Source organism: Lentzea pudingi, assembly GCF_014646255.1.
Classification (GTDB): domain Bacteria; phylum Actinomycetota; class Actinomycetes; order Mycobacteriales; family Pseudonocardiaceae; genus Lentzea; species Lentzea pudingi.
This window is the reverse complement of record NZ_BMNC01000002.1, coordinates 432,140-893,512: the sequence shown is the minus strand read 5'-3', so window position 1 is coordinate 893,512 and position 461,373 is coordinate 432,140. Positions and strand designations below refer to the sequence as shown.

The following is a 461,373-nucleotide window of genomic DNA, read 5'->3' as shown; positions in this document are numbered from 1 at the left end:
ACGACGGTGTACGGGTTCTCCAGCGTGTCGAGACCGCCGATCAACGCGTAGTACCTGTACTTCCCAGCCATCAAGCACCGCCGCCGTCGCGCTCGCGGGCTTCCGCGACCCGGCGGGCCTGGGTCGTCTCGAAGCGCTTGGCGTCCTCTTCGCCGACTTCCACGACCTCGTAGCCGTCGCGGCCCGTCCTGATGCGGTCCAGCAGATCGGTCCGGTCCCATTCGAGGGCGGTGGTGAACCCCTCGGGGAACTCTCCCCCCACGCGCACGACGGTGAACGGGTTCTCGAGCGTGTACTGGTAGCCAGTCAGCGCGTAGTACCTGTACTTCTTGGCTGTCACGTCTCACCAACCGTCGCGTTCGCGGGCCTCAGCGGTCCGGCGGGCCTGAGTCACTTCGAAGCGCGTGGCGTCCTCGTCGCTGATCTCCACGACCTCGTAGTCGTCCCGGCCCGTCCTGATGCATTCCATCAGGTCGGTGTGGGACCACCGGAGGTCGATCTTGAAGCTCTCCGTGGACCGGCCTCCCACGCGCACCACGGCGTGCGGGTCTTCCAAGGTATCGGCGATGCCGATCAGCGCGTAGTACCTGTACCCCACGGCTGCATCTTCCCTGATCCGGCACGCGCGCGACCTGCGAACCTAAGGACTCGCTGTTGGCTTCCTGTCGAAATCATGAGGTCGTTCAAACCTGCACTAGTTTGGTTCGAGGTTGAACGACCTACAGCTGAACGACAGGATCGGGGAGCAAGCATCATGGTCAAGGACATCGCCGCACTCATCGGGCGCATCGCCGTCGGCATCGTGTTCATCGCGCACGGCTGGCAGAAGTTCACCGAGTTCGGCATGACCGGCACCGCCGGATCGTTCGAGAAGATGGGTGTGCCGCTGCCGACGCTGTCCGCGTGGTTCGCCGCGTCCGTCGAGCTCGCCGGTGGCCTCGCCCTGATCGCCGGGGTGGCGCTGCCCGTCGTCGGCATCCTGCTCGCGGTCGACATGCTCGGCGCGTGGCTGCTCGTCCACCTGCCGAACGGCCTGCTCGGCGAGGGTGGTGCCGAACTGGTGATCGTGCTCGGTGCCGCCGCCCTCGCGCTCGGCTTCAACGGTGGCGCCTACGCGCTGGACCGCGTGCTGTTCAAGAACAACAAGGTGCTCAACCCAGCTGCTGCGTGACCTTCTCGCTGTCCCGGCGCGCGGCCTGCAGGCCCGCGTCGGGATTGCTCACCTGCACGAGTGAGCCACCGGCCGCGAGCACGGACAGGAAGCCCTCCAGCACAGCGGAATCGGAGTTCCACTCCAGAGTGGACAGCACGCGTGGTTCGGCACCGAGGCCGGCGCCCAGTTCCCGCGCCTGAGCGACCACTTCATCCACAGTGGACGAACCCAGCGCGAGCGTCGAGCCCGCGACCGGTTCCCACGGCATGAAGTCGTCGCCGTGCACGCGCACGTCGTCGGCGTAGTCGACCGGGGCACCCGAGCCCAAACCCATGGGGTGCAACGACGCCACGGCCACGACGTCCGCGTCCGCCGTACCGCCGGGCGGCACCACGGCCACCTTCGCGCCGGAGAAGTCCGCGCCGACCACGCGGGCACCGCACCACCAGGCGCCGAGCAGCAGGCCGACGGTCTGCCAGTGCGCGGGCAGCAGCACCGCCACCGCGTCACCCGGCTCGACGTCGTGCTCGTCGCGCAGCCAGTTCGCCGTCTTCGCGGCCCAGTTCTTCACCGTCGCGCGCGAGAGCTCGATCCGCGTCACCGCCGCGTCGTCGTAGTGCGTGATCAGCGGACGACCCGGATCAGCCTTCAGCAACGGCGTGAAGAGGATCTCGGTCACGCTCACGCGGTACTCCTAGTCGACGCAGGGCACATCTTGTTGCGCTGCGACAGCGTGCGCGCCGTCGAGCGAGAGCAGCTTTTCAGGACCGAACCGCGACGGGGCACCCGGGGTGGTCGACGACGGCTCGGGCTTCGGGGTCTCGCCGATCAGCTGGGCCACCCACGCCTTCACCGCCTCGCGGTCGACCGTCACGATGCTCTGCCCGCGGTCGTTGCGGGCGTCGATGCTCGTCACCGGGATCGTGGCGAACTCCACGTTGCCCGACGCGAGGCCCTGGGCCTGTGCCGCCAGCGTCGCGAGGTCGAGTTTCTGGTCCACGACAACGGACTTCGACACCGCGTCGAGCAGGCCGCTCATCTTGCCCGGATCGGTGAACGTGCCGGCGGACAGCAGTTGCTTCATCGCCTGTGACATGAACACCTGCTGCCGCGTGATGCGACCCAGGTCACCGCCGGGCATGTTCCGCTGCCGCACGAACGACAACGCGTCGCCGCCCGAGATCGTCTGCGGGCCCGCGCGGAAGTTCGCGCCGGAGTTCGGGTCCGACGTGCCCGCCTTCAGGCACACCTGCACGCCGCCGATCACCTCGGTGAGCAGGTAGAACCCGTAGAGGTTGATCTCCGCGTAGTGGTCGACGCGCATCCCCGTCAGGTCCTGCACCGCCTGCACCAGCGCCTTGCGCCCTGCCTCGTCCGACTTGCGCTCGCGTTCGGCCTGGTCGCTCACGCCCTCGGCCTGCAGTCGTTCGGCGGTGATGTACTTCACCGCGCCGTACGCCGAGTTGATCTTGTCCTCGCGGTAGCCGGCGATTGGGACGTACGTGTCGCGCGGGATCGAGATCGCGCTCGCCTTGCCGCCGTTGCGAGGGACGCGCATCACGATGATCGTGTCCGTGTTCACGGTGTCCGTGCCCTCGGTGCGCAGCTTGCGCAGCACGTCGGCGGGGAGCGGCCTGCCCTGCGCGTCCGTGCGGCTGTCGCTGCCCACCAGCAGGATGTCGATCGCGCCGTCCTCGACCGGCGGCGAGTTCGGGATGTCCTCCAGCACCTGGAGGATCTGCGTGGTGTTCGTGTTCTGCTTCACCAGCCGCAGCGCGGTCCAGAAGTAGCCGGAGAACACCAGCGTCGTCACGGCCACCAGCGCGACCACCACACGGCCTACAACCCGTGCGGTTTTTTTGGCGCGTGCGGCAGTGCTCAACGGTCGATCCCTCCGAGTGGCTGGAAATGCGTGCTCAGCGTAACTATCGCAAGCGCGTTACGCCGGAGGTTTCAGTTCACGCAGACCAGCCCGCCCGCCGTGATCGGCGGGGTGCTGCTCGAGCTCGCGGCCGTGGACGTGCCGGGGGCGCCCTGTGGATCAACGTCTTCCGTGTCGTCCCGCGCCTGGTAGTCGCCGCCCACGAAGACCTGGATCTGTCCCTTTCGGACGGACGCGTCCTCCTCGACCCCGATGTTGGGGCCGAGTTCCGCGGCGACCTTGCGTGCGGAGCCCTCCTCGCCGGTCGCGTACCGCACGACCGTGGTGTCGCTGTTCTGCGCCGCGGACGCCACCGAACCGCGCTGGAAACCCTTGGCCGTCAACGTGTTCATCACGTCCGACGCAAGGCCCTGGACGCCCGCCGCGTTGAACACCTGCACGGTGATCGAGGAGTTCGGCGGCGCGGGCAGGGTGGTGCTCGTCGTCGGGGGAGCGCTCGACGTGCCCTTGTCCGAGGCGAGGCTGGTGAGGAACTTGCGGACCTGCGCCGGGTTCACCGGCAGCACGTTGCCGTCGCTGTAGGTGTCCGTCGGGTCGCCCACCGGGATGGTCTTGAACTCGAAGTTGCCGCCGACGAGCCCCTGCATCTGCTCGGCGAACGTCGTGATGTCCCAGCCGGAGCTGAGGATCACCGACTTCTGCACGGCCTCGACGAGCCCGTTGAGCTTGCTCGTGTCCGTCAGGGTGCCGGTCGACAGGACCTTCTTCGCCAGCGCGCCGATGAACACCTGCTGGCGCACGATGCGGTCGAGGTCGCCGCCGGGGAGGTTCTGGCGCTGCCGCACGAACGACAACGCGGCCGCGCCCTCGATGGTCTGCTGGCCCGCCTTGAAGTTCGCGCCGGAGTCGCGGTCCTGCGTCGGTTCCCTGAGGCACACCTCGACGCCGCCGATGGCCTTCGTCACCTCGTAGAAGCTGGCGAGGTTGACCTCGGCGTAGCGGTCGACGCGCACCGCGCCGCCGGACATGCTCTCGATCGTCTTGATCAGCGTCTTGCGACCGGCCGCCATCGACTCGGTGCGGATGCGTGCCTCGTCCGTCACGCCCTGTGCGCGCAGCTCCTGGTCGACGGTGTTGCGCTGGCGGGCGAACGCCGAGTTGAGCTTGTGCTTGCCGAACCCGTCCGCCATCTCGACGTAGGAGTCGCGGGGGAACGAGATCGCGACCGCGCGCGTGCCGTCGACCGGGATGTGCACGAGGATCATCGTGTCGGTGTTCTGCTCGCCGTCGGCGACGCCGCCGTTGAGCATGGCCAGGACTTCCTCCGACAGCGGGTTGCCCTGCGCGTCCGTGCGGCTGTCCATGCCGACCAGCAGGATGTCGATCGCGCCGTCGAGCGGCTTGGGCCCCTGCTGGGTGAGCTCCTCCGAGATGACCTCGGTCTTGACGATCCCGTCGTTCGCCGTGCGCAGCCTGTTCCAGCCGTACGACGTGATGAGGAGCACAGCGGTCGAGACGAGGGCCACGAAGATCTTCCCGGTCACCAGGAAAGCCCGGAATGCCGCGGACGGCCGGGTGTGCACCACCCCGACCGGCAGAGTCCTGCCTTCCACAGCCGTTTCCTCCCCCACCACGCCGAGTTTAGTCGTTTATAAGTCACACGACGTGACGTTGCTGTGGGTTGCAGCGATTATGTAGCTGACAGACTGCTGCCGAAGCACACCACGGGAGGAAATGGCATGCGTGTACTGGTGACAGGTGGGGCCGGTTTCATCGGCTCGCACTACGTGCGGGAGTTGGTGAGCGGGTCCTACCCGGCGTTCGCCGGTGCCGAAGTGGTGGTGCTCGACAAGCTCACCTACGCGGGCAGCGAGACCAACCTCGCGCCGGTCGCGGGCAAGTTCGAGTTCGTCCAGGGCGACATCTGCGACGCCGCGGTGGTCGCCGAGCAGATGCGCGGCATCGACGTGGTCGTCCACTTCGCGGCCGAGTCGCACGTGGACCGGTCCATCACCGGCTCCGCGGACTTCGTGCTCACGAACGTCCTGGGCACGCAGACGCTGCTCCAGGGCGCCCTGAACGCGGGCGTGGGCAAGTTCGTCCACGTCTCGACGGACGAGGTCTACGGCTCGATCGAGGACGGCTCCTGGACCGAGACGCACATCCTCGAACCGAACTCGCCGTACTCGGCCTCCAAGGCCTCCTCGGATCTGCTCGCGCGCGCGTTCCACCGCACCCACGGACTGCCCGTGAGCATCACACGGTGCTCGAACAATTACGGGCCGTACCAGTTCCCTGAAAAGGTGATTCCGCTCTTCGTCACCAATTTGATCGACGGCGGCAACGTGCCTCTCTACGGCGACGGCCTGAACGTGCGCGACTGGCTGCACGTGGCCGACCACTGCCGCGGCATCCAGCTCGTCGCCGAGGGCGGCCGGCCGGGTGAGATCTACAACATCGGCGGCGGCACCGAGCTCACCAACCGCGAGCTCACCGAGAAGCTGCTGGAGGCGACGGGCCGCGACTGGTCGGCCGTCGAGCCGGTGCAGGACCGCAAGGGCCACGACCGCCGCTACTCGGTCGACATCTCCAAGATCGCCTCCGAACTGGGCTACGCGCCGCAGGTCGACTTCGCCGTCGGTCTCGCCGACACCGTCGAGTGGTACCGGGAGAACCGCGCCTGGTGGGAGCCGCTCAAGGAACGCGCCGCGCTGGCGAAGGGCTGAGAGAGTTGATCCTCGTTCCCGGAGGTCGTGGCCAGCTCGGCCACGACCTCGCCGCCCTGTCCACCGACGTGCGCGCGGCGTCCTCCGCCGAGCTGGACGTGACGAAGGTGACGGCCGCTGACCTGGCCGGCGCCGCCGCGGTGATCAACTGCGCCGCGTACACCGCCGTCGACGCGGCCGAGACCGACGAGGAACGCGCGTTCGCGGTCAACGCCGTCGGTCCCGGCCGGCTGGCCGAGGCCTGTGCGTCGGTCGGCATCCCGATGATCCAGGTCTCCACGGACTACGTGTTCTCGGGCGACGCGGACCGGCCGTACGAGACGACGGACCCGGTCGGTCCGAAGTCCGCCTACGGCCGCACGAAGCTCGAAGGCGAACGCCGCGTGCTGGAGGCGGGCGGTTACGTCGTGCGCACCTCGTGGGTGTACGGCGTGAACGGCTCGAACTTCGTGAAGACCATGGCGGCACTGGAATCCTCGCGGCCGACGCTGTCCGTTGTGGACGACCAGGCCGGTGCGCCGACGTGGTCGCACGACCTCGCCGCGGGGTTGCTGGAACTGGTCTCGGTGCTGCCGGAAACGCGGCTGCTGCACGCGACCGGCGGTGGCGAGACCACGTGGTTCCGCTTCGCACAGGCCATTTTCGAGGAACTCGGCGCAGATCCGGCACGTGTGCGACCGTGCACGACGGCGGACTTCCCGCGCCCGGCCCCGCGGCCCGCCTACTCGGTGCTGTCAGGCGCGTCGTGGGCAAAGGCGGGACTACGTCCTTTGCCGCAGTGGCGCAGCGCCCTTTCGGCGGCGTTCGCGGCAGGGGTGGTAGCTCCCCGTACCGGTGCTGCGCCATTGGAGTGACCGGTCTGGCACGCCAGTTCCAAGTGCGGCACCCTTTTCGGCATGTTCGATTCCGGGCGCACGCCTCAGCGTCCCGCGACAGAGGATTCCGATCGGCAGCGCTTCCTGAAGTGCGTCGCCGTTGTCACGGGCTCGCGGCAGGTGTCGATGAGCCAGCTCGACAAGCGTTCGCCGAGGCCGCACTCTCGGTGAGGTCGTTGGGGCGTCAGGTTTTCTGACGCCCCGCGACGAAGATCCTCAGGCCCTGCTGAGCCGGTAGGCCTCGACCGTCTTCTCCGCGCACCGCCGCCAGGTGAACCCGGACGCGTACGCCCGCCGTTCGCTCTGCGCCTCGGGCGTGGTCGGCGCGGCCACGGCCCGGGCCAGCCCGTCCGCGAGCGCCTCGACGTCCCCGACCGGCACGTGCAACGCGTGCCCGCCGGCGACCTCGCGCAACGCGGGCACGTCCGAGCACACCACCGGTACGTTGCAGGCCAACGCCTCCAGCACCGGAAGCCCGAAACCCTCGTCACGCGACGGCAGCACCAGCGCCGTGGCGCCCGCCACGACGGACCGCAGGTGCACGTCCGGCAGGTACCCGGTCCGCAGCACCCGGCCGTCCACACCGGACCGGCCGGGCCCGACGATCACGAGCGGCGGCAGCGACGGATCGGAAGCGTGCGCCTTGACCAGGTACTCCAGGCCCTTGCGCGGCCCGTCGGCGCCCACGAACAGCAGGTACTCCGAGCCCAGCCCGAGGCGTCCGCGCAACGTGGCCGACGGCGGCCTCGACGCGAACCACGCCGGGTCGACGCCCAGCGGCGTCACCTTGATCTTCTCCAGCGGCACGGAGAACCGGTCCGCCACAACGGAAGCCACGGCCGCGGTCGGCGTGCAGATCACGTCCGCGCGCTGGGCCGACAGCCGGACGAGCTCCGGCAGCCTGCGGTCGGACGGCGGCAGGTCGCCCGGTGAGTCCAGGAACGCCAGGTCGTGGATCGTGACGACCTTCCCGGCCCGAATGGTCGGCGGCAGCACGAAGTTCGTGGCGTGCATGACGTCGGTGAACCCGGCCAGCATCTCCACCGGCGGGAACGGGGCGCTCAGCCACATCTGGCGCAACGCCCGTGCCGCGACGGGCAGTCCGCGCGCCGTCACGTCGTGCGGCAGCACCGTCCGCAATGCGCGCCAGCCGCGCAACGTGAACGCCACCGCCCGCACGTCGACGTCGTCCGCCATCGACGCCAGCTCCTCGGCCAGCGCCGCTGTGTAGCGGCCGATGCCGGTGCGATGTCCGAGCAGGGGGGTGCCGTCGAGCAGCACCTTCAGGGGTTTCGGGGATCTCGCCATTTACCTGCCACCACGCGCGATCTTGCGCAGGCGCCCCGACGCCCGCTTGGCCAACTCGGTCGGGCCACCCGCGTCCAGGTACTCGCGCACCAGCAGCAGGTCCCGCTTCACCTTGTCCGCCGTCGTCAGCCCCGGTGTGCGCACCATGGGGGCCGAGCCGGGCAGACGGTCCGCGGCGGGCCTGGGGTTGCGGCAGAACTCGGCCAGCGGCGCGAGTGCCGTCTCCCAGGTGAACCGTTCGCGTACGACGGCGATGCGCTCACGGCACGCGGCCGCGAACTCCTCGTCGTAGAGCACCTTCTCCAACGCGTCGGCCAGCGCCTCCGGGTCCTCCGGTGGCACGACGACGCCCAAACCCTCCCGCAGCACCAGGTCCGCGAACGAGTCGCCGGACGTGGTGACGATCGGCAGACCCGCCCACAGGTAGTCGAGCACCCGCGTGCGGAACGCGAACGTGGTCTCCACGTGCTCGTAGTGCGTGGTGACACCGCAGTTCGCGTCGAGCAGCCAGTTCTGCCGCTCGGTGTAGGGCACCCACCCGTCGTTGAAGAACACGGTCTCGCCGGTCAGCCCCAACTGTGCGGACAGCGCCCGCGTCTGGCCGGCGATGTCCATGTCCGGGACCTCGGGGTTCGGGTGCTTCATGCCGAGGAAGTACAGCTTCGCGGACGGCTGCCGCTTGCTCAGGTGGCCCATCGCCTCGATCAGCGACAGCGGGTCGAACCAGCTGTAGACGCCACCGGCCCAGATCACGACCTTGTCGGCGTCCGTGACGCCCGGCACGACACCCTTGATCGCCGGGCCGGTGCGCTGCGGCGGCTTGCCCGACAGTCCGAAGGGGACGATCCCGAGCAGTGATGCCGTCGTCGGGTCGTTGTCGTACAACGTCGGCGTGAGCCGGCCCAGCGCGGCCAGGTGGCCCAGCCAGAAGTGCCGCTGCCGTTCCGAGGCGCACAGGAAGAAGTCGCCGCGTTCGAGCTGCGTGTTCAGCACCTTGGTGACGGCGGCGAGGTCGAGGGCGCGCTTGTCGTCCGCCTTGTCCTTGCCCTGTTCCAGCAGTTCCAGGTGCATCGGGTCGTACATGTCGCAGACCACGATCTTGGTCGACGACTGCTTCTTCAGCTCGCCGACCATCTCCAGCGCGTGGCCCTGCAGCACGACCACGTCCGCCCACGCGACGTGCGGCGGCAGCTCCTTCGGCCGGGCGCGCTCGACGCCGAACGGGGCGTCGGGCGGCGCGCACAGCGGGTTCGTCGTGACCAGGCGGACCTGGTGCTCGCCGGACAGCACGTCCGCCATGTGCCAGGCGCGGATCGCGGGACCGGCCATCCGGTCGGAGATCGCGTCACCGGTGATCACCAGGATCTTGCGCGGCTTGCCGAACACGTCGTCGATGCCGAGCACGTCCACGAGGATGTCGTGCGCGGCGAGGTAGCGAGGCAGGGGATACGCGGGCTCCAAGGCCTTGCGCATCAACGGAACCAGGTCGACGTCCGACATCCGGCGCGCGGCCTGTTCCTTCTTGCGCGACTCGGCCAGCGACGGCATCGCCTCGACGAACTGGTCGATCGCGAGGAACCCGGCGAGCGCCTGGCGGGACATCCCGACGGGCTCGCGGTCCTGGGCGGGGTCGGCCGGGCGGCGGGTGATCTCCAGCTGGGTGGGGTCGATCTCCCCGCGCGCGGTGGCCCTGCGGACGCACAACGCGAGCGCGGCCGGCAGCACCTTCGCGAGCGTCTCGTCGGAGAAGTTCTTGTACAGCGACATGAGCGCGTTGCGCTCCAGCAGGTACAGCTCGCGGCTGTGGTCGATCGAGCTCATCGACGCGTGGTGGCGGTGGAACGTGAGCGACGCCGGTTCGTAGCGGACCCGCCAGCCGCGCAGGTTCAGCCGCCAGCCCAGGTCGACGTCCTCGTAGAACATGAAGAACCGTTCGTCGAACCCGCCGAGCTGCTTGTAGACCTCGGTGCGCACGAACATCGCGCTGCCGGTGCCGAACAGCACGTCCTTCGGGCCGTCGTGGCTGCCGTCGTCGGCCTGCCCCGCGTGCCGCTTGTAGCCCATGCCGAACCAGGTCAGCCCGCCGTCGACGAAGTCGATCTTCTCGCCGTCCCAGTCGAGGACCTTGCTCGCGACCGAGGCGACCGCGGGTTCGGTGTGGAAGACCCTGATCGCGGCCTTGATCCAGTTCCGGTCGGCCCGCGCGTCGTTGTTGAGGAACGCGAGCACCCCGCCCGTGGCGTGCTCGACACCGAGGTTGCAGCCGCCCGCGAAACCGAGGTTCTTCTCGGAGGTGATGATCTCGACGCCGGGCAGCTCCGCCTTCAGCCGTGCGGTGTCGTGCGCCTCGTTGTCGACGACGATCACCTGGAGCAGCTCTGCCGGGTAGTCGACCTCGGCCAGCCCGCGCACGCAGGTCACGGTGTCCTCCGCGCCGCGGTAGTTGACGACGACGACGGACACGACGGGCAGCGAGGCTCGATCCACGCGCTAAGCCTGCCTCATCACTCTGCGCGCCCGCAGTGTGGTTGCACAGATCAGGAGCAACACGACGGCGACGGGCACGCCGAAGACCCACTCGCCCGACCAGTCGTTGCGGTCGGCGAGCAGCGGCCGCATCAGCGGGTGCCGCAGGACGGTCGCCGGTCCGGGTCGCACCTTCTTGTCCTGCTCACCTCGCACGACGATCCGCAGCTGTGCGCCGTCGGGGCAGGTGACGTGATGCGCGAACATCGGGTTGTCCGGCCCCGGCACGTCCTCGACGCTGGTGATCACGCACGTCTGGGGCGTGCCGAGGATGTCCATCAGCGCGCGGTGGCCGTCGCCGACCAGCACCGCCGTGCCGGGGATCACGACCATGAACGCGGGCAGCACGAGCCACGCCGGCCCGAGCTTGCCGACGCCCCACGCGAACGCGAGCGACAGCAGGCAGGCCGGCACGAGGACCGCGAGCTCGTACTGCTCGGGCACCACGGCACCCAGCACGACCGCGGCGGCGACGGCGGCGAGCCCGATCACGATGAGTGGTGCTGGCCGCGTCACGGCTGCTTCCTGAGCAGCCAGGCGACCGGAACGAGGAGTGTCATCGCTCCGGGGACGCTTGTGACCAGGAGGAGGTTCCATCGGGTGCTGTCCGCCCAGTCCGGCAGCAGCGGCGGACCTGTCAGGACGTCGGCCTGGCCGGTCTTCAGCCGGTCGTTCCAGTCGCGGTCCAGCTCGACCTCGCCGCTGGGGCAGGCCAGCACGTAGTCGACGCCGGGGTACTTGGTGAACGGGTGCTCTTCTTTCGAGGTGACCGTGCAGTGCTCGACCTGCCCGCCGCGTTGCAGGAGCACGCTGTGCAGGCCGAAGATCAGCACGAACGGCGCCAGGAGCCCTAGGGCGAACGCGGGCAGCGCGACCCACTTGCGCTGGGAGAGGCCGCTGACGCCCAGTGCGTACGCGAGGCCGCCGAGCAGTCCGACGAACACCAGCCCGTAGGTCAGCGTGATGCTCACGCCGACGCCGAGCGCGAGGGCGGCCAGGCCGCCGAGGATCAACAGCCAGGGTGCTTTCACCGGCCGGCCCAGTCCTGCCAGACGGTCCTGCGCGAAACCGCGGTTTTCACTCTGAGCCGCTGGACGAGGGTCGCGGGGAGCCTGAGCAGCACCTCGCCCAGGACCTTCGCGCGCAGTCCGAACCGGAAGTTGGCGGCGTCCGGGACGTTCCCGCGCAACGGCAGCAGCGCCGTGATCGCCCCGAACCGGGCGAGCTGCGTGAACGCCGTGGAGGCGGGGGCGCAGCGCAGCAGCATCAGCAGGCGGTTGCGTTCGTTCCAGCGGTGGAAGAGCGTCGAGCCGGGACGGGTGCTGGCGCCGTGCCTGTGGCGCACCTTGGCCGGTCCGACGGAGATCACCCGGTGGCCGGCCAGCCGCAGCCGCCAGGCCGTGTCGGTGTCCTCGTAGTAGCAGAAGAAGCTCGCCGGGACGCCGCCCACGGCTTTGAGCTCCTCGGTCCTGAGCAGTGCCGCGCCGCCGCAGAACCCGAACACCTCGCGTCCGGCGAGCACGACGTCCTTGCCGTGGCCGTCCGCCGTCAGCGCCACGCCGACCGACTGCGTCGAGCCGTCCGTGAGCAGGATCGACGAGGTGGCGGCGGCCGCGCCGGGGTCGCCGTCGAGAGCGCTCTCCAGCTCGGCGAGCCACGACGGGTCCGGCGCCGCGTCGTCGTTGAGCCACGCGACGTACGGGGTGTCGACCATGCCGAGAACGGCGGCGAGCCCGCCCGCGTAGCCGCGGTTCCTCGGCAGCCGCACGACCTCGTGCCCGCTGATCAGCTCGGCTGTGCCGTCGTCGGACGCGTTGTCGACGATGATCGTCCTATGTGGACTCTTCTGGGCCTTGAGGGCGTCCAGGCACGCCGTGATGTGGTCACGGCCTCGCCACGTCACGACCACCACGGTGCTGACTGCCGACACGGCGTGAGACGGTACGCGACGTGCCCGAGCTGGTAGTGCTGACCGAGCAACTCAACGCCCCGGTCCCCGGCGGGACCGGCCGGTACACGGCGGAGCTGCTCGAGGCGTTGGGGAAGAGCGCCCCCGACGGCTGGTCCGTGACCTCTGCGGCGACCTCGCGCGCCGATCGCGTGATCAGGGTGCCGCGCCGGGTGCTGGTGGCGCTGTGGGAGCGCGGCCTGCCACCGAAGCTCGGCCCGCACGTGCACGCCCCGACGCCGCTCGCGCCGTTGCCGGGCGCCGTCGTCACCGTGCACGACGTCGTGCCGTGGACGCACCCGGAGACGCTGACGCCGCGAGGAGTGGCCTGGCACCGCAAGGTGATCGAGCGTGCCGCACGTGAGGCGCGCGCTCTGGTGGTGCCGACTTCCGCTGTCGCGTCTCAGTTGGCGGAGCGCGTGCGGGTGTCCGTTCCGGTCCACGTCGTGCCCAACGGCGTGACGCGGCTGGCCGGTCCGCGGGCGGACGACCTGCCGTCCACGTACGTGCTCGCGGTCGGCACCGTGGAGCCGCGCAAGGGTTTCGAACTGCTCGTGCGCGCCACTGAACGGCTTCGGGTGCCGTTGGTCGTCGTCGGCCCGCAGGGCTGGGGCGGCGTCGACCTGAGCGCACCGCACGTGACGTTGCTCGGCAGGGTCTCGGACGCGCGGCTCGCCTCCGTGCTGGCCGGTGCCACCGTGCTCGCCGCGCCCAGCCTGGCGGAGGGTTTCGGGCTGCCGGTGCTGGAGGCGATGGCGGCGGGGGTGCCCGTCGTGCACTCCGACGACCCGGCGCTGGTGGAGGTCGCGGGAGGCGCCGGAACCGTCGTCCGGCGTGGCGATCTGGCCTCGTTGACGGAAGGTCTGCGGGCCGTTCTGGCGGATCCTCATCACACGGTCGAGGCCGGGATCACCCGCGCGAGTGAGTTCACCTGGGAAAAGACGGCGCAGGGTGTCTGGCGCGTTCACACTGGACAACCAGATTAGTGCGTTCCCGCTAAACGCTTTCGCAACTGACATTACGCTAGCTGATCGTGCCCACTGCCGAACCCAGCGTGCTGATCGACGCCACCGCGATCCCCGCAGACCGTGGTGGTGTCGGCCGATACGTGGATTCGCTCGTCGCGGCACTGGACGCGGACGGCGCCACTCTCTCCGTCGTGTGCCAGCCGCGTGACGAGGAGCTGTTCACCAAGATCGCGCCCAATGCCCGCGTGATCCGCGCCGCTGACGCCGTGGCCACTCGAACAGCCCGCCTGGCCTGGGAACAGACGACGCTGCCGCGCCTGATCCGCACCCTCGGCGTGGACGTGGTCCACTCCCCGCACTACACACTCCCGCTGGCCGGCAAGGCCGCCTCGGTCGTGACGCTGCACGACGCCACGTTCTTCACCGACCCGGTGCTGCACTCGTCGGTGAAGGCCCGCTTCTTCCGGGCCTGGACCCGAGCGTCTCTGAGACGCGCGGACCTGTGCGTCGTGCCGTCCCAGGCGACAGCCGACGAACTGGTCCGCGTGGCCGCCGCAGACCGCCGCGTCCTGCACATCGCCCAGCACGGCGTGGACACCGAACGCTTCCACCCGCCGTCACCGGACGAGGTCCTGTCCGTGCGCCGGACGTTGCAACTGGGCGACGAGCCCTACGTGGCGTTCCTGGGGGCTCTGGAGCCGCGCAAGAACGTTCCCGCGCTGATCCGCGGCTTCGCCCAGGCGATGGTGGGCCGTGCTTCGCCACCGGCCTTGGTGCTGGCCGGCCAGCCGGGCTGGGACAGCCAGGTCGAGCGCGCCCTGGACGCCGTGCCGCACCGGATCCGCGTGATCCGGGCCGGGTACCTGCCGTTCGAGCAGCTGGCCGGGTTCCTGGGAGGGGCCGAGCTCGTCGCCTACCCGTCGCTGGGCGAGGGGTTCGGGCTTCCGGTGCTGGAGGCCATGGCCTGCGGGGCCTGCGTGCTCACCACCCGGCGGCTGTCGTTGCCGGAGGTCGGGGGCGAGGCCGTCGCGTACTGCGGCGTCGGGGCCGGGGACATCGCCGCCGCCATCGGGGACCTGCTGGACGATCCGGCGCGGCGGGCTTCGCTCGCGGCTTCCGGGCAGCAGCGGGCCAAGGACTTCTCCTGGGCCGTCAGCGCTGATCGCCACCGGCTGGCGTACGAGCGGGCGATGGTGGTGCGTCGCCGGCGCTGACCCCTATGCGCTGACCCCTATGCGCTGACCCCTGTGCGCTGACCCGGTGCGGTGCGCTGGTGTCGACTCGCGCGGCGCTACTGTGTCGCGCGTGAACTACGGCGACGGACTTGGTGTCGTGACGGTCACGTACTCGCCGGGCGAGACGCTGGCTCCCTTTGTGGACACCCTCGACAAGGCCACCTCCCGTTCGGTGCAGGTGATCCTCGCCGACAACGGGTCCACCGACGGGGTGCCGGAGGCTGTTGCCGGCTCCCGTTCGCACGTCACTTTTCTGCCCACTGGTGGGAATCTCGGTTATGGCGGTGGGGCCAATCGTGGGGTTGCGGCGTTGGGGCCCGATGTCGGGTGGGTGTTGATTTCCAACCCTGACATCGAGTTCGCGCCCGGGAGTGTGGACGCGTTGATCGCTGCTGCTGAGCGGTGGCCTCGGGGTGGGATGTTTGGGCCGTTGATCCGGGAGCCCTCCGGGGAGGTCTACCCGTCTGCTCGGCTGTTGCCGTCGTTTGGGCGTGGGGTCGGGCATGCGTTGTTCGGGGCTGTGTGGAAGTCGAATCCCTGGACTCGGGCCTATCGGCAGGAGAAGGCGCCTGTCGAGCGGGTTGCCGGGTGGTTGTCCGGGTCCTGTTTTTTGATGCGGCGTGAGGCTTTCGACTCCGTCGGCGGGTTCGATGAGCGGTACTTCATGTACTTCGAGGATGTTGACCTCGGGGAACGTGTTGGTGCTGCTGGGTGGTTGAACGTTTACGTGCCTGAGGCTGAAGTTGTGCACATCGGGGGGCACTCGACTGCTCGGTCTTCGGATCGGATGTTGCGGGAGCATCATCGGAGTGCTTATCGGTACATGGCTGATCGGCATGCTGGGGTTTTGTGGGCGCCGTTTCGGGTGGCGTTGAGGGTTGGGTTGGGGTTGCGGGTGAAGATTCTCACTCGTTCTTCTCGGTGATGCTGCTTGGCTGAAGACCCTGGGGCTCCGCCCCAGACCCCGCCAATCTGATCCAAAGCCGGGGTCCACGCCCCGCGTAGGTAGATGGCACGCCTGTTGCTTTGGGCGGAGGCGCGTTGCTTGGTTTGGTTGCGTTGGTGGGGTGGCTTCGTCACGAGTCGAGCCAAGAGCGGGCCACATCAGGGAAGGGGTGTCAACCCGACGAAAAGCGTGTCGGGTTGACACCCCTTCCCTGATGCAGCAAGAGCTATGGCACGACTCGTGACGAAGCCACCCCACCCAGTGTGTTTGGTAAGGACGGCTCGCCTGCGGCATCGCGTGTGGGCGGGGCTTGCCGTGGCTGCGTGCTCTGACGGCTCGCCTTCGGCATCGCGTGCGAGCAGGCGGTTCCTTGACGTCGCGGGAGTGTCAGACCTCATCGCTATCTTGGGTCGCGGGGGACCGAAATCTACGGGGGACCCCTGCGTCAGCCTGCCTGCGCGGTGCGCCGGGGGTCACATGTCGCCGCTCAGCCGTTGCGTCAGCGAGTTGCGGGATTGCTGGTGATTCGAGACCGTCGGGATCAGGCCCGGGCGGACCACCTGCGTGATTTCCGCGTCATCTGCCGGGTGCTGTTGCTGGGGCATCGGCTGCGTCTGCGGGGGGTGGTGCGGTGCCTGTTGCGGTGGGCGCGGGGGCTGGTGGTGGCCCATCTGGGCGGGCTGCAAGATCATGGTCGAGTCCGGGTCTCGGCGTGGGTCCACCGCGTTGACCAGCGAACGAGGGACGCGTTGCGTGTCCGAGGAGTCCATCGGGGACGTCATGTTGTCCGGCGTCACGATGTTCCGCCCACGTGCGCGGGCGCGGGCGAGCATGGCGTCGGCCCGGTCGCGGGGGTCCATGTCGGATTTAGCTCCTTGCCGGGACCAGATCCCATATGACGATCTGCTTCGTGTCAGAGTATTCCGTCGAACGGCTCGCTGTAACGCGGAGGAGGAAAAAGGTGCACGGCGTCGAAGCTGTGGTGCTGGTCGGGGGCAAGGGCACCCGTCTTCGCCCGCTGACCCTGTCCGCTCCCAAGCCCATGCTCCCTACCGCGGGGGTGCCATTTTTGACGCACCTGCTGTCGCGGATCAAGGAGGCCGGCATCACGCACGTGGTGCTGGGTACGAGTTACAAGGCCGAGGTGTTCGAGGAGTACTTCGGGGACGGATCACGGCTCGGGCTGGAGCTCGAGTACGTGGTCGAGGAGGTGCCGCTGGACACGGCCGGGGCGATTCGCAACGTGGCGGACAAGCTGCGTGAGGGGGACGTGATGGTCTTCAACGGCGACATCCTGTCGGGAGTCGACCTGACGGGGATCGTTGAGACGCACCGCAAGCACGAGGCGGACGTGACGCTGCACCTGGTGAAGGTGGAGGACCCACGTGCGTTCGGGTGTGTGCCCACGGACGACGAGGGGCGCGTCCAGGCGTTCCTGGAGAAGACCGAGAACCCGCCCACGGACCAGATCAACGCCGGTTGTTACGTGTTCCGGCGCGAGGTGATCGACGCGATTCCCGCCGGACGGCCGGTGTCGGTCGAGCGGGAGACGTTCCCCGGGCTGCTCGAGGCCGGGAAGAGGTTGCAGGGGCACGTGGACGCCACGTACTGGCTGGACCTCGGCAAGCCCGAGGCGTTCGTGCAGGGGTCCGCGGACCTCGTGCGCGGCGTTGCGCCGTCTGCGGCAGTTGCACAGCCCGGTGACTACCTGGTGCTCGACAACTCCGCGGTGCACGAGGGTGCCACGCTCCGAGGTGGCAGCACGGTCGGTGCGAACTGCACGGTTGCGGACGGAGCCGTGCTCGATGGCGCGATCCTGTTCGACGGGGCCGTTGTCGGTGAAGGTGCCGTGGTCGAGCGTTCGATCGTGGGTGCCGGTGCGCTCGTGCAGGCCGGTGCTGTCCTCAGGGACGCCGTAGTAGGTGACTCCGCGGTGATCGGTGCGCGGTGTGAGTTGATCGGTGGAGCGCGGGTCTGGCCGGGCGTGGTGTTGCCCGAGGCCGGGGTGCGCTTCTCGACGGATGCCTAGCAGAGCTTGGACTCCACCGTTCCCACTCGACCTGGGCGCGGTGCTCGGCAGGCTGCGCCGCGGACCCGGCGATCCGTCCTTCAGCGCGGAGGGCGGCGTCTGGTTCGCGGCGAACACGCCGTGCGGACCCGGCACGGTGCACATCACCAGGACGAACGGTGAGGTGCTGGCGGAAGCCTGGGGTGAGGGCGGGCCGTGGCTGCTCGACGGTCTGCCCGCCCTCCTCGGCGCGGACGACACGGTGGACGAGTTCGTCGCCCACCACCCGATCATCGCCGAGGCGCGCATGCAACGGCCGGGGCTGCGGCTCGGCGCCACGAACCGCGTCTGGGACCTGCTGTTCGCCTCGATCCTGGAGCAGAAGGTCACCGGCGTGGAGGCCTTCCGGACGTGGCGCGAGCTCGGGCGCAGGTTCGGTGAGAGCGCTCCCGGACCGAAGCCGCTCAAGGTTCCCCCGACGCCGCAACGATTGCTGGGCCTGCAGGACTGGGAGTGGCACCAGTGCGGGCTCGACGGGGCCCGCAGGAGGACGCTGATCAACGTCGCGCAGGTCGCGCACCGGCTGGAGAAGGCCGCCGAGACGCGCAGCCGCGAGCTGCTGGAGAAGGTGCCCGGCGTCGGCGTCTGGACGTCGGCCGAGGTCGCGCAACGGGCCTGGGGCGACCCGGACGCGGTGAGCGTCGGCGACTACCACGTCGCCAAGAACGTCACCTGGGCGTTGACCGGAAAACCAGGTGACGACGACGCCATGATGGAACTGCTGGCGCCCTACCAGCCGCAACGCCACCGTGCCGTCATGTACCTGGTGGCGGCGGGCATGCGACGGCCGCGACGAGCCCCGAGGTTCTCGCCGCGCGACTACCGGAGGTTCTAGGTTCTTGGCGAAGCGGCGGTACGTGGCGAAAGGCGTTCCCGGTGGCTACCGGATCTGGAACACCAAGTCGCGGCGCTGGTGGGGCGACCTCTACGAACTGTGTCCCGACGACCTGCTCGCCGAACTGAACGGCGGCGCTGATCCCGCGCGGATCACCGCGCTGACGAAGCGGTACCGGGCGCTCAAGCGCTAACGCAGGCGTGCGAGAGCGCTCTCGATCAGCGGGTGCAGGTCGTCCACGTTGTCCGGCAACGAGTCCAGCGGCCACCACTGCAGGTCGACCGACTCCGCCGACCGCACCGGCTGCGCACCGACGGGGGCGCGCACCAGGAACCGCACGTCGAAGTGCCGCGTCGGCTTGCCGAGCGAGCACGTGATCGGGTGCACGTCGAGGTGGATCGGCGTCGGCTCGATCCGCAGCCCGCGCATGCCGGACTCCTCGGTCGCCTCGCGCAGAGCGGCGGCGGCCAGAGAAACGTCCTCGGGCTCGCAGTGGCCGCCCAGTTGCAGCCAGCGGCCCACGCGCGGGTGCAGCGTCAGCAACGCGTGCTCCGCCGTGGCGTCCAAGACCAGTGCGGAGGCCGTGAGGTGGCCGGGCTCGCAAGAGCGCTGGCAGGCGTCTTCACGGGCCGCCAGGAAGCCCAGGTAGGCCTCGCGCAGGGCGTCCTGGCCCGCGAACCGGCTCAGCGTCGAGACGGCGTCGGCGTGCAGCGTCACAGTTCGATCAGCCCTTCCAGCGGCTCGCGCGGCGTCAGCGGTTCGGCCGGGTGCCCGACCGCGACGGCGCCCAGCGGTTCCCAGTCGTCCGGCACGCCCAGCACGGAGCGCACGAGGTCGGCGCAGAAGATCGTCGACGACACCCAGCACGAGCCGAGCCCCTCGGCGGCCAGCGCCACCAGCAGGGCCTGCACGGCGGCGCCGCCGGCGACCGTGAACATCGTCTTCTCGGCGTCCGCGCGGCGTGCGTCGGGGTAGGAGTGCGCGCCGTCGCGCACGAGGAACGGCACGATGATCTCCGGTGCCTCCACCAGCAGGTCACCACGGCGCACCCGGCGTGCGATCTGGTCAGGAGTGAACCCGTCCGCGCGCAGATCGGTCTCCCACTGCGCGCGCATGGCCTGCAAAAGCGCAGAACGCTTCTCCCGCACCAGCACGAACCGCAGCGGCTTCGTGTGGTGCGGCGCGGGCGCGGTCAACGCCGCACCGACGGCCCGTCGCACCACCGCGAGATCAACCGGCTCGTCCGAGTAGAACCGCACGGACCTGCGCATCAGCACGGCCTGAGCGCGGCCCAGGGCCAGCGCCTCCTCCGTGCCGAGGCTGAAGAGGTCCTCCTCGACCGGCCGGTTCAGGTCGCGCGCCGTGGAACCGTCGTCCACCACGTCGAACCCGCGCAGCACCGCCACCGGCACCGCGCCGAGCTTGCCCTTCACCAGGTCGGCGGCCGCGGCGATCTCGTCGGCGATCGCAACCATCGTCACCGCGAGCTCGTTGCCGTGCTCGTCCACCGCGCCCGCGTAGTCGTGCAGCACGCGGATGCCGGACGCGCCGATCGCGGCGTCGGTCTGGCCCATCCGCCACGCGCGGCCCATCGTGTCGGTGACCACCACGGCGACCTCGACACCGAGCGAGGCCTTCAGCGCGGAGCGCAGGGAGGCCGCGGAGCCGTCCGGGTCGACCGGGAGCAGCGCGATCTCGTCGCCCGCCACGTTCGAGGCGTCGACGCCGGACGCGGCCTGCACGATGCCGAGCTTGTTCTCGGTGATCAGCGTGCGCATCTTGCGGGCCAGCACCCGCACGGACTCCGCGTCGACGTGCTCGCGGCGGATGCGGTCCCGCTCGAGGGGATCGGCCGGCACGCGCACGAGCCGTCCCTCTACTTTGGACAGGATCTTGGACGTGACGACCAGCACGTCGCCGTCGCGCAGCCAGGGGGCGGCAGAGGCGATCGCGCCCGCCAGGTCGTCGCCGGGGCGAAATTCCGGCAGGCCGGCGACCGGCAGCAGTTCCAGCGCCGCCGCGGCGTGATCAGTCAACTTCGACCCCGGCCAGTTCCAGCGCGTCCCGGGCCATCTGCGCGGTCGTGTCCACATCGGACATCAGCAGCGGAACGGCGCGCACTGCGACACCCGGCACGTCAGCGCGGTCACCGGTGTGCACCAGCCACGCGTCGAGGATGCCGTCCTCGGAGCACTTGCGGGAGCCGTAGAGCCGCCCGACCGCCTCGGCCGACGTTTCCACGCCGATCGCGTCCAGACAGGCGTCGGCCATGCCCCGCAACGGTTTCCCGCCGATGATCGGGGAGAGGCCCACGACGCCCGCTTCGGTCTTGCGCAGCGCGTCGCGCACGCCGGGCACGTTGAGGATCGTGCCGACGCTCACCACGGGGTTGGACGGGGCCAAGATCACCGCGTCCGCCTCGCCGATCGCGTCCAGCACGCCGGGCCCGGCGGTGGCGGTCTCGGCGCCGACGAACGCGAACGACTGCGCGGGCACGCCGGCCCGGTGCTTCACCCACCACTCCTGGAAGTGGATGGCCTTCGTCTCACCGTCGAGCTCCACGACGACGTGGGTCTCCACCCGGTCGTCGGACATCGGCAGCAGCTTCACGCCCGGCTTCCACCGGTCGCACAGCGCCTCCGTCACGGCGGACAGCGGGTAGCCGGCGCGCAGCATGCGGGTGCGAACGAGGTGCGTCGCGATGTCCCGGTCGCCCAGGCCGAACCACGTCGGTTCGGCCCCGTACGCCGCGAGCTCCTCCTTGACGGTCCACGACTCGTCCTCGCGACCCCAGCCGCGTTCGACGTCGATGCCACCGCCCAGCGTGTACATGCAGGTGTCGAGGTCGGGCGTGATGCGCAGCCCGTGCATCCACATGTCATCGCCGGTGTTCACCACCGCGGTGACGTCCGCTCCGAGAGCTCTGAGTCCTTGCAGGAACCTCGCGCCGCCGACCCCGCCGACGAGTGCTACGACCTTCACGCCCGCCCATGCTTCCACAGCGCCGGTTCGCGCTTACAGGTAGCGCCAGAACGAGAACGTCCGCGAGCCGTCGAACGCCGAGAACGGGTCGCCGCCGATGAGCTCGAACACCCAGGTCGACGCCTCGAAGAACAGCTGGCTGACGGCGGAGAAGCCGATCAGGACGGCGAACAGGACCAGCGGCGCCCACGGCCGGGCCTTCGCGCCGAACTTCTGCGCCTCGTAGGGCAGGAACGGTTCCAGGGCACCCCAGCCGTCCAGACCGGGAATCGGCAGGATGTTGAGCACGAACGCGAACACCTGCAACAAAGCAAGGTACGAAATCGCGGCGGCGAGCGCGGCGGGCGGCGAGAAGACCGCGACGACGAGGGCGAGCAGCACGCCGATCACGAGGTTCGAGATCGGGCCCGCGAGTGAGACCAACGACTCGATCTTCTTGGACCGCAGGGCGTGGTGGTTGATCCACACAGCACCACCCGGAAGTGGGATTCCGCCCATGACCAGCAGCACGAGCGGCAGCACGATGCTGAGCACCGGGTCGGTGTAACGACGGATGTCGAGGGTCAGATAACCCTTGTCACGTACGGAGAAATCGCCGCCCTTGTACGCGACGGCGGCATGCCCGAACTCGTGCAGGCACAGCGTCACGGCCCACCCGGCGAGGACGAACAGGATGGTGCCCGACTTGATGGCGAGGTCACCTTCGAGCAGGGTGAGAGCAGCTCCGGCGACGGTTGCCGCGAGCAGGCCGAGGAACAGTGGACTGGGGCGCACTGCTGATCGCTTCACCCCTCCAGTGTGGCGTGTCGGCCGGCGTGGTGGGCCGTTCGGGGACGGGTTGTGGCACCTGAATCACCGTCTGTGCAGTCAGTCAAGGTTTTTGCGGCCATCCGCGCGAATATCCCCCGACGTGTGGACTCCGCTTGACCGCTCGCTGTGACGCAGGTGTAATCACATCGGTGTCATTCGTCGTTGTGGGAACGGCGTATGGCGTCCGCCAACCGGGGAGAGCGGAAGGCGAGGAGGCGGACGAAATGCAGGAATTCGAAGAGCTCGAAGAAGATCACGTCACGCAGCCGGTCGTACAGGGCGAGCTATCGTACCTGTTCGACCCTGCCGACGAGCAGGACTGGCAGGAGCGCGCGCTCTGCGCCCAGACGGATCCCGAGGCGTTCTTCCCCGAAAAGGGAGGGTCGACGCGGGAGGCCAAGCGCATCTGCCTGGGCTGCGAGGTGCGGTCGGAGTGCCTGGAGTACGCACTCCAGCACGACGAACGCTTCGGCATCTGGGGCGGTCTCAGCGAACGAGAGCGCCGCAAACTGAAGAAGCGAGCCGTCTAGTCAGACAGAAGCGTGATCTTTCTGCCTTAACTTGAGGGCGTGACAAGTCCTCACCCGAGGCTCAGGACAGCGCCGGTGCTGTGCGTCCTGGTCTGCCACGACGGCGACCAGTGGCTCAGCACGGCGCTGTCTGCCTTGCGGCGTCAGCGAATTCGTCCCCGGCACGTGATCGCGGTCGACACCGGCTCCACGGACGGGACGGCAAAAGTCCTGGCCGAGGCTGAAGACCTGCTGGACGGTGTGCTGACAGCGCCGCGCGGCACGGGCTTCGGCACCGCCGTGCGCATCGCCGTCGAGCACGCCGTCGAACGGTGGGGTGACCCGGGCAGGTGGCTGTGGCTGCTGCACGACGACAGCGCGCCCGAACCGGACTGCCTCGCGTCTTTGCTGACCGCGGCCGAAGTGTCCCCGTCGGCCGCCGTGCTCGGTCCTCTGTGCCTCGATTGGGTGGATTCTCGTCTGGTCGTCGAGGCAGGTCTCTCGACGGATTCTTCAGGACATCGACAGACTGGTCTGTCGTCCGCCGAACATTCCGCATCGTTTCAGCAGAGCACCGAGGTTCTCGCCGTCTCGTCCGCGGGTTCGTTGATCAAACGTGAGGTTTGGCACTCACTCGGCGGTTACGACGAAGCGATGCCACTGCTGCGCGACGACGTCGACTTCGGCTGGCGCGCTAATCGCTCGGGTCATTTGGTCCTGTGCGTACCCGTCGCACGCATGCGACATGCCCGCGCCGCAACTAAAGGCGCACGCCGTTTGGACGCGGCGATGGCACGGCCCGGTCCGTCATTTCGTGGCGTCGACCGCGCGCACGGCATGCGCACTTTCTTGGTCAATTGTTCAACTTTGTCGTTTCTCGCAGGACTTCCGCGGCTGCTGTTCCTGTCGCTGCTGAGGGCCCTCGGCTTCCTGCTGCTACGGCGTTTCGCGGACGCACACGCCGAGGTCGGTGCGGCCCGCTACCTCCTGACGCGCGGCCGGCTGCTCGAAGGACGTCGTGCCCGTCGCGGGTCCGCCGTGGTGCGCGGGCTCTTCACCAGCAGACTCACCCGGCTGCGCAACGCGGTCCGCGCCGGGACGGCCTTCCTGATCCGCCGCCGGGTCGAGGCCGACGCCGCGCTGGGTCGTTTGCCCGCAACCGATTCCGGTTCGACGTGGCTCGAACCGTCCGAAATGGACTCCCGGCTCGTCGGCCCCGCCGCGCTGCCGGCCGGTGCCTCACGCGGACGTCCGCGCGTCGCCGGTCTGCGCCGCCCGCCCGTCGTCGTGTCCGTCGACGCCGCACTGCCCGGTGCCCTGCGCCCGTCCCCGCGCCCTCGTCCGTCACCGGGTCCGCGAGCGGCGCCCGGCGTGGTGTTCGTCGAGGTCGACCAGTCGCGGGTGCTGCGCTCGCTCCTGCTCTCGCCACCGGTCCTGTTGCTGCTGGGGCTCTCGGTCGTCGCGGTGATCGCGAACTGGTCGAGGCTCGGACTCGACCTCGCGGGCGGCCGGCTGCTCCCGGTCGGCTCGGCCGGGGAGGTCTGGTCGACCTACCTGTCCTCGTGGCACCCGGTCTTCGGTGGCACCGCGGCTCCGGCGCCCGCCGCCCTGGCCGTTCTGGGACTGATCCCCGGCGGACCGTCGTTCGCCGTCGCCCTGCTGTTGCTCGGTGACATCCCTCTCGCCGCGTTGTCGGCCTACATCGCGTCACGCGGCTTGCGCGTACGGCGTTCCGTGCGCGCGGTGGCGGCGGCCTTCTACGGCCTGCTGCCAGTTGCCACGACCGCCGTCGCCGAGGGCCGGTTGGACGTCGTCGTCGTGCACATCGTCACGCCCGTGGTGTTCGCCGGCGTGTACGCGGTCCTGCGCGCGTCCTCCACGCACGCCTGGCTGCCCATGGCCTCCGGCACCGCCATAGGTGTCGCGGTCCTCGGAGCCTTCTCGCCACTGACGCACGCCGTGGCGATCGTCGGCGCGTTGGGCGGATTCATCGCGGTGACCGGCGGTGCGCGCCGGATCGCGGCTCTGTTCGTGATCGTGCTTCTGCCGATGGGCCTGCTTCTGCCGTGGCCCGCCGTCCTGCTGCAACACCCGGAGATGGTTCTCAACGGCCTTGGTGCCGCGTTCGAGTCGCCACCGCCGAACCTGATCGTGTGCTCGGTCTTCGTGGCCGCCGCGTTCGCCGCCGCCGTCCTGCGCCCGAACGCGTCGATGCTGCCCGGCCTGACGGTGGTCGTGCTGGCCATCGGGGCCCTCGCGGCGGTGGCCGCGGTGGGGGCCTGGCCGGGGACGCCGCTGGTGATCCTGGGCTGGGGTCTCATCTGCGTGGTGCTCGCCGGGTGTCAGCGCGGGGTGCCGCCGGGCATCGCCGCACAGGCTCGGGTGCGCAGGGCCGTCTACGTCGTCGGCGTGGTGACGCTGGTCAGCGTGGGCGTCGCCGGGCTCCTGGACCTGCGGTCCGGGCCGCTGAAGGCCGACGGCGGGGTGGCGTTGACCACGTCGCTGACCGCCGAGCTGGAGCGCAGCGGGCGTTCGGTGCTGATCCTCGGGCCGACCGCCCGGCAGGTCGCCGGCCGGATGCCCGCGTTCGGCGACGACGACCTGGTGCCCACCGTCTCGTCGCCCGCCCGGTTGCGGCGGTGGAACTCGACGCTGCTGGACGGGGCCGCCCCGGCCGTGAAGGTGGCGCTGGGACAGGCGGCCTCGTCCGGGGTCACGTTCCTGGTGCTGCCCTCCGACGAGGCTTCGGCGAAGATCCGGGCGGCCGCCGGGGAGCTGGTGTCCGAGGCACCGCGGGCGACGGACGGACGGCCCGTGCTGCGGGTGCGGCTGGCCGCCGACACCGGGGTGTTGCTGGCGCCCGATCTGGCCAGGCGTGCCCGAACGGGTGGAGAACCGCCGTCGGAACTCGCGGCCGAGGGGGTGGCGCCGGTGAACGTGTCGCTGCCCGACGTGGCCGTGAAGGTCTCGCCCGGCGGTGAGGGACGGGTGCTCGTGCTGGCCGCCGAGGACGAGCCCGGCTGGCAGGTCACCGTGGACGGCGCCCAGGTGCCCGTCGTGCGGGCCTGGGGGCACCTGGTCGGGGTGCCGCTGCCGTCGGGAGGGGCGGAGGTCCGGGTGTCGATGTCCACGACGCTGCGGGACTTCCTGCTGCTCGGGCAGGCGGCCGCGGCGCTGTTCACGCTGCTGACCGCCATCCCCACCCGCAGGCGCGGGGTGTGAGAGGGGTCTCAGCCCTCGTCGACGACGTCCGGGTCGAGCCCCAGGTAGTTCGCGATCTGTTCGACCAGGACGTCGTGCACCAGGTCGGACAGGTCGGCGCCGTCCTTCGCGCGCGCCTCGAGCGGGCGGCGGTAGAGCACGATCCGGGCACGGTTGTCCGAGCCGGCGGGCAGCAGGCGGGCCAGGGGGACGTTGCCGTCCTCCACCACGCCGTCCTCGCCCTCGACCTGGACCTCCGGCACGTCGTCGACCGCCACGTCGAGCTGGGTGAGCTCGGTGCGCCAGCGGGTCTCGATGGGTTCCAGCGCCTCGATGACCAGCGCGTCGAAGCGTTCGGCGCGGGAACGGGCCGCGGGGAGGGTGGCCGGGTAGAGCGGACCGCGCAGGCCTCGCCCGTGCCGGTCGCGGTTGCGTCGGCGCGGCGAATCCTGCCGCTGTGTACCCCGTGCCATCACCACAACCCAGCAGCCTAGTTGTTCCCCCGGACGACTAAACACAGCGTGCCTCACACACAGCCTCCCGTGGACGCGCTATCGTCCCCGATCGTGCGGAGCGTGAGACGGTGCTCGCGAACCGGGTGTGCTAACCCGGCTGTCGCCACGCTCACCTACGCCTATGCGGACTCCACCGCGGTCGTCGGGCCGCTTGCCACGTACTCCGAACCACACAGTTACGACCTGTGTGAGGAGCACGCGTTGCGGCTCACGGCGCCTCGTGGCTGGGAGGTCGTGAGGCATCAGGGTGAGTTCGCGGCGCCCGAGCCGACGGTGGACGACCTGACGGCGTTGGCCGAGGCCGTGAGGGAAGCTGGGCGGGCTGATGTGAGCCCGAAGCTGCCCGACGTGCCTGCGGGCTCTCACAGGCGTGGCCACCTGCGGGTATTGCCTGATCCGCACGAGGACTGAACGACCACACGCACCGCTAATCTTCTCGCCGGTAGGCTGCCCGGACAGTGGCCGTCAAGAGCGAGTTTCGGGAGTGTGCGGCGTGCGTGACCTGTCCGGCATCGTCAAGGCGTACGACATCCGCGGGGTGGTCGGCGAACAGCTGGACGCCGGCCTGGTCCGCGACTTCGGCGCGGCTTTCGCGCGACTGGTCGGTGGACCGACCATCGTGATCGGTCACGACATGCGCGACTCGTCGCCCGAGCTGTCGCGTGCGTTCGCCGCGGGAGCCCAGGCGCAGGGCGTGAACGTGATCAGCATCGGCCTGGCCAGCACGGACATGCTCTACTTCGCGTCCGGCAAGCTCGACCTGCCGGGTGCCATGTTCACCGCGAGCCACAACCCGGCGCAGTACAACGGCATCAAGCTGTGCCGCGCGGGCGCGTCGCCGGTCGGCCAGGACACCGGTCTCGGCCAGATCCGCGAGGACGCCGAGAACCAGGTCGCCGACGCCGAGGGCGTGGAGCCGGGCACGTTCGAGGAGCGCAACATGCTCGTCGACTACGCGGCCTACCTCAACGAGCTGGTCGACCTGAAGAGCATCCGCCCGCTGAAGATCGTCGTGGACGCGGGCAACGGCATGGGCGGCTACACGGTGCCGCAGGTCTTCGAGGGCCTGCCCATCGAGGTCATCCCCATGTACTTCGAGCTCGACGGCAGCTTCCCGAACCACGAGGCGAACCCGCTCGACCCCAAGAACATCGTCGACCTCCAGGCCCGCACCAAGGCCGAGGGCGCCGACGCCGGTGTCGCGTTCGACGGCGACGCGGACCGCTGCTTCGTCGTGGACGAGAACGGCGACCCGGTCAGCCCGTCCGCGATCACCGCGCTGGTGGCCGTGCGCGAGCTCGCCAAGGACCCCGGCGGCACGATCATCCACAACCTGATCACCTCGCACGCCGTGCCGGAGATCGTCAGCGAGCACGGCGGCAAGCCCGTGCGCACGCGCGTCGGCCACTCGTTCATCAAGGAGGAGATGGCCAAGACCGGTGCCATCTTCGGTGGCGAGCACTCGGCGCACTACTACTTCCGCGACTTCTGGAAGGCCGACACCGGCATGCTGGCCGCGCTGCACGTGCTGGCCGCGCTCGGTGAGCAGGACGGCCCGCTGTCCACGCTGACCTCGGTCTACAACCGCTACGCCGCCTCCGGTGAGATCAACTCGACGGTGCGGGACCAGGCCGGCCGGATCGCCGCGATCAAGGACGCGTACGGCTCCAAGGACGGCGCCACGGTCGACGAGCTGGACGGTCTCACCGTGCAGCTGGCGGACGGGTCGTGGTTCAACCTGCGTGCCTCGAACACCGAGCCGCTGCTGCGCCTGAACGTCGAAGCCGCCACCCCCGAGGCCGTCGCCGCGCTCAGCGACGAGGTCCTCGCGATCGTGCGGGCCTGAGGAGAACATCGTGGCCGTCAAGCTCGAAGAGCAGTTGCTGGAGATCCTCGCCTGCCCGTGCCCCGAGCACGCGCCGCTGCAGGTCGGTACGCCGTCCGATCCGGAGGCGGACTTCCTCACGTGCACCGCGTGTGGTCGTTCGTTCCCCGTTCGCGACGGCATTCCGGTCCTGCTGCTGGACGAGGCGGTCGAGCCGCCGTCGGCTGGGTGACGTAGGTGCTCGACGACACGCTGCTCGACGACTCGAGCCGGCTCGCCGACGCCGACACGGGTGGCTGGCTGCGTGCCGCCGCGCGGGCGGGGGCACAGGTCCGTTCCACCGCCGAGGCCGCGGCCGAGGCGGGGGTGGAGCGGATCTTCTCCGAACGCCCGCGCGCGGTCGTGCTGATCACCCGGCCCGGCAACTCGCAGGCGGTCGCCAACGTCGTCACGGCGTTGCTCGGGCCGAGTTGCTCGGTGCCGGTCGTGGTGGCCGACGAGGTGCCGCCGTGGGTCGGCGCGCTCGACGTGGTGCTTGCGCACACCGAGGAGCCCGGTGACCGGGTGCTCGCCGAGTCGATCGACAGGGCCGTCCGCAGGGGCGCCAGGACGCTGCTGACGGCGCCGGACTCCGGTCCGATCGCCGCGGCCGCCGCCGGGCGCGCCGTGCTGCTGCCGCCCCGCGTCGACGTACCGCCGGGCTTCAGCTTCCCGCGCGCGCTCGCCGCGTGGCTCCTGGTGCTGCACTCGCTGGGGTTGCTGAAGGCCGACGTCGACCTGATCGCGGACGAGCTCGACCGCGAGGCCGAGCGCGACCACCCGATGCACGAGTCGTTCGTGAACCCGGCGAAGTCGCTCGCGCTGCGCGTCGCCGACCGCACGCCGCTGCTGTGGGGCCTCGACGAGGTCGCCACGTCGGTGGGCGTGCACGGCGCGAACGTGCTGGCGGCGTTCGCCGGTGTCGCCTGCGACGTCGCCGGGTATCCGCAGGCACTGACCCGATCGGTGCTGCACCGCCGCGCGGTGCGGGGAACCTCCGGTGCGGATCTCTTCGCGGACCCGGACGACGAGCCGGGCAGTGGACTCGTGCGCGTGCTGTTGCTGGCCGTGCGCCAGGGCCCGGTGGCCGAAGCCGTGAGGCACGCCGCCGAGGACGCCCTGCCGGGAGCCGACGTGCTGGAGCCGGCCGTCGAGGTGGCGGGAGGCGACGCGGTCAGCGCCGCACTCCTCGCGCTCCGCTTCGAACTGGCCGCGCTGTACCTCGGGCTCGCCGCCGGGAATCTCGGCGGCAACCCGTACTGATTTGGGAGCTGACTTAGAAGTGGACCTGCTGCACAACGCGGTAAGGCCGTACGCGTGGGGTTCACGCACGGCCATCGCCGAGCTGCTCGGGAGGGAGGTGCCCGCACCCCATCCCGAGGCCGAGCTGTGGATGGGCGCCCACCCCGGCGACCCGTCCAGGGTGGTCGGCCCGGACGGTGCCGAGCGGTCGTTGCTCGACCTGCTGACGGCCGACCCCCACGGCCAGCTCGGCCCGCGCGTGGCCGAGCGGTGGGGCAGCAGGCTCCCGTTCCTGATCAAGGTGCTCGCCGCCGACGAGGCGCTGAGCCTGCAGGCGCACCCGTCGGCCGTGCAGGCGGCGGAGGGCTTCGCCGCCGAGGAGAGGCGGCTCGTGCCGCTCGACTCGCCGGTGCGCAACTACAAGGACCCGGCGGCCAAGCCGGAGCTGATCTGCGCCCTGACCGAGTTCCACGCCCTCGCGGGTTTCCGGTCTCCCGAGCGCACGGTCTCGTTGCTCCGCACGCTGGACGCGCCCGCGTTGGCGCCGTACACCGAGATGCTGGTCGCGCAGCCGGACTCGTCGGGCCTGCGCGCGCTGTTCACGATGTTGATCACGCTGCCGCAGACGTCGCTGTCGTCGCTGCTCCCGCAGGTCCTCGACGCGTGCGTGCTGCACGTGAAGGAGCACGGCGAGTTCGACATGGAGTGCCGCACGATCCTCGAGCTGGGGGAGTCCTACCCCGGCGACGCGGGCGTGCTCGCGGCGTTGCTGCTCAACCGCATCGTGCTGCAGCCGGGCGAGGCCATCCACCTGCCCGCCGGCAACCTGCACGCGTACCTGCGGGGAACGGGCATCGAGATCCTGGCGAACTCGGACAACGTCCTGCGCTGCGGCCTCACGCCGAAGCACGTCGACGTGCCCGAGCTGCTGCGGGTGCTCGACTTCACCTGCGGTGACATGGAAGTGCTGCTCGGCGAGGAGGTCCAGCCCGGTGTCCGCGTGTACCGCACGCCGGCGCCGGAGTTCGAACTGTCCAGGTTGGACCTGGCCGGCGAGACGAGGATCGACCACGAAGGTCCGCAGATCATGATTTGCACCGAGGGTGCCGTGGTACTCACGAACGCCCGCGGCGACGAGCTCGGACTGACCCGTGGACAGTCGGTCTGGCTGCCCGCCTCGGACCCGGCCGTGCTCGTGCGGCCGGATGGTGTTGAATCCGCTGAACTTTTCCGCGCGACAGCGGGAACGGACTAAGGTTCACCACCGGACAAACCGGACCGGTTCTCAGCAAGGAGACAGCGTGTCAGCAGGGGGCGGAACCAAGGCCATCGTCGCGGCTTTGGTGGCGAACGCCGGTATCGCGGTGGCGAAGTTCGTCGGATTCTTGATCACCGGCTCGTCGTCGATGCTGGCCGAGTCGGTGCACTCGGTCGCCGACACGTCGAACCAGGGGCTGCTGCTGCTCGGCCAGAAGACGGCCCAGCGCAGGGCGACCAAGCTGCACCCGTTCGGCTTCGGCCGCGACCGCTACTTCTGGTCGTTCGTGGTGGCGCTGATGCTCTTCACCCTCGGCTCGGTGTTCGCGCTGTACGAGGGCATCCACAAGCTGCAGCACCCCGAGGAGTTGTCCAGCCCGCTCGTCGCCGTCGGCATCCTCGTCGTCGCGATCGGCCTGGAGTGCTACAGCTTCTACACCGCGATCGTCGAGTCGAAGAAGATCAAGGGCGACGCCACCTGGTGGCAGTTCATCCGCAACTCCCGCACGCCGGAACTGCCGGTCGTGCTGCTGGAGGACGCGGGCGCGCTGATCGGTCTGATCCTGGCACTGATCGGTGTCAGCCTCGCGACGATCACCGGCAACCCGGTCTTCGACGCACTCGGCACGGTCGCCATCGGTGTGCTGCTGGGCGTCATCGCGATCATCCTGATCATCGAGATGAAGTCGCTGCTGATCGGTGAGGGCGCGTCCGACAAGGACCTCGACGTGATCATCGACGAGCTGGCCGCCGGCAAGGTGCAGCGCGTCATCCACATCAAGACCCAGTACATCGGCCCGGACGAGATGCTCGTGGCGGCGAAGATCGCGCTGGAGCCCCGCCTGCCGCTCGACGAGGTGGCCCAGGCCATCAACGACGCCGAGCAGCGGGTGCGGGCCAAGGTGCCGCACGCCCGGTTGATCTACCTGGAGCCGGACCTGGACCGCTCGACGGTCGCCAGCTCCTGATCTGTTCCCTCGAAGCCGCTCCGGGTCACCGCCCGGGGCGGCTTCGTCGTTCCCGGGACAAAACGCCGGACAACCTGCGGACAAGAGCTATGGGCATCTCACCTGGTGGATACCTCTAGGGTGGGCCGAATCGGGTTCCATCAGGGAGGAATGCACCATGCCGGGAAACGGGTTGTGGCGCACGAAGTCGATCGAGCAGTCGATCTCGGACACGGACGAGCCGGGCACCAAGCTCCGCAAGGACCTGACGGCGTGGGACCTCACGGTCTTCGGTGTCGCGGTCGTCATCGGTGCCGGCATCTTCACGCTGACCGCGAGCACCGCGGGCAACATCGCGGGGCCGTCGGTCTCGCTGTCCTTCGTGCTGGCGGCGATCGCGTGCGCGCTGGCCGCGTTGTGCTACGCCGAGTTCGCCTCGACGGTGCCGGTCGCGGGTAGCGCGTACACCTTCTCCTACGCGACGTTCGGCGAGTTCGCCGCGTGGATCATCGGGTGGGACCTGGTGCTGGAGTTCGCGGTCGGCTCGGCCGCGGTCGCCAAGGGCTGGTCCGCGTACCTGCAGACCACGTTGGGGCTCATGGGTCTCGACGTGAAGACCGAGGTCGGCGACGGCATCAAGTTCGACTGGGGCGCGGTGCTCCTGGTCGCGGTGCTCACGGTCCTGCTGGTCATCGGCACGAAGCTCTCGTCCCGCGTCAGCGCGGTCATCACGGCCATCAAGGTCGCGGTGGTGCTGCTCGTGATCGTGCTCGGCATCAGCTACATCAAGGCCGAGAACTACACGCCGTTCATCCCGCCGGCCGCCGAAGGTGGCCCTGCCGCGCACACCGGCGTCGAGCAGTCGCTGTTCTCGCTGATCACCGGTTACTCGGGCAGCACGTACGGAGTGCTCGGCATGCTGGCCGCGGCGTCCATCGTGTTCTTCGCGTTCATCGGCTTCGACGTCGTGGCGACCACGGCGGAGGAGACCAAGAACCCGCAGAAGGCGGTGCCGCGCGGCATCCTCGGCTCGCTCGCCATCGTCACGGTGCTCTACGTCGCCGTCACGCTGGTGATCACCGGCATGGTCCCGTACAAGGAGCTCGCGACCCAGCCGGACGGCACGCGCGCGACGCTCGCCAGTGCGTTCGCGGAGAACGGGGTCGACTGGGCGGCAACGGTGATCTCGATCGGCGCGCTCGCCGGTCTCACCACCGTCGTCATGGTGCTGATGCTCGGCCAGAGCCGCGTGCTCTTCGCGATGTCGCGCGACGGCCTGCTGCCGCGCAAGCTCGCGAAGACCGGCAGCCACGGCACGCCGACCCGCATCACGATCATCATCGGTGTGCTGGTCGCGGTCGCCGCGGGCTTCTTCCCGGCGGGCAAGCTCGAGGAGATGGTGAACGTCGGCACGCTGTTCGCGTTCATCCTCGTGTCCGCGGGCGTGCTGGTGCTGCGCAAGACGCGACCGGACCTGGAACGTGGATTCCGCGTGCCGCTCGTGCCGTTGGTGCCGATCCTCGCGATCCTCGCCTGCCTGTGGCTGATGCTGAACCTGACCGCGCTCACGTGGATCCGGTTCCTCATCTGGATGGCGCTCGGTGTCGTCGTCTACTTCGTCTACAGCCGCCGCAACTCGGTGCTGGGCAAGACCGGTCAGAGCAAGGTCGAGCCCGAACCGGTGGTCAAGCGAGGCGAAGAACCCGGCATCTAGCTCGCACCAACTAATCTGCGCACCATGGAAAACGCGCGGTGGCTCTCCGAGGAGGAGTCGGGCGCCTGGAACCATTTCGTCCAGGCGTACCACCTCCTCGAGAGGCAGATCGAACAGCAGTTGCAGCGCGACGCGGGTCTCTCGCACGCGCAGTACAACGTGCTGATCGTGCTGTCCGAACGTCCGGACAACCGCATGCGCATGACCGAGCTGGCCCGCAGGGTCGTGGTGTCGAAGAGCTCGCTGACCTACCAGATCGGCAAGCTGGAGAAGGCGGGACTCGTGCGGCGCGAGCCGCACGAGTCCGACGAGCGCGGCATCCTCGCCGTGCTGACCGACGCGGGCAAGGACCTGTTGCGCACCACCGCGCCCGGTCACGTCACCACGGTCCGCGAGTACCTGATCGACCTGTTCACGCCGGAACAGCTCGCGCAGCTGGGGTCGTTCATGAAGGTCGTGCAGGAGAAGGCGGACGACTAGAGCGTCAGCAGACCCCGTTCGTCGAGCCACTCGGCGACGTCGTCCGGGCCTTGCCGCGTCACGTCCAGCTCCAGCACGGGCAGGATCGACTTCGCCGCGAGCTCACGGAGTTGGCGCTGCTCCTCGACGAACGGTTCCAGCGAGTCGTACTGCTTCGGGTTCGCGCTGATCTTCAGCCGTTCTTCCCGTGCCGCCTCGAACGTGTCCTCCGGCCGCGTGCACAACACGATCGCGAAGTTGAGCGGCTTCAGCCGTTCCTCCAGCCAGCCGAAGTCGAACTCACGCCCCTGCCGTGCCTGGTAGGCCAGGGTGGACAGGTGGAACCGGTCGACGATCCACGAGTAGAAGCGCTGCAGTTCGAACATCCGCACCCACGTCTCGTAGGTCTCCATCGCGTGCGCGGTCTCGTCCGGCGCGAAGTCGATCAGCCCGCGTCCCCACGGTTCGTTGCTGAACCCGCTCCACTCACCCGAGATCAACGGCGAGTGGTACCGGTACCTGCGGTGACCGACCAGACGCGGGTGCTCGTTCAACGCGAACGCCAGGTCCGTCTTGCCGGTCAGCCGCGTGCCTTCGAGGATCACCTTGGGCGTGAGCTTCATGGTGGTTAGCTAACCCCGTGATCCTCTGCCTCGACGTCGGTTCCACTTGGACCAAGGCCGCGCTCGTCACCGACGAGGGCGAGCTGGTCGACACCGGGCAGCACCCGACCACGCCGCCGGAGGTGCTGCGGGGCATCGACGCGCTGCGGTCTCAGGTCGGTGACGGCGAGATCCTCGCGTGCTCGTCGGCCGGCGGGGGCCTCCGGCTCGCGGTCGTCGGCCAGGAACGGGTCGTCAGCGCCGAGGCGGGTTATCGGGTGGCGTTGAGCGCGGGCGCCAAGGTCGTGCACGTCAGCGCGGGCCCGGTCGACGTGAAGGCACTCAGGGCGAGCAGTCCGGACCTGGTCCTGCTGGTCGGCGGCACGGACGGCGGTGACCAGAAGGTCCTGCTGCACAACGCCGCGAAGCTCGCCCGCGTGGCCGTGCCGATCGTGCTGGCGGGCAACGTCGAGGCGCAGCCGGAAGCGTTGGGGCTGCTGGCGAAGCGGACCGTGGTGGCCTGCCCGAACGTGCTGCCGGACGTCGGTCAGCTCGCCCCGGAACCCGCGCGCAGGGCGATTCGCGAGGCGTTCCTGCAGCACGTGATCGGCGGCAAGGGGTTGTCGCGCGGGCCGCGGTTCCGGCAGCTCGTGCGGGCCGTGACACCGGACGCGGTGCTGGCGGGCGTGTCCCGGCTGGCCCAGCAGGACCGCGAGGGCGCCGTGTTGGTGGTGGACGTCGGTGGCGCGACCACGGACGTGTACTCCGCTGTGTCGACTGTGGACAGTGAGGGTCTGGAGAGGACGGTCGCGCTGCCGCCGGACCGCCGCACCGTCGAGGGTGATCTGGGCATGCGCTGGTCCGCGCCCGGAGTCGTCAAGGAAGCGCTGGCCGAACGCCTCACGACCGAGGACCTGACCGCCGAGGCGCAGTTCCGCGCCGAGAACGTCGACTGGCTCGCGGACGACCCGGCCGTAGACGTGCAGCTGGCGTCGTTCGCGGCGATCCTGGCCGTGCGCCGTCATCTCAGGCAGGTCGACGGTCAGCTCGGTCCCCACGGCGCGGGCCTGCTGGTGTTGTCGGGCGGGGTCTTCCGGCACACACCGGACATCACGCCGGTCGTCGAGGCCCTGCGCGCCGACCCGGTGCTGCGGCCGGTGCTCCGGACCGCCGAGATCACCGTCGACCGCGACTACGTGCTGGCGCCAGTGGGTCTGCTCGCCGGGTCGGGGCGGCTCGAGGCCGCCGACCGACTGGCGAAAAGGCTAGGCTGACTCGTCGTCCTCGACGAACTCGAGGAGGTCGCCGGGCTGGCACTCCAGCACCCGGCACATGGCCTCCAAAGTGCTGAAGCGCACGGCTTTCGCGCGCCCGTTCTTCAGCACCGCGACGTTGGCGGGGGTCAGCCCGACCTTCTCCGCGAACTCGCCGACGCTCATCTTGCGCTTGGCCAGTTCGACGTCGATGCGCACGACGATGGCCATCAGATCACCGATTCCATGTCAGCCCGCAGTTCCGTCGCGCGCTTGAGCAGCGCCCGCATCACCACGAGCACGAGGCCGACCACCGAGACCGCCGACGTGAACAGGAAGAACAACACGATCACGCCCGGGTCGTCGGCGTTGACGCCGATCCAGATGAACACGCCCACGAGCACGGCCCAGGCCGCGGCGATCGCCCACACCATCACGTTGACCCACTTGATCGCGCCTTCGGTGAAGATCAGATCCTTGCGCACCAGCGTGAGCAGTTTCCAGGTGGCCACGATCACCACCTGCACGCACACGATCCAGAAGATCGACACGATCGTCGAGGGCCACCTCAGATGGGCCTCGTCCGGGTTCTGCTGTGCCATGTGCGCGTACTGGCCGGGGATCGAGAACGTCTCCAGCATCACGAGGATCCCGAACAGCGCCACCAGGAACACCCGGAGCGCCGTCACCGCCCAACGTTCAGAAATCATGCATCGAGTATCGGTAATGATCTATCGAAAGTCAATCGGTAGTGATCGTGTCGCAACAGGTCTCTACAGTGATCGCCGTGGGACTGCGCGAGCGCAAGAAGACCGAGACCCGAGCGGCCCTGTCGGCCGCCGCGCTGAGGCTCGCCCTGGAGAAGGGCGTGGACGAGGTGCGCGTCGACGAGATCGCCGAGGCGGCGAACGTCTCGCCGCGCACCTACAACAACTACTTCGCCAGCCGCGAGCACGCGATCGTCGCCGGCATCACGGCCTCCAGGGCCTTGCGGGTCGCGGAAGCGTTGCACGCCAGGCCTTCCGGCGAACCACTCGTCGACTCGATCATCGCCGCGTTCACCGAGCAGTACCGCGAACCACCGACCGAGGCCGTCGCGCTGATCACGTCGTCACCGGCGTTGCGCGCGGCCTACCTCGACTCGGTCGTGGAGATGGAACCGCCGATCGCCGACGTGATCGCCGCACGGTCGGGCAAGTCCGAGGAAGCCGCCGAGGTGCTGGCGGCCGCCGTCTCAGCGGCCGCCCGCCTCGCCGTGCGGCGCTGGGTGGACCTGCGCCCGTCCGGACTGGCCGTGGTCTCGGCGACGTCGATCGAGGACCACCTGCGCGAGGCGATCGGCCACCTCGCGCCGGCCCTCAGGTGAGCTCGTCCTTCAACACGCACATCAGCAACGCGTCGTGCCACTCGCCGTCGCGGAAGAACGACTGCCGGAACCGTCCGTCGACCTGGAACCCGACCTTCTTGTACGACTTGATCGCCCGCTCGTTCGCCTCCACGACACCGAGCTCGATCGAGTGCAGCCGCATCGTGTCGAACCCGTACCGGCAGACAGTGCGCAGCGCGTCAGTGCCGTACCCGCCACCCCAGTGGTCCTTCTCGCCGATGTAGATGTCGACCTCGGCGCGCGCGTTGACCGGATCCGCATCGCGCAGCACGACAACGCCGATCAGCTTGCCGTCCTTCAGCGTCTCGATGCAGAAGGTGACCTTCTCGTACGAGTTCTCCTGCCGGTCGGCGAAGCGCTTGCGGTCCGAGGCCAGCGACGAGTGGTAGTAGCTCTGCAGCCACCGCATCACTTCCTCGTCGTTGTGCCAGCGGTGGAACGCGTCGGCGTCCTCCGGTTCCACGGGGCGCAGTCGGACGAGGTCACCGGTCAGCACGATCACACGCTCCTACGCACTCGCACACGTGCATCTACACGTGCAGACTAAGAGCCTCATAGAGCGTCGCGCGACCGCATTTCCGGCCTCCGCGCGAACGGCAGCGAGGGCGACTCCGGCGCGTCCACCCGCACCAGCCCTGCCGCGATCGCCACCGCCCGGTCCCACTCCGGGTCCGACGTGTAGTCCGAGTGCGCCGACACCCCGGACCGCCACCGCCGCCCCGGGAACGGCCCCCGCTGCGGGTCCGGCAGCCAGTGGTCGCCACCCAGCACCAACGCCCCGGTCGGCCCGCGCAACGCAGGTGCCAGCGCGCCCTCCGAGCCGTCCTCCCGGTAGCCGACGCCGAGCAACATGCCGTCGAACACCTGCCGCCGCCACGTCATCACCGCGCCACCCAACGGGTCCGTGCCCCGGCACAGCGCGCGCCAGCGTCCGTCCAGGCCGCCGGCCAGCCTCGCCAGCGACGCGTGCGGCACCACGGCCGGGAACGCCCGCGGGTAGGCCCACTGCAGCTGCGAACCGGCCGTCACCAGGCCGATCCGTTCGCGGTCGTGTGCGGGCAGGTCCTCCAGCAGCCGGGCCGCGGCCACCGCGACCAGCAGGGAGCCCTGCGAGTGTCCACAGAGGACTACGCGGGTTCCCGGGTCGCGCAGGTGGTCCTCGACGCGGGCGACGAGCTCCGGCACGACCTTCAGCGCGTAGCAGGGCGGCACGATCGGGTGCGCCTCGCGCGGCCAGAACTGCGCGATGTCCGCGATGATGCCGAGCCGCCGGCCCGACTCCGGCTGGCGCGCGGCCAGGTACACGGCACGCAGCAACGACACCGCGAGCAGGCCCAGCACGAACACGCCGAAGGCCGAGAACGGGTCTGCCCACTCCGCCAGCGGCACGTTCCGCAGCCGGATCAACGAAGCCAGCACGGCACCGAGCACCAGCACGGACGCCACGATCATGATCATGTGGTGGCCGTGGTTGCGTTCCCAGCGCGCCCACCACCACGCCCGCGTCGCGGTGCGGAGGTCGCGCATCCGGCCGGAGTGCAGCAACGAGGCCTCTCGCGCCCACTCCTTGCCCTTGCGGAACGCCCGCCACCGCACGGCACTGGTGAACGAAGCGACCGCGAGCGTGCTGAGCAGCGCCAGCACACCCGCCACGCCCCACAGCAGGGTGATGTAGTCGTAGCCGATCGGCAGGTGCAGGTCGGAGCCCAGCGCCTTGCGCACCGGCAACGCCACCCCGGCACCGAAACCGCCGCCGAGCAACCCGCCGATCGCCAGCACGGGAGCCGCGAACCAGCCGCCAGCCCACGGCCGCAACTCGCGTGGCAACGAGCTCCACGACTTGCGGGCCATCAGCGCCGCCGGAGCCAGCATCAGCCCGAACAGCAACAGCACGAACGCCATCAGCAACGCCACGACCTGCACGGTCACGTCCGCGCCGGGCACCCGCAACGGCACTTGCTCCTGCAGTCCGAGCGTCGTCAGCACCAGAAGCAGCGAGAACACCACGAGCAGCCGCCGCGGCTTGCGCCCTAACGCCGCACGCAACCACCGTCCGCCGCGATGAGGCGCACCGCCCGTGGGGTCGTCCAGCAGCAGTACGCCGAGCACGGACAGCCCGATGAGCACCAGCGAGACGATCCACGCGACCGTGATCGCGACGCCCATCCCACCGGTGGCCGTGAGCTGCTTCAACGGCCCGCCGAGTGCGATCAGCGCCGCCACCGCCAGCGCCGTCACGACGTGCAGCGACCGCAACGCCGGCGTGTCCGGGTCCGTCGCGACGTGCGCGCCGGGCAGTCCGGAGGCGGGCTGCTTCTCCTGCTCCTCCGCCTCGGCGATCTCCTTGCGCTCGATCCGCCACTCGACGTGCGAGATCCGGCGCATCACCGCGATCACCAGCAGGATCGGCAGCAGCCCCAGGAAGGTCCGGAACCAGGGAAAGGCACGTACGTCGGCCGGAATGCTGGTCAGACACGCGGTACCGGGACGCAGGCACTGCGCCGCGAGCAGGTCCAGGCTCACCACGGAGATCTGCGCGATCAGCAACGCCGTCAGCAGCAGGGCGAAGACCCGCAGCAACGACCGCAGGCCGATGCCGAGCAGGTGGGCGGGCAGGTTCCGCTCGGGAACGGGCGGGAGCATCCAGTGCGCGACGTTCGCGATGCTGAAGGGGAAGAGCAACGCCCAGGTGGCCTTGGCCACACCGCCGGACGTCATCCCGCCCCACAGATACCCCTCGACCACGCGGGGAATGGGCCGGCCGTCGGTCTGCAATACTGGTCCGGGCGCGGGCCTGCGGAGTCTGTCCGCCGGTCGCACGATGCGCCCGAGACCGTCTCCCGCAACGTCCACGGCCGCAACGGCGTCGACCAACGTCTGCGGCGTTGTTCCTTGAACGCCGTGCACGCGCAGTTCGACGACACGTGTGTCCGGGCCGGTAATCAACACCCGAGACCTCCCTCACCTGACGTGGGGGACATAGTGGTGCATCAGCGGGCGGTATGGTCGGACGACACCCTCGTTGAAGTGCCCTGGAGGACTTCGTAATGACCGCGGACCGGTTGCAGACCCGCAACGGCATCGACTTCGCAGTGGCCGACCTGTCGCTCCACGAGTTCGGTCGCAAGGAGATCCGTCTGGCCGAGCACGAGATGCCCGGCCTCATGGCGTTCCGCCGCGAGTACTCCGGGGCGTACCCGCTCAAGGGCGCTCGCATCTCCGGCTCGCTGCACATGACGATCCAGACGGCCGTCCTGATCGAGACCCTGGTTGACCTGGGCGCCGAGGTGCGCTGGGCCTCCTGCAACATCTTCTCGACGCAGGACCACGCGGCGGCTGCCGTCGTCGTGGGCCCCCACGGCACGGAGGAGGAGCCCAAGGGCGTCGCCTGCTTCGCGTGGAAGGGCGAGACCCTGCCGGAGTACTGGTGGACGGCCGAGCAGATGCTCACCTGGCCGGACGGCAAGGGCCCGAACATGATCCTGGACGACGGTGGCGACGCCACCCTGCTCGTCCACAAGGGCGTCCAGTACGAGGCGGCGGGCGTCGTCCCGGCGACCTCCGAGGACGACTCGGAGGAGTACGCGATCGTTCTCGACACGCTCCGCGCGTCGCTCGAGAAGGACGCCAAGAAGTGGACGAACATCGCCGAGGACATCCGCGGCGTCACCGAGGAGACCACGACGGGCGTCATGCGCCTGTACCAGCTGGCTGCCGCCGGTGAGCTGCTCTTCCCGGCCATCAACGTCAACGACGCCGTGACGAAGTCGAAGTTCGACAACCGCTACGGCATCCGCCACTCGCTGGTCGACGGCCTCAACCGCGGCACCGACGTCCTGATCGGCGGCAAGGTCGCGGTCGTCTGCGGCTACGGCGACGTCGGCAAGGGCTCCGCGGAGTCGCTGCGCGCCCAGGGCGCCCGCGTCATCGTCACCGAGATCGACCCGATCTGCGCCCTGCAGGCCGCCATGGACGGCTACCAGGTCGCGAAGCTCGAGTCGGTCATCTCGATCGCGGACATCGTCATCACGACGACGGGCAACAAGGACGTCGTCACCGTCGAGCACATGGCCCAGATGAAGCACCAGGCGATCCTGGGCAACGTCGGCCACTTCGACAACGAGCTCGACATGGCCGGTCTGCAGCGCTACCCCGGCATCCGCAGGAACAACATCAAGCCGCAGGTCGACGAGTGGGTCTTCCCGACCGGCCGCACGATCATCGTGCTGTCCGAGGGTCGCCTGATGAACCTGGGCAACGCCACCGGCCACCCGTCGTTCGTCATGTCGAACTCCTTCTCGAACCAGGTGATCGCTCAGATCGAGCTGTTCACCAAGTTCAAGGAGTACGACAACGAGGTCTACCGCCTGCCGAAGGTGCTGGACGAGAAGGTCGCGCGCATCCACCTGGAGGCGCTGGGCGGCGAGCTCACCAAGCTCACCAAGGACCAGGCCGAGTACATCGACGTCGACGTCGAGGGCCCGTACAAGCCGGAGCACTACCGCTACTGATTTGCCTTTCGACGAGCCCTCGCCTGCTGCAGGCGAGGGCTCGTCGCCTTTTCGGGGGAGCAACACGTGTTCGAACGTTTCACCACCGCGTACCCGCTGGACGCGGGCGTCGCGTCGCCGCCGACGAACATCGAGCCGTTGCGCCAGGTGCCGGGCCTGGCCGAGTTGGTGACGACGGCCGCGGGCCTCTCGTTCGGCGACGGCATCCTCCGCGTGTTCACCGACGACGAGGCCCGCCGCGCACAGGGCCTGGCGAACCTCATGTGGCCGGAGTGGGCACCGCGGTTCCGCCCGTTCGCCCAGGACTGGACGGGCCGCCAGTACGTGCTCGACCTGCGCCGCGGGGCGATGGTGATGCTGCTGGACCCCGGTGCCGGCAGCGTGCACAGCCTCGACGGCACCATCCCGGACCTGCTCGACGAGTACGCGCTCGAAGACCCGGACACCTTCCTCGCCCAGGACCTGTTCACCCTCTGGCGCACCCTGCACCCGGAACGCGAGCCCGCAGGCACGTGCGTCGGCTTCAAGAGGCCGCTGTTCCTCGGCGGCGCGGGTGACGTGGAGAATCTTGAGGTGGTCGACGAAGAGGTCTACTGGTCGGTCCACGGTCAGCTGTGGGCGAAGGTCAAGGACCTCCCGGACGGCACGTCGATCAGCAGCGTCGAGATCAGTTAGGGAATGGTGGCAACGGTGGGATTCTTCGGCACCTACGCCTTCGAGCACGGCTCGTGGAAGACCCTGTCCGAGGGCGAACTGCCGTCCCTCGCGGAGCCGTCGCTGTGGATCGACATCCACGACAGCGACATCACCTCGGTCGTCTACACCCCGGCCGGCCCCGGTTCCGGCGTCGCCTACCTGGGCCTGACGCCGCGCACCTACTTCGAGAACCCCAACGCGTCCGACCCGACGGACACCCTGCGCGAGGCAGCCGGCCTGGCCGCGTGGTGGGGGCTGCTCAACTCCGGCGGCGACGTGCCGGCCAAGCAGGCCGAGTTGCTCGCCTACCTGGCCGAGGACGAGGACCCCGAGGCGTTCGAGTGGGACGAGTCGGAGGACGTCGACGAGATCGACGACGGTGAGGTGTTCGTCGAGGTGAAGACGCGGCGGTTCTTGGCGGCGTTGGGGCTGCCGGTGCCGACCGAACTCAGCGGATGAAGACCCGCCACGCTGACGCAGGGGTCCCCCGCCAAGGGGACCCCTTCTTTAATTCTTGCAGGTAGCACCGACACTTCTGGCGATCATGAAACCGCCGCCGACCGCCCGCGCCGCAGCTCTCACGTGAGCGACAACTGCCTGCCGTGGTCTTCCCTGGCTCGACTGGCGAGATCCGCGACCATCGCGCGTGACTGCTCCTCGCTGAGCGCTATCGAGTCCAGACGCTCGAAGATCTTCTTGCAGTCCTTGACGCCGGACGGGTCCTGCACGAACACCTGGGCGATCTCAGATTCCGCGTAGGCCACGGTGCTGCGCTTCTCGAAGTTCCACAGCACGTATTCGGCCAGGTAGACACCCGCCGCACCGCTCGCCGCACGAACAACCCTGATGGAATGCGTGTTGAAGAGCAGCCTCATCAGCTGGTCCTCCATGACCTCAGGGCCACCTACGTTGAGCCTCAGGGCGTTCTCGTGGATGAAAAAGGTGCATAGCGGCCGATCGTGCCGTCGCAAGAGCGTTGTCCGCTCGGAGCGGAATCGAACAGCCGCCTCGATCTTGTCCGGAGGGAGCACAGCGCGGTCCTCGTACACGGCCTGCGTGTACTCCTTGGACTGCGAAAGGCCTGGCAGGTGCGCCAGGTTGTACGTGAAGAGGCTTTCCGCGCTCGACTCGGCCATCGACAACGTGCGCAGCTTGTCCGGCGCCTGCACGAAGTAGAGGTCGAACGCGGACCGATACCTCGTCAGGAAGTCGGTGATGAACTCCTGGCTGCGGCCGCACCGACCGAGGAACTGGACGATGTCGATCTCGCTCGCGCGGACCTTGCCGTGCTCAATGTTGGAGACCTTCCCCGGATCCCAGCCGAGCATCTTGGCTATCTTCCTGGCGCGGAAGGTTGTCCACTGCTCGCGAGTCTGGCGCAGCTCGTCGCCCAGGTCACGGCTGTACGGAGTGGATGGATCGCCGTTCATGAAAATTGACGTTAGGCGATGGAGGGAAAACAACATCGTGCCCAAACGGGTGGAACTCGGAATGGCCAGGGTGCCCCACGAGGGCGTGTACGAGGACGTGTTCGTGCCGCTCGTCGACGGCACCCCGCTCACCGACTGGTTCGAAGCCTTCAGCGGTGTGCGCCAGGAAGACCTCGAAGCCAAGCCGTTCCAACCCGGCAAGGCACGGCTGGTGCTCGGCTGCGACTGCGGCATCGCGGCGTGCGGGCCGTTGGTCGCGGACATCACCGCTGACGGCGACACGATCGTCTGGAGCGGGTTCCGGCGGCCGCATCGCGGCGGGCGCGAGTACCCCGGGGTCGGGCCGTTCGTGTTCGGGCGTGCGCAGTACGACGAAGTGTTGCTGGAACTCGGTTGACGTGCGGGTTTTACTGGCGTGGTGCGGACGACCATCATCAAGAAGACCCTGCGCGTGCCCACTTCGGACGGTGCGCCGGGCGACGGTGCCGCCGTGGCGAGGCAGTTGGACGCCGCGCTCATCCGGTCTGGCTTCAAGGCCGGCCGTGACCTGCTGGAACACGTGGGCGCGCTCGCCGATGCCGAGGAGTTCGCCGCGGAGGTCGTGCGGGCGGTCAAGGAGCTGATCGGCGCGCGCGGGCAGCACAACCCGTACTTCAAGGAGTTCCCGCACAACGTGCCGGACACCCTCACGTTCTGGTGGGAGTGCGTGCGGGACGCGTTGGAGCAGGGCCTCGAGCCCACGAACAATCTCCTCGACCTGCCCAAGTACGGCCGCGTCCAGCACTCGTACGAGGAGATGCTGCGCGCGCACGACGAGCTGATCCCGTCGTTGAAGGACCGTGTCACGGTCGTGCACCTCGGTGGCACGCTGGAAGAAGAGGTTCAGCGGCTGTTCGAGGAGCTCGCCACGAGCCCGATCCCGTTGGCGGAGAACGACAGGATGTTGCTCGGTGAGCTGGCCGTGCTCGGTGACGACGGCGCGTTCGACGTGCCCGTGCGGGAGAACCGCGCGATCCTCAACGCCGCGCGGCTCGTCGCGCAACGGCCGCTCAAGGACATCGACACCGTCACCGACGTGCTGCGCCTCGCGGCGGAGGCGTCCGGGGGAGACGTCACGCTCGAGGAGCCGACGCGCTTCCGGTCGTTCCGCCGGCCTGAGCGCCGGGCGTTGCTGGGGGCGTTGAACGAGGTCGCGGAGAGCAAGCTCGGTGACATCGGTCAGCACCGCGAGGCGTGGAAGCGGCTCGGTGAGCGGTTGCACCCGCACGAGCACCCGTTCGAACGGGCGCAGGACGTGTTCGCGGTGGCGCGCCGGGAGAAGGTCGCGCGGTCGTTCGCCGGGCAGGTCGAGATGGCGTTCGTGAACAACGACGTCGAGCGTGCGGCCGAGATCCTGTCGAAGGCTCCTGGCATGTTGTTGCGGCAGGTCGACAGGCTCCTGCGCAACGGCGCGCCGAACCTCGCCGCGCTCGTCGAGACGGCTGTGCCCGAGGTGTCGAGTCGCGTCCTCATCTCGGTGCTGGAGCACCTCTCCAACCGCACGACGCCGGACACCGCGCGCGTCTTCGCGACCCGTGCCCGCAGGGTGTGGATCGCCGACGACGAACGCGCGCCGCTCGACCCCGCGCAGGTCGCGGCGATCGTCGAGGTGGTCGAGAACGAGCTGGTCCGCAGGCTGCCGGAGTACTCGGAGCTGGTCGTGGACGACGAGGTGCTCGACGTGGTGGTGCCGGTTTCCGGGACCGAGGAAGGCTTCGGCGTGCTGCCGCGCGGGTCGAAGCTCTGGTTCGACGGCGACGTGCTGCGGTTCTTCGTGCACTGGCGCCAGCACGTGAAGCGGACCGACTACGACCTGTCCGCAGTGCTGCTGGACGAGAACTTCCAGTTTCAGGGGCACGTGTCGTGGACGCGGCTCCAGCAGGACGGCGCCTTTTACTCAGGCGACGTGACCGATGCCTCGGACGGCGCGACGGAGTTCATCGACGTGCACCGGGACGCGGTGAACGCCAGGTACGTGGTACCGCAGGTGAACGTGTACTCGGGCGAGGGGTTCGACGAGGTCGCCGAGTCGATGTTCGGGTTCATGAGCCGTGACCTCGACCAGATGGGCAAGCCGTTCGAGCCGAGCACGGTCCGAGCGCGCTCTTCCATGCGCGGCAAGGGAAAGGTCGCGCTCCCGATCATGTTCGAACGGGAGGGTGACACCTGGTTCGGCACCTGGCTGCACCTGTACCTGCGCGGTTCGGCGTGGGGCAACCGCGTCGAGGAGAACCGTGACATCGTCAAGCTGATCGCCGCAGCGGCGTTGCGGCGCAAGTACTTCACCGTGACGAGGGTGCGGGACCTGTTCGCGCGCAAGGAGTCCACAAAGGATGCTCCGGCGATCCGCATCGCGCTGGCGCGGGACGAGAGCGGATCCGTGACCACCGTGGCGGAACTCGGGAAACTGCTGTCGGACTGACCCGCTTCGCTGCTAACGTGGGAATCGCGAGGCCATGAGAGGGCTTCCTTCTAACTCCGGAACCGGAATGCTCTTCGGAGCGCCGGTCTTTAGCCCTCTCGCCTTCCTCGCCCAGCTTTAGTTCCACTCGACGGCGATGCCCGCGATGCCTGGCCCGACGTCACCGAAGTAAGCGCTGACGACGCCGCCGAGGCCGCACACCAGCTCGTCGACGTCGACCGGCGTCGCGTCGGCCGAGGCCAGGAACTGCTTCATGCAGCGCGCGGGCATCGCCCGCCGGTGGAACGAGAGCTGCACGAGGTACGAGCCGCAGGTGTCGCGGAACGTCCGGTGGTGGCCGGGCGTCGCGTTGCCGGTGTCGTCGACGATCGTGAAGCTGAAGACGTGCTCCTCGCCCGCCGCGAGCCGCCGGTCGAACAGCATCTCCACGGCGAGGTTGCGGGAAGCGCTTTCCCGGCGCAGCCGCCCCTGCCGGCAGCCTTCGCCGGCTCTCACCATCGCGTTCTCGATCAACGAGCCGTCGTCGCCGTGGTGCGTCGCCAGGTACCGGTCCGGCCCCTGCCGTGTCGCGCGCACGACGAGACGTGTGGTGATGGAGCGTTGCTCGCGGTGCATGCCCAACTGGACGGTGTCGTGCACCGAGAGCACTTCGAGGTCGGCGTTGCCCCGCGCGGCCTCTGGTACGGAGTCGAACGTCGCGAGCAGCGGCGCCTGCTCCGGCCACGTCGCGACCGGGCGGGGCGCGTAGCTGTTCGCGTTGCGCGGGCCGATGAGGTCCAACAAGGACGACGGCGGTAGGCGCAGCACGGTCTCCAGCGCGCGCACCGTGCTGATGGCGCGCGGCACCTCGGGATGGCGCAGACCTCGTTGCCAGTACGAGAGCGTCGACTGGCCCACTTGGACACCCAGTTGCTCGAGATGTGCGCGCAGCCGTGCGAGCGAGAGGCCCCGGTGGGCGATCGCCTCGCGCAATGCGCGGTGGAACGGCCCGTAGCGCAGCGTCTCGGCGAGAGGGGTCGGCAGACCCCCGGTCGGGAGCCCGATCGGTTCGTCGACCGACCCGGCGTGCCCGGAATCCGCGGCCACCGCGGCACCTACCCTTCACACGCGCCGTGTGACTGTTCACCGTAGTCACTCGTTCTGGTGATCGAAAGATCGGATTTCGCCCGTGTGGGGGACGTCCTGCCGCCGTGTGAGTGGCCGGACCCGGTCCCGTCGGGGCTCCCGTTAGGGTTTTCGCGTGGGAAAGCTCGTAGTGATCGAAGGTCTGGACGGGGCCGGCAAGCGCACTCTCGCCAACGGCCTGACCGAGGCGTTGGCCTCCCAGGGCAGGACCGTGGCCAGTCACGCGTTCCCGCGCTACGGCATCAGCGTGCACGCTGACCTGGTCCGCGACGGCCTGTACGGCAGGCTCGGCGACCTCAGCGACTCGGTCTACGGGATGGCCGTCCTCTACGCGCTCGACCGGCGCGGCGCGGCCGACGAGATCCGCAAGGACCTCGAAGAGCACGACGTGGTCCTGCTCGACCGGTACGTCGCGTCGAGTGCCGCGTACAGCGCCGCGCGGCTGCACCAGGACGAGCACGGCGAGTTCGTGCGGTGGGTGCACGAGCTGGAGGTCGAACGCTTCGGGCTGCCCGTCCCCGATCTCCACCTGCTGCTGCGCGTGCCCGTCGAGGTCGCGGCGGAGCGGGCGGCCAGGCGGGAGCAGAGCGATGAGTCCCGTGCCCGGGACATTTATGAATCCGATGGCTCGCTGCAGGCCAGATGCGGTGTGGTTTACGACGGATTGGCGAAGATCGGCTGGCTCGCGCCGTGGCAAGTGGTGGACGGGCGGTCAAACGTGAACTTTCATTCGCTTCTGGAACCGCTCTTCACTCCTTGAGTGGTCGCTCACGTGCGTACCGATTGACACGATCGAGTGTCCGGTTTGTCACTGTGAGTGAATAGGGGATCGCGATTTGAAGCGTGTCCTGCAGCGCCCCCCGGTCGGTGTCGCCCGTACGGCGGTGCTGATCGCTGCCGCCCGCGCCAACGAGCAAGGCCATCTCCGCCGCCTCTTCGACGACCCGCTCGCCGCAGGACTCGTGGAGGCCGCCGGCTCCGCGAGCGATCTGAACGGCGTCCGCACCCTCGCGGGTGATCACTTCGTCCTGCGCACCCGCTACTTCGACGACGAGCTCCTCGCCACGCCGCAACCCCAGGTCGTGATCATGGCGGCGGGCCTCGACACAAGAGCGTTCCGGCTCCGGTGGCCGCCGGGCACGAAGCTCTTCGAACTCGACTTACCCGAGTTGCTGGAGTTCAAGGAAGACGCCCTGCGCGACCAGCACGCGCACCCCACGTGTGAACGCGTCGTCGTCCCGAGCGATCTGCGCGACGACTGGCCGACGGCGCTGATACGCGCCGGTTTCGACCCGAAGAGGCCCACGGCGTGGTTGCTGGAGGGCCTCTTCATGTTCCTGCCGCCGGACGCGGGCGAGCAGGTCCTCTACTGGGTGAGCGCGCTGTCCGCCGCCGGCAGCACGCTCGCGCTCGAACACGTCAACCGCGCCTTCCGCGAGCTGCCGCAGATGAAGCCCGTGCACCAGCGGTTCGACGCGCTCGACGCCCGCTGGCAGTCCGACGTGGAGGACCCGGTCGAGTGGCTCGCCGGCTACGGCTGGGACGCCCGCGTGACCCATCAGGTCGACCTGGCCGCGCGGCACGACCGGGCGGTCCCGGCGATCACCGACCCGCGGAAAGTAGGTGACGCGCGCATCTGGCTGGCCTCGGCCGTTCGCACGGCCTGACAACAGCCGGTAACGAAAGGTGATCCTCGCGCGGATACTCCCGCGACGAGCAGGTCAAACGGGGCGGGGTGGGGTACGTGGAACGACAGTTCCGGCCGGTTACCGAACGAGCGCACATCGCCACCAGCAGCAACGGAGCGTGGGCGGTGCGCGAACGCGCGACCGGCAGTGCAACGATGTTGGGTATGAAGGCACGCGTGCTCGTCGTCGATGACGACCCCGCCCTGGCGGAGATGCTGACGATCGTGTTGCGCGGGGAGGGCTTCGACACCGCGGTGGTCGCCGACGGTGCCCGTGCCCTGCCCGCGTTGCGCGAGCTCAAGCCCGACCTCGTGCTGCTCGACCTGATGTTGCCGGGGATGAACGGCATCGACGTCTGCAAGGCGATCAGGTCCGAGTCGGGCGTGCCGATCGTGATGCTCACCGCGAAGAGCGACACGGTCGACGTGGTGCTGGGCCTCGAGTCCGGCGCGGACGACTACGTCGTCAAGCCGTTCAAGCCCAAGGAGCTCGTCGCTCGCATCCGGGCGCGCCTGCGGCGCACCGAGGCCGAGCCGTCCGAGGTGCTGCAGATCGGCGACCTGACGATCGACGTTCCCGGCCACGAGGTGCTGCGCGAGGGCAGGCCGATCCAGCTCACGCCGCTGGAGTTCGACCTCCTCGTCGCGCTGGCCCGCAAGCCGCGCCAGGTGTTCACCCGCGAGGTGCTGCTCGAGCAGGTGTGGGGTTACCGCCACGCCGCCGACACGCGCCTGGTGAACGTCCACGTGCAGCGGCTGCGCTCCAAGGTCGAACGGGACCCGGAACACCCCGAGGTGGTGTTGACTGTCCGCGGTGTCGGGTACAAGGCCGGCCCTCCGTGACAGGTGGCATATGAAGTTCGTACGGCCGGCCATCGCGAAGGCGCAGTTCCTCGTGGAGGAAGCGCGTAAGCGATGGGCCGCGTTTGGTGACCTCTGGCGTCGTTCGCTGCAGCTGCGCGTCGTCGTGTCCACGCTCGCGCTCTCGTCGGCCGTGGTGTTCGTGCTGGGCATGGTCCTGCAGATGCAGATCACCAACCAGCTGCTGAGCACCAAGGACGAGGCCGCGGTGCGGCAGGCGCTGGCCTCGCGCAACCTGATCCAGTCCGACCTGGTCGGCCTGAACCCCGGCCCGGACAGCGTGCAGACGCGGTTCACCAGCGCGATCAACAAGCTCGCCGTCGGTGGCACCGGGACGGACGCCACGACGGCGGGCGCCGGCGCGTTCGAGCCGGTGCTGGCCGACGGGCAGAGCTCGGCCGGTGTCGGGCGGGTGCCGTCCGTCGGCAAGCTCGACGACGTGCCGCGCGGCCTGCGCGAGATGGTCGAGGACGGCGGTTCCGGCACCCAGATCCACACCGTGCAGCGCGACGGCGCGCAGACCACGTTGTTCGTCGTGGGGCTGCCGATCAGCACGTCCGCGCGCTCGATGCAGCTGTACCTGATCTTCCCGCTGACCGCCGAGCAGCGCACGGCCGAGGTCGTGCAGTCGACCCTGGCCGTCGGCGGCGTCGTGCTCCTGGTCCTGCTGGCGCTCATCGCGAACCTGGTGACGCGCCAGGTGGTGCGCCCGGTGCGGCAGGCCGCCGAGGTCGCGGAGCGGTTCGCGGACGGCACCCTGCACGAACGCATGCACGTCGTCGGCGAGGACGACGTGGCGCGCCTGGCCGAGTCGTTCAACGAGATGGCCGAGTCGATCCAGGCGCAGTTCAAGCAGCTGGAGGAGTTCGGCCAGCTGCAACGCCGGTTCACCTCCGACGTCTCGCACGAGCTGCGCACCCCGTTGACGACGGTGCGCATGGCCGCGGACGTCCTGCACGCCTCGCGTGAGCAGTTCCCCGCCGGACTCGCCCGGTCCACCGAGCTGCTGGTGGACGAGCTCGACAGGTTCGAGTCGCTGCTGGGCGACCTGCTGGAGATCTCGCGGCTGGACGCCGGTGTCGAGGAGTTGACCGCGGACCAGGTCGACATCCGCGTGCTGGCCCGCCGGGCGCACGACTCGGTGCGCGCGATCTCGACGAGCGCGAACTCCCCGGTGGTGCTGGACCTGCCCGACTCCGAGCTCGTCGCCGAACTCGATTCCCGCCGCGTGGAACGGATTCTGCGCAACCTGCTCGCGAACGCCATCGACCACGGCGAGGGCCAGCCGGTCGAACTCACCATGCGCGGCAACGACGACGCCGTCGCGATCACCGTGCGGGACCACGGCGTCGGGCTGCGCCAGGGCGAGGCCGAACTGGTGTTCAGCCGCTTCTGGCGCGCCGACCCGTCGCGCAACCGCCGCACCGGCGGCACCGGCCTCGGTCTCTCCATCTCGCTGGAGGACGCCCGGTTGCACGGCGGCTGGCTGGAGGCGTGGGGCGAGCCCGGCCACGGTGCCGTGTTCCGCCTGACGTTGCCGCGCAGGCACGGCGAGGAGCTGCGCGAGAGCCCGTTGCCGCTGGCGCCCGCGATCGAGCTCGAACCCGTGGCCGTGGTCGAGGAGCCGATCGTCGAGGAGGAACCCGGCGAGATCGAGCTGCGGCCGGAGGAGATCACCTGGCAGCCCGCGGAGCCCGTCGACGGGACTCCCGCGGTGTCGGAGCCGGTGTCGAGGTCGAAGTTGGACGAGGTTTCGGAGGAGGTGCGGTGAAGCGGCTGGCGTTGCTGGTGCTCGTGCTCGTCACCCTGGCCGGGTGCGCCGCGATCCCGACGAACACCCAGCCGAAACCGATCGGGTCGAAGGACAACAAGGCGTCCAGCACCCTCACCGCACCGGAACCGCGCGAGAACATCGACCCGTTCATGCTCGTGCGCGACTTCATCGACGCGACCTCGAACCCGGACAACAACTACGCGGCCGCCCGCGCGTTCATGACGGAGGACGCCAGCCGCAAGTGGGACACCAAGAACCCCACGATCATCGAGTCCGGCTTCTCGACCGTGCCGACCTCGCAGGCACCGCAGGACAAGACGCAGACCGTGCTGCTGCAAGGCAAGTACGTCGGCAGGCTCGGCAGCGACAACGCGTTCGTCCCGCAGCTCGGCGACTTCCAGAGGCCGGTGAAGGTCGAGCGCAACAACGAGAACCAGTGGCGGATCTCCGAACCGCCTCCCGGCATCTACATGCCGCAGAACCTGTTCAACACCACGTACCGCCGCGTGACGTTGTACTTCTACAACCCCGAGTTCACCGTCCTGGTGCCGGACCCGCGCTACGTCGTCATCCCGCCGGCGACCTCGATCCCGACGCGCGTGACCGAACTGCTGATCGCGGGCCCCGGCGACGCCGTCCGCGACACCCTGGTGAGCGCACTGGGCCCGGACACCGACAAGTTCTCGGACACCCTCGAATCCGACGACGGCGCTCTCGAGGTCAACCTCACCAACGTGGGCAAGGACCTGACCCCCGAGAAGCGCAAGCAGATCGTCGCGCAGGTCGTGAAGTCCCTCTCGGGTGTCACCTCGTCCCGCCTGCGAGTGCTCGTCGACGGCCAGCAGATCCTGCCGGACCAGCGCGACTTCCGGCCGTCCGACGTGTCCGCGACCGCGGGCGAGGCGTTGCTGGCACTGAATGCGAACCTCCAGGGCATGATCGTGGCGGACGGCTCCGTCCGCTCGCTGACCGACGGCACCCCCGTCAAGGGCCCCGCGGGCACCGGCGCCTACAGCGTCGTCTCGGCAGCCCAGTCCCTCGACGGCTCGAGACTCGCCGTGGTCTCCCGCGCAGGCGGCTCGATGCGGCTGCGAGTGGGGGAGCTGGAGTCGGACCTGTCCGAGGTGGACCTGAACGCCACCACGCTCACCAGACCGACCTGGCTGCTCTCGAGCGGCCCGAAGGAACCGGCCACCGAGGTCTGGACGACGGCCAACGGCACCCAGGTGGCCAGGGTGACCCGCTCCGACAACGGCAGCTGGACCGCCAAGGGCGTGAACATCACCGACCTGCTGCCGTTCGGCTCGATCAGCGAACTGCGCCTTTCACGCGACGGCACCCGTGCCGCCCTGGTGATCGCCGGCAAGCTCTACATCGCCTCGGTGGTGCGCAACAACCAGGACGTGTCCCTGCGCTCCCCGCGGCAGCTGCAACCGTCGACCCTGGGCGCGTCCGTGCAGTCCATCGACTGGCTCTCGCAGGACGTGCTGGTGGTTTCCTCCTCACTGCCTTCGTGGCCTGTCACCAGGGTCTACACGGACGGCTACAAGATGGACCGCTACAGCCAGTCGAACCTCACCGTGCCCGTGGGCTCGGTGGCGGCCGCGGCGGCGCGTCAGGTGCAGGTGGTCGACCCTTCCGGGTTGTGGTCGGCTTCGGACATCACTGATGTGTGGCGGTCGAGCGGGATCCGGGTGCCGGCGGGCGCGCTGGTGTTCTACCCGGGCTGACGTCGGCGAGCGGGTCTGCTTGGGGCTGTTGGGCTTGCTGGGCAGACGCGGATGGGACCGAGCGGTCTGGTTGGGCAGACGCGACGCGGCAAAGGCGGATGGGGCAGACGCGGGCTGGTGGGACGCGGGCTAGCCGACAAGCAGGCGCGGCAAGGCTGATGCAAGCAAGCGCGGCTCGGCTGGTGCGTGCCGGGCTTCACTGCCTCCCGCCTCCCGCCCGCCTCACCTCCCGCCTCCCGCCCGCCTCGCCTCCCGGCCCGGCCTCCGTGTCACCTCACTGCCCCGGCCGGTGCGGCCGTGCCGACGTCAGCACCAGCACCGCGTTCGTCCGCACCCCGGCCTGCCGCAGAGCGCGCACACAAGCCGACGCCGTGGCCCCGGTGGTGACCACGTCGTCCAGCAGCACGGTGGTCCCCGGCGGCGACGGACCACGCACCAGCACCCGCCCCTCCAGGTTCCGCCTTCGCGCCCCAGGGCCCAGTCCCACCGAATCGGCCACACCAGGTGCCAGTCCCAGCACGGGCGCGACGGTGGCGATGTCCGCCTCCCAGGCGATCCGCAGCATGTGGTCGCCGCCGCGGTCCCGCGCGGCACTGCGGCGTGATGGTGCGGGGACGAGCGTCCAAGGTGGAGGGCCGACCGTCACCAGCGTTGCTGCGACCAGTGCGCCGAACCAGGCTGCGAGGGCTCGTGCGCCGCGTTCCTTGAAGCCGAGCACCAACTCCCTCGCGGCGCCGTGATAGGCGGCCAGCGTCCACACAGGCGGCCCCACGCCGGGGACCTGGAGACGGGTGGGCGGGCCGAACGCGTCGAGGCATCGGGCGCAGCACTCCGTGCCGGAGCGGCCGCAGCCCGAGCAGATGGCCGGCACGAGCAGGTCGAGAGGTGTCATGGGAACAGGATGGCGGCGAGGTCCGACAGAAAATTCGGGCCGGATCCGGGAACGGGTCCGGAAAGGGCCCGGCGGGGTCTTTCGGCACCGCCCACAAGGGTGAAGTTCCGGTGACGTTGTCGATCTCCGGGGCGTCCCCTTGCGGCAGAAATGCCCTGCTCGGCGCGAGTTCTGTGACGATCTTCCAAGATCCTGTAACTCGTTTCGACCCGTTTGTCCCAACGACTGTTGAGCGGACGTTTCAGAACTGAGGCGTCCGCTTGCGGGGCCGTCGATCAACGGTGTCAGCCCTCCGACGATCACCTCTCGGGGTGGCCCGCTCGCACGTCCGCTAGACGCCCGAGAAGTTAACGACTATTCACGTATGGAGCTGACCAGCGGTTATTGATTGAATAGGCGCTACGTCCCGCTGTGCCGGTGATCGACTGCCTTGTCCGTCATTGGGCTAAATCCCCCGTTCAGCCGGGCGTGACAGGGCTGTGATCGGGCATCCGCGCCGCTCGGCTCGGTCGGAAGAAGTGCGACAGGCGTCCGCCGAGTGGTTCGGAATCGATCTCCCCCCGGTTTCGGGAACATGACGAGCGGGTCGCCCGTTGGCTGGGTATGAGGCCGCGACTGGACCCGTTCGACGCAGCGAGACTGCCGTCGAGTGCCGGTGCCGGTGTGCGCCGTTCGGGTGAGCGAAGCGTTGCCGCGTTTGGTTCGGCGCACGCTCGGGAAACGACTGGCAACGCGGAGTCGTCGCGCTGTGTAGTCACCGAAAAATCTCGTCGTTCCCCCGGCAAGGGGGCTTACGCGACGGTGAATCCCAAGCTAACGTGCACCGCTATCAGCGTTCTCGGCCCGCGGGGAGGAGGCGAACAGCCCATGATCCTGGCGCCGTGAGAGCTGAGGGAGACGACCCTCTGCGACACATCTGCGATCCAAGATCGCCACGGCGTTTTAAATGCAGTCCAGCCATAGCTCGCAGCAAAGCGAGGGAGGTCGTGTATGGACATCGTCGTTAAGGGCCGCAACGTCGAGGTGCCCGATCACTACAGGGTTCACGTCGCCGAAAAGCTGGCCCGGCTTGAGCGCTACGACCGCAAGGTCATCCGTTTCGACGTGGAACTCTTCCACGAGCCGAACCGCCGCCAGTCGAAGAACTGCCAGCGGGTCGAAATCACCGGCAAGGGACGTGGACCTGTGGTCCGTTCCGAAGCCTGCGCGGGCGACTTCTACGCCGCGCTGGATGCTGCGGTCGCGAAGCTCGAGAACCGTCTGCGTCGGTCGCACGACCGCAGGCGCGTCCACCACGGGGCGCGGGCCCCGATCTCGGTGGCCGAAGCGACAAGCGGACTGGCTGACCCGTCCGCAGGCGAAAGCATGACGTCGCGCCGCGCCAAGACCGCGGTGCTCGACGCCCCCGAGGCCGACTACGAGGGCATGGCGGAAGTGCCCACGCAGCGTTGGGACGACGGCCTCGAAGAGAAGTTGCCCGGACGCGTCGTACGCGAGAAGGAGCACGCCGCCAAACCGATGACCGTCGACCAGGCCCTCTACGAGATGGAACTGGTCGGACACGACTTCTACCTCTTCGCCGACACCGAGTGCGGACGCCCGAGTGTCGTCTACCGCCGGAAGGGATTCGACTACGGCGTGATCAGGCTGGCCTGACCCCGCTCGACCCTCGTTCCTTCGACCGCCGCCGCCTCGCACCTCTCGTGTGCGGGGCGGCGGCGCGCGTCCTGGCGTCTACCGCCGGTCGGGCTCATCTGGCGCCACGGCGTTCACCGTGAAGGTGAAATCCGCCGGACCAGGAACCTTTGCGCGGCCCTCATGCGTTCTCCACACCAGTAGCCGAGGTGGGGGCAACGGCGACAGGTGGTCTGGGAAGATCGCAGAAACCGCGCCTGACCTGCACATACCAGGTCAGGGGTCCCATTCCGCCTGTGTCCGTGCACACATCTTGGCGACTTGCCTACGATGGGCAGGGGAAAGGCGTCCGACGTGGGCGCGCCGCGATACAGGTGATGAGGTCTATCCAGATGGTGCTGTCCCGACTGCTCCGCTCCGGCGAGGGCAAGATGCTCAAGCGCCTCCGCAACATCGCACAGCACATCAACCACCTGGAAGACGAGGTGGTGGACCTCTCCGACGCCGAGTTGCGGGGCAAGACCGAGGAGTTCAAGAAGCGCCACGCCGAGGGCGAGTCGCTGGACGAGCTGCTGCCGGAGGCGTTCGCCGTGGCCCGTGAGGCCGCGAAGCGCACCCTCGGCCAGCGCCCCTACGACGTCCAGATGATGGGTGGCGCGGCGCTGCACCTCGGTCAGATCTCCGAGATGCGCACGGGTGAGGGCAAGACGCTGACCTCGGTCATGCCCGTCTACCTCAACGCCATCGCCGGCAAGGGCGTCCACGTCATCACCACGAACGACTACCTGGCCAAGCGCGACGCGGACTGGATGGGCCGCGTCCACCGCTTCCTGGGCATGACCGTCGGCGCGATCCTCTCCGAGATGACCCCGGAGCAGCGGCGCGCGTCGTACAACTCGGACATCACCTACGGCACGAACAACGAGTTCGGCTTCGACTACCTGCGCGACAACATGGCGTGGAGCCTCGACGAGTGCGTGCAGCGCGGCCACTACTTCGCGATCGTCGACGAGGTCGACTCGATCCTCATCGACGAGGCCCGCACGCCGCTGATCATCTCCGGCCCGGCCGAGCAGTCGGCCCGCTGGTACACGGAGTTCGCGCGCCTGGTCCCGCGGATGCGCGGCATCGACGTCACCCAGCTCTCCCAGAAGGACCGCATCGAGGTCATCGAGGAGAAGTCGAAGTCGTTCCACTACCAGTACGACGAGAAGAAGCGCACGGTCGCCGTCACCGAGCTCGGTGTGGAGTTCATCGAGGACCAGCTCGGCATCGACAACCTGTACGAGGCGGCCAACACGCCGTTGGTGGGCTACCTGAACAACGCCCTCAAGGCGAAGGAGCTCTACAACCGCGACAAGGACTACATCCTCCGCAACGGTGAAGTCATGATCGTCGACGAGTTCACGGGTCGTGTGCTCTCCGGTCGCCGTTACAACGAGGGCATGCACCAGGCCATCGAGGCCAAGGAGGGCGTGGAGATCAAGGCGGAGAACCAGACTCTCGCCACGATCACGCTGCAGAACTACTTCCGCCTCTACGAGAAGCTCGGCGGCATGACCGGTACCGCCGAGACCGAGGCGGCCGAGTTCCACCAGACCTACAAGCTGGGTGTCGTCCCGATCCCGACGAACCGCGCGCCGCAGCGCAAGGACCAGCCCGACCTCGTCTACAAGAGCGAGGAGGCGAAGTTCGACGCCGTCGCCGACGACATCGCCGAGAAGCACGAGAAGGGCCAGCCGGTCCTGATCGGCACGACGAGCGTCGAGCGCTCCGAGTACCTGTCGAAGCTGTTGGTGCGCAGGGGAATCCCGCACGAGGTGCTGAACGCGAAGCACCACGACCGCGAGGCGCTGATCATCGCGAAGGCGGGCCGCAAGGGCGCCGTCACCGTCGCGACGAACATGGCCGGCCGCGGTACCGACATCGTGCTGGGCGGCAACCCGGACATCATCGCCGACCACGAGCTGCGCGACCGCGGCCTCGACCCGGTGACCACGCCGGAGGAGTACGAGGCCGAGTGGGCGAAGGTCGTCGAGGAACTGACGACCCTGGGCAAGGCGGAGGCCGACGAGGTCCGCGAGGCCGGTGGCCTCTACGTGCTCGGCACCGAGCGCCACGAGTCGCGCCGCATCGACAACCAGCTCCGCGGCCGCACCGGCCGTCAGGGCGACCCCGGTGAGTCGCGCTTCTACCTGTCCCTGCAGGACGAACTGATGCGCCGCTTCAACGCGTCCATGGTCGAGATGGTCATGACGCGCCTGAACGTGCCGGACGACGTCCCGATCGAGCACAAGATGGTCACCCGCGCCATCCGCAGCGCGCAGACCCAGGTCGAGCAGCAGAACTTCGAGATCCGCAAGAACGTCCTCAAGTACGACGAGGTCATGAACCGCCAGCGCACGGTGATCTACGCCGAGCGCCACCGCGTGCTCGCGGGAGAAGACCTCCGCGAGCAGGTCGAGCACATGATCGAGAGCGTCGTCGAGGAGTACGTCAACGGCGCCACCGCCGACGGCTACGCCGAGGACTGGGACTTCGAGAAGCTCTGGACCGCCCTCAAGACGCTCTACCCGGTCTCGCTGGACCCGAAGGAGATCCTCGAGTCCGACGAGGACGTCACGCGCGAGTACTTGCGCGACCTCCTCGTGAACGACGCGATGGACGCCTACCGCGCCCGCGAGGCCGACATCGACAGCCGAGTCGGCGCAGGCGCGATCCGCGAACTGGAGCGCCGCGTCCTGCTGTCCGTCCTGGACCGCAAGTGGCGCGAGCACCTCTACGAGATGGACTACTTGAAGGAGGGCATCGGCCTGCGCGCGATGGCGCAGCGCGACCCCCTCATCGAGTACCAGCGCGAGGGCTTCGAGATGTTCAACGCGATGCTCGACGCGCTGCGCGAGGAAACCGTCGGCTTCCTCTTCAACCTCCAGGTCGAAGCGGCGGAGCCGGAGCCCCCGGCCCAGCCCGAGGTCCCGGTGACCCTGGGCGCGGCCCCGCAGGCCCTCCCGCAGGTCTCGGGCAACGGCGGAGGCACCGGCGCACGAGCCCGCGCCCGCGCGGCAGCAGCCGCACAGGCCGAAGCCCAGCGCCAGCCCGAAGCCCCCTCCGGCCCGGCGATGGCCCAGCTGGCCAGCGGCAACGCCATCCCGCCCGCCCTGCGCGGCAAGGGCCTCGGCGCCCCGGGCCAGCAGAACCTGAGCTACAGCGGCCCGGCCGAGGACGGCGGCGTCGAGGAACACGGCGAGCCGGACGGCGCGGCAGGCCAGCAGGGCGGCACCCGCAAGGAGCGCCGCGAGGCGGCCCGCCAGGCGGCGAAGAACAACCGCAACAAGAACCGCTAGTCGTTCACCGCACCACCACCGCGTGGGCCGCGTTCCTTCGGGAGCGCGGCTCACGCGGCGTTTGGGGCTCGGGATGGCCGGATGGCGGAAGGGCGGGCGGGAACGCGGGATGGCTGGGATCGCGGGTCGGTTGGGATCGCGCGTCGGTTGGGATCGCGGGATGGCTGGCGGAGCCAGCAGCCTGCCTCTCAACGCAATGGCGCAGCCGAGGCGTGTGAACCTAGGTCTACCGGGTGGCGGTGGTGACGTGCCCAGCTCGGCGATTGGGGCTTGACCTTGAGGAGCTGGATGCGACCGTTGCAGGGATCGGCCGGGCACTTCGAGCCCGGCCTTTTAAGGCCGATATGTGCATCCAGCTAGAGGCTCAAGGTCAAGCCCCAATCGCTATCGTCGCGCAGCGGCGATGACCGGCACCGGCCCGTCTTCACCTGCGCAACCACCCACGCAAGGCGACCCGACAGCGGCAGGCGACCACCCCGCTGGAACCGGCACAAACCAACGCAACCCGCACCGCACCTCACCGCAACACCGTGAACGACGTGAACCACCACCTCCCACCCCGATGCTCAGCCCGAGCAGCCACAGCGAAAACCCGCCCAGACCGCCGAACAGTCACCGATATCTCCGCCACGAACCGAGCCGGATGACAAACCCGGGGCGCCCGAACCATCCGAGTGCTCGAAGCCCGAACCATCCCGGACAACCGAGCAGCCACCCCAGGCACGGCAACCTCCCGCAACAACCGAACGGCCCGCCGCCCGTCCAGCACCTCCAACACCACCCCGATCAACCGAGCGGCATCCAGCGCAGGCGAGGGAGGCTCCGGCACCGGAACCCACACAGGCCGGGGCCGGGGACGCGGAATCACGAAACCCGAAGAACCGACGGGTGGCTCGTAGGCGGGCAGGCGGCGAACAACTGGGGGCATGCTCGAACAGGCGCGCCAGCGGGCGGATCAGGACATCGAACACCCGAAAGTGGGGTTACGGTCCCACCATGCTGAAAGCCCTGGTGCTCGACTACGGCGGTGTGCTCACCGATCCTGGCGAGGACAACCCCGCCGAGCCGCCGTTGCTCACCGCGCTGCGCAAGGCGAAGCAGCACGGTCTCAAGACGGCGCTGCTGTCCAATGCGGACGGGTGGTGGCAGCCGCCGACAACACTCACCTCGCTGCTGGACGTCGCGGTCGTCTCCGGGGAGGTCGGGCTCGCCAAGCCGGACGTCGACATCTACCTGCTGACGGCCACCAAGCTGGGGGTCGAGCCGGCGGAGTGCGTGTTCGTCGATGATCTCGCGGTCAACGTCCGGGGTGCTGCCGAGGCCGGGATGGTCGGTGTCCACCATCGGTCGACGCGGTCCACCCTCGAGGAGTTGGAGATCCTGCTAGCGATCGCGCTCCGCGATTGACGGTTCACCCCCGAGCGTCATTGCCCCTTTTTCGGCCAAGTACTAGCGTCGTTTTGGTCAGTAGCCGATTGCATAGGGGAGAATATGCGAAGAATTGTCGCTTGTGTTGCGGTCGCCATTGCAGCCACGGCAATTGCATCACCCGCGCAGGCGCAGGAACGCGGTTGTTTCGACGAATACCTGCGGGACGGACGGACCGTCGAGGTCTTCTGCGACGAGGGGCGGCCAGGGCGGTTCCGGGCCGTCGCGCACTGCACCAACGGGCTCGGGGTCTGGGACTCCTACGGGACGATCGGCCGGGTCAGGGGTGAGGCGTCGGTGGCGGAGTGCGCGTCGCTGCTCGGGTACCCGCGGGTCAACGGGTACCACGTCGACTGGATCTGATCACCGGATCTGATCGCTGGATCTGATCACTGGGCCCGGCGCACCAGTTCGAAGCAGAGCACGGCTGCCGCTGATGCCACGTTGAGAGATTCCACGCCTGCTGCCATCGGAATCGACAGCCGTGACGTGATGTGCGGACGCACGTCGTCGGTGATTCCGGAAGTTTCGCTGCCCAGCACGAATGCCACGCGCGACGGGAAAGTGGCGGAATAAATCGTGTCGGTGGCGTGGGAATCGAGCGCGAACAGCGAATAGCCGGACGCGCGCAACAAGGCCGAGGCCTCCGCCGAGGTGCCGCAGCGCAGCACGGGCGCGCGGAAAGCCACTCCGGCGGAGGCCTTCACCACGAGCGGGTCGATCGAGGCGACGCCCCGGCGGGGGACGACGATGCCGTCGATGCCCGCGGCGGTCGCGGTGCGCAGGATCATGCCGACGTTCGCGGGCGTCGTGATGCCGTCGAGCACCAGCACGGACTTCAGCCCGCCCTCTTCCAGTGCCAGCGCGAGCGGCTTCATGCGGGGCGCGACCACGTCGGCGAGCACGCCCTGGTCCTGCTTTCCGTTGCCCGCCAGCACCTTCACGCGTTGCGCGGTCGCACGCTGCACGGCCACGCCACGCGAACGGGCCGCGTCGATGATCTCGTGCGCGGCCGCGCCTCGGGCCGTGTCGGCGAGCACCACCTTGTCGACCGTGAGCGCCGGGTCGTCCAGTGCTTCCAGCACAGGCTTGCGGCCGTAGACGGTGACGAAGCGGTCCTTGGGCGAGATCTCCACCGGAAGAGAGTGCCAGAGGGAGGCACACGGGGCTCAAACGGGTGAAGAGCTGCACTAGAGCCGTTCGGCCCTTGTGTTTCGGATCATATCGATGATGATCGTCACATGACGGCAGGTATGCGCAGCGTCGCGCAACGTCAACATCTCGCGAGCGGGCAGGACTCGGATGTTTTCATCCGGTCCGACGGCCTGCTCGTCAAACGCACGCGCACCGGCCGTGACCTGCGGTGCGAGGCCGAGATGATGTTGTACCTGAGTGGCCACGGCATCCCCGTGCCGCGCGTGTTCGAGGCCACCGAGGACGAGCTCGTCATGCAGTACGTGCCCGGCCCGCGGATGTCCGAGGAGATCGGCCGCAAGCCGTGGCTCGCGGGCAGCCTCGGCGAGGAGCTCGCGGACCTGCACCACCGCCTCGACCTCATCCCGGCGCCCGGCTTCCTGTCCGGTGAGGGCGACCTGCTGCACCTCGACCTGCACCCCGGCAACGTCGTGCTCGGCCCGGAAGGGCCCGTGGTCCTCGACTGGGCGAGCGCGGGCAAGGGCGACCGCAGGCTGGACGTCGCGCTCAGCTGGGTCTCGCTCGCCGTCGCGCACCTCGCGCCGGTCATGAAGCTCACGCGCTGGCGGTTCCTCCGCTCGTTCATGGCCAACGTCGACCCCGAGGCGAAGAACGCGATCCCGGAGGCCGCGCGCATCCGTCTCGCCAGGCACGACCGTGATCCGCGCGAACGCGCCGCACTTCAGAAGCTGATGGACCGCGAACCCCACTAGGCTGGGCCGCATGCCGGACCGACTGTCAGCGCTGGACGCCTCGTTCCTGTACCTGGAGGGCTCCACGACGCCGATGCACGTCGGCGGCGTGGCGGTGTTCCGACGGCCCAAGGCCGGCTTCGACTACGACAAGCTCGTCGACCTCATCGAGCAACGCCTCAGCCTCGTGCCGCGCTACCGGCAGAAGGTCGTGCACGTCCCCGGACGCATCGCACGGCCCGTGTGGGTCGACGACCCGGACTTCGACGTCACCTACCACGTGCGCAGGTCAGCGCTCCCCAAGCCGGGCAACGAGACGCAGCTGCACGACCTCATCGCGCGCCTGATGTCGCGCCCGCTCGACCACTCCCGCCCGCTGTGGGAGATCTACCTGGTCGAGGGCCTCGAGCAGAACCAGACCGCGGTCATCACCAAGACCCACCAGGCCATGATCGACGGCATCGCGTCGCTGGAGATCGGCCAGGTCATGCTGGACGTCTCGCCGACGCCGCGGACGAACGTCGAGAACCTCTGGATGCCGCAGCCGGAGCCCAGCTCGCTGCAGCTCGTGGCCGACGCGGTCACCGACATCGTGCACAGCCCCGGTGAGCTCGTGGAGAACGTTCGCAGCGCCGCCCTCGACACCGTCAACACGGTCGAGAAGGTCTTCAACGCGTTCGGCGTGCTCGCGAGCGCCGTCCGCACGGCCGCGACGCCCGCGCCCGGTAGCCCGCTGAACGTCCGCATCACCTCGCCGCAACGCCGGTTCGCCGTGGCGCGTGCCCAGCTCGACGACCTGCGGGCCATCCGCAAGCAGCACGGCGGCACGGTCAACGACGTGGTGCTGGCAGCGCTGAGCGGGGCCCTGCGCAACTGGCTGCTCAGCCGCGGCGAGAACGTCACCGGCAGCACCACGATCCGCGCGATGGCGCCCCTCTCGGTCAGGGAAGCCGACCCGGACTCGGGCAACAACGTCAGCGCCTACCTGGTCGACCTCCCGGTCGGCGAGCCGAACCCGGTCGTCCGCCTGCACCACGTGAGCCACGCGATGCGCGCGCACCAGGAGTCCGGCCAGTCCGTCGCCGCCGACGCGCTGGTGAAGGTCTCCGGCTTCGCCCCGCCGACGCTGCACGCGCTGGGCGCACGGGCCGCGAGCTCGTTCAGCCGCCGGCTGTTCAACGTGATCGTCACCAACGTTCCCGGCCCGCAGGTGCCGCTGTACGCGGCGGGCGCGAGAATGACCGAGATTTTCCCGGTCGTGCCGCTCGCCAAGAACCAGGCGCTGGCCATCGGGGTGACGTCGTACGACGGTGGTGTGTACTTCGGTTTGAACGGCGACCGCGACGCCATGTCCGATGTGGACGTTCTCGCGACCATGGTCGAGGAGTCGGTGGAGGAACTGATGGGGACGGCGAGCGCATGAGGGTCTACATCCCGGCCACGGTGCCGATGCTGCGGGCGTTCGTCGACAGCGGCGAACTGGCCCCGGTGACCGGCACGGCGTTCGCGCTGACGCCGGCGCTGCGCGAGTCCTACGCGGCGGGCGACACGGAAGAGCTGGAGTACGCGGCGATGCTCGACGCCGCCCGCGCCTCCCTGCGGCTGCTGGCGGCCGACGAGAAGGCGGAGCCGCGGCGGGCGGTGCTCGCGGTGGACATGGACGACGTGACGCTGCGCCCGGACCTCGACTTCTCGGTGGTGAAGGTCGGGGGCTCGTTCAGCATCAAGGACGTCGCCGCCGTGCACCTCGACACGGCCGAGGCCGAGCAGGACGTGCGCGCGGCCGCGGACGTCATCGACGCGGCGGACCTCGGCGACCCGGACGCGGAGTTCGCGTTGGGCAGCGCCGAGGACCACGAACTGGCCTGGTACGCGGCGCAGGAGTTGCCGTTCGTGCTGGAGCTCCTCTAGCCCCGGCGCTGGTCGTGCACCTCGGGCAGCGCGGCGAACCCCGCTGCCCGATAGGTGGCGACCGCACCGGCGTTCGAGCTCGGCGTGCAGACGAGCGCGCTCGACGAGCCGAGCTCGCGCAACGCCGCCGCGCCGGCGAGCGTGATCGCCTTGCCGAGACCCTTGCCCCGGTGGTCGCGGTGCACGCCCATCGGTTCGACCAACCCGGGCCTGCCGGTACCGGCCGACCACACCGTGATCGCCGCGGCGGCTTCCCCGTCGTCGAACGCGACCAGGCAACGGGCGTCGGCATGTGGTGAGCCGGACGCCATCGCGTGCCAGCGTTCCCCGGTGAACGTCGACTTCTCGAACGACGCCCTGATCACGCCCGCATGCACGTCGGCCCGATCAGGCCCGATCACCTCGACCCGCACGCCCGAATCCGGCACGGGCGCAGCGAGATCACGGCGCAACGGCGTCCACGGCACGTCCGACTGCCAGCCGCGTTCGAACATCAACTCCTGGAACCGCGTGCCCCGAGGGGATTCCACGTAGACGGTCCCGGCGGGAAGAACACCGCGTTCGGGATCGCAGATGTCGTCGGCCAGCCGCAACGCCAGGGCGTCGTCGCCACGGGCGTCCGGCGCGATCGTGAACCGCAGCAGGTCCTCGCCGTCGAGCAGTCCCACGGCGACGATCCGCCCGTCCGTCCGCCAGGTCCGGACCGCCGCGGCCGTCGCCTCGGCCCCGAAACGCCAGTACCAGCCCACATCTCCCGGGTGGAGTTGGAACGGCTCGTCGTCGTGCTGCCATTCGCGCAACGCGCGCACGGCTTCTTCCAGCATCACATTCCCTCCGCGGGCTCCCACAGCTCGATCCTGTTGCCCTCGGGGTCGACACACCATCCGAACAGGCCGAACTCCGAGTCCTCCGTGTCGGGCAGCACCTCGACACCGCGCGCTTTCAGCTTGGCCATCAACGACACCAGGTCGTCCACGCGCAGGTTCAGCATGGTGCGCTGGTGGGGTTCGCCGATGTACTCCGTGTCCTGCGCGAACAACGCCATGGTCGTCGTGCCGGGGAACTCGTTCGTCGCCGTGTCGAGCCAGTGGAAGGTGACGGTGCCCTTCTCGCTCATCGGCACGCCCAGGTTGTCGCGGTACCAGGCGGCCAGGCGCACAGGATCCCGGGAACGCAGGAAAACCCCGCCGATGCCAGTCACCCGCGCCACCCGACGGACCCTACTACCGCGTGCCACGATGGGGGAATGGACGCAGTCACGTCTGCACCCGAACCGGTCAACGAGCCCGTGCGGACCTACGCACCCGGTAGCGCCGAACGGGCCAGCCTGCAGGCACGCATCGCCGAGCTCGAAGGCACGTCGCACGAGCTGACGATGACCATCAGCGGTGAGCAGCGCATGGGCGGTGGCGATCGCATCGACGTCGTCCAGCCCCACGACCACAGGCACGTCCTCGGTGTGACGGCGCAGGCCACGAACTCCGACGTCGCGGACGCCATGCGCGCCGCCCAGCACGCCGCACCGGGCTGGCAGGAGCTGCCGTTCGACGAACGCGCCGCCGTGCTGCTGCGGGCCGCCGACCTGCTCGCCGGGCCGTGGCGAGACACCCTCAACGCCGCCACGATCCTCGGCCAGTCGAAGTCCGTGCAGCAGGCCGAGATCGACGCGGCGTGCGAGCTGATCGACTTCCTGCGCTACAACGTCCACTTCGGCCGCCGGATCCTCGAGGAGCAGCCGATCTCGTCGCCGGGCGTGTGGAACCGGATGGACCACCGGCCGCTCGACGGGTTCGTCGTGGCGATCACGCCGTTCAACTTCACGGCCATCGCGGGCAACCTGCCGCTGGCGCCCGCGCTGATGGGCAACACGGTGCTGTGGAAGCCGTCGCCGACGCAGCAGCTGGCCGCGCACTTCACCATGCGGTTGTTGGAGGAGGCCGGTCTGCCGCCGGGCGTGATCAACCTCGTGACCGGTGACGGCCAGGCGCTGGGCCAGGTCGCGTTGCGGGACAGGTTCTTCGCCGGCCTGCACTTCACCGGCTCCACCCGCACGTTCAAGGCGCTGTGGCAGACCATGGCCGCCAACCTCGACCACTACCGCGCGTACCCGCGCGTCGTCGGCGAGACCGGCGGCAAGGACTTCGTGCTGGCACACGCTTCCGCTGACCCGCATGCGCTCGTCACGGGCCTCGTTCGCGGTGCTTTCGAGTACCAGGGCCAGAAGTGCTCGGCGGCGTCGCGGTCGTACGTCCCGCGGTCGTTGTGGGAGGGCGGCGTGCGCGACCACCTGCTCGACGTCACGAAGTCGTTGTCCTACGGCGATGTCACGGACCTGTCGGTGTTCGGCGGCGCGGTCATCGACCACCGCGCGTTCGCCAAGCACAAGGAAGCGCTGTTGATGGCGTCGGCGTCCACTTCGGTCGAGGTGCTCGCCGGCGGTTCGTGCGACGACTCGGTGGGCTACTTCGTCGACCCGACGGTGCTGCTGGGCACCGACCCGCGCCACGACATCTTCACGACCGAGTACTTCGGCCCGATCCTCGCCGTGCACGTCTACGAGGACGCGGACTACCCGAAGATCATGGAGACCATCGACACCTCCACCCCGTACGCGCTGACCGGTGCCGTGTTCGCCCGCGACCGGGCGGCCGTCGAGCAGGCACATCGCGCCCTGCGGTTCGCGGCGGGCAACTTCTACGTCAACGACAAGCCGACCGGTGCCGTCGTCGGGCAGCAGCCGTTCGGCGGGTCTCGCGGTTCCGGCACCAACGACAAGGCGGGCTCGATCTACAACCTGCAACGGTGGACGAGCCCGCGCGCCATCAAGGAGACGCTGGTGCCGCCGACGGATCACCGGTATCCGCACATGGGTCAGTGACGCGGCTTCCAGCCGGTGGTCTCGGTGAGCTTCGTGCTCACCACCCGCTGCGAACGCCCGAAGACCTCGAACGACGCGGCGAGCCTGCCCATGAAGTTCGGCAGGCGCGTGATTCCCGTGTCCCGCTTGAGCACCGGCGTGCCGACGTTGTAGATCCCTGGCGGCGCGTCGAGCACGGCGATCACTGCCGCGGCGGCGTCGGCGGGGTGCACGACCGACATCCAGCCGTCGCCCACGAGCACCGGCGGCGACTGGGCGTCACCCCCGATCAGCATCCCGATGCGCAGGAACACGCCGCCGGGGTGCTTCAGGACGTTCTGCTGCGCCGCGACCGAGCTCGCGATGTGCCCGACGGGCCGCAGCGGCGCGCTCTCGTCCAGCTCCCGGTCACCGCCGTCGGCGTAGACGAACGAGATGCCCTCCTGCACGACCCGCCCGACCCCGGCCCTGGTCGCGGCCTCGGCCACGGCGGCGCTGCCCTCGGTGCGCAGGCGGTTGTTCTCCGCCCACGCGCTGGCCAGCACGGCCTTGGCGCTCAACGGGATGCGGGTGGCGAGGTTCAGCACGGCGTCGTAGCCCGTGAACGCGGCCGTGAGCTGATCCACGTCGAACAACGAGGTCGTGTGCCGGTCCAGCACCCCGACCTCGTGCCCGGCCGCCCGCAGCTGGGGGACCGCCTCTCGTCCGAGAACACCCGTCGCACCGATCACGAATACCTTCATGACCTGGGGACGAGACAGCGCGTCAGGATGTGACAAGCCGCCCGAAGGCCTGCTGCGCCTTGCCCAGTGCGATCTGCGAGACCTGCGCCGAGTTGGCCTTCGGCAGGTCGACGATGACCATGTAGGACTCGGTCGCGTTGACGGCGACGGTGTAGATGGACTGCATCACGCCGGGCCGGACGGCGAACGAGATCGCCGTCGAGTGCCCCTTGATGAGCATCTCGCCCGACGCGTTCGCCGGCTTCTCGAAGGCGCCCAAGAACGCCACCACCACGAACATGTCCGAGTCGGTGCCGGTGTTGCCCTCCTGGTAGACGCAGGACCGCGGAATGGCGGGATCCGGAGCCGGTGTGCCCGCCAGCGGGGTGTCGAAGTCCGCCGCGACCAGCAACTGGCACGGGTCGGCCGGCAGTCTGCGCGGCGTGTCGATGCGCGGGGACGTGGTGACGACCGTCGTCTCAGTCGTGGTCGTCGTGGTCGTGCTCGGCGGTGCCGCGACAGGGGCGGCGGAGCAGCCCGCCAGCAGAAGCAGCAATGGCAGCGAACGCTTCACTTCGGCAGCCTCTCGAAGGCCTTCGCCGCGAGGGTCTGCATGACCTGTCCGACCACGTTGCGATCGGTGCTGCGCTGGACCACCTGGATTCCGACGAGCTGCCGGTCCCGCACCTCCAGGACGGCGTCGCACGTCACGACGCCGGAGGAGTCCGTGCACCTGGTCGTCAGCGGCCGGTTGTTGCTCTCGCCCTCACCGCCGGCGATCGCACCGCCGTAGCCGCCGTCGGCCAGCAGCTTCTGCGACTCGTCCGCGAACGCCGCCTCCCGCAACGTCAACTCCGCCGTCAGCGAGTCGAACGTGAAGTCGCACGCCTGGCCCGACCTGGCCGGGGTGCCTTTCAACTCGCCCACGTCACCGGACCGCAGCAGCGAGCACGGATCCGCGTCCACGAACTTCGGCGCGGACGTCGTGCACGCCGCGCAGGCCGTCAGGGCGAGGAGCAACACCGGAAGCAGTCGCATCATGTGAACAACCTTTGCACCACGGTCTCGGACCGGGTGCGGGAGAGGGACCCGACGTCGTAGTTGCGCGGGGTCTTCTCGGCGGTGACCACGAGCACGCGGTCCGCCGACAGCTCGGTCACGGTGACACCGATGTTGCTCGGGTCGTCGGCGGAGCTGTTGGGCTGCACGCCCCACCACGCCTTGTGCCCCTTGACCGTGAGCTCGGAGCCCTCGACCACGCGGACCTTCGCCTGGTCGAGCGACTCGTTCTCGACGCTCATCCAGATCCGCTGGCCCTCGATCGACCAACGGCAGCTCAACGGCTCGTTGAGCGGTTCGGGTGCCTTCGTGAAGGGCTTCGCGAAGTCCGACTCGACGAGCAGCGTGCAGGCGTCGACCGTGGCGAGGTCGCGCAGTGTCGGGGTGGCGGGTGCGGGTGGCGGTGCGGGCGTCGAGCACGCGGTCAGCACAATCAGCAGCGCCACAGCCCCCAGGCGTGTGTTCATGCGGAGAGTGTGACTCATGATGATTTCGGCAGGCGGTCGAGCACGTGCGTCACCAGCATGGTCCGCATCCGCAGCAGCCAGGACTCGTCAGCTCTGGGGTCCTGCGTGGTGATGGTGAGCGTTCGCGCGTAGCCGACCGCCGCCCACACGCCGCAGTCCAGAGTGGACGCGTCCGTGTCGCACGCGAACCACGTCGTGTGACCGTCGATCTCGCCCTGGTGGCCGTTCGGGTTGCTCTTCTTGACTTCGTCGTACTCGAACTCGTCGATGCTGACGTGCACCTTCAGGGTGCCGAAGGTGTAGCCGCAGACGCCGGGGTTCTCGATCGCCGGTGGAACGGTCGGCGGTTTGAGGAACCACTGGCTGCCATCGGTCGGTAGCGCCTTGCACGGGTCGAACGCCGAGACGTTCCGCGGCTTGTCGATGCGCGGTGACGTCGTCGGCACCGGCTTCGGCGGCGGTCCGGGGATCTCCGCCGTGCACGAGGTGAGCGCAGCGCACAGCACGGCGACCCCCAGAAGTCTGTTCACGCGGGAAGTGTGACTCACCTGCGCAACCTCAATCCGTGTAGTCGTCCAAGCCGGCTCGGGACGCGAGCAACCGCCGCAACGACGTCAACCGCCCCGGTGCGTCCGGCACGAGTTCGTCGAGCATGCAGCCGGGGTCCTCCGGCGAGCCCAGGTGGCCGCAGCCGGGCGGGCACTCCTCGGCGGCCTCGGCGAAGTCCGGGAAGGCCTTCACGATGTCGTCCGGCGTGATGTGCGCGAGGCCGAACGAGCGGATGCCCGGCGTGTCCACGACCCAGCCGCCCTCGGGCAGCCGCAGCGCGACGGCCTGGGTGGAGGTGTGCCGGCCCTTGCCGACGCCCGACACCACGCCCACCGCGCGGTTCGCGTCCGGTACGAGCTTGTTGACCAAAGTGGACTTGCCGACGCCGGAGTGGCCGATGAGGCACGAGACCGTGTCCGCGAGCCTTGCGCGCAGTTCGGCGGGCTCCTCGTCGGACCTCGTCACGACCACCGGCACGGCGAGCTCGGTGTAGAGCGCGAGCAGCGAGTCCGCCGAGGCCAGGTCCGACTTCGTCAGGCACAGCACCGGTTCCAGGCCGCCCGCGTACGCGGCGACGAGGCACCGGTCGATGAAACCGGTGCGCGGCGGGGGGTCTGCCAGCGCCACGACCATGATGAGCTGCGAGGCGTTGGCGACCACGACCCGTTCGAACGGGTCGGTGTCGTCCGCGGTCCGGCGCAGCACCGAGGTCCGCTCCTCGACGCGCACGATGCGGGCCAGCGTGTCCGGCTGGCCGGAGGTGTCGCCGACGATGCCGACCTGGTCGCCGACCACGACGGGCGTGCGGCCCAGTTCGCGCGCACGCATCGCGGTGACGACGGCACCGGACTCCATCGCGCACGTCCAGCGGCCGCGGTCGACGCCGATGACCATCGCCGTCTCGGCGTCGGCGTGTTCCGGGCGTCTCTTGCTGCGCGGCCTCGTGCCCTTGCCGGGGCGCACGCGCACGTCGGACTCGTCGAGCCGGTGCCAGTCCTGCTTGCTCACTTCTACGCGCCCCCGGTGAGCATGGCGTCCCACATGCCTGGGAAGTCGGGGATCGTCTTGGTCGTCGACCCGATGTCGTCGACGGACATGCCCGGCACCACCAGCCCGATGATCGCGCCCGCCGTGGCCATCCGGTGGTCGGCGTAGGCCTTCCACAGCCCGCCGCGCAGGGGAGCGGGGTCGATGACCAGGCCGTCCTCGGTCTCGGTCGCGGTGCCGCCGATCGCGTTGATCTCGTTGACCAGTGCCGCGATCCGGTCGGTCTCGTGGCCGCGGATGTGCGCGACACCGCGGATGGTCGTGCGGCCCTCGGCCAGTGCCGCGAGTGCCGCGACCGTCGGCGTGAGCTCGCTCTCGTCCCGCAGGTCGACGTCCACACCGGACAGCTTCGCCGGGCCGCGCACGGTCAGGCCGCGCTCCGACACCTCGACCTCACAACCCATGCGCTCCAGGAGGCCGCGCACCGCGTCACCGGGCTGCGTCGTGGTGGAGGGCCAGTGCGGGATCGTCACCTCGCCACCGGTCACCGCGGCCGCCGCGAGGAACACCGTCGCGTTCGACAGGTCCGGCTCCACGTGCCACGTGCGGGCCTTGATCACACCGGGCTCGACGCGCCAGACGTCCGGCACGCCCGTGTCCACCTCGACGCCGACGGACCGCAGCGTCTGGACCGTCATGTCGATGTGCGGCAACGAGGGCACGGGCTTGCCGTCGTGCCGGATCGTCACGCCCTTGTCGAACCGCGCGGCGGACAGCAGCAGCCCGGACACGAACTGCGACGAGCCCGACGCGTCGATCGTCACCTCACCACCGGGCACCGACCCCGTGCCGTGCAACGTGAACGGCAGCGCGTCCCCGTCGACCTCGACGCCCAGCGACCGCAGCGCACCCAGCACGGTGCTCATCGGCCGCGTCCGCGCCTGCGGGTCGCCGTCGAACCGGATCTCGCCCTCGGCCAGCGCGGCGGCGGGCGGCAGGAAGCGCATGACCGTGCCCGCGAGACCGCAGTCGACGTCGGCAGGGCCGCGCAGCAGACCGGGCAGGACGTCCCAGCCGCCGTCCTCGCGGTCGGTGACGCCGACGCCGAGCGACGAGAGCGCGGCGGTCATCAGCACCGTGTCGCGGCTGCGCAGCGGGGCGTGGACCGTGGAGGGTCCATCGGCCAGCGCCGCGAGCACCAGAACGCGGTTCGTGATCGACTTCGAGCCGGGCACCGGCACCGTCGAGTGGACTGGGCCGGACGCGCTGGGGGCTGACCAGTGCTGAGTCATGCACAGATGATCCCGCATCAGTCCCCGGACAGTTCGCACTGGTGTGCGGGACGTGGGATTATCGAGACTTCGGAGGTGATCGGATTTGTGTGGTAGGTACGCCTCCACCAAGGACCCGGCGCTGCTGGCGGCCGAGTTCGACGCGGTGGACGGGACCGGCGACGAGGCACCGGGGGCGGACTACAACATCGCTCCCACCAAGCACGTCATGGCCGTGGTCGAGCGCAAGCCGGAGGACGAGGAGCTGGAGCGCAGCATCCGCGTCATGCGCTGGGGCCTGGTCCCGCACTGGGCCAAGGACCTCTCCGGCGCGGCGAAGATGATCAATGCGCGGGCCGAGACCATCATGAGCAAGCCCGCCTACAAGCAGTCGGCGATCAAGCGGCGCTGCATCATCCCCGCCGCCGGCTGGTACGAGTGGCAGCCGGCCGAGGGCCGCAAGCAGCCGTACTTCATGACGCTCGGGGAGGACACGTCCCTGGCGATGGCGGGCATCTGGTCCGTGTGGTGGAAGGACGACGTTCCGACCGTCACGTGCGCAGTGCTCACCACGGAATCCATGGGCGCGTTGACCGAGGTGCACAACCGCATGCCGTTGCTGCTGCCCCAGGACCGCTGGTCGGCGTGGCTCGACCCGACGTCGCTCGACCCGAGTGAGTTGCTGAGCCCGGACATGTCGATCGTGGAGGCGCTCGAGCTGCGCCCGGTGTCGACCGATGTGAACAGCGTGAAGAACAACAACGCCTCCCTGCTCGAACGCGCAGAGCTGTCGTGACCACGCTGGTGGTGGACACGCCGCACGGCCCCGCACGGGCCTCACTGCACTGTGCCCACGAACCGCGTGCCGCACTGCTCCTGGGCCACGGCGCCGGCGGCGGCGTCGAGGCCCCGGACCTCGTCGCCGCGTGCCACGCCGCGAACTCCGTCGGCGTGCACGTGGCGTTGGTCGAACAGCCCTACCGCGTCGCGGGCCGGCGTGCCCCGGCGCCGGCGAACCAGCTCGACACGGCCTGGCTGGCGGTGGTCGAGGACCTGGGCGAACGCTGGTTCGACGGCCTGCCCCTGGTGTTCGGGGGCCGGTCGTCGGGCGCGCGGGTGGCCTGCCGGACGTCGGTCGAGGGCCAGGCCGTCGCGGTGCTGTGCCTGGCGTTCCCGGTGCACCCGCCGGGCAAGCCGGAGAAGTCGCGGATGGCCGAGCTCGACGGGGTCGAGGTCGCCACGCTGGTCGTGCAGGGCGAGAACGACCCGTTCGGCCAGCCCGTCCGCGGCCTGCACCGCGAGGTCGTGCTGCTCAAGGGCGACCACTCGCTGAAGGCGTCCGTCGGCGACGTCGGCCGCTACGTCGGAGAGTGGATGGACCGCGTGCTGCGCCCGCTGGACTAGCGTTCGGGTATGACGGTCTTCGATGAGCAAGGCAGGCCAGAACCACCGATGGGCGGTGACGAACTCGCCACCCTCAAGGGCTTCCTCGAGTTCCACCGCGCCACTCTCATGTGGAAGATCGAGGGCCTCACCGCGGAGCAGCTCAACGCAACCGCCGCGAAGTCCACGATGACCCTGGGCGGGATGCTCAAGCATCTTGCCTACGTGGAGGAGCAGTGGTTCCGCGTTGTCCTGCACGACCGTGAGCCGCTGGAACCGTGGGCGAGCGTCGACTGGAAGGCCGACAACGACTGGGACTGGCGCTCGGCTGCCGACGACACCCCGGAGCAGCTGCGCGAGTTGTGGCGGCGCGCTGTCGACGGCGCCAGGAAGGACCTCATCGAGGCGCTCCGGCGCGGCGACCTGAGCCAACCGGCGAAGCGAGCGCCGTGGCGTGACGGGCGCGTCCCCAGTCTGCGGTGGATCCTCACTCACATGATCGAGGAGTACGCCCGTCACAACGGTCACGCCGACCTCATCCGCGAGGCGATCGACGGCCAGACGGGCGAGTGACAACCGCTCTGCTGCGCCCCCGTCAGCTAGGCGCTGATCGACGCCACCACGGCACCGGTGAGCCGCACCAGTTCGGCAGGCGTGATCTCGACTTCGAGGCCGCGCCTGCCCGCGCTGCAGAACACCGTCTCGAACTGCAGTGCCGACTCGTCGACCACGACCGGAAGGCGCTTCTTCTGCCCCAGAGGGGAAATGCCCCCGGCGACGTACCCAGTGGCGCGCTCGGCGTCGGCGACGACGGCCATCTTCGCCTTCTTGCCCTTCAGCGCCGCCGCGAGACCTTTCAGGTCGAGCTGCACGGTCACCGGCACGACGCCGACCGCGAGCTTGCCGTCCACCTCGGCGACGAGCGTCTTGAACACGCGTCCCGGCACCAGCCCGAGCGCCTCCGCCGCCTCCAGCCCGTAGGACTCGTGGCGGGGATCGTGCTCGTACGAGTGCAAGGTGTGCGCCACCCGCTGCTTGTCCAGCAGCGCTGTGGCGGGGGTCCCACGTCCGGCCATGCGGAATTAGTACCAGCACCCCCGTTGTTACCCAGAACGTGGCAACGAACATGCTCGAGCGGTCACGCGTAGAGTCAGTCCCGACCCAGATCCAGTGGGAAGGGAGCGCGGTGCCCGCCACCGGCACGACAGAGACGACGGCGGAGCGCGCTTCGCGTTTCGAGCGCGACGCGATGCCCATGCTCGACCAGCTGTACTCGGCGGCCCTGCGCATGACGCGCAACCCGGCCGACGCCGAGGACCTGGTGCAGGAGACGTTCCTCAAGGCCTACTCGGCGTTCGCGTCCTTTTCGGAGGGCACGAACCTCAAGGCGTGGCTGTACCGGATCCTGACGAACACCTACATCAACGGCTACCGCAAGAAGCAGCGCCAGCCGATCCAGCAGCCGACCGACGAGATCACGGACTGGCAGCTGGCCAAGGCGGAGAGCCACACCTCGTCCGGGCTGCGCAGCGCCGAGGTCGAGGCACTCGACAACCTGCCCGACAGCGACGTCAAGGACGCATTGCAGCGGTTGCCGGAGGAGTTCCGGATCGCGGTCTACCTCGCCGATGTCGAAGGCTTCGCGTACAAGGAGATCGCAGACATCATGGGCACCCCGATCGGCACGGTGATGTCCCGGTTGCACCGGGGCCGTCGCCAGCTCCGCGACATGCTGGCGGACGTCGCCCGCGAGCGCGGTTTCCTCCGAGGCAACAACGGAGACGCGTCATGAACTGCGGCGAACCCCATGACACCGACTGCTCCGAGGTGCTGTCCGAGGTCTGGCTGTTCCTCGACCAGGAATGCGACCAGGGCAGGCGCGCGGCACTGCAGACGCACCTCGACGAGTGCCATCCGTGCCTGGAGCAGTTCGGGCTGGAGGAGCACCTCAAGGCGCTGCTCGCCCGCAAGTGTGGCGGGGACTACGCACCCGCCGACCTGAAGGCGCGCATCCGGGCGACGATCGTGGAGATCCGCACCGAGGACTGAGAAGTCCTCCGCAAGACAAAAGGCCCTGGTCACCGTGGTGGTGACCAGGGCCTTTCGCAGCACTCAGGCGTTGGGGCGCTTGCCTCGGTTGGCGCCGCCCTTTTTGCGGTCGCGGCGCTTGCGAGCACGCTTCGACATGGGAGTCTCCTAGGATCAGAACTGCTTCGTCGACCAGTTTCTCATGGAGGAGTTCTGAGCACGCTCACGGACCTGCTGGCCGAGCACACCAAGCTCTCCGGCGCCGCCGTCGACCACCTGCAGCTGGTCGTCGCGGAGTGGCAACTCCTCTCCGACCTGTCGTTCGCGGACTTCGTCATGTGGGTGCCGCAGGAGGACGACATGTTCCTCTGCGTCGCCCAGGCCCGGCCCACGACGGCGCCGACGGCCCACCCCGAGGACGTCGTCGGCAGCGAGGTGCACACCGACGAGCACCCGCAGCTGCGCCGGGCCATGGACGAGTCGCGGATCTGCCGCGAGGAGGACCCGCGCTGGCACCTGGGCGTGCCGGTGCGGCGCGAGACCATCCCGGTGCGGCTGGGCACGCAGGTCATCGCGGTGCTGAGCCGCAGCACCAACCTGGCGGTGCCGCGCGTGCCGTCGCCGTTGGAGATCTCGTACCTGGGCAGCGCGGCCGACCTGTGCCAGATGATCGCGGACGGCACGTTCCCCGCGCCCGAACCCTCACCGGACGTGCACACCAGTCCGCGCGTCGGGGACGGTCTGATCAGGCTCGACCCGTCCGGCGCGGTGGTGTTCGCCTCGCCGAACGCGCTGTCGGCCTACCACCGCATGGGGCACGCCTCGGACCTGGTCGGCGTGCACCTCGCCCCGCTCACCCGCAGCCTGATCAGCGACCCGTTCGACGCCACGGAGGTCGCTCAGCGCATCAGGCAGGCGCTGGACGGCCAGCCCTCGATGCGCATCGAGGCCGAGTCGCGGCGCGGTGCGGCGGTGTTGATCCGTTCTTTGCCCCTTCGGCCACGCGGGCAGGCCGCGGGCGCCATCGTGCTGTGCCGCGACGTGACCGAGGTCCGTCGTCGTGACCGTGCGTTGATGTCGAAGGACGCCACGATCCGCGAGATCCACCACCGGGTGAAGAACAACCTGCAGACCGTCGCGGCGCTGCTCAGGCTGCAAAGCCGCAGGCTGAGCAACCCGGAGGCGAAGGAGGCGCTCGCCGAGTCCGTGCGCCGTGTGACCTCCATCGCACTGGTTCACGAGACGTTGTCGATGAGCGTCGACGAGAGGGTCGACCTCGACGACGTGATCGACAAGGTCATCCCGATGATGGGCGACGTGGCCGTCACCGAGACGCAGGTGAGCGTGCGCCGCGAGGGCGGGTTCGGCGTCGTGCCGGCCGAGATCGCCACCCCGCTCGTCATGGTGCTGACCGAGCTCGTGCAGAACGCCTTCGAGCACGCGTACGCCCCTGGCCAGCGCGGGGAGGTCGTCGTGCGTTCCGAGCGGTCCGCGAAGTGGCTCGACGTGACGATCACCGACGACGGCAAGGGCCTTCCGCAGGGTTTCTCCCTGGAACGCACGGATCGTCTGGGTCTGCAGATCGTTCGGACCCTCGTCGATTCCGAATTGAGAGGCTCTTTGAGCTTGCGGCGACGGCCCCGAGGCGGTACTGAGGCGGTCCTGCGCGTGCCGCTCAGAGGGCGGCGCTAAACTAACGCCGTGCACACGTGACGATCAGCCTCAGCGGTCTCACGTGGTCATGCGGGAGGGTGTGCAAACAAAGAGAAGAAGCCCGACACCTGGCACGGTGTCGGGCTTCTTCCTATGTCTGATCAAACAAGCACAGTCAGCTCTTTTGCGGCGAACAGCCTGCTCAGGCGTTGCTGCGGGCGCGCGTGCGGGCGTTGCGGCGCTTGAGGGCGCGACGCTCGTCTTCGCTCATCCCGCCCCAGACACCGGCGTCCTGGCCGCTCTCGAGTGCCCACGCGAGGCAGTCGGAGACGACGGGGCAACGGCGGCAGACGGTCTTCGCCTCGGCGATCTGAAGCAGCGCGGGACCACTGTTCCCAACGGGGAAGAACAGCTCGGGGTCCTCGTCGCGGCAGATCGCGCGGTGGCGCCAGTCCATTGGAACTACTCCTCAGCCTAGGCGCGCACAAGGGCACGCCGGTTGTCAGCGGTCGTTTTTGGGGTGCTTGTGAATGCTTTCACGAACGGCAGAGATGTCAAGGGGTAAGCACTGATCCGGTGAGTGAACTCACCCAAAAGATCGACAGCGTTCACCTGGGGTTTCACGCTCTGCTGTCACTCGACTGCAGTACATCGCGGGTGGGTACCGAGACGGTCACGAACCGATCACGGACTGTCAAGTTCCTTACACAGCAACAGTCAACGCGTCCGGGACCGCCCGGAACTCCACCGCGGTGGTCGTTCCGAGGAAATCTCCGTCGACCTGGAGATTCGCGGGCTCCTCGCACTTCACTCTGACATAACCCACGTCATCACGCCGAACGAGATTTCCGCTCTTCGGATTGCCCGTGGCCAGGACCTGGGCGATGTAGCGCCCGACGGTGGGTACCCGCAAAGTCCGCAAAGCACTCAGACCGAGGCCGCCGTCGAACGACGTGCTGGGGTTGAGCTGGATCGCCCGGTCGCCGAAGTACGTCCACGGGTCCGTGTTCGACACGAACACCATGCCGACGTCGTCGAACGGCGGCTCGTCCGGCACCTCGACGACGAAGTGCTGCGGCTTGCGCACGAGTTGCGCGTAAGCCTTGAGGGCGACCGACAGATAAAGGGCGGGACTCGCGTTGCGGCCCTTGGCGCGCTTGTGTTCCACGCCGGCGACGACATCGGCGTCGAGGCCCATGCCCGCGTTGAAGGTGAACCAGCGGCCGTCTTCGATGACGTCCGCGAAGACCCGGCCGAGCCCGATCCGGCGCGTGGTGCCGTGCTCGATGGCCTGCAGCAGGACGTGCGTGGCCTCGACGGGGTCGCGCGGGATGCCGAGCGCGCCCGCGAAGACGTTGGCCGACCCGCCCGGTACGACGCCCAGCATCGGCGTGGTGGAGGTGGGGCCGCCGCGCAGGACGCCGTTGACCACCTCGTTGACCGTGCCGTCGCCGCCGTGGGCGATGACCAGGTCGAACCCGTCCGCCGCCGCCTGGTGCGCGGCGTCCGCCGCATGGCCGCGGTAGGAGGTCTCGATGACCTCCAGCTTCACGTCGCTGGCCAGTGCGTGCGCCAACACGTCACGACCCGCCGGCGTCGTTGTAGTCGCCTGCGGGTTCACCACGAGAAGAGCGCGCACTACTTGAGAGTAAGACAATGCGTGACTATCAGCCGCGCGCATGTCCTCCCTCAGGGTGGCTCCAGCCTCACGAAAGTGGCGCAAATCTCCCTTCCGTCAGCATCGCGTCTCCCCACAGACGAGTGCACCCCGGACGACCGCCGGCTCGCTGAAGGCCCCTTGATCTTCCCGCGCCGGACGTGCTCGGAGAGCCCTCCAACCGGGTGGCATACGATCCGTGACCAGTACAGAACGTGAGGAAAGGTCTCCCGTGAGCACTCAGACCCAGGCGCCCCCGCGCCCGGTGCGCATCGCCTCGGCGCTCACCTTCGTGCAGGGTCTGGGCGGGATCGCGCTGGCCGTCGCCCTCGTCATCCGGGTGATCGGGGGCTCGACCCCCGCCGGCCCCATCCTCGGTGCGGCCGGCGTGCTCGTGCTCTGGTTCGGTGCCGTGCTCGTCGCGACGGTCATGTTGTTCCGCGGTCACCACGGCGCCCGCACGCCCGTGATCGTCACGCAGCTGCTGCTGCTCGGCTGCGCCTGGTACGCGTACGGGGCGTCGGAGCAACCGTTGATCGGCTCGCTCGGTGGCATCTACTGCGTCGTGGTGCTCGTGTTCCTGTTCACGAACGACGGCCGCAAGTGGGCGATGGGCTACGTCGACGAATCGGAAGTCGACAAAGCCGACTAAAGGAGGGTGGTCACAGTCACACGGCCGGGTGAAGCTGTGCGTGGTTGCTTAACCACTCCCTGCACTCAGAAGGTGACCAACCATGCGTTTGACCATTGCGATCGCGGGCGCCGTCCTGGCGGCTCTCTCCCTCGCCCCCGCTGCCACGGCCGCTCCGGAGAACCCGGACATGTCGCCGATGATCATCGGAGGCAGCTACGCCCAGAACTTCCCGTATGCGGCTCGTCTGTTCGCCAACGGACGCGAGAACTGCTCCGCCACGAAGATCGCGCCCAACTGGATCCTCACGGCTGAGCACTGCGTGGCGAGCAGCGCCACGTACACGTTCCGCGCGGGCAGCCTGGACCAGTCCTCCGGTGGCCAGATGGTGACCGCCAGCCAGATCATCAAGCACCCGTCGGCGGACCTGGCGCTGGCCAGGGTGTCGCCGGCGATGTCCGGCCCGTTCGCCCCGCTCGTCGCGAGTGTCTCGACCGGCCAGACCGTGCAGCTCTACGGCTGGGGTGCCACGTGCACCAACCAGCCGGAGATCAACTGCCAGTCGCGCTACCTGAAGGTCGCGAACACGCGCGTCACGAGCACCAACGGCCGTGACTACCGCGGTGGCGTCGCCATCTCGGTGTCCAGGGTCGACGGCATCGCGGCCGGCGGTGACTCCGGTGGCCCGATGTTCGCCAACGGCCGCCAGGTCGGCGTCGCCTCGACGTCGGACCGCTCCACGCGTTCCAACTACACCAGCGTCAACCACGGTCCCTACCGCAACTGGATCACCCAGTACACGGGAGTCTGACCGACCCTGATTGACCAGCGGTAACCCTGCGATGGCCCTCGGCTCCGGCCGGGGGCCATCACCCTGCGTGTTCACTAATGGTGGATGGACACGAACGGAGTAGCCGGTTACCGTGCCCCCAGCGTTCGCGCCGCTCGGGAGCAGGGTGAGGTGCGCAGTGCAGGACGGCCCGAAGCGGGTGACGACGACCGGCGATTCCGAGCGCCCGAACGGGGCTCGGCTGTTCGACTACTACCTCGGTGGAGCGCACAACTTCGCGGTCGACCGCGCGTTGGCCGAGGAAAGCATCAGCAAGTTCCCCGTCGCCGAGATCGCGCGCACGATCAGGTCCTTCTCCCGGCGCGTGGTGCGCCTGTGCGTCGAGGAGTACGGCATCCGCCAGTTCCTCGACCTGGGCAGCGGCATCCCGACCGCCGGCAACGTCCACGAGGTCGCCCAGTCGCTCGACCCGTCGTGCAACGTCGTCTACGTCGACAACGACGCGGTGGCCGTGGCCCATGCCCGCACGATGTTGCGCGACAACCTCAGTGCCGCGATCGTGCTGTCCGACATCTGCGACGTCGGTGCCGTGCTGCGGCACCCGGAGACGCGTCGTCTCATCGACTTCACCAAGCCGACGGCCGTGCTGATGGTCGGTGTCCTGCCGTATGTCACCGACGAGCCCGCGGGCGTCGTCGCGCGCTATCGGGCCGCGTTGTCCGAGGGCAGCATCCTCGCGTTGACGCATCTCACGAAGGACGTGGAGCCGGAGTTCGTCGGCCAGCTGGTCGACCTCGGCGACGACATGGGGTTCGAGCTCGTGCCGCGTTCCAAGCAGGACGTGGAGGAGTTCGTCTGCGGCCTGAAGCTGATGGAGCCCGGACTGGTGCTCGCGGCCCACTGGAGAGCCGACGGCGAGGTGCCCGGTACCTCCGCCATCGCCGACGCGTCGACGTACGGTGCCGTGGGGATGGTCTGAGGCACGGCGAAGGCCGGGCCTGAAGCACACAGGGGTGGCTTCTGACCCGGCCTCGACGTGGTTCAGGGCGTTCAGCCCCGGTATGCGCCCTGCTGCTGGCCGGCGAGGGCCGCCGGGCCGCGGTACTGCGCGCCACCGAACGCGAGGATCGCGTAACCGACGATGCTGAACAGCCACAGGCCGACGATGCCGAAGACGGTGTCCTTGGCGAAGGACTTCGCGATGTCGATCGACACGATCACCGCGATGATGATGTTGACGAACGGGATCAGCATCAGGACCAGCCACCAGCCAGGACGGCCGGCGATCTTGAGCCACACGTAGATGTTGTAGAACGGGATGATCGCGGCCCAGCCGGGCTGGCCGGCCTTCGCGAACACCTTCCACATCGCGACGATGGCGAAGACCAGGACGGCCAGGTAGATGATGGTGCCGACGACGCCGATGCCGGTCGCGGCGGGGTCGATGGTGGTCGGGTCAGTGCCCACGGTCTTTCCTTCTTTCCACTTGCTGGTGCCGGGGGATCGGCGAGCAGGGACGCTGCCAGCACCGCGGGCCGGTCCTCAGTGGAATTCCCGTTTCGTGAGCCTTTTGAGACCTTCCGTCAACCTTCAGCGTGCAGTGCCGAGCTCGACCAGGGCCTCGCCCGAGACGCGCATCGTCGTCCACTCGTCCATCGGTATGGCGCCCAAGGACTTGTAGAACCCGATGCTCGGTTCGTTCCAGTTGAGCACCCACCACTGCAGACGGCTGTAGCCCTTCGCGACGCACTCCTGGGCAAGCGCTTCCAGCAACTGCTTCCCGAGGCCCTTGCCGCGCTGGTCCGGCGTGACGTAGAGGTCTTCGAGGTAGATGCCGTGCACGCCGTCCCACGTCGAGAAGTTCAGGAACCACAACGCGATCCCGACGACCTGACCGTCCACTTCGGCCACGTGACCGAACAACGCGGGGCTCTCGCCGAACAACGCGGTGCGCAACTGCTCCGGAGTGAGGTGGCACTGCTCCGGTGCCTTCTCGTACAGCGCCAGTTCGTGGACCAAGGCCACGACCGCGTCGACGTCACGCGGTTCCACCCGCCGGATCATCACACCTCCCAGGCAGGCACGTTCAGCCTGCGCACCTGCGGGTCGCCCCGCTCGTCGCCCAGCTGGCAGATGCCGGCCGGGTCCAGTCCGAAGTGGACGCCCTGGTCGGGCGCGAGACCGAGCCACGCCGCGATCAGCACGCGGCTGAAGTGCCCGTGACCCACGAGCACGACGTCACCGCCGGGCAGGATCTTGCGCACCTCGCCGAGGACCTTGCGCGCCCGTTCCTGCACCTCCGCGTGCGACTCGCCGTTCGGCATCGGGTGCGACCACACCGTCCAGCCGGGCACGCGCTCGCGGATCTGCGGCGTGGTGATGCCCTCGTAGTCGCCGTAGTCCCACTCGGCCAGGTCCTCGGTCGTCGCGCCGACCTCCAGCCCGGCCAGCGCGGCCGTCCTGGTGGCGCGCTGCCGCGGACTGGTCAGCACGAGTGCGGGTGCCTGGTCCGTGCCTCTCAGCCGGGCGAGCACGGCGCCCGCGCGGCGTGCCTGCTGCTCGCCCTCGGGCGTCAGCTCGATGTCAGTGCGTCCCGTGTGCCTGCCGCTCTCGGACCACTCGGTCTGGCCGTGGCGCAGCAGGTAGAGGTGGGTGCTCACATGTTCGATCCTAGGGAGTGACGGGGGGCACGTTTGGGGGAGTCCTCCCCTGAGGTACCCAGCGCGCCATGACCGCCGAGCACCCCGACCACGGCGCACCCGACGAGGTCGACGCCCAGGAGATCCGCGAGGCCTTCGGGGTTCGTGTCGCACGCATCCGGGCGGAGCTGACCTCGACGTGGAACAAGCTGAGCCAGAACGAGCGCGGCACGGACCCCAGAGGGTTCTGAACTCGCGCTTTTCCGCACGTGCTTGGGCTGAATGGCGCAATACTCTCGGCTGATCGTCGTTTCAATTGGCGGATTCCGGCCTCATCACGTGCCGTGTGCTGTGCGGCGTCGCTAGAACGGAGTGGATCGTCCTTTGAGGGGGACCCGCACATGCGACGTTCGATTGCGCTTCTGATACCTGTTCTGATGGCCGCGGTACTATCGGCGCCACTCGCGTCGGCCGCGCCGGAACCACCTCCCACACCTGGCTGGACCGTCTCAGGAGACGAGATCCGGTGGACCACCTCCGCACCCGTGCCGCTGCGCGACGCGGGCGTGGAGTTCTGGGAGGGCGACCGTTTCCTGGGGCGAGCCCGGGAGTCGGCGGACCTGCGGAGCTTCACCGTGAAGGCCGTGCTGGAGAACCCGGCCGCGCTGCAGGTGCGGTCGGCCGGCAAGCGGCTCGACGTGCTGGAACCACCGTCGGCCGGACTGTCCGTGCCCGAGTTGCCGGCGTTGCGGCCGCAGGCCGACGTGGATCCGGGCAAGCCGGGGCCGTACGCCACCACCACCGGTGAGTACGCGCTCGACCCGGTCGAGCTGCCCGAGTATGCGGCGCCGGTCGAGATGGAGGCCGTCGTCGTCGCGCCCAAGGGCGCGCCCGGCAAGCGGCCGCTCGTGCTCCTCCTGCACGGCAGGCACTTCACGTGCTACAGCAAGTCCGATCCCAACCAGATCAGGATGAACTGGCCGTGCCCCAGCGGTTTGACCGCCGTGCCGAGCCACAAGGGATACCTGAAGGCGCAGCAGTTGCTGGCGTCACAGGGATATCTGACGGTGTCGATCTCCGCCAACGGCGTCAACGCCCAGGACGCGATGACCGCCGATGCCGGCGCGCAGGGTCGTTCGTCGCTGGTGCGCCACCACCTGGCGAAGTGGGCGGACTGGGCCTCCGGCCGCGGTTCCGCGCCCGCCGCGGTGAAGTCAGCGCCGGCCGCCGACCTGTCCAAGGTGTTGCTGATGGGCCATTCCCGCGGTGGTGAGGGCGTGAACCGCGCCGCCACCGACAGCCTCACCCCGCCGCCCGGCGACACCGGGTTCAGCGGCCCGGTGCGCTGGAACATCCGCGGGAACGTGCTGATCGGCCCCACGATCTTCGGCCACAACCCGGCGCCGGACGTGCCCTCGGTGACGTACCTGCCCGGTTGCGACGGTGACGTCTCCGACCTGCAGGGTCAGATCTTCGTGGACCAGACCCGCGGCCTGAGCCGTGGCGAGGCGTTGCACAGCGCGCTGTACATGATCGGCGCGAACCACAACTACTTCAACAGCGAGTGGACCCCCGGCCAGGCGGAGGCGCCGGCGTTCGACGACTTCTGGCCCGGCCAGCAGCCGGATCCGCTGTGCACGCCGGGTGCTCCGACGCGGCTGACCGCCGAGCAGCAGCAGACCATGGGCGCCACCTACCTCGCGGCGTCCGCGCGGCTCTTCCTCGGGCGCGACGAGTCCGTGCTGCCGCTGCTCGACGGTTCGGGCGTCCGCGTCCCGTCCGCCGACCCGGCCCGCGTCCTCTCGCACGCCATCGGCGGTGACCGCAGGCCGTTCGTCGTACCGGACGGTCCCACGGGTGCGTCCGGCAGTGCGCGCGTCTGCCAGCAGACCTCGCGTGACGTGGCTGTCGCCTGCAGCGCAACGCGTTCACCGCACTTCGTCGGCTTCCGCGGCGCGGTGGCCCAGCCCGAACGCCTGTCGGTCGCGCTGAAGTGGACGGCCGCCGGGCAGGCCGGTGTGATCACGCCTTCCGCACCGGTGTCGCTCAACGGTTCGCGCGACCTGGCGCTGCGCCTGGCCGTTCCGCCGAACTCGGCCGCGTCGAAGTTCGGCATCGCCGTGACCGACCACAACGGACTGAGGCACGCGCTCGGGTCCGTCTCGGTGGCGGGTCTTCCCGGCAGCGACCGGACGAGTTCGTTGTGGGCACAGGAAGTTCGCGTGCTGTTGCCGTCCGGCGTCGGCCGTGTCGCCTCGCTGGAACTGGTCCCGGAGTCCGCGTCCGGTGAGGCGTGGCTGATCGACGCCCACGGCTGGGACAAGGGCCTCGTTCCCGTGGTTCCCACGCGCCTGTCCCGCGTCGACGCCACCACGACCGCGGTGGCCGAGGGCGACTCCGGCGAGCAGACGCACAACATCGTCGTCACCGCGTCCGGCAACGGCACCCGCGTGGTCCGGCTCTTCTACAACGAGCCGGGCAACAAGCCCGCCACCAAGCTCGTGACCCTGGCGTCCGGCGAGAACCGTGCCGAGGTCCCGGTGACGTTCACCGGCAACACGAAGTGGGGCGGCGACGTCCGCCATCCCGTCATGGTGCAGGCGATCTCGAACGCGGTCGTGGGCGCCGCGTCCGGCGGCCTGCTGGTGCGCAACGACGACCCGGTGCCGTCGCTGACCGTCACCCCGGTCGCCGGCAGCGTCGCGGAGGGCGGCACCCTGAAGTGGAGGGTGACGCTGTCCGAGACCGCCGACGCGGGAATCGGTGCCGGCGGATCACCGGTGGCACCCGCCTCCGGCACCGAACTGTCCACAACGGACGTCGACGCCGACTGGTTCCTCAGGCACTCGGGTCAGGAACCGCTGCCGTCCCGTCCCTTGTCCTCCACGGGACTGCGGCCGTTCGTGTACATCCCGGCGGGCGAGACCTCGTTCGACCTCGAGGTGCCGACCGCGACCGACAGCGAGGCCGAGGGTGAGGAGCAGCTCCGTCTGGAGTTCGACGGGATCACTCCCACCAGCCCCGGCTTCGAGGTGATCGGCAAGGTCACCGAAGCGGTGTGAGGTTCGCGGGTGGCCGCTCCTGCGGCCACCCCGACCCTCACGGGCGCCGCTGAGCGGCCGCGTGGTGATCTCCTGGCACCCTGATCGATCACTCGGCAGTATGGGAACATGCCTGCCGATTCACAGAGTTCAGCCGACGTGGCCGTCGAAAACGACTACGACCTCTTCGCCGAGGGGTACACGGCCGTGAACGAGACCAGCCTCATCAACGCCTACTACACCCGGCCCGCGATCGTGAATCTGGCCGGCGATGTGATCGGCCGGCGGATCCTGGACGCCGCGTGCGGCTCCGGTCCCGTGTCCCAGGCGCTGCGCGACAAGGGCGCCGTCGTGACCGGCTTCGACCGCAGCGCGAAAATGGTGGAGCTGGCCCGGCAGCGCCTCGGCGACGACGCGGACCTGCGGGTAGCCGACATCACGCAGCCGCTGCCGTACCCCGACGGCGCGTTCGACGACTGCGTTGCCGCCCTGGTCCTGCACTACCTGGAGGACTGGGCCGGGCCGCTGGCCGAGCTGCGGCGGGTGCTGAAGTCCGGTGGCCGGCTGATCGTGGCTGTCAACCACCCCATCATGCTCCCGTTCCTGGAGCGCAAGACCAACTACTTCGAGACCACCAAGTGGACCGACGACTACGACTTCGACGGCCAGAAGGCCACGCTCACCTACTGGCACCGGCCGCTGCACGCGATGACCGACGCCTTCACTGCGGCGGGCTTCCGCACGGCCGTCATCAGCGAGCCGCCTGCGGCGCCGGAGGCTCGTGAACTGTTCCCCGAGGAGATGGCGGAGTTCCCGTCCGGGGCGTTCCTGAGCTTCCTGTTCTTCGTCCTGGAAGCAGCCTGACTCGGGGGGCGGACGAAGAACGACGCTGACCTGCGAAGAAGTTTTCGCTGGTCAGCGCCGTCGACAAGGCTATGGGGCTCAGCCCTGCTTGGTCTCCCAGAAGATCTTGTCGATCTGCGCGATCAGGTCGAGGAGTGCCTGACCCGAGGCCGGGTCCATGGACGCCTTCGTGCCGCCCGCGCCCGCGGCCTTGGTGGCGCGGTTGAACAGGTCGTGCAGCTCGGGGTACTTCTCGAAGTGCGGCGGCTTGAAGTAGTCCGTCCACAGCACCCACAGGTGGTGCTTGACGAGCTCGCTGCGCTGCTCCTTGATCAGGATGGCGCGCTCCCGGAACTCCGGGTCCTCGTTGGCCTGGTACTTCTCCTGGACCGCCTTGACCGACTCGGCCTCGATGCGGGCCTGCGCGGGGTCGTAGACACCGCACGGCAGGTCGCAGTGCGCGGTGGCTTCGACGCGCGGGCGGAGAATGCGCGACACGAGTCGCATCGTTCCTCCCAGAATGAAAAAACAGTGGATGCTCCGACGGGGAGAACCCTACTCCGGCTGATCGAAGGGTGATCGTTGAGATCGCGTCTTTCCACCGTGCTCGTGCAGGGGCCGTCGATGGTGCCTGCCCTCCGCCACGACGACATCGTGCTGGTCAGGTGGGGTGCGAAGCCCAAGCCCAACGACGTCGTGCTGGTCAAATGGGCCAGCAGGCCGGAGCAGCTCTCGATCAAACGTGTCTCTCATCAAGTGGACGGCGGGTGGCACGTCGTGGGAGACAACCCGTTCGCGAGCACGGACTCCGAGCACCTCGGACCTGCGGAAGTGCTCGGAGTCGTCAAAGCTCGACTATGGCCGAGGCCGACCCTCAGGCCTTGAGGGACGCGTAGAGGGCCAGGCAGTCCTCGTAACGCGGCAGGACGCCGGCCTCGTACGCCTCGGCGAGGGTCGGGGCGGCGGTGTCCTTCTCCGACAGCAGGAACTCGAGCTCGCGCGGCCACGGGAGGTCGAGTGCCGGGTCGAGGGGAGTGAGGCCGTGTTCGCCGGTCGGGTTGTAGACGGTGGAGCAGAGGTAGTTCATGGTCGTGTCGTCTTCGAGCGCGATCATCGCGTGGCCGAGGCCCTCCGCGAGGTAGACCGCGTTGCACTTCGTGGAGTTCACCAGCACGGCGTCCCACTGCCCGAACGTGGGGGAGCCGACGCGGATGTCCACGATCACGTCGATGAACGAGCCGCGCGGGCAGAAGACGTACTTCGCCTGGGACGGCGGCACGTCCGCGTAGTGGATGCCGCGGATCGCCCCCGCGCGGGAGACGCTGTGGTTGGTCTGGGCGACCCGCAACGGGTGCCCGACCGCCTCGGTGAAGGCGGCCTCCTGGTACGGCGAGACGAACACGCCGCGGTCGTCGGGAAATGTCCGAGGGGTGAACTCGAACGCGCCTTCAATTTTCAGCGAACTCGCCTGCATGCCGTCACTCTAAGGCGTCAACTTTTCTTGACCGATCGGGTGCTTCCTGCCAGCGGAAACTGACCGGTCGGTGCAGAAAACCGGACGGACGTCTTGCTACATGCCCTCTGACCTGCGGAAAAAGTGTGATCCCCGCCGCAGACAGCGACGCGGGACCCTGCCACACTTCCGGCACCCGCAACGCTCGTGCGGTTCTCCGACGCAACTCGTCGGAGGGCATCGACCGAGTTTCCAGGCCCCGTGCACCCGGCGTGACAACGCTGGGCCGGTGCGCCGTTTGGTGATGAGCCCACGTCTGGGCCACTACGCCGCCCGCACCGCAGGAGGGACGCCGTGACAGCAGTGAACGAAGCCCGTACCGAGAACTCCGATCCGACGCAGTTGACGGACGAGGAGATCTTCAACGCGCACCTGGGCGGGAAGCTCGAGGTCGGCGCGACCGCCTCGCTCGCTGACCCGAAGGCGCTGTCCATCGCGTACACCCCTGGTGTCGCACGAGTGAGCAAGGCCATCGCCGAGGACCCCTCGCTGGCCGCCAGGTACACGTGGGCGCACCGCCTCGTCGCCGTCGTCAGCGACGGCACCGCGGTGCTCGGTCTCGGTGACATCGGCCCGAGCGCGTCGCTGCCCGTCATGGAGGGCAAGTCCGCGCTGTTCAAGACGTTCGGCGGCCTTGACTCCATCCCGCTCGTGCTCAACACGACGGACGTGGACGAGATCGTCGAGACGCTCGTCCGGCTGCGCCCGTCGTTCGGCGCGGTCAACCTCGAGGACGTCTCCGCGCCCCGCTGCTTCGAGCTGGAGCGGAAGCTGATCGAGGCGCTCGACTGCCCGGTCATGCACGACGACCAGCACGGCACGGCCGTCGTGTCGCTGGCGGCACTCAACGGTGCGAACACGGTCCTCGGCAAGAGCATCGCCGACCAGCGGGTGGTCATCTCCGGTGCGGGCGCCGCGGGCATCGCGATCGCCAAGATCCTCCTCGCCGCCGGTGCCGGCGACATCACGCTGCTCGACTCGCGCGGCATCGTCCGCACGGGCCGGGCCGGTCTCAACCCCGTCAAGGAGGAGATCGCGGCGGTCACCAACAGGACGAACCTCGCCGGCGGCATCGACGTGGCGCTGCGCGGCGCGGACGTCTTCATCGGCGTCTCGTCCTCCAAGGTCTCCGAGGACCTGATCGCGAGCATGGCGCCCGGCTCGATCGTCTTCGCGCTGTCGAACCCGGACCCCGAGGTGCACCCGGAGGTCGCCGCCCGGCACGCCGCGATCGTGGCGACCGGACGCAGCGACTTCCCGAACCAGATCAACAACGTGCTCGCGTTCCCCGGCATTTTCCGCGGGGCTCTCGACGCGGGTGCGCGACGGATCACGGAAGGCATGAAACTCGCCGCCGCGGATGCCATTCTCGCGGTCGCGAAGGATGATTTGGGTCCAGATCGAATTGTGCCCTCGGCATTGGACCCGCGCGTCGGACCCGAGGTCGCAGCGGCTGTGGCCGTCGCGGCGAAGGCCGACGGAGTCGCCTGATCACACCCTTGTATTCGCCACTCTTTTGCATCTTCACGGAGACCGGAACCACGAACGTGGCTTTTCGTTAACCCGTGCAGGGGTGGGCGATGACGCTCTGAAGCGCTACCGTCCCTCTCCTCGGGTGTTCACCCGAGGAGAGGGTTCGTGTTTGCCGCCGTTCGGGTGCCGTTGTCGTGCCCACCCGAATTGCCGCGGGCGGTGAATGCGGGAGAGGGTGGGTCGGTGCCCAAGTGGGTGGGACGCGCGACAGTGGTGAACGGCCGTGCACGGACGGCTGCTTCGGCGAACGGGAAACCTCCGATGACGCTGGACGGGCTGACCCTGCCCGACGCGCCGTCGCTGCTCGTTGACGCCAAGGGTGTCGTCATGCAGGCGAACCCGGCCGCGGTGGACCTCGCCAACGCGCAGGGAGCCGACGACCTGGTCGGCCACGCCCTCGGTGAGCTGCTCCTCGGCAACTCCGCGGACCTCAGGCTGCTGCGCGCGGACGGCACCGAACTGCCGGTGCGCGTCGCCCGGCACGCCGTTCCCGGCACGGGCCTGCAGGCCGTCCTGCTGATCGACGTCTCCGACCTCGCCGCCGCCGCGGACGCGTTGCGCGACGAGCAGCGCCGCCTGCGCAAGGTGCAGCGGGTCGCGAACCTGGGCTCCTGGGAGTTCGACCCCGGCACCGGCATGACCGTCTGGTCGGACACCCACTACGAACTCCTCGGCCTCGACCGCGGCTCCGTCGTGCCGGGCGCGCAGGCCGTCCTCGACGTCGTGCACCCGGACGACTTCCACATGGTCGAGACGTACTGGCACGGCCGCGAGATCACCGGCGACCCGATCGACATCGAGTACCGGATCGTCCGCCCGGACGGCCAGCTGCGGTGGATCCGCGGTGTCGCCGAGGCGAGGCTGGACGACGCCGGCGCCCTGGACAAGATCACCGGCTACATCCGCGACATCACCGAGGCCAAGCGCGCGGCCACCGAGCTCGCCCAGGAACGGGCGCGGCTGCTCGAGGCCCAGCGCATCGCCCGCATCGGCAGCTGGGCGTACGAGACGGGCACGCGGGCCGTGCACCGCAGCGAAGTGCTGATGGAGATGTACGCCGAGCTGGGCATGCACCCGGACGACGACCTGCTCAGCGGCGTGCACCCGGAGGACCGCGAGGCCGTCAAGGCGATCCGGCACTCGTTGCTGCACGCGAGCGACGGCGAACCGGTCGAGGTCGAGGTCCGCAGCGAGGTCGGCGAGCGCGTCTACATGTGCCGGGCCCGCGCGGAGGTCGCGCCGTCCGGCCGCATCGAGCGCTACCACGGCACCATCCAGGACGTCACGGAAGCGCGTGCGCTGGAACGCCAGATGCGCGAGGACCGCCGAAGACTCGCCGACGCGCAGCAGGCCGCACGGCTCGGCATGTGGGAGTGGAACCCGGCGACCGGCGACGTCGTGTGGTCGGACATGCTGCGCGAGCTCTTCGGCCTGCCCGCCGAGCTTCCCGGCAGCTACCAGGCGTACCTCGACCTGGTGCACCCCGAGGACCGCGGCTGGGTCGACGACACGTGCCGCCAGCTGGTGGTGGACGAGATCGCCTCGCAGTTCGAGCACCGCGTCGTGCGCAACGACGGCTCGACGCGGATCTTCCGCTGCCACGGCATGATCGTCCACGGCCCGCACGGCAGGCATCTCGCCGTCGGCACCGCCCAGGACGTCACCGAGCAGCGTGCCGCCGAAGCGCGTATGAAGCGGTCGTCGCAGCGCTTCACCGACCTCGTGTCCGTGACACCGGTGGGCATCGGCCTGTTCGACGAGGGCGAGCGCCTGGTCGACGCGAACGACGCGTTGTGCGACCTGCTCGGCATGGAACTGGAGCAGCTGCGCGGCATGACCGCCGAGCAGCTCACCCACCCCGAGGACACGTCGCCGGGCCTGCAGTGGGCCGCCGAGCGCACGCAGAAGATCCCGCAGCGCATCCTGGTCCGCCCGGACGGCGAGAAGGTCTACTGCGAGCTGCACATCGCGCTGTCCGTGCAGGACGACGGCCGCCGCTTCTGGCTGATCGTGTTCCTGGACATCACCGAACGCCGCCGCGCCGCCGAGGCGTTGCGCCACCAGGCCACCCACGACGAGCTGACCGGCCTGCCGAACCGCGCGCTGGTGAAGGAGATCCTCGGCAAGGCGCTGGAGGGCCCGGACCGCGCCAAGGTCGCCGTCCTCTTCTGCGACATCGACAACTTCAAGCGCGTCAACGACTCCCTAGGCCACGACGCGGGCGACGAGCTGCTCGTGGCCCTGGCGCGCCGGCTGGAGGGCGGCCTGCCCGACGGCTGCACCGCCGCCCGCCTGTCCGGCGACGAGTACGTGATCATCTCCGAGGACATCGACTCGGTGGGCGGCGTCGACGCCCTGGCCACCCGCGTCGCCTCGTTGCTCAGGACCGCGGTCCCGGTGCACGGCCAGCTCGTCCGGGTCTCGGCGTCGATCGGCGCCGCCGTCCCGAACGGCTCGCGCGCCAACGGTGCCGACCTGCTGAGGTTCGCGGACGCCGCGATGTTCGAGGCGAAGCGAGCCGGTGCCGGACGCGTGTCGCTGGCCTCGGCGGCGCTGATCGCGTCCGCCGACCGCCAGGTGCACCTCGAAGGCCAGCTGCGCGAGGCCCTGCAGAACGACGGCCTGGCGCTGCACTACCAGCCCGTCGTCGGCGTCGACGGCGCCGTGCTGACCGCCGAGGCGCTCGTCCGCTGGCCGCACCCCGACCGCGGCCTGCTGCCGCCGGACGTGTTCCTGCCGGTCGCCGAGCAGGGCGACCTGATGCGCGAACTCGACCGCTGGGTGCTGCGGACGGCGCTGAAGGAGGCCTCGACCTGGCCCGCGCCCGACGGCCGCCCGGTGTCCGTCGCCGTGAACCTCGCCGGCCTGGTGCCGGGTGATCCGGAGTTCGTCGACATCGTGTCGACCGCGATCATGGAGTCCGGCGTCCCGTGGGAACGCGTGGTGCTGGAGCTGGTCGAGACGGCGTTCGTCGACCTGCCGTCCCGCGTCCGCCAGTCGATGGACGAACTGGTGAAGCGCGGCGTCCAGTTCGCGGTGGACGACTTCGGCACCGGCTACTCGTCGCTCGCCCGCCTGAAGGACCTGCCGGCCCAGATCATCAAGGTGGACCGGCGCTTCGTCTCGGGTGTGGGCAACGACTCCTCGGACTTCGCCGTCGCCCGCGCCGTCGTCGACATGGCGCGGGCGATGGGCCGCAAGTGCGTGGCGGAGGGCGTGGAGACCGCCACCCAGTTCCACGTCCTGCGCGGTGTCGGCGTGGACGCGTACCAGGGCTGGTTGTTCTCGCGTCCGGTGCCGCCCAAGGAGTTCCGCGCGGTGCTAGCTCTCGGGCCGCTCCACATACCCCGCGCTGGCTGAGATTTCGGGGAGCAGCGCCGCGATCCGGTGCTTGGGTAGGTCGATCAGCCGCAGCTCCAGGTCCTCCTGGGACACGGAGGCGTCGTCGACGATCTCCGCGGCCTGCCGCTTGGTCAGCACGCCCTGCGCCGCGGTGATCAGCGCCTCGCGCCAGACGTTGCGCAGCTTGCCGTGCGCCTTCATCAGCACCTCGCGGACCGTGCGCTCACCGAGCGACAACGTGCCGGCGAGCACTTGGTCGGCGACGACGATCGTCGTCTTGCCATCGGGGTTGTTGCGCAGGAACTTCAGCTTGAACCGGGTCGCCACCAGTTCCTGCAGTTCCTTCTGCCCGGCCTCGGACGACACCGCCGGGTGGTTGTTCGGCACCAGGCACGCCAGCCGTGCGGGAGACGAGGCGAGGAGGGTCCGCAGCAGCCACGGCCCGGGGTCCGCCGAGAGATCGACGGCCAGCGAGGCCGCGCCCTTCCCGACGGGCTCGGCCCAGCCCGCCGCGCGGGGCTTGGGCGGCGGCGAGGACTCCGGCCGCGGCGCCAGTTCCGACAGGGCGGACAAAGCCTCCTGCGACGGTCCGGACGACTCCACGGACTGCGCGCCGTGCGTGTAGATCCGCGTGCCGCCGGCGACCGCGCGACGGCCCGTCGGCCGGCACACGTAGAGGTCGGCGGCGGACCCGATGGCCTGCGCGCCGTCGAAGCGGTGGAACGCGGGCAGGATCGCCTCGAACACCAGCCCGAGCTTCTGCAGTTCCTGCTGCACCTTCAGACCCAGTGCGGGCGTGCGGTCGGAGAAGCCGTAGGCGAGCAGCAGCCGGCCCGACGCGATGTCCTCCAACGCCTCGATGGCGCGACCGGCGAACAGGCCCATGCCCTCGGCGCTGTAGGGCGGGTCGCTGAAGACCAGGTCCGCGGACTCGAGGACGGCCTGGGGCAGACCGAAACGCATGTCGCAGTGCAACGTCCGGATGTCGAGCCCCCGTGCCTGGGCGCGTGAGTCGATGAACTCCAGCAGGCGCTCGTCGAGGTCCACGACCGTGATCGACACGTTCGGGTTGACGGCGGCGATGGCCAGCGACGTGAGATCGTGGTCACCCAGGCACAGCAACCGCTTGCCCGCCAGGTCGTACGCCGAGTCCAGCCACACCACGCGGTTGAGAGCGGTCTCCGCCGTCGCCTGCACGTGGTCCAACGAGGACAACGGCGGCGGCACGTCCGCGATGTCCACGAGGATCTGCCGCAGCACGTCGGTGTGGTCACGGACACCGGACACGCCGAACTCCGCGCGGTACGCGCCGACCAGGCCGGGAGCGATGCGGTAACGATCGCCTGAAGATTCGGCGTCGTCGCCCAGCGCCTTGAGCAGGTCCTGCACGGTGCGGCGCGGCACGGCCGGCAGGCGCACGAGTTCTGCCAGCGGGTGCCAGTCCTCACTGAGCAGGGACAACACCTCGCGGAGCTTGCGGGCGTGCACGCCGCGTTCCGCCACCAACTGCCGCACCTGATCGATCGTCACAAGCGCTAAACCATACGGCCAGTCACATGGTGGAACGCTGTGCCGGGGTACGCCGAACGAGTTAAGGTCTTTGGGATCTACATCCAGGGCGGCCCAATCGGGGTGGTCGTCGCGACCGGAGGGATCCGAAGGGTGATCGAGTTCCGGGCCGTAACCAAGCGGTTCGAGGACGGGACCATCGCTGTCGACGAGCTCGACCTCGCGGTCGAGGCGGGCACCATCACGGTGTTCGTCGGTCCTTCCGGCTGTGGCAAGACGACGTCGCTGCGCATGGTCAACCGCATGATCGACCCGACGTCGGGCACGATCCTGGTGGACGGCAAGGACGTCCTCACCGTCGACCCGCCCACGCTGCGGCGCGGCATCGGCTACGTGATCCAGCAGGCAGGGCTCTTCCCGCACCGGACCGTGCTGGACAACATCGCGACCGTGCCGCTCCTGTCCGGTTGGGACAAGCGCAAGGCGCGCACGAGGGCCGCGGAGCTGCTCGAGATCGTCGGGCTCGACGCGAACTTCGGCAAGCGGTACCCGGCCCAGCTCTCCGGCGGTCAGCAGCAACGCGTGGGTGTCGCCCGCGCGCTCGCGGCGGACCCGCCCGTGCTGCTCATGGACGAGCCGTTCAGCGCCGTCGACCCGGTCGTGCGCGAGGACCTGCAGAACGAACTCCTTCGCCTGCAAGCGGAACTCGACAAGACGATCGTGTTCGTCACGCACGACATCGACGAGGCGCTCAAGCTCGGCGAGCGCGTCGCGGTGTTCCAGACCGGCGGGCACCTCGCGCAGTACGCGAAGCCGACGGAGCTGCTCAGCGCGCCCGCCAACGACTTCGTGGCCTCGTTCGTCGGACGGGACCGCGGCTACCGCACCCTCACGTTCCTGCACGCCGAGGTGCCCGTGCACCCCGTCGCCACGGCCAAGCTCGGTGAACGCGTCACGATCACCGACTGGACGCTCGTCGTCGACGAGCAGAACCGGCCCAGGGGCTGGTTGTCCGGTGTGGACGGTGAGGTCGAGGTCAGCGAACGCGACCTCGTCTCCGGCGGCTCGCTCTACGACGGCTCCAGCCTGCGGGGCGCGCTCGACGCGGCGCTCAGCTCGCCGTCCGCGCTCGGCGTGGTGGTCGACGACGCCGGTGCCGTCACCGGCGTGGTCAAGGCGGACGACGTGATCCAGGCGCTCGCGAAGGCCCGCGCGGCGGGTGAGGTCCCGAAGTGACCTGGATTTTCGAGAACTGGGAAAGGTTCTGGGAAGTCACCGCGGTGCACCTCCGGCTCTCCGTCGTGCCGGTGCTGGCCGGTTTCGCGCTCTCCATCCCGCTGGGGTGGTGGGCGAGCCGGTCTCCGAAAGCGCGCCTGGTCCTCTTCCCGTTCGCCAACGTGCTCTTCACGATCCCGTCCATCGCGCTGATCGTGATCACGCCGGTGCTGATCGGCACGAAGATCCTCGACGAGATCAACGTGATCGTGCCGCTGACCGTCTACACGGTGGCGCTGATGATCCGGTCCGTCGCGGACGCGCTGTCGGCGGTGCCGGGCAACGTGGTCGCCGCGGCGAACGCGATGGGCTTCCGGCCACTGCGGCGCTTCCTCACCGTCGACTTCCCGCTGGCGCTGCCGGTCACGATCGCGGGCCTGCGGGTCGCGACCGTGTCGAACATCAGCATGGTGAGCGTGGGCGCGCTCGTCGGGCTCGGCGGCTACGGCCAGCTCTTCACCGAGGGCTACCAGACCGACAACACCGACAAGGTCCTCGCGGGCCTGATCGGGACGGTCGTGCTGGCGGTGCTCGCGGACGGCCTGCTGTTGCTGATCGGACGGCTGCTCACGCCGTGGGCACGGGTGGGGAGGTGAGCTGAGTGGGTGGCTGGCTCTTCGACCCCGCGCACTGGTCCGGCACGACCGGGATCCCGGTGCGGTTGCTGGAACATCTCGGCTACACGCTGCTGACCCTGGTGATCGCCGCGCTCATCGCGATCCCGCTCGGCGCGTTCGTCGGGCACACCGGCAAGGGCGGGTTCGTGATCGTCGGACTCTCCAACGCGCTGAGGGCGCTGCCGACCACGGCGGTGCTGATCCTCGTCGTGCTGTGGGCGGGTCTGGGTGACTTCCCGGTGTACGTCGCGCTGGTGCTGCTGGCGATCCCGCCGATCATGGCGGGCACGTACGCCGGCATCCGCGCGGTGGACCCGGTGACGGTCGACGCCGCGAGGGGCGTCGGCATGCGCGAGTCGAGCGTGCTGCTCCAGGTGGAGATCCCGAACGCGCTCCCGTTGATCTACGGCGGTTTCCGCGGCGCCGCACTGCAAGTGGTCGCGACCGCCACCATCGCCGCCTACACCGGCGCCGGTGGTCTCGGCAGGTTCGTCTTCGACGGCCTCGCCCTGCAGGATTTCGGACAGATGCTCGCCGGCGCGGTGCTCGTGGCACTGCTCGCCGTTCTCGTCGACCTGGGGTTCGCCGGCCTGCAACGGCTGACGGTCTCGCCAGGGCTGCGTCCAGTGGGAAGCGGAGGAAAGAGTTGACCTCCTCACCTCGAGAACGAGGGGAGTCCTACGGCTCGCGCCGCAGGGATTTCTGCTTCGTCGCCGACCGCCCGCCCGGAGTGCTCCGTTGAGGACTTACACCGGCTCCACAGACTGTCACCGCCAGTCCGGCGGCCAGAATGTTGCGCGCCGCGTTCACGTCCCGGTCATGGGTCGCGCCGCAGCCACAGGTCCACGTACGTACGTGCAATGGCATCGACGCTGCGAGCGCACCGCAGGTGGAGCACAGTTTGGAGGAAGGGAACCAGCGATCGATCACGATCACGTCCCGTCCGTACCAGCTGGCTTTGTACTCCAGCATCTGCCGGAACTTTCGCCAGCCCGCGTCGCTGATGGCGCGGGCGAGGCTGCGGTTGCCGACCATGGTGGACACGGTCAGGTTCTCGATCACGAGCGTTTGGTTCTCACGCACGAGCCGAGTGGTGATCTTGTGCAGGTGGTCCGTGCGCCGGTCTGCGATCCGGGCATGCACGCGGGCGACCTTGACTCGGGCTTTGGCCCGGTTCTTGCTATCGATGTGTTTGCGGGACAAGGCCCGCTGTGTTTTGGCGAGAGCGTGCCGGTCACGGCGCTCGTGCCGGGGATTGGCGATCTTCTCTCCGGTCGAGAGAGTCAGCAGATGGTCGAGACCGAGATCGATGCCCACCGCCGAATCGCCGGCGGGCAATGGGAGGACGCCGGGGTCTTCGCACAGCATGGATACGAACCAACGCCCGGCCGCGTCACGCGACACGGTCACCGTAGAGGGTGTCATCCCATCGGGCAGCGTTCGCGACCAACGAATGTCCAACGGCTCCGACATCTTCGCCAAGATCAGCACCCCGTCGCGCCAGCGGAAAGCCGAACGCGTGTACTCGGCGCTGGGACGCGACTTCTTGCGCGACTTGAACCGCGGATACCGTGCGCGTTTCGCCCAGAAGTTGCAGAATGCCGCCTGCAGATGCCGCAACGCCTGCTGCAGCGGCACCGACGACACCTCTCCCAGGAACGCCAGTTCCTCTGTGCGTTTCCACTCGGTCAGCATCGCCGAAGTGGCGGCGTACCTGACCTGTTCTCCGCGCTGTGCCCACGCCTCCGCACGGGCCTGCAATGCCAGGTTGTAATCCTTGCGGACGCATCCGAACGTGCGCGACAACTCTGCTTCTTGCGCGTCGGTCGGATAGAAGCGGTACCGGAAAGCCCGCTTCACCTGCCCGTTCACAGTTTTAAGAATATCAAGTCGCTGTGTGGCCCCACATGGGTGGGCTGCGGACGCAATGTCCCGCTGATGACGACACAACTGCCCCTGTCCTGCTCCACAGGGGTCCGTTTCCTCCCCGCCTTGAATGACGGGGTCTCCTCGGAGGAGTTCAGATGAAGCGCATCGCCACGGCTGTCGCAGCCGTGATGCTCCTGTCGGCGTGCGGTGGTGACCCGCTGACGGGCGGCGCCGACAACCCTGCACCGACGGACACGATCGTCGTGGGTTCCGGCAACTTCCCCGAGTCGCGCCTGCTCGCGGAGATCTACGCGGAAGCGTTGGCCGCCAAGGGCGTCAAGGTGTCGAAGAAGCTGAACATCGGCAACCGCGAGCTGTACTACAAGGGTGTGCAGGACGGCTCGATCGACCTGATCCCCGAGTACAGCGGCGTGCTGCTCAAGTACATCGACAAGTCGGCGACGCAGGTCGGCTCCGACGAGGTGTACGAGGCGCTGAAGAAGGCGCTGCCGCAGAACCTGATCGTGCTCGACAAGTCGTCCGCCGAGGACAAGGACGCGGTCGTCGTCACGAAGCAGATCGCGGCCCAGTACAGCCTGAAGTCGATCGACGACCTCGTGCCGTACTGCAAGGACCTGGTCTTCGGCGGGCCGCCGGAGTTCCAGGACCGCGCGGACGGCCTGCCGGGCCTGAAGGCCAAGTACGCCTGTGAGTTCAAGGAGTTCAAGGTCCTCGACGTCGGCGGCCCGGTGACCGTCGCCGGTCTGAAGGACAACGCGGTGCAGGCGGCCGACCTCTTCACGACGGACGCGGCCATCAAGGCCAACGAGTTCGTCGTGCTGGAGGACCCGAAGAACGTCTTCGCGGCGCAGAACGTGCTGCCGCTGATCAACGAGAAGAAGGCGTCGCAGCAGGTCCGCGACACCCTCAACGCCATCTCGAAGAAGCTCGACACGAAGACGCTGCTGGACCTGAACCAGAAGCTGTCGGCGCCGGACAAGCCGGAGCCGGAGAAGGTCGCCAAGGAGTGGCTGGCCTCCGCCGGCATCTGATCGACCCCGGAGAACCGCCGGCCCGCAGGCCTCACGCCCGCAGGTCGGCGGTTTTCGCTTGTACGCCCATGTAGACGAAGCGGTCCTCGTAGCCCAGCGAGTGGTTCACGCGCAGCATGTGCTCGTTGTCGCTGCTGGTGCGCGTGTTGATCGTTTCGACGCCTTCCAGGTTGTGCAGCATGTGCGCCTTGATGAGCCTGCCGAACCCCCGGCCGCGATGTGCGGGCAGCACGACCGTGTGCAGTTGCTCGGCCACGGTGGACACGGCCGGGTTCACCTCGACGACGGTGACGCCGGCGGCCTCGCCCTCGTGCAGCAGCAGGACGATCCAGCGGACCGGGACGGTGGCGGCTTCCTCCCGCCTGATGCTCTCGACCGTGTTGCGCGTCAGGTCGAGCGACGTCTCGCCCTGCGGCGCGTCCCTGATGCCGTTGAGCGCCTCGACGTACGCCTCGACGAACTCCTCCGGTGCCGCGCCCTTCCACGTGACGAGCTCGTACCCGGCCGGAAGATCACCGATCTCGGGTGGGTCTCCGATGGTGAGCCGTTGCCTCGTCATGGTGGTGACGACGCGGAACCCCTGGGCGGTGGCGAACCGTTCGCCCGGGGTGTCCTTGAAGACGCTCCACGCCTCGACGACGGTGCGGCCGTTCGTCAGCGGGAGCATGGCGCGGAGCAGCGCCGTGCCTGTGCCGCGACGGCGGTGGTCCGGCAGCACCACCACGTTGGCGGTGGCGAGGTGCGCGTTCGCCTCGGTCTCGGAGATCCGCACCTCGCCGTAGCCGATGATCTTCCCGGCTCGCCGGGCGACGACGAAGCGCGGCGGCTCGAAACCGATGTCGTCGTGGAGTTCCCACATGGCGACGAAAGCCTCGTAGGGCGGCGGCTCCTTGCCGGGTGAGTCCTCGACCGTCCAGGCAGCCGCCACCTCGTACAGGGCGCGCCGGTCTACTTCGGAGGCGGAGGCGAAGTCGAGCTCCTCCGTCGCCGTGCCCAGTTCCAGCTCGGACTTCTGTGCGGGATCGAACTCGTCTTTTGCCCCCATACCTTCGATCTAAGCAAGGTTGTGGCGTTCTGCCCAGGCCGTGACGCAGGCCGCGATCTCCTTCGGCCGGTCCTCCTGCGCGTGGTGCCCGGCCTCGCCCAGCGCGACGACGTCCAGCGCGGCGATGTTCTCCCGGCACCACGCGGTGAGCGCGGGTCCGATGGCCAGCGTCGGGGAGTTCTCGAAGGTCATCAACAGCTTCGGAACCGGCGACGCAGTCAGCCACTCGCCGTAGGCCTTCATACGGGGGATCAGCGCCGGCGGGTCGCCGTCGACCGGGAGCTGCCGCACCCACGCGAGCAACGGGCGGCGGCTCTCCCGATCGGGGAACGGGGCCAGGTACACGGCCATGTCCTCGTCCGAGACCGGCGTGCGCACACCGCCGGTGAACGCCTGGCGCACGAGGGTGTCCTGGTCCAGCACCAGTTCCTCGGCGACGCCGGGGGTGCGGAACCTGCGTGTCCGTTCGCGTGCGGCAGGCGGAAGGTCGGCGCTGTCCATGGGCTTCAGCATCGTCTCGAAGAAGGCGACGCCCGCGACGCGGTCCGGGTGCCGGGCCGCCCAGTCGAACGCCAGCGCGCCTCCCCAGTCGTGGCCGACCAGCACCACGCGCTCCAGGTCCAGGGCGTCGAACCACGCGTCGAGGTAGCGGGCGTGGTCGTCGAACGAGTAGTCGATGGCCGGCTTGCCTGATCTGCCCATGCCGATGAGGTCCGGAGCGAGCCCGCCCAGCTCCGGCAGGATGTTGCGCCAGATGTGCGATGAGGCGGGATTGCCGTGCAGGAACACGAACGGCGCGGTGCCGTGTGCCTCGTGGTGCATGGTCGAATCGAGGACGGGGACGACGGGCATCGAGGTGCTCCTCAGTCGAGGGGAACGGCGAGCAGCGCGGTCAGGTCGCGGGACAGCGCGTCAGTCCTGTCTCCCAGCGGGGTCAGCAGGCGGTCCATCAGGGAGCGGACCGTCGTGATGGCGGGCTCGACGACTTCGACGCCGCGCGGGGTCAGCGCGAGCCGCATGGTCCGGGTGTCGACGGCGTCACGGGTGCGAGAGATGAACCCCGAGGCCTCCAGCGAGCGCGCCAGCTTCGAGACGTAGAGCGGTTCGAGACCGGTGTGGTCGGCCAGTTCGCGTTGCGACGGCCGGTCGAGGGCGGCCAACGACGACAACACGACGTACTGCGCGTGCGTCAGCCCGAGGGGGTCCAACGCGCGATCAACGGCCGTCCGCCACTTCATCGCCAGACGCCACACGAGGTGCCCAGGCGTCGGTCCCGCACTGCTCATGGCAGATACGGTACATGGCTACTATGTACATGGCCACTAACCCGAGGCCGCGTGCCCGCCGATCCGGACCGTCAGCTCCTCGGCTGCCTTGCGCACCTCTTTGGCCAGGTCGGGCCATGTCTGGCCGCAGGGCGTGTCGCACACGTGCCGGAACGTCAGCGTGATCGCCGCGATCGGCCGCTCGCCGTGGTCGAACACCGGCGCCGCCACCGAGGCGAACCCCGCCGTGACGAACCCGTCCTCGACCGACCAGCCCTGACGGCGTTCCAGCGTCAGCAGCCGGCGCAGCGCCGGGAGGTTGTGCGGCCCGCGCCCCGTCCGGTCGACGAACGCCGCTACGGACGGCAGCACCGCCCTGACCTGCGCCGGAGGCAGGTGAGCGAGCATCGCGCGGCCCGAGGCCGTCAGGTGGGCGGGCAGCCGGACACCGACGTCGGACACGATCGACTGCGGTTGCCGGGGCTGCTCCCGTACCAGGTACAGCGCCTCCGCCCCGTGCAGAACACCCAGATGCGCGACCTTCTCCATCCGATCGGCGAGCTTGCGCAGCAACGGGCGAGCGAGGCGCTCCAGCGGGTCGTGGCGCAGGTAGGCCGAGCCGAGTTCGAAGGCCGCGACGCCTAGGCCGTACCGCTTCTCCTCGGGGAAGTGGGTCGCGAAACCGGCCTCGGTCAGCTCCGAGAGCAGGTGGTACGTCGTTGACCTGGGCAGGTTGAGCTCACGCGCGACCGATGCCGCGGAGACGGGCCCCGGTCTGCCCGCCAGCAGCCGGAGGACCGCTAGCCCTCGCCGGAGCGCGGGAACGTCACTGCTGCTGCCCACAACTGTGATTTTCCCACGTGATGCAGCCCACGCCGTTACTACATCAGGGCACACTCAACAGAACACGTCCGGGGAGCGTTGGAGGGGCGTGACGGTTTTGAAGGGGGTCGGGATTGACACCGAGTTTCGATGACTTCGTGGCGGAACAGGTAACCCCGTTGCTGCGCTATGCCACCGTGCTCACGTGCGACCCGCACCTGGCCCAGGACGTGGTCCAGGAAGTGCTGCTGCGTGCGCAGCAGAAGTGGGAACGCATCGGTTCAGTCGACCTCCCTCACGCCTACGTCAAGCGCATGGTGACCAACGAGTACCTCTCGTGGCGCAGACGCAGGGCCGCGAAGGACGTTGCTCTCTGCAACACGACTCTCGAGTCCGTCACCCCGCCCGTCGGCGACACGACGCACCACTACGACGAGCGGGAAGCAATGTTGCAGCGGATCGCGAAGCTCCCCCGCAAACAGCGGGCCGCCGTCGTGCTCCGCTACTACGAGAACTACGAGGACTCGGAGATCGCACAGATGCTCGGTTGTGCCGAGGGAACAGTGCGCAGCCACATCTCACGTGCGCTGGCCACACTCCGCCTGGACCACACGCCGGAACCCGCTGGTGTCGGGTTGCGGCTAGGGGAGGGCCTGTCGTGAACGACACCGAACAGCTCATCAAGGAGGCTCTCGGCCGGCTGGCCGAACGCACTCCGCATCCGGGGCCGACGCTCAACGCCTTGCGGCGCAAGCGCAAGAGGCAGCGGAACAACATCTTCCTGATCGCCACGGCCGGAGTCGCCGCCGTCGCGGTCCTGGTCTTCGGCGGGCTCATCGCGAGCGACAGGTACGCCCCGCCGATGCCGAACGACGCCGCCGCCGCGCTCGTGCCGGTCGGCAGCGGGGAGGTCTCGCTCAAGTACGCCCCGCACTGGCTGCCGGAAGGCTTCGGCGAGACCTCCCGCACGACGAACAACGCGGTCACGCGGGTGTGGAGCGTCGCGGACGGCAAGGCGAGCGTCGTCCTCACCGCCCTCGGCGGGATGCCGGGGACCGCCGGCTGGGACGAGGTCACCGTGCGCGGGCTGAAGGCGTGGGCACGGGTCGCTGACGGCGCCGCGTCCGTGGTCTGGAAGGCGCAGGACGCCCTGGACGTGTCGGTCCGCGGCGTCGACGACGTGCGGGCCGTCGCCCTGCGCGTGGCCGAGTCGGTGCGCGCCGACGCCAAGGCGACGCACCGGGCGCCGTTCAAGGTCGAGGGCGAGTACGCCGACCAGATGTCGGGCGTCGCGCCGGACCGGTGGGACGCGTCGCTGAACCTGGGCTCGGCCACCGTGCACGTGGCGACACAGAAGCCGGAACTGGCCGCGGCCGAACCGGTGTCCGTGCGCGGCAGAGAGGGTCTGCGCTCGGGCGCCACCGTCGCGGTCTCCGACGGCGAACGCTGGATCTGGGCGACCTCGAGCGCCTACTCCGACCGGCTGGTCGAGCTGGTGAACGACGTCGAGCTCGTCGGCAAGCCCGACACCGGCTGGATCGGCAAGGGCCTCTAGCCCCTGTCTGGAGTCCCAGACACCATCGGGCGCTCCGGGGTCGCTGACTCGGCTCCGGGGCGCTGTGATGTCTCCATGCGACAACCGGTGGAGCTGGGTCCGAAGCCTCTGACCCTCGAGGACGTTCATGCCGTCGCCCGCGACGGCGCCCCGGTGGAGATCACCGCGGCGGCCCGGGAGGCGGTCACCACCGCCCGCGCCCACATCGAACAGCTCGCCACGGCCGAACGCCCCACCTACGGCGTCTCGACCGGGTTCGGGGCGCTCGCCGTCCGGCACATCCCGCCGGACCGCCGTGCCCAGCTGCAGCGGTCGCTGATCCGCTCGCACGCCGCCGGTTCCGGGCCCGAGGTCGAACGCGAGGTCGTGCGGGCGCTGATGCTGCTGCGCCTGCGCACGCTCTCGACCGGCCACACCGGCGTCCGCCTGTCCACTGTGGACGCCATGGCCGGGATGCTGAACGCCGGCATCACGCCGATCGTGCACGAGTACGGCTCGCTGGGGTGCTCCGGCGACCTCGCGCCGTTGTCGGCCAGCGCGCTCGCGCTGATGGGCGAGGGCATGGTCCGCAACTCCCGCGACGAGCTCGTGCCCGCCGCCGACGCGCTGGCCGAAGCCGGTATCGAACCGGTGCGGCTGGCCGAGAAGGAAGGCCTCGCGCTGATCAACGGCACCGACGGCATGCTCGGCATGCTGTCGCTGGCGATCGCCGACCTCACCAGGCTGCTGGACATCGCGGACCTCACGGCCGCGATGAGCGTCGAGGCCCTGCTCGGCACCGACCGCGTCTTCGAGCCGGAGCTGCACGCGCTGCGCCCGCACCCCGGCCAGAACCTGTCCGCGGCCCGGATGCTCGCGTTCCTGCGGGACTCCGAGATCGTCGCCTCGCACCGCGGCCCGGACTGCACCCGCGTGCAGGACGCGTACTCGCTGCGCTGCTCACCGCAGGTGCACGGCGCGGCCCGCGACACCGTGGCGTACGCGGCGACGGTGGCCGACCGCGAGCTGGCGTCCGTGATCGACAACCCCGTGGTGCTGGCCGACGGACGGGTCGAGTCCAACGGCAACTTCCACGGCGCCCCGGTCGCCTACGCGCTCGACTTCCTGGCCATCCCGCTCGCGGACGTGGCCTCGATCGCCGAGCGCCGCACCGACCGCATGCTCGACGTCTCGCGCTCGCACGGCCTGCCGCCGTTCCTCGCCGACGACCCCGGCGTCGACTCCGGTCACATGATCGCCCAGTACACCCAGGCGGCGATCGTGTCCGAGCTCAAGCGCCTCGCGGTGCCGGCGTCCGTCGACTCGATCCCGTCCTCCGCCATGCAGGAGGACCACGTGTCGATGGGCTGGTCTGCTGCTCGCAAGCTGCGCAAGGCCGTGGACGGTCTCACGACCGTGCTGGCCATCGAACTGCTCACCGCCGCACGGGCGCTCGACCTGCGTGCGCCTCTCAAGCCCGCCCCCGCGACGGCCGCCGCCGTGGCGAAGCTGCGCGAGACGGTCCTGGGGCCCGGCCCCGACCGCCACCTCGCCCCCGAGATCGCCGCCGCCGAGGCCCTCATCCGAAGTGGAGACCTGTAATGGCTGTTCGCGCTGACCGCGGCACCGAACTGACCGCGAAGAACTGGTCGACCGAGGCCGCCCTGCGGATGTTCCACAACAACCTCGACCCCGACGTCGCCGAGCGTCCCGAGGACCTCGTCGTCTACGGCGGTACGGGCAAGGCCGCGCGCGACTGGCCGTCGTTCGACGCGATCTCCCGCGAGCTGAGGAACCTCGAGGCCGACGAGACGCTGCTCGTGCAGTCCGGCCGCCCTGTCGGTGTGATGCGCACGCACGAGTGGGCGCCGCGCGTGCTCATCGCGAACTCGAACCTCGTGCCGGACTGGGCGAACTGGCCCGAGTTCCGCCGCCTGGAGGCCGAGGGCCTCACGATGTACGGGCAGATGACCGCCGGTTCGTGGATCTACATCGGCACCCAGGGCATCCTGCAGGGCACCTTCGAGACGTTCGCCGCCGTCGCCACCAAGCGCTTCAACGGCACGCTCAGGGGCACGTTGACGGTCACCGCCGGACTCGGTGGCATGGGCGGTGCGCAGCCTCTCGCCGTGACGATGAACGAGGGTGTCGCGCTGTGCATCGAGGTCGACCCGCACCGCGCCCAGCGTCGCCTGGAGACCCGCTACCTCGACGAGATCGCCGCTGACCTGGACAGTGCCATCGAACGCGTGCTGGCCGCCAAGGCCGCCGGTGAGGCCGTGTCCGTCGGTGTCGTGGGCAACGCGGCGGAGATACTGCCCGAATTGCTGCGCCGCGAGGTCGCCGTCGACATCGTCACGGACCAGACCTCCGCGCACGACCCGTTGGCGTACCTGCCCGTCGGCGTCCCGCTGGACGAGTGGCAGGACTACGCGGCCGCGAAGCCGGACGAGTTCACCGACCGCGCACGCAAGTCGATGGCCGACCACGTCGAGGCCATGGTCGGGTTCATGGACCGCGGTGCCGAGGTCTTCGACTACGGCAACTCGATCCGCGGTGAGGCGCAGCTCGGCGGCTACGAGCGCGCGTTCGCGTTCCCCGGCTTCGTGCCCGCCTACATCCGCCCGTTGTTCTGCGAGGGCAAGGGCCCGTTCCGCTGGGCCGCGCTCTCGGGCGACCCGGAGGACATCGCCAAGACCGACAAGGCGATCCTCGAGCTGTTCCCGGAGAACGAGCAGCTGCACCGGTGGATCAAGATGGCCGGTGAGCGCGTCGAGTTCCAGGGCCTGCCCGCCCGCATCTGCTGGCTCGGCTACGGCGAACGGCACCTCGCGGGCCTCAAGTTCAACGAGATGGTCGCGTCCGGCGAGCTGTCCGCGCCGATCGTCATCGGCCGCGACCACCTCGACTGCGGCTCGGTGGCCTCCCCGTACCGCGAGACCGAGGCGATGGCCGACGGTTCCGACGCGATCGCGGACTGGCCGTTGCTCAACGCCCTGGTCAACACGGCCTCAGGTGCGACGTGGGTGTCCCTGCACCACGGTGGTGGGGTCGGCATCGGCCGCTCGATCCACGCCGGTCAGGTGACGGTCGCGGACGGCACCGAGCTGGCCGCGCAGAAGATCGAGCGCGTGCTCACGAACGACCCCGGCATGGGCGTCATCCGGCACGTGGACGCCGGGTACGACGAGGCCAGGTCGGTCGCGGCCGACAAGGGTGTGCGCATTCCGATGGAGGGCTGATGCTCGACCAGATCGCGGACGTCGGCAAGGACCGCAAGCGCGGCGGTTACTCGCGCCACGGTTACGACAAGCCCGAGCTCGAACTGCGGCACTGGTTCGTGGAGCAGGCGGTCCGGCGCGGTCTCAACGTGGAGACCGACCAGAACGGCAACCTCTGGGCTTGGTGGGGCGAGCGCGGCGACAACGCGCTCGTCACCGGCAGTCACCTGGACTCGGTGCCCGGCGGCGGCGCGTTCGACGGGCCGCTCGGGGTGACGTCGGCGCTGCAGGCCGTTGACGTGCTGCAGACCAAGGGGTTCACGCCCGGCCGGCCGTTCGCGATCACGGTCTTCGCCGAGGAGGAGGGCGGCCGGTTCGGTGTCGCCTGCCTCGGGTCGAGGCTGCTCACCGGCGCCATCTCGCCCAAGAAAGCGTTGGGGCTCAAGGACCCGGACGGGGTGACCCTGGCCGAGGCCATGAAGGCCGCCGGCTACGACCCCGATCTGGTCGGGCGTGACGAACGGGCGTTGAAGCGCATCGGGCAGTTCGTCGAGCTGCACGTCGAACAGGGCCGCGGCCTGACCGTGCCGGTGGGTGTTGCTTCGAGCATCCTCGCGCACGGCCGGTGGCGCTTCACGTTCTCCGGCGAGGGCAACCACGCCGGCGCGACGTTGATCGAAGACCGTCGTGACCCGATGCTCCCGGCATCGCAGCTCGTCCTCGCCGCCAGGAAGGCGGCCAGGGGTGGCGGACGTGCCACCGTGGGAAGGCTCGTCCCCAACCCCGGTGGCACCAACGTCATCGCGTCCACAGTGGACGTCTGGCTGGACGCGCGGGACAGCGACGACGCACGCACCCGTGCGATGGTCGCGGAGATCTCCGAGGCGGCTCGTCAGGCCGCCGAGGAGGAGGGCTGCGAGCTGCGGATCACCGAGGAGTCGTACGGCGACACGGTGTACTTCGACTCCGCGTTGCGGGACGACATCGCGGGCGCGCTCGGCGGCGTTCCGGCGCTGCCGACCGGCGCGGGCCACGACGCGGGCATCCTCGCCGGGCACGCGCCGACCGCGATGTTGTTCGTGCGCAACCCCACCGGTGTGAGCCACGCGCCGGCGGAGTTCGCGGAGCAGGCCGACGTCGATCGTGGCGTCAAGGCTCTAGCCGCCACGATCGAACACCTCGGCTCTTGACTTCTCTCCCAGCTGAATCAGGGAGATTCTTCCCTCGCGGGTCGAGTTTCTGCTTCACAGCCCGTTGCCGCCTGGGGTTACCAGCACAGGGACGGTGTACCGCCCACGGTCTTACACAGGCTCCACAGACCTGACATCCCACCAGCCCGGCGGTAGACCCGGCCGACTTGGTTATCGCCGACCGGGCGCGGCAACTGTACCGGCCACTCCGCCAAACGGTCCAATCGAGAGGTCTTTGCAAGGGAGCGAAACCCCGTCCTTGTCCTGCCCCGCAGGGGTCCCACTTCCTTTCCTTCCCGGCCTGAAGGTCGGGGCGTCCACGGAGGAATCCCGATGAACTTCTGGTGCGAGCGGGCCTGGTTGCCCACCGGGCTCGCCGAGCGCGTCCTGATCAGGGTCGAGAACGGCGTGATCGCCTCGGTGTCCACAGTGGACACGATTCCACTGGGTGTGCGCCGGTTGCACGGCATCGTCGTGCCGGGCTTCGCGAACGCCCACTCGCACGCGTTCCACCGGGCGCTGCGGGGCCGGACGCATGACGGCGGCGGCACGTTCTGGACGTGGCGCGAGGGCATGTACGCGCTGGCCTCCCGCCTCACCCCGCAGTCGTACTACCGGCTGGCCCGCGCGGTCTACGGCGAGATGGCGCTCGCCGGGGTGTCGGCCGTGGGCGAGTTCCACTACGTCCACGACAGGTCGAACGAGTTCGGGTACGCCCTGCGCGAGGCGGCGTCCGATGCCGGCATCCGGCTGACGTTGCTCGACACCTGTTACCTCGCGGGCGGCATCGACCAGCCCGTCAACGAGGTGCAGCAGCGCTTCTCCGACGGCACGGCCGAGGCGTGGGCTTCGCGGGTGGGGGAACTGAAGTCCGACGACGTGATGCACGTCGGTGCAGCGATCCACTCGGTCCGCGCGGTTCCGCGAGCCGAGCTTTCCACGGTGGCGCAGGCGTTTCCGGACGCCCCGCTGCACGTGCACCTGTCCGAGCAGCCCGCCGAGAACGAGGCCTGCCTCGCCGCGTACGGAGTGACTCCGACCGGCCTGCTGCATGAAGCGGGCGCGCTGTCATCCCGTACGACGGCCGTGCACGCCACACATCTGACGGCCGAGGACATCGCGCTGCTGGGGTCGTCCGGCACCGGCGCGTGCTTCTGCCCGACGACCGAGGCGGACCTGGCCGACGGCATCGGTCCGGCCCGCGAACTGGCCGACGCGGGCAGTCCGTTGTCGCTGGGCAGCGACCAGCACGCGGTGATCGACCCGCTGCTGGAAACCCGAGCCCTGGAGCACGGCGAACGTCTCCGCACCGGTCAGCGCGGCCGTTTCTCGCCGGCCGAGCTGCTCGGCACGGCGACCCGCCACTCGGCGATCGGCTGGGACGGCGGGCGCATCGAGGCCGGCCTGCCCTGCGACCTCGTGGCGATCAGCTGCTCGACGCCGCGCACGGCGGGTTCGTTGCCGCAGCAGGTCCTCCTGTCCGCGACGGCGTCCGATGTGGACACCGTCGTGGTCGGCGGCCGGGTGGTCGCGAGTGGTGGCGTGCACGAGACCCTGGGAGACGTCGGCAGGCTGCTGGCGGACGCGATCGAGGAGCTGTGGGCATGAGCGTGCTGATCACCGGCATCGGTGAGCTGACCACGAACAGCGAGTCCGCCGGTGACGCGCTCGTCGTCGACGGCGCGGAGATCGCCTGGGTGGGCAACGCCTCGAACGCCCCCGCGGCCGACGAGCGCGTCGACGTCGAGGGCCGCGCGGTGCTGCCCGGCTGGGTCGACAGCCACACCCACCTGGTGTTCGCGGGCGACCGCACCGCCGAGTTCGGCGCGCGCATGGCCGGCAAGCCCTACACCGCGGGCGGCATCGCCGTGACCGTCGACGCGACCCGTGCCGCGACCGACGAGGAACTGGCCGCGGTCCTGCGCAGGCACATCGCCGAGGCTCTCAAGCAGGGCACGACGTTCATCGAGACCAAGACCGGCTACGGCCTGAACGTGGCCGACGAGGTGCGGTCCGCGCGCATCGCAGCCGAACAGGCCGACGAGGTCACGTTCCTCGGCGCCCACCTGGTGCCGCCGGGTGAGGACGCCGACAGCTACGTCGACCTGGTCCGCGGCGAGATGCTCGACGCCGTCGCACCGTTCGTGCGCTGGGCGGACGTGTTCTGCGAGAAGGGCGCGTTCGACTACGACCAGTCGAAGGCCGTGCTGGAGGCGGCCAAGGCGAAGGGCCTGGGCCTGCGCGTGCACGGCAACCAGCTCGGTGAGGGCCCCGGCGTGCGGCTGGCCGTCGAGCTCGGCGCCGCGTCGGTGGACCACTGCACGTACCTTTCCGCTTCTGACATCGACGCGCTCGCGTCGTCGGACACCGTCGCCACGCTGCTGCCGGCGTGCGACCTCTCGACCCGCCAGTCGCTGCCGCCCGCTCGTGCACTGCTCGACGCCGGTGCGACGGTCGCGCTCGCCAGCAACTGCAACCCCGGTTCGTCGTACACCTCGTCGATGGCGTTCTGCGTGACGACAGCGGTCCTGCAGATGCGGATGAGCGTCGAGGAAGCGGTCTGGGCGGCGACGGCGGGAGGCGCGCAGGCGTTGCGGCGCACCGACGTCGGTGTCATCAGGCCTGGTGCGCGGGCTGATCTGCACGTGTTGGACGCACCCTCGACCACGCATCTGGCCTACCGGCCCGGGGTTCCGTTGACCCACTCGGTGTGGCGACAGGGGCAACGCACCAATTGAGACACGTGTCTCATTACCCGCCGTGTGGGCCTATTGGCGGAAGGTGCGGGGCCGTACGGTGTGCTCGTGGTGGATTTCGCGGAGGCGCTGACGAAAGCCGTCGACAACAGCGGCCTCAGCCTCGAACGCATCCAGCACCACCTGGCCGCCAGGGGCATGCAGGTCAGCATCTCGACGCTCAGCTACTGGCGCCGCGGCCGCAGCCGTCCGGAACGCCCCGAGTCGCTGAAGGTCGTCGCCGCCCTGGAGGAGCTGCTCGAGCTCGGTGAGGGGTTCCTGACCGACCGGCTGGGCGACAAGCGGCCACGGGGCCGCTGGGTGGACCAATCACTGTCCCTGGAGGACATGTGGGACTCGCGGGCCACCGATCTCGGCGAGGTCATGTCCCGCATCGACCGGCTGCAGCCCACGGCGACGACGTACCTGAGCGTGCAGGACCGGCAGGTGGTCGGGCCGGACCGCCGTGAGGTCTCGAACCGCTGCACGGGCGTGATCCAGGCGCTGGAGGACGGCGTCGACAGGTTCCTCGCGATCCAGCTCGCCGATGCCACGGACCTTGGCGTGCCGTCGATCGAGGCGGGGCCGCCGTGCCGGCTCGGCAGGGTGCGCAGTGAGGACTCGACGGGGTTCCTCGTCGCGGAGATCCTCTTCGACCGGATGCTCAGAGCGGGCGAGACGGCTCTGGTCGACTACGTGGTCCGGATGAGACCGGGGGCCGACAGCGAGGTGTGCGACCGGCGGTTCCTGCGTCCGGTGAACGACTACACGCTGCAGATCGACTTCCACCCGGACGCGGTGCCCGCACGCTGTTTCCAGTTCGCCCGGCCGTCGTTGCACGAGCCGGAGACCGCTCTGAACGACCTGTGGATCGGGACGACGGCGTCGACGCACATCCACGTGCGGAACTCGAAGCCCGGGATCTATGGAGTGCGGTGGGAGTGGGAGTAGCCGCTACTCCCACTCCCACCGCAAGCGCCCCCCAGTGGTGATGATGCTTCGGCCGAGCCGCATTCGGCCGTGGGCATCGAGGGCGCCCAGGATGGCCGTCGCCGCCGCAGGGGAGCGGCGACGGCAAGTCCCTAGACCTTCAGCAGCAGGTTCGGAGAACCCGTCCTGATGTCGGTCAGCTTGTTCGGCGTGGCCGCTCCGACCAGGGCGTTGCGCACCTGAGCCGGCGTCGCGGACGGGTTCGCGCTCAGGTAGAGCGCGGCCGCTCCGGCGACGTGCGGGGAGGCCATCGACGTGCCGCCCATGGACCGCGTGCCGGTGTCACTGCTGTGCGAGGCGCTCACGATGTCGCTACCCGGCGCCCAGATGTCGAGGCACCTGCCGTAGTTCGACGAGCCGGCTGAGTAGATCGACCGCTTGTCGGTGCGGTCCGAGGCGCCGACGGTGATCGCCTCCGGCGTGCGGGCCGGGGTGAAGTTGCAGGCGTCCTGGCCGCTGTTGCCGCCCGCCAGCACGTAGGTGAAGCCCGCGCTGATCGAGCGCCTGACGGCGTTCTCCAGCGAGCTGTTCGTGCCGCTGCCACCGAGGCTCATGTTGACGACGGCGGGCTTCTTGCCGTTGGCCGTCACCCAGTCGATGCCGCGGATGATGCCGTCCCACGGGCCGCTGCCGTTGCAGTCGAGCACGCGGACGCCGACGAGCTTGGCCTTCTTCGCGACGCCGTAGGTCTTGCCGCCGACCGTGCCGGCGACGTGCGAGCCGTGGCCCTGGCAGTCCTGTGCGACCGAGTCGTTGTCGATGAAGTCGTAACCGTCGCTCGCGCGGCCCTCGAATTCGGAATGCGTTTTCCTGATTCCGGTGTCGAGAACGTACGCGGTCACGTTCGACGCGGTGTTCGGGTAGGTGTAGGACTTGCTGAGCGGCAGGTTCGCCTGGTCGATCCGGTCGAGACCCCAGACAGGATTCGTCTGGGTCGCCTGGATCGTGGCGAACGTGTTGCGCTCGACGAATTGCACGTCCGGGTCGGCCGCGAGGCGCCGCGCCTGACGTTCGGACATTCCGGTGACCGAGAACCCGTTCAGCGCGGCGCTGTAGGTGTGCCTGACGTTGCCCTGGTAGCGGGACGCCAACGCGCTGGCAGGGGTGCGCGCTCCGTCCTTCAGCACCACGATGTAGCTGCCCTCGACCGCCTGTGCGCCCGCACCGGGGAGCACTGCTTGTTCGGCGATCGCGGTGGGCGTCCACATCGCCGTGGAGGCGATGCCCAATGCCGCGGCGATGGCGACATGACGCCGAAGAGCCATGAGTTCCTCCTGGCAGGGAATGAACTGGGGAACACGGAGAAACTAACGCGACATGTGCTTCGGATAACAGGTTCGAAACTTCGGTTCTCAATACTGTCAAAACTGTGTCGATACCGTTTTCAGGTACTCGCCGTGGTTGGGCGAGCCGGAATCGATCACGGGCCGTAGCATTCGGCCGTGCAGGAATTCGGCGAGGCGTTGACGAAGGCCGTGGAGGCCAGCGGCCTGAGTCTGGAGAGGATCCAGCACCACCTGGAGCTGCGCGGCCTGCAGGTGAGCCTGTCGACGCTGTCGTACTGGCGGCGCGGGCGCAGCCGTCCGGAACGCCCGGAGTCGTTGCAGGCCGTCGCCGCCCTCGAGGAGATCCTGCGAGTGGCTCCGGGCTCGTTGACCGGCAGCCTCGGTGACAAGCGGCCGCGGGGGCGGTGGGTCGAGCGCGCCGCGGTGCTGGAGGGTGTCTGGCAGGCGGCCATGATCGATCTCGGCCGTGAGCTCGCCCGTGTCGACAGGTTGCTGCCGTACCCCGGGCGGAACGTCAGCGTGCGGGACCTGGTGGTGATCGGTCCGGACCGGCGCGAGGTCGAGATGCGCTCCAGCACGGTGATGGAGGCGTTCGAGGACGGCGTCGACCGGATCCTCGTCGCGAAGACCTGCGACGAGACCGACCGCTCTCCCGGCGAGATCGTCGCCGAGAAGTCGTGCCGCGTGGGCCGGGTGCGCAGGGACGAGGAGCACAAGCTGCTCGTCGCGGAGATCATCCTCGACCGGGTGCTGCGCACGGGCGAGACCGCCCTTCTCGACCTGCGGTTCATCGCGGACCCCGGCGCGGACAGCTCCTACGCGGACCGCAGTTTCGTCCGCACGGTGCGCGACTACGTGCTGGAGGTCGAGTTCCACCCCGACGCCGTGCCCGCGCGGTGTTACGGCTTCTCCCGCTCCGAGCCGGGAGAACCGGACGTGGAGACGGGAGAGCTGTGGATCGGCACCACCGCCTCCACGCACCTCGTCGTGCGCGAAGCCCTGGCCGGTCACGTCTACGGCATCAAGTGGGAGTGGGAGTAGCGGCCCTCGCTCGCTACTCCCACAGCTGTCCATCGAGGGTTCCTGTTCCCCTAGTTCCCGATGTACAGCAGCCTGTTGGGCGAACCGGCGCGCAGGTCGCGCAGGTTGGCGGTGGTGGTCGCGTTGTTCACGAGCGCGTCGCGCACCTGCTGGTGCGTCGCGTTCGGGTTCGCGCCCAGGTGCAGCGCCGCGGCGCCGGCGACGTGCGGTGTGGCCATGGACGTGCCGCTCCGGAACTCGGTGATGAAGTCGTTCCTGGCCGAGGCGGCCTGGACGTCCCTGCCCGGCGCCCAGATGTCGACGCAGCGGCCGTGGTTCGAAGACCCGGGCCAGGTGAACTGCGCGCGGTTGTCGTTGCGGTCGGTGGCGCCGACCGTGATCGCTTCCTCGATGCCGGCGGGCGAGTACTGGCAGGCGTCCCGGCCGTCGTTGCCCGCTGCCACCACGTAGGTGAAGCCGGCCGCGATCGAACGCCGGAGCGCATCCGCCTGACCCTGGTCCTCGCCGAAGCCGCCGACGCTCATGTTGACCACGGCGGGGCGCACACCGTTGTCGGTGACCCAGTCGATGCCGGCGATGATGCTGTCACCGACCGAGAACCCGTCGCAGCCGATCGCCTTCACACCGATGACCCGCGCCTGCTTGGCGACGCCGTAGGTCCGGCCCGCGATCGTGCTCGCGACGTGGGTGCCGTGCCCGTTGCAGTCATCCGCGATCGGGTCGTTGTTGATGACGTCGAACCCGTGCGAAGCGCGTCCCTGGAAATCGACGTGCGTGGTTCGAATTCCGCTGTCGATCACATACGCACGCACCCCCGCTCCCGCTTGGTCGGGATAGGTGTAGCGGCCGTTCAGCGGAAGAGCGCGCTGATCCGTGCGGTCGAGACCCCAGACGGGGTTGAACTGGTTCTGCTGGATCTTCGTGCGGAGGTTGCGCTGCACGTAGGAGACCCTGGAGTCGGCCGCCAGCCGCCTCGCCTGCTGCTCGGACATGTCGTGCACGGAGAAACCGTTGAGCGCGGCCCGGTAGGTGTGCTTGAGCGTGCCCTTGTACTTGCTCAGCATGGTCTGCGGGGACACCTTGGCGTCGTCCTTCAGGACGACGATGTAGCTGTTCGCAACAGCGTCCCCGGTACCGATGACATCCTTTTCCGCCGCATTGGCGGTGGGAGTGCAGAAGGCGGTCGCCAACAATGCGACGGAAATGCAGGTCTTGGTTCTCATCGGTTCCTCCTTGCGGCTTGAACGCGATGAAACGTAACTTCACGAGTGGGTGAAATGACAGGTGAGAAAATTTGGTCCTCAATACTGTCAACTCTGTGGCGAGCTGGAGCAGCTCCACGTGGCACAATGCCGCGCCGCGAGGCAGGGTGGAGGCCATGGAGTACACCCAGCTCGGTCGCAGCGGCCTGTCCGTCTCCCGCCTGTGCCTCGGCACGATGAACTTCGGTCCCGAGACCTCAGAGGCCGACAGCCACGCCATCATGGACCGCGCCCACGAACACGGACTGAACTTCTTCGACACGGCCAACGTCTACGGCTGGAAGAAGGGCGAGGGCGTCACCGAGAACATCATCGGCAACTGGTTCGCCCAGGGCGGCACCCGCCGCGAGCGGACCGTCGTCGCCACCAAGCTCTACGGCAGCATGGGTGACTGGCCGAACGAGACCAAGCTGTCGGCGCTGAACATCCGCCGCGCTTGCGATGCGTCTTTGAAGCGCCTGCAGACCGACTACATCGACCTGTACCAGATGCACCACGTCGACCGGGACACGCCGTGGGACGAGATATGGGAAGCCTTCTCGGTCCTGCGCCAGCAGGGCAAGGTCATCTACTTCGGCTCGTCCAACTTCGCGGGCTGGCACATCGCCCAGGCCGCCGAGGCCGCGCGCACCCGCGGGTTCCTCGGCCTGGTGTCCGAGCAGTCGATCTACAACCTGATGACCCGCTGGGCCGAGCTGGAGGTCCTGCCGGCGGCCCGCCACTACGGCCTCGGCGTGATCCCGTGGTCACCGTTGCACGGCGGGCTGCTCGGCGGCGTGTTGCGCAAGCAGCGCGAAGGCGGGGTCTCCCGGTCCGCTTCCGGGCGTTCCGCGGACGCGCTGGAGAAGAGCCGCGACCAGATCGAGGCCTACGAGAAGCTGTGCGCCGAGATCGGCGAGGACCCGGCCAACGTCGGCCTCGCGTGGCTGCTGCACCAGGAGGGTGTGACCGCGCCGATCATCGGGCCGCGCACCATCGAGCAGCTCGACAACTCGTTGCGTGCGGCGGAGTTGAAGCTCGACGCGGAGGTGCTGGGGAAGCTGGACGAGTTGTTCCCGGCGCCGGGGCCGAACGGGTCGAAGCCGGCGCCGGAGGCTTACGCCTGGTGATCTAGTCCGTTGCCAGGATGATCGTTTCGTTCGCGGGGAGTCTGCCGTCGGCGCGTCGTTGCAAGACTGACACGTTGGCGGCGAGACCCCGGAACGCCTCCTGGCGATCCTCACTTGTTTCCAGCACAAGGCACATGGCGGCTATGCGCAGCCATGAGGCGATTGAATTGTCGAGCCTGCTCGGTTCGGAGTGGATCGCGGCGAGCAGGTCGTCGAACACCGGCAGCATCGCCTGGCCCTGACGGCTCAGCGGCACGCCCTGCATTGCCGTTATGTAGCCGTTGAGTGACGTGAGGTACGCGACTTCCCCTTTGGGACATGCGGCATCCAGGAACGAACGTGGAAAGTGCTTTCTGAAGCTGCTTCCGCGAGCGCTGGCTGCGTTGATCGTCTCGACGATGTGGTGCCGCAACTTCACGAATCCGTTCGGCGGCTCTTCGAGCTCGAGCTGCACCATTGTGCCGAGATCGGCCTGCAGATCGCTGCGGAGTTCCTCCCTGGTGGTCTGGTAATGGATCTCCTGGTACGGCAGGCCGGAGTTGCTGTCGATGATCCAGGGGGAGAGCGGCCTCAATTTCGCGAAGGTCGGCGATGAGCGGAGTTCTTCCTGGCGAGGCAGCCGGAAGGTCACGCCAGGAGACAGCCTGTTGACCCACTCGACGAACGAGAGCGCGTCGTCACCCCAGACACCCCTGACCGGTTCGTCGGGGGCACCGAGAGGCACGTCGGGGGAACAATGCGGGTGGACGTCCAGGAAGAGCTGGTAGATGCGGTTGCTCACCGGCTCCGCGCACAGCCGGGTTCCTTCGCCGGTGCGCACCAGCCGGCGCAGGTATCGGGACACCACGACTTGGACCATGAGGTTGCGGAACGATGTGTCGTCTCCGGAATCGGACACCGCTCGCAGCATCGCGTCGAGGTCCCCGCGCAATCCCGGTGACAGCTCGCTGCCTTCCTCGGAACAGTCCAATGCCAGCGACAGCGCTGCAACCGTCCCGGATTCGAGGCATGCCCGCACGATCGGGTCAGCGTTCGCGCGTGCCACGAACAGCAGGGTGGTTTCGCGCCACCACGCGTCGTCGACGCGGGCGGCCAGTTGCGGCGCGAGCTGCTTTTCCCGGATGTGGTGAGCTGCCAGGTACTCCTGGAAAGTCAGGTGCGCGAAGGCGAACATGTCGCGCTCACGTTCGAGCAGAAGCCCGCACGAGGTCATGTCCGCCATGAAGTCCTGTTCGTCCATGCCCCTGGCCATGCGCCGCAGGGAGGAACGGAACTCGGCGGACAGGTCGTCCCGGCTGATGTCGCGCAGTTGGCGGCTCATCATCGAGTAGGCGAGTCCGCTCAGCAGCGTCATCTTCTGGTCGCCGGTCAGTTCCGAGACGAGTTTCTTCGCCTCCTGCCTGCGCCACAGCAGCACCTGGCAGATCTCGCTGTAGAGGTCCACGCGGCTGCCCGGCAGCGCACCGCGGAACTTGTGCACGTTCGCGATCATGGTGAGCAACAACGGGTTCACCGTGAGCTCGTAGAGCGAGGGGTTCTGGTGCAGTCGTTCGAGGAGGTCGTTCGCCTCCTCCTCGGCGCGGCGGGCGATCTCGGGTGACTTCTCGCCGGTGCTGCGCTGTTCGAAGGCGAAGTACCAGCTGCGGACGAACCTGGTCACCTGGTCGTCGGTGAAGCCGCGGACCTGCACGATGTCCGCGCCGGACACCGGAGCCGTCTCGTAGCCGTGCGGACGGGACGTGATCACGAAGTCGTTCAGCGGGTAGCGGATGATCTGGCGTTCGACCCAGTCCGAGACGGCGCGGCGGTTCTGCTGGTCGGCGACCTCGTCCAGACCGTCGAGGAGCACCACGCACGAACCCGCGCGCAACTGCTGCTCGAACCAGCCCACCGGGGCGGCGCGATCGATCACGTCGGGAAGCGCGGTGCCCTCCGTGATCGCCTGCACGTGGTCCCGCAGGTAGAGCAGCGCTGGGATCTTGCGTCGGCGACGACGTCGTTCCCGGCACACGAGGAGTGCGGTGTGTCGCAGCAAAGTCGTCTTGCCACAGCCCGGTGCGCCGATCACGGCGAGCACGACGGGCTGCTGCTGGTTGATCAAGTCGCCGATGACGCGCCGCTCGCGCTGGGTCTGGCGGTGGCCCAGCACGTCGGAAGGCACCGTCGTCGGATCGCTGTGCGCGAGGCTGACGTCGACGAAGACCTCGTCCAGCTCCGGTGTGTAGAAGCCCATCGTGGCGAGGCCTTTGAGGTCGATGAACCTCAGACTGCCCAGAACGGACTCGCGATAGCGGCGTTCGAAACCGGAGAAGCGGCGGCGGGTGCCCTCGTCGATCGTCCTGGCGAGGTCGTCTTTCCAGCGCTTGTTCAGCTCGTCGGCGGTACCGCCGACGAGCTTGCCCGCGAAGCCGAGCCCCAAGACGACCGCTTCGTATGCGACCAACACGACCAGGGCCAGCACCGGGTGTGCCTTCGCCCAGGTCTGCAGGAACGCGAAGGCGGCGGCCGGAGGTGCGATGGCCATGCCGAGCAGGCCGAGGATCTTGCCCATGCACCTCTATTCGCCCGAGATGCGCGGGATGTCACGTTATTCGAGGCGACTAGTCCTCGAAGTCGTCGTCGCGCGCCAGGAACGTGGCGAAGCGCTCGATGGGCGTCTCGAAGTCGGGGTTGGCGTCGACGAACTCCCGCAGCTTGTCGGCGAGCCACGCGAACGTGACCTCCTCCTCGCCGCGCCGCTTCTCGAGCTCCTCGATGCCGCGATCGGTGTGGTACATGGCGAAACTCCTGTGAGGACTCAGAAAACGAGCCGCCGGACCCCAAGGGAATCCGGCGGCTCGTTTCGTTCGGTACTGGCCTACTCGAACGCGCGGGTGATGATCTCGCGCTGCTCGACCTCGTGCACCTTGCTCGAACCGGCCGACGGGGCGGCCATCGGGCGGCGCGACACGCGGCGGACGGTGCCCAGGTGCTCGGGCAGCAGCTCCGGCAGGGCCAGGCCGTAGAACGGCCAGGCACCCTGGTTCGCCGGCTCCTCCTGCACCCAGCGGACGTCCTTCGCGTTCGGGTAGCGCTCCAGGGTCTCGGTCAGCTTGCGGGCCGGGACCGGGTAGAGCTGCTCGACGCGCACGATCGCCACGTCGCCACCGCCACGCTTCTCACGCTCGGCGTGCAGCTCGTAGGAGATCTTGCCGCTGCACAGCAGGACCTTCGTGACCGCGTTCGGGTCCTTGATCGTCGGGTCGTCCATGACCGAGTGGAAGCGGTCGTTGATGAACTCGTCGGTCCCGGACACCGCGGCCTTGAGGCGCAGCATGGACTTCGGCGTGAACACGATCAGCGGCCGGTCGACGCCGTCGAGGGCGTGGCGACGCAGCAGGTGGAAGTAGTTCGCCGGGGTCGACGGCACCGCGACGGTCATCGAGCCCTCGGCGCACAGCTGCAGCCAGCGCTCGATGCGGCCCGACGTGTGGTCGGGGCCCTGACCCTCGTGGCCGTGCGGCAGCAGGATCACGACGTCGGAACGCTGGCCCCACTTGGCCTCACCGGACGAGATGAACTCGTCGATGATCGGCTGGGCGCCGTTGACGAAGTCGCCGAACTGCGCCTCCCACAGCACCAGTGCCTGCGGGTTCGCCACCGAGTAGCCGTACTCGAAGCCCACGGCCGCGAACTCCGACAGCACCGAGTCGTAGACCATGAACTTGCCCTGGTCGTCGGACAGGTGCTGCAGCGGCGTGTGCTCCGCGCCGGTCTTGCGGTCGATCAGGGTCGCGTGGCGCTGCACGAACGTGCCGCGGCGCGAGTCCTGGCCGGCCAGGCGGATGTTGCGGCCCTCGATCGCGAGCGAGCCGAAGGCGAGCAGCTCGGCGAACGCCCAGTCGATGCCACCCTCGCGCGCCATCTTGGCGCGGCGGTCGAGCACCGGCTTGACGCGCGCGTGCGGCGTGAAGCCCTCCGGCAGGTTCACGTGGGCGTCCGCGATGTGCTCCAGCGTCTCGCGGCTGATGCCCGTGGGCAGCTTCGCCGGGATCTGCTGCTCGGCCTCCACGGACGGGCTGACCGTCACGGGGTGCTTCTCGAGCTCGCGGACCTCGTTGAAGACGTGCTCCAGCTGGCTCGAGAAGTCCTGCAGCGCCTTCTCGGCCTCTTCGACCGTGATGTCGCCGCGGCCGATCAGGGACTCGGTGTAGGTCTTGCGCACCGAGCGCTTCTGGTCGATCACGTCGTACATCGCCGGCTGGGTCATCGAGGGGTCGTCGCCCTCGTTGTGGCCGCGGCGGCGATAGCAGACCATGTCGATCACGACGTCCTTGGCGAACGCCTGGCGGTACTCGACGGCCAGCTTCGCGACCCAGTAGCAGGCCTCGGGGTCGTCGCCGTTCACGTGGAAGACCGGCGAGCCGATCATCTTCGCGACGTCGGTCGAGTACTTCGAGGACCGCGAGTTCTCCGGCGCGGTGGTGAAGCCGACCTGGTTGTTCACGACGATGTGCACCGTGCCGCCGGTGCGGTAACCGCGGACCAGCGCCAGGTTCAGCGTCTCGGCCACGACACCCTGACCGGCGAACGCCGCGTCACCGTGCATGGCGACCGGCAGCACCGGGAAGAAGTCGCCGCCCTTGTCGAGCAGGTCCTGCTTGGCGCGCACGATGCCCTCGAGCACCGGGTCGACCGCTTCGAGGTGCGACGGGTTCGCCGTCAGCGACACCTTGGTCTCGCCGTCGCCGAACATGCGGAAGTACTTGCCCTCGGCACCGAGGTGGTACTTCACGTCGCCGGAGCCGTGCGCCTGACCGGGGTCGAGGTTGCCCTCGAACTCGCGGAAGATCTGCGAGATCGGCTTGCCGACGATGTTCGCGAGGACGTTGAGGCGGCCGCGGTGCGGCATGCCGATGACGACCTCGTCGAGCTCGTGCTCGGCGGCCTTGTCGAGCACCGCGTCGAGCAGCGGGATGACGGTCTCGCCGCCCTCGAGCGAGAAGCGCTTCTGGCCGACGTACTTCGTCTGCAGGAACGTCTCGAAGGCCTCAGCCGCGTTCAGCTTGCTGAGGATGTACTTCTGCACGGTGGCCGGCGGCTTCTCGTGCGGGACCTCGACGCGCTCCTGGATCCACTGGCGCTCTTCGGGCTCGAGGATGTGCATGTACTCGACGCCGACGGTGCGGCAGTACGAGTTGCGCAGCACGCCCAGGATGTCGCGGAGCTTCATCCGCTCCTTGCCGGCGAAGCCGCCGACCGGGAACTCGCGGTCCAGGTCCCACAGCGTCAGGCCGTGGCTGAGCACGTCCAGGTCGGCGTGGGAGCGCTGGCGGTAGTTCAGCGGGTCCGTGTCGGCCATCAGGTGACCGCGCGTGCGGAACGCGTCGATCAGCTCGATGACGCGGGCGGTCTTGTCGACAGCGCCCTCGGGGATGTCGGCGACCCAGCGGATCGGCTCGTAGGGCAGCCGCAGCGACGCGAAGATGTCGTCGTAGAAGCCGTCCTCGCCCAGCAGCAACTGGTGGACGCGCTTGAGGAACTCGCCCGACTCCGCGCCCTGGATGATGCGGTGGTCGTACGTGGAGGTCAGCGTGATGATCTTGCTGACGCCCATGTCCGTGAGCGCCTGCTCGCTGGTGCCCTGGAAGTGCGCGGGGTACTCCATGGCGCCGACGCCGATGATCGCGCCCTGACCGGCCTGCAGCCGCGGCACCGAGTGGTTCGTGCCGATCGTGCCGGGGTTGGTCAGCGAGATCGTGGTGCCGGAGAAGTCGTCCGCCGTCAGCGAGCCGCCGCGCGCCTTGCGGATCAGGTCCTCGTAGGCCTGCCAGAACTGCGTGAACGTCATGTTCTCGCAGCCCTTGACCGACGCGACGACCAGCGTGCGGCTGCCGTCCTTGCCGGGCAGGTCGATCGCCAGACCGAAGTTGACGTGCTCCGGCGTGACGACGAACGGCTTGCCGTCGACCTCGGCGTAGTGGCGGTTCATGTTCGGGAACGCCTGCAGCGCCCGGACGACCGCGTAGCCGATCACGTGCGTGAAGGAGACCTTCCCGCCGCGCGTCCGCTTCAGGTGGTTGTTGATGACGATGCGGTTGTCGGCCAGCAGCTTCGCGGGCACGGCGCGCACGCTGGTCGCGGTCGGAACGGTGAGCGACAGCTCCATGTTCTTCGCGATCGCGGCGGAGGCACCGCGCAACTGCTTCTGCTCGGGCTGCGCACTCGGCTTGACCGGGGCGGCCTTCGCGGCCTGCTGCGGCGCGGGCTTGCCGGTCTGCGGCAGCGTGGCCGCGGGCTTCGGCGCCGCCGCCTGCTTGGGTGCCGCCGCGGGCGCGGGCTTGCCGTTGTCGGCAGTCGGCGGCGTCACGGTCGCGGTCGTGGTGGCCGTGGAGCCACCCGCGCTGGCCGTGGCGGCGCTACCGTTGGCACCCGCACGCTTGTAGTCGGCAAAGAAGTCGTGCCATGCCGGGTCTACCGATGACGGGTCCGCGAGGAACTGCTCGTACATCTCCTCGACGAGCCATTCGTTCGGCCCGAACTGTGACGCAGGACTGCTGCTGGACACGGCTGTCGCTCGCCTCTATCCATCTCGCTCTTGGTGTTGACTCATGCGGTAGCCAGGTTAGTCCCCCTGGCCCGGGCCTTCACACACTGGAGGCACAAGGCAAGGAGTGCTCGGTCACAGGATCGATCAGGACAGGGCCTGCCGTCACCCGCAGTTGAGCAATTCTTGATGTGCGTCTCACTACGTCGCCTCCCTTCGGGTAATGCTCACCGGGCTGTTGGACGGGCATACGCACCGAGCGCACTGATCAGTTCACGATAGGTACAACACGGCCGCCCTGCGCATTGATCTTGTTCAGCCCAGTGAACGCTCGATCGAGGCCGCCATCGCCCTGGTGAACCTCGCCCTGGCCTCGTCGGTGGTCCGGTCGAGGGACAGGTACGGGTTCAGGTCCTCCAACTCGACCAGCAGCAGGTCACCCTGCGCGGTGCGGCACGCGTCGACGCGTTGGATGCCGTGGTCGAGGTCGTTCCAGTCGACGAACCGTTGTGCGAACTCCAGGTCTTCGGCTGTGGGTTCGTAGCGGCTCAGCTCCCAGCGCTGGGTCGGGTCCGGGGCGTTCAGGGCGTACTGGAAGTCGTGGTCGACGAAGTAGAACGAGACCTCGTACCGGAAATCGATCTTGGGCTGGATGAGGATCTGGTCGTTGGTTCTTGCTTTGTCGGCCAGGTTGGCTTGGAGGCTGGACTCGGCTACGAACTCCAGGCCGTGTGAGTCGGCGCCGGACTTGGGCTTCACGACGTACTCGGTGGTCTGGGGGAGGCGGTCGAGGTGGTCCGCTGTGTCGATCGTGGGGATGACCGGGTAGCCGTCGTTCGTCAGGTCGATCATGTACTGCTTGCCGGCCATGTCGCCCTTGCCGGTGAGCGGGTTGTAGACGCGTTGGGCTGTGGCCTTCGCCTGGGTGCGGAAGGCGTGGTAGGCGGGTTCGTAGTCCTTGATCGGGCCGCTGTTCCTGATCACCACCGTGTCGTGGTTGTGCATCAGGGCGGTGGCGTCTTCTGGGTGGCAGATGGCTATGTCGAAGTGGGTTCTCAGATGTGAGGTCAGGTGGATGTCCTCGTCGCAGTAGCGGCGGCCTTTGGCTGGGTAGGCGAGGTTGGAGACGTAGAGGATTGAGGGGCGGCGCATGGGGTGGGGTCCTTTGGGCGGGGGCGGGCGGCGGGGTCGGGCGGGTGCGGGTTGGGTTGGTTTCGTCGCGTTCCAGCGGGGTGGTCACCTTGCTTGCGCGTGGTCGCCTTGTGCGGGTGGTTGCGCAGGTCAAGACGGGCCGGTGCCGGTCATCGCCGCTGCGCGACGATAGCGATTGGGGCTTGACCTTGAGCCTCTAGCTGGATGCACATATCGGCCTTAAAAGGCCGGGCACTAAGAGCCCGGCCGATCCCTGCAACGGTCGCATCCAGCTCCTCAAGGTCAAGCCCCAATCGCCGAGCTGGGCACGTCACCACCGCTGACCAAGTGCGAAGAGGTTCACACGCCTCGGCTTCGCCATTGCCGTTGGCGGAAGGGTGGCTCGGCTTCGCCGTTGCCCTGGCCGCTTGGAGGTACGCCTCGGCTTCGCCATCGCCCCCGACCGCGCCTCCGACCGCGCCATCGCCCCGGACCGCCCCCCGGACCGCCCCCCGGACCGCCCCCCGGACCGCGCCCCGGACCGCGCTCCCGGACTGCGCTCCCGGACCGCGCTCCCGGACCGCGCCCCCGGACCGCGCCATCGCCCCGCCACCGCCCCGCCCTCGCCATCGCCCCGCCCTCGCCATCACCCCCGCCATCGCCATCACCCCCGCCATCGCCCGCGCCATCACCCCCGCCCCCGCCATCGCTCTCGCCATGGCCGTCGCCGTTGGCGTGGCTTTGCCGTTGTGGGCGCGGGTTCGGGGTGTGGTCAGGCGGCTTCTGGGGTGTCGCCGTGGTGCCAGAGGCGGGCGTAGGTGCCGTTGGCCGTTAAGAGGTCGGCGTGGGTGCCCTGTTCGACTATTCGGCCGTTGGCCAGGACGACTATTCGGTCTGCCCTTGCGGCTGTGGCTAGGCGGTGGGCCACTACGAAGGTGGTTCTGGCGCCTGTCAGGTGGTCGCTGGCTGCTAGGACTGCCGATTCTGTGGCTGGGTCCAGGGCTGCTGTTGCCTCGTCGAGGAGTAGGAGGTCTGGGTTCACCAGTTCTGCTCTGGCCAGAGCCACCAGTTGGCGTTGGCCCGCTGAGAGGTGGTTGCCTCGTTCGCCCACCGGTTGGCGGAAGCCGTTGTGGAGGGTGGCGACCATCGGGAGGGCGCCTACTGCTTCGGTGGCCTGTTGGATTTCTTGTTCTGTTGCTTCTGGGCGGCCGTAGGCGACGTTGGTGGCCAGGTCGCCTCCGAAGAGGTGGGCCTCTTGGGGGACCACGCCCAGGCGTTGGCGGTAGGCGCTCAGGTCGTACGTACGGATGTCCTTGCCGTCCACCAGGACTGTGCCTGCTGTGGCGTCGTAGAAGCGGGCTATCAGTTTGACGAGCGTTGACTTGCCTGCGCCGGTTTCGCCTACCAGGGCCACGGTTTCGCCTGGGGTCACGTGCAGCGTGACGTTGTCCAAGGCTGGGGTGTCCGCGCCTGTGTAGGTGAAGGAGACGTTGCGGAGCTCGACCTCGCCCTTCAGGCGGGGTGGGACCGGTACGGGAATTGCGGGTGGTTCGACCGTGCTGGGGGTGCGGAGCAGGTCGCCGATCCTGCGGAGGCCGACCCTGGCCTGCTGGTAGCCGTCGAAGACGCCCGAGAGTTGCTGGATCGGGCTGAAGAACAGGCCCAGGTAGAGCAGGAACGCGAGCAGGATGCCTGGGGTGAGGCTGCCCGTCGCCACCCGGTGGGCGCCTACGGCCAGGACCACCGCTTGGGCCACGCCGGAGAGCATTGCCACGAACGGGAAGTAGGTGGCGATGTAGCGCTGGGCTCGCAGGCGGGTGCGGCGGTAGGCGTCGCTGCGTTCGGCGAAGGCCTCGGCGGAGCGGCGTTCCCTCGTGTAGGCCTGGGAGACGCGCAGGCCCGAGACGTTCTCCTGGAGGTCGGCGTTGACGGCGCTCACTCGTTCGCGGGCCTCCGCGTAGGCGGTCGAGGAGAGGCGTTGGAAGAGCACCGTCGCCGCGGCCAGGAGCGGGAGCACCGAGAGGGCTATCAGGGCCAGCGAGGCGTCGGTGACCACCAGGGCCGCGGTGATGCCCACGACCGTGATCAGGCTGATCACCGCGGTGACCAGGCCGGTCTGCAGGAACGTCGAGAGGGCGTCGACGTCCGTCGTCATCCTCGTCATGATGCGGCCGGCCATCTCGCGCTCGTAGTAGTCGAGGCCGAGGCGTTGCAGGTGGGCGTAGCTGCGGACGCGCAGCAGGTAGAGCAGGCGTTCGCCCAGGCGGGCGGCGAAGACCGTGCTGCCCGCCGTCGTCAGCCAGCCGACCACGACCAGGCCGACGCCCAGCACCACGGCCTGCCACAGCGCCGACTCGGCACCGCCCACCACGCCGCCGTCGATGCCCAGGCGCACCAGCGACGGCATGCCCATGCCGACCAGCGCGTCGAGCACCACCACGGCCGCCACGCCGCCCAGGGCCCAGCGGACCGGCCTCAGCAGGCGGGCCAGGCGGAAGGCCGGGTCGGGAGCGCGCGGGTCCTCGCCGTGCAGGACCGGGACCTCGGTGGCCGGGGGCAGCGAACGGACCTGGGCCAGCAGCTCGGGAGTGGGTGGGCCGCCGGCCAGCGCCGCCATGCCACCGCCGACGCCTCCGCCCCCTCCGCCGCCGCCACGCCTGCCGGACGCGGCCGGGGTCGAGGTCCTCGCCTCGGCGATCAGGCGGTCGTCGAGGTCCTGTTGCGACAGCGCCGGCCACAGCTCACCGGCCTTGACCGGCGCGGCGGACTCGATCGCCTCGCCGGGGCCCGCCAGCAGGTCGCGGTAGAGGGCGCAACGGGCCGTGAGCTCGGCGTGCGTGCCGACGTCGACCACGCGGCCGGCGTCGAGGACGGCGATGCGGTCGGCCAGGGAGAGCGTGGAACGCCGGTGGGCCACCAGGAGCGTGGTGCGGTTCGCCGTCACCGAGGCGAGCGTCGCGTGGATCGCCGCCTCCGTCGCGTTGTCCACCGCGGACGTCGCGTCGTCCAGCACGAGGATGCGCGGATCCGAGAGCAGGGCGCGGGCCAGGGCGACGCGCTGGCGCTGGCCACCGGACAGCGTGAGGCCGCGCTCGCCGACCACCGTGTCGTAGCCGAGCGGCAGGGCCTCGATGAAGTCGTGGGCCTCGGCGGCCTTCGCGGCGCGCTCGACCTCCTCGCGGGAGGCGTCGGGGCTGCCGTAGGCGATGTTCGAGAACACCGTGTCCGAGAAGAGGAACGCCTCCTCGAACACCACGCCCACCGCGCCGCGCAACGACTCCAGCTTCAGCGTGCGCACGTCCGCGCCACCGACCCGGACCGAGCCGGTGTGCACGTCGTAGAACCGGGGCAGCAGCAACGACACCGTCGACTTGCCCGAGCCCGCGGTGCCCACCAGCGCCAGCGTCTCGCCCGGCTCGACCGAGATCGAGAACTCCTTCAGCACCGGTTCGCTGCGGGCATAGCCGAAGGACACGTCCGAGAACGAGATCCCGAGCGGGCCGTCGGGCACCTCGCCGGGGCCGTCCGTCACGTCGGGCTGCGAGTCGATCAGCTCGTACACGCGCTCCACCCCGGCGCGGGCCAGCTGCGCGGACACCATCAGGCTCGACAGCAACCGGGTGGGGCCGACGAGGTTCGCCACGTACGTCGTGAAGGCCAGGAACGTGCCCAGCGTGACCTGGCCGTGCAACGCCAGCCAGCCGCCCAGTCCCAGCACCGCGACCTGGCCGAGCAACGGCAGCGCCGTCACCGTCGCGAGCGGCTTCGACGACAGCCTGGCGGCCCGCATCCGTTCCGCGAACAGGAACTCGGCGTGCTTCTCCAGCCGGGCGACCTCGCGCGCCTCCTGGCCGAAGCCCTTCACGACGCGGACGCCGGTGACGGTCTCCTCGACGTGCTGCGCCAGGTCGGCGGCCCGCTGCTGCGCCGACCACGTGGCCGGGAACAGCGTCAGCCGGGTGCGCCCGGCCAGCCACGCCACCAGCGGCAGCACGATCACCGCGATGATCGTCAGCGGGATCGACAGGTAGATCATCGCTGCCAGCGCGGCCAGGGCGAACACCACCGTGCCCACGGCCAGCGGCGCCATCATCAGCAGCGACTGCACCAGCTGCAGGTCGGTGATCGAGCGCGACACGATCTGCCCGGTCCGCAGCTCGTCCTGCTTCGCGCCGTCGAGCCGCTGCACCGCCGAGAACACGCCGAGCCGCAGGTCGTGCTGCACGCCCAGCGCCAGCCGCCCGCCCAGGTAGCGGCGCAGGAACGCCGACCCGAACGTCAGCACCTCTAGGACGATCAACGCCACCATCAACGGCCACAGCCGATCGGTGCGGCCACCTGTGGAGTCGTCGATCGCCGTCTTGAGCAGCAACGGCCCCGCCGCCTGCAGACCCACGCCGACGACCGCGGCGAGGACCGACAGCACCACCAGGCGGGGGTGCTGCCAGCACGCTGCGGTCAGTCGGCGGATCCAGCCCTTCGTCACGGGACCCACAGTACGTTCGGGGTCCGACACAAAATCGTGACGTCAGAAATCGCAGGTCAGGTGATGTCCTTGGACTGCGTGACGGCCCATCCGCCCGCGAACACGACACCGGCCCAGCCGAGGAACACGATCCCCGACAGCCACCAGTCCTGCGCCCCGGCCGCACCCGCGATCGCCCGCAGCACGTCCTCGATCTCCGTCGGCACGACACCCGCCGACGACAGGAACAGGTCGACCGAGACCGACCCGGTGAGCCCGTTGATCGACCCGTTCGGCAGGAAGCCGATCACCGCCGGCACCTCGAGGTACGCCAGCACGCCGTGCAGCACGTTCTCGATCACCAGGAAGTACAGCAGCAGGAGCACGATCGCCCCGGCGACGTTGGGGATCAGCGCGCCCACGCCGACGCCGAACATCGTCATCAGGATCGACGACAGCACGCAGACGAGCGTCAGCATCACCCAGCCACCTGCGTCCGGCAGCTGGCCCGAGTCGCTGGTCGCCACCACGCCGATGCCCAGGAACAGCATGATCACGAGGCCGTAGATCGCGCCCCACAGGACGTAGACCAGCATCTTCGCCAGCAACGCGTGCACGCGCGACGGCGCGGTCAGGAACGTCGTGGTGATCGTCCGGCGGCTGAGCTCACCCGAGATCGCCATCGCGCCGAAGATCATCGGGAAGATCGTCGAGATGTTGATCGCCCGGGCCATGCCGAACAGCGAGACCTTCCACTGGTCCGGCGTGACCCCGAGGAAGTCCGACACCTCGTCGACGTCACCGCTCGCCGCGAAGTCCACGAAGAACTGTCCCAGCAGGCCGGTCGCGAGCCCCCAGCCGAGCGCCAGCACGGCGGTCGGGATCAGCAGACCCCACCACAACCCGGTCGTCGTGGTCTTGCGGAGCTCCGCCTGTACGAGGTTGCCCATCAGGCCCAACCACCTTGTTGCTGCTGGTACGGATTCGGAGCCGGCGCGTGCCCGGCGTACTGGCCACTGGTGAGCTGGAAGAACAGCCGCTCGAGGTCGACCTGCTCCTCCTGGATGCCGTAGATCGACACGCCCGCCTGCAACGCGGTGTCGGCGACCTGCCGGGAGTCCACACCGGACACCGCGAGCCTGCCGTCGGGCAGCTGCTCGATCGCCTGCACACCCGCGGCACGAAGAGCGGTCGCGAGCGCGTTGTGGTCCGACGGCTGCACGAGAACGCGCTTCTGCTGCGACTGCCGCAACTGCTCCAACGGCCCGTAGAACATCGTCTGACCGCGCGAGATGATCACGACCTGGTCGACGGTCTGCTCCACCTCCGCCAGCAGGTGGCTGGAGATCAGCACCGTGCGGCCCATGCGCGCGTACGACTGCAGGAACGTCCGCAGCCACGCGATGCCCTCGGGGTCGAGCCCGTTCGCCGGTTCGTCCAGCACGAGCACCTGGGGGTCGCCGAGCAACGCCGTGGCCAGCGCCAGCCGCTGCTTCATGCCGAGCGAGAACCCGCCCACCTTGCGATCGGCGGCGGAGCTCAGGCCGACCAGGCCGATGACCTGGTCGGCCTGCGCGTCCGGCACGCCGATGGCCGACGCGTACACGCGCAGGTGGTTGCGGGCGGAGCGCGCGGGGTGGAAACCCTGCGCCTCCAGCACCGCGCCCACCACGCGGCCGGGCTGGCCGAGCTGGTGGAACGGTCGTCCGTTGATCGTCGCCGTGCCGGCCGTGGGTTTCACGAGACCCAGCAGCATCCGCAGGGTCGTCGTCTTGCCCGCGCCGTTCGGGCCCAGGAAGCCCGTCACGCTGCCGGGTGACACGGTGAAGCTCAGGTTCTGCACCGCGGCGACCGGACCGAACTGCTTGGTCAGGTTCTGGACCGCGATGAGGCCGCTGCCGTCATGCATGCGGCCCATCCTGCCTGAAACGTCACTCCGGCAAGGCGTGCTTGGGACGGGACACGACGGGCGCCCGGTGCACGACCGGTGGACCGTCGGCCGGGATCGGCAGTTCGGTGGTCATCTCGGCCGGTGTCTCCTCCGGCACCTCGATAACACCTGATCGAGTGAAGGGGTTGCGCAACGGCCGCCGCCGCTCGCGGTGGGGAAGTCCCTCGCCGATCAGGTGCTGGTGCGCCATGTTCCAGATCTGGCACGGCCACCGGCGGCGCCGCAGCCAGCCGGGACAGGCCCTGCACCGGCCGTCCTCGTCGGGCTGGTGGACCGTCAGCAACAGCCGCCAGCCGTCCGCGAGGCGGTGGATCTCCGCGCGGGCCAGCGGGACCAGTGCCTCGGCTTCTCCGTGCTCGGCGACCTTGTCCAGCAGCGCCAGGCGTTGCAGCACCGCGTCGCGCAGGGTCTCGTCCATCACATCTTCGCCGTAGCCTGGTCGAGCAGAGAGCCCAGCCGGCGAGTCTGGGTGGCGGACATCACAGCGGTCTCGCCCGGTGGCGTGACCAGCAGGACCCGGTCGTTCTCCACCAGAACGGTCATCGACCTGTCGCGACCGAACGGGTCGTGGCAGTGGATCCATCCCTGTGGTTCAGCCATGGAATCTCCCTTCGAGGGACACCCGACTCCGTCTTCATCGGCCGAACCCCCTGCTCGCCGCACCGCGAACACGGGAATTCACTCGTTTGCTGGACGGTCGGAGCGGGGCAGTGGTCCACTCGGGGAAACTTTTGGGTCGCGTTTCGGCGGGGGTGCTGGGCGAGGTGCGTCAAGGCCCGCTATATTTGGACACGGCGGCCCCGCTCCCAGTGACCCCCAGGCTGGTTGAGCGCGGCCGCCCTTTCATTTCTCTGAAGCCTTTTCTGTCCTGAGCGAAAACCGCTTGCGTCCTCCGGTCTCGTACGCTGTAAGTTACTCGTACACCGTAAGGGGGAGGAACGATGACTTCGACGACCGAGAAGGCCGTGGTGCACCCGCACCCGCAACGCTGGGCCGTGCTCGGCGTGCTCTGCCTGTCCGTGATGGTCGTGGTGCTGGACAACACCGTGCTCAACGTGGCGATCCCGTCCATCTCGACGGGCTTGGACGCGAGCACCGCCGACATCCAGTGGATGATCAACGCCTATTCGCTGGCACTGGCGGGCCTGCTGCTCACGACGGGTTCGCTGAGCGACAGGTTTGGCCGCAAGCGCGCACTCCTGGCAGGTCTGGTGCTGTTCGGCACGGGCAGCGCGGTCGCGGCCTACGCGAGCTCGTCCGAGGCGTTGATCGCGGCCCGCGGCTTCATGGGCATCGGCGCCGCGGTGCTGATGCCGGGCACGCTCGCGGTGCTCATGCAGTTGTTCGACGACGAGGAACGCCCCAAAGCCATCGGCATCTGGGCCGCCGTCACGAGCCTCGGCTTCGCGGCCGGACCGGTGATCGGCGGCGCGCTGATCAAGCACTTCTGGTGGGGTTCGGTGTTCCTGATCAACGTGCCGGTGGCGGTCCTCGCGATCGCGGCCGTCGCGGTGCTGGTGCCGGAGTCCAAGGACCCGACCGTGCGCAAGCCGGACGTGCTCGGTTCGGTGCTGTCGATCATCGGCATGGTGTCGATCGTGTACGCGGTGATCGAGCTGCCGGAGCACGGGTTCGGCTCGGCGGAGTTCGGCGTGCCGGTCACCGTCGGCCTGGTGGCCTTGACCGGATTCGCGTTGTGGGAACGGCACACCGCCGACCCGATGCTCGACCTCGGGTTCTTTCGGAACCGCCGCTTCACCGGCGCGGTGGCGTCCGGCGTGCTGGCGGCGTTCGGCATGGCGGGCTCGCTCTTCCTGCTGACGCAACACCTTCAGGGCGTGCTCGGCTACAGCCCGCTGGAGGCCGGCGTGCGCGTGGCGCCGATGGCGATCGCGTTGCTCGTCACCAGCAACACGTTGGGACAGCTCGTGATGAAGCTCGGCGCGGGCCGGGCGATGCTGCTCGGCATGACGATCGTCGCGGGCGGCGTGGGGCTGCTGTCGATCGGCACGACCTACCCGCCGACGCTCGCCGGTCTGATCCTCATCGGCGTGGGTGTCGGTGTGTCCCAACCGGTCGCGGTCAACGCGCTGATGGGCTCGATCCCGCCGGAACGCGCCGGCATCGCGTCCGGGCTGTCGGGCACGCTGACGGAATTGGGGTCCTCGTTCGGCATCGCTGTGCTCGGCGCGTTGCTGTCGGCGCGGTTCGTGGCCTCGCTGCCGGACGGCGTTCCGGGGCGTTCGCTGACCGAGGCCCTGCACAGCGGAGCGGACATCGCGGTCGTGCGCGAGGCGTTCTCGAACGGCATGAGCGTGAGCCTCGTGATCGGCGCGATCGCGGTGTTCCTGGGAGGTGTTGTGGCCAGCGTGTTGCTCCGGCGTGCTTAGGATCGCTGATGTGGAGAGCGTGTGGTTCGGCAAGCCCAGGCCCAGCAGCGGGCAGCCCCTCGGCCTGAGCCGGGAGGCGATCGTCCGCAAGGCGATGGAGATGCTGGACGCGCACGGCCTGCAGAAGCTCTCGATGCGCAAGCTCGCGGCGGAACTGGGCGCGGCGCCCATGTCGCTGTACTGGCACGTGCCGACGAAGGACGCGCTGATCGAGCTCTGCCTCGACGAGGTCTACGGCGAGTTCCCGCTGCCGGGCCCCGACGACGACTGGGAGACGGCGGTGCGCGGGATGATGCACTCGATGCGTCATCTCGCGCACAAGCACCCGTGGTGGATCCGGGGCCAGGGTGAGTTCAACAGCATCGGCCCGAAGGCCGTGGCGATGAGCGACGCGATGTTCGAACCCATGTTGCGTGCCGGCCTGTCGCTGGGCGCGGCCGCGCAGTCGATCTCGACGATCTCCAGCTTCGCCGTCGGCTACTCGATCGCCGAGGTGAACTTCCTCGCCCGCGGCGGGATGGACTCACCGCCGCCGGACCTGGCGAAGATCGCCGACCTGTACCGGGAGAAGCACCCGAACTACGTGAAGATGCTGGACGTGCCGGAGATCTGGACGCTCGGGGGGCAGTTCGAGTTCGGGCTGGACTGCATGATCGACGGCATCAAGGCGCGCGTCGCCGCCCTCAGATAGGCGAAACCCCCGCAGCGATTCACGCGTGCGGGGGCCTCATTCATTCGGTTGGTCTTAGACGACGGTCTCCAGCGGCGTGTGCACGAGGCCGGTCGCGTCGGCCACCGGGCCGTTGGTCAGCAGGCCGGCGTGGACGTTGAGACCCAGGGCCAGCGAACGGTCGTCCTTCAGCGCCTTCTCCCAGCCCTTGTCGGCCAGCGCGACGGCGTAGGGCAGCGTCACGTTGGTCAGCGCGTAGGTCGAGGTGCGCGGGACGGCGCCCGGCATGTTCGCGACGCAGTAGAACACCGAGTTGTGGACCTCGTAGGTCGGCTCGGCGTGAGTGGTGGCGCGGGAGTCCTCGAAGCAGCCGCCCTGGTCGATGGCGATGTCGACGAGCACCGAACCCGGCTTCATGTCCGCGACCAGCGCGTTCGACACGAGCTTCGGGGCCGCGGCACCGGGCACGAGCACGGCGCCGATGACGAGGTCGGCCTCGCGGACGGCCTGCTCGATGGCGAACGAGTTCGACGCCAGCGTGCGCAGGCGGCCCTGGAACTGGGCGTCGATCTGGCGCAGGCGGTCGACGTTGGTGTCGAGGATCTGCACGTCCGCGCCCATGCCGACGGCGATGGTGGCCGCGTTGACGCCCGCCACACCGCCACCGATGACGACCACGCGGGCCGGGGCGACACCGGGGACGCCGCCGGGCAGCACGCCGCGGCCGCCGGAGGGCTTCATCAGGCTGAACGCGCCGACCTGCGGGGCCAGGCGGCCCGCGACCTCGGACATCGGGGCGAGCAGCGGCAGCGAGCGGTTCGGCAGCTGCACGGTCTCGTAGGCGATGGCCGTCGTGCCGGAGGCGAGCAGCGCCTCGGTCAGCGGCTTGTCGGCGGCGAGGTGCAGGTACGTGAAGAGGGTCTGGCCGGCGCGGAGACGCGGGTACTCCTCGGCGATCGGCTCCTTCACCTTGAGCACCAGGTCGCCCTCGGCCCACACGTCGTCGGCGGTCGCGAGGATCTTGGCGCCCGCGGCGAGGTACTCCTCGTCGGTGATCGCGGAACCGAGACCGGCGCCCTGCTCGACGTAGATGTCGTGCCCGCGGCTGGTCAGCTCGTGCGCACCGGCGGGGGTGAGAGCGACGCGGTACTCGTGGTTCTTGATCTCGCGGGGAACTGCGATCCGCACGATGACTCCTCCGTTCGGTGGCCTACATCTCATAATGTGGGCCAGTCGCAAGGTCATGTCACTGTGCAGCTGGCACTATCCGGCACCCCCTGGTTTGTTCAGTTGGAACAGAGCGACCTGAGGCTCGTTCGCGTTCCGCTCGACCGTCCCGCGTTGACACCCGGCGGGGACCGCACATAGCGTTCGGCCCGGACAACTGAACACCGGCCGCGGCGCGCGAGCGCCAGAACCCGCGTGGGAGAGACCTCGACGAACCGGTCGGGGCGCCGAAGGGGCAAGCTCCCGCACACTCTCAGGCAGCAAGACCACCCGGGGTAGGCAACTCTGCACGGCGGAGGGGGCGCAAGTTTCCTGATCCGTCACTGCCAGAGGAGTCGCGCCGTGGAGTTCCCCGAGAACCTGCTCTACACCGTCGAGCACGAGTGGGTCGACTGGACGCCGGGCACCCAGGACCCGCTGACCTGCGGAATCACCGAGTACGCCGCCGACGCCCTCGGTGACATCGTGTACGTCCAGCTGCCCGAGGTCGGTGCCAAGGTCGTCACCAACGAGGTCTGCGGCGAACTGGAGTCCACCAAGTCCGTCAGCGACCTGTTCTCGCCCGTCACCGGTGAGGTGCTCGAGGTCAACAGCGCTGTCGTGGACGACCCGGCGGTCGTGAACAGCGACCCGTACGGCGCCGGCTGGCTGTTCAAGGTCCGTGTGGACTCGGCGGAGAACCTCCTCACGGCGGCGAAGTACGCCGAGCTCACCCAGACCAGTTGATCCTGGGCCTGACTGACCGCCCCACCACCACGAAGGACTGATCAGTGGCGATCAGCGTTTTCGACCTGTTCTCCGTCGGCATCGGACCGTCCAGCTCCCACACGGTCGGCCCGATGCGCGCGGCCGCGATGTTCGTGCACAAGCTCGGCCCGAAACTGTCCTCAGTGGACCGTGTGCACGTCGAGCTGTTCGGCTCGCTCGGCGCCACCGGACACGGTCACGGCAGCCCGAAGGCCGTGTTCCTGGGCCTTGAAGGAAACCTCCCGGAAGAAGTCGATCCCACGGTCGCGGCGGCCCGCGTCGAGGAGATCGTCTCCGGCGGCCGGCTGAAGCTCGGCGGCGCGCACGAGATCGACTTCGTGCACGACCGCGACCTCGTCATGCACCGCCGCAAGTCACTCCCGTTGCACCCCAACGGGATGAGCTTCGAGGCGTTCAGCGGTGACAAGTCGGTCGAGCACGCCGTCTACTACTCGATCGGCGGCGGTTTCGTCGTCGACGAGAACGCGTCGGGCACCGACCGGATCAAGCCCGACTCGACACCGTTGCCACACCCGTTCCTGACCGGCGACCAACTCCTCGCGCGCTGCCGCGAGACCGGCCTGTCGATCAGCGAGATCATGATGGCCAACGAGCTGTCGTGGCGCACAGAAGAAGAGGTGCGCTCCGGGCTGCTGCACATCTGGCACGTCATGCAGGAGTGCGTCGAACGCGGCTGCACCGAGCAGGGCGTCCTGCCCGGCGGCCTCAAGGTCCGCCGCCGCGCCGCCGAGATGCGCAAGTCGTTGCAGGGTGAGCACTTCGTCACCGACCCGCTGCGGGTCATGGACTGGGTGACGCTCTTCGCGCTGGCCGTCAACGAGGAGAACGCGGCTGGCGGCCGTGTCGTCACCGCGCCGACCAACGGCGCGGCGGGCATCGTCCCCGCGGTCCTGCACTACTACACGAAGTTCGTGCCGGGAGCTTCTGACGACGGCGTGGTCAGGTTCCTGCTCACGGCGGCCGCGATCGGCGTGCTGTTCAAGGAGAACGCGTCGATCTCCGGCGCCGAGGTCGGCTGCCAGGGCGAGGTCGGCTCGGCCTGCTCGATGGCCGCCGGCGGTCTCGCCGAGGTCCTCGGCGGCACCCCCGAACAGGTCGAGAACGCCGCCGAGATCGCCATGGAGCACAACCTCGGCCTGACGTGCGACCCGATCGGCGGGCTGGTGCAGATCCCGTGCATCGAACGCAACGCCGTCGCGTCCATCAAGGCCATCACGGCCGTGCGCATGGCTTTGCGGGGCGACGGCTCGCACTTCGTGTCGCTCGACAAGGTCATCAAGACCATGCGGGACACCGGCAAGGACATGTCGGTGAAGTACAAGGAGACGGCACGCGGCGGGCTCGCCGTGAACGTCATCGAGTGCTGACTCAGCGGGCGTCGTACGCCTTCTGCGCTTCCAGCACTTCGGGCATCCGCGCCTCCAGCAAGTGGATGAGCGCGAGCAGCCTGTCCGCCGTCTCGCGCCCGAGCGGCGTCAGGCTGTAGTCGACGCGCGGCGGGTTCGTGTTCTGGGCTTCCCGGTGCACGAGCCCGTCGCGCTCGAGGGCCTGCAACGTCTGCGAGAGCATCTTCTCGCTGACCCCGTCGACGCGGCGGCGCAGCTCGTTGAAGCGCAGCGGACCGTCCACGAGCACGCCCAGCGTCAGGCCGCCCCACCTGCCCGTGACGTGCTCCAGCGTGGGACGTGACGGGCACGCCTTCGCGAACACGTTGAACTCCATACCGGCATCATAGCTGGTCAAAACGCTAACTGATAGTAAGTGTGAGAGCTCTCCGCGTCAGGGGAGCTCTCACACCGTCAGAACGGCCAGGTGGCGTTCCGGCCTGCTTCGAGCAAGGGGACCATCCGGAACGTCGCGTCCGAAAGGCCTCCGAACTCGTGCCGGTTCGCCTTGCCGGTGGCGTACGCGGCGTTGCGGTACCCACCCAGGTTGAACCCGTAGATCGGCACGTGCGCCGGCACGACGTTCGAGACGCCCTGCCCGTGGTACCCGGACATCGTCTGCATGTCCGAGATGATGAACACGCGGTCGTGGCGCCGGTAGGAGCGCTTCAGCGATCCGACGATGTCGGTGCCGTGCCCGACCTCGCCGATCCGCTTCAGGAACCGGTCCACCTCGCGGATCACCGACGCGCCCGGCTTGACGTCGTGCCGGAACGTGCCGTCCGCGAAGCCGACCACGTCGACCTGCTCGCCCTTCGCGCCGAGTGCGACGCCGAAGACCGCCGCGGCCTTGGCCGGGGTGACCTTCGACCGGGCCGAGATCGCGCCGCCCGTCATCGACGCCGAGGTGTCGACGAGGACCAGCGAACGGCCCGGCAGTGCGGGCAGGTTCGACAGCGACGCCTGCAGCGCCTGGTCCAGGGCGTGGCCCCAGCGCAGGCTCGGCGCCGCCTCGTAGGCGGACAGGAAGCGGAACGGGAACTGGCGCGAGCGCGCCACCTGGCCGGGGTCGGCCAGACGGGTTGCCACGGCGGCCGCCGCCTCGTCGGACATGCCGGCCTCGTCGAAGTTCCTGAGGTTCCGCAACTGAGCCATGTAGCCCATCGACGGCGCGAGCGCCTCCCACACCTCGCGCGTCAGCGGGCCCTGCAGCCACCCCGACACGGCCTCCCACGTCATCCCGGCGCCGCGCAGCACGCCGGCCGCGTCGGGACGCGAGAAGAGCGCGCGGCGCTGCTCGACCGGCCACGCCATCAGCTCACGCCGGGCCGTGACCACGCGCAGGTCAGCGGGCACGGGCGCGTCCGCGGAACGGCGGCGGTCCAGCACGTGCTGGAACAGCGCGCCCTGCCACGGTGCGGCGGGCGAGGGGTGGGCGAGGTTCAGCACGTCGGCCATGCGGAAGCCGCGGGCGTCGCTGTCCCACTTGAGGACGGCGCGCTCGTTGTAGAGGCGCCCGACGGCGTCGGAGATGCCGCGCTTGATCGGCTTCGGCACACGCCGGCCGTGCTTGCCCGTCCAGTACGCGAGGAGCTCGCCCGGCTCGTCGGCTCGCTGCAGCACGGAGTCCACGACGGCACGGTTGGTGACGCCTGCGGAAGACTCGAACAGGAGCCGTGCGTGGACGAACTCGGCCGCGCCCACAAGCGACGCCGTGCGCATGTTGGCCTCGTTGCGCAGCCACGCGAGCAGGCGTGCGGTCCACTCGGGATCCGTCAGGGCGGCCGTGTGCACGAGCTGTGCGAAACGGTTGTCGCGCTCGGAACCCGACTCGTAGAAGGTGTCCTCGCCGCCCATGTTCGACACGGCGAGCAGGAAAAGCTCGGACTTCGTGTCGCGCGCGTAGCCGTCGCCGCCCTCGTAGGTGCGGCCGGTCGCTTCCTGCGCCGTGGCGACCGGGCTGGTGCCCGCCGGACGTGCGCGGAAGATGTTGAACTTCGCCATCGGCTCTTCCCCCTCAAGACAAAAGAAAAGGGAGCCCACGAACGCCACACGTGTCCGAGATCAAGGTCGCGGAAGGTACGTTGCTGCTCTGCCAGTTTGAGCTACAGCCGGTTGCCCGTCTGGCGGGATTCGAACCCGCAACCTGCCCATTAGGAGTGGAAGTAACCCTCTGCTTCGCACCGGACACGTGTGGAGTTGTGCGCTCCCGAGTTCAAAACCGCCGACGGGGGTCATTTTACAGATGAAGTATCCGTCGACTTCGCACCGGGTGCGATTTTTATGCAACCACACCGCGCCAGCGAATTACTGGCGGAATGTGGAGTTTTTGGACGCCCGAGATCAAATCGCGGAGGGTGACGTGTCCACCGAGGTGGACGAGACCGGCCGGAACCGGCCTCAGGAATCGAACCTGAGAATCACCAGAAGTAACCCTTCGCTGCGCACCGGGCGCTCATTCATACAACCACACCGCGCAAAGGGTTTTTCCTAAGGTGCCGCCTTCACGAGCCGGCGCAGCAGGTAGAAGAGGCCGACGGTCAGCAGGAATCCGACGGCGCTGATCATCACGATCTGCTCGACGGTGTCCGCCTGCGACCCCGCGAACACGTAGGCGGCGCAAATCGGCAGGGTGCCGATGAGCGTGAACGACATGAAGGTCCGGAACGACACCCGCGACACCCCGGCGGACACCGACACCGTCTCGGCCATCATCGGGATGCCGCGCGCCACGCCGAAGAACCAGGGCCCGAACTGACGGCCCCAGCGCCGCATCTCGGTCAGTTCCTCGATGGTCACCACCCGGCGCACCAGCCACGGGCCCGCGAACCGTCCCAGGGCGTACCCTGCGGCAGAGGAACCCAGGGATCCGACTACCGCGAGTGCCAGCCCGAAGGGCAGGCCGAGTGCCGTTCCGGCCAGCACGATGAGCGGAGTGGACGGCACGGGCAGCAGCACGTCCACGACGAGCAGGCCGAAGATCGCCGCCGCCGCCCACACCGGGTCGATGCCACGCACCCACGTGACGACCCCGTCGAAGTCGATGAGGTCCAGTGCCTCGAACACGATCCAGCTCAGCAGGACGAAGCCGAGCACGACGGCCGGTATCCACTTCCACCGAACGCCCGTCTCATAACTCATCGGGTGATGGTCGCCCACGTTGATCCGCCGGACAATCCGCCAGTGGCGCAGGTTCCGCGAAGGGACACACATGAGTGACGATCTCGTGCCTTTTCTGGGGCACTGGGTGCTCGACCCGGCACGCTCCGCGTACACCGGCGGCACACCGCCGCGCAGCGGGCACTACGACCTGAGGCTCGAGCACGACAGACTGGTCGTCAGCATCGAGGGCGTGCTGGGGTCCGGCGACCCGATCCGCACCGGGTACACATTGGACCTGTGGCAGGACACGCCGATGAGCGTCGGCCACGTCGACCGCGTGCGCACGGTCGTGGAACCGCGCCGCTTCTGCACGATCGCCTACGCGGGCCCGCAAGCGGTTGCGCGCGCCTGGCGGGTGCTCGGCCACCTCAACGAGATGACGGTCGTCCAGTCCGCGCCGGACGTGTTCGGCGTGTGGCGCGACGACGTCTCCGTCTACCGCAGACAGTTCTAGGTACGTAGTTCAGGAACGCGGTCTGAGCACCGTGACGACGACGCGCAGGCCCAGCAGCACCGCGATGATCAGCAGGTTGTAGCCGAGCACTTGGTGCAGCCCGACGTCCGCCGCGATCTGCGGCCCGCCGGTCGACCCGAGCAGCAGCACCGCCATCACGCCGGCGGTCGCGCCCAGCGCGGTCAGCATCACCTGGTGCAGCAGGCCCGTGACGAACGACCTGTCGCGCTCGTCCGCGAACAGCCTCATCGACATGCTCAGGCGGCCCTGCTCCATCGCCCCGGTGATCCGGTCGATCCGCCGCGGCAACCGGCGCAGCATCGGTAGCACGGCCTGCAGCTCCTCGGCCATGGTCCGCTGCACCGACTCGGGCGTGAGCCGTTCGGAGATCTGCTCGGCGGCGAACGACCGCGACTCCACGACGATGTTGAAGCCCGGCGCGAGCGTCGCCAGCGTGCCCTCCAGCGTCGCCAAGGCCCGGAACACGGCCGCGATCTCCGGCGGGATGCTCAGGCCGAACCGCGACACGATCAGGAACAGGTCGCCGAACATCTCCACGTCCGGGCGCATGCCCGCGCCGAGGTGCCGGGCCATGAACTGCCCCAGCGCGCGCTCCAGGCGTTGCTCGTCGATGTCCTCGGGGCGTGAGGTGAGTTCCAGCAACGCGTCCGTGAGGCCCGCCGGGTCGCCGCGGTCGATCGCCAGCAGCAGCCGTTGCAACGCCGAGCGCAGCGCGGAGTCGATCCGCCCGACCGAGCCGAAGTCGAGCAGGCCGAGGCGTCCGTCGGCGAGCAGCAGCACGTTGCCGGGGTGCGGGTCGGCGTGGAAGACGCCGTCGAGCATCACCTGGCGCAGCACGAACCGCAGCAGGGTGCGCGCCAGGCCCTCGTCCTCCGCCGCGCCGCGCAACGGCACGCCGTCGAGGCGGTCCATGACGAGCACGCGGGACGTCGAGAGGTGGACGTGGGGCAGCCCGACCGACGAGTCCGAGGCCGCCGCGACGGTCGTGATGTTGCGGGCCTCGATCTTGAAGTCGAGCTCCTCGCGCAACGCGGCGGCGAACCCGGCGGCCAGGTCGCGGACGCCCAGTGCGGATCCCCACCGGGTGCGCTGCAGTTTCTCGGCGAGCCGCGTGACGATGTCGAGGTCACCCTCGGCGGTGGCGCGGACGTCCGGGCGCTGCACCTTGACGACGACCTCGGCGCCGGACTTCAGCACGGCGCGGTGCACCTGGGCGATCGACGCCGCCGCCAGGGGTTCGGGGTCGACCTCCCGGAACGCGTCGAGGCCGACCTCGGCGTTGAGCACGGCTCGCACCTGCTCCCACTTCGCGGCGGGAACGTTGTCCTGCAACAGGCTCAGCTCGTCGACGAAGTCCTGTGGAAGCAGGTCGGCGCGCGTGGACAGCACCTGGCCGAGCTTCACGAACGTGACGCCGGCGTCCTGCAGCGCGAGCCGCAGCGACCGCGAGAGGCCGGTGGAGGTCCGTTCCCGGCCGCGCAGGTAGGGGCCGAGACCGTGCCGGACCGCGATCGTGGTGATCCGCGAGTACCGGCGGGTCCGCGCGATCCGGCGGCGCGCCATGCCCCACCACTCGGTCGGCGGTGGGATCGAGCCGGTCGGCACGATGATCTCGGCGAACGCCAGCAGGCCGATCACGACCAGCAGGGCCAGTCCGAGTTGCACGGTGGCCAGCGCGGCGGACGGTTCGGCGGTCGTCTCGCCGAAGATCGTCGTCGCGATCGACATCGCGAGCGCGCACATCAGTGCGGTGCGGATCAGGCCGACGCGCAGGCCGAGGATGCGCCGCGCCGCCAGGGCCATGCCCAGGACGAGCAGCACGAACGTGATCGGGAAGCCGATCGTGTAGACGAGGAAGTCCCCCATGATCCGCAGCCTATGCGGTGGAAGCTGAAGGTCGCCGGGGAAGGCTGAACGCCACCGGTGTTCCAGCACGACGGCGGTGTGCTGGAACACCGGTGACGCGGTCAGGGGGTCAGAAGTCGAAGACCTTGCCGGTGTACGCGCGCAGCACGCACGGGTTCGAGAACACCTGCTGGAAGTCGATCCTCTTGCTGCGCCACTTGCCGCGCAGCGTCGCCTTGGTCGGGTTCAGCTCCATCGTGCACATCGCGCCGGTCTCTTCCAGTCTGCGGAAGTCACCTTCGACGGGCAGGAGCTGGTCGCACGCCATTTCGGCGTTGCGGTGCAGTCCGCCTGCGGGTTCGCAGTTCAGCTGCGTGGTGCTGAGCGTGCCCATCTCCGGTTGCACCGACAGCACCAGGCCGGATGCGGGGAGGAGGGGCGCTGTCAAAGGCGCTGCGTGTGCCGTCGCGGGGATGAGCGGGGCGGCGAGCGCGAGACAGGCAAACAAGATTCGGGTCCTTGCCATGCCAACACTCTGGCGCGGCAAGGACCCGGAACTCCAACCAACTGAGCGGTAAACACCTCATCGTGTAAACCGCCGGAAGTGCGTGCAACTAGACGCCGGTCAGCTCCGTCCCGGCGAGAGCGGCGGCCACCTGCTTACCCACCGCAGCCATTCCCTTGGCGTTCGGGTGAACCGGGAACGCGAGGCTCGTCGGGATGATGCCCTCGACCCACTTGTCCCACGGCGCCGCACACGTATCGCGACCGGAACTGATGTCGTAGGGGTTCACGAACGTGGCACCGGCGGCTTTCGCCTGCGCGCCGAGCATTCCGTTGAGCTGCTTCTGCACGCCGTCGAGGAACGGCACGTCGCCCCGCGAGATCGGCACGATCGGCCAGCAGCCACCGGACGACGGCAGGATGCGCAGGTAGCCCACGACGACGATCTTGGCCTTCGGACTGCGCTGCTTGATGCCCGCGAGCACGGCGGCCACCTTGCCGGCGGTGGCGTCGACGCGCTGGGCCAGCGAGTCGCCGTAGTTCGCCTTGCACGGAGCGCCGTGCGGGTCGAGCACGCTCTTGCCGGCGCAGGTCAGGATGATGTCGGAGAAGCCGATGTCGTTGCCTCCGATGGACACCGTGACGAGGTCCGTGTCGGCCTTCAGGGCGGAGAACTGGGTCACCGACTGGCCGGGGATGCCGGTCTGGACCCCCGCCATGTCCTTGGTCTGCGCGCCACCGCAGGAGATGTCGGTGAAGTTGGCGATCCCGAGCCTCTCCGCGAGGACGGACGGGTAGTTCTGGGTGGACTTGAAGCAGCTCAGCGGGTCGAGCCGCTGCAGGGGGATGAACGGTCCCGACACGAACGAATCTCCGAGCGAGACGTAGTTCCGGTACTGCGGGGCGGCGCTGGCGTGCGGTACCAGCAGGGCCGCGATCAAGGCTGTGAGCAGGGAAACGACAGTCACTCGGCGCGTCATTGCTACCTCGTTACTGAAGAGTAGGAACGTAGGACGAAGGGTGACCGGACCATTGCGCAGTGTCAATCCCTCGACCAGGCTGGAACGATGACGGGGGTACGCAAAGCAGCGGCCGCTTCCGCGGTCGGCAACACGATCGAGCTGTACGACTTCCTGCTCTACGGCACGGCCTCGGCGCTGGTGTTCGACAAGATCTTCTTCCCGCAGTTCGACTCGCGCGTCGGCGTGCTGCTCGCGTTCGCCACGTTCGGTGCGGGCTTCTTCGCCCGTCCGCTGGGCGGCGCGGTGATCGGACACCTGGGCGACCGGATCGGGCGCCGGCCGATGCTCGTGGTGACGTTGTCCGCGACCGGCCTGTCGACGGCGTTGATCGGCTTGCTGCCGACGTACGCCCAGGTGGGGATTCTCGCGCCGTTGTTGCTGGTGCTGTTGCGGATCGTGCAGGGCTTCTTCATGGGCGGCGAACAGGGTGGCGCGTCGCTGATGGCCGTCGAGCACGCGCCGCCGGGGCGGTGGGGCTGGTACGGCAGCTGGGTGTTCATCGGGTCGCCGGTCGGGCTCGTGCTGGCGAACCTCGCGATGTACCTGTCCTCGCGCGCGTCCGGGCCGGACTTCCTGAGCTGGGGCTGGCGGGTGCCGTTCCTGTTCTCGGTCGTGCTGGTCGGGATCGGGCTCTACATCCGGTTGCGCGTGTCGGAGTCGCCGCGGTTCGCGCGGGCCGAGAAGGCGCGGCTGCCGATCGCCGAGGTGCTGCGCGACCGGTGGCGCGTGGTGCTGCTGGGCGCCGGCGTGAACCTCGGCTTCACGATCTTCATCTACGTGCTGAGCGTGTTCATGATCGGGTACGGGCGCACGGCGTTGAAGATCTCCGCGGACGATCTGCTGATCGCGACTGTCGTGGGGTCGGCGGCGCAGGTCGTCGCGGTGCCTGCGTTCGCCTTGTTGTCGGATCGGATCGGGCGGTTGCCGGTGATGTTCGGCGGGGCGATCTTCCAGGCCGCGTTCGCGTTTCCCTTGTTCTGGCTGACCGATTCCGGCTGGTTCACGTTCGCGATGGTGCTCGGGTTCGTCGGGTCTGCGGCGTTGTTCGGGCCGTCTGCGGCGTACTTCGCCGAGCTCTTCCGGACTCGCGTGCGGTACAGCGGGGTGGCGTTGAGCTTCCAGCTCGGGGCGGTGCTGGGTGGCGGGCTCGCGCCGTTGGTCGCGCAGTCGTTGCTGCGCACCGGAACCTGGGCCATCGCGCTGTACCTGATCTGTGGTGCGGTGCTGTCCGGGGTGTGCCTGCTGGTGATCGGGTCAGCGCACGAGGCGGAGCCGGCGGGCGGCGAGTCCGATGCTCAGCCGCTGGCCCCAGCCCAGCCGTAGCGCGTCGCTCTCGATGCCGTCGCCGAACGCGACCAGGCCGTCGGACTCGACGTCGATGTCGAGCGGTGCGCCGGTGATCTCACCCTCGGTGTGTTCGGTGCTGGTGCTCGGTGACGGCCACGCCTCCCTGACGAACCAGACGAGGCGGCGCTCGGTCGGGTGGGGGAGAGCGAGCGGACTTCTTCGTTCGCGGTGGGCGGAACTGCACCATCCTGTTGCGCCGGTACCGCTGCCGACGAGGATGCCGGACGAGGCCTGGCGTTCGTTCGCGATGCGGTAGCGGCTGGTCTGGTGGCTCGGGTGGCCGACGTAGATCTCGTTGAGCGCGTACAGGGTCTGGCCGTCGTCCGACCTGGCCTCGACCATGGTGCGGTCTTCGGTGTTGTGGGTGCTGTGCAGGAGTTCCGCTGTTTCGGACGGGGAGTGCTGCGCGAGCACACCCCTGTCCGGGTTGATGCCGATCACGGGCTGGCCGTCGAGGTACTTGGCGACGTTGGCGACCAACCCGTCCTGACCGACGATGACGACTACGTCCTCGGGCGCGAACAGGAACCGCGACAGGTCTTCCCGCTCGACGACGCCGCGGCGCCAGTCCAGCGGGATCGCGGCGCCGACGTCTCCCAACGCCCTCCTGGCCTGTTCGTCACGTTCCACCACCTCGTCCAGAGTCCTGTTGCGGGACTTGAGGAAGAACTCGACCTGACCTCGCGTCCCGTGCCGTGCCAGCAACTCTGTCAGTTCGGTGCGTCGGTGCACCAGCACGATTCGCGGTGCGAGGCTCATCGCGCGAGCCGGTTCAGGATCGGCTGGATGATGTCCGGGGTGAGGGTGATGCTGCCGATCTCCGGGAGGTTGCCCGCCAGTTCCTTCGCCGCCAGGGCGTAGATCGTGTGTTGCGGGATCTCCTTGTAGGCGTCGAGTCTTGCCTTCTCGCCTGCGGCTTCGGCCTCGGCCAGCTTGCGGATGCCGTCGGCCTTGGCCTCGTCGGCGATTCTGCTTGCCCTGGCTTGGTCTTCTGCCTTCTTGAGGGCGTTGGCGCCTCGTTGGACCACCAGGAGTTCTTCTCGCTTCGCCAGTTCGATCTGGTTCTGGAGTTCGTTCTCGCTGATGGCTCGTTCTCGTTCCACCGCGATGGCTCGGCGTTCGTAGGTGGCCTTGTCGGCCTCCTGTTGGACTTTCTCCCTGATGGTGGTCTGGAGGGCCTTTTCCAGGTCGGCGTCTGGGCGGATGGCTACCACGCGGACGTCGATGATCTCCAGGCCGATGTGGGCTGCGGTCAGGTTCTCGGTCACTGCTTGCTTGACTCGTTCGACGCCGGTTCTGAGGGCTGTTTCGAGGGTGGTGGTGCCGAGGGTTTTGAGGGCGTGTTGCTGGGTGCTCTCGGTGAGGGTGTTCGCGATCTGGCTCAGGGGGTCCTGGCGCCAGGTTCCCGTGTCCGGGTCGATCGAGAAGTCGATCCTGGAGGTTGCGGTTTCTGGGCTGGTGCAGCGGTAGGTGATGGTCAGTTGGACCGTCACGTCCTGGTAGTCCTGGGTTCTGGCGTGGAAGAGCATGGGGAGTTCTCGGTCGTCCATGGGGACTTCGGACAGGACTGCGGTTCTGGGGCGGAACCAGAAGCTCAGGCCCGCGCCCTCGTGGATGAGTTTGCCCCGGTTGATGTGTCGGATGTGGACGGTGGGGGCTCCCCTGAGGTGGCGGAGGCCTGGGTACCTGGTGATGTCGGCCATCATTGGCTCCTTATCGTCGTGTTGACGATAAGCCTATACTGCTGGGGTGTACGAGCCAAGTGATTTCCCTCCCTTCGCTGTCACGGTCGATCTGGTGGTGTTGACCGTTCGGGCGGATGAGCTGTGTGTGCTGTTGGTTCGGCGGGGGGAGGAGCCGTTTCTTGGGCAGTGGGCGTTGCCTGGGGGGTTTGTTCGGGTTTCTGAGGCTGTGGATGATGCGGCTGTTCGGGAGCTTGGTGAGGAGACTGGGGTTTCTGGGCTGCATCTTGAGCAGTTGTCGACGTATGGGGAACCTGGGCGGGATCCTCGGATGCGGGTTGTGTCTGTTGCCTATTTGGCGTTGGCGCCTGATTTGCCGGTTCCGGTCGCTGGGAGTGATGCTGCTGCTGCGTCCTGGGTGCCGATTGAGGAAGTCACGACGTTGGCCTTCGACCATGCTCGGATTTTGAGCGATGGGGTGGAGAGGGCTCGGGCCAAGTTGGAGTACACGGCTTTGGCGACTGCGTTTTGTGGTGGTGAGTTCACTGTGGCCGAGTTGCGGCGGGTTTACGAGATCGTTTGGGGGGTTGCTTTGGATCCTCGGAACTTTCATCGGAAAGTTACTGGGGTGGAGGGGTTTTTGGTTCCCACTGGGGAGAGCACGGCTCGGGATGGGGGGCGGCCGGCTGCGCTGTTTCGGCGTGGGGAGGTTGGGGTGTTGAGTCCGCCGTTGGTTCGGGCGCCGGGTTCGTAGCGTTCCCCGGTTGCGTTGGCGGGTTCCTGGTTGGTGGTTCCCCTGGGGGCGCTGCCCCCAGACCCCCGGCAATCTGATCAGGGGGTCCACGCCAGCCGTAGGTAGATGGCACGCCTGTTGCGTTGGGCGGCTGCCGGTTGAGTTGTGTGGTGGCGTCGGCGGTGGGGTCCCATCACGAGCCGAGCCAAGAGCATGCAGCAAGAGCTATGGCGCGACTCGTGATGGGACCCCACCGCCCAGTGCGCTTGCTAAGGGCGAAAGACAAGGGCAGGACGGCTCGCCTGCGGCATCGCGTTAGAGGCGTACTGCGTCGCCTGTTGTGGCTGACTGCTTTGCTGCTTCGATTACCTCTAGGCCCGTTACCGCGTCTTGTGGTGATACTGGGGTCTTGCCTGCTGCTACCTGGGTGTAGAAGTCCTGGTAGGCGCCTGGTTCTGTGCGGTGTGGGGTGCCGTTCAGGGTGCCCCATGCCTCTTCTGGTTCTTCGCCCCAACCTGGGGTTGCTGGGGTTTCGCCTGCTTTGAGGCGGTCTTCCTGGGGGTCCATGCCGTACTTGACGTAGGCGGCGTCGTGGCCCAGTACTCGGAAGCGCGGGCCCAGGTCTGCTGCCAGTGCGCTCATCCAGAGGTGGGAGCGGACGCCGTGGTCGTGCGTTAGGGAGAGGAAGACGTCGTCGTCTGCCTTGGCGCCTGGGCGGACTGTGGTGATTTCTGCGTGGACTGTTGTCGGGCGGCCGAAGAGGGCCACTGACTGGTCTACGAGGTGGGTGCCCAGGTCGAAGAGGATGCTGCCGAGGTCTGCTGGGTCGCCGGACTCCTTCCAGGACGACTTGATCTCTGGGCGGTAGCGTTCGAAGCGGGACTCGAACTTGTGGACCTGGCCCAGGGATTTGTCGTTCAGGAGTTTGCGGACCGTTAGGAAGTCGCCGTCCCATCTGCGGTTGTGGAACGGGACGAGCATGAGGCCTCTTGAGGAGGCGATTGAGGCTAGTGCCCTTGCTTCCATTGCTGAGCCTGCGAAGGGCTTGTCGACTACGACGTTGATGCCGTGTTCCAGGACCTGGCGGGCGTGGGTTGCGTGGAAGCGGTTCGGGGTGGTGATCACTACCAGGTCGAAGTTGCCCGTCCAGACTTCGTCCAGTGAGGACAGAAGGCGGGCGTTCGGGTAGCGGGCTGCCACCTCTGCTTGGCGCCTCGGGTTCGAGGTGACCACTGCGGAGAGGGTCAGGCCTTCCGTTGCCTCGATGAACGGGGCGTGGAAGGCCGCCCCACCTAGTCCGTAGCCGACCACCGCTGTGCGCATGCGATCAGCCTAAGCGGTCTCACCTGGTGGACGGGGTGTCGGTGAGCCGTGTGGACCCTTACATTCGTCGACCATGACCATGTTGCTGGTTAGCCGACGCCACGTCGACTACGTGCGCGTCACCAGCATGGCCTGTCGTCGCTCCCGTTGATCTCAGCCAACTCCCGGTACGTCAACCACGCTGGAGCACAGCCATGTCCTGGTCCTTCGAGACTGCTCAGATCCACGCGGGCGCTGCGCCCGACCCGGCCACTGGGGCTCGCGCCACGCCGATCTACCAGACCACCTCGTATGTTTTCAGGGACACGCAGCACGGTGCTGATCTCTTTGCGCTGGCTGAGCCCGGGAACATCTACACGCGCATCAACAACCCCACGCAGGACGTGCTGGAGCAGCGGGTTGCCGCCCTCGAAGGGGGTGTGGCGGCTGTCGCCTTCGCGTCCGGGTCGGCTGCGGAGACGGCGGCGATCCTCAACCTGGCGCGGTCCGGGGACCACCTGGTTTCCAGTGCCTCGCTGTACGGCGGTACGTACAACCTGTTCAAGTTCACGTTGCCCAAGCTCGGGATCGAAGTGTCGTTCGTGGACGACCCGGACGACCTGGACGCGTGGCAGGCGGCTGTGCGGCCCAACACGAAGTTGTTCTTCGCTGAGACGTTGGCCAACCCTCGGTCCCACGTGCTGGACATCGAGGGTGTCGCTGGTGTCGCGCATGCGAACCAGGTGCCGTTGATCGTCGACAACACCGTGCCGACGCCTTATCTGCTTCGGCCGTTGGAGCACGGCGCGGACATCGTGGTGCACTCCGCCACCAAGTACCTCGGTGGGCACGGGACTGCCATCGCCGGTGTGGTGGTGGACGGTGGGAAGTTCGAGTACGGGGCCGAGAAGTTCCCCGACTTCCACGAGCCCGACCTCAGCTACAACGGGCTGCAGTACTGGCCGGTGCTCGGGCACGGGGCGTTCGCGGCGAAGCTGCGGGTGCAGGGGCTGCGGGACACGGGGGCGGCCATCGCGCCGTTGACCAGCTTTCTGGTGATCCAGGGCATTGAGACGTTGTCGTTGCGCATCGAGCGGCACGTGCAGAACGCGCAAGCGCTTGCTGAGTGGTTGGAAGGGCGGGACGAGGTCGAGAAGGTCCACTACGCGGGACTTGCGTCGTCGCCGTTCCACGCCAACGCGCAGAAGTACCTGCCCAAGGGTGCCGGCGCTGTGGTGAGTTTTGAGCTGCGCGGTGGTGTCGAGGCCGGTCGGGCCTTTGTGGACGGTACGACGTTGTTCAGCCAGCTGGTGAACATCGGTGATGTGCGGTCGTTGATCGTGCATCCAGCGTCCACCACGCACAGCCAGTTGACGCCGGAGGAGCAGCTCGTCGCGGGTGTCGCGCCGGGGTTGGTGCGGCTGTCGGTCGGGCTGGAAGGGCTGGAGGACCTCAAGGCGGACCTGGAGGCGGGCTTCACCGCGGCGAAGTCCGAGTTGTAGTGGGCGGCTGGCGGTTCGGCGATCCGAACGGCCGGCGGAAGTGGTTCAGCCACGCCGGGACGTTCGGGGAACTGCCGGGTTTCCAGCTCGCGTACGAGACGTGGGGGACCTTGAACGCCGAGGCCTCCAACGCGGTGCTCGTGCTCCACGCCCTGACCGGTGACAGCCATGTCGCCGGGGGTGTGGAGCCGGGTCACCCGACGCCGGGCTGGTGGGATTCCCTGGTGGGGAGCGGGAAGCCGCTCGACGGGTTCTTCGTGGTCGCGCCGAACGTGCTCGGTGGCTGCCAGGGCAGCACCGGGCCCTGGCAGTACCCGGATTTTCCTGACCTCACCATTCGTGACCAGGTCGCGGCCGAGGTGCATCTCGCTGACTACCTGGGCATCGGGCGGTGGGCCGCGGTGCTCGGCGGATCGATGGGCGGTATGCGGGCCGTCGAGTGGGCCGTTGGCGAGCCCGAGCGGGTTGATGGGCTGTTGTTGCTGGCGACTGCTGCGGCGGCGTCGGCCGAGCAGATTGCGCTGGCGTCCGCGCAGGTGCACGCGATCAAGGCCGATCCTGGTGAGGGGTTGGGGATCGCGCGGCGGATCGCGCACATCAGCTACCGCAGCGAGCAGGAGTTGCAGGCGCGGTTCGGGAGGGAACGGCAGGAGGACGGGCGGTTCGAGGTCGAGTCCTATCTGGACCACCACGCGGCCAAGCTGACCCGCCGGTTCGACGCGGCCAGCTACGTGACGTTGACGGAGGCGATGAACTCCCACGACGTCGGGCGTGGGCGGGGTGGGATCAAGGCCGCGCTGGGGAGGGTCACCGCGCGCACGATCGTCGCCGGGGTCGACTCGGATCGGTTGTACCCGTTGGCGCAGCAGGAAGAGCTGGCTGCTGGCATTTCCGGGGCGGACGGGCTGCGGGTGATCGAGTCGCCGTACGGGCACGACGCGTTCCTGATCGAGAGCGAGCAGGTCGGCGCGCTCGTCACGGAGCTGGTGCCCGTGCGGTCACGTACTCGTTGAGACGTGCGGAGGCGGCCAGCATCGCGAGGCCCCGTGCGGTGAGGCGGCGGCGCCAGTCGGCCAGGGCGGCACCCAGCGTGTCGGTGCCGCCCGCCGTGCGGATCTGGTCGACGACCAAAGCTATGCGCGCCAACGGATAGCCGCCGCGCCGGAGCAGGTGGGCCAGTTCGGCGTCGCGGACGTCCTCGGCCCGGAACACCCGGTAACCGGTCGGTTCCCTGGACGGCACGAGGATGCCTGCCTCCTCCCACGCGCGCAGCGTCGCCGGGGTGACGTCGAGGCGCCGGGCGAGTTCGCCGATCGTGCGTGGTTCCAGCACCGGTTCGACGTCGGTCAGGTCCTGCACGGCGCGGCTGACCGAGTCGAGGGTCGAGCGGTCGCGCAGCAGTTGCTCGTGGCCGCGGTCGATCCGCGTCAGGACGTCGTCCAGTTCGTCGTCGTGAACCGCGTTCATGATCTGGCCGGCGGTGGCGTGGCCGAAGGCGGGGATCAGCGCGATGAACGTGCGCAGCGCGGCGGCGTGGACCTCGGTGTAGACGCGGTAGCCGGACGGGGTGCGCTCGGCGGGCGGGAGGAACCCGGACTCCTCGTAGTTGCGCACCGCCTGTGTCGACAAGCCGTGTTCGCGGGCGAGGTCAGCTGGACGCACAGTTGAGACTTTAGCGGCCATCAAGAGCCAAGGATGCATGAAAGTCTCAACAGAGCTTTCAATGTTACGGTTGAACCACATGAGCCAGGACATTCGCGAGTTCATCAGCCCCTTCACCGAGCTGCTGGGGTTCGGGGAGCCCACGCACCTCGAGCACGCCCACAGCTGGGTCCGCAACGAACTGTTCGAGCAGCTCGCAGGGCTGGGCTTCCGCTCGATCGCCCTGGAGAGCTGCCGGATCCGCGGGCTGGGCGTCAACGACTACGTGCACGGCGGCCCCGGTGACCTCGACACGGTCATGAAGGAGGGCTTCTCCCACACGTTCGGCGAGAACTGGCCCGCCAACCGCGAGCTCGTGCAGTGGATGCGCGAGTACAACGCGGACAAAGCGCCGGAAGAGCGCCTGTCGTTCTACGGCTTCGACTTCCAGACCGAGACGGCCAGCGCGCCGAGTCCGCGTCCGTACCTCGAACACGCCCGCGACTACCTGGGCGAGGACGTGGACCTCACGATCGACGATGAGAAGTGGGGCCGCGACGAGGCGATCCTGTACTCCGAGCAGTCGCCGGGGCAGTCGGAGGAAGCCGTCAGGCTGCGGGAGGTCGGCGTCGGCCTGCTGAAGAGGCTGCACGAGCGCCGGAGCACCGACGAGGCCTGGTACCGCGCCGAAACGCACCTCACTGCCGGGCTGAGCCTGCTGCGGTACCACCGGGAGGCCGCCGAACCGAACCCGCTGGGCGTGCGCCTCAACCGCCTGTGCCAGATGCGGGACGGCGTGATGGCCCGCAACCTGCTGGAGATCCGGCGCGCCGAGGCCGCGAAGGGGCCGACGTTCGTGTTCGCGCACAACGCCCACCTGCAGCGCACCAACTCCTCGATGGAGATGGCAGGCGAACGGGTCGAGTGGTTCTCCGCGGGCGCGCTCGTGGCCCCGATCCTCGGCGACACGTACACGGTCATCGGCGGCACGCTCGGCCGCAACGACTCCATCGGACTGGGCGAACCGGACAAAGCCACCCTCGAAGGTCAGCTGCAGAGCCGGTTCACGACCTGGGGCGTCACGAACGACAAACCGGCGGGTGCGTCACGCACCGACACCGGCGCCGACCCCATGTTGAAGATGGCCTACTTCCCGCTCGACCAGCACCTCATGGACGGTGTGGACGCTCTGCTGCACATCAGGGTTGGTCGTCCAGCGACGCGGTGATCCACGGCGCGACGGGCAGGTCGCGCGTCTCGCACTCGATGGCCAGCTTCAGGGTCCACCGCAGGGCTTGCAGGACCACCGTCGCAAGCTCCTGCGGTTGCCCGTTGGCCAGGGCGATCTCGATCTGCTCCGAGGCCGCGTCCTGGTCGCCGTGCACCTCCGCGAGCAACGCGCGGATCGCCGTGCGGACGGGCGGGTCCGCGTCGTCGATCTGGACCTCGTTGCCCTCCTCGTCGAAGACCTGCATCTTCACCGGGGTGGCGCCGCCGGAACCGAGCGCGCTGACCATGCTGCTGCACTCCGCGAACAGCAGGAGCACCAGTTCACGGATCTCCTCGTTGCCCTCGGGCGACCCGCTGAGGTACCCGGTCACGAGGTCTACCGCCACAGCGTCTTCCCCGGCCCTGGCCGCGGCCAGGGCCTCACCGGCCACGGCGGTGAGCCGTGACCAGCGATCTGGATCCTGTGGTGGTTTCACAGGTACTGCCTACCGCGCGGTGTCAGGCATTCGCAATGCCGTTACCTCAAGTGTGAGCGAGTGTCGAGTTCGTCATATTCGGGCAGTCGTCGCCTTGCGGCGGCGGCGTTGGCCCGTACCTGGTGGTGCGGGTCTTCCCGTGGCGGTACCCGTTGCCCGCGTGGCGCGGGTCTTACCTGGGTTTCCAGCGGGCTCGTTTCGCGTCGCCCCGCAACTCGGGGAGGACGTCTCGCGGCGCGCGAGCGCGGCGAGGTTACGTGCGGCGTTGAGATCTCGGTCGCAGACCAGACCGCACGCGTCACATCGGTACACGCGGTCGGACAGGCGCAGTTTGGCTTTCACCACACCACAGGCCGAACACGTCTTGGAGGAGGGATACCACCGGTCGGCGACGTGCACGCGCACGCCCGCCCATCCGGCCTTGTACTCGATCTGGCGGCGCAACTCGGCCATGCCGACCCCGGCGATGTGGCGAGCCAGTCGCCGGTTGCGCAGCATGCCGGACACGTTCAGGTCCTCGACCACGACCGCGCCGTGGGTGCGGACCAGTCGGGTGGTGAGCTTGTGCAGCCCGTCCCGGCGGGCGTTCGCCACCCCGGCGTGCAGTACCGCGATGCGGGCCCAGGTCTTTCGCCACCGGGCCGACGGTGGTCGCCGGGTGCGCCGATCCGGGCCGGTACGGCGCGCGGCCTGGCGTTGCAGGCGACGCAGTTTCCGCAGCGCCGCCTCCAGGTGTCGCGGGTTGGCGATGACCTCTCCGGTGGACAGCACCGCCAGCGATGCCACGCCCAGGTCAACCCCCACCACGCTATCGGGCAGTGCGGGCGCCGGATCGGCTCGGGTGATCTCCACCGAGAACGCCACGAACCACCGCCCGGCCCGGTAGGACACGGTCGCGGAACGGATCCGGGCCGTGTCACGCTCGACATGGCGGGCGAGCTTGCGGGTGGACTCGTGGGTGCGGACCGCGCCGATACGGGGCAGCGTCACGTGCCGGCGATCGATGCCGAGGCCGAACGCCCCTGTGGTGAACCGGCACGACAACCCGGACCGGCGGCCCTTGAACCTCGGGAACCCGAGCCTGCGGCCGTGTCGCGCGCCCTTCGTCGAGGCCGCCCAGTTACCCAGCGCGGCCGCGAGGTTGGCCAGGCCGGACGAATAGGCCTCTTTCGAGTTCTTGGCCCACCACGGCGCGACCTCGTTCTTGGCCTGGTTCCAGTCCTTGCGCAGGCTGTAGGCCGACCACGACACCGGAGGAGTGAGCTGATCGCCGGAGATGTCGTAGGTCTTCTCTGCGGCACGCTGGTCCAGGTTCGCCCTGATCCGCGCCACACCCCAGTTGAACGCATACCGCTGCGCACCACAATGCGACCGCAGAGCCGAGTACTGCCCCGCGGTCGGATCGAGGGCGAACCGATACGCCTGGATCACTGTGACCATCTCACCGACACCGTAGTGGCCGACACCGACAACCCCGCTCACCACGAACCCCATCTTGATCAGAGTCATACCCGGGTATGTCACTCCGCAGGTCAATGTGCTGATTCGCGGATCCACCTAGCATCGGGTGGTGTTCCGCACGTCGTACCGGACCCTTCTCGGTCCCGATCGCACGCGAGTCCTCGCCAGAGCGCTCGGCCGGCTTCGGCTGCCCGTCTTCGGGGCGCTGATCGTCTACGCGTTCGTCTGGGCGGTCGTCGCCAGCGCCACCTACGTGCGCCAGGAGGATTCGGACGGCTGGTGGGTGGTCATCTTCCTCACCACGTTCGGGCCGTACGTCCTGCTGATCTGGTCGCCCCTCTACGCCTGGCGGCTGGGGGTGCCGGGGTTCTACTTCGTCAGCGTCTTGATGGTGGGCGACGGTGCCGCGGCCCTGCAGTACTGGACCGCCGCACCGCTGTTCGTGGCGGTCGCGGCGTTCTACTCGCGCGGGATCGTCATCACGGCCACGGTGATCACCATGGCGTTGGTCATCGCCTCCGAACCGCAGGCCGCGGACATGGCGTTGTTCGTGCCGATCGTCAGCGCGGTGGTCTACCTGCTCGGTTCCCGCGGCAGGGCGGAACGCGAGCTCGAGGAGGAGCGCGACGCCAAGGCTGCCCTTGAGGAACGGGCTCGCATCGCGCGCGAGATGCACGACGTCGTGGCGCACCACATGTCGTTGGTGGTCGTGCGCTGCGAAACCGCGCCCTACCGCCTCAAAGGGCTCAACGAGGAAGCGCAGAAGGAGTTCGCGGAGGTCGGTGAGGCCGCCAGAGAGGCCATCACCGACATGCAACGCCTGCTGGGCGTGCTCAGGACGACGGGCGACGCGCCGGAACGCGAGCCGCAGCCCGGCATCAGCCGCATACCCGAGCTCACGAGGCCGGGGGACGAGGCCGAGGTCGACGTGGACGATGTGCCGGAGGCGGTCGGCCTCACCGCGTACCGGATCGTGCAGGAGGCGCTCACGAACGCCACCAGGCACGCACCCGGCTCCAAGGCGTCCGTCCACGTGCGCAAGGACGGCGACCGGCTGGACGTGCTGGTGCGCAACACCGCCGGAGGGCCGTCCCGCGGCGGCGGCAGCGGGCAGGGCCTGGTGGGGATGCGGGAACGCGTCGCCGTGCACGGTGGCACGCTGACGGTGAAGTCGACCGAGGACGGCGGGTTCCTGGTCAGGGCGAGAATTCCGTTGGGGGACAAGTGATCAGGGTGGTCGTGGTGGACGACCAGGAGATGGTGCGCGAGGGCTTCTCCGCGTTGCTCGACTCGCAGGACGACATCGAGGTCGTCGGCGCGGCGGGCAACGGCGTGCAGGGCGTCGCGCTGGCGCGTACGGTCAGACCGGACGTGGTGCTGATGGACATCCGCATGCCCGAGATGGACGGTCTGACCGCGACCCGGCTCCTGCTGGACGGCACCGCCGAGCTGAAGGTGTTGGTGCTGACCACGTTCGACCTGGACGACTACGTCTACGAGGCGTTGCAGGCCGGCGCGAGCGGGTTCCTGCTCAAGCACGCGCCCGCCCGTGAGCTGCTCAACGCCGTGCGCGTCGTGGCCGCGGGAGAGGCCTTGTTGGCGCCGTCGATCACCAAGCGGCTGATCGAGGACTTCGTGCGGTCGAGGCGGAGTGAGCGCGTCCGGCCTGCCCAGCTGGGTGTCCTGACCGAACGGGAGACCGAGATCCTCGTGCTGGTCGCGCAGGGCCTGTCGAACATGGAGATCGCCGCGCACCTCGTGCTGGCCGAGCAGACCGTCAAGACGCACGTGAGCCGCGTGCTCACGAAGCTGGGCCTGCGCGACCGCGCCCAGGCCGTCATCGCGGCCTACGAGAGCGGGCTCGTGATACCGGGGTAACGGCTCTCCGGGGTGACGATTCGGGGAGCGTCACCTTCCTAGCTTCGGGGACATGCGCCGAGCCTTCCTGTTCCTCCTGCTGATCGCCCTGCCGTCGGTCGCGCCGTCGATCGCGCAGTGGCGCACCGACGTCGCCCGCCGGGTCGCGGTCGTCGGTGACCTCGCGACGGCGCGGGACGTGGTGATCGTCGTGCCGGGGTCCGACGTGGACGTCGACCGGTTCGACCGCACGGTCGGGCGGATGGCGTCCAACCTCCACGAACAGGCCCGTCGCGACGACCTCGCGGTGATCGCGTGGCTCGGGTACCGGACGCCGCAAGGGCTCGGCGTGGACGCGATGACCGGGTCGCTGGCACGTCAGGGAGCTGCCGCGCTGGTGGACTTCGTGCGGGCGTTGCAGACCGACGCGCGTGTTCACGTCATCGGCCACAGCTACGGGTCGGTGGTCGTCGGGCTCGCGGCACACGAGTTGGACGTGGACGACATCGTGTTCACCGGAAGTCCTGGTGTGCGGGCGGACTCCGTTGCCGGGCTGGGGACTTCGGCCCGTGTGTGGGCGTTGCGGTCCAGCGGGGACTGGATGCGGTTCGTGCCCAACGCGCGGTTGTTCGACCTCGGGCACGGCACCGATCCGGCTTCCGACGGCTTCGGGGCCACGGTGCTGCGGTTCGAGGGCGGAAAGCACGACACCTACTACGAGCCGGGCAGCGAGACGCTCGAGGCTCTTGTGCGAATCGTATCGGGGGACCAGCTGTGAGAAATCCTTTCATCGACGCCGTGCGGGCGTTGGCTGTCGTCACGGTCGTGCTCGGCCATTGGCTGGTGACGGCGCTGGTGGACACGCCCACCGGCATGTACATCGATAGTCCGTTGAAGCATTTGTCTTCCCTCACGCCGGTCTCGTGGGTGTTGCAGACGCTCGGCCTGTTCTTCTTCGTCGGTGGCTACGCGGCCGCGCACTCGAAGACGCCGTTCCTCACCAGGCTGAAGCAGCTCGCCGTGCCCACGCTGCTCATGCTCGGCTGCTGGGCGGCTGTCCTTTTCGGACTGGTCCTGCGCGGTGTGGATCAGGGAACCGCCTGGAACATCGGGTTCCTGGTCACGACCCCGTTGTGGTTCTTCGGCGTCTACCTGGTGCTGCTCGCGATGAAACCGTTGGTGCGCAAGCTGGACGAGTACTCGTGGGGTGTGCTCGTCCCCGTCGCGCTGGTGTTCGTCGTGCCGTACGCGGTGTGGTGGGCGGCCTGGCAGCTCGGCCACTCGTTGGCACGCCGACGAGTTCCCGGTCCGCCGCTGCTCATCGCGGGCGTGCTCGGATACGCGCTGCTGACGACGTTCGGCGGCTACCCGACGGCGGCCGTGGGCATCCCGGGTGAGGCCATGTCGAACCTCAACCCGCCGAACTACGCGACGCTCGCGCTGGCGTTCGCGCAGATCGGCCTGGTGCTCACGATCGCACCGCTGCTGACGAGGCTCGGTACGGCGAAACCGGTGGCGTGGCTGAACAAGCGCGCGCTGGGGATCTTCCTGACCCACCAGAGCGCGCTGATCACCGTGACGCTGGCGCTCAGCGCGTGGGGGCCGTTGCCGGGGCTCCAGCAGCCACCAGATCATCCGGGCTGGGTGTGGCAGCGGTTGCTGTGGTTGCCGGTGTGCGCGGCCGTGACCTGGGGATGGCTCCGAGCACTGCAAGGCCGATCGCCGCGGCGTGCAGCACCACCACCGGCGGCGTCGGATCCAGCGCCAGCATCGGCGGTACGCACGCCAGTGCCGTGAGCAGCCACGGCAGGCGGGTGTCGCAGCTGCCGTTGCGGGCGGTGTGGATCAGGTACCAGCCGAGCAGCAGGTGGATGAGGTTCTGCAGCGGGTCGACCGGCAGCAGCACCAGCACGCCGTCGCCGAGGAACCCGCTGACCACGAACCCGAGCACGCCGAGCGTCCCGAACGACACGCCCATCGCCGTCGCGAGCCGGGTGCGGTGCGACTCGTGCGCGAGCTTCGTGGACCTGATCAGACGCCGTTCGAACCGGTGGAACACCAGGATGAGCGGCACCAGCCCGAGCACCAGCCAGATCGGCGCCTGCGTCAGCCCGAGCAACCCGACCAGCGCGCCGACCCCGGCCAGGTACGCGAGGTACACCGTCATCGGGGACCGGCGGACGAAGGTGACGACGTGCCAGATCCGGCCGTCGAGCCACGCGGTGACGCGGCCGCGCGCCAGCAACGCCAGGCACACCTGCGCCACGCCGAGCACCATCATCGAACGCGGGTAGTCGCTGAAGAACACCAGCGCGGGCAACGTGATGGCACCCAACGCGGCCAGCAGCTTGCGCGAGAGCGAGGTCAGCGTGCCGTCCGCGTAGAAGAAGCCGATCTGCTGCATCAGCAACGCGCCGACGATCAGATTCACGTAGCCGCCGGTCTTCCAGTCCGTCGACGTGCGCGCGATCTCGACGCCCAGCGTCACCAGCACCAGCACGAACGGCGTGGTGCGGCGGAAGTGCTCGTGCAGCCACGCGGCGGCCGGTGTCGCGGCCACCGCCAGCAGGTAGACCCCGAGGAACCACAACGGATGCGTGATCAACCGGCTGTACGCGTCGACCTCGACGTCCATCAGGTTCAGCGCCGCGAACAGCACCACCCAGAGCAGCACGAACGCCAGCACGGGCCGCAGCAGCCACGACGTCCGGCTCGACACCCAGCAGCCGAAGCCGCCCTGGTGCGCCTGCCAGCTGCGCAGGTTCGCGTGCCCGCCCGCGAAGAAGAACAGCGGCACCGCCTGCAACGCCCACAACCACGACGTGCCGAACCCCCGCAGGTGCGCGAGCATCGCGACCGTCTCGCCGAGCACGAGCAGCGCGAGGCTGAAGAGGCGCAGGAACGTCGCGTACCTGTCCTGTTCGGCGTGGGCCAGCACCAGCGGCAGCGAGTTCGCGACCGGGTCCTCGCGGCGCCTGCCGTGCAGCCGCGCCAGCAGGAGGAACACGACCATCGCGCTGCCGAACGCCCACGCCACCACGGGTTCGTGGCCGGGCGCTCCCCACCGCTGCCGCCACGAGTTGAACTTCAGTCCCAGCGCGTAGGTCTCGGCGACCGCGTGGCAGCTCTGCTCGGCGCCGCGCGGGTTCAGCCGGCACTGCGCGTGCAGGTCCGTCGTGAGCCGGTCGTCCAACGCCTTGCGCGCCTGCGGTCCGAGCGGGTCGCCCTTGTGGTCGGCGTAGCGCAACAGGTCGTAGCCCAGGTCGTGCGCACGGCACGCGGCACTGAAGTCCCACTCCGTGTCGCCTGCGGGCCCGGAACAACCGCCGCCCGCGTCAACGACCCGGAGCGTCCCGTCCGGTGCCGTGATGGTCTTGGGATCGCGGCCCATCTCGCGTGCGAAGTCCGACGGCAGGTTGACGTACGGGTCGTGCGTCGCCGACGGCGCCACGAACGCGTCGACGGCGTTGGCCGCGGCGATCACGTCGGCGCTGGGCGGGATCGCGTTGTCCCCTGTCGCCGGTCTGGAGGCGATCACACCGCACACGAACACCGCGAGGGTGATGACCGTGAACCGGAACCAGGCCGGGAGCCGGAGGAGGAGTTTGCGCGCGCCCATTGCGGGCCAGGTTACGGACAGGTCTCGGCTGACCGCCAGTTCACCAGGTCAGCCGCGCGCTATCCGTCGATCGGTGGATGCGGGCCCACGACACGACCGATGCCGCCCGGCGGAGCGCGCGGACAGGCTCGGAAGCATGAAGCGCCTGCTTACACCAGATATCGCCCGCGGCAGCATGCTCGCGTTGATCGCGCTGGCGAACTCGGCCGTCTACCTCTACGGCCGCCCGTACGGGGTGCGCCAGCACGTCGTCGAGACAGACCTCCTGGATCGCCTGGTCAGCGCCGGCGTGGTGACGTTCGTCGACGCCCGCGCGTACCCGATGTTCGCGTTCCTGTTCGCGTACGGCGTCGCGCGGATGGCGCCGGAACGGGCCAGGTCGCGCAACGTCTGGCTGATCGTCTTCGGGTTCGTGCACGCCGTGCTGCTGTTCCCCGGTGACGTGCTCGGCCTCTACGGCCTGCTCGGGTTCGCGGTGATCGCGATGAGCAGGCTGAGGGACCGGACGTTGCTCGTGGTCGCGGGCGTCTGGCTCGTGCTGACCGCCGTGGTCCAGGGCCAGGCCTACGCGTCGCCGCCGAACGGGCAGCGGTCGTTCTTCTGGTCGTTCGAGACCGCGGACCCGCTGGCCGCCCTCGCGTTGCACCCGCTCGAATGGCTGCTGGTCCCGTTCGGGCTCTTCGGGGTCGGTGCCGCCGCTCTCGTCGGTGTCTGGGCCGCCCGCCGCGAGGTCCTGGCCGAGCCCGAACGGCACCGGCGGCTGCTGCGGCACGTCGCGGGCTGGGGTCTCACCGCGGCCGTGCTCGGCGGACTGCCCAGCGGCCTCGCGGTCGCGGGCTTCTGGCACACCACCGCGTTGTGGCAGCTCGGCGCCCTGCACGCGGTGACCGGTGTCGCGGGCGGGCTCGGGTACGCCGCGCTGATCGGGTTGATCGCGACGCGGATCAAGCGGCCCAACGCGGTCGTGCGGGCGATCACGGCGTGCGGGGAGCGGTCGCTGAGCTGCTACCTGTTCCAGTCCGTCGTCTTCGTGCTGCTGCTCAAGCCCTACACGCTGGGACTGGGCGGGACGCTCGGGTCGGCGGAGGTCGCGCTGCTCGGGCTGGCGACGTGGGCCGTGTCGGTGCTGCTGGCCGACGTGCTGCGGCGCAAGGACTTGCGCGGACCGGCCGAGACCCTGCTCCGCAAGGCACGGGAACTGCGAAGCTCACCGGCGTGACGTCCATGGTGGAGCAGGAACGCCGGTGGAACCTGGTGTGGGCGCTCGCGCCGTACGGCCTGCTGGCCGTGGCGACGGGCGTCTACCTGGCGACCCGGCCGGTCACCCCGGTGCCGCTGGTCGTGGTCGCTCTGCTGGCGGGGTGGCACTGGTGGTTCGTGATGGCGCACCCGTCGTGGTGGGAGCGACGGACCGGCCTGATGTTGCTGTACTTCGGCGGGATGCTCGCCGGGACGGTCGCGTTGCTGCTGCACGACGGCGCGTTCGCGATCTTCGTGCCGGCTTGCTACGGCCTCGCGTTCCTGGCGTTGCCCGGCTGGCTCGCCTATGCCGGTGTGGTCGTGGTGAGCGGGTTGTGGCTGGTGCCGCAGGGCACGGACGTCGGCGCGACGCTGATGGTCAACCTCGGCGTCACCACCCCGATGGCGGTCCTGATCGGGTGGATCATCCGCGTGATGGAACGCGAGGTGATCCGCCGTCGTGAGATGCACGAGCGGCTCACCGTGCTGTCGGCGGAGAACGCGCGGCTGCAGGTGCTGGAGGAACGGGCGCGGGTGGCGCGCGAGATGCACGACACCGTCGCCCAGGGCCTCACCGGCATCGTCACGCAGCTGGAGGTCGCGGAAGAACTGGGTCTGGCCGAACCGGTTCGAGGCCGCATCGCCACCGCCCGCCGGTTGGCGCGCGACAGCCTGGTCGAGGTGCGGCGGTCGATCGAGGCCCTGCGACCGGGCCCGTTGCGCGACGCAGGGCTCGGTGAGGCGGTGGAACGGGCGGTGGTGGCGTGGCGCGAAGAACACGGCGTGCCCGCTTCGTGCACCGTGACCGGCGACGCGCGCCCGTTGTCCCCGGAGACCGAGGTCGCGGTGCTGCGAGCGGCGCAGGAGGCCCTGGCGAACGCGGGCAGGCACGCTCGGGCCTCTCGTGTGGACGTCACACTGTCCTACATGGAGGACGTGGTCGTGCTGGACGTGCTCGACGACGGCGCGGGCTTCGACCCGTCGGTGCGCGGCTTCGGCCTGACGGCGATGGAGGAACGGGTGGCGCTGCTGGGAGGCACCGTGACCGTGGAGTCCGCGCCCGGCAGCGGCACCGCCGTCAACGTCACGCTGGACGCCCGATGATCCGCGTCGTGGTCGTCGACGACCACCCGGTGGTGCGGGACGGCCTGCGCGGCATGCTCGGCACGCAGGACGACTTCGAGGTCGTCGGCGAGGCGGCGAGCGGCACCGAGGCGCTGACCGTGATCGCGGCCGTGCGCCCGGACGTCGCCGTCACCGACCTGCGGCTGCCCGCGCCTTCCGGGGCCGAACTGGTGCGGCAGATCCGGACGCGCGCCCCGTCGACGCGCGTCCTGGTGCTGACGACGCACGACACGGACGCCGACGTGCTGCCGACGATCGAAGCGGGCGCGATCGGCTACTTGCTCAAGGACGCGCCGCGCGAGGAGCTGTTCCGCGCGGTGCGGGCGGCAGCGCGCGACGAAACGGTGTTGTCGCCTTCAGTGGCCGCGTTGTTGGTGCGGAAGGTGCGCACGCCGGTTCCCGTCTCCGCGTTGAGCAGCCGGGAGCGGGAGGTGCTGATCCTGGTCGCGCAGGGGAGGACGAACCGCGAGATCGGGGCGGCGTTGCACATCAGCGAGGCGACGGTGAAGACGCACCTGCAGCACGTCTACGCGAAGCTGGAGGTGCCGGACCGGGCCTCGGCGGTGTCCGCTGCGCACCAGCGCGGGTTGATCTAGGACGCCACCACAGCGGGCGTCAGCGAGGCGAGCGCCATGCGGGACAGCAGCGCCGCCATCTGGTCGCGGTCGAGGTGGGCGCTGTGCGGCGTTGAGTTGATGAGCCCGAACACGGCGTGCGCGGCGGCCCTTGCCGTCGGCTCGTCGAAGTCCGGCACGGTGCGGCGGATCGTCTCGACCCACACCTCGACGTAGCGGCGTTGCAAGGCCCGCACACGCCGGCGGTCCGGGTCGGTGAGGTTCGCCAGGTTGCGCATCTGCACGGTGATGAGCGCCGGGTCGTCCAGCGCGAAGTCGACGTGCCAGCCCACCAGCTCGCGCAACGCCTCCTCGGCGTTCGAGGCGGCGTCCACCCGCGCCTGGCCGCCGTCGAGGAGCCGCTCGGAGATCGACGTCAGCATCTCGCCGAGCATCGCGTCCTTGCTGCGGAAGTGCCGGTAGAGGGCCGGGCCGGAGATGCCCACGGCCGCGCCGATGTCGTCGATGCCCACGCCGTGGAAGCCGTGGCGTGCGAAGAGTTCGGCCGCAGCGTTGAGGATCTGGTCCCGACGTGAGGGTTTCTCGACCACGGAAGGAGGTTAGCAGGCGTTTACCTCGTCCTCCGATGGGTGGAATTCACGCAGGTGCAAGCCCTGAACGTTGACTATTGACCAATACTTCACACAAGCCTTACCCGTGGGTAACGATTGGTCGGCAATGCATCAACCCTGCGGCCCCTCCGGGAGTCATCGATGCGTCCTGCTCACTTCCTAGCCTCAGCGGTCACCGCCGCCGCGGCGGTCATCGCGCTCGCCAACCCCGCCAGCGCGGCACCCGTCAACTACGTCGCGCTCGGCGACTCCTACGCCTCCGGGCTCGGCACCGGCAGCTATGACGGTGCCAGCGGCAGCTGCAAGCGCGGCCCGCTCGCGTATCCGGCCCTCTACGCCGCGGCGACAGCGCCCGCGTCGTTCAAGTCCGTCGCCTGTTCCGGTGCGCGGACAGGCGACGTCCTGTCCCAGGCCAACACCCTCACGACGGCCACGAACCTGGTCACCCTGCAGGTCGGCGGCAACGACGCCGGCTTCACCGATGTCATCACCACCTGCACCTTCGGGTCGGACCAGGACTGCGTCAACCGGGTGAACCAGGCGAAGACCTACGCCGCGAACACGCTTCCCGGGTTGCTCGACAACGTCTACGGCACGGTCAAGTCGAAGTCCCCGTCGGCGCGGGTCGTCGTGCTCGGCTACCCGCGCATGTACAAGGTGCCGGGCTCCTGCAACGTCGGCCTGAGCGACACCAAGCGGTCCGCGATCAACTCCGGCTCCGACGCACTGCACGCCACCATCGGTGCGCGGGCCGCCGCGGCCGGGTTCCGCTACGTCGACGTGCGCGGGGCGTTCACCGGGCACGAGATCTGCTCGTCGAGCTGGTGGCTCAACAGCCTGAGCTGGCCGGTCGAGGAGTCGTACCACCCGAACAGGGCGGGGCACCAGAGCGGCTACCTGCCCGCTCTGCGGTCGGCCATCAGCTAGGGTATTCCGGAACGTGGGAGTGCCTGAAGTGCGGCTTGACCTGCGATCGGGTCACTCTCGAGCCGTTGCTGTGGACCGCTAGGTGAGCGGGCGTTAACATGGCCTTGTTAACGCCCGCTAACCTGAGGTCTGGGGAGCATGGACGCACCTGTCCTGCGCAGCGCAGCCGAGCCGTCGGACCGCTACGCCAAGGAGCACACCGCGCTCGTCGACGAGCTGCGGGGCAAGCTCGCCACCGCCGCTCTCGGCGGTCCCGAGAAGGCACGTCAGCGTCACGTCGACCGCGGCAAGCTGTTGCCGCGCGAGCGCGTGGACACGCTGGTCGACCCCGGTTCGCCATTCCTGGAGCTGTCGCCGTTGGCCGCCAACGGCATGTACGGCGACGAGGCACCGGCCGCGGGCATCATCACGGGTGTCGGGCGCGTGTCCGGCCGTGAGTGCGTGATCGTCGCGAACGACGCCACGGTCAAGGGCGGCACCTACTACCCGATCACGGTCAAGAAGCACCTGCGCGCGCAGGAAGTGGCGCTGCAGAACAACCTTCCGTGCGTCTACCTCGTCGACTCGGGCGGCGCGTTCCTGCCGAAGCAGGACGACGTGTTCCCGGACCGCGAGCACTTCGGCCGGATCTTCTACAACCAGGCCACGATGTCGGCGCGCGGGATCCCGCAGATCGCCGCCGTGCTGGGGTCGTGCACCGCCGGTGGCGCGTACGTGCCGGCGATGAGCGACGAGGCGATCATCGTCCGGAACCAGGGCACGATCTTCCTCGGCGGTCCGCCGCTGGTGAAGGCCGCGACCGGCGAGGTCGTCTCAGCCGAGGACCTCGGCGGCGGCGACCTGCACTCGCGCACGTCCGGCGTCACCGACCACCTGGCGGAGAACGACGCGCACGCGTTGCGGATGGTCCGCTCGATCATCTCGACGCTCGGCCCGCGCGCGCAACGGCCGTGGGACGTCACGAAGACCGAGGCGCCGGTCGTCACCGACGACCTTTACGGCGTGGTGCCGACGGATTCCCGGACGCCCTACGACGTGCGCGAGGTGATCGCACGGGTCGTCGACGGCTCGAAGTTCCAGGAGTTCAAGAAGGAGTACGGGCAGACGCTCGTCACCGGCTTCGCGCGCATCCACGGCCACCCGGTCGGGATCGTCGCGAACAACGGCATCCTGTTCGGCGAGTCCGCCGTGAAGGGCGCGCACTTCATCCAGCTGTGCGACAAGCGGTCCATCCCGCTGGTCTTCCTGCAGAACATCACCGGGTTCATGGTCGGCCGCGAGTACGAGGCGGGCGGCATCGCCAAGCACGGCGCCAAGATGGTGACGGCGGTGGCCTGCGCGCGCGTCCCGAAGTTCACCGTGATCATCGGTGGCTCGTTCGGCGCCGGCAACTACTCGATGTGCGGCCGGGCGTACTCGCCGCGCTTCCTGTGGATGTGGCCCAACGCCCGCATCTCCGTGATGGGCGGGGAGCAGGCGGCGTCCGTGCTCGCGACCGTCCGCCGCGACCAGCTCGGTGACGAGTGGTCGTCGGACGACGAGGAGGCGTTCAAGGCGCCGATCCGCCAGCAGTACGAGGACCAGGGCAACCCGTACTACTCGACCGCGCGGCTGTGGGACGACGGGGTCATCGACCCGCGTGACACGCGCACGGTGCTCGGGCTGGCGTTGTCCAGCGCGGCGAACGCGCCCATCGACGATGTTTCCTACGGCGTCTTCCGGATGTGATCATGTTCGACAGCGTTCTGGTGGCGAACCGCGGGGAGATCGCGGTCAGGGTGATCCGCGCGTTGCGGTCGCTCGGGATCCGTTCCGTCGCCGTGTACTCCGACGCGGACGCCGAGGCGTTGCACGTCAAGCTGGCCGACGAGGCCGTGCGGATCGGCCCTGCGGCTGCCCGCGAGAGCTACCTGTCCATCGAGAAGATCGTCGCGGCCGCTGTTTCCACTGGCGCACAGGCGATCCACCCCGGTTACGGCTTCCTCGCCGAGAACACGGCGTTCGCCGCGGCCTGTGACGCGGCCGGGATCGTGTTCGTCGGACCGCCGGCGTCGGCGATCGACGCCATGGGCGACAAGATCCGCGCGAAGCTGACGGTGTCGGCGGCGGGCGTACCCGTGGTGCCGGGCCGCACGCGCGCGGGCATGTCCGACGACGAGATCGTCGAAGCGGCTCTGGAGATCGGTTTTCCGGTGCTGCTCAAGCCTTCCGCGGGCGGTGGCGGCAAGGGCATGCGGCTGGTGCACGAGGAACCGTCGCTGCGCGAGGCCATCGAGTCGGCGAGGCGCGAGGCGCGCGGGTCGTTCGGTGACGACACGCTGCTGATCGAGCGGTTCATCACGAACCCGCGCCACATCGAGATCCAGGTCCTCGGTGACGCGCACGGCAACGTGATCCACCTCGGTGAGCGCGAGTGCAGCCTCCAGCGGCGGCACCAGAAGATCATCGAGGAAGCGCCGTCACCGTTCCTCACGCCCGAGATGCGCGAGGCCATGGGGTCCGCCGCGGTCGACGCGGCGAAGTCCGTCGGCTATGTCGGGGCGGGCACCGTCGAGTTCATCGTGGACGGTGCTTCGGGCGACTACTTCTTCATGGAGATGAACACCCGGCTGCAGGTCGAGCACCCGGTGACCGAGATGGTCACGGGCGTCGACCTCGTCGAGTGGCAGCTCCGCGTCGCGTCCGGCGAGGTGCTCGACCTGGAGGTCGAGCTCAACGGCCACTCGGTCGAGGCCCGGGTCTACGCCGAGGACCCGGCGCGCGGCTTCCTGCCGACCGGTGGCCGCGTGCTGGCGTTGAGCGAGCCGTCCGACGTCCGCGTGGACTCCGGGCTGTACGAGGGACTCGTCGTCGGTTCGGACTACGACCCGATGCTCGCCAAGGTCATCGCGCACGGTCGCACGCGTGAAGAGGCGTTGCGGCGCCTGGACCACGCGCTCGGCAGGATGGTGCTGCTCGGCGTCACGACGAACATCCCGTTCCTGCGGGCACTCCTGCGCGACGAGGACGTCCGCGCGGGTGCCCTGGACACCGGTCTGGTCGAGCGGAAGCTGGACGCGCTGACGTCCGCCGAGATCCCGGACGACGTGTACGTGGCGGCCGGCCTGGAGCGCTCGTTGCAACCGCACGGCGACGACCCGTGGGATCAGCCGGGTGGCTGGCGCGTCGGCGAGCACGCCTGGACGACCTGGCGGATCAACGACGTCGACGTGCGCGTGCGCGGCGAGGAAGTCGTCGTGGGTGCTGGAGAACCGATCAGGGCACGTGCGCGTCGTGAAGGCGCCGACCTGCTCGTCGGCTCACGCCGCTACTCGATGGCCCGCGACGGCGACGTCCTGTGGCTGGGCCACGACGGCGCCTCCTGGGCGTTGGTCGAGGCGGAGTTCCTGGTCGGCGCGGCCGATGGCGCCCAGGCCTCCGGTGGGCCGGTGAAGTCGCCGATGCCCGGAACCGTTCTGGTGGTCCGAGCCCGGCAGGGCGAGGAAGTGACCGCCGGTCAAGCGTTGTTCGTGGTCGAGGCCATGAAGATGGAGCACACCGTGACCGCACCGGCCGACGGCGTGCTCGCCGAAGTGAACGTGCAAGCAGGCCAGCAGGTCGCACTCGACCAGGTACTGGCCCTCGTCGTCTCTCACGAGGAGTGACAGCAATGTTGGACTTCAGGCTCCCGAGCGAGTACGAGGACCTGCGCAAGACCGTCGAGGAGTTCGCGCGCGACGAGGTCGCCCCGGTCATCGGCGACTTCTACGAGCGCTGCGAGTTCCCGTACGAGATCGTCGCGAAGATGGGGCAGATGGGCCTGCTCGGCCTGCCGTTCCCCGAGGAGCACGGCGGCATGGGCGGCGACTACTTCGCCCTGTGCCTCACGCTCGAGGAACTCGCGCGCGTCGACTCGTCCGTCGCGATCACGGTGGAGGCGGCGACCTCGTTGGGCGCCATGCCCATCTACCGCTTCGGCACCGACGAGCAGAAGGCCGAGTGGCTGCCTTCCCTGACGTCGGGCCAGAAGCTCGGCGCGTTCGGCCTCACCGAGCCCGGCTCCGGTACCGACGCGGGCGCCCTGGCCACCACCGCGCGCCTCGACGGTGACGAGTGGGTCATCAACGGCACCAAGGCGTTCATCACGAACTCCGGCACGGACATCACCGGCCTGGTGACGGTCGCCGCGGTCACGGGAACGCTGCCCGACGGCCGCAAGGAGATCTCCTCGATCATCGTCCCGTCCGGCACCCCGGGCTTCACGGTGTCGAAGAAGTACTCCAAGGTCGGCTGGAACGCCTCCGACACCCGCGAACTGTCCTTCCAGGACTGCCGCGTGCCCGCCGCGAACCTCCTCGGCACCCGTGGCCGCGGGTTCGCCCAGTTCCTGCGCACGCTGGACGAGGGCCGCGTCGCCATCGCCGCGCTGTCGGTCGGCCTCGCCCAGGGCTGCGTGGACGAGTCGGTCCGCTACGCCCACGAGCGCGAGACGTTCGGCGCGAAGATCGGTACGTACCAGGCGATCCAGTTCAAGATCGCCGAGATGGAGGCCCGCGTGCACACCGCACGCCTGGCCTACTACGAGGCCGCGTCCCGGATGCTGCGCGGCGAGCCGTTCAAGAAGCAGGCGGCCATCGCGAAGCTGGTCTCGTCCGAGGCGGCGATGGACAACGCCCGCGACGCCACGCAGATCTTCGGCGGCTACGGCTTCATGAACGAGTACCCGGTCGGCCGGTTCTACCGCGACGCCAAGATCCTGGAGATCGGCGAGGGCACCTCCGAGGTGCAGAAGATGCTGATCGCCCGCGAGCTCGGCCTCTGAATTCCAGTACGCACAGAATCGGGTGCATAGCCCGATCTATGTAAAAAACCCCGAATCACGGGTTCGTAACGGTGAATCCGGCTACCGTCTTCTGCCATCCGCGCGAGTGTGAGGGTGCAGATGACTGGTAGCCGGACCGAACCGGACTTCACCGGATTGCGCGAGCTCCTCGAAGTGATTCACGGGCTCTGCGCACGACCGGGCTTCTTCTACCGCAGCAAGACCGAGGAAGTGGTCGGTGACCAGCCACTTCCCCTGCTCTACCTGGAAAGCGCAGGCAGCCCGACACCATTCCTGCGCGCCTTGGAGGCGAGGCTCGCCGCCGGTTCTCCGGCAATTCCGCACGCCTATGTCGACGTGGCCTCCACCGTGCCTCCGGAAGCGGACGGAAGTGAGCCTCCCGGGGAACCGGGACCGCTGCTGCCGTTGCTCGACCAGCTCCGCGTCCAGCTGGCCAGGGTTCACGTCGGATCAGAACGGCTGACCAGGTTCGACCACTACCGGCTCGTGGACTGGCTGACCCGCACGCCGCTGCCGGACCAGCCGGGCAGGGACGACCGTGCGGGAGCCGTCGAGTTGCTGCGCTCGTGGACCGGCAGGGTGAGCGATGACGGCGAGCAGGCCGGCCGAGCCGCCGAGCACGTCAACCAGACGGTCCAGACGCTCAGTCCGGGCTTCCTGTCCCGGCTGGTGCTGGGGCTCGTCACCCAGTTCGGAGCCAAGGTCGGCATCAGCTGGCTCGGCAAGCGCGTGCCGGGGCTGGCGCGCGAGTCGAAGTGGTTCATGCGCGGGCAGAACTACGCGCTGCCCAACCACTCCATCGACTTCCTCGGGTTCGCCGAGCGGCTCACGCTGGGCCGGCACGAGTCGGAGAACGCCGAGCAGATCCAGCTCCTGCTCGTGCACGCGTTCCTGGAGGACCTGAGGATCGCCTTCCGGCGGAAGTCGGGCCGGTTCCGGCTGCGCAGGGCGGGCTGGCGGCGCACCGCGTACGTCCCGGTCCTGCTCGACGGCGTGACGAGGGACAACGGTGGCTGGGAACTGCTCAAGCTGATCAACAAGGTGCGCAACGACACCGGCGAACTCGACCCGTTGCTGGTGATCGCGGCCAGCGACGACGAGGACAGGCTGTCGCGCGAGCTGTCGAAGGGCGGCACCGTCGTCCCGGTGGCGCCGGACGAGGCGGAGGAGGCGCTGGCGACGTGGCGCGAGGAACTGCCGCGCAAGCGGCAGCTGCTCGCCGACGACGCCCGCTACCTCATGATCGCCCTCCCGCGCGAGACCGCGGAGAAGCCGCCGAGGGGCGCGCTGTCGTTCAAGGCGCCGCCGGTGCGGTGGCTCGCGAAGTCACGGCGGCTGGAGGCGATCATCGCGGTGCTGGTGCTCCTGCTGCTGGTGCCGGCGTTCACGGCGGTGCGCGACAACGTCAAGGCGAACTGCTCGCTGGTCGGCGCCGCGGTGTCGGCCGGGGTGTCGACGAGGCTCATGGACACCGGCAAGGGCCAGGAGTGCGTCGGCTACAGCGACAACACCAGTCAGATCTTCGGGTCGAACCTCCGGTTGCAGTGGACGCAGCAGCAGGTGTTCCAGCAGAACGAGGCGGCGGAGAGGCTGCACGCCGCCGACACCAGGCGCCCGCTCGTCACGCTGCTCTACTTCTCCAGCCTCACCAGCCAGGGCTCCAACCCCGACGCCGACCACTCCCGAGCGGAGGAGCTGGAGGGCATGCTCCTCAACCAGCGTCAGCAGAACATCAAGATGCCCTCGGAACCGTTGCTGCGCGTCGTGATCGCGAACGCCGGCACGGAGATGAAGCGCGCGCCCGACGTCCTCAGGGACATGCTGACGCCGTTGCTGGAACGGGACACGAGCATCATCGGCGTGATCGGGCTCGACCGCAGCGTGGCGGAGACCCGGACCGTCATCTCCGAACTGGGCGCACTGGGCGTGCCGACGATCGGCACCACGCTCACCGAGGCCTCGCTCCCGGCCAGTTCGGCGACGTACTTCCAGCTGATCCCCGGCAACGCCCGGCAGGCGGACCTCGTCCGCAGGTACGCACAGCACCTCGGCACGACGAAGGTGACCATCTACCACCCTCCGCCGTCCGGGAGCGACATCTACACCTCGAACCTGGTCACCGAGCTGGGCACGGAACTGGCGAAGCACGGGGTCCCGCCCGTGGCCATGGAGTGGGTGAACAGCCCGCAGGAGTTCCCGTCGCAGTGCGAAGAGGACCGTTCCAGCGAGATGGTGTTCTTCGCGGGCCGTGAGGAGAACTTCGGCGAGTTCCTGCGGGCCATCGGCCGGGGCTGCAACGACAAGAACCGGTTGCCCCGCATCGTCGCCGACGACGCCACCATCCGGTTCATCGCGCAGAAGGGCAGCCGCGTGCAGCCCTCACTGGCCAACATGCGCCTGTCGTACGTGAGCATGGCGGGGTTGATCGTGCTCGCGGGGAAGTCCTGCGCGGCGGGCGAACCCGACCAGTCGAAGGTGCCCGGCGGGCAACCGCTGGACACGTTCTGCGCCGGTTACCGCGATCTGGTCGAGGACATCCAGGGCAACGAGGCGCTGCCGGAGGAGGACAGGCCGGCCAAACCGTGGCCCGGCGAGCACCTCGGCATCGCCTACGACGCGACCGGGCTCTTCCTCGACGCCGTGCGAGCGGCCCAGAAGCGGCCCGGCAGCCAACCGAGCCGGGAACCGCACCGCGCCGCCGTCGGTGCGGAGTTCCGCGAGCTGAAGTCCCGCGGTGCCACCGGAAGCACGGACTTCGGCGCGTCCCGGGTCGGGGAGAAGCGGAACTTCATGATCCTCGAGATCACGGACGTCCACGACTTCGAGCAGCAACCGGTGTGCGTGTTCATGACCGGAGACATGTACGAACCGGATCCTTCCCCGTCACCGAACGGCTGCCCTGCCTAGAGCTTCGGCACGGCCCGGTCGATGATCGAGGCGAAGTCGGTCGACCGGGGGAGCGTGCCGAACGCGACTCCCCAGTCGCCGCCGAGCCGTGAGCCGAGGAACGCGTCCGCGACGGCGGGGTGCCCGTGCTTCACCAGCAGGGCACCCTGCAGGATCAGCGCCATCTTCTCGACGACCCGCCGCGCCTGCGACTCGTCCACATCGGACAGCGCGGTGCCGAGCTCGTTCAACGCCCTGTCGACGCGCTGGTCGACCCCGGTGACAGCGGCGAGGAACTCCTGCACCGACTCGGGTTCCTTCTTCATGGCGCGCAGGACGTCGAGCGCGGCGACGTTGCCGGAGCCCTCCCAGATCGACATCAGCGGCGACTCGCGGAAGAGCCGCGGCATCCCGCTGTCCTCGATGTAACCGTTGCCGCCCAGGCACTCCAACGCCTCGGCGGCGTGCACCGGACCGCGTTTGCAGACCCAGTACTTGGTGATCGCGAGGCCGAGCCGAGGCCGGTGCTCGGCGAGCCACATCGCGGTCGTGGTCGCCGCCTCGGACTCGATCGCGAGGTCCGCCAGCACGTTGCGCATGGCGGGCTGGTCGATCAGGTAGCTGCCGAACGCCTTGCGGTGCGCGGCGTGGTGCGCGGCCTGCCGCAGCCCGAGCCGCATGCCCGCCGCGGTGCCGAGGATGCAGTCGAGCCTCGTCATGTTGACCATCTCGATGATGGTCCGCACGCCGCGGCCCTCGTCGCCGACCCGGTGGGCGAACGCCTCGTCGTACTCGATCTCGGCGGACGCGTTCGACTTGTTGCCCAGCTTGTCCTTCAGGCGCTGCAGGAAGAACCGGTTGCGCGTGCCGTCTGGGAGCACCCGCGGCACGAGGAAGCACGTCAGGCCACCGGGTGCCTGCGCGAGCGTCAGGAACACGTCCGACATCGGCGCCGAGGTGAACCACTTGTGCCCGGTCAGCACGTACCCGTCCTGGACGGCCCTGGCGACCGTGGTGTTCGCGCGGACGTCCGACCCGCCCTGCTTCTCGGTCATCGACATGCCGGCGATCAGGCCCTGCTTGGACAGCGGCGCCCCGAGGCCGAAGTCGTAGTTCCGGGCGGTGAGAAGGGGTTCGTAACTTTCGGCCAGTTCCGGCGCCACGCGCAAGGCGGGCACGGACGCGTAAGTCATTGAAATCGGACATCCGTGGCCGGCCTCGACCTGGGACCACACGTAGAACCTGGCCGCGCGCTCCAAGTGCCCACCGTCGACATAGGCGTGCAAACCGTGCGAAACGGCGACGTTCATCAGTTCGTGCCACGCAGGGTGGAACTCGACCTCGTCGATCCGGTTGCCGTACCTGTCGTGCGTGTGCAGCACGGGCGGGAAAGCGTTTGCGAGCCTGCCGTGCTCCTGCCACTCGCGGCTGCCCGCGAGCCGCCCGAGTGCGTGAAGTTCGGCGTCGTCGACCCAGCTGAGCAGGGCGGGGTCGTCCGCGACGTCGTGACCGCTCAGCGGCGGGACCTGGTTGGTCACCTCGTGCGTTGCCATGCCCCGCACGTTACTACTCGCAAGTAACTTCGGACAGGGTGCGCGGAAAGATCGCTGGCCCATTCGGGCTTTTGGGCGCGACAACGGCGGTGACGAGGAATAACGTCCTTCTGGTGAGTGACCATGGGCACAGCTCGGCCGTGGCTGCGCTGAGCGCGCAGTACGCCGCGATGCGCGAAGGTGCGCCGGTGCGGCTCGCGAAGAAGACGTCGAACCTCTTCCGGTTCCGCGCCGACCAGGCCGGCGGACTCGACGTCGGCAGGTTCGACCAGGTCCTGTCGGTGGACCCGGTCGGACGCACCGCACAGGTGCAGGGCATGACCACCTACGAGAACCTAGTCGCCGCGACACTTCCCCACGGCCTCATGCCGTTGGTGGTGCCGCAGCTCAAAACCATCACCATCGGCGGTGCGGTGGCGGGACTCGGCATCGAGTCCACGTCCTTCCGCAACGGGCTGCCGCACGAGTCCGTGCGGGAGCTGGAGATCCTCACCGGCGACGGCGAGGTCGTCGTCGCCAAACCGGACGACGACCTGTTCCGCGCGTTCCCGAACTCCTACGGGACGCTCGGTTACGCGCTGCGGCTGGAGATCGAGCTGGAGCCGGTGCGCCAGTACGTCCGGCTGAGGCACGTGCCGTTCGGCTCGTTCGAGGAGTGCGCGGCCGTCATCGAGGAGGTCTGCGAGGACGGCTCGGCGGACTTCGTCGACGGCACCGTGTTCTCCCGGGGCGAGATGTACCTGACGTTGGGCCATTACGCCGACATCGCGCCCTACACGTCGGACTACACCGGCAACGAGATCTACTACCGGTCCATCCAGAAGCGCCGCACGGACCACCTCACGATCCACGACTACCTGTGGCGCTGGGACACCGACTGGTTCTGGTGCTCGCGGGCGTTCGGCGCGCAGAACCCGGTCGTCCGTCGCATGTGGCCGAAGCGCTACCTGCGTTCGGACGTGTACCGGAGGCTCGTCGCCAAACACCGGCGGCTGCGGCCGCGCACGGACGTGGAACCGGTGATCCAGGACGTCGAGATCCCGGTCGGCGGACTCGCCGACTTCCTCGACTTCTTCGACCGCGAGATCGGCATCTCGCCGGTGTGGCTGTGCCCGGTCCGCCTGCGGGACAACACGGGCTGGCCGCTCTACCCGATGGACGCGGACGAGCTGTACGTGAACGTCGGTTTCTGGTCGGAGGTCCCGGTACGACCGGGGGAGAAGATGGGTGACCGCAACCGGCTGATCGAGCGCGAGGTGGCGCGGCTGGGCGGCCACAAGTCGCTGTACTCGGACTCCTACTACACCGAGGACGAGTTCTGGCGGCACTACAACGGTTCGCACTACCGGTCCGTGAAGGCCCGGTACGACCAGACGAACCGCCTGCCTGATCTGTACGCCAAGTGTGTCAGGGGACGATGAATGCGGTTGGCCTCCATTTTCCAGAGCATCACGGGTGGCAACGACGTTCGGTTCAAGGCCTACGACGGCAGTGCCGCCGGGCCTGACTCAGCTCCGGTCTCGATCGACATCAGGACACCGGAAGCCTTGTCCTACCTCGCTTCCGCGCCGGGCGAGCTCGGCCTCGCCCGCGCCTACGTGACCGGTCACCTGGAGATACTCGGCGACGTGCACGCCGGGCTCGCCCAGCTCTCCGAGTTCTCGCTGCGCGAACTGCCCGTGCTGCAACGGGTCGAGCTGCTCCGGTTCCTGGGACGGATCCGGTTCTCGCACAAGGTCGCACCGCCGCCGCAGGAGACCCGCCTGCACGGCATGCGCCACTCGAAGGCCCGCGACTCGCAGGCCATCGCTCACCACTACGACGTCTCGAACCAGTTCTACCGGTGGGTCCTCGGCCCGTCGATGGCCTACACGTGCGCGGTGTATCCCTCCCTCGAGTCCACTTTGGAGGAGGCACAGTTCGAGAAGCACGACCTGGTGGCCCGCAAGCTGGGCCTTCGTTCGGGCATGAAGCTGCTGGACGTCGGCTGCGGCTGGGGCGGCATGGTCATGCACGCCGCCCGCGAGTACGGCGTGCGCGCGATCGGCGTGACGTTGTCCCGCAACCAGGCGGAGTGGGCGCAGAAGGCGATCGTCGAGGCAGGCCTGTCCGACCTCGCCGAGGTGCGCCACCTCGACTACCGCGACGTGCGCGAGACCGGCTTCGACGCGGTGTCGTCCATCGGCCTGACCGAACACATCGGCAAGGCCCAGCTACCGGCGTACTTCGCGTCGCTCTACCGGAAGCTCAAGCCGGGCGGCCGCCTGCTGAACCACTGCATCACCCGCCCGGACAACAAGCAGCGGGCGCTGTCCGGCCCGTTCATCAACCGGTACGTGTTCCCGGACGGCGAACTGGTCGGGCCGGGACTCCTCGTGTCGCAGATGCACGACACCGGGTTCGAGGTGCGGCACGAGGAGAACATCCGCGAGCACTACGCGCTGACCCTCGCCGCCTGGGGCCGCAACCTCGAGGAGCACTGGGACGAGGCCGTCGAGGAGGTCGGGGCTGCCCGCGCTCGGGTGTGGCGGCTGTACCTGGCGGCGTCGCGGCTCGGGTTCGAGCGCAACAACATCCAGCTGCACCAGATCCTAGGGGTGAAGCTGGACGGGACGACGTCGCACATGCCGTTGCGCCCGGACTGGCTGTCCTGACATGACGAAGGGCCGCGGCTCGGTGCCGCGGCCCTGAGTTCCGGGAGCTGTCAGCTCAACTGCCCCACGATCTGCTTGGCCGTGTTGGCCGGGATCGCGAACCCGATCCCCACACTCCCGGCCTCCCCGCTGCTCGTCGCCGGCGAGTAGATCGCCGAGTTGATCCCGACGAGCTCACCGGCCGCGTTCACGAGCGCGCCACCGGAGTTGCCGGGGTTGATCGACGCGTCGGTCTGGATCGCCTGGTACGACACGGCGGACGAGCGACGGGTCTCGCCGGGCACGGTCACCTTGCGGTCCAGCGCGGAGACGATGCCGGTCGTCACGGTGCCCTGCAGCCCGGACGGCGAGCCGATGGCCATCACCGCGTCGCCGACCTTCACCGTGTCCGAGTCCGCCCACTTGATCGGCGTCAGGCCGGACGCGCCGGAGACCTGCAGCACGGCGAGGTCCGAGGTGGGGTCCGCGTTGACGACGGTGGCGGGGAGTTCGCGGCCGTCGTTGAACTTCACCGTGATCTGGCCGCCGGCCGCGGCGATGACGTGGTTGTTGGTCAGGATCTTGCCGTCGGCGGAGAGGATCACGCCGGAGCCGAGGCCGTTGCCGACGTTCACCTGGACCACGGAGGGCAGCACGGTGGAGGCGACGCTGCTCCAGTCCTGTGTGGACGTGTTGGAGATCGTCTGCGCGGAGACGGTGGAGGAGGCAGGTGTGCCGTCCGGCGAGGCGATCACCGCTCCGGTGACGCCTCCGAACAGGCCGGCGACGAGTGCCGCGGCCGTGAGCATCGGGGCCGTGCGGCGCCAGAACTTCGGGGCGACGACGACGGGCTGCGGTTCCACCAGTGACCCGCTCATCGCGGGGAAGCTCTGCTCGGTCATGACTCCACGATGGACCCCCATCATGTGAGCCGGCTGTGCCGAAACCCTCGAAAACCCTGATAAGAACTAGCTGAGAAGCAGTGCGGAGACCTCGGCGGCCGACAGGGCGTGGCTGAAGTGCGGGCCCTGCGCGCCCGTCACGCCCAGCTCCGCCAGCCGCGACGCCTCGGCGGCGGTCCGCACACCGTCGGCGTACAGCGGCAGCCGCAGCATCACCGCCCACCGCAGCAGCGCTACGGCGGCGGTCTCCTCCATCCGCAGCGCGTCGGCGCTGAAGGCGTGTGCGACGGCGCTGTTGAACTTCAGGCCGCTCCACGGCAGCACGCGCAGCCGGCCGACGCCCACGTTGCCGCCGCTCACCTGGTCGACCACCAGCCCGACGCCGTGCTCGGTGAGGATCGTGAGCTCTTCGAGCTGGTCGTCGTTCAGCGACGTCGGCACGTGCTCGTGCAGTTCGAAGCGCAGCAACGACGCGGGCAGCCCCGTTCGTTCCAGCACGCGGACGACCTCGGCGACGAGCTCGGGCTCCTGGCAGAGCCGCAGGGGCAGGTCGATCGTCAGCTCGGGGGTCCGGGAGCCGAGCGCCTCGTGCCACGAGCTCATCTGGGCGCACGCTTCCTCGAGCGCCCAGCGCGCGAGCCGCACGATCATGCCGTTGCCGACGGCCTGGCCCAGGAACATCTCGGGGCACAGGACACCGCGAGAGGGGTGGTCCCAGACGATCTTGGCTTCGAGGGCGAGCACCGAGGAGTCGGCCAGCGAGTGCACCGGCAGGTAGTCGATGCGGAACTGGTCTTCCTCCAGCGCGCCGGGGATCGACGCCGCGAGCGCGAACCTCTCCCTGTCGCGCTGGTCGCGTTCCCTGTCGTACAACGCCCACTGCGCCTTGCCGTCGCGCTTGGCCCAGGCGACCGTCACGTCCGCCGCGCGCAGCAGGTCCGCCGCGTCGCCGCCGCGGGCCGCGCGGGGGACGATGCCGACGCTGGTCGTCACTCCGACGCCGTGGCCGTCGATCCAGGTCGGCTCCTCCAGGAGCGCGGTGAACTCGTCGATCAGGCCGATCACCGAGGGCGTGTCACGCGGGTCCCGGATCAGGACGCCGAACTCGTCCTCGCCGATGCGCGCGACCTTGGCGACCTCCTCGGGGAACACCGTCCGCAGCTGCGTCGCGACGTGCATCAGCACCCGGTTGCCCGTCTCGTGGCCGAACGCGTCGTTGATGCCGCGGAACCCGTCGATGTCGACCTGCACGAGGACGAGCGACTCCGGCCCCTTCGACCCGACCGCGCCCTCCAGCCAGCCGAGGAACTGCGCGCGGTTCGGCAGGCCGGTCTGCACGTCGTTGAGGCTCTGCCGCACGAGCTCGGTCTGCAGCGCGCGCATCTCGCTCATGTTCTCGATCATCGTGACGAGGTACGGCGGCGTGCCGTCCTCCTCGCGCACCACCGAGATCGCCATGTGCGTCTGGATCGTCTCGCCGTCGCTGCGGACCATCCGCTTCTCGACCCTGATGTTGTCGTGCTCGGACGCGATCAGCTGCTTCGTCAGCTCCCGCAGCCCTGCCCGGTCGTCCGGGTGCACGAGGTCGCGGCCGCTCATCGTGCGGACGTCGTCGTGCTTGTAGTCGAGCATCGCGAGCAACGCCTCGTTGACGTCGATGACGTCGCCCTTGAGGTCGCTCACGATGATGCCGAACGCCGAGCTCTCGAAGATCGCCCGGAACTTCGCCTCGCTCGCCCTGACCGCGGCCTCGGCCCGCCGCATCGTGGTGATCGCGGCCGTGCGGCTCAGCTCCTGCTGGCTCAGCGTGCGGTCGCGCAGCCCCTCCGCGTACCCGGCGGCGAGCGCGGCCAGCTGGGCCGGTGTGGTCGGGGTGTGTTCGCTCAGGGTCGTGAGCGACAGCTCCAGCGTCGCCGAGGCGGTGAAGTTGTGCTCGACCATGGACCGGCCGATCCGCCGCGCCTCGCGCACACCACCGCTGAGCAACTGCTCGACGTACTCACCGAGCAGTTGCTCGAGCTTCTCGCGCGTGAGGTTCGCGACGAGGGTGCTGGAGATCGCCGCCGCCCAGCGAACGGCGGGCTCTCGGCTGTCGACCATGTCCATTCAGCTTCAGGTGGCCATTCGTGGGGACCGGGGTGAACTGCTGATCGCCTGACGCGGTAACCACCACCAGGAGTGGGTCCAACCGGCAAGCTTACTGATCAGTCAGGACCTGTCCAACCGAACATCGAAACCCGGTCGGGAATCGACTGATCGGCCACGAATTCACTCGTTTGAACTAACGAATCACCTTGCTGAAGGCCAGCGGGCCAATTGTCAGGGGATCTGTCTCCACATCGAACAACGGTGTGTAACCGGTCGCGAGGTACAGCCCTTTCGCTTCCGGCTGACGCGGCCCGGTGGTGAGGTAGATCCTGTTGTATCCAAACGTTCTGGCCTCGTTCTCCAGTTCCACGAGAACCCTGCGCGCCAATCCACGCCTGCGGTGGTGCGAATGGGTCCAAATCCTCTTCATCTCGGCGGTTTCGGCGTCGTACCGCTTGAACGCACCGCCGGCGACCGCGATGCCGGATTCCATGAGCAACAAGAACTGACCTTCCGGCGGTTCGAACACGTCCGCCGGTCGTTGCATCTCCTCCGCGCCCATCGGGCCGTATCGAGATGTGTATTCGTACGTGAGCTCGGCGACCAATGGCGCCGCTTCCGGATCCGATTGCCGGACGCGGCGCACTTCGAGAGTCGTCATGCGGCGTTGGCCCGGTCGCGCTTGGCGACCTCTTCGCGCACGATCGGAATCACGTACCGGCCGAAGTCGATCGCGTCGTCGAGCAGGTCGTAGCCACGCGCGGACAGGATGTCGACGCCGAGGTCGTAGTAGTCCAGCAACGCCTGCGCGACGGTCTCCGGTGTGCCGACCAGCGCGTTGGAGTTGGCCGCGCCACCGGTCGCCCTGGCGGTGGGCGTCCACAAAGCACGATCGAATCGCTCACCGCGTTCCGCGACCGCCAGGAGTCGTTGCGAACCGGTGTTCTCCGGGTTCGTCAGCGAATGGCGGCGGCTCAACGGCCCGTTCGCCTTCCGCGCCTCGATCCGGCCGACCGTGCGGTGCGCCTTCTCCCAGGCCAGTTCCTCGGTCGGCGCGATGATCGGCCGGAACGCGACCTGGATCCGCGGCACGTCCGTGCGCCCGGCGTCCCTCGCGGCCTGCTTCACCGACTCGATCTGCTGCGCGGTCTCGGCCAGCGGCTCGCCCCACAGGCAGAAGATGTCGGCCTCCGCGCCGCCCGCCGCGTAGGCCGCGGGGGAGGAGCCGCCGAACGACACGTTCGGGCGTGGCTGCTGCACGGGGAACACGTCGCTCACGAAGTCCGCGAAGTGGTAGTGCTCGCCGTCGTGGTCGAACGCGGACCTGCTGGTCCAGGACTTCTTGACGATCTGGATGTACTCGCGCGTGCGGCCGTAGCGCTGGTCCTTGGACAGGTAGTCGCCCTCGCGCTGCTGCTCGTGGTCCGTGCCGCCGGTGATGAAGTGCACGGTCAACCGGCCGTCGCTGATCTGGTCGAGCGTCGCGAACGTCTTGGCGGCGAACGTCGGGTAGCTCACGTTCGGGCGGTGGGCGAGCAGGATCTGCAGCTTGTCGAGCTTGCTCGCGAGGTAGGCGGCCGCGGCGGACGGTTCCGGCGCGCCCGACCCGTACGCGAACAGCACGCGGTCCCACCCGTGCTCCTCGTGCGCCCTGGCGAGCCTGAGCGTGTAGTCCTTGTCGAACGCACCGCTGGACGAGCGCGGCGTCGTCTCTGATCCGTCGTTCGTGGCGGCTATCCCGAGAAACTCGACTGGCATGACCGATCCCCAGAACTGGTAGTGGGAGTGGGGCGCGTTGAGGGAGGCGCGCCTTCGAGTGCACACCTCGGCCGGGGATGTCGCAACGACGTCCACAGAGCGGGATTTGCTTGCACGCGCGGGGTACCGTGGTGGTGATCGCGTTGAGGGGCGCGGCTCGTTTCTCGTTGCCCTCCAACGGAAAGACGCGCATGCGCTCACTCGTCGTGATCGGTGGCGGCCCCCGTGCCGCCGGCCTGCTCGAACGCATCGCCGCCCAGTCGTCCGCGGTACCGCTGGCCGTGCACGTGGTCGACCCCTTCCCACCCGGCGCCGGCCGGGTGTGGCGGCACGCCCAATCCCCGTTGCTGCGCATGAACTCCATGGCCGAGGACGTGACGGTCTTCACGGACTCCTCGTTCGACGGCGCCGGTCCGATCAGCCCCGGCCCGTCGCTGGCGGAGTGGACCGACGTCGACCCGACGGCGTTCCCGTCACGGCAGGTGCAGAGCCGGTACCTCGAGTGGTTCTTCGACCACGTGAGGAAATCTCTGCCTCCGAACATCTCTGTGACCGTGCATCAGGCCACGGCGCTGAAGGTCGTCGGCAACTGGGTGTGGCTGGACAACGGGGAGTCGTTGCGGGGCGATGTGCTGGTGCTCGCGCTGGGGCATCTCGACGCCGACCTCGAACCCGAGCACCGCAAGCTCGCCGAGCACGCGTCGGAGCACGGCCTCACCTACGTGCCACCGCTGTACTCGGCCGACGCGGACCTCTCCGCGGTGTCCGGTGACGTGGTGCTGCGCGGGTTCGGGCTGGCGTTCATCGACCTGATGGTGCTGCTGACCGAGGGACGCGGCGGCAGGTACGTGCGGGGCGCCGAGGGACTTTCCTACGTGCCATCGGGTCTGGAGCCGACGCTGTACGTGGGCTCACGGCGTGGCGTGCCGTACCACTCGAAGACCGGCTACCGGCTGCAGGGAACGCGTCCGTCGTTGCCGCACTTCTTCGTCGCGGACGCCTTGCAGGGGCGTGAACTCGACTTCAGGGACGACGTGTGGCCGTTGATGGCCAAGGAGATCGCGTGGGGTCACTACCACGAACTCTTCACCGGGCATCCCGGCCTGGTGCGGATGCCGTTCGTGGAGTTCGCCGCGTCGTTCACCGCTTTGCCTTGGTACAGCAACGAGATGCGTGAACTGGAAGAGCTCGCCGTGCCCGACCCGGAGGACCGCATCGACTTCGAACGGCTCGACCGGCCGTTGGCGGGCGTGACGTTCGGGTCCACCGAGGAGTTCCAGGAGCACCTGCGCGCGTACGTCGAGGCGGACGTCGTCCGGCGCTCCGATCCCCGGCACAGCGCCGACCTGGGGGCGTTCCTGGCCCTGTTGTCGGTCTACGGCCAACTGGCTGGCCTCATGCCGTTCGACGGCTGGTGGCACGGCTATTTCAGCTACCTGGCCTCGGGCCCGCCGCCGGACCGGCTGGAGGAGCTGCTCGCGTTGTCGCGCGCGGGAATCGTGCGGTTCCTCGGCGCCGACATGTGGGTGGAAGCGGAGGAGGACGCCTTCGTGGCGGGCAGCGCGACGACGCCGGACGTGGTGCGCGCCAACGGTTTGATCGAGGCACGCCTGCCCACGCACTCGTTGTCGCGCACGGCGGACCCGGTGCTGAGGTCGTTGCGCGCGGTCGGCGACGTCTCCGAGGACGCCGCCGGTCTGGTGCGGGTGTCGCCGGTGGGCCGCCTGATCAACGAGCGCGGGGACGAGGACCCGGCCAGGTTCGCTGTCGGGCCCTACACGACGGGAAAGGCGTTCGCGGCCTTCGCGCGGCCGAACACGAACGCACCGGCGTTCCGGCAGAACGACGTGCTGGCGCGGGAGATCCTGAAGGTCCTAGGCGACTGAGGTGTAGCGCCCCTGGTGCCGCACCAGGGGCGTCGCGATGTCGGAGTGCGTGATGTCCAACGGCTCCCCGACCAGCGCCACGTGGTCGCCGACCGCGATCCGCCGGGCGGTCCTGCACCGCAACCGGACCGGCGCGTCGAGCAGCCACGGCACGCCGTCCTCGTCCTCCTGCCACCGCGTCTCGGGCCCGAACCGGTCGACGCCCTTCGTGGCGAACAGGTCCGCGAGCCCGGTCTGCGCGGCCTCCAGCAGGTGCACGGCGAACAGGGGAGCGGTCCGCAGCACCGGCCACACCGAGGCGCCCTCGCCGATCCACACGACGACGAGCGGTGGTTCGAACGAGACCGAGGTGAACGACGACATCGTGGTGCCGACCGGACCTTCGGGGCCGGTGGCCGTGACGATCGTGACGGCCTGGGCGTGGTGCTTCAACGCGTCGCGCAGTCGTTCCTTCATCGCAGCACCTTCAGCGCGTCGAGGTCGAAGTCCGCGGCGTCGGCGGGAAGCGCCGACTCGTTGAGGAACAGGGCCTGTGGCACAACGGCACCCAATTCGGCCAGCACCGGCCGCAGGTGCACCTCGACGGCCAGCGCGTGCTTGTCGGCCGCCGCGATCTGCAGCGGTACGACCAGCTTGCCGCGCAGCCAGCCCGGCGGTGCCTGGTCCAGCACGGCCTTCAGCAGACCGGTGTACGCGGCCTTGTACGTCGGCGTCGCGACGACCAGGACCTCGGCCTGCCCGAGTGTCGCCAGCGCGGCCTTGATCGTGTCCGGTTCCGTGAACACGGCGGGTGCCAGCTCCGCCGCTTCGACGACGGGCCCTTCGACGGGCACGCCCAGCGTCGCGGCGAGGGCCTCGCGCAGGGCCAGGGCCGCCTGCAGCGTGCGTGAGGCGGGCCGCGGGTTGCCGACCAGAACACCGATCTGCGTCATGCCTTCCAGCACAGCCGCAAGCTCGGGGACCGTCAACCCGCGTCCACCACGCGAGAACTACTTGACCGCGTCCGCTGCCGACCGTCCGGCGACCCGTCCGGAGAACAGGCAGCCGCCGAGGAACGTGCCCTCCAGCGCCCGGTAACCGTGCACGCCACCGCCACCGAACCCGGCTGCCTCGCCGGCGGCGTACAGGCCGGGCAGCACCTCGCCGGACGTGTCGAGCACCCGCGACGACAGGTCGGTGTGCAGGCCGCCCAGCGTCTTGCGGGTGAGCACCGAGAGCCTGACCGCGATCAGCGGACCGGCCTTGGGGTCGAGCAGCCGGTGCGGCTCGACGACGCGGATCAGCTTGTCCGTCAGGAAGATCCGGGTCTGGCGGATCGCGTTGATCTGCATGTCCTTGCTCAGCCCCGCGGTCACCTGGCGGTCGCGCTCGACGATCACCTTCTCCAGCGCGGCCGCGTCGATCCTGCTGTCCCCGGTCAGCGCGTTCATCCCGCGGGCCAGGTCCGCGACCGTGCCCGCCTGGATGAACTCCTTGGACTTCTGCGCGAACGCCTCGACCGGCGCGACGGCACCCGGCAGCGCGCGCTTGAGCACGGCCCGCGTGTCCTTGCCCGTCAGGTCCGGGTTCTGCTCGGAGCCCGAGAGCGCGAACTCCTTGCCGATGATCCGCTTGTTCAGCACGAACCACGAGTGCTCGTGGCCGTTCCTGGTGATGTGCTCCAACGAACCCAGCGCGTCGAACCCGGGGAACAGCGGGATCGGCAGCCGCTTGCCGTCGGCGTCGAGCCACAGCGGCGACGGGCCGGGCAGGATGCGGATGCCGTGCCGCGACCACACGGGCGCGTAGTTCGCGATGCCCTCGGGGTAGTGCCACATGCGGTCGGAGTTGATGATCGCGCCGCCGGCCTTCTGCGTGATCTCCAGCATCGAGCCGTCGACGAAGTCCGGCACACCGGCGAGCATGAACTCCGGCGGCTTGCCCATCCGCTCCGGCCAGTTCTTGCGCACCAGGTCGTGGTTGCCGCCGATGCCGCCGGACGTGACGATCACGGCCTGGGCCTTCAGCGAGAACTCGCCCACCGCGGTCCGCGAGCTCGGTTCGGCCCTTTCGACCGACGACGGCTCCAGCACGTCGCCGGACACGCCGTCGCACACGCCGTTCGTGACGTTGACGCTCGTGACCTTGTGGCGGAACTTCAGCGTCACGAGTCCCTTCGCGACACCCTCCCGCACCCTGCGCTCGAACGGTGCGACGATGCCCGGCCCGGTGCCCCACGTGACGTGGAAGCGCGGCACCGAGTTGCCGTGCCCGTCCGCCAGGTAGCCACCGCGCTCCGCCCACTGCACGAACGGGAACCAGCGGACCCCCATGTTGTGCAGCCAGGAGCGCTTCTCGCCGGAGGCGAAGTCCACATAGGCCTGTGCCCACAGCCGGGGCCAGTGGTCCTCGTCCCGGTCGAACGCCGCCGAGCCCATCCAGTCCTGCAACGCCAGGTCGTGCGAGTCCTTGACCCGAAGCCGTCGCTGCTCGGGGGTGTCCACCATGAACAACCCGCCGAACGACCACCACGCCTGGCCGCCGAGCGACGCTTCCGGCTCCTGGTCGAGGAGGATGACCTTGCGACCCGCGTCGGCGAGCTCTGCGGTCGCGACGAGACCTGCGAGGCCCGCGCCGACGACGATGACATCCGCGTCATGTGCCATCGGGCGAGTCTAGATCGACCGCTGGTCACGCACGAGACCTGAGTCAATTTCACTTTTTGGGGAGAGTGTCCGCATGAGCTTCCGACCGGCTTCCGAGGTGGGCTTCACGACCCGGACCACGCGTTTCGTCGCTCCCGGCTCCGTGACGAACGGCGAGTTCGGCCTGTTCGAGTGGCGGATGGAGGCCCGTCAGCCGGGTGCGCGGCCGCACTTCCACAAGACGTTCTCCGAGTCGTTCTACGTGCTGGAGGGCGAGATCACGCTGCTGGACGGCGACGAGTGGGTGCGCGCCGGCGAGGGCGACTTCCTCTACGTGCCCGCCGACCGGCCGCACGCGTTCCGCAACGACAGCGACGCGCCCGTCCGGATGCTGATCCTGTTCTCGCCCGGCATCGCCCGCGAGAACTTCTTCCTGGAGGTGGGGGCCGTGAAGGGCCTGCCGGAGGAGGAACTGGTCGCGTTCTACGAGCGCCACGACCAGTTCAACCTCTGAGGGTGCCGCCGACCGCCACTACCGGTGAGGGGGGTTTACCGGAGTGCCGGTCGACGGCGGGTTGACCGCGGCGCGAGCACGCGCACCTGCGGAAGGGCACTTCCGACCTGGGGGTGTCGGATCGCCCCGGCGCGCAGCTCGAGCGCCAGCGGCCAACCACATTGTTGAACGTACAACCGGACCTCTGTGTTCCGGTCGGCTTTCACTGTGACCAGGCTCAATTCCTTCAGGTTTCCTTCAGGTTCGGCCGGGTACGTCCCGGACGTGACACACCGCCTGCCGACGATCACGAGCCTGGCCGAGCTGGCGGGCCACATCGGCGACGACGTCTACGTGCGCTGGTCGAAGGGCCCGGACGCCGACGCCGCCTCGACCTCGCGCGACTCGCTGACCGGCGTGGAGCTGCCCGGCCTGTCCGCGAGCCCGCTGAGGGTCGAACCGTGGTGGGGCGACCGCTCGCCGGAACTGTGGGTGGCCCGGCGCCTCTTCGACTACCGCCACCTGCGCGAACTGCGCGGCGCCGACGTCCGGGCCTGGGTGCTGCGCGGTACCGAGGTGGGCCGCGGCCCGGACAACGAACCCCTGGTCCACTGCAGCGAACCGCTGGCGTGGGTCGGCGACGGCGCGTTGCGGGAGTGCTCGTCCCTCGTTGAAGCCCAGCACTCCGCCGAGTGGGGGCCGTTGGACCGCTCTAGCCGAGATCGTTGAGCTTGCGTTCGGCGGCCTTGCGGGCCTTCTCCGCCGCCGACGTGACGCGCTTGGCGTCCTCCAGCCGTTCCGCGGCCCGGTCGAACGCCCGCTGCGCGGCCAGCTGGTCGGCCTGCGCCTCGCCCACGGCCTGCTCGGCCTCGTCCAGCGCCTGCTGGGCCTCGGCGCGCTTCTTCTCCTGCCGCTCCCGGCGCTTGCGGGCGAGCGCGTCCTCACCGTCCTGCGCCGGCTCCGGCGTGGGCAGCGCGAACCCGAACCCCGAGTACTCCAGGCCCTTGACGAGGTGGCCGGTGCGCACCTGCTCGGCGGACTCCGGGTCGGCCATCGCCGCGGTCAGGGTGTTGCGCACCTGCGTGACGGCGTCGTCCGCGAGCGGGCCCGTCAGCTCCAGGGTGCGGTAGACCAGGGCCTCCATCAGCTCTTTGCGCTTGCGGCCCAGCTCGCGCATGGTCAGCTGGGCCGTGGAGAGCCCCAGGGCCTCCTCCAGGCCCTCCGGGGAGTCCCGGACGAGCTTGTTGACCGCCCAGGCGCCCACCGTCGGCCTGCGGAGCTCCTGGATGGCCTTGGCCAGGTCCTTGTCGTCGGTCTGCTTGGCCGCGGCGTTGCGAGCCGCGGTGAACTCCTTCGGGGACAGCCCGTAGAGCTCGTCGGCGACCGGCTTCAGGTCCATGGGCGCAAGGTAGCGCCTGACCGGTTCCCAGACCTGCCGAATGGTCTTCAACAGTCCGCGGCCCGGCGGCGTTCAAGGGACAGGATCGGGTAAACAGGATGGAGACATGCACACCAGGTGGAGATGGGTCCTGTTCGGCCTCGGCGTCGCCGTGGCCGCGATCGGGCCGCTCGCGGCCACGGGCGGTCCCTGGTACGCCTACGTCTTCGGCGGCCTGTGGTTCCTCATGGGCGCGACCGTCGCGTGGCGCACGGCGAGCCTGGGCACCAAGCTCACCCCGGAGGGCATCACGTCGAACGGGCTCGACCGGCAGAGCACCATCGAGTGGTGCGACGTCGAGAGGGTCGAATCGCGGCGCAAGCGGAATCTGATCTTCTTCCACACCATCGCGCCGATGATCAGACTCCGGAGCGGCAAGCGGACGCTGACCGAGCTGAGCCTGCTCTCGATCAAAAAGGACTCCGTGCCCGAACGGACCGCGAAGCACGTGACGGAACTCCAGCGGGCACTGGCCGTGCACCGGGCGAACTGCCCGGCATGTGGAGCGCAGCCCAAAGCGCTCGCGACCCGGCAGGGGATCGTCGGTCGGCTGCGAACGAGATTGCGCGGGCTAATGGGCGGAAATGGCGATCGGTCCATCGTCCGATGACCGGAACCCGTTACACGGCAACACCGTTCACCGTTGACGCAGGCTTGACATTCCCCTCTATCAGCTCTTGACTGGAGGGCGGTTGCTCGTTCCGTTGCGGAAAAGAAACGCGCAGCACTAAAAGCGCGCCTTTTCAAGCGACTGAACAGTCCAATGTGGATCCCGAGAATACTCCGGGAAGACGATTGCCCATCGCGAGGCGAAGAGATGTGCTTCGGAGCACTCTTTACCCCACGAAGGGCACATGCGCCGTGAAGAACTGGAGACGCCGCACCGGAACGGTCTTGCTGACCGCGGTGTTGGGCACTACCGGGTTCGGCTTCGCCGCCACCCCTGCCATCGCGCAGAACGCACCGCAGCAGCAGCCGGCCGCTGACAAGCAGCTGGACAAGCAGGACAAGGCGCTCGTCGACCAGGCCGCCCGCGAGGGCAAGCCGACCGTCGACCTGCTGGTCGCCGCCGAGAACGGCAAGACCGACGCCGCGATCGACGAGCTCGAGGCGCTCGGCGCCACGGTCCAGAAGACCGAGAAGGACGTCGACTACATCAAGGTGACCATCCCGCGTGACAACGCGGCGAAGGCTGCCAAGCTGGCCTCGGTCAGCACGGTCGACGTCGACGGTCTCGTCGCTCTCGACAACCCGCGTCCCGAAGGCATGGAGCAGCCCGCTCCGCAGAAGGCGCCGGACTCGAAGACGCCGCGCGTCAACCCGTACATGCCGACGCAGGACACGCAGGCGGCCCAGTTCGCCCTCGCGAACCCGAAGTGGGACGGCCGCGGCACCACGATCGCCGTGATCGACTCCGGCATCGACCTGGACACGCCCGCCCTGCAGACGACCAGCACCGGTGAGCGCAAGATCATCGACTGGTACAACGCGAACGCCACGAACTCCGGCGACGGCACCTGGGTCACCATGACCAAGACCGGCCGCGTCGGCAAGTTCACCGAGGGCGGCAAGCAGTACACGGCGCCGGCCACCGGTGGGCCCTACTCGTTCGGCCTCTTCAGCGAGACCGCGGGTGACCTGAACCTCGCGAACAGCGAGACCGGCGGTGACATCAACCGCGACGGCGACCGCACGGACGCCTTCGGTGTCATCCAGGACATCACGACGAAGGAAGTCTTCGTCGACGTCGACGGTGACGGCGACTTCACCAACAACAAGCGCATGATCGACTACAAGGTCAAGCAGGACATCGGTTACTTCGGTACCGACAACCCCGCGACCCCGGTCGTCGAGCGCATCTCGTTCGTCGTGCAGACCGACCGCTCGATCTACGACAACGCGGGCACCCCGTACGTCAACCTGGGCATCTCTGGTGCGGCGCACGGCACGCACGTCGCCGGCATCACCGCCGCCCACAAGATGTTCGACGGCAAGATGGCCGGTGCCGCGCCTGGCGCGAAGCTGATCGGCATCAAGGCCTGCCTCTCCACGCCGTCCTGCACGAGCTCCGGTCTCATCGACGGTGTCCTCTACGCCGCGCGCAACGGCGCCGACGTCGTGAACATCTCCATCGGTGGCCTCCCGGCCCTCAACGACGGCAACAACGCCCGTGCGGAGCTCTACAACCGCACGATCAACGAGTACAACGTCCAGATCTTCATCTCGGCGGGCAACTCGGGCGCGGGCGCCAACACCGTCGGTGACCCGTCGGTCGCCACGGACGCGGTGAGCGTCGGCTCGTACATCACCAAGGAGACCTGGCTCTCCAACTACGGCTCGAAGACCGCGCAGAAGCAGAACCTGCACGGCTTCTCGTCGCGCGGCCCGCGTGAGGACGGCGGCTTCAAGCCGAACATCGTCGCGCCCGGCTCGGCGATCTCCACCACGCCGCGCTGGCAGGCCGGCGGCCCGGTGGCGGGCACCTACGCCCTCCCGCCCGGCTACTCGCAGTTCAACGGCACGTCGATGGCCGCCCCGCAGGCGACCGGTGCCGCCGCGCTGCTCGTGAGCGCGTACAAGGCCACGCACGACGGCCAGAAGCCCACCAGCGCCGAGCTGCGCTACGCGATCCAGCGCAGCGCGAACTACGTGAACACCCTCGGTGCCTACGAGCAGGGCGCGGGCCTCTTCAACACCAACGCCGCGTGGAAGCTGCTGGACAAGCACTCCGTGCCGGACCAGGTCACCACGTCCGTCGCGGTCAACACCGTCCTCAGTGGACTGCTGGCCACCCCGAACGTCGGTGTCGGCATCCACGACCGTGAGGGCGTGACCGCGGGCCAGGAGTACACCCGCACCTACACGCTGACGCGCACCACGGGCCACGACGACGAGACGTACAAGGTCTCGTGGAAGGGCAACGACGGCACGTTCACGGCGCCGAAGAAGGTCGACCTGCCGCTGAACAAGCCCGTCCAGTTCGCCGTCAAGGTCAAGGCGAAGACCGCGGGCGTGCACAGCGCCGTCCTGCAGCTCGACAACCCGGAGACCCCCGGTGTCGACGTGCAGACGCTGAACACCGTGTTCGCGGCGGAGAACTTCAACGCCGCCAACAAGTTCTCGGTCACCAAGTCGGGCACCATCGCGCGCAACCAGTCGACCAGCCTCTTCGTGAACGTGCCCAAGGGCACGACCGCGCTGAAGGTCGACATGAACGCCGGCGGCGCCGAGGCCGGCAAGGGCCAGGTCCGCTTCCTGCGCTTCACCCCGCAGGGTGTGCCGCTCGACGTGACCAGCTCGACGAACTGCTACAACCCCGACGCGGGTGCCGGTTGTGCCGGTGGCACGCCGACCAGCCGCACGGTGGCCAGCCCGATGGCCGGTGTCTGGGAGATCGTGATCGAGGCGCGCCGCACCTCCGACGCCGACTCGGCGCCGTACTCGGTGACCGCGTCCGTGCTCGGCACGACGATCAGCCCGAACCCGGACGTCATCGCGTCCGGCACGATCGGCACGCCGATCGAGCGCAGCTACACCGTCACGAACACGCAGGCCAGCTTCAACGGCCGGCTCGCGGCGGGCGCTGTCGGCAGTGCCAAGACGGCCCGCCCGACGATCGCGAACCTGGCGTCCCAGCAGTACCAGGTCGTGGTCGGTGCAGGCTCGTCGAAGCTCACCGCCACGATCGGCAACCCCGCCGACCAGGGCGCTGACCTCGACCTGTCCGTCTACAACTGCACGACGGGCAGCTGTGTGCTCGCCGGTCAGACGGCGGACGCGGACTCCGAGGAGTCGGTGACCATCACCAATCCGGCGGCCGGCAACTGGCTCGTCGTGGTGGACGGCTACGCGGTGCCCGCGGGCACCACGGAGTACGACTACTTCGACGTCTACACCTCGGCCGCTCTCGGCACGCTGTCCGTCACGGACAGCAACGCCGACCGCGCCGCCGGTGCGTCGTGGAACGCGACGGGCGTCATCACGCCGCTCGGCCAGCCCGGTGCCGGCCGCGTCCTGCGCGGTGAGCTCGAGGTGCGCACGGCCGACAACACCGTCGTCGGTGGCGGCGCCGTGATCGTTCAGGCAGTCAGCTAGCAGCTCGCAAGAACGCAGAAAGCCCCAGGGTCCACGAGATCCTGGGGCTTTCTACGGTTCCGGCAACCTGTTGCTCAGCGGCTCGTCCACATCCACCTTGGACACACCGGCGATCAGATACGCGTCTTCCACCTTGTCGACCGGCATCTCGGCCCGCAGGTAACCGATTCTGGGATCCCGCGACTCGACGGTCGCGCCCAGCCTCTCCAGTGCCTGCTCGACCTCCTCGTCGCGTCCCTGCTGCACGGAGATCATCAGTGGCACTGTGAGGTGGCCGTCGCGCTTCGCCTGCTCGATCCGGAGCTTGTCCGGTTTTGCTGAGGACACGATCGGCACCTCCGCCAAGGGCACGGCTGGAGACCCGTTCGTACCACAACTGCCGAGAGCCAGCGCGCAAAACGCGACGGCGAGCGGTCTTCTCATGATCGAAGGACGGAACGGCTCCCGCAGGCGGTTGCACCGGATTCTCCGGGCGTTCTACTGCCGAGGACCCGCAAACGCTTGCTCCCGCAGTGTGCCGTCCGCACTCTCACCGAACACCCGTGCGTCCGTGTGCTGGTCAGAGGCAGGTTGCGCCTTCTTGACCCCGGTGACCGCCCGCGTCCTGATCTGAGGCAACGCACTGTTGTGCTGCCGGTGCACCCAGTCGACCAGGTGCTCCCTGGTGAGACAGCGCAGGTCCCACAACTTGCCGGCGTCAGCGGCGCTCACGAGCGCACGCACCCGCACGAACCCCTGCGTAGCTTGCGTCACCTGCAACACGGACACCCGCCCGTCCCACAGGTCGCTGCCCTCCAGCATGGACCGCATCTCCTGCCGCATCGCCTCGACCGGCACAGTCCAGTCGAGATCGAGCTCCACGGTGCCCAGCAACGCCGACTGCGTGCGCGTCCAGTTCTCGAACGGCGTCTTCAGGAAGTACGACGTGGGCAACACCAGCCGCCGGTCGTCCCACAGGTGCAGCACCACGTACGTCAGCGTGATGTCCTCGACCCGCCCCCACTCACCGTCCACGACGACAACGTCATCGAGCCGCACCGCGTCGCTGAACGCGATCTGCAGCCCCGAGATCAGGTTGCCCAGCAACGACTGCGCGGAGAACGCCGCCACCGCACCGATGACAGCGGCAGACGCCAGCACGGTCGACCCAACAGCCCGCGCGCCGGGGAACGTCATGAGGATCGCCCCCACTGCCAGCACGCCGATGACCACCAACACCAGCCGCCGCACCAACGTGACCTGCGTGTGCACCCGCCGCGCGTGCCGGTTGTCGGTGACGTCCGTGCGGACCCGCGACAGCGAGACGTCCACCAGAGTGCTGATCAACGCCGCCAGCAGCCACGCGCCGGCCAGGATCAGCGCGATGCCCAGCACGTGCAACACAACCGGCACGTCCACCGGGTAGACGCTCAGGCTTATCTGGGCGGCCAGGAGCGCTCCGAACGCCTGGCCAGGGCGGTACATCTTGCCGCTGTGGGTGAAGCGGCGGACCAGCCTGTGGACCACTTCCACCACGAGCAGTGCGAAGGCCACGGAGCAGCCCATGACGACGAACAGCACGGTTCCCTCCTTTTGGTATCGAGGTGGGGTACCCGGCCTCCGATCGGGTGAACACCATGAGCCACCTCACGGCCAGCGGCGAGTGCGGTTTGAGTCACAGCGACCAAAAGGGTGTTGCATCGCGGGTTTGAGTTTGCAAGACTCAAACCATGTTCACCACATCGGAGGCGCTGGACCTGGTCGAGCGCACCGCGTCGGCCGAGGCCCTGTTCGGGCCTCGCACCACCGACCCCGGCAAGCGCAAGGAGGTGCGGCGCCGCTACCGCGCACTGGCCGCCGTCCTGCACCCCGACGTGGTCGGACCAGCCAACACGCGGGCTCACACGGCGTCGGCGAACCTCACCCGCCTGCACCACGAGTGGACCAACGGCACGACCGTCGAGCTGCAAACCAGGACCGGCGCCTACCGCATCGGCGAGCCGTTCGCGGTCGGCAGCATCGCCAACCTCTACGAGGCGGACGGCCCGTACGTGGTCAAGGTGGTGCGCAACCCGGCGCTCAACCCGTTGCTGCACGGCGAGTGGCAGGCGCTGCGGGCACTGGAGCGCTTCACCGATTGGAACCCGTGGCTGCGGGCGTTCTACCCACGGCTGCTCGACACGTCCGGTGACGTGGCCAAGAACTCGCGCGCCTTCACGGTGCTCGACCCGCTGCTCGACGGGTTCGTGACGCTGAAGGACGTGCAGAACGCCTACCCGGATGGACTGGACGGGCGCGACTACGCGTGGATGCACCGCAGGCTGCTCAAGGCGCTGGCCGGCGCGCACCAGATCGGTCTGGTGCACGGGGCCGTCACCGCCGAGAACGTCCTGGTGCACCCGGAACAACACGGCATCGTGCTCGTCGGCTGGTCGTTCGCCGTCGAATCCGGCCAGAGGCTCCTCGCGACCAGCAAGACCATCGCCTATCCGCCGGAAGTGCAAGCACAGCAACCGGTCACGGCCGCGACGGACGTCCACATGGCACACACGCTGATGGCAGACACGTTGAACCCCAACGAAAACCGGCAGATCGCCTTCGCCAAAGGATGTCAGCAGGAACGACCTCAGCGCAGGCCCGACGCCGCCGACCTGCTCGGTGAGTACGACGACCTGCTCGAAGAACTATACGGGCCAAGGGTTTTCCGCCCGTTCGCACTTCCCCAGACAGGAGAATGACCATGGGACACGGCAAGTGGGACGACAACGCGTACGCCGCGGCGAAGACCTTCCGCGCGGCCAAGGGGATCGCTGACTTCGGCTACACCGCGTCGATCAAGGGGAACCCCGCGTCGAGCTGGAAGGCCGCGCCGAGCCTTGACCCGCTGAACGTCGCGTACCGCGAGTGCCGCGACTCGCCCGACCACGCCGACTCGACACCGATCGCGGTGCTCTTCGACGTCACCGGGTCGATGGGCGCGGTGCCGCGGATCATGCAGGGCAAGCTCGGCAAGCTGCACGGGTTGTTGCAGCGCAAGGGATATCTCGCGGACCCGCAGCTGATGTTCGGTGGCATCGGGGACGCCGACAGCGACCGGGTGCCGTTGCAGGTCGGGCAGTTCGAGTCGGACAACCGCATGGACGAGCAGTTGCGGGACATCTTCCTCGAAGGCAACGGTGGTGGGCAGAAGAGCGAGTCCTACGAGCTGGCCGCGTACTTCGTGGCACGGCACGTGGTCACCGACGCGTGGCAGAAGCGCGGCCGCAAGGGGTATCTGTTCATCATCGGCGACGAGCTGAACAAGCCGCGGCTCGAGGCCCGGCACATCCGCCGGATCATCGGCGACGACGTGAAGCAGGACATCGACCCCGTGTCGGTGTACCGCGAACTCGCCCGCAAGTGGAACGTCTACTTCATCCTCCCCAACCAGTCGTCGTACTTCAACGACGACAGCATCGGTGAGCACTGGCGGGCCATCCTCGGCCAGAACTTCCTCAAGCTGGACGACCCCGGCGCGGTGTGCGAGCTCATCGCGGCCACGATCGGCATGGAGGAGCAGGTGGTCGACCTCGACCAGGCCCTCGTCGACCTCGCCGAGATCGGGTCGGTCGCCGAGAGCAAGGCCGTCGGCAAGGCGCTGGTCGCGGTCGGCAGTGGCAAGCGCGCGGTCGTCGCGGCTCCGCTGGGCATCGACGGTCCTGACGACGTGGCGCTGAGCTGATGAACGACCACGTGATCGTCGTCGGGCTGGGGTTCGGTGACGAGGGCAAGGGGGCCGTCGTCGACGCGTTGTGCGCGGAGGGGAGCGTGTCCACCGTCATCAGGTTCAACGGGGGAGCGCAGGCCGCGCACAACGTGATCGCCGACGGACGGCACCACACCTTCAGCCAGTTCGGGTCGGGCACGCTCGCGGGCGTGCCGACCTGGCTGTCGCGGTTCGTGCTCGTCGAGCCGATCGCGCTGGCGACCGAGTCACGTGAGCTGGAGGCGCTCGGCGTCGCGAACCCGCTGTCGCTGGTGTCGGTCGACGCCCAGGCGCTGCTCACCACGCCGTTCCACGTCGCCGCGAACCGGGCCAGGGAGAGGGCCAGGGGCGGCGACCGGCACGGCTCGTGCGGGAAGGGGATCGGCGAGACGGCCTGGTACGGGCTGCTCGCCGGGGCGCGCGAGGGGGACGTGGTGGAGGGGCAGCGGGTGCTCGGCGAACCGGGCCCCGCTCCCACCGTCGGCGACTGCCTGAACCCCAACCAGCTCAGGCAGCGGCTCGACGCGCTCGGCCGGTTCTACGAGCCGTTGATCGGTGAGGGTCCGAGCGTGGACGACCTGGTCGGCCTCTACGGAGCGTTCGCGGACGCCGTCCGGATCACGCAGGGCCACGAAGGGCTGCTCGACGCCGGACGGGTCGTCTTCGAAGGCGCGCAAGGCGTTCTCCTCGACGAGACCTACGGCTTCCACCCGCACACCACCTGGTCCACAGTCGTGCCGCGCAACGCCCGTGAGCTGCTGCAAGGGCGTCCGGCCCGGGTGATCGGCGTGACCAGGACCTACCAGACGCGTCACGGCGCCGGCCCGCTGCCGACCGAGGACCCTGACGTGCTCGCCAGGTTCCCGGAGCGGCACAACGGCACCGGCGAGTTCCAGGGCGCGTTGCGGGCCGGGCACCTGGACGCGAACCTGCTGCGCTACTCCGTCGACTGCTGTGGGGGTGTCGACGGCCTTGCGGTGACGCATCTGGACGCTCACGGCCTGAAGGTCGCCACCGGTTCGACCCTGGAAGACCTGTCCGACCCCGTCGCGTACCTGGAGGCCCTGCTCGATGTCGACGTGCTCGTCACCGGCGCGGGGCCGACCAGGGCGGACTACGCGGTGCGGGACAATCCACGACGTGATCGAGTCGACGTTGGTATCGGTGGACGTGATCGTGCTCCGGTTTGACCCGGAGGCACGCGCGGTGCTCGTGGGGGTCGCACCGCGCGCACAGGAGCCGTTCGCGGGCGAGCTGGCACTGCCCGGCGTCCTGCTGGGCAGGGGTGAACGGCTGCGCGACGCGACCACCAGGGCCGTCACGGGCAAGCTGGGCCTCACCGAGGAGTCGGTGACCGCGACCGGCCAGCTCGCCACCTTCGACGAACCGTCGCGTGACCCGCGCGGGCCGACGCTGTCGATCGCGCTGTGGGCCACGGTGACCAGGGCGACCGGCGACCTGGCCGTCTGGACCAGGCTCGACGCCGTGCCCCCGCTGGCCTTCGACCACGACCGGATCGTCGCCGACTCGCGGCCGTTGCTCGCGGACAAGCTCTGGCGCGACGTGCCGTTCACCGCGGGGCTGCTCGGACCCGAGTTCACGACGGCGCAGGCGCTCGACGTCACCGAGTCGCTGACCGGCGACCGTCCCTACCCGGCCAACCTGGGCCGCACGATGGACCGCGTGCCGGGACTCGGGCGCACCAGCGAACACGCGGCCGCGCTGCCCAAGGGTGGCCGGCCGCCGCTGGTGTGGAAGTGGTCTAGCGAGGTAGTTCGGGCTTGAACAGCCAGCGGTCGAGCAGGTCGCGGTGCCCGGCGAGCAGGAGGAAGTCCTCGGTCGTCACCGATCCGTGCCGGTTGCGGGCGCACCACTCGCGCAGCAGCGCGAAGAACGAGTCGTCGCCCATCTCGCGGCGCAACGCGTGCAACGTCAGCGCCCCTCGCTTGTAGACCCTGTCGTCGAACCAGTCCGCGCGCGGCGGGCGTCCGATGACGAGGTTCTGCGGCTGGCGACGCAACAGATCCCTGGCCGCAGCCGCGCAGGCGTCGGCGGACCGGCCGCCGGAAGCCTCGGACCACAGCCATTCCGAGTAGCAGGCGAAGCCCTCGTTCAGCCAGATGTGCTCCCAGTCGGCGATGCCGACCGAGTTGCCGAACCACTGGTGCGCCAACTCGTGCGCCACCAGCCGTTCCGACCCGCGCCGCCCGTCCACGTGGTTGGCGCCGAACGTCGACAACCCTTGCGCCTCAACGGGAACGTCGAGCGCGTCGTCGGTCACCACGACGGAGTACCGGGGGAACGGGTAGGGCCCGAACAGCGACGAGAACAACTCGATCATGGCGTCCTGCCGGCCGAAGTCGTGCGCCACCAGCCGACGCAGCCGCGCGGGTGCCCACACGTCCGGCAGCGCCTCGACGTACTGTCCGATCTGGACGGTCGCGAGGTAGGTCGCCATCGGTTCGGCCATCGAGTACGTCCACCGGGTCGTGCTGCCGGAGACCTTGCCGTCGACCAGCACCCCGTTGCACACCACGGTGTACGGCGACGGCGCCGTCACCTCCAGGTGGTACGAGGCCTTCGACCACGGCTCGTCGAGGCACGGGAACCACGACGGCGCCCCGATGGGCTGCGAGGCCACGATCGAGCCGTCGGTGAGCTCGTCCCAGCCGAGGTCGCCCCATTCCGGCGTCGAGATCGGCTTGGGCGTGCCCGAGTACCGGACGTCGACCGTGAAAGCCCCTCGCACGGCCGCACGCACGTTCAGGACGCCACCGGCGTGCCCGTAGCGCGCGGGCCTGCCGTTCACCAGCACCTTCGAGATCCGCAGTGGACCGAAGGACAGCGAGAACGACGACAGCGAGCTGCAGGAAGCCTGCAGCACCGCACGCCCGGTAAGGCGTGCGGAGTGCGGCTTGTAGTCAAGCTCTAACGCGTAATGGTGTACGGAGAAGCTCATGTCCACGCGGAGATCGGGTTGCCCAGCCAACGGGTTCCCGACGGTACATCCTCTCCGCGCATGACGAGCGAGGCGGGTCCGATCGTGGTGTGAGCACCGATGGACGCACCGGGCAGCACGATGCCGTGCGGGCCCAAAGTGGAACCGGCGCCCAGTTCCACGCGGTCCATCCGCAGGATCCGGTCGTGGAACAGGTGCGTCTGCACGACACAGCCGCGGTTGACGGAAACGCCGGCACCCAGCTTCACCAGGTCGGCCTCGGGCAGCCAGTACGACTCGCACCACACGCCACGGCCCACGGACGCGCCCAGCGAGCGCAGCCACAGGTTCATGATCGGCGTGCCGCCGGAGAACCCGATCAGCCACGGCACCGCGAGCACCTCGACGAACGTGTCCGCCAGCTCGTTGCGCCACACGAACGCCGACCACAGCGGGTACTCGCGGACCTTGAACCGGCCCACGAGCGTCCACTTGGCGACGACGGCCACGAGACAGGCGAGCACACCGGCGCCCAGCAGCACGAGGCCGGAGGCCCAGAGCCCGAACTCCTTCAGCGCGAACAGCACCAGCACGACGAGGGCGACGTTCAGCATCACCGGGACGAACCGGCACAGCTCGACCAGCGCCCGCGCCCACATGAGGTGCTTGGGCGGGTCGAACGTGCGCGACTGGTCCGACACCTCGGCGGCGCGCGGCAGCTTCATCGGCGGCATGCCCAGGTACGACGACCCGGCCTTGGCCCGCTTCGGCGCCGCCGACAGCACGCCGACGAGCCCGCCCTTCGGCACGGTGCGTCCGGGCGCGGTCATGCCCGAGTTGCCCAGGAACGCCCGCTTGCCCACTCGCGCGGTGGCGATGCGCAGCCAGCCGCCGCCGAGCTCGTACGTCGCGACCATCGTGTCGTCGGCCAGGAACGCGCCGTCGCCCACCCTGGTCATCTTCGGCAGCGCGACCACCGTGGACGCCTCGACGTGGCGGCCGACCTTCATGCCGAGCAGCCGCAGCCACACCGGCGTGAACAGCGACGCGTACAGCGGGAACAGGGCCGTGCGCGCGTTGTTCATCAACCGCTCGGTCGTCCACGCCGCCCACGCGACGCGGCTGTGCACGGGGTAGTGGCCCTCGCGCATGCCGATGCCCAGCAGCCGCACCGCGACCAGCACGATCAGCGCGTACGAGCCGAACCAGATCGCGGAGGCGACCGGGACGTCCCACAGCGCCGACGTCAGCGTGACCGGGCGGCGCAGCACGTAGAGCAGGGCCGGGGCCGCCGCGAGCAGCGGCAACGCGCCCAGCAGGCCGGACGAGAAGCCGTACATGAGGTTCCAGAAGCGCGACCGCTCCGGACGGCGGGACGGGAACGACCGCGCCGCCTTGCCCTCGCGGATCGCCGGGACGCCCGCCCAGCGCTGGCCGGTCGGCACGGAGCCGCGGACACCCGAACCGGGCGCCACCTCGGCCTTCTTGCCGATCTTCGCGCCGGGGAACAACGTGCTGCGCGCACCGACCGTGGCACCCGCGCCGATCCGGACGCGGCCGATGCGCAGCCGGTCGCCATCCAGCCACCAGCCGGACAGGTCGACCTCGGGCTCGACGGCGGCGCCGCGCCCGACCTTGAGCATGCCCGTGACGGGCGGCAGCGAGTGCAGGTCGACGCCTTCGCCGATCTTCGCGCCCAGCGCCCGCGCGTAGTGCGTGACCCAGGAACCGGACAGCTCGGTGGCGCGGGACATCTGCGCCAGCATCTCGGCGGTCCACAGTCGCAAGTGGACGGAACCACCGCGCGGGTACTCACCGGGCTTCAGGCCGCGCAGCAGCAACCGCGCACCACCGGCGGAGATCGCGAGGCGGCCGGCCGGGCTCAGGAACGCCACGAACCCCGCGGCGACCCACCACCACGACACGGACGTCCAGCCCAGCACGTTCGACAGCGCCGTCAGCGCCACGACCCAGCGCGCGCCGGAGACGGTGAGCAGCGGGATCATCAGCAGCGTCTGGACGACACCGGTCCAGCGCGGCGTCGGCGCGACCTCGTGCACCTCGGCCGTCTCGCCGTACGACTCCAGGCGGCGAGCCAGCTTGTAGAGCGTCGGGTTCTGGTAGACGTCCTGGACCGACGTGCTCGGGTAACGCGTGCGGATCATCGAGACGAGTTGCGCGGCACCGAGTGAGCTGCCGCCGGACGCGAAGAAGTTCGCGCCTTCGGAGGCAGGCCCGGAACCGAGCACCGCGGCCCACTGCTCCGCGAGCCAGCCCTCGACGCCCGAGAACACCACTCCCGCGGTGTCCATCGACTCGAGCGGCCACGGCAGCGCGGCGCGGTCGACCTTGCCGGACGTGCGCGTCGGCAGCGTCTCGACCACCGCGAGCAACGGCACCAGCGCGGCCGGCAGTGCGGTGCGCAGCTGCTCGATGGCGGTGTCCTGGTCGAACTCGCCGTCTGTGACGACATAGCCGACGAGGATCTGGTTGCCGCCGCGCGTCGTGCGCACGGCAGCGGCCGCACCGGCGATACCGGGCAGCGCCGCGAGGGCCGCGTCGACCTCTCCCAGTTCGATTCGCCGGCCGCCGAGCTTGATCTGCTCGTCCGCGCGGCCGAGGAAGACGAGGCCCTCCGGCTCGGCGCGGACCATGTCACCGCTGCGGTACGCGCGGTCCCAGCCCATCGAGGGCAGCGGCGCGTACTTCTCGGCGTCCTTGGCCTCGTCCAGGTAGCGGGCCAGGCCGACGCCACCGATCACGAGTTCGCCGGACTCGCCCATGGGCACGACCTCGCCCTGGGGGTCGACCACGACGAGTTCCCAGCCGTCCAGCGGCAGGCCGATGCGTACGGGGCCCGTGCCGCTCATCTGGGCGGCGCAGGCGACGACGGTCGCCTCCGTGGGGCCGTAGGTGTTCCAGACCTCGCGGCCGGGGACGGCGAGCCGCTCAGCGAGTTCGGGCGGGCAGGCCTCGCCGCCGAAGATGAGCAACCGGACGTCGTCCAGGGCCTCGACGGGCCACAGCGCGGCCAGTGTCGGCACCGTGGAGACGACGGTGATCTCCTGCTCGACCAGCCACGGCCCCAGGTCCATGCCCGTGCGCACCAGCGAGCGCGGCGCGGGCACCAGGCAGGCGCCGTAACGCCACGCGAGCCACATCTCCTCGCAGGAGGCGTCGAACGCGACGGAGAGCCCCGCCAGCACCCGGTCCTCCGGGCCGATCGGCTCGTCGGTCAGGAACAGGTTCGCCTCGGCGTCCACGAACGCGGCGGCGCTGCGGTGCGTGACCGCGACGCCCTTGGGCTTACCGGTCGAACCGGACGTGAAGATGATCCACGCGTCGTTGTCCAGACCCGGTTCGCCGGGGACGCCGAGCGTGGTGCCGTGCAGCACGAGGGAACGGCCCTCGCCGAGCACGGCACTCACTTGCGCCTCACCGAAAACGAGCTCGGCACGCTCGTCCGGGTCCTCGAAGTCGACCGGCACGTAGGCCGCGCCGGCCGCGAGGGTCGCCAGGATCGAGACGTAGAGGTCGACGGTGCCCGAGGGCACGCGGATGCCGACCCGGTCGCCGACCCCGACGCCCTCGGCAGCGAGCTTTTCCTTGAGTTCCAGTACTTCCGTGATCAGTGCGCGGTACGTCAGCGCGGTGGTGCCGTCGTCGACGGCCAGCGCGTCCGGGTGCTTCTCGGCACTCGCGCGCAGGATGTCCAGGAGGGTGCGCGGTGTGGGCGCCTCGCCTGCAGTGAACATCGATCGAAGGACAACGGGTTCAGCCGCAATCGTCACGTCAGCGTCACTTCTCACCCTCTCGGCAACCGGTAGCCGTGCAACTTTACAGCCACGCAACGGACTATCTCTCAAACGAGTATGCACCCTCACAGGTGACTTCAGTCACCGCAACACTTTCGAGTGACTTCTTCGCGTTGTGGCGCGCGAGGTTCCACTCCCGCCAGTCCTTCTCCGGCGTGCGATTCTTCATCCACCGCAAGGCACACGAGCGTTCATGCTGCGGCAACCTGACCAATGCGGGCACCGCGTCCTCGGACAGCTGCGACAGGTAGTACGTGTCGATCTTCTGCGTCGCCTCGAACCGCGACACGTTGTAGTCGGCGACCACCCGTTCGGGGTTCAACGCCACCACTGCGAGGAAGAACGCGGCACCGGTGGCGACGATCGCCTTCGGCAACCAGTTGGCGCGCAACGAGATCCCGCTCGCGATCACCATCACGTACACCACGGCCAGCCACACCTCGCACGACGCGACGAGCAGCCGCAGCACCGTCCACCCGTACGCCTGCTGGTAGAACCACATGCGACTCAAGGCACTCGCGACGATGACAAGTGTGAGAACAGCGAGCGAACCCAGCAAAACCCGCAGCCACAACTGATCCCGCTGCGTCTTCTTCACGGCGAACCGCGCGACTCCGGCGATCACGCCGAGCGTGAGGATGGTGACCCACAGCAGCTGCCAGAACCCGGACCGCGCGTACTCGGCGAACGTCACGCCCGCCGTCTTCATCACGTAGGCCTCACCACCGAACAGAACCGCGAGCTGCGTCCCCACGAATCCGGTGAACAGCACCACGAGCACGCCGACGGGCAACCCGTAGTCCTTGAGCCGCAACGACCCCGGCTTCACCTCGGCGTCCTCGTCGATCTCCGGCGGCGCCGCCACGAGATAACAGGCCCCCAGCGCCCCCAGCGCCGCGACGACCCCGAAGAACGCCTGCTGCACGTAGTCGTCGACGTCGAGGTCGGGGATCAGGCCTTCGAGGAAGTCGTTGAAGCCCTTGTCCGCCCCGGCCAGCAACGACCCGAAGACCAGCAGCAACACCAGCGCCACACCGACGGAGACGAACGGCCGGATCCCGATCGGCCCGCGCCGCCGGAACCCCTTGGACACCCACGGGATGGACCGCAGCGCACCGAGCCCGACCCCCAACGCCCCGAACACGAGCCCGCGCACTGTCTTGCCGCCGGCCATGGCGATCGAGCCGCACAGCATCGACGCCATCAGGCTCAACGGGAAGACCCACTCCGCGGCCCGCAGGAAGCCCATCGCGAGGAACGCCAGCGCACCGGCCAGCCACAGCGCCCGCTCGACGGTCGGCTTGCCCGCGTAGAACAGCACACCGCCGACGCCCACGAGCCCCGCGAGGAACCAGCCGACGCCGTTGTTCGGGACGGCCAGGAACGCTCCGCCGAGGCCCGCTGCGAGGCCCGCGATCATGGCCTTGCCGGGGGCGCCGGTCGTGGGTGGGCGCCACCAGGGCATGAACGGGACGCCGGGGGCGGTCATGGCGGGCGCGGCGGCGGGGTAGCGGGGTGGGGCCTGCCACGGGGAGGCCGGGGGGAGGGTGGCGGCGACGACCTCGGCGGGCTTGGCGGGGGGAGCGGGGGCTGCGGCGGGTTCGGGCTCCTTCACGGGCTTGGGTCCGCCTGCGGGCTTCGCCGGCTCCTTGGCGGGCTTGGGCGTGTCCGCGGCTTTCACGGGCTTGGGAGCGTCCGCTGCCTTCGCCGGCCTCTTCGCGGGCTTCTCACTCGCCGACTGATCTTGTCGGACCTCCTGAGTAGGTTGAGTCGCAGGGGTTCCCGGCTCGGGGGTACCCCTGCGAGAGCCTGCCTCGGCGTCCTTCTCAGGCCCCGGCGTGCCCTTCCCAGGCTGCGACGTGCCTTCGCCAGGCTCCGGCGTGCCCTTCCCAGGCTCCGGCACCCCCTCGGCCCCCTCCGGCTTCCCGGCCACCGGCCGATACCCGGTCTTCCGCAGGTTCCGGTACTTCGGCCGCCGAGCGGCCTTGTCGTCAGTCATGTCTCTCCCAAGCCCCGAACAGGGCGTGCTTCACCGCCACACCGGCGAAGCGGTGCGGACAAGAGTCAGGCAAGAAGGGCCAAAAGCCCAGTTCAGCGAGGCAAAGTCACCCGGATGCAAGACCCGGGGTCCACCACGGCGATCGTCCCGCCGTGCAGGTCCACCACCCAGCGGGCGATGGCGAGACCGAGCCCGGTCCCGCCACCACCCGCCCTCTCCCCTCGGGTGAACCTCTCGAAGATCCGCGAGCGGTCGGCCGGAGCGATCCCCGGCCCCTCGTCCCGGACCTCCAGCACCACGGCCGAAGCCGACGCGTACCCGGCCACGGACACCAACCCCCCGGTGGGTCCGTGCCGGGCAGCGTTGTCCACCAGGTTCACCAGCACCTGGTGCAACCGCTCCCCATCAGCGAGAACAGTCAGATCGCCGGCGACGTCGATCGAGAACGAGGCTGCGGGTGCCGCCACCGCCGCCTCCGCCACCACGTCGGCGACCAGGGACGACACCGACAACGTCTCCCGGTTCAGCGACAGCACCCCGGCGTCGATCTTCGACAGGTCCAGCAGTTCGGTGACCAGCCGTCCCAGCCGTTCGGTCTGCGCCAGCGCGGTCTTCATGGTGGCAGCGTCAGCCACGGCCACCCCGTCGACCACGTTCTCCAGCACGGCCTGCAACGCCGAGATCGGCGTCCGCAGCTCGTGCGACACGTTCGCGATCAGCTCACGCCGCTGCTGGTCGGCAGCCGCGAGGTCGGCGGCCATCACCGTGAACGCCTCGGCGAGCTGTCCGACCTCGTCCGAGGACGTCGCCCGGACCGAGCGCGAGTAGTCCCCGGACGCCATCGACCGGGCGGCCGAGGTCATCTCCCGCAACGGCGAGGTCATGCCGTGCGCGAGCAGTTGCGAGGTCAGCAGTCCCAGCACCAGCGCGATCAAAGTCGTCCGAGGCGGCAACCATCCGGTCACGTAGCGGAAGTAGGCGAACGACACACACCCGGACACCACGATCACGATGCCGAGCTTGAGCTTGATCGACCGCACCGAGTCCAGCGGACGCGGCAACAGGTCGAGAAGGTCCAGCAGCCGCTTCACGGCGACACCTTCCGGGCGGGTACCTCCAGCGCGTACCCCACCCCGTGCACGGTCCGGATCAGGTCGGCCCCGAGCTTGCGCCGCAGCGCCTTCACGTGGCTGTCGACCGTCCGCGACGACGCCCCCTCGTGCCACCCGCACGCCTCCGCCAGCAGCCGCTCGCGCGCCTGCACGGCCGACGGCCGCTCGGCCAGGAACACCAGCAGGTCGTACTCGGTCGGCGTCAGGTGGGCCTCGACGCCCGACCGCGACACCCGGCGCGAGGCCAGGTCGATCAGCAGGTCGCCGAGTTCCATCGAATGCGACGCCACCGCCCGTGACACCCGCCGCAGCAGCACGTGCACCCGTGCCGCCAGCTCGCGCATCGAGAACGGCTTCGTCAGGTAGTCGTCCGCCCCCACGGCGAGCCCGACCAGCAGATCGGTCTCGTCCCCCCGCGCGGTCAGCATCAGCACCGGCACCGACCGGGACGCCTGGATCCGCCGGCACACCTCGAGCCCGTCGAACCCCGGCAGCATCACGTCCAGAACCACCAGGTCAGGGAGGAACGAGGCGGCGAACGCCACCCCGGACGGCCCGTCGTGGGCCACGGCCACCTCGAAGCCCTCCGCCCGCAGCCGCGCGGCCACGGACTCGGCGATCGTGATGTCGTCCTCCACGACGAGCACCCTGCGCTGACCTGTCATGCCGGCGACTTTATGGGTATGTCGTGGAGGACGCCGGGACAAGTTGTGAAGATCGTGTGCAGACCCGCGAGGTAGGTTCGTGCCATGAACGTCCTCGAAGCGGTCCTGGAGAGGATCACGTACGCCAACGAGGACAACGGCTACACCGTCGCCAAGGTCGACACCGGCCGAGGAGACCTGGTCACGGTCGTCGGCGCTCTGCTCGGCGCGCAGCCGGGCGAGTCGATCCGCATGCGCGGCACGTGGGGCTCGCACCCGCAGTACGGCAAGCAGTTCCACGTCGACGACTACACGACGATCCTGCCCGCGACGATCCAGGGCATCCGCCGCTACCTCGGCTCCGGCCTGATCAAGGGCATCGGCCCGGTGCTCGCGGACAAGATCGTCACCCACTTCGGGGTCGCGGCACTCGACGTCATCGAGAACGAGCCGGAACGCCTGATCGAAGTCCCGAAGCTCGGTCCGAAGCGCACCAAGCTCATCGCGGACGCGTGGGAGGAGCAGAAGGCCATCAAGGAGGTCATGGTCTTCCTGCAGGGCGTCGGCGTCTCCACGAGCCTCGCCGTCCGCGTCTACAAGCAGTACGGGGACAAGTCCATCGACGTCGTCAGGGACGAGCCGTACCGCCTGGCCAGTGACGTGTGGGGGATCGGCTTCAAGACCGCCGACGTGATCGCGAAGGCCGTCGGCATCCCGCACGACAGCCCGCAACGCGTGAAGGCCGGCCTGCAGTTCACGCTCTCCGAGGCCACCACCGACGGCAACTGCTACCTGCCGGAACAGGCCCTCATCGCGGATGCCATCAAGATCCTCCAGGTCGACACGGGCCTCGTCATCGACTGCCTCGCGGAGCTGGTCGAGGAGGAGGGCGTGGTCCGCGAGGAGCTCCCGGACGACGAGATCGCCGTCTACCTGGTCCCGTTCCACCGCGCGGAGATCTCGATGGCCGCGCAGCTCAAACGCCTGCTGCACAGCGAACACGACCGCATGCCGAGCTTCGCGACCGTCAACTGGGACAAAGCTCTGGCCTGGCTCGGCACCGACCTCGAAGAACACCAGGCCGCGGCGGTCAAACTCGCTCTGACGCAGAAGGTAGCCGTCCTGACCGGTGGCCCCGGCTGCGGCAAGAGCTTCACGGTCCGCTCGATCGTCAGGCTGGCCCAGGCGAAGGGCGCCAAGATCGTGCTGGCCGCCCCCACCGGACGTGCCGCGAAGCGCCTCACCGAGCTGACCGGGCACGAGGCCCGCACCGTCCACCGCCTGCTGGAGCTCAAGCCCGGCGGCGACGCGGCGTACGACCGCGACCACCCGCTCGACGCCGACCTCGTGGTCGTCGACGAGGCCTCGATGCTGGACCTGTTGCTGGCCAACAAACTCGTGAAGGCCGTCCCGCCCGGTGCCCACCTGCTGCTCGTCGGCGACGTCGACCAGCTGCCGTCCGTCGGCGCGGGGGAGGTGCTCAGGGACGTGCTGGCGCAGGGCAGCCCGATCCCGAACGTCCGCCTGACCCACATCTTCCGCCAGGCCCAGGAGTCCGGCGTCGTCACGAACGCCCACCGCATCAACAGCGGCGACTACCCGATCGTCCAGGGGATGCCCGACTTCTTCCTCTTCAGCGCCGACGAGGCCGAGGACGCGGCCACGCTGACCGTCGACGTCGTCGCGAACCGCATCCCGCGCAAGTTCCGCCTCGACCCGCGCAAGGACATCCAGGTCCTCGCCCCGATGCACCGCGGCCCGGCCGGCGCCGGCGCGCTCAACACCGTGCTGCAGGAGGCGCTGACGCCGTCCAGGGACAACCTGCCCGAGAAGCGCTTCGGCGGCAGGGTGTTCAAGCTCGGCGACAAGGTCACCCAGATCCGCAACAACTACGACAAGGGCAAGAACGGCGTCTTCAACGGCACCCTCGGCGTGGTGATCGGCCTCGACACCGTCGAGCAGAAGCTGACGATCCGCACCGACGAGGACGAGGAAGTCGACTACGAGTTCTCCGAGCTGGACGAACTCAGCCACGCCTACGCCATGACCATCCACCGCTCCCAGGGCAGCGAGTACCCGTGCGTGGTCATCCCGATCACGACCAGCGCGTGGATGATGCTGCAACGAAACCTGCTCTACACCGCCGTCACGCGAGCGAAGAAACTCGTGGTGCTCGTGGGCAGCAAACGCGCCATCGGCCAGGCCGTGCGCACGGTCGGGGCGGGCCGCCGCCACACGGCGCTGGCCCACCGCCTGAGAACCGCGCAGACGCTCTGAGTTTCGTCAGTCCATGCTGCGCACGATGACGGGCTCCAGCCCTTCGTCGTCGTCTGTCAGGGAGCCGCGCCACGGGAACGAGATCTCGGAGACACCGTCGTTGTAAAGGTGGTCCATGGCTTGCGCTCCCGCTTCTGGACGACGACTGCTGAGATGCCAGGCGGGATGTTATTGATTTTCGTCACAACGCGCCAAGTGGACCCTTTCGGCGTCTCAAGAACCGGACGGTAGTCATCCGGTCGGTCGAACCGAGTGGCGTTGATCGGCCGAACGGACCATCATCGTTGATCATGCGGACCGCCGTCGCCCTGCTCGCCTGTCTAGCCCTCCTCCTCAGTCCCGCGCCCGCACCTGCGGAGGGTCCACAAGCGACATACGTGCTGCGCGTGCCCGCTCCGAAGGGGGAGTCCGCGCAACGGTTGCTGGGCCTCGGCTACGACGTGCTGGAACAGCGTGACGGCGACGACCTGTTCGTCGTCGGCGACCCGAAGACCGCGGGGAAGCTCCGCACCGACGGGTATCCGGCCACGGTCGAGAAGACGATGCCCCCGGCACCGTGGGCGCCGCGTTCTATCGGTGACGCGACCTACTACGGCGGCTACCGGACCATCACCGCGCACCTCGCCCACCTCGACGAAGTGGCGAAAGCGCACCCCGGCCTCGCGACCGTCGTCGACTACGGCGACTCCTGGCGCAAGACCCAGGGCAATGGCGGCTACGACCTGAAAGCCCTCTGCGTCACGCGGAAAGGCCCAGGTGACTGCGCTTTGACGCCGACCGCACCGAAGCCCCGCCTGTTCGTGATGGGTCAGCTGCACGCCCGTGAGATCACCACCGGCGACATGGCGTGGCGCTTCATCGACGACCTGGTCGGGTCCGACCTCACCGCGATGCTCGCCGACGTGGAGGTCTGGGTCGTCCCGATCGCCAACCCGGACGGCGTCGAGATCGTCGAGTCCGGCGGCGACTCGCCCGTGCTGCAACGCAAGAACGCCAACGGCACCTGCACGTCCGGCTCACGCGGCGTCGACCTCAACCGCAACGCGGGCTCGCACTGGGGCGAGGTCGGCTCGTCCACGAGCAAGTGCAGCGAGACCTACCGCGGCCCGCGCGCCGACTCCGAGGTGGAGGTCCAGGCCCTGGAGTCGTTGTGGCGCAAGCTCTACCGCGACACCCGCGCGCCCGGCGACACCGCGGCCGCCTCAGCCGACACGACCGGCGCCGTGGTCTCCATGCACAGCTACGGCGACTACGTGCTCTTCCCGTGGGGCTGGAGCACGCAGAAGACCGGCAACGACGCGGCCCTGCGCAAGATGGCGAACGACATGGCCGCGCTGTCCGGGTACACCGCCGGCCAGCCCGGCGAGGTGCTCTACAACGCGTCCGGCGCCACCGACGACTGGGTGTACGACGACCTGGGCGTGCCGAGCTTCGTCTGGGAGATCGGCACGGACTCGGGCAGGTGCGGTGGCTTCCTGCCGCCGTTCTCGTGCCAGGAAGACGCGCATTGGCCGAAAGTGCGTCCCATGCTGGTTTCGGCCATGAAGGCAGCAAAACGCCCCTACTGAGGCGTTGTGGGGGCATGGGGACACGCTTACTCGCCACCACAGCCGCATTCAGCCTGCTCTTCACCGGAACCGCGGTCGCCGACAACACCGGTGTCGACCGCCGGATCGTCCAGGAGGGCATCGACGAGATCGTCGCGATCGGGGTCGCCCAGGGCACCCAGATCCGCGTGACGGACGGCCGGACCCGCTTCACCGCGCGGTCCGGCACCGCCGAGAGGAACTCCCCGCGCCCGGTCCCGCTCAACGGCCGGTTCCGCGCGGGCAGCATCACGAAGACCTTCACCTCGACCGTCGTGCTGCAGCTCGCCGGTGAGGGAAGGGTCGAGCTGGACGCCCCGGTGGAGCGCTACCTGCCGGGCCTGATCGACCAGCGCATCACCGTCCGCCAGCTGCTCCAGATGACCAGCGGGCTCTTCAACTACACGAACGCTCTCCCGTTCGACCCGCAGGGCTTCGAGCCGATCAGGTTCAGGCAGTGGCGGCCGGAGGAGCTGGTCGCGATCTCCACGAGCCAGCCGCTCCAGTTCGAGCCCGGCACCGCGTGGGAGTACAACAACACCAACTACGTCATCCTCGGCCTGCTGATCGAGAAGGTCACGGGCGAGGAGTACGAGAAGGCCGCCTCGCAACGAGTGTTGAAGCCTTTGCACCTCAACGAGACCACGTTCCCAGGCGACGACCCGGAGATCCGCGGCCCGCACGCCCACTCGTACGGGATCGTGAACGGGCAGCCGGTCGACACCACGCGCTGGAACCCGTCCGTGTTCTGGGCCGTCGGCGACGTCATCACGACCACCAGGGACCTCGACACCTTCTACGCCGCACTGCTCACCGGCAAGCTGCTCGAGCCCGCCCAACAGGCCGAACTGACCAGGACGACCGCGGTGAGCACCGACTACGGGCTCGGCGTCTTCGTGGAGAAGGCCCCGTGCGGCACGATGATCATCGGCCACCCCGGCGGTGTGCCGGGCTACGTGAGCTACGCCTACTCGACGCCCGACCTGAAGCGCCGCGTGGAGTTCAGCGTCAGCGCCGGCATCGGCACGGGCGACCCGTCGCAGGCCTACCTCAAGCTGATCAACGAGATCTTCTGCTGACGACTCTCAGCAAAACCCCTAGGGACTCCGTACGACTGAAGGTGGATGCGCGGTGACGCCCAGCCTCGACAGAGTGTGAGCATGGGGATTCGATTGGTAGCCACAGTCACCGCGACGAGCCTGCTGGCCCTGACCACCGTGGGAGTCGCGTCGGCGGACACGTCGTCCGTCGACCGCAAAGTCATCCAGCAGGCTCTCGACCAGGTCACGCAGAGCGGGGCCGCCCTGGGCGTGCAGGCCAGGATCACGGACGGGCGGCAGCGCTTCACCGCCACCTCCGGCACGGCCGAGCTGAACACCACCAGGCCCGTGCCGGAGAACGGCAGGTTCCGCGTCGGCAGCATCACCAAGACGTTCGTGTCGACGGTGCTGCTGCAGCTCGCGGGTGAGGGAAAGGTCGACCTGGACGCGCCGGTCGTCCGGTACCTGCCGGGTCTGGTCGACAGCCGCATCACCGTCCGCCAGGTCCTGCAGCACACGAGCGGACTCTTCAACTACACCGACGCGTTGCCGCTCAGCCCCGACGAGTTCGAGAAGATCCGCTACAAGAACTGGTCGCCGCAGGAGCTGCTCGCGCTCTCCACGTCCAAGCCGCTCGACTTCGAACCCGGCACGAAGTGGAACTACTCCAACACCAACTACGTCGTCGCCGGCCTGCTGATCGAGAAGCTCACCGGCAGGCCGTACGAGAAGGCCGTCGAACAGCGGATCCTGAAGCCGTTGCGCCTCAAGGACACCGAGGTGCCCGGCAACAAGGTCGCCATCAGCGGCCCGCACGCCCGCGCCTACTGGACCGTGGCGGGCAAGCCGTCCGAGATCACCCGTCTGAACCCGTCGGTCGCCTGGGCCGCCGGCGAGATGATCTCCACGACGCGCGACCTCGACACGTTCGTCACCGCGTTGTCGAGCGGCAAGCTGCTCAAGCCCGCGCAGCAGCAGGAGATCGGCAAGACCACGGCCGTCAGCCCCCAGTACGGCCTCGGCCTGCAGGTCGAGACCCTGCCGTGCGGCACGAAGGTGTGGGGTCACGGCGGGGGCATCCCCGGATACTCGTCGCAGCTGCTGAGCACGCCGGACAGCAAGAAGCGCTTCGAGATGAACGCCACCAGCGGCCCCACCGAGGGCGACCCCGGCGATGCCTTCAACAAGATCCTCACCGAGGTCTTCTGCTGATCATGAGACTGGTAGCCGCACTCACCGCGGCCACCCTGCTCGCCACGGTCGGTGTCGCTTCGGCGGCACCGGCCCGGCAGGGTGCCGTGCAGGAGATCATCGACCAGCTCACGGCATCCGGTGGCGCACTGGGCATCCAGGCGCGGATCAACGGGCGTGACACCGTCCGCTCCGGTGTCGCCGAGCAGGGTTCCCGCAAACCCGTGCCGCACAACGGAACCTTCCGCATCGGCAGCGTCACCAAGCCGTTGGTGTCGACCGTGGTCCTGCAGCTCGCGGGGGAGGGGAAGCTCGGCCTGGACGCGCCGGTCGTCCGCTACCTGCCCGGCCTGGTCGACGGCCGCATCACCGTCCGGCAGTTGTTGCAGCACACCAGCGGCCTCCACAACTACACGGACTCGATGCCGCTCGACCCGGCAGGGTTCCCGTCGATCCGCTTCAGGACGTGGAAGCCCCAGGAGCTGCTCGCGATCTCCACGAGCAAGCCACTGGACTTCGAGCCCGGCACGAGTTGGAACTACTCCAACACGAACTACGTCGTGGCGGGTCTGCTGGTCGAGGAGATCACCGGCAGGCCGTTCCAGCAGGCGGTCGAGCAGCGGATCCTGAAGCCGTTGCGGCTCAAGGACACCGTGCTGCCCAGGAACTCGGTGGAGGTGCCCGGCCCGCACGCGCACGGCTACTTCCCCGACGCCTCCGGCAAGCCCGTGGACGTCACGCGGCTCAACCCGTCGTGGGGCTGGGCGGCGGGAGAGATGATCTCGACGACCCGCGACCTGGACACGTTCCTGACGGCACTGCTGGCCGGAAAGCTGCTCAAACCCTTGCAGCAGAGGGAACTCACGAAGACGACAACGGTGAGCCCGGACTACGGTCTGGGCCTCGCGGTCGCGTCGTTGCCCTGCGGTACGAAGGTCTACGGCCACGACGGCCAGATCCACGGCTACGGGACGATGATGGTCGGCACGCCGGAAGGCAAGCGCCTCGAACTGTCGCTCACCGAGGCGGCCGACGGCGCGAGCCCCGGCGATGGCTATCGCAAGCTGCTCGACCACGTGTTCTGCTGACGTTCCTGACAAACAAAAGGGGAGCTGGGTTGACCCAGCTCCCCTCCCGGCGTTTAGAAGAACTAGTTGAGACCGCTCTTCATCGCTTTGACGAGCTCACCGTTCGAGGTGTCTCCGGACATCTCCCAGAAGAAGGCGCCACCGAGACCCTGGTTCTTCGCGTAACCCATCTTGCCGTTGATGGTGGACGGGGTGTCGTAGCTCCACCACTGGTCACCACACTTGGCGTAGGCCGTACCCGCGACCGTGCCCGTGGCCGGACACTGCGTCTTGAGCACGTTGTAGTTCTGGTTGCCCGGCTCGATGCCCGGCGCGGGGCCGGTCGCCGTGCCACCAGGGGCGTCCTGCGTCACGCCGGACCAGCCGCGGCCGTAGAAGCCGATGCCGAGCAGGAGCTTGTTGGACGGAACGCCCTTGCTCTTCAGCTTCTGGATCGCCGCGTCGGAGTAGAAGCCGGCGGTCGGGATGCCGTTGTAGGACGTCAGCGGGGAGTGCGGAGCCGTGGGGCCCTGCGCCGCCCAGGAACCGAAGTAGTCGTACGTCATGACGTTGTACCAGTTCTGGTACTGCGCGGCACCGGCGTAGTCAGCGGCGTCGATCTTGCCGCCGGGGGTGCCGTCAGCCGTGATCGCCGAGGTGACCAGGTAGTTCTGGCCGAAGCGGTTGCGCAGCTCCTGCATCAGCAGCCGGTAGGCGTCGAAACCGCTCGAGTCGCAGCTCAGGCCACAGGCGTTCGGGTACTCCCAGTCGATGTCGATGCCGTCGAACAGGCTCGCCCAACGCGGGTCCTCGAGCAGGTTGTAGCAGGACTCCGCGAAAGCCTTGCGCGCCGGGTCGGAGGCCGCCGCGGCACCGAAGCCGCCGGACCAGGTCCAGCCACCGAAGGAGTACAGGATCTTGATGTGCGGGTACTTCTTCTTCAGCTTCATCAGCTGGTTGAAGGCACCGCGCACCGGTGCGTCCCAGACGTCCGCCACACCGTCGACCGACTCGCCGGCCGTGTAGGACTTCTCGATCGCCGGGAACGACTCACCGATCACGCACTTGCCACCGACCACGTTGCCGAACGAGTAGTTGATGTGCGTGATGTTGGCAGCCGTACCGGACGTGTCGATGTTCTTCGGCAGGTAGTTCCGCGCGGGGTAGGTACCCCACTCGGTGAAGTAGCCGAGGTTGATCTTGCCACCGGGCTGCGGACCACCGGTCGTGGTCGTCGTAGTGGTGGTCGTGGTGGTGGTAGTCGTGGTCGACGTCGTGGTGGTCGTCGTCGGGTTGGTCCCGCCGGCGTCACACGAGCCACCGTTGAGCTTGCAGTTGGTCGGCGCACCGAACGTGCCGGAGTACGAGCCGTTGAAGCCGAAGCTCACCGACCCGCCGACACCGATGCTGCCGTTCCAGGTGTTCTTGACCGTGACGGTCTGGCCGCTCGTGGTGTACGAGCCGTCCCAGAGCGAAGTGACCTTGTGGTTCGCCGGCAGGGTGAACTCGACGGTCCACGACGACAGGGCCGCCGTGCTGTTGTTCTTGATCGTGTACTTGCCCTCGAAGCCCGTTCCCCAGTCCGAACCCTTGGAGAACGTGGCGGAAACGCCACCGGCGCCGCTGGCAGCGGGCACGACGACGATTCCGAGGACCATCGCGGCGACTGCCGCGAAGAGAGCAGCTAGATGCCATCGGAACTTGGACATCGGTCTCCTCAGTCGCAGGGGGTACCGGAACGATGTGGTCCAGACCACTCGAAGGTCAAGGTCTAGACCTCTGCCGTCACTCGAATGGAGCAGTTCGAAAACGGTTTAGTGAGGTCGCGTCGTCCAGTTCCGGTCTAGTTGGTTAACCATTGGAGGGGTTCCGATACGACAGCCCTTCGGGTTGAGTTCGGCTCGGATGACTGCACAAAGAGGACGGTCGGCCCTAACTTCGTTCCATGCCAAAGCGTTTCTCCACGGCGCGTGGGCGCGAGTTCGGCGACGCGGTCCGTGCCGCGCTGTCCGCCACGGGCATGTCCGCGCGCCTCATCTGCGAAAAGATCGACTGGGACCCGGGCAAGCTGTCGGACTTGCTGCACGGCAAAGGCGGCAGCTCAGAGGTGGACCTGGCGATCCTGCTCAGCTTCTGCCGAATCGCTCCAGAAGAGCGTGACCACCTGCTGCGCCTCTTCCGCGAGACCGACGTGAGGATCTGGTGGCAGCACTTCGCCGACCAGCAGACCTTCCGGATGCGGACCTTCCTGGAGCATCTGTGGAAGGCCAAGGAGTTCCTGGTCTGGCAGCCGCTGGTGATCCCCGGTCTGCTTCAGCTGCCCGACTACCTCCGGGCGCTCTGCCGCGAGTCGGTCAGCCTGCCTGCCGACGAGATCGAGGACCGTGTCGCCGGCCGCGTCAGGATGCAGGAAGTGCTCCGGCAGCGGCTCGACTGCACGTTCTACATCCATGAGCAGGTGCTGTGGACGCAGGTGGGCGGCGAAGAGCTGATGCGCGCGCAGCTGCACCACCTGTTGCAGATGTCTGTGCGTCCGTACATCCACCTGCGGATCGTGCCCTTCTCCGCCGGCGCGCACGCAGGGATGTCGGGCAGCTTCGACCTCCTGAAGTTCGACCGGATCGAGCCTGTGATCTTCCTTGAGGCGGAGAACTCGATCCTCGTCGTCGAGCGCAAGGACTCCATCAGGGACTACGAGGACATCGTCAAGAACCTCGACCGGAAGGCCTTCGACGAGGACGACTCCCGAACGCTGATCGCCAAGCTCGCCGCCTGAGGAATCGGTCCGGATGCGGGGCGACAGCTGCTTCGCCACGCTCGCGCAGGGGTCCCCCTCCAGGGGTCCCCTGATTCAATTATCCCAGCCAGGTCTGACAATTTTCGCCGTCCGCTCTCCCCTCATCGTGGTCCGCGTGCCTGCGGCCTGAGACCGTTGGCAAGTTCGCACGTTCGGGTCAAAACACCTAGTCCGCCGCGCACCCCCACCCACCCCGCGCCGACGATGGCCGAGTGACCTTCAGCGTTCCTGAACAGGCAAAACGAACACCCGGCCTCGACTCGATCCACGCCGCGCTGGCCGACCTGCGCGCCGGCCGGCCCGTGATCGTGGTCGACGACGAAGACCGTGAGAACGAGGGCGACCTGGTCATGGCCGCCGGGCACGCGACCCCGGAGGCGCTCGCGTTCTACGTCCGGCACACGAGCGGTCTGATCTGCGCGCCGCTGAGCGCGGAGGTCGCCGACCGGATGCGGCTGCCGCTGATGGTCCAGGACAACGAAGACCCCGCTGGCACGGCGTACACGGTGTCGGTCGACAGCACGCACGGCATCGGGTCCGGCATCTCCGCCGCCGATCGCGCACGCACGCTCCGTGTGCTCGCCGACCCCGTGAGCACGCCTCAGGACGTGCGTCGGCCTGGGCACGTGTTCCCCTTGCGCGCGAGGGCGGGCGGTCTTGCCGAACGGCGTGGGCACACCGAGGCCGCAGTTGAGTTGATGCGGCTCGCGGGGGAGGCTCCGGTCGCCGTGATCAGCGAGGTGTGCGACGAGGACGGGGGTGTCGCGAAGTTCCCGTTGCTCAGGATGTTCGCGGATGAACACGGGCTCAAGCTCGTGTCGATCGAGCAGATCGCGGCGTTCGTGCCGGAGAGCGTGGTGGCGCGGTGACGCTGCTGGCGACCATCTTCGACCTCGACGAGACCCTCGTCGACAGCGCCGGGACGTGGAACCAGGTGATCGGTGCCGTCGCCGCCCGCCACGACTACCGCTGGACGCCCGCCGACTGGGTCGCGATGCGGGGCACGTCGACCCGGAGCGCCTATCTCGCTGAACGGTGCCAGGGCCTCACGCCCGAGCGCGCGTCGTCCGAGTGCGTGGACGGCATGGTGGACGCGATCTCGCGCGGCGCCTTCGGGATGATGCCCGGCGCGGCGGAACTCGTTGCCCTGGCGGCGGAACTCGGGCCGGTCGGGCTGGTGTCGGCGTCGCCGCGACGGTACGTGCGTGCCGCGGCGTCGGCGTCCGGGTTGCGGCGGCACGTCGAGGCGATCGTGACCGGGGACGACGTCGCGCACGGCAAGCCCGCGCCCGACCCGTACCTGCTCGCCGCGCGCAAGCTCGGGCTCGAGCCCGAGAACTGCCTCGTGATCGAGGACTCGGCCTCGGGCATCCGCTCGGCGCGCGCGGCCGGCATGACCGTGCTCGCGATCCCCAACGCCACCACGGCCCGTGACACCGAGGTGCTCCGGCTGGCGGCGTGCACGGCGTCCGACGCACGGATCGCCGCCAAGGAGATCTGCCGGCTGTGGGTCGACATCTACGCCCTCAGCCGATAGCCCGTTCCGCGCCCCACGCGGCGATGTCCTCGCGGCTCCGCACGCCCAGCTTGTCCCGCAGCCGCAGCAGTCGCGAGGCCACCGTGCGCACGGAGACGTTCAGGCGGTTGGCGATCTGCTGGTTCGTCAGGCCCGTCGTGAGGAGTGCGATCACGCGCCGTTCGTGGTCGTCGAGCGAGTCGAACGCGGCCTCCGTGCGGTCGAGCCACAGCTCGTCCTGGATGAACGCTTCGGTCTCCGCAGCGGTCAACGGCGTGGAGGCCGCCTCTGCGCGCGCGACGGAGAGCATCAGCCGTGCGGTGCGCATGGCCCCAGCGACCTTCTCCGCCCAGAACGGGTTCGGCACCACGCCGACAGACCGGCGCATGGCTCGTCCGGTCGCTTCCAGCCGTAGCGCGCGCTCGGCCTGTCCGCGCGTCAACGCGACCACGGCGAGGCCTTCCAACGCGTCGGGGGCCGTCAACGGGTTGAGGCCGTCCATGCGCAGCGCCTCCTGGAAGGCGTGCGTGGACTCGTCGAGGTCGCCCTGGACCAACGCGACGGCGCCGCGTGTGTTCAGTGCGGAGGCGATGCGCGCGGGGACGCCTGACGCGCGTGAGATGGGCAACGCGGACATGACGTTCTTCTCGGCGCGTTCGTGCTTGCCCAGTGAAAGCTCCGTGCGTGCCAGATCGACCAACGCCGTCGCACGGGCGAGAGGCTCGCCCAGCAACTCCGCGACGCGCAGGCACTCGGTGTTGCTCACGTCCGACGCCTCCCACTCGCCGGACGACTGCTGAACGGCCGCGAGCGTGCTGCGGCTGCTCATCACCAACGCGGGCTGGCCGATGCTCCTGACCAGCCGCGACGCTTCGCTCGACAGCTCCAGGGCCTCGTCGTGGTCGCCCTGCTCGGCGGCGAACCGGGCGGCGTGGTTCAGGGCCACGCAGCGGTAGTCGTCGCGGGTGGACGGCCGGCGCAGCGCGTCCCGCAGCATCACCCGCGCCTGCCCGAACCGGCCACTTCGAGCGGCGCAGTCGGCCAGTGCCGAAGTGAGCAGCAGCAGGCGTTCGTCGCCTCGGTCCGCCGCCCACTCGACCGTGCCGAGCAGGCTGTCGACGTGGTTGTCGAGCCTGTGCTGCACGTCCGCGGACATCGACAGCGGCGCGGTGAGCAGCACGTCCGACAGGTCTGTGAACCAGCGGGCCAGCGCCTCGTAGGCGACGTCCAGCTCACCGGCCGCGAGCAGCTTCTCCCTGGCGTGCAGCCGGATCGTCTCCAGCTGCCGGAACCGGGTCGTGCCGGGGATGGCCGCCAGCAACGACTTCGCCTGCAGCCGCGACAGCACGTCCAGCACCGGCTCGGCCGAGCGTTCCGACGAGCAGACCTCGTTGGCCGCAGTCAGGTCGAAACCGCCGTCGAAGACGGACAGCCGCCGCAACGCGAACTGCTCGTCGGGCTGCAGCAGCTGGTAGCTCCAGTCGATGGCCTCGCGCAACGAACTCTGCCGCGACGGCGACTTGCGGCAGCCCAGCGTCAGCAGTTCCAGCGGTTCGTCCATGCGGTCACAGATGTCCGCGACCGGCAGCAACTGGACCCAGCGCGCCGCGAGCTCGATGGCGAGCGGCATGCCCTCCAGCCGTGCGCACAGCAGCGCGACGGCGGCGGTGTTGTCGAGGGTCAGCCGGAAGTCGGGCTTGCGCTCGCGAGCCCTGTCCACGAACAGCTTCACGGCCTCGGACCGTGGTGCCGCCGTCGTCACCAGGTCCCGATCCGTTGAGGGCACGGGCAATCCCTCGACGTGGAAGCTGACCTCGCCGGTGATCCACAGGGCCTCGCGTGACGTCGCGAGCACCCGGATGCCGGGGCAGCGGTTGAGGAGCGTGTCGGTGAGTTCGGCGCACGTGTCGAGGAGGTGCTCGCAGTTGTCGAGGACCACGACCACTTTCATGTTCACGAGCGTCTCGACCACGGTGTCGCGCAACGGTTCGTCGGTCACCGCAGTCACTCCGAGCGCATCGGCGAGGGCCGGTACGACGTCTCGGGAAGCGGTGATCTCGCCCAGCGCGACGAGCAGGACCCGGTCGGTCCGCCCGCGTCGCAAGCGACCGGCGGCCTCCAGCGCGAGCCTCGTCTTGCCCGCACCCGCACCGCCGACGAGCGTAACGAGACGATGCCGGCGCAGCAGCTGGTCGATCTTCGACAGCTCCTGCTGCCGCCCGACGAACGTGTCGCGCGCGGCGGGCAGGTTCGAGAGCACCCGCACGTTCTGCCTGGTGGCAGGGGCTGTGACGGACACCGTGACCCGGCGGCGATAGGCCCGTTGGCGGCACGCGTTGGAGCAGTAGGACCTGCGTTGCTCGGAGGTGGCGGGAGGCATCGTGCCGTCGCACAGCGCGCAACGCCCGTTGCTTGTCATGAGTCCTTCTCCTCAAGCCGTAACGGCAGGCTGTTCCTGTCTCGGTGCGGCGTTCTCGCAGGTGGTGGGTGGTGACCCTGGATGTGCAACCCGTTACGGCTCCGTGTGCGCGAGACGGTTCGCAACCTGCTCGTTATGCCTGCCTTCCGGTAGTCCTCGTTCGGGAACAAACTGGTGACTGGTCCGGTCTGACAGGGAGTGCGCATGACGTTGACGACGAGCACCTCGTGGGCGAGCGCAGGTCTGCAACTGGTGGACAAGCCCCGCACGATCACCGTCGGCATCGCCGACGACGAGGTCCTGATCCGCACGGGAGTCCGCGGTGTGCTGGAACGTTCCGGCAACGTCGTGGTCGTCGGCGAGGCCGGCGACGGCAGCGGGGCGCTCGAACTCGCGCGGCGCCAGCGGCCGCAGGTCCTGCTGATGGACGCGTCCATGCCCGGCATGGAAGAGCTCGCGGCGGTCCGGATGGTGCGCAGGCACGTGCCGGGCACGCAAGTGATCATGCTGTGCACCCCGCAGACCGAGGAGCTGCTCTTCCCCGCGCTGCGGGCGGGCGCGGCCGGGTTCCTGTTCAAGAGCGGCGATCCCGACGCGCTCGTGAAGGCCGTGCGTGCCGTCGCCGCCGGAGAGGCGATCCTCTCGCCGTCCGCGACGCGTGCGTTGATCGACCACTTCACCGGCGCCGACTCAGAACGTCGTGACGCCGCGCGCAGCCGCATCAGCCTGCTCACGCGACGTGAGCAGGAAGTGTTGGTGTACTTGGCGCAGGGCATGGCGAATGCACGGATCGCACGGCTCATGTACCTCTCAGAAGGGGCTATCAAGGCCCACGTCAGCCGACTGCTGACGAAACTCCGGTGCGACAACCGCGTCCAGGCCGCTCTCATCGCACGCGACGCCGCCCTTCCCTGCTGAACTGACATCTTCGCAACGGCGCGACGGTCAGCCTAGCCACGGATTTTCGCGCCGCGAAGCAGGTCACCCGGTTGGCCCCGTCCGGAATGATGGTCGGTTTCCCGCCAGCGTCTCGGTTGGAATGGCGGCATGCTGGCGGGTATGGAGCTGAACACGTTCTCGGAACGCTTGCCCTTTCAAGCACCGCTGTGTCCCGACAACCTGTTCGGCCACCTCATCGCCACCGCCGTGCCCGGAGTGGAGGAGTGGCGGGACGGTGTCTACCGGCGAACCTTGCGACTTCCTTGCGGTTTCGGCATCGCGTCTCTGCGGCCGTTCACAGATCACATCTCCTGCACGCTGGAACTGTCCGATGCTCGCGATTTGGTCAGTGCTCTAGACCTTTGCCGGTTTCTGCTCGACCTCGACGCCGATCCGTCCGTGGTGGACGCGGCGTTGTCCGCGGATCCCCTTTTGGCGCCGTTGGTTTCGGCTGCGCCTGGGCGCCGTGTGCCGCGCACGGTCGACGGCGCTGAGTTCGCCATTCGGGCCGTGCTGGGTCAGCAGGTGTCCACGAAGGCCGCGCGCACGCATGCCGCACGTCTCGTGGCGGCTCACGGTACGCCGGTGGGCGACCTGTTCTTGTTCCCGCTGTCGTTCGACGTGGGCGAGTTGGCGATGCCGGAGTCCCGGCGTCGCACGATGGCCGCGTTGCTCGGCGCCCTGGAGTCCGGTTTGGACCTGTCACCTGGAGCGGACCGGGCCGTCGCGCGCGAAGGGCTCATGTCGTTGCCGGGTTTCGGGCCCTGGACTGTCGAGTCGATCCTGATGCGTGCTCTGGGCGACGACGACGCGTTCCTGCCGACCGATCTCGGGATCCGTCTGGCCGCAGAGGCCCTGGGCCTGCCGTCGACGCCGGCGGCGCTCGTCAGGCGTGCGGAGGCGTGGCGGCCGTGGCGGGCGTACGCGGTGCAGCACCTGTGGGCGACCGGTGATCACGAGGTGAACCGAATCCCGGCCTGACCTGCACGCTCGAGTACATCGCGGTGGAGCCGTCCCGCACGAAACCGGGCAGCGCCGGTGGATCCTGCGCACTTCCTTGGAGGGACTCGAAAACCTCCAGCGCCGTCGCCGGGCGTCCGCCGGGGTCCTTGGCCAGCAACCGTTGCACCAACGGGTCGAGCGCGCCCGGGACCGGTCGCGGCGCCTCCTTGACGTGCTTGTCGAACACCGCGTAGGCCGTCGGGCCGGTGAAGAGTTGTGCGCCCGTCAGCATCTCGTGCAGCACGCAGCCCAGCGCGTACAGGTCGCTGCGGGGTTCGGCGGTGCCGCGCTGGATCTGTTCCGGGGCCATGTAACTGGGCGTGCCGAGGATCTGGCCCGCCCGGCTGAACGGCGCGACGTCGCTCTCCTTGAGCAGCGCGAGGCCGAAGTCGAGCACCTTCACCGCGCCGTCCGGGCACAGCATCAGGTTGGTGGGCTTGAGGTCCCGGTGGCAGATGCCTTCCTCGTGCGCCGCGGCCAGGACCGCCGCCGTCTGCGCGGCGATGTTCGCGGCCCACGCTTCCGGCAGCGGGCCGAACTCGCCGACCAGCTCGTCGATCGTGACGCCGTCGACGAACTGCATGACCTGGAAGAGGCGCTGCTCGAACGTCCCGTAGTCGTACAGGACGGGCACTCCGGGGTGCTCGAGCCTGGCGACGATCCGCGCCTCGCGCGCGAACCGTTGCGCCACCTCGTCATCGCTGCCGGGCAGGCGCAGCAGCTTGACCGCGACACGGCGATCCAGGCGCAGGTCCCGCCCCTTGTGCACGGCACCCATGCCGCCCCGCCCCAGCGGCAGGTCGTCGATCTCGTAGCGGTCGGCGATCAGCACCTCGGAAGCCTAACCGCCGTCACGCCGGTTCGATCTGCCCGCTCAGGAGTCCCTGGTAGCCGAGGCGGACCAGCCCCGAGGCCTCCTCGAGGCTCGCTTCCAGGGCCTTGAGCTGTGCGAACGCCCTGCCGTAGCGCTGTTGTGCGGCCAGCGGCAACGACGGCACCTGCGTCCGGCGCACGTCGAGCCGGGTCGAGCCGGTCGGGTTCCTGGCCATCGCGGCGCGCAGCACGCCTTCGAGGAAGTCGGGGTCGACCTTGCGCGGATCGATCTCATACGTCGTGCCGGTGGGGGACGTGACGACGTGGTCGCCCGGTGCCGCGCGGATCAGTTCGCCGATCGTGGTCATCGGGGGAGCGGCCTGTTCCCGCAGCTCAGGCAACGGGGGCAGGACGAACGTCGGCTGTGCCGCGAGGTAGGCGGACGCGTCGGCACCGCTGTGGCGCGACGGGCTGAGGTCGACGTCGTCGTCCAGCAGGTCGATGACGCGCGTGTTCGGGTCGAGCGGTCCGGGGGCCTGCAGGAGCGCGATGTGCTCGGGTGCGCGGCCGACCGGGTTGCGCAGCAGCCACAGGTCGCGGCCCGGTTGCACGGTCATCACCGCGCGCACCGCCCCGGCGCGCAGGAGGTTGCCGCGGATCCGCTTGCCCGGCCTCCTCGACGCGGCCGTGGACGGCAGCAGCACCGCCACGAGACCGCCTGGCTTCGCAAGCGACAGGCAGTGCTGCAACCACGCCAGTTCGGGTTCACCGCGCGGGGGAAGCCCGTAGGTCCACCGGGCGTCGCCGAGCAGTTCCTCGTGCCCCCACGCCCGGTCGTGCCACGGCGGGTCGCACACCACCGCGTCGGCCTTCTCCTGGACCCCGTTGTGCCGCAACGAGTCGCCGGTGAAGATCTGCGCGGCGGGCATCCGGCGCCGCGCGATGACCGCCGACACCGGGTCGACCTCCTGCCCGATCTTGTTCCACGCCCTCGAAGCCTTGAGCAGGCTCCCCGTGCCGCACGCCGGGTCGATCACCGTGTTGCCGTCCGTCGTGGCCAGGACGACCTCGATGACCTCGGGGGGAGTGGGGTTCAACAGCCGCGAGTGGGCTTCGAGGTACCGCTCGTGCAGGAACTCGAACGTCGCCGCGTCGGCCTCGACCGCGGCCAGCGCCTCACCGAGCTTCAGGTCGTCGTGGGTCCGCAGCTGGGTCCACAACCGCTCGGCCGGCGAGACCCGGAACGGCTTCCCGTTGCGCTTCAGCCACGACTCGACGTCGCGCAACAGGTACAACGGACTGGAGGCCGTCCCGCCGACCGGCGCCGGGAAGTCCTCGAACCGCCGCCGCCAGTTCGACACCGCAGCCCGCCCCACGTCGGCGAGGCGAGCGATGTCACCGGCGTTGACCGTCTCATCCATGGTTCACAACCGTATTGCTTGTGAACTCACTTCACAACTGATCTACTGGAGACATGACACACGAGCTGCGCATCGCCGTGGCGACCGATCCTGGGCTCGTTCGCGAGCACAACGAGGACTCGGTCTACGTCCGTCCGGACCTGCAGGCGGTGGCGGACGGCATGGGCGGCCACGAGCACGGTGAAGTGGCCAGCGCGCTCGCGGTGAACGTCCTCGCGGGGTGGGAGGGCGACCTGGGCCCGGCGGTCGCCGAGATCGCCCGCAGACTCGACGCCGAAACACCCCAGGGAGCCGGCACGACGCTGACGGCCATCCGCTGGGAGGGCCTCGCCTTCCAGCTGGCGCACATCGGCGACTCCCGCGCGTACGTGCTCAGGGAAGGCGAACTCCGCCAGATCTCCCACGACCACACCATGGTCCAGGCGCTGGTCGACGCCGGCCGCATGACACCGGAGGAGGCCCTCGTCCACCCGCGCCGCGCGTACGTCCTGCGCGCCCTGCAGTCCGGCAACTCGCACGACCCGGACCTCACGTGGCACCAGGCGAAGGTGGAGGACCGGTACCTGCTCTGCAGCGACGGCCTGACCGACTACACCGACCTCGACGACGTGCACGAGATCCTGCTGTCCACTGAGGACGGTACGGAGGCGGCGTGGCAGCTGGTGGCGCTGGCGAACGGCAACGGCGGGCCGGACAACATCACGTGCGTGATCATCGACGTGGTGCGGAAGAAGTGGTGGCAGCGCTGAGGAATCCCGCTGCGGTCGCGATGTGACGCGTGCTGGGGATCTGGGGCAGCGGCTGCGCGCCGCTTGGCCGAGCTCGACTGCTGCGAGATCGCGCCGGGCCTGACCGGCGCTGAGTTCGACCGCATCGAGGGCGAACACGATTTCAGGTTCGCCGACGACCATCGGGCGTTTCTCGCGGCGGGACTGCCGGTGAACAGTCCGTACGAGCAGGTTGACGGCGGGTGCTGGGCGAGGTCGAGAGCGGCGAGCACTGGAATTCGGCCTGGGGTGAGCGGCCGGAAGTGCTCGAAGTGGCGATGGCGGTCGCTCGATGGGAACTGACGGAGGCGCCCCGGCTGGTTCCGGTCTACGGGCACCGGTTCCTGCCCGCGGGGCGCGGCTCTTCCGGGCATCCGGTGCTGTCCGTGTGGGGGACGGACATCATCACCTACGGCGCCGACCTGACCGACTACCTCGACCAGGAGTTCGAGAAGCCCCGGCCCGACCGTCGGGCATCGCGGGCCACCGTGCCGTTCTGGCGGGATTACCTGTAGCCGCAATGGAAACGGCCCCCGGCGCAGCGCGCCGAGGGCCGCAGCTCTGGAAGGGTGTTACAGGTTGGCCGGCATGCCCGACTCGTCGGCAGCCGCCGTCGAGGACCCGCTCAGCAGGTCCTTCACGATCTTGTTGGCTTCCTTCACGGCCGGCGTGATCATCTTGATCTTCACCTTGCCGTTGGTCAGCTTGCCGCCGACGTCGAACGTCTTGTCCTCACCCGGCAGCGGAAGTGCCTGGCAGCCGGTGAACTGCTTGCGCGGGGTCGCACCGGTCTGGAAGTAGAACGTGATCGGGTCGTCGACGCAGTCCGTGTTGTACGGGAACAGGCCGTGCGAGCCCTCGTTGTCGACGCTGATCAGCTTGGCGTTCGGCAGCGCCTTGGCGGTGGCGAGGCCACCCTCGTAGGCGGTGGCGGCGTCGAGCTCGGACTGCGCGACCAGCAGACGCGGAAAGGTCTTCTTGTCCGGCTTCGGCATCGCGTTCTTCGTCGGCCAGTAGGCGCACAGCGGCGTGCTCATGAACGGCGCGATGAACGGCGCGTTCACGGTCAGGTCGGCGAGCCAGTAGTTCCAGTAGTGCAGGTTCTGGTTCCACTGACCGTCCTGGCAGCGGATGGCCTCGAACGTCGCGTCCCAGGTCTCGACCTCGGCGGCGGCGGTCGTGGACTTGACCGCGACGCGCTCCTTCTTGGCGATGGCGGCGAGGGCGTTGTCCTCGGCCTTCGCGATGAACGCCTTGTTCTCGGCGGTGAGGCCCGGCGTCGTCAGCATCTTCGCGACGAGCTGCTCGACCTTCTCCGCGTCGGTGCCGGTGGCCGGGGTGCCGATCACGGCGGACACCGCGGCGGCGGCGGTCGGGTACTGGGTGGTGTCGTACATGGCCGGGATCACGAACCACGCGACGAACAGCTGACCCAGGAACTCACGGGTGCCGCCGGCCTTCTCCCAGTTGCGGCGGATCTCCATCGGGTCGGTGCCCTGGGCGTACTCGGCGTCGTTGCGCGCCATGTACGGGAGCAGCGCCTCCTGGAACTGGCGGTCGCGGGTGCGCGGCTGCAGGTCCCAGGTGTTCTCGAGGGTCGACTGCGAGGCGTCGACGGCCGAGTCGAGCAGGAAGCGGTGGGCCTTGCTCGGGAACGTGGCGGCGTACCACGTGCCGAGCCACGTGCCGTAGGAGTAGCCGATGTAGCTCATCTTCTTCTCGCCGAGCACGACGCGGATGAAGTCCATGTCGTATGCGGTCTGCTCGGTGGTGATGAACTTGGTCAGCGGGTTCTCGAGGCAGCCGTCGACCTTCGCCTTGTTCAGCACGTTGACGTCAGTGCTGTTCGGGACGGTGTAGCTGCAGGTGAGCGGCGTGGAGAGGCCGACACCGCGCGGGTCGAAGCCGATGAAGTCGTACTGACCGGCGAGGACCGGGGCGCGCAGGGCCATCGCCGCGCCCCACGGCAGGCCGGAGCCGCCGGGGCCACCGGGGTTGACCAGCGCGATGCCCTGGCGGGCGGTGCCCTTGTAGGCGGTCTCGGTCTTGGAGACGCGGATGCCGATCGTGTTGCCGTCGGCCGGGTTGTGCCAGTCGCGCGGGACCTGGATGGTCGCGCAGGCGAGACCCTTGACGGTCTTGAACTTGGCGACGGTCTCGGGTGCGACGCCGGGGAAGGTGCACTCCTCCCAGGTGACCTGCTGCGTCGCGAGCGCGCCGGAGAGCTTGGCCGTGTCCGGGTCCTGCTTGGCGGCCGCGCCGGCCGCCGGCGTGAGCACGATGCTCGTCGCGATCAACGCCCCTGTGACCGCGGCGATGCCGCCTCTAAAGTACTGCCTCACTGTGGATCCCTTCCTGCCCCCGCACGGCCTGGGTGAGACCGCGCTTGCAACAGAGGAGAAGGGATAAAACTGCGTTTAACACTCCTGGGTGATGGCAGAAAGTCGCCATGTCTGGAAACCGTCACCGATCGTGTTCACAGAGTGATGAAGATCAGTGTCTCAATTGCTGAGGGTGATCAGAGCCAACCACGCCGTGATGCCTGGACGCCGAGTTGAAAACGCGTCTGCGCCCCCAGCAGCTGCTGCAGCCGACTCACCCGGCGGTGCACCGTGCGTTCGCTGACGCCGAGCTCGCGCGCGATCGACTCGTCCGTCAGACCGGCGCTGAGCAGCGCCATCAACCTGCGGGTCGCCGTGGTCGGCTCCTCCTGGGTGTCCTCCTGGCCGCCGGGCGTGATCGACACCGCCATCCGCCAGAAAGCCTCGAACAACTCGATCAACGCGCTCAGTAGCACGGACGGGTGAATGAGAAGTGCGACCACGTTCCCGCCCGTCACGGTCGGCACCGCGATCAACGCGCGGTCCGAGTCGGCGATCACGAGCTTGAGCGGCACGCCGGGGAACGTCCGCGCCTGCTCGCCGACCGCGATGCTCTCCTGCACCGACGCGAACCCGAGCTCGGACTGCAGCAACGCCGACTCGTACACGACCCGGTAGGCGACACCGCGCAACAACGCCGGCGGCTGCGCGGGACTCGCCTCCGGCTGCGGGCTCAGGTACGACCCGGGATCGAGGGCCCGGATCTCCGCCTTGGCCTGGCTCTGCATCTCCTCGAACGCGCTGATCACCTCGTCCGCGTCCTTGAGGACCTCGACGAAGTCGACCTCTTTCGCACCCCGCTCGGCATAGGCGGCGGCCAGGACCTCCGCGGTCTCCCGCGCCCGCACGGCCGCTGCCTCGTGCCCCGACGCGATCGCGGCCAGCGCCGAACGCGGTGGCCGCACGTCGTCGTTCCGGATCAGCCCGAGCCGTTCGAGCTCTTCGCGCGCCCCGCCGGACCCCGCGCCGCCGTCTCCCCGCAGCATCGCCAGGTAGAGCTTCTCGGCCTCCGGCGACAGCCCCTCGTGCACACGACTCCCCTCGGTGGTTCTGAACCGAAGGTACCTGGTCAAAGGGGAGGAACAGGGGTTAGGCGAACCGGCGCATCGCCCCGAGGAAGACGGCGTCGAACGCCCGGTCGGACAGCACCCGGCGGGCGAACAGGATCGGCCGCGCCCCGAACCCCGCCGCGTACCTCGTGCGAGGCCTGCGAGCCTGCGCCGCCTTCACGATGACGTCCGCGATCACCTTGGGCTCACTCGCACGTTCCATCTGTGAGAAGAACCCGGCCAACTGCTTGACCTGCCCCGCGTAAGCCCCGCCACCGGACGTCTTCTTCAGGTTCTCGACCGCGATCCCGCCCCACTCGGTCTTGATCCCACCGGGCTGGATCACCACGACGTCGATCCCGAACGGCTTCAGCTCGAGCCGCAGCGAGTCGCTCAACCCCTCCACCGCGAACTTCGTCGAGTGGTACCAGGCCCCGAGCGGCTCGTAGATCCGCCCGCCGATCGACGAGACGTTGACGATCCGCCCACGCCCGGCCTCCCGCATGTGCGGCGACACGAGCTGGACCAGCCGAGCCAGCCCGAACACGTTGACCTCGAACTGGTAGCGCGCCTCGTCCAGCGGCACGTCCTCGACCGCCCCGTACGACCCGTAGCCGGCGTTGTTGACGAGCACGTCGATCCGCCCGGCCTCCGCGATGACCTTCTCGACACCCGCGACCATCGACTCGTCCCGCGTCACGTCCATCTCCAGCACCCGGATGCCCTGCTTCGCCAGCCCTTCCATCCGCTGCACCCGGCGTGCGGCCGCGTAGACCGTGAAACCGGCTTTGTGCAGCTCGACCGCGGTGGACTCGCCGATGCCCGACGACGCTCCCGTGACCAGTGCGACCTTCATGTCCCGCTCCCCACTACCCGGTTGGCTGAGTTAACCAACTGTTTGGTTGCTAGCGCTAGGCAACCACGGCTGCGCCAAGCTGTCAACCAACTGGTTGGTTGCCACTACCAACCGGTTGGTTAGGATGGGGGAGTGGTGAGGGACAAGGAAGCGACCAAGGCCAAGCTCCTGGACGCCGCGCTCGACGAGTTCGCCGAGTACGGCATCGCCGGTGCGCGCGTCGACCGCATCGCGGCGAAGGCCGGGTGCAACAAGGCGATGATCTACGCCTACTTCGACAGCAAGGAGGGCTTGTTCGGCGAGCTGTTGAAGATCCAGATCGACCGCGTCGTCCAGTCCGTGCCGATCACGCCCGAAGACCTGCCGGGCTACGCGGGCCGGTTGTTCGATGCGTACCGCGAGGAGCCCAAGCTGCTCAGGCTCGCGGCGTACCACCGGCTGGAGAACGGCTTCGACGCTCTTCCGGAATCAGAGGCCGAGGCGTACCGGCACAAGGTCGAGGCGGTCGCCCAGGCCCAGCTGGAAGGCAGGATCACCGCGGCGTTCAACGCCACGGACCTGCTGGACCTGGTCGTGCACATGTCGATCCTCGCGTTCAGCACCCCGAACGCGAACAGGGACCTCGTCGTCCGCTCGGTCGAGCGGCTGATCGCGGAGTGATCAGGGGCGGCGCAGCAGGTAGGTGTCCATGATCCAGCCCTTGCGCTCACGGGCCTCGCCGCGCACCGCGCGGATCTGGGCCGCCACGTCCCCGACCCGCCCCGACACCAGGATCTCGTCCGGCATCCCGAGGTAGGCGCCCCAGTAGATCCACGTGTCCGGGTCCACGCCCTCGAACGAGTACGACGCGTCCAGCATCACGGCCACGTCGTCCACATCGGACGGCCACCCGGCGGCCAGGCGGCGGCCGGTCGTGATCTGCACCGGCTTGCCGACCTGGTTCAGCGCCACCCGGTGGCCCGCGGTCAGGGCGGCCACCGACGTCACGCCCGGGACGACCTCGACCTCGAACGACTCGCCGCGGGCCAGGAGGTCGTCGAGGATCGCTAGGGTCGAGTCGTAGAGCGACGGGTCGCCCCACACCAGGAACGCTCCGACCTCGTCCTCGCCCAGTTCGGAGAACAGCCCCAGGACGACGTCGGCGCGGTCGCGGCGCCAGGCGTCGATCGTCGCCTGGTAGTCGGCGGGGTTGCGGTCGCGTTCCGGGTCCCGGCCCTCGACCCAGCGGTACGGGCGCGTCACGTGCTCGGTGAGGATCGACGCGCGCAGGTCGACGAGCTCCTGCTTCACGGAACCCTTGTCCAGCACGAAGTACACGTCGACCGTCTGCAACGCCTTGACGGCCTGCACCGTCAGGTGGTCGGGGTTGCCCGCGCCGATGCCGATGACCAGGATCTTTCGCACCGGCCCACACTAACTACAGCGGGTGCTCGCCGAGGAGCCGCGAGGTCCTGCCTGTGCGGGGACTCACCTCAGCGGGACTGGTGGGCGAGCACGTGCAGGATCCTGACCGGTTTCTTCGGTGCGCCGTCGAGCAGGCCGTCCGGCTGCGGCACGATCCCGGCCTTCACGATCCGGTCCAGCGTGTCCATGCCGTGGGTGACGTGTCCCATCACGGTGTAGAGCGGCTTGATGTTGGCGAACGAGTGCACGATGAAGAACTCGCTGCCGTTCGTGCCCGGTCCCTGGTTCCCGTAGGCGATGGTGCCGCGCGGGTAGGTCTCCTTGCCGGTCACCTCGTCGGCGAACCGGTAGCCGGGCCCGCCCTCCTCGGCGCGGTAGATGTCGCCGCACTGCAGCACGCCCAGGCGCGTGGTGTCGGTCAGGCGCCAGCACTGCGACATCGTGTAGAACCAGCTCCGCGCCAGGTGGGCGAAGTTCTCCACGCCGCACGGGGCGTTCGCGCGGTCGAGGTTCGCGACGACCACGCCGTAGTTCGTCACGATGGTGACCTTGACGGTGCCGCGGGCGGGCACGACGGCGCTGGGCGGCTGGACCGGGCGGGCGGCCGGGTTGTCCGGCGTCGGGATGAACTCGCACCGCGCGGTGGGAGTCGCCGGTGCGGCGGATGCGACCGGGGCGAGGACGACCATCATCAGGACAGCGAGCAGTAGCCTCATGCGGACTGACCGTAGCCGCCTCATAACCCCTTGTCAGCCCACCTGGGTCAGGGCCTCCCGCCGCTCGGCGGGTGCCCGGCGCCGGGGCTTGCGCTCCAGCCACCACTGCGAGGCCAGCAACGGGATCGTCCACCCCGTCCACGTCGCGATCCCCGCGATCGTGTTCGGCAGCTCGGCCTCCGGAACGCTGTCCGCCAGCAGCACGAACGCGATCGCGCCCCAGATCCGGTTCGTGATGATCGAGATCGTCAGCACGAAGCTGCGGATCATCCACTTGCGGTGGTCGCCGAACCTGCGCTGCCGGGCCGCGCGCCACGCCAGCAAGGTGAACGTCAGCCACAGCACCGCGAGCAACACGTTGCTGACCATCGCCACCGGCCCGAACGGAGTCATCCAGCCGATGACCAGGCCGGCGAGACCGGACGGCAGCACGCCGGCCAGCACGTAGACACGGCCGATGCGGCGGTGCCACATGGGAAAGCGGCCACGGAACCACGGCCAGATCTGCACCACGCACGTGATGATGGCGATCGACGCGCAGACGACGTGCACGACGAGCAGGGGGTAGTGCGGTCCCCAGTCCGACTGCACGCGCGACTGCAGACGATCACCGGTCAGGTACGGCGGCAACGAGAAAGCCACGAACGCCACCACCACGAACGCCAACGGGCCCACCCAGGGCTTGCGCAACCACGTCATGGCGCCACCATGGCCGCCCTCGCTGACCGATCGCGCACCGCTCGCTGACGTGCCTTCCTGACACCCCGCGCTCACCGCATCTGCAACTTGCACACGAGCAACGGTCAACCACGAACTTCATGCAACCCGTTCGCCGGCCATCAGGTCGGAAATATCAGTGGCACAAGGTGCACGAATCACCGTCGAGCAGGGAAAAGTCGTGCGAAAATCCAGAGGGGCGCCACCCGTCGCAGTTGGTGGAAAACAGAACAGGGATTTGCGGTAGCGTCCGTAATGGTGGGTCACCTCATTGGAGTAACGACGGTGCCGCGATCATCCGGAGTCGGGCATCATCACCTGGCTCGACCGATGTCGTAGAACGAGGGGTCTCGTGTGACCATCTTCCGTGCCGGCCACCCAGCAGCGTGGTGGGCGTACCTGGTGGCGGGTCACCTGCTGCTGGGCGTCTACTACCTGATTCCGGTGAGCCCTGCGGGGACATCGGGGCAAACGGTACGGGTGGTGCTCTACTGCACGATCAGCGCTTCGGCCGCGATCGCGACATTCGTGGGTGTGAAGCGCAACCGTCCCCAATGGAGGCGGCCGTGGGTGTTCCTCGCACTCAGCCAGGTCGTTTACGCGATCGCCGACCTGACGTTCTACGCATCGCACTACATCTTCGAGTACACGGTTTACCCCTCGTACGCGGACATCTTCTACCTCGGGCATTACCCGTTGATGGTCGCGGGCGTGATCCTGCTCATCCGCCGCCGCACCCCGGGCCTCGACCTGCCGAGCCTGCTCGACGCCGCGGTGCTCGCGGTCGTCGCGGGGATGGCGTCCTGGCTCTACGTCATCGGCCCGCAGGCCCGCCTCACCTCGCCGGTCCTGGTGAAGATCGCGTCGCTCGGCTACCCGATGATGGACCTGGCGCTGTTCGTGGTGGCGCTGCGGCTGATCTTCGGGGCAGGTCCCCGGCCGCGCGCGTTCGTGCTGCTGACGTGCAACCTGCTGGGCATCCTGACGGCGGACACGATCTACGTGCTGCAGCGCCTCGACGGCAGCTACCACGCGGGCAACTTCCTCGACGCCATCTGGCTGTCGGCGAACCTCTGCATCGGCGCCGCGGCGCTGCACCCGACGATGGCGCGGCTCGTCGACCGCGCGCACGTCAAGGACGTCGGCCTGAGCCGCGGCCGGATCATCGCGCTGTGCTCGGCCGCCCTCGCCGCGCCGGTCCTGATGCTGGTGCACGACGTCGGCCAGTCGTCGCAGGACGTCCTGGTGATCGCCGCCGGCAGCGCGCTGCTGTCGTTGCTGATCATCGCCAGGCTCGCGGGGCTCGTCGCGGACCAGCGCAAGCTCGCGATCACCGACAGCCTCACCGGTCTGCACACCCGCAGGTTCTTCGAGGCCCAGCTGCCGCTCGAGATCTCCCGGGCGCGGCGGGGCGACGGGTCGGTCGCGGTGTTCATCATCGACGTCGACCGCTTCAAGTCGATCAACGACAACTACGGCCACCCCGCCGGTGACGACGTGCTGATGGAGGTCGCGGCCCGGCTGCGCGCGGCGTCGCGGGCCGGTGAGGTGCTCGCCCGGTACGGCGGCGAGGAGTTCGCGCTGCTCGTGCCGGACGCCGGGCCGGGCAGGCTGTCCGTGATCGCGAACCGGCTGCGCGAACGCGTCGCGGAGAAGCCGATCCCGGTCAACGCGGGCAACGACGACATCCCGCTGTTCGTCACGGTGTCGGTCGGCTCGGCGAGCTTCCCGACGCACGGCGACGGCCCCGACGACATCGTGGTGATCGCGGACCGCGCCCTGTACGCGGCGAAGGCGGCCGGCCGCAACAGGATCGCGGTCGGTCCCGAGCCGCTGCCCGCGGTCGACCCGGACACCGACGGCGCGATGGCGGAGTTCCTCTGCCAGGTCGCGGACCGGGTGGACGGCTGGCTGCACCGCTACGACCACAGCCGCTCGGTGTCGCGCTGGGCCGGGGTGGCGGCGGGCGAGTTCGGGCTCGACGCGCCCACCATCCGGGTCACCCAGCTCGCCGGGCGCCTGCACGACATCGGCAAGGTCATCATCCCCGAGGTGGTGCTGACCAAGCCCGGCGCGCTGTCGGAGGAGGAGTGGCGGCTGCTGCGCCAGCACCCCGACTTCGGCTACCGGCTCGCGCGGATGGTGCCGGGGTTCGCGGGCGTGGCGCACGTGATCAGGCAGCAGCACGAGCGCTACGACGGCGCCGGCTACCCGGACGGGTTGCGCGGCGCGGACATCCGTGCGGAAGCGAGGATCCTGTCCGTGTGCGTGGCGTGGGCGGCGATGAGGTCGAACCGTCCACATCAGACCGCCTTGGACGAGAACCGTGCGCGGCGCGAGCTCTGGTCCGGTCGCGGGCAGCAGTTCGATCCGGACGTTGTGGACCTTTTCCTCGATCTGCACGAACAAGGCAGCATCGGGACGTTGCGTCCGTCCGGTTTGTCCATTCAGGAGGCCGGCTTCCCGGCGGACTTCCGTCCATGATCGACTGACCGTGCCATGCTTCGCGCATGAGCACGGAGTTCGCCATCCCCGCCGAGGTCCCGAGTCCGGAACGGCCGGCCCCGCCGGGTGGCCCGCTCGGCAGGTGGCTGCTCGCGGACCGCGTGGCGCCGTCGGGCCCGGAGAGCCACGAGTCGCACGCCAAGCCGCACCCGTGGTGGAAGGTCATGACGCTCACCGGCGTCGACTACTTCTCCACGCTGTCGTACCTGCCCGGCATCGCCGCGCTGGCCGCCGGCGCGCTGTCCCCGCTGGCGACGTTGCTCATCGTGGCGCTGACGCTGCTCGGCATGCTGCCGATGTACCGGCGGGTGGCGCGGGAGAGCCCGAACGGCCAGGGGTCCGTGGCGATGCTGGAGGACCTGCTGCCGTTCTGGCGCGGCAAGATCTTCGTGCTGGTGCTGCTGGGGTTCGTGGCGACGTCGTGGATCATCACGATCACGCTGTCCGCGGCGGACGCCTCGGTGCACGCGCTGGAGAACCCGTACGTGCCGGAGTCGTTGCACGGCGCAGAGCTCTGGCTGACGATCGTGCTGCTGCTGATCCTCGGCGGCGTGTTCCTGATGGGCTTCAGCGAGGCCGTGAGCGTCGCGATCCCGTTGGTGGCGGTGTTCCTCACCCTGAACGCCGTCGTGGCCGTGGTGGGGCTCGTGGACGTCTTCGCGACGCCGGACGCGCTCGATCGCTGGATCTCCGCCCTCGGTGCGCACGGCGACGGGTTCTTCGGGGTGGTCGGACCGGCGATCCTCGCGTTCCCGCTGCTGGTGCTCGGTCTGTCCGGCTTCGAGACCGGCGTGAGCATGATGCCGCTGGTCGCGGCGTCCGGTGAGACGCGGGAGCAGCGCCTCGAGAGCCGGATCCGCAACACCCGCAAGCTGCTGACGACCGCGGCGCTGATCATGTCCGTGTACCTGGTCGCGACGTCGTTCATCACGACCGTGCTGGTGCCGCAGGAGAAGTTCGCGCCGGGCGGGCCCGCGAACGGCCGTGCGCTGGCGTACCTCGCGCACGAACTGCTCGGCGAGGTGTTCGGCACGGTCTACGACATCAGCAGCATCCTGATCCTGTGGTTCGCCGGTGCCTCGGCGATGGCCGGTCTCATCAACATCGTGCCGCGGTACCTGCCTTCCTACGGCATGGCACCGGAATGGGGCCGCGCCGTTCGTCCCGTCGTGATCGTCTACACCGTCATCTGCATCATCATCACGATCATCTTCAACGCCGACGTGAACGCGCAGGCCGGCGCCTACGCCACCGGCATCCTGGCGATGATGGTGTCCGGATCGTTCGCGGTGACGGTGTCCGCGTGGCGCAAGAGGCAGCGCGGCGCCGGGATCGGGTTCACCGTGCTGACGCTGGTGCTGCTGTACGCGCTGGTGGAGAACGTCATCGAGAAGCCCGACGGCATCACCATCTCGATCGGCTTCATCATCGGCATCGTGGTGATCTCCCTGGTGTCACGGGTCTCCCGGACCACCGAGCTGCGCGTCGAGAAGATCAAGTTCGACGAGACCGCGCGGAGGTTCGTCACCGACACGATCACCCACGACGGGCAGATCACGTTGATCGCGAACCGCCGCCAGGCCGGTGACAAGGAGGAGTACGACGAGAAGGAGACCGAGCAGCGCGGCATGAACCCCGTGCCGGGCTCCGCGGACGTGATCTTCCTGGAGATCGACATCGTCGACCCGTCGGCGTTCAGCAACGTGCTGTGCGTGTCCGGCGTCGAGGTGGACGGCCACCGCGTCCTGCGCGCGTCCGCCCCCGCCGCCCCGAACGCGATCGCCGCGATCCTGCTGGCTTTGCGCGACTCGACCGGCGTCATCCCGCACGCGCACTTCGAGTGGTCGGAGGGGAACCCGCTGGGGCACCTGTTCCGCTACCTGATCCTCGGCCGCGGCGACACCCCTCCGGTCGTACGGGAGATCATCCGCTCGGCTGAATCGGATCCGACCCGACGGCCACGCGTGCACGTCAGTTAGCTGGAAGACTTCCCCTGTACGTCCGACTAAGGGGGAAGGACGCTCAAATGTTCCGCAAGTTGTTGGTACCACTCGTTGTCCTGGGCACGGTCGCGGCAGGTGTCGCACCAGCCGCCGTCTCCACCGGGACCCGTCCAGTGCGTTCGTGCGCCGATCTGGTGCGCTCGTTCGACGTGCCGGACGCCCGCACCCACGTCACGTCGGCCACTGTTGTCGCTGGTGCGGTGGAGTTCTGCGACGTGCGCGGCACGATCGAACCGAACGTGGGCTTCCAGCTGAAGCTGCCTGTTCGCGGTTACCAGGGCCGGTATCTGCAGTACGGCTGTGGCGGATTCTGCGGGATCATCGGCGATCCGGCCTTCCCGTCCGGCTGTGGCCCCGCTTTCGGTGACGCCGCGGTCGCCGCGACCGACGACGGGCACCGGTCGTCGATCGAGAACCCGTTCGACACGACCTGGGCCGCTTCGAACCAGAAGGCCCGTGACGACTACTTCTTCCGCGCACCGCACGCGTTGTCGAAGGTGTCCAAGCACATCATTTCGGTGTTCTACGGCAAGGCGCCGAAGAAGTCGTACTTCAGCGGGTGCTCGAACGGTGGCCGCGAGGGGCTGTTGCTCGCCCAGCGCTACCCGCGCGACTTCGACGGCATCATCGCGGCCGCGCCGGGTGCCTACTACACCGCGCTGATCGGCTACCAGGCGTGGATCGCGCGCAACACCATCCCGAACGACAAGCTCTTCCTGTTGCACGGCGCGGTGATGGCGGCGTGCGACGGTCTCGACGGCCTGGTGGACGGCCAGATCGACGACCCGCGCCTGTGCAGGTTCGATCCGGGCACGCTCGCGGGCCAGTTGACCGACGACGAGATCGCCCGCGTCCGCAACCTCTACGCGGGCCCGTCCGACCGCGGCGTCCGCCTCTACCCCGGCGGCCAGCCGTACGGCTCGGAGATCTCGTGGACGTTCTGGCTCAACCCGTCGCCGGGTCTCGGCCGGGGGGTGGCCCCGGAGCTGGCGGACAACGGTCTGAAGCACCTCGTCTACCCGATCGGCGAGCCGCACTCGTCGCTCGAGTCGTTCGAGTTCACGGTCCGGGAGTTCCGCCGCCTGGTGCCCGAGACCGTCAAGGCGAACTCGCTCTCCCTGGACCTGCGCGCGTTCCAGCGGGCCGGAGGCAAGCTGATCATCTGGCACGGCGCCGGCGACCAGGGCATCCCGTTCGAGGGCACGCTCGACTACTGGCAGCGCCTGACCGGCGGCAGGAACCCCTCCTGGGCAAGGCTTTTCGTGGTGCCGTCGATGTGGCACTGCGCCGGCGGCGACACCCTGACCGACTTCGACCCGTTCCGCGAACTCGTGTCGTGGGTCGAAGGCGGCCGGGCGCCCGATCGGATCATCGCTTCCGGACGTGACTCCGACGGCAACGTCGTGCGCACCCGTCCGGTGTTCCCGTACCCGTTGCGGGCCAAGTACTCCGGCTCGGGCTCGGTGGACGACGCCGCGAACTTCGTGCCCGCACCGGGCTTCGGCTTCCGCGACCGAATTCGCTGGGCAGGGGAGGACCTCTACCGGTCCGGCCCCGTCGCGCCCTAGCGGAACCTGTGGATGGCGGCGGTGATGGCCTTGTCCATGCTGTTGCCCTCCATGATGACGTGCCCGGCGTCGTTCAGGACGACCAGTTCGGCGTCGGGCCACCGCTTCGCGATCTCCCAGGCCGTGTACAGGGGTCCGCCGAAGTCGTTGCGCCCGTGGATCAGGATGCCGGGGATTCCCCTAAGCGCGTTAAGGTTGTCGAAGATGTAGGTGGGCTCCAGGAAGCAGTCGTTGCCCCAGTAGTGGGACACGGTCCGCGCGAGCCGGTAGCGCTCTTCCGGGTTGTCGTACCGGGTGCCGGTGAAGTCGTTGTCACCGCCGGTGATCGTGGACAGGTCCCACTTGCTCCAGTCCCAGGCGGCTTTGTACCTGACCTCGGGGTCCGGCGAGTTGAGGAGCCTGTTGTAGGCCGCAGCCAGGTTGCCGTCGCGGTCATGTTCGGGGACACCGTCGCGGAACGCGTCGAAGTGGTCGGGGAAGAACATGCCGAGCCCTCGGGTGATCCACTCGAGTTCGACGGGGCGGCCCGCGGTCACCGCCGGGATGATGATCTCGCTGACCCTGGTGGGGTGCTGGATGGCGTAGGCGAGGATGAGGGTGGAGCCCCAGGAGCCGCCTACCAGCATCCACTTGTCGATGCCCAGATGTTCGCGGAGTTTCTCGGCGTCGTTGATCAGGTGCTGGGTGGTGTTGTGTTCCATGCTGGTCAACGGGTCCGTGGCAGATGGAGTGCTACGGCCGCAGCCTCGCTGGTCCCAGAGGATCAGGTTCCAGTGGGTTGGGTCGAAGTCCTCGCGCCAGCGCGGGTTCGAGCCGGAGCCGGGGCCGCCGTGGAAGACGCAGGCGGGCTTGCCGGTCGGGGTGCCGCTGGCCTCCCAGTGGATCTGCTGGCCGTCGCCTACGTCGAGCATGCCTCGGGCGTAGGGCTCCACCTGTGGGTACATGCCGGGGAGGGTATTGGGGGCTCGGGTTGGGGCCGACTGGTTTTCGGTGCTGGGGGAGGGCGATCCGGGCAACGCGCAACCACGCCGCCGCACTCGCTGCCGCCCCCGCATACGCCGACACGCCCACTGCCGCGGCGGCCGTGGACGTGTGTGGCGTACTGGTCGAGTGGGTCGAGTGGGTCGAGCGGGTCCCGCTGCGACGTCAGGACTTCTGCTTGGCGCTGATCTGGTCCAGGACCTCGGTCTGCGACACGATGATCTTGCCCGCCAACGCCTTCGAGCCGATGTGCTCGCCCTTGGCCTGGGCGTCCTTGGCCATGTCGACACCACTGCGGAGGTGGCGGGAGAGGGTGGCGAGGAACAGGTCGTCGTACTGCTTGCCGGTGGCGGACTTCAGGGCCTCGACGTCCTTGACGGTCATCATGCCCGCCATCTTGTGCGTGGCGTTGGCGTCGTCGCCCGGCACCTGGATGTTCCAGCTGCGCAGGTAGGTGGCCATCTGCTCGATCTCGCCCGCTTCGGCGGTGGCGATCTTGTCGGCCACGTTGACCACGAAGTCGTCCTTGGACTTCTCCATGGCGACCTTGGCGATCTCGATCGTCTGGCGGTGGTGGGGGATCATCCGCAACGAGAACGTCGCGTCCGCCTCGTTGGCCGCCGGTTCGCCCGAGCCGCCACTGCCGCCAACAGACGAACAGGCCGTCAGCGCAAGCAGCCCTAGCACGATGATGAGCAGACGCGCTCGCATGAAGTCTCTCCCGTTTCTCGGTTCCCTGCCGAGGGATACGGGTGGTCGAAGTGTCCGGTTCAGCGAAAGTTCCGCAGCCTAAGTGGTTGGGTGCGATCCGAGTGCGGCGACCACGGCCTGGACCACGTCCGGGTGGCCCAGCGGGAGGGGTGCCTCCACGTCGTTGGTGTGGTGGATGACCTGGGCGAACGTGGCTTCCACCGGGACCTCGGGGTCCACCAGCAGCACGGAGCGCACGAGGTTCGGATGTGCCGCCACGAGCTCGATGACGTCCGCGGCGATGGGGCCGCTCGCGACCACGTCCAGCACGGTCCTGGTGTCGTCGCGGTGCCTGGACAGCAGCTCGTCCACTGTGGACTTCCAACCCGGTGCGGCGGGGACGCGCAGCCACACGATGCGCACGTCGGACGTCAGCGGCCGCCAGGTCGCGGGGATCTCGTTGTGCACCGCCTCTCCTGCTGGATCGATCACGAGGACCGTTGCGGCGCCTGCGGGTCCGTCGGAGACGACACCGGGGCCTGCCATCCTGCTGGGCTCGTCGAAATCGCGCATGCGGTGGGGATACCCAGTGTGTGACGACTCCTAATCAGTGGGCTGATCGGTCCCCTCCGGTGACCCGAATGGCGGAGCGCGGGGCCAGTGCACTTGCGTGAACTTGTTGCCATGAGCCATTTTTCGTCCATGTTCGGTGGTCTCTTGACCACTTTCTGAACCTCGGTTTATGGTCTAGACCACAGACCGAAACTGGATCGGAGAGCGATCTAGAGCGCTCCCGGTTCCCGCCCCCTGCCTACGGGTCCATCCCGTTTGGGAACGATCCAAGGAGTTCGGACCAAATGAAGAACATGCGCAAAGCGGCGCTCGTCCTGGCCGCTGTCCCAGCAATCGTGCTCATCACGCCGGTCGGTTCGGCCAGCGCGCACGGTTACGTGTCCTCGCCTGCCAGTCGATCCGCGCAGTGTGCCCGTGGCGACGTCGCCGAGAGCCTGTGCGGCCAGGCGAAGTACGAGCCCCAGAGCGCCGAAGGCGTCAAGGGCAAGAAGAACTGCAGCGGCGACAACGGCGCCTTTGCCCCGCTCGACAACGACTCACTGCCCTGGAAGGTCACCAACACCGGTCAGACCCTGTCTCTGACCTGGACCTTCACCGCCCGGCACGCCACGCGTGACTACGAGTACTTCATCGGCAACACGCGCGTCGGCTACGTCGCCGGCAACAACCAGCAGCCGAACAACCCGACCACGCACAACATCAACCTCGGCGGGTTCTCCGGCCGCCAGAAGCTGTTCGCGGTCTGGAACATCGGCGACACGGTGAACGCGTTCTACTCGTGCATCGACCTCAACATCAACGGTGGTGGCGGCACGACCCCGCCTCCCACCACCACGACGACCACTCGTCCGCCGACCACCACCACGACGACCACGACGACCACGCAGCAGCCGCCGGCCGGTGGCACCTGGGCGGCGAACACGTCGTACGCGGTCGGCTCGACCGTCACCTACGGCGGCTCGTCCTACCGCTGCCGTCAGGCGCACACCTCGCTGACCGGCTGGGAACCGCCGAACGTGGCGGCGCTCTGGGAGAAGATCTGATCTGATGAAGCGCCTGGTGATCGCTGTCGCGGTCCTGGCGCTGGCGGGGTGCGGCGGAGAGGCGGTCGTGCCGGAGGGCCAAGGAGCCCACGGGCACGGCGCGTCCTCCGCCGCACCACCCGTTCCCGCAGCCAGCGCGAGGTTCAACGACGCGGACGTGACGTTCGTGCAGATGATGGTGGACCACCTGCAACTCGGCATCAGCCTGTCGCAGGTGGGGCTCGCGAAGGCGACCGGCAAGGAGGCCAAGGACCTCGCGGGCGCGATCGACGTGACCCAGCGCGAGGAGCTCACGATGCTCAAGTCGTGGCTGAAGCTCTGGGGCAAGCCGGAGGGCGACGGCGCCAACCTGCACGCCGCCCACGGTGGTCAGCCGCTGCTCGACGACAAGGTCATCAACGAGACCAAGGAGAAGAGCGGGCCTGAGTTCGACGCGCTCTTCCTCAACCTGATGACAGGCCATCAGGGAGCGGGCGTGGAGATGGCGCTCGACGAGAAGAAGGACGGCATGAACCCGGAGACCACGGCCTATGCCGATCGGGTGGTCAAGACCCGGCAGGGCCAGATCGAGCAGATGCTGAAGATCATCAGCGGACCGTAGGCGTTCGGTCAGCGGCCCGGCGTTGCATTCCCGAGCATGGACGTACTGATCTCGGGAGCGGGAATCGCCGGGCCCGCGCTGGCCCACTGGTTGACGCGCTTCGGCATCTCCGCGGTGGTGGTGGAACGCGCGCCCTCGTTGCGCGCCGGCGGCCAGGCCGTCGACTTCCGCGGCGAGGCGCACCTGTCCGTGCTGAGGCGGATGGGCGTGCTCGACGCGGTCCAGGCCGCGCGAACGTCTCCGCGCGACATGGTGTTCCGCGACACCGCGGGACGTGAACGGGCACGGCTGCCCGCGTCGTTCACCGCGGGGGACGTTGAGATCCTCCGCGGAGACCTCTCACGCCTGCTGTACGAGCACACCGCCGCCGACGTGGAGTACGTGTTCGGCGACTGGATCACGTCGCTGCACGACGACGGTGCCGGCGTCGACGTGACGTTCGCACGCGGTCAGTCCCGGCGGTTCGACTTCGTGGTCGGTGCGGACGGGATGCGGTCCGGCGTGCGGCGGCTCGTCTTCCCCGAGTACCGGCCGAAGTTCCAGGGCTACTACTTCGCGATCTGGGACGTGGACGGCGACGACCACGACCTGACGTGCTCGCCCGGAGTGCTGACGGCGCCGGGGTGGCTGATGTACAAGTCCTCCGTACCGCCCGAGCTGATGCCCGAGGAGATCGTGGCGCCCGGCGTCTACTTCGACTCGATCAGCCAGGTCCGGATGCCCGCGGTGAGCGCGGGACGGGTCACGCTGATCGGCGACGCCGGGTACGGGTCCACGTTGGGCGGCATGGGAACCGGCCTCGCGGTCGTCTCCGCCTACGTGCTGGCGGGGGAGATGGCGGCGGGCGGCGACGCCTTCGCCCGGTACGAGGCCCTGATCGGCCCCTACGCGCGCGGCTGCCAGGGCAACCCCGGCCCGTTCCTCGCGCCGGGCACCAGGCTCGGCATGTGGGTGCGCGACCGGATGTTCGGCCTGCTGCCGAAGATGCCGATGGTCGCGCGCACGGACATGAGGGCCGCCACCGCGATCAAGCTCCCCGAGTACGGAGCAGTTCCTCGAGCACCTCGTTGACCTGCTGCTTGGCGGCCGCGTGCATCCACCCGAACCCGAGCTCCCGCTGGGCCTCGCGCAGCAGGAGCTCCGCCCGCGCCGGATCACCCCGGCGCTGGGCGATCTTCGCGAGGCCGGTGTTGGCGAGCGCTCGGGTGGCCGACAGGCCTGCCTCCGTCGCCTGTTCCAGGGCCTGGAGGTAGTCGCGTTCCGCCGCGGCCTCGTCGATGTCGAGCAACCGGTCCGCGCGACGAGCCCGGAGTTCGGCGAGTTCTTCCTTGGCACCGAGTTCCGCGACGACCCGGAGCGCCTCGTCGGTCAGCGCCAGGGCTTCTGCCGGGTCCTCGGTGAGGTTGGCCAGCACGTCCAGGACCTGGGCCGAACCCCAGCGCTCGCCCAGGTCCTGGAACCGCCGCAACGCCACGCGGGACTCCTCGATCGCTCGCTCGCGGTCGCCGCTCGCGGCCCAGGCGGTGTAGGCGTTGCTGAACCCGATGAGGCCCTGGATCCACGGGTCCTCACTGCTCTCCACCTCGTCCTGCAACGAGGTGCGCGGGGCGGACGGGTCGGGCGGGCCGCTGAGCATGGCCCACGCGATGAGCACGAACGGTTGCCTGATCGGGCCGCGCAGTTCGAGGAGCTTGTCCTGCACGCGTTCCGGGGCAGCGAGGGCGAGCAGGACTGCGTACTCCTCTGTGGACTGTTCGGACACGCGGGCGAGCAGTTCCTGTGCCACGCCCCGGACTTCCGCGCGGTTGCCCTTCACGTACCAGTACCAGGCGAGGTCGCTGACGAGCCGCAGCGCGCGGTCCGGTTCGAACGACGTGGTCCAGGCGACGGCCTGCATCAGGTTCGCGTGCTCGGCGGTCAGCCGGGCGAACCAGCGCACCTGATCACGTTGGCGCAGCTCGGGATCCGCACGGCGAGCCAGGTCGTGGAAGTACGCGGCGTGGGCGGCGTCGACGCGCTTGTGCTGCGAGCAGAACTCGCGGATGGTCTCCAGCATCCGGTAGCGCCCGTCCACGGCCTCCACCAAGGACTTGTCCACCAACGCGTCGAGCGTCTCGAGGTCGTGCCGGCAGACCTCCTCGACGGCCTCCAGGGTCGCCCCGCCGCTGAACGTCGCGAGGCACGCCGCCAGGTCGCGTTCGTCCTCGGTCAGCAGGTCCCAGCTCCACTCCACGACCGCCCGCAGCGTCTGGTGGCGGGGCGCGGCGGCCCGGTTTCCCTTGGTGAGCAACCGGAAGCGGTCGTTCAGGCGGTCGGCGATCTCCTCGGTCGTCAACGTGCGGGTGCGTGCCGCCGCGAGTTCGATCGCGAGCGGCAGGCCGTCCAGCTCCCGGCAGATGTCGACCGTGTGCTGATCCCGCACGAACGCGGCGTTCACCAGTCGGGCGCGGTCGGCGAACAGCGCCACGCTCTGCTCGGGATCGAGCGGCGGCACCGGGCACAGCGTCTCACCGGTGATGCCGAGCGCCTCCCGGCTCGTGGCGAGGATCCGCAACGACGGGCACGTGCTGAGCAGGTGCTGGGCCAGCCGGGCGGCCTGGACGACCAGGTGCTCGCAGTTGTCCAGGATCAGCAACGCGTCGCGCTCGCGCAGCGCCAGCGTCAGGCGTTCCTCCGGCTCCAGCACCGTCTCCTTGAGCCCCAGCGCCTGCAGCGTCGCCGCGGCCACGTCCTTGGCCGGCGCCAGGTCCACGAAGATCGCACCGGGACCCGCGGCCTGCAGCGCGAGCCTCGTCTTGCCCGCGCCTCCAGGGCCGGTGAGCGTGATGAGCCGGGAGGACAGCGAGGCGATCCGCGCGAGCTCCGCCTGCCTGCCCACGAACTTCGTCAGCTGGGCCGGTAGTTCGCGGTGGGTCTGACCGCGCAGGACCTGCAGGTGCACGGCGCGCAGTTCGGGTGACGGGTCGGTGCCCAGCTCGTCGGCCAGCAGAGCGCGTGCGTCCTCGAACGCCTGCAGCGCCTCGGCTTGCCGGCCCTGCTGGTTGAGCGCCTGCATCAGGTACCCGCGCAGCCGTTCGTCCAACGGATTCCGCCGCACCAGGTCCTGGACCTCGGCGACATCGGCCCTGCCGAGCCGGATCCGTGCCGCGACCAGCGAACCGGTGGCCGCGGAGCGTTGCTGTTCCAGGCGGGTCGCGTGGTCCGGCAGGGCGACGTCGGCGAGCGCCGGGCCGCGCCACAGCCGCAGTGCCTCGGACAGAAGGGATTCCGCCGCCTGCGGGTCACCCTGCTCCAACGCCTGCCGGCCTTCCGCGCTGAGCACGACGAACCGGTGCGCGTCGACCTGGGAGGCGGGCAGCGCCAGGCGGTACCCGGCCGGGTGGAACTCGATCAGCGTCGCGTCCCCGAGTGCCCGGCGCAGGCGCGAGACCTGGCCCTGCAAGGCGTTCGCGGCGTCCGACGGCGGTTCGGAGCCGTAGAGCTCGTCGACCAGGCGGTCGAGCTGGACGATCTCCCCCACCCGGATCGCCAGCAGCGCCAGCAGGGTGCGCGGCCGTGGGCCACCCACCGCGATCTTGCCGTCCGGGGAGTGCGCCTCAACGGGCCCGAGAATGCCGACGTGCACGGTGTCAGCGTACGAAGCGGCCGGGACTCGTACCCAGCACACGGCGAAAATGGCGCGTGAGGTGCGACTGGTCGTGGAACCCGGCCAGCACCGCCACCTCCGCGGCCGGTCGTCCGTCGACCAGGTGACCACGCGCGAGGTCCACCCGGCGGCCCGTCAGGTACTTGTGCGGCGGCAGTCCGAACTGACGGCTGAACGCCCGCACGAGGTGCGTAGGACTGGTCTGCAGTTCCGCAGCGGCCTCCGCGAGCGTGATCCCCGACGGCAGCGAGGCGTCCAGCAGCTGCCGCAACCGGTCGGCGAGCGTCGGGTCCGCGTGCACGACGGGTGCCGTGCCGGCGAAGTGGTGCCGGAGGCGTTCGGTGATCAACGAAAGCCGGCTGGCGGCCTCGAACGGTTCGTCCAGCACCAGGTGCAGCTGGTGGATCCGGTGGCGCAGCAGCGGATCGGGCAGCATCGGGGTGTCGACGGCCTTGCCGATCAGGTCGGCCGGCAGCGCCGCGTCGTCCAGGTACAGCACGCGTTTGCGGAAGCCCGTGGACAACGCTGAACGGCCGTCGTGCGGCACGTGCGGCGGCAACAGCGTGACGCCGGAGACGAGCGCGCCGTGTTCGTGACGGTCCAGTTCGTACCGCACGGCTCCGGTGTCGAGCACCATCAACGTCCACGCGTCGTGCGTGTGCGTTGGGTAGACGTGCGTGGTGAACGACGCGTGGAAGGCCTCCTTGATGCCGTCCACCGCCGGTCTCCACGCGGTGACGCTCATGTCAGGAACGTACAAGACGCCGGACCGGAGTGCCCGCGATCGTGTGTCCATGTTCGACACCAAGATCGCTGTGCTGCTGCGGGACGACCTGGCCGGCTGGCAGGCCCTGAACGTCACCGCCTTCCTCGTCAGCGGGCTGCCCGAGACGCTCCGCGGCGAGCCCTACGTCGACGCTGACGACGTGCACTACCTGTCCATGTTCGGCCAGCCCGTGGTCGTCCTGCAAGGCTCCGCGGACCTGCTGAAGAAGGCCCACGAGCGGGCCCTGAACCGCAGCCAGCCGATGACCATCTTCACCGCGGACCTGTTCGCGACGGGCAACGACGACGACAACCGCGCGGCCGTCCGCAAGGTGCACACGCAGGACCTCGACCTGGTCGGCATCGCGGTCCACGGCCAGAAGAACGCCGTCGACAAGATCTTCAAGGGCGCCCGGATGCACCCCTGACGAAACCGGGTTCTAATGCCCGAGTGATCAAGCTGCTCCGGATGGCCGTGTTCCTGCTGGTGCTTTCGGCGGAGATGTACCTGGTGGTCGTGCTGGGGGACAGGTTCCGCCCGTTCGACCACTTCAGCTTCTTCACCGTGCTCTCGAACGTCTTCGCGGCGGTCGTGGCGTTGCTGGGCGTGTTCAACCCGGTGTCGGCGCAGATCAGGGGCGCGGCCGTGCTCTACATGGGCACCACGGGCATCGTGTACTGGCTGCTGCTGCGGGACATCGACGTGCAGACACCTGCTTATGCGAACTGGGTGTTGCACACCATCGTCCCGATCCTCGTGGTCGCGGAGTGGCTGCTGGCGGCGGAACGGACCAGGCGGGCGTGGCTCTGGCTGTCGTTCCCGCTGGCCTACCTGGTGTACACGCTGGTCAGGGGCCCGATCGTGAACTGGTACCCGTACCCGTTCATGGATCCGCGCACCCACGGTTACGGCGCGGTGTTCCTGAACTGCCTGGTCGTCACGATCGTCTTCGTCGCGCTGGCGTTCGCGGTGTCCTGGGCAGGGAACAAATTGGCCCAGAAACAGCGGGAGTCCTTGTCCCACAGCTAGGGCCAATCGCCGCCCTACGGTCGGAACATGACCAGGCGACTCGCGTACGCGCAGCTGACGAACTCGATCGGCGACGGCGGCTTCCTCGTCGTCTCGGCTCTCTACTTCACGCAGGTCGTGGGCCTGAGCGCGGCGCGGGTCGGCCTCGCGCTGACCCTCGCCTGGGGAGTCGGGGCCGTTGCCGGAGTCGCTCTGGGCCACGTCGCCGACCGCCTGGGCCCGCGCACCACCGCCGTCGTGCTGGCGTTCGCCACGGCCGCGAGCATCGGAATCCTGCTCGTCACGCGGGACTTCGCCGCGTTCGTGCTGATCATGTGCCTGTACGCGAGCTTCCAGAGCGGCCTGCAGGCGTCCAGGCAGGCCCTGCTCGCCGGCCTCACCACGCCAGAGGAACGCACACGGGTTCGCGCGCGCATCCAGTCGACGGCCAACGCGGGCATCGCGATCGGTGCGGCCGCGGGCGGGTTCGCGCTGCACCTCGCCACCGAGGCCGCCTACATGGCCGTGTTCGTGCTCGACGTCGTCGCGTTCCTCATCGCCGCGGCGATCCTCAGCACTCTGCCCGAGACCCTGATGACCAGGGCGAAGGGCAAGTTCGACGTCCTCAAGGACCGCCCGTACGCGCTCATCACGCTGATCAACGCCGTGATGCTGCTGTACATGCCGCTGCTGAGCCTGATCATCCCGTTGTGGATCGTGCAGCGCACCGAGGCGCCGACGTGGCTCGCGGCGGGGTTGCTGGTCCTCAACACCGCGGCCGTCGTGCTGTTCCAGGTCAGGATCGCCCGTCGTGCCGACGGCCTGGACCAGGCGTCGAAGCTCGTGAAGCACGCCGGACTGATCATGCTCGCGTCCTGCGCGGTGTTCGCCACTACGGCGTTCAGCTTCGGTGCCTGGCCCGCGGCGGCCTTGCTCATCGCGGCCGCCGCGTTGCAGGTGCTCGGCGAGATGATGCTCGCCTCCGGGGCGTGGGAGATCAGCTTCTCCCTCGCGCCCGCCGACCGGCAGGGCCAGTACCAGGGCTTCTTCGCGACCGGGACGGCCGTCGCGCGCATGGTCGGCCCCGCCCTGCTCACCACCGTCGTGCTCGGCTGGGGCGCCATCGGGTGGGTGCTGGTCGGCGGGCTCTTCGTCGTGGCCGGTTACGCGATGGGACCCGCGGTGCGCTGGGCGCGCGAGAAGAACTCCACCAGTTCCGGTGCCATGACCGACGACTTGTACATGTGCGTCTGACCGGGCAGCGTCCTGTGGTCGGCTCCCAGCACCTCCGCGACGTTCTTCATGGCGTTGCGGAGGTACTCGGGGCTCTTGCCGCCGTCCATCGCGAGCGTCGGCACCTTGACGTTCCAGCGGTTCGTCGGCAGAGGTGTCCCGCGGCCGTCGTCGCCGAGGATGCGCAGGTCCCACCTCAGCGTGTGCGCGACCGGCTTCAGCTTCTTCCACATCGGCGTCAGCTTCATGACCGCGAGCCCGATGCCCGGCACGCCGACCATCTTCATGAACGTCGAGAGCATGCCGGAGCGGTCACCACGCGCGAGCATGTCGTCCATCTGCGCCACGATGTCGGCCGGGCGCGGCTTGTACGTGTCGTCCACGACGAACGGCGCCTCGTAGAGCGCGAGCCGGGAGATGCCGGGCAGCCGTGACGCGGCCTCCATCGCCAGCACCGCGCCCGAGGACACGCCGAAGACGAACGCGCTGCCGCCGGCCTCCCCGATCACGGCGTCGATGTCCTCGACCTCGCGCTCGAGCGACCACGGCGTCGCGCCGTCACCGGTCTCGCCACGCCCGCGCCGGTCGTAGGTGTAGACGGTGAAGTTCTTGTCCAGCACCGACGCGAGTTCCGTCGCCGGGCCGAACATCCGGTGGCACATCGCGCCGTCCACGATGACCAGCGCGGGACCGGAGCCGGTGATCGAGTAGGCGACCTCGGTGCCGTCGGCGGAAGTCGTGAAGCGCGTCATTTCTGCTCTCCCAGCGTGCTGTCGAGGAAGTTCTGCCAGTCCTGCTCGGACTCGTCGCCTTCGAAGATGTTGTGCGCCGCGATGACCGGGCCGAAGAACCCGCGCATGAAGCGGTAGATGCCGTGCTCGGTGCGCAACGCGACCGTGTGGGCGTTGCGGTGGAACTCGACGGCGTCCGGGAGCTTCTCGCCGATCGCCGCGTCGAGCTTCTTCCAGGCCTCGTCCCAATCGCTGACCATCGGCCCGAAGACTGTGAGCGGACGGGCCGTGCGGCCGGGGAAGTGCGTCAGGTATTCGAGCAGCGTGCGCCGGAACAGCGCGCCGCCCAGCGTCATCGCCTCGAACTCGTCGGCCCAGTCGTCGCCGGGCAGGAACCCGCTCGTGACCATGCGGAGCACGGTGCTGCTGTGGTCACGGCCCTCGACCAGGAACTCGTAGGCGATGAACCTGCCGTCGGGCGCCTTGCCGCTGTTGTACGCGAAGTGCCGCAGGGGATCGGACGCGGTGACCTCGCTCGTCGGCTCGTACCCGCCGAAGGCCATCTTGACCTGGCCGTTCGCGACCTCGTTGCGGCCCATGAACCACGAGTCGATGCCTGGTCCCGTCGCGATGGCCGTCCAGACGTCCTCGACGGAGGCCGGCACCTCGATCTCGTCGGTGCTCGTGAACTCGTGGCCCATCTGCTCTCCCCTTCTGATTCGTGGATGGTCCCATCCTGCTACCGACAATTCCTCTCGTCAAGACAGTGAGACTAGTCTTGACAAAAAAAGTTGTCGGTGGTTCCGTTCTGGCCACACCACGAACTGGAGGAACCCCATGTCCCGCATCGCCTGCGGCGTCGTCGCCGGTCCGCTCTACCTCGTCGTCGGGTACGCCCAGGCGTTCACCCGAGAGGGCTTCGACCTCGCACGACACCCGTTCAGCATGCTCAGCCTCGGCTCGCTCGGCTGGATCCAGATCGCCAACTTCGTGGTCAGCGGCGCGCTGTTCCTGGTCGCCGCGACGGGCATGGCCGAGCACTCGAAGTGGGGAGCAAGGCTGATCGGCCTGATGGGCGTGGGGATGATCCTCGGCGGGGTGTTCGTCGCCGATCCGGCCATGGGGTTCCCGGCTGGGGCACCCGACGGCCCGCCCGCGTCGCTGTCCTGGCACGGCGCCCTGCACGCGGCCGCGTTCGGGCTCGCGATGATCGGCTGGATCGGGGCGTGCTTCGTGTTCGCGCGTAGGCTCGGTGGATGGCTGGCAGTGATGAGCGGCCTGACGGGCGTGCTCCTGGTGGCGCCGATGGCGTTCCTGGGCAACCCCGGTGGGACGGTGCTGCTCTACGTGGTCGCGACGATCGGCTGGGTGTGGACCTCGCTCGTGTCCCTGAGGCTGAGCCGGCCTGCCTTCTCGAGCTGATCTGCCCGGAGTGCGGGCGCGTCACCACCGACGAGCACGCGCCCGGTTGCGAGGCCTGTCAGACGAGCTGATGCGCGTGCATCTTGCTGATGTCGTAGGAGACGCCGCAGAAGGTGCACTGCAGCCCGTACTTGCTGCTGATGGTGAACAGCGGGATGAAGAAGACGGTCGGCTTCGTGTAGCGCCGGAACAGGTTGTGCGCGGCCTGGTGGTGGCAGTTCCCGCACACCAGCGTCAGCATCCGCAGCTGCTCGATCGTCGTCCGCCAGCCGAAAATGACCACTTGTTCTCCTTCTGCCCGTTGTTCTTCTGACGTGTGGGGTGCCCCCTGAGTTGCAGCCGGACGCCTGAATTCGGAAGGTGGACGGGTGGACACCCTGCTGCGGCCCTGGACGCCCGCCGACGCCCCGGTCATCCTCGCCGCGGCGGGCGAGGAGATGATGGCCCGCCAGTTCACCGCCCCGATCGACTCGCTGTCCGCCGCCGAGGACTGGATCGCCCTGCTCACGGCCCGGCGCGACGACGACGCCGCCTACTCGTTCGCGGTGCTGCACGAGGGCGTGCCCGTGGGCAACGTCGCCGTGTCGAGCGTGGAACGCCGTCACCTCACCGGGTGGATCTCGTACTGGATGCGCGAGGAGGCACGCGGACAGGGGCTCGCCACGAAGGCCTGCGTCGCGGTCAGCGAGTTCGCCTTCTCCGAGCTCGGCCTGTTCCGGTTGGAACTCGCCCATCGCGTGGACAACCCCGCCTCCTGTCGTGTCGCGACCGGGGCGGGTTTCGCCGTGGAAGGAGTGGAGCGGGCCCGGTTGCTCTACGACGGCGTCCGGTACGACACCGAAACCCACGCACGGCTCGCCACGGACTGAGGTTCACGTCGCGATCAGCCGGGTAACCGGGAGCGCATGAGCGACGTGCAGGCCGAGCTGCTGCTGACTTTGACCAAGGTCGCCAAGGTCTTACGTGGAGCGGAGATCCCGTTCGCCCTGACCGGTGGTTGTGCCGGTTATGCGCGCGGAGGGCCCGTGAGTGAGCACGACGTCGACCTCCTGGTGAAGGAACAGGACGTCGAGGAAGCCGTGCGGGTGCTGGTGGAGGCAGGACTGCGCGGCGCGGAGCCGCCGGAGGACTGGCTGCTGAAGGTCTACGACGGCGATTCGCTGGTGGACCTGTTGTTCCGGCCCAACGAACGGCCGGTGACCGACGAGGTCCTCGCGATGGCGGAGGAGATGCCCGTCGGTTCGGTGATGCTGCCGGTCATGCCGGCGACGTTCGTGCTGAGCAGCAAGCTGCTCGTGCTGGACGGGCACCGCTGCGACTTCAGCGAGCTGTTGCCGTTCGCGCGGGCGTTGCGAGAACAGATCGACTGGGACCAGGTGCGCGAGGAGACCAAGGACTCCCCTTACGCCGAAGCGTTCCTGATGCTCATCGAACGTCTGGACATCATCGGGAGGGGCCATGAGTTCCGAGCAGTACCTGGCGGCAAATCTGCGTAGGGCGGTGGCCGAGGATCCGCGCACCGCGGAACTCGGCGTCCGGGTCACCGTGCGCGGTGACCACGTGATGCTCTCCGGCGACGTGGCCTGCGCGGACCGCCGTGCCGCGCTGGAGAAGGTCCTGCACGAGGCCGCCCCAGAACTGACGATCTACAACGACGTGCGCGTGACACCTGCGGGCGAGCCGGAGGGTGAGGAGGACCTGCGATGATCCGAGTCGCTGCGGTCGGGGACATCCACCTCGGCGAGGACATGCGCGGGCACCTGCGGCCGGCGTTGGAAAAGGTCGGCGAGCACGCGGACATCCTCCTGCTGGCCGGGGACCTGACGCGGCACGGCACGGTCGTCGAGGCCGAGGTCGTGGCGGACGAGTTCGCGGACCTGCCGGTGCCCGTGGTCGCCGTGCTCGGCAACCACGACCACCAGGACGACAAGCCGCTCGAAGTCACCAAGACGTTGCAGGACAAGGGCATCCACGTGCTGGAGGGTACGACGTTCACCCATCGGGTCAACGGGTGCTCGATCGGCGTCGCGGGCGTGAAGGGGTTCGGCGGCGGTTTCGCGGGCAAGTGCGGGAGTGCGTTCGGCGAACGTGAGATGAAGGCGTTCATCCAGCACACCTGCGACATCGCCGAGACGCTCGAGGGCGCGCTGTCCGAACTGGACACCGACATCAAGGTCGCGCTGACGCACTACGCGCCGGTGCCGGACACGTTGCGCGGTGAGCCGCTGGAGATCTACCCGTTCCTCGGCTCGTACCTGCTCGGCGAGGCCATCGACAAGACCGGCACGGATCTCGCGGTGCACGGCCACGCGCACTTCGGCACCGAGCAAGGGCTGACGCCGGGCGGGGTGCGGGTGCGCAACGTCGCGCAGCCGATCATCCGGTCCGCGTACACGGTCTACGTGATGGAGGGCAGCTCGTGACGACGACCGTCGGGGACTTCGTCGTCCAACGCCTGCGTGACTGGGGCGTGCGGCAGGTCTTCGCGTATCCGGGTGACGGCATCAACGGGATCGTGGCCGCGTTCGGCAAGGCGGACAACGACCCGAAGTTCGTCCAGACCCGGCACGAGGAGATGGCCGCGTTCGCCGCTGTCGGCTTCGCGAAGTTCAGCGGCGACGTCGGTGTGTGCCTGGCGACGTCCGGCCCCGGCGCGATCCACCTGCTCAACGGCCTGTACGACGCGAAGCTCGACCACGTGCCGGTCGTCGCGATCGTCGGCCAGACCGCCCGCACCGCGATGGGCGGCAGCTACCAGCAGGAAGTCGACCTGCACTCGTTGTTCCGCGACGTCGCCTCGTTCCTGGTCGACGTGACGGTGCCAGAGCAGCTGCCGAACGCGCTGGACCGGGCGATGCGGACGGCTCAGGCCGATCGCGCACCGGCGGTGCTGATCATCCCGAACGACGTGCAGGAGCAGGAGTACGCCGCTCCCAAGCACGAGTTCAAGTACATCCCGTCGAGCCCGCCGTCGCGTCCTTCGTCGTCGGTGGTGCCCGCCCTGGACGACGTCCGGCGTGCGGCCGAGGTGCTCAACAGCGGCGAGAAGGTCGCCATCCTGATCGGTCAGGGTGCCCGCGACGCCGCCGAGGAGGTGCGCGCGGTCGCCGACCTGCTCGGTGCCGGTGTCGCGAAGGCGTTGCTGGGCAAGGACGTCCTGCCCGACGACCTGCCGTACGTGACCGGGTCGATCGGGCTGCTCGGCACCCGGCCGTCGTACGAGATGATGCGCGACTGCGACCGGTTGCTGATCGTCGGGTCGAACTTCCCGTACTCGCAGTTCCTGCCGCAGTACGGGAAAGCACGCGGCGTGCAGATCGACGTCGACGGCCGGGCGATCGGCATGCGCTACCCGACCGAGGTCAACCTCGTCGGCGACGCGCGGGAGACGTTGCGCGCGCTGATCCCGTTGCTGGAGGAGAAGACCGACCGCTCGTGGCGCACGACGATCGAGGAGAACGTCGAGCGCTGGTGGGAGGTGATGGAACGGCAGTCACAGGTGCCGGCCGACCCCGTCAACCCGATGCGGATCGTCTCCGAACTCTCCAAACGCCTGCCGCACAACGCGATCATCACCGCGGACTCCGGTTCCGCGACGAACTGGTACGCGCGACTGCTCAAGATCCGCGGCAACGTCCGGTCCACGCTGTCCGGCACGCTGGCCACGATGGGCTGCGCGGTCCCGTACGCGCTGGGTGCCGCGTTCGCCCAGCCCGACCGGCCGTTGATCGCGTTGGTCGGCGACGGCGCGATGCAGATGAACGGCATGGCGGAGTTGCTGACGCTGCGGCGATACGGCATCCGTTGCGTCGTCTGCGTGTTCCACAACAACGACCTCAACCAGGTCACGTGGGAGCTGCGGGCGATGGGCGGGGCGCCGAAGTTCGAGGAGTCGCAGACTCTGCCGGACATCTCGTACGCCGCCTTCGCCCGGTCGATCGGCCTGCAGGGCATCGAGGTCAACGACCCGGCGCAGCTTGGCACGGCGTGGGAGACCGCACTCGCGTTCGACGGCTCGACCGTTCTCGACGTGCGCTGCGACCCGAACGTGCCGCCGATCCCGCCGCACGCGACGTTCGAGCAGATCAAGGACATGACCGAGGCCGTGTTGCGGGGCGACCCCGACGCGTGGGACGTGCTGCGCCGCGGCCTGCAGACCAAGATCCAGGAGTTGCTGCCGTGAAACTGGGCTATTTCCTTTCCTCGGAAGAACACGGGCCGCGCGAGCTGGTCCAGAACGCCCGGCTCGCCCAAGAGCACGGCTTCGAGGCGTTGTGGATCTCCGACCACTTCCACCCGTGGAACGACGAGCAGGGCGAGTCGCCGTTCGTCTGGGGCACGATCGGCGCGCTGTCGGAGGCCGTGACGCTGCCGATCACCACGGCCGTGACGTGCCCGATCGCCCGCATCCACCCGGCGATCATCGCCCAGGCCGCCGCCACCGCGGCCGTGCAGACCGAGGGCCGTTTCGTGCTCGGCGTCGGCAGCGGCGAGGCCCTGAACGAGCACGTGCTGGGCGACCGCTGGCCGTCCGCCGGCGTGCGGCTCGAGATGCTGGAGGAGGCGATCGGCCTCATCCGCACGCTGCACCAGGGCGACGAGGTCACGCACCACGGCAAGCACTACACCGTGGAGAACGCCCGCATCTACACCGTGCCCGAACGTCCGGTGCCGATCTACGTCTCGGCGTTCGGCCCGAAGGCGGTCCGGCTCGCTGCCCGTTGCGGCGACGGCTACGTGAGCGTCGGCCCGACCGGTGACCTGGTGAAGCAGTACCGCGCCGAGGGTGGCCGCGGTCCGGCGCAAAGTGGCCTGAAGGTCTGCTACGGACAGTCCGAAGAGGACGCGGTCGCCACCGCCCACCGGTTGTGGCCCAACGACGCCCTGCCCGGCGAGCTGGCCCAGGTGCTGCCGTCACCCAAGCACTTCGAGCAGGCCTCGGAACTCGTGACGCCGGAGATGATCGCGAAGGCGATCCCGTGCGGCCCGGATCCCGAGAAGTACGCGTCGAAGATCAGGGAGTTCGCGGAGGCCGGGTTCGACGAGGTCTACGTGCAGCAGATTGGCCCGCAGCAGCAGGAGTTCTTCGAGTTCTGGGCGAAGGAAGTCAAGCCTCTGATCGATGTTTAGTCCCAGGTGTGCGCAGGGCAACCGGTCCTATGAGGAGATTCCTGCGCGAGCACAGCCTGACGCTCGTTTTCGGCGGTCTTTTCCTCGCCGCGCTGGTCGGCCAGTTCTTCGCGGGCCACGCCGACCACAACGAGCGTCAGGCCGCGCTGGGGCAGCCGTTGCTGACCCTGGGGTCGTACCTGTTCTCCGCCGACTTCCTGGTCGACGTCGTGGAGAACTGGCAGTCCGAGTACCTGCAGTTCTTCCTGTACGTCACCGCCACCGTCTGGCTCATCCAACGCGGTTCGACCGAGTCGAAGCCTGCGGACAAGGCGGGCCGAGAGACCGACGAGGAACAACAGGTCGGCGCGTACGTGAAGCCGGACTCGCCGAAGTGGGCGAAGGCCGGCGGCTGGCGCACCGCGTTCTACTCGAAGTCGCTCGGCCTGGCGATGCTGGTGCTGTTCCTGTTCTCGTGGTCGATGCAGTGGGTCGCGGGCTGGTACGCCAACAACTCCGACCCGCTGGCCGAGAAGATGGGCCTTGCCGACTACTTCTTCAGCGCCGACTTCTGGAACCGCTCGCTGCAGAACTGGCAGTCCGAGTTCCTCGCGATCGCGACCATGGCGATCCTGAGCGTCTACCTGCGCCAGCGCGGGTCGCCCGAGTCGAAACCGGTCGGCGCACCGCACTCGGTGAGCGACAGGTCGGGCTAGGATCGGTGGCATGACGAACCGAAAGGGCCGTGCCGCCTAGGCGCCCCGCTCAGGTGGACCGCGTCTCCGCGGCCACTTCTCGTGCCATCGCCGAGTTCGAGGGCACCCACTTCCACCCCGGCGCGGTCGCCAGCTCACTTCCCGTTCCCGAACACGCCCACATCCGTGAGCTGCTGATCGTGCAATGACGAAAGCGCGGTGGGACAACGGTTCGTCCCACCGCGCTCCGCAAGGCAGCGCGACCACCTTCTCGGGTCGTCACCGCCGCCTAAGCGAGGATCTCGCCGACCGTGCCGGCACCCACGGTCTTGCCACCCTCGCGGATCGCGAAGCCCAGTCCGGTGTCCATCGCCACCGCCTTCCCCAGCTCCACCGTGACCTCGACGGTGTCACCTGGCAGGGCCAGCGTCCTGTCGAGCTCCACCACCCCGACGACGTCGCCGGTGCGGAAGTGGAACTGCGGGCGGTAGTTCGACGCGATCCCCGTGTGCCTGCCGCCCTCGGCGTGCGAGAGCAGGTACACGGACGCGCGGAACCGGGTGTGCGGCGCGACGCTGCCCGGCAGGGCCAGCACCTGGCCGCGCCGGACGTCGCCGCGCTTCACGCCCCGCAGCAGGATCGCGGCGTTGTCTCCCGCCTGGGCCTGCTGCATGGGCTTGCCGAACGTCTCGATGCCGGTGGCGACCGAGGTCACCGCCGAGCCGAGACCGAGCACCTCGACGGTGTCGCCGAGGCCGAGCACACCCCGTTCCACCGCACCGGTCACGACCGTGCCGCGGCCGGTGATGGTCAGGACGTTCTCGATCGGCATCAGGAACGGGCCACTCAGATCCCGTTCCGGCACCGGCACGTGCGCGTCCACGGCGTCGAGCAGCGCCACGACGGACTCGACCCACTCCGGGTCGCCCTGGAGCGCGCGCAGGCCGGAGACCCGCACGACCGGGGTGGCGTCGCCGTCGAAGCCGTACTGGGAGAGCAGGTCCCGGATCTCCAGCTCGACCAGGTCGAGCAGCTCCGGGTCGCTCACCGCGTCGGCCTTGTTCAACGCCACCACGATGTACGGCACACCCACGCGGTGCGCGAGCACCACGTGTTCGCGCGTCTGCGGCATCGAGCCATCCTCCGCGGACACCACGAGGATCGCGCCGTCCAGCTGCGCCGCCCCCGTGATCATGTTCTTCACGTAGTCGGCGTGGCCGGGCATGTCGACGTGCGCGTAGTGACGCGTCGGCGTCTCGTACTCGACGTGCGCGATGTTGATCGTGATGCCGCGGGCCAGCTCCTCGGGCGCCCGGTCGATCCGGTCGAACGCCGTGAAGGTGGTGCCCGAAGGGTCCTTTTCGGACAGGACTTTGGTGATGGCCGCGGTCAGCGTGGTCTTGCCGTGGTCGACGTGCCCCATGGTGCCGATGTTGAGGTGCGGCTTGGCACGCACGAACTCTTGCTTCATCGCCCTGTGTCCTCAGGTGTCACAGCTGGGTTTTTCAGAACCGCGGACCGCTACAACCCTCCTCCAGTGGTCCTGAAGGATGGACTGGAGAAGGGTCAGAGTCGGGCGCCGTTCAGCTGTGCCGAGGCAACGGCGAGCGCGCACGCAGGAACACCCGCGTACGTGTTGTGCTCAGCCGTCAGGAACATGCGTTGATCGTGACAGGCGCGCTAGACCGCTGTCACCTGGTTTTCCGCGAGGCCGATCAACGCCCGCGCGGCCGGGCTGCGCGGACCCTCCGCGCGCCACGCGAACGCGAGCCTGCTGTGGGGTGACGGGTCGGTGATCCGCACGGCGTGCAGGTCGCCGACCATCGACTCGGCCAGGATCGCCGGGCCGAGTCCGCGCTGGGCCAGCGTGATCACCATCGGCGGCGCGGACGCCTCGAACGCGATCCGCGGCCGTCGTGCACCACACGCCGCGTCCAACGCTCCGCGCAATCCCGTGCCCGGCGGCAGGCTGATCAACCCGCGCTCCAGCAGTTCGTCCAGCGACACGGACTCCCTGCCGTGCCAAGGATCCGAAGCGGCGACGGCGGCCACGAGCGGTTCGTCGGCCAGCACCCGGACGGACAACCCCTCGGGCTCAGCCCCCGCGTACCCGACGAGGGCGAAGTCCAGGAGTCCGTCCACAAGGGACGAGATCAGCACATCGGAATTGGCCTCGGACAACGTGATCTCGACGGCGGGGAACGACGTGTGGAACGAGGACAGCAGTTCGGGCAGGTCCATGATGCCGCAAGAAACGACCATCCCGACGCGCACGGAACCGCGCACCAGCCCGGCCATCTCCTCCACGGTCCGCCGCGCCGACTCGACCGACCCCAGCGCCGCCCGTGCCAGCGGCAGCACGGCCGCGCCCACGTCGGTCAGCGTGACCGTGCGGCCCGACCGGTCGAGCAGGTCGTGGCCGAGTTCCCGCTCCAGCCGCCGGATCTGCGAGCTGACCCCGGGCTGCGCGACGTGGACCCGTTCCGCCGCGCGCGTGAACGAGCCCGACTCCGCGACCGCGACGAAGTACTCCAGCTGCCGAAGCTCCATAACCAATGATTATAGAAGCCAGTACAACCAGCTCTTGGACATATAGCCGCAGGCCAACGACCCTGGAGACATGCACATCTTCTACCCCGGAGACGCCGGTTACGACGAGAAACGCAGCGGTTTCCAGACCGGACTCCGCCACGAGCCGCAGGTGATCTTCGCCGTGGAGACCGCGCAGGACGTCGAGGAAGCCGTCGGCCACGCCGAGACCCACGGCCACGAGTACGCGATCCAGACCACCGGCCACGGCCTCACCACGGCGACCACCGGCGTCCTCATCTCCACCAGGCGCATGAACCGGGTCGGGGTCGACCCCGCGACGAACACCGCGAGGGCCGAGGCGGGCGCGGTCTGGCAGCAGGTGATCGAGAAGGCGGCACCGCACGGCCTCGCCCCGCTCAGCGGCGACGCGAGTGACGTCGGCGTCGTCGGCTACACGCTCGGTGGCGGGTTCAGCGTGCTGGCAAGGGAGTTCGGCTTCGCGAGCGACCGCGTCCGCCGGACGGAGAGGGTCGGCGATGTCGTCACCGCGCTGGAGTTCGAGCTCCTGCCCGTCACCGAGGTCCACGCGGGCGAGCTGTTCTTCGAGGCGCAGCACGCCAAAGCCGTCTTCGAGGCGTTCCACGGCTGGGACCTGCCCGACCACGTCACACCGGCGCTCACCACCCTCGGCGACGTCGTGCGCATCACCTTCGCGAGCACGAAACCGTTCGACATCGACCATCTTCGCGTCGCGCCGACCGTGAAAGAGGAGTTCGGCGCCAAGCCCTTCGCCGAAGCCGCCGGCAGGCCACTGCCCCCGCACACCTACCAGGGCGACAACGTCCTGCTGAAGGACCTGCCGCTGGAAGCGCTGCACCACGCCAGGGAGATCGCCGAGAACTCCAGCGCCGAGATCTTCCTCAGCGTGCTCCCGCTCGGCGGCGCGCTCGCCACCGACGCCACCCACCTCGTCAAACTCATCTCACCGAGCCTGGGCGTCGAGGAGCAGCACGAAGGGGTGTTCGCGGCGCTGCGACCGTTCGTGTCGGGACGGTCGCGGAACTTCCGGTACGCCGTACGCTGACCCACACGACCCCGGCGTGGTCGCGGACCACCTGGCCAAGGGGGTGCGCGACACCGAGTTGGTCGCCGCCGTCCGGAGGCTGGGCGGCAGGTAGGTTGTGATGGGGAAGCAACGGCCGTAACGTCGGGGCGACAGCCGGGTTCAGCAGGGTGCTCGGAGTCCGAGTCTCGTGCGCCTTCGGCCACCGGGGAGTGCTGGTGAACGAAGAACTGTTCAAGGAATCGCCGCTGCTCACAGTCCGTGCCGCGGACGTCGCCGGAGTCGTGGTCATCGCCGTGGAGGGCGAGATCGACGTCGACACCGCCGACGAGGTGCTCGACGCGGTGCGTCTCGGCTTCGCCTCCGGCGGCCCGGTCCTGGTCGCCGATCTCACGCTGGTGAGCTTCTTCGGCTCGACCGGCATCTCCACGCTGATCTCGGCCCACGAACTGGCCGAGGAGAACGGCAAGAAACTGCACGTCGTGGCACCGCAGCGCGCCGTCAGGAGGCCGTTGCAGGTCACGGGAGTGGCCGACGTCCTCGCGCTGTACGACTCCGTCGAGGAGGCGTTGTCCGCGCTGAAACCGGTGCCCAGCGAGTAGGCACCGGTCCGCGCGTCGTCAGCCGGTGAGGTCGGCCAGCCTCGGCACGACCTCGCCGGGCGACGGCATGGCGGCGATCTCCGCGGCGATGCGGGCGTTCGCGGCCTGAACGTCGTTGTCCCGCAACAGCTTCCGCGCGACCTCCTGCACCGCGTCCGCCGTGAAGTCCTCGCCGACGAGCCGGCCGCCCAGCCCGGTGCCCGCGACGATCTCGGCGTTGCGGAACTGGTCCGCGCCCTGCGGCAGCACGAGCTGCGGCAGGCCGTGCGTCATGGCGGCGACGGTCGTGCCGGCGCCGCCGTGGTGCGCGACGAGATCTGCGTGCGCGAGCAGATCCGCCTGGGGCACCCACGGCAGCACGTGCACGTTGCGCGGCACGTCGGTCAGCACGGACGGGTCGACCTGCGGGCCGGTCGCGACCAGCACCTCGGCGTCCACACCGGACAGTCCGGTGATCGCGGTCCGCAGCACGTCCGGGTTCGAGAACGCGGTGCCGAACGTCAGGTAGACGAGCGGCCTCTCGTGCCTCAGGACCCATTCGGGCAATTCACCCGGTTCGGCGAACGGAACCGGACGCATCGGAATTCGATCGACGTCCGAAAGGAAGTCCAGGTCCTGCAAAGACGGCGGGAAGACGTCGAGATAAGTCGATCCGAGTCCGTAATGCTGCCCATCCGGCAGGGTGATGCCGAGTTCGGCGACGTACTCCAGAAGGAGGTCGCTCATCGCCTCCGGGACGAGGGTTTCGTCCATCTTGCCGAATCCGTGGCAGACCGCCGGAATCCCGGCGCGCATCGCGGCGAGACCGGCGCCCGCGTTGATGACCTCGAAGACGACCAGGTCGGGCTTGTCCCGCTCGAGCACCGGCTCCAGATCGTTCACGAAGGCCCTGGGCAGCACGGATCCGAACGCGTCGACGGCGGTCTGGCGCAGCATGTCCCGCCGGAACTCGCCCGTGCCGTGCAGTTCGTTGGCCTGGCGGAACGCGGCCCAGATGCTGATGCCCGCGTCCACGACGGTGAAGCCCAGCTTTTCCACGGTCGGGTGGAATCCTGAGTCGACGGCGTACAGAACGTCATGTCCCTGCGCTCGCGCGGCGATCGCGAGCGGGAGTATCGGGTAAACGTGTCCGTGTGAGCCTAGGCTCGAGAAGAGAATGCGCACCCGGTCACATTAGGTGTTCTCCTATTGTCCCGGGAGACTTTCCCACCGTTCCGCCACCTCGTGGGGCGAGGGCATCGCCGCGATCTCGGCGCGCACCTCGCCGGCGGCCCGCTGCAGCTTCGAGTCCTCGATCAACCGGGTGAGCAGCTCCGCCGTGACCTCCCGCGGCCCCGCCCGCAGCCCGGCCCCGCGCCCGGTGATCACCGTCGCGTGCACCGTCCGGTCGCCCGGCCCCGGCTCGACCAGCTGCGGCACCCCGGCCGCGAGCGCGCCGAGCAACGTCCCCGCGCCCCCGTGGTGCACGATCCCGTCGCAGAACGGCAGCACCCGCGGGATCGGCACCCACCCGACCGTCCGGACGTTGCCCGGCAGGCCCTCGGTCCGTTCGGGACGGACCAGCACGAACTCGGCGTCCACCTGCCCGGCCGCCGCGACGACGGCCGCCATCATCCGCCCGGCGCCAGGACCGGGCGCGGTGCTCCGGCTGACCAGGATGCGAGGCCTGCCCGACGGCTCCGCGAGCCACTGCGGCACCTCGCCGTCACCGCTGTAGGGCACGAACCGCATCCGCTCCCCACCGGGGAACTCCGCGAGCGACGGCGGCGCCGTGCGCAGAACCGTTGCGGGAGAACGCACCTCGGCCTTCATCCGCGCACCGACCGCGTCCGTCAGCACCAGCCCGTCGAACAACGACACGTCGTGCACGATCGACGGCACCCCCAGCGCAGACCCGGCGGCGGCCAGTGGTTCGTGCACCACGACATCCGGCCGCCACGTGCGCGCGAACGCCTGCAACGGCGCCGTCATCGCGTCACCGACCTTGCCGAACATCCGTGACACGAAGTCGAGCCTGCCGCTGCCGCGCATCTCCCGCTTGGCCACCAACGGATGCGTGAGCATGATGCGCAACGCGATCGGTCCGAAGCGGACGCGGGACGGAACGACGTCCTCGACCCGCAGGCCGGAGTCGCGGACCCGCAGCGCCTCACCGCCCGTCGCGACCACGACCTCGTGGCCCGCCTCGCGCAACGCCAGGGCCAGCGGCATCAGGGGGAAGACGTGACCCAGGAGGGGAGCGGAGACCACGAGAACACGCATAGATCCAGGTTAACCACATGAGACGGAGTGCTCAGGGCTCCACCAGCCGCCGCACCGCGTCCTCGACGGTCCGCCGCCGCTCCACGTGGTCCGAGCCGCCACCGTTCGACCACATCGACGCCACCGCCAGCACCAGCTGCAACACCTGCTCGGCGGAGAACCGCGACGACACCAGCCCGAGCTCCTGAGCGGACCGGATCGCCTCCACGTCCGCCACCCGGCTGACCGACCCGCGCCGCTCCAGCCGTTGCCAGGTCGCGAGCCGCGCGAACTCGGGGTGCTGGTGCTGCAGGTCGTACAACCGGCCCGCGTACCCCGGCAGGTCGCGGGCGTCGAACTCCACGACGGCCGCGCCCACCACCTCCGACTGCACGGCGTCGAACAGCTCGTCCTTGCCGCCGTAGTAGTTGTAGGCGAGGCCCGCGGAACACCGGGCGATGCGGGCGATGCGTTCCATCCGCGCCCCGGCGATCCCGTAGGCGGCGAACTCGACGAACGCGGCGTCCAGCAACCGGCGGCGGGTGCGTTCCCGATCGCGGCTGTGCATGGCACCAGGCTATGGCGAAGGGGCCGCACCCTTGAAGAGTGCGGCCCCGGTCTTGCTCGAGAACTACTTGGCCATGTCGAACCAGCTGAAGCCCTCGACCATCTGACGGGTGGTGTCGCTGACGTAGCGGTCGCCGGTGAGCTCCCAGCGCGTCACGGTGCGGTAGGTGCCCGGCTCGAGCGACTCGTCCTCGCGGGTGTTCTCGTCGTCCTTGACCGGCACGTACTCCTTGATGGAGCGCTTGGTCAGGGTGACGTCGAGCGACTCGTAGGAGGACTGGGTGTAGAGGTAGTTGCCCTGACCGCTGTCGAGCGCGCGGCCCGGGTCCGCCAGCTTCAGCTTGACCGTGCTGCCGTTGAACGACCCGGTCGCGGACACGACGGTGACGATGTGGCCACCGCTGCGCTGCAACGAACCGGTCGTGGGGCCTGCCTTGTAGCGGCCGTACACGAGCTGCAGCGGGCCCTCGTTGAGCTTCTTCGCGAGCTCGCCGGCGAAGTCCGGGTTCTCGTGCGTGCTCACGCCACCCGTGGAGGTCGTCCAGCCGGCGTCACGGGCGGGCTTGGTGGCGATGTTCCACGCGGTGCGCAGGTTGCCGAGGCTGGTGCCGCCGTCGTACTTCGCGTCGACGCCGATGCGACCGATCGAGTTGGTGATGACGCTGTAGTCGGCCGGGTCCTTCGGGTTGAGGTTGCCGACCTTGGTGGTCAGCCAGCCGACCGGGGCGTCCTTCTCATGACCCCAGTAGTGCAGGACGTTGTAGAGGGAGGCCGGACCGCAGTACGCGTTGCCGTTGTTCTCGAGGCCGGCGCGGAACTGGTCCACGTCGCTGACGCCGCACTTCTTGACGTTGAAGTCCGCACCGGCCAGGTCGGAGGCGCCGACGCACGGCGGCGGCGTGCCGATGATCGGGTCCGCCATCGCGGTGGCGGGGGCGACGACGGCGGTGAGAGCGGCGGCGGCGATCAGAGCGTTGCGGATCATTTCGGTTTCCCCTTCGAGTTCCTGTGTTCCCCTGCGGTGACACAAGATTCGCCGAGGCGAACCCCCAAGGGCATGAGGGGAGATCCCTCAACCCTCAAGGGCGGAAGTTGGGTGTATCAGGCGCACCCCCACGTCGCTCTGTACTAGGCAAGGACGCGTGCGAGGTCCCTGCGACCTGCGATTCCGAGCTTCGTGTAGATCCGGCCGAGGTGGTTCTCGACGGTCTTGGGCGTCACGAACAGCTCCTGCGCGATCTCCCTGTTCGCCCGGCCCGCCGCCGCCAGGTCGGCCACGCGCCGTTCGGACGCCGTCAGCGCCTCCGCTCCCAGCACGATCTGCCGTCGAGGCCGGTCGCCGAGAGCTTCCAACGCCTCGACCGCACGCGTCTGCAGCACCGCCGAACCGCACTTCCCGGCCAGGTCGATGGCCCGGTGCAACGGCTCCCGGGCGTCCGTCCGCCGTCGGGCCACCCGCAGGGTCTCACCCAGGTCGACCAGCGAGCGGGCGAGCTCCAGACGTGACGGTGACTCCTCCAGCACGGTCACGGACTCGGTCAGGAGCTCCAGCCGTGAGTCGGGGGAGGCGTGCGCGAGCAGCCGCAACGCTGCGCCGACCTCGGTCGCCGCGCCCCACCTGCGGGCCACCTCCAGCTGTTCCGCGGCCAGTTCCAGCGCGAGTTCCTGCTGGTTGAGCAGCAACGCCGCGCGGGTCGCCACCGCGCGCCACGGGATCGTCGGGGGATCGACGTGCACCTCGTGCATCGCGTCGCGCTGGCGGTAGGCCTCGGACATCGCGCGCCGTGCGTCGCCCTCGGCCAGTGCGATCAACGCGCGCACCTCGTGCAGCCAGATCATCGGCATGGTCAGCCGGGCATCGGCGTGTGCACCGTCGAACGCGTTGACGAACACCGACGCCGCCGCGACGTCACCCCGTTCGAGAGCCGCGTACACCGCGAAGTGCGTCGAGGTCGCGCGCAGGCTGATCACCTCGGACACCGGGTCCTCATGCGCGACGGCGGCCAGCGCGCCCTCCGCCTCCGCATCGACGGCCTGCATGTTGCCGCAACGCCAGTTCAGGAACAGCGACGCGTTCGCCACCATCGCGAACTCGATCGGCGACCCGTGCTGGCGGACTTTCAGCCTGGCCCGTTCGATCTCGTGCCGCGCGGTGTCCACGCCGTCCGCGGCCATCAGCGCGAGCAACGCCACCAGCCACGCGACCATCGCGTCCGTGCTGCCCGTCGCGTCGTCGAGGTACGCACCGTTCGCGAGCGCGCGCGTCGCCGTCGTGGCGACCTCATCGTGCGGCCACACCTCGTAGCGGCCCATCTGAGCGAGAAGGCCGAGCAACGTGCGTTCGTCCGGGGTGCCGCCCGCGAGTCCCGCGTAGCCGCTGAGGTGCGCGGACGCGATCTGGCGCTGGTCGGGCAGGAACGAGCGGAAGACCGCCAGCCGCGCCTCGAGGTGCAGCCGTGACTCGCCGTCCGGGCGGGCTTCGATGGCCTCGGTCAGCTCCGCGATCGCCGCCGCCGGACCCTCCAGCGCCGCCGTCGCCGAGGCCGCCGCGGCCACCAGTTCCGCGTCCGGAAGTCCTTGCGCCGCAGCCTTCAGGTGCCGTTGCGCGTTGACGGCGTCGCCGAGGCGCAGCAACGCGCGGCCGAGTTCCGCGCGCAGTCCGGCGTCGTTGGGCTTCTCGTCCACCGCTCGCGCCAGGTGCCCTGCCGCGGTGCGCGGGTCTCCGGCCGAGAGCAACGTCGAAGCGGCCTTCCGCAACACTTCCGCGGCGTTCGGCAGTGTCCCCTTGGGAGCGTGCACGAGATGCGCGGCCACCCGATCGGCCGGCGCGTGCTGTTCCTGCAAGGACTTCGCGGCTTTCGCGTGCAGCGAGGCCCGCGCGATCGCCCCGAGGCCGGCCAGCACCGCCTCGCGCACAACGGGATGCACGAACTCCAGGTGCTCACCGCTGACCAGCACGTTCGCCGCCGTCAACGCCTCGACCGCGGCCGGCAGGTCCGTGACCCCGGCCAGTTCGGCCGCCTGCCACGGATCGGCGTGCGTGCCGAGAACGGCGACCGCGCCCGCGAGCGACACGGCCTGCGCGGGCAGCCTTCCCAGCGTGGCGCGGAAGACCGTGCTGGGGCCGAGCGTGCCGACCTTCACGGCCGTCGCGGCGTCGTCCAGCGGCAGCCCGAGCGCCGCGAGCTCGTCGACCAGGACGCCGGACAGGAACGGGTTCCCGCCGCTGGCCGCGTGCAGGGCGGTGATCACCTCGGGGTGCCCGCCGACCAGCGCGCTGAGCGCGTCCGTGGTGAGCGGGCGCGGCAGCAACCGGTCGGCGGACACGCTGAGCTGCGCGAGCGGCCCGAAGCTGTCCATCGGCGGCCGGGTCGCGACGACCAGCGCGATCGGCAGGTCCGCGATCCGGCGGGACAGGTAGACGAGGAACTGCAGCGACGAGTGGTCCGCCCAGTGCGCGTCGTCCACCGTGATCAGCAGCGGGCGGGTGGAGGAGAGGTCCACCGCGACCCACCACAGCGAGTGCAGCGTGCGTGCGAGCTCGGCCTGGCTGGGATCGAGCGCGGCGTCGTCCAGGGCTTTCAGCGCCGCTCCGGACGGCCCGGCCAGGATCTTCTCCCGGACCTCACCGGAGTACCGCGAGATCGACCGCTCGACCAGCTGCCGGACGACGCCCCACGCCATGGCGCTCTCCATGGCGTCACCGACGGCTTGCAGCCGCCCGAACCCGCGCTCCTTGGCCAGCTCACGACACTCGTGCACGAGCCTGGTCTTGCCGATGCCCGCACGGCCCTCGATGACGACGACGCGACCCTCACCACGGGTGGCTGCGTCCAGGGCTTCGCGAATGTGCGCTATCTCGGAGTCACGTTCAAGTGGTTCGCGCACTGATCGATCGTAGCGGCCCTCTCGCGCGCCACATGCAGGTCATCGGCCGCGCAGAAGGGCGACTTGATGCTCCATTGGAGTGATCGTCAGTTCACGCAGCCGGTCTCGGCCGTGCCCTTGCCGCTCAACTGCTCCTCGACGAACTTCTTCGCCTGGGCGGGGTCGGGCGCGAACCCGTGCACGCCGTTGCGCACCACCGCCTCACCGACCGGCAGGGTCGAGGTCCTCACCTGCACCGGTCCCTGGAACCGCGCCGAGAACAACAGCGGGTCCCACCCGTCGTCGTACTCGACCGACCTGCTGACCTGCTGGAAGAGTTCCATCGCGTTGTCCTTGGTGATCTTCTTCGCGAAGGAGGCGAGGAACGCCTGCTGGCGCTTGACCCGGTCCAGGTCGCCGTGGGGCAGGTTCATCCGCTGGCGCAGGAACGGCAGGACCTGGTCGCCGGAGAGCACCTGCTTGCCGGCCGGGAAACTGGCGCCGGTGCGGGGATCCGTCACCGCGTTGGCGAGGCAGACCTCGACGCCGCCGACCGCCGTGGCGACCCGCCCGAAGTCGGACATCTGAACCGCGGCGTAGTGGTCGACCTTTGCACCGGTCAGGTTCTCCACGGCCGCGGTCAGCTTGCGCGGGTCCTCCCGGAACAGGCCGGTGAACCGCTCGCCGCTCGAGCCCGCGTAGACGTCCCTGGGCAACGAGATCATCGTCGCCGACCCGTCCGCCTCGAAGCGCGCGAACAGCAGCGCGTCGGTGAGGCGTTCGTCGTCGGTGCCGATGAGCAGCACGTTCTGCGCCTCTTGCGCGGGCGCGTTCGCCAGTGGCGCGGTCTCGGTCTTCTTGAGCGTGGTCGGGATGATGACAGCCGCTGCTGCCGCCGCCACCGTCAGCGTGGCGACACCGAAGATGAGGCCCATCGGCTTGCGGTTCTTCGCCTTGTGCAGGTTCGCCAGCACAGTTCGGGAGTCGACGCGCTCCTCGGCCTCAGCGGCGATGGCCTGGCGGATCAGGTCGTTCATGAGTGCACCCCCAGGGTGGCGGATCGGGCGAGTTCGTGAGTGCGCAGCGTCTGCAGTGCGCGAGAGAGTTGGCTGCGCACGGTCGATTCCGCGCACCCGAGCACCTGTGCGATCTCCGCGTCGCTGCAGTCCTCGTAGAACCGCAGCACCAATGCGGCACGTTGCTTGCGTGGCAGCACGGCGATCCGTGCGCGCATGGCCTCGCGTTCGGCGTGTGCGTCGGCCGGATCGGCCATCGACGGCGCGTGCCTCGCGAGCTCAGCGCGTTCCACGGCGATCTCCCGTGCGGCCTTGCGGTGCCGCCACGACAGGTAGTCGTTGGTGACCATGCGCTTCACGTAGAGGTAGGGCGCATCCATCGCTCCGATGCGTTCCCACTTGCCCTGCGCGCGCATGAGCACGTTCTGCACGATGTCCTGCGCCAGGTGTTTGTCGCAGGTGATCGCGGTCGCGTACCCCAACAGCCGATCGAGCCGATCGGTGACGAACTGGTCGAACCCCACGCCGCCCCCTTCTTGTCCGTGGTCGTTTGCGGATCGGGAAACCCCTCTCGCCGCTCGATCCGCTGCATCGGGTTTTGTGGCCCGGCCCACAGATGTCTCGGTTTGGACGGATTTCGACGTGAAGTCTTTTCATGTTCACGTTCATGGTCGAGCCTTCACCTCATGCGCATCATCCCTGTGCTCGCGCTGTTGTCGCTGCTGCTCGTCCCCGTCGACGCGGCCGCCGCCCCCAACGGCAACTACTACCTGCAAAGTGCCGTGACCGGCCAGAACGCGGCCGTCTCCGGCTCCTCGGTGCAGCAGCACCGCCCCAAGGGCAACGAGGACCGCCAGCAGTTCTCCTGGAACGGCAGCATCCTGTCCGAGGGCGGCCAGTGCCTCGGCCGCTCCGGCGACGCCGCCCAGATGGTCAGCTGCTCCAGTCCGGAGGCCCAGTGGGTCGGCCTGCTGGACGACCAGGACCGCTACCGCTTCAAGGACCCCGGCGCCGACCGCTACCTGATCGCGTCCGGCACCGACCAGGTCCGCGTCGGCACCGGTAACGACACGTGGTTCCTCACCCCGGTCACCCCGGTCCGCGTCCAGACCCCCGCCGACCCGCGGCTGGACGAGATGACGTTCCTGACCTCGCACAACGCCTACGCGAACGGCGTCGACGGCGGCTCATGTTCGCCAACATCGCCCCGAACCAGTCCCGCGGCATCGTGCAGCAGCTCAACGACGGCGTCCGCGGCTTCATGCTCGACATCCACCAGACCCCCGACGGCGCGATCCTGTGCCACAACAGCTGCACGGCCGTCATCAGGCCGGTGGCCCTGAACGTGGACATCCAGCGCATCGTCGACTTCCTCAAGTCACGCCCCACCGAGATCGTCACGGTGTTCCTGGAGGACTACGTCTCCGCCGACGTCCTGCGCAACGAGCTCGCCCGCGTCCAGGGCCTCAACGACGTGCTCTTCCGCGCCGAGGGCGTCCGCGAGAACGGCTGGCCGACGCTGTCCCAGATGAGGGCGTCCGGCAAACGCCTGCTCATCTTCACCGACCACAGCCGCGACGGCCGCGAGAACTCCGGCGTCCTCTACCAGCGCGACTGGACCGTGGAGAACTACTGGTCGATGGGTTCCGGCACCGGCGCCTCCGACTGGTCCTGCTACTCCCGCTGGGGCGACAAGCCGCTCACCGCCACCGAGACGAACTTCCGCCCGCTCTTCGTGATGAACCACTTCCGCGACGTCCCGATGCAGGGCACCGTCTCGACGGACAACTCGAAGTTCGTGAACAGGGCCCAGCGCTTCTGCGAGCCCGCAGCCCGCAAGACCCCGAACTACCTGGCCGTCGACTTCTACCACCTCAACACGCCGTCACTCCCGGCCGAACGCCACCCGTCCGGCGCCGGTTCCGTCGAACTCGCGGCTGCCTCGACCCTCTGCCTGGACAACAACAACGGCGGCACCGCCAACGGCAACCCCGTCCAGATCTGGGGCTGCAACAACACCTACGCGCAGAAGTGGCGCGTCGTCGCCGACGGCACCATCGCCATCGCCGGCAAGTGCCTCGACGTCGACAACGGCGGCACCACCAACGGCACGTTGGTCCAGCTCTGGCAGTGCAACGGCACGGGCGCGCAGCAGTGGCGCGTGCGGTCGGACGGTTCCGTGCAGAACCCGCAGTCGGGGCTGTGCCTGGACAACCCCGGTGCGTCGACGACTCCGGGCACGCGCCTGAACATGTGGAGCTGCAACGGTTCCGCGGCCCAGGCCTGGAAGTTCCGCTAGACCTTGCGGCCGATCCCCACGTAGACGTCCTCCGGGCCACCTTCTCCGGCCGGGCCGAGTTCCGGGTGCCAGTTCGGCGCCGGGACGACGCCCGGCTGGAGCACGTCCAGCCCGGCGAACATCGGGGCGAACTGGTCGAGCGAACGGAAGTACATCGGGTCGCGGCTGTGCTTCATCGCCTCGACGACGGCGCCCATCTCGTCCGGCTTGAAGTCGGCGGTGAGGTGCGAGAGGGCGAGGAGGCTGCCGGGCGGCATGGCGTCGCGATAACGGGCGACGACCTCGGCCGGGCCCTTCTCGTCCGAGACGAAGTGCAGCACGGCGACCATGAGCAGGCCGACGGGCTTCGAGAAGTCGATCAGGTCCTTCACGACCGGGTCGGACAGGACGTCGTCGGGGCGGCACATGTCCGCCTGCACGACGCCCGCGTTCTCGTTGCCCTCCAGGATGAGCTGGCTGTGTGAGACGGCGACCTCGTCGTAGTCGACGTACACGACCCGTGCGTCCGGGTTCGCCTGCTGCACGATCTCGTGGACGTTGCCGACCGTGGGGATGCCCGAGCCGAGGTCGAGGAACTGCGTGATGCCCTGTTCCATCATCAGCAGGACGGCACGGCGCATGAACGAACGGTTCGACGCGGCGATCGCACGGCCGTCGCGCAGGATCTGCAGCACCTTGTCGCCGACCATGCGGTCCGACGCGAAGTTGTGGCCACCTCCCAGCAGGAAGTCGTAGACGCGCGCCGCGCTGGGCACGTCCGTGTTGATTCCTGCGGGGACCCACGAGAAAGGCTCGGCCATGCCGCAGAACCTACTCGCATGCGCGCACGCGTGTATCGGCCCGGATCGGGTGAAAGCGTCATCACGACCGTGCGAAACCAGCCGAAACCTGCTCTGCCAGCACGAATGCGCCTGCCGCGCGGGCCTCCCCGAAGAGTCGGCGCAGTTGGTCCTCGGCGCGGCTCGACCGGAGGTTTCGCGCTGACGCCACGGCATTCTCGGCGAACTCGGTGGCCGCGGCGACGTCGCCCAGCGCGAGATGGTTGCGGGCCAACGCCGTCAGCGCGAGAGTGCGTGCCCGGCCTTCGCCATATGTGCCGATCTTTGTAGTCAACGCTGCGATTGCCTGCGGGGGATCGTCCAATGCGCATCGGTCGGCCCACGCGTTGTGCGCCGCCACGAACCCCAGCTGGAACGCCTTCAGCGCGTCGTCAGGTGCGTTGTGGTGCAGGAACATCCGACCGGCGCGGGTCAGGACGGACGCGATCAGCGACTCGTTCTCGGCCTGCCGCGCGAGCGTCAGCGCGTGGGCGAAGTGCGGGAGCGCGGTGCCGGGCAGGCCGCTGTCGAACGCCGTCCAGCCGGCCAGTTCGCAGACCTCGGCGACGGCGGTCCACGTGGAACCGTCGACGACGATCATCGGTTCGACCTCGGCCAGGTGCTCCAGAACCGCGGTGTGGCAGGCGATTCCGCCGTACCGCTGGTCCAGCGCGCGCAACGCCCGTGTGCGCGTCGCGATCACCTCGGCGGAGACACGACGGGACGGCACTCCGGACGGCACCCAGTCGAACGTCGGCGCGCCCACCATGATCCGGGCCGCGTGCTCCAAGAACCGTTGACGTGCCTGGGAGTTCTCCCTGATCAGCTCCTCGGCCTCGGGGAACCCGTCCGCCACGGCGGCCTCGCACCACCGCACCGCTTCGGCTTCCTCGCCGAGCACGAACAGCACGCGTGCCAGCCGCACGGCACCGTCGCCGAGGCGTTGGTCGGCGGCGACCCGGAAGTGCACGGCCGCCTCGCGCAGCCGCCCGGCCCGTTCCGCGGCCTCGCCCAGGCGGTACTGGCGCTCGACTGCCTCGTCGAGCTCGAACCGGTCCAGCAGCTCACTCATCACTGCCTCCGAGGATCCGCCGCAGCTCGGCGCGGCCGCGGGTGAGGTGCGTGCGCACGGTCGACTCGCCGACCATCAGCACGCCGGCGATCTCGCTGACCGAGTAGCCGAGCAGGTGGTGCAACGCCACGGTCTCGCGGTGCCTGGGGGAGAGTTCGCGCACCGCGGCGTGCAGTGCCTCCGTCTCGAAAACCGGCTGCACGACCTCCGGCACCTCGGCCAGCGGTGTTTCGTGGTCGTGCTGCTGGCGCCGTCGCATCAGCCGTATCGCGACCTTGAGCACCCACGCCTCGGGTTTGTCGTACGCGTGTATGTCGCTCCAGCGGTGCTGCGCGATCAGCAACGCGTCCTGCGCGATGTCCTCGACCACGCGGTTGTCGCAGCTCAAAGCCGTGAGCGTCTTGGTGACCACGGGCAGGCACTTGCGGAAGAACTCCGCGAAGCCCAGATCCGGTGCGCTCAACGGCCTTCCCTTCAGCTTCCGCTCGTGTCGTTAACCGCCCGAAAGCGACCTTCACCGGTTACAGGCGCTGAAACCAGCCAAGGCTGACAGAGAGGAGGGAATTCACCCGTTCGGAGGCCCTAGGGGAGCAGGTGGCGGAACGCGGCGACCAGCAGCATGCGTTGTTGGTCGACGTCCAAGCCCTCGTCGAGTTCCTCGTCCTGGTGGAGCTCCTTGGTGTGGTGTGAGCGCCCGCCGTACGACTCGACGCGCACGGCGATGTCCACCACGTCCGACGCAAGCTCCACAGTGGACTCGTCGGCGGGGATCGGTTCGTTCTGCTGGTACAGCTCGTAGGTGAACCGCATGCCGATCGTGCCGTCGAACGTGACCTGCTCGGTCGGCAGCTGCAGCGCGTCGAACACCGCCCGGTACAGCGAGGTGCCGGTGAGGTGCAGCGGGGTCATCACCACGTGCGTGGTGCCGAGGTCGTGGCTGCGCACCGAGATCGCGACGGTCGGGCCGTCCGGCGTCGGCGGGACCGGTTGCGGGAACACGGGAAGCTCCGACTTGCGGTCCGAGCGCCAGATCGCGACCAAGCGGTCAGCGGCGTCCACGTAGTCGATGTGCTTGCGCGGGGCCAGAAGGGGCGGCAGCGGTTCCTCGTCCAGCCGCACGATGAACAGGAAGGCTCGCCGGCGTGTCATCTCGAAGTTGAACGCCGCCGTCCACTCCGCCGCGGCGAGCTCGCGCCGAGGTGTGTTCGCCGACCACAGCAGGACGTAGTAGTCGGAGGTGGCCAGGGCCTCGTCGATGGCGGTGGCGACGTTGTCACCGGGCGCGCTCTCGTTCTCGTCCAGGTACGCGTTGACGTTGCGGGACTCCAGCTCGGCACGGAGTTGCTCGGCGTGTGCGCGGTCCTTTCCGGCGAACGACAGGAACACCTTGGGGCGGGTCTCGAGCGGCACGGGGTCTCCGTTCTTCCTCAGTCTTCTGCGCAGCGGGCCCGCTGAGGTCTGATGGCCCGCGTCGCCGTGCAGGGACCAGCACGCCCAGTCAGCTGGGTGCCGGTCGGCGACTTCTCGCAACGCGTGTTGCAGAGCGCGATCCCGGGGGAGGGCGGCCAGGTGGCGGCCGAACGCGTCGAGCACCTTCCGCGCGGCCTCTCCGTCGGCCTGCCAGCGGGCGGCGAGGACCGCTCCCGCCCCCGCCGTCCTGGCCGCGCGGACGATGCCGGTCTCGCAGGCGCCGAGCACGACCGTGCCGCACGCGCTGAAGTCCATCTTTCCCAACGCTTCCGCGGACACCTGCTCGTCGCTGAACTGCAGCCACGACCGTTTGGGGTTCATGCGGTCGTGTGCGCTCTGGGCGTCGAGGCGGATGTGTTGGACGCGGCGTTCGCCGAGAGTTCGCCGCAGCTCGGAGGCTGTCGTGCAGACCGTCGCCTCGTCGCCCCTCTGCTTGCGGGAGCTGCGTTGCAGGGGTCGCAACGTCGACAGGTCCGGCAGGGTGGAGAGCGCGTAGGTCGTGCCGAGGAACACGGTCGTGCCGGGCACGGGCAGGCCTGCCAGCGGGACGTCCGCGAACACGTCGTCCGCCACCACGACGATCCTGCGAGCCTTGGACGGCAAGGCCGCGACGACGTCCGCCAGTCCGATCAGACTGGCCAGCTCGGTGAGCAACGCGCCGAGAACAGCCCTGTCGTACTTGGGTTTCCACGCTCTCAACCGGCGGATGGTGTCGGTGAGGTCACCGATGTGGACCGAGGTCGTCACGTGCGTGATCCCACGGCCGATGATCACGTGGTGGAGCTGGTCCGGTGTCGCGTGCGTCATCCACACGACCTGGTCGCGCGGCAGGTGCCTCGTCGTCCCGGCGAGCCAGCGCCTGGCCGCCGCGAGGTCGGCGAAGCCCGGGAGGTCGCGAGGCGTTCTCCGGGCCGCCTCGACGGCGACCACCAGCCCCGCCAGCGCTTTGCCGCCGTCACGCCGGGCTCGCCTGGCCGCCGCGCGCACCCGGCCGTCCCGCACGTCGGGGGCCGTGCGCAGCATCCGCAGCTTGACGCTGGGGCTGTCCCGGTGGTCCGCGATGCTCTCCTCGACGCGGTGCGACTCGGCCCAGTGCCGGGCGGCGAGGTCCTCGTGGCCCGCGTCTGCGAACGTGTCGCCGAGCTTGCGCAGGGCCAGCGCGGTGAGTTCGGTGTGACCCGCCCTGCTCGCGATCTCGAAGTGCCCCGCGGCCTGTTCGAGCCGGCCCTGCGCGTAGGCGAGCTCGGCGGCGGTCAGGTGCCACAGCGGCGAGTTCCCCTCGCCCAGCATGCCTTCCGCCTTGATCAGCTCGTCCTCGGCGATCAGGCGGCGCACGTGGCTGAGCCTGCGTTCGGGCCGGAGCGTCCTGGTCGCGTCCGGGAGCTGCGAGATCACCTCCGGACCGGCCGTGGCGGCCAGCAGCGGGAAGAGCCTGCGCGCCGTGCCCGCCTGCCGGGTCATCACGAGCAGCACCGTCAGCTCGTACAGCACGGCGAACCTCAGCGAGGGTTCGATCTGGTAGCTGGTGACGCACCTCGTCATCAACGCCAGCGCTTCCTCGTACCGGACCTCGCGGCGGAGTGCGGCGGCGTGCTGCAGGATCTCGGCCGGCGTGCGGGGAGTGCGGTTGCGCAGCCGCGAGACGCGAGTGCCCCTGCGCACGTCCAGCAGGAGCCGGTCCCTGCCGATGTGCTCGAGGTTCTCGGGCCGGCCAGCACGGCGGAAGTGGCGTTCGGCGGCGTCGAGCTCGCTTTCCGCGGTGGGGTAGTCGTACCGGTCGGCGGCGGCGAGCGCGGCGACCCTGGCGAGCCGAGCCTGTTCCAGTTCGGTGAGGGTAAGCTTCCGCAGCTCGCGCACGTCCTGCTCGGCCGTGGTGTGATCCGTTGCGGCACTGCGGATCTGGGCCCGCAGGATCCTCAGCGGGGTGTCGTTGCCGGCCATCAGGTACTCGTCGCACCGGCGCGCGGCCCTGGCGATGGCGCCCAGTTCGAGCAGGGTCGCGCAGTGGTCGTGGGCGACGGCCGGACTGATCTTCGCGGCCCTCCCGTAGGCGAGGTCGACGCCCAGGACGTTGCCGCGCAGCGCGGCGGACCTGGCGGCCTTGACCGCGTCCGCGAGTGGGGTGCCGGGTTCGAAGTGCATTCAGTCCCCGCAGCTCCGGAGCCCGTCCTTTGTGGACTGTTCTCTGGTCGCTCCGTTCTGCCAGGCGACTTCCGGTCCTGGCCGGTTCTGCCGGTCCGCGGCGAGCTCGCCGTGACGAACCTCCAGCGCGGACAGGCGTTTCGCGTCGGCCACGGCACTGCCCGCGGCCGCGGGCAGTGCCGTGGCCGACGCGATGAGAAGCCTTCGTGGGCGCATGCACGATCCTCCGTGCGTCGCAGATTAACGATCCAGACGGCCCACAGATCGTTTGTCCACTTTCTGTCAACGAACTGCTCAAACGATCTTGTCGGTGCTCCTCGGCACACTGGATCCACCACCGATCCGAGGAGACCACCATGTGCTGGGACTGCGACCACCCCGCCGACCGCATGCAGGAACACCTGGCCACCCTGCGCCGCTGCATCGACATCCGAGGCTGGGCCGTGCAGGCGATCGAACGGGACAGGGCCCACCCGCCCTGGGCCTACACCGTCGGCCTGACCCCACGAGGCCTCCCGGAACTCGTGGTGACGGGCATGGCAGTCCTGGAAGCGGGCCGCCTGCTCGACGACATGGCCGAACACCTGGTCCACAGCGGCCTGCCCACCCCCGGCCACCGCTTCACCGTGCCCGGCGGCCCACTGCTGGAGGTCGTCCGCGTGGCCCGCCCCTGGGCCCACCTGCTGGTGTCCGCACGGCTGTACGGCGAGGGCATCGAGGCGCTGCAGCTCGTGCACGCCGACGAGGCCGGGGGCTGGCCTTGGGACCGGTCCTACGAGGGGGTGGTGGGAGGGCAGCCGGTGCTGGGGGTGAGAGCGGGGCCGCCGGGCGGGTGAGCCGGCGGGGCGAACTGGCTGGGCTGGCGTGCCGGGGAGTCCCCGCGCTTTGAGGTCGGGATCTCGGTGACGGGTCGAGCCGGTGCTGAGTGCTCACTGGGCATCGCGTTGTCGCTGACGTCGTCGGTGCTCGGTGCCGCCTGCTCGCTGAGCATCGCGTCGTCACCGACGCCGTCGGCTGCCGGGTGCCGCGCGCTTACCGGCCACCGCACCGCCACCGATGCCTCCAGCAGCCTGGTCCCGTGCCCGCCGCTCGCCCGGTGCCACCCGTCGTCCGCCCCCGCCACTGGCCGGTGGCTCACCCGACCGCTCGCCTGATCCGCTCACCCACCCCCCGCAGGTGCTCCACCAACTCGCCAGGCCCGTGCACCACGAAGTCACACCCCAGCAACGTCAGCCGAAACGCCAGGTAATCCACGGTGTCCTCAACGCTGTGCCAAGAACAAGACCCGTCATCGACCGCAACCAGATCCCCGGCGAAGTCCGCCAGCCGCGCCCGTGCGAGCTCCACCGGCAACCGCAGCGTCACCCGTGCCCGGAAGGTCGGCGCCGAGTCGTACATCTTCCGCGTCACGAACTCCGTGGCGTCCCCGCCGGGCGGCACGCGGGGCGCGAAGCGGGCCCCGGTGGCCAGCGCGTCCGACACCCGATCCAGCCGGAAGATCCGCCAGTCGTCCCGTTCCACGTCGAAAGCGAGGAGGTACCAGCGCCGGCCGAGCGCTACCAACTGAATGGGCTCCACGTGCCGTTTCGACACGACGTTCTCGTTGGCCACATACCCGAACCGCACCCGCTCGCGAGAACCAATCGCGCCGGCGATCACGGTCAGCTGTCCGGGGTCGACCAGCGAGGCGTACGAGGCCGCGCCGGGTGCGGTGGCCGACGTGAGCGACGCGACCCGGCGGGCCAGCCGGGGTGGCAGCACCTGCTGCAGCTTCGCCAGAGCGCGCAGCGACGCCTCGGCGATGCCCGCCACCGGTTGGCGGGCGGCGGTGCGCAGGCCGACCGCGATGGCGACGGCCTCGTCGTCGTCGAGCAGCAGCGGAGGCATCGCCGTGCCCGCGACGAGCCGGTAGCCGCCGAGCGCCCCCATCGAGGCCTCGACGGGATAGCCGAGGTCGCGCAGCCGGTCGACGTCGCGCCGCACGGTCCGTGGCGTGACCTCCAGCCGTGCCGCGAGTTCGCTGCCGGGCCACTCGCGCGGTGTCTGCAGCAACGACAGCAGGCGCAACAACCGAGCCGCATCACTCATGCCGCAAAGCTAACCCAGAACTAGGACCGATCTAGTCCTACATGGGTCATACGGTCGCTCCGACGAGCAAAGGGGAGACCGAATGAACGTCGTGCCCGAGGGCTACCACACCGTGACGCCGTGGCTGATCAGCCGAGGCCGGACGGCCGAGCTGATCGACTTCATCACCGAGGTGTTCGACGCCACCGAACTGGGACGCGTCGGCGAGGCACCGGAGATCGGCCACGCCGAGGTCCGCATCGGCGACTCGGTCGTGATGCTGTTCGACGTGCCGAACTGGCCGACCACACCCGCGTTCCTGCGCCTCTACGTCGCCGACGACGCGACCGTGCTCCAGCGGGCCACGAAGCTGGGCAGCAGGATCATCACCGAGCCCACCGAGCTGTTCTGGGGTGATCGGGTCAGCCGGTTCGCCGACCCGTTCGGCAACCTCTGGTGGATTCACCAGAGGGTCGCGCAGCCCACCGGAGCAGAACTGGACGCCAGGATGACGGACCCGGTGTTCGTCGAGGCCATGGCCTACGTGCAGAGCGCGGACCTCACCCCGCGGACGTCATCAGTCCCAAGCGACGTCAGCCCGTGACCCGATCCCGTTCGTCCGCCGTCAACGTGGGCTCCGGCGACGATGACCGAGGCCCGCGCAGGGTCGCCCAGATCATCTTGGGGCTGAGCAGGTTCGCCATCGGCGCCGACAACGTGAACGCATCCAGAAAGGCCCGCGTCACCGCGGCCTCCGTGGTCGCCGTGCGCACCAACCGGTCCACATAGCGTTGCAACACCCGACCGGCCAACGGCAACGGCTTCCCGACCGCCCCCGGATAGAGGATGTCCTGGTTGGTGGCCATCGCCCACGCTCCGTCGACGACCTTGCCGATGCCGCGCTGGATCTGCTGCGCGGAGTGCCCAGCCGAAAGACCGGCGTCCAGCGCCAGGGCACTCTGCGCCGCGATCGACATCCCGTGCCCGTAGACGGGGTTGTACGTGGCCACCGAGTCGCCCAGCGCCAGCAGCCCGCGAGGCCACGACTTCAAGCGCTCGAAGAACATCCGCCGGTTCGCGGTGCTGTGCGAGCCGTACACCGGCGACAGCGGCTCGGCCGAGGCGATCAGCTCGCCGACGACCGGGTTGCGCACCGACCGGGCGAACGCGACGAACTCCGACTCGTCGGTCGTCGGCTCGCCCCCGCGCGTCCCGGACAGCGTGACGAGCCACTTGCCGTCCTCGATGGGCAGCAGCGTCGCCGTGCAACCGGGGAACGGATCACGCGGGTTCGCCTGCACGTTGACGATCGGGAAACCGGACGCCGCCGTCGGAGGCGCCTGGAAGATCCTGGTGGCGTAGGCGAGTCCGGAGTCGACGCTCTCGGACGCCACCTCGGGAAGCCCGAACTCGACCAGCCAGGCCGGCAGCCGTGAGCCGCGCCCGGTCGCGTCCACGACCAGGTCGGCCTCCAGCGTGACCTGCGCGCGAGAGATCCGGTCCTCGACCAGCACCCCGGTCACCGCGTTCCGGTCGCCGAGCAACGAGACCGGCTCGGTCCCGGTCAGCACCGAGATCTTGTTGTCCCGCAACGCCTGGCCGCGCACCACCCAGTCCAGCAGCGAGCGGCTGGACGAGACGATGAACTGCATCTCGGGGAACCGCGGCACCCACCCCTGGGCGCTCAGCGATACCAGGTCGTTCGGTACCCCGACCCGGTGTGCCCCGGCGGCGACCAGCGCGTCGAGCGTGCCGGGCAGCACCGTCTCGATCGCCCGTGCGCCACCGGACATCAGCAGGTGCGCGTGCCGGGCCTGGGGCACGCCGGACCGCGGCGACGGGCCGTCCGGCAGCTTGTCGCGCTCCACCACGGTGACCTCGTCGACGTGCTTGACGAGGACGGACGCCGCGAGCATGCCCGCGAGTCCACCGCCCAGGACCACGGCGTGTGTGGGTGCCATCTATTCCATTCCCCTTGCTGCTTCCACGCGTGCGTCGGCGACGGCGGCGTCGACTATCGGCGAGTGCTGGTACGCACGCGAGATCCGGACCCACCGGTCGTGCTCGGCGGCGAGGTCGGTGCCGTCCACGATCACGGAGGCGGGACGGCGCTGGGGTGCCCGCGAACGGCCGTCGGACGAGCCCGCGGCACGCAGCTGGGCGGCCTCCACGACGGCGGCCAGTTCGTCGGTGGGCAGCGAGGCCTTGCGCGCGAGGGACGTCGCGGCCTCGCCGACGGTCAGGTCGAAGTACGGCGTCAAAGCCCAGCGCCAGTCGTTCAGCTCGATGATCTGCCGGCGCACGCGGTGGTGCGGGTTGAGGAACTTGCCCGGCGCCACGAGCACGATGCCAGGGTTCACGTGCACCAGCGCGCGGTGCAACGGCCGCAGCGCGAAGTACGTGCGCCAGCGCCGCACCCACAGCGCGGGCGACGGGCGGCGTGGCCCGAAGACCGGCAGCGCCATCGCGATCACCAGCGGGATCATCGACAGCGACGCCATCAGCGGAGCGGTCGTGCTCAGCACGTCGAAGCTGCGCTCACCGGCCCAGTCCATCAGCAGCACGAACAGCTTGATGACCGCGAACATCATGGGGAACAACGCCGCCGCGCAGTACCAGCGCAGCCCGAGACGGAGCCACGGCCGTGCGGAGATCGCCTCGTCCCGCGAGCCCTGCCAGCAGTGGTAGGCCTGACCGCCGCAGCCGACCATGGTCGCGACCAGGTAGATGAACAGGAACACCGCGATCGTCGGCTGAGTGGCGTAGAACGTGTCGAAGTCGACCTGGCGTTCCTCGCCGACCTCGGACTTGAAGAACAGCACGATCATCGCGGCGACGATCGTGCTGTAGCTGACGACGATCAGCCGGACCCGTTGCCACGCCTGGGCCGCCGGGTACCGCCAGTACAGCACCAGCGCGAACGCCGAACCGGCGAAGCAGACCACCAGGCTGTACACGATCAGGGCGGCGAAGTTCGGCACGCCGCTCGTCCGGTTGATCCAGCCGATGTTCGCGGGCGCGGCGCAGAGCAGGGCGAACGCCGAGAAGAACACGGTGGAGATCAACGCCACCACACGCGGACTGCCCCAGCTCGACCGCAGCGAGCGGATCTTGTACGCGAGGAGGAACAGGCCGACGATGCCGCACGAGAGGTAGATCAGGTTAAAGATCGCCACGACGCACCCAGCGAGATCTTCCTTCGAGCGACTCGGCCACCCGCCGCACGTGCGCGGGCTCCTCGGTGGCGGCCGTGTCGGCCCACACCCGGTGCTCCGTCAGCCTTTCCAGCAGGTGGTCGGCGAGGTTCTCGGCCTCGCGCTCCTCGTCCTCGGTCAGCGTCGTCCGCCCGGCGATGATCTTCGCCATCCGCGGCAGCAGGTGCGGTGCGAGCCGGCGCATGCCCTCGTCCCGTGTGAGCGCGACGGGCTGATGCTCGAGCAACACGTGCGCGAACTCGTGCAGCAGCACGTGCAGGCGGTGGTACCAGGACGGGGAGTCCGCACAGATGACGAGGTACGTGCCGTTCTCCAGCAACGCGGTCGCACCGCTCAGGCAGACCGCGTTCGTGATGGCGGCGAAGCGGACGTCGACGGCACGCCCCAGTCGTTCGCTCATCAGCTCGCAGACCCTGCGGCTGGCTTCCTGGTGCGTGGCGTCGGGCGGCAGGCCGAGGTCCCGGGCGACCTCGTCGACCAGCTTGCGCAGTTTCCTGCGGTTCACCCGTCGCCTCCTCTCGATGTCGTCTGCAGCGGTCCAGGCCGAGATCCTCACGCGGGCGTCGTCATCAAGTGTGGTCCGCGGACGTACGGCGACTGTTCAGTGGGAACGACCAGCCCTCGCCGACTTCGAGCGCCTGCCGGAACCCTTCTACCGCAGCAGCCCTGGCCTGCGGGGACAGATCGCCCGTGCGTTCGGCCAGACGGGTGACGAACTCGACGACCCCGAGCTCGCGCAGGGCCAGGAAGTCCGTCAGCTCCGAGTCGACCCGCGCCGCGAGGTCGTCGTCGAAGAAGTACGCCGGATCGGCGCCGAAGTGGTCGGCCAGGCCGAGGATGTGCTTGAGCCGCGGGTTGTCGCTGGCGTTGCTCAGGAGTTCGCGGATGTAGCTGGCGGAGATGCTGCCGAACTGGCCGGACGAGCTGATCGCGGTCGCGACCTCCTCCGGTGACCAGGGGCCGCGGTCCGGCGGGTGCACTGCTTCGAAGAGCGTGCTCACAGCCGTTGCGCGCCAACCGGGTTGTTCAGCCGTGTGCAGCTCACGGCGACCGCCGAGGAACACCGCGGGATGAACGCCGAGCGCACCCGCGAGGTCGACGATCGCCTGGCAGGTCGGGTTGTCCTTCACGCCGAGTCGCAGCTGCGAGATGTAGCCGTGCCCGATGTCCCCGCCCCGCGACTTCACGGCGGCGGCGAGCGCTACGTTGGTGACCTTGCCCCGGCCGTCGGGCGGGTTGTTGCACAGCTCGTTGAGGACCTCGGCGAACGGCCTCACGCCACACCTCCGCTGGAGCGACCAGGGGCCCGGGGATCTTTCCACTGTTGTGGAACCAAGCGAGCATATGGCATCACAAGGGTTGAATCCACCAGTCCGTAGCCCTATGATCACACTCCGCCGCTTGCACTGATGTGTCGCGATTGATCCGAACGACGTCACCTCAGTTGAAAGAGGCAGATACGGCCAGTCAGAGCTGAAGTCTGGGGGGACTCATGGCGACTGCGCGGATGGGGCTGCCGGTGGACCACGGTTCTCTGCGCCTGCACGACGAAAGCGCTCCTTCGCGCTGTGGCTCGTGCGCGCAACCCGTTGGCGCGTGGGCAACTGACCGCCTGACGGGCCTCCTCGGCCGGTGGGGCTGGGACGACCAGGCGCCCGCGACGTACCGCCGAGCCCAGCGCCGGTGGGAGCAGGTCGCGCTGCTCATGATCGACCTCGACCGCTTCAAGAAGATCAACGACGACTACGGCCACCCCGCGGGCGACGTGGTGCTGACTGACGTCGCCGCAGTGCTGACCGCTCACACGCGCCCGACGGACCTCGTGTGCCGCCACGGTGGCGATGAGTTCCTCGTGCTGCTGCCCCGCACCACGGTCGGAGAAGCGGCCATGGTGGCCGAACGCATCCTGCGCGACATCCGCGCACTGCAGACCGAGATCACCACGAACGACGGCTACCACGTCACCCTGCACGGCCAGACGGCGTCCATCGGCGTGGCCGCGCACGTGCCCACCCCCGAGGCCACGCTGATCGACCTGGTCCGCGACACCGACGCGGCCCTGCAACGCGCCAAGCGAGCCGGCCGGGCCCGCGTCCAGGTGCACGACCCGAGCACGTTCAGCGTCGAGCGCAAGGCGGACTCCGCGGCCCTGCACCACCTGCTCGCGCTGCAGGACCTGATGAGCAGCGACCAGCTGCCGCAGGTCCTCGTCGCGCTGTCCGACGGGGCGAAGACGGCGGAGGACCTGCTCTCGTTCCTCGGCCCGAAGGTGATCCTCACCCTGCAACGGCTGCAGGACAACGGTTTCGTGCTCCGCCGCGCGGCCCGCTACGAACTCACCGCCGCAGCCCGCGAGTGGATCACGGACGTGCTGCCGGCCGTCGCCGCGTGGACGAACCGCCACCACGGCCTCGTCCACTAGGGCCTCAGTGGGTGAAGGTGGTGATGGCCTGCTGGGCCAGCCACTTCTCGGCGTCGTCCCACGACCACCCGCACTCTTTGACGAGCGTCCGCCACGCGCCGAACCCGAAGCAGAACCACAGCACGTCCGTGGCCCGCTCGACGTCCACCCTCAACAATCCCTTGTCCTGCAGGTGAAGCGCGGTGTCCCGGAGCGCGAGCCGGTAGCTGCCGGTGCTGTGCGCCCAGAGCGCGGCACCGTCCTCGTGGGCGGGGATGGCCGCGAACAGCACCTCGACGACCTGCTGCTCGCTCTCGTTGCCCATCCGGGTGCCCTTGGCCAGCGCCGTCATCGCGGCGGCGATGCCCTCGGTCTGCCGGATCGCCTCCGTGACCGAGACCGCGTCGGTGCGCGCGATCGACTCGCTGACGATCTTGTGCAGGATCTCGGACTTGCTGCCCGCGCTCGAGTACACCGTCTGCGGTGCCACCCCGGCGCGTTTGGCGATCTCTGCCACCGTGACGCGCGCATAACCGTTGGCGGAGAACAACTCCGTGGCCGCGCGCAGGATGTCCCGCCGGGTGTCGGCGGCGTCCTGCGCGCGGCGCGGAGAGCGGTACTGCCTCGTCACAGGCGGGATTCCAGTGTCGCGGCCACCTCGTGGGCGTCGGGCATGGCGGCGATCTCCTTCGCGATCGTGGCGACGTTCTCCCGGATGGTGACATCGCCGAGGACCGCGCGCACCACGTCGGCCAGCGCCTGCGGAGTCTGCGCGTCCGGGGCGAGCGCCACGCCGGCCCTGGCCGCGGCCACCCTCTCGGCCTGGAAGAACTGGTCGGCACCCTGCGGCAGCACCACGAGCGGCACGCCCTTCATCAACGCGGCCGACGTCGTGCCCGCACCGCCGTGCGTCACCACCACGTCCACGCCGTCGAGCAGGTCTTCCATCGGCGTGAACCCGACGAACGTGATCCGCTCGTGGTCGACGTCGAACTCCTCGGGCTTCGACACCAGGCCGAGCGTCACGACGACGTCAGCGTCCACCGCGGACAGCGCGCGCAGCAACGGGCTGAGCTTGGCGGGGTCGCCGAAGAAGGTCCCGAACGTCACCAGCACCCGTGGCCGCGCCGACACCGGCAGCGCCGCGGACTGCGCTCCAGGCTCCCGGAACGCCTCGGGACGTAGCGGCAGCCAGCCCTCCGGCCGCTGCCACTCGTCCGCGCGCATCGACGCGGGCCACGTGTCGAGCAGCCACTTGCGCGGCTCCCACGGCAGGTCACGCGCCTCGTGCCGGGTGCGCGCCAGGGCTTCCATGGCGTCAGTGAACACCAGCGGGAGCGGCGGCCCGAACGCCAGGGTGGCGACCGGCGTGTCCGTCGCGGCGGCCACCAACGGCCCCACGAAGTCGCACAGCTCGGCCACGACGAGGTCCGGCTCGAAGGACTTCGCGGCCGCCAGCGCCTCATCCGCCGTGAGATCGATCCGCGTTCCGGCGAAGAACTCCGCCACCGAGCCGGGCGTGGGCGCACCCGCCGGGTCGGCCCCGGTCCGCCGCGCGACCTCGGCGAACAACACGTCCGGCAGCGGTCCGGCGGGCAGGTGCCCGAGTCCCTGCGCCTCGATCACCGGCGCCATGCCGGCGGCGGTGAGGACGGCGACCTCGTGGCCACGCTCCCGGAACGCCCGCGCGAGCGGGAAGAGGGGTAGCAGGTGACCGTGCTGAGGAACACTTGAGAAGAGGATGCGCATATTCATCAGAGTAACCATCTAACGAATATGCGCATCGTCGTCTGAATCACGTCCCGGAGCGGAATCAAGATCCAGATCAGGCTGTTGAACCCACACCCTTGATCCGGCCGTCCCGGAACGCGTCCACGAACAGCCGGTGGTCCTCCCGCGTCTGCCCCGCGTAGTCGAGCGCGAACTCGACGATGGAGTCGGCGAACTCGGCCTCCCGGTCACCGATGACCGCCGCGATCGCCTCCTCGCACTGGAAGTCCACGAGGGTCTGCGACGAGTCCGAGTCGGCCACGCAGTGCATCTTCGCGGTGGCACGCGCCAGGTAGCCGAGCACGGGCAGCATGTCGGCGGGCTCGGTGAGGTCGGACCAGTCGAGGTCGGCCTCGTACGGGGAGAGCTCGGACACGACGTACCCGACGCCGTCGATCTCGGTGTGGCCGAGCCACGGGTCGGCGTGCGCCTGCAGCGCCCGCTGCGAGACGGCGGTGCGGTGGCCGTGGTCGGTGAAGTAGTCGCGGATCCGGGCGTCCGGGACGATGCGGCTGGGCGCGGCGACGTTGGCCTGCTTCATCGACAGCACGACGTCGTTCTCCAGCGCCTGGGAGCGGCCCTCGACCAGGATGTTGTAGGCGTGCAGGCCGGCCGAGCCGATGCCGAACCCGCTGCGGCCCACCGCGTCCTTCACGGCATAGGTGCGGCTCGACGCCCGCTTGCCGGTCGGGATGGTGTCCAGGTAGGACGCGAAGGCGCGGGCGACGGACTCGAGGACGTCCTCGGACAGCTCGTGGATGCCGTCGCGGTCGCGGCGGAAGCGGCGTTCGTAATCGACGATCACGGTCTTCTCGTCCAGCAGACCGATTCGCGTGGCGAGGCGGGCGCGTTGCAACACGCGGCGCAGGGCGCCCTCGGTGCTGTCGAGGCGGAGGCTGAACAGCTCGTCGTCCGGGTGGTCGGCGAACGAGCGGACCTGAGCGACGTACGCGGTCACGTAGGTGCGGATCAGCTCGACGATCACGCTGTCCGGCAGGGCCTTGCGCCAGCCGAGCAGGGCCATCGACGCGGCGAAGCGGCGGAGGTCCCACGTGAACGAGCCGAGGTAGGCCTCGTCGAAGTCGTTCACGTCGAACACCAGCGTGCCCTCGGAGTCCATGTAGGTGCCGAAGTTCTGCGCGTGCAGGTCGCCCTGGATCCAGATGCGGCCGGTGCGCTCGTCGGCCCACTCGTCGGGCAGGTCGGCCATGTCGGCGTAGAACAGGCACGCGCTGCCCCGGTAGAACGTGAACGGCTCGGCCGCCATCTTGCGGAACTTGTGCCGGAACGCGGCGGGGTCGGCCGCCATCAGCCCGGAGAAGGCCTCTTCGAGCTCGCTCACGATGCGGTCGCCGCGATCAGTCATGGTGCATCCCAGCACGTGCACGACCGGGAACAGCCGTGCGCCTGCAAATTTCGCCCGCGGTTTCACCCGTGTTGGGCGCGAAATCCAGCCAAACCGGAAGAGCGAGCAGGAATCGAGAAGCCCCGGCGGCCACGGCACACCTACCGTCGCGGACATGTGCTTCATGTTCGGTGCGAGCGAGGAGCAGGTGCGCCGCGTGCTCGAAGAGGCGCGGCAGACCGGTGAGGAAGTGCCGGTCGAGGTCGAAGACTGTCCTGAGGACTAGGGAGCGCGTTCATGCTCGGCGAAAGACTGCCGGGCATGAACGGATCGATGTCGCGCCGGAGCATCCTCGCCGCAGGTGTGGCGGGCTCAGCGGCGGTTCTGCTCGGCACCGGGAACGCCTCCGCGGCGACCCTCGTCACCCACAGCGAGATCAACTCGCAGCCGACCTTCTACGAGGTGAACGGCGCCGCGACGTCGTTCCGCTACGAGGCGGGCTTCTACTCCCGCCTGGAGCAGTGGCACGTCCACTGGCGCAACTGGACGCCCTACCACTGGACCGCGCCGCACAAGATCTACTCGTACGGCGCGTACGTGAACAAGTCTGGCATGCACGGTGAGGGCAGGGCGTTCGACCTCGCGCGCATGCTCATCACGAACCGCGACACGGGCGCGACGTTCACCGCCTTCAACGCCCGCTACGACCAGTGGAAGAACTCCACCGGCGACGCGCTGCGCACCGCGCGGATTCGTTACTGGGGCACGATGGCGTCGCTGCACTACCACTTCCGGCACGTCATTTCCTACCTGGACAACGCGGAGCACCACAACCACGCCCACATCGACAACGCGATCTCGGGCAGCGGCGACTCCAGCTTCACCACCGGCTCGGCGACCCAGACGTACTTCGTCCAGGCCGCCTGCCAGTACATCTGGGGCATCACGACCGGCATCGACGGCGACTGGGGCCCGCAGACGCAGGAGAACTCCTCCGCCGCCCTCGCCCGCGCCGGTTCCGACGGCGCGATCACCACGCAGAGCCGGTGGCTCGCCTTCTGCAAGGCCAGCGCGCAACAGGCCTGGGCACTCGCGCCCTGACCGGTCACGCCTGACGGCCGCTGTCGCCGCGGCCGTCAGTCCGGCGGAACACCCAGCTGCGCAACAGGAAGAAGCGTCCCACCGTCCCCAGCGCGGAGGAGCCGAGCAGCACCATCAGTTCGAGCGTGCGCGACGGGGAGTCGGAGACCGCGTGCAGCACGAGCAACGCGGCCGACGTGAACGCGTAGTAGAGCCCGAACACCACCAGCCCCTGCAGATGCGTTCGGCCGCGGGCGGTGTTGCGGGCCGTGAAGGTGAAGCGCCGGTTGGCCTCCGTGTTGAACAACGTCGTGATCACCAACGCGGCCAGGTTCGCCGCCAGCACCGGCCACCACAGCCGGAAAGCGCCGTACAGACCCAGGTTCGCGAGCGTGGAGATCACGCCGATCACCGCGAACGACAGCACCTGCCAGGAGAGCCCGCCCTCGCTGCGGCTCAGCACGGCGTCCGGGTGGATCGCGCGGGGCAACGGCCGCCGCGGCAGCCCGTTCACGAGCGCGGTGCCGTTGGCCTTCGCGCGGGCGACGCGGACCAGGCCCCTGATGTCGTCGAGCGCGGTGCCGACCACGTCGACCCGGCTGTCGACGTCCTCGACCCAGTCGACCGGCACCTCGTGCACGCGCAATCCGTTGTGCTCAGCCAGGAGCAGCAGTTCGGTGTCGAAGAACCACGCCTCGTCGCGGGCCTGGCCGAGCAACGGCCGGACGACCTCGGTGCGCGCGGCCTTGAACCCGCACTGGGCGTCGCTGAACCGGGCGCCGTGCGTGAGCCTGATCAACGCGTTGTAGGCCCGCGACACCAGCTCTCGCCGCGGTCCGCGCACGGTGCGCGATCCCGGCGCGAGCCGTGAGCCGATCGCGAGGTCCGAGTGCCCGTTGAGCAGCGGCGCGACCAGAGGCAGCAGGCCGTCCAGTCCCGTCGACAGGTCGACGTCCATGTAGACGACGACCGCCGCCTCGCTGGCGCCCCACGACTCGCGCAGAGCCAGCCCGCGGCCCTTGCGGTCGAGGTGGTGCACGCGCACCCGTTCGTACTTCGCGGACAGCTCCTCCGCGACCTCCAGGGTGCGGTCCGTGCTCGCGTTGTCGACGACCACGATCGACCAGTCGAACGGGAACTGTTCGCTCAGGAACCCGTGCAGCACCTCGACGCAGCCGGGCAGCGCGCGTTCCTCGTTGTAGACCGGGATCATGATGTCGACCGTCGCCGTCGCCTGAGCGGTGCTCACCGCCATGGTCATCTCCATTCCACAGTGGACACAGCTGTGACCGTTGTGGAATCGAGCCTGCTGACGTCGTCGTGAGAACAGCTTTGGCTTCCGCTGAGAGAATCGTGAGAGCGCGGATGCACAGGTGGCTCACAGCGAACGGCCTTACCGTCCTTGCCATGAGACTGCTCGTGGTGGACGACGACCCGGACGTGCGGGAGAGTCTGCGGCGCAGCCTCGAGTTCGAGGGGTACGAGGTCACCACGGCCACGGACGGCGCCGAGGCACTCCCGCTCGTGCGCCACGCCGACCTCGCCATCCTCGACCTGATGATGCCGAACCTGGACGGTTCCGAGGCCTGCCGCCGCCTGCGCGCGGCCGGGGAACGCCTGCCCGTGCTGATGCTCACCGCCCGCGACGCGCTGGGCGACCGGGTCACCGGCCTGGACGCCGGCGCCGACGACTACCTGGTCAAACCCTTCGCACTGGAGGAGCTCCTGGCCCGCGTCCGGGCGTTGCTGAAGCAGAACCGGCACCGCCCGGCGCCGCAGCTGCTCCAGTTCGCCGACCTCGGGATGGACCCGCGGGCCCGCGAGGTCCTGCGCGGCGGCGAACGGCTCGACCTGACCCCGACCGAGTTCGACCTGCTCACGGTCTTCCTGCGCGACCCGGACCGCCTGCTGACCAAGCAGCACCTCAAGCACGCCGTGTGGGGCAAGGACCAGGGCACCAACCTGCTCGACGTGTACATCGGCTACCTGCGCCGCAAGACCGAGTCCGGCGGCCGTCCCCGCCTGCTGCACACCGTGCGGGGCATGGGTTTCATCCTGCGCGAGTCACCATGAGCCGTCCGGTCCTGTTGCGCAGCAGGCTCGCGCTCATCACGGCGTTCGTCGTGGCGGTCGCGATCGCCGGGATCAGCGTCGTCACCTGGCTCGCCACCGAGCACAACCTGAGCTCGCAGCTCGACAGGTCGTTGCTGGCGAGCCTGCCTCCGCCGATGGCCAAGATCCGGTGTGACGAGGGCGCTCCCTCCGGGGGACTCCGCCATGTCCTGCAAGGCATCCAGACCCTCACCCCCAACGGCACCTCCTGTGCGCCACCCGGTGTCGACCCCGTCGCCACCACCTCCGCCGACTTCGTCGCCACGCCGACGTTCCGCGACGGCGTGACCGAGTCCGGCGCCCGGGCACGCGTTCTCCTGCAACCGATCGGCACCGGCGAGGTGCTGGTCCTGAGCCGCAGCAAGGCGGAGATCGACAGCACGCTGACCACGCTCGGCGGGGTCCTGGTCGCCGTGTCGTTCCTCGGCGCGCTGCTCGTGGCCGGAACGGGCCTGTGGCTGACCCGCCGCGCCCTGGCCCCGATGGAACGCCTCACCGAGACCGCCGAGCACATCGCGCGCACCGGCGACCTGACGACCCCGGTCGCCGTCGACGGCCAGGACGAGGTGGGCAGGCTGGGTCGCGCGTTCACGTCGATGACCGCCGCCCTCGCCGAATCCCGCCGCCGCCAACGAGATCTCGTCAACGACGCCGCACACGAGCTGCGCACACCGTTGACCAGTCTGCGCACGAACATCGACCTGCTGGTGCGCAGCGAACGCACCGGCCGCCCGTTGCCCCAGCGCGCCGATGTCCTCGACCGGCTGCAGGCGCAGAGCCAGGAGTTCGGCGACCTGGTCACCGAACTCGTCGTGCTCGCCCGCGACGACCGGGAACTCGCCCGTGAGCCCGTCGACGTGGCCGGGGTGATCGACCGCGCCGTCACCCGAGCCCGCAGCCGCGCCCACGACCACCGCTTCGACGTCGACCGCGCGGACTGGGTGATCGCCGGTGACGCCGGCGCGCTGGAACGCAGCGTGCTCAACCTGCTCGACAACGCCGTGAAGTTCTCCCCTGCGAGCTCCACGATCACCGTCCGCTCGCAGCCGGGCTGGCTGACCGTCAGCGACGAGGGGCCCGGGGTGCCGTTCGAGCACAGGACCTCGGCGTTCGAACGGTTCTGGCGCGCGCCCGACGCCCGTGGCCTGCCCGGATCCGGCCTGGGCCTGGCCATCGTGGCGGACGTCGTGGCCGGGCACGGCGGCAGCGTGCGGTTCGTGCCGGGACCGCGAGGTGCGTCCGTTCGCGTCGATCTGCCCGAGTTCCGTTGACTGACAGACGATCGACGGTGGTTCGCACGGGCGGCTCTGCACCACGGTGGTGGGATGAAGCGCACACACCGGCGCCCTGCCCTGCTGATCACCGCGCTCCTCTCGATCGCGATGTTCAACGCCGGCAACTCGGTCGCCGCCCCGGAAGAACCCACGAACCACTGGCAGTACGACCACTGGCCGCAGCAACAGCCGTGGCAGCAGTCCAGGGACTCCGCCCGCGTGCTCGCCCAGGCCGGTTTCCCGGGCCCGGTCGACCCGCAGAACTGGGTCAACCCCGACCACATGACGTGGGAGCGGGACTACAAGAAGATCCCCGGCACGAACTGGGCCGACCCGGCGGTCAAGGGTTCGGTGCGCAACTTCAAGGGCGCGCTGGTCCTGCTGGACTACCCGAACCAGCCGTTCGTCGTCACGCAGGCCAAGAACTCCACGGTGTTCGGCAACCCGAGCGCGGAGGCCGCCGGCGTGCCGCGCGCCCAGGTCGGGCAGTTCTACCAGGACTTCCTGAACAAGCCGAACACCCTCAACCGCGGCCACACCGTGCACGAGTACTGGATGGAGACCTCCGGCGGGCGCTACGGCGTCGAGCTGAAGGCGTTCGGCCCGTACACGATGCCGGGCAAGGACCACGAGTACGCCATGGAGTTCCAGGGCGGAACCGGTTGTCCCGCAGGCGACTCCTGCAACCGCAACATCCGCACCGACGGCCGTGCGGCGTGGGTGGCCGACGTCGGCGCGGAAGTGCCGGCGGGCTACGACTTCATCTACTACCTGTCGGCGGGCCAGGACGAGTCCGGTACGTGGCAGGAGTTCGGGATGATGAAGTTCCGGACGAAGGAGGACGTGACCGACGACTTCGGCCCGCCGGACCCGGCGCTGCCGAACTGGTCGCGCACCAGGTACGTCGACTGGACCTCGTGGGCGGCGGGCTCGTCGATCTGGCCCAACGCGGGCGGCGGTTCGTCGACCCAGGCCGAGAGCTCCGGCCAGGGCGTCTACGCGCACGAGCTGAGCCACATCCTCGGCATCGGCGACAACTACAACAACCCGTACGGCAGCCCGCCGCGCCGTGACTACAGCGGCCCGTGGGACATGCTGTCGCGCGGCTCGTTCAACGGCCCCGGCGGCCCGCACTCGCGGTGGACGATTCCGGCGACCGGCGGCGCATCACTGGGAGCACAACAAACCCTGCGCAACAAGATCAAGCTCGGCATCGTCGACGAGAAGAACGTCCTGCGGTTGTCCCGCGAGGCCCTGGCCGGATCCGGCACGGTCATCGCGAAGATCACCGCACGCGAGGTCAACCCCGGCACCAGCGGCCTGACCGGCATCAACCTCGCATTGGGCACCGGCGACAAGTCCCCGTCCTGCAACGTGTCCACCGACCCGTTCTGCGACGGCGGCGGCTACAACAACTACACGCTCGAGGTCGTGGACCGGATGGGCGCCGACTCGTTCACCCCGGACTCCGGCGTGATGCTGGCCAAGACCAAGAACGTCGACGCCGCACCGTTCACGTGGGTGATCGACGCGAACCCGCAGGACATCGGCATGACCGACTACGTCCTGCCCGACGGCACCGAGGTCCCGATCACGATCGGCGACTACCGCCAGCTGTCCGACGCGCTGTTCCACGCGGGCACCAATTCGGGTAGCGAGTTCGAGTTCGTCGACACGGCCAACCGCCTGCACTTCTACGTGCTGGACCTGCAACGCGACTCCCGAGGCGTGCTGTCCTACACGGTGGCGATCCGCTCGCTCGACGGCGCCGGACCGCAGCAGCGCGGCGTGCGGGTCACCCCGACCGCGGCCCGTGCGGGTGCGGACGGTGTGGCGACGTGCCGGTTCCCGCTGACCAACACCGGCCGCACGGCACCTCCCGGCGGCCAGCACCCGGAGCCCGTCGACCAGTACCTCGACGGCGACGTCTACCGCGTGACGGCGACGGCGTCGAACGGCTGGACCGTCTCGGTGCCGAACGCGCTGGCCACAGCCAAGTTCGGCGGCCGGGTCGACGTGCCGGTGCACGCTCTGCGCGGCACCGGACAGGTCATGTCGAAGGTGACGCTGAAGGCGGTGTCGGAGAGCAACCCGGGCAGGTCCGCGACCGCGACCTGCACGGTGACCGGCTAGCGGTGACGACTCCGGGCCGGCCTGCGCCGGTCCGGAGCCTGCTGCGCCGGCCCTGAAGTGAGCATCACGAAGCACGCCAGCAGAAGCACCGTCCCGCACGCCAGCCACGTGAGCGTCTGGACCGTGCCGACGGGCGCGATCACCCCGATGCTGAACAACAGCAACGGCATGCCGAGCGCGTAGCAGACACCGGCCGCGAACGTCCGCCCCGAGCCGTTGACCAGCAACGGAAGCGAGGCGATCGCGGTGCCGACGGCGAACACCAGCCACGCGTACGTCAGCCCGGTGTGCAGCGCGATCGTGAGGTCGAGGCCGTTCTTCGCGCGGATCGCGGACTCCAGTTCGGGCGCGTAGCTGAACCCGGCGGCGGCCCTTGCTCCCGCGGCGACGGCTGTGAGCAGCAGCGACGCCCCCAGGATGGTGCGACCGCGCCGGACGGGATCGACTCGCTTCCTGGTGTCCACGTACCCCAGTCTGTTGGCAGCGGTGCGCGGTGTGCTGCTTTACACGCCCAAGTGCACTCAGTGGTGGTACGGGATGCGCGCCGTCGGCTCGACCTGCGACGGAGCCGGCTGGAGGACCAGCTGTCTGCCATCGAGGAAAGACCGCCGAAAAGCAACTAGCGCCTGATCAGAGCCTGACCGGCGCTTGTGCGGATGGTGCTGGTGCCCCCGGCAGGGCTACACGCGGACGCTCCCAGCCAACTGCGGGGGTCCGGGGGCTTGCCTCGGCTGGGGTCTGGGGGCTCGGCCCCCAGAAAACGCCCGAAGGCGACCCGGTTCGCGCTTTCCGCGAACACAGATCGCCTTCGACTTCGGTGCACCCGGCGGAAGCACCAAAGGATGGGAACGGGGATGACCAGCGGTTTTATGTCGGCAGCCTTTTGGTCGAGTCATCGTTCGGGCTATCCGCGCCCGAGTAGCGGCCTGGGGACGGGTCGCTCGGACCCGTCCCCACCTCGGACGGTCCCTCCCAAGTCGAGCGACCGCGCGGGACTGCCTGCCATTCAACCTAGAAAGGCGGGGAGTTGCGGGAGCCCCTTACCGGAGAGGTCTTGCGGGGGCCACTCAGGCTCTGCGGCGTACGCCGCCGTCCACCGCTCCTGTTGGTCGGCCACATCATCGCGCAGAGCGACAACAACCGTCTCGCGGACGGTGTGTGCGCTGATGAGTCGTCGTAGACCGCAGGGCCGGATGAGAGGACGACACCGGCCAGGTCTTGGCGGAGGTTCGCCGCAACGCGGTCGACGCGCTCAGTCCAAATTCTGCGTGGCGAACTCCGTGAACTGGAAGAAGCCGTCAAGTGCCTCGACGCGCAGCCAGACCGGCAACGGCCCTTCACTTGACGGGCCTTGGTTTGGAGGGCTCGGCCGTGGCGATGCCAGCCGTCTCGGGTTGCTGGCGCACCGACGAACGTGCGTTCGGGCGTCGGCGCGCCAGCTCGGCGGACTTCAGCTCGTCCCGTCGGTGACTCGACCCATCGGCAGCCCGTAGAGCAGATAGATGAACGCCGCGACTCCGTAGAGCCCTCGTCGCGCTACCGAACAGCGGGAATACTGGGTTATCTCAGTGATTCCTCGATCAGTCGCACAGAGGCGAGATGGACCAATGCCGGCAACGCACAGATCCGCTCAGGTTGAGCGGCTGACGCCGTTCGTGGCGTCGCATAACAACCACTCCCAGCATCATTCGTCCTGAGCCCTCAGGCGCCTGAAGCGCCGCTGGAGAAGCTCGTCGACTCCCACACCGCGCGGTCGGGCTGTCCGGAAGGCCCCCCGCGAAGACGCGGAGGAGACGGAGAGCTTCGCGTCCCATCGTATGTCCTTCGATCCCAGTCGGCCCGCGCTGTCGCCGTCGAACGCACGGGGCGTTGCAGAGGATCCAGACCGGAGTGCTGAAGTCCGTGGTGACTTCGTAAAGGGTTCGGGCTGTCTCGTTCTCGACAGGTTCGCTGTCCTTGGCCTTGGCGATGCGAGTGGTGCCGACCGGTTGGAGAACTTCCTCGTCATCGGTGTTGATGCGGATGACGCCAGAGGACGCTCGTGCCGGGCAGAGTGCTGCTGGGAGGCCAGTAACGGCTGTTCGCGTTCTCGGGCGAGCCTCCCAGGTGCATATTCTGCAGGTCGTCCCACAAAATGTCGGTGATCCGGGCGAGATCGTCTGTGCGAGCCCGGCTGTCCTGAGAGTTCGGTCTCGATCGGCCGGTGTCCAGTGTGGACACCGGCCGATCAGTGGAAGCGCTGCCAAACCGGTCGTGGCCGACGACGCCTACGAACGCCGACTGCCCAAGGAGCCGCGTCCTCGGTCTCGCCGCCGCCCACACCAGGCTCTGCTGGAATAGTCAGCTTCGGGGCCATAGCAGGAAGAGCTGACCACCGTGCCGGTGCTGATCCCCAGGAACCGCTCGCCTTACGCGTTGCCGGCGAGCGCTTCCAACGAGGAGTCGATGTGGCTTGCCAGTTCTGCGGGTGATGGGTGCGCCCACACCTCGGCGGGGCTGAGTGCGACGTCGAGGTCGTTGCGGAGCCTGCGGGTGAAGGCGACGGCGAGCAGGGAGTCCAGGCCGAGGTCGGTGAACTTCGCGTGTGCCGCGACGGCGGAGGGCTGGGTGCCGAGCAGCGCGGCGAGGATGTGCACCAGTGCGTCCTGCGCCATGCCGGCCCGTGCCGGACCGGGTTGCACGGTGCGCAGGTCGATAGTCGCCTTCAGTTCGCGGTCGGAGGTGTCGCTGGTGTGCAGGTCGGCCAGTAGCGGGTTGTCCACCGCGTGCGGGAAGGCGCGGAAAAGGAGCTCGGGCTGGTAGTCGAACACACCGGTGTTGACCCGTTGGTGCCGCAGCAGTGCGGTCAGCGCCGCGAAGCCGTCGGCGGTGGAGAGGGTGTCGAAGCCGCGCGCGGCGAAGTCCGTTGCCCGGCCCGCCTCACCCCAGGCTCCCCAGTTCACCGACAGGGTCGGCAGTCCTCGGTCGTGCCGCCATCGGGCGAAGGCGTCCACCCACGAGCCCGCGATCGCGTAGTTGGCCTGTCCTGCGTTGCCCAGTAGCGCCGACATGGACGAGAAGATCACGAGCCAGTCCAGCGCGATGCCTTCGGCCGCGCGGTGCAGGTTCACCAGGCCGGTGACCTTGGGGTGCCACGTGCGGAACAGCTTGTCCTCGGTCATGGCGTCGAGCGGGGCGTCGTCGAGCACCACGGCGGTGTGCAGCACGCCACGCAGGTCCGGCCCTGCCGCTGCGATCAGGCGCCGGGCCGTGTCCGGGTCGGTCACGTCGCCGCGCACGACCTCCACCTCGCACCCGGTGGCCGTGACCGCGTCGAGCACAGCGGTGGCATCGGGTGAGAGCTCGCCGCGTCCGCCGAGGACGACGCGTCCGGCGCCTGCTTCCGCGAGCCACCGGGCCGCCTCCAGGCCCAGGCCCCGTGTGCCGCCGGTGACGATGTAGGCGGCCCCATCGCGCACTACGCGTCCAGGACTGGGTGCGTGCACGCGAAGTCGTTGTCCAGCAGGGGGGAAGGTGAGGGTGACGCGGCCGATGAGATCGCCGGAAGCCAGCCGCTTGAACGCCTGCGCCGCCTCGGACAGAGGGATGACCGAGCTGGGCAGCAGGGGCAGTGTGCCGGCCGCGATTTCGTCGAGTACCCGCAGCATCGCCGTTCGGAACACGGCCGGCTGCTCGTTCGCGGTGAGCACGAGGTCCAAGGCGGTGTAGGTGTTGCCGTGCCGGAACGTGCCGAGGTCCACGCGTGCGCCGTCGTACAGGTCGCGCTTGCCGATCTCGACGAAGCGCCCGGCCGGGGCGAGCAGGTCGAGCGACGCGCGCATGGCGGGCCCGGTCAGCGAGTTGAGGACGACGTCGGCACCGCGCCCGCCGGTGGCCTCCAGCACCTGCTCGGCGAAGTCCAGGGTTCGTGAGTCGAACACGTGCTCCACGCCGTGCTCGCGCAGGTAACGGCGCTTGCACTCGGTGCCGGCGGTGGCGATGACCGTGGCGCCCAGTCGTCGGGAGACCTGGATCGCGGCGAGCCCGGTACCGCCGGCGGCGGAGTGCACCAGCACGGTCTCGCCTTCCCGCAGTCGCGCGAGGTCGTGCAGTGAGTGCCACGCGGTGATGTAAGTCAGCACCGACGGGACGATGTCGACGGGGTCGAAGCCTTCGGGGACGCGCGCGGTCAACTCGCTGTTGGCCAGGCAGTATGAGGCCATCGAACCGCTGCTGTCCGTGATCACGGTGGTGACCAGGTCACCGGGTGCGAGGTCCTCGACACCGTCTCCGACCGCCAGCACCACCCCGGCGGCGTCCGAGCCCAGCGCAGGCGAGGTGCCCTCGTCGGTCGGGTAGATGCCCAGCGCGATCAGCACTTCGCGGAAGTGCACGGTGCACGCCTGCGGTCGTAGCAGCACCTGTCCGGGCCCCGGCGTGGGCAGCGGCTCACCGGTGGCGACCAGGCTCAGCAGATCCAGGCCGCCGTCGGGGTGCGGGCGCAGGACGAACTCGTCCTCGCCCGCGACCACGTCGACCTGACGACTGGACAGTGGTGGCTGCCCGGCCAGCGGCGCACGCGCCATCCTGGCCACATACCGTTGCCCGGCCCGCCAGGCGATCTCGGTTTCGGCAGTCCCGGCCACCAGTTCGGCCACGACGTCGGCCAGGTCCTCCGTCGTGCCGAGGTTGCCGTCGATCCAGCTCACCTCCGACTCGGGTTGTTCCACGGAGGCCACGCGCAGCAGTCCGCGCAGCGCGCACACGCCGGGGTCGACCGGGTCGTCGTCGAGCACCGGTCGTGCGTTGCGGCTGACCAGCCACAGCCGGGGTCGCGACTCGTGCCCGCGGACTAGGTCGGTCACCTTCGTCACCCGCTCCAAGTCGTCGAGCTCACCCGTGGCGCACCACACGACCGCGGCGGCTCCGGTATCGGAGATCGAGGACACGTCGCGGTGGGTGGTGGCGTGCAGCCCCGCCGCCGTCAGCGCCGTGGCGATCCGGTCGGCGACGTCGTCACCTGGTTCTCCGATCACCGCCCACGAGCCGGTCGAGGCCGCTGGCCGCTCTTCCGGCAAGGGGATCTGATGCCAGGAAAGTTCGAACAGCCTTGCGTTGAGCCGCGCGCTGTCGGCTGCTGCTCGGGTGTGGCGGACGAAGTCGACGTTCTCGATCGCACCGACCCACTCTCCGGCCTCGTCGTAGAGGTCGGCACGGCCTGTCGCGGTGCTGCCGTCACGCCGGACTTCAGCCTGGACCCACGTGATGCGGTCGGGACGGGCGGGCAGCACGACCTCGCCGATGCGCGTGGGCATCCAGGGCCCGTCGCCCTCGTCGGAGTGATCACCGCGGACCAGACAGGCGGCCACCGCCAGCACACACCCGTCGAACAGCACGGGGTGGACGCGCGGGGCGCCGGTGCGGATCTCCGCGTCGGTGGGCACCTGCAGGCGGACCACCCCGCTGTCGGTGGTGGAGGTGATCGAGTGGAAGGCAGGGCCGGTGTCCAGTCCGATCCGGTGGAACGCCGTGTAGAGGTCGTCGGGGGCCGCAGGGGCATCGGGAACCGACAACGCGGGGCGGAGGTCGGCCACTCCTTCGTCCCGCGTGGCCGTCGCCGCGGCGATGCGGTCCCACCCGCCACCGGTGTGCTGGACGACCTCGACGTCCACGCGGTGCCCGGTCCTGATGGCCGCGACCTGCAGGGGCACGGAGGCGGCCAGCGGCAGCGCTCGCTCGAACCGCACGTCGGTCAGCCGGATCTCGTCCGTGCCGCAGCCCAGCAGGTCGGTGGCCGCGGTCAGGACGAGTTCGACGTGTGCGGCGCCGGGCACCAACGGGGTGCCCCGCAAGGTGTGCTGTGCCAGCCACTCGACGCGATCCGTGCCGAGGTCGGCGTTCCACACGTGACGCGTGCCGTCCTCGGCGTCGGGATCGGCTACGGCCGAGCGTTCGCCCAGCCACATGTGCGACGCCGTGCCGCGTGAACCGCGCACGGGTTCCTGCCAGTGCCGCGAGCGGTCGAAAGCGGTGGGCGGCAGGGTGGTCCGCGTGCCGCCGCCGTTGACGGCGACGAGGTCGACCGGCACGCCGGCCACGTGCAGTGCGGCGGCGGCCCGGAGCATCGACTCGTGCCCGCCCCGGTCCCGGTCGAGCGAGCCCACCGCGACCACGGGTGCTCCGAGCGCCGCCGCGTTCTCCTCCACCGCTTGGGTCAGCAGTGGATGCGGCGACACCTCCAGGAACGCCCGGTGCCCGTCCTCGACCAGCGCCTTGCAAGCGAGATCGAAGCGCACCGGCGCACGCAGGTTCCGCGCCCAGTACGCGCTGTCGAAGACCACGGGTTGACGCGGATCGCCTGCCGTGGAGTAGAACGGGACGACAGCAGGTGTTCCTGACAACCACGACGTCCGCTCGGCGATCTCGGTCAGGATCGGTTCGACCTGGGGGGAGTGGGCGGCCACCACGACGGCGACCTGCTTGCAGAACACGCCGCTGCCCTGCCAGCGGCGCATCAGCTCTGCTACAGCGGGGCCGTCGCCCGCGATGACGGTGGACGCGGGGGCGGTCACCACCGCGACGGACACGCCGGGGGTGCCGGCGATGTCGGCCTCGACGCGGTCGACGGGCAGCGAGACCACCGCCATGCAACCGCCCGCGACGCGTTGGAGCAGCGACGAGCGCGCGATCGTGATGCGCATGCCCTCCTCGGGAGTCAGCATGCCTGCCGCCACCGCGGCGGCGGCTTCGCCCATCGAGTGGCCCACCACGGCGGCCGGGCGCAGGCCACGGGCGCGCCACATCTCCGCCAGCGCGGTCTGCACGGCGAAGATCACCGGCTGGACCACGTCCATCCGTTCCAGGGGTTCGCCGGACGCCAGCAGTCGCCGCACGGGTACGCCCGCGGCCGCGGCGACGGCATCGAGCCGGTCGATCGTGGCGGTGAAGGCCGGATCGGTGTCCAGCAGGTCGCGGGCCATGCCCGGCCACTGCGAACCGTGGCCGGAGAAAACCCACACCGGCATACCGGGATCGGTCGTCGGTCCGGTGAGGACACCGGGGTGGTCCTGCCGGTCGGCCACCGCGCGCAGGGCGTCCACGAGCTCGTCGTGGCCGGTTGCCACCACGCAGGCGCGAGTGGACAGGTGGCTGCGGTGTGCGGCCAGGGTGTGGGCGACGTCGGCGGGGGAGTCGTGCCCGGCCTCCACGTGGTCGGCCAGGCGCCGAGCCGTGGCCGCCAGCCCTGCCGGTGAGGCGGCCGAGAGGGCGTGGACCACCATCCGGTCTCGCGGACGCGGGGACGGCACCGGCGCGGACGGCGCCTGTTCGACGATGACGTGCGCGTTCGTGCCGGTGACGCCGAACGCCGACACCCCGGCACGGCGTGGACGGCCGGCGCTGTCCCAGGCGGTGGTGGCGGTGGGCACGACGAAGCGGGTGCCGTCCGCGTCGATGGCGGGGTTCCAGCGGCTGAAGTGGAGGTTCGCCGGGATGGTGCCCCGTTGCACCGCCAGCGCGGCCTTGATGAGCCCGAGCACCCCGGCCGCGCTTTCCGGGTGGCCGATGTTCGTCTTCAGCGAACCCAGGGCGCAGGGCTTGTCGGAGGTGCCGTAGGCGTCGTTGAGCGCGGCGAACTCGATCGGGTCGCCGACCGGGGTGCCGGTGCCGTGCGCCTCCACGTAGCCGACGTCGTCCGGGGTGACGCCGGCGGAGCGCATCGCCGCCTTGATGACCGTGTGCTGGGTGCCGCGGGACGGTTGGGTGATGCCCTGCACCCGTCCGGCGTGGTTGATCGCCGATCCCGCGATCACGGCGAGCACGCGGTCACCGTCGCGCTGTGCGTCGGCCAGTCGCTTCAACGCCACCATCCCACAGCCCTCACCGCGCACGAAGCCGTCCGCGCTCGCGTCGAAGGCCGCGCACCGGCCACGCGAGGACAGGGCGCCCGCGCGGGCGAAACCGACGAAGCCTCCCCATTCGAGCTGCACGGTCACGCCGCCCGCCAGGGCGAGATCGGACTCCCCGCTGTGCAGGGAGCGGCATGCCAGGTGCACGGCGATCAGGGACGAGGCACAGGCTCCGTCCACGGCCAGGGACGGCCCGTTGACATCGAGGATGTAGGAGATCCGGCCCGGCGCGCCCGAGGGAACCGCCGAGATGCCGTGGTAGACGTTGAAGTCCGCCATCGTGAACCGCTTGGCGTAGTCGGCGCCGGAGATGCCGATGAACATGCCCGTGCGGGATCCCGCCAGCGAACGCGGCGGCACACCGGCGTCCTCCAGCGCTTCCCAGGTGGCCTCCATCAGCAGCCGGTGCTGAGGGTCGACGGTGGCCGCCTCGCGGACCGGCACGCCGAAGAATCCGGGGTCGAACAGGTCGACGCCGTCGAGGAAAGAGCCACCGCCCAGAGCTCCCGCGCTCAGGAGATCGGCGGGGACGACGCGTTCGTCGTCCGACCACCGCCTTCCAGGGTCGGAACCGGTCACGGCATCGCGCCGGTCCAGCAACAGCTGCCACAGCTCTTCCGCCGACGTGACCCCGCCGGGTGTCCGGCACGCCGTTCCGATGATCGCCACCGGCGTCTGCCGGTCCGAGCGCGTGTCGTCCTCGAGCATGGTGGCTCCTTCTGGGTTCTCGGGTGGAACTGTCAGAAACGGCGTCCTGGAAGGGAGCGGTCAGAGGAAGAGCCCGGCCACCCTGAGGGCCGAGCGTGCGACGGGTGTACCGAGCAGCGCCGGGATCGTGGTGTCACCGCCGAGGTACGAATCGACCCTTCGCCACACCGGAGGGACAGCGGTCAGTGCGGTGTGGACCACCCCGGGGAGCTTGGTGAAGACGTTCATGACCTGGCGGGAGGCGAGCATCTCGACTTCCAGGGTGGAGCGCACCGCATCGGTGTAGGCGATCAGCGCCTTCTCGGCGTCCGCACGGCGCTCCGCTCGTGCGATCCCGGCGGCGGCCATTCCCGCCCAAGTGCCCGAGCGCAATGCGAAGGAGATTCCTTCCCTGGACCACGGGTCGCACAGCCCCGCGGCGTCGCCGGCGACGAGCGTGCGGCCGCGCGCCAGCGGTGAATCAGGACGGCGGCACCTGGTCAGATGACCTGTGTCGTGCAGCGGGGTCAGGTGCGCCAAGCCTTGGCGGCGCAGGAACTCCCGCAGATAGGCCTTCGTGGCCTCGCCCTTGCCGCGCGCGGCGACCACGCCGGCGGTGCAGATGTCCCCCTTGGGGAAGACCCACCCGAACGAACCGGGCAGCGGCCCCCACTCCATCAACATGCGGCCGCGCCACTTCGCCGCGTCGCGCTGGTCGACCGGGACTTCGACCTCCAGCGCCAGGTCCACCTGCTCGCAGCGGACACCGACGTGGCGCCCCACCCTGCTGGCACTGCCATCGGCGCCCACGACCGCACGCGCCCGTATCCGTTCGCCGCGACCGGTGCGGACGACGACCTCGCCGGCCGCGTCCTCGAGCGCCGACACGGCGGTCTGGTCACGCACCACGGCACCGGCTCGGGCAGCCGCTTCGGTGAGCGCGGCGTCGAACTCCTCGCGGAACACCATCTTGCACCGCGCTCCTGCGGTGGAGGCGACGGTGCGTTCACGACGCCCGTTCCAGCCGAAGGTCACGGCGTCGATCTCGTCGCGGATCGTGACCGCGAGCCCAGCGGGCAGAAACGCCTGCGAGCAACCGATCAACCCGCCACCACAGGTCTTGTACCGCGGTATGGCGGCACGTTCGAGCAACAGCACATCGCATCCCGCTTCCGCCGCGACTCTGGCGGCGGTGGCCCCGGCCGGGCCTGCCCCGATGACGACCACGTCCCACGGCTGCCCGTTGAACCGATCCGCTGACATCCGATCACCGTTCCTGAGTGGAGGGTCGGGCACGACTCGATGCCCGCGATGAAGTGGTTGAGCCGTCCGTGATCCCGACAAGCACCGCCGTGCGCTCGGCGGGCGGCGGTCAGGGCGCCGTGAAAAGTGGGATGGTCAGGACACGTCGGACGCCGTCACACGCGCCGCGCGGGTCTTGCGAACGCGGGGCTGCGGAACCGTGTTGTCGCAGGAAACCGGACAGCTGGGCAGTTGCGAGCACAGCAGGATCGGGCCTGCCGTCGATTCGATCGCCAAGGTCCCGTCGGAGCGGGACGTCACGATGACCGACGCGGTCTGCGTGGCGGGCGAGGTGATGTGGCCGGCGTGATCCTTGGTACGCCAGTGGAACACGGTCACGCTCACGAGGCCGAACACCAGGAGCCACAACAAGCCGAGCAGCGCGTGGCCGATCGCACCGTCGTCGGTGAACCCGGCGACGGCTGCGGCCTGCATCGATCCGTAGGTGGGCAGCAGCCGCACCGGACCGAGGTCGGCGGAGGGGTTGATGATGGGGTTCTGCACCATGACGTCGATCAGGCTGACCATGATGATGACGAACATGCCCGCCAACTCGCTCGACAGTGCCAGGCCCAGCACCATGCCCAGGCCGCCGTAGGTCAACGCGCTGATGAACAGGCTGAACCCCACGAGTACGGGCTGGCGTGGCTCCCAGAACAGTTCCATGACGATCGTTGCGTAGACAGCGGTCGGCACGGAGACGAGGACGAGGGCGACGAACTTGGCTGTCAGCATGCTCAGACGGGGGTGTCCCGCGAGCACCAGCCGTTGGTCGAAATCGCTGGAACGCCGCACGGACGCGAACTGCATGAAGCCGATGATCAGGGTGACCGCGTTGATCACCGCCGAGATCATGGCCAGTTCGTTGGCGTTGACGTGCATCGCGTGGCCGAGCACGCGGGAGTGGAACTCGACGGTGTTGTTGGGGATGACGGTGTGGACCACGCCGATCCAGACCGGGATGAAGCACACCACCAGCCCGAGTGCGAGGTGGTTGCGGGCGTGCTGGGTGATCTCGAAGCCGATGGCTTTGAGCAGTTTGGCCCACCACGTGGTGCGTCCGTCCAGGGAGCGCTTCGCCGCACGCAGATCTGCCAGAACAGCGGTGGCCGCCTTCACAGTGCCGCCTTCCTGCTGGCGGTGGCGTGACGCGCGGTGGGCTTCTCAACGAGGACCTGCCCCTCCCGCAGCCTGTGCAGTCGATCAAACTGCTTGACGTCGTGAGCGATGTGGGAGATGACCAGCACGGACTGGCCTCTATCGCACAGTTCTCGGGTGATGGCCCAGAACGACAGGTAGTTGTCCCAGTCGAAACCCTGGTAGGGCTCGTCCATGAGGACCACGCCGGGATCGTGCATGAGCGCGAGGACGAGGTTGAGCTTCTGCTTGGTGCCGCCGCTGAGCACGCCGGCCTTGCGGTGGAGATAACGGGACAGATCCAGACGCTCCACCAGTTCGTGGGCGCGGGTGAGGGTGGCGAGCTGGTACGCGCTCTGGAAGTAGCGCAGATGTTGCTCCACGGTCAGCTCGTTGTTCACGACGATGCGCTGCGGGCAGTAACCGAGGCGACCCTTGTGCACCACGCTGCCGCGGTCGGCTTTCAGCTCACCGGATAACACACGCAGCAGCGTCGTCTTGCCCGCGCCGTTCTCACCGATGATCCCCATGATCTCTCCTGGTCGCAGGGAGAACTCGACACCGCGCAGCACCTGATGGGAGCCGAACGCCTTGTGCAGGTCCACGGCTTGCAAAGCGAAGTCCTGTGAGGACACCGCGCTCCTTTCGAGTCGGCTCAACGGGTACGAGAGGCGGCGGACAGGGCGAGCGCGGCCAGCCCCGGCTTGGCCTGCGGGGTGATAGGCGCCGATTCCAGAACGGACAGAGCTCGCTGCGTGCGGCTTGCGATCAGCTCCTCGACGCGGGCAACAGCACCTGTGTCCCGAACGACCTCCCGCAGCCGGTCCGACTCCGGCTGGTCCAAGTCCGGTTTGCCGTGCAGGGCGGTGATGATCTCGCGTTGCGCACTGGTGGCTTGTCTCCACGCGAGAACCATCAGCACGGTCTGTTTGCCCTCACGCAGGTCGTCCCGGTCCGGTTTCCCCGTCGCCCTCGGATCACCGAACACGCCCAGCAGGTCGTCTCGCAGCTGGAACGCTTCCCCGACCGGGCGTCCATAGGCGCCGCACGCGGCGAGGACGCGTGCGTCGGCGCCCGCCAGCACCGCGCCCATGCGCAACGGCAACTCCACCGTGTAGCGGGCGGTTTTCCACCGAATCACCCGCCATGCCCGCTGCACGGGATCGACGCCGGCCTCGGCTGCGCCGAGCAGGTCCAGATACTCCCCGGCGATCAGCTCGACGTGCATGGTGTCGACGAGCTCGCGCACGGCCCTCTTGCGGCTGTTTTCGGCGTCGAGGACCGACCGCAGTTCATCAGACCACACCAGGGAAAGGTCCCCGAGCAGCATCGCGGTACTGGTTCCGAACCGCTCGGCTGCCCGCTGACCGCCAGGGCCGCGGAAGCCGGCCGTGCGTGCCCGGTGCACCGTCGGTCTGCCTCGCCGCAGGTCGGACGTGTCCATGATGTCGTCGTGCACCAAGGCGAAGGTGTGGAACAACTCCAGCGCCGCGCCCAGGACAACGGGTTGTTCGGCTTCGAGATCGCCCCCGCCGGCCAGCCAACCGCAGTGGCACAACAACGGCCGGATGCGCTTGCCGCCCTTTATGAAGTCGCGCAGCACCGCTACCAGAGGCGGCAGGCACGCGTCCGGGGCGGAGTCGCGTTTGCCGTCCAGGAAAACTGCCAGGGCTGAGTTCACTCGTGCACGTGCTCGACCGACGCTCGGTTCGCCCATCGCCTCCGCGGAAAGCGTCGACAGGGCAAGGAGATCACTGGTCATCTTTTCTCCGTGTGTGCTGGAGCGTGGGCCCGTGGAGTCGAGCGCGGATGACGTCGAAGGGAGCCGGAAGGGAATCGCTCTACCGTGCCGGCTTTGCGAAATTAACACCGGATGTCGGCGAATGGCGAGCCGGAGCCGGGAAGAGACCGCGAGATCACCCTTTCCGGTGTCCTGCCTGGTTCAAGCTCGGGTGCCGGTGTCGCTCGCACCGCGGTGCACACCCACATGTGTCCGATCTGGACTATCCGCAACCGACTTCCCCGTCATACGGGGAAATCACACCTCCATCGTGTGTACGACCAACCCTCTTTGGCATGAAACGACGAACCTCCCTTGAATCGATCTCTTGGTTGAGGAAGGTTCGTTCGTATCCGGCAGTCGAAATGCTGGAAATCGTCGACGTTATCCGTCGCTCACCATTCGGCGAGGAGCGCTGCATGACCGACACGGCCCCGTCCACTGCTCGCGCCGGCGACGTCCTGCCCGGAACGTCGCCGATCCGGCGTTCATCTCGGACTCGGTGCGGTCGAGGTAGCCCCTCCGCCGCAACGGGGTTCGCCCCGCCGCACGCCCCGATCGCCTTCGAAACGGATCACAGCGTCCATGTCCCACCAGGTGCTCGCCGTCCTGTGTAGACGTACTGACTTGCACGGCGAGCCGGCCACGTCCGTCGATGGTCCTGTGCTCCATCTTCCGGCGGGGCGAGTGGTCAACACCGTTCTCGGCCACCGGTTCGTGGAGGCCCTCACCGAAAAGGTAATGCGGATGATCGATACCGCAGCCCTTGAAGGAGACCCAGCATGACCTCCCTCGACCACTCCGTCGAGCACCGGCCCTTCTACTGCCCACAACCATCGGCCGTCCATCCGCACGCCGCCGAAGCGGAGCGTGACGCCATAGCCTGGATGGACCGCGTAGGACTGTGGGCGAACGACAAGCAACGCAAACGACTCATCGGCACCAACAGCGCCGAGTTCTTCTCGCGCTTCGCCCCACGTGCCAACCCCGACGGTCTGCAGGTCGCCGTGAGATGGGTCTACTGGGGCTTCATCTTCGACGACCTGCGCTGTGACTCCGGCGAGCTCAGCGACAGGCCCCACGAGTTCCTGCGCATGGCGGGCGAAACCCAACGCGCCCTGGAGTCGCCGTGGCACCCGGTGGTCGACGACCCGCTCGTCACGGCGCTCCAGGACATCGCCCGGAGCATGCGCGAATGCGCCACACCAGTACAAGCTCAAAGGTTCGTGCACGCACACCGGTCGTGGCTGTACGCGGTCGCCTGGCAAACCGCCAACCGCGCTCAGGGCCGGATGCCCGGCCTCGACGAGTACACCATCATGCGCAGCAACTCCGCAGGAGGAGAACCCACGCTGGCCCTGCTGGAGATCGCCAACGGCAACGAGGTCCCCGGCGCGGAGATGGACTCACCACCGATCCGCGCCCTGACGGAGATGACGATCCTGATCGCCTCCTGGGACAACGATCTGCACTCCCACGCCAAGGAAAGCCGGGAGAATCATACAGAGCAGAACATCGTCAACGTCCTGATGCACCAGCACGGAGTCGGTGAGAGCGCTGCAGTCGAGCAGGCCCACACGCTTCGAGACCGGGTCATGGCTCGGTTCCTGCAGTTGCGCGCCAACGTCCTTAGCCGACCGTGTAGCCCTGCTCTGCGCGAATACCTCGCGTGTCTGGGACATGCCATCCGCGGCAACATCGACTGGGCGTTGAACGTTCCCCGCTACACCGCTGCGGACGGCTCGCCACCGACCGTTCCCCTACCCCGTGCCGAAGCCGTATGGGCATCCGATCCGAACGACATCACGGCGGAAGCACTGCCCATCCCCGCTATCACCTGGTGGTGGGGCGAACTGTGAACGACAACTACCAGAAGGAGACGCCATGAACCGCTTGCTGTCCGCGATCATCGCCATCACCGTCGCCGCCACCTCCGCGCTCTTGGTCACCGCCCCGACAACCGCCCAGGCAGCAACCGAATTCGTTACAGCTGCCGCTCATGACGTTGGTGCCCGCGCCGAGGGCGGTTGGACACGCTATCGCCGTTTCGACAACATGATGCTGTGCGAAGCTGCAGGCTTCTCAGGAATTCTGGCAGGTAGGTGGACGCAATGGCGCTGCGATGACCAGAACGTTTTGTGGATCATCACCTCCAACAAGCCCCTCAGTGAATAGGAATCGTTGGAGAGAAGACGGATTCTGTTCGTTATCTGTTCTGCCCAGCGTTCAGCGCCTTTAAGTGGCAGCTCAGCGGGTGGAATTCCCACCGAGGCGGCCGGCCGGGTTGCCGCTCGGTGCGGTAACCCGTCGCGGTTGCCGAGCCGCGTGAACTAACAGCGCCCGTGGCGTGCACAGTGACATCAGGTCGGTGAAGACGCCAGCAGCACCGGGTGGGCCTGCTCGAGTGCGGCGGTGAGGCGCTGGGTGTCCTCGGCCGGCCGCTGGACGATCGCCAGGGTGAGTTCGAGCTGGTCCCACGGTACGCGGTTCTCGGCGCACAGCCTTGAAGTCGTCTTGCTGGACCTCGGCGTAACCGGTGGCGGTCGCGGTGTTGGGGAGCCGTTGCTGGGTGAGCCCGTCGACCAGACCGTAACCAGCGGAAGATGGTGCTGGCCAGCCCGAGCCGGCAGGCGGCCCCGAGCACGCTGGGCGTACGGCCGGTTCCCTAACTAAGCGATGGCGCGGCGATGCGGTCCTCGGTCGGCGGCTGGCGGGTCATGGCGCCAGCTCCGGGGCGTGGCGGGCGAGTAAGCCGGTGACGGCGTCACGCCGCTGGGTCAGCTCTGCGACAAGCTCATCGTCCTGGCGCTGTGCCTCGATCGTCAGGGCGGTGTGGTTGCCGGCGTGAGCGCTACGTTGCGGCAGACCAGCGGCTGACAGAGTGGTGATGCTGATCGCAGGCGGCTGGTGGTATCGGTGCTGGGGCTGGCACCGCGCGATCGGGGCTGAACACGCAGGTGATCTAGGAGCCGGGTGGACGTGCGGGTCGTGGCGGGCCGGGCGCGCGGCACAGCCGGGCCGAGTAGATGATCACCGACCTGGTGACCCCAGGCACCTGCGCATCCTCGGTGAACCTTGTCTGCCGGTCGGCTGCCTCGGCGTTGGCGGGGCCGAGAGCTTGGTCCAGTCGCCGTAGCTGGCTTGCTGCCATGCACGGCGTCGAGCTTGAACTCGTAGGCGAAGCGCGGGTCTTCGACTAGCTCGCTGTCGTCGCAGGCGCCTTCATCGCCTCGATGAGGGCCAGTAGGTCCTTGTTTGGAGGCCAGTGGCGGCGGCATTTCCGGCTGCCGGCTAGTGATCTCGGTATGTGCCGCCGTCCTGGCCCGACTTTGGGCAGGGCGCCAACCTGCGCGAGATCGTTGTGCGCAGGGCCGGACGTTGGGCGGGAGTACCCAAGGATGGGAACAGGACTGACCAGCGTTTTTATAGCGGCTGCCTAGTGGTCGAGTGTCAGTTCGGGCTCCAGCCGTCGGAGTGAGCTGTTCGAAGCTTTCCGGCTGGAACTCGCTTCAACACCGACAGCGACACATCACTGTCGGGTCACGCTGAGCGGCCCCACCATCGTCGCCGCCAGTCGCGCCGCCCATGAAGCGGCAGTCATCTCGCTCGACGACGCCCGGCAGCGTCGCGAACAGCGCAAACAAGAAAAATGGGAACAAGATTCACCGGCTACGGCCGATGATCTTGTTCCCATCCTTGTGGTGCCCCCGGCAAGGCACCACGCAGACCTGCTCACTGCTTCGCCTAAGCGCCTGACCGGCAAGTTGGTGCTTGAGACGAGCTTCGTAGTGGATGAGCCGCGAGGTGGGCGATGAGCGCCTAGGTGGAACGCGGCGCAGGAGACCTAGTCGTCCGTGTGGTCATGGTGATCATGGCCTCAGTCGTGGGGCTGACCTTCCTGTTCGGGTTCGGCAACGTGCTGAGTCTGGGCCTTCGGCTGGGCGTGCCGGTCTGGGTGGCGCCGCTCGTCGCGCCCGCGGTGGACCTCTCGATCCTTGGGCTCCTGCTGAGCATTCGACACCTCGCGCTCAGCGGGGCCTCGCTCGTGAACGGCTGGCGGCGCTCGGCCTCAGGCTCTAGTGCCGATAGGCCGTTTCGGTGGTGGCTACACCACGCGTACCGACAGGCAGCGTCTCGACCAGACCGCAGCCCACGTCGTCTTCGAAGATGCACGCTTCACGGCGGAACACGGTGGAGGTGTGATCGACGTTCAATTCGTGCGGGCATGCGAGGAGCTGAGCAGGACGAGGACCACCAGAACCGCTGCTGGCCGCACCCGTGAACCTGTTCTCGCACCGTGACTGCCGCGCCCGTCCTCCGGCCATCTGCTCAACTGGAGTCATCGCTCGTCGTCACATCGGTGTTCGCGGCGAATCGGATCGGGTAGTCGATCATCGGGAGTTTCCAGCTGTACCGGAATTTCGCGATCTCGGCCCAGGCGAGGGAACTTTCGACCGAGATGAGTCGCCGAGCGCGTGCGAGTCGCTCAAAGTGCCGGCGTCCTGGTTCCCCTGATGCTGTTCTGATGTGGTCTTCACCGGCGGTGGTGAGGAAGTCGACCAAGGTGGACAACAGGAAGTTGTACGTGATCAGAGCTGTCAGCGTGCGGAGCAGCGAGTGGGTCGGCGGCAGCGGGCACTGCACGGGCGCACCCGTCCGAGGGATGAGCGGGCGGCGACAGGTGTCGAGCACCTTCAGCACGGCGCTCGCGGTCTCGGTGTCCAGGCCGGTCACGGACATCTCGGTGCCGCGCGTCCGCTCTGCGAGTTCGACGTTGGTCAGGAGCTTCGCGATCTCGTCGATTCGTTGCTCCTTGTTCTGCTCCACCACCGAAAACACCCGCCTCGCAATCCGGATGACCTCCCGTGGGATGCCTCCCGCCACGACGTAGCAGACACCCAATAGCGCCAGCGGCAGGCCCGCGACGCGTGCGGTGAGCATCGTTCTCGACTCCTCGAACGTGAGGTGGTCGACGTGCACGACGTCGTCGAAGGAACTCTCGAACACGTCGCGGATCGGCATGCCCCGGCGTTCGAAACTGGCCATCGCGTCCTCGGACAGCGAGACGAGGTAAAAGCAGCCCGGTACGCCGAAGATGGCCTTGATGTCGTTGAGGAACTTCCCCGCTGCTTCGGGGGAGAGCTTGTCGATCTCGTCGATGGCGATGACCGCGGGGCCGTGGGCGCAGACCTTGGTGAGGAACGCCCGGAGAGCTTCGACGATCTCCGGGTAGGTGCGGGCGATGGTCTGCCTGGCTCTGCTGCCGCCGGAAGTGCTGTCGAGTCCCACGGAGAACCCGCTGCCGCCGGAGAGTTTGAGCGCCCGCTGCCACGTCGCCGAGATGGTCTGCTGGAACCGGATCTCCTCGATGTGCTGCTTGGCCTCAGCCGCCAGGCCATCGGCCCAGTTCTCGTGAGGCGACGGGGTGAAGTCCGCGACCGGCTCTTCCTTCTGCTCGGAGAAGTCGTTCGTCCCGCCCCGCAGGTGGCTCATGATGAGCACGACGAGCGCGGACACCACCGCGAACACTCCCAGCCTGGTCTGGACACCGGCCGCGGTGATGAGGACCGTGCCGGCCAGTAGCAGCACTACCCGGCTGTGGCCTGTCAGGTGCCGGACCACATCCGATGTGGCCAGAGAGGCGAACCGGTTTGCGGTCCGCGGCAGTGCGAGAGGGGAAGCCTCGTACAGTTTCGCGGCGAACCCGATGAACAGCGAGACCAGGCCGGCGATCGCGAACGGCCAGTTCGTGCCGATGCCGCCGAAACCCAGCGGAACCACGGCGAGCATCAGCGCCGCTACGTAGAGAGGTCCCCCCAAGCGATAGGTCTCCAACAGCGTCGCCAGCATCGCGAGCCCAGAACCCCACACGAGCCAGGCGAAACCTGCCGGAGACTGCCCGAGTTGCACTGCGAAGACCAACGAGAGCACGCCCCCCGCCAGCAACACACCGCGCACTGAGCTGTACCAGTACCAGCCCTGGTGCTGTGGGAACGCGGCATTGACGTAGATCCACGTGAGCACACCTGCTGCCACCACGACGAGGGTCTTTTGAACGCCGGAATGTGTCGCGGCCATCTGAAGAGCCGCAGTGCCTACCAATGTGATGGTCATCAGGACGCCGAACCTGATCGGGCGTCCTCTCCGGAGCATGAACATCAAAAGCGTGAGGCCTAGCAGGGTCACCAAGTAACTAGCGCTCAACCACAAGGGGTTCGCGCCGGACGATGGCAAGCTCAGTGAAGCAGCACTCCACCACACGAGTGTAATCCCGAGGTAGAGCGCCGCGACAATGGTGTCCGATCGGCGACGCCAGCGCAGGAAGCGGGTGGGCGTCAGCGTGAGGAGAGCGCCCAGAACCGTTGCCAGCGCCAGGTTTGCGGCGTTCGGTGGCCTGTTTAGCAGCACGCTCGCGATCCAGCCCGCCAAGCCCATGACCAGCAGCGCTGTCGCCGTTCTGGCGATCAGCACGTGGTGGAATTCGCTGGTGTCCCGCCGAACCTGTTCCGGCTCCGGTGCGACGGCCGGCGAAGCGGCGTCGAGCACGTTCGTGCACACCCGCTGAAACAGGTGCAGCACGAACTCCTTGGCCTCGTACTCCACCGGCGCCGGGATCACCTGCGACACCACTGCCCGCTGCTGCCGGAACACGCGCCCCGGCTCGGCCATCATGCGCAGCAGGGTCGTCTTTCCGGCACCTCGGGGACCGGACAGGCCGATGCTGCCACCCTGGAGGCTCTCCATCAGTCCGGTCAGCGCGTCGCCTGATCGTGTGGTCACGTCGAACTGCTTGTCCGAAAGATGCGCCAGCCCAGGCGCGGTCGGGACCCGCAGCAGCATCCCGTGGAAGGCCCGGGACTGAGCTTCGAGGCGCTTGGAGAGCTGTGGTCTGAGGTGCAGTGGCAGCAAACCGTCTTCCACGAGGCTCGTGCTGAGCGTCTCACGTGCGGCCGACAGGTTCACCAGGAGCTGTCGGTACTCGCCGGACAGATCCAGGAACCTGTCGATGTCACGTCGGGTGCTGCTCTGACGGGACTTCAGCTGATGGTAGTTGTGCTGAAGGGTGGAGAGCGCCTGTGCGAGTTCCTTCAAGTTCTTGTCGAGTTTCGAGGCCGGTGTGTCGAGAACGACCTTGTCGCGGACAGGCCGCAGCCACTTCGCCGACGCTCTTCTCTTCTTGGCTGTGACTTCCTGGTCCCGGAGTTCCAGTTCCCGCATTCGCCTCGCATCGCGCTCGATCGCTGCGGCGCTCACCGCGAGCTCCTGCTTTCGCTCTGCGGCCATGCGTTTGGCGTGAAGCTCGGCAATCACCTGTTCGAGGCCGGTCGCGTCTTTGCGCATCTGTTCGTACTCGGGGAACTGCTCTTGGACGAGCCGGGTTTCGAGCGCGCTCAACTCGCTGGTCAGCTTCACGAACGTCTGCCGCGCTGGCTTCACGCTCAGCCAGATCTCGGCCTCCGGCAGGTCTCGCTGGAGCTCGCGGCGCAGTGTGGCCACATCGGTGCCGGTGCCGGAGCACAGCTGGCGGAAGTGCGCTTGGATCTCCTCACCCTCCATGGCGGTCTCCAGCAGCGTGTCGAGATTCGGCAGTGACGTGTCAGCCATGCCGTGCACGTCGCCAGACGGCCGCGAGCGTTACTCCGCTCGCGGCCGACTCACACGAACCGGGCCTGGCTTCGATCTTCATAGGCCACCTCTGAAGGTGCTGATTGGTGGAGGCGGCGGTAGTGGTTCCGGCGGTGCGAGAGCGGGGACTCGTCGTCCGGAGCTGGCCTCCAGGCTGGGCTGAGGTCGGCAGGATGGCCTGCGGCCAGAGCTGCGCGAGTTCGGCGAGCCGCTGTCGGCCTGACCGTCGCATGGTGGAGCCGGAGATCGGCAGCCAGCTGGTCCCGGCCGGGGTGTGGCTGTCTGCGGCACTGGTGGCGGCGGGTACGAGCAGCGGGTCGTCGAGCTGCGCCAGCCTGTCGGAGAGCGCGCCGCGGGCGTTGGATTCGCGGCGTTCGGTGGGCAGCCACACGAGAACAGGAGTGCTGATTCCCGTTGCGGTTGCGAGCTTCTCGTAGCCGTGGAGTTTGTTCCCGCTGCTCGTCGGGCCAGACGACCTTGGAGCCCTCGACAGCGGTGAACATCCGGCGGCGGTTGGTCGGTGCTGATCGAGGGCCTGGTCCTACTTAGCCCTGGCACCTTGGATGTTGCGGGTGCTCCACTGGGCAAGTTGGCGCCTGATGTCGCTGTCCTTCACGAGTTGATCAGGTGTGCCAGTGAACCTGAGAACGGACTCCAACAGGGCCCGGTCTCGGCGGCCAGTGAGCTTCGGGACGATGAGGTCAAGCAACTCGATCCACTTCTTGCGAGGCAGGTCGAATTGGAGTCGGCTAGAGATCAAGTCATGCGCGAAAGTCCGCAGTGCCAGACTGGCTTGCTCGGTGTCGAACAGGCCGATCAGATCCTTGTAGATAGGGTCGGCGAAATGGGCTTCGCCGTGACCGTTGGTAAGGAACACGTACACGATCACGTTCACGTATGACTCGACGAGCTGGGTGGGCACGCTGCCGTACCGGCCGACGAGCTCCGCGAGCCGATTGGCCACGGCCGGCTCGTTGTAGAAGTTGTTCATGGCTTCGTGCGTGTCGTGCAGTTCCCGGAGCGCCTTGGCGAGTTCGGCGGTTCGCTCGGTTTCTGGCAGGTACGCGGCCCCATCGACGAGATCGAGTAGCTCTCGTGCCCGCTCGGCGCGGTCGTTGTCGGCGTTAGCGCGGAACCGTGCCAGTTTGACGCCACATTCGTTCCGGGCGGTCTCACTAGCGTTGGGCCAGAGCTTGGGCCAGAGCTGGCGGACGTTGTCGAGGACGTCTGGGGTGGCGTCCGGGGGCGTGTAGATGCCGAACAGTCCGGCAGCGAGGTTGTCCGCCTGGGCATCGGGAAGCCCGTCGAAGAACGCGGCCGCCTTGTCCAGCTCGTCAGCCGGCAGGCGCTGTGCCTTGACGTTGTGCAGAAGGCGGCCGATGTCGGCGACGACGTTGGTGTGCGGGAGGGTAATGACCTCGCGGATGCAGGTCTCCAACCACTCCGCTAGCTTCAGGCCGGTCAGGGTTACCTGGTTGGGGTGCGCGGCGCTGGCGTTATTGCGCATGTAGCGGATGTGATCGAGCTGCCTGAAGCCGACATCGCTGATCAGCTGGATGCGGTTGGCTGCCTGCATCAGCTTCTGATCGTCGATCTTCTCGAGATCGTCCGGGGTCCGCAGGTCTTTCCGGCGGGCCGGGTCTTGCTCGGCGATCTCGAAGAAGTAGGCGACGTCGAAGGAGGCGATCCGAGTCCGGAGCTCGTTGATCGTCTCATTCCACAGGTAGTTCAGCGCCGCGTCGAACAGGCCGACCGAGGCGGCCAGCATCATTCTTGCGATGTAGGCGGCACGGGCCCGCTGGGTTTCGTCCAACCCTTCGAGAGCGAAGGGCATATTACTCAGGAGGACTTGCCGCTCGCGGATCGCTACAACCACGGCGTCGGTTGGCAACCCGCACAGCTCGATCACGTTCAGCATCACGTCTTCGAACGTCTGTAGGTTCTGACCTGCCGATTCGAGCCTGGCGCGGAGATCTACGACCGCAGGCACAGACTCCACAGAGGTACTGATCGGCCCTCTAGAGCCATGTAAATTTTCAGGCATCATCCACCCCCTCTGACTTCCCATGGTCGCCGGAAGAGGTTCCGAACTCCGGCGGCCCCTCCGTGATCTCACCCTCGTGCACTTCTCGCATAGCGTCATCCGACGGCTCGCCGTTACGCCGTGTACGCACATGCTGATCAGCTAGCTCAGCTGTGGCGCGATCACCTCGGCGGGACCTCGGTCCATGCGCAGGCCTCGCCACGCGGTGTGCCGGCGCCTGTCGTCTTCGCCGCGGGTGAACTGCCGGAACCGGACCCCGCCGACGAGAAGGCGTGGGACCTCTCAGATGCGTCCGACGTCCAAGGCCACTGACGACGCGACTCGAAGTTTCGACCGTCGCGCTGATCGGGTTTAGGCGGAGCACCGTCTAGCAGGCACCAACCAATCGCAGATCCTGTAAAACAGCACTCGTGAAGGAAATGCTCAGGGTTTTCGAGGACGCCTCCACCGACCTCGACCTATGGCGGCAACGAGTACAGCAAGTCGAGCGTCCCGAGCCTGGCAGCGATCTCGCCCAGGACGACGCGGTGTTCGCTCACCACCTGATCAGCGAAACCGTACGCACGAGCCTGGCCTCTGCTGGTGAACATCTGCGCTTGGTCCGCGACGGGCTGGAGTGCGGCAACTACTACAACATGAGCCAGTACAGCGCTGTGCGTGCCGCCATCGTCGGAGCGACCCAGGCCGTCTGGGTCCTAGCTCCCGACGATGCAATGATCCGGCGCGAACGAGGCCTCACAGTGATCACTGAGACCTACGTTCAACTACGGAAGTATCACGAACTCACCCTCCGGCAAGCTCCGCAGCTTCAGCTGTCTGCCGAGAAGCAGAAGCGATTGCGCGAACAGATTGATTGGGTGAAGTCTCGTGAAGATGCCGTGTGGGACGTCCGGACGTCGAAAGCAGAGTTGCAAGGTGCGACGTTCATCGAAGCGGCGGCACCAGTGATCTTTCCGGGCGATGTGTTCCGTCAAGCGGGCTTGAGGCAGTCGTGGAACATTCTCTCTTCAGACGCACACGTCCTGATGTGGAGCTTGGCGATGAGGACGAGCTTCGTTGACCCGCCGGACAAGAACTCGGGACTCTCGGCTGGTACAGCCAACGGGCAGGGGCTTGGAAACCTAGCCGGATGGTTCAGCCTCGCAATACAGAGTCTGCGCTGTGGCTGGAGCACTTTCGACCGCCGTTGCGAAGGATCTTGAGCATGTTCGCCGCATGGCTTGAGGTAGAGCTACTCGCCTAGCGGCCGACCGCGCTCTTCGTCTGCAGCACAACAGCTTGATCGAGTTCTCAAGCGAGTGCCTTTGAGGCAAGGCAGGCCAAGGCACAGCCCGAGCGAGGTCAGGCCTGAGCCGTGCTGATCCGATGCAGGTAGCGATAGGCGCTGTTTCTTGGGTCGGACAGACCGTTCGGGATCGGCTCGCTGGCCTTGTTGACGGCGATACCGGCAGCGACCGAGCTCACCGCCGTAAGCACCGCAGGCGCGCCAGATACCACCAGTGCGGTGGCAGTGCTCCCGGTGGCGACGGCGACGGAGAACAACCTCCTGGACCAAACCGCGCAGCACCGCACGTCCCGGCAAACGCATCGCCTTCTTGACCCTAACCACGCAGGTTTCCATTCGTCCAGGCCATTGCGGCAGCGGTAAACAGGATCGGGATCCGATACCAGCAGTCGGCCTGCTTGGGCACGGGCAGCGTTCACCTGAACTGCGTCACAAAATCGGTAACCCCAGTGGTCCTGAGCCGGCTCGTAGGGGCAACGTGGCGATAGGAGCATCGAAGCAGGCGACCTCGCGTCCGCCATATTGCACACAACACTAGGGCGGAAGAGGACCGCATTGAGCGGGGTCAGTCGATCGATCTAAATTGCTGTCGCAGACCCGCGTTGGCGCGTTAGCTTGCGACAGGGATTCAACCGGACAGGCTGGGCGATTTCAGCGGGATGGAGGCACCGGTGTCATCGGCGTTGACCCAGGTAGGGACCATGCTCGCTTCGCGAGAAAGCCGGGCTTGCGGACTGTGCGGCCAGTTCCGGATGCCGACCAAGGCCCATGTGCCCCCGCAGGCGTCCGGCAACACCAGCGCTGTGAAGAGAGCTCCGGACGTCATCGATCAGGATGGCGTCCGCCGGCAGGGCAGGTGGTCGGGCGGCGGCATGTGGGTACGCGGCCTTTGCGGCAACTGCAACAGTCTGGCGGGAGGCTTGTACGACGAGGCATACGCCGATTTCGCCAGGCAAGTAACGCGGATGACGTCGCCGTTCGCCAAGCGAATACAGATCATCCGCAGCGAACCACCAGCGGTATTCTTCGCTCCCCAGTTGGTCGCCAAGTGCGTCCTCTACGGGATGTTCGGCATACATCCTCGGTTGCGGGTCCTCTTCCCAGAACTTGCCGACGACCTCGTGGACCAGGCCGAGTACATCCGCTGGCCCGGCAAAGTTGCCTTGAAGGTGGGTCTCACCACGCCTGCTGTTGACCGTCGCGGCCTGCTCACCAGCGGCGTGTCCATGATGAGAGTGCTGGGCCGACGTCTTGTTCACTTCCCGTTTGCAGAGATCGTCTTTCCGCCATTTGTGTGGGCCCTCGTGCCGATCGACATCACACCAGAACTGGGAGCGGACGACACCCAGTATCTGGCCGACGCCTCCAGTTGGGTCCGTTATTCCCGGGACCGCACGAGCGTCGATCTCCGATCTCTCACTCGAAACCTCCCTGCCTTCACTCATCCGATGCTGTCAGTCGAACGCGATTCGTGGACCGAGCTACACGGAGAGGCAGGGACGGATGCCGCACCCGTCTTGGTCCACGGAATGCTCCCCTGATCTCTGAGATTGGTCATGGTGTCGTCGTAGTGGGATGGGCCAGGGCGCGCAGGTCGCAGAAGATCGAAATGTTGCCGGAGACGAGGGCCCGGTGGGTGGCGCCGCTCGTCGCTCCTGAGGTGGACCTCTCGATCCTCGGCCTTCTGCTCGGTATTCGGCACCTCACGCTGGCCGGGGCCTCGCTCGAAGTTTTCCGGTCAGCGCGGCGGTTGTTGATGTTCGCAAGTGCGGTCACGCTGGCACTCAACGTCGCTGACTCGGTCGTCGCAGCTGAGTACGGCAAGGCGTGATCACAGAAGTAGCCTTGGAGGTTGGCGAGCTTCCGACGAACGTACTGGCTGTGCTGGCCAGAGGGGCGAGTCGATCACGCCGATGGCTTGGCCATCGCGGCGCAGCGCTGGCCAATAATGCGCGAAATTGTCGGTGTTGCGGTGCACAATCGCGGTAGGACGATCGAGTGTTTGGCGCTGGAGCAGGGCCAGCGAGTTCCGGATTGCTCATGTGCGAGAAAGGTGGTCCTAGTGGTTGAACTACACCCCTCGACTTACTTGCAGGCGGCGGCTTGGGTACCTGACGACGACCCCAAGCGCCCATGGGACGAGGCCGCGGATCTTGCTGCTGCCTGGATCTGGGAGCGAAGCAAGGTCGAAGGAGCTGTTCCGCTTCTAGTGACCAACACCCTCCAGAACGGCGTCGGCATCCCGAGCTTGGAGGACATCGCTAGCCGCGGTGGGCAGGCCACGCCGCAAGGCAAGCAGCGGTTCGGCCACGGCCCAGTGCTGGCGTATGTCCCATACGAGCGGGCGTTGAAGCTCGCACTCGATCTTGCACGAGGCTATTCGCTTGCAGTTGTGGAGACCGATAGTTTCTCCTTGACCGAGTGGGCTGCGGGGGCAGACGCCATCAATCTGCTTGACGGAAGCACGACCACGAGCGGCATGCCGGACGACGTCAAGGCCGACCTTGACCGCACGGTGTTCTTCGACGGCAACAACGGCTGGACAGGGCCGCACGAGAAGAAGAACGCCCTTGCTCATCTTGAGGCCCATGTGCGATCTGGCCGTCTGGCACCGGAGCAAGCTGCGTCTTATGTGCTCTCACAGGGTGTCTCCGACCGAGGAGCGAAGAGGCTGCGGGAACTGCTTGAGAGGTTGACATAGCAACCGTGCAAGAACTCTTTGACCGCGCGTTCGCGCGAATGGATCGCGTCGGCGGTAAGCGTGACGAGTTCGCTCAATGTTGGGCGAACTACATCTCGGTGCACCCGTGGGACGTTGATGTTCGCAGAGTCAGCTCCCACACGATGGAGATCTTTGCCGTCATGCGCGAGCCGGCGCCACACGAGCTGGCCCTGATCTTCTCCGAGTGGCTCGCCGCTTTGAGGGCGTCACTCGATAACGCTATCTACGCTCTGGCTGCCGCAACCACGGGCCAGAACCCACCGCCTCACGCTGGGCGCATCCAGTTCCCGATCTGCTCGACTCCAGAAGACTTCCGTGGCCAGGCCAACCGTCTCACGATGCTGCCCGCGCACGTCCTCACAGCCTTGGAGAAGGCGCAGCCCTACCAGTCTCCGTGGGGCCCTGAAAGCAATCTGACGTGGTGGGTCAACGAACTTGCCCGCAAAGATCGTCACCGCGAGCTGCATGTTGGACTTGGCCGCGTCGACGAGCACCGAGTCCGCATCTACCTACCGACCGGTGTCACCGCCGAGTTCGACAAGACCGTCGAGCCGTACAGCCATATTGAGCAAGAGTCGCTCATCGCCCGCCTTACTGTCAGCCGGACGCTGAGGCCAGGTGAGGTAACAGTGGATTGCACAGGTGTTGTTATCGCGCCGGAGATCCTTGCGTGGGCCGACTTCAAGCTGAACGGTCGACGCCAGTCACTCTTCGACCGGATGTTCTACACGGAGATGTACATCCGCAACCACATGGAGAACATGGCTTTGGAAGGAGGATCCGTTCCGCCTGGCGGATTCAGGACGTTCGACCCGTCCAAGCCGCAGAACGAGGAGTAGACCCGCGGACCGACGAACTGTTCAAGACCGAGCACCTGGCAGATCCGCCGGGCTTGGCCGCCGTGATCACCTGGAGATGTCGGTGCGGCCTACGGAACTCTCGTTCCGCACCGAGCTAGCCCGGCGTACCTATGGGGCGCGGGCGATCCACTGTGGGAAGTGAGTCATGCACGAGTCAGAGTCAGAGCCTGAGTCGGAGGAAAGCCTCATCGCCTTCCTGCGTGAGATGAGTTCCTACGATCCAGAGGGTGAATACTACGCGCTATCTCTCGGTGTGGATCATAGCGGAAAAATGTACTGGGGAAGTCAAGCGCATTGGGTGGGCTGGTCGACGCGCCGGGCGGGGTGGGAGATCCGAGAAGCGAGCCTCGTTTCGCCCCAGAAAATGTCAGAGCTATGGGATAGAGTCGATCGCCGCTGGGTTGTCGTGCACACGTTCGAGCATCTTTACTACTTCCTTCTTCTGGGTGGCAATGCATTGGTTGCCAAATCCTTGGCGGATGAGCACTTGTCGGACGTAGTCGGCCCGAGTGAGTGTCTGAAGGACGGTGGGCAGGTACACGTTGGGCGTAGTTTTATTGGGACTTCCAACCTAACGGACGAGGAAGTCATGCGTCGGGCGCCTAGTCGGAAACTTCGAGTCAGGGTGATGAAGCGAGATGGGCGTAAATGCAGAATCTGCGGACGCAGCCCGATGAATTACACCGACGTTGAGCTTGAGGTTCATCACATTATTCCCTGGCAAATGGGTGGACCCACATCCGAGGAAAACCTCGTAACCCTCTGTGGCACTTGCCATGACGGCCTGGATCCGCATTATGATCCAGACTTGCGTCGCATAGCGAAACTTCCGCATGCAATAGAAGGGCTTGATGGCTGCCGGAAAGAACATCAGGCCGATGTGAAACGATACCGGGAAAGAATCGAACAAGTCGGGCTTGTGCAATTCGGTTTCCCTGGTTGATTGGGGTCGATTTGGCGCGAATTGCGGGAGGGCGGCCCGTCATCTCTAAATCAATCGTTGTGTATGCCGCTTGGAGTCCAGACCGCTTGATCGTGGAGCACGACACGAGCCGGGGTCACGGCTGGTGATCCAATGACGTCGTAGGCTCTGCAGATGGTCAGCCAGCCTCGTGCCGGCGCGGGAAGCGTGGCAGGTTCTTCCGGTGACGGCGGTGTCGAGTATCGGCGCGGAGTCGCCGCGTACGCGGTAGCTCATGGGTTGGTCAGCTCCCCGTTGCTGGGGCTGGACATCCCGCCGGCCTCGATCTCCGGGAAGTTGCGCAGAATTGTCAGACCCACAGGGCACACTGTCTGGAGTGTGGGTGTCGAGCAATCAGCTGGCCGGTGCTGCGGGTGAGGCATTGGTCAGCTTTCTTGTCCATCACGAGCTCGGCTGGGTGCTTCGCGACCAACGGCAGCTCGACGTGGGCATCGACGGGCAGATCGAGATCGTCGATGATGGCAAGGCCGCCGGCCTGCTGCTCGGTGCGCAGGTGAAGTCTGGCCCGAGTGTGTTCAAAGAGTCCGCGCCCGAAGGCTGGTACTACCGGCCCTCAAAGCGGGACAACGTCGACTACTGGCTGCGTTACCCAATGCCGGTCTTGCTCGTTCTAGCCGACAACGCGACCAAACGTGCGTACTGGCAGCTCGTGTCCACATGGACTCTGGTCAGCACAGGCATTGGATGGAAGATCCTGGTCCCTCGTGTCAACGAGCTGAACGCCAACGCGAAGGATGACTTGAGGGCACTGGCGACCAGCCAGCACACCGATCTCGCGTCGGACCTCGTGGCTCTTCTGCACAAGACAGCCCAGGAGAAAGTGACACCGCCCGACGAGACCGACGTGCCTGCCTCAGCAGCAAAGGCGCGCGGCAGAGCGGCGCTCCTGCTCAACGATCTGGAGGCGAATAGTCCAAGCGTGAGCGCGGACATCGACGGCAAGGGTGTGCGTGCACTGCTCACACAACTGGTCGGCGTCGGCTTCGGCCACCTCGATGTGCTGCTCGGCTACCGGCTCCCGAACAGTTCAGCATTGGTTGACGTCGTACTGTGCGGTACAGACCCATGCACGGCTGAGGCGATCTACGTGCTGGTGGAGTTGAAGGCGTGGGCGAATGCCCGGGCGCTGTTCGATGACCTGGTGCTTGCCGATGACAGTGCGCTCCCGACACTCCACCCTGTCGAACAGGTACGCCGCTATCGCGACTATCTCGTCCACGGCGGGCCAGGTCTGAAGCCTGAATCAGTGCACTGCCTCGCGTATCTCTACAACGCGCATGAGACTGCTATCGCGGGACTGAACGAGGACGGAGACGCTCCTCTGTACACAGTGGACACGGGAGCGCGGCTTGCTGAACAACTGCGGACTGTGTTCGACGCAGCGCCGTTGGCCGAGACTCAGATGGCGGCGGATCTGCTACTGGACTTGCGGCGCACACCCCCGAAGGCGTTTCTGAAGGCGGCGGCTGAGGAGATCCAGGGTCGCGAGCGGATCGTGCTGATGGACGAGCAGCAGGTCGCGTTCACGCTCGTGACCAACGCAGTTGAGCAGGCGGCCCTCTCGCACAGGAAGACGGTGGTCGTCGTTCTCGGCGGGCCTGGATCCGGCAAGAGCACGATCGCGATGAGCCTGTACGCGGAGCTGGCTCGGCGTGGCCAGAGGGTGTATCACGCTACGGGCTCACGCTCGTTCACGAGCAGCTTGCGTACACACATCGGCTTTGACAATCCGCAGGCAAGGGCGATGTTCAAGTACATCAACAACTTCACCGACACCGAGCCAGCATCGCTCGACGTGCTTCTCTGCGACGAAGCCCATCGTGTTCGGGAGTCGAGCGTCAGCCAGCACGGCGCTCGCGGTGCCTGGACACCGCGGTCACAGATGGAGGAACTAATCACAGCGGCCAGGGTGCCGGTCTTCTTCCTGGACGAGAATCAGATAGTGCACCCCGGTGAAACTGGATCGCTTGCGTCCATCACTGCTGCGGCGCAACGGCTTGGGCGAGATGTCGTGGCGATCCACCTGCGTGGCCATTTTCGCTCGCAGGTGCTCGATGCCTGGGTTGATGGGCTTCTGCGCCTCAACAGCCCGGTCCGGTCAACTCCCTGGTCGGAGATGGCAACCCGGTCGGACTGCGACGCGGTCGTCCACAGCGCGAACTCTCCTCAAGAGTTGGAGTCATGGCTGCGGTCCCGCCAAGAGAAGGAAGGCGGTATCGCGCGCATTACGGCTGGCTACTGCTGGACATGGAGCGATCCAATCACCGAGAACGGCACCACGATGCTTCTGCCAGACGTGCAGATCGGCGAATGGTCGCGCCCGTGGCACGCCAAACCGGGAAAGCCGGTTCCTGGCGTACCGCAGAGCGATTCCTGGGCGACCGACGAACGCGGTTTTGGCCAAGTTGGCGGCGTCTACATCACCCAGGGCGTCGACTACGACTGGGTCGGCGTGATCTTCGGGAACGACTTCGTTTGGCGGGGCGACCGCTGGGTCGCGCGTCGCAAGTACTCACACGACCCCGTTGTGAATAGGGCTGCGGAGAGCGACTTCACCCGGCTGATCCGTAATACCTACAGGGTGCTTCTCACCAGGGGAATACGTGGAGTTTGTGTCTACTCGGTTGACCAGCAAACCCAGGAGTACTTGCGGGCCATGGTCGGCTAGAACGCACACCGAGTCGTGCGGTGGTGCGAAGGTCACTTGGTGATGAAGTGCGTTGGGACACGCAGGCTGCAGTTGGTGGGAAGCGCTGGCGTGTAGGAGTTCCTGGTTGTGTAGGTGGTCACATTCCCGTTGGTCGGTCCGGCTCGTTTCAAGTCGGGTTGACCGTGGGGAGTCTGGATTTGCGTCAAGGTAAGGTCCTGGGGCTGGTTACCAGGCTTGCAAAAATTCGGTGACGTTCGGTGCGTCCTTGACCAGGGCGCTACGCCAGCTCAGCTTGCGGTCGTGTTGGAGTCGGCCCACGACGACGACTGGGTGCACGCTGGCCTGTTGAGCGACGTGTGTCAGCCAAGATTGAGTGATTCGATCAGGCAATGGCGGCAGGGGAGTATTGAGTGCCCAGTTTGCTGCGGTCTCGTTTGCCTGATCTTCCCGCTCTTTGCCGTGTGGGCTGTCTATGTCGATGATCGGCCCATGTTCGGTATGGCCGAGGGCGACGTGAGCGCACTCGTGAAGAATTGTGAATAGTACCTTGTCGAGACGCTGGCCGCGCCCTGAGATGCCGATTACCGGCGTGCCTTCCATCTTGAAGGAGGCGCCGTCGATTTTGCTCGCTGGAAAAGCGTCGATGTGCACGAGTCGGACGCCGGCTTCGGCAAATTTGGTGGGTAGGAGTGCAAAGTCCGCCGGATTGCGCACTTCGCTGCTTATGTTCGCGGCGAGCCTGATCAGCTTGTCGGGTGAGTCGGCGCAGCCGGTGCCGGCGGAGTTGCCGAACGGAACTGCAACTGGGGCGGCATCGAGGCCGCACGGACCGGCCGGGCCACCTTCGGCGCAGTGGTGCGGCGTCGAGGGCCGCCTGCGACCTGGAACTGCGGTGAGCTGCCGGGCTTGGGTCCTCGCCGTGGTGGAGCGACTGGAGCGTCCGGTGTTGCGGCGGAGCTGAACTCTGGCGTTGCTGACTCGAGAGTGGCCGGCACGACTGCGGGGTCGTGGACCGTCTGCTGGGGTTGCGGTTGCAGGAACTTCGGCTCCTGGGACGGAACGCGCGGGCGACGTGCGGCCCGCAAGCGCTCGGCGTCGTACGACTCCTTGAGGCGCCTGGCGACCATCTGCGGCGTGGAAGCGAATGGAGATTGGGTCGGCCACGGAGGATCCGCAGCGACAGGACGGCCAGCACCGCTGCTCGGCCGTGCAGTGGCACGGGCGCCAGCTGCCGCGGCTCGTCCACCACCGACCAACGCCATGGCTTTGCCGAACGCGAACGCGTAGGCCAGCCCGCCCAGGAACGAGCGACGCCCGCCACCGACGCCGACCTGTTTCATCACCCAGCCCGGGATCTTCACCAGGATTTAGATCAGCGCGATGAGGACGATCAGGTTGATGATGCCGTCCGACGTCGGCGCGCCGAAGAAGGTGAAGCCGCCGGGTTCCAGGAACACCTTGAGCGCCACGATCAGAGCGAGGCTCTGTCCAACCTGGATGCCGAGCACGCCGGCACCGGACCGCCAGAACCAGTGCGCGACACCTTCCAACTGCGGGAGGCCGTGACACATGAGCGCGAACGGTGCTCCTGCTAGCAGGAGCGCGGTGAGCGCGACCCGCACGACGTAGCCGATCAGCAACCCGATCAGCAGGATGGTGAGTGCGAGCGACAACAGCCCGGCGAACAACCCGCCGTCGATGACCGACCGGCTCACCAACGCCACGAACAACTCCGAGACCGCCTTGCCGGACGTTTGCGGATCGAGGCCGTCGCCGAGGACGGCCGACGACGCGGCGTTGGCGAACCGGATGGCCTGGTCGCCCAGCAGCAGGCTGAGGTTGGCGGCGAGGAAGCCCACGACCACGCGGGGCGCGATCTCCCGGATCGTGTATCGGGTCTGGAGACTCTGGTGGCCCATCACCAGGATTCCGGCGAGCAGCACCAGCAGGGAGTAGGCCGCGACGACGAACAACCGGGACTGCTCCCATATCTCCCCGATGCGGGGCAACTGGTCGAGCGTCGGCGTCGACAGCAAGGTGGTGCCGAGCATCTGCAACAGCCAGTTCAGCGACTCGCCGACCAACAGGTTGAGGAACGACGAGAAGCCCTCGTTCACACACGCCGACAGGTCGGTGATGCCGCACTCCGCACGTTCGACCGGAGGCAGCTGCGGGCTGACGCTCGGCGGCGTGGTGGTCGGCGCGGACGGTGACGTTGATGTGGTTGGAGGTGGCGTCGGCGCGGTGGGCGTCGGGGTGACGGGCTGCGCGGAGGCAGCTGTGGAGAAAGCGCACAGCAGGCCGACGACGATGCTCAGCACGGCCACGCCCGTGCGCCACCGCGGCGGTCGGCGTCCCATCGTCCGGGGCAGGATGCTGACGGCCATCGTCAGGCACCCACGATCCCTTTGAGGATCTCGACGACCAACGGCGCGAGCGCCGCCAGCCCGTAGCCCCAACCGGCCGACCTGAAAGCGGACTTGGCCTTCTCGACCTCGCCGGGGTCGTTGCCACCCATGATCCAGCGGGCACCGCCGATCGACAGGAACACCGTCGCCAGCAGAGCGAGGATGCCCATGATCCAGTTGCGGATGTTGGTGAGGACCTCGTCGACCGACTTGGCCAGGGCGACGATCGTCGTGTCCGCGTGCGCCGCCGACACGAACGTCAGAAGCACGAGGGCAACGGCTCCAGCAGCCAGTGCGACGCGCGACCAGTTCGTCGAACGGGAATGGCCCCGCTGCTGCGTTGTCGACTTTGGACCGTGAGCGTTCAGGCGCATTGGGACCCCTCCGAAGGCTGGGCTGCGTGCGGGTGTGTCCCGCAGCCCTGAACTCCGGAATTCGCGTCCGATTTGGACACGTGACCATGAACTGGCCGCTTCGAGTCGGACTCACTGGTGGCCACTGAGGGTGCAGAGGTCGGCTGCGAGAGAGCGACTGCGGCGGCCACCTGGTCCGTCAACGTGTCGGTCGGATCGGCCTCGGCAATGGCCTCGCGCAGGTAGTCGACCAGCCGGAGTTCGGCACGCTTGCGGGTCTTGTAGACCGCCCACTCGCTGAGTTCGTGCGCCGCTGCCCAATCCGCGACGGACACGTTCTCCAGTCGAGTCGCACCGATCAGCGCGGCCTCGGTCTGGGTCAGGACTCCGTCCGCGACCGCGCGGGCGAGCACCAGATCGGGGTGTCCCCAAGGTGCGTGCGGAGGCGTCGATCGGAAACCCGGCGCGATCGGAGTCGGACTCGACAACGCCTCGGACAGCGCGTGGTACCCCGACCGGCAGGCGGCCCAGCGCAGCCGCAGAATGATCCGCGGTGGACGCAGATCGACGGTCGACAATGCGGCGAGGAAGCCACGCAGTACCTCGGCGTGGACGTCGGCCGGATCGCCGGCGAACCGGTCCGAGAGCGTGGCCGCGACCGAGGTCAACGCGGGCAGCGCGACCCCCACGGCCGCGACGGTCCACGTCGCTCCTTCGGTTCGGGAACGCAGCACCAGGTGCGCCCACACCGCGTCCCGCGTCGCCTGCGAACAGCGCCGCGCCAGCAGCCGGTCCCGCACTCGTCCAACGAGATGTCCCGGTTCGGAAGCCCCGCGAAGGGCTTGCCGTTCAGCGAGACCGGGTGCGGTCCGGTGACCAGCCAGTTGAACGCGTCCCTCGCGATGTCCAGTGAGTTCGTAGCCATTTCAGGTCTCCTGTGGTGTCGAAGCGAAAGCAACGACGCCAGGAAGCCTCAGGCGATACCAAGGAAATATCGACCTGCTACTAGGTGGCGACTAGAAATTCTCGGCCGCTTACTAATGGACTGCTATGTCCAGTGTTCTGGTGCGGCGGTGGCGCGCTCGTCCGCAGCTGAGTCGGGCGTCTGAGCTGCGATTTAGTAGGAACTAAGTGCTGGTCCAGTGGTGCTGGAGCGCGTCGGCGGCGACGGAAGCGCTTGTCCAAAAATCGCGTGAAATTCGGAGTTAAGAGGTGTCAGCAGTTACGGCGATATCCGGCTGAGGAGAAACGCGATGACCCCGGCATGCAGCAACGGTTCCGCTGAAGGTGACTCAGAGAAGCCCGGTGACCAGCGCCCCTCGACCACACGGTTCCGGGGGCGTCGAACATCGCGAACGCGGCTTGCGCGTCGCAGCCCGGTGCAGGGACGCCCGAGCACCGTCTGGCCATGCGCCCAAGACGACTTCGGCGAAGGCACCGGCCTGCTCGCCGGCTGGCTGCTGACCGCCGTCGTGAAGGCCGTCACCACGTACACCCGACCCGGCCAACGGGTTCTTCTGCTCGAACCTGCGGAGCCGTGTCGGTCCGGTGCGTACGCGGGACTGCGCGAGGCCGCTTGGACCGTCGTCCGACTCGGTCGCGGCGTTCAGACGCAGACGGTCGTCGCGCGTTCCGAAGAGGACGAGCGACTCAGCGCAGAGTCCGGACACGGACTGGGAGCGTCCGTCGACAGTCCGACCTCTGATGGACTCGCCGGACTGCCGACGCCCGCCGAGTCCGGCGTGGATGGGTCTCGGCGGGGCCTCGGTCCGGACCGGTACGACCTCGTCGTCGCGGCAGCAGACCCGCGCACGCTCAGCTGGTTTCGGCCTACCGATTGGAGTTGTGTGCTCAGCCCCTCCGGCGTCCTCGCCGTGCTCACCCACGGCGACAGGGCGAGCCATCGACTCGCCGACCCGGCCAGCTCGTTGGTGCGAGCCGCTGACTCTGCGGGGCTGCTCTACCGCGACCGAATCGCCCTGCTGCGCTCGCCCGTTCGTGATGGCGCGCTCGTGGTGATGCCGCCGTTCGGCAATGTCAGTGCACGTACTTCGACAAGGCCACCCACGACACCTATTCGGCATGTACGGGTACACGAGGACCTCTTCGTGTTCGCCCGCCAGTCGGTCGCCGACGGCGAGGTGAGTGCCGATGCCTGACCGCCTTGTGGTTCCGCTGTCGGTCTGGCCGACCGGGCAGCATGACGCGCTCACGCAGGTGCGTGCGGCAGCCTGCGTGCCCGGTACAGAGACCGACACCGAACGAGTGCCACCTGCAGTCGCTGCTCACACGATCGCGACGTACACCCGCCCCGGTGACCTTGTGCTGGATCCGAACTGCGGCGCCGGCACCGTGCTGACCGAGGCGCTCCGCGCAGGGCGCCACGCAGTCGGACTCACCAGCAGCAATCGATGGTGGCCACTCGCGCGAGCCAACGTCACCGCAGCCAAGTCCATGGGGGCCTGGCGTGACGGATCCGTTCTCGACGCCCGTCCGACGGTTCTCGCGACCGTCCGGGCCGCCGGTCTGATCGGTCAGGTCGGACTGGTTCTGACCGCGCTCCGGACCCCGTCGAGGCGCCTGTCCGGCTCGGACCACGACCCGGACGAGTCTGCTCTGGCCGAGCTCGCCACGGCATTGCGTTGCTGCGAACCGCTCGTGCGCCAAGGTGGGTACGTCGTTGTCGTCGCGCGACCGAAGCGGTGCTCGGACGGCGCCCTCGTGGACCTGGCCAGCCAGCTCGACGCGGTCGGCACGGCGGCTGGGCTGGCGCTGATCGACAGGTGTGTCGCGCTCACCGCGGACCTGCGCGGTGAGCGCCTGCGCACTCGAGCATCTCTTGCTGAACGTCGAAGGTCTGCCAACTCGCGGGTGTCGCTCGTGGCCCATGACGAGGTGTTCGTCTTCCAGCTCTCGAACGACGCCGAGCTCGCTGTCGAGGCGGTCTGCGATATCGACGCTCGCGGCTGGAGGCGAGCGGCGTGACCACGCGGTCCTGCGGTGAAGACTTGTCCACCGTCGCGCCACCGATTGTGGACAAGTCTGTGGACAGGCCGAGGTTGTCTGTCGCGGCTAGATGTAGAACTTCGCTGAATTCGCCGCGTCAGTTCGGTCCGGCCGGGTGTGCCAGGTGACGATGATGTGGTCGGGCCTTCCCATGGCCTTGGACAGGATGTACTTGCGCGCATCCCCGGCCGGGAAGACTTCGAACTCGGTCTCGCCACGTGCCACCAGACGTTGGCCGTCGACATGTACTCCGTAGGCGCTGTCGGTTCCGTCGTTGCTCAGCACGTACGCGGCGTTGTTGTGGTGGACGAGGCTGAACCGGACTCGAAGCTTCTCGGCGTCGGCCACTTCGTCTGCTCGCCGTTCCTGCTCGATCCTGGCCATCTCGGCGGCCGAGTCTGCGGAGCGCTTCGCTTCCAAGGCGGACTTCTCCGCGGCCATCTTCTGTCCGCGGGCGTACCACACCGCACCCAAGGCGAAGAGCGCTGCGAGACACGAGATCACGAAGGAAGCGACCGTCATCCGGTCATGAAAGCACCGGCGCGTCTACCTGCCACCGACCAACACGCCTGCGGCGGTGGTGCGGTCAGGTCACTTACTCGTGGGCACCGGAGCGTCCACGCCGAACAGTTCGTTCGGCGTACACCTCAAGGCGGTGCACAGGGCTTGCAGCGTCTCCCACTTCACTTGGCTCGGCTGGTGGTTGAGCAGAGCGGACATCGACGCGGAGGAGATCTCAAAGCCGGCGCGCTCCTGCAACAGGCGAATCAGGTCCGCGCCCTTCCAGATCTCGCGCGTAGCCATGACCTGCCGGAGCTGCCAGCGGATCTGCACTCCCTCACGCCCTTCGTTGCGAGCCGTTCGCGCCCGCGTGAGCGCCGTCGTGTTCACGGCAGTTTCTCCGATCGCGGACGTTGAGCCGCGGGCGCGGTGGGGTGTGTTGCCGCCCAGCAGGTACTCCCTCTAGGCGAAAGCTGCCAAGTCGAGGTGATGGCTTGAATATGAAGGTGATACCTTCAGTTTTGAGGTTGACGACCGGGCATCGTGATGGCTAAGCCGTCGCGAGAGGTCCCGAACAGCGCCTCGCCGGTCAGGTTCGAGTTCGAGATCCGGCTGGCGGACGAGCGTGAGGTTCCAGCGCTTCGCCGCGAGCAGGTACGAGTTCTGCGGGAGGTGGCTGCGTGGGTAGCCCAGCAGCGATCCAAGAGTGGGCGGGGCCGCGACGAGTAGATCGCGAGCACCCGTTGTCGGGCCCTGCGGTCCGTGCCGACAACGGGCTCATCCGGGTTGCGTTCGCTGCTCGAACGTCCACGTACGACCAGCAGGACCCGACACTCTCCATCCCGCGGCAGCTCAACGGGTGCCACCGCGCGCTGCCGGACAACGCGGTCATAGTCGCGCACTTCTACGACATCGAGTCGGGCCGGAAGGACCTCGCCGCGCGCGGCCAAAGTCGTGCGCACGAGATGTTCGAGATCCCGGTGCCGCGCGATGGTGGCATCCACGACCTCCTTGAGGAAGCGGCTCGGCCGGACCGCCGGTTCGACGTCGTCATCTGCGAGGAGATCGGGCGGGTCGGCCGGCGGGCGTACATCTCCAACGAGATCGAGCGTCGCCTTGAGCAGCTCGGTGTGCGGCTGATCGCGGCGGACGAACCGTTCCAGCTCGGTGACGTCGGTCGCCGGGCGAAGACCGCTACGCAAGTGCTGACTCGGCGCGTCAAGCAGGGCGTCACCGAGTGGTACGTGCTGGAGATGCTCGAAAAGAGCTGGGACGGTTTCGAGACCCACACCCAGCAGGGCTACAACGTCGGCAAGGCTTGCTACGGCTTCCGGGCCGATCCCGTGCCGCACCCGGTCCCGGCCAAGCGAGCCAAGGGCATCAAGAAGACCCGGCTGCTGATGCACCCCATCGAGGGGCCTTGCGTCCAGCGGCAGTTCCAGTGGCGCACCACCGAGCGGCTGGGCTACCAGGCCATCGCGGATCGGCTCAACGAGGACCTCGCGCTCAACCCGCCGCCGACTCCGGTCGAGCCGGACCGGGCGGTCGGGTTCTGGACGTACTCCAGCGTGCGGGACATCCTGACGAACCCGAAGTACACGGGACACATGGTCTGGAACCGCCGGGCGCGTAAGGGTGCGGGCAAGAACAAGGTCAACCCGGTCTCCGAATGGGTCTGGTCGGTCGAGCCCACGCACGAGGCGCTCATCAGCCTGGAGACGTTCGTTCAGGCGCAGCAGGTGTCAGCTCGGCGTGAACGGTCGCGAACGAAGCCCGGTTTGAACCCCGCTCCGGAGTCGAAGCGGGTCTACCGCCTGCGCAGCTACACGTCCTGCGTGCACTGCCACCGGCGGCTGTTCGGCAACGCCAACCACGCCGGGACCGTCTACTACGGCTGCCAGCCCAAAAAGGCGTACCGGCCAGACGGGCACCCGCCGATGTTTCGCGTACGTGAGGACGAGCTGCTGATCGGCGTCAACAAGTTCTTGGCGCACGAAGTCTTCGGCCCGTACCGCCGCAGCCTGTTCGCCGCGGGCCGAGCCGACCAGGAGCAGGCCGCCACGAAGGAACGCGCGGACCGGATCGCGGCGATCGAGCGAGCGCTCCGTGAGAACCGAAGCAGGTCGACCAACCTGCTTCGCACCCTGGAGGTCGCCGCTGACGTGACCGACGAGTTCGTGCGGGACGTGAACAACCGGCGCGTCGAACTCCAGGCCGAACGAACCCGGCTGGAGGAGCAGCTGGAAGCCATCGAGGTCCAGGTTCGTGAGGCCGTGAATCCCGAGCTGCTCGACTACCTGCCCATTGCCGGGGTCGACCTCGACCTCCTGCCCGACGAGGTGTCGCGACCGCTGTTCGAGGCGCTTCGGCTAGAGATCCACTACGACTACGAAACGAGGACTGCGGTGTGTCGCATCACCCTGACCGGAGACACGGTCCTAGCAGCAGGAAGGGCCGCAACCGAGGCGGTTGCGGCCCTTCCGAAGCAACGCTCTGCTCGTAGTGAGCAGGTCTGCGTGGTGCCCCCGGCAGGATTCGAACCTGCGCTCCCGCCTCCGGAGGGCGGTGCTCTATCCCCTGAGCTACGGGGGCCGTAGCTACGTGGAAGATCCTAGCGCACCCACGCCACCGCGTTTCGCACCTACCCCCGATTCGTACGGAGCGTGGCCTCCATCACCCGATGCCGTGACGAGGAATACCCCGGATTGCACTCATGCGCATGTCGCTATATGTTCCGAAGCATGGGTCACGGGCATGGGCACGGATCGGCGAGCGCGAGCGGGCAGCACGTCGGCAAGCTGTGGATCGCGTTCGGCATCGGTGCGGTCTTCATGGTGGTGGAGTTCGTTGTCGGGTTCGCGACGTCCTCGCTCGCCCTGATCTCCGATGCCGCGCACATGCTGACCGACGTGCTCGGGGTGGGCATGGCCTTGGCCGCGATCATGGTCGCGCAGCGGGCTAGGGCCGGGAAGAACCGCACGTTCGGCTTCTACCGGGCCGAGGTGCTGGCCGCGCTGGCCAACGCCGTGCTCCTCTTCGGGGTGGCCGGGTACGTGATCTGGGAGGCCGTCGGGCGCTTCCAGGATCCGCCCAGTGTGCCTGGGTGGCCCGTTCTCGTCGCCGCTGCGGCCGGGCTTGCGGCGAACCTCGTGTCCTTCAGCGTCCTCAAGGAGGGTGCGAAGGACAGCATCAACGTCAAGGGCGCCTACCTTGAGGTGCTGGCCGACTTGATCGGGTCGGTGGGTGTGCTCATCTCGGCGATCGTCACGATCACTACCGGCTGGAAGTACGCGGATCCGATCATGGGTGTGCTGATCGGTGTCTGGGTGTTGCCGCGGACGTACAGCCTCGCCAAGAACGCGCTGCACATCCTGTTCCAGCACGCGCCGGAGCGGCTCGACGTGACGGAGATGCAGAGCGCTCTCACCGGGATTCCCGGGGTCACCGAGGCGCACGACCTGCACGTGTGGACGCTCACCAGCGGCATGGAGGTGTGTTCGGCGCACCTCGCGACGGCTGAGGACGCCGATCACGCGGTCGTGCTCAAGGAGGCGCAGGCGTTGCTGGCCACCAAGTACCACATCGAGCACGCCACGTTGCAGGTCGAGGGCGGCTCGTCAGCGCAGCGGTGCCGGGAGCTCAGCTGGTGAGCGGGGCAGGTCGCGGATCGCGTCCTTAGTGGACTGCGTTCCCGTTCGTGACGGAACGAGCGGCTCACGGGGTTGTGGCACGACGACCCGCACACGGCCTCGTTCGAACGGCACCACAACAGCCTCCCCAGACACCAAGCGTGAATAGCCACGATCTCATCGGAGTATGTCTGATGGGGATAGATCCTTTCAGGTGAACGGGAAAGGCCGCGCTCCGTGACGGAACGCGGCCTTTCCGGTGAGCACAAGGATCAGTTAGGCGTTACAGCCCAGCGCACTGTCCTGCCTTCGGACCTTTCACGTCGTTCGCGAAGCCGTTGTTCGACGGCGCCGGGTTGTTGCCCGTGCAGGACAACGGCCCGCCGACCGCGGTGGCCGCCACGACTGACCTGGTCTTGTTCGACGTCAGTGACACAGGGCCACCGACCGTGCTGTTCTCCAGGGCGACCTCGGTGGCGGAGCCGTGTACCGTCACCGGGCCGTTGACGCGGGCGCCGACCAGCACCACCGATGCCGCGTCCGCCGCGGACAGCGGGCCCTTGATCTCGCCGCCGAAGACGTACAGCGTCGCGCCGCGCGCGACCGTCACCGGGCCGTTGATCGTGGCTCCGTCCACATAGGTCACGCCCTTGACCTGCAGCGGACCGTTGACCGTGCCCGTCACCGTGGTGGTGGCGGCCGGCAGCGGCTTCGACATCAGCTCGAACTCGGCCAGCGTCACGTCGCCGGAGAACTCCAGCCGGTAGAAGTTGTACCGGCCCGGCGAGGCGATCTTGAACGAGCGCGTGTACTGCTGCCACTGGAAGTTCTCGGCGGAACGCTTGTCGACCGTCGACCATGTCTTGCCGTCGTAGGAGCCCTTCAGCTCCCACGCCGACGGTGACGTGCCCGTCTTGGCGTTGGTCAACGTGTAGAACTCCGCCTTCTCCTTCACGTCCGCGGCCTTGAAGTCGAACGAGCGGACCACCGCGGAGGTCGAGGAGTTGTTGTCTACCAGAGCAGCGGTGGACACACCGGAGGCGACGTCGCGCAACGGCGTCGGGACCGCGTCACCCGTGGTGATCGAGTCCGGGACATCCCCAGCGCCGGTGCCCCAGGCGGACGGCTTCGGGCCCATGTCGAAGTCGATCGTGGCACCGGCCGCGAGCACGTCGTGCGGCAGCGACGTCTTGTTCCACGCCTTGCCGTTGACCTTCACGCCCTGCACGTAGATGTTCTTCGCGTTGTTCTTGGGCGCGTTGATGACGAGCTTCTTGCCGTTCTCCAGCTTCACGGTCGCCTTGGTGAACAGCGGCGATCCGATCGCGTAGGCCGGCTTGCCCATCTGCAACGGGTAGAAGCCCAGCGACGAGAAGAGGTACCAGGCCGACATCTCGCCGTTGTCCTCGTCGCCCGCGTAGCCCTGGCCCTCCTGCGAGCCGACGTACAGGCGCGACAGGATCTCCCGCGTCTTCTCCGCCGTCTTCGCGGGCTTGCCCGCGTAGTTGTACATGTAGGCGATGTGGTGCGACGGCTGGTTGGAGTGGCCATACTGGCCCATCCGCACGTCCCGCGCCTCGATCATCTCGTGGATCACGCCGCCGTAGCCGCCGGGGAACTTCGCGGTCTCCGGGAGGGTGAAGAACGAGTCGAGCTTCTGCGCCAGCTTGTCCCGTCCGCCGTACAGGTTCGCGAGACCCTGTCCGTCGTGCGGCACCGTGAACGCCATGTTCCAGCCGTTCGTCTCGGTGTAGTCGTAGCGCCAGTCCTGCGGGTTGTACTTCGCCGGGTCCTCGACGCGCCACGAGCCGTCGACGTTGCGTCCCTGGAAGAAGTCGATCCGCTTGTCGAACGTCAGCACGTAGTTCTGGGCGCGGTTGAGGAAGTACTCGTACTCCTCCGCGTACCGCTTCTCGCCCGTCTTCTCGTGCAGCACCTTCGCCATCGACGCGATGCCGAAGTCGTTGAGGTAGCCCTCGATCGCCCACGACCACGCCTCGTGCAGCTGGTCGTTGCCGGTCCAGCCGAGGAAGATCGACCGGTCCATGCCCTTGCGGCCGACGTTGTTGCTCGGCGGCACGACGGACGCGTTCTTCACCGCGGCGTCGTAGGCCGCCTTGATGTCGAAGTTCGACACGCCCTTGAGGTAGGCGTCCGCGAACGCCACGTCGGAACTCGTGCCCGTCATCAGGTCCGCGTAACCGGGGGAGGACCAGCGCGAGATCCAGCCGCCGTCCTTGTACTGCTGGACGAAGCCCTCGGCCATCTCGCCCGCCTTGGACGGCGTGAACAACGAGTAGGCGGGCCAGGTCGTGCGGTAGGTGTCCCAGAACCCGTTGTTGACGTAGACCTTGCCGTCCACGATCTTCGCGCCGGTCCTGGTGGGAGTGCTCTCCCCGACCGGCGGCGACACCGGGGACGCGTACTGGATCTTGTCGCCGACCTTCTCGAAGCCCGAGTTCGGGTAGAGGTAGAGCCGGTACATGTTGGAGTACATCGTGATCAGCTGGTCCTCGGACGCGCCCTCGACCGTGATGATGCCGAGGATCTTGTCCCACGCCGCCTGCGCGCGGTCGCGCACCGACTCGAACGTGTCCGAGCCGCTGACCTCCTGCTCCAGGTTCGAGCGGGCCTGGTCGACGGAGATCAGCGAGGTGGCGATCCGCAGCTCGACCGTCTTCTCGCCGAACGAGAAGTAGCCGCCCACGTTGTCCCGGCCCGCGCCGGTCAGCCGGCCGCTCGCCGTGACCGCCTTGTCGACCTTGCCGTAGACGAACAGGCGGGTCGCGCCGGTGGAGAGGCCGCTCTTGACGTCCGAGTAGCCCGTGACGACGCCGTTGGCCGCGTCGAGGGTGACACCACCGAGGTTGTTCACGTTGTCGAACACGAGGTTCTTCTGACCCTCGTCGTTGAACGTGAACCGGAAGACCGCGGCGTGGTCCGTCGGCGCGATCTCGGTCTTCATGCCGTTCTCGAACGTCACGCCGTAGTAGTGCGCTTTCGCGACCTCGTTGTCGTGCCGGAACGGCAGCGCACGCAGCGCGCGGTCCTGGGTCGGCGCGATGTTCGACGGCATGACCTGGAACGTCTGGCGGTCACCCATCCACGGGCTGGGCTCGTGGGACGTCGTGAACGCCTGCAGCGTCGGCAGGTTCTGCGCGTTGTTGCGCTGCGCATACTCGTACAGCCAGCTCTGCGAACCCGCGTTGGTCATCGGGGTCCAGAAGTTGAAGCCGTGCGGCACCGCGGTCGCCGGGAAGTTGTTGCCCCGCGAGAACGAGCCGTTCGAGTTCGTGCCACGCGTGGTCAGCACGTAGTCCGACGGCTTGGCGTACTGCTTGGTGACGACGTCGCCGATGCGGATGTCGTCGTACCAGGCGCCGAGGTCCGTCGGGCCCTTCGGGCCGTCGTAGGCGACCAGGATCCGCTTGATCGTCTTGCCGGCCGCGACCGTGCCGATCGTGGACGCCACCTTGTTCCACTGGTTGGCGTACAGGAACTTGCCCGCGCCCTGGCCCTGCGGCGACATCCCGGCGCCGTGCTGGTCGACGGCCTTGAGGTCGCTCAGGTACGTGCCGTCGGAGAACGCGAGGTCCACCGCCGAGTACGTGCTCGGGTAGTCCAGGTTGTCGGTGATGAACTCCGGGAAGATCATGTACGACAGCTCGGTCTTGGCGTTGACGGGCACGTCGACGTCGAAGACCTTGTTGTAGCTGTAGGCGCGGCCCTCGGTCGTGTGCCGGCCCTGGGTGCGGAACGCCTTGACGCCCGTCCAGCCGGCCCGCGACTTGGCCGTGTAGCCGCCCGTGGGGCCGTTGCCGACGACACTGCGCATGTTCGGCGCCGGCGGGTTCGTGGAGCCGTCGGAGAGCTGGACCTCGGCGAGCTGCACGATGTTCGTGGAGCCGTTGTTCAGCGTCACGTCGAGCTTGTAGTGCTGGAACGACTGCGGCGCCGCGATCTCGTAGGTCTTGGTCTGGAAGCGCTCGGCGAACGTCTCGCCGGTGCGGGTGTCGAGCACCGTCCAGTCGGTGCCGTTCGCCGAACCCTGCAGCGTCCAGTTCTTCGGGTCGCGCTCGGGGGAGTCGTTGGCCGAGGAGAGCGCGTACTTCTTGATCTCGCGGGCCTGGTCGAACTTGAAGGTCGCCCAGCCGGTGGTCGCGAAGACGAGCCACTTGGTGTTGACGCTGCCGTCGACGAGGTTCTCCTTCACCTCGCCCGAGTCCGCGTGCTCACCGTTGGCCTTGACCTCGACGACCTTGTCGGACACGTTGCCGGGGATGCCCGAGCCGTCCGAGCCGATCACGCCCGCCGACTTCGGGTTGCCCGACGCGTCGGTCTCGACGGTGTTGGACCACGACGGTTGTGGCTGACCGTCCTCAAAGGACGACGAAAAACCCACTCCTGGCTCCTCTGGTGCGGCGGCCGCATAGCCGTTGGTGACGCCGCTGACCAGTGTCGCAGTAATCGCAACGCTCAACAGGGTTGTGGTTCGTCTCTTGCGCAGGTGCCTCATTGCAACCCTTCCGCCGCCTGCCCCATTTGGGAGGGAGCGTTTCTGCACGTGACATCGTTGTCAAGGGAGCGGACGGGAATTGTCGTGCAACCTGTCTCTTCAACAGTTGCGGGCGGAGCCGGTGGATCAAGATCCAGAAGCGGCTGGTGAGCAACCGCAAGCCGCCAGAGGTGGGTACACCGGCGGGCGTGTGCGTGCTCAACCAACGCGCTGTGTTCGACCGGCTGCGCCATCTGGGCGGTCCGTCGTGGCCCGCTGGACGAGCGCAGCCGGTTGGCCGCCGCTCTGGTACGCACGGTGACCGAGCTGGTCGCCCGTGCCGTGGCGGATGCTGGGATCGCTCTCACGGACGTCGTGGTGAAGGTGGTCGGCAGCCTCCGGGGTGATCGATCAGCGCTCGCGGGTGGTGCGGCACGCGCCGCGGCTGCCGGGCTGGGAGTCCGCTTCGGACGTCCGCAGTGGACAGTTCGAGGCCGCGACGTCGGCGGGATTTTTTGCAGTGCTCTCCGGGGCCCTCGCGATGGGTCTCGAAGCTGCTCGTCAATTGGTCTGTGAAGTTACTCTCTGAGAGTAGTTGAGTACCCCTCACCTGGTAATTCACTCAATTGTCGCAACTGTTAACGGCGTTTTGTGGCTTAGCGTTACCGGCACCTCCACCTGGAGGGTTGTGTCCTTCCGTTGCAAGGGAGTCGGTAGGGGGATGCGGGGGACGTAGCCCCCTACCGGCCGTGCACTGGGCAGGTGCCGCGCCCGCACCACCATCAGCCTGCCCAGTGCAGCAACGGGGCGTCAGCGGGGTGTCGGCCGGTGGACGTTGTCCGCCGTTGAAGCGTGGTGCGTGGCATCCGCGATCCAGTTGCCGGGAGCGGACGTGTCGACCACGCCGTCCTCCAGCCACGTGTAGGCGCCGTCGAGGACCTGCTCGGCCAGCACCTGGTCGCTGTCGTCGGTGTTCGTCCACAGCTTCTCGAACAGCTCGTCCACGCGGATCCGCGCCTGCTTGGCGAACGCGTCCGCGAGCGCCTGCGCGTTGGGGTTCTTGTCCTGTGCGGCCCGCACGCACGCGGCGCTGATCGCGAACAGTTCGGCCCCGATGTCCACGATCCGGCTCAGGAACCGCTGCTTGCGCTCCATCTTCCCCTGCCACCGCGACATGGCGTAGAACGTCTGCCGCGCCAGCTTGCGCGCGGACCGTTCGACGAACCGCAGGTGCTTCGCGAGCGGTCCGAACTCCGTGTAGCCCACCGGGGTCAGGCCCTTGCCGACGACGAGCGTGGGCAGCCATTTGGCGTAGAACCCACCGGCCTTCGCCGCGGCCTTCACCTTCGCGTTGCGGTCGGCGTCCGGGTCGATGATGTCGCCGGCGACGGACAGGTGCGCGTCGACGGCCTCGCGGGCGATCAGCAGGTGCATGATCTCGGTCGAGCCCTCGAAGATGCGGTTGATGCGGAGGTCCCTGAGGACCTGCTCGGCCGCGATGCCGCGTTCGCCGCGCGCCGCCTGGCTCGCCGCGGTCTCGTACCCCCGCCCGCCGCGGATCTGCACCAGCTCGTCCGCCACCAGCCAGGCCTTCTCGCTCGCGTAGAGCTTCGCGAGGGCCGCCTCGATGCGGATGTCGTGCTTGCCCGCGTCAGCCAGCTCGGAACTGAGGTCCAGCACGGCTTCCAGCGCGTAGGCCGTGGCCGCGATGTAGGCGATCTTGCCCGCGACGGCCTCGTGCTTGCCGACCGGAAGGCCCCACTGGATGCGTTCGCCGGACCACTCGCGCGCGATCTTGAGGCACCACTTCGCACTCCCGGCGCAGAGGGCGGGAAGGCTCAGGCGGCCGGTGTTCAGGGTGGCCAGTGCGATCTTGAGGCCGGCGCCCTCCTTGCCGATGACGTTCTTCTTCGGCACCCGGACGTTGTGGAACCTCGTCACGCCGTTCTCCAGGCCCCGCAGGCCCATGAACGCGTTGCGGTTCTCGACCGTGATGCCCTCGGCGTCCGCTTCGACGACGAACGCCGTGATGCCCTTGCCCGGGACCTGGGCCATGACGACCAGCAGGTCGGCCACGACACCGTTGGTGGTCCACAGCTTGACGCCGTCGAGCACGTAGTCGTCGCCGTCCGGGGTGGCGATCGTGCCGAGGCGGGCGGGGTCGGAGCCGACGTCCGGTTCGGTCAGGAGGAACGCCGTGATCTCGCCTTTGGCGCATCTCGGCAGGAACTCCTGCTTCTGCTCCGGGCTGCCGAACATCGCGATCGGCTGCGGGACGCCGATGGACTGGTGGGCCGACAACATCGCGCCGATGGCGGGGTTCGCGGAGCCGACCAGCATCAGGGCCTTGTTGTAGTAGACCTGGGTCAGGCCGATGCCGCCGTACTCGGGCTTGATCTTCATGCCGAACGCGCCGAGGTCCTTGAGGCCCTTCAGGACATCGTCGGGGATCTGGGCGTCGCGTTCGATCACGGTGTTGTCGATGTGCGACTCGGTGAACTCGCGGAGCTTCTCGAGGAAGGCTTCGCCGCGGGCGCGGTCTTCGGCCGTGCCGCTCGGGTGGGGGTGGATCAGGTCGATGCGGAAGTGACCGAGGAAGAGCTCCTTGCCGAAGCTCGGTCGCTGCCAGCGGGTTTCCCGTGCTTGTTCGGCGACCTTCCTGGCCGCGCGCTCGTCGACGGTCATGGTTACCTCCCGGTAGGTGTGACCTACGTTACTCAGGGGTAGGAGGTTGTCCAGACGGCTGAGCGGGTCGGCTTTTGGTGGCTGGTGCCGGTTCCAGCGGGGTTGGTCGCGTACCTGGGGCACGGTTGCCTTGCGAGGGTGGGCACGCGGGTCATGACGGATCAAGGGCTAGCGATTGAGGCTTGACCTTGAGCCTCTGGCGGGATGCGTGCATTGCTGGTTGACCGGTTGACACCGCGCGCCGGGCTTGCGTCGAGGTTGGCTTGCGTTGGCGTGCAGTTGGTGCCCTGAACAAGCGAAAGGCCGCCCCCGTCTGGGAACGGCCCTTCGCAAGCGACTCAACGGCTATGGCTACGGCAGCGGTGCGGCTCCGCGCTTCGCCAGGTAGTCCTTCATCAGCTCGGTCTCGGCGGACTGCGACTTCAGCATGTTGTCGGACAGTGTCCGCACGAACGTCTGACCGGCGGCTGTCGAGGCGTACTCGGCCATCGGGGCGCCGCCCATGTGGTGGCGCAGCATCAGCTGCAGCCAGTACACGTCGAACCCGTCTCCGGCCGGCATCGTGCGCAGCTTGGTCAGCTCGTCGGTCGTGGCCATGCCGGGCATGATCGGCTTGCCGGCCTCGGGAGTCGTGGCGCCGTGGCCGTGCACTCCCGCGGCGTCCATCCACTTCATGTAGACGCCGGAGATGTTCTGCTCGTGCTCGTTCCACATCATCAGCCAGCCCTTCATCCGCCCCACCTGTTCGAGCTGGGTGGAGGAGATGTCGAAGGCGAGCTGGCGGATCTCCGGGCTGGTCGAGCGGTCCCTGGCGATGTTCGCCATCTGGATGCCCTGCAGGTGGTGCATGGACATGTCCTGGCAGAAGCCCACGTCCACGGAGCCGGAGGCCGGGGCCGCGGCCCCGGAGGTGGAGCCGGGGAGCTTGACGAGCAGGCCCACCGCCGCGCCCAGCAGGAGGACGGCCAGGACGGCGGCGGTGATCACGAGGGTCCGAGCGACCCCGGAGGGGCGCTCGGACACGGTCTCGTCAGACGTCATCAGCTCGACGGGGGCGTCGAGGCTGAGCCCGACGGCGGCGTGCTGGGGTTCTGCTGCGGCTGGCCCTCGGTGACGGAGTCGTCCTTGCCGCCGTCCATCGGCACGGCGTCGGCGCCCGGCTTCTCGGCCACGAACGGGGCCGGGTTCGACAGGAACGCCGTGTTCTCGCACGACGCGCCGACCTCGGGGTAGGTGTTCGGGTTGCGCAGCAGCGAGGAGATGAACTGGTCGACGCGCTCGTCGTCGGCCTTCTCGAGCTTCAGCTGGTGGCCCCAGGACTGCAGCGAGATCGGCTTGTCGAGGCCGGGGAACGGCGACAGCATCATGTACGGGATGCCCTCGACCTTGGCCTTCAGCTTGGTGAGCGCGTCGTCCTTGACCTGGTCGGGGTTGTACGCGATCCAGACGGCGCCGTGCTCCAGGCCGTGGACCATGTTCTCCGTGCGGACGGCCTTGTCGTAGACGACGCCGGTGCAGTCGGCCCACTGGGCGTCGTGCGGGCCACCGAAGGCAGGAGTCTGGTCGTACGCGACGCGCTGGGTCGGCTCCACGTGGCGGGAGCCCTTGTACTCCTTGGTCACGATGCCCGCGAGCGCGGTCGACGGGTCCTTGTTCGTGTCCGAGGGCTTCCACTTGGCCAGGGCGGCCTCTTTGACGTTGTTCTCGTGGATCTGCATGTACGCATATCCGAAAACACCGCCCGCGAGGGCCAGCACAGCGATCACCGCGAGAATCGTGCCCCACGGCTTCGGCTTGCTCGCCACCACCGAGGAACGGGCTGCGGCCACGCTGTTGCGTGTGGCCTTCGTCTTCTTGCCGCTGGTCATGTCCGCCTCAGATGTCGTCCTGGTCAACCGGCGCCAGTGTAGGGACATCGTGTCTGATCACCGTCAGCGCAGTGCGATACCACGTGTGCGTTAACACTTGCCGTCTCACCCTCCGAGACCCGGTAACCCGGTCGAGACCTGCGACAACGCTTCTCTAAACTCTTCTGGCGTGACACCTGAAGCGCTCGCCGATCTCGTCCGGACCACGGTTGCCCGGTTGCTGGCCGACCGCGGTCTGGACACCACCGCCACCCCCGGACAGGTGACGGTCGAGCGACCCAGGAACCCCGAACACGGGGACTACGCGACCAACGTGGCCCTGCAGCTCGCCAAGAAGGCCGGCGTCGCGCCCCGTGAGTTCGCGACGTGGCTCGCGGAGGCCCTGCTGACCCAGGACGCCATCGCGAAGGCCGACGTGGCCGGTCCGGGCTTCCTGAACCTCACGATCGCCACCGAGGCCCAGGGAGCGATCGTTCGTGCCGCCCTGGAGCCCGGCTACGGCACCGGGGCCGAGCTCGCGGGCAAGCGCATCAACCTGGAGTTCGTCTCGGCGAACCCGACCGGCCCGATCCACCTCGGTGGTGCGCGCTGGGCCGCGGTCGGGGGCGCGCTGGGCGAGGTGCTGCGGGCTCGCGGCGCCGAGGTGACCCGCGAGTACTACTTCAACGACGCCGGCGCCCAGATCGACAGGTTCGTCCGGTCGCTGATCGCCGCGGCGAAGGGCGAGCCCGCCCCCGAGGACGGCTACGCGGGCACGTACGTGAGCGACATCGCCGCCGAGGTCCTGCGCCGCGAACCGGGCGCCCTGGGCGACCCCGAGACGGTGCGCCAGGTCGGCGTCGGGCTCATGTTCGAGGAGATCAAGCGCAGCCTGCACGAGTTCGGCACCGACTTCGACGTCTACTTCCACGAGGACTCGCTGCACCAGAGCGGCCGCGTCGAGGAGGCGGTCGCGAAGCTCAAGGCGAACGGCTCGCTCTACGAGAAGGACGGCGCCTGGTGGCTGCGGTCCACGGACTTCGGTGACGACAAGGACCGCGTCGTCATCAAGAGCGACGGCAACCCGGCGTACATCGCGGGCGACATCGCGTACCTCGTCGACAAACGCGGCCGCGGCTTCGACCTGTGCATCTACATGCTCGGCGCGGACCACCACGGCTACATCGCGCGCCTCAAGGCCGCGGCGGCCGCCCTGGGCGACGACCCGGACAGCGTCGAGGTGCTGATCGGCCAGCTCGTGAACCTCGTCAGCGACGGCCAGCCCGTCCGGATGAGCAAACGCGCGGGCACCGTCATCACGATGGAGGACCTGGTCGACGCGGTCGGCGTGGACGCGGCCCGCTACGCCATGATCCGGTCGAGCGTCGACTCCAGCCTCGACATCGACCTCGACCTGCTGCGCAAGCACAGCAACGACAACCCGGTCTACTACGTCCAGTACGCGCACGCCCGCATCTCCGGCGTGTTGCGCAACGCCGCCGACCTCGGCGTCACCCAGGGAGAAGACCTCTCGCTGCTGGTGCACGAGCGCGAAGGCGACCTGATCCGCACGATCGGGGAGTTCCCCAAGGTGGTGGCCACCGCGGCCGAGCTGCGCGAACCCCACCGGGTGGCGCGCTACCTCGAGGAGCTCGCCGGATCGTTCCACCGCTTCTACGACCGCAGGAACGGCGTGCGCGTCCTTCCCCAGGGCGACGAGGAGACCACCCCGTCGCACCAGGCGAGGCTGACGCTCTGCGCCGCCACCAGGCATGTTTTCGGAGCCGGCCTCGGCCTGCTCGGCGTCACCGCACCGGAGCGAATGTAATGCGAGCACACCCCGCCGGACCTCGGCACGCCGACGTCACGGCACCCGGCAACACCGCCGGCGACCGTCCCTCCTCCACCGACCAGCTCGACCACCTGCACCCCACCGTGTGGCCCCGCAACGCCAAACGCAACGACGCGGGCGTCCTGGAGCTCGCGGGCGTGGACGTGCGCGCGCTCGCCGAGCAGTACGGCACCCCGCTGTTCGTCATGGACGAACAGGACTTCCGCGCGCGTTGCCGCGAGCACGCCGAGGCGTTCGGCGACCCGACGCTCGTGCACTACGCGTCCAAGGCGTTCCTGAGCGTGCAGGTCGCGAAGTGGGTGGCCGAGGAAGGCCTCTCCATCGACGTCTGCAGCGGCGGCGAGCTCGCGATCGCGCTGCGGGCCGAGTTCCCGGCCGAGCGCATCGCGTTGCACGGCAACAACAAGAGCGTTCCCGAACTGGTCGCGGCCGTCGAGGCGGGCGTCGGCGGGATCGTCGTCGACTCGTACCACGAGATCGCGCGCCTCGACCAGATCGCGCGCGACCGCGGTGTGGTGCAGCCGGTGCTGATCCGCGTGACGGTCGGCGTCGAGGCGCACACCCACGAGTTCATCGCGACCGCGCACGAGGACCAGAAGTTCGGCTTCTCGCTGTCCTCCGGCGACGCGGCCGAGGCCGTCCGCCGCGTGCTCAAGGCCGGTGGCCTCGAACTCGTCGGCCTGCACAGCCACATCGGCTCGCAGATCTTCGACGCGTCCGGCTTCGAGGTCGCCGCGCGTCGCGTGATCGGCCTGCTCGCCGAGATCCGCAAGGAGCACGGCGACATCCCGTCGCTCGACGTCGTCGACCTCGGCGGCGGTCTCGGCATCGCGTACACGCCGGACGACGACCCGCCCCCGCCCGCCGAGCTCGCGCGGCAGCTGCACAACATCGTGCAGAAGGAGTGCGAGCACAACGGCCTGCCGATGCCTCGCATCGCGGTCGAGCCCGGCCGCGCGATCGTCGGCCCCGGCACGGTCACCGTGTACGAGGTCGGCACGATCAAGGACATCGAGCTCGACGGTGGCGCGCGGCGCCGGTACGTCAGCGTCGACGGCGGCATGAGCGACAACATCCGCACCGCCCTGTACGACGCGGTCTACGACTGCAAGCTGGTCTCACGGGCGTCCGAGCCCGAGTCGAGGGCCGTGCTGTGTCGTGTCGTGGGCAAGCACTGCGAGTCCGGCGACATCGTGGTCCGCGACTGCTGGCTGCCCGACGACCTGGCACCGGGTGACCTGGTTGCGATCGCGGCCACAGGGGCCTACTGCTACTCGATGGCGAGCGGGTACAACCGACTTCCACGGCCCGCGCTCGCCGCGGTGACCGATGGAGAGGCGCGGCTGTTGCTGCGTCGCGAGACCGAGGACGATCTGTTCCGTCTGGAGGTATAGGGCTGTGTCATCGAAGGAGCCGGGCCACGTGAAACCTATTCGCGTCGCGTTGCTGGGGTGCGGCACGGTGGGCACGGAGGTAGTCCGGCTGCTGACGGACCAGGCCGAGGACCTCACGCAGCGCATCGGCGCGCCGGTCGAGCTCGTGGGCATCGCCGTGCGCAGGCCGAACAAGCACCGCGAGGTGCCGGAGCACCTGCTCACCACGGACGCCGAGGCGCTCGTGAAGTCGGACGACGTGGACGTCGTCGTCGAGGTGATCGGCGGGATCGACCCCACGCGCGGTCTGCTGCTGGAGGCGTTGCGGGGCGGCAAGTCCGTTGTGACGGCGAACAAGGCGCTGCTGGCCGAGCACGGGCCGGACCTGTTCGAGGCGGCCGACGCGTCCGGGGCGGACCTCTACTTCGAGGCCGCCGTCGCCGGCGCGATCCCGTTGCTGCGCCCGTTGCGGGAATCCCTTGCGGGAGACCGGATCACGCGCGTCATGGGCATCGTCAACGGCACGACGAACTTCATCCTGTCCGCGATGGACGCCACGGGCGCGGGCTACGGCGAGACGCTCGAGGAGGCCTCGCGCCTCGGTTACGCCGAGGCCGACCCGACCGCGGACGTCGACGGGTTCGACGCCGCTTCGAAGGCCGCGATCCTTGCGTCCCTTGCGTTCCACACGCGGGTGACGGCGTCGGACGTGTACCGCGAGGGCATCCGTTCGGTGTCCGCCGCGGACATCGCGGCGGCCAAGGGGCTCGGCCGCACGGTGAAGCTGCTCGCGATCTGCGAACGCGTGGTGAGCCCGTCCGGTCAGGAGTCAGTCGCCGTTCGAGTGCACCCGGCCATGATCCCCAGGACGCATCCGCTGGCTTCGGTCAACGGCGCGTTCAACGCGGTGTTCGTCGAGGCCGACGCGGCGGGGGAGATGATGTTCTACGGGCAGGGTGCCGGTGGCGCCCCCACGGCGAGCGCGGTCGTCGGCGACCTGGTCGCCGTGGCGCGCAACATGGTCGCGAGCGGGCACGGCCCGCGCGAGTCGGCCTACGCCGCGCTGACCGCGCAGCCCATGGGGAACACGCCCACCCGCTACCACATCAGCCTCGACGTGGCGGACAAGCCCGGTGTCCTCTCGCAGGTCGCCGCCGTGTTCGCCGAGCACGACGTGAGCATCGCCGCGGTGCGCCAGGAGGGCCGGATCGAGGACGCCAGCCTGGTGATCGTCACGCACGCGGCGACCGACGCCGCGCTGCGGTCCACTGTGGACAAAATCGGTGGCCTCCCCGTGGTGCGGGACGTCGTCAGCGTCATGAGGGTGGAGGGCGAAGAATGAGTGCTGTCAGAGCGGGCTGGCCCGGGCTCATCAACGCCTACCGGGACCGCATCGAGATCCCCGAGGGCGCCGAGGTCGTGACGCTGCACGAGGGCGGCACGCCGCTGGTGCACGCTCGTCGCCTCTCCGCGGCGACCGGTTCGGACGTGTGGGTCAAGGTCGAGGGCGCGAACCCCACGGGCTCGTTCAAGGACCGCGGTATGACCGTGGCCATGACCTACGCGCTCGCCTCCGGCCTGAAGGCGGTCATCTGCGCCTCCACCGGCAACACGTCCGCGTCCGCGGCGGCCTACGCGGCCAAGGCGGGCCTGACGGCGGCCGTGCTGGTGCCCAGCGGCAAGATCGCGATGGGCAAGCTGGCGCAGGCCGTCATGCACGGCGCGAAGATCCTGCAGATCGACGGCAACTTCGACGACTGCCTGGAGCTCGCGTCCAAGACCGCCGCCGAGTACCCGGTCACGCTGGTGAACTCGGTCAACCCGGTGCGCCTCGTCGGCCAGCAGACCGCCGCGTGGGAGGTCTGCGACGTGCTCGGCCAGGCGCCGGACGTGCACTGCCTGCCGGTCGGCAACGCGGGCAACATCACCGCGTACTGGAAGGGCTACACGTCGTACGACCAGGGCCTGCCGAAGATGTTCGGGTTCCAGGCCGCGGGCGCCGCGCCGCTGGTCAGCGGTCAGCCGGTCGCGAACCCGGAGACCATCGCGACCGCGATCCGGATCGGTTCGCCGGCGTCGTGGACGGGTGCGGTCAAGGCCCGTGACGAGTCCGGCGGCCTGATCGACGCCGTCACCGACGAGCAGATCCTCGCCGCGTACCGCCTGCTGGCGTCGTCCGAGGGCATCTTCGTCGAGCCGGCGTCGGCCGCGTCCATCGCCGGTCTGCTGATGACCGCCGAGGACGGCAGGCTGCCGCGCGGGTCCACGGTTGTGTGCACCGTCACTGGTCACGGTCTGAAGGACCCGGACACGGCGCTGCTCGGCGTCACCGAGGTCGAGCCGGTCCCGGTCGACCCCGGCGCCGTCGCGCACGCCCTGGAGCTGGCGTGAAGTTCCTCGTCTCCGTCCCCGCGTCGACCGCGAACCTCGGTTCGGGGTTCGACGCGCTGGGCATGGCGCTCGGCATGTACGACGACGTGGAGGTGGCCGGCGGCGAGGGGGTCGAGGGCCTCTCGATCACGGTCGACGGTGCCGGATCAGGCGATGTCCCGCTCGACGAGACCCATCTCGTCGTGCGGGCCGTCCGCGCCACCGGCTACACCGGTGGCCTGGCCCTGAGGTGCCGGAACACCATCCCGCACGCACGGGGACTGGGCTCGTCGGCCGCCGCGATCGTGGCGGGCGTCGTAGCCGGATTCACCCTGATGGGTCGCGAGTTGGACACGGAGGCGTTGCAAATCGCCGCCGAGTTCGAAGGGCACGCGGACAACGCCGCCGCTTCCCTGTTCGGCGGCGTTGTCGTTGCGTGGTCCGAAGGAGAGCAGTACCGCGCCGTGCGGATGGACGCCGACGCACGCGTGCGCCCGGTCGTTCTCATCCCGTCGCAGGAGTCGTCCACCAAGACGACGCGCGGCCTGCTTCCGGCCGAAGTGCCGCACTCCGACGCCGCGCACGCCGCCGGACGGGCCGCCCTCGCCGTGCACGCGCTGACCGTCGACCCGACGGTTCTCCTTGCCGCGACTGAGGATCGACTCCATCAGAACTACCGAGAGCCCGCATGGCCGGAAACCGTTCGGGTGATCAACGATCTTCGCAAGCTCGGAGTTCCCGCCTGCGTGAGCGGAGCGGGACCCACCGTGATCGCCTTCGGTGATCTTCCGGCCGAGGTCGACACGCACGGCTTCGACGTGCGCAGACTCGACGTCGACAGCGCTGGCGTGCGCGTTCGTCCATTGGACTGACACGCCCGACCCCGGTTGTTGCATGCCGGGGGACCTGCGTCTACCCTCGGGGGCGATCAGTCACTGCGCGCACGGGCGCCGGTGTCGCACCCGGACACTCGTTCCGGGTCGCAATCCTTTTGTGTTCCGGCTCTGTGCCGTGCGGGCGGGGCGGACGCAAAGAGGCACCCGATCGCCGTGATCTGAGAAAAGTCCCGTGCTCGAGGGAAGCCGTCGTGCTTCCGTCTTCATCGGACTTGACCGCCGTTCCCCGCTGAAGTGGGAAGGCGGGTCCGCTGGGCCGCGTAGGAGGCGGGGCCTGGTCAGGAAGGACTTGTGTGACCAACACCGATTTGCTGAGCAGCGAAGTCGCAGCTGCCGCTGGTTCTGGAGCCGAGGAGAACGCTCTGTCCACCCCATCGAACGGCACGACGCCGCGCCGCCGCGCGGGTCTGTCCGGCATGGTGCTCGCTGAACTGCGCGAGCTCGCCGGCCAAATGGGCATCACCGGAACCGCAGGCCTGCGCAAGGGCGACCTGATCGCGGCCATCAAGGAGAAGCAGGGCTCCGGAGCCCCAGCGAAGGCCGAGAAGCCCGCGAAGGCCGATGCCAGGGTGGCCGAGAAAGGTGCCGCGAAGGCCGAGGCCCCTGCTGAGAAGCCGGCCGCTGCCAAGGCCGAAAAGGCCGTTGAAAAGCCTGTTCAGCAGCAGCTCGAGGTAGCGGAGAAGCCCGCCGCCGCCGAGTCCGCCGCGTCCGACGACTCCCGCTCGTCCGAGGACGGGGGGCGCCGTGGAAACCGTCGCCGCCGTTCCGGCCGTGGCGGCGGCAACGCCGAGGGCGACGGCCAGCCGCAGCAGGAGCAGCAGCAGCGTGCCGAGCGCCCTGAGCGGGGCGAACGCCCCGAGCGTGCCGAGCGCTCCGACCGTGGTGAGCGCGCTGAGCGTGCCGACCGCGGCGAGCGTCAGGACCGTGGCGAGCGCAACGAGCGTTCCGACCGTGGTGAGCGCTCTGACCGTGGCGAGCGTCAGGACCGTGGCGACCGCAACGAGCGCGGCGGCCGTGACCGCAACCGCGACCGCGGCGAGCGTTCCGACCGCGGCGACCGCGGCGGAGACCGCCAGGGTGGCGGCCCGTCCGACGACGACGGTGACGGCCGTCGTGGCCGCTTCCGCGACCGCCGCAGGCGCGGTGGCCGTGGCGACGAGCAGGGTGACCGCGGTGGCCGTGGCGACCGCGAGACCGAGGTGCGAGACGACGACGTCCTGCTCCCGGTCGCGGGCATCCTGGACGTGCTGGAGAACTACGCGTTCGTCCGCACCTCCGGCTACCTCGCCGGCTCGAACGACGTCTACGTCTCGCTCTCGCTGGTCCGCAAGTACGGCCTGCGCCGTGGCGACGCCCTCACCGGCGCCGTCCGCCAGCCGCGCGACGGTGAGCAGCAGCGCCAGAAGTTCAACCCGCTGGTCCGCGTCGACAAGATCAACGGCCTGGACCCGGAAGAGGCGCGCAACCGCCCGGACTTCACCAAGCTGACGCCGCTCTACCCGAACGAGCGTCTGCGCCTGGAGACCGAGCCGCACATCCTCACCACCCGCGTCATCGACCTGGTGATGCCGATCGGCAAGGGCCAGCGCGCCCTCGTCGTGTCGCCTCCGAAGGCCGGCAAGACCTCGGTGCTCCAGTCGATCGCGAACGCGATCACGACGAACAACCCCGAGTGCCACCTGATGGTCGTCCTGGTGGACGAGCGTCCGGAAGAGGTCACCGACATGCAGCGCTCGGTGAAGGGCGAGGTCATCGCCTCGACCTTCGACCGCCCGCCGTCGGACCACACGACCATCTCCGAGCTCGCGATCGAGCGGGCGAAGCGCCTGGTCGAGATGGGCCACGACGTCGTCGTCCTGCTCGACTCGATCACCCGCCTGGGCCGCGCCTACAACCTGGCAGCCCCGGCCTCCGGCCGAATCCTGTCCGGTGGTGTCGACTCGACGGCCCTCTACCCGCCGAAGCGCTTCCTCGGTGCTGCTCGCAACATCGAGGGCGGCGGCTCGCTCACCGTCATCGCAACGGCCCTGGTGGAGACCGGCTCCGCAGGCGACTCGGTGATCTTCGAAGAGTTCAAGGGCACCGGCAACGCCGAGCTCAAGCTCGACCGGAAGATCGCCGACAAGCGCACCTTCCCGGCAGTCGACGTCGACAGCTCCGGCACCCGCAAGGAAGAGCTCCTGCTCTCGCCGGACGAGATGGCCGTCACGCACAAGCTCCGCCGAGTGCTCCACGCCCTCGACGGCCAGCAGGCCATCGACCTCCTGCTGGACCGGCTGCGCAAGTCCCGCACCAACATCGAGTTCCTGATGCAGGTGGCGAAGACGACGCCAGGCGCCGAGCAGGACTGACGCCCCGCGTAAGTTTCACGTGAAATTGCCCCCGCTGCAGGTCAGCGGGGGCTTTTTCGCGCTCATCACTCGAATGCCGCGACCAGGCCAACAGTGCCAACCGCACCCGCCGACACCCAGCCGTCAGCGACACCCAGCCGTCTGCCGACTCTCATCACTCTGCACGAGCAGCTGAAAGACCAGCCCCAGCAGCACCGGCACCCCCACCACGGTCGCGGCCAAAGCGGGAACCTCCACCGCCCCGACCACAACCCCGAGCGCCAACACCGCCCCGAGCCACACCCACCGCAACGACCGAAGCCAAACCCGCCGCCACCGAACCCCACCGGAAACAGCAGCAGCCACAGCCACCCCAGCCCCAGAGACAACGGGCGACAACGGCACGGTGCTCCAGGCGGCGGTGAGCAGCCCAGCGGTCCCCATCAGCCCAAACACCGCAGCGGCGAACGCGAACGGCAGGACCAGCCACGCGCGCTGGTCCATGGGTCGCTCCGAGGTGCAGAACACGCGACATAGTCTGATGGAGACCTACCAACAACACGCACCCACATCCGGCCGAACGGCCACACCTTGCGCCGAACGGCTTACCAGGGCGGTCGAGCGGCTGTGACCTAACCCACGGCAGGCCCCTGGGAACAACCGCGTTTTTGCACGTGTTGAACGGTCTGGCAAACTAAATGGTCGAGTCCGGCTCCGGTTCACCCGTTCACCAACTGGGACCCGGCGGCCATCCTTGAAAGGGACAAGATCTTGAAGACTGGCATCCACCCCGAGTACACCGTCACCGAAGTGACCTGTAGCTGCGGCAACGCGTTCACCACGCGCAGCACCACCTCGGCGTCCGAGGTTCGCGTCGAGATGTGCTCCAACTGCCACCCGTTCTACACGGGCAAGCAGCGCATCCTGGACACCGGCGGTCGCGTGGCGCGCTTCGAGGCGCGTTACGGCAAGCGCAACAAGTAGCTGCTTTCACGGCGCCTGACCCGGCCTCACGAGGCCGGGGAGGGCGCCGTCGCCGTTTCCAGGGAATCCAGAACCGAAAGCAGGAGACGTGTCGCAGTCGCTGGCCAGTTTGCTCGCCGAGTACGACGAGCTGGAGAAGAAGCTCGCCGACCCCTCCGTGCACGCTGACCAGGTGGGGGCGCGCAAGCTCGGCAAGCGGTACGCCGCGCTCGGCCCGATCGTGAAGACGGCCAGGGAGATCGAGCAGGTCAGGAACGACCTGGAGGCGGCCAGGGAGCTCGCGGCCGAGGACCGGTCGTTCCAGGAGGAGGTCGACCAGATCGAGGAGCAGCTCCCCAAGCTCGAGGAGAAGCTCACCGAACTGCTGCTGCCGCGCGACCCGCACGACGGCGACGACGTACTGCTGGAGATCAAGTCCGGTGAGGGCGGCGAGGAGTCCGCGCTGTTCGCGGGGGACCTACTGCGTATGTATACGCGGTATGCCGAGCGTCAGGGCTGGAAGGTCGAGATGCTCGACGGCACCGACTCCGACCTCGGCGGGTTCAAGGACGTGACGGTCTCCATCAAGACCAAGAGCGCGGTCCCGGACGGGGTGTGGAGCCGGCTGAAGTGGGAGGGCGGCGTGCACCGCGTGCAGCGCGTGCCCGTCACCGAGTCGCAGGGGCGCATCCACACGTCCGCCGCCGGCGTCCTCGTCTTCCCGGAGACCGAGGAGACCGCCGCGGTCGAGATCGACGAGAAGGACCTCCGCATCGACGTCTACCGCAGCTCGGGCAAGGGCGGCCAGTCGGTCAACACCACCGACTCCGCGGTCCGCATCACGCACCTGCCGACCGGCATCGTCACGTCCTGCCAGAACGAGCGCAGCCAGCTCCAGAACAAGGCCCGCGCCATGCAGGTGCTGCAGAGCCGCCTGATCGCCCTCGCCGAGGAGCAGAAGGCGCAGGAGCAGTCGGACGCGCGGCGCACGCAGATCCGCACCGTCGACCGCAGCGAGCGGGTCCGGACCTACAACTTCCCGGAATCGCGCATCTCCGATCACCGGGTTGGGTACAAAGCGCATAACCTGGACCAGGTCCTCGACGGTGACCTGGACGCGGTGGTCGACGCACTGGCCGCCGCAGACCGGGCAGAACGGCTCGCAGGCGGGTAATCCGACGTGGGAGGGGCGCGTTGTGGCCGAGATCCTGGTGAATCCGCAGTCAGCGCCCCTCGACCACCCGGTCGACGTGCTCGTCGTCGGGCTGAAACCCGGCCAGCCGATCACCGTGCAGCTGTCCACGGGTGATCGTTCCTCGCACGCCGAGTTCGAGGCGGACGACCGTGGCGTCGTCGACCTGACCAGGCACGCACCGCTTGATGGAAGCTATCGCGGCGTAGACCCGATGGGCCTCTTCTGGTCGTTGGAACGCACGGGCGGCAAGGCCGGACCCACGGTGCTCTCCGTAGCAGGCGTCGGCGACCGCGTCCTCGAACGACAGAGCGTCCCCGAAGGCGTCGTACGGCTCGAAGTCCGTGAGAACGGTCTGGTGGGCACCCTCTTCGCCCCTGAGGACGACGGAGGCGAGCTACCGGGCGTGATCGTGCTCGGAGGGTCCGAGGGCGGCATCCACGAGACCGACGCGGCGCTGCTGGCCGCACACGGCTTCGTCACGCTGGCCCTCGGCTACTTCGGCCTGGAGGGCCTGCCCGAGAACCTCGTCGACGTGCCGCTGGAGTACTTCGGCACGGCCATCGACTTCCTCTCCGGCCACGCAGGCGAGATCGGCGTCGTGGGCGGGTCGCGCGGCGGTGAGCTGGCACTCCTCATCGGCGCCACGTTCCCACAGGTCAGTGCCATCGTCAGCGTGGTCGGCAGCGGTGTCGTCACGCAGGCCATCGGCCCCGGCGGCAACCTGCTGCAGAAGCTCTCGTACGAGGCCGCGTCGTGGACGCTCAAGGGCGAGCCGCTGCCGTACCTGCCCTACGAGATCGGCGACGAGCTGCGGTCCAGGATCGTCAACGGCGAACCGGTGCCGTTGAGGCTCGCGTTCAGCACCGAGGACGGCATCCCGGAAGACACCGAGATCGTCGTCGAACGGATCGTCGGCGGTGTGTTGCTCATCTCGTCCGGACAGGACGACGGATGGCCCAGCACCGAGCTGAGCGACGTCGCGATGCGGCGGTTGAAGAACCACGAGCACCCGTTCCCGCACGAGCACGTCGTGTATCCCGAGGCAGGACACCTGATCGCGGGCCCGCCGCACCGGCCGGCCACCGACGTGACCTATCCGGGACCCGGTGTCACCTTCTCGGGTGGCGGTTCGCCGCAGGCCACCGCACACGCCCGCGCGGATGCCTGGAAACGGACGGTTGAGTTCTTGCGGGAGCAGCTCGGGACCTAGGGTGGTCCTATGAGCGCACACTTTGATGTCGTCGTCGTGGGTGCGGGTCCGGGCGGGTACGTCGCCGCGATCCGTGCGGCTCAGCTCGGGCTGAAGACCGCCATCGTGGAGGAGAAGTACTGGGGCGGTGTCTGCCTGAACGTGGGCTGCATCCCGTCGAAGGCTCTCCTGCGCAACGCTGAGCTGGCGCACCTCTTCACGCACGAGCAGAAGACGTTCGGCATCAAGGTCGAGGGCACCGTCAGCTTCGACTACAGCGCGGCGTGGCAGCGCAGCCGCAAGGTCGCGGACGGGCGCGTCAAGGGCGTGCACTTCCTGATGAAGAAGAACGGCATCACCGAGTACAACGGGTGGGCCAACTTCACCGACGACCACACGCTGACGGTCGGGGACGAGACGATCACCTTCGGCCACGCGATCATCGCCGTGGGCGCCACGACCCGGATGCTGCCGAACACGCAGAAGTCCGACCGCGTCGTGACCTACGAAGAGCAGATCATGACCGAGGACCTGCCCGAGTCGATCATCATCGCCGGTGCGGGTGCGATCGGCGTCGAGTTCGCCTACGTCATGCACAACTACGGCGTGAAGGTCACCATCGTCGAGTTCCTCGACCGCATGGTGCCGCTCGAGGACGAAGAGGTCTCCGCCGAGCTCTTCAAGCGCTACAAGAAGCTGGGCGTCGACGTCCGCCTCGGCACCCGCGTCGAGTCGATCGACGAGTCCGGCCCGAAGGTCCGCGTCACCGTGTCGAAGAACGGTGCCGAGGAAGTCCTCGAGGCCGACAAGGTCATGCAGGCCATCGGTTTCGTGCCGCGCGTCGAGGGCTACGGCCTCGAGAACACCGGCGTGAAGCTGACCGACCGCGGTGCCATCGACATCGACGGCCGCGGCCGCACCAACGTGCCGCACATCTTCGCGATCGGCGACGTCACCGCGAAGCTGATGCTCGCGCACACCGCCGAGTCCATGGGCATCATCGCCTCGGAAACCATCGCGGACGCCGAGACGATGGAGCTCGACTACGTGATGATCCCGCGGGCGACGTTCTGCCAGCCGCAGATCGCCTCCTTCGGCTACACCGAGAAGCAGGCGCGCGAGAAGGGCTTCGACGTCCAGGTCTCGAAGTTCCCGTTCACGGCGAACGGCAAGGCGCACGGCCTCGCGGAGCCCGGTGGCTTCGTGAAGCTGATCAGCGACGGCAAGCACGGCGAGCTGCTCGGCGGCCACATCATCGGCCCCGAGGCGACCGAGCTGCTGCCCGAGCTCACGCTGGCGCAGCAGTGGGACCTCACCGTCCACGAGGTCGCGCGCAACGTCCACGCGCACCCGACGCTGTCCGAGGCGGTCAAGGAAGCGGTGCACGGCCTGGCCGGGCACATGATCAACTTCTGAGACGACCGCACTTCGATGATGAACCGGCAGCCGCTCCGCCTCGCCGTCTCCGAGGCGGCCAAGATCCTCGCCGAGGCGGGGGTGGACAGTCCGCGCGTCGACGCGGAGTACCTGGCCGCCCACGTGCTCGGGGTCGAGCGCGGGCGGCTGCCGCTCATCCCGCTGGTCGATCCGTCGGTGATCGACCAGCTGCACAAGCTCGTCCGCGTCCGCGCGTCGCGGATCCCGTTGCAGCACATCCTCGGCTGGGCGCCGATGGGCACCATCTCCGTCGAGGTCGGGCCCGGGGTGTTCGTGCCGCGGCCCGAGACCGAGCTGCTGATGGAGTGGGGCCTGAAGGCGCTGGCGGGGGTCTCCTCGCCGGTCGTCGTCGACCTCTGCACGGGAACGGGCGCGCTGGCGTTGTCCATCGCGGCCGCCCGTCCCGACGCGGTGGTGCACGCGGTGGAGATCGATCCGCAGGCGCTGTCCTGGACGCGCCGCAACGCCGACGCGCGGGTAGCTGCCGGGGACACGCCGATCCGGCTGCACTCCGGTGACGCCACTGACTCGTCGCTGCTGTCCGATCTGGACGGTCTGGTGGATCTCGTGGTGTGCAATCCGCCTTACGTGCCAGAGGGAACTCCGGTGCAGCCCGAGGTCGGCGTGCACGATCCGCACCACGCGGTGTTCTCCGGCGAGGACGGGCTGGACGTGATCCGGCACGTCGTGTGGGCGGCGGCGCGGTGGCTGAAGCCCGGCGGGTCCGTCGGCATCGAGCACGACGACACGCAGGGGGAGTCCGTGCCGGCGCTGCTGGCCGCGCGCCGGTCGCTCACGGACGCCGTCGATCATCTCGACCTGGCGGGGCGGCCGCGGTTCGCGACCGCCCGCAAGGTCGGCTGAGGTTCTAGAACAGCGCGTCGAAGGCCTTCGACAGGTCCTTCACCTGCTCGCCGAGGCCCCGGTCCGACAGCTTGTCCATCAGGTGGTCCGTGACGTCCTTGCTGGGCTGCGGTTTGCGGGCCTCGGCACGGAGGTCGTCCACCGCCTCGATCGTGGACGTGGGCGCCTGGGCCTCGTTCAGGTCCTCGCGCAACTCGTCGAGCAGCCGCAGCACGGTGCTCACGTCCTTGATGTGTCCGATGTGGACGTCCCCGGTCCTGGCGCGCCCGCTGGTGCCGACGTTGCTGCCGATGACCGGTCCACGGATCTCGAAGTCGCGCTCGTTCATGAGCTTCCCCCGCCGACGCTCGCCTTGCCGGTGCGTGCCTTGCCGGACGTGCCGATGTTGCTGGAGATCACCGGGCCGGTGATGTGCACGTTGTTGCTCGTCACCTGCATGGCCTGTTCCATGAACTCGGTGACCGAGATGCCCTTGCTCTCCAGGAACTCGCCGAGCGTGCGCAGCAGCCGTGACTCCAGCACCTTGACGTAGCGCTCGACGTCGGTGAGCTGGAAGTAGTTGTCGACCTGGCTCCTGCTCGCGAGTTCGCGGAGGCTGTTGCTGGCGCCGTAGCGTTCCGCGACGTACGTTCCTTCCGCCTGCTGGATCGGGGTCATCCAGCCGACCGCCGTCGCGAACCGCTTCGGGATGGAGGCGGGGAACTTCAGCAGGTCGACGATCGCGTCGACGAACGGGCGCAGCGACTGCTCCGGCAGCACGTCGATCGTCCGGTGCTCGGAGTGGATCGGGTGCAGGATGCACGGCGTCCACTCGACGTAGAGCATCTCGTCGTCGAGCCCGAACGTCAGGTACGCCGAGACGACGACGTCGCGGTCCCACGTCTCGACCTGGAACGAGCGGAAGTAGCGCATCCACTCCATCGGCCGGGCGATCAGACCGTCCACAACGGACCTGGCGACCGCGGACTCGGGCGAGTGGTCCTTGTCGGGCAACACGATCCGTGCTTCGGCGTCGTCGATGTGGTCGATCAGCTCGACCGAGGAGATGACGACGCGGTCGCCGGTCTTCAGGTGGCGCAGCCGGTGCCCCGGCGAGAGCGACGGCGAACGACCTGTCTTGACCAGCTCGCTCGTGATGCGGTCGTAGAGCTCGGGAAGCGCGAACCCGGGCAGTGACGCGCCGGCCTTCTCCTCGGCGGGCTTGAGGGGCAGCGCCATGGACCACGGTTCGAACATCGTGCCGGAACCGACGAACGGGCGATAACCGTGGTAGACGATCACCTGCGCCTCGTCCGCGTCGTCAGGCTCGTCGTTGTCCTCGACCGGGTAGAGCGCGAGCGCTTCGGCGTAGCTCGAGTGCCCAAGCCCCCGAACCGCCCATTCGTTGCGCCACAGCTCCCGCTCGCCCCGGCTGGTGCGGAACCCGGCGCGCCGGAAGCTCTTCGTCACCAGCAACCAGGTCACGATCCGGTCGGCGAGCAGCACCGCGAAGACCAGCACGACCGCGATGATCAAAAACGCGACCCCGGCGCCGCTGCTCTCCTCCACGCAGTCCTCGTACCTGGGCCTGCAGTAGCCGGAGGAGTAGTTGCTGCTGGAGCCGAGCTCTTCGATGAACTTGTACAGCACGAAGAAGAGCGCGATCGCGCCGGCGATCGAGCCGAGCACGGCCGGCCCGCGCGGCGTGACCCGCCGCGGCCGCGTGAACGCCATCCGAGCCCCGGCGCCGAGCGCCGCGATCGAGGCCACCACCAGCCACCCGACGAGCAGCGTCCCGCTCGCGGCGAACAGCGCTACCACCGCCAGCACCAGCAACACCGCGTCGCGAACCTTGCGCCGCGTCCGCGCCGCCACCGCCTCCCGCAACACCGCGCCGGAGTTGACGCCGGGCGAGCGCGGAATCGACCGGGTGGCCTCCACGAGGTACTCGCGAATGGCGGAATCCGCGAACTCCTCGTCGCGGTGAGCGGCTCCGCAGAGGAAGCGGGTCGTGTCGTCGCGCAACTGGGGAGAATCCTTTCCCTTCGCCGGCGCGGGAGTTGACATTGTCCTGTCTACTTTCTGTCATTGAATCGAGCACTCTGTGTTTGCGCTGGTCAGGGATATGGTGAGCTCACGAACAACACTCAATTCGGTTCTGCTGATGGCACGATAGTCGTTCCTGATCGGAATGGGGCGGAGGTAGCGGAATTGCCAATTGTCAATGCGCCGAACGAGGACAAATCACGCTCTTCCTGGGCGTGCTCACCGAGCCGTTGCCTCTGCGGCGTGTTCGTCGGGTGAAGTGGACAAATCCTGGCCAATAACGCGACCTTTAGTCACGTTGAGGCCGAACGGCCCTATGTTCGCCGTGGGGAGGGCACGCGGTCACGCGCTCGAGGAACCGCCGCCTCGCGCGTGACCGCGTGTGCGCCTGCCGAACGGCACCCGGCAGGTCAGACGAAATCGCCACGCAGACGAGGGCTTCGAGGTCCGACGTGAACCCGCGCCGTTGGCGACGAACCCCGCGACGTCCATGACGAACAGACTCACCGCGTGGCCGTCCAGCCGTTGCCCGTCCCCATCTACAGGAAGCCTCGATCGACTTGGGGCTTTTGCGGGCGTTTCGAGGGTTTCCGCGCAGGCCACCACAGCACGAGGCCCGCGAACACGGCACCGGCCACCCCAGCGACACCCACCAGCGCGCTGAACAGGGGCTTGACCTTGTCCGGCTCTGCGTAGCCCCCGAGAGCGGTGCGGTCGACGACGAGATCGACTTTCTCGCCGACGGGCTTCGTCGAGTGGCCGGAGCTGGGGTAGTAGGTGATCTGCTGAGAGCCGCATTTCAGGTCGTTCCAGAAGTAGGTCGGCGATCGACGAGGGGTGTGGGACGACTCCTTGGTCACCACACAACCGTTCAGGGACTCTCCGTACACCGAGAGCCACAAGGACTTCATTCCCATCGATGACACGAACGCGATTGCAACGACCACAAGCAACGCCCACGCGGAAGTACGGCTCCACGGCCGCAGCCGTGCCGTCGCGAACCAGGCAGTGCCACCACTCACCAACGCGATGGCGATGGCCAGAAGTGATGTCAGGTCACCCTTGATCGCGAAAACTGGTGCTGCGATGGCAGAAGCGAGTGCGGCGATCAGGAGTACGGCCCAGCCCGTTCGTCCGTTGCGGCGCGGCTCGTCGGTTGAGGAGGTCACAGGTCCAGGTATCCCTGCTGTCGTTCGAACGCTTTCTTCTGGTCCTCCGGGACACCTTGGGACTGCAGTTCGTCCTGCTTGGAGGTTTCGCGAAGGACGTCCGCGCCCAGCTTGATCTGGTAGCCGCCGTCCATGACGTTCGGCACCGAGTGAGGGGTGACGGAACCGTCGGCCTTGGTGATCGGCTTGAACGGCGTGTAGGCGTCGACCGCCTCCTGCTGCCACGGCTTGGAAGGAACGTTCTGGCTGTACGGCTCTTCATACTTGTTCTTCCAGGTGTTGCCGGCGTTCCCGTAGCCGTCCTTGAACTCGCGCCCGGCTTGCTTGAGTTCGTCGAGCGCCTCGCCGGCCGCAGGACGCGTCCGGCCCCAATCCTCCAGCCGCTTGCCCGCGTCGCTCAACGCGTCCGCCTTGGGGGTAGGGGCGTTCGGCACGTCTGCAGCGCCTCCGCCCTTGCCGAATCGGGCCAACCGCGCCAGCACGTCGCCCAGTTTCGAGAAGAGGTCCTTGAGCCTGCCGGCGATCCTGGTGATCACCTTCACCAGCTTCGCGATCTGCTGAGTGATCTTGCCGAGCACCACCGCGCCACGTCCGACGGCCCACGCCGAGAACGCGGCGATCGAGCTGCCCAGCGACACGTAGGAGGACGCGAGCGCGATGATCGCGTTCCGGATGACCTCGTAGATGAACATCGCGATCAGGTCGCGGAGCATGCCGCGCACCGCGGCCGTGATGGTGCCCGCCGTGGCGACCTGTTCGCCGACCGCCGCGCAGGACCTGCTGACCGCCGTCATCTCGTCGGCCAGCCGGTTCTGGCTCGACCGGAAGCGTTCGGCCGCCGCCTCCTGCCACGACCCGACCTGGTTCTGCACGGCCCTGGTCTGCTCGTCCGCGATCTGAGCGATCGCGAGCGACACCTGGTTCCACGTGCCCACCGCGGCCTTGATCTTGTCGCCGTTGCCCGCGAGCCAGTCCAGCGGCTCACGCAGGAAGCTGAGGTGCTCGATGAGCCAGCCGATCCCCGCCGTCGCCAGCGCTCCGACCGGATCCATGAACACGCCGAGCGCGTCGAGGCCGAGCGCGGCCGCGTTGAGTCCCAGTTCGGCCGCGTCGCCTTCGCCGAGCCTCCCCATCGAGTCGACCGTCTGCGCCAAGGACTCGAAGACTCCCGCGCCGGCGAAGTTGTCCGGGTCGTCCCAGTCCTGGCCGCCCTTCAACGACGTGAAGGTCATCGGGAACCTCCGAACCGGTGGCGGTTGGCGTCCTCGTTCAGCTCGTAGAACGTTGCTGTCGTCTTGGTGGTCTCCGCGGCATCACCCACGCCACCAGCGAGCTTGCGGATCGCCTCGACCGTCTTGGCCGCCGAGTCTTCGGCTTCGAAGGCGAAGAACTGCAGGAGAACGCCGAAGGTGTCGCCGCCGAGGTTCACGCTGGAAGCCTTGTCCGCAGCCGCTTCCAGAGCCTGCTGGCGGCTGAACTGGTCTTTGGCGAACGAGTGCAGCTCACCGGGATTGACCTCGAAGCCGCTCACCGGAGCACACTCCCGAAGCCGTCCTCGTCGTCCTCCGCCGGGCGCTGCGGTCTCGGCTGCGGCTTCTGCGCGGGTTCGTGCCACGACACCTCACGCATCACCTGACCCTCTTCAGCGGGCGGTGGCGGCGGCTCCCCTTCCTCCGGCTGCGGGATGAAGCTGCGCAGGAAGTCCATCGCCTCGGTGCCGCCGAACTCGGGCTCCACGATGGACGCCACCTGCTCGGCGGACTGGATCTGCGCCTTCTGCACGGTCTGCATCACGAGCTGACCCAGTTGCACGTGCGTCAGACGCATCGCGGCGGGCGAGAACTCGATGTGCTGCAGCGCGCCGTTCGGTGCGACCTGGACGGTCACCGCCTCGTTGGGGGAGGTGACGGTGCTGCTGGCCTGCTGGATCTGCTCCTGCATCTGCTGGGAGCGTTGCTGGAGCTGCTGTGCTCGGGACTCCAGGTCCGCGATCATCTTCTCGGGGTTCATCGTTCGCTCGTCATCGCGAGGACCTGCCCTAGGTGGCGTGCCAGCCCGACGTTGTCGGTGGGGCTGATCGTGAACCAGCCCTTGCGGGTCTCGACGTTGGAGTACCGGCCCTGCCGCGTGTCGATCCAGGTGACCGGCGGGAAGTCCCGCCTGGTGCGGCCCTGGCCCATCTGCACGAGGAAGTGGCCGTTGCCGATGGCGGGGCCGGTCAGCATCTGCTTGGCGACGCGGACGTCGTCGTTCTCCATCGTGCGGACCGCCTGCCGGAAGCCTTCCTGGTGCTGCGGCCGGCTTTCGAAGGCCTCGGCTGGCACCGTGACGAGCTTGCCCGGCCCGGGTCTGCCCGAGGGCATGGCGTTCGCCAGGCTGGTGGCGATCTCGTTGGGCTGCAGCAGGTTCAGCGTCATGCCGGCGTCCTCCTGCGTCACCAGCACCGCGTAACCGCCACGGGCCACCACGCTGGCGCGCACCAGTTTCTGCTGGCCCAAGTCCGGGATGCACAGCGCGACGACGCGGAGATCGGGACGCGCCAACAGGTTCAGCGCGTCCTCGAGGTCCGGCTCCGGCCGTCCGCGCCGAGCGAGGTTGCGGCGTTCGAGGTCGGCGTGCACGGCAGTCTTGATCCGAGCGCGCTCGTCGAGCGTCTCGCCGTGCTGACTGATCTCGAAGGGGTACGGGACGCTCCCCGCCCGCAGGTCCTCCCAGAGGACCTCGAAGGCGGGCAGGGAGAGCTGCGCGATCTGCCTCATCCGCCGATCACCGGCGGCGCGACCATGCGATCGTCGTCGAAGAACTCGTCTGTGGGCAGCAGGTAGTTCGACTTGTGCTCCTTGTCCTCCTCGCCACCCTGGCCGGCACCGGCGCCACCCCCGGCACCCATGCCACCGGCACCCGCCGCACCACGACCCGCGGCACCGGCGCCGGCAGCACCCGCGGCGCCACCAGGACCGCCCGCGACACCCGCGCTGCCACCGGGGGTGGCGGGCCCGAAGCTGCCCATGCCACGACCCGAACCGCCCACGCCGGCCATGCCGCCGGGACCCGTGCCGCGGCCGCCACCGGCACCGCCGCCTCCGAGGCCGCCTCCAGGTCCGCCGGGACGCATGCCCGGTCCGCCACCGGGAGGCCGCCCCTGCCCGCCACCGGGTGGACGCATGCCGGGCGGCAACATCCCGGGCGGCGTGAACGGCGGCCGGTTCTGGCCGCCGGGGTTGTTCTGGTTGTTGACGCCGGACTGCAAAGACGGGTCCTTGACCTGAGGCGCGGTCCACGCGGCATTGGTGGTGCCGTTGCTGGAGCTCGAAGGCATCGACGGCATGCCCGAGTTGTTGTTGCTGAAGCGCTGGTTGGCGTTGCCGTTGCTCAGGCTTTGCGAACTCGTGCTGCTGCTCGTCTGCGTGACGCCCTGGTCCTGCGTGACCTGTGGCGGGGACTCCATGGTGGGCATGGACATCGCGGCGGCCATCATCGTGCTGTCACGCGTCTGCATGACCTGGACGGCTTCGGCCTTGGCCTCTTGTTGCGCGCTGTGCTGCGCCATCATCTCGAAGGGGGCGCCGACCATGGCCGGCGGGAAGATGACCGCGGGGACCGCGAACTTCTTCAACGTGTCCATGGGGCTGAACTTGACCGGCTCGGGCATGCTGTGATTCGCCTGGACGGCCGCATCTCGTTGCTGCGCAATGGCATCCGAGGTGCGCACGAAGCCGTCACCCGTTGATCCGGCGAACGTCCCCACCTTGCCGAGGGCGGCCCGTACCCCCTCGGCCGCCCTGCCGGTCCACGCCGACTGCGAGCCGTTGACCAGAATGCTGAAGTCGGTCGCCAGCTCCTTGAAGCGGCCGCCGAGCTCGCCCCAGGCGTCGATCACCTGGTTCGCCGCGTTCGGGTCGTACTTCTCGGTGACCAGCTTCTTCATTTCTTCATGCTGCTGGCCTGGATAGTTCGCGCTCGGATGCGGAACGGCGGGTTTGACGGGCGCCATGAGATCCCCCCTCTGGTGGCGTTACGGCAGTTTCGGTGCGATCAGTTCGGCGGCCTTGGAGGACCGCTCGCAGGCGGCAGCGGTGTCCTCCGAGGTTGCCGTGAGGTTTCCGATCACCACCACCGAAGACGACTCACTCACACCGATCGCGAAGGTGCAGATGTTCTTGGCGCCGTCTTGTGCCTCGACCTTGGTCGCGTCGTACTTGCCGATCTTGAGCTGGGTGACCTTGTCGCCGTCGAGGTTCAGGTCCTTGAGTCCCGACTTGCTGCGGATGCCGGCCCGCAGACCTCCGTTGCCGCTGATGTTCCAGGCGCACCCGTCTGAGGTTCCGACCTGTGACGCCGTGCCGGGGTAGGTCAGTCCCAGTCCGGAGACCTCGGTTTCGGTGAGGAGATCACACGGTTTGACCGCCTCCAGCCCCGACGCGGAGGTGGAATTGGTGGTGGGCGTGGCGCCACCACTTGTGGGAGCTGGATCGCCGCCGACCGTCTTGCCGGTACACCCAGCGCTGAGGGCGACCAGGCCGATCGCGGCGATGAGGATGCGCTTCATCATTTCCCGTCGAGTTTCTTGAGCGAGTCGGCAGAGCCTTGATCGGCTGCTGCGTAGGAGGCGCGGCTCTTCTCGATCTGGACCTTCAGGTCGTCGATCGCCTTGGCCATGTCCTTGAGCGTCTGTTGCGCGGCTCGGCCGAAGGTCCTGTTGTTCTGGCTGATCTGCTCGGCGTAGCCCCCTCCGAGCTTGGCGTCGACGCTGAGGTCCGCAGCTCTCTGCTGGACGTCGTCGATCGCGTCCTTCATCGCGTTCAACTTTTTGATCATCGCGTCGACCAGTTGCGGGTCGACGGACAGCTGCTGGGTCTCCACAGCTACAGCCACCGCTTTGCCGGCGTCCATGATGGCGGTCAGGCCGCCGCTGAAGATGCCGTCCCAAGTGCCCCCGGACGCCCTCTCGGCGAAGCTGCCGGTCTTGCCGCTCGTCACCACTTCCTCGGACACAGAAGCTCGACCTCCCCCATTGCGCTCTGTGGTCGGCCCATGACCTTACAGTTGCGCGTCCGTTTGGGGGATGCGTTGAACTACTCAACCCGTTTGAGCTGAAACCTTGCCTGGTCGGAGGGCGTTCAGGTGCTCCAAGTGAGAACGAGGACACGGGTCTGCGGTCGTGACAAGGCAGGCCTTGCGTCACCCGGCCGGGGAGGCTGGCTAGGCTCAGCGAGGTGAGCACGGTCTACGACTGCAGCGAACCGGACAACCGCGCGGCCGGACTTGCCGCCGCCGCCGGTGCGGTGCGGAGCGGACGCCTCGTCGTCCTGCCCACCGACACCGTCTACGGGATCGGCTGCGACGCGTTCGACGCCGAAGCCGTCCGGAGTCTTCTCGATGCCAAGGGGCGCGGGCCCGACATGCCCGTGCCCGTTCTGGTCGGGTCCTGGACCACCATCGACGGGCTGGTTCTCAGCGTTCCCCGGCAGGCTCGGGCGCTCATCGAGGCGTTCTGGCCCGGTGGGTTGAGCATCGTGCTGCCGCACGCGCCCAGCCTTGCGTGGGATCTGGGGCAGACGCGCGGCACGGTGATGTTGCGGATGCCGTTGCACCCCGTCGCGCTGGAACTCCTCCGGGACGTTGGGCCGATGGCCGTGTCCAGCGCGAACAAGACCGGGCACGCGCCCGCGTCCAGTGCGCAGGAGGCTCGTGACCAGCTCGGGGATGCCGTGCCCGTGTACCTCGACGGTGGGCTCAGCGGCGAGAACGTCGCGTCCACCATCGTCGACCTCACCGGGCCCGACGCGCTGATCCTGCGCGAGGGCGCGGTCACCAAGGAAGACGTCAACGAGGTGCTCGGCATCGAGGTCGAGGTCGCGCGGTAGCCGGCGGCTGCCAGAATTGATCATGGTCGCCGCGAGTACCGTGGTGAGCACCCCGAACACCCCCGATTGATTGGTAGGCCCGTGGGGCCCGCATCCTCGTTCGTCCTTCCCGTGCGCGAGTACCTGCTCGTCGCGTTGATCGCTGCCGTCGTGACGTTCTTGCTCGTGGGTCTGGTGCGCGCGATGGCGTTCCGGCTCGGGGCGGTCGCCTACCCGCGGCAACGAGACGTGCACGTGCAGCCGATGCCGCGCATGGGTGGTGTCGCCATCTACGGCGGCGTGCTGGCCGGCATGTTCGTGGCGCACCAGTTGCCGGTGCTGCGGGCGGCGTTCGACTTCTCCAACGACCCGTGGGGCGTCATCGTCGCGGGCGGCGTCATCGTGCTCGTGGGCGCGATCGACGACAGGTTCGAGCTCGACTCGCTCACCAAGCTCGCCGGTCAGGTCACGGCGGCGGGCATCCTCGTGCTGTTCGGTCTGCAGTGGATGATCGCGTGGGTGCCGTGGGACGGCGGCGCGACCATCTCGCTCGACCAGAACCAGGGCGCGCTCCTGACCGTGCTGCTCGCGGTCACCATGATCAACGCGATGAACTTCGTCGACGGCCTCGACGGCCTCGCCGCCGGCATCGGTCTCATCGCCGCAGCCGCCACGGCCGCGTTCTCGATCGGCCTGCTCGTCGAACGCCAGGGAGCCGTCGAGGCCTACCCGCCGGCCCTGATCGCCGCTGTGCTCGCGGGCGCGTGCCTGGGCTTCCTGCCGCACAACTTCAACCCCGCGCGCATCTTCATGGGCGACTCGGGCTCCATGCTCATCGGCCTCATGCTCGCCGCCGCCACCACCAGCGCGTCCGGCAAGATCAACCAGTCCACCGGCAGCGCGGCCGACCTGCTCGGTCTGCTCTCGCCGCTGATCGTGGTCGCCGCGGTGCTGTTCGTGCCGCTGCTCGACCTGCTGATGGCCATCATCCGCCGCACGCGCCGCGGCGAGAGCCCGTTCTCCCCGGACAAGATGCACCTGCACCACCGGTTGCTGGAGATCGGGCACTCGCAGCGCCGTGCCGTCCTGCTCATCTACTTGTGGGCCGGTGTGCTGGCGTTCGGCGCGGTCGCTCTCACGCTCTTCGACCCGATCATCGTGGCCACGTGCTTCGTCATCGGGTTGATCGTGACGTTCGTGGTCTCGGTGATCCCCCGGCTCAGGGACGCCCGCAGCAAGTCCTGACGCAACAGGTCAGATCGGGTTCAAGATCGAGCTGGACATCGGGCCGGGCGCGCACCGTGAACTGGTGCCCGAACGGCGTGCGCGGCGGAAGCCCTGGAGATCTACCGAGTTGTTCACCGGATGTTCGCGGACGAGTTGGGTGTGCGGCCCGGACGGCGCGGTTGACGGAGTTCCACGAACAGATCCTGTGCGGCCGGGAAATTGACACGGCATCTTGTTTGGGGCCGCTCAACCGGTGATGAGGGGCTGCCCGCAGGTGCTGGAATGCGGGTTCCTACACTTCGGGACATGAGCGACGCGGACAAGGCCGTCACGCATGAGCTGGTCGTCCAGCGGCTCGCCGGGGAAATGTTCCGGGCGGCCGCGTGGGCCGCACTCGGCACGTTTGTTCTCGGTGTGGTCGTGTCAACTGTGATCTGGGGGACCGCTGGTCTCTACGGGTCGTTGATCGGTGGTGCGATCGCCATCCTTTCGAGCCTTGCGACGCTGTTGTTGATGCGCAAGACGGCGAGTCTCGACCCGATGTTCGTGATGGTCGCCGCACTGGGTGGATTCATGGGCAAGCTGCTCGTGCTGCTACTCGCGGTGATCTTGCTGCGCAACCAGTCGTGGCTCGAACCCAAGGCGCTCGGAATCACCCTGGTGGCGACGGTGCTCGTGACGTCGTACCTGGAGGCCAGAGCCTCCAAGCGGAGCCGTAGTCAGATGGTGGTCCCCGCCTCCGAAGGCGCCTAGACCTGCTGCTATGGTCCGCGTGACCAGGGACACCCGATAGCAGGGGTGCCTCTGGTAGTCGCTTGCGAACCGTAAGGTACGTTAAGTCCAGATCGTGACGATTCCCCCGGCGGAGTGAACGCCGGCCGGGAGAACCGGAAGGAACACAGTGACCAAGTTGCTGGCTTCGGGGGGCGAGTTCGTCGCTCCCGGCGTGAAGGACTTCTTCCTCCCGCCGATCTTCGGCTCGGTCACGAAGCCGATGGTCCTGCTGGTGCTGTCCATCGTGATCATCGCCGTCTTCTTCATTGTGGCGACCCGCAACCTCAAGGTCGTTCCCGGGAAGTTCCAGTTCGCCGCCGAGTCGCTTTACGACTTCGGGCGCAACAACATCGCCCGGGAGCAGATCGGCGGGAAGGACTTCAAGCCCTTCATCCCGCTGATCCTCACCATCTTCTGCTTCGTCCTGGTGAACAACCTGTTCGGGCTGATCCCGATCGTGCAGTTCCCCACGATGTCGCACATCGGCTTCCCGCTCGCCGTTTCGCTGTTCGTCGTTTACCCGGTGTACCACTTCGTCGGGTTCAAGCGGCACGGTTTCGTGGGCTACTTGAAGCACCAGACGGTTCCGCCGGGCGCGCCGTGGTTCGTGCTCCCGCTGCTGATTCCGATCGAGTTCTTCCAGAAGTTCATCCTGAACCCGCTCACGCTGGCGATCCGAGTTTTCGCCGCAATGTTCGCGGGTCACCTCCTGCTGCTGGTCTTCACCCTGGCCGGTGAGTTCCTGCTGCTCAATGGCGGGATCACCGTCATCGTGGCGCCGGTGTCCTTCGCCTTCGCCATCGCGCTGACCTTCCTGGAGGCACTGATCATGTGCCTGCAGGCCTACATCTTCGCGCTGCTGTCTGCCAGCTACATCGGCATGGCGCTGGCAGAAGAGCACTGAGTAACCGCACCACAAAGCCTCCGATCCGCGAACACTCGCGGGCCGAGTTGGAAAGGGAACAGCAACAGTGAGCGCTCTCCAGATCGCCCAGGCCTTCGACGGAAACATCAACCCGGGTCTTGCGGCCATCGGTTACGGCCTCGCCGCGATCGGCCCCGGCATCGGTGTCGGCCTGATCTTCTCCTCGGTCATCAGCGGCACCGCCCGCCAGCCCGAGGCCCGCGGCGTGCTGCTCAGCCTCGCGTGGACCACCTTCGCCATCGTCGAGGTCCTCGCGCTGATCGGCTTCGTCGTGTACTTCATCGCGACCGCGGCCTGACCTAACCCTTCAACGCGTTAGGAGAACCCGCGTGATGGACACCCTCATCCTGGCAGCGGAGGGTCCGGTCAACCCGGTCCTTCCGCACACCTCGGAGATCATCCTCGGTCTCGTCGCGTTCCTGCTCCTCCTCTTCGTCGTCAAGAAGTTCGTCTCACCGCGCTTCGAGGCGTTGTACGAGGAGCGGACGGCCAAGATCGAGGGTGGCATCGAGAAGGCGGAGCAGGCCCAGGCCGAGGCTCAGCGTGCTCTCGAGCAGTACAAGGAGCAGCTGTCCGAGGCTCGCGCCGAGGCCGCGCGCATCCGCGACGACGCCCGGGCCGAGGGCCTGCAGATCGTCGAGGAGCTGCGTGAGCAGGCGCAGGCCGAGTCCGCGCGCATCGTCGCGCAGGGCCAGCACCAGCTGGACGCCCAGCGCGCACAGATCGTCGCGGAGCTGCGCGCCGACCTCGGCCGCACCGCGGTCGAGCTGGCGAGCAAGGTCGTGGGCGAGTCCCTCGAGGACGAGTCCCGCCGCCGCGGCACCGTCGACCGCTTCCTCAACGAGCTGGACGCCGTCGCGGCGCCCGCGAGCAAGTAGAGGCTGCCGATGACGTTGCATGCCGCAAGTCGTGAAGCTCTGGCAGCCGCGGAACTGCGGCTGCTGGAGCTGGCGGACGCCACCACGTCGACGGACGACCTCGCCAAGCTCGGCGAGGAGCTCTTCTCCGTGCTCGGCCTGCTGATCGGGCAGCGCTCGCTGCGCGGCGCGCTCGCCGACGCCTCGTCCGAGGCGGCCGGTCGTGAGCACCTGGCTCGCGGCCTGTTCGCGGGCAAGGTGAGCGACGCGACCCTGCAGATCCTAGTCGCCGTCGTGACCGCGCGCTGGTCCAGCCCGCGCGAGCTCGTCGACGGTGTCGAGTCGCTCGCCCGCACCACGCTGCTGGTGCGCGCCGAGCGTGACGGCCAGCTCGACTCGACCGAGGACGAGCTGTTCCGCCTCGGCCGCATCGTGGCCGGTTCGAACGAGCTCGAGCTGGTGCTGGCGGACCCCGCCGGCGACGTCGCCGGCAAGGTCGCGCTGGTCGGCTCCCTGATCCAGGGGAAGGTCAGCCCGGTCACTAGGACGCTCGTGGACCAGCTGGTCCGCCACCCCCGCGGGGTGCGCGTCGCGGACGGTCTCTCCGAGCTCGCCGACCTGGCGGCCAAGCGCCGTCAGCGTTCCGTCGCGCACGTGAAGTCCGCGGTGGAGCTGACCGCCGAGCAGATCGACCGCTTGACCGCGACGCTGACCACGATCTACTCGCGCCCGATCGCGCTGCACGTCGAGGTCGACCCGGCCCTGGCCGGCGGTCTCACGATCAAGATCGGCGACGAGATCATCGACGGAAGCATCGCCGGCCGGTTGGCGGCACTGCGCCGCAATCTCGCCAGCTAGCCCCCGATCCCTTTCCCAAGAACGAAGAAGTGAGAGCAGGAACGACATGGCGGAGCTGACGATCTCGTCGGACGAGATCCGCAGTGCGATCGAGAAGTACGTCTCGAGCTACTCCCCGGAGGTCAGCCGGGAAGAGGTCGGTACCGTCTCCGAGACCTACGACGGCATCGCCATCGTCGAAGGCCTTCCGGGCACGATGACCAACGAGCTGCTCGAGTTCCCCGGCGGCGTCCTCGGTGTCGCCCTGAACCTCGAGGTCCGCAACATCGGTGCGGTCATCCTCGGTGACTACGACAAGATCGAAGAGGGCCAGGAGGTCCGCCGGACGGGCAAGGTCCTCTCCGTGCCGGTCGGCGACGGCTTCCTCGGTCGCGTCGTCAACCCGCTGGGTCAGCCGATCGACGGCCTCGGTGACATCGTCGCCGACGACAACCGCGCCCTGGAGCTGCAGGCCGCATCCGTGCTGCAGCGCCAGCCGGTGTCCGAGCCGATGCAGACCGGCATCAAGGCCATCGACGCGATGACCCCGATCGGCCGCGGTCAGCGTCAGCTGATCATCGGTGACCGCAAGACCGGCAAGACCGCGGTCTGCATCGACACGATCATCAACCAGAAGAAGGCCTGGGAGTCGGGCGACCCCAAGCAGCAGGTCCGCTGCGTCTACGTCGCCATCGGCCAGAAGGGCTCCACCATCGCGGGCGTCAAGACCGCGCTGGAGGAGGCGGGCGCGCTCGAGTACACGACGATCGTCGCCGCCCCCGCTTCTGACTCCGCGGGCTTCAAGTGGCTGGCGCCGTACACCGGTTCCTCCATCGGCCAGCACTGGATGTACCAGGGCAAGCACGTCCTGATCATCTTCGACGACCTGACCAAGCAGGCCGAGGCGTACCGCGCCATCTCGCTGCTGCTGCGCCGCCCGCCGGGCCGCGAGGCCTACCCCGGCGACGTCTTCTACTTGCACTCGCGTCTCCTCGAGCGTTGCGCGAAGCTGTCGGACGAGATGGGCGGCGGCTCGATGACGGGTCTCCCGATCATCGAGACCAAGGCGAACGACGTGTCGGCGTACATCCCGACCAACGTCATCTCGATCACCGACGGTCAGTGCTTCCTCGAGTCCGACCTGTTCAACGCCGGTGTCCGCCCGGCCGTCAACGTGGGTATCTCGGTCTCCCGCGTCGGTGGTGCCGCGCAGATCAAGGCGATGAAGTCGGTCGCGGGCTCGCTGCGCCTCGACCTGTCGCAGTTCCGCGAGCTGGAGGCCTTCTCCGCGTTCGCGTCCGACCTCGACGCCGCGTCGCGCGCCCAGCTGGACCGCGGTGCCCGTCTGGTCGAGCTGCTCAAGCAGGGCCAGTACTCCCCGGTCCCCGTCGAGGAGCAGGTCGTCGAGATCTTCGCCGCGACCAAGGGCCACCTGGACGACGTCCCCGTCGCCGACATTCGCCGCTTCGTGGCCGACTTCAAGGACTCGCTGCGCCGCAACCACTCCGACCTGCTGGGCTCGATCGTCGAGACCAAGCAGTTCGGTGACGACGCCCAGCGTCGCGTGGTCGACGCCGTGACCGAGTTCAAGAAGCAGTTCACCGCTTCGGACGGCTCGACCATCGTCAACGAGGCCCCCGAGAAGGCGCTCGACGCCGACAAGGTCGGCCAGGAATCGGTGAAGGTCAACAAGCCCGAGCCGACCAAGAAGTGATCTGAGCCATGGGCGCACAGATTCGGGAGCTCCGCCAACGGATCCGAACGGTCAACTCGACCAAGAAGATCACGAAGGCCTACGAGCTCATCGCGACGTCTCGCCTCGCGAAGGCGCAGACCAGGGTCGCGGCCTCCAGGCCGTACGCGGAAGAGATCACTAACGTGCTCTCCGCGTTGGCCGAGGCCTCGGCGAACCTCGACCACCCGCTGCTGACGGAGCGCGCGAACCCGAAGCGCGCCGCGGTGCTGGTGATCACGAGCGACAAGGGCATGTGCGGCGGTTACAACGCCAACGTGCTCAAGGCCGCCGAGCAGCTGCTGCAGCTGCTCCGGTCCGAGGGCAAGGAGCCGGTGCTGTTCGTGGCCGGCCGCAAGGGCCAGGGCTACTACCAGTTCCGCCGCCGCGAGGTCACGGGAGCGTGGAGCGGGTTCTCGCAGACCCCGCACTACGTGAACGCGGTCGAAGCCGGCGACGCGATGGTGGAGGCGTTCCTGGAGGGCACGGAGAACGGCGCGCAGGGCGTGGACGAGATCCACGTCGTGTACACCGAGTTCAAGTCCATGCTGGTCCAGACGCCGGCCGCCAGGCGGATCGCGCCGATGGACGTCGAGTACACCGGCGAGACCCCCAAGGGTCCGCGCGCGGTGTACGACTTCGAGCCGAGCGCGGAGACGCTGCTGGGCGCGATGCTGCCCAAGTACGTCAAGACTCGCCTGTTCTCCGCCATGCTGGAGGCGGCGGCTTCGGAGTCGGCTGCCCGTCGTACGGCCATGAAGGCCGCGACGGACAACGCGACGGAGCTGGTCCGGAACCTCAGCCGGGCGGCGAACTCGGCCCGTCAGGCCCAGATCACCCAGGAGATCAGCGAGATCGTCGGTGGCGCTGCCGCGCTTACCGGTGGCGCAGGAAGTGATGAGTGACATGAGTGCTACTGCCACCACCACCCGCACCGGCCGTGTGGTCCGGGTGATCGGTGCGGTCGTCGACGTGGAGTTCCCGCGCGACGCCGTGCCCGAGCTGTTCAACGCCCTGAAAGTGGAGATCACTTTCGAGGCCGTCGCCAAGACGCTGACCCTCGAGGTCGCGCAGCACCTCGGCGACAACCTCGTCCGCACCATCTCGATGCAGCCGACCGACGGTCTGGTCCGCGGCGCGCCCGTGTCCGACACCGGCAAGGCCATCTCGGTGCCGGTCGGCGACGTCGTCAAGGGCCACGTGTTCAACGCCCTCGGTGACTGCCTCGACGAGCCCGGCCTCGGCCGCGACGGCGAGCAGTGGGGCATCCACCGCAAGGCTCCGTCGTTCGACCAGCTCGAGGGCAAGACCGAAATCCTCGAGACCGGCGTCAAGGTCATCGACCTGCTCACCCCGTACGTCAAGGGCGGCAAGATCGGCCTGTTCGGCGGCGCGGGTGTCGGCAAGACCGTGCTCATCCAGGAGATGATCACGCGTATTGCCCGTGAGTTCTCCGGTACCTCCGTGTTCGCCGGCGTCGGCGAGCGCACCCGTGAGGGCACCGACCTCCACCTCGAGATGGAAGAGATGGGTGTTCTCCCGGACACCGCTCTCGTCTTCGGTCAGATGGACGAGCCGCCCGGCACGCGCATGCGCGTCGCGCTGTCCGCTCTCACGATGGCGGAGTACTTCCGCGACGTGCAGAACCAGGACGTGCTGCTCTTCATCGACAACATCTTCCGCTTCACCCAGGCCGGTTCCGAGGTGTCGACCCTGCTGGGCCGCATGCCTTCCGCCGTGGGTTACCAGCCGACGCTGGCCGACGAGATGGGTGAGCTCCAGGAGCGCATCACCTCGACGCGCGGTAAGTCGATCACGTCGCTGCAGGCCATCTACGTGCCCGCTGACGACTACACCGACCCCGCCCCGGCGACCACCTTCGCCCACCTGGACGCGACGACGGAGCTTTCCCGTCCGATCTCCCAGAAGGGCATCTACCCGGCCGTCGACCCGCTGTCGTCGTCGTCTCGAATCCTCGAGCCGTCGATCGTCGGCGAGGAGCACTACCGGGTCGCCCAGGAGGTGAAGAGGATCCTGCAGAAGTACAAGGAGCTGCAGGACATCATCGCCATCCTCGGTATGGACGAGCTGTCCGAGGAGGACAAGGTCCTCGTCGGTCGCGCGCGTCGTCTCGAGCGCTTCCTCGGCCAGAACTTCTTCGTCGCGGAGAAGTTCACCGGGCAGAAGGGGTCGTTCGTTCCGATCAAGGAGACGGTCGAGGCGTTCGACCGGGTCTGCAAGGGCGAGTTCGACCACTTCCCGGAGCAGGCGTTCTTCTCTTGTGGTGGGTTGGACGACGTCGAGGCCAACGCCAAGAAGCTTGCTGGTAACTGATTTTTGAGTTTCTCTTGGGGCCGTTCCTCCTTTGTGGAGGGGCGGCCCTTTGGGTTTTGTTGGTGCTGTTGCGTTTGTTGGTGGCGGTTCCAGCGGGGTTGGTCGCGTTCCTGGGGCACGGTTGCCTTGCGAGGGTGCTCGCGCGGGTCATGACGGATCAAGGGGCTGCGATTGGGGCTTGACCTTGAGCCTCTGGCGGGATGCGTGACGGCCGGAAAAAGGCCGGGCTGAGAAGCGCCCGGCCGTGCCCGTGAGGGTGGCATCCCGCCCCCTCAAGGTAAAGCCCCAATCGCCATGTGAGGCGCCCACCGGAACCAAGGTGCACGAGGTTCACACGGCTCGCTACGCATCGCCACGCCAGGACTCGTAGGTGGCTGGCCTGCGGTTGCGGCTTCCGGTTGGCACCGCGCGCCCGGCTTGTGTCGAGGTTGGCGTGCGTTGGCGAGTGCGGTTGATGGCGCCCCGGGGCCTCGTCGAGGTTGCCTGGTTGGCGGTTGCTTGTTTTGTGAGCGTTTCTGCCTTCGGGTTTCCGTTCAGCGGAAACCGGGCTCCCCTTCTTATGGCTCTCGTCGCACCATTCACGCAGCTCAAGCCAAGGCTGTCGGGGGCGAGGGAGTGCTTGTGAACAAGTGGGCGTTGCCGCTCTGTTGGACCGCTGTCCTGTTGGACGGCTTTGATCTCGTGGTGCTCGGCACGGTGATTCCTGTGTTGTTGCAGGAGAAGTTGCTCACCACCGGGTCGGCCAGTGTTGTGTCCACGGCTGGGTTGGTCGGGATGATGCTCGGTGCGTTGGTGATCGGGACCATCACTGACGTTGTGGGGCGGCGCAAGGTGATGATTGTTGCCGTTGCCGGGTTTTCCGTGTTCACGTTGGCCTGTGCGTTCGCGCCGGACGCGGTGACTTTTGGGGTGCTGCGGTTTCTTGCCGGGCTTGGGCTTGGTGGGTGTTTGCCCACTGCCATCGCGTTGGTCAACGAGGCTCGGCCTCAGCAGGGTGGGCGGGCCACCACGCTCATCATGACCGGGTACCACGTTGGTGCCGTCATCACGGCGTTGCTCGGGATCTTGCTTATCCCTCAGTTGGGGTGGCGGTCGTTGTTCGTGGTGGGGGCGTTGCCTGCGTTGGTGTTGATTCCCTTGATGGTCAAGCACTTGCCTGAGACTGCTGTGCGGCGGGCTCCTGCGTTGGAGGCTGTCGGGTCGTTGTTCCGGCCTGGGCTTCGGCGGGCCACTGTGGCGTTCTGGGTTGCCTCGTTCATGGGGCTGTTGCTCGTGTACGGGTTGAACACGTGGTTGCCGCAGATCATGCGTAGTGCCGGGTACGAGCTCGGGGCTGCGTTGGCCTTGTTGTTGACGCTCAACATCGGTGCTGTGGTTGGGCTGTTGGTTGCCGGTGCTGTTGCTGACCGGGTTGGGATTCGGCCTGCTGCCATCGGGTGGTTTGGTGGCGCTGTGGTGTTCTTGGCTCTGTTGAGCATCCGGTTGCCTGGGGTTGGGGTTTACGTCGCGGTGTTCTTGGCTGGGTGCTTCGTGTTCAGTGCCCAGGTGCTCGTTTATGCCTATGCGGGTCGGGTTTACGAGGAGAACCGGGCTACTGGCATCGGGTGGGCCGCTGGGGTGGGGCGGTTGGGCGCCATTAGTGGGCCGTTGCTTGGCGGTGCGTTGCTCACGGCTGGGATGGCGCATCCGTGGGGCTTCTATGCGTTTGCGTTCGTAGCTGCGTTGGGTGCTACGGCCGTTGGTGCGATTGGGCTGAAGGCGAAATCGGTCGTGGGGTCGGCTGGGTGATGGCAAGGTCTTCGTATGGCCCTACACGTTCCTTACGACGACCCTGGGACGCCTGACGTTCGTTCGCCTTGGCGGTACCTGTGGTGGCTCGTGCTCGTGCAGCGCCGGCGGGTGCTCGCGGGGGCGTGGTGGGGGTCGCTGTCGATGTGCCTGCTGATCCTGCCGCCGTACCTCATCTCGCGGGCCGTCGAGGACGGGCTGCGGGGTGGCGACCGGGGTGCGTTGGTGGGGTGGTGCGGTGCTCTGCTCGCGGTGGCTGTCGGGATGGCGCTGGTCTTCATCGCGCGGCACCGCACGATGACGTTGGTGCGGACCGACGCCTCGTTGCGCACGGCGCAGGTCGTCGTTCGGCACGTCACCCGGTTGGGCGGGGTGGTGCGGCGGAAGCTGTCCACAGGGGAGTTGACGTACCTGCAGAACGGGGACACGGCGCGGATCGCGCACGCGTTGACCAGTACCGGGCCCGGGGTCGGGGCGGTGGTCGCGTACGTGGCCACGGCGGTGTTGCTGGTGCGGATCTCGCCGTTGATCGCTGCCGTGGTGTTGCTCGGGGTGCCGGTGCTCGCGGTGGTGACCGGGCCGGTGTTGCGGCGGTTGCACGCTGTCGAGGCCGACTACCGGCAGCGGCAGGGTGAGTTGAGCTCGCGGGCCGGGGACATCGTGGGTGGCCTGCGGGTGTTGTCCGGGATCGGTGGGAAGCCTGCGTTCGAGACGCGGTTCCGGGCCATGTCGCGGGAGGTCCTCCGGGACGGTTACCGGGTGTCGGCCTGGCTGAGCTGGGTGCAGGCGCTGACGTGGGGGCTGCCCGCGTTGTTCCTTGCCGTGGTCACGTGGATCGTCGCGCGGATGGTCGTGACCGGCGCCATCTCGATCGAGGAGACGGTCGCGGTCTACCTCTACGTCACCACGCTGACGGTGCCGGTCGCCTTCTTCATGGAAGGGGCGGACGCGATTCCGCGGGCGCTCGTGTCGGCACGGAGGGTCGTCGACGTGCTCCGGTTGCAGCCGGACGAGAAGGACGACGGTGCTGGGCCGCTCGACGTGAAGACCGGGGCGTTGACCGTGGTGGTCTCGGCGAACGCGACGCTGGCCAGGGAGGCCGTCGACCGGTTGCCCGGGGTGGTGGCGGACAACGACGACTACCTGTTCGCGGGGCCGGTGCGCGAGGCGGTGTCGGTCGGCGTGCACGGTGACGCCGAGCTGGACGCGGCGTTGTACGCGGCGGCCGCGGTGGACGTCGTGGAGGCCATGCCGGACGGGCTCGACTCGCACCTGGAGGCGCAGGGGCGCAACGTGTCCGGCGGTCAGCGGCAGCGTCTGCGGCTCGTGCGGGCGTTGCTGAGCGAACCAGACCTGCTGGTGCTCGTGGAGCCGACGTCGGCGCTCGACGCGGTGACCGAGGCCGCGGTGGCGAAGCGGGTGAAGGAGAGACGGTCGGGACGGACCACCGTCGTTGTGTCGGCGTCACCGTTGTGGGCGGGGCAGGCAGATCAGGTCGTGCACCTGGAGCAGACCCGATGACGGGGCTGCCGATCGCCGGCCGTCGTGAGGTCCGGCAGGCGGCCGGACGGCTGCTGCGGGGAGAACGGCCCGCGCTGGCCGTGGTGCTCGTGCTCACGGCGCTCTCGGCGTTGTCGGCGCTCGTCGGGCCCTACCTGCTCGGCAAGATCGTCGGCGGGGCGCAGGCCGGGTCGCTGACGCTGTCCACTGTGGACAAGCTCGCGCTCGGGGTGCTCGGTGCGGCCGTGGTGCACCTCTTGCTGGTGCGGTACAGCGCCTTGCTGACGGCTCGGCTCGGCGAACGGTTCCTGGCCTCGTTGCGCGAGGAGGCGGTGGCGCGCACGCTGGCGTTGCCCGCGCGCGTGGTCGACAGGCTGAGCACCGGCGATCTGCTCACCCGCGTGACGAGCGACGTCGGCACGGTCGGCCTGGCGTTGCGCGACGGCGTGCCCGAGGTGCTCGCGGGGGCCGTGCACCTCCTGGTCGTGTTCGTCGCGGTGTTCTGGCTCGACCCCGTGCTCGGCCTCGTCTCGCTGGTCGGCATGCCGTTCGTGGTGTGGGTGGTGCGCTGGTACCTGGCTCGTGCGCGCGAGGCGTACCTCGCGGAGAGCGAGGCCAACGGCGACGTGGCGGAGGTGTCCGCGGCGGTCGGCGAGGGCAGCCGGACGATCGAGACGTACGGCCTGAGGGCCCGGATGGTGGCGGCGGCGGACGGCACCATCGCGCGGTCGTACCGGGCGCGGCTGCGCACGCTCGCGCTCAGGAACGTGCTGTTCCCGGTGACCACCTTCGTGAACGTGCTGCCGGCCGTGCTGGTGCTGCTCGCCGGTGGCTTCTTCTACGTGGCCGACGGTGTGCGGATCGAGGTCGTCGTCACGGCCGTGCTCTGGGTGTGGCGCCTGGTCGAGCCGATGGACCGCATCCTGTTCTGGGTCGAGTTCCTGCAGCGCGGCGGTGCGTCGTTCGCGCGGATCGAGGGCATCGGGACCCACGTCGAACCGCCGCCCGTCGTCGGCGAACCGGATGGCGACCGCATCGAGGTGAGCGGCGTCCGGTACTCCTACGTGGACGGTCACGAGGTGCTGCACGGGGTCGATCTCGTGGTGCAGCAAGGGGAACGGCTGGCGATCGTCGGTGTCTCCGGCGCGGGCAAGTCGACGCTGGGCCGGCTGATCGCGGGTGTCGACCGGCCGGGGGAGGGCTCCGTGCTGGTCGGCGGAGTGCCCGTCGCGGACCTGACGGCGGCGGGGGAGCAGCGGATCGTGCTGGTGACGCAGGAACACCACGTGTTCATCGGCACCGTCCGGGAGAACCTCGCGATGGCGGCGCCGGACGCTCCGGACGCACGGCTGCTCGAAGCGCTGCGCACCGTGGACGCGCGGTGGTTCGAGGCCCTGCCCGAAGGCCTGGACACACAACTCGGCGCGGGCGGGCTGGAACTGGATCCCGCGCAGGCGCAGCAGCTGGCGCTGGCGCGCGTCGAGGTCGCCGATCCGCACACGCTGGTGCTGGACGAGGCCACGTCGTCGCTCGACCCGGCCACGGCCAGACACGCGGAGCGCGCGATCGCGGCCGTGCGGGAGAACCGCACGGTGATCGCGATCGCGCACCGTTTGCAGACCGCACGCGACGCCGACCGGATCGCGGTCGTCGACGCGGGGCGGGTCGTCGAGTTGGGTTCCCACGACGACCTGGTTGCCAGAGACGGCACCTACGCGACGCTCTGGCGCTCCTGGCACGGCTAGTGGCCCAGAACGTCGGCGTGTCACACCACCAGGTGCGGCTAGGGCAGCTGGATCACCCTGGGCACGCCCTTCTGGCGCACGGTGACCTCCCTGGTGCCCGCAGGGGCCAGCCAGGCGTGGGCGCGCTCCTGGGGGCCGACGGTGGCGCCGACGTCGGCGACGATCGTGCCCTGGCCGTCCGGCAGCGGCAGCACCGCCGGGTCACCCTTGGTGGCCCTGCCGCCGACCACGGGGGCGCTGAACGTGCCGTCCGGCTGGTAGAGCGCGCCGTACAGCTCGCCGTACGCCTCGAACATCAGGGCGTAACGGCCGTCGGGCAGCCACGCGCAGACGCTCCAGTGGGGGATCGCCTCCCAGCTGACGACGTAGTCGAGCACCGCGCGCTTCTGCAGATCCTGCTGTGCCGTCTGCAGTTTGATGCCCTGCCACGACCTCTTCCGCTCGGGGAAGTCGGTGGCGCAGAAGTTCCCGTTCCAGCCGAGCCCGGGATGAGGCACGAACGGGCGGTCCGGCTGGAGGTCACCGCTGACGATCGCGTGCTGGGTGAAGTCGCCGGGCTGGGGAACGGAGTCGCCGCGCACGAACACGGGCCGTTCGTCCACCGGGGCGACGGTGAAGACCACGCCGTCCTCGTCGTGGGGCGCGGAGGCCCACGTGCGGGTCAGGCGGTTGTCGGTGCCGCGCTTCGGGCTCTGCGACCACGACACGGTCCTGCCGAGAGTCAGCACCACGTACTGGTCGCCGACGGGACCGAAGCGGTAGAGCCCGGCCTCGCGGTCCCTGGACTCCGAGAGCACGACCTCGCGGTCCACCACCGTGCCGTCGGCGACGAGGCCGACGAGCGTCGCCGGGTGCTCGGAGGTGCGCACCTGCACCTGCTGTGCGACCAGGGCGGCGGGGCCGGTCGGCGTCTGCCCGGTCCAGAACACGTTGGGCTTCGACGAGACCTCGGTCACGGGCTCGTCCCGCGTCCACGGCCTGTCCCGCTGCCCCTCGCCCCACAGGTGCTGCACGGTCGCGATGAACTGGGCGTCGCCGGCGAGCGGACCGGTCGCCGCCGCCGTCAGCCGCGGGTCCGCCGGCTCCTCCGGCGTCCGGGTCAGCACCACCCCCGTCGTCACGCCCGCGAGCAGCGCCACCACCGCGGTCACCACCACCAGCCTGCGCGTGTGCATCCGTCGTCCCCCCGCCATCACGTCGCCCACGAACCCGGGCCGCACGTCCAGTTCCGCCGTCGCGGCCTCCATGGCCTGCTTCAGTTCCACGTCAGCACCTGCTCACCCATCAGTTCCCGCATGCGGGCGAGACCGCGCGAGGTCTGGCTCTTGACCGTGCCGATGCCGCAGCCGAGCGCCCGTGCCGTCTCGGCCTCGCTGAGGTCGTCGAAGAACCGCAGCACCAGAACGGCGCGCATCTTCTTCGGCAGTTGCGCCAACGCGCGCACCACGCTGTCCGCGTCCACGACCTGCTGTTCGTGCCCGCGCGCCGTAGGTACCGCCCCCAGTTCCAGCGGTGCCTCCGGTTTGCGCGAGCGCCGTCGCCACCGGTTCGCGGCCGCGTTCGCCAGTCCGGCGCGGGCGTACGCCTCCGGTGAGGACCTGATCCGGCGCCACTTGCCGTACATGCTCATGAGGACGTCCTGCAGAATGTCCTCAGCGGCGCCTTTGTCGCCGCCGCACAGCAGATATGCCGTGCGCAGCAATGCCTGCGAACGCAACGCCACGAAGTCCTCGAAGTCCTGCATGTCCCCCCTTCGGCGGTCGTCGGAGGTACTGACACCGGGCGGGGCGGCAAGGTTGTCAGGCGACCGTTTAGACTCAGATCGACTCCAGACGACGAGGGAGATACGCGTGGCCGAGATGACCGTTGAACTGGTCGCCGTTGAACGCCGTTTGTGGTCCGGTAAGGCCACCTCTGTTTCGGCGCAGACCACCGAGGGCGAGATCGGCATCCTGCCCGGTCACGAGCCCGTGCTCGGCCAGCTGGTCGAGGGTGGCGTGGTGCGCGTGCGCACGACGGACGGTGGCCTTGTCACCGCCGCCGTGCACGGTGGTTTCCTCTCCGTGACCGGCACCGGCGTATCGATTCTCGCCGAGGACGCCGAGCTCGCGGGCGAGATCGACGTGGACGCGGCGCGCACGGCGCTGCAGGACGCGGACGACGCAGAGCGTGCACGTGCGGCAGCGCGCGTGCGGGCCGTGGAACAGTCGGCCTGAGACCGGGCACGAGGCCGCAGCCGTGGGGATCACCGAAATTGCCGGCCTGATCCTTCTTGGGGTGGCGATCGTCATCACGTACTTCGCCTGGCGCCGGATCCGGTTGCTGCGCGAGGGTGGGGTGCACGTCGCGTTGCGGAGCGTCTTCGACGACCGCGGGCGTGGCTGGCACCTGGGCGTGGGCCACTACCAGGGTGACTCGTTCGCGTGGTTCCGGGTGTTGTCGCTCGGGTCCGGGCCGAACGAGCTGATCTCCCGGGACGGGCTCGAGATCGACGCCCGGCGGGAGCCCACCGGGCCGGAGGCCTACGCCATGCCGGTGGGGGCGACGGTGCTCCGGTGCCGATCCGCTTCCGGTGAGGTCGAGATCGCCATGGGGCCGGACGCGTTGACCGGGTTCCTGTCCTGGCTCGAGTCCTCGCCTCCCGGGCGGGCCATACCCTGGGCTTCCTGATCACTGACGTGAAGGGCGCGTTCCCCGAGGGGGACGCGCCCTTCGTCGTTCTCAGGCGTTCTCGCCCGGCTGCCAGAGCACGTCACCGTCGGGGTTCGCCACCCGGGCCAGGATGAACAGCAGGTCGGACAGCCTGTTCAGGTACTTGGCCGTGAGCACGTTCGTGTGCTCGGCGTCGTCCTCGATCAGCGACCACGTCCGCCGTTCCGCGCGCCGGGCGATCGTGCGCGCCTGGTGCAGCAGAGCGGCGCCGGGCGTGCCCCCGTTCAGGATGAACGAGTCGAGCTTGCCCAGGCGTTCGTTGAACGTGTCGCAGTAGCCCTCCAGGCGGTCCACGTAGGCCTGGGTCACGCGCAACGGCGGGTACTTGGGGTCCGGCACGATCGGCGTGCAGAGGTCCGCTCCGACGTCGAACAGGTCGTTCTGGACCCTGCGCACCACGTCGAAGACGTCCGGGGCCAGGTCGCCCAGGGCCAAAGCGACGCCGAGGGACGCGTTCGTCTCGTCCACGTCCGCGTACGCCTCGATGCGTGGTGAGGTCTTCGGGACGCGCGAGAAGTCGCCCAGGCCGGTCGTGCCGTCGTCGCCGACCCGCGTGTAGATCTTGGTGAGATGTACCGCCATGTCCGGCACTCTATGGGCGTACGTAGGATTGCCGCGTGAGCGAGCATTTCCGGGTACACGGTGGCGCAAGGCTGGTCGGCGAGGTCGATGTCGTCGGCGCCAAGAACAGCGTGCTCAAACTGATGGCCGCCGCCCTGCTGGCCGAGGGCACCACGACCATCACCAACTGCCCGGACATCCTCGACGTGCCGCTGATGGCGGACGCGTTGCGCAGCCTCGGGTGTGAGGTCGAGCTCGACGGTGACGTGGCGAGGATCACCACGCCCGCCGAGCTGAGCCACCGGGCCGACTCCGAGGCGATGGGCAAGCTGCGGGCCTCCATCTGCGTCCTCGGGCCGCTCGTCGGGCGCTGCAAGCGTGCCGTCGTGGCGTTGCCGGGTGGTGACGCGATCGGTTCGCGGCCGCTCGACATGCACCAGAGCGGGCTCGAGAAGCTCGGCGCGACCACGTGGATCGAGCACGGGTGCATCGTCGCCGAGGCCGAGGGGCTGCACGGCACGCAGATCTGGCTCGACTTCCCGAGCATGGGCGCGACCGAGAACATCCTGATGGCGGCGGTGCTGGCCAACGGCACGACGGTCATCGACAACGCCGCGCGCGAGCCCGAGATCGTCGACCTCTGCCTGATGCTCAACCAGATGGGCGCGAACGTCGAGGGCGCCGGCACGTCCACGCTGACCGTGCACGGCGTCACGGAGCTCAAGCCGACCGAACACCGCGTCATCGGTGACCGGATCGTCGGCGCCACCTGGGGTTTCGCCGCCGCCATGACGCGCGGCGACGTGCGGGTGCGCGGCGTGAACCCGCACCACCTCGACCTGGTGCTCGAGAAGCTGCGCATGGCGGGCGCCGAGGTCACCGTCTACGAGGGTGAGGACGAGGGGTTCCGCGTGGTCATGGAGGGGCGGCCCAAGGCCGTCGACTTCGTGACGCTGCCATACCCCGGCTTCGCCACGGACAACCAGCCGTTCGCGATCGCGCTGTCCACGGTCTCCGAGGGCACCTCGATGATCACCGAGAACCTGTTCGAGTCCCGGTTCCGGTTCATCGACGAGATGATCCGGCTCGGGGCCGACGCGCGCACGGACGGCCACCACGCCGTGATCCGCGGCATCGAGAAGCTGTCGAGCGCGCCGGTGTGGGCGTCGGACATCCGGGCTGGTGCGGGACTCGTTCTCGCTGGTCTGTGCGCTGACGGGGCCACCGAGGTCTACGAGATCTTTCACATCGAGCGCGGGTACCCCGGGTTCGTGGAGAACCTCCGCAAGCTCGGCGCCGACGTGGAGCGCGTCAGCGTCTGATTGCGCTCGCCTGCTCGCGCGGTGAGGTTCGCCGAGAAGTCGGTCATCCGGCCGTCGCTTTCCGCCGAATCGCCTCCGGCGGTTGACGGAAAGAGACGACCGGACGACCGACGCGAACTCACGTCCTGAGCACGAGCCGCGCGTTCGGGACGTCCGCCGGGAACACCATCACCTGGTAAGGCGAGTGCCGTGAGCGCGTGGCTCGCACGCCGTTGCGCTTCAGCTTCTGCACGAGGACGTTCGCGGCCTCTTCCGTGGGCACGACCGCGACCTCGCTGAGCAACCCGAAGTCCGTGCCGTCCAGGTCCGGCACGGCTCTCTTGTCGTTGCCCGCGAAGTACCGCAGCACCAAGGCCAGCAGGCCGAGCACCGCGAACACGATGCCTGTCTGGTAGAAGCCCGTCACCTCCTCATCATGCTCTTTCTGGTCTCGATTCAGTGAGCAAGCGCACGCGCAGCAACTGTTACCGGCCAGTACGCTCCGGTGAACGACGATGTGGGAGGTTGCTGTGCCGTACCCAGCTGACCGCGAACGCGACCGCCCCTGGGTGATGCGGACGTACGCGGGTCACTCTTCGGCAGCGGCGTCCAACGCGCTCTACCGCCGGAACCTCTCCAAGGGCCAGACGGGCCTGTCGGTGGCGTTCGACCTGCCGACGCAGACCGGTTACGACCCCGACGACGAGCTCGCGAAGGGCGAGGTCGGCAAGGTCGGCGTGCCCATCAGCCACATCGGCGACATGCGGCAGCTCTTCGACCAGATCCCGCTCGCCGAGGCCAACACGTCGATGACGATCAACGCGACGGCCATGTGGCTGCTCGCCATGTACGTCACCGTGGCCGAGGAGCAGGGCGCGGACCCGTCGGCGCTGGCCGGCACCACGCAGAACGACATCATCAAGGAGTACCTGTCCCGCGGCACGTACGTGTTCCCGCCGGGACCGTCGCTGAGGCTGATCACCGACATGGTCGCGTGGACCGTGACGAACGTGCCGAAGTGGAACCCGATCAACATCTGCAGCTACCACCTCCAGGAGGTCGGCGCGACGCCGGCGCAGGAGGTCGCGTACGCGATGTGCACGGCGATCGCCGTCCTCGACTCGGTGCGCGACTCCGGTCAGGTGCCGCAGGAGAAGTTCGGCGAGGTCGTCGCCCGCATCTCCTTCTTCGTGAACGCCGGTGTGCGGTTCATCGAGGAGATGTGCAAGATGCGTGCGTTCTCCCAGCTGTGGGACGAGATCACGTTGGAGCGCTACGGCGTCGAGAACCCGAAGCACCGCCGGTTCCGCTACGGCGTGCAGGTCAACTCGCTCGGGCTCACGGAGGCCCAGCCGGAGAACAACGTCCAGCGCATCGTGCTGGAGATGCTCGCGGTCTCGTTGTCCCGCAACGCCCGTGCGCGCGCCATCCAGCTCCCCGCGTGGAACGAGGCACTCGGCCTGCCGCGTCCGTGGGACCAGCAGTGGGCGTTGCGCATGCAGCAGGTCCTCGCGTACGAGACGGACCTGCTGGAGTACGCCGACATCTTCGACGGCTCACCGGTCATCGAGGCGAAGGTGAACGAGATCCTCGCCGGTGCCCGCGAGGAGATCGACCGCGTGCAGGCGATGGGCGGTGCCGTCGCGGCCGTCGAGTCCGGCTACATGAAGTCGAACCTGGTGTCCTCACTGGCGGATCGCCGCCGCCGCGTCGAGGCGGGCGAGGACATCGTCGTGGGTGTCAACAAGTTCGACACGACCGAGCCGTCGCCGCTGCAGGCCGAGGGCGCGAACGCGATCGAGACCATCGACCCGATCGTCGAACTGCACGCCGTGGAAGCCATCCAGCAATGGCGCGCTTCGCGTGACAACGCTGCTGTCGAAGCCTCTCTGGACGCACTGCGCGAAGCTGCGAAGACTGACCAGAACCTTGTTGAGGTGACGCTGGCCTGTGCGCGCGCCGGCGTGACGACTGGTGAATGGTCGCAGGCATTGCGTGAGACGTTCGGCGAATACCGTGCCCCCACAGGCGTTTCCGGCGCCTCCGCATCGGGCGAGGCGGGCTCGGAGATCGCGCGCGTCCGCGACCGCGTGCGCTCGACCGGTGAGGAGCTGGGCGAGCGCCTGCGCATGCTCGTCGGCAAGCCGGGCCTCGACGGCCACTCCAACGGTGCCGAGCAGGTCGCCGTGCGTGCCCGCGACGTCGGCTTCGAGGTCGTCTACCAGGGCATCCGCCTCACGCCGTCGCAGATCGTGGCCGCGGCCGTGCAGGAGGACGTGCACGTCGTGGGCCTCTCGATCCTGTCCGGCTCGCACCTCGAGGTGGTGCCCGCCGTGGTCGACGGGCTGCGCGCGGCCGGTGCCGGGGACATCCCGGTGATCGTCGGCGGCATCATCCCGCCGGACGACGCCGCGAAGCTGCGCGAGCGTGGTGTGGCGCGGGTGTTCACGCCCAAGGACTACGAGCTGACCGAGATCATGGACGAGATCGTCACCGTGATCCGGGAGGTGCGTTCGCTTCCGTAGGGCCTTACTGTCGCGGAATGGTTGACGTTTCGCGGGACGGGTCCGTCGTCCGGATCACGATGAACCGCGCGGCCAAGCGCAACGCGCTGTCCGCCGAGCACCTCACGGAGCTGCTGGACGCGTTCCGCGAGGTGCGCACGTCGGACGCGGCCGGGATCGTGCTGGCCGCCGACGGGCCGGTGTTCTCCGCCGGGCACGACTTCGCGGACGTGCACGCCCGTGACGAGGAAGGCGTGCGGCTGCTGCTGGAGCTGTGCACCGTGCTGATGAAGACCATCCAGTCCGCACCGCAGGTGGTGATCGCACGCGTGCAGGGGCTGGCTACTGCTGCCGGGTGTCAACTGGTGGCGTCGTGTGATCTCGCGGTGGCGGCGGACACGGCTGGGTTCTCGTTGCCCGGTGGCAAGGCCGGGTGGTTCTGCCACACGCCCGCGGTGCCGGTGGCGCGGTCGATCGGGCGCAAGCGGTTGATGGAGCTGGTGCTGACCGGTGACGTGATCGACGCGGCCACCGCGGTGGAGTGGGGGCTGATCAACCGGGCCGTGCCTCTGGATCAGCTGGACGCCGAGGTCGACGATCTGCTGGCCCGTGCCACGCGGGGGAGTCGTACGTCGAAGGCCATCGGCAAGCGGACGGTCTACGCGCAGCTCGACCGGCCCGAGGCCGACGGGTACGAGATCGCGCTGTCCGTCATGGCCGAGACCTCGCAGTCCCCGTCAGCCAAAGAGGGACGGGCGTCGTTCCTGGAGAAGCGGCCGCCCGTGTGGCCCGGCTAGTCGCGAGGAGCCGCAGCGCGTCGGCGTTCGGGCCCGGCTCCGCCTGGTAGACCACGAGGTACTGGCCGGGTGCCTCGCGGACGTCGAACGAGTGGTAGGTCAGCTCGAGCGGGCCGACCGCGGGATGCACGAACTCCTTGGCGTCCTGGGTCTTCCCGCGCACCTCGTGGTGTTCCCAGAGTTCTTCGAAGACGGGGTTCTGGCTCAGTTCCGCGACCATCTGCCTGAGGCGCTGGGACTTCGGGTCGGCGGTCTGCCGCAGGTGCGCGACGGTGCTCTGCGCGACCCAGTTCCAGCGCGGGTAGAAGCTCGCGGCCACCGGGTCGAGGAACGTCATCCTGGCCGCGTTGTCGGCGGGCGTGAACGGCTCGTAGAGGGCTTCGGCCAGTGCGTTCGAGGCCAGCATGTCCAAGAACCCGTTCATCACGAACGCCGGCATGTCGTGCATGCCGCTCATGAGACGGCGCAGCTCGGGGCTGACCTTGTCGGTCGTGTGGCCCTCGTCGGCGACGACTCCGGCCAGCCGGTGCAGGTGCGCGCGGGCGTCGGTGTCGAGGTGCAGGGCCCTGCTCAGGGCGTCGAGGACCTGTGCCGACGGGTGGGTCTCGCGGCCCTGTTCGAGGCGGGCGTAGTAGTCCGCGCTGACCCCGGCGAGCACCGCGACCTCCTCCCGCCGCAGGCCCTTGACCTTGCGCTGGGTATGGCTCGGCAGGCCCGCGTCCTGGGGGTTGACGCGGGCGCGGTGTGCTTTCAGGAACTCGCCGAGCATGGTTCCGAGGATATTCCGAGTGGCCGGAACCTGCCTGGGTGTGGCACTCCTAGGGAGAAGGTGTCCTGGTAGAGGCCGTTCGGTCCGGCGAGTGTTGTGGCCATGAGCAAAGTCGTTTTGATCAGTGGAGCTTCCAGCGGCATCGGCGAGGCCACGGCCCGCGTTCTGGCCGCGGCAGGACATCAGGTGTTCCTCGGGGCACGGCGTGAGGACCGGCTGGCGGCGTTGGCATCCGAGATCGGTGCCGGCTACGCGCCGCTCGACGTGACGTCGCGGGAGTCGTTCCAGTCCTTTGTGGATGCGGCCGTGGAACGGTACGGCCGGGTCGACGTGCTGGTGAACAACGCCGGTGTGATGCCCCTGTCCCTCATGGACTCGTTGAAGGTCGACGAGTGGGACCGCATGGTGGACGTCAACATCAAGGGTGTGCTGTACGGCATCGCCGCCGTGCTGCCCCGGTTCTCCGGTGGCGGGCACGTCGTGAACGTCGCCTCGATCGGCGCGCACATGGTCATGCCGACCGCCGCCGTGTACTGCGCGACGAAGTACGCCGTGTGGGCGATCTCCGAGGGGTTGCGGCAGGAGCGCGACGACGTGCGGGTCACCGTGATCTCGCCCGGCGTCACGGAGTCCGAGCTGGCGGACACCATCACCGAGGACTTCGCGGCGGAGCTGATGGAGGACTTCCGCAAGATCGCGTTGCCGGCGTCCGCCATCGGTGACGCCATCGCGTACGCGATCTCGCAGCCCTCGGAGGTCGACGTCAACGAGATCGTCGTGCGGCCGGTGAACCAGCGCTAGGCGCCGGTCGTCGAGCCCGGCCGGAGGATCATGAGCACGGTCACCGTCGCCCACAGCAGGTTGAAGACGCCCGTGTACATGGCCAGCCGCTTGACGTCCTTGGTCTTCAACGCCCTCTCCTGACCGGGAAGGATCTTGAGGGCCAGCACGAACGCGGCGGCGGTGGTGAGCGCGATCGACACGATCACCCAGGGGTGGCCGGTCACGCCCATCACGCCCGCCGTCGCGAACCCGAAGACCGGCACCGAGATGCCGATGAGCGCGTAGACGCGGCAGATCCGGTGCAGCAGCTCGGGGTTGCCGGCCGTGGTGACGGCCTTCGGGAACATGCTGGCGGCGACCGTGACCGGACCGATCGCGATGATCGCGGCCAGGACGTGCAGCGAGAGGAAGAACTTGCTCACGCCGCGCTCCACACCGTGCCGCGGCGTTCGTGCGCGAACAGCGTCTCGACCTGCAGGGCCTGCTGGGCGCCGATCTCGCGTTCGAGCAGGTAGAGACCGAGGTCGACGCCCGACGTGACGCCGGCGGCGCTGACCAGGTCGCCGTCGTCGACGATGCGGGCGCGGACCGGGTTCACGCCCATGGACTCCAGCGCGTGCAGGCCGAGGTGGTTTGTGGTGGCGTTGCGGCCCTTGATCAGGCCGGCGATGCCCAGCAGCAACGAGCCTCCGCACACGGTGGCGATGAGCGCGCTGGTCTCTCTGAGTGCGGGGCCGACAGTGGCGGCACCCGCGCTGAGCAGCGCGAACACCTCCTCGTCCTGGAGCGCTGCCGCGCCGGGCACGACGACGAGGTCCGTGCCGGGGTCGAACGCGGCGGTTGCCCTGAGGGACAACAGGTTCAGGCCGGCCGGGACCTCGTGCGGTCCTTCGACCGCCACCAGTTCGGTCTGGATCCCGCCCGCGGTCAGCGTCTCGTACGGGCCGATCACGTCCAACGGGTCGAAGCCGTCGAACAACACCACTTGAGCTTTCACAGCGCCTGCTCCCTCACGTCGGTGATCAAAACCGTAGGAGGGCCGGATCCCGTCGAGAACTGGCTGGAATGCCATGTTCCAACGGATTCTCGCCAGCTACGGTGGTGGACGTGCACGAGGTGGCAGTGGTGGCGATGGACAGCGTGGTCCCGTTCGACTTCGCGACACCGGTCGACGCGTTCAACTGGGTCGGCCGGTACCGCGTGCGCGTCTGCGGTCCGAAGAGGACGGTCGACGCGGGCTGCTTCGAGATCAAGGTCCCGCACGGCTTGGAGTTGCTGTCCGAAGTGGACACGATCGTCCTGCCGGGGCACGACCCCGCGATGGTGGTGCCCCGGCCGTTGGTCGAGGCGTTGCGGCAGGCCGCGGCCCGGGGCGCCCGGATCGCGTCGATCTGCACGGGCGCCTTCGTGTTCGCCGAGACCGGGTTGCTGGACGGGCTCCGGGTGACCACGCACTGGCTGGGCGCGGAGGAGCTGGCGGCGCGGTTCCCGGCCCTGGAAGTCGACCCGGACGTGCTGTACGTCGACAACGGCCAGTTCCTGACTTCCGCCGGTGCCGCGGCGGGGCTCGACCTGTGCCTGCACATGATCCGGCGCGACCACGGGTCCGCGGTGGCGGCCGACGCGGCGCGATTCGCCGTGATGCCGCTGGAACGGGAGGGCGGGCAGGCGCAGTTCATCGTCACGCCGCCGGTGGCGCCTCAGGGAGCGGAGCTCGAACCCCTGCTGCTGTGGATGGACGCTCATGTGTCGCAGGAGCTGACGCTGGACGACCTGGCCAGGCAGGCGGGCATGAGCACGCGGACGTTGAACCGGCGGTTCCGCGAGCAGACCGGCACGACGCCGTTGCAGTGGCTGCACCGGGCGCGCGTCAGGCAGGCCCAGCACCTGCTCGAAACGACGAAGGACCCCGTCGAGCTGATCGCGAGCCGCGTCGGGTTCGGGTCGGCGACGGCGTTCCGCGACCGGTTCAAGCGGATCGCCGGCACCTCACCGCAGAGCTACCGGGCGGCTTTTCAGGGCTGAGAGTGTTCGTGCAGCAGCAGGAACGTGTACGCGGCGATCGACTGGGCGTCGGTGATCTCGCCCTTCGCGATCATCGACTCGAACTCCGCGCGCGGGAACCACCGCGAGCGCATGTCCTGCTCCTCGTGCTCCCGCTCGTGGAAGCCCTCGGTGAGGCCGGTCGCGAGGAACACCCGGCCGCGCTGCGACGACATGCCGGGCGCGACGTCGAGCAGGCCGAGCTCGATCATCCGGCCGGCCCGCAGTCCGGTCTCCTCGCGCAGTTCGCGGGCGGCGAGCTGCAACGGGTCGGAGTCGGCGCGGTCGGGCGCGGTGCCCTGCGGGAACTCCCAGCGGCGCAGGCCGATCGGGTAGCGGAACTGTTCGACGAGCCGCAGGCGCTCGCCGTCGAGCGGGATGATCAGCGCGAAGTCGGGTTTGTCGACCACGCCGTAGATGCCGCTGGATCCGTCCGCGCGCTGGATCTCGTCCTCGCGAACGGTCATCCACGGGTTTGCGTACACCTGACGGGTGCCGAGGCTTTCCACGCCACGGACCGTACCTAACGACCGGATCCCGGACGCACCCCGTAGCCTGTCGCGGTGCGTCTCGTCATCGCTCGCTGCCAGGTCGACTACGTCGGACGACTCACCGCCCATCTGCCGATGGCTCAGCGCCTGCTGCTGATCAAGGCCGACGGTTCGGTGTCGATCCACTCGGACGACCGCGCGTTCAAGCCGTTGAACTGGATGAGCCCGCCCTGCTGGCTCATCGAAGATCCGGACATCTGGACGGTGCAGAACAAGTCGGGGGAGAAGCTGATCATCACCCTCGACGAGGTCATGCACGACTCCAAGCACGAGCTCGGCCCGGAGCCCGGCCTGCAGAAGGACGGCGTCGAGGCCGACCTGCAGAAGCTGCTCGCCCAGCACGTCACGACCCTGGGCGACGGCTGGACCCTGGTGCGCCGCGAGTTCCCGACCCCGATCGGCCCGGTCGACCTGATGTGCCGGGACTCCGCCGGGGCGTCGGTCGCCGTGGAGATCAAGCGGCGCGGTGAGATCGACGGCGTGGAGCAGCTGACCAGGTACCTGGAGCTGCTCAACCGCGACCCGCTGATCGCGCCGGTCGCCGGTGTGTTCGCGGCGCAGCAGATCAAGCCGCAGGCACGGGTGCTGGCGGAGGACCGCGGGATCCGGTGCGTGGTGCTGGACTACGACGCGTTGCGCGGGATCGAGCCGGACGAGTTTCGGCTGTTCTGACCACGAGGACCCAGGAGCCCGGCACCGCGAGGTGCCGGGCTCGCTCATTCGGCCGCGTCCCGCCTGGCCCGGTGGCGGTCGGCGTGGATTCCAATCGCCACCCGGAGACCGCACCCGGTCAGGTCGCGGATCCGCTTGATCGTCCTGATGTTCGGCAGAGTCGCAACGGCGGTGTCGATCTCGTCGCGGGTCTGCGGGCATTGCGCCGCGAACATCAGCTGCGACTCGCACCCGAAGCACGGGTCTCCGGTCGAGGCGATCAGGCTGCTGTACATGTCACGGCCGCAGCCGGGGCAGGACCACCTCGTCTGCCGCTGCGCGCAGTCGTCGCACAGCGGGTAGTGCGTGTGGCCTTCCCTGGTCCGTGCCGGGGTGCTGCCGCATTGTGAGCACTTCTTGCCTTCCACGTTTGTCAGTCTTGGCTTCGAAGACACTCCCGCGCACCCGAATTCCCCCGCTCCCCGGCTTCGGCGAGCGCCCCTTCGAACGCCGTGGTTTGGTGATCATCCACACGGGGTAGGACTGCGCTCACCTGGAGTACTGTCCTCTCCTGGTCGATGATGTTCGACTTTGTTCGAAGTCTTGGGAGGTGGACGGTGTCGATCTTGGCTGAGGCGGACCTGCGGCTGGACGCGGGACCGATCGACTACGCGTTGCTGTTGATCTACTTCGTGGTGGTTCTCGGCATCGGCGTGATGGCGAGACGATCCGTCTCCTCCAGCCTCGACTTCCTGCTGTCCGGCAGGTCGCTGCCGGCGTGGGTCACCGGACTCGCGTTCATCTCGGCGAACCTCGGCGCGCTCGAGCTGATGGGCATGACGGCGAACGGCGCGCAGTACGGCATGGCGACCGTGCACTACTACTGGATCGGCGCCATCCCCGCGATGGTGTTCCTCGGTCTGGTGATGATGCCGTTCTACTACGGCTCGAAAGTGCGCAGCGTTCCCGAGTTCATGCGCCGGCGGTTCGGCAAGCCGGCTCACCTGGTCAACGCGATCAGCTTCGCCGTCGCGCAGATCCTGATCGCGGGCATCAACCTGTTCGCGCTCGCGGTGATCATCGACGCGCTGCTCGGGTGGCCGCTGCCGGTGTCCATCTGCGTCGCGGCACTGGTGGTTCTCGCGTACACGACCCTCGGCGGTCTGAGTGCCGCCATCTACAACGAGGTGCTGCAGTTCTTCGTCATCGTGGCCGCGCTGGCGCCGTTGACGATCGTCGGCCTGATCAAGGTCGGCGGCTGGCAGGGCATCGTCGAGAAGGTCACCGACAAGGAACAGCTGTCCGCCTGGCCCGCGACCGAACTCACCGGCATCGAGCACCCGGTGTGGAGTGTCATCGGTCTGGTGTTCGGTCTCGGCTTCGTGCTTTCGTTCGGTTACTGGACGACGAACTTCGCCGAGGTGCAGCGCGCGATGAGCGCGAAGTCGATGTCCGCGGCCAAGCGCACGCCGATCATCGGCGCGTACCCGAAGGCGTTGATCCCGGCGATCATCATCATCCCCGGCATCATCGCTGCGTTGATCGTGCCGGAGATGGCGCAGCTCAAGGCCGGTGACACGAGCAGCGGCGTGGCCTACAACGACGTGCTGCCGCTGCTGATGCGCGACCTGCTGCCCAACGGCATCCTCGGCATCGCGATCACGGGTCTGCTGGCGAGCTTCATGGCCGGTGTGGCGGCGAACGTCAGCTCGTTCAACACCGTCTTCACGTACGACCTGTGGCAGGACTACATCAAGAAGGACCGTCCGGACGAGTACTACCTGCGCGTCGGGCGGTTGGCCACGGTCGGTGCGTGCGTCCTCGCGATCGGCACGGCGTTCATCGCGGCGTCGCTCGGCGGGTCCAACATCATGGACTACATCCAGGCGCTGTTCTCGTTCTTCAACGCGCCGCTCTTCGCGACGTTCATCCTCGGCATGTTCTGGAAGCGGATGACGCCGACCGCCGGCTGGGTCGGTCTGCTCGCCGGTACGTTCACGGCGATCTTCATCTACGCGATCTCGGAGCCGTCGTTCGGCATCGAGCTGCTGGAGCTTCCTGGCCAGGGCGCGAGCTTCCTCGGCGCGGGTCTCGCGTTCGTGGTCGACATCGTCGTGAGCTTCGCGGTCAGCCTCGTCACGCGGCCGAAGCCGGACAGCGAGCTCGGCGGGCTGGTCTACAGCCTGACGCCCAAGGAGGACAGGGCGCACTCCACCACCGGTGACGACGCGGGCTGGTACCGCTCGCCCGCACTGCTCGGCGGCGGAGTGCTGGCCCTGACGACCGTTCTCTACTTCATCTTCGCCTGAGGGAGGCTGCCATGAGGTTGTTCGACCTGCGACTGATCATCGCTTTCCTCTTCGGCGTGTACGGCGTCGTACTGGTCGTCATCGGGTTCGGTTTCACGACCGACGAGGACCTGAAGAAGGCCGAAGGGGTCAACATCAACCTGTGGGCCGGCATCGCCATGGTGGTGCTGGCGGCGGTGTTCGCCGCGTGGGCGACGCTGCGGCCTCAGTTCGCGGACACGGACAAAGAGCCGCTCAAGGAGCTATGACTGGGGACGACCAGGGTAAACAGGGTTGAAGGCCTCGATGGTCCACGCGTCGAGCCAGTTGAATGCGCGACGGATTCGGTTTCGCACGTCTCTCCTTCTGTCGGGGTCTTCACCTTCTACAGCGCGTTGATCTTCTGAATCGTTCCCGTAGCGCAGGGTGACATGTGCCACGGGGTAACTCGGGGTACCGCCCACGAACGCCCGCAAAGGTCGCTACCGTGCACGTCGTGCCTCGTTTTCGTGCCACCGCTGTGGTCGCCGCCGCCGCGTTGCTGATGGCCGGCTGTGCGACCGGGCCGGGTCTCGCCAAGACCAACTCGCCGCGCCGCACCGTGCAGGCAGGTGCGGACGCGACCACGACCGATCCGTCGACCAAGCCGTCGGCGCAGGCGGGCAAGCCCGTCGACCCGGCGTTCGCGGCGGACCGGCTGCGGCTGATCAACCCGTGCGCGCTGATCGAGAAGGACGTGCTGCAGACGGTCGGCACGCCGTCGAGGTACTCGAGCAGCTCCTACACGCGCTGCGCGAACTACATGAAGGACAAGGCCGGCAAGACGCTCAGCGTCACCATCGACATCGGCTACTCGCTGACGTCGACGGAGCTGAAGAACGCGACCAAGCAGGTCGCGGGCCTCAAGAGCGCTGAGCAGAAGCTGAACAACTCGTGCTTCATCTCGGCCGTGACGCAGGAGAACCCCCCACAGGCCGTGCGGATGCAGACGAACACCGGCACCGGCGGCGGCGAGGCGTGCGAGCCTGGTCGCAAGGTGCTGGAAGGCGCCGTGCGCAAGCTCAGGGGCAACCCGCAGAAGTACAGCCCGCCGAAGGGCTCGCCGGTCGAGGTCGACCCGTGCGCGATCGTCGAGCGGTCGACGCTCGCGCCTGTGCTCGGTGCCTCGCCGCGTGCGTTGCCGTACGGGCTGCACCAGTGCTCGTGGACGGGGCAGAACGCGCAGATGCAGATCGAGTTCAAGACGGCGCGCATCCCGAAGGACGGCAAGTTCGACAGCAGGTCCGTCGAGACCGATCTCGGCGGCGGCCTGAAGGGCTACCAGGCGTTCAGGGACGGCGCGTTCCCGACGTGCGAGCTGGTGCTGGTCCGGACGAAGGACCAGAGCGACGCGGGTGAGATCGTGGAGTTCGTGGTCGCGGCCTCGAAGGAGAAGGAGCTGGATCGCTGCCAGGCGGCGCAGGCGTTCGCCAAGGCGGTTCTTCCCCTGCTGCCCCAGGCCTGACGTACCGCGCGGGACCAGGCGGGGGCTGAAAGTTCCCCGAGTACGCGTTAGTGTCGAGGTTACTGGCGAGTACCTGGAGGGCCCCCATGACGCAGACCGCTTCGGACAGCGCGCTGTCGGCCGATGGCGAGCAGCGGCGGTTCGCATCACTGGACCCGCGCACGGGTGAGGTCGTCGCGCACCACCCGATCCACACGGCCGCCGAGGTCGAGGACGCGGTGTCCTCGGCGCGCGAGGCCGCCGCGTGGTGGGCGGGTCTCGGGTTCGAGGGCCGCAGGACCAAGCTCGACGCCTGGCGCAGGATCCTGTCGCAGCGCTCGGACGAGTTCATCGCGCTGATCAGCTCGGAGACGGGCAAGCCCGCGGACGACTCCCGCGTCGAGGTCGCGCTGGTGATGGACCACCTGCACTGGGCCTCGCGGCAGGCCGGTCGTGTGCTGGGCAAGCGCCGGGTGTCCTCGGGCATGCTGATGTTCAACCACAGCGCGACGCTGGAGTACCGGCCGTTGGGCGTCATCGGCGTCATCGGGCCGTGGAACTACCCCGCGCACACGCCGATGGGGTCGATCTCGTACGCGCTGTCCGCGGGCAACGCCGTGGTGTTCAAGCCCTCGGAGTTCACGCCCGGCGTAGGCACGTTCCTCGCGTCGACGTTCACCGAGGCGGTGCCGGAGTACCCGGTGTTCCAGGTGGTCACGGGCTTCGGCGAGACGGGTGCGGCGCTGGTCGCCTCGGGCGTCGACAAGATCGCGTTCACCGGTTCCACGCGGACCGGCAAGAAGGTCATGGCCGCGGCTGCCGCGTCGCTGACGCCGGTGCTGGTCGAGTGCGGCGGCAAGGACGCGCTGATCGTCGACTCGGACGCCGACCTGACCGCCGCCGCCGAGGCCGCGATCTGGGGCGCGGTGTCGAACGCCGGCCAGACGTGCGCGGGCGTCGAGCGGATCTACGTGGCCGAGGACGTCGCCGACGAGTTCACCGAGATCGTGGTGAAGCGGGCGAACAAGCTCAAGCCGGGTGGCGAGCCGAACGCGAACCTCGGGCCGATCACGATGCCGTCGCAGGTGGAGATCATCCGCGAGCACGTGCAGGACGCGCTGGACCGCGGTGGCAAGGCGCTGGTGGGCGGGCCGGACTCGATCAGGCCGCCGTACGTCGAGCCGGTGGTGCTGGCTGATGTGCCGGAGGACTCGCTGGCGGTCACGGAGGAGACCTTCGGGCCGACCGTGGTGATCAACCGGGTGCCGAACGCGCTGGAGGGCGTGCGGCTCGCGAACCAGTCGAAGTACGGGCTGGGTGCCGCCGTGTTCTCGAAATCGCGCGGTGAGGAGCTGGCGGCCGAGCTGCGGGTGGGGATGGTGTCGGTCAACTCCGTGCTGACCTACGCGGCGATCCCCGGGCTGCCGTTCGGCGGGGTCGGGGACTCCGGATTCGGGCGCATCCACGGTGAGGACGGGCTGCGCGAGTTCGCCTACGCCAAGGCCGTGACGAAGCTGAAGTTCACGTCGCTGATCAACATGGCGACGTTCGACAGGTCGTCCATGGCGGGCAAGCAGATGCTGCGCCTCGCGCGGATGCTCTTCGGTCGCTGAAGAGCATCCGCTGAGGTCGTTCAAGCGCCGAGCTGGGTCTTCATGTCGTCGAGGACCACGTTCGCGGCGAGCACGCCGAGACCGAGGAAGTAGGTCTCGTCGAGGACCGGCTTGGCCTTGCCCGCCTTGACGGCGTTCAGGCCGGTCCACAACGGACCGCCGAGGACGGACGCCTGCGCGGTCTTGGCCGGGTCGCCGTAGGTGGAGTACAGGATGAAGTCGCCATCGGCCTTGCCGATCTGCTCCGCGCTGACCTCGGCGGCCAGGTCGTCCACCTGGGACGACGTGGGCTGACCGATCTTGGCGTCGATCAGGATCGTGCCGATGAACGACTTCTTGGCGTAGAGACGGATGCGGCCCGGCATGAAGCGCAGCGCCGTGACCGTCGGGCGCACGCCGAGCTTCTTCTCGATGGCGTTGCCGGTCTCGGTGGCCTTGTTCGTGTAGTCCTCGAGCATCTTCGCGGCGTCGGCCTGGCGGTCGAGCGCGGCCGCGTTGAGGAGGAAGTTCTCCTTCCACACGTAGCCGGGGCGCACGCTGAACACCGTCGGGGCGATCGCGGCGAGCTTCGGGTAGAGGGCCTCCGCGCGCAGCTGCGAGCCCAGGATGAGGTCCGGGTCCAGCTTCGTGATCGCCTCGAGGTTGAGGTTGTTGGTCGTGCCGACGTTCTCCGGCGTGCCGCCCTTGTCGCCGATGTAGGTCGGCATGGTCGGGGAGCCGTCGGTGTAGGCGATGCCGACGGGCTTGATGCCGAGCGCCACGACGTTGTCGAGTTCGCCCGTGTCGAGCACGACCACCCGTTCGGGTTTCTTCTCGAGCTTGGTCTCACCCATCGCGTGCTTGATCGTGCGGGGGAACTCGCCGGGCTTCTGCGTCGTGCCGAACCCGTTGCTCAGCTCGTACGCCTTGCCGAAGTCCTCGCCACCTTGGGCGACGGTCGGCTTGTCCGGCGTGCTGGAGCAGGCGGTCAGGGTCAGGGCGACTGCTACGAGCAGCGCTGCTCTCTTGGGCACGACGTTGTTCCTCCACTACGGAACGTGATGTTGACCTGCGTTTGTAAGGGCAGGCTAACGGTAGCCGGGTCCTTTGACGGTTCCGAGTGTCAGACCCCCGGAGTAAGAAGGAACACGGTCACCGCCGATCGGAAGGGCGCAACGATGAAGAAGATCATCAACGATCCGGAAACCGTGGTGCGGGAAGCGCTGCGGGGGATGCAGGCCGCCCATTCCGATCTGCTGACCGTGCACCACGACCCAGCGGTCGTCGTGCGCGCGGACGCACCGGTGCGGGGCAAGGTCGCGATCATCTCCGGCGGGGGCTCGGGGCACGAACCGCTGCACGGGGGGTTCGTCGGGCGCGGCATGCTCTCCGCGGCCTGTCCGGGGCCGGTGTTCACGTCGCCGACGTCGGACCAGGTGGTCGACGCGATCGCGCGGACCGACGGTGGCGCGGGGGCGTTGCTGGTCGTGAAGAACTACACGGGCGACGTGCTGAACTTCGAGATGGCCGCGGAGCTCGCGGAGTCGGAGGTCAGATCGGTCGTGATCGACGACGACGTGGCGGTGCAGGACTCGTCGTACACGGCCGGGCGTCGCGGCGTCGGCGGCACGGTGCTGCTGGAGAAGATCGTGGGCGCGGCGGCCGAGCGCGGCGACGACCTGGCTGCCTGCGAGGCGCTCGCCTTACGGGTCATCTCCTCGGTGCGGTCGATGGGGCTCGCGCTGACCGCGTGCACGGTGCCGCACGTGGGCTCGCCGTCGTTCGAGCTGGCCGACGACGAGATGGAGATCGGCATCGGCATCCACGGCGAGCCGGGCCGGCGGAAGGTGAAGACCGGGTCCGCGTCCGAGATGGTGTCGGCGCTGCTGGAGCCGATCCTGGAGGACCTGCCCTTCTCGTCCGGCGATCGGGTGCTGCTGTTCACCAACGGTATGGGCGGCACACCTCTGCTCGAGCTGTACTTGGCGCACGGCATCGCGGAGCAGTTGCTGGCGGATCGGGGGATCACGGTGGAACGCAGGTTGGTCGGTCCGTACATCACGAGCCTGGAGATGCAGGGCATGAGCCTCACGCTGCTCCGCCTCGACGACGAGATGGTCGAGCTGTGGGACGCGCCGGTCCACACGGCCGCACTGCGGTGGGGAGTCTGAGGTGGGGTGCACGGCAGCGGACGTCATCGCGGCCATCCGAGCCGCCGCGGTCGTCGTCCAGGAACACCGGGACGAACTGGTGCGCCTGGACCAGGCGATCGGCGACGCCGACCACGGCGAGAACATGAGGCGGGGCTTCACCGCGGTGCTGTCCCGTTTGGACACCGAGCCGCCGGACACACCGGCCAAAGTGCTGAAACTCGTCGCCACCACCCTGATCTCCACGGTTGGCGGCGCGGCGGGCCCGTTGTACGGCACGGCTTTCCTGCGTGCCTCGTCCGCGGTGGGTGATTTGGCGGAGCTGGACGGCGACGCGGTGGCACGCGCTCTGCGGGCCGCGCTGGACGGCGTGGTGGCGCGCGGCAAGGCCGTGGTGGGCGACAAGACGATGGTCGACGCCCTCACCCCGGCCGTGACGGCAGCGGCGTGCGCCGAGGGCACGGCCGCCGCCGCCCTCTCCGCGGCGGCCGACGCGGCAGCCGAGGGAGCCACCTCGACCGTGCCGATGGTGGCCCGCAAGGGCAGGGCCTCGTACCTGGGCGACCGCAGCGCGGGCCACATGGACCCGGGAGCAAGGTCGACGGCGCTTTTGTTGCGCGCCCTCGCAGACGCGGCGGCCAAGGCATGACGGCCGCCGCGGACACCACCCGCGTGGGCCTGGTGGTCGTCTCGCACAGCGACATGCTGGCCAACGGCGTGGCGGAACTGGCCGCGCAGATGGCACCGGACGTCGCGGTGCTCCCCGTGGGCGGCACCGAGGAGGGCGGCCTGGGCACCGACTACGGCGCGGTCGTCGAAGCCCTGGCGGACGCCGACGCGGGCGCGGGCGTGGTGGTGCTCTACGACCTGGGCAGCGCCAAGATGACGGCGGAAATGGCCGTGGAATCAGCAGACGACCCGACCCGCTACACCGTGGTGGACGCCCCACTGGTCGAAGGCGCGGTGGCCGCAGCCGTGACGGCCCAGGGAGGCGCCCCCCTGGCCGACGTGGCGGCCGCGGCCGAAGGCGCCTCCGGCGAGACCCCGGTAGCCGCAGACGCCCGCCCGGCCCTGCACCTGGTGCCGGACGCGGTGTCGGCGGAAGTGCCGCTGACCAACGAGGTCGGCCTCCACGCCCGCCCGGCAGCCCTGCTGGCCCGCACCGTCGCCGAACTCGACGCCGACGTGGTCGTCCGCTACGGCGACGAGGAGGCGAACGCGGCCAGCGTGCTGGCCCTGATGGGCCTGAGCGCACCCGGCGGCAGGTCGATCACCGTGGTGGCGACGGGCAAGGACGCGGCGGAGGCGGTGCGCCGCATCGAGGAGCTGGCGGAGAGGGGGTTCGACGACTGACGACCACCGCGGACCGCGGCTTTGAGCGGCGCCCGGCCCGGTCGCCGCGGCCCGGTCACCGCGGACCGCGATGGCGGCCGGGCCGGAGGCACGGGAGGTGCTGGAGGGGCGGGGCGGCTCACCCGCAGGGCGGCTGAGCCGCAGGCGGTTCTGCCGCGGGTCCGCTTGCCACAGGTCGGCTTGCCGCGGGTCCGCTTGCCACAGGTCCGCTTGCCACAGGTCGGCTTGCCGCGGGTCGGCTTGCGAGGGTCGGCTTGCCGCGAGGCGGTGACTTCGGTTGGCGGAGCTGTGGGTTGGCTGGGAGGCGGGAGCTACCACAAGCCGCCCCGTGCATCGCGGTCCCAGCTGGCCGTTCTCGCGCCAGCTCTGCCGTCTAGCCGTGCTCGCGTCAGCTGTGCTCGCGCCAGCTGTGCTCGCGCCAGCCGTGCCCGCGCCAGCCGTGCCCGCGACAACCCTGCCGCCCATCCGTCCCGGCGCTGCTCACCTCGCGCGCCACCCTCTCCGCCGGCTCCCGTCTCTCCGCCGGCTCCCACCTTCCCGCCAGCCCCACCCGAGCCGTCCTCCACCTCGATCGGCGCAACTCCCCGTTCCCCCACACGGGTTCATCAGGCAAAAGGCCGCCCCCGCCCGTCCGCTAGACCGATAACTGTTTCGATCCCGATGGCGAAGCTCACGACGCCGCCCGCCGCCGGGAGTGGCATAGTCGCCCGCAAGTTACTCCTTAGTAGCCCACGCTTTACCCCGCATGGGAGGTCTGCAGTGGCGCGCGAAATCAACACCGTCGGAGTCGTCGGCTTCGGAACCATGGGCGCGGGCATCGTCGAGGTACTCGCGCGCACCGGGCTCGTGGTGAAGGTGGTGGAGGTCGACGCGGCCGGCGTCGAGCGCGGCCTCGGGCACCTCGAGCACTCGACGCAGCGGGCCGTGAAGCGCGAGAAGCTGACCGCGGACGAGAAGGTCGCGCTCGAAGCGCGGATCACGACGAGTCTCGACCTCGGGAGTCTTGCGGACTGCGATCTCGTCATCGAGGCGGTGCCGGAGAACGTCGAGTTGAAGGCTCGGATCTTCAAGGAGCTCGACGGGGTCCTGAAGCCCGAGGCGATCATCGCGTCCAACACGTCGTCGCTGTCGATCACCGAGATCGGTGTCGTCACGAAGCGGCCCGGCAAGGTCGTGGGGCTGCACTTCTTCAACCCCACGCAGGTCCTCAAGCTGGTCGAGGTCGTGCGCACGGTCGTCACGGAGCCGGACGTGATCACCGACGTGGTCGCGTTCACCGAGCGGCTGGGCAAGTCGCCGGTCGTGATCGGGGACAGGGCGGGTTTCATCGCGAACGCCCTCCTCTTCCCGTACCTCAACCACGCCGTGAAGATGCTGGAGTCCAAGTACGCGACGCGCGAGGACCTCGACGCGGCCATGCGGTACGGGTGTGGTTACCCGATGGGGCCGTTGGCGCTGTTGGACCTCATCGGTCTCGACACCGCGTACGAGATCCTCGACACGATGTACCACCAGTCGCGAAACCGGCTGCACTCGCCGGCCCCGTTGCTGAAGCAGATGATCACGGCCGGGCTGCTCGGCAGGAAGTCCGGGCGCGGTTTCTACACCTACGACGGGCCCGACTCGCCGGTCGTCGTCGAGGACGTGCACACACCGTCCGAAGTGGACAGCTCGGTGCAGACCCGGGAGGTCCAGCGGGTCGGTGTCATCGGCACGGGCACGATGGCCACGGGCATCGTCGAGGTGTTCGCCAAGCGCGGGTACGACGTCGTGCTGCGGGCGCGCAGCCTCGACAAGGCCGAGAAGGCGATCGGTGCGGTGCGCAAGTCGCTGGAGCGCGCGGTCAGCAAGGGCAGGCTGTCGGAGCAGGACCGCGACGCGACGCTCGCCCGCATCTCGCCCGCCGTCGAGTTCGTGGAGCTCGCGGACTGCGACCTGGTCGTCGAGGCGGTGGCCGAGGAGATCGGGATCAAGAAGGAGGTCTTCGCGGCGCTCGACGAGGTGTGCAAGCCCGGCGCCGTGCTCGCGACGACCACGTCGTCGTTGCCGGTCATCGAGGTCGCGGCGGCCACCGGCAGGCCGGCGGACGTCGTGGGGCTGCACTTCTTCAACCCCGCGCAGGTCATGAAGCTGGTGGAGGTCGTCGAGACGATCTCCACGGGTGCCGACGTGGTCGCGACGGCCCGCAAGATCTGCCTCGACCTCGGCAAGCACCCGGTGCACTGCGGTGACGTGGCCGGCTTCATCGTCAACGCGCTGCTCTTCCCGTACCTGAACGACGCGGTGAAGATGCTGGAGGCGCACTACGCCGAGGCCGACGACATCGACAACGCCATGAAGGTCGGCTGCGGACTGCCGATGGGACCGTTCGCGCTGCTCGACGTCGTGGGGCTGGACGTGTCGCTGGCGATCGAGCGGACGCTCTACAACGAGTTCCGCGAGCCCGGCTTCGCGCCGGCACCGTTGCTGGAACACCTGGTCACGGCCGGTCGTCTCGGCCGCAAGACGGGCAAGGGGTTCCGCGACTACTCGTGAGCCGCTCACAGGGGCACCATGTCCCGTCTGGCATGGTGGTGCCATGCGGCGACTGGTGCTCCTGTTGGCTGTCCTCGTGCTCGCGTCCGGCTGTGCGCGTGTGACCGTCGAGGGCAGCCCGGTCGCGCAGGCGCCCCTCGACGCGTCCTCGCCGTTCGACCAGGAAGGGTCCACCGACCCGAGCACGGACCCGAGCACCGAGCCCAGCGAGTCCGAGGACCCGGAGACCGCGCCGGTCGACGGCGAGATCACGCCCAACTGCGCCAAGCTCAAGTGGACGGACCTGCCCTACCCCGGCGCCAAGGCCGAGACGCCGCCCACGCAGATCAACTACGACTCGACGTTCGAGGAGTCGTGCCGCTGGATGACGAAGATCGACGACGTCGAAGTCGGTGTCTCCCTGCGGTTCCGGGACAGCCGGCAGATCAAGATCGAGCGCACCACCGGCGAGTGGGACGTGAAGGGCCACAAGGTCTCGTACCTCGACCGCACCGGCGAGCAGGAGGTCGAGCCGTCGTGCGTGCTCACCCTGCCCTACAACGGTGGTGGGCTCGGGATCATCGTCATCGACTCGACCGGCAAGTTCGGCGGCGTCTGCGACCAGGGCCGCAAGGTCGCCGAGGTCATGATCGACCGCGAGGCGTCCTAACCGCAGCACCCTCCGCCGCAGCACCCTCCGCCGCCACCGGGTGCGGCCTGCTGCGTGCCGCCGATCCCGGCCATGGACAGCAGCTTCACCGTGTCGGGATGGCCCTGCGGACAGCTCGCGGGCGAGGACGACTCGCTCATCGGGCGCTGCACGTCGAAGGTGTCGTCGCAGGTTCGGCAACGGAACTCGTAGGTCGGCACGCCCCGATTCTACGAGCGGTTACCGTGTGGCCGTGCCACGTCGTAACAGCCCCAAGCCAGAAGACCCACGTCCCCTCGGCGGGGGTGTGGGTTGGGCGCGCACGGAGTCGGGCCCGGACGGCGACTGGCTGGTCCGCGCCATCTCGGGCGCGCAGGCGCAGAAGACCTACCGCTGCCCGGGCTGCGACCACGAGATCCGGCCCGGCGTCGCCCACGTCGTGGCGTGGCCCGCGCAGGAGACGGGCTCGGTGGAGGAACGGCGCCACTGGCACCAGGCGTGCTGGGACTCGCGCGGCCGGCGTGGCCCGACCGCGCGCCGCTGGTAGTCCCTAGATCCCCACCTGCTCCCGCCACCGTTCGAGCCGGAAGCGGAACTCGTCCGGCCGTTCGACAGGCGGCAGGTGGCCCGCGTCCTCGATGCGCTCGCTGGTGGAGTGCATCAACGTCACCGCGAGCTTCGCGGCCACGTCGGGCGGCGTGAGCTTGTCGTGCTCGCCCACCAGCACCAGCGACGGGACGTTCACCGACTCCAGCACGTCCGTCGAGTCGGGCCGCTTCGCCATCGCGCGCTGCCACCACGCCACGTCCTCGGCCCGCTGCTCGAGGATCATGGTGCGCACCAGCGCCCGCGCCGTGTCCGAGGTACCCGGGCCGAGCAGGTTCGGCAGCATCGCGTCCGCCAGCCAGTCGCCGACGCCCTCGCGTTCGACGCGGTCCGCCATCGCGTGCCGGTTCGCGGCCGCTTCCGGCGCGTCCGCGGTGTGCTTGGTGTCGACAAAGACCAGGCCCTTGACGCGCTCCGGCGCACGCCTGAGCAACGCCATCGCCACGTAGCCGCCCATCGAGCAGCCGCCGAGCACGACGCTGTCCAGCTTCCGCTCGTCGAGCACGCCGAGCACGGAGGCCGCGACGGTGTCGAGATCGGGCTCGCCGTGGCCGCGCAACGACGGCGTCAGCGCGCCCGGCACGTCCCACATCCGCGCGTCGAGCGGAAAGGCGTGCAGCAGCACCAGGTCGTCCATCAGCTCTCCCACTCCGGCGCCAGCAACGACCAGACCTCGAGGTCCTGACGAACCCCGCGGAACAGGAAGTACGAGCGCAGCACCCCGTCCTTGCTCATGCCGAGCCGCCGCGCGACCGCGATGCTGGGCGCGTTCGCCGACGACACCAGCCACTCAACCCGATGCACGCCGCGCTCGCGAATCAGCCAGTCGACCAGGAGCCTCGCCGCCCGCGTGATCAGCCCCTTGCCGGTCGCGGCCGGCTCCAGCCAGACGCCGATCTCGGCGCGGCCCTGCGGGACGTCCATCACCCGGATCAGCACACCGCCGACCAGCTTGTCGTCCAGCCAGATCCCGAAGATCCGCCCGGTGTCGGCCGCCGCCTTGTCCGCGTAGTCCTGCAACAGTTCCCGCGCGCTCTCCAGGTCCTTCGCCCGGTCGGCGAACCCGATGTGCTGCCCGATGAACTCCCGGCCGCGCTCCATGTGCGCGAAGAACTCCCCGGCCTGCCACGGGTCCAGCGGCCTGAGCTCGGCACCGTCGGTGCCCAGCGGTTTCACGAACATCCTGTTCCCCCAAGATGGTGTGTTGTGACCACACGAATCGTATTGGTGCGCCACGCGCAGTCTGTGCCGCCGCGCTTCGGCGTGCCCGACGACGACCGGCGGCCGTTGACGGCAGTCGGCCTGGCAGCGGCGGAGGCGTTGAGTGAGCGTCTTGTCGCGTACGCGCCGGCGGCGGTGCTGTCGAGCCCGCAGACGCGCGCGGTGCAGACCGTCACGCCTGCGGCTCGTGAGCTGGGCTTGGAGGTCACGACGTGGCCCGAGCTGCGGGAGTGGGAGTCGGGGCTGTTGCCGAGCGCGGACTGGGAGGACCTCTACACCCGGAGCTGGGCACGTCCCGAGTCGGTGCACGGGACGGGGGAGAGCCTCGACGAGGTGACCGTGCGGGCCGGGAAAGCGTTGGCGCGCATGGGGGTGGAGTTCCCGGACGCGACCGTGCTCGTCGGGTCGCACGGGACGTTCGTGTCGCGTGCGCTGATCGCGGCAGGACAGCACGCGGACTGGGAGTCGTGCCGCGCGATGCCGATGCCGGCGATCTACGAGGTCACGGCCTGACCTGCACGGACGCGAAATTGTCGGTGTCGGCTGGGATAATTGAAATCAGGGGTCCCCCTGGGCGGGGGACCCCTGCGTGAGCTTGCGGCGTCAGGACTTCTTGGCCGTCTGCGGGCGCGCGAGCTGGGCGGTCGGGCCGTCGAGCTGCGGTTTCTGGGCCTGGGGCGCCTGAGGTGCCGGCTTGTTCGGCGCGGCGGGAGCGGCCTGCTGTGCCTGTGCGGGCTGTGCCTGTGAGGGCTGTGCAGATGCGGGCTGTGCAGGTGCCGGAGCTGCCGGAGCCTTGGCGGGCTGTGCCGGTGCGGTTGGCGCCGAAGCACTTGGACCCTGCGCCGGTGCACTCGGACCCTGCGCCGGTGCACTCGGACCCTGCGCCGGTGCACTCGGACCCTGTGCCGGCGCGCTCGGACCCTGTGCCGGAGCAGACGGGCCCGGAGCCGGGGCAGCGGCCCGCTTCTCCTCCTCCACCGGGTCGAGCAGCGGCACGACCTCCTGCAGTGCCGTCCGCACGTTGTGGAGCTGGTGCGAGAGGCGGTTGCGGAGGTTGCGGAGCTGTTCGACGCGCTGGGTGGCGGCGGTGGTGCGGCGGTTGGCCTCCTCGGTGGCCTCGCGCACGCGGCGGTTCGACTCGTCGGTCGCTTCCTGGATGCGGGCGGTGGCCTCGGTGACCGAGTCGTGGCGGCGGCGGTTCGCCTCTTCGGTGGCCTCGCGGACTCGGCGTTCGGCGTCGGCCTTGGACGCGGCCTGCTCGGCGGCGACTGCGGCGCGGACTCGTGCGGCTTCCTCGGCGGCCTCGCGCATGCGGCGGTCGGCCTCGCCCTTGGAGGCGGCCTCCTGTGCCGCCAACGTTGCCATCGCCTCGGAGCGGCGGGCGGCCATCGCGATCTCGAAGTCCTCTTCGACGGTCACGCGGCGCTGTTCGGACTCGTCGGCGATCTTGCGGGCGGCGGACTCGGCCTCGGAGACGATCTTCTCGGCCTCGGTGCGCGCGGTCTGGAGGACGCCCTTGTGCTCGGCCTCCATGGCGGCGCGGCGCTCGTCCAGTTCGGCGATCAGCGTTTCGTAGCGCTGGCGCAGCACACCCGCGTCGGCTTCCGCCTTGGCGCGGATGTGCCCGCCCTCCGCTTCGGCACGGGCCTTGATCTCGTTGGCCTCGTCCTGGGCCAGCCGCAGCATGCGCTGGAGGCGCTCGGAAAGCCCCTCCAGCGTCGTCGGCGGCAGCGACAGGCGTTCCACCTGGTTGCGCATCTCGGAGATCTCCGAGCGTGCTGCTTCCAGCTGGCGCGCCAGGTCGGACGTCTGGGACACGGCGGCATCGCGGTCCGCGGCGAGCAGCCGCAGGTCCGAGTCGAGGCGTTCGAGATGATCCTCGACCTGAGCGCGGTCGTAACCGCGCTTGACGATGTCGAAGCCGGATCCCAGTGGGACGAGGTCACGGTCGTCGGCGAGGCCCATGCCCCTCACGCTACCCGTTCGAGTGGCCCCGGAAGGTCACACACCCCGGAATCGATTGATACCTGTGAGGTGCTTCGCGCGCAGTTCGTGATCCAGCACACCAAGACCTTCTTCCGGCGCAAGGCAGAGCACGCCGACCTTGCCCTGGTGCGCGTTGCGGTGCACGTCGTGCGCGGCCTGGCCCGTTTCGTCCATTGAGTACACCTTGGACAGAGTCGGGTGGATCTTTCCCTTGGCGATCAAGCGGTTCGCCTCCCACGCCTCGCGGTAGTTCGCGAAGTGCGAGGAGAGGATGTGCTTGAGGTTCATCCAGAGGTAGCGGTTGTCGTACTGGTGCATGTACCCGGAGGTCGACGCGCACGTCACGATCTTGCCGCCCTTGCGCGCGACGAACACCGACGCGCCGAACGTCTCCCGGCCGGGGTGCTCGAACACGATGTCCGGGTCCTCGCCGCCGGTCAGCTCGCGGATCTTCGCGCCGAACCGCTTCCACTCGCGCGGGTCCTGCTCGTGCTCGTTCTTCCAGAACTTGTAGCCCTCGGCCGAACGATCGATGATCAGTTCGGCGCCCATGGAACGAACGATCTCCGCCTTCTCCGGCGAGGAGACGACGCACACGGGCGTCGCGCCGCCGTTCAACGCGAACTGCGTGGCGTACGAACCGAGGCCGCCCGACGCGCCCCAGATCAGCACGGTGTCGCCCTGCTTCATGTTCGCGCCGTTGGTCGACACGAGCTGCCGGTACGCGGTGGAGTTCACCAGGCCCGGCGACGCCGCCTCCTCCCACGTGAGGTGCTTCGGCATCGGCATCAGCTGGTTCGACTTCACCAGCGCGAGGTCCGCGAGGCCACCGAAGTTCGTCTCGAAGCCCCAGATGCGCTGCTGGGGGTCGAGCATCGTGTCGTTGTGGCCGTCCGGCGCCTCCAGCGGCACGTCCAGGCAGTGCGCCACGACGCGGTCGCCCGGCTTCCACGCGGTGACGCCGGGCCCGGTGCGCACGACGACGCCGGCCAGGTCCGATCCCACGACGTGGTACGGCAGGTCGTGGCGGCCGCCCAGCTTGCGCAGGAAGCCGAACGTGGACACCGGCTCGAAGATCGAGGTCCACACGGTGTTGTAGTTGATCGCGGACGCCATGACGGCGACCAGGGCCTCGCCCGGACCGAGCTCCGGCGTGGCGACCTCGTCGACGTGCAGCGACTTGCGCGGGTCCTTGTCCCGCGTCTCGAGGCCCGAGAACATGTCGGCCTCGTCCGCGTGCACGGTCACGCCCCGATAGCTCTCCGGAACGTCCAACGAACCGATCGCATCCAGCTCGTCGGCCAGGATCGCGTCAAGGATCTTCTGCACGGCGGCATTCCTTCCCTAGTGAGGGATAGTCGCAGGTTGCCGGAGGTTACTCAGTAGTAACCGATTCAGAATCCCGCTTGTGAGGGATTCCACTCCGAAGTGTCGGACGGGCTAGTGCGCTGACCCGGCTGCGGGCTCGACCAGCTCGATGAGCACACCACCGGCGTCCTTCGGGTGCACGAAGTTGACCCGGCTGTTGGACGTACCGCGCCGCGCCGCGTCGTAGAGCAGTCGCAGGCCCTTCGCCCGCAACGCGTCCGCCGCGACGTCCACATCGGACACCCGGTAGGCGAGCTGCTGCAGGCCGGGGCCGGAGCGGCCGATGAACTTGGCGATCGTCGAGTCCTCGTTCAACGGCGCCAGCAGCTGGATCGCGGTGCCGCCGGAGTCGCCGGGCGCGTGCAGCATGGCCTCGCGCACGCCCTGCTCCTCGTTCACCTCTTCGTGCGCCACCTCGAGGCCGAAGTTGTCGCGGTAGAACGCGATGGCCACGTCGAGATCGGGCACCGCGATGCCCACGTGGTCGACCGCGGTCACGAATCGAGCGATGTCTGCGTTCATGGTCGGTGAGGGTATCCACGTGATCGGTGCAGGTGCTCCTGTGCGAGGTCTCACACGATTACCGCCCGGTAGCCCCAGGTATGGTGCCTAGTTAACGACCGTTCGCTCTTCCAATGGAGGCAGTTGTGTCCGGTTCCGTGATCGTCGCCGGGGCGCGTACCCCGATGGGCCGACTGCTGGGATCGCTCAAGGACTTCTCGGGCGCCCAGCTGGGTGGCGTCGCGATCAAGGCGGCACTGGAACGCGCGGGCGTCGCCCCCGAGCAGGTGCAGTACGTGATCATGGGTCAGGTGCTCACCGCCGGCGCGGGCCAGATCCCCGCCCGCCAGGCCGCGGTGGCCGCGGGCATCCCGATGAGCGTGCCCGCGCTGACCATCAACAAGGTGTGCCTGTCCGGCATCGACGCGATCGCGCTGGCCGACCAGCTGATCCGCGCCGGCGAGTTCGACGTCGTCGTGGCCGGTGGCCAGGAGTCGATGACGCAGGCGCCGCACCTGCTGCCGAAGTCGCGCGGCGGGTTCAAGTACGGCGACGTGACGATGGTCGACCACATGGCGCACGATGGCCTGTTCTGCGCGTTCGACCAGGTCGCGATGGGCGTCTCGACTGAGAAGTACAACGGCCGCTACGGAGTCACGCGCGAGGAGCAGGACGCGTTCTCCGCGCGCTCGCACCAGCTCGCCGCGAAGGCCGCCGGGAACGGTGTGTTCGACGCCGAGATCGCGCCGGTGTCGATCCCGCAGCGCAAGGGCGACCCGGTCCTGTTCGCCACGGACGAGGGCGTCCGCGCCGACACGACGGCCGACTCGCTCGGCAAGCTGCGCCCGGCGTTCGCCGCGGACGGCACCATCACCGCGGGCTCGGCGTCGCAGATCTCCGACGGCGCGGCGGCCGTGGTCGTGATGAGCAAGGCGAAGGCCGAGGAACTGGGCCTCGAGTGGATCGCGGAGATCGGCGCCCACGGCGTCGTCGCGGGCCCGGACGCCTCGCTGCACGAGCAGCCGTCCAACGCCATCAAGGCCGCCTGCGCCAAGGAGGGCATCGACCCCGCCGACCTCGACCTGATCGAGATCAACGAGGCGTTCGCGGCGGTCGGCATCGTGTCCTCCCGTCAGCTCGGGATCTCCGAGGACAAGGTCAACGTCAACGGCGGCGCCATCGCGCTGGGCCACCCGATCGGCATGTCCGGCGCCCGCATCGCCCTGCACCTCGCTCTCGAGCTGCAGCGGCGTGGCGGCGGCGTGGGTGCGGCGGCACTGTGCGGTGGTGGTGGTCAGGGCGACGCTCTGATCATCCGCGTGCCCGCCAAGGCCTAGTCTGCGCCCGTGGGCACAGCTGTTGACGTAGCAGGACTGGTCGACCGCGCGCGTGACGGCGAGCCGCGCGCGGTCGCCAGGCTGATCTCCCTGGTGGAACAGGCGAGCTCGGCCCTCCCGGAGGTGGCGGCGGCCCTCGCCCCGCACACCGGCAACGCCCAGGTCATCGGCCTGACGGGCGCTCCCGGCGTGGGGAAGTCGACCTCCACGAACGCCCTCGTGCGCGCCTTCCGCGCCCAGGGCAAGCGGGTCGCGGTGATCGCCGTCGACCCGTCCAGCCCGTTCTCCGGCGGTGCGCTGCTGGGCGACCGGGTGCGCATGGGCGACCACGCCACGGACCCCGGTGTCTTCATCCGCTCGATGGCCACGCGCGGGCACCTCGGCGGCCTGTCCTGGGCCACCCCGCAGGCGTTGCGCGTGCTCGACGCCGCCGGTTTCGACGTGGTCCTCGTGGAGACGGTCGGCGTGGGTCAGTCCGAGGTCGAGATCGTCGCGCTGGCCGACACCACCATCGTGCTGCTGGCGCCGGGCATGGGCGACGGCATCCAGGCCGCGAAGGCGGGCATCCTGGAGATCGCGGACGTCTTCGTGGTCAACAAGGCCGACCGCGACGGTGCCGACCAGACCGCGCGCGACCTCAAGTACATGATCTCCCTGGGCCGCCGCGACCGCGAGGGCCCGCTGTGGCGCCCGCCCGTCGTGAAGACGGTGGCCGCTCGCATGGAGGGTCTCGACCGCGTGGTCGAGGCGATCACCGAACACCAGTCGTGGATGGCCGAGCACGGCGAACTCCGGGAACGCCGCCTCCGCCGCGCGGGTGCGGAGATCGAGGCGATCGCCGTCGAACGCGTCCGCACCCGGTTCGGCCCGGTCGACCAGCTGGCGAAGCGCGTCGTCGAGGGTGAGCTCGACCCGTTCGCCGCCGCAGAGGTGTTGATCAGCGGTAACCTGCGGCCATGACCGCCTGGGGAGGGCCTCCGCCCGTCGTCGTCGACCTCGGCAAGAGCGACACCCGCAAGGTCCTGGTCGGCGGCTCGGTCGCCGGCGTCCTGGGCGTCCTCGCCCTGGTGGGCGCCGTCAGCGCGTTCGTGGACGGCGAGCCGGTGGGCGGCAGCATCGCGGCCGTCATCGGCGTCGCCTTCACCGGCATCGGCGTGATGGCCGTGGTGAAGTGGAAGACGATCTCGCGCCCCCGCAAGCTGGTCATCGAGCAGCAGGGCATCCGCCTCGACGACCCGCAGGGCATGCCGTGGGCCGTGGCCTGGCAGGAGCTCGGCGCGATCTCGATCTCCCGGACCCAGGAACGCGCCGTCCAGCTCGCGGACGCCCTGGTGCGCCGCACGCTCGTGCGCGTGGACCTGCACCCGCGCGACCCGCAGCGGTTCCGGCCCGCGCACCCGACGATGGAACCCCTGTGGGAGTTCCACCGGGTGCGGAACGGCTACCGGTTGCCGCTCGGTGACTCGGCCGGGTTCATCGCGCCGCTCGACCACGGGCTGCGCACGTTCGCCCCGCAGATCTACCGCGGTGTCGTCGACGAGGGCTTCACGGTCGGCCTGCACTGAGCCGCCGCGTCTGCCAAACAAGACGCACCTCTACTCTCGGTAGTCCCATAGTTCACTGTTTGCAGTGATGGTCTCCCCCTTGACTTCGCAGGAGAGTTACCCTCAGTCGTTCGTGCGGTGTCACTTCTATCCCCCAAGGGGTGAAGCCGTGGGCGGCAACGTGAGCACGGAGCAGCGTGTGCTGGACGTTGTGCTGTCCTTCGCCGAGGACGACACCCTCCCCGATCTCCTGCGCCACGTCGTCGAGTCGGCCTGCGACCTGATCGGAGCCTCCTACGGCGCGCTGGCCGTGATCCACGGCCACAAAGAGCTGACCGAGTTCACCGCGACCCACGGCGGCCAGGTGCAGATCACCTCGGGCGACCCGCGCTCGATCGGCGTGGCCGACTTCCTCGGCGCCCCGATCAAGGTCCACGACGAGACCTTCGGCAACCTCTTCCTCACCGGGAAACCGGAGTTCACCGCCCAGGACCGCGACGTCCTCACCGCGCTGGCGACGGCAGCGGGAAGCGCTGTGGGCCACCTCGACCGCTACGAGCGGACGCGCAAGCGCGAGGCGTGGCTCAGGGCCGCCGCCGACGTGACCACCGATCTCCTGCTGGGCACGAACGGCAGGGACGCGCTCTACCTGGTGGCGAGGACCGCGCGCCTCACGGCCAACGCCGACTTCGCCGCGGTCGTCCTCCCCGACCACAACGGCGACCTCGTCATCGAGGTGACCGACGGCGGCAGCTACGACGCCGAGGGCATGCGGGTGCCGAGAGAAGGCACCGCCACCCACCGGGTCTTCGAGTCCGGCATGGGGGAGTGCCACGAGGAGGGCGGGCTGGAGGCGGTGCCGGGGCCGTGCGCCGTCGTGCCGCTCACGGTGGGCGAACGGACGATCGGCGTCCTCGTCGTCGCGCGGCCGCCGGGCGAACCCAGCTTCGACGACCCCGACCTCATCGAGGCCTTCGCCGCGCAGGCCGCGCTGGTGCTGGAGTTCACGCGGGCCAGGGGCGACACCGAGCGGCTCGCGGTGCTGGAGGACCGCGACCGCATCGCGCGGGACCTGCACGACCTGGTCATCCAGCGGCTGTTCGGCCTCGGCCTCGGCCTCCAGGGGCTGACGGGGATGAGCGTCAGGCCCCAGGTCGTCGAGCGGATCAGCGGGTTCGTCGAGGAGGTCGACCATACGATCCGCGAGATCCGCCGCACCATCTTCTCCCTGCAGGGACCACCTCCCGGGGGTGCGAGCCTGCGCGGACAGCTGCTCAACGCGGTGCACGACTCCGCACGGCTGCTGGGGTTCGAGCCGGACGTGTCGCTCGAAGGCCCGTTGGACACCGTGGTGCCGGACCAGGTCCGGCCCGATCTCCTCGCGACTCTGAGAGAGGCGCTCACGAACGTCGTGCGCCACGCACGGGCGAAGCACGTCGCTGTCTCCGTGAGCGTGGATCGCACCGTGACGAGTCTTGAACTCATGGTCAAGGACGACGGCAGGGGCTTGCCGTTGGCTGACGATTCCAGTGACGTGCCGCATCACGCCGGAGGACTCGCGAACATGGCGGCTCGGGCGCGGCGCCACCACGGCGACTGCGCGGTCGACTCGATCCCCGGCGCGGGGGTGAGCATCACCTGGTTCGTTCCGCTGGTCCTGCAGGAGGCGAGATGGCGATAGCGGTGCTGTTGGTGGACGACCACGAGATCGTGCGACGCGGACTCGTGCAGTTGCTGGCGCAGGCGGAGGACGTCGAGGTCGTCGGCCAGGCGGACAGCGCCACGGCCGCGGTCGCGCAGGCACCGCGGCTCAAACCCGACGTGGCGATCATCGACGTGCGGTTGCCCGACGGCGACGGCGTCACGGTGTGCCGGGAGATCAGGAGCATCGTGCAGCCGCCGCCCGCGTGCCTGATGCTCACGTCCTACTCGGACGACGAGGCGCTGTTCGGAGCGATCATGGCCGGCGCGTCCGGGTACATGCTGAAAGAGGTGACCGGCAACGACCTCGTGGCCGCCGTCCGCACCCTCGCCTCGGGTGGATCGCTGCTGCACGCCGGCGTCACGGCCACCGTCCTGCAACGGCTTCGCGGCGGCCCCGAGGAGGATCCGCGCTATGCCGCGCTCAGTCCCCAGGAGCGCCGCATCCTCGACCTCATCGCCGAGGGCATGACGAACCGGCAGATCGCCAACCGCCTGTTCCTGGCGGAGAAGACCGTGAAGAACTACGTGTCGTCGTTGCTGCACAAGCTCGGCTTCGACCGCCGCACCGAGGCGGGCGTCTACGCGGCCCGGCGCAGACGCGCGCACCCCGGCACGTTCTAGAACCTCTGACGGCTAAGCGATCTTCGGCACGGGCTTGGCCGTCACCACCGGAACTTCCTTCTCCGCCAGGCGTTCCGTCTTCGCCCACGTGTTGCGCCCGGCGAAGTGCCGGTACAGGGCGCGCAGCGTCGAGACCGACCCCAGGACCATGAAGAGCGGATAGGCCAGGCTGACCAGCAGGCATCTCCACAACGGTTCGTCGCCGTGCCTGAGCCGGTGCACCAGGCCCCAGATCAGGCCGGGCAGCAGCAGCGCCACCAGCCAGATCCCCAGCGCCAGCAAGGCGTTCGAGCCGTCCACGGTGAACCCGGCGATCTCGTGCCCGGCGAACTGGGCGTAGAAGCCGAAGCCCACCAACGCGGTGATGAGCAACGTCATCGGCGCGACCAGCCACGGCGTGAGCAGGTACTGCAGGAACTCCAGCAGTGCGAAGGAACTCACGTGCTTGGCGCGGACGAGCTTCGGCACGTAACCAAGGCACTGCAGGTTGCCCTGGCCCCAGCGGGTGCGCTGGCGCAGCAGCCGTCGCACGTCCACGAGGCCCTGCTGGGTGATCGTCGCGTGCGTGGCGTACCGGATCCGCTGTCCGGTCAGGTGCACGCGCAGGCCCAGTTCCAGGTCCTCGACCAGGCACGCCGACCACGGGGCCTCGCCCAGGCCCATCAACGTGCTGAGACGCACGAACTGGCCGTTGCCACCGAGTCCGACCGTGCCGAGGACGTCCCGCAGCGACTGCGAGGCGTCGACCACACAGCTGAACTCCAGGTCCTGCAGGAACGCCAGCAGGTTGGTGCGGTTGTGGATCCGGACCCGGCACTGCACGGCACCGACGCCTCGCCGGGCGAAGTACGCGGAGATCTCGGACAGCATGCCGGGCTCACCGCGGCCGTCACCGTCGATCACGCCGACGATCGTGCGGTGGACCGTACCGGCCTCCTCGGCGATGTCGCGGATGTAGGCGAAGGCGTGGTTCAGCGCCTCGCCCTTGCCCTTGCGGGCTTCCGGCGGGGTGCGTCTGAGGACGTGCAGCCGGTCGTCGTCGATCTCGGCGAGCACGTGCGGAGTGCGGTCGTCGGAACCGTCGTCCACGACGACGACTTGAACCGGAGTGCGCGCATCGTCCAATGCGAGTGCGGAGCGCACCGTGTTGGCCACGACACGTTCCTCGTTCAATGCCGGAATGATGATCCAGTACTCCAGCGGATGCCGCGAGGGAACCTCCGGTCCGCCCGGTTTCGGGCGCCACCAGACGAACACCGCGAGCGCCAGGTTGTAACTGGGCCAAAACACCAGAAGAACGAGCATGAACGTCGCGAATTGTGTCGTGTCTGTCATGACACAAACCTGTCTACAAAAGCGGTTGCAGGGGCAACAACAGGGAAGCTCTTGTGAAGTTGAGTCATCGCTGCTCCCGGTAACGAAGCGCTGGGCCAGTGCGAAATACCAGACAGCAGGCCCGGGAGCTGGTGTTCGAGGCGAGACTAAGGGCTGACGCGGCAGAGCGTCAACCGGCCATATCGGGGACGAATGGACCTTCGTTACACGGGTCCACAATGTTGATCACCGATATGGCGGTACCTTCGCGAGGCGGGGTACCAATTGATTGTCTGCGGTGTTCACACACCGCGCTGATGGCGCACGTTCGCCGCGCGTGCCTGGACAGTTCAAAGAGGTAGAAGATGGGACTAAGTGCCCTGGTGCCCGGCCCTCGGCAGTTCTGCCGGGACGAGGTTCCCGAGGTTTTCCTGGTCGCGGGAACGCGCCCGGAAGCAGTGAAGATGGCACCGGTGGCCGCCGCTGTGTTCGCTTGCGGTCGTATTCGGCCCGTGCTCGTGAACTCCGGTCAGCACCCCGAGATGGTCGACCAGGCGCTCGAGTCGTTCGGCTTCGCGGCCGACGTCAGGCTCGAGCTGAACCGGGTCACGGGCGGCCAGGCCGAGCTGACCAGCCAGCTGATCGAGGAGCTCGACCGGCTCTTCACCGAACGCTCGCCGGCCGCGGTGCTCGTGCAGGGCGACACGACGACGACGCTTGCGGGCGCGCTCGCCGCGTTCTGGCAGCAGATCCCCGTCGTGCACCTCGAAGCCGGCCTGCGCTCGCACGACCTGACCTCGCCGTTCCCCGAGGAGGGGAACCGCAAGGTGGTCGGCCAGCTCGCGTCGCTGCACCTCACGCCGACCGCCGGCTCGGCCGCGCACCTCGCCGCGGAGTCGTTGCAGGGCAACAACGTCCTGACGATCGGCAACACCGTGGTGGACGCCGTGCTCGACGTCGCCGCCCGCCGCGCGCCCTACGGCGACAGCAGGCTGCAGGAGATCGAGAACAGGGTCCACAGCGGACAGTCGCGGCTCGTGCTCGTCACCGCGCACCGCCGCGAGTCGTGGGGTGAGCCGCTCGACGACGTGCTGCACGCCGTCGCGGACGTCGTGGCGGCCCGGCCCGACGTCGAGGTCGTGCTCCCCGCCCACCCGAACCCCGCGGTGCGCCGGCAGGTGCTGGACGTGCTCGGCGGCGTCGCCCGCGTCACGATCACCGACCCGCTGCCGTACGCGCAGATCGCCCGGCTGCTCGCCCAGTGCACGCTGGTGCTGTCCGACTCGGGCGGCATCCAGGAGGAGGCGCCGTCGTTCGGCGTCCCGGCGCTGGTGCTGCGCGACGTGACCGAGCGCATGGAGGCCGTCGAGTCGGGCTGCGCCGTCCTCGTCGGCACCGACCGGGCGCGCATCACCGCGCTGACCGTCCAGCTGCTCGACAACCCCGCCGCGCGCGAGGCGATGACCGCCGACGGCAACCCGTTCGGCGACGGGCTCGCGTCCGTGCGCACCGAACAGGCACTGGCCTGGCTGCTGGGCCTGCAACAGCAACGACCCGTTGAGTTCGCTCCGTACGCGGGCAGCGCGACCGTGCGCATGTCCGGAGAGGTGGATGTCGCATGAGAAGCCGACTCTTCCAGGCCGCGGCGGGAGTGGCGCTCGCGGTCGCGATGATTCCGGCGCCCGCTCAGGCGGCGCCCATCTCGCTGAACCTCGACCCGGTCGGCGAGCTCGTCGAGAACGCGCTGCCGGCGCCGCCGAAGCCGCAGACCAAGCCCGCGACGACCAGCACGCGCATCGCCAAGCGCACGACGCAACCCACTGCGGTGTCGTCCGTGGTGGGCACCCTGGCCAAGGCGGCGGCGACCGGCACGAACGGTGGCGGCGCGCCGGGAGCCAGGTCGACGCAGAAGACGTTGGTGCTCTACGACAGCACCGGTGCCTGGAGCTGGCTCGGCGAGGCGTACGCGGTGCAGACGGGCAACCTCGTCTCGCACGGCAGCCCGTACGTCATGCACCCCGTCGGGTCCTATGTGGCCGGTGAGATGTCCGGCTACACCGGCGTGATCTACATCGGCTCGACCTACGACGAGCCGATCCCGGTGGCGTTCCTCGACGACGTGCTGGCGGGCAGCAAGCCGGTGCTGTGGATGGCGAGCAACATCTGGCAGCTCACCGCCCGCGCGCCCAGCTTCGCCACCACCTACGGCTGGAACTGGGTCCAGTACGACTTCGGCACCGCGAACACGGTCCGGTACGAGAACACCGACCTCGGCCGCAACCCGCTCGCGGCCCCGTCCGGCCTGATGATCACCTCGATCACGAACCCGGCGATCGCGTCGGCACCGGCGATCGCGACCGGCTCGGCCGCCGGCCCGATCAACTGGGCCACCAAGGCCAGGAACCTGACCTACATAGGCGAGATCCCGTTCAGCTACGTCGACCACGGCGACCGCTACCTGGCCGCGGCGGACCTGATCAGCAAGGTCTCGAACCCGACGATGGCCGACCGCAAGCGCGCGCTGGTGCGCATCGAGGACGTCGGCCCCGACGCCGACCCGAACGAGCTGCGCGCGGTCGCCGACTACCTCAAGTCGCAGAACGTGCCGTTCACCATCGCGGTCTACCCGCGCTACGAGAACCCGCTGGGCGCCGACAACAACGGCGTGCCGGAGGCGGCGAACCTGGCGCAGAGGCCGCAGGTCGTGAGCGCGTTGCGGTACATGACCCAGCGCGGCGGCACGATCCTGATGCACGGCTACACGCACCAGTTCGGCAAGGCGGTCAACCCGTACGACGGCCGCAGCGGCAACGACTTCGAGTTCTACACGGCCCACGTCGACGAGAACGACAGCGTGATCTACGACGGACCGGTCCCCGGCGACTCGGCGGCGTGGATGCAGGGCCGCATCAACTCGGCGACGACCGCGTTCGCGCTGGCCGGTTTCGCGAAGCCCGCCATCTTCGAGCCGCCGCACTACGCCGCGTCCGCGGTGGACTACCAGGTCATCCAGCAGAACTTCGGCAAGCGCTACGACCGCGGCCTGTACTTCGGCGGGTACTGCCCCGGTGGCGCGTGCGGCACGGGCACGCCGCAGTACGACAAGATCTACGGCCAGTACTTCCCGTACCTGGTCCGCGACGTCTACGGCTCCGTCGTGGCGCCGGAGGCGGTGGGCAACGTCGAGCCCGAGCCGTTCAACAACCACCCCGCCCGCCTGCCGGCCGACCTGGTCAAGACGGCGAACCAGCTCAAGGTGGTCGATGATGGTGTCGCGAGCTTCTTCTACCACCCGTACCTCGGTACCGGGTACCTGCAGCAGACCGTCGCGGGGCTGAAGGGCGCGGGCTACCAGTTCGTGTCCGTCGGCACCCTGATGGCTGGCTGATCCCGAACGAGGCCGGGAGATCTCCGCGGGATCTCCCGGCCGGCCAGGAGGTCGTTGTGCGCTGGGCGTGGGCCGTGCCGCTGGTCGTGCTGGCCGCGTGTTCGGCTCCCGGTGCGCCGCAGCCTCCGCCGACCGACGAGGGCTGGCAGGTCACCGTCTACTACACCGCCGTCGAGCAGTTCCACAGTGGACCTACGGCTCCCGTGCGGGGATGTCCGGTCATCGACTGCGAGAACGGGAACGACCTGCTCGGCACGTTCCCCCAGTCGTTCGCGAGGGCCGTGAAGGACGAGGGTACCGGCCGCACGGCGGACGGCCGGTACCTCAACTGGTCCCACGACAAGGGCTACTGGCTCGACACCGAACCGCGTGACTCGTTCGGCAAGCCGTTGCGGCCCTTCGTCTCGGCCGCCGCCGACGGGGTGAGGACGGGCTCGCGGATCAAGCTCGTCTCGTGTGGACAGACCCCCGAGGGCGGCAACGTCGACGCCGCCGTGTGCCGGAAGCTCGCTTCCTCGGCGTGGGAGATCACCGACGAGTTCACGCCGGGGCTCGGCGGGGAGAGGCACATCGACCTCTACCTCGGCGAGGAGACCGGTCCGAAGTTCACCGAAAGCCCCTGGTACACCACCTTCGCGCAGGCGGTTCTGGAGGTTTCGCCGCCGAACTGACAGGTGTGGGGTCTCGACCAGTCTGGGGGACTGCATGGGATTCCACGTCGTTCTGACCGAGAACACCCCGTACCCGGTCGCCGACCCGCTGGCGGTCGTGCGGGTCGGCGGTGGCCGGGAGGAGACCTTCGACCCGGTCCGCGGCTGGGTCCGCGCCGACCCGAGGTACCGCGAGTGGTTTTCGAACACGCGGATCTCCGAGGCGGACGAGGTGATCGCGCGGGTCGGCCCGCCGCCGTCACTGGACGACGAGAAGTGGAACCCGCGCAACGCCGAGCGGACGATGAACGCCATCGAGGGCTACGGCGACGTGTACCTCCGCTTCGCCGTCGAGGACGGCGGACACCCGTTCGACGATCCGGTGGACCTGGTTCACGAGCAGTTGTACGGCAACCGGGTGTGGTTGTCGTGCCTGCCCGATCTCTCCTGGAGCACGAGCAGAACCGCGGGACGGCTCGTCCGCATCACCGAGGAGGAGTCCGATCGGATCGAGGAGGTCCTGGCGCGGCGGGTGTTCGGAGACGCCGAGTTCCGCCACTTCGCCGTCGTGGACCGCGAGCACCCCCGCCTGGACGACCCGTACCTCCTGCTCCGGGAGCACTCCGGCGTGGACGCGTTCGGGCACCTGCGTCTCCGCTTCTACGAGCGCTACGACGAGAACCGCGAGTGGGTGCCGGTCGGCCGGCAGTCCCGCACCGGCAAGCCGGTGGTCGGCAAGCTGCTCGACCACCTGCTCACCTCGTGGACGCCGCCCGAGTACCACGGTCAGTGAACCGCGGCGGCCGACGCGCGACCGCCGCGGCTCCGAGCGTCACCAGCCGAGCCGGACCGCCAGTTCGCGTGCCTTGGCGAGCGGGTTGCCCGTGCTCTGACCCGGTTCCGGCAACGGGATCCCGGGACAGCTCAGGTCCTTCGCCGGCACCACGCCGTCGACGAGGTAGCGCTCGACCACGTCGTTGACGCAGCCGTTGCCGAACCCGTAGATGCCGTGGTCACCCTCGTCGCGCACCGTCAGCAGGCGCGAGTTCGCGAACTTGGCGTGCGCCCGCTGGGCGCCCGCGAGAGGTGTCGCGGGGTCGCGCACCGACTGCACCATCAGCGCCGAGTCGACGCCCTTGCCGTTGGGGCGCTTGAGGTTCACGTCCGGCCGGTCCCACCACGCGCACGGCCCGGTGACCTGGAAACCGCCGACGAGCGGGTTCTTCCTGACGCTCCGGTTCCCCTCGCGCTCCAACGACTTCCGGTCGCCGCGGAACGGGGTGTCGTTGCAGACGATCGCCATCTGCGTGCCCATCACGCGGTCCGGGTACTGCTTCGGTGCGGCCAGCGCCTGCACACCGGGGTGGGCGATCATGCCGAGCAGCTGTGCCGTCGGCTCGAACGAGTCCTTGCTGTAGAGGCCCGTGAAGATCAGGGCGTCCAGCAGGACGGACGTGACGACGGTGCCGTCGGGCAGCGTGAAGGGCTGCTCGGCGAGCCTGGCACGCGTGGACTCGTAGGTCTGGCGCACCTCCTCCGCGGTCTTGCCGAGGTGGAACACGGCGTCGTACTTCGCCACCCACGGCAGGAAGTCCGCGCGGAACCGGAGCTCGGCGCCGGGCGGGAGGTTGTCGAAGACCTCCTGCCACGACTCGGTGAACTCGGTGTTGGAGTCGAGCACGACCTTGTCGAGCGTCTTGGGGAAGTACGTGGCGTAGTGGGCGCCCATCCAGCTGCCGCCGGAGTACCCGACCCAGCTGACCTTCTTCCTGCCGATGACCTGGCGCAGCAGGTCGAGGTCGCGCACGGTCTGCTCGGTGGTGATGTACCGGCCGAGCTCGCCGGACTTGGTCTGGCAGAACTTCGCCTGCAGCTCCATGCCGCCGTAGACCAGGTCGAGGTTCGCCCTGCTGCGGTCACGCCAGTCGACGGTGAACCGGTGTTGGTAGCCGCCGCACGTGACGTTGTCGCTGGCGCCCGTGCCGCGCACGTCGATGCCGTAGACCTCGGCGTTCTCGCTGAGCTTCGGGCGATCGAGGAAGACCATCGGCATCGTGCGTCCTTCACCGCCCGGCCCGCCGGGGTTGGTGAAGACCGCGGACTTCGCCTTGCCGGACTTCGGAACCGTGCGGCTGACCGCGATCGTGATGGTCTTGCCGTTGCGCGGGTTGTGCCAGTCCATCGGCGCGGTGAAGCTGCCGCACTGCAGCCGTTCGAAGCCGGGCTCGTCGGTGCACTGCTCCCACGCGATCTTCTGGTCGGCCAGGCCGGCCGCCTGGGCCGGTGGGGCGACCAGCAGCGAGGTGGCGGTGACGGCGGTGAGCGTCGCCGCGATTCTCTTGCGGTACATGTGTTTCCCCCTTCTACTTGCCGAGGTGGGTGGCGAGCCTGCGTGCGTCCGTGAGCGAGGTGCCGCTGTTCTCGCCGGGAGCGGGCAGCGGAACGCCGGGGCAGGACAGGTCCTTCGCGGGAGTGACGCCGTCGACGAGGTAGCGCTCGACGACGTCGTTCACGCACGGGTTCCCGAATCCGTAGATGCCGTGGTCGCCCTCGTCCTCGACGGTGAGCAGCACGGAACCCTTGAAGTTCCGGTGAGCCCGCTGCGCCTGCTCGATCGGCGTCGCGGGGTCGCGCACCGACTGCACCATCAACGTCGGAGCGACGCCGATCCCGTTCGGCTGCTTGAGGTTCACGTTCGGCCGGTCCCAGAACGCGCACGGGCCGGCGATCTGCGTGTAGCCGACGAGTGGCCACTTGGCCCCGTCCCGCGCACCGTCGCGTTCCAGGAACTTCCTGCCGCCGTGGAACGGGGTGTCGTTGCAGAGGATCGAGTAGGCGGTGCCGGTCTGGGCGTCCGGGTAGTTCGCCAGCGCGTTCATCCGCGCGGGCACCGCACCGGCCAGTTCGGCGAACGTCCGCGCGCCGTCGGCGAAGCTGTCCTTGCTGTAGAGCGTGCCGCGCAGCAGGAAATCGAGCGTCACGCCGTTGTACACGCCTTCCGGCCGCGTGACGGGCTGCTCGTTCAGCTTGGCGCGGGTGCGTTCGTAGGACTGGCGCACCTCCTCGCCGGTCTTGCCCAGGTGGTAGACGTTGTCGTACTTCGCCACCCACGGCAGGAAGTCGACGCGGAACCGGCGCTCGAAGGCCATGCCCCAGTCGTCGAAGATCGGCTGCCACGGCGACGTCCAGTCGACGTTGGAGTCGAGCACGATCCGGTCGAGCGTCTTGGGGAAGTACGTGGCGTAGTAGGCGCCCATCCAGCTGCCGCCCGAGTAGCCGAGCCAGCTGACCTTCTTCTTGCCGAGCACCTGGCGCAGCAGGTCGAGGTCCTTCACCGTCTGCTCGGTGGAGACGTACCTGCCGAACTCACCGGACTTGGTCTGGCAGAACTTCGCGAGCAGCTCCATGCCGCCGTAGAGCAGGTCCAGGTTGGCCTTGCTGCGGTCACGCGGATCGACCTGGTCTTCGGTGTTGAAGCTGCCGCACGTGACGTTGCTGCTCGCGCCGGTGCCGCGCACGTCGATGCCGATGATCTCGGCGTTCTCGCTGAGCTTCGGCCGGTCGAGGTAGAGCAGCGGGATCGTGCGTCCGGGACCGCCTGGGCCGCCGGGGTTGGTGAAGACCGTGGACTTCGCCGTGCCGCTCTTCGGCGTCAGGCGGCTGACCGCGATGGTGATGGTCTTGCCGTTGCGCGGGTTGTTCCAGTCCATCGGCGCGGTGAAGCTGCCGCACTCCAGTCGTTCGGAGCCTGCCGGGAAACCGGGCGGCGGAGTGTCGAAGCACTTCTGCCACTGGATCTGCTGTGGCGGTGCTGCCAGCGCCTGTGGTGCGACGAGCAGCGATGTGGTCGTGACGACGGCGAGTGATGCCGCGATTTTCCTTCGTAGCATTCGAGCCCCCTCCAATGTGCCTACAGCTCATCGGTTCCCAGGGGGTGGCAGCATCGGCCTTTCGGAGGCGAACGGGTACGACTCTCGTCTTACGCCGTTGCGGGCAAACCCTGATGACGTACGTCATCGGACGCACCAGGGAAGGCCCTGGTGCGTCCGATCCGGGTCAGCAGGACTTCTTGTAGAAGTACTTCGAGTTGGCCGCCGCGTCGTCCTTCGTGATGGCGACGAGCTCGGTCTCGATGTTCCGCTTGTTCTCCTTGCCGTCGATCGCGGCCAGTGCCTGTTCGACGCCCTGCTTGCCGATCGTGGCGGGGTCCTGCGCGATCAGGGCCTGCACGATGCCCGCCTGCAGGTCCTCCACCTGCTTCGGCGAGGCGTCGAAGCCGACCAGGTTGACCGCGCCGGTCTTGCCCGCGTTGCGCAGGCCGGTCGCCGCGCCCTCGCCGGAGTTGAGGTTCGTCGCGAACACGCCGATCAGGTCGGGGTTCGCGGCCAGGGTCGCGGTCACCTTCGAGGCCGCGGTGGCGGGCTCGTTGTCGGTGTACTGCTGCCCGATGTACTTGAGGTTCGGGTAGGCCTTGATGGCGTCCTCGAAGCCCTTGGCGCGGGCATCCGTGGTGGAGGTGCCGGCCTTGGTGTTGAGCACCAGGACCGAGCCGGACTTGCCGGCGGTGAGCTTGTTCAGCGTCTCGGCGGCGAGCTTGCCGCCCTGCTCGTTGTCGGACGAGATCGACGAGACGCCGATCGAGGTGTCCTGCAGCTTGGTGTCGACCTCGACGACCTTGATGCCGGCGTCCTTGAGCTGCTTCATGGGGCCGGCCATGGCCTTGTCGTCGGTCGGAGCGATGAGGACCGCGGCCGGCTTCGACGCGAGGATGCCGGTGACGATCGGGGTCTGCTGCGCCGCGTCGAACTTCGCGGGGGCCTGGGTGTCGAACTCGTACCCCGCGGCCTTCGCAGCCTCCTCGAAACCGCACTGCATCGAGATGTAGAACGGTTCCGCGGTGATGCCGGGGATCAGCACCAGCTTCTTGTTCGCGGCGGAGCCGCCAGAGTTCGAGTCACCGATCTGGCCACCGCCGCCACACGCGGCCAGCAGGAAAGCGGCTGACACAGCCACTGCGGAGCGGATCTTCATTGGTCCAGCACCTCTCCCTAACGTTGGTTGCGCGCCCGCCGCCGCGTCTGGTCCAGCCACACGGCGGCCACCAGCACGATCGCGACGGCGATCGGCTGCCAGAACTCCTTGACCCCGATGATCACGAGGCCCTTCTCCAGCACCGCCGGGATGAACACGCCGAAGACGGTGCCCAGCACCGAGCCCATGCCACCGAAGATGCTCGTCCCACCCAGGACGACGGCGGCGATCGCGTTCAGGTTGTCCGTCTCGTGGCCCGTGACGACCGCGACGCGGAAGAACGCGTTGCCCATGAACCCCGCGAGACCCGCCAGCGTGCCGGCGAGCAGGTACACCTTCGTCAGGTGGCCGCGCATCGAGATGCCGACGCGCCTGGCCGCTTCCTCGTTCGACCCGACCGCGTAGGTGTAGCGACCGAAACGCGTGGTGCTCAGCAGAAGCGCGCCCAGAGCGGTGACGACCGCCGCCACGATCACGATGTTCGGGATGCCGAGGTACGTACCGGAACCGAACGTGCGGTTCAGCTTGTCCGGGATGCCGGAGACGTTGGAACCGTTGTTCAGCAACAGGGCCGCGCCCTGCGCCGCGCCGAACGACCCCAGCGTCACGATCAGCGGAGGGATCTTCGCCCATGAGATCAGCAGACCGTTGAGCAGGCCCCACGCCGCGCCGCTGACGACGGCGACGAGCAGCCCGAACCCGATGACGCCCCAACCGGCCTTCGTCGCGTCACCGCCGGACACCGCGTTCATCGCCATCGCGGACGACACGCTCGCGAACACCAGCACCGAGCCGACGGACAGGTCGATGCCGGACGTGATGATCACGAACGTCATGCCGACCGACAGCACCAGCAGCACCGCGGTCTCCGCGAGCAGGAACTGCAGCGTGGTCACCTGGAAGATCGCGTCCGGCCGGATCGCGCCGAACGTGGCGACCAGGACCAGCAGCACCAGGCCGATCCAGAGCGTGTTCGCGCCGGTCAGCCGTTTGAGCAGCGACGTGTGCTGCTCGTCCGGGAGAGATGACAACGTTGTCTTCTCGGTGGTCATCAGGCTGCGTCCTCCTGGGTCAGCGCTCCGGTCATCGCGCCGACGAGTTCTTCCACGCTGGTGTCGGAAGCCTTGAAACGGGCCACCCGGCGGCCGAGGCGGAGCACCTCGACGCGGTCGGAGACCGTGAGCACCTCGGGCATGTTGTGCGAGATCAGCACCACGGCGACGCCTTCGTCGCGCACGCGCCTGATCACGTCCAGCACACGTTCCCGTTGCACCACACCGAGTGCGGCTGTCGGCTCGTCCATGAACACGAGCTTCGACGCCCACGCCACCGACCGTGCGACGGCGACGGACTGGCGCTGGCCGCCGGACAACGCCGCGATCGGCACGTCGATGCTCTGCAGCGTCGCGCCGAACCGGGTGAAGTGCTCGGAGGCCTGCCGACGCATCGCCTTCTTGTCCAGCACGCCGAAGAACCCGAGGACGCCGGGCTTGAGGATCTCCCTGCCCAGGAACATGTTCGCGGCCGGGTCGAGGTCCGGCGCGATCGCGAGGTCCTGGAACACCGTCTCGATGCCGAGGTCGCGGGCGTCGTTGGGGGAGTTCAGCACCAGCGGCGCGCCGTCGAACGTCAGCGTGCCGCCGGTCGGCTGCTCCACCCCGGACAGGCACTTCACCAGGGTGGACTTGCCCGCGCCGTTGTCGCCGATCAGCGACACGACCTCACCGGGGTAGGCGGTGAAGGAGGCACCGCGGAGAGCTTCCACGGTGCCGTAGCTCTTCGTGAGATCACGAGCCTCCAGCAGGGGCTGGCTCACGCGGTCACATCCTCCATCGACGACACAGCGGATAGAACGGGCGGACGGCAGCGGATCGCCACCAGGTCACCGGACAGCGCCAGCTCGCCGGCCGCGTGCGGCACGACGAGGGTGCTGCCCTTGTGCACCTCCAGCTCGCCGAGCTGGCCGGAACCCTCCAGCACGACCAGCACGGCGAACGACGGCTCCAGCGCGAAGGAGCCCTCCACGTGCAGGCGGTCGGCCTGGAAGAACGGGTCCGCGTCGCGGCCGAGGAGATCGACCGACGGCGCCCACTTCGCGGACGTCTGGCGCACCAGCTCCTCGAGCTTGCCGCTCCAGCCCTGCCGGTCGACGCAGTCGAGCGCGACGTCGTAGCCGAGGCCGAGGTGGCCGATGTCGCCGTTGGCGAGGAAGCCCTGCCACTCCAGCGTCACCGAGAAGTCCGTGGGCTGCTGCAGTTCGACGATGAACACGCCCTCGCCGATCGCGTGCGGCACACCGGCGGGCACGAACACCGTGTCACCGGCCCGGACGCACACGGGGTTCAGCGCGTCGAGCATCGCCCTGGTGTTCTGCGTGGCGACCCACTCGGCGACGGTCTCGGCCGGCACGTCGTCGCGGAATCCGATGTAGACGGTCGGGTCCGGGCCGGTCGTGCCGACGACGATCCACGCTTCCGTCTTGCCGTGGCGGCAGTTCAGGTGCGAGGACGCGAAGGCGTTCGACGGGTGGCAGTGCACCGGCAGGCGCTGGCCCGCGTCGAGCAGCTTGACGAGCAACGCCGTGTCGCCACCGAACTTCGCCGCGTGGTCCGCGCCGAGCCACCCCGTCGGGTCCGCCTGCACCGCGTCACGCAGGAGCACGCCGTTCGGCAACGTTGTCAACCCGGCGTCGCTGCGGCCGTAGAGCGTCGTCGTGGAGGCCACCCAGTCCTCGGGGCCGAAGTCGCCGCTCGTACCGCCGCGCAGCGCGGCGATCGCCTCACCGCCGCGGTAGAACTGCTTCGGCTGGTTGGCAGGCAGGTTGACTGGCTGGTGGAGCACACCAGAACTCACGCGTGGACCTCCCCGGATCCTCGTGGCACCAAGCGCACCGGCAGCACGACGCGGCGCGGTGGTGAGTTGTCGCCGTCCAAGCGGGCGAACAACAAATCGGTGGCCGCCTTGCCGAGCGCGCTCGCGTCGTGCGCGATCACGGTCACCGGCGGCGACAACAGGTCGGCGAGTTCGAAGTCGTCGAAGCCCACCAGGGCGGGCCGTTCCGCGACGCCCGCGAGCGCGCGGAGGACGTACACGGTGATGCGGTTGTTGCCGGCCACGACAGCAGTGGCGGGCTCACGCATGGTGTGCAGCCGTTGCAACGTGGTCGCGACGCTGCTCTCGTCGTGCGGCCCCATCGCCACGAGCTCCTCGTGGTACCCGATGCCGGCCCGCACGCAGCCCTCGCGGTAACCGCGGAGGCGCTCGTTGGCGGTGAAGATGTCCGGCGCGTCACCGAGGAACGCGATGCGGCGGTGTCCGTGCGCGGCGAGGTGTGTGACCGCCTCGACGGTGCCGCCGATGTTGTCCACCAGCACCGTGTCGGCCACGACGTCACCCGCGGGCCGGTCCAGGAACACCACGGGCGTCCCGGCGCGCATCTCCGGCACCAGGTAGCTGTGCTGCAGGCCGGCGGGCACGATCAGCAGCCCGTCCACCCTGCGCGAGCAGAACTCCAGCGCCAGCTCGCGTTCCCGCCCGGGGTCCTCGTCGGACGACCCCGAGATCACCTGTCTGCCGCGCAGACGGGCGATTTCCTCGACAGCCCGGGTCACGCCGGAGTAGAACGGGTTGCCGACGTCCTCCAGCACCAGCCCGATCGTGCCGGTGGACGAGCCCCGGCGCAGGTTGCGGGCACTCAGGTTCCGCCGGAACCCGAGCTGGTCGATGGCCGCGAGCACGCGCTCGGCGGTGGACGGGTGCACGCCCGGCTCGTCGTTGACCACGCGCGAGACGGTCTTGATGCTCACGCCCGCGAGCCGCGCGACGTCGTTCATCGTCGCGCGACGTACCTTGCGCTGACCGGCTACGGGCCCGCTGGGGGACAACGTTGTCATAGTGGCCGTATCTCACCCCGGCTTTACGGCCTTGTCAACCGTTTCCTCACCGGTTCAGCGCTGCCATCACGATGGCTGATGTCCGGAATCGGACAAGTGATCGTCATGGTCTTGACCTTGCCCGTGTGCGCTCAGCGATGATCTGGTGACGGACAGCGCCGCCGGCCACCGAGGGCGGCGAGGTCCGGCGAGAAGGCCCCCGGGCCGGGGTGTGCATGCGGCGGCGGTACCACCCCGGTCCGGTCCCTCACCACCCGACCGGACCACGCGGCCGTCCCGCCGGGGCCCGGAATCACATCTAGGGTGATTGTCGTGGAAGCACTGGATCCCATCGAGTCGGTCAACACCTTCATCGGCACGAAGGACGAGGGTAACACGTTCCCCGGCGCCTCCATGCCGTTCGGCAAGGCGCACTCCAGCCCGGTCGGCTCCCACTACGCGGGCTACCGCTACGACGACCAGCGGATCCGCGGCTTCGGGCACTTCTTCCTGTCCGGCGCGGGCTGCTGGGAGCAGGGCGGCCTCGTCCCGATCCTGCCGGTGACCGGGTTGCCGCAGAGCTTCGACCACAAGCGGTACGCCACCGCGTACACGCACGACGGCGAGATCGGCAAACCCGGCTACTACAAGGTCAAGCTGGACCGCGACATCACCGTCGAGTGCACCGCGACCACGCGTGCCGGCGTCGAGCGCTACACGTTCCCCAGCGGTGTCGAGGGCACGCTGCTCGTCAACGTCGGCCAGGCCAACGACAAGGAGCCGGTCAGCGCCAGCTCCGTCCGGGTCGTGGACGACCGCACGATCGCCGGAACCGTGGAGACGCAGGCGTTCTGCGGTGGCCGGCCGTACGTCACCTACTTCACGACGAGGTTCGACCGCCCGTTCACGCAGTTCGGCACCTGGGGCCCGGCGGGACCCAGGCCGGGCCAGCGGGAGTCCGCGGGCGGCGCCGGGCTCAGGGGCGCCTGGGTGACGTTCGAACCCGGCCCGGTCACGGCCACGACCGCACTGTCCCAAGTGGACGAATGGGGTGCCGCGAACAACCTCGGGGCCGAGACCGCCGGCAAGACCTTCGACGACCTCCGCAACGAGGCCCAGGAGGCGTGGCGCGCGGAGCTGGGCTGCATCGAGATCGACACGGAGGACTGGGACGAGCGCGCGGTCTTCTACACCGCGCTCTACCACGTGCTGCTGCAACCGCTGACCGGCAGTGACGCGGACGGCCGGTACCGCGGCTTCGACGGCCAGATCCACCAGGCCGACGGCTGGACCTACTACGAGTACTACTCGCTGTGGGACACCTACCGCGCGCACAACCAGCTCCTCGCGCTGATCCGCACGCAGCGGAGCAAGGACATCGCACGCAGCATCCTGGCGATCCACGAGCAGGGCGGCTGGCTGCCGCGGTGGGCGTACGCGAACCAGGAGACGAACTGCATGACCGGCGACCCGGTCACCCCGTTCCTCGTCGACCTGTGGCGCTTCGGCCACCTCGCCGGGTTCGAGGAGCAGGCGTACCAGGCGTTGCTGCAGAACGCCGACGGCGTCCCACCGGCCGCGAGCAGGTTCCAGGGCCGCTCCGGCAACCCGAACTACCTCGCCAGGGGCTTCGTCCAGTACGACAAGCGCTTCCCGAAGAAGGGGCAGGACACCGACCCGCACCACGGCGCGTCGGCGACCCTGGAGTACGCGCTGGCCGACGCCACGCTCGCGATCATGGCCGAGGCGCTCGGTCACCGGGAGGACGCGGATCGGCTGCGCGCCCGAGGCCTCCACCACCGCGGCCTCTGGGACAACAACGTCACGGACCGGGGCTTCACCGGCTTCCCGCGGCCCAAGTTGCAGAACGGCGCGTGGCTCACGCCGTACACGCCGCAGGGCCCCGAGGGGTTCCACGAGGGCACGGCGTGGCAGTACCAGTGGCTCTGCCAGCACGACATCACCGGGTTGATCACGGCACTCGGTGGCAGGGCGGCGGCCGAGGCGAGGCTGGACGACTTCTTCGCGTACGCCGACCTGCTCGTCGACCCCAAGCGGACGGTCCGGGAGAAGTGGGTCGTCGGGCCCTACGACTACTACAACCAGTTCAGGTACAACCCGAACAACGAACCCGACCTGCACGCGCCGTGGATGTACGCGCTGATCGGCAAGCCGGAGAAGACGTCGGTGGTCGTGCGGGCCGCGCAGACGTTGTTCGTCAACGGACCGGCGGGCGTCACCGGCAACGACGACCTCGGCACGATGTCGGCCTGGTACGTGTTCAGCGCGCTCGGGATGTACCCGGCCGTGCCCGGCACCGGTGAGTTCGTGCCGCACGCACCCAGGTTCAAGAGGGCCGTGATCCACCTGGAGAACGGCGAGGACGTCGTGATCGAGGCCGAGGCGGCCGACGTCACGAAGACGCAGGTGGTGCAGCGGATCCGGAGCGGCTGGCTCTCGAGGTCGAAGGACCGGATCGAGCTCGCGGAGCTGTTCTCGGGGACCAGGCTCGAGGTCGACCTCCGCACACTTCCCAATTGAGATGCGAGAACGGTCGTACGCTGATGTGATGGGCGTCTGCGCGAGCTGTGGCACGGGGTTCGCGCCCCTGCCGTCGCGAGCGCGCTACTGCTCGAACGCGTGCCGTCAGCGCGCCTACCGCCGTCGTTCCGCCGGCACGTCCACTGTGGTCGCCGAGCTGCCCTCGTACGGCGACGTGTTCGTCGGCAGGGAGAGCGAGCTGGCGGAGCTGCTTCCGTTGCTGCGCAAGCACAGGATGCTCACGCTCGTCGGGTCGGCCGGGGTCGGGAAGACCCGGCTCGCGGTCGAGCTGGCCCGGCGCGCCAGACGGGCCGAGGTCCGCACCGTCGAGCTGGGCAGGCTGAGCCGGCCGGGGCAGGTGGTGGAGGCGTTCGCGGAAGCTGTTGGGGTGTACCAGCAAGCGGGCGTCGCGCTGCGGACGACGTTGCTGCAGGAACTGGGCAACCGGCGGGTCCTGTTGCTCGTCGACAACTGCGAGCACCTCGTCGAGGAGAGCTGCGAGGTGGTGGACGCGCTGCTGTCGCGCTGCCCGCACGTGCAGGTCCTCGCGACCAGCCGGGAAGCGCTGCGGTCGATGGGCGAGGTCGTCTACCCGGTGCACGGACTGGAGGCCGACGCGGCGAGGTTGTTCGTCGAACGCGCCGGCACGAGCGGCGACCCGGACGTGATCGAGGCGATCTGCGCGCGGCTCGACGGGGTGCCGCTCGCGGTGGAACTGGCCGCGAGGCTCTCCGTCGCGCTGCCGGAGCTCGCGGCCAGCCTCGACCACCGGCTCGACCTGCTCAACGGCCTGCGGGGCGCCATCGCGTGGAGCCACGACCTGCTGACCGCCGACGAGCGGGAGCTGTTCCGGCGGCTTGCGTTGCTGCCTGGCGGGTTCGGGCTGGAGATCGCCGAGGTCGTGCACGGCGGTGCGGTGATCGGGCTGCTCACGGCGTTGCAGGCGAAGTCGTTGGTGGCACGGGAGAACGACGGCCGGTTCCGGATGCTCGAATCCGTTCGCCTCTACGCCGCGGAACAGCTGGAGGAGCACGGCGAGCACGAGGTGACGGCCGAACGGATCCTTTCCTGGCTGTGCGAGAAGGGCGAACCCGGCGTCTCGTCGTCGATCCTCACGCCGGAGCAGGTGCGAGCGCTGCACGAGGAGTACGACAACGTGGCGTACGCGTTCGCTCATCTGGTGGCGCCGCGGGACGACCGTCGCCTGATGCTCGCCACGATGCTGCTCAGGGTCTGCTTCGACCGCGGCTACTTCGCCCAGGCCGGCGCGGTGCTGATGCGGGTGCTGCACCAGTCGCCCGCCGACGCCCGTTACCGGATCCTCGCGCTGGAGTACGCGTCTTTGCTGGCGAGCCACGAGGAACGGCACGACGAGGCGGTGCGGCACGCCCTCGAAGCCGTCGAGACAGCGGAGACCGGCGGTCAGGACCTGATCATGTGCCGCCTGTTCCGGACGTTGGCGGGCGCTTACGACGGTCTCGGCGATGAGCCGAACGCGGCAGCGTCGTTGCGTCGGTCGATCGAGTACGGCGTACGCAACGGCAACGACGTGAGTGTCGCTGTGTCCAGCCAGAACCTCGGCTGGCGGTTGCTCGTCCAGGGTGACGTCGACGCCGCCGCCGTGTTGGTCGAGGACGCGTTGCCGGTGCTCAGAGTCCATGCACGGCAGGACGTCGTGGCCGTCGCGGTGCACACGGCGGGCTGCATCGCGTTGGAGCGCGGGGACCTGGTGACGGCCGGGGCCCGCTTCGCCGAGAGCGCACGCCTGACGGCGGACAACCCGCGGGCCGCGCTGGAGTCGGTCGAGGGCCGTGGCCTGGTCGCGATGGCGTCCGGACGGCACGAGCTCGGCGTGCGGCTTCTGGCCGCCTGCCAGCAGATGCGCACGACCTGGGTCGTCCCGTGGGAGCCGTGGTGGCGGCGGAAGATGACCGCCGCGCTGGACCTCGCCCGGCAATCCCTGTCGTCGGCGGCATTTCAGCGAGCGCTCGGCGCGGGCCGGGCGATGGACGCGCGGCACGCCCTGGAAACCGCGCTGGACAAGGAGATCGTGCGGCACCCGGTGCTCAGCGACCGGCAGCGCATGGTCGTCGAACTGGTGGCGCAGGGCCTGACGAACGCGCAGGTCGCGGGCAAGCTCGGCATCTCGCACCGCACCGTGGAGTCCCACGTGCACAACGTGAAGACCGCGCTGGACCTCTCGACCCGCGCGCAGCTCGCGGCCTGGGCCCAGTCGCACTGAGACGTCCAACTGAGACGTAACGCTGCGGTTCATCCGGATGACTTCTGGCCCCCCGCCGTTCATCGTGGGCAGGACGACGAAGGGGAGGGGTGACGTGGAACCGTTCCGCCTGCTGCACCCCGACCTGGTGCCGCAACGTCGCGAGTCGCTGCAGCACGCCGCGTCCACGCTCGTCCAGATGGGCCTGGACGACACGGTGCTCTCGGCGTCGCCCGTGCACCAGCGCCTCGCGCGCGTGGTGCTCGCGAGCAGCGGCGTCATCGAGTGGACGCCCGGCTTCCGGGTCCAGGACGGCGCCCTCGACGAACGCTTCGGCGTCGAGCGGGTCGGCGGCGACCGCGGCGGTGTGTTCCTCTCCGGCGTCCTCATCGCCTACCTCGACGTGCTCGAGAACGCGGCCAGGATGGGCACCTCGATCCCCGAGGACTCCTGGCGCACCCTGCTCTGGGCCCCGACCGCGCTCTTCGACCACGTGCTGCGCCGCCCCCAGGTCGGCATGACCGTGGTGACGCCGGGCTGCGGCACCGAGACCCTCCCGTTCGAACGCGTGCGGGCGGGCCAGCGCCTCTACTTCGCACTGATGCAGGCCGCCCGGTTCGCCGTCAGCGGTGTCGTGCGCGCGCAGGACGACTGCCCGCTCGTCGAGGACTGCGTGACGCTCGCGACCGCATGCCTCCGCGCGGCGTCGGTGGCACTCGCGTTCGCGGTCGACGTCCCGGGCGAGGTGCCGCCGCCGGTCGTGGAGACCGCCGAGCACCGGTACCTGTGGCAGGTGCTCAGCGAGGTGCGCACGGCGGTGCCCCGCGCTCGCTTCGAGCAGTTCGCCGCCGCGCTGCGGAGGTTGAACGACGTCTACACCTCTTGCCCGTTGCTGGTGGCGGGCGGCTGACCTCGTTCGTCTCGACTTCGCGGCTACTTTGGTCGTTTCGCGGCTCGAAGCTCGAAGTGCTGACCTACCGTCTCGCCCATGACGGAGGAACGGTCGGCGGTCGTGGTGCGGGACGTCCGCAAGAGCTACGGCGAGCTGAAAGCGGTGGACGGGGTCTCGTTCACCGTGGCCGAGGGCGAGTTCTTCGGCATCCTGGGGCCCAACGGCGCCGGGAAGACGACCACGCTGGAGATCGTCGAGGGACTGCGCGAGCCCGACAGCGGCGAGGTGCGGTTGCTCGGTGAGAGCCCGTGGCCACGCAACGTGAAGTTGTTGCCGCGCATCGGTGTTCAGCTGCAGGCGTCGTCGTTCTTCGAGAAGCTGACGGCGAAGGAGCAGCTGCAGACCTTCGGCGCGCTCTACGGCGTGAGCGCCGGCACGGCCGCGGACATGCTGGAACTGGTCGGCCTCGCGGACAAGGCGAACGAGCAGGAGAACAAGCTCTCCGGCGGTCAGCGCCAACGACTCTCGATCGCGTGCGCCCTGGTGCACGACCCGGACATCGTGTTCCTCGACGAACCGACCGCGGCGCTCGACCCGCAGGCCCGCCGCAACCTCTGGGACGTGCTGCGCGCCATCAAGGAACGCGGCAAGACCATCGTCTACACCACCCACTACCTCGATGAAGCCGAGATCCTCTGCGACCGCGTGGCGATCATGGACACCGGCCGGATCCTCGCGCTCGACCCGCCCGCGGTGCTGGTGCGCGGTCTCGACGCACCGACCCACGTGACGCTGCAGAAGGGCGTCCTGTCCGTTGTGGACGCTTCCGCGCTCGACGGCGTCGACGAGGCCCACGAGGACGAGGTGTCGCTGACGCTCTCCACGCGGCGGCCTGCTCCCGTGCTGTCGGCGCTGGCCGAACGCGGCGCGCTCGACGGCTTGCAGGTCCGCACGGCCACCCTCGAAGACGTCTTCCTCAACCTGACCGGGCGGGAGTACCGCGCATGACCGCGTTCAAGACGCTCTCGGTGGCGATGCTCAAGGGCTTCGTCCGGGACAAGGTGACGCTGTTCTTCACCTTCCTGTTCCCGTTGATGTTCCTGGTGATCTTCGGCCTGATCCTGCGCGACGCCGGCGCGGACAAGACGAGGATCGCGGTGGTCGGGGACGGCCCGATCGTGTCCGCGTTGCGCGACAGCGGGGCGCTGGAGCTCGAGCCCTACAACGACGAGAACTCCGCCGTGCAGAAGGTCAAGGACGGCGACCTGCCTGCCGCGCTGATCATCCGCGGGCAGCGGCTGGACGTGCGCTTCGCACAGAGCGACCAGGTCAAGTCCGCGACGGTGCTCGGGATCGTCAACGGGTTCGTGGACAAGGCGAACCTCGCCGCGACCGGTCAGCCGCCGACCTTCACGTTCGCCGCGGAGAAGGTCGAGGACGCGTCGCTCAAACCGATCCAGTACCTCACGCCGGGCATCTTGTCGTGGGGTGTCGCGGTGTCGGCGGTGTTCGGTTCGGCGCTCACCCTCGTGTCGTGGCGCCGCAAGCAGGTGCTGCGGCGCATCCGGCTGGCCCCGATCTCGACGACGTCCGTGCTGTCGTCGCGGATCCTGGTCAGCACGGGCGTCGCCCTGGTGCAGGGCGCGACCTTCATCGTCATCGCGTCGCTGCCCCTGTTCGGGCTGCGGCTCTCCGGGTCGTGGTGGCTCGCGATCCCGTTGCTGCTGCTGGGAACCATCGCGTTCTTCGCGCTCGGCATGCTGGTCGGCGCCTTTGCCAAGACCGAGGAGGCGGCCTCGGCGGCCGCGAACATCGTCGTGCTGCCGATGGCGTTCCTGTCCGGCACGTTCTTCCCCGTCGACCAGGCGCCGGCGTGGCTGCAGGCCGTCTCGAAGATCTTCCCGTTGCGGCACATGAACGACGGCATGCTCGACGTGCTGGTGCGGGGCAAGGGGATCGAAGCGCTGGTGGTGCCGTCGGCCATCCTGGTCGGCTTCTCGCTCGTGGTCGGGTTCATCGCCTCCCGCGTCTTCAAGTGGGAGGAATAGGACATACCCTGACAGGCCCGGTGGTCGTGTGCTCCCCGTCACGGTTCATGATGGGGAGCCATGACGTTCTCCAGCGTGGTCGGACGGTTCCGCATCCTCGCCCTGGCCGAGGCCATCTCCTGGGCGGGCCTGCTGCTCGGGATGTTCTTCAAGTACGTCGTCGTGCAGAACGAGATCGGCGTGAAGATCTTCGGCCCGATCCACGGCCTCGTCTTCGTCGCCTTCATCCTCGTCACGCTGATGACGAAGGAACCGCTCAAGTGGGACGCCCGCACGCTGGTGCTGGGCCTGCTGTCGAGCATCCCGCCGTTCGGCACGGTGCTCTTCGAGCGCTGGGCCTCGAAGACCGGCCGCCTCAGGGAGCCTGCCGCCGAGCAGCTCTGAGCTGCCTCCCGGGGTCGCCGCGGTGGTAGATCCGCTCGGACTCCTCGATGTTGTCCAGGAACTGCTGGTACTGCACCGCGAGCAGCAGGTGTGAGGCCCGGCGGGCGGCGTCGAGGGCGTCGAGCGGGCGGCTGTCCGGCCGGTGCCGCAGCCACGCCTCGCTCCACACGTGGCGGATCAGGTCGCCCAGTTCCGGCCGGCAGAACTCGATGAGCCGGCCCGCGTCGAGTGCGGGGTGACCCCACACGACGTCGGACCAGTCGATGACCACACCGCTGCTGAACCAGTTGCCGGGGTGGAAGTCGCCGTGCACCAACGTGTCCGGCAGTCCGAACGACGGCATCGGCACCACGCACCGCCGCACGCGTGGCTCGCCCGCCAGCGCGTGCTGCACCGCGACCCAGCGCGGCACGATGTCCTCGACGTGCTCGGGCTTCGGGTCCCAGCAGTCCTCGCCCTGGGCCTGCGCGAGCAGGACGCGCTTCGGTGCGCTCGCCAGCACCGCCGGCACGAGTGACGGGTCGTGCGCGGCGACCATCTCGATCACCTCGCCCTCGTCCGCGAAGAACGGTGGCACGGCCTTGAGCCACGCGGAGCCGTTCGCGGTGGGCAGCCGGTGCACGCTCGACAGGTTCCACGACTTCACCTGGACCGGCGGGCCGGTGCGGTCGACATGCGCGTCGGCCCAGGCGAGAAGCTCGTCCGGGCCGCCCGGCCGTGCCCACGGCAGCCTGTGCTCAGCGTCCGGGGAGGGTTCCTCCGCCGGGTGCAGGTGGGTCCGGTCGGGTTCGCCGTGCGCCTCGACGTGGTAGGTGACCAGGCCGCCGCCGGACCGTTCGCCGCCTTCGACGGAGATCAGCCTGAGCACGGTCGTCCGCACGCCCAGCAGTCGTTCGAGCGCCTCGTTCACGGGTTCGGTGTCGGCCCACCAGCGCGACTCGACGCCGATCGCTCTCGTCCGGCCCGCGAAGCCGCTCGGCGCGCTGACCAGGGCGATGATCGACCGTTCGCTCACGGGGTGACCAGGCGCAGAGCCTCGCGGAGCTCGATCTCGGGGTCGCCGCGGTGGTAGATCCGCTCGGACTCCTCGATGTTGTCGAGGAACTCCTGGTACTTCACCGCGTTGTGCAGCCGGGACGCGCGAGGTGCGATCTCCAGCGCTGCGAGGGGCTTGCTGTCCGGGCGGTGCGAGAGCCAGGCGTCGCTCCACACCCGGCGGATCAGGTCGTGCAGGCCGGGGTCGGCGTACTCCATGAGCCGGCACGCGTCGAGCGCCGGGTGCCCCCAGACCGCGTCGGACCAGTCGATGACCACCCCGCTGCTGCGCCAGTTGCCGGGGTGGAAGTCGCCGTGCGTGAGCGTGTCGGGCAGACCGAAGTCCGGCATCGGCACGGCGGACGGCCGCAGTTGCGCCTCACCCGCCAGCGCGTGCTGGACGGCGACCCAGCGGGGCACGACGTTCTCGATCTGCTCGGCGGTCACCGGCCAGCAGTTGGCGCCCTCGGCCTGGCTGAGCAGCACGCGGTTCGGTGCGCTCGCCAGCACCTCGGGCACGAGCGTCGGGTCGTGCGCGGCGACCATCTTGATCACCGAGCCCTCGTCGGCGAAGAACGGCGGCACGGCCTTGAGCCACACCTGCCCGTTCGCCGTGGGCAGGCGGTGCACGCTCGACAGGTTCCAACTCCGCACCTGGGCAGCCGGGCCGGTGCGGGTGATCACCATGTCCGCCCATGCGACCAGTTCGGCAGGGCCGCCCAGGCGCGCCCAGGGCAGCCGGTGCTCGGCGTCGGGTTCGGGGGCGTCGGCGGGGTCGAGCAGGCCGTGGTCTGGCTCGTCGTGCGCTTCGACGTGATAGGTGACGACACCACCGAACGGCACCCGGCCGCCCTCGACCGAGAGCAGGCGCAGCACGCTCGTCTCCACGCCGATGAGGTCGCGCAGGGCGGTGTTGACCGGCTCGACGTGGTTCCAGTTCGGTGTCTCGACTCCGAACACCCCTGTGCGTCCGGTGAACCCGCTCGGGGTGCTCACGAGCGCGACTGCCGAACGGTCCGGTCGATCCCAGATCATGGGCTCATCAGGCCACAGGACGGCCTGATCGCCCAAACGGTTTTCTCAGTCCTCGAAGTCGCCGCTGGCCCGGCGCACCTTCGCGAGCAGGTCGGTGAGCTGCTCGGTCTGGCGGTCGGTGAGGCCCTTGAGGCCGAGGTTGACGTCGACGACGGCCGCGGTCGCGCTCTCACGGCGCTGCAGGCCGGCGTCGGTGATCTCGACCAGCGTGGTGCGGCGGTCGGTCGGGTGCGGCGTGCGGCGGACGAGACCGTCGCTCTCCAGCCGGTCGACGATGTTGGTGACGCTCGTCGGGTGCAGCTGCAGGCGCTCGCCCATCACGCGCATCGGCAGCGCGCCCTTGCGGGAGAAGTAGAGCAACACCAACGCCTCGTAGCGCGCGAACGTGAGCCCGTGCGGTTTGAGGGCTGCGTCCACGGCGGACTGGATGATTTGCTGGACACGCATGACGCTGGTGACCGCGGCCATCGAGGTCGCGGAACCCACCCGGTCGTCCCACAGTTCGGCCGCGCGGGCGATCGGATCGAACGGCAGCGGTGTCATGAGCACGGAAGCTACCAGTCAGTACAACCCGTGGATCACCAGGAGGTGCACGTGCTCGTCGCGTTCAGTGTTGCCCCGTCCGGTTCGGACGAATCCGGGAGTGTCGCGAAGGCGGTGGCCGAGGCGATCCGCGTCGTGCGGGAGTCCGGCCTGCCCAATGAGACGAACGCGATGTTCACCTTGGTGGAAGGCGAGTGGGACGAGGTGATGGACGTGGTCAAGCGTGCGACGGAAGCCGTGCAGGCCAGTGCGTCGCGCGTGTCGCTCGTGCTCAAGGCGGACATCCGGCCCGGCTACTCCGGTCAACTGGCGGCCAAGGTCGCACGGATCGAGGAGCACCTCTCCGACACGCCGTGATCGGGACCCGTTCGGGGGCGGGATTCGGCGGTCCGGAAGGGATTCGTGGCGTGGAGTCCTCGCTCGTCTCCTCGGATGGCCGAACCCCCTACGCCGGGACGGTGAGCGGGCCCGTGCACCGGCGCCGACTGGGTTAGCGTGTCGGGCGTGGACGCGAGGCAGCTGTGGTTGAGGTTCGAGCCCTACCACGACGTCACGTACTTCACGCCCGAATCCCGCGCGGCGACGGACGCGCTGGGCTGCAAGGGCGGCTGGATGGGCTACTTCGGCATGCGCGCCGCACCGCTGGGCGCCGCGTCGCCGGAGCTGGCGACGGCGGTCTTCTACAACTTCGCGCCGCGCATGGTCCGCCGTGCGCTGCCGGACGCGTGGGCGGTCGCCTCGCCGGCCGAGTACCTGCGCGTTCGGCTGGCAGGCGCGGACGGCGCGTTGCGACGCCTGCTGGGCTCGGTGGACACGTCCCAGATCGCCGAGGCCGCGTCACTGGCCCGCAGGGCGGCGCTGGCGGCTCCCGTCGCCGGCCGTCCGCTGGCGGCCGCGAACCGGTCGTTGCCGTGGCCCATCGAGCCCCATCTGGCGCTGTGGCACGCCTGCACGATCCTGCGCGAGGCGCGCGGGGACGGTCACGTGGCCGCCCTGGTGGCCGCGGGCATCGGGCCTTGCCAAGCGCTTGCGCTCTACGCGCGTGAACATTCCCTCGATCCGGCATACATGCGAACCGCACGTGGTTGGACAGTCGAGGAGTGGGAAGCCGTCGCCGATCTGCCCGGCGATCTTCCGGCGGTGGAAAGGGCGACCGACGCGGCCGCCCTGGACCCGTGGAAGGCGCTGGGTGCGGTAGGTACGTCGCGGTTCATCGACCTGATGACACCGCTAGCTCTACGCATCGCCTCGGCCAACGAGGCGATGCGCGTCAACCCGATGGCCCTGGACCCGGTCCGGGAACTAGCCGTGCCAGGATGGAACACGTGACAAGGCCTGATCCTCGCAAGACCGCCGCACTGTCCGCCGCGCTCTCGGGCGCCGTCGATCTGGGCGCTTTGAAGGCCCGAGCCGACGCGGCCCGCACCGCCGCTGCCTCGCCTGCTTCTGGTTCCGCCGCGCCTGACAACGGGTCGGTGCCGTGGATCGTGGACGTCACCGAGGCCTCCTTCCAGGCTGTGGTCGAACAGTCCCTGCAGGTGCCCGTCGTGGTGCTGCTCGGGGCTTCCTACAGTCCTGAGTCGCAGCAGCTGGCTGCTTCGTTGACTCGTTTTGCTTCTGCTTCTGGCGGGGCTTGGATTCTGGCCCGCGTTGATTTGGAGAGCGCGCCTCGGATCGGGCAGGCGTTCGGGGTTCAGTCCGTTCCGACCACTGTGGCCGTTGCCGCTGGTCAGCCCATTGATGCGTTTGCCGGGCCCATTGATGACGCTGAGTTGTCGCAGTGGATTGCTCGGTTGTTGGATGCGTTGCGGGAGCGGTTGCCTGGGATTCGGGCTGGGGAGGCTCGGGCTGGGGTGCCTGTCGAGGTTGAGGAAGTCGTTGAGGATCCTCGGATCGTTGCTGCTGAGGAAGCCTTTGAGCGTGGGGATTATGTTGCCGCTCAAGGGTTTTACTCGGAGATTTTGGCTGTTGAGCCTGGGAATGAGCTGGCCAAGGAAGGGTTGGCTCAGGCTCGGTTTGCTGAGCGGGCTGAGGCTGTTGATCCTGCGGTGATCGCCAAAGCCGATGCGGCGCCTGAGGACGTTGAGGCTCAGTTGGCCGCTGCTGATGCTCAGGTTGCTGGGCAGATGGTTGACGAGGCGTTTTCTCGGTTGGTTGAGACTGTTCGGCGGATTTTTGGGGAGGATCGGGATCGGGTTCGGCAGCATTTGGTGGGGTTGTTCGAGTTGTTCCCGGCGGATGATCCTCGGGTGGCTGCGGCTCGGCGGAAGCTGGCTTCGGCGTTGTACTGACGCGGTCGGTTGTCGCGTTCCCTCTGTTGCGTTCCCCGGTTGGGTTGGCGAGCTTGCGGTTGCGTGCTTTCCCTGGGGGCTCTGCCCCCAGACCCCCGGCAATCTGATCAGGGGGTCCACGCCGCTCGCGGGTAGATGGCACGCCTGTTGCGTTGGGCGGCTGCCGGTTGATTTGTTGGTGGCGTCGGCGGTGGGGTCCCATCACGAGCCGAGCCAAGAGCGGGCCACATGCCTGAAGGGGTGTCAACTCGACGAAAAGCGTGTCGAGTTGACACCCCTTCAGGCATGCAGCAAGTGCTATGGCGCGACTCGTGATGGGACCCCACCGCCCAGTGCGCTTGCTAAAGACGGCTCGCCTGCGGCATCGCAAGATTGAAGGACTCCTCGCCTGCGGCATCGCGTTTGCCCACGTCAGCAGCTGTTTAGCGTGTCGGAACTGTCCAGTTTGACAGCGTTTGCTGACACTTTGCTGACACGTACGCCGCGTGATCTTCCCCCGAACGGCTGACATAACCTGGCGCCCTGAATCCATTTGAGACCGCCAGGGGGAGAGATGGGCGCGGGGTTTCACGCTGAGCCGGAGGGCTTGAAGCACACGGCCAAAGTCGACATGGGCAAGCTCATCGACCACACGCACACCGCCAGGACCAAGCTGGCCGAGACCGAGCATCTCGACGGGCGGGCGTTTGCGGGGGGCGCGGAGGTTTACGACGCGCTCGGGGAGTGGCGCGGTGCGCGTTCGATGTTGCTTGGGGTGTTCGGCAAGAACGAGGAGAACCTCGGGTTGGCGCAGGAGGCGCTGATCGAGGTTGCCGAGCGCTACATCGCTGTGGACTCAGACCAGCAGCGGATGTTCGGGGGGTTCCTGTCGTGAGCTGGGCCGGTGACATGCGGCAGCACGCCGACTACTTCTGCAAGAAGTTCGACGAGCAGGACGACTGGTTCTTTCCCGACCACCTGGAGGAGAACGCGAGTTTTCCCACGGCCAAGGAGGACGTTCAGGCCCTCTTCGCCGAGTTCGGGCGGTTCATCGACGTCGACGTGGCGCTTGCGGGGGTGCACGAGGAGATCTCGTTGCTGGACAAGGCTGCGGACGACATCGATCAGGACTTCTGCGAAGGGGTCCTCAACGACATGGACCTCTACTTGGAGAACTGGGAGGGTGACGCCGCTGACGGCTTTCGTTCGTACCTGCGTGGGCAGCCGAGCATTGAGGGGGCGCTGGCTCGCAAGCGGGATCTTGTGCGGGCCTCGAAGTACGCGATGCAGGCCTACGAGAAGGCCATCACGAGCTTTCGCGTCGACGTGCTGGCGCTGGTCGAGGCCGGGCAGAAGGGGGTCGAGGCCGGTGAGGTTCGGGAAGCCAAGATCATGATTTCGCTGGCGTCTGCGGCGGCGTCGATCGGGGTTGCGGCCGCTACCGCTGGTGCCGGTGCGGCGTTCCTCGCCACCCTGGCGGTTGGTGACGCGTTGCAGACCGGGGCGGCTGGGGTCAACGCGACTTTTCTCGAGGCGGGCAGTGTGGAGGAAGTTGTCGGCAAGTTGCCGGGGAAGGGCAAGGACATCCTCGAGACCGCTCGTCGCCAGATGGAGAGGGTTCGTGCTGGCTTCCAGGCGGTGGCCGCGACCATGGAGGGTGCCGGGATGCCCGAGGTCAACCCGCCGCGGCCGCGTCTGGTGACGGACGACAGCTTCAACCCCGACGACTTCCACCAGGACGGTCGCAAGCCTCCGGGCGGGATCAGTCATGACGACCTGGTGGAGGAGCCGAAGGAATCGGACAGCGGTTCCGGTCGGCCGGGGCTGTGACGGAGGACGCGGAGGCGCGCGCGGCTCGGCTGCGCGCCCAGTCCGAGGAAGGTGCCACGGCGGTCGATCGTCGGTCTCAGGCCAAGGAGTGGGCCGAGAAGCAGGTTGCTGCGGTTCGTGGCACCGCGCGGAGCGAGCACGGGGACGTGGCCGCCACCGTCGACCACTCCGGTCTGCTGTTGCGGCTCGAGTTGTCGCCGCTCACCAAGCAGGCGAAGCACGACGACCTGGCGCACGCGATCACCGGTGTCGTGCGTCAGGCCACCGCCGACGCGCGCAACCAGGTGCGTGAGGTGTACGTGCGGCTGCAGAACGAGGGTGTGATCCGGTCCCTGCCGCCGTTCCTGCTGCCCGCGCCCGAGGTCGGAGAGGTGGCGCTGGCACTGCCCGTGCGTGGCGGCTCGCCTGTGCGGCGGGCCGGGGACAGCAGTGCCGAGGAAGGTCCGCCGGAGAGTTGGCTCAAGGACGATCCCTGGTGACCACGCGATCAGCCGGCGCGGCGGCGTTCCAAGAGGACGGTGTCGCGCCACTCGCCGTGGTGCTGGGCGATTCGTTCTCGTAGGCCCACCGTGCGGAAGCCCGCCTTGTGGTGCAGGGCGATGCTCGCCCGGTTCTCCGGGAAGATCACGGCCTGCAGGGTCCACAGGTCGTCGGCGTCCGCGGCGGAGACCTGGTGGTGCAGCAGGGTTTTGCCCACGCCCTTGCCCTGCGAGGCGTCGGCCACGTAGATCGAGGTCTCCACCACGCCCGCGTAGCACTCGCGTGCCGAGACCGGGGTGGCTGCCGCCCAGCCTGCGGTCGTGCCGTCCACCGTGGCGATCCAGCGGTGGTCCGGTAGCCACTTGGACTCCAGGGTTCGGCGGGACGGGACCTCGGTTTCGAAGGTGGCGTTGCCCGAGGCTATGCCTTCGCCGTAGATGCGGCGGACCTCTGGCCAGTCCTGTGCGGTCATCGGGCGGATCGTGACGCCGGGGACCGGGCTCACCGTGCCGCTCGAGAGGGCGCCCATCACCGCGTCCGCTGCGTGGGGGAGGCCCGTGCAGCAGGCCGGGTTGACCGTGACGAGGGTGGTCGTGCCCTCTCGCTGGACGTGGAGGAAGCCGACCTCGGCCAGTTTGCGGACGTGGTGCGAGCAGGTGGACTGGCTCACTCCCAGCAGGGTGGTCAGTTCTCCCACGGTGACCGGGCCCGCGGCCGAGGCCACGTGGTGGAGCAGGCGGACCCTCGTCGGGTCGGACAGGGTCGAGAACCACGAGGCGTAGGTCGCGGCTTCATCGGTGAGCACCTGCTGATTATCGATGCTGGTCGATGGAGGATCAAACCGAGTACTTCTTGACGCAGAACGAGAGGCCTCGGAAGAAGCCGTCGCCGAACGCCTCCACGCGGGCGAAGCCCGAGGGGACCGCCTTGCCGTTGACGTCCGCGGCGATGAGGCTGTCGTCCACCAGGAGTTCTGCGACGGCCTCGTCCAGGTCTCCCGGGGACAGGCGCAGGCCCGCTGCGGCGTTGGGGCGGTTCGTGAGGCCCGCCCAGGCTCCCGTGAGGCAGGCGGTGCGCTGGCCCGCCGCGTCGTCGTCGAGCTTGAAGCCCGTGGCGTGCTGGATGGAGAGGGAGAAGCGGGAGGCGATGACGGCGAACGCCGCGAAGTCGCCGATGCCGCCCTTGCTGCCCTTCTTCGGGGGTGTGCCGATCTTCACCAGGTTCGGGAGGTCCAGGTGGATCTGGTTCAGGGCCGGGCAGTAGGAGGCCGGTGACGTCGTCTGGGCGTCGGTGCAGGGCTTGATGCCCGACCTGTCGAAGGCGGGGAAGGCCGCGCCGCTCGACTTGTAGGCGTCGCGGAGGGACTCCTCGAGGGCCCGCTGGTACTTGTCCTCGTCGATCTTGGCGTTGCCGCGGCCCTGGCCCTGGTCGGTGTCGGTGAGGTCGAAGGGGCGTTCGGTGATGCGCTTCGCGATCTCGGCCTCGTTGATCTCGGCGCAGCGGGCCGCGCCCCGGGTGAAACCGAACTGGAAGGCCGAGACGCGGTCGAACGCGCTGCCGTGGGCGCCCTGCTTCTCGAACGAGGTGCCGGCGCTGTCGCGGATGAAGAACATCGTCTGCAGGACCTGGTTGAGGCCCTCGCCGGTGGAGAGTTCGAAGTGCTTCGACTTGTTCCCGGCCACCCAGCGCATGAAGACGCCGGTGTAGCAGTCGGCCTGCTGTTCCTTGACGATCGACGGGGTGTTCGCGCCGATGTTGGAGGCGGGGCCGAGCTTGTACTGGACGGCGTGGCCCATCTCGTGGGCCAGGACGGTGACCACGGCCATCGGGCCGAACGAGTCCTTCAGCATCGGGAGGAGCTCGCCCCGGTCCCACGTGATGCTGTCGTCGAGGGCGCAGTAGAACGCGTTCGCGATGCCGGTGGTGTCGAGCTTGCAGACCTCGACGCCCTTGCCGTTCGAGTCGTAGGAGATGAAGCGCTTCACCGGCTCGAACGTCCTGCCCGCGAACGAGGCGGGGAACTCCGCCTTCCAGAACTCCTGCACGTCGGCGAGGGTGTTGATGGCCAGGCGGTCCATCTCGCCGCCGTCGCCGTTCTCGACGCTCAGGTCCGCGTCGGGCACGCCCTTCCTGGGGCCGGACGGGCCGTTGGAGATCTCCAGGCCCGCGACCTTGGTGGGGTCGGGGCGCTCGCCCTTCGGTTCGCCCTCGACCACGGTGGCGCACGCGGTCAAGGCTGCGGTCACGGCCAGCGCGACGGCGATTCGTCCGAATCCCATGAGGTCAGACCCTACTAAGCGCGTTTCGAGGTCGTTCGGCAAGTACCTGCGGCCAAACGTGAAAATGTCTCACCCTCAGGGGTGATTTCAAGACTGCACGGGCTCGTTTTCGTTGTCCTGCCGATGTTCCGGGGCGCACAGTCCGTCCCGCAGGCCTTCAGTGTGGAAGGAGTTCGGCGGTATGGGTAGAACGCGCTGGGCACGGTTCGTCGGTGTGGTCGGCTTCGGTGCTGTCGGCGCCGGTGTCCTCCTCTTCGGCATGTCCCAGGGAGCGCTGGCCGCCTCGTTCGCGGTGTCCGGCACCAACTTCAAGGTGTCCGCCGACAACTTGACGGGCCAGGGATTCGTCCAGTTCGGCGGTGTCGACGCGGGTGCGGGCAAGGTGCACGTCGTCGCGGTCAGCGGGTTCAAGACGGCGAGGCTCGACAAGTTCTGCCAGTCGGTCTACGTCCCCGGCATGCCGATCGTCGGTGACGTGACGATGCGCATCACCGCGGACGGCGTGGGCGGCATGTCCGCCGACAACCTGGTCGTCAACCTCACGGACCTCACCGGTGACCTGGTCCTCGGCAACCCCGAGATCGGCATCGACGCGAACAAGGTGACGAAGGGGCCGGAGAACCTGCGGGGCCTTCCGGGTTCGTTCGGTCTGCAGGCTGACACGGCGAACATCACCTCGCTGAAGCAGACCGCCTGGGCCACCACGGCCCAGACCATCAGGTTCAAGGGCATGAACCTGACCATTCGCCAGGGGAAGCAAGAGTGCTTCTGAGGTTCTGGCGCGGCTTCACCGCGTGGCGACGTGACCGGCCCTTCTGGGCCGGTCTCTTCGTCGCCCTGGGCGGGCTCGTCATCGTGTTCCCGCCGTTCGCCAATCTGAAGTTCGGCGACATGATGATCTCCATCCAGACGCTCGGCGGCGTGTCGGCGCTGCTCATCAGCGTGCTGTTGTGGATCTGCGCGGCCGCGTTGTGGCTGCAGCCCAAGTTCCGGCTGGCGGCGGGCATCGTCACGGTGCTGCTGTCGCTGGTCGCGATCGTCGTGACCAACCTCGGTGGCTTCGTGGTCGGCACCGTCCTGAGCCTGCTCGGCGGCGCACTCGCCCTGGCGTGGACGACCGAGCCCAAGACGCCGAAGGAGGCGAAGGGGTCGAAGAAGGCACGGGAGGAGAACGCGGAACCAGAGCCGGAGACGACCCAGAGGGTTCACCCCACATGATGCGAACACAGCCGCTGACCGCCGTGGCGATGGTCGCGGTGCTGGCGCTGCAACCGCCGTCGAGCACCGAGCCACCGCCGTCGTCCGGTCCCAGCAGCAGCTCACCGGCCCCGACCAGCACCACGTCGGAGCCGCCGCCCGTGTCGAGCACCAGTGCCACCCCACCGCCGGTGTCGTCGTCGTCCTCCGTGCCGGCCGAACCGACCGGCACGCAACCGACCTCGACACCCGCGCCTCCGCCACCGGCCCCTGCCCCGGTGGCGGTGGGAGGGCGGGAGTGGACCCTGACGGCGTCCCGGCTCGAACTCGGTGGACTCGACTTCGTCGGGGTCGTCGACGCACTGGTCAAGGGGCAGGTCGTCAAGGTCCTGAAGTTCACGGCGAACGACATGAAGATCAAGGACCTGGTGCAGTCCGGTGAGATCTCACCGGGCGTCAGGCTGATCACCGCGGCACGGCCGGGCAGCACGTCCACGGTGTCACCAGGGCGCATCGAACTGTTCACGGTCCAGCTCAAGGGCAACCTGGACATCCTCGGGATCAAGATCCCGGTGGACTACACGGCGGCACACCCACCGCCGCTGAACGTGCCGTTCGCGACCTTCACCGAGGTCACGGTGCGCAACACGGACCTGATCGGCGGAACGCTGAAGATCCCGGGCGCGCGGATCTCCGTGGTATCCGACCAGGCTCCGGTCGCAAGGCGCTGAAGCCCGCACCTGGCCTCGAGCCGGTGCGGGCTTCCGCTCGTCCGCTACAGCGTCAGACGCCGCACTTCTTCGCGCCCTCGAACACGCCCTCGCGGAACCGGGCCACCCGCTCGAACCCCGGATCCACCGGGTTCTGCCCCTTCGCGTCCCGCGCCGCGTAGTCGTACTTCAGCAACACCGTCACGGCCTCGTCGAAGTCGCCTGGGGACAGCCCGAACCCGTCCTGCCGCTGGAACACCGCGCCCGTGTACGCCCCGGCCAGGCACAACGCCGCCGCGGAGGCGTCCTCGCCCTCGATCGGCTTGCCCAGCACGGCCAGTTCGGCCATCGCGTACCTGGTGGCGATCAGCGTGCCCGTCGCGTAGTCGCCCTCGTCCTTGTGCAGGGCGGGCAGCTCGTCCTTCGTGTCGATCTTGATCGTCTTGTCCGCCGGGCAGTACGCGACGGGGCCCTGGTCACCGGAGCAGTCCGGTTCGGTCTGGGACGCCTCGGCGCGCGGCGAGGGCCAGGTCTTGCCGGCGGTCGTCGCGAGGTTCTTGAAGAAGCCGTCGAGGTCGGGCGTGACGGCTTCGAGCATGTCGTCGAACGGCAGGTTGCCGCCGTTCGCGCGGTCCTTGACGCTGGTGAACGCGCGCTGCGTGAACTGGCGGTTCTGCACCGACATCTGCGCGCAGAACTTCGTGCCCTGCTCGTAGCCGTCCTGGAACGCCGCCACGCGGTCGAACGCGCTGCCGTGCGCCTGCTCGTCCTCCGGGGAGGTGCCGACCGGGTCGCGGAACGTGATCAGCGCGCCCAGCGCCTTGTCCAGGGCGTCCGCGTTGATGTCGAGGCGCTGCGACTTGCCGTCCGCCACGTTGCGGATGAACGCACCGGCGAAGCAGTCGGCCTGGGCCTCGGTGAGGATCGTCGGGTACTTCTCCGGCTCGCGGCGCTCCGCCTCGGGCGTGATGCCCATGCGGTTCTGCACGGCGTGGCCGACCTCGTGCGCGAGGACGACGACCACGGCCGCCTCGCCGAAGCGGTCCTGCAGCACCGGCAGCAGGGACGCCCGGTCCCAGGCGATCGCGTCGGCGGCCGGGCAGTAGAACGCGTTGCCCTCCACGTCCGACGCCTTCTGCGTGCACGGCGGCGGCTTCGCGGCGGCGTCGGCCGTGTCGACCGAGAAGTAACCACCGGCCAGCGGCTTCCAGGACTTGTTGAACGTCGACTGGAAGGAGTCCTTCCAGAACTCGTCGATGTCCGTCAGCGCGGTGGCGGCGAGCTTGTCGATCGGCCCGTTGTCCGTGCCGCGCACCTGGATGGTGGTGGTGGACGCTTCCTTCTTCACCACCTTGGCGGCGCGAGGACGCCCCGGGACCTGGGCGGTGCACCCTGCGGCGAGCAGGGCGGTGACGACCATCAGCGCGATGCTCTTGTGCCGCATGGAACCATTGTGCCTGCCGGCCGGCTCTGGGGGCGTCCTTGTCGTCCAAGTCAGGCGCATACAAGGGGCAACGTGCGGCGGCCTGATCAGGTTCACCGGGCTGGAGTCGCCCGATCGACTTACATTTCCCTTCGTGCGGGAATGGTTCTGCGCCGCGTTGCTGCTGTTGGGCCCTCCGACCGGGGCCGATCCGACCATGCCCGGTTGCACCGGTGGCATCGCCCCGGAACCGCGCGTGGGCATGATCACCGGGCCCGGCACCGCCGACTGGGCGCTGGACGTGGTCCCGGGAGGCGTCTACGACCTGTCCGTCTGGGCGGGTAGCCGCAGGCCGGGGCCTGCGACGGCGACCGGCCTGCGGTTCTTCGACCGCGCTGGCGTGCAGACCGGACGGACCTACGCGCTGCGGCCGGTCACCAGAGAACCGAAGCGCCAGAACAGTTACGGCATGGTCGCACCGCGTGACGCCGCCACCGTCCGGTTCTTCGCCACCACGAGCACGGAGATCCGCTGGAGCTGCGTGTTCCTCCGGGTGTCCGCCTACGAGGTCAGGCGCGACCCGGGCACCGTCACGATCACCAACACCGGCAGCGAACCGTTGACCGGCCTGAGGATCACCGGCTGCGGAGAGCCGTTCGACCTGGAGGAACAGGTGGTCCGCACGTGCGAGGGCGCCGGTCCCGTGACGGTGACCGGCGCCCTGTACTGGAACGGGGCACTGCCCGACAGGTCAGAGGGTCTCGATCTCGGTCACCGGGTCGGGGACCAGCCACAGCACGCCCGAGGGCGGCAGCTGCAGGATCGCTGAGTACGGCCGCCCGTGCCACGGCTTGGCCTCGGCCTCGACGCCACCGAGGTTGCCCACGCCCGAACCGCCGTAGTGCGCGGCGTCGGTGTTCACGAGCTCCTTCCAGCGTCCGGCGGACGGCAGACCGACCCGGTAGTCGTGGTGCGGCGACCCGGAGAAGTTCGCCACGCAGGCGAGCGTCGAGTCGTCCTCACCGATCCGCAGGAACGACAGGACGTTGCCGCCCGAGTCGTTCGCGTCGATCCACTGGAACCCCTCCGGCGTCACGTCGTGCGAGAACAACGCCGCCGCCGTCTTGTACACCGAGTTCAGGTCGCGCATCAGCGACTGGATGCCCTGGTGCAACGGCTCCTGCTCGACCAGGTGCCAGTCGAGCGACCGCGACTCCGACCACTCCTGCCGCTGACCGAACTCGCCGCCCATGAACAGCAGCTGCTTGCCCGGATGCGCCCACATGAACGCGAGCAGCGACCGCACGCCGGCGGCCTTGTTCCAGTCGTCGCCCGGCATCCGCTGCCACAGCGAGCCCTTGCCGTGCACCACCTCGTCGTGCGAGAGCGGCAGCACGAAGTTCTCGCTCCACGCGTACACCAGCGAGAACGTCATCTCGTTGTGGTGGAACGCCCGGTGGATCGGCTCACGCGACAGGTAGTGCAGCGTGTCGTGCATCCAGCCCATGTTCCACTTGAAGCCGAACCCGAGCCCGCCCAGGTGCGTCGGCCGCGTGACGCCCGGCCACGCCGTCGACTCCTCGGCGATCATGACCACACCGGGGTGCCGCTTGTAGACCGTCGCGTTCAGCTCCTGCAGGAACCGCACCGCGTCGAGGTTCTCCCGGCCACCGAACTCGTTGGGCAGCCACTGGTCCGCCGGCCGCGAGTAGTCGAGGTAGAGCATCGACGCGACGGCGTCCACGCGCAGGCCGTCGAGGTGGAACTCCTCGATCCAGTACAGCGCGTTCGCCACCAGGAAGTTCCGGACCTCGTTGCGCCCGAAGTCGAAGACGTACGTGCCCCAGTCGAGCTGCTCACCGCGGCGCGGGTCGGCGTGCTCGTACAGCGGCGTGCCGTCGAACTTCGCGAGCGCCCAGGCGTCCTTCGGGAAGTGCGCGGGCACCCAGTCGACCAGCACGCCGATGCCGCGCTGGTGCAGCGTGTCGACGAAGAACCGGAAGTCGTCCGGCGTGCCGAACCGCGAGGTCGGCGCGTAGTACGAGGTGACCTGGTAGCCCCACGAACCACCGAACGGGTGCTCGGCCACCGGCAGCATCTCGATGTGCGTGAAGCCCATGTCCTCGCAGTAGTCCGCGAGCTCGACGGCGAGCTCCCGGTAGCTCAGGCCGGGCTTCCACGAACCGAGGTGCACCTCGTAGGTCGACATCGGCGCGTTCGCCCAGTTCGTGGCCTCGCGCCGGGCCTCCCACTCCGCGTCCTGCCACTCGTACTCCGACCGCGTGACGACCGAGGCCGTCTGCGGCGGGACCTCCGTGGCGAACGCCATCGGGTCGGCCTTCTCGTGCCAGATCCCGTCCTGGCCGAGGATGCGGAACTTGTACCGCGACCCCACCACGACGTTCGGCAGGAACACTTCCCACACGCCGCTGGAACCCATGGAGCGCAACGGGTTCGCGCGCCCGTCCCAGCCGTCGAAGTCGCCCGTCACGCGCACGCCGCGGGCGTTCGGCGCCCACACCGCGAACGAGACACCGGTGACGTCACCGGAAGCCGTTTCGTAGCAGCGGACGTGTGCGCCGAGGACGTCCCAGAGCCGTTCGTGCCGGCCCTCGCCGATCAGGTGCAGGTCCAGCTCGCCCACGGTCGGGAGCCACCGGTACGGGTCGTCGACCTCGATCGCCGGACCGCCGTCGTACTTCACCAGCAGCCGGTAGTCGCCGGGGACCTCGGGCAGCTCGCCCTCGAACAGGGCGTCGGCGATGCGGGGCAGTTCGACCTGCTTGTCGCCCCACGCCACCGCGACCGACGTCGCGCCTGGCCGCAGGGCCCGCGCGATCACCTGGTCGCCGACGGAGTGCACACCCAGCACCGAGTGCGGGTCGTGGTGCGCACCTGACAGGAGTCGGTCCAGGTCGGCCTTCACGCTCAGTTCCCTCCAGAAGTCATCCGGGCGATCGACGACAGCGGAACCGTCAACCACTCCGGCCTGTTGGCGTGCTCGTAAGCGACCTCGTAGACCGCCTTGTCCAGCTCGAAAGCGCGCAGCAGGTGCGCGTGGTCGCGCGGGTCGCCCGCCACCTCGGCGTACCCGTCGCAGAACGCGGCCCGGTTGCGCTTCGTCCACTCCATCGCGCGGTAGGCGAGCTGGTCGTCGTCGGGCTGGCCGACGAGCAGCTGCCGTGCCGCGTAGTCGAACGACCTCAGCATCCCCGCCACGTCGCGCAGCGGCGACCGCAGCGCGAGCCGGTCCTCGACCTTCGCCGCCGGCTCGCCCTCGAAGTCGATCAGCAGCCAGCCGTGCACGGTCCGCAGCACCTGACCGAGGTGCAGGTCGCCGTGGATGTGCTGGATCGGGATCGCGCCGATGTGGTGGCGTGCCTCCTCGAACGCGGCGCGCAACGGGACCTCGTAGCGGCCCAGTTCCGGCACGGACTCCAGCACGACGCCCAGTCGCCGCTGCATGCCCTCGATGGCCTTCGAGATCGCGTCCTCGTCGGCGATCCGCGTGCCCAGCGCCTCGGCCAGGTCGGCGTGCACCTTCGCGACCGCGTGGCCCAGGCGTTGCGCCTCGCCGGCGAAGTCGCCGCCGACCTCGAACGCGTGCAGGTCGGCCTCGGCCATCAGGTCGCGCACCGAGGTCTTGGCCATGTCCCAGCCCTCGACCGCGTCCGGCAGGAACTCCTGCAGCATCGCGAGGGTGACCTGCTGGCCGTCCAGCACCGTGGAGATCGAGCCCAGCGGCAGCGCGATGTGCTCGCAGCCGACCGAGCGCAACGCGCGGTGCATCGTCAGGTCGCGGTTCTCGCCGGCCGCGAGCTTGCGGAAGATCTTCAGGATGTACTGCTGGCCGTAGATCAGCGACGTGTTGGACTGCTCGACGCCGATCGGCCGCCCGCGCAGGCCCGAGCGCAGTTCCGTGCCCGGTTCGTGCGCGAAGGTGATGCCGTCGACCTCGTGCCCGGACGCGATCCGGTCGAGCAGGACGCCGTTGTGCTCGGGGTCGAGCAGCACGTCCCACTCACCGGTGCTCAGGCTCAGCGCGCCCTGGTAGCTCTCGGTGCGGCCGGGCTGTTCGACCTGGAACACCACGTGCACGAGGTCTCCGTCCACCACCGTCGTCCTCAGTGGACGGACGGCCGTGATGGGCTTGTCCTTGCCGCCGAACCACCGTGCGGCCGGGAGCAGATCGGGCAGTGAGGCGACCAGCTTGTCGACAAGCTCGTGGGGATCCGTCACGCGTTCACCTCATTTCGCCGTCGTCGCCCGCCTCTACCAGCTGGAACCAGTAGAAACCGTGACCAGGAAGGGTCAGCAGGTACGGGAGTTCCCCGATCGCGGGGAATTTGACACCTCCGGTGAGTTCCATCGGCGCGTGGTCGCGGTGCTCGGAGAGGTCCAGCTCGACGGGTTGCGGGAAGCGTGAGAGGTTGTTCACGCAGAGCACGATGTCCTCGCGCCCGTCCGGCCGCTTCCACTGGCGCTTGTAGGCGAGCACGCTCGGGTTCGAGCCGCCGAGCTCGGTGAAGTCGCCCTCGGCGAACGCGTGGTGCTGCTTGCGCACCTCGATCATGTGCCGCGTCCAGTTCAGCAACGACGTCGAGCTGTTGAGCTGCGCCTCCACGTTGAGGCCCTGGTAGCCGTAGACGGGGTCCATGATCACCGGGAGGTAGATCCGGCCGGGGTCGCAGCTCGAGAAGCCCGCGTTGCGGTCCGGGGTCCACTGCATCGGTGTGCGGACGGCGTCGCGGTCCTGCAGCCAGATGTTGTCGCCCATGCCGATCTCGTCGCCGTAGTACAGCACGGGCGAGCCGGGCAGGGAGAGCAGCAGCGCGGTGAACAGCTCGTGCTGGTTGCGGTCGTTCTCCAGCAGCGGTGCGAGCCGCCGGCGGATGCCGATGTTCGCCTTCATCCGCGGGTCCTTGGCGTACTCGGCGTACATGTAGTCGCGCTCTTCGTCGCTGACCATCTCGAGGGTGAGCTCGTCGTGGTTGCGCAGGAAGATGCCCCACTGGGCGTTCTCCGGGATCGCCGGGGTCTGCGCGAGGATCTCCGAGATCGGGAACCGCGACTCCCGCCGCACCGCCATGAAGATGCGCGGCATCAACGGGAAGTGGAACGCCATGTGGCACTCGTCGCCGCCCACGGCCTGGTCACCGAAGTACTCCACGACGTCCGACGGCCACTGGTTCGCCTCGGCCAGCAGCACCCGTCCGGGGAACTCGTCGTCGACGACCTTGCGGCACTTCTTCAGGAACTCGTGCGTGCGCGGCAGGTTCTCGCAGATCGTGCCCTCCTCCTCGAAGAGGTAGGGCACGGCGTCGAGGCGGAACCCGTCGATGCCGAGGTCGAGCCAGAAGCGCAGGGTGTCGAGCATCGCCTCCTGCACGTCCGGGTTCTCGTAGTTGAGGTCCGGCTGGTGGCTGAAGAAGCGGTGCCAGAAGAACTGCCCGCGCACCGGGTCGTAGGTCCAGTTCGACGACTCCGTGTCCACGAAGATGATCCGCGCGTCGCTGTAGCGCGAGTCGTCGTCGCTCCACACGTAGTAGTCGCCGTACGGGCCGGTCGGGTCCTGCCGCGACTGCTGGAACCACGGGTGCGCGTCGGAGGTGTGGTTGAGCACGAGGTCCGTGATCACCCGGATCCCGCGCCGGTGCGCCTCCTCCAGCAGGTACACGAAGTCCTCGACGGTGCCGAACTCCGGCAGCACCGCGCGGAAGTCGCTGATGTCGTACCCGCCGTCGCGCAGCGGTGAGGCGTAGAACGGTGGCAGCCAGAGGCAGTCGACGCCCAGCCACTCCAGGTAGTCGAGGCGCGAGGCGAGCCCTCTGAGGTCGCCCGTGCCGTCGCCGTTGGAGTCGCTGAAGGCGCGGACCAGCACCTCGTAGAAGACGGCGCCCTTGTACCAGTCCGGGTTCGGCTTCGCCTGCTTCGCGGACCTGAAGTCCTCGGCCCGCGGCTCGACCAGCATGCCGTCGTCGTCGATGGCTTCACCGGTGTGCGGAACACCGTCCAGCCCGAGCACAGCGTCGGGACGGGAGTCGTCCATGGTTCCCACCTCGTCGGGGGTTGAGCGGTTGATCAGCTGAAGCGGCGCTGGAGGCCCACGACGTGTGCCGTGGCACGCCATGGTTCGAGACGGACGTAGTTGGCCTGTCCCCAGTCCCACGTCTCGCCGGTGACCTCGTCGTGCGCGATCACGCGCTCGTGCCAGTCGAACCCGAGTTCGGGCAGGTCGAGGTACAGCGTCCCCTCCTGCGCGTTGTTCGGGTCGAGGCTGACGACGACCACGACCGTGTCGCCGGACTCCGGATCACGCTTCGAGAAGGCGACCAACGCGTCGTTCTCGATGCTCTGGAACTTCAGCGTGCGCATCTGCTGGAGCGCCGGATGCGCCTTGCGGATGTGGTTCAGCTTGCGCAGCCACGGTTCGAGACTGCGCCCGTCCGCCAGTGCACGGGCGTAGTCGCGTGGCCGCAACTGGTACTTCTCGGAGTTCAGGTACTCCTCGCTGCCGGGCTTCACAGCCTCGTGCTCGAACAGCTCGTAGCCGCTGTACACACCCCACGTGGGGGAGAGCGTGGCCGCGAGTGCCGCGCGGAGCCCGAACATGCCGGGACCGCCGTGCTGCAGCGACTCGTGCAGGATGTCCGGCGTGTTCACGAAGAGGTTCGGCCGCGCCTCGTCCCAGTGGTCGCGGACGTCCTCGCCGAACTCGATCAGCTCCTGCTTGCCCGTCCGCCATGTGAAGTACGTGTAGGACTGGGTGAAGCCGAGCTTCGCCAGGCCGTAGAGCCGAGCCGGCCGGGTGAAGGCCTCCGCCAGGAACAGCGTGTCCGGGTAGACCTCCTTCACCTTCCAGATCAGCCACTGCCAGAAGTCCGGCGGCTTGGTGTGGGGGTTGTCGACCCGGAAGATCCGCACCCCGTGCTCGGCCCAGAAGAGCACCACGCGCAGCACCTCGTGGTAGAGGCCCTGCGGGTCGAGGTCGAAGTTGATCGGGTAGATGTCCTGGTACTTCTTGGGCGGGTTCTCGGCGTACGCGATCGTGCCGTCGGGCTGCGTCGTGAACCACTCCGGGTGCTTGAGCACCCACGGGTGGTCAGGCGCGCACTGCAGCGCGAAGTCGAGCGCGACTTCCAGGCCGAGGTCCTTCGCACGCGCGACGAGCGCGTCGAAGTCCTCGATCGTGCCGAGCTGCGGGTGGATCGCGTCGTGCCCGCCCTCGTCCGCGCCGATGGCCCACGGTGATCCCGTGTCCTCGGGCGACGCGACAAGCGTGTTGTTGGGGCCCTTGCGGTTGACCCGGCCGATGGGGTGGATCGGCGGGAAGTAGACGACGTCGAAGCCCATCGCCGCGACCCGGTCGAGCTCCTTGGTCGCCGTGGCGAACGTGCCGTGCACCGCCTGCCCGGTCTCGTCGATCCCGCCGGTGCTGCGCGGGAAGAACTCGTACCAGGAGCCGAACGCGGCCTTCTTCCGGTCGCACCAGATCTTGTGCGTCCTGCCCTTGGTGATCAGCTCGCGCACAGGGTGCTCGAACATCACCTTCTGCACGTCGGCGGCCAGCGCCGGCGCGACGCGTTCGGCCAGCGGCCGGTCCGTGTCGCGCAGTGCCTCCGCGGCGGACGTGAGAAGTGCTCGCTCTTGTCGCCTATCGGGTCGCCTTGCCACTCGATCGAGTAGCGAGGCACCGATTTCAAGGTCATTTGCGAGATCAACGGGACCCTGCCCCGCCGCGATCTTCACCTCAACGGCGTGGTTCCAGGTGCCCCAGGGGTCACTCCACGCATCGATCCTGAAGGTCCAGGCGCCCTCGAGGTCCGGAACCACCGTCGCGCCCCACCGGTCGAGGCCGACTCCGACCTCGTGCATGCGGGTCTGGCGAGCGACTCGGTCGTTCGGTCCACGCCAGCTCACTGTCGCCGCGAGTTTGTCGTGCCCCTCGCGCCACACCGTCGCCTGGACCGGAATGTGTTCTCCCACAACGGCTTTGGCTGGATATCTGCCAGCCGACACCACCGGGGTCACGTCGTCGATACCGAGCCGTCCGCTCATCGGCAGCGCCCTTCGCCGTGTCGCTTCGCGTTGATGCGTCAAATCCTGCCTTGCTCGATCAAGCCGCCTGACATCGGGTTACCCCATCCAAGTCCGTACCCCGACACCGTCGATCGCACACCTCGGGCGCTGATCGTGTCCAGTGTGTGGACCACAAACCTTCGTGGCGTTTCCCGGCGGTCAGACGGGTGCATCGCGGCGTGGGCCCCCCGCCCCCATATCGG

The 461,373-nt window shown here is 68.7% G+C and carries 422 protein-coding genes, 1 tRNA gene, 5 pseudogenes and 1 riboswitch (1 of these 429 running past the window's edge); of the genes and pseudogenes, 227 read left to right on the top strand and 201 right to left on the bottom strand.

What is annotated here, in order from left to right; genetic code table 11:
- The 3 genes in view from IEY88_RS10015 to IEY88_RS10005 are tightly spaced (at most 3 nt apart) and all read right to left on the bottom strand, a layout consistent with a single transcriptional unit that may run on beyond the window.
- Nucleotides 1–71: the start of a hypothetical protein gene (locus IEY88_RS10015; protein ID WP_189154322.1), read on the bottom strand. Its footprint begins 190 nt before the window's first position; only the first 71 of its 261 coding nucleotides appear in the window; the start codon lies at nt 69–71; its stop codon lies off the left edge, out of view.
- On the bottom strand, nt 71–340 hold the full coding sequence (locus IEY88_RS10010; RefSeq protein ID WP_189154321.1) for a hypothetical protein: 270 nt from the start codon (nt 338–340) through the stop codon (nt 71–73). The genes IEY88_RS10015 and IEY88_RS10010 overlap by 1 nt, the downstream gene beginning before the upstream one ends.
- 3 nt (nt 341–343) lie before the next feature.
- Entirely contained in the window at nt 344–598 is a 255-nt protein-coding gene (locus IEY88_RS10005; RefSeq protein ID WP_189154320.1) for a hypothetical protein, read from the bottom strand.
- A gap of 156 nt (nt 599–754) precedes the next feature.
- On the opposite strand from IEY88_RS10005, the gene IEY88_RS10000 reads away from it, so the two are divergent.
- Nucleotides 755–1,171, top strand: coding sequence for a DoxX family protein (locus IEY88_RS10000; protein WP_189154319.1), 417 nt, complete (start codon nt 755–757; stop codon nt 1,169–1,171).
- Here the strand turns inward: IEY88_RS10000 and IEY88_RS09995 are convergent.
- From IEY88_RS09995 to IEY88_RS09985, 3 genes are all read right to left on the bottom strand, one after another.
- A complete protein-coding gene (locus IEY88_RS09995; RefSeq protein WP_189154318.1) occupies nt 1,152–1,838 on the bottom strand; it encodes a TIGR03089 family protein in 687 nt (228 codons plus the stop codon). The genes IEY88_RS10000 and IEY88_RS09995 overlap by 20 nt on opposite strands.
- A 9-nt stretch (nt 1,839–1,847) precedes the next feature.
- Nucleotides 1,848–3,035: an LCP family protein gene (locus tag IEY88_RS09990; protein ID WP_189154317.1), complete on the bottom strand. Its 1,188-nt coding sequence runs from the start codon at nt 3,033–3,035 to the stop codon at nt 1,848–1,850.
- 71 nt (nt 3,036–3,106) lie between these two features.
- Nucleotides 3,107–4,666, bottom strand: a complete 1,560-nt coding sequence (locus tag IEY88_RS09985) for an LCP family protein (protein ID WP_229693222.1) — start codon at nt 4,664–4,666, stop codon at nt 3,107–3,109.
- A gap of 108 nt (nt 4,667–4,774) precedes the next feature.
- On the opposite strand from IEY88_RS09985, the gene rfbB reads away from it, so the two are divergent.
- Both rfbB and rfbD read left to right on the top strand, forming a co-directional pair.
- On the top strand, nt 4,775–5,761 hold the full coding sequence (gene rfbB, locus IEY88_RS09980; protein WP_189154316.1) for a dTDP-glucose 4,6-dehydratase: 987 nt from the start codon (nt 4,775–4,777) through the stop codon (nt 5,759–5,761).
- A gap of 5 nt (nt 5,762–5,766) precedes the next feature.
- Complete coding sequence (gene rfbD / locus IEY88_RS09975; RefSeq protein ID WP_229693221.1) at nt 5,767–6,615, top strand: dTDP-4-dehydrorhamnose reductase; 849 nt, start codon at nt 5,767–5,769, stop codon at nt 6,613–6,615.
- A 237-nt stretch (nt 6,616–6,852) separates the two neighbouring features.
- Here the strand turns inward: rfbD and IEY88_RS09970 are convergent, their stop codons facing one another.
- The 5 genes from IEY88_RS09970 to IEY88_RS09950 are packed head-to-tail and all read right to left on the bottom strand — an operon-like array spanning nt 6,853 to nt 12,400.
- On the bottom strand, nt 6,853–7,944 hold the full coding sequence (locus IEY88_RS09970; RefSeq protein WP_189154314.1) for a glycosyltransferase family 4 protein: 1,092 nt from the start codon (nt 7,942–7,944) through the stop codon (nt 6,853–6,855).
- Nucleotides 7,945–10,431, bottom strand: a complete 2,487-nt coding sequence (locus tag IEY88_RS09965) for a glycosyltransferase (RefSeq protein WP_229693220.1) — start codon at nt 10,429–10,431, stop codon at nt 7,945–7,947.
- A 3-nt stretch (nt 10,432–10,434) separates the two neighbouring features.
- The gene (locus tag IEY88_RS09960; protein WP_189154313.1) at nt 10,435–10,986 is read right to left on the bottom strand and encodes a hypothetical protein; all 552 of its coding nucleotides are present in this window, start codon (nt 10,984–10,986) and stop codon (nt 10,435–10,437) included.
- Nucleotides 10,983–11,501 (bottom strand): hypothetical protein, encoded by a 519-nt coding sequence (locus tag IEY88_RS09955; RefSeq protein WP_189154312.1) that lies wholly within the window; start codon nt 11,499–11,501, stop codon nt 10,983–10,985. The genes IEY88_RS09960 and IEY88_RS09955 overlap by 4 nt, the downstream gene beginning before the upstream one ends.
- Nucleotides 11,498–12,400 (bottom strand): glycosyltransferase family 2 protein, encoded by a 903-nt coding sequence (locus tag IEY88_RS09950; RefSeq protein WP_229693219.1) that lies wholly within the window; start codon nt 12,398–12,400, stop codon nt 11,498–11,500. The genes IEY88_RS09955 and IEY88_RS09950 overlap by 4 nt, the downstream gene beginning before the upstream one ends.
- A 20-nt stretch (nt 12,401–12,420) precedes the next feature.
- On the opposite strand from IEY88_RS09950, the gene IEY88_RS09945 reads away from it, so the two are divergent.
- The 3 genes from IEY88_RS09945 (at nt 12,421) to IEY88_RS09935 (ending at nt 15,546) form a co-directional block, all read left to right on the top strand.
- Complete coding sequence (locus IEY88_RS09945) at nt 12,421–13,404, top strand: glycosyltransferase family 4 protein (RefSeq protein ID WP_189154311.1); 984 nt, start codon at nt 12,421–12,423, stop codon at nt 13,402–13,404.
- A 68-nt stretch (nt 13,405–13,472) separates the two neighbouring features.
- The gene (locus IEY88_RS09940) at nt 13,473–14,600 is read left to right on the top strand and encodes a glycosyltransferase family 4 protein (protein ID WP_189154550.1); all 1,128 of its coding nucleotides are present in this window, start codon (nt 13,473–13,475) and stop codon (nt 14,598–14,600) included.
- A gap of 91 nt (nt 14,601–14,691) precedes the next feature.
- On the top strand, nt 14,692–15,546 hold the full coding sequence (locus tag IEY88_RS09935) for a glycosyltransferase family 2 protein (protein ID WP_189154310.1): 855 nt from the start codon (nt 14,692–14,694) through the stop codon (nt 15,544–15,546).
- A gap of 494 nt (nt 15,547–16,040) precedes the next feature.
- Here IEY88_RS09935 and IEY88_RS09930 read toward each other — a convergent pair whose 3' ends face one another.
- Nucleotides 16,041–16,427 (bottom strand): hypothetical protein, encoded by a 387-nt coding sequence (locus IEY88_RS09930; RefSeq protein WP_189154309.1) that lies wholly within the window; start codon nt 16,425–16,427, stop codon nt 16,041–16,043.
- Nucleotides 16,428–16,528: 101 nt separating this feature from the next.
- Between IEY88_RS09930 and manB the strand changes: the two genes are divergently transcribed.
- From manB to IEY88_RS09915, 3 genes are read left to right on the top strand one after another with little or no spacing between them, the layout of a single operon-like run.
- Nucleotides 16,529–17,596: a mannose-1-phosphate guanylyltransferase gene (gene manB, locus IEY88_RS09925; RefSeq protein ID WP_229693218.1), complete on the top strand. Its 1,068-nt coding sequence runs from the start codon at nt 16,529–16,531 to the stop codon at nt 17,594–17,596.
- A complete protein-coding gene (locus IEY88_RS09920) occupies nt 17,589–18,470 on the top strand; it encodes a DNA-3-methyladenine glycosylase family protein (RefSeq protein WP_189154307.1) in 882 nt (293 codons plus the stop codon). The genes manB and IEY88_RS09920 overlap by 8 nt, the downstream gene beginning before the upstream one ends.
- 4 nt (nt 18,471–18,474) lie before the next feature.
- Nucleotides 18,475–18,663 carry a hypothetical protein gene (locus tag IEY88_RS09915; RefSeq protein WP_189154306.1) on the top strand — a complete coding sequence of 63 codons (189 nt, stop codon included), beginning with the start codon at nt 18,475–18,477 and terminating at the stop codon, nt 18,661–18,663.
- Here the strand turns inward: IEY88_RS09915 and IEY88_RS09910 are convergent.
- Genes IEY88_RS09910 through IEY88_RS09895 form a run of 4 tightly spaced genes read right to left on the bottom strand, consistent with a single transcriptional unit; the run spans nt 18,660 to nt 22,241 of the window.
- Nucleotides 18,660–19,187, bottom strand: coding sequence for an NUDIX hydrolase (locus IEY88_RS09910; RefSeq protein WP_189154305.1), 528 nt, complete (start codon nt 19,185–19,187; stop codon nt 18,660–18,662). The genes IEY88_RS09915 and IEY88_RS09910 overlap by 4 nt on opposite strands.
- The gene (locus IEY88_RS09905; RefSeq protein ID WP_229693217.1) at nt 19,184–20,506 is read right to left on the bottom strand and encodes a coenzyme F420-0:L-glutamate ligase; all 1,323 of its coding nucleotides are present in this window, start codon (nt 20,504–20,506) and stop codon (nt 19,184–19,186) included. The genes IEY88_RS09910 and IEY88_RS09905 overlap by 4 nt, the downstream gene beginning before the upstream one ends.
- Nucleotides 20,499–21,452, bottom strand: a complete 954-nt coding sequence (cofD, locus tag IEY88_RS09900; protein ID WP_189154303.1) for a 2-phospho-L-lactate transferase — start codon at nt 21,450–21,452, stop codon at nt 20,499–20,501. Before cofD ends, IEY88_RS09905 begins: the two co-directional genes overlap by 8 nt.
- Before the next feature lie 33 nt (nt 21,453–21,485).
- Nucleotides 21,486–22,241: a site-2 protease family protein gene (locus IEY88_RS09895; RefSeq protein ID WP_189154302.1), complete on the bottom strand. Its 756-nt coding sequence runs from the start codon at nt 22,239–22,241 to the stop codon at nt 21,486–21,488.
- A gap of 245 nt (nt 22,242–22,486) precedes the next feature.
- Here IEY88_RS09895 and IEY88_RS09890 point away from each other — a divergent pair, with 245 nt between their 5' ends.
- Nucleotides 22,487–22,792, top strand: a complete 306-nt coding sequence (locus IEY88_RS09890) for a WhiB family transcriptional regulator (RefSeq protein WP_051784712.1) — start codon at nt 22,487–22,489, stop codon at nt 22,790–22,792.
- A gap of 39 nt (nt 22,793–22,831) precedes the next feature.
- A complete protein-coding gene (locus IEY88_RS09885; RefSeq protein WP_189154301.1) occupies nt 22,832–25,993 on the top strand; it encodes a glycosyltransferase family 2 protein in 3,162 nt (1,053 codons plus the stop codon).
- A gap of 8 nt (nt 25,994–26,001) precedes the next feature.
- Here the strand turns inward: IEY88_RS09885 and IEY88_RS09880 are convergent, their stop codons facing one another.
- Nucleotides 26,002–26,445: a metallopeptidase family protein gene (locus tag IEY88_RS09880; RefSeq protein ID WP_189154300.1), complete on the bottom strand. Its 444-nt coding sequence runs from the start codon at nt 26,443–26,445 to the stop codon at nt 26,002–26,004.
- Nucleotides 26,446–26,538: 93 nt separating this feature from the next.
- Here IEY88_RS09880 and IEY88_RS09875 point away from each other — a divergent pair, with 93 nt between their 5' ends.
- The 8 genes from IEY88_RS09875 (at nt 26,539) to IEY88_RS09840 (ending at nt 33,991) form a co-directional block, all read left to right on the top strand.
- The gene (locus tag IEY88_RS09875) at nt 26,539–26,898 is read left to right on the top strand and encodes a DUF3499 domain-containing protein (protein ID WP_189154299.1); all 360 of its coding nucleotides are present in this window, start codon (nt 26,539–26,541) and stop codon (nt 26,896–26,898) included.
- Nucleotides 26,899–26,980: 82 nt separating this feature from the next.
- Nucleotides 26,981–28,333, top strand: coding sequence for a phosphomannomutase/phosphoglucomutase (locus IEY88_RS09870; protein ID WP_189154298.1), 1,353 nt, complete (start codon nt 26,981–26,983; stop codon nt 28,331–28,333).
- 10 nt (nt 28,334–28,343) lie between these two features.
- A complete protein-coding gene (locus IEY88_RS09865) occupies nt 28,344–28,544 on the top strand; it encodes a Trm112 family protein (RefSeq protein ID WP_189154297.1) in 201 nt (66 codons plus the stop codon).
- 5 nt (nt 28,545–28,549) lie between these two features.
- Nucleotides 28,550–29,614, top strand: coding sequence for an SIS domain-containing protein (locus IEY88_RS09860; protein WP_189154296.1), 1,065 nt, complete (start codon nt 28,550–28,552; stop codon nt 29,612–29,614).
- A 19-nt stretch (nt 29,615–29,633) separates the two neighbouring features.
- Entirely contained in the window at nt 29,634–30,848 is a 1,215-nt protein-coding gene (gene manA / locus IEY88_RS09855; protein ID WP_189154295.1) for a mannose-6-phosphate isomerase, class I, read from the top strand.
- 46 nt (nt 30,849–30,894) lie between these two features.
- On the top strand, nt 30,895–31,818 hold the full coding sequence (locus IEY88_RS09850) for a cation diffusion facilitator family transporter (protein ID WP_189154294.1): 924 nt from the start codon (nt 30,895–30,897) through the stop codon (nt 31,816–31,818).
- A 157-nt stretch (nt 31,819–31,975) separates the two neighbouring features.
- Entirely contained in the window at nt 31,976–33,511 is a 1,536-nt protein-coding gene (locus IEY88_RS09845; protein WP_189154293.1) for an amino acid permease, read from the top strand.
- Nucleotides 33,512–33,535: 24 nt separating this feature from the next.
- A complete protein-coding gene (locus IEY88_RS09840) occupies nt 33,536–33,991 on the top strand; it encodes a MarR family winged helix-turn-helix transcriptional regulator (RefSeq protein WP_189154292.1) in 456 nt (151 codons plus the stop codon).
- On the opposite strand, the gene IEY88_RS09835 is transcribed toward IEY88_RS09840, so the two are convergent.
- On the bottom strand, nt 33,988–34,593 hold the full coding sequence (locus tag IEY88_RS09835) for a hypothetical protein (RefSeq protein WP_189154291.1): 606 nt from the start codon (nt 34,591–34,593) through the stop codon (nt 33,988–33,990). The two genes, IEY88_RS09840 and IEY88_RS09835, sit on opposite strands and share 4 nt — an antisense overlap.
- Before the next feature lie 17 nt (nt 34,594–34,610).
- Between IEY88_RS09835 and IEY88_RS09830 the strand changes: the two genes are divergently transcribed.
- Complete coding sequence (locus tag IEY88_RS09830) at nt 34,611–35,846, top strand: glutamate mutase L (protein WP_189154290.1); 1,236 nt, start codon at nt 34,611–34,613, stop codon at nt 35,844–35,846.
- Here IEY88_RS09830 and IEY88_RS09825 read toward each other — a convergent pair.
- Entirely contained in the window at nt 35,838–36,056 is a 219-nt protein-coding gene (locus tag IEY88_RS09825) for a helix-turn-helix domain-containing protein (RefSeq protein WP_189154289.1), read from the bottom strand. The genes IEY88_RS09830 and IEY88_RS09825 overlap by 9 nt on opposite strands.
- The gene (locus tag IEY88_RS09820) at nt 36,056–36,535 is read right to left on the bottom strand and encodes a DUF2975 domain-containing protein (RefSeq protein ID WP_090067324.1); all 480 of its coding nucleotides are present in this window, start codon (nt 36,533–36,535) and stop codon (nt 36,056–36,058) included. Before IEY88_RS09820 ends, IEY88_RS09825 begins: the two co-directional genes overlap by 1 nt.
- Before the next feature lie 77 nt (nt 36,536–36,612).
- Between IEY88_RS09820 and IEY88_RS09815 the strand changes: the two genes are divergently transcribed.
- Nucleotides 36,613–37,191 (top strand): TetR/AcrR family transcriptional regulator, encoded by a 579-nt coding sequence (locus IEY88_RS09815; protein WP_229693216.1) that lies wholly within the window; start codon nt 36,613–36,615, stop codon nt 37,189–37,191.
- Here the strand turns inward: IEY88_RS09815 and IEY88_RS09810 are convergent.
- Entirely contained in the window at nt 37,184–37,708 is a 525-nt protein-coding gene (locus IEY88_RS09810; RefSeq protein ID WP_189154287.1) for a GNAT family N-acetyltransferase, read from the bottom strand. The genes IEY88_RS09815 and IEY88_RS09810 overlap by 8 nt on opposite strands.
- A gap of 56 nt (nt 37,709–37,764) precedes the next feature.
- On the bottom strand, nt 37,765–40,161 hold the full coding sequence (locus tag IEY88_RS09805) for a hypothetical protein (RefSeq protein ID WP_189154286.1): 2,397 nt from the start codon (nt 40,159–40,161) through the stop codon (nt 37,765–37,767).
- Between the two features lie 98 nt (nt 40,162–40,259).
- Between IEY88_RS09805 and ahcY the strand changes: the two genes are divergently transcribed.
- The 3 genes from ahcY to IEY88_RS09790 all read left to right on the top strand — a co-directional run bounded on the left by ahcY (nt 40,260) and on the right by IEY88_RS09790 (nt 42,878).
- On the top strand, nt 40,260–41,723 hold the full coding sequence (ahcY, locus tag IEY88_RS09800) for an adenosylhomocysteinase (RefSeq protein WP_189154285.1): 1,464 nt from the start codon (nt 40,260–40,262) through the stop codon (nt 41,721–41,723).
- 66 nt (nt 41,724–41,789) lie between these two features.
- The gene (locus tag IEY88_RS09795) at nt 41,790–42,398 is read left to right on the top strand and encodes a T6SS immunity protein Tdi1 domain-containing protein (RefSeq protein ID WP_189154284.1); all 609 of its coding nucleotides are present in this window, start codon (nt 41,790–41,792) and stop codon (nt 42,396–42,398) included.
- 15 nt (nt 42,399–42,413) lie between these two features.
- Nucleotides 42,414–42,878 carry a hypothetical protein gene (locus tag IEY88_RS09790; RefSeq protein ID WP_189154283.1) on the top strand — a complete coding sequence of 155 codons (465 nt, stop codon included), beginning with the start codon at nt 42,414–42,416 and terminating at the stop codon, nt 42,876–42,878.
- A gap of 119 nt (nt 42,879–42,997) precedes the next feature.
- Here IEY88_RS09790 and IEY88_RS09785 read toward each other — a convergent pair whose 3' ends face one another.
- A complete protein-coding gene (locus IEY88_RS09785) occupies nt 42,998–43,885 on the bottom strand; it encodes a helix-turn-helix domain-containing protein (protein ID WP_229693269.1) in 888 nt (295 codons plus the stop codon).
- 25 nt (nt 43,886–43,910) lie between these two features.
- On the opposite strand from IEY88_RS09785, the gene IEY88_RS09780 reads away from it, so the two are divergent.
- Nucleotides 43,911–44,246, top strand: a complete 336-nt coding sequence (locus tag IEY88_RS09780; protein ID WP_189154281.1) for a hypothetical protein — start codon at nt 43,911–43,913, stop codon at nt 44,244–44,246.
- Between the two features lie 21 nt (nt 44,247–44,267).
- Nucleotides 44,268–46,310, top strand: a complete 2,043-nt coding sequence (locus IEY88_RS09775; protein ID WP_229693215.1) for a TerD family protein — start codon at nt 44,268–44,270, stop codon at nt 46,308–46,310.
- A 117-nt stretch (nt 46,311–46,427) separates the two neighbouring features.
- Here the strand turns inward: IEY88_RS09775 and IEY88_RS09770 are convergent, their stop codons facing one another.
- Nucleotides 46,428–47,396, bottom strand: coding sequence for a helix-turn-helix domain-containing protein (locus IEY88_RS09770; protein WP_189154279.1), 969 nt, complete (start codon nt 47,394–47,396; stop codon nt 46,428–46,430).
- 154 nt (nt 47,397–47,550) lie between these two features.
- Between IEY88_RS09770 and IEY88_RS09765 the strand changes: the two genes are divergently transcribed.
- The 5 genes from IEY88_RS09765 (at nt 47,551) to IEY88_RS09745 (ending at nt 53,487) form a co-directional block, all read left to right on the top strand.
- Nucleotides 47,551–48,195, top strand: coding sequence for a dTMP kinase (locus IEY88_RS09765; RefSeq protein ID WP_189154278.1), 645 nt, complete (start codon nt 47,551–47,553; stop codon nt 48,193–48,195).
- A gap of 76 nt (nt 48,196–48,271) precedes the next feature.
- Nucleotides 48,272–49,102 (top strand): SAM-dependent methyltransferase, encoded by an 831-nt coding sequence (locus IEY88_RS09760; protein WP_229693214.1) that lies wholly within the window; start codon nt 48,272–48,274, stop codon nt 49,100–49,102.
- A 185-nt stretch (nt 49,103–49,287) separates the two neighbouring features.
- Nucleotides 49,288–49,965: an MtrAB system response regulator MtrA gene (gene mtrA, locus IEY88_RS09755; protein ID WP_030471262.1), complete on the top strand. Its 678-nt coding sequence runs from the start codon at nt 49,288–49,290 to the stop codon at nt 49,963–49,965.
- A gap of 10 nt (nt 49,966–49,975) precedes the next feature.
- Entirely contained in the window at nt 49,976–51,754 is a 1,779-nt protein-coding gene (gene mtrB, locus IEY88_RS09750) for an MtrAB system histidine kinase MtrB (RefSeq protein ID WP_189154277.1), read from the top strand.
- Entirely contained in the window at nt 51,751–53,487 is a 1,737-nt protein-coding gene (locus IEY88_RS09745; protein ID WP_189154276.1) for an LpqB family beta-propeller domain-containing protein, read from the top strand. The genes mtrB and IEY88_RS09745 overlap by 4 nt, the downstream gene beginning before the upstream one ends.
- 274 nt (nt 53,488–53,761) lie before the next feature.
- Here the strand turns inward: IEY88_RS09745 and IEY88_RS09740 are convergent, their stop codons facing one another.
- Complete coding sequence (locus tag IEY88_RS09740; protein ID WP_189154275.1) at nt 53,762–54,379, bottom strand: ComF family protein; 618 nt, start codon at nt 54,377–54,379, stop codon at nt 53,762–53,764.
- A gap of 990 nt (nt 54,380–55,369) precedes the next feature.
- Here IEY88_RS09740 and hpf point away from each other — a divergent pair.
- Together hpf and secA are read left to right on the top strand one after the other, a co-directional pair.
- Nucleotides 55,370–56,035: a ribosome hibernation-promoting factor, HPF/YfiA family gene (hpf, locus tag IEY88_RS09735; protein ID WP_189154274.1), complete on the top strand. Its 666-nt coding sequence runs from the start codon at nt 55,370–55,372 to the stop codon at nt 56,033–56,035.
- Nucleotides 56,036–56,406: 371 nt separating this feature from the next.
- Complete coding sequence (gene secA / locus IEY88_RS09730) at nt 56,407–59,358, top strand: preprotein translocase subunit SecA (RefSeq protein ID WP_189154273.1); 2,952 nt, start codon at nt 56,407–56,409, stop codon at nt 59,356–59,358.
- Between the two features lie 517 nt (nt 59,359–59,875).
- Here secA and IEY88_RS45445 read toward each other — a convergent pair.
- Nucleotides 59,876–60,286, bottom strand: a complete 411-nt coding sequence (locus IEY88_RS45445) for an Rv3235 family protein (protein ID WP_373294053.1) — start codon at nt 60,284–60,286, stop codon at nt 59,876–59,878.
- Nucleotides 60,287–60,354: 68 nt separating this feature from the next.
- Between IEY88_RS45445 and IEY88_RS09725 the strand changes: the two genes are divergently transcribed.
- On the top strand, nt 60,355–60,765 hold the full coding sequence (locus tag IEY88_RS09725) for an HAD-IA family hydrolase (protein WP_189154272.1): 411 nt from the start codon (nt 60,355–60,357) through the stop codon (nt 60,763–60,765).
- Between the two features lie 84 nt (nt 60,766–60,849).
- The gene (locus IEY88_RS09720) at nt 60,850–61,149 is read left to right on the top strand and encodes a hypothetical protein (RefSeq protein ID WP_189154271.1); all 300 of its coding nucleotides are present in this window, start codon (nt 60,850–60,852) and stop codon (nt 61,147–61,149) included.
- Nucleotides 61,150–61,175: 26 nt separating this feature from the next.
- Here IEY88_RS09720 and IEY88_RS09715 read toward each other — a convergent pair whose 3' ends face one another.
- A complete protein-coding gene (locus tag IEY88_RS09715) occupies nt 61,176–61,922 on the bottom strand; it encodes a TrmH family RNA methyltransferase (RefSeq protein ID WP_189154270.1) in 747 nt (248 codons plus the stop codon).
- Nucleotides 61,923–62,027: 105 nt separating this feature from the next.
- Here IEY88_RS09715 and IEY88_RS09710 point away from each other — a divergent pair, with 105 nt between their 5' ends.
- Genes IEY88_RS09710 through IEY88_RS09700 form a run of 3 tightly spaced genes read left to right on the top strand, consistent with a single transcriptional unit; the run spans nt 62,028 to nt 64,583 of the window.
- Nucleotides 62,028–62,693 (top strand): phosphotransferase, encoded by a 666-nt coding sequence (locus IEY88_RS09710; protein WP_189154269.1) that lies wholly within the window; start codon nt 62,028–62,030, stop codon nt 62,691–62,693.
- A gap of 10 nt (nt 62,694–62,703) precedes the next feature.
- On the top strand, nt 62,704–64,095 hold the full coding sequence (locus IEY88_RS09705) for a WS/DGAT/MGAT family O-acyltransferase (protein WP_189154268.1): 1,392 nt from the start codon (nt 62,704–62,706) through the stop codon (nt 64,093–64,095).
- Nucleotides 64,092–64,583: a DUF6912 family protein gene (locus IEY88_RS09700; protein ID WP_189154267.1), complete on the top strand. Its 492-nt coding sequence runs from the start codon at nt 64,092–64,094 to the stop codon at nt 64,581–64,583. Before IEY88_RS09705 ends, IEY88_RS09700 begins: the two co-directional genes overlap by 4 nt.
- Here the strand turns inward: IEY88_RS09700 and IEY88_RS09695 are convergent.
- Together IEY88_RS09695 and IEY88_RS09690 are read right to left on the bottom strand one after the other, a co-directional pair.
- A complete protein-coding gene (locus IEY88_RS09695) occupies nt 64,580–65,407 on the bottom strand; it encodes a GNAT family N-acetyltransferase (protein WP_189154266.1) in 828 nt (275 codons plus the stop codon). The two genes, IEY88_RS09700 and IEY88_RS09695, sit on opposite strands and share 4 nt — an antisense overlap.
- Nucleotides 65,407–65,793 (bottom strand): VOC family protein, encoded by a 387-nt coding sequence (locus IEY88_RS09690; protein WP_189154265.1) that lies wholly within the window; start codon nt 65,791–65,793, stop codon nt 65,407–65,409. Before IEY88_RS09690 ends, IEY88_RS09695 begins: the two co-directional genes overlap by 1 nt.
- A 36-nt stretch (nt 65,794–65,829) precedes the next feature.
- On the opposite strand from IEY88_RS09690, the gene pruA reads away from it, so the two are divergent.
- Nucleotides 65,830–67,461 (top strand): L-glutamate gamma-semialdehyde dehydrogenase, encoded by a 1,632-nt coding sequence (gene pruA / locus IEY88_RS09685; RefSeq protein WP_189154264.1) that lies wholly within the window; start codon nt 65,830–65,832, stop codon nt 67,459–67,461.
- Here the strand turns inward: pruA and IEY88_RS09680 are convergent.
- Genes IEY88_RS09680 through aroA form a run of 7 tightly spaced genes read right to left on the bottom strand, consistent with a single transcriptional unit; the run spans nt 67,455 to nt 72,516 of the window.
- On the bottom strand, nt 67,455–68,183 hold the full coding sequence (locus IEY88_RS09680; RefSeq protein WP_189154263.1) for an NAD-dependent epimerase/dehydratase family protein: 729 nt from the start codon (nt 68,181–68,183) through the stop codon (nt 67,455–67,457). The genes pruA and IEY88_RS09680 overlap by 7 nt on opposite strands.
- Before the next feature lie 22 nt (nt 68,184–68,205).
- Nucleotides 68,206–68,736, bottom strand: a complete 531-nt coding sequence (locus IEY88_RS09675; protein WP_189154262.1) for a hypothetical protein — start codon at nt 68,734–68,736, stop codon at nt 68,206–68,208.
- Entirely contained in the window at nt 68,733–69,203 is a 471-nt protein-coding gene (locus tag IEY88_RS09670) for a hypothetical protein (protein ID WP_189154261.1), read from the bottom strand. The genes IEY88_RS09675 and IEY88_RS09670 overlap by 4 nt, the downstream gene beginning before the upstream one ends.
- Complete coding sequence (locus IEY88_RS09665; RefSeq protein WP_189154260.1) at nt 69,200–69,688, bottom strand: hypothetical protein; 489 nt, start codon at nt 69,686–69,688, stop codon at nt 69,200–69,202. The genes IEY88_RS09670 and IEY88_RS09665 overlap by 4 nt, the downstream gene beginning before the upstream one ends.
- A 14-nt stretch (nt 69,689–69,702) precedes the next feature.
- Nucleotides 69,703–70,218, bottom strand: a complete 516-nt coding sequence (locus IEY88_RS09660; protein ID WP_189154259.1) for a DUF3558 family protein — start codon at nt 70,216–70,218, stop codon at nt 69,703–69,705.
- Between the two features lie 28 nt (nt 70,219–70,246).
- Complete coding sequence (gene rsgA / locus IEY88_RS09655) at nt 70,247–71,245, bottom strand: ribosome small subunit-dependent GTPase A (RefSeq protein ID WP_189154258.1); 999 nt, start codon at nt 71,243–71,245, stop codon at nt 70,247–70,249.
- Nucleotides 71,246–71,247: 2 nt separating this feature from the next.
- Nucleotides 71,248–72,516, bottom strand: coding sequence for a 3-phosphoshikimate 1-carboxyvinyltransferase (gene aroA, locus IEY88_RS09650; RefSeq protein ID WP_189154257.1), 1,269 nt, complete (start codon nt 72,514–72,516; stop codon nt 71,248–71,250).
- Nucleotides 72,517–72,601: 85 nt separating this feature from the next.
- Between aroA and IEY88_RS09645 the strand changes: the two genes are divergently transcribed.
- Genes IEY88_RS09645 through IEY88_RS09635 form a run of 3 tightly spaced genes read left to right on the top strand, consistent with a single transcriptional unit; the run spans nt 72,602 to nt 74,451 of the window.
- Nucleotides 72,602–73,291 (top strand): SOS response-associated peptidase, encoded by a 690-nt coding sequence (locus tag IEY88_RS09645; RefSeq protein WP_189154256.1) that lies wholly within the window; start codon nt 72,602–72,604, stop codon nt 73,289–73,291.
- Nucleotides 73,288–73,899: an alpha/beta hydrolase family protein gene (locus tag IEY88_RS09640; protein ID WP_189154255.1), complete on the top strand. Its 612-nt coding sequence runs from the start codon at nt 73,288–73,290 to the stop codon at nt 73,897–73,899. Before IEY88_RS09645 ends, IEY88_RS09640 begins: the two co-directional genes overlap by 4 nt.
- A 9-nt stretch (nt 73,900–73,908) precedes the next feature.
- Nucleotides 73,909–74,451, top strand: coding sequence for a DinB family protein (locus tag IEY88_RS09635; protein ID WP_189154254.1), 543 nt, complete (start codon nt 73,909–73,911; stop codon nt 74,449–74,451).
- A gap of 26 nt (nt 74,452–74,477) precedes the next feature.
- On the opposite strand, the gene ybaK is transcribed toward IEY88_RS09635, so the two are convergent.
- Nucleotides 74,478–74,954, bottom strand: a complete 477-nt coding sequence (gene ybaK, locus IEY88_RS09630; protein ID WP_189154253.1) for a Cys-tRNA(Pro) deacylase — start codon at nt 74,952–74,954, stop codon at nt 74,478–74,480.
- Between the two features lie 50 nt (nt 74,955–75,004).
- Between ybaK and IEY88_RS09625 the strand changes: the two genes are divergently transcribed.
- Entirely contained in the window at nt 75,005–75,670 is a 666-nt protein-coding gene (locus tag IEY88_RS09625; RefSeq protein WP_229693213.1) for a sigma-70 family RNA polymerase sigma factor, read from the top strand.
- Nucleotides 75,667–75,927 (top strand): mycothiol system anti-sigma-R factor, encoded by a 261-nt coding sequence (gene rsrA / locus IEY88_RS09620; RefSeq protein WP_189154252.1) that lies wholly within the window; start codon nt 75,667–75,669, stop codon nt 75,925–75,927. Before IEY88_RS09625 ends, rsrA begins: the two co-directional genes overlap by 4 nt.
- 63 nt (nt 75,928–75,990) lie before the next feature.
- Here rsrA and IEY88_RS45440 read toward each other — a convergent pair whose 3' ends face one another.
- The gene (locus IEY88_RS45440; RefSeq protein WP_369809028.1) at nt 75,991–76,065 is read right to left on the bottom strand and encodes a 50S ribosomal protein bL37; all 75 of its coding nucleotides are present in this window, start codon (nt 76,063–76,065) and stop codon (nt 75,991–75,993) included.
- A 54-nt stretch (nt 76,066–76,119) separates the two neighbouring features.
- Between IEY88_RS45440 and IEY88_RS09615 the strand changes: the two genes are divergently transcribed.
- The gene (locus IEY88_RS09615; protein WP_189154547.1) at nt 76,120–77,598 is read left to right on the top strand and encodes a sensor histidine kinase; all 1,479 of its coding nucleotides are present in this window, start codon (nt 76,120–76,122) and stop codon (nt 77,596–77,598) included.
- Nucleotides 77,599–77,761: 163 nt separating this feature from the next.
- Here the strand turns inward: IEY88_RS09615 and IEY88_RS09610 are convergent, their stop codons facing one another.
- Nucleotides 77,762–78,016, bottom strand: a complete 255-nt coding sequence (locus tag IEY88_RS09610; RefSeq protein ID WP_015104912.1) for a WhiB family transcriptional regulator — start codon at nt 78,014–78,016, stop codon at nt 77,762–77,764.
- A gap of 246 nt (nt 78,017–78,262) precedes the next feature.
- Complete coding sequence (locus IEY88_RS09605; protein ID WP_189154251.1) at nt 78,263–79,198, bottom strand: diacylglycerol/lipid kinase family protein; 936 nt, start codon at nt 79,196–79,198, stop codon at nt 78,263–78,265.
- A gap of 250 nt (nt 79,199–79,448) precedes the next feature.
- Between IEY88_RS09605 and IEY88_RS09600 the strand changes: the two genes are divergently transcribed.
- The 3 genes from IEY88_RS09600 (at nt 79,449) to IEY88_RS09590 (ending at nt 81,616) form a co-directional block, all read left to right on the top strand.
- Nucleotides 79,449–79,868 carry a hypothetical protein gene (locus IEY88_RS09600; RefSeq protein ID WP_229693212.1) on the top strand — a complete coding sequence of 140 codons (420 nt, stop codon included), beginning with the start codon at nt 79,449–79,451 and terminating at the stop codon, nt 79,866–79,868.
- An 82-nt stretch (nt 79,869–79,950) separates the two neighbouring features.
- Nucleotides 79,951–80,658: a S1 family peptidase gene (locus IEY88_RS09595; RefSeq protein WP_189154249.1), complete on the top strand. Its 708-nt coding sequence runs from the start codon at nt 79,951–79,953 to the stop codon at nt 80,656–80,658.
- A gap of 157 nt (nt 80,659–80,815) precedes the next feature.
- Nucleotides 80,816–81,616: an SAM-dependent methyltransferase gene (locus tag IEY88_RS09590; RefSeq protein ID WP_229693211.1), complete on the top strand. Its 801-nt coding sequence runs from the start codon at nt 80,816–80,818 to the stop codon at nt 81,614–81,616.
- Nucleotides 81,617–81,687: 71 nt separating this feature from the next.
- Here IEY88_RS09590 and IEY88_RS09585 read toward each other — a convergent pair whose 3' ends face one another.
- The 3 genes from IEY88_RS09585 to IEY88_RS09575 form a co-directional block, all read right to left on the bottom strand.
- Nucleotides 81,688–82,104 carry a DUF5684 domain-containing protein gene (locus IEY88_RS09585; protein WP_229693210.1) on the bottom strand — a complete coding sequence of 139 codons (417 nt, stop codon included), beginning with the start codon at nt 82,102–82,104 and terminating at the stop codon, nt 81,688–81,690.
- A 123-nt stretch (nt 82,105–82,227) separates the two neighbouring features.
- The gene (locus tag IEY88_RS09580; RefSeq protein ID WP_189154247.1) at nt 82,228–82,701 is read right to left on the bottom strand and encodes a GNAT family N-acetyltransferase; all 474 of its coding nucleotides are present in this window, start codon (nt 82,699–82,701) and stop codon (nt 82,228–82,230) included.
- Complete coding sequence (locus tag IEY88_RS09575; RefSeq protein ID WP_189154246.1) at nt 82,701–83,297, bottom strand: histidine phosphatase family protein; 597 nt, start codon at nt 83,295–83,297, stop codon at nt 82,701–82,703. Before IEY88_RS09575 ends, IEY88_RS09580 begins: the two co-directional genes overlap by 1 nt.
- Before the next feature lie 68 nt (nt 83,298–83,365).
- On the opposite strand from IEY88_RS09575, the gene IEY88_RS09570 reads away from it, so the two are divergent.
- The 3 genes from IEY88_RS09570 to IEY88_RS09560 all read left to right on the top strand — a co-directional run bounded on the left by IEY88_RS09570 (nt 83,366) and on the right by IEY88_RS09560 (nt 87,181).
- Entirely contained in the window at nt 83,366–83,527 is a 162-nt protein-coding gene (locus tag IEY88_RS09570; protein ID WP_189154245.1) for a hypothetical protein, read from the top strand.
- Nucleotides 83,528–83,713: 186 nt separating this feature from the next.
- Nucleotides 83,714–86,338 (top strand): alpha/beta hydrolase family protein, encoded by a 2,625-nt coding sequence (locus IEY88_RS09565; RefSeq protein ID WP_189154244.1) that lies wholly within the window; start codon nt 83,714–83,716, stop codon nt 86,336–86,338.
- Between the two features lie 108 nt (nt 86,339–86,446).
- A complete protein-coding gene (locus tag IEY88_RS09560) occupies nt 86,447–87,181 on the top strand; it encodes a class I SAM-dependent methyltransferase (RefSeq protein ID WP_189154243.1) in 735 nt (244 codons plus the stop codon).
- 78 nt (nt 87,182–87,259) lie between these two features.
- Here IEY88_RS09560 and sodN read toward each other — a convergent pair whose 3' ends face one another.
- Nucleotides 87,260–87,667 (bottom strand): superoxide dismutase, Ni, encoded by a 408-nt coding sequence (gene sodN / locus IEY88_RS09555; protein WP_093592081.1) that lies wholly within the window; start codon nt 87,665–87,667, stop codon nt 87,260–87,262.
- 75 nt (nt 87,668–87,742) lie between these two features.
- On the opposite strand from sodN, the gene IEY88_RS09550 reads away from it, so the two are divergent.
- Entirely contained in the window at nt 87,743–88,045 is a 303-nt protein-coding gene (locus IEY88_RS09550) for a S24 family peptidase (RefSeq protein WP_268241220.1), read from the top strand.
- Here the strand turns inward: IEY88_RS09550 and IEY88_RS09545 are convergent.
- The gene (locus IEY88_RS09545; protein WP_189154242.1) at nt 88,035–88,634 is read right to left on the bottom strand and encodes a dTDP-4-dehydrorhamnose 3,5-epimerase family protein; all 600 of its coding nucleotides are present in this window, start codon (nt 88,632–88,634) and stop codon (nt 88,035–88,037) included. The genes IEY88_RS09550 and IEY88_RS09545 overlap by 11 nt on opposite strands.
- A gap of 333 nt (nt 88,635–88,967) precedes the next feature.
- Here IEY88_RS09545 and IEY88_RS09540 point away from each other — a divergent pair, with 333 nt between their 5' ends.
- Together IEY88_RS09540 and IEY88_RS09535 are read left to right on the top strand one after the other, a co-directional pair.
- Nucleotides 88,968–90,164: an NAD(P)-dependent malic enzyme gene (locus IEY88_RS09540; protein ID WP_373294052.1), complete on the top strand. Its 1,197-nt coding sequence runs from the start codon at nt 88,968–88,970 to the stop codon at nt 90,162–90,164.
- 225 nt (nt 90,165–90,389) lie between these two features.
- Complete coding sequence (locus IEY88_RS09535; protein ID WP_229693209.1) at nt 90,390–93,566, top strand: bifunctional diguanylate cyclase/phosphodiesterase; 3,177 nt, start codon at nt 90,390–90,392, stop codon at nt 93,564–93,566.
- On the opposite strand, the gene IEY88_RS09530 is transcribed toward IEY88_RS09535, so the two are convergent.
- Nucleotides 93,528–95,078 (bottom strand): bis-aminopropyl spermidine synthase family protein, encoded by a 1,551-nt coding sequence (locus tag IEY88_RS09530; protein ID WP_189154241.1) that lies wholly within the window; start codon nt 95,076–95,078, stop codon nt 93,528–93,530. The genes IEY88_RS09535 and IEY88_RS09530 overlap by 39 nt on opposite strands.
- A gap of 132 nt (nt 95,079–95,210) precedes the next feature.
- Between IEY88_RS09530 and IEY88_RS09525 the strand changes: the two genes are divergently transcribed.
- The 3 genes from IEY88_RS09525 to IEY88_RS09515 are packed head-to-tail and all read left to right on the top strand — an operon-like array spanning nt 95,211 to nt 97,599.
- Nucleotides 95,211–96,293, top strand: coding sequence for an ABC transporter ATP-binding protein (locus tag IEY88_RS09525; RefSeq protein WP_189154240.1), 1,083 nt, complete (start codon nt 95,211–95,213; stop codon nt 96,291–96,293).
- Nucleotides 96,290–96,928 carry an ABC transporter permease gene (locus IEY88_RS09520; protein ID WP_189154239.1) on the top strand — a complete coding sequence of 213 codons (639 nt, stop codon included), beginning with the start codon at nt 96,290–96,292 and terminating at the stop codon, nt 96,926–96,928. The genes IEY88_RS09525 and IEY88_RS09520 overlap by 4 nt, the downstream gene beginning before the upstream one ends.
- 5 nt (nt 96,929–96,933) lie before the next feature.
- Complete coding sequence (locus IEY88_RS09515) at nt 96,934–97,599, top strand: ABC transporter permease (protein ID WP_189154238.1); 666 nt, start codon at nt 96,934–96,936, stop codon at nt 97,597–97,599.
- Nucleotides 97,600–97,627: 28 nt separating this feature from the next.
- Here the strand turns inward: IEY88_RS09515 and IEY88_RS09510 are convergent, their stop codons facing one another.
- A complete protein-coding gene (locus IEY88_RS09510) occupies nt 97,628–98,821 on the bottom strand; it encodes an RNA-guided endonuclease InsQ/TnpB family protein (RefSeq protein ID WP_189154237.1) in 1,194 nt (397 codons plus the stop codon).
- 152 nt (nt 98,822–98,973) lie between these two features.
- Between IEY88_RS09510 and IEY88_RS09505 the strand changes: the two genes are divergently transcribed.
- Nucleotides 98,974–99,870 (top strand): ABC transporter substrate-binding protein, encoded by an 897-nt coding sequence (locus tag IEY88_RS09505; protein WP_189154236.1) that lies wholly within the window; start codon nt 98,974–98,976, stop codon nt 99,868–99,870.
- Between the two features lie 31 nt (nt 99,871–99,901).
- Here IEY88_RS09505 and IEY88_RS09500 read toward each other — a convergent pair whose 3' ends face one another.
- The 4 genes from IEY88_RS09500 to IEY88_RS09485 are packed head-to-tail and all read right to left on the bottom strand — an operon-like array spanning nt 99,902 to nt 103,023.
- Nucleotides 99,902–100,915, bottom strand: a complete 1,014-nt coding sequence (locus IEY88_RS09500) for a GNAT family N-acetyltransferase (protein ID WP_189154235.1) — start codon at nt 100,913–100,915, stop codon at nt 99,902–99,904.
- Between the two features lie 9 nt (nt 100,916–100,924).
- Entirely contained in the window at nt 100,925–101,767 is an 843-nt protein-coding gene (locus tag IEY88_RS09495) for a haloalkane dehalogenase (protein ID WP_189154234.1), read from the bottom strand.
- 11 nt (nt 101,768–101,778) lie between these two features.
- On the bottom strand, nt 101,779–102,201 hold the full coding sequence (locus IEY88_RS09490) for a MarR family winged helix-turn-helix transcriptional regulator (RefSeq protein WP_189154233.1): 423 nt from the start codon (nt 102,199–102,201) through the stop codon (nt 101,779–101,781).
- Nucleotides 102,202–102,237: 36 nt separating this feature from the next.
- Nucleotides 102,238–103,023, bottom strand: coding sequence for an IclR family transcriptional regulator (locus tag IEY88_RS09485; protein WP_189154232.1), 786 nt, complete (start codon nt 103,021–103,023; stop codon nt 102,238–102,240).
- A gap of 113 nt (nt 103,024–103,136) precedes the next feature.
- On the opposite strand from IEY88_RS09485, the gene IEY88_RS09480 reads away from it, so the two are divergent.
- The 8 genes from IEY88_RS09480 (at nt 103,137) to IEY88_RS09445 (ending at nt 112,633) form a co-directional block, all read left to right on the top strand.
- Complete coding sequence (locus tag IEY88_RS09480; RefSeq protein WP_189154231.1) at nt 103,137–103,664, top strand: SigE family RNA polymerase sigma factor; 528 nt, start codon at nt 103,137–103,139, stop codon at nt 103,662–103,664.
- Nucleotides 103,661–104,557 carry a hypothetical protein gene (locus tag IEY88_RS09475; protein ID WP_189154230.1) on the top strand — a complete coding sequence of 299 codons (897 nt, stop codon included), beginning with the start codon at nt 103,661–103,663 and terminating at the stop codon, nt 104,555–104,557. Before IEY88_RS09480 ends, IEY88_RS09475 begins: the two co-directional genes overlap by 4 nt.
- Nucleotides 104,558–104,632: 75 nt before the next feature.
- A complete protein-coding gene (hutH, locus tag IEY88_RS09470) occupies nt 104,633–106,138 on the top strand; it encodes a histidine ammonia-lyase (RefSeq protein WP_189154229.1) in 1,506 nt (501 codons plus the stop codon).
- Nucleotides 106,138–107,778 carry a urocanate hydratase gene (gene hutU, locus IEY88_RS09465; protein ID WP_189154228.1) on the top strand — a complete coding sequence of 547 codons (1,641 nt, stop codon included), beginning with the start codon at nt 106,138–106,140 and terminating at the stop codon, nt 107,776–107,778. The genes hutH and hutU overlap by 1 nt, the downstream gene beginning before the upstream one ends.
- Nucleotides 107,778–108,947, top strand: a complete 1,170-nt coding sequence (locus tag IEY88_RS09460; RefSeq protein ID WP_189154227.1) for an allantoate amidohydrolase — start codon at nt 107,778–107,780, stop codon at nt 108,945–108,947. The genes hutU and IEY88_RS09460 overlap by 1 nt, the downstream gene beginning before the upstream one ends.
- Nucleotides 108,948–109,280: 333 nt before the next feature.
- On the top strand, nt 109,281–110,555 hold the full coding sequence (locus IEY88_RS09455; protein WP_189154226.1) for a formimidoylglutamate deiminase: 1,275 nt from the start codon (nt 109,281–109,283) through the stop codon (nt 110,553–110,555).
- Nucleotides 110,552–111,685, top strand: a complete 1,134-nt coding sequence (gene hutI / locus IEY88_RS09450; protein WP_189154225.1) for an imidazolonepropionase — start codon at nt 110,552–110,554, stop codon at nt 111,683–111,685. Before IEY88_RS09455 ends, hutI begins: the two co-directional genes overlap by 4 nt.
- Nucleotides 111,686–111,751: 66 nt before the next feature.
- On the top strand, nt 111,752–112,633 hold the full coding sequence (locus IEY88_RS09445) for a hypothetical protein (RefSeq protein WP_189154224.1): 882 nt from the start codon (nt 111,752–111,754) through the stop codon (nt 112,631–112,633).
- A gap of 131 nt (nt 112,634–112,764) precedes the next feature.
- On the opposite strand, the gene IEY88_RS09440 is transcribed toward IEY88_RS09445, so the two are convergent.
- The gene (locus tag IEY88_RS09440; RefSeq protein WP_189154223.1) at nt 112,765–113,937 is read right to left on the bottom strand and encodes a S8 family peptidase; all 1,173 of its coding nucleotides are present in this window, start codon (nt 113,935–113,937) and stop codon (nt 112,765–112,767) included.
- Between the two features lie 177 nt (nt 113,938–114,114).
- Between IEY88_RS09440 and IEY88_RS09435 the strand changes: the two genes are divergently transcribed.
- Nucleotides 114,115–114,999, top strand: a complete 885-nt coding sequence (locus IEY88_RS09435) for a DISARM anti-phage system protein DrmE domain-containing protein (RefSeq protein WP_189154222.1) — start codon at nt 114,115–114,117, stop codon at nt 114,997–114,999.
- 50 nt (nt 115,000–115,049) lie between these two features.
- Here IEY88_RS09435 and IEY88_RS09430 read toward each other — a convergent pair whose 3' ends face one another.
- Nucleotides 115,050–116,222, bottom strand: coding sequence for a S8 family peptidase (locus IEY88_RS09430; protein ID WP_189154221.1), 1,173 nt, complete (start codon nt 116,220–116,222; stop codon nt 115,050–115,052).
- 155 nt (nt 116,223–116,377) lie between these two features.
- On the opposite strand from IEY88_RS09430, the gene IEY88_RS09425 reads away from it, so the two are divergent.
- The gene (locus IEY88_RS09425) at nt 116,378–117,370 is read left to right on the top strand and encodes an aldo/keto reductase (protein ID WP_189154220.1); all 993 of its coding nucleotides are present in this window, start codon (nt 116,378–116,380) and stop codon (nt 117,368–117,370) included.
- Between the two features lies 1 nt (nt 117,371).
- Here IEY88_RS09425 and IEY88_RS09420 read toward each other — a convergent pair whose 3' ends face one another.
- From IEY88_RS09420 to IEY88_RS09380, 9 genes are all read right to left on the bottom strand, one after another.
- Nucleotides 117,372–119,921, bottom strand: coding sequence for an NACHT domain-containing protein (locus IEY88_RS09420; protein ID WP_189154219.1), 2,550 nt, complete (start codon nt 119,919–119,921; stop codon nt 117,372–117,374).
- Nucleotides 119,922–119,970: 49 nt separating this feature from the next.
- Nucleotides 119,971–120,147, bottom strand: a complete 177-nt coding sequence (locus tag IEY88_RS09415; protein ID WP_189154218.1) for a DUF6104 family protein — start codon at nt 120,145–120,147, stop codon at nt 119,971–119,973.
- 80 nt (nt 120,148–120,227) lie between these two features.
- The gene (locus IEY88_RS09410) at nt 120,228–123,917 is read right to left on the bottom strand and encodes a multifunctional oxoglutarate decarboxylase/oxoglutarate dehydrogenase thiamine pyrophosphate-binding subunit/dihydrolipoyllysine-residue succinyltransferase subunit (protein WP_189154217.1); all 3,690 of its coding nucleotides are present in this window, start codon (nt 123,915–123,917) and stop codon (nt 120,228–120,230) included.
- Between the two features lie 294 nt (nt 123,918–124,211).
- Nucleotides 124,212–125,048, bottom strand: coding sequence for a hypothetical protein (locus IEY88_RS09405; protein WP_189154216.1), 837 nt, complete (start codon nt 125,046–125,048; stop codon nt 124,212–124,214).
- Between the two features lie 751 nt (nt 125,049–125,799).
- On the bottom strand, nt 125,800–129,522 hold the full coding sequence (locus tag IEY88_RS09400) for an ABC transporter ATP-binding protein (protein ID WP_189154215.1): 3,723 nt from the start codon (nt 129,520–129,522) through the stop codon (nt 125,800–125,802).
- A gap of 47 nt (nt 129,523–129,569) precedes the next feature.
- The gene (locus tag IEY88_RS09395) at nt 129,570–130,442 is read right to left on the bottom strand and encodes an ABC transporter permease subunit (protein ID WP_189154214.1); all 873 of its coding nucleotides are present in this window, start codon (nt 130,440–130,442) and stop codon (nt 129,570–129,572) included.
- Entirely contained in the window at nt 130,442–131,401 is a 960-nt protein-coding gene (locus IEY88_RS09390; RefSeq protein WP_189154213.1) for an ABC transporter ATP-binding protein, read from the bottom strand. Before IEY88_RS09390 ends, IEY88_RS09395 begins: the two co-directional genes overlap by 1 nt.
- A gap of 22 nt (nt 131,402–131,423) precedes the next feature.
- Nucleotides 131,424–131,861, bottom strand: coding sequence for a hypothetical protein (locus tag IEY88_RS09385; RefSeq protein WP_229693208.1), 438 nt, complete (start codon nt 131,859–131,861; stop codon nt 131,424–131,426).
- Complete coding sequence (locus tag IEY88_RS09380; protein ID WP_045312139.1) at nt 131,861–132,043, bottom strand: hypothetical protein; 183 nt, start codon at nt 132,041–132,043, stop codon at nt 131,861–131,863. The genes IEY88_RS09385 and IEY88_RS09380 overlap by 1 nt, the downstream gene beginning before the upstream one ends.
- 341 nt (nt 132,044–132,384) lie before the next feature.
- Here IEY88_RS09380 and IEY88_RS09375 point away from each other — a divergent pair, with 341 nt between their 5' ends.
- Together IEY88_RS09375 and IEY88_RS09370 are read left to right on the top strand one after the other, a co-directional pair.
- Nucleotides 132,385–133,833: an MFS transporter gene (locus IEY88_RS09375; protein WP_189154212.1), complete on the top strand. Its 1,449-nt coding sequence runs from the start codon at nt 132,385–132,387 to the stop codon at nt 133,831–133,833.
- Between the two features lie 10 nt (nt 133,834–133,843).
- Entirely contained in the window at nt 133,844–134,524 is a 681-nt protein-coding gene (locus IEY88_RS09370) for a TetR/AcrR family transcriptional regulator (protein ID WP_189154211.1), read from the top strand.
- A gap of 54 nt (nt 134,525–134,578) precedes the next feature.
- Here IEY88_RS09370 and ald read toward each other — a convergent pair whose 3' ends face one another.
- Nucleotides 134,579–135,691: an alanine dehydrogenase gene (gene ald, locus IEY88_RS09365; protein ID WP_189154210.1), complete on the bottom strand. Its 1,113-nt coding sequence runs from the start codon at nt 135,689–135,691 to the stop codon at nt 134,579–134,581.
- Between the two features lie 225 nt (nt 135,692–135,916).
- Nucleotides 135,917–136,009: riboswitch (glycine riboswitch) on the top strand.
- A gap of 63 nt (nt 136,010–136,072) precedes the next feature.
- On the opposite strand from ald, the gene gcvH reads away from it, so the two are divergent.
- Together gcvH and IEY88_RS09355 are read left to right on the top strand one after the other, a co-directional pair.
- On the top strand, nt 136,073–136,456 hold the full coding sequence (gene gcvH / locus IEY88_RS09360; RefSeq protein WP_189154209.1) for a glycine cleavage system protein GcvH: 384 nt from the start codon (nt 136,073–136,075) through the stop codon (nt 136,454–136,456).
- Between the two features lie 44 nt (nt 136,457–136,500).
- Nucleotides 136,501–137,865 carry an L-serine ammonia-lyase gene (locus IEY88_RS09355; RefSeq protein WP_189154208.1) on the top strand — a complete coding sequence of 455 codons (1,365 nt, stop codon included), beginning with the start codon at nt 136,501–136,503 and terminating at the stop codon, nt 137,863–137,865.
- Between the two features lies 1 nt (nt 137,866).
- Here the strand turns inward: IEY88_RS09355 and IEY88_RS09350 are convergent, their stop codons facing one another.
- From IEY88_RS09350 to IEY88_RS09340, 3 genes are all read right to left on the bottom strand, one after another.
- Nucleotides 137,867–138,220: a winged helix-turn-helix transcriptional regulator gene (locus IEY88_RS09350; RefSeq protein ID WP_189154207.1), complete on the bottom strand. Its 354-nt coding sequence runs from the start codon at nt 138,218–138,220 to the stop codon at nt 137,867–137,869.
- Nucleotides 138,221–138,297: 77 nt separating this feature from the next.
- Nucleotides 138,298–139,887 carry a TROVE domain-containing protein gene (locus IEY88_RS09345; protein WP_189154206.1) on the bottom strand — a complete coding sequence of 530 codons (1,590 nt, stop codon included), beginning with the start codon at nt 139,885–139,887 and terminating at the stop codon, nt 138,298–138,300.
- Between the two features lie 486 nt (nt 139,888–140,373).
- Complete coding sequence (locus IEY88_RS09340) at nt 140,374–141,024, bottom strand: TVP38/TMEM64 family protein (RefSeq protein WP_189154205.1); 651 nt, start codon at nt 141,022–141,024, stop codon at nt 140,374–140,376.
- A gap of 70 nt (nt 141,025–141,094) precedes the next feature.
- Between IEY88_RS09340 and IEY88_RS09335 the strand changes: the two genes are divergently transcribed.
- A complete protein-coding gene (locus tag IEY88_RS09335) occupies nt 141,095–141,499 on the top strand; it encodes a hypothetical protein (protein WP_189154204.1) in 405 nt (134 codons plus the stop codon).
- A 9-nt stretch (nt 141,500–141,508) separates the two neighbouring features.
- Here the strand turns inward: IEY88_RS09335 and IEY88_RS09330 are convergent, their stop codons facing one another.
- The 3 genes from IEY88_RS09330 to IEY88_RS09320 form a co-directional block, all read right to left on the bottom strand.
- The gene (locus IEY88_RS09330; RefSeq protein ID WP_189154203.1) at nt 141,509–143,386 is read right to left on the bottom strand and encodes an ABC1 kinase family protein; all 1,878 of its coding nucleotides are present in this window, start codon (nt 143,384–143,386) and stop codon (nt 141,509–141,511) included.
- A gap of 109 nt (nt 143,387–143,495) precedes the next feature.
- Nucleotides 143,496–143,813: an SSI family serine proteinase inhibitor gene (locus tag IEY88_RS09325; RefSeq protein WP_189154202.1), complete on the bottom strand. Its 318-nt coding sequence runs from the start codon at nt 143,811–143,813 to the stop codon at nt 143,496–143,498.
- Nucleotides 143,814–143,979: 166 nt separating this feature from the next.
- Complete coding sequence (locus IEY88_RS09320; RefSeq protein ID WP_229693207.1) at nt 143,980–144,837, bottom strand: SGNH/GDSL hydrolase family protein; 858 nt, start codon at nt 144,835–144,837, stop codon at nt 143,980–143,982.
- 99 nt (nt 144,838–144,936) lie between these two features.
- Here IEY88_RS09320 and IEY88_RS09315 point away from each other — a divergent pair, with 99 nt between their 5' ends.
- On the top strand, nt 144,937–146,214 hold the full coding sequence (locus IEY88_RS09315; protein WP_189154200.1) for an MFS transporter: 1,278 nt from the start codon (nt 144,937–144,939) through the stop codon (nt 146,212–146,214).
- On the opposite strand, the gene IEY88_RS09310 is transcribed toward IEY88_RS09315, so the two are convergent.
- Complete coding sequence (locus IEY88_RS09310; protein ID WP_189154199.1) at nt 146,146–146,997, bottom strand: hypothetical protein; 852 nt, start codon at nt 146,995–146,997, stop codon at nt 146,146–146,148. The genes IEY88_RS09315 and IEY88_RS09310 overlap by 69 nt on opposite strands.
- Entirely contained in the window at nt 146,994–147,941 is a 948-nt protein-coding gene (locus tag IEY88_RS09305; RefSeq protein ID WP_189154198.1) for an SPFH domain-containing protein, read from the bottom strand. The genes IEY88_RS09310 and IEY88_RS09305 overlap by 4 nt, the downstream gene beginning before the upstream one ends.
- Nucleotides 147,942–147,987: 46 nt before the next feature.
- On the opposite strand from IEY88_RS09305, the gene IEY88_RS09300 reads away from it, so the two are divergent.
- Nucleotides 147,988–148,674, top strand: a complete 687-nt coding sequence (locus IEY88_RS09300; RefSeq protein WP_189154197.1) for an NUDIX hydrolase — start codon at nt 147,988–147,990, stop codon at nt 148,672–148,674.
- Nucleotides 148,675–148,968: 294 nt separating this feature from the next.
- On the opposite strand, the gene IEY88_RS09295 is transcribed toward IEY88_RS09300, so the two are convergent.
- Nucleotides 148,969–149,976 (bottom strand): Gfo/Idh/MocA family protein, encoded by a 1,008-nt coding sequence (locus tag IEY88_RS09295; protein WP_189154196.1) that lies wholly within the window; start codon nt 149,974–149,976, stop codon nt 148,969–148,971.
- 194 nt (nt 149,977–150,170) lie between these two features.
- Here IEY88_RS09295 and IEY88_RS09290 point away from each other — a divergent pair, with 194 nt between their 5' ends.
- Together IEY88_RS09290 and metX are read left to right on the top strand one after the other, a co-directional pair.
- Nucleotides 150,171–151,457 carry a bifunctional o-acetylhomoserine/o-acetylserine sulfhydrylase gene (locus IEY88_RS09290; protein WP_189154195.1) on the top strand — a complete coding sequence of 429 codons (1,287 nt, stop codon included), beginning with the start codon at nt 150,171–150,173 and terminating at the stop codon, nt 151,455–151,457.
- Entirely contained in the window at nt 151,457–152,470 is a 1,014-nt protein-coding gene (gene metX, locus IEY88_RS09285) for a homoserine O-acetyltransferase MetX (protein WP_189154194.1), read from the top strand. The genes IEY88_RS09290 and metX overlap by 1 nt, the downstream gene beginning before the upstream one ends.
- On the opposite strand, the gene IEY88_RS09280 is transcribed toward metX, so the two are convergent.
- Nucleotides 152,433–153,119, bottom strand: a complete 687-nt coding sequence (locus IEY88_RS09280; RefSeq protein ID WP_229693206.1) for a TioE family transcriptional regulator — start codon at nt 153,117–153,119, stop codon at nt 152,433–152,435. The two genes, metX and IEY88_RS09280, sit on opposite strands and share 38 nt — an antisense overlap.
- Nucleotides 153,120–153,198: 79 nt before the next feature.
- On the opposite strand from IEY88_RS09280, the gene IEY88_RS09275 reads away from it, so the two are divergent.
- Nucleotides 153,199–154,326, top strand: a complete 1,128-nt coding sequence (locus IEY88_RS09275; protein ID WP_189154192.1) for an erythromycin esterase family protein — start codon at nt 153,199–153,201, stop codon at nt 154,324–154,326.
- Here the strand turns inward: IEY88_RS09275 and IEY88_RS09270 are convergent.
- Together IEY88_RS09270 and tnpB are read right to left on the bottom strand one after the other, a co-directional pair.
- Nucleotides 154,298–154,804: a hypothetical protein gene (locus tag IEY88_RS09270; RefSeq protein WP_189154191.1), complete on the bottom strand. Its 507-nt coding sequence runs from the start codon at nt 154,802–154,804 to the stop codon at nt 154,298–154,300. The two genes, IEY88_RS09275 and IEY88_RS09270, sit on opposite strands and share 29 nt — an antisense overlap.
- 72 nt (nt 154,805–154,876) lie before the next feature.
- A complete protein-coding gene (gene tnpB, locus IEY88_RS09265) occupies nt 154,877–156,313 on the bottom strand; it encodes an IS607 family element RNA-guided endonuclease TnpB (RefSeq protein WP_229693205.1) in 1,437 nt (478 codons plus the stop codon).
- A 61-nt stretch (nt 156,314–156,374) separates the two neighbouring features.
- Here tnpB and IEY88_RS09260 point away from each other — a divergent pair, with 61 nt between their 5' ends.
- From IEY88_RS09260 to IEY88_RS44115, 4 genes are read left to right on the top strand one after another with little or no spacing between them, the layout of a single operon-like run.
- The gene (locus IEY88_RS09260) at nt 156,375–157,493 is read left to right on the top strand and encodes a sensor histidine kinase (RefSeq protein WP_189154190.1); all 1,119 of its coding nucleotides are present in this window, start codon (nt 156,375–156,377) and stop codon (nt 157,491–157,493) included.
- Nucleotides 157,490–158,143 (top strand): response regulator, encoded by a 654-nt coding sequence (locus IEY88_RS09255; protein WP_189154189.1) that lies wholly within the window; start codon nt 157,490–157,492, stop codon nt 158,141–158,143. Before IEY88_RS09260 ends, IEY88_RS09255 begins: the two co-directional genes overlap by 4 nt.
- Nucleotides 158,144–158,195: 52 nt before the next feature.
- A complete protein-coding gene (locus IEY88_RS09250; RefSeq protein ID WP_189154188.1) occupies nt 158,196–158,900 on the top strand; it encodes an alpha/beta hydrolase in 705 nt (234 codons plus the stop codon).
- Nucleotides 158,897–159,919 carry an acyltransferase family protein gene (locus IEY88_RS44115; RefSeq protein WP_229693204.1) on the top strand — a complete coding sequence of 341 codons (1,023 nt, stop codon included), beginning with the start codon at nt 158,897–158,899 and terminating at the stop codon, nt 159,917–159,919. Before IEY88_RS09250 ends, IEY88_RS44115 begins: the two co-directional genes overlap by 4 nt.
- Nucleotides 159,920–161,279: 1,360 nt before the next feature.
- Here IEY88_RS44115 and IEY88_RS44110 read toward each other — a convergent pair.
- A pseudogene (locus IEY88_RS44110) lies at nt 161,280–161,513 on the bottom strand (hypothetical protein); the annotation flags it as partial.
- Nucleotides 161,514–161,877: 364 nt separating this feature from the next.
- Here IEY88_RS44110 and IEY88_RS09240 point away from each other — a divergent pair.
- The 3 genes from IEY88_RS09240 to IEY88_RS09230 are packed head-to-tail and all read left to right on the top strand — an operon-like array spanning nt 161,878 to nt 164,701.
- A complete protein-coding gene (locus IEY88_RS09240; protein WP_189154186.1) occupies nt 161,878–162,960 on the top strand; it encodes a DUF418 domain-containing protein in 1,083 nt (360 codons plus the stop codon).
- 5 nt (nt 162,961–162,965) lie between these two features.
- A complete protein-coding gene (locus tag IEY88_RS09235) occupies nt 162,966–164,084 on the top strand; it encodes a sensor histidine kinase (protein ID WP_229693268.1) in 1,119 nt (372 codons plus the stop codon).
- On the top strand, nt 164,081–164,701 hold the full coding sequence (locus IEY88_RS09230; protein ID WP_189154184.1) for a response regulator: 621 nt from the start codon (nt 164,081–164,083) through the stop codon (nt 164,699–164,701). The genes IEY88_RS09235 and IEY88_RS09230 overlap by 4 nt, the downstream gene beginning before the upstream one ends.
- Here IEY88_RS09230 and IEY88_RS09225 read toward each other — a convergent pair.
- Nucleotides 164,698–165,270: an SACE_7040 family transcriptional regulator gene (locus IEY88_RS09225; RefSeq protein ID WP_189154183.1), complete on the bottom strand. Its 573-nt coding sequence runs from the start codon at nt 165,268–165,270 to the stop codon at nt 164,698–164,700. The genes IEY88_RS09230 and IEY88_RS09225 overlap by 4 nt on opposite strands.
- 162 nt (nt 165,271–165,432) lie before the next feature.
- On the opposite strand from IEY88_RS09225, the gene IEY88_RS09220 reads away from it, so the two are divergent.
- The 5 genes from IEY88_RS09220 (at nt 165,433) to IEY88_RS09200 (ending at nt 173,947) form a co-directional block, all read left to right on the top strand.
- Entirely contained in the window at nt 165,433–166,218 is a 786-nt protein-coding gene (locus IEY88_RS09220; protein WP_189154182.1) for an SGNH/GDSL hydrolase family protein, read from the top strand.
- Nucleotides 166,219–166,356: 138 nt separating this feature from the next.
- Nucleotides 166,357–167,946, top strand: coding sequence for a carboxyl transferase domain-containing protein (locus tag IEY88_RS09215; RefSeq protein WP_189154181.1), 1,590 nt, complete (start codon nt 166,357–166,359; stop codon nt 167,944–167,946).
- A gap of 2 nt (nt 167,947–167,948) precedes the next feature.
- The gene (locus IEY88_RS09210; RefSeq protein ID WP_308425968.1) at nt 167,949–169,862 is read left to right on the top strand and encodes an acetyl/propionyl/methylcrotonyl-CoA carboxylase subunit alpha; all 1,914 of its coding nucleotides are present in this window, start codon (nt 167,949–167,951) and stop codon (nt 169,860–169,862) included.
- Nucleotides 169,863–169,867: 5 nt separating this feature from the next.
- Nucleotides 169,868–171,019 carry an acyl-CoA dehydrogenase family protein gene (locus tag IEY88_RS09205; protein WP_189154179.1) on the top strand — a complete coding sequence of 384 codons (1,152 nt, stop codon included), beginning with the start codon at nt 169,868–169,870 and terminating at the stop codon, nt 171,017–171,019.
- A gap of 120 nt (nt 171,020–171,139) precedes the next feature.
- Entirely contained in the window at nt 171,140–173,947 is a 2,808-nt protein-coding gene (locus IEY88_RS09200) for a hypothetical protein (protein WP_189154178.1), read from the top strand.
- Here the strand turns inward: IEY88_RS09200 and IEY88_RS09195 are convergent.
- The gene (locus IEY88_RS09195) at nt 173,944–175,479 is read right to left on the bottom strand and encodes an acyl-CoA dehydrogenase family protein (RefSeq protein WP_189154177.1); all 1,536 of its coding nucleotides are present in this window, start codon (nt 175,477–175,479) and stop codon (nt 173,944–173,946) included. The genes IEY88_RS09200 and IEY88_RS09195 overlap by 4 nt on opposite strands.
- 170 nt (nt 175,480–175,649) lie before the next feature.
- Here IEY88_RS09195 and IEY88_RS09190 point away from each other — a divergent pair, with 170 nt between their 5' ends.
- Both IEY88_RS09190 and IEY88_RS09185 read left to right on the top strand, forming a co-directional pair.
- Nucleotides 175,650–176,900, top strand: coding sequence for an FAD-binding oxidoreductase (locus tag IEY88_RS09190; protein WP_189154541.1), 1,251 nt, complete (start codon nt 175,650–175,652; stop codon nt 176,898–176,900).
- Entirely contained in the window at nt 176,901–178,133 is a 1,233-nt protein-coding gene (locus tag IEY88_RS09185; protein WP_189154176.1) for an SAM-dependent methyltransferase, read from the top strand.
- Between the two features lie 50 nt (nt 178,134–178,183).
- Here the strand turns inward: IEY88_RS09185 and IEY88_RS09180 are convergent, their stop codons facing one another.
- The 4 genes from IEY88_RS09180 to IEY88_RS09165 all read right to left on the bottom strand — a co-directional run bounded on the left by IEY88_RS09180 (nt 178,184) and on the right by IEY88_RS09165 (nt 182,860).
- Nucleotides 178,184–179,014 (bottom strand): S1C family serine protease, encoded by an 831-nt coding sequence (locus IEY88_RS09180; protein WP_189154175.1) that lies wholly within the window; start codon nt 179,012–179,014, stop codon nt 178,184–178,186.
- Nucleotides 179,015–179,080: 66 nt separating this feature from the next.
- Entirely contained in the window at nt 179,081–181,114 is a 2,034-nt protein-coding gene (locus tag IEY88_RS09175; protein WP_189154174.1) for an EAL domain-containing protein, read from the bottom strand.
- A gap of 181 nt (nt 181,115–181,295) precedes the next feature.
- The gene (locus IEY88_RS09170; protein WP_189154173.1) at nt 181,296–181,763 is read right to left on the bottom strand and encodes a GNAT family N-acetyltransferase; all 468 of its coding nucleotides are present in this window, start codon (nt 181,761–181,763) and stop codon (nt 181,296–181,298) included.
- On the bottom strand, nt 181,760–182,860 hold the full coding sequence (locus IEY88_RS09165) for an LLM class flavin-dependent oxidoreductase (RefSeq protein ID WP_189154172.1): 1,101 nt from the start codon (nt 182,858–182,860) through the stop codon (nt 181,760–181,762). Before IEY88_RS09165 ends, IEY88_RS09170 begins: the two co-directional genes overlap by 4 nt.
- 191 nt (nt 182,861–183,051) lie before the next feature.
- On the opposite strand from IEY88_RS09165, the gene IEY88_RS09160 reads away from it, so the two are divergent.
- A complete protein-coding gene (locus tag IEY88_RS09160) occupies nt 183,052–184,746 on the top strand; it encodes an FAD/NAD(P)-binding protein (protein WP_189154171.1) in 1,695 nt (564 codons plus the stop codon).
- On the opposite strand, the gene IEY88_RS09155 is transcribed toward IEY88_RS09160, so the two are convergent.
- Genes IEY88_RS09155 through IEY88_RS09145 form a run of 3 tightly spaced genes read right to left on the bottom strand, consistent with a single transcriptional unit; the run spans nt 184,735 to nt 187,391 of the window.
- Nucleotides 184,735–185,202 (bottom strand): flavin reductase family protein, encoded by a 468-nt coding sequence (locus IEY88_RS09155; RefSeq protein ID WP_189154170.1) that lies wholly within the window; start codon nt 185,200–185,202, stop codon nt 184,735–184,737. The genes IEY88_RS09160 and IEY88_RS09155 overlap by 12 nt on opposite strands.
- Complete coding sequence (locus tag IEY88_RS09150; RefSeq protein ID WP_189154169.1) at nt 185,199–185,678, bottom strand: NADPH-dependent FMN reductase; 480 nt, start codon at nt 185,676–185,678, stop codon at nt 185,199–185,201. The genes IEY88_RS09155 and IEY88_RS09150 overlap by 4 nt, the downstream gene beginning before the upstream one ends.
- Before the next feature lie 57 nt (nt 185,679–185,735).
- Nucleotides 185,736–187,391, bottom strand: coding sequence for an FAD-binding dehydrogenase (locus IEY88_RS09145; RefSeq protein ID WP_189154168.1), 1,656 nt, complete (start codon nt 187,389–187,391; stop codon nt 185,736–185,738).
- A 73-nt stretch (nt 187,392–187,464) separates the two neighbouring features.
- Between IEY88_RS09145 and IEY88_RS09140 the strand changes: the two genes are divergently transcribed.
- Nucleotides 187,465–187,884 (top strand): cupin domain-containing protein, encoded by a 420-nt coding sequence (locus tag IEY88_RS09140; RefSeq protein WP_189154167.1) that lies wholly within the window; start codon nt 187,465–187,467, stop codon nt 187,882–187,884.
- 264 nt (nt 187,885–188,148) lie between these two features.
- The gene (locus tag IEY88_RS09135) at nt 188,149–188,592 is read left to right on the top strand and encodes a DUF6098 family protein (RefSeq protein ID WP_189154166.1); all 444 of its coding nucleotides are present in this window, start codon (nt 188,149–188,151) and stop codon (nt 188,590–188,592) included.
- Here the strand turns inward: IEY88_RS09135 and IEY88_RS09130 are convergent.
- Nucleotides 188,576–189,262 carry a hypothetical protein gene (locus IEY88_RS09130; protein ID WP_189154165.1) on the bottom strand — a complete coding sequence of 229 codons (687 nt, stop codon included), beginning with the start codon at nt 189,260–189,262 and terminating at the stop codon, nt 188,576–188,578. The genes IEY88_RS09135 and IEY88_RS09130 overlap by 17 nt on opposite strands.
- Nucleotides 189,263–189,368: 106 nt before the next feature.
- On the opposite strand from IEY88_RS09130, the gene IEY88_RS09125 reads away from it, so the two are divergent.
- Together IEY88_RS09125 and IEY88_RS09120 are read left to right on the top strand one after the other, a co-directional pair.
- On the top strand, nt 189,369–189,911 hold the full coding sequence (locus tag IEY88_RS09125) for a hypothetical protein (protein WP_189154164.1): 543 nt from the start codon (nt 189,369–189,371) through the stop codon (nt 189,909–189,911).
- Nucleotides 189,912–190,162: 251 nt separating this feature from the next.
- Nucleotides 190,163–193,396 (top strand): S8 family serine peptidase, encoded by a 3,234-nt coding sequence (locus tag IEY88_RS09120; protein WP_189154163.1) that lies wholly within the window; start codon nt 190,163–190,165, stop codon nt 193,394–193,396.
- A 51-nt stretch (nt 193,397–193,447) separates the two neighbouring features.
- On the opposite strand, the gene IEY88_RS09115 is transcribed toward IEY88_RS09120, so the two are convergent.
- Nucleotides 193,448–193,723: a hypothetical protein gene (locus IEY88_RS09115; protein ID WP_189154162.1), complete on the bottom strand. Its 276-nt coding sequence runs from the start codon at nt 193,721–193,723 to the stop codon at nt 193,448–193,450.
- A gap of 150 nt (nt 193,724–193,873) precedes the next feature.
- Complete coding sequence (locus IEY88_RS09110; protein ID WP_229693203.1) at nt 193,874–194,956, bottom strand: mechanosensitive ion channel family protein; 1,083 nt, start codon at nt 194,954–194,956, stop codon at nt 193,874–193,876.
- A 149-nt stretch (nt 194,957–195,105) separates the two neighbouring features.
- On the opposite strand from IEY88_RS09110, the gene IEY88_RS09105 reads away from it, so the two are divergent.
- From IEY88_RS09105 to IEY88_RS09090, 4 genes are read left to right on the top strand one after another with little or no spacing between them, the layout of a single operon-like run.
- Nucleotides 195,106–196,113, top strand: coding sequence for a protein kinase family protein (locus IEY88_RS09105; RefSeq protein ID WP_189154161.1), 1,008 nt, complete (start codon nt 195,106–195,108; stop codon nt 196,111–196,113).
- Between the two features lie 2 nt (nt 196,114–196,115).
- Nucleotides 196,116–197,096: a hypothetical protein gene (locus tag IEY88_RS09100; protein ID WP_189154160.1), complete on the top strand. Its 981-nt coding sequence runs from the start codon at nt 196,116–196,118 to the stop codon at nt 197,094–197,096.
- The gene (locus tag IEY88_RS09095; RefSeq protein WP_189154159.1) at nt 197,096–198,310 is read left to right on the top strand and encodes an adenylosuccinate synthetase; all 1,215 of its coding nucleotides are present in this window, start codon (nt 197,096–197,098) and stop codon (nt 198,308–198,310) included. The genes IEY88_RS09100 and IEY88_RS09095 overlap by 1 nt, the downstream gene beginning before the upstream one ends.
- Nucleotides 198,261–198,905, top strand: a complete 645-nt coding sequence (locus tag IEY88_RS09090) for an NUDIX hydrolase (RefSeq protein WP_189154158.1) — start codon at nt 198,261–198,263, stop codon at nt 198,903–198,905. Before IEY88_RS09095 ends, IEY88_RS09090 begins: the two co-directional genes overlap by 50 nt.
- Here the strand turns inward: IEY88_RS09090 and IEY88_RS09085 are convergent.
- The 5 genes from IEY88_RS09085 to IEY88_RS09065 form a co-directional block, all read right to left on the bottom strand.
- Nucleotides 198,883–200,079, bottom strand: coding sequence for a M1 family metallopeptidase (locus IEY88_RS09085; protein ID WP_189154157.1), 1,197 nt, complete (start codon nt 200,077–200,079; stop codon nt 198,883–198,885). The two genes, IEY88_RS09090 and IEY88_RS09085, sit on opposite strands and share 23 nt — an antisense overlap.
- Entirely contained in the window at nt 200,076–203,813 is a 3,738-nt protein-coding gene (locus tag IEY88_RS09080) for a Pls/PosA family non-ribosomal peptide synthetase (protein WP_189154156.1), read from the bottom strand. Before IEY88_RS09080 ends, IEY88_RS09085 begins: the two co-directional genes overlap by 4 nt.
- Before the next feature lie 100 nt (nt 203,814–203,913).
- Nucleotides 203,914–205,554: a DUF4153 domain-containing protein gene (locus IEY88_RS09075; RefSeq protein WP_189154155.1), complete on the bottom strand. Its 1,641-nt coding sequence runs from the start codon at nt 205,552–205,554 to the stop codon at nt 203,914–203,916.
- 410 nt (nt 205,555–205,964) lie between these two features.
- On the bottom strand, nt 205,965–206,963 hold the full coding sequence (locus IEY88_RS09070) for a HAMP domain-containing sensor histidine kinase (RefSeq protein ID WP_189154154.1): 999 nt from the start codon (nt 206,961–206,963) through the stop codon (nt 205,965–205,967).
- Complete coding sequence (locus IEY88_RS09065) at nt 206,960–207,649, bottom strand: response regulator transcription factor (protein WP_189154153.1); 690 nt, start codon at nt 207,647–207,649, stop codon at nt 206,960–206,962. The genes IEY88_RS09070 and IEY88_RS09065 overlap by 4 nt, the downstream gene beginning before the upstream one ends.
- 84 nt (nt 207,650–207,733) lie before the next feature.
- On the opposite strand from IEY88_RS09065, the gene recD2 reads away from it, so the two are divergent.
- From recD2 to IEY88_RS09040, 5 genes are all read left to right on the top strand, one after another.
- Nucleotides 207,734–209,905, top strand: a complete 2,172-nt coding sequence (recD2, locus tag IEY88_RS09060; RefSeq protein WP_189154152.1) for an SF1B family DNA helicase RecD2 — start codon at nt 207,734–207,736, stop codon at nt 209,903–209,905.
- Nucleotides 209,906–210,195: 290 nt separating this feature from the next.
- On the top strand, nt 210,196–211,473 hold the full coding sequence (locus IEY88_RS09055; RefSeq protein ID WP_189154151.1) for a M14 family zinc carboxypeptidase: 1,278 nt from the start codon (nt 210,196–210,198) through the stop codon (nt 211,471–211,473).
- A gap of 14 nt (nt 211,474–211,487) precedes the next feature.
- Nucleotides 211,488–212,570, top strand: coding sequence for a serine hydrolase domain-containing protein (locus tag IEY88_RS09050; RefSeq protein WP_189154150.1), 1,083 nt, complete (start codon nt 211,488–211,490; stop codon nt 212,568–212,570).
- Nucleotides 212,571–212,651: 81 nt separating this feature from the next.
- On the top strand, nt 212,652–213,743 hold the full coding sequence (locus IEY88_RS09045) for a serine hydrolase domain-containing protein (protein ID WP_229693202.1): 1,092 nt from the start codon (nt 212,652–212,654) through the stop codon (nt 213,741–213,743).
- Between the two features lie 2 nt (nt 213,744–213,745).
- On the top strand, nt 213,746–214,810 hold the full coding sequence (locus IEY88_RS09040) for a serine hydrolase domain-containing protein (protein ID WP_189154148.1): 1,065 nt from the start codon (nt 213,746–213,748) through the stop codon (nt 214,808–214,810).
- Nucleotides 214,811–214,872: 62 nt separating this feature from the next.
- Here the strand turns inward: IEY88_RS09040 and IEY88_RS09035 are convergent, their stop codons facing one another.
- Nucleotides 214,873–216,498, bottom strand: coding sequence for a glycosyl hydrolase family 18 protein (locus IEY88_RS09035; protein WP_189154147.1), 1,626 nt, complete (start codon nt 216,496–216,498; stop codon nt 214,873–214,875).
- A gap of 236 nt (nt 216,499–216,734) precedes the next feature.
- On the opposite strand from IEY88_RS09035, the gene IEY88_RS09030 reads away from it, so the two are divergent.
- From IEY88_RS09030 to IEY88_RS09020, 3 genes are all read left to right on the top strand, one after another.
- Nucleotides 216,735–217,565: a helix-turn-helix domain-containing protein gene (locus IEY88_RS09030; protein WP_189154146.1), complete on the top strand. Its 831-nt coding sequence runs from the start codon at nt 216,735–216,737 to the stop codon at nt 217,563–217,565.
- Between the two features lie 233 nt (nt 217,566–217,798).
- On the top strand, nt 217,799–218,455 hold the full coding sequence (gene ribB, locus IEY88_RS09025; RefSeq protein WP_189154145.1) for a 3,4-dihydroxy-2-butanone-4-phosphate synthase: 657 nt from the start codon (nt 217,799–217,801) through the stop codon (nt 218,453–218,455).
- The gene (locus IEY88_RS09020; protein WP_189154144.1) at nt 218,452–219,123 is read left to right on the top strand and encodes an HAD family hydrolase; all 672 of its coding nucleotides are present in this window, start codon (nt 218,452–218,454) and stop codon (nt 219,121–219,123) included. Before ribB ends, IEY88_RS09020 begins: the two co-directional genes overlap by 4 nt.
- On the opposite strand, the gene IEY88_RS09015 is transcribed toward IEY88_RS09020, so the two are convergent.
- On the bottom strand, nt 219,113–221,521 hold the full coding sequence (locus IEY88_RS09015) for an ATP-binding protein (protein ID WP_189154143.1): 2,409 nt from the start codon (nt 221,519–221,521) through the stop codon (nt 219,113–219,115). The genes IEY88_RS09020 and IEY88_RS09015 overlap by 11 nt on opposite strands.
- A gap of 204 nt (nt 221,522–221,725) precedes the next feature.
- Here IEY88_RS09015 and IEY88_RS09010 point away from each other — a divergent pair, with 204 nt between their 5' ends.
- Nucleotides 221,726–222,439: a response regulator gene (locus IEY88_RS09010; RefSeq protein ID WP_189154142.1), complete on the top strand. Its 714-nt coding sequence runs from the start codon at nt 221,726–221,728 to the stop codon at nt 222,437–222,439.
- A 141-nt stretch (nt 222,440–222,580) separates the two neighbouring features.
- Complete coding sequence (locus IEY88_RS09005; RefSeq protein ID WP_229693201.1) at nt 222,581–223,441, top strand: DNA-3-methyladenine glycosylase family protein; 861 nt, start codon at nt 222,581–222,583, stop codon at nt 223,439–223,441.
- Here IEY88_RS09005 and IEY88_RS09000 read toward each other — a convergent pair.
- Both IEY88_RS09000 and IEY88_RS08995 read right to left on the bottom strand, forming a co-directional pair.
- Nucleotides 223,347–224,294, bottom strand: coding sequence for a serine/threonine-protein kinase (locus IEY88_RS09000; RefSeq protein ID WP_189154140.1), 948 nt, complete (start codon nt 224,292–224,294; stop codon nt 223,347–223,349). The genes IEY88_RS09005 and IEY88_RS09000 overlap by 95 nt on opposite strands.
- A gap of 19 nt (nt 224,295–224,313) precedes the next feature.
- Nucleotides 224,314–225,696: an HsdM family class I SAM-dependent methyltransferase gene (locus tag IEY88_RS08995; RefSeq protein WP_189154139.1), complete on the bottom strand. Its 1,383-nt coding sequence runs from the start codon at nt 225,694–225,696 to the stop codon at nt 224,314–224,316.
- 53 nt (nt 225,697–225,749) lie between these two features.
- Between IEY88_RS08995 and IEY88_RS08990 the strand changes: the two genes are divergently transcribed.
- Entirely contained in the window at nt 225,750–226,445 is a 696-nt protein-coding gene (locus tag IEY88_RS08990) for a PP2C family protein-serine/threonine phosphatase (protein ID WP_189154138.1), read from the top strand.
- Between the two features lie 221 nt (nt 226,446–226,666).
- Nucleotides 226,667–226,978 (top strand): hypothetical protein, encoded by a 312-nt coding sequence (locus IEY88_RS44105; protein ID WP_229693200.1) that lies wholly within the window; start codon nt 226,667–226,669, stop codon nt 226,976–226,978.
- Between the two features lie 57 nt (nt 226,979–227,035).
- Here the strand turns inward: IEY88_RS44105 and IEY88_RS08980 are convergent, their stop codons facing one another.
- The 3 genes from IEY88_RS08980 to IEY88_RS08970 form a co-directional block, all read right to left on the bottom strand.
- A complete protein-coding gene (locus IEY88_RS08980; protein ID WP_229693199.1) occupies nt 227,036–228,805 on the bottom strand; it encodes an alpha/beta hydrolase in 1,770 nt (589 codons plus the stop codon).
- A 176-nt stretch (nt 228,806–228,981) separates the two neighbouring features.
- On the bottom strand, nt 228,982–229,875 hold the full coding sequence (locus IEY88_RS08975; RefSeq protein ID WP_229693198.1) for a helix-turn-helix transcriptional regulator: 894 nt from the start codon (nt 229,873–229,875) through the stop codon (nt 228,982–228,984).
- Nucleotides 229,876–229,933: 58 nt separating this feature from the next.
- Complete coding sequence (locus tag IEY88_RS08970; protein ID WP_189154137.1) at nt 229,934–230,749, bottom strand: oxidoreductase; 816 nt, start codon at nt 230,747–230,749, stop codon at nt 229,934–229,936.
- Nucleotides 230,750–230,884: 135 nt separating this feature from the next.
- On the opposite strand from IEY88_RS08970, the gene IEY88_RS08965 reads away from it, so the two are divergent.
- Nucleotides 230,885–231,409, top strand: a complete 525-nt coding sequence (locus IEY88_RS08965; protein WP_229693197.1) for a TetR/AcrR family transcriptional regulator — start codon at nt 230,885–230,887, stop codon at nt 231,407–231,409.
- On the opposite strand, the gene cobF is transcribed toward IEY88_RS08965, so the two are convergent.
- From cobF to IEY88_RS08950, 3 genes are all read right to left on the bottom strand, one after another.
- Entirely contained in the window at nt 231,410–232,153 is a 744-nt protein-coding gene (gene cobF, locus IEY88_RS08960; RefSeq protein WP_189154135.1) for a precorrin-6A synthase (deacetylating), read from the bottom strand.
- Between the two features lie 68 nt (nt 232,154–232,221).
- Entirely contained in the window at nt 232,222–232,869 is a 648-nt protein-coding gene (locus tag IEY88_RS08955; protein WP_189154134.1) for a peptidylprolyl isomerase, read from the bottom strand.
- 33 nt (nt 232,870–232,902) lie between these two features.
- On the bottom strand, nt 232,903–233,568 hold the full coding sequence (locus tag IEY88_RS08950) for a DUF2306 domain-containing protein (protein WP_189154133.1): 666 nt from the start codon (nt 233,566–233,568) through the stop codon (nt 232,903–232,905).
- Between the two features lie 372 nt (nt 233,569–233,940).
- Here IEY88_RS08950 and IEY88_RS08945 point away from each other — a divergent pair, with 372 nt between their 5' ends.
- From IEY88_RS08945 to IEY88_RS08935, 3 genes are read left to right on the top strand one after another with little or no spacing between them, the layout of a single operon-like run.
- Entirely contained in the window at nt 233,941–236,070 is a 2,130-nt protein-coding gene (locus IEY88_RS08945) for a bifunctional diguanylate cyclase/phosphohydrolase (protein WP_229693196.1), read from the top strand.
- Between the two features lie 26 nt (nt 236,071–236,096).
- Complete coding sequence (locus IEY88_RS08940; protein WP_189154132.1) at nt 236,097–238,070, top strand: APC family permease; 1,974 nt, start codon at nt 236,097–236,099, stop codon at nt 238,068–238,070.
- A gap of 47 nt (nt 238,071–238,117) precedes the next feature.
- Nucleotides 238,118–239,662: a tannase/feruloyl esterase family alpha/beta hydrolase gene (locus IEY88_RS08935; RefSeq protein ID WP_189154131.1), complete on the top strand. Its 1,545-nt coding sequence runs from the start codon at nt 238,118–238,120 to the stop codon at nt 239,660–239,662.
- On the opposite strand, the gene pip is transcribed toward IEY88_RS08935, so the two are convergent.
- The 3 genes from pip to IEY88_RS08920 all read right to left on the bottom strand — a co-directional run bounded on the left by pip (nt 239,659) and on the right by IEY88_RS08920 (nt 241,906).
- Nucleotides 239,659–240,606, bottom strand: coding sequence for a prolyl aminopeptidase (pip, locus tag IEY88_RS08930; RefSeq protein ID WP_189154130.1), 948 nt, complete (start codon nt 240,604–240,606; stop codon nt 239,659–239,661). The genes IEY88_RS08935 and pip overlap by 4 nt on opposite strands.
- A gap of 202 nt (nt 240,607–240,808) precedes the next feature.
- Entirely contained in the window at nt 240,809–241,354 is a 546-nt protein-coding gene (locus IEY88_RS08925; RefSeq protein ID WP_189154129.1) for a DUF305 domain-containing protein, read from the bottom strand.
- 78 nt (nt 241,355–241,432) lie between these two features.
- A complete protein-coding gene (locus tag IEY88_RS08920; protein ID WP_189154128.1) occupies nt 241,433–241,906 on the bottom strand; it encodes a hypothetical protein in 474 nt (157 codons plus the stop codon).
- A 284-nt stretch (nt 241,907–242,190) separates the two neighbouring features.
- Here IEY88_RS08920 and IEY88_RS08915 point away from each other — a divergent pair, with 284 nt between their 5' ends.
- From IEY88_RS08915 to IEY88_RS08905, 3 genes are read left to right on the top strand one after another with little or no spacing between them, the layout of a single operon-like run.
- Nucleotides 242,191–242,949: a lytic polysaccharide monooxygenase gene (locus tag IEY88_RS08915; protein ID WP_189154127.1), complete on the top strand. Its 759-nt coding sequence runs from the start codon at nt 242,191–242,193 to the stop codon at nt 242,947–242,949.
- 4 nt (nt 242,950–242,953) lie between these two features.
- Nucleotides 242,954–243,550, top strand: coding sequence for a DUF305 domain-containing protein (locus IEY88_RS08910; RefSeq protein ID WP_189154126.1), 597 nt, complete (start codon nt 242,954–242,956; stop codon nt 243,548–243,550).
- A 36-nt stretch (nt 243,551–243,586) separates the two neighbouring features.
- Entirely contained in the window at nt 243,587–244,621 is a 1,035-nt protein-coding gene (locus IEY88_RS08905; RefSeq protein WP_189154125.1) for an FAD-dependent monooxygenase, read from the top strand.
- Here the strand turns inward: IEY88_RS08905 and IEY88_RS08900 are convergent.
- The gene (locus IEY88_RS08900; RefSeq protein WP_189154124.1) at nt 244,578–247,175 is read right to left on the bottom strand and encodes an ATP-binding protein; all 2,598 of its coding nucleotides are present in this window, start codon (nt 247,173–247,175) and stop codon (nt 244,578–244,580) included. The genes IEY88_RS08905 and IEY88_RS08900 overlap by 44 nt on opposite strands.
- Nucleotides 247,176–247,179: 4 nt before the next feature.
- Nucleotides 247,180–247,941, bottom strand: a complete 762-nt coding sequence (locus IEY88_RS08895; protein WP_189154123.1) for a helix-turn-helix domain-containing protein — start codon at nt 247,939–247,941, stop codon at nt 247,180–247,182.
- A gap of 49 nt (nt 247,942–247,990) precedes the next feature.
- Between IEY88_RS08895 and IEY88_RS08890 the strand changes: the two genes are divergently transcribed.
- The 3 genes from IEY88_RS08890 to IEY88_RS08880 are packed head-to-tail and all read left to right on the top strand — an operon-like array spanning nt 247,991 to nt 250,224.
- Nucleotides 247,991–248,389, top strand: a complete 399-nt coding sequence (locus IEY88_RS08890; protein ID WP_229693195.1) for a DUF2000 domain-containing protein — start codon at nt 247,991–247,993, stop codon at nt 248,387–248,389.
- Nucleotides 248,390–248,412: 23 nt separating this feature from the next.
- On the top strand, nt 248,413–248,991 hold the full coding sequence (locus IEY88_RS08885) for a Pr6Pr family membrane protein (RefSeq protein WP_189154121.1): 579 nt from the start codon (nt 248,413–248,415) through the stop codon (nt 248,989–248,991).
- Nucleotides 248,992–249,018: 27 nt separating this feature from the next.
- A complete protein-coding gene (locus tag IEY88_RS08880) occupies nt 249,019–250,224 on the top strand; it encodes an MFS transporter (protein ID WP_189154120.1) in 1,206 nt (401 codons plus the stop codon).
- Here the strand turns inward: IEY88_RS08880 and IEY88_RS08875 are convergent.
- On the bottom strand, nt 250,134–250,955 hold the full coding sequence (locus IEY88_RS08875) for an alpha/beta fold hydrolase (RefSeq protein WP_189154119.1): 822 nt from the start codon (nt 250,953–250,955) through the stop codon (nt 250,134–250,136). The two genes, IEY88_RS08880 and IEY88_RS08875, sit on opposite strands and share 91 nt — an antisense overlap.
- Nucleotides 250,952–251,635 carry an SRPBCC family protein gene (locus IEY88_RS08870; protein WP_189154118.1) on the bottom strand — a complete coding sequence of 228 codons (684 nt, stop codon included), beginning with the start codon at nt 251,633–251,635 and terminating at the stop codon, nt 250,952–250,954. Before IEY88_RS08870 ends, IEY88_RS08875 begins: the two co-directional genes overlap by 4 nt.
- Nucleotides 251,636–251,771: 136 nt before the next feature.
- On the opposite strand from IEY88_RS08870, the gene IEY88_RS08865 reads away from it, so the two are divergent.
- Complete coding sequence (locus IEY88_RS08865; protein ID WP_189154117.1) at nt 251,772–252,356, top strand: DUF998 domain-containing protein; 585 nt, start codon at nt 251,772–251,774, stop codon at nt 252,354–252,356.
- A 58-nt stretch (nt 252,357–252,414) separates the two neighbouring features.
- On the opposite strand, the gene IEY88_RS08860 is transcribed toward IEY88_RS08865, so the two are convergent.
- Complete coding sequence (locus IEY88_RS08860) at nt 252,415–252,639, bottom strand: zinc-ribbon domain-containing protein (protein ID WP_189154116.1); 225 nt, start codon at nt 252,637–252,639, stop codon at nt 252,415–252,417.
- Between the two features lie 85 nt (nt 252,640–252,724).
- Here IEY88_RS08860 and IEY88_RS08855 point away from each other — a divergent pair, with 85 nt between their 5' ends.
- The 8 genes from IEY88_RS08855 to IEY88_RS08820 are packed head-to-tail and all read left to right on the top strand — an operon-like array spanning nt 252,725 to nt 258,369.
- Entirely contained in the window at nt 252,725–253,225 is a 501-nt protein-coding gene (locus IEY88_RS08855) for a GNAT family N-acetyltransferase (RefSeq protein WP_229693194.1), read from the top strand.
- A 36-nt stretch (nt 253,226–253,261) separates the two neighbouring features.
- Complete coding sequence (locus tag IEY88_RS08850; protein WP_189154115.1) at nt 253,262–253,852, top strand: nucleotidyltransferase family protein; 591 nt, start codon at nt 253,262–253,264, stop codon at nt 253,850–253,852.
- A complete protein-coding gene (locus IEY88_RS08845; protein ID WP_189154114.1) occupies nt 253,815–254,063 on the top strand; it encodes a BON domain-containing protein in 249 nt (82 codons plus the stop codon). The genes IEY88_RS08850 and IEY88_RS08845 overlap by 38 nt, the downstream gene beginning before the upstream one ends.
- Nucleotides 254,060–254,779: a metallophosphoesterase family protein gene (locus tag IEY88_RS08840; RefSeq protein ID WP_189154113.1), complete on the top strand. Its 720-nt coding sequence runs from the start codon at nt 254,060–254,062 to the stop codon at nt 254,777–254,779. The genes IEY88_RS08845 and IEY88_RS08840 overlap by 4 nt, the downstream gene beginning before the upstream one ends.
- A complete protein-coding gene (locus IEY88_RS08835; RefSeq protein ID WP_189154112.1) occupies nt 254,776–256,539 on the top strand; it encodes a thiamine pyrophosphate-requiring protein in 1,764 nt (587 codons plus the stop codon). The genes IEY88_RS08840 and IEY88_RS08835 overlap by 4 nt, the downstream gene beginning before the upstream one ends.
- A complete protein-coding gene (locus IEY88_RS08830; RefSeq protein ID WP_189154111.1) occupies nt 256,536–257,486 on the top strand; it encodes a TIGR03557 family F420-dependent LLM class oxidoreductase in 951 nt (316 codons plus the stop codon). The genes IEY88_RS08835 and IEY88_RS08830 overlap by 4 nt, the downstream gene beginning before the upstream one ends.
- Before the next feature lie 29 nt (nt 257,487–257,515).
- Complete coding sequence (locus tag IEY88_RS08825; RefSeq protein WP_189154110.1) at nt 257,516–258,181, top strand: DUF6766 family protein; 666 nt, start codon at nt 257,516–257,518, stop codon at nt 258,179–258,181.
- A 29-nt stretch (nt 258,182–258,210) separates the two neighbouring features.
- Nucleotides 258,211–258,369 carry a hypothetical protein gene (locus tag IEY88_RS08820; RefSeq protein WP_189154109.1) on the top strand — a complete coding sequence of 53 codons (159 nt, stop codon included), beginning with the start codon at nt 258,211–258,213 and terminating at the stop codon, nt 258,367–258,369.
- An 80-nt stretch (nt 258,370–258,449) separates the two neighbouring features.
- On the opposite strand, the gene tuf is transcribed toward IEY88_RS08820, so the two are convergent.
- Together tuf and IEY88_RS08810 are read right to left on the bottom strand one after the other, a co-directional pair.
- Nucleotides 258,450–259,631 carry an elongation factor Tu gene (tuf, locus tag IEY88_RS08815; protein WP_189154108.1) on the bottom strand — a complete coding sequence of 394 codons (1,182 nt, stop codon included), beginning with the start codon at nt 259,629–259,631 and terminating at the stop codon, nt 258,450–258,452.
- A gap of 209 nt (nt 259,632–259,840) precedes the next feature.
- On the bottom strand, nt 259,841–260,710 hold the full coding sequence (locus tag IEY88_RS08810) for a LysR family transcriptional regulator (RefSeq protein WP_189154107.1): 870 nt from the start codon (nt 260,708–260,710) through the stop codon (nt 259,841–259,843).
- 70 nt (nt 260,711–260,780) lie between these two features.
- Here IEY88_RS08810 and IEY88_RS08805 point away from each other — a divergent pair, with 70 nt between their 5' ends.
- On the top strand, nt 260,781–261,776 hold the full coding sequence (locus IEY88_RS08805; RefSeq protein WP_189154106.1) for an FAD-binding oxidoreductase: 996 nt from the start codon (nt 260,781–260,783) through the stop codon (nt 261,774–261,776).
- Between the two features lie 197 nt (nt 261,777–261,973).
- Nucleotides 261,974–262,357, top strand: coding sequence for an STAS domain-containing protein (locus IEY88_RS08800; protein ID WP_189154105.1), 384 nt, complete (start codon nt 261,974–261,976; stop codon nt 262,355–262,357).
- Nucleotides 262,358–262,375: 18 nt separating this feature from the next.
- Here IEY88_RS08800 and IEY88_RS08795 read toward each other — a convergent pair whose 3' ends face one another.
- The 7 genes from IEY88_RS08795 to IEY88_RS08765 form a co-directional block, all read right to left on the bottom strand.
- A complete protein-coding gene (locus IEY88_RS08795; protein ID WP_189154104.1) occupies nt 262,376–263,521 on the bottom strand; it encodes a glycosyltransferase in 1,146 nt (381 codons plus the stop codon).
- Between the two features lie 21 nt (nt 263,522–263,542).
- Complete coding sequence (locus IEY88_RS08790) at nt 263,543–264,619, bottom strand: nucleotide disphospho-sugar-binding domain-containing protein (RefSeq protein WP_189154103.1); 1,077 nt, start codon at nt 264,617–264,619, stop codon at nt 263,543–263,545.
- A gap of 31 nt (nt 264,620–264,650) precedes the next feature.
- On the bottom strand, nt 264,651–265,166 hold the full coding sequence (locus IEY88_RS08785) for a TetR/AcrR family transcriptional regulator (RefSeq protein ID WP_189154102.1): 516 nt from the start codon (nt 265,164–265,166) through the stop codon (nt 264,651–264,653).
- Nucleotides 265,167–265,229: 63 nt separating this feature from the next.
- Nucleotides 265,230–266,150, bottom strand: a complete 921-nt coding sequence (locus IEY88_RS08780; RefSeq protein ID WP_189154101.1) for a hypothetical protein — start codon at nt 266,148–266,150, stop codon at nt 265,230–265,232.
- A gap of 143 nt (nt 266,151–266,293) precedes the next feature.
- A complete protein-coding gene (locus tag IEY88_RS08775; protein ID WP_189154100.1) occupies nt 266,294–269,053 on the bottom strand; it encodes a helix-turn-helix transcriptional regulator in 2,760 nt (919 codons plus the stop codon).
- A gap of 86 nt (nt 269,054–269,139) precedes the next feature.
- Complete coding sequence (locus IEY88_RS08770; protein WP_189154099.1) at nt 269,140–270,069, bottom strand: LCP family protein; 930 nt, start codon at nt 270,067–270,069, stop codon at nt 269,140–269,142.
- Nucleotides 270,066–270,572 (bottom strand): SigE family RNA polymerase sigma factor, encoded by a 507-nt coding sequence (locus IEY88_RS08765; RefSeq protein WP_189154098.1) that lies wholly within the window; start codon nt 270,570–270,572, stop codon nt 270,066–270,068. Before IEY88_RS08765 ends, IEY88_RS08770 begins: the two co-directional genes overlap by 4 nt.
- Nucleotides 270,573–270,734: 162 nt before the next feature.
- Between IEY88_RS08765 and IEY88_RS08760 the strand changes: the two genes are divergently transcribed.
- On the top strand, nt 270,735–271,391 hold the full coding sequence (locus IEY88_RS08760) for a hypothetical protein (protein ID WP_189154580.1): 657 nt from the start codon (nt 270,735–270,737) through the stop codon (nt 271,389–271,391).
- On the top strand, nt 271,277–272,347 hold the full coding sequence (locus tag IEY88_RS44100; RefSeq protein ID WP_229693193.1) for an RICIN domain-containing protein: 1,071 nt from the start codon (nt 271,277–271,279) through the stop codon (nt 272,345–272,347). The genes IEY88_RS08760 and IEY88_RS44100 overlap by 115 nt, the downstream gene beginning before the upstream one ends.
- Here IEY88_RS44100 and IEY88_RS08750 read toward each other — a convergent pair.
- The 5 genes from IEY88_RS08750 to IEY88_RS08730 all read right to left on the bottom strand — a co-directional run bounded on the left by IEY88_RS08750 (nt 272,344) and on the right by IEY88_RS08730 (nt 278,065).
- Complete coding sequence (locus IEY88_RS08750; protein WP_189154097.1) at nt 272,344–273,147, bottom strand: SAM-dependent methyltransferase; 804 nt, start codon at nt 273,145–273,147, stop codon at nt 272,344–272,346. The two genes, IEY88_RS44100 and IEY88_RS08750, sit on opposite strands and share 4 nt — an antisense overlap.
- Before the next feature lie 61 nt (nt 273,148–273,208).
- Complete coding sequence (locus IEY88_RS08745; RefSeq protein WP_189154096.1) at nt 273,209–274,237, bottom strand: NsdA family TPR-like regulatory protein; 1,029 nt, start codon at nt 274,235–274,237, stop codon at nt 273,209–273,211.
- On the bottom strand, nt 274,230–274,700 hold the full coding sequence (locus IEY88_RS08740) for an RNA polymerase sigma factor (protein WP_189154095.1): 471 nt from the start codon (nt 274,698–274,700) through the stop codon (nt 274,230–274,232). The genes IEY88_RS08745 and IEY88_RS08740 overlap by 8 nt, the downstream gene beginning before the upstream one ends.
- 119 nt (nt 274,701–274,819) lie before the next feature.
- Nucleotides 274,820–277,849: a TIR domain-containing protein gene (locus IEY88_RS08735; RefSeq protein WP_189154094.1), complete on the bottom strand. Its 3,030-nt coding sequence runs from the start codon at nt 277,847–277,849 to the stop codon at nt 274,820–274,822.
- Nucleotides 277,850–278,065 carry a hypothetical protein gene (locus IEY88_RS08730; protein ID WP_189154093.1) on the bottom strand — a complete coding sequence of 72 codons (216 nt, stop codon included), beginning with the start codon at nt 278,063–278,065 and terminating at the stop codon, nt 277,850–277,852.
- A 140-nt stretch (nt 278,066–278,205) separates the two neighbouring features.
- Here IEY88_RS08730 and IEY88_RS08725 point away from each other — a divergent pair, with 140 nt between their 5' ends.
- Both IEY88_RS08725 and IEY88_RS08720 read left to right on the top strand, forming a co-directional pair.
- Nucleotides 278,206–278,685, top strand: a complete 480-nt coding sequence (locus IEY88_RS08725; protein WP_189154092.1) for a DUF4262 domain-containing protein — start codon at nt 278,206–278,208, stop codon at nt 278,683–278,685.
- Nucleotides 278,686–278,751: 66 nt separating this feature from the next.
- A complete protein-coding gene (locus tag IEY88_RS08720; protein ID WP_189154091.1) occupies nt 278,752–279,003 on the top strand; it encodes a hypothetical protein in 252 nt (83 codons plus the stop codon).
- Here IEY88_RS08720 and IEY88_RS08715 read toward each other — a convergent pair.
- Nucleotides 278,984–279,937 (bottom strand): helix-turn-helix transcriptional regulator, encoded by a 954-nt coding sequence (locus IEY88_RS08715; RefSeq protein WP_189154090.1) that lies wholly within the window; start codon nt 279,935–279,937, stop codon nt 278,984–278,986. The genes IEY88_RS08720 and IEY88_RS08715 overlap by 20 nt on opposite strands.
- Before the next feature lie 82 nt (nt 279,938–280,019).
- Here IEY88_RS08715 and IEY88_RS08710 point away from each other — a divergent pair, with 82 nt between their 5' ends.
- Entirely contained in the window at nt 280,020–280,520 is a 501-nt protein-coding gene (locus IEY88_RS08710; protein ID WP_189154089.1) for a VOC family protein, read from the top strand.
- Here IEY88_RS08710 and IEY88_RS08705 read toward each other — a convergent pair.
- From IEY88_RS08705 to IEY88_RS08690, 4 genes are all read right to left on the bottom strand, one after another.
- Complete coding sequence (locus IEY88_RS08705; RefSeq protein WP_189154088.1) at nt 280,510–281,877, bottom strand: NAD(P)/FAD-dependent oxidoreductase; 1,368 nt, start codon at nt 281,875–281,877, stop codon at nt 280,510–280,512. The genes IEY88_RS08710 and IEY88_RS08705 overlap by 11 nt on opposite strands.
- Nucleotides 281,878–283,092: an MAB_1171c family putative transporter gene (locus IEY88_RS08700; RefSeq protein ID WP_189154087.1), complete on the bottom strand. Its 1,215-nt coding sequence runs from the start codon at nt 283,090–283,092 to the stop codon at nt 281,878–281,880.
- Nucleotides 283,079–283,636: a hypothetical protein gene (locus IEY88_RS08695; RefSeq protein WP_189154086.1), complete on the bottom strand. Its 558-nt coding sequence runs from the start codon at nt 283,634–283,636 to the stop codon at nt 283,079–283,081. The genes IEY88_RS08700 and IEY88_RS08695 overlap by 14 nt, the downstream gene beginning before the upstream one ends.
- Nucleotides 283,637–283,700: 64 nt before the next feature.
- Nucleotides 283,701–284,408: a hypothetical protein gene (locus IEY88_RS08690; protein WP_189154085.1), complete on the bottom strand. Its 708-nt coding sequence runs from the start codon at nt 284,406–284,408 to the stop codon at nt 283,701–283,703.
- A 215-nt stretch (nt 284,409–284,623) separates the two neighbouring features.
- On the opposite strand from IEY88_RS08690, the gene IEY88_RS08685 reads away from it, so the two are divergent.
- Nucleotides 284,624–285,553, top strand: a complete 930-nt coding sequence (locus tag IEY88_RS08685) for a GGDEF domain-containing protein (protein ID WP_189154084.1) — start codon at nt 284,624–284,626, stop codon at nt 285,551–285,553.
- Nucleotides 285,554–285,557: 4 nt separating this feature from the next.
- On the opposite strand, the gene IEY88_RS08680 is transcribed toward IEY88_RS08685, so the two are convergent.
- From IEY88_RS08680 to IEY88_RS08670, 3 genes are all read right to left on the bottom strand, one after another.
- Nucleotides 285,558–286,163 (bottom strand): TetR/AcrR family transcriptional regulator, encoded by a 606-nt coding sequence (locus IEY88_RS08680; protein WP_189154083.1) that lies wholly within the window; start codon nt 286,161–286,163, stop codon nt 285,558–285,560.
- Nucleotides 286,160–287,281 carry a glycosyltransferase gene (locus IEY88_RS08675; protein WP_189154082.1) on the bottom strand — a complete coding sequence of 374 codons (1,122 nt, stop codon included), beginning with the start codon at nt 287,279–287,281 and terminating at the stop codon, nt 286,160–286,162. The genes IEY88_RS08680 and IEY88_RS08675 overlap by 4 nt, the downstream gene beginning before the upstream one ends.
- A gap of 76 nt (nt 287,282–287,357) precedes the next feature.
- Nucleotides 287,358–288,668 (bottom strand): DUF2252 domain-containing protein, encoded by a 1,311-nt coding sequence (locus tag IEY88_RS08670; RefSeq protein WP_189154081.1) that lies wholly within the window; start codon nt 288,666–288,668, stop codon nt 287,358–287,360.
- A gap of 276 nt (nt 288,669–288,944) precedes the next feature.
- Between IEY88_RS08670 and IEY88_RS08665 the strand changes: the two genes are divergently transcribed.
- Nucleotides 288,945–289,748 (top strand): hypothetical protein, encoded by an 804-nt coding sequence (locus IEY88_RS08665; protein ID WP_189154080.1) that lies wholly within the window; start codon nt 288,945–288,947, stop codon nt 289,746–289,748.
- A 4-nt stretch (nt 289,749–289,752) separates the two neighbouring features.
- Here the strand turns inward: IEY88_RS08665 and IEY88_RS08660 are convergent, their stop codons facing one another.
- Nucleotides 289,753–290,982, bottom strand: coding sequence for a bifunctional glycosyltransferase family 2/GtrA family protein (locus IEY88_RS08660; protein ID WP_229693192.1), 1,230 nt, complete (start codon nt 290,980–290,982; stop codon nt 289,753–289,755).
- Between the two features lie 152 nt (nt 290,983–291,134).
- On the opposite strand from IEY88_RS08660, the gene IEY88_RS08655 reads away from it, so the two are divergent.
- From IEY88_RS08655 to IEY88_RS08645, 3 genes are read left to right on the top strand one after another with little or no spacing between them, the layout of a single operon-like run.
- Nucleotides 291,135–291,800 (top strand): response regulator transcription factor, encoded by a 666-nt coding sequence (locus IEY88_RS08655; protein WP_189154078.1) that lies wholly within the window; start codon nt 291,135–291,137, stop codon nt 291,798–291,800.
- On the top strand, nt 291,797–293,110 hold the full coding sequence (locus IEY88_RS08650; RefSeq protein ID WP_189154077.1) for a HAMP domain-containing sensor histidine kinase: 1,314 nt from the start codon (nt 291,797–291,799) through the stop codon (nt 293,108–293,110). The genes IEY88_RS08655 and IEY88_RS08650 overlap by 4 nt, the downstream gene beginning before the upstream one ends.
- Before the next feature lie 54 nt (nt 293,111–293,164).
- Entirely contained in the window at nt 293,165–295,246 is a 2,082-nt protein-coding gene (locus IEY88_RS08645) for a M6 family metalloprotease domain-containing protein (RefSeq protein ID WP_189154076.1), read from the top strand.
- Here the strand turns inward: IEY88_RS08645 and IEY88_RS08640 are convergent.
- The 6 genes from IEY88_RS08640 to IEY88_RS08615 all read right to left on the bottom strand — a co-directional run bounded on the left by IEY88_RS08640 (nt 295,243) and on the right by IEY88_RS08615 (nt 308,020).
- A complete protein-coding gene (locus tag IEY88_RS08640; RefSeq protein ID WP_189154075.1) occupies nt 295,243–295,710 on the bottom strand; it encodes a hypothetical protein in 468 nt (155 codons plus the stop codon). The genes IEY88_RS08645 and IEY88_RS08640 overlap by 4 nt on opposite strands.
- A gap of 1,944 nt (nt 295,711–297,654) precedes the next feature.
- Entirely contained in the window at nt 297,655–303,840 is a 6,186-nt protein-coding gene (locus IEY88_RS08635) for a type I polyketide synthase (RefSeq protein ID WP_189154074.1), read from the bottom strand.
- Nucleotides 303,841–303,900: 60 nt separating this feature from the next.
- Nucleotides 303,901–305,082 (bottom strand): geranylgeranyl reductase family protein, encoded by a 1,182-nt coding sequence (locus IEY88_RS08630; RefSeq protein WP_189154073.1) that lies wholly within the window; start codon nt 305,080–305,082, stop codon nt 303,901–303,903.
- Nucleotides 305,083–305,217: 135 nt separating this feature from the next.
- Entirely contained in the window at nt 305,218–306,240 is a 1,023-nt protein-coding gene (locus tag IEY88_RS08625) for an ABC transporter permease (protein ID WP_189154072.1), read from the bottom strand.
- Nucleotides 306,237–306,893, bottom strand: a complete 657-nt coding sequence (locus IEY88_RS08620; RefSeq protein WP_229693191.1) for an ABC transporter ATP-binding protein — start codon at nt 306,891–306,893, stop codon at nt 306,237–306,239. The genes IEY88_RS08625 and IEY88_RS08620 overlap by 4 nt, the downstream gene beginning before the upstream one ends.
- 20 nt (nt 306,894–306,913) lie before the next feature.
- Entirely contained in the window at nt 306,914–308,020 is a 1,107-nt protein-coding gene (locus IEY88_RS08615; protein ID WP_189154071.1) for a polyprenyl synthetase family protein, read from the bottom strand.
- An 800-nt stretch (nt 308,021–308,820) separates the two neighbouring features.
- On the opposite strand from IEY88_RS08615, the gene IEY88_RS08610 reads away from it, so the two are divergent.
- The 3 genes and pseudogenes from IEY88_RS08610 to IEY88_RS44095 all read left to right on the top strand — a co-directional run.
- Nucleotides 308,821–309,897 (top strand): terpene synthase family protein, encoded by a 1,077-nt coding sequence (locus IEY88_RS08610; RefSeq protein WP_189154070.1) that lies wholly within the window; start codon nt 308,821–308,823, stop codon nt 309,895–309,897.
- A 25-nt stretch (nt 309,898–309,922) separates the two neighbouring features.
- Complete coding sequence (locus IEY88_RS08605; protein ID WP_189154069.1) at nt 309,923–310,213, top strand: hypothetical protein; 291 nt, start codon at nt 309,923–309,925, stop codon at nt 310,211–310,213.
- Nucleotides 310,214–311,900: 1,687 nt separating this feature from the next.
- A pseudogene (locus tag IEY88_RS44095) lies at nt 311,901–312,080 on the top strand (hypothetical protein); the annotation flags it as partial.
- A 287-nt stretch (nt 312,081–312,367) separates the two neighbouring features.
- Here the strand turns inward: IEY88_RS44095 and IEY88_RS08600 are convergent.
- A complete protein-coding gene (locus IEY88_RS08600) occupies nt 312,368–315,451 on the bottom strand; it encodes a hypothetical protein (RefSeq protein ID WP_189154068.1) in 3,084 nt (1,027 codons plus the stop codon).
- Nucleotides 315,452–316,205: 754 nt separating this feature from the next.
- Entirely contained in the window at nt 316,206–317,585 is a 1,380-nt protein-coding gene (locus IEY88_RS08595) for a hypothetical protein (protein ID WP_229693190.1), read from the bottom strand.
- 533 nt (nt 317,586–318,118) lie between these two features.
- Between IEY88_RS08595 and IEY88_RS08590 the strand changes: the two genes are divergently transcribed.
- On the top strand, nt 318,119–318,910 hold the full coding sequence (locus IEY88_RS08590; protein ID WP_189154067.1) for a hypothetical protein: 792 nt from the start codon (nt 318,119–318,121) through the stop codon (nt 318,908–318,910).
- Nucleotides 318,911–319,049: 139 nt separating this feature from the next.
- On the opposite strand, the gene IEY88_RS08585 is transcribed toward IEY88_RS08590, so the two are convergent.
- Entirely contained in the window at nt 319,050–319,250 is a 201-nt protein-coding gene (locus tag IEY88_RS08585) for a hypothetical protein (protein ID WP_189154066.1), read from the bottom strand.
- A gap of 414 nt (nt 319,251–319,664) precedes the next feature.
- Between IEY88_RS08585 and IEY88_RS08580 the strand changes: the two genes are divergently transcribed.
- From IEY88_RS08580 to IEY88_RS08555, 6 genes and pseudogenes are all read left to right on the top strand, one after another.
- Complete coding sequence (locus IEY88_RS08580) at nt 319,665–320,534, top strand: hypothetical protein (protein ID WP_189154065.1); 870 nt, start codon at nt 319,665–319,667, stop codon at nt 320,532–320,534.
- 92 nt (nt 320,535–320,626) lie between these two features.
- Nucleotides 320,627–320,821 (top strand): annotated as a pseudogene (locus IEY88_RS08575) (hypothetical protein); the annotation flags it as partial.
- A 234-nt stretch (nt 320,822–321,055) separates the two neighbouring features.
- Nucleotides 321,056–321,694 carry a hypothetical protein gene (locus tag IEY88_RS08570; RefSeq protein ID WP_229693189.1) on the top strand — a complete coding sequence of 213 codons (639 nt, stop codon included), beginning with the start codon at nt 321,056–321,058 and terminating at the stop codon, nt 321,692–321,694.
- A gap of 5 nt (nt 321,695–321,699) precedes the next feature.
- On the top strand, nt 321,700–322,554 hold the full coding sequence (locus IEY88_RS08565; protein ID WP_189154064.1) for a hypothetical protein: 855 nt from the start codon (nt 321,700–321,702) through the stop codon (nt 322,552–322,554).
- A 166-nt stretch (nt 322,555–322,720) separates the two neighbouring features.
- A complete protein-coding gene (locus tag IEY88_RS44085) occupies nt 322,721–323,518 on the top strand; it encodes an HNH endonuclease (protein ID WP_229693188.1) in 798 nt (265 codons plus the stop codon).
- Between the two features lie 361 nt (nt 323,519–323,879).
- Nucleotides 323,880–326,225, top strand: coding sequence for a DNA/RNA helicase domain-containing protein (locus IEY88_RS08555; RefSeq protein WP_189154063.1), 2,346 nt, complete (start codon nt 323,880–323,882; stop codon nt 326,223–326,225).
- Between the two features lie 207 nt (nt 326,226–326,432).
- On the opposite strand, the gene IEY88_RS08550 is transcribed toward IEY88_RS08555, so the two are convergent.
- The 4 genes from IEY88_RS08550 to IEY88_RS08535 form a co-directional block, all read right to left on the bottom strand.
- On the bottom strand, nt 326,433–326,921 hold the full coding sequence (locus tag IEY88_RS08550; RefSeq protein WP_189154062.1) for an ImmA/IrrE family metallo-endopeptidase: 489 nt from the start codon (nt 326,919–326,921) through the stop codon (nt 326,433–326,435).
- Nucleotides 326,922–327,574: 653 nt separating this feature from the next.
- Complete coding sequence (locus IEY88_RS08545; RefSeq protein WP_229693187.1) at nt 327,575–328,594, bottom strand: TrbL/VirB6 family protein; 1,020 nt, start codon at nt 328,592–328,594, stop codon at nt 327,575–327,577.
- Between the two features lie 2 nt (nt 328,595–328,596).
- Entirely contained in the window at nt 328,597–328,884 is a 288-nt protein-coding gene (locus IEY88_RS08540; protein WP_308425966.1) for a pilin, read from the bottom strand.
- Nucleotides 328,885–328,979: 95 nt separating this feature from the next.
- Nucleotides 328,980–329,768 (bottom strand): hypothetical protein, encoded by a 789-nt coding sequence (locus IEY88_RS08535; RefSeq protein WP_189154061.1) that lies wholly within the window; start codon nt 329,766–329,768, stop codon nt 328,980–328,982.
- Between the two features lie 579 nt (nt 329,769–330,347).
- Here IEY88_RS08535 and IEY88_RS08530 point away from each other — a divergent pair.
- Nucleotides 330,348–331,127: a hypothetical protein gene (locus tag IEY88_RS08530; protein WP_189154060.1), complete on the top strand. Its 780-nt coding sequence runs from the start codon at nt 330,348–330,350 to the stop codon at nt 331,125–331,127.
- Complete coding sequence (locus IEY88_RS08525; RefSeq protein WP_189154059.1) at nt 331,120–331,953, top strand: DNA methyltransferase; 834 nt, start codon at nt 331,120–331,122, stop codon at nt 331,951–331,953. The genes IEY88_RS08530 and IEY88_RS08525 overlap by 8 nt, the downstream gene beginning before the upstream one ends.
- 87 nt (nt 331,954–332,040) lie before the next feature.
- Here IEY88_RS08525 and IEY88_RS08520 read toward each other — a convergent pair whose 3' ends face one another.
- The 3 genes from IEY88_RS08520 to IEY88_RS44080 form a co-directional block, all read right to left on the bottom strand.
- Nucleotides 332,041–332,496 carry a hypothetical protein gene (locus IEY88_RS08520; protein WP_189154058.1) on the bottom strand — a complete coding sequence of 152 codons (456 nt, stop codon included), beginning with the start codon at nt 332,494–332,496 and terminating at the stop codon, nt 332,041–332,043.
- A gap of 69 nt (nt 332,497–332,565) precedes the next feature.
- Nucleotides 332,566–332,865, bottom strand: a complete 300-nt coding sequence (locus tag IEY88_RS08515) for a helix-turn-helix domain-containing protein (RefSeq protein ID WP_229693185.1) — start codon at nt 332,863–332,865, stop codon at nt 332,566–332,568.
- 125 nt (nt 332,866–332,990) lie between these two features.
- On the bottom strand, nt 332,991–333,881 hold the full coding sequence (locus tag IEY88_RS44080) for a hypothetical protein (protein WP_229693184.1): 891 nt from the start codon (nt 333,879–333,881) through the stop codon (nt 332,991–332,993).
- On the opposite strand from IEY88_RS44080, the pseudogene IEY88_RS45435 reads away from it, so the two are divergent.
- Nucleotides 333,876–334,157, top strand: a pseudogene (locus tag IEY88_RS45435) (recombinase family protein); the annotation flags it as partial. The gene IEY88_RS44080 and the pseudogene IEY88_RS45435 sit on opposite strands and share 6 nt — an antisense overlap.
- Before the next feature lie 835 nt (nt 334,158–334,992).
- Here the strand turns inward: IEY88_RS45435 and IEY88_RS08505 are convergent.
- Nucleotides 334,993–335,067 (bottom strand) — tRNA-Arg (locus IEY88_RS08505).
- Between the two features lie 149 nt (nt 335,068–335,216).
- Here IEY88_RS08505 and IEY88_RS08500 point away from each other — a divergent pair.
- Nucleotides 335,217–336,125, top strand: coding sequence for a cation diffusion facilitator family transporter (locus IEY88_RS08500; protein WP_189154057.1), 909 nt, complete (start codon nt 335,217–335,219; stop codon nt 336,123–336,125).
- A gap of 262 nt (nt 336,126–336,387) precedes the next feature.
- Here the strand turns inward: IEY88_RS08500 and IEY88_RS08495 are convergent, their stop codons facing one another.
- The 4 genes from IEY88_RS08495 to IEY88_RS08480 form a co-directional block, all read right to left on the bottom strand.
- Nucleotides 336,388–340,620, bottom strand: a complete 4,233-nt coding sequence (locus tag IEY88_RS08495; RefSeq protein WP_189154056.1) for a GH92 family glycosyl hydrolase — start codon at nt 340,618–340,620, stop codon at nt 336,388–336,390.
- A gap of 789 nt (nt 340,621–341,409) precedes the next feature.
- On the bottom strand, nt 341,410–343,284 hold the full coding sequence (locus IEY88_RS08490; protein ID WP_189154055.1) for an acyl-CoA dehydrogenase family protein: 1,875 nt from the start codon (nt 343,282–343,284) through the stop codon (nt 341,410–341,412).
- 351 nt (nt 343,285–343,635) lie between these two features.
- Nucleotides 343,636–344,325, bottom strand: coding sequence for a DUF305 domain-containing protein (locus tag IEY88_RS08485; protein WP_189154054.1), 690 nt, complete (start codon nt 344,323–344,325; stop codon nt 343,636–343,638).
- Nucleotides 344,325–345,152, bottom strand: coding sequence for a DUF3105 domain-containing protein (locus tag IEY88_RS08480; protein ID WP_189154527.1), 828 nt, complete (start codon nt 345,150–345,152; stop codon nt 344,325–344,327). The genes IEY88_RS08485 and IEY88_RS08480 overlap by 1 nt, the downstream gene beginning before the upstream one ends.
- 169 nt (nt 345,153–345,321) lie before the next feature.
- Between IEY88_RS08480 and argS the strand changes: the two genes are divergently transcribed.
- The 6 genes from argS to rho all read left to right on the top strand — a co-directional run bounded on the left by argS (nt 345,322) and on the right by rho (nt 353,973).
- Entirely contained in the window at nt 345,322–346,959 is a 1,638-nt protein-coding gene (argS, locus tag IEY88_RS08475) for an arginine--tRNA ligase (protein ID WP_189154053.1), read from the top strand.
- On the top strand, nt 346,959–348,377 hold the full coding sequence (gene lysA, locus IEY88_RS08470; protein ID WP_189154052.1) for a diaminopimelate decarboxylase: 1,419 nt from the start codon (nt 346,959–346,961) through the stop codon (nt 348,375–348,377). Before argS ends, lysA begins: the two co-directional genes overlap by 1 nt.
- 28 nt (nt 348,378–348,405) lie before the next feature.
- Nucleotides 348,406–349,698 (top strand): homoserine dehydrogenase, encoded by a 1,293-nt coding sequence (locus IEY88_RS08465; protein WP_229693183.1) that lies wholly within the window; start codon nt 348,406–348,408, stop codon nt 349,696–349,698.
- Nucleotides 349,695–350,747 carry a threonine synthase gene (gene thrC / locus IEY88_RS08460; protein WP_189154050.1) on the top strand — a complete coding sequence of 351 codons (1,053 nt, stop codon included), beginning with the start codon at nt 349,695–349,697 and terminating at the stop codon, nt 350,745–350,747. Before IEY88_RS08465 ends, thrC begins: the two co-directional genes overlap by 4 nt.
- The gene (gene thrB / locus IEY88_RS08455; protein ID WP_229693182.1) at nt 350,744–351,598 is read left to right on the top strand and encodes a homoserine kinase; all 855 of its coding nucleotides are present in this window, start codon (nt 350,744–350,746) and stop codon (nt 351,596–351,598) included. Before thrC ends, thrB begins: the two co-directional genes overlap by 4 nt.
- Before the next feature lie 317 nt (nt 351,599–351,915).
- A complete protein-coding gene (rho, locus tag IEY88_RS08450; protein WP_189154048.1) occupies nt 351,916–353,973 on the top strand; it encodes a transcription termination factor Rho in 2,058 nt (685 codons plus the stop codon).
- Between the two features lie 123 nt (nt 353,974–354,096).
- Here rho and IEY88_RS08445 read toward each other — a convergent pair whose 3' ends face one another.
- Nucleotides 354,097–354,456 carry a hypothetical protein gene (locus tag IEY88_RS08445; RefSeq protein WP_189154047.1) on the bottom strand — a complete coding sequence of 120 codons (360 nt, stop codon included), beginning with the start codon at nt 354,454–354,456 and terminating at the stop codon, nt 354,097–354,099.
- Nucleotides 354,457–354,723: 267 nt separating this feature from the next.
- Here IEY88_RS08445 and rpmE point away from each other — a divergent pair, with 267 nt between their 5' ends.
- The 5 genes from rpmE (at nt 354,724) to prmC (ending at nt 359,600) form a co-directional block, all read left to right on the top strand.
- Entirely contained in the window at nt 354,724–354,936 is a 213-nt protein-coding gene (gene rpmE, locus IEY88_RS08440; RefSeq protein ID WP_086664588.1) for a 50S ribosomal protein L31, read from the top strand.
- Between the two features lie 88 nt (nt 354,937–355,024).
- Nucleotides 355,025–356,089: a peptide chain release factor 1 gene (prfA, locus tag IEY88_RS08435; RefSeq protein ID WP_189154046.1), complete on the top strand. Its 1,065-nt coding sequence runs from the start codon at nt 355,025–355,027 to the stop codon at nt 356,087–356,089.
- Entirely contained in the window at nt 356,022–357,320 is a 1,299-nt protein-coding gene (locus IEY88_RS08430) for an acyl-CoA thioesterase/bile acid-CoA:amino acid N-acyltransferase family protein (protein WP_189154045.1), read from the top strand. Before prfA ends, IEY88_RS08430 begins: the two co-directional genes overlap by 68 nt.
- Nucleotides 357,321–357,329: 9 nt before the next feature.
- Entirely contained in the window at nt 357,330–358,715 is a 1,386-nt protein-coding gene (gene lpdA / locus IEY88_RS08425) for a dihydrolipoyl dehydrogenase (protein WP_189154044.1), read from the top strand.
- Between the two features lie 18 nt (nt 358,716–358,733).
- On the top strand, nt 358,734–359,600 hold the full coding sequence (gene prmC / locus IEY88_RS08420) for a peptide chain release factor N(5)-glutamine methyltransferase (RefSeq protein WP_189154526.1): 867 nt from the start codon (nt 358,734–358,736) through the stop codon (nt 359,598–359,600).
- Between the two features lie 4 nt (nt 359,601–359,604).
- On the opposite strand, the gene IEY88_RS08415 is transcribed toward prmC, so the two are convergent.
- From IEY88_RS08415 to IEY88_RS08370, 10 genes are all read right to left on the bottom strand, one after another.
- Nucleotides 359,605–359,928, bottom strand: coding sequence for a hypothetical protein (locus IEY88_RS08415; protein ID WP_189154043.1), 324 nt, complete (start codon nt 359,926–359,928; stop codon nt 359,605–359,607).
- On the bottom strand, nt 359,925–361,604 hold the full coding sequence (locus IEY88_RS08410; protein WP_189154042.1) for an AbeC-like domain-containing protein: 1,680 nt from the start codon (nt 361,602–361,604) through the stop codon (nt 359,925–359,927). The genes IEY88_RS08415 and IEY88_RS08410 overlap by 4 nt, the downstream gene beginning before the upstream one ends.
- A gap of 560 nt (nt 361,605–362,164) precedes the next feature.
- Complete coding sequence (locus IEY88_RS08405; protein ID WP_189154041.1) at nt 362,165–362,794, bottom strand: hypothetical protein; 630 nt, start codon at nt 362,792–362,794, stop codon at nt 362,165–362,167.
- A complete protein-coding gene (locus tag IEY88_RS08400) occupies nt 362,791–364,026 on the bottom strand; it encodes a WXG100 family type VII secretion target (protein WP_189154040.1) in 1,236 nt (411 codons plus the stop codon). Before IEY88_RS08400 ends, IEY88_RS08405 begins: the two co-directional genes overlap by 4 nt.
- A complete protein-coding gene (locus IEY88_RS08395; RefSeq protein WP_189154039.1) occupies nt 364,023–364,325 on the bottom strand; it encodes a hypothetical protein in 303 nt (100 codons plus the stop codon). The genes IEY88_RS08400 and IEY88_RS08395 overlap by 4 nt, the downstream gene beginning before the upstream one ends.
- Complete coding sequence (locus IEY88_RS08390; protein ID WP_189154038.1) at nt 364,322–364,804, bottom strand: YbaB/EbfC family nucleoid-associated protein; 483 nt, start codon at nt 364,802–364,804, stop codon at nt 364,322–364,324. The genes IEY88_RS08395 and IEY88_RS08390 overlap by 4 nt, the downstream gene beginning before the upstream one ends.
- On the bottom strand, nt 364,801–365,553 hold the full coding sequence (locus tag IEY88_RS08385) for an ESX secretion-associated protein EspG (protein WP_189154037.1): 753 nt from the start codon (nt 365,551–365,553) through the stop codon (nt 364,801–364,803). Before IEY88_RS08385 ends, IEY88_RS08390 begins: the two co-directional genes overlap by 4 nt.
- Entirely contained in the window at nt 365,550–366,722 is a 1,173-nt protein-coding gene (locus IEY88_RS08380; RefSeq protein ID WP_189154036.1) for a hypothetical protein, read from the bottom strand. The genes IEY88_RS08385 and IEY88_RS08380 overlap by 4 nt, the downstream gene beginning before the upstream one ends.
- Before the next feature lie 87 nt (nt 366,723–366,809).
- A complete protein-coding gene (locus tag IEY88_RS08375; RefSeq protein WP_189154035.1) occupies nt 366,810–367,346 on the bottom strand; it encodes a DUF3558 domain-containing protein in 537 nt (178 codons plus the stop codon).
- Complete coding sequence (locus IEY88_RS08370) at nt 367,343–367,789, bottom strand: type VII secretion target (protein WP_189154034.1); 447 nt, start codon at nt 367,787–367,789, stop codon at nt 367,343–367,345. Before IEY88_RS08370 ends, IEY88_RS08375 begins: the two co-directional genes overlap by 4 nt.
- 221 nt (nt 367,790–368,010) lie before the next feature.
- On the opposite strand from IEY88_RS08370, the gene IEY88_RS08365 reads away from it, so the two are divergent.
- The 14 genes and pseudogenes from IEY88_RS08365 (at nt 368,011) to IEY88_RS08305 (ending at nt 382,359) form a co-directional block, all read left to right on the top strand.
- Nucleotides 368,011–368,661: an L-threonylcarbamoyladenylate synthase gene (locus IEY88_RS08365; RefSeq protein WP_189154033.1), complete on the top strand. Its 651-nt coding sequence runs from the start codon at nt 368,011–368,013 to the stop codon at nt 368,659–368,661.
- Between the two features lie 81 nt (nt 368,662–368,742).
- Complete coding sequence (locus IEY88_RS08360) at nt 368,743–369,885, top strand: glycosyltransferase family 4 protein (protein ID WP_189154032.1); 1,143 nt, start codon at nt 368,743–368,745, stop codon at nt 369,883–369,885.
- A gap of 78 nt (nt 369,886–369,963) precedes the next feature.
- Nucleotides 369,964–370,050, top strand: a pseudogene (locus IEY88_RS45430) (hypothetical protein); the annotation flags it as partial.
- A 123-nt stretch (nt 370,051–370,173) separates the two neighbouring features.
- Nucleotides 370,174–370,620, top strand: a complete 447-nt coding sequence (locus tag IEY88_RS08355) for a Cg1360 family ATP-synthase-associated protein (RefSeq protein WP_189154031.1) — start codon at nt 370,174–370,176, stop codon at nt 370,618–370,620.
- Between the two features lie 148 nt (nt 370,621–370,768).
- Nucleotides 370,769–371,545 (top strand): F0F1 ATP synthase subunit A, encoded by a 777-nt coding sequence (atpB, locus tag IEY88_RS08350; RefSeq protein ID WP_189154030.1) that lies wholly within the window; start codon nt 370,769–370,771, stop codon nt 371,543–371,545.
- Between the two features lie 67 nt (nt 371,546–371,612).
- On the top strand, nt 371,613–371,864 hold the full coding sequence (locus tag IEY88_RS08345) for an ATP synthase subunit C-like protein (protein ID WP_308425965.1): 252 nt from the start codon (nt 371,613–371,615) through the stop codon (nt 371,862–371,864).
- A 34-nt stretch (nt 371,865–371,898) separates the two neighbouring features.
- Nucleotides 371,899–372,444, top strand: a complete 546-nt coding sequence (locus IEY88_RS08340; protein WP_189154029.1) for a F0F1 ATP synthase subunit B — start codon at nt 371,899–371,901, stop codon at nt 372,442–372,444.
- A gap of 3 nt (nt 372,445–372,447) precedes the next feature.
- Entirely contained in the window at nt 372,448–373,281 is an 834-nt protein-coding gene (locus IEY88_RS08335; RefSeq protein ID WP_189154524.1) for a F0F1 ATP synthase subunit delta, read from the top strand.
- 46 nt (nt 373,282–373,327) lie between these two features.
- Entirely contained in the window at nt 373,328–374,974 is a 1,647-nt protein-coding gene (gene atpA, locus IEY88_RS08330) for a F0F1 ATP synthase subunit alpha (protein ID WP_189154028.1), read from the top strand.
- Between the two features lie 8 nt (nt 374,975–374,982).
- Nucleotides 374,983–375,897: a F0F1 ATP synthase subunit gamma gene (locus tag IEY88_RS08325; protein WP_189154027.1), complete on the top strand. Its 915-nt coding sequence runs from the start codon at nt 374,983–374,985 to the stop codon at nt 375,895–375,897.
- On the top strand, nt 375,890–377,326 hold the full coding sequence (gene atpD, locus IEY88_RS08320; RefSeq protein WP_229693181.1) for a F0F1 ATP synthase subunit beta: 1,437 nt from the start codon (nt 375,890–375,892) through the stop codon (nt 377,324–377,326). Before IEY88_RS08325 ends, atpD begins: the two co-directional genes overlap by 8 nt.
- 621 nt (nt 377,327–377,947) lie before the next feature.
- Nucleotides 377,948–379,114 carry an MFS transporter gene (locus tag IEY88_RS08315; RefSeq protein WP_229693180.1) on the top strand — a complete coding sequence of 389 codons (1,167 nt, stop codon included), beginning with the start codon at nt 377,948–377,950 and terminating at the stop codon, nt 379,112–379,114.
- A gap of 15 nt (nt 379,115–379,129) precedes the next feature.
- Entirely contained in the window at nt 379,130–380,635 is a 1,506-nt protein-coding gene (locus IEY88_RS08310; protein ID WP_189154024.1) for an ABC transporter transmembrane domain-containing protein, read from the top strand.
- Nucleotides 380,632–382,359, top strand: a complete 1,728-nt coding sequence (locus IEY88_RS08305) for an ABC transporter ATP-binding protein (RefSeq protein ID WP_189154023.1) — start codon at nt 380,632–380,634, stop codon at nt 382,357–382,359. The genes IEY88_RS08310 and IEY88_RS08305 overlap by 4 nt, the downstream gene beginning before the upstream one ends.
- A 38-nt stretch (nt 382,360–382,397) precedes the next feature.
- On the opposite strand, the gene IEY88_RS08300 is transcribed toward IEY88_RS08305, so the two are convergent.
- Together IEY88_RS08300 and IEY88_RS08295 are read right to left on the bottom strand one after the other, a co-directional pair.
- Nucleotides 382,398–383,624 carry a hypothetical protein gene (locus IEY88_RS08300; protein ID WP_189154022.1) on the bottom strand — a complete coding sequence of 409 codons (1,227 nt, stop codon included), beginning with the start codon at nt 383,622–383,624 and terminating at the stop codon, nt 382,398–382,400.
- Nucleotides 383,615–384,103 carry a SigE family RNA polymerase sigma factor gene (locus IEY88_RS08295; protein ID WP_189154021.1) on the bottom strand — a complete coding sequence of 163 codons (489 nt, stop codon included), beginning with the start codon at nt 384,101–384,103 and terminating at the stop codon, nt 383,615–383,617. The genes IEY88_RS08300 and IEY88_RS08295 overlap by 10 nt, the downstream gene beginning before the upstream one ends.
- A 106-nt stretch (nt 384,104–384,209) precedes the next feature.
- On the opposite strand from IEY88_RS08295, the gene IEY88_RS08290 reads away from it, so the two are divergent.
- Nucleotides 384,210–384,575: a F0F1 ATP synthase subunit epsilon gene (locus IEY88_RS08290; RefSeq protein WP_089921576.1), complete on the top strand. Its 366-nt coding sequence runs from the start codon at nt 384,210–384,212 to the stop codon at nt 384,573–384,575.
- A 22-nt stretch (nt 384,576–384,597) separates the two neighbouring features.
- Nucleotides 384,598–385,029: a DUF2550 domain-containing protein gene (locus IEY88_RS08285; protein ID WP_189154020.1), complete on the top strand. Its 432-nt coding sequence runs from the start codon at nt 384,598–384,600 to the stop codon at nt 385,027–385,029.
- 51 nt (nt 385,030–385,080) lie between these two features.
- On the opposite strand, the gene IEY88_RS08280 is transcribed toward IEY88_RS08285, so the two are convergent.
- A complete protein-coding gene (locus tag IEY88_RS08280; RefSeq protein WP_189154019.1) occupies nt 385,081–385,653 on the bottom strand; it encodes a cob(I)yrinic acid a,c-diamide adenosyltransferase in 573 nt (190 codons plus the stop codon).
- A gap of 35 nt (nt 385,654–385,688) precedes the next feature.
- Between IEY88_RS08280 and murA the strand changes: the two genes are divergently transcribed.
- A complete protein-coding gene (murA, locus tag IEY88_RS08275) occupies nt 385,689–386,954 on the top strand; it encodes a UDP-N-acetylglucosamine 1-carboxyvinyltransferase (RefSeq protein ID WP_189154018.1) in 1,266 nt (421 codons plus the stop codon).
- A 118-nt stretch (nt 386,955–387,072) separates the two neighbouring features.
- Here the strand turns inward: murA and IEY88_RS08270 are convergent, their stop codons facing one another.
- Entirely contained in the window at nt 387,073–387,360 is a 288-nt protein-coding gene (locus tag IEY88_RS08270; protein WP_189154017.1) for a hypothetical protein, read from the bottom strand.
- Nucleotides 387,361–387,463: 103 nt separating this feature from the next.
- On the opposite strand from IEY88_RS08270, the gene IEY88_RS08265 reads away from it, so the two are divergent.
- Both IEY88_RS08265 and IEY88_RS08260 read left to right on the top strand, forming a co-directional pair.
- A complete protein-coding gene (locus IEY88_RS08265) occupies nt 387,464–389,458 on the top strand; it encodes an ethylmalonyl-CoA mutase (RefSeq protein ID WP_189154016.1) in 1,995 nt (664 codons plus the stop codon).
- 17 nt (nt 389,459–389,475) lie between these two features.
- Complete coding sequence (locus IEY88_RS08260; RefSeq protein WP_189154015.1) at nt 389,476–390,234, top strand: enoyl-CoA hydratase-related protein; 759 nt, start codon at nt 389,476–389,478, stop codon at nt 390,232–390,234.
- On the opposite strand, the gene IEY88_RS08255 is transcribed toward IEY88_RS08260, so the two are convergent.
- A complete protein-coding gene (locus IEY88_RS08255) occupies nt 390,149–391,003 on the bottom strand; it encodes a helix-turn-helix transcriptional regulator (RefSeq protein WP_189154014.1) in 855 nt (284 codons plus the stop codon). The two genes, IEY88_RS08260 and IEY88_RS08255, sit on opposite strands and share 86 nt — an antisense overlap.
- A 102-nt stretch (nt 391,004–391,105) precedes the next feature.
- Here IEY88_RS08255 and IEY88_RS08250 point away from each other — a divergent pair, with 102 nt between their 5' ends.
- On the top strand, nt 391,106–391,804 hold the full coding sequence (locus IEY88_RS08250; RefSeq protein ID WP_189154013.1) for an SDR family oxidoreductase: 699 nt from the start codon (nt 391,106–391,108) through the stop codon (nt 391,802–391,804).
- On the opposite strand, the gene IEY88_RS08245 is transcribed toward IEY88_RS08250, so the two are convergent.
- The gene (locus IEY88_RS08245; protein ID WP_189154012.1) at nt 391,801–392,208 is read right to left on the bottom strand and encodes a hypothetical protein; all 408 of its coding nucleotides are present in this window, start codon (nt 392,206–392,208) and stop codon (nt 391,801–391,803) included. The genes IEY88_RS08250 and IEY88_RS08245 overlap by 4 nt on opposite strands.
- Nucleotides 392,205–392,783, bottom strand: a complete 579-nt coding sequence (locus IEY88_RS08240) for a DJ-1/PfpI family protein (protein WP_189154011.1) — start codon at nt 392,781–392,783, stop codon at nt 392,205–392,207. Before IEY88_RS08240 ends, IEY88_RS08245 begins: the two co-directional genes overlap by 4 nt.
- Before the next feature lie 110 nt (nt 392,784–392,893).
- On the opposite strand from IEY88_RS08240, the gene IEY88_RS08235 reads away from it, so the two are divergent.
- Nucleotides 392,894–393,811, top strand: coding sequence for a GlxA family transcriptional regulator (locus IEY88_RS08235; protein ID WP_189154010.1), 918 nt, complete (start codon nt 392,894–392,896; stop codon nt 393,809–393,811).
- Here the strand turns inward: IEY88_RS08235 and IEY88_RS08230 are convergent.
- Entirely contained in the window at nt 393,802–394,338 is a 537-nt protein-coding gene (locus IEY88_RS08230; RefSeq protein ID WP_229693179.1) for an NUDIX domain-containing protein, read from the bottom strand. The two genes, IEY88_RS08235 and IEY88_RS08230, sit on opposite strands and share 10 nt — an antisense overlap.
- 54 nt (nt 394,339–394,392) lie before the next feature.
- On the opposite strand from IEY88_RS08230, the gene nucS reads away from it, so the two are divergent.
- Nucleotides 394,393–395,052: an endonuclease NucS gene (nucS, locus tag IEY88_RS08225; protein ID WP_189154009.1), complete on the top strand. Its 660-nt coding sequence runs from the start codon at nt 394,393–394,395 to the stop codon at nt 395,050–395,052.
- 44 nt (nt 395,053–395,096) lie between these two features.
- On the opposite strand, the gene IEY88_RS08220 is transcribed toward nucS, so the two are convergent.
- Nucleotides 395,097–395,459, bottom strand: a complete 363-nt coding sequence (locus IEY88_RS08220; RefSeq protein WP_189154008.1) for a hypothetical protein — start codon at nt 395,457–395,459, stop codon at nt 395,097–395,099.
- Nucleotides 395,460–395,648: 189 nt separating this feature from the next.
- Here IEY88_RS08220 and IEY88_RS08215 point away from each other — a divergent pair, with 189 nt between their 5' ends.
- The 4 genes from IEY88_RS08215 to IEY88_RS08200 all read left to right on the top strand — a co-directional run bounded on the left by IEY88_RS08215 (nt 395,649) and on the right by IEY88_RS08200 (nt 400,415).
- Nucleotides 395,649–397,340, top strand: coding sequence for a sodium:solute symporter family protein (locus IEY88_RS08215; RefSeq protein ID WP_189154007.1), 1,692 nt, complete (start codon nt 395,649–395,651; stop codon nt 397,338–397,340).
- An 11-nt stretch (nt 397,341–397,351) separates the two neighbouring features.
- Entirely contained in the window at nt 397,352–397,588 is a 237-nt protein-coding gene (locus tag IEY88_RS08210) for a hypothetical protein (protein ID WP_189154006.1), read from the top strand.
- A 227-nt stretch (nt 397,589–397,815) separates the two neighbouring features.
- Nucleotides 397,816–398,823: a DUF3558 domain-containing protein gene (locus tag IEY88_RS08205; protein WP_189154005.1), complete on the top strand. Its 1,008-nt coding sequence runs from the start codon at nt 397,816–397,818 to the stop codon at nt 398,821–398,823.
- 86 nt (nt 398,824–398,909) lie between these two features.
- Nucleotides 398,910–400,415: an aldehyde dehydrogenase family protein gene (locus IEY88_RS08200; RefSeq protein ID WP_189154004.1), complete on the top strand. Its 1,506-nt coding sequence runs from the start codon at nt 398,910–398,912 to the stop codon at nt 400,413–400,415.
- A 20-nt stretch (nt 400,416–400,435) separates the two neighbouring features.
- On the opposite strand, the gene IEY88_RS08195 is transcribed toward IEY88_RS08200, so the two are convergent.
- Nucleotides 400,436–401,428 carry an ABC transporter substrate-binding protein gene (locus IEY88_RS08195; RefSeq protein WP_189154003.1) on the bottom strand — a complete coding sequence of 331 codons (993 nt, stop codon included), beginning with the start codon at nt 401,426–401,428 and terminating at the stop codon, nt 400,436–400,438.
- A gap of 144 nt (nt 401,429–401,572) precedes the next feature.
- Between IEY88_RS08195 and dhaK the strand changes: the two genes are divergently transcribed.
- From dhaK to dhaM, 3 genes are read left to right on the top strand one after another with little or no spacing between them, the layout of a single operon-like run.
- Nucleotides 401,573–402,565: a dihydroxyacetone kinase subunit DhaK gene (gene dhaK / locus IEY88_RS08190; RefSeq protein ID WP_189154002.1), complete on the top strand. Its 993-nt coding sequence runs from the start codon at nt 401,573–401,575 to the stop codon at nt 402,563–402,565.
- Between the two features lies 1 nt (nt 402,566).
- Nucleotides 402,567–403,193, top strand: a complete 627-nt coding sequence (gene dhaL, locus IEY88_RS08185; protein WP_189154001.1) for a dihydroxyacetone kinase subunit DhaL — start codon at nt 402,567–402,569, stop codon at nt 403,191–403,193.
- A complete protein-coding gene (dhaM, locus tag IEY88_RS08180; RefSeq protein WP_189154000.1) occupies nt 403,190–403,897 on the top strand; it encodes a dihydroxyacetone kinase phosphoryl donor subunit DhaM in 708 nt (235 codons plus the stop codon). The genes dhaL and dhaM overlap by 4 nt, the downstream gene beginning before the upstream one ends.
- 311 nt (nt 403,898–404,208) lie before the next feature.
- On the opposite strand, the gene IEY88_RS45425 is transcribed toward dhaM, so the two are convergent.
- Complete coding sequence (locus IEY88_RS45425) at nt 404,209–404,430, bottom strand: pentapeptide repeat-containing protein (RefSeq protein ID WP_373294046.1); 222 nt, start codon at nt 404,428–404,430, stop codon at nt 404,209–404,211.
- 226 nt (nt 404,431–404,656) lie between these two features.
- Here IEY88_RS45425 and IEY88_RS08175 point away from each other — a divergent pair, with 226 nt between their 5' ends.
- Together IEY88_RS08175 and IEY88_RS08170 are read left to right on the top strand one after the other, a co-directional pair.
- Nucleotides 404,657–406,432: a 3-hydroxyacyl-CoA dehydrogenase family protein gene (locus IEY88_RS08175; RefSeq protein WP_229693178.1), complete on the top strand. Its 1,776-nt coding sequence runs from the start codon at nt 404,657–404,659 to the stop codon at nt 406,430–406,432.
- Between the two features lie 43 nt (nt 406,433–406,475).
- A complete protein-coding gene (locus IEY88_RS08170) occupies nt 406,476–407,081 on the top strand; it encodes a DUF3558 domain-containing protein (protein ID WP_189153998.1) in 606 nt (201 codons plus the stop codon).
- Here the strand turns inward: IEY88_RS08170 and IEY88_RS08165 are convergent.
- Entirely contained in the window at nt 407,078–407,281 is a 204-nt protein-coding gene (locus IEY88_RS08165; protein WP_189153997.1) for an FmdB family zinc ribbon protein, read from the bottom strand. The two genes, IEY88_RS08170 and IEY88_RS08165, sit on opposite strands and share 4 nt — an antisense overlap.
- 32 nt (nt 407,282–407,313) lie before the next feature.
- Between IEY88_RS08165 and IEY88_RS08160 the strand changes: the two genes are divergently transcribed.
- Nucleotides 407,314–407,607, top strand: a complete 294-nt coding sequence (locus IEY88_RS08160; protein WP_189153996.1) for an Rv1322 family protein — start codon at nt 407,314–407,316, stop codon at nt 407,605–407,607.
- 3 nt (nt 407,608–407,610) lie between these two features.
- Here IEY88_RS08160 and IEY88_RS08155 read toward each other — a convergent pair whose 3' ends face one another.
- A complete protein-coding gene (locus IEY88_RS08155) occupies nt 407,611–408,303 on the bottom strand; it encodes an alpha/beta fold hydrolase (RefSeq protein ID WP_189153995.1) in 693 nt (230 codons plus the stop codon).
- Nucleotides 408,303–408,848, bottom strand: coding sequence for a GNAT family N-acetyltransferase (locus IEY88_RS08150; protein WP_189153994.1), 546 nt, complete (start codon nt 408,846–408,848; stop codon nt 408,303–408,305). Before IEY88_RS08150 ends, IEY88_RS08155 begins: the two co-directional genes overlap by 1 nt.
- Nucleotides 408,849–408,872: 24 nt before the next feature.
- Here IEY88_RS08150 and IEY88_RS08145 point away from each other — a divergent pair, with 24 nt between their 5' ends.
- Complete coding sequence (locus IEY88_RS08145) at nt 408,873–409,400, top strand: histidine phosphatase family protein (protein ID WP_189153993.1); 528 nt, start codon at nt 408,873–408,875, stop codon at nt 409,398–409,400.
- A 90-nt stretch (nt 409,401–409,490) separates the two neighbouring features.
- Here the strand turns inward: IEY88_RS08145 and IEY88_RS08140 are convergent, their stop codons facing one another.
- The 3 genes from IEY88_RS08140 to mce form a co-directional block, all read right to left on the bottom strand.
- Nucleotides 409,491–410,852 carry a coiled-coil domain-containing protein gene (locus tag IEY88_RS08140; RefSeq protein WP_189153992.1) on the bottom strand — a complete coding sequence of 454 codons (1,362 nt, stop codon included), beginning with the start codon at nt 410,850–410,852 and terminating at the stop codon, nt 409,491–409,493.
- 36 nt (nt 410,853–410,888) lie between these two features.
- Nucleotides 410,889–412,202, bottom strand: coding sequence for a crotonyl-CoA carboxylase/reductase (gene ccrA, locus IEY88_RS08135; RefSeq protein ID WP_189153991.1), 1,314 nt, complete (start codon nt 412,200–412,202; stop codon nt 410,889–410,891).
- Nucleotides 412,203–412,313: 111 nt separating this feature from the next.
- Nucleotides 412,314–412,763 carry a methylmalonyl-CoA epimerase gene (gene mce / locus IEY88_RS08130; protein WP_189153990.1) on the bottom strand — a complete coding sequence of 150 codons (450 nt, stop codon included), beginning with the start codon at nt 412,761–412,763 and terminating at the stop codon, nt 412,314–412,316.
- Between the two features lie 125 nt (nt 412,764–412,888).
- On the opposite strand from mce, the gene IEY88_RS08125 reads away from it, so the two are divergent.
- The 5 genes from IEY88_RS08125 to IEY88_RS08105 all read left to right on the top strand — a co-directional run bounded on the left by IEY88_RS08125 (nt 412,889) and on the right by IEY88_RS08105 (nt 417,948).
- Complete coding sequence (locus tag IEY88_RS08125) at nt 412,889–414,079, top strand: acetyl-CoA C-acetyltransferase (RefSeq protein WP_189153989.1); 1,191 nt, start codon at nt 412,889–412,891, stop codon at nt 414,077–414,079.
- Between the two features lie 9 nt (nt 414,080–414,088).
- Nucleotides 414,089–415,039 (top strand): methylmalonyl Co-A mutase-associated GTPase MeaB, encoded by a 951-nt coding sequence (gene meaB / locus IEY88_RS08120; RefSeq protein ID WP_189153988.1) that lies wholly within the window; start codon nt 414,089–414,091, stop codon nt 415,037–415,039.
- A complete protein-coding gene (locus IEY88_RS08115) occupies nt 415,036–415,644 on the top strand; it encodes a hypothetical protein (protein ID WP_189153987.1) in 609 nt (202 codons plus the stop codon). The genes meaB and IEY88_RS08115 overlap by 4 nt, the downstream gene beginning before the upstream one ends.
- Nucleotides 415,645–415,792: 148 nt before the next feature.
- Entirely contained in the window at nt 415,793–417,304 is a 1,512-nt protein-coding gene (locus IEY88_RS08110) for a sensor histidine kinase (RefSeq protein ID WP_189153986.1), read from the top strand.
- Nucleotides 417,295–417,948, top strand: coding sequence for a response regulator (locus IEY88_RS08105; RefSeq protein WP_189153985.1), 654 nt, complete (start codon nt 417,295–417,297; stop codon nt 417,946–417,948). Before IEY88_RS08110 ends, IEY88_RS08105 begins: the two co-directional genes overlap by 10 nt.
- 12 nt (nt 417,949–417,960) lie before the next feature.
- On the opposite strand, the gene IEY88_RS08100 is transcribed toward IEY88_RS08105, so the two are convergent.
- Nucleotides 417,961–419,283, bottom strand: a complete 1,323-nt coding sequence (locus IEY88_RS08100; protein ID WP_189153984.1) for a glycosyltransferase family 2 protein — start codon at nt 419,281–419,283, stop codon at nt 417,961–417,963.
- 344 nt (nt 419,284–419,627) lie between these two features.
- Here IEY88_RS08100 and wecB point away from each other — a divergent pair, with 344 nt between their 5' ends.
- From wecB to IEY88_RS08080, 4 genes are read left to right on the top strand one after another with little or no spacing between them, the layout of a single operon-like run.
- A complete protein-coding gene (gene wecB / locus IEY88_RS08095) occupies nt 419,628–420,884 on the top strand; it encodes a non-hydrolyzing UDP-N-acetylglucosamine 2-epimerase (RefSeq protein WP_189153983.1) in 1,257 nt (418 codons plus the stop codon).
- On the top strand, nt 420,881–422,650 hold the full coding sequence (locus IEY88_RS08090) for a DUF2334 domain-containing protein (protein ID WP_229693177.1): 1,770 nt from the start codon (nt 420,881–420,883) through the stop codon (nt 422,648–422,650). Before wecB ends, IEY88_RS08090 begins: the two co-directional genes overlap by 4 nt.
- A gap of 56 nt (nt 422,651–422,706) precedes the next feature.
- On the top strand, nt 422,707–423,321 hold the full coding sequence (locus IEY88_RS08085; protein WP_229693176.1) for a hypothetical protein: 615 nt from the start codon (nt 422,707–422,709) through the stop codon (nt 423,319–423,321).
- A gap of 34 nt (nt 423,322–423,355) precedes the next feature.
- On the top strand, nt 423,356–424,093 hold the full coding sequence (locus IEY88_RS08080; RefSeq protein WP_189153982.1) for a hypothetical protein: 738 nt from the start codon (nt 423,356–423,358) through the stop codon (nt 424,091–424,093).
- Nucleotides 424,094–424,132: 39 nt separating this feature from the next.
- On the opposite strand, the gene IEY88_RS08075 is transcribed toward IEY88_RS08080, so the two are convergent.
- The 7 genes from IEY88_RS08075 to IEY88_RS08045 form a co-directional block, all read right to left on the bottom strand.
- Entirely contained in the window at nt 424,133–425,650 is a 1,518-nt protein-coding gene (locus tag IEY88_RS08075; RefSeq protein WP_189153981.1) for an alpha/beta hydrolase, read from the bottom strand.
- A gap of 13 nt (nt 425,651–425,663) precedes the next feature.
- A complete protein-coding gene (locus IEY88_RS08070) occupies nt 425,664–427,190 on the bottom strand; it encodes an alpha/beta hydrolase (protein ID WP_189153980.1) in 1,527 nt (508 codons plus the stop codon).
- A 166-nt stretch (nt 427,191–427,356) separates the two neighbouring features.
- Nucleotides 427,357–428,331, bottom strand: coding sequence for an ABC transporter substrate-binding protein (locus tag IEY88_RS08065; RefSeq protein ID WP_189153979.1), 975 nt, complete (start codon nt 428,329–428,331; stop codon nt 427,357–427,359).
- 17 nt (nt 428,332–428,348) lie between these two features.
- The gene (locus IEY88_RS08060) at nt 428,349–429,383 is read right to left on the bottom strand and encodes an ABC transporter permease (RefSeq protein WP_189153978.1); all 1,035 of its coding nucleotides are present in this window, start codon (nt 429,381–429,383) and stop codon (nt 428,349–428,351) included.
- Nucleotides 429,383–430,147, bottom strand: a complete 765-nt coding sequence (locus IEY88_RS08055; RefSeq protein ID WP_189153977.1) for an ATP-binding cassette domain-containing protein — start codon at nt 430,145–430,147, stop codon at nt 429,383–429,385. Before IEY88_RS08055 ends, IEY88_RS08060 begins: the two co-directional genes overlap by 1 nt.
- Nucleotides 430,144–431,184, bottom strand: coding sequence for a class I mannose-6-phosphate isomerase (locus IEY88_RS08050; protein ID WP_229693175.1), 1,041 nt, complete (start codon nt 431,182–431,184; stop codon nt 430,144–430,146). The genes IEY88_RS08055 and IEY88_RS08050 overlap by 4 nt, the downstream gene beginning before the upstream one ends.
- Complete coding sequence (locus IEY88_RS08045) at nt 431,181–432,164, bottom strand: LacI family DNA-binding transcriptional regulator (protein ID WP_189153976.1); 984 nt, start codon at nt 432,162–432,164, stop codon at nt 431,181–431,183. The genes IEY88_RS08050 and IEY88_RS08045 overlap by 4 nt, the downstream gene beginning before the upstream one ends.
- A gap of 372 nt (nt 432,165–432,536) precedes the next feature.
- Between IEY88_RS08045 and IEY88_RS08040 the strand changes: the two genes are divergently transcribed.
- The 6 genes from IEY88_RS08040 (at nt 432,537) to IEY88_RS08015 (ending at nt 440,289) form a co-directional block, all read left to right on the top strand.
- Nucleotides 432,537–434,744 carry a GH92 family glycosyl hydrolase gene (locus tag IEY88_RS08040; RefSeq protein WP_229693174.1) on the top strand — a complete coding sequence of 736 codons (2,208 nt, stop codon included), beginning with the start codon at nt 432,537–432,539 and terminating at the stop codon, nt 434,742–434,744.
- Between the two features lie 28 nt (nt 434,745–434,772).
- Entirely contained in the window at nt 434,773–436,986 is a 2,214-nt protein-coding gene (locus IEY88_RS08035) for a helix-turn-helix transcriptional regulator (protein ID WP_189153975.1), read from the top strand.
- Between the two features lie 94 nt (nt 436,987–437,080).
- On the top strand, nt 437,081–437,875 hold the full coding sequence (locus tag IEY88_RS08030) for a 3-methyl-L-tyrosine peroxygenase-related protein (RefSeq protein ID WP_189153974.1): 795 nt from the start codon (nt 437,081–437,083) through the stop codon (nt 437,873–437,875).
- Nucleotides 437,876–437,953: 78 nt separating this feature from the next.
- Entirely contained in the window at nt 437,954–438,865 is a 912-nt protein-coding gene (locus tag IEY88_RS08025) for an ABC transporter ATP-binding protein (RefSeq protein WP_189153973.1), read from the top strand.
- Nucleotides 438,862–439,905 (top strand): ABC transporter permease, encoded by a 1,044-nt coding sequence (locus tag IEY88_RS08020; RefSeq protein WP_189153972.1) that lies wholly within the window; start codon nt 438,862–438,864, stop codon nt 439,903–439,905. The genes IEY88_RS08025 and IEY88_RS08020 overlap by 4 nt, the downstream gene beginning before the upstream one ends.
- Nucleotides 439,906–439,965: 60 nt before the next feature.
- Entirely contained in the window at nt 439,966–440,289 is a 324-nt protein-coding gene (locus IEY88_RS08015; RefSeq protein ID WP_189153971.1) for a DUF3817 domain-containing protein, read from the top strand.
- Here IEY88_RS08015 and IEY88_RS08010 read toward each other — a convergent pair.
- The 3 genes from IEY88_RS08010 to IEY88_RS08000 all read right to left on the bottom strand — a co-directional run bounded on the left by IEY88_RS08010 (nt 440,261) and on the right by IEY88_RS08000 (nt 442,902).
- Nucleotides 440,261–441,304, bottom strand: a complete 1,044-nt coding sequence (locus tag IEY88_RS08010) for a phosphotransferase family protein (protein WP_189153970.1) — start codon at nt 441,302–441,304, stop codon at nt 440,261–440,263. The genes IEY88_RS08015 and IEY88_RS08010 overlap by 29 nt on opposite strands.
- Nucleotides 441,301–442,320: a phosphotransferase gene (locus IEY88_RS08005; RefSeq protein ID WP_189153969.1), complete on the bottom strand. Its 1,020-nt coding sequence runs from the start codon at nt 442,318–442,320 to the stop codon at nt 441,301–441,303. The genes IEY88_RS08010 and IEY88_RS08005 overlap by 4 nt, the downstream gene beginning before the upstream one ends.
- Nucleotides 442,321–442,404: 84 nt before the next feature.
- Complete coding sequence (locus IEY88_RS08000; RefSeq protein WP_189153968.1) at nt 442,405–442,902, bottom strand: MarR family winged helix-turn-helix transcriptional regulator; 498 nt, start codon at nt 442,900–442,902, stop codon at nt 442,405–442,407.
- A 51-nt stretch (nt 442,903–442,953) separates the two neighbouring features.
- On the opposite strand from IEY88_RS08000, the gene IEY88_RS07995 reads away from it, so the two are divergent.
- The 6 genes from IEY88_RS07995 (at nt 442,954) to IEY88_RS07970 (ending at nt 447,481) form a co-directional block, all read left to right on the top strand.
- Complete coding sequence (locus IEY88_RS07995) at nt 442,954–443,259, top strand: MTH1187 family thiamine-binding protein (RefSeq protein ID WP_189154518.1); 306 nt, start codon at nt 442,954–442,956, stop codon at nt 443,257–443,259.
- Between the two features lie 147 nt (nt 443,260–443,406).
- Nucleotides 443,407–444,231, top strand: a complete 825-nt coding sequence (locus tag IEY88_RS07990) for an SCO6745 family protein (protein WP_189153967.1) — start codon at nt 443,407–443,409, stop codon at nt 444,229–444,231.
- Nucleotides 444,228–445,193 carry a tetratricopeptide repeat protein gene (locus IEY88_RS07985; protein WP_189153966.1) on the top strand — a complete coding sequence of 322 codons (966 nt, stop codon included), beginning with the start codon at nt 444,228–444,230 and terminating at the stop codon, nt 445,191–445,193. Before IEY88_RS07990 ends, IEY88_RS07985 begins: the two co-directional genes overlap by 4 nt.
- 610 nt (nt 445,194–445,803) lie before the next feature.
- Complete coding sequence (locus tag IEY88_RS07980; RefSeq protein ID WP_189153965.1) at nt 445,804–446,067, top strand: hypothetical protein; 264 nt, start codon at nt 445,804–445,806, stop codon at nt 446,065–446,067.
- Nucleotides 446,064–447,002 carry a hypothetical protein gene (locus IEY88_RS07975; RefSeq protein WP_189153964.1) on the top strand — a complete coding sequence of 313 codons (939 nt, stop codon included), beginning with the start codon at nt 446,064–446,066 and terminating at the stop codon, nt 447,000–447,002. Before IEY88_RS07980 ends, IEY88_RS07975 begins: the two co-directional genes overlap by 4 nt.
- A complete protein-coding gene (locus IEY88_RS07970) occupies nt 446,999–447,481 on the top strand; it encodes a YbaB/EbfC family nucleoid-associated protein (RefSeq protein ID WP_189153963.1) in 483 nt (160 codons plus the stop codon). The genes IEY88_RS07975 and IEY88_RS07970 overlap by 4 nt, the downstream gene beginning before the upstream one ends.
- 8 nt (nt 447,482–447,489) lie before the next feature.
- Here the strand turns inward: IEY88_RS07970 and IEY88_RS07965 are convergent, their stop codons facing one another.
- Together IEY88_RS07965 and IEY88_RS07960 are read right to left on the bottom strand one after the other, a co-directional pair.
- Entirely contained in the window at nt 447,490–448,287 is a 798-nt protein-coding gene (locus tag IEY88_RS07965; protein WP_229693173.1) for a helix-turn-helix domain-containing GNAT family N-acetyltransferase, read from the bottom strand.
- Between the two features lie 31 nt (nt 448,288–448,318).
- The gene (locus IEY88_RS07960; RefSeq protein ID WP_189153962.1) at nt 448,319–449,761 is read right to left on the bottom strand and encodes a neutral zinc metallopeptidase; all 1,443 of its coding nucleotides are present in this window, start codon (nt 449,759–449,761) and stop codon (nt 448,319–448,321) included.
- Nucleotides 449,762–449,942: 181 nt separating this feature from the next.
- Here IEY88_RS07960 and IEY88_RS07955 point away from each other — a divergent pair, with 181 nt between their 5' ends.
- From IEY88_RS07955 to IEY88_RS07945, 3 genes are read left to right on the top strand one after another with little or no spacing between them, the layout of a single operon-like run.
- A complete protein-coding gene (locus tag IEY88_RS07955) occupies nt 449,943–450,533 on the top strand; it encodes a DUF6230 family protein (protein ID WP_189153961.1) in 591 nt (196 codons plus the stop codon).
- Entirely contained in the window at nt 450,524–450,979 is a 456-nt protein-coding gene (locus IEY88_RS07950) for a DUF6114 domain-containing protein (RefSeq protein ID WP_189153960.1), read from the top strand. The genes IEY88_RS07955 and IEY88_RS07950 overlap by 10 nt, the downstream gene beginning before the upstream one ends.
- Complete coding sequence (locus IEY88_RS07945) at nt 450,976–451,689, top strand: hypothetical protein (protein ID WP_189153959.1); 714 nt, start codon at nt 450,976–450,978, stop codon at nt 451,687–451,689. The genes IEY88_RS07950 and IEY88_RS07945 overlap by 4 nt, the downstream gene beginning before the upstream one ends.
- 52 nt (nt 451,690–451,741) lie before the next feature.
- Here the strand turns inward: IEY88_RS07945 and IEY88_RS07940 are convergent, their stop codons facing one another.
- Nucleotides 451,742–453,112, bottom strand: coding sequence for a neutral zinc metallopeptidase (locus tag IEY88_RS07940; protein ID WP_189153958.1), 1,371 nt, complete (start codon nt 453,110–453,112; stop codon nt 451,742–451,744).
- Between the two features lie 133 nt (nt 453,113–453,245).
- Between IEY88_RS07940 and IEY88_RS07935 the strand changes: the two genes are divergently transcribed.
- Nucleotides 453,246–453,920: a DUF7850 domain-containing protein gene (locus IEY88_RS07935; RefSeq protein WP_189153957.1), complete on the top strand. Its 675-nt coding sequence runs from the start codon at nt 453,246–453,248 to the stop codon at nt 453,918–453,920.
- On the opposite strand, the gene glgB is transcribed toward IEY88_RS07935, so the two are convergent.
- From glgB to IEY88_RS07915, 4 genes are read right to left on the bottom strand one after another with little or no spacing between them, the layout of a single operon-like run.
- Nucleotides 453,843–456,017, bottom strand: coding sequence for a 1,4-alpha-glucan branching protein GlgB (gene glgB, locus IEY88_RS07930; protein WP_189153956.1), 2,175 nt, complete (start codon nt 456,015–456,017; stop codon nt 453,843–453,845). The genes IEY88_RS07935 and glgB overlap by 78 nt on opposite strands.
- Before the next feature lie 2 nt (nt 456,018–456,019).
- Entirely contained in the window at nt 456,020–457,330 is a 1,311-nt protein-coding gene (locus IEY88_RS07925) for a maltokinase N-terminal cap-like domain-containing protein (RefSeq protein WP_189153955.1), read from the bottom strand.
- A gap of 4 nt (nt 457,331–457,334) precedes the next feature.
- Nucleotides 457,335–459,140 carry a maltose alpha-D-glucosyltransferase gene (gene treS / locus IEY88_RS07920; protein WP_189153954.1) on the bottom strand — a complete coding sequence of 602 codons (1,806 nt, stop codon included), beginning with the start codon at nt 459,138–459,140 and terminating at the stop codon, nt 457,335–457,337.
- 32 nt (nt 459,141–459,172) lie between these two features.
- Nucleotides 459,173–461,149, bottom strand: coding sequence for an alpha-1,4-glucan--maltose-1-phosphate maltosyltransferase (locus tag IEY88_RS07915; RefSeq protein WP_189153953.1), 1,977 nt, complete (start codon nt 461,147–461,149; stop codon nt 459,173–459,175).
- Between the last annotated feature and the right edge of the window lie 224 nt (nt 461,150–461,373).

Excerpts from the sequence above, each read along its gene's own strand:
- IEY88_RS10000 (WP_189154319.1), top strand. The coding sequence starts at position 755 with ATGGTCAAGGACATCGCCGCACTCATCGGGCGCATCGCCGTCGGCATC.
- rfbB (WP_189154316.1), top strand. The coding sequence starts at position 4,775 with ATGCGTGTACTGGTGACAGGTGGGGCCGGTTTCATCGGCTCGCACTAC.
- IEY88_RS09970 (WP_189154314.1), bottom strand. The coding sequence starts at position 7,944 with ATGGCGAGATCCCCGAAACCCCTGAAGGTGCTGCTCGACGGCACCCCC.
- IEY88_RS09930 (WP_189154309.1), bottom strand. The coding sequence starts at position 16,427 with ATGGACCCCCGCGACCGGGCCGACGCCATGCTCGCCCGCGCCCGCGCA.
- IEY88_RS09920 (WP_189154307.1), top strand. The coding sequence starts at position 17,589 with ATGCCTAGCAGAGCTTGGACTCCACCGTTCCCACTCGACCTGGGCGCG.
- IEY88_RS09890 (WP_051784712.1), top strand. The coding sequence starts at position 22,487 with ATGCAGGAATTCGAAGAGCTCGAAGAAGATCACGTCACGCAGCCGGTC.
- IEY88_RS09880 (WP_189154300.1), bottom strand. The coding sequence starts at position 26,445 with ATGGCACGGGGTACACAGCGGCAGGATTCGCCGCGCCGACGCAACCGC.
- IEY88_RS09845 (WP_189154293.1), top strand. The coding sequence starts at position 31,976 with ATGCCGGGAAACGGGTTGTGGCGCACGAAGTCGATCGAGCAGTCGATC.
- IEY88_RS09840 (WP_189154292.1), top strand. The coding sequence starts at position 33,536 with ATGGAAAACGCGCGGTGGCTCTCCGAGGAGGAGTCGGGCGCCTGGAAC.
- IEY88_RS09835 (WP_189154291.1), bottom strand. The coding sequence starts at position 34,593 with ATGAAGCTCACGCCCAAGGTGATCCTCGAAGGCACGCGGCTGACCGGC.
- IEY88_RS09825 (WP_189154289.1), bottom strand. The coding sequence starts at position 36,056 with ATGGCCATCGTCGTGCGCATCGACGTCGAACTGGCCAAGCGCAAGATG.
- IEY88_RS09820 (WP_090067324.1), bottom strand. The coding sequence starts at position 36,535 with ATGATTTCTGAACGTTGGGCGGTGACGGCGCTCCGGGTGTTCCTGGTG.
- ahcY (WP_189154285.1), top strand. The coding sequence starts at position 40,260 with ATGACCGCGGACCGGTTGCAGACCCGCAACGGCATCGACTTCGCAGTG.
- IEY88_RS09785 (WP_229693269.1), bottom strand. The coding sequence starts at position 43,885 with ATGTTGTTTTCCCTCCATCGCCTAACGTCAATTTTCATGAACGGCGAT.
- IEY88_RS09780 (WP_189154281.1), top strand. The coding sequence starts at position 43,911 with ATGGCCAGGGTGCCCCACGAGGGCGTGTACGAGGACGTGTTCGTGCCG.
- mtrA (WP_030471262.1), top strand. The coding sequence starts at position 49,288 with ATGAAGGCACGCGTGCTCGTCGTCGATGACGACCCCGCCCTGGCGGAG.
- mtrB (WP_189154277.1), top strand. The coding sequence starts at position 49,976 with ATGAAGTTCGTACGGCCGGCCATCGCGAAGGCGCAGTTCCTCGTGGAG.
- IEY88_RS09740 (WP_189154275.1), bottom strand. The coding sequence starts at position 54,379 with ATGACACCTCTCGACCTGCTCGTGCCGGCCATCTGCTCGGGCTGCGGC.
- hpf (WP_189154274.1), top strand. The coding sequence starts at position 55,370 with ATGGACATCGTCGTTAAGGGCCGCAACGTCGAGGTGCCCGATCACTAC.
- secA (WP_189154273.1), top strand. The coding sequence starts at position 56,407 with ATGGTGCTGTCCCGACTGCTCCGCTCCGGCGAGGGCAAGATGCTCAAG.
- IEY88_RS45445 (WP_373294053.1), bottom strand. The coding sequence starts at position 60,286 with ATGCCCCCAGTTGTTCGCCGCCTGCCCGCCTACGAGCCACCCGTCGGT.
- IEY88_RS09725 (WP_189154272.1), top strand. The coding sequence starts at position 60,355 with ATGCTGAAAGCCCTGGTGCTCGACTACGGCGGTGTGCTCACCGATCCT.
- IEY88_RS09720 (WP_189154271.1), top strand. The coding sequence starts at position 60,850 with ATGCGAAGAATTGTCGCTTGTGTTGCGGTCGCCATTGCAGCCACGGCA.
- IEY88_RS09710 (WP_189154269.1), top strand. The coding sequence starts at position 62,028 with ATGACGGCAGGTATGCGCAGCGTCGCGCAACGTCAACATCTCGCGAGC.
- IEY88_RS09705 (WP_189154268.1), top strand. The coding sequence starts at position 62,704 with ATGCCGGACCGACTGTCAGCGCTGGACGCCTCGTTCCTGTACCTGGAG.
- IEY88_RS09700 (WP_189154267.1), top strand. The coding sequence starts at position 64,092 with ATGAGGGTCTACATCCCGGCCACGGTGCCGATGCTGCGGGCGTTCGTC.
- IEY88_RS09695 (WP_189154266.1), bottom strand. The coding sequence starts at position 65,407 with ATGCTGGAAGAAGCCGTGCGCGCGTTGCGCGAATGGCAGCACGACGAC.
- pruA (WP_189154264.1), top strand. The coding sequence starts at position 65,830 with ATGGACGCAGTCACGTCTGCACCCGAACCGGTCAACGAGCCCGTGCGG.
- IEY88_RS09680 (WP_189154263.1), bottom strand. The coding sequence starts at position 68,183 with ATGAAGGTATTCGTGATCGGTGCGACGGGTGTTCTCGGACGAGAGGCG.
- IEY88_RS09670 (WP_189154261.1), bottom strand. The coding sequence starts at position 69,203 with ATGATGCGACTGCTTCCGGTGTTGCTCCTCGCCCTGACGGCCTGCGCG.
- IEY88_RS09665 (WP_189154260.1), bottom strand. The coding sequence starts at position 69,688 with ATGAACACACGCCTGGGGGCTGTGGCGCTGCTGATTGTGCTGACCGCG.
- aroA (WP_189154257.1), bottom strand. The coding sequence starts at position 72,516 with ATGACTCAGCACTGGTCAGCCCCCAGCGCGTCCGGCCCAGTCCACTCG.
- IEY88_RS09635 (WP_189154254.1), top strand. The coding sequence starts at position 73,909 with ATGACGGTCTTCGATGAGCAAGGCAGGCCAGAACCACCGATGGGCGGT.
- ybaK (WP_189154253.1), bottom strand. The coding sequence starts at position 74,954 with ATGGCCGGACGTGGGACCCCCGCCACAGCGCTGCTGGACAAGCAGCGG.
- IEY88_RS09625 (WP_229693213.1), top strand. The coding sequence starts at position 75,005 with ATGCTCGAGCGGTCACGCGTAGAGTCAGTCCCGACCCAGATCCAGTGG.
- rsrA (WP_189154252.1), top strand. The coding sequence starts at position 75,667 with ATGAACTGCGGCGAACCCCATGACACCGACTGCTCCGAGGTGCTGTCC.
- IEY88_RS09610 (WP_015104912.1), bottom strand. The coding sequence starts at position 78,016 with ATGGACTGGCGCCACCGCGCGATCTGCCGCGACGAGGACCCCGAGCTG.
- IEY88_RS09595 (WP_189154249.1), top strand. The coding sequence starts at position 79,951 with ATGCGTTTGACCATTGCGATCGCGGGCGCCGTCCTGGCGGCTCTCTCC.
- IEY88_RS09580 (WP_189154247.1), bottom strand. The coding sequence starts at position 82,701 with ATGATCCGGCGGGTGGAACCGCGTGACGTCGACGCGGTCGTGGCCTTG.
- IEY88_RS09570 (WP_189154245.1), top strand. The coding sequence starts at position 83,366 with ATGACCGCCGAGCACCCCGACCACGGCGCACCCGACGAGGTCGACGCC.
- IEY88_RS09565 (WP_189154244.1), top strand. The coding sequence starts at position 83,714 with ATGGCCGCGGTACTATCGGCGCCACTCGCGTCGGCCGCGCCGGAACCA.
- IEY88_RS09560 (WP_189154243.1), top strand. The coding sequence starts at position 86,447 with ATGCCTGCCGATTCACAGAGTTCAGCCGACGTGGCCGTCGAAAACGAC.
- sodN (WP_093592081.1), bottom strand. The coding sequence starts at position 87,667 with ATGCGACTCGTGTCGCGCATTCTCCGCCCGCGCGTCGAAGCCACCGCG.
- IEY88_RS09545 (WP_189154242.1), bottom strand. The coding sequence starts at position 88,634 with ATGCAGGCGAGTTCGCTGAAAATTGAAGGCGCGTTCGAGTTCACCCCT.
- IEY88_RS09505 (WP_189154236.1), top strand. The coding sequence starts at position 98,974 with ATGAAGCGCATCGCCACGGCTGTCGCAGCCGTGATGCTCCTGTCGGCG.
- IEY88_RS09500 (WP_189154235.1), bottom strand. The coding sequence starts at position 100,915 with ATGGGGGCAAAAGACGAGTTCGATCCCGCACAGAAGTCCGAGCTGGAA.
- IEY88_RS09495 (WP_189154234.1), bottom strand. The coding sequence starts at position 101,767 with ATGCCCGTCGTCCCCGTCCTCGATTCGACCATGCACCACGAGGCACAC.
- IEY88_RS09490 (WP_189154233.1), bottom strand. The coding sequence starts at position 102,201 with ATGAGCAGTGCGGGACCGACGCCTGGGCACCTCGTGTGGCGTCTGGCG.
- hutH (WP_189154229.1), top strand. The coding sequence starts at position 104,633 with ATGCGACAACCGGTGGAGCTGGGTCCGAAGCCTCTGACCCTCGAGGAC.
- hutU (WP_189154228.1), top strand. The coding sequence starts at position 106,138 with ATGGCTGTTCGCGCTGACCGCGGCACCGAACTGACCGCGAAGAACTGG.
- IEY88_RS09460 (WP_189154227.1), top strand. The coding sequence starts at position 107,778 with ATGCTCGACCAGATCGCGGACGTCGGCAAGGACCGCAAGCGCGGCGGT.
- IEY88_RS09455 (WP_189154226.1), top strand. The coding sequence starts at position 109,281 with ATGAACTTCTGGTGCGAGCGGGCCTGGTTGCCCACCGGGCTCGCCGAG.
- hutI (WP_189154225.1), top strand. The coding sequence starts at position 110,552 with ATGAGCGTGCTGATCACCGGCATCGGTGAGCTGACCACGAACAGCGAG.
- IEY88_RS09440 (WP_189154223.1), bottom strand. The coding sequence starts at position 113,937 with ATGGCTCTTCGGCGTCATGTCGCCATCGCCGCGGCATTGGGCATCGCC.
- IEY88_RS09430 (WP_189154221.1), bottom strand. The coding sequence starts at position 116,222 with ATGAGAACCAAGACCTGCATTTCCGTCGCATTGTTGGCGACCGCCTTC.
- IEY88_RS09425 (WP_189154220.1), top strand. The coding sequence starts at position 116,378 with ATGGAGTACACCCAGCTCGGTCGCAGCGGCCTGTCCGTCTCCCGCCTG.
- IEY88_RS09420 (WP_189154219.1), bottom strand. The coding sequence starts at position 119,921 with ATGGGCAAGATCCTCGGCCTGCTCGGCATGGCCATCGCACCTCCGGCC.
- IEY88_RS09415 (WP_189154218.1), bottom strand. The coding sequence starts at position 120,147 with ATGTACCACACCGATCGCGGCATCGAGGAGCTCGAGAAGCGGCGCGGC.
- IEY88_RS09405 (WP_189154216.1), bottom strand. The coding sequence starts at position 125,048 with ATGCGCCGCCCCTCAATCCTCTACGTCTCCAACCTCGCCTACCCAGCC.
- IEY88_RS09395 (WP_189154214.1), bottom strand. The coding sequence starts at position 130,442 with ATGGGCAACCTCGTACAGGCGGAGCTCCGCAAGACCACGACGACCGGG.
- IEY88_RS09390 (WP_189154213.1), bottom strand. The coding sequence starts at position 131,401 with ATGCATGACGGCAGCGGCCTCATCGCGGTCCAGAACCTGACCAAGCAG.
- IEY88_RS09385 (WP_229693208.1), bottom strand. The coding sequence starts at position 131,861 with ATGGACGAGACCCTGCGCGACGCGGTGCTGCAACGCCTGGCGCTGCTG.
- IEY88_RS09380 (WP_045312139.1), bottom strand. The coding sequence starts at position 132,043 with ATGGCTGAACCACAGGGATGGATCCACTGCCACGACCCGTTCGGTCGC.
- IEY88_RS09375 (WP_189154212.1), top strand. The coding sequence starts at position 132,385 with ATGACTTCGACGACCGAGAAGGCCGTGGTGCACCCGCACCCGCAACGC.
- IEY88_RS09350 (WP_189154207.1), bottom strand. The coding sequence starts at position 138,220 with ATGGAGTTCAACGTGTTCGCGAAGGCGTGCCCGTCACGTCCCACGCTG.
- IEY88_RS09345 (WP_189154206.1), bottom strand. The coding sequence starts at position 139,887 with ATGGCGAAGTTCAACATCTTCCGCGCACGTCCGGCGGGCACCAGCCCG.
- IEY88_RS09340 (WP_189154205.1), bottom strand. The coding sequence starts at position 141,024 with ATGAGTTATGAGACGGGCGTTCGGTGGAAGTGGATACCGGCCGTCGTG.
- IEY88_RS09335 (WP_189154204.1), top strand. The coding sequence starts at position 141,095 with ATGAGTGACGATCTCGTGCCTTTTCTGGGGCACTGGGTGCTCGACCCG.
- IEY88_RS09330 (WP_189154203.1), bottom strand. The coding sequence starts at position 143,386 with ATGGGGGACTTCCTCGTCTACACGATCGGCTTCCCGATCACGTTCGTG.
- IEY88_RS09315 (WP_189154200.1), top strand. The coding sequence starts at position 144,937 with ATGACGGGGGTACGCAAAGCAGCGGCCGCTTCCGCGGTCGGCAACACG.
- IEY88_RS09310 (WP_189154199.1), bottom strand. The coding sequence starts at position 146,997 with ATGAGCCTCGCACCGCGAATCGTGCTGGTGCACCGACGCACCGAACTG.
- IEY88_RS09305 (WP_189154198.1), bottom strand. The coding sequence starts at position 147,941 with ATGGCCGACATCACCAGGTACCCAGGCCTCCGCCACCTCAGGGGAGCC.
- IEY88_RS09295 (WP_189154196.1), bottom strand. The coding sequence starts at position 149,976 with ATGCGCACAGCGGTGGTCGGCTACGGACTAGGTGGGGCGGCCTTCCAC.
- IEY88_RS09290 (WP_189154195.1), top strand. The coding sequence starts at position 150,171 with ATGTCCTGGTCCTTCGAGACTGCTCAGATCCACGCGGGCGCTGCGCCC.
- IEY88_RS09275 (WP_189154192.1), top strand. The coding sequence starts at position 153,199 with ATGAGCCAGGACATTCGCGAGTTCATCAGCCCCTTCACCGAGCTGCTG.
- tnpB (WP_229693205.1), bottom strand. The coding sequence starts at position 156,313 with ATGACTCTGATCAAGATGGGGTTCGTGGTGAGCGGGGTTGTCGGTGTC.
- IEY88_RS09250 (WP_189154188.1), top strand. The coding sequence starts at position 158,196 with ATGCGCCGAGCCTTCCTGTTCCTCCTGCTGATCGCCCTGCCGTCGGTC.
- IEY88_RS09240 (WP_189154186.1), top strand. The coding sequence starts at position 161,878 with ATGAAGCGCCTGCTTACACCAGATATCGCCCGCGGCAGCATGCTCGCG.
- IEY88_RS09235 (WP_229693268.1), top strand. The coding sequence starts at position 162,966 with ATGGTGGAGCAGGAACGCCGGTGGAACCTGGTGTGGGCGCTCGCGCCG.
- IEY88_RS09230 (WP_189154184.1), top strand. The coding sequence starts at position 164,081 with ATGATCCGCGTCGTGGTCGTCGACGACCACCCGGTGGTGCGGGACGGC.
- IEY88_RS09220 (WP_189154182.1), top strand. The coding sequence starts at position 165,433 with ATGCGTCCTGCTCACTTCCTAGCCTCAGCGGTCACCGCCGCCGCGGCG.
- IEY88_RS09215 (WP_189154181.1), top strand. The coding sequence starts at position 166,357 with ATGGACGCACCTGTCCTGCGCAGCGCAGCCGAGCCGTCGGACCGCTAC.
- IEY88_RS09210 (WP_308425968.1), top strand. The coding sequence starts at position 167,949 with ATGTTCGACAGCGTTCTGGTGGCGAACCGCGGGGAGATCGCGGTCAGG.
- IEY88_RS09205 (WP_189154179.1), top strand. The coding sequence starts at position 169,868 with ATGTTGGACTTCAGGCTCCCGAGCGAGTACGAGGACCTGCGCAAGACC.
- IEY88_RS09200 (WP_189154178.1), top strand. The coding sequence starts at position 171,140 with ATGACTGGTAGCCGGACCGAACCGGACTTCACCGGATTGCGCGAGCTC.
- IEY88_RS09195 (WP_189154177.1), bottom strand. The coding sequence starts at position 175,479 with ATGGCAACGCACGAGGTGACCAACCAGGTCCCGCCGCTGAGCGGTCAC.
- IEY88_RS09190 (WP_189154541.1), top strand. The coding sequence starts at position 175,650 with ATGCGCGAAGGTGCGCCGGTGCGGCTCGCGAAGAAGACGTCGAACCTC.
- IEY88_RS09185 (WP_189154176.1), top strand. The coding sequence starts at position 176,901 with ATGCGGTTGGCCTCCATTTTCCAGAGCATCACGGGTGGCAACGACGTT.
- IEY88_RS09180 (WP_189154175.1), bottom strand. The coding sequence starts at position 179,014 with ATGACCGAGCAGAGCTTCCCCGCGATGAGCGGGTCACTGGTGGAACCG.
- IEY88_RS09175 (WP_189154174.1), bottom strand. The coding sequence starts at position 181,114 with ATGGTCGACAGCCGAGAGCCCGCCGTTCGCTGGGCGGCGGCGATCTCC.
- IEY88_RS09170 (WP_189154173.1), bottom strand. The coding sequence starts at position 181,763 with ATGACGACTCTCGAAGTGCGCCGCGTCCGGCAATCGGATCCGGAAGCG.
- IEY88_RS09165 (WP_189154172.1), bottom strand. The coding sequence starts at position 182,860 with ATGCCAGTCGAGTTTCTCGGGATAGCCGCCACGAACGACGGATCAGAG.
- IEY88_RS09160 (WP_189154171.1), top strand. The coding sequence starts at position 183,052 with ATGCGCTCACTCGTCGTGATCGGTGGCGGCCCCCGTGCCGCCGGCCTG.
- IEY88_RS09155 (WP_189154170.1), bottom strand. The coding sequence starts at position 185,202 with ATGAAGGAACGACTGCGCGACGCGTTGAAGCACCACGCCCAGGCCGTC.
- IEY88_RS09150 (WP_189154169.1), bottom strand. The coding sequence starts at position 185,678 with ATGACGCAGATCGGTGTTCTGGTCGGCAACCCGCGGCCCGCCTCACGC.
- IEY88_RS09145 (WP_189154168.1), bottom strand. The coding sequence starts at position 187,391 with ATGGCACATGACGCGGATGTCATCGTCGTCGGCGCGGGCCTCGCAGGT.
- IEY88_RS09140 (WP_189154167.1), top strand. The coding sequence starts at position 187,465 with ATGAGCTTCCGACCGGCTTCCGAGGTGGGCTTCACGACCCGGACCACG.
- IEY88_RS09130 (WP_189154165.1), bottom strand. The coding sequence starts at position 189,262 with ATGGACCTGAAGCCGGTCGCCGACGAGCTCTACGGGCTGTCCCCGAAG.
- IEY88_RS09125 (WP_189154164.1), top strand. The coding sequence starts at position 189,369 with ATGCACACCAGGTGGAGATGGGTCCTGTTCGGCCTCGGCGTCGCCGTG.
- IEY88_RS09105 (WP_189154161.1), top strand. The coding sequence starts at position 195,106 with ATGTTCACCACATCGGAGGCGCTGGACCTGGTCGAGCGCACCGCGTCG.
- IEY88_RS09100 (WP_189154160.1), top strand. The coding sequence starts at position 196,116 with ATGGGACACGGCAAGTGGGACGACAACGCGTACGCCGCGGCGAAGACC.
- IEY88_RS09095 (WP_189154159.1), top strand. The coding sequence starts at position 197,096 with ATGAACGACCACGTGATCGTCGTCGGGCTGGGGTTCGGTGACGAGGGC.
- IEY88_RS09085 (WP_189154157.1), bottom strand. The coding sequence starts at position 200,079 with ATGAGCTTCTCCGTACACCATTACGCGTTAGAGCTTGACTACAAGCCG.
- IEY88_RS09080 (WP_189154156.1), bottom strand. The coding sequence starts at position 203,813 with ATGTTCACTGCAGGCGAGGCGCCCACACCGCGCACCCTCCTGGACATC.
- IEY88_RS09065 (WP_189154153.1), bottom strand. The coding sequence starts at position 207,649 with ATGACAGGTCAGCGCAGGGTGCTCGTCGTGGAGGACGACATCACGATC.
- recD2 (WP_189154152.1), top strand. The coding sequence starts at position 207,734 with ATGAACGTCCTCGAAGCGGTCCTGGAGAGGATCACGTACGCCAACGAG.
- IEY88_RS09055 (WP_189154151.1), top strand. The coding sequence starts at position 210,196 with ATGCGGACCGCCGTCGCCCTGCTCGCCTGTCTAGCCCTCCTCCTCAGT.
- IEY88_RS09050 (WP_189154150.1), top strand. The coding sequence starts at position 211,488 with ATGGGGACACGCTTACTCGCCACCACAGCCGCATTCAGCCTGCTCTTC.
- IEY88_RS09045 (WP_229693202.1), top strand. The coding sequence starts at position 212,652 with ATGGGGATTCGATTGGTAGCCACAGTCACCGCGACGAGCCTGCTGGCC.
- IEY88_RS09040 (WP_189154148.1), top strand. The coding sequence starts at position 213,746 with ATGAGACTGGTAGCCGCACTCACCGCGGCCACCCTGCTCGCCACGGTC.
- IEY88_RS09035 (WP_189154147.1), bottom strand. The coding sequence starts at position 216,498 with ATGTCCAAGTTCCGATGGCATCTAGCTGCTCTCTTCGCGGCAGTCGCC.
- IEY88_RS09030 (WP_189154146.1), top strand. The coding sequence starts at position 216,735 with ATGCCAAAGCGTTTCTCCACGGCGCGTGGGCGCGAGTTCGGCGACGCG.
- IEY88_RS09015 (WP_189154143.1), bottom strand. The coding sequence starts at position 221,521 with ATGACAAGCAACGGGCGTTGCGCGCTGTGCGACGGCACGATGCCTCCC.
- IEY88_RS09010 (WP_189154142.1), top strand. The coding sequence starts at position 221,726 with ATGACGTTGACGACGAGCACCTCGTGGGCGAGCGCAGGTCTGCAACTG.
- IEY88_RS09005 (WP_229693201.1), top strand. The coding sequence starts at position 222,581 with ATGGAGCTGAACACGTTCTCGGAACGCTTGCCCTTTCAAGCACCGCTG.
- IEY88_RS08995 (WP_189154139.1), bottom strand. The coding sequence starts at position 225,696 with ATGGATGAGACGGTCAACGCCGGTGACATCGCTCGCCTCGCCGACGTG.
- IEY88_RS08990 (WP_189154138.1), top strand. The coding sequence starts at position 225,750 with ATGACACACGAGCTGCGCATCGCCGTGGCGACCGATCCTGGGCTCGTT.
- IEY88_RS08970 (WP_189154137.1), bottom strand. The coding sequence starts at position 230,749 with ATGAAGGTCGCACTGGTCACGGGAGCGTCGTCGGGCATCGGCGAGTCC.
- IEY88_RS08955 (WP_189154134.1), bottom strand. The coding sequence starts at position 232,869 with ATGAGGCTACTGCTCGCTGTCCTGATGATGGTCGTCCTCGCCCCGGTC.
- IEY88_RS08950 (WP_189154133.1), bottom strand. The coding sequence starts at position 233,568 with ATGACGTGGTTGCGCAAGCCCTGGGTGGGCCCGTTGGCGTTCGTGGTG.
- IEY88_RS08940 (WP_189154132.1), top strand. The coding sequence starts at position 236,097 with ATGAGCACGGAGTTCGCCATCCCCGCCGAGGTCCCGAGTCCGGAACGG.
- IEY88_RS08935 (WP_189154131.1), top strand. The coding sequence starts at position 238,118 with ATGTTCCGCAAGTTGTTGGTACCACTCGTTGTCCTGGGCACGGTCGCG.
- pip (WP_189154130.1), bottom strand. The coding sequence starts at position 240,606 with ATGTACCCACAGGTGGAGCCCTACGCCCGAGGCATGCTCGACGTAGGC.
- IEY88_RS08925 (WP_189154129.1), bottom strand. The coding sequence starts at position 241,354 with ATGCGAGCGCGTCTGCTCATCATCGTGCTAGGGCTGCTTGCGCTGACG.
- IEY88_RS08920 (WP_189154128.1), bottom strand. The coding sequence starts at position 241,906 with ATGCGCGATTTCGACGAGCCCAGCAGGATGGCAGGCCCCGGTGTCGTC.
- IEY88_RS08915 (WP_189154127.1), top strand. The coding sequence starts at position 242,191 with ATGAAGAACATGCGCAAAGCGGCGCTCGTCCTGGCCGCTGTCCCAGCA.
- IEY88_RS08910 (WP_189154126.1), top strand. The coding sequence starts at position 242,954 with ATGAAGCGCCTGGTGATCGCTGTCGCGGTCCTGGCGCTGGCGGGGTGC.
- IEY88_RS08905 (WP_189154125.1), top strand. The coding sequence starts at position 243,587 with ATGGACGTACTGATCTCGGGAGCGGGAATCGCCGGGCCCGCGCTGGCC.
- IEY88_RS08895 (WP_189154123.1), bottom strand. The coding sequence starts at position 247,941 with ATGAGCGTCACCGCGTGGAGACCGGCGGTGGACGGCATCAAGGAGGCC.
- IEY88_RS08890 (WP_229693195.1), top strand. The coding sequence starts at position 247,991 with ATGTTCGACACCAAGATCGCTGTGCTGCTGCGGGACGACCTGGCCGGC.
- IEY88_RS08880 (WP_189154120.1), top strand. The coding sequence starts at position 249,019 with ATGACCAGGCGACTCGCGTACGCGCAGCTGACGAACTCGATCGGCGAC.
- IEY88_RS08875 (WP_189154119.1), bottom strand. The coding sequence starts at position 250,955 with ATGACGCGCTTCACGACTTCCGCCGACGGCACCGAGGTCGCCTACTCG.
- IEY88_RS08870 (WP_189154118.1), bottom strand. The coding sequence starts at position 251,635 with ATGGGCCACGAGTTCACGAGCACCGACGAGATCGAGGTGCCGGCCTCC.
- IEY88_RS08865 (WP_189154117.1), top strand. The coding sequence starts at position 251,772 with ATGTCCCGCATCGCCTGCGGCGTCGTCGCCGGTCCGCTCTACCTCGTC.
- IEY88_RS08850 (WP_189154115.1), top strand. The coding sequence starts at position 253,262 with ATGAGCGACGTGCAGGCCGAGCTGCTGCTGACTTTGACCAAGGTCGCC.
- IEY88_RS08845 (WP_189154114.1), top strand. The coding sequence starts at position 253,815 with ATGAGTTCCGAGCAGTACCTGGCGGCAAATCTGCGTAGGGCGGTGGCC.
- IEY88_RS08840 (WP_189154113.1), top strand. The coding sequence starts at position 254,060 with ATGATCCGAGTCGCTGCGGTCGGGGACATCCACCTCGGCGAGGACATG.
- IEY88_RS08825 (WP_189154110.1), top strand. The coding sequence starts at position 257,516 with ATGAGGAGATTCCTGCGCGAGCACAGCCTGACGCTCGTTTTCGGCGGT.
- tuf (WP_189154108.1), bottom strand. The coding sequence starts at position 259,631 with ATGAAGCAAGAGTTCGTGCGTGCCAAGCCGCACCTCAACATCGGCACC.
- IEY88_RS08810 (WP_189154107.1), bottom strand. The coding sequence starts at position 260,710 with ATGGAGCTTCGGCAGCTGGAGTACTTCGTCGCGGTCGCGGAGTCGGGC.
- IEY88_RS08805 (WP_189154106.1), top strand. The coding sequence starts at position 260,781 with ATGCACATCTTCTACCCCGGAGACGCCGGTTACGACGAGAAACGCAGC.
- IEY88_RS08790 (WP_189154103.1), bottom strand. The coding sequence starts at position 264,619 with ATGCGTGTTCTCGTGGTCTCCGCTCCCCTCCTGGGTCACGTCTTCCCC.
- IEY88_RS08785 (WP_189154102.1), bottom strand. The coding sequence starts at position 265,166 with ATGCACAGCCGCGATCGGGAACGCACCCGCCGCCGGTTGCTGGACGCC.
- IEY88_RS08780 (WP_189154101.1), bottom strand. The coding sequence starts at position 266,150 with ATGATCCGCAACGCTCTGATCGCCGCCGCCGCTCTCACCGCCGTCGTC.
- IEY88_RS08770 (WP_189154099.1), bottom strand. The coding sequence starts at position 270,069 with ATGAACGACCTGATCCGCCAGGCCATCGCCGCTGAGGCCGAGGAGCGC.
- IEY88_RS08760 (WP_189154580.1), top strand. The coding sequence starts at position 270,735 with ATGCGCATCATCCCTGTGCTCGCGCTGTTGTCGCTGCTGCTCGTCCCC.
- IEY88_RS08750 (WP_189154097.1), bottom strand. The coding sequence starts at position 273,147 with ATGGCCGAGCCTTTCTCGTGGGTCCCCGCAGGAATCAACACGGACGTG.
- IEY88_RS08745 (WP_189154096.1), bottom strand. The coding sequence starts at position 274,237 with ATGAGTGAGCTGCTGGACCGGTTCGAGCTCGACGAGGCAGTCGAGCGC.
- IEY88_RS08735 (WP_189154094.1), bottom strand. The coding sequence starts at position 277,849 with ATGCACTTCGAACCCGGCACCCCACTCGCGGACGCGGTCAAGGCCGCC.
- IEY88_RS08730 (WP_189154093.1), bottom strand. The coding sequence starts at position 278,065 with ATGCGCCCACGAAGGCTTCTCATCGCGTCGGCCACGGCACTGCCCGCG.
- IEY88_RS08725 (WP_189154092.1), top strand. The coding sequence starts at position 278,206 with ATGTGCTGGGACTGCGACCACCCCGCCGACCGCATGCAGGAACACCTG.
- IEY88_RS08715 (WP_189154090.1), bottom strand. The coding sequence starts at position 279,937 with ATGAGTGATGCGGCTCGGTTGTTGCGCCTGCTGTCGTTGCTGCAGACA.
- IEY88_RS08710 (WP_189154089.1), top strand. The coding sequence starts at position 280,020 with ATGAACGTCGTGCCCGAGGGCTACCACACCGTGACGCCGTGGCTGATC.
- IEY88_RS08705 (WP_189154088.1), bottom strand. The coding sequence starts at position 281,877 with ATGGCACCCACACACGCCGTGGTCCTGGGCGGTGGACTCGCGGGCATG.
- IEY88_RS08685 (WP_189154084.1), top strand. The coding sequence starts at position 284,624 with ATGGCGACTGCGCGGATGGGGCTGCCGGTGGACCACGGTTCTCTGCGC.
- IEY88_RS08675 (WP_189154082.1), bottom strand. The coding sequence starts at position 287,281 with ATGCGCATCCTCTTCTCAAGTGTTCCTCAGCACGGTCACCTGCTACCC.
- IEY88_RS08670 (WP_189154081.1), bottom strand. The coding sequence starts at position 288,668 with ATGACTGATCGCGGCGACCGCATCGTGAGCGAGCTCGAAGAGGCCTTC.
- IEY88_RS08665 (WP_189154080.1), top strand. The coding sequence starts at position 288,945 with ATGCTCGGCGAAAGACTGCCGGGCATGAACGGATCGATGTCGCGCCGG.
- IEY88_RS08660 (WP_229693192.1), bottom strand. The coding sequence starts at position 290,982 with ATGGCGGTGAGCACCGCTCAGGCGACGGCGACGGTCGACATCATGATC.
- IEY88_RS08655 (WP_189154078.1), top strand. The coding sequence starts at position 291,135 with ATGAGACTGCTCGTGGTGGACGACGACCCGGACGTGCGGGAGAGTCTG.
- IEY88_RS08650 (WP_189154077.1), top strand. The coding sequence starts at position 291,797 with ATGAGCCGTCCGGTCCTGTTGCGCAGCAGGCTCGCGCTCATCACGGCG.
- IEY88_RS08645 (WP_189154076.1), top strand. The coding sequence starts at position 293,165 with ATGAAGCGCACACACCGGCGCCCTGCCCTGCTGATCACCGCGCTCCTC.
- IEY88_RS08635 (WP_189154074.1), bottom strand. The coding sequence starts at position 303,840 with ATGCTCGAGGACGACACGCGCTCGGACCGGCAGACGCCGGTGGCGATC.
- IEY88_RS08630 (WP_189154073.1), bottom strand. The coding sequence starts at position 305,082 with ATGTCAGCGGATCGGTTCAACGGGCAGCCGTGGGACGTGGTCGTCATC.
- IEY88_RS08615 (WP_189154071.1), bottom strand. The coding sequence starts at position 308,020 with ATGACCAGTGATCTCCTTGCCCTGTCGACGCTTTCCGCGGAGGCGATG.
- IEY88_RS08610 (WP_189154070.1), top strand. The coding sequence starts at position 308,821 with ATGACCTCCCTCGACCACTCCGTCGAGCACCGGCCCTTCTACTGCCCA.
- IEY88_RS08605 (WP_189154069.1), top strand. The coding sequence starts at position 309,923 with ATGAACCGCTTGCTGTCCGCGATCATCGCCATCACCGTCGCCGCCACC.
- IEY88_RS44085 (WP_229693188.1), top strand. The coding sequence starts at position 322,721 with ATGCACGAGTCAGAGTCAGAGCCTGAGTCGGAGGAAAGCCTCATCGCC.
- IEY88_RS08545 (WP_229693187.1), bottom strand. The coding sequence starts at position 328,594 with ATGGCCGTCAGCATCCTGCCCCGGACGATGGGACGCCGACCGCCGCGG.
- IEY88_RS08525 (WP_189154059.1), top strand. The coding sequence starts at position 331,120 with ATGCCTGACCGCCTTGTGGTTCCGCTGTCGGTCTGGCCGACCGGGCAG.
- IEY88_RS08520 (WP_189154058.1), bottom strand. The coding sequence starts at position 332,496 with ATGACGGTCGCTTCCTTCGTGATCTCGTGTCTCGCAGCGCTCTTCGCC.
- IEY88_RS08500 (WP_189154057.1), top strand. The coding sequence starts at position 335,217 with ATGGGTCACGGGCATGGGCACGGATCGGCGAGCGCGAGCGGGCAGCAC.
- IEY88_RS08495 (WP_189154056.1), bottom strand. The coding sequence starts at position 340,620 with ATGAGGCACCTGCGCAAGAGACGAACCACAACCCTGTTGAGCGTTGCG.
- IEY88_RS08490 (WP_189154055.1), bottom strand. The coding sequence starts at position 343,284 with ATGACCGTCGACGAGCGCGCGGCCAGGAAGGTCGCCGAACAAGCACGG.
- IEY88_RS08485 (WP_189154054.1), bottom strand. The coding sequence starts at position 344,325 with ATGACGTCTGACGAGACCGTGTCCGAGCGCCCCTCCGGGGTCGCTCGG.
- IEY88_RS08480 (WP_189154527.1), bottom strand. The coding sequence starts at position 345,152 with ATGACCAGCGGCAAGAAGACGAAGGCCACACGCAACAGCGTGGCCGCA.
- lysA (WP_189154052.1), top strand. The coding sequence starts at position 346,959 with ATGCGAGCACACCCCGCCGGACCTCGGCACGCCGACGTCACGGCACCC.
- thrC (WP_189154050.1), top strand. The coding sequence starts at position 349,695 with ATGAGTGCTGTCAGAGCGGGCTGGCCCGGGCTCATCAACGCCTACCGG.
- IEY88_RS08445 (WP_189154047.1), bottom strand. The coding sequence starts at position 354,456 with ATGGACCAGCGCGCGTGGCTGGTCCTGCCGTTCGCGTTCGCCGCTGCG.
- lpdA (WP_189154044.1), top strand. The coding sequence starts at position 357,330 with ATGAGCGCACACTTTGATGTCGTCGTCGTGGGTGCGGGTCCGGGCGGG.
- prmC (WP_189154526.1), top strand. The coding sequence starts at position 358,734 with ATGAACCGGCAGCCGCTCCGCCTCGCCGTCTCCGAGGCGGCCAAGATC.
- IEY88_RS08415 (WP_189154043.1), bottom strand. The coding sequence starts at position 359,928 with ATGAACGAGCGCGACTTCGAGATCCGTGGACCGGTCATCGGCAGCAAC.
- IEY88_RS08400 (WP_189154040.1), bottom strand. The coding sequence starts at position 364,026 with ATGACCTTCACGTCGTTGAAGGGCGGCCAGGACTGGGACGACCCGGAC.
- IEY88_RS08390 (WP_189154038.1), bottom strand. The coding sequence starts at position 364,804 with ATGAACCCCGAGAAGATGATCGCGGACCTGGAGTCCCGAGCACAGCAG.
- IEY88_RS08385 (WP_189154037.1), bottom strand. The coding sequence starts at position 365,553 with ATGAGGCAGATCGCGCAGCTCTCCCTGCCCGCCTTCGAGGTCCTCTGG.
- IEY88_RS08380 (WP_189154036.1), bottom strand. The coding sequence starts at position 366,722 with ATGAAGAAGCTGGTCACCGAGAAGTACGACCCGAACGCGGCGAACCAG.
- IEY88_RS08375 (WP_189154035.1), bottom strand. The coding sequence starts at position 367,346 with ATGATGAAGCGCATCCTCATCGCCGCGATCGGCCTGGTCGCCCTCAGC.
- IEY88_RS08355 (WP_189154031.1), top strand. The coding sequence starts at position 370,174 with ATGAGCGACGCGGACAAGGCCGTCACGCATGAGCTGGTCGTCCAGCGG.
- IEY88_RS08340 (WP_189154029.1), top strand. The coding sequence starts at position 371,899 with ATGGACACCCTCATCCTGGCAGCGGAGGGTCCGGTCAACCCGGTCCTT.
- atpA (WP_189154028.1), top strand. The coding sequence starts at position 373,328 with ATGGCGGAGCTGACGATCTCGTCGGACGAGATCCGCAGTGCGATCGAG.
- IEY88_RS08325 (WP_189154027.1), top strand. The coding sequence starts at position 374,983 with ATGGGCGCACAGATTCGGGAGCTCCGCCAACGGATCCGAACGGTCAAC.
- atpD (WP_229693181.1), top strand. The coding sequence starts at position 375,890 with ATGAGTGACATGAGTGCTACTGCCACCACCACCCGCACCGGCCGTGTG.
- IEY88_RS08310 (WP_189154024.1), top strand. The coding sequence starts at position 379,130 with ATGGCCCTACACGTTCCTTACGACGACCCTGGGACGCCTGACGTTCGT.
- IEY88_RS08305 (WP_189154023.1), top strand. The coding sequence starts at position 380,632 with ATGACGGGGCTGCCGATCGCCGGCCGTCGTGAGGTCCGGCAGGCGGCC.
- IEY88_RS08295 (WP_189154021.1), bottom strand. The coding sequence starts at position 384,103 with ATGCAGGACTTCGAGGACTTCGTGGCGTTGCGTTCGCAGGCATTGCTG.
- IEY88_RS08280 (WP_189154019.1), bottom strand. The coding sequence starts at position 385,653 with ATGGCGGTACATCTCACCAAGATCTACACGCGGGTCGGCGACGACGGC.
- IEY88_RS08260 (WP_189154015.1), top strand. The coding sequence starts at position 389,476 with ATGGTTGACGTTTCGCGGGACGGGTCCGTCGTCCGGATCACGATGAAC.
- IEY88_RS08255 (WP_189154014.1), bottom strand. The coding sequence starts at position 391,003 with ATGCTCGGCGAGTTCCTGAAAGCACACCGCGCCCGCGTCAACCCCCAG.
- IEY88_RS08250 (WP_189154013.1), top strand. The coding sequence starts at position 391,106 with ATGAGCAAAGTCGTTTTGATCAGTGGAGCTTCCAGCGGCATCGGCGAG.
- IEY88_RS08210 (WP_189154006.1), top strand. The coding sequence starts at position 397,352 with ATGAGGTTGTTCGACCTGCGACTGATCATCGCTTTCCTCTTCGGCGTG.
- IEY88_RS08200 (WP_189154004.1), top strand. The coding sequence starts at position 398,910 with ATGACGCAGACCGCTTCGGACAGCGCGCTGTCGGCCGATGGCGAGCAG.
- dhaK (WP_189154002.1), top strand. The coding sequence starts at position 401,573 with ATGAAGAAGATCATCAACGATCCGGAAACCGTGGTGCGGGAAGCGCTG.
- dhaM (WP_189154000.1), top strand. The coding sequence starts at position 403,190 with ATGACGGCCGCCGCGGACACCACCCGCGTGGGCCTGGTGGTCGTCTCG.
- IEY88_RS08170 (WP_189153998.1), top strand. The coding sequence starts at position 406,476 with ATGCGGCGACTGGTGCTCCTGTTGGCTGTCCTCGTGCTCGCGTCCGGC.
- IEY88_RS08155 (WP_189153995.1), bottom strand. The coding sequence starts at position 408,303 with ATGGACGACCTGGTGCTGCTGCACGCCTTTCCGCTCGACGCGCGGATG.
- IEY88_RS08150 (WP_189153994.1), bottom strand. The coding sequence starts at position 408,848 with ATGTTCGTGAAACCGCTGGGCACCGACGGTGCCGAGCTCAGGCCGCTG.
- IEY88_RS08140 (WP_189153992.1), bottom strand. The coding sequence starts at position 410,852 with ATGGGCCTCGCCGACGACCGTGACCTCGTCCCACTGGGATCCGGCTTC.
- mce (WP_189153990.1), bottom strand. The coding sequence starts at position 412,763 with ATGAACGCAGACATCGCTCGATTCGTGACCGCGGTCGACCACGTGGGC.
- IEY88_RS08115 (WP_189153987.1), top strand. The coding sequence starts at position 415,036 with ATGACCGCCTGGGGAGGGCCTCCGCCCGTCGTCGTCGACCTCGGCAAG.
- IEY88_RS08105 (WP_189153985.1), top strand. The coding sequence starts at position 417,295 with ATGGCGATAGCGGTGCTGTTGGTGGACGACCACGAGATCGTGCGACGC.
- IEY88_RS08100 (WP_189153984.1), bottom strand. The coding sequence starts at position 419,283 with ATGACAGACACGACACAATTCGCGACGTTCATGCTCGTTCTTCTGGTG.
- wecB (WP_189153983.1), top strand. The coding sequence starts at position 419,628 with ATGGGACTAAGTGCCCTGGTGCCCGGCCCTCGGCAGTTCTGCCGGGAC.
- IEY88_RS08090 (WP_229693177.1), top strand. The coding sequence starts at position 420,881 with ATGAGAAGCCGACTCTTCCAGGCCGCGGCGGGAGTGGCGCTCGCGGTC.
- IEY88_RS08080 (WP_189153982.1), top strand. The coding sequence starts at position 423,356 with ATGGGATTCCACGTCGTTCTGACCGAGAACACCCCGTACCCGGTCGCC.
- IEY88_RS08075 (WP_189153981.1), bottom strand. The coding sequence starts at position 425,650 with ATGTACCGCAAGAGAATCGCGGCGACGCTCACCGCCGTCACCGCCACC.
- IEY88_RS08070 (WP_189153980.1), bottom strand. The coding sequence starts at position 427,190 with ATGCTACGAAGGAAAATCGCGGCATCACTCGCCGTCGTCACGACCACA.
- IEY88_RS08065 (WP_189153979.1), bottom strand. The coding sequence starts at position 428,331 with ATGAAGATCCGCTCCGCAGTGGCTGTGTCAGCCGCTTTCCTGCTGGCC.
- IEY88_RS08060 (WP_189153978.1), bottom strand. The coding sequence starts at position 429,383 with ATGACCACCGAGAAGACAACGTTGTCATCTCTCCCGGACGAGCAGCAC.
- IEY88_RS08045 (WP_189153976.1), bottom strand. The coding sequence starts at position 432,164 with ATGAACGACGTCGCGCGGCTCGCGGGCGTGAGCATCAAGACCGTCTCG.
- IEY88_RS08035 (WP_189153975.1), top strand. The coding sequence starts at position 434,773 with ATGGGCGTCTGCGCGAGCTGTGGCACGGGGTTCGCGCCCCTGCCGTCG.
- IEY88_RS08025 (WP_189153973.1), top strand. The coding sequence starts at position 437,954 with ATGACGGAGGAACGGTCGGCGGTCGTGGTGCGGGACGTCCGCAAGAGC.
- IEY88_RS08020 (WP_189153972.1), top strand. The coding sequence starts at position 438,862 with ATGACCGCGTTCAAGACGCTCTCGGTGGCGATGCTCAAGGGCTTCGTC.
- IEY88_RS08015 (WP_189153971.1), top strand. The coding sequence starts at position 439,966 with ATGACGTTCTCCAGCGTGGTCGGACGGTTCCGCATCCTCGCCCTGGCC.
- IEY88_RS08000 (WP_189153968.1), bottom strand. The coding sequence starts at position 442,902 with ATGACACCGCTGCCGTTCGATCCGATCGCCCGCGCGGCCGAACTGTGG.
- IEY88_RS07980 (WP_189153965.1), top strand. The coding sequence starts at position 445,804 with ATGGGCAAGCTCATCGACCACACGCACACCGCCAGGACCAAGCTGGCC.
- IEY88_RS07960 (WP_189153962.1), bottom strand. The coding sequence starts at position 449,761 with ATGGGATTCGGACGAATCGCCGTCGCGCTGGCCGTGACCGCAGCCTTG.
- IEY88_RS07955 (WP_189153961.1), top strand. The coding sequence starts at position 449,943 with ATGGGTAGAACGCGCTGGGCACGGTTCGTCGGTGTGGTCGGCTTCGGT.
- IEY88_RS07945 (WP_189153959.1), top strand. The coding sequence starts at position 450,976 with ATGATGCGAACACAGCCGCTGACCGCCGTGGCGATGGTCGCGGTGCTG.
- IEY88_RS07940 (WP_189153958.1), bottom strand. The coding sequence starts at position 453,112 with ATGCGGCACAAGAGCATCGCGCTGATGGTCGTCACCGCCCTGCTCGCC.
- treS (WP_189153954.1), bottom strand. The coding sequence starts at position 459,140 with ATGGACGACTCCCGTCCCGACGCTGTGCTCGGGCTGGACGGTGTTCCG.
- IEY88_RS07915 (WP_189153953.1), bottom strand. The coding sequence starts at position 461,149 with ATGAGCGGACGGCTCGGTATCGACGACGTGACCCCGGTGGTGTCGGCT.